Annotated in this window: 440 protein-coding genes, 1 tRNA gene, 2 rRNA genes, 1 other RNA gene, 5 pseudogenes, 1 riboswitch and 6 other annotated features (1 of these 456 only partly in view); of the genes and pseudogenes, 383 read left to right on the forward strand and 66 right to left on the reverse strand. The window is 34.7% G+C overall.

What is annotated here, in order from left to right:
• Both BP18_RS02470 and rrf read left to right on the forward strand, forming a co-directional pair.
• Positions 1–692, forward strand: a 23S ribosomal RNA gene (locus BP18_RS02470); the annotation flags it as partial.
• 91 nt (positions 693–783) lie between these two features.
• Positions 784–899 (forward strand): 5S ribosomal RNA (gene rrf / locus BP18_RS02475).
• A gap of 281 nt (positions 900–1,180) precedes the next feature.
• Here rrf and BP18_RS02480 read toward each other — a convergent pair.
• Positions 1,181–2,353 (reverse strand): alpha-hydroxy-acid oxidizing protein, encoded by a 1,173-nt coding sequence (locus BP18_RS02480; protein ID WP_231549421.1) that lies wholly within the window; start codon positions 2,351–2,353, stop codon positions 1,181–1,183.
• Between the two features lie 269 nt (positions 2,354–2,622).
• Between BP18_RS02480 and BP18_RS02485 the strand changes: the two genes are divergently transcribed.
• The 4 genes from BP18_RS02485 (at position 2,623) to BP18_RS02500 (ending at position 8,259) form a co-directional block, all read left to right on the forward strand.
• On the forward strand, positions 2,623–2,931 hold the full coding sequence (locus tag BP18_RS02485; protein WP_035050278.1) for a winged helix-turn-helix transcriptional regulator: 309 nt from the start codon (positions 2,623–2,625) through the stop codon (positions 2,929–2,931).
• A gap of 71 nt (positions 2,932–3,002) precedes the next feature.
• Positions 3,003–3,248, forward strand: a binding site (T-box leader).
• Positions 3,249–3,337: 89 nt separating this feature from the next.
• Positions 3,338–4,384, forward strand: coding sequence for a phenylalanine--tRNA ligase subunit alpha (gene pheS, locus BP18_RS02490; RefSeq protein ID WP_007725767.1), 1,047 nt, complete (start codon positions 3,338–3,340; stop codon positions 4,382–4,384).
• Positions 4,385–4,388: 4 nt separating this feature from the next.
• Positions 4,389–6,806, forward strand: coding sequence for a phenylalanine--tRNA ligase subunit beta (pheT, locus tag BP18_RS02495; protein WP_035050280.1), 2,418 nt, complete (start codon positions 4,389–4,391; stop codon positions 6,804–6,806).
• Positions 6,807–6,933: 127 nt separating this feature from the next.
• Complete coding sequence (locus BP18_RS02500; protein WP_035050282.1) at positions 6,934–8,259, forward strand: APC family permease; 1,326 nt, start codon at positions 6,934–6,936, stop codon at positions 8,257–8,259.
• 328 nt (positions 8,260–8,587) lie between these two features.
• Here the strand turns inward: BP18_RS02500 and rnhC are convergent, their stop codons facing one another.
• Positions 8,588–9,526 (reverse strand): ribonuclease HIII, encoded by a 939-nt coding sequence (gene rnhC, locus BP18_RS02505; protein WP_035050284.1) that lies wholly within the window; start codon positions 9,524–9,526, stop codon positions 8,588–8,590.
• A gap of 156 nt (positions 9,527–9,682) precedes the next feature.
• Here rnhC and BP18_RS02510 point away from each other — a divergent pair, with 156 nt between their 5' ends.
• The 4 genes from BP18_RS02510 (at position 9,683) to trxA (ending at position 13,482) form a co-directional block, all read left to right on the forward strand.
• Positions 9,683–9,979 carry a cell division protein ZapA gene (locus tag BP18_RS02510; protein ID WP_007725456.1) on the forward strand — a complete coding sequence of 99 codons (297 nt, stop codon included), beginning with the start codon at positions 9,683–9,685 and terminating at the stop codon, positions 9,977–9,979.
• A 23-nt stretch (positions 9,980–10,002) separates the two neighbouring features.
• A complete protein-coding gene (locus tag BP18_RS02515) occupies positions 10,003–10,554 on the forward strand; it encodes a CvpA family protein (protein ID WP_007725454.1) in 552 nt (183 codons plus the stop codon).
• A gap of 151 nt (positions 10,555–10,705) precedes the next feature.
• Complete coding sequence (locus BP18_RS02520; protein ID WP_035050287.1) at positions 10,706–13,072, forward strand: endonuclease MutS2; 2,367 nt, start codon at positions 10,706–10,708, stop codon at positions 13,070–13,072.
• A 98-nt stretch (positions 13,073–13,170) separates the two neighbouring features.
• Complete coding sequence (trxA, locus tag BP18_RS02525; RefSeq protein ID WP_007725452.1) at positions 13,171–13,482, forward strand: thioredoxin; 312 nt, start codon at positions 13,171–13,173, stop codon at positions 13,480–13,482.
• 49 nt (positions 13,483–13,531) lie between these two features.
• Here the strand turns inward: trxA and BP18_RS02530 are convergent, their stop codons facing one another.
• Positions 13,532–14,407, reverse strand: coding sequence for a helix-turn-helix domain-containing protein (locus tag BP18_RS02530; RefSeq protein WP_051926196.1), 876 nt, complete (start codon positions 14,405–14,407; stop codon positions 13,532–13,534).
• A gap of 307 nt (positions 14,408–14,714) precedes the next feature.
• Here BP18_RS02530 and BP18_RS02535 point away from each other — a divergent pair, with 307 nt between their 5' ends.
• The 8 genes and pseudogenes from BP18_RS02535 to BP18_RS02565 all read left to right on the forward strand — a co-directional run bounded on the left by BP18_RS02535 (position 14,715) and on the right by BP18_RS02565 (position 21,269).
• On the forward strand, positions 14,715–14,981 hold the full coding sequence (locus BP18_RS02535; protein WP_035050291.1) for a hypothetical protein: 267 nt from the start codon (positions 14,715–14,717) through the stop codon (positions 14,979–14,981).
• Positions 14,982–15,121: 140 nt separating this feature from the next.
• Positions 15,122–15,844, forward strand: coding sequence for an alpha/beta fold hydrolase (locus BP18_RS02540; RefSeq protein ID WP_051926197.1), 723 nt, complete (start codon positions 15,122–15,124; stop codon positions 15,842–15,844).
• Between the two features lie 294 nt (positions 15,845–16,138).
• A complete protein-coding gene (gene trhA, locus BP18_RS02545; protein WP_035050294.1) occupies positions 16,139–16,786 on the forward strand; it encodes a PAQR family membrane homeostasis protein TrhA in 648 nt (215 codons plus the stop codon).
• 160 nt (positions 16,787–16,946) lie between these two features.
• A complete protein-coding gene (gene uvsE / locus BP18_RS02550; RefSeq protein WP_035050295.1) occupies positions 16,947–18,203 on the forward strand; it encodes a UV DNA damage repair endonuclease UvsE in 1,257 nt (418 codons plus the stop codon).
• A 109-nt stretch (positions 18,204–18,312) separates the two neighbouring features.
• A complete protein-coding gene (locus BP18_RS02555; RefSeq protein ID WP_007725444.1) occupies positions 18,313–18,474 on the forward strand; it encodes a hypothetical protein in 162 nt (53 codons plus the stop codon).
• 643 nt (positions 18,475–19,117) lie between these two features.
• Positions 19,118–19,808: pseudogene (locus BP18_RS02560) on the forward strand (ABC transporter ATP-binding protein); the annotation flags it as partial.
• Positions 19,808–20,017 (forward strand): DUF4162 domain-containing protein, encoded by a 210-nt coding sequence (locus BP18_RS13005; protein WP_407921353.1) that lies wholly within the window; start codon positions 19,808–19,810, stop codon positions 20,015–20,017. The pseudogene BP18_RS02560 and the gene BP18_RS13005, both read left to right, overlap by 1 nt.
• Positions 20,010–21,269 (forward strand): ABC transporter permease, encoded by a 1,260-nt coding sequence (locus tag BP18_RS02565; RefSeq protein ID WP_007725442.1) that lies wholly within the window; start codon positions 20,010–20,012, stop codon positions 21,267–21,269. Before BP18_RS13005 ends, BP18_RS02565 begins: the two co-directional genes overlap by 8 nt.
• 108 nt (positions 21,270–21,377) lie before the next feature.
• Here BP18_RS02565 and BP18_RS02570 read toward each other — a convergent pair whose 3' ends face one another.
• Complete coding sequence (locus tag BP18_RS02570; RefSeq protein ID WP_231549423.1) at positions 21,378–21,965, reverse strand: YslB family protein; 588 nt, start codon at positions 21,963–21,965, stop codon at positions 21,378–21,380.
• Positions 21,966–22,186: 221 nt separating this feature from the next.
• Here BP18_RS02570 and racE point away from each other — a divergent pair, with 221 nt between their 5' ends.
• The 6 genes from racE (at position 22,187) to BP18_RS02600 (ending at position 27,511) form a co-directional block, all read left to right on the forward strand.
• On the forward strand, positions 22,187–23,005 hold the full coding sequence (racE, locus tag BP18_RS02575; RefSeq protein ID WP_007725433.1) for a glutamate racemase: 819 nt from the start codon (positions 22,187–22,189) through the stop codon (positions 23,003–23,005).
• Between the two features lie 41 nt (positions 23,006–23,046).
• The gene (rph, locus tag BP18_RS02580) at positions 23,047–24,408 is read left to right on the forward strand and encodes a ribonuclease PH (protein WP_029278429.1); all 1,362 of its coding nucleotides are present in this window, start codon (positions 23,047–23,049) and stop codon (positions 24,406–24,408) included.
• A 28-nt stretch (positions 24,409–24,436) separates the two neighbouring features.
• Complete coding sequence (locus BP18_RS02585) at positions 24,437–24,955, forward strand: metallophosphoesterase (protein WP_029278427.1); 519 nt, start codon at positions 24,437–24,439, stop codon at positions 24,953–24,955.
• 125 nt (positions 24,956–25,080) lie between these two features.
• Complete coding sequence (gene cbpB, locus BP18_RS02590; protein ID WP_029278425.1) at positions 25,081–25,560, forward strand: cyclic-di-AMP-binding protein CbpB; 480 nt, start codon at positions 25,081–25,083, stop codon at positions 25,558–25,560.
• A gap of 29 nt (positions 25,561–25,589) precedes the next feature.
• Positions 25,590–26,291, forward strand: coding sequence for a 2,3,4,5-tetrahydropyridine-2,6-dicarboxylate N-acetyltransferase (dapD, locus tag BP18_RS02595; RefSeq protein ID WP_007725755.1), 702 nt, complete (start codon positions 25,590–25,592; stop codon positions 26,289–26,291).
• Positions 26,292–26,371: 80 nt separating this feature from the next.
• Positions 26,372–27,511 (forward strand): N-acetyldiaminopimelate deacetylase, encoded by a 1,140-nt coding sequence (locus BP18_RS02600; RefSeq protein ID WP_029278423.1) that lies wholly within the window; start codon positions 26,372–26,374, stop codon positions 27,509–27,511.
• A 47-nt stretch (positions 27,512–27,558) separates the two neighbouring features.
• Here BP18_RS02600 and BP18_RS02605 read toward each other — a convergent pair whose 3' ends face one another.
• The 3 genes from BP18_RS02605 to BP18_RS02615 are packed head-to-tail and all read right to left on the reverse strand — an operon-like array spanning position 27,559 to position 30,778.
• Positions 27,559–28,707: an MFS transporter gene (locus tag BP18_RS02605; protein WP_007725752.1), complete on the reverse strand. Its 1,149-nt coding sequence runs from the start codon at positions 28,705–28,707 to the stop codon at positions 27,559–27,561.
• Positions 28,682–29,839 carry an MGDG synthase family glycosyltransferase gene (locus tag BP18_RS02610; RefSeq protein WP_007725750.1) on the reverse strand — a complete coding sequence of 386 codons (1,158 nt, stop codon included), beginning with the start codon at positions 29,837–29,839 and terminating at the stop codon, positions 28,682–28,684. The genes BP18_RS02605 and BP18_RS02610 overlap by 26 nt, the downstream gene beginning before the upstream one ends.
• A 36-nt stretch (positions 29,840–29,875) precedes the next feature.
• On the reverse strand, positions 29,876–30,778 hold the full coding sequence (locus tag BP18_RS02615; RefSeq protein WP_007725748.1) for a mechanosensitive ion channel family protein: 903 nt from the start codon (positions 30,776–30,778) through the stop codon (positions 29,876–29,878).
• 368 nt (positions 30,779–31,146) lie between these two features.
• On the opposite strand from BP18_RS02615, the gene BP18_RS02620 reads away from it, so the two are divergent.
• Entirely contained in the window at positions 31,147–31,578 is a 432-nt protein-coding gene (locus BP18_RS02620; RefSeq protein WP_007725747.1) for a DUF948 domain-containing protein, read from the forward strand.
• Positions 31,579–31,647: 69 nt separating this feature from the next.
• Positions 31,648–32,319: a YtxH domain-containing protein gene (locus BP18_RS02625; protein ID WP_007725746.1), complete on the forward strand. Its 672-nt coding sequence runs from the start codon at positions 31,648–31,650 to the stop codon at positions 32,317–32,319.
• Positions 32,320–32,408: 89 nt separating this feature from the next.
• Here the strand turns inward: BP18_RS02625 and BP18_RS02630 are convergent, their stop codons facing one another.
• The gene (locus tag BP18_RS02630; protein WP_007725745.1) at positions 32,409–33,503 is read right to left on the reverse strand and encodes a M24 family metallopeptidase; all 1,095 of its coding nucleotides are present in this window, start codon (positions 33,501–33,503) and stop codon (positions 32,409–32,411) included.
• A 220-nt stretch (positions 33,504–33,723) separates the two neighbouring features.
• Here BP18_RS02630 and ccpA point away from each other — a divergent pair, with 220 nt between their 5' ends.
• Positions 33,724–34,734, forward strand: coding sequence for a catabolite control protein A (gene ccpA, locus BP18_RS02635; protein ID WP_007725744.1), 1,011 nt, complete (start codon positions 33,724–33,726; stop codon positions 34,732–34,734).
• A gap of 36 nt (positions 34,735–34,770) precedes the next feature.
• On the opposite strand, the gene BP18_RS02640 is transcribed toward ccpA, so the two are convergent.
• Positions 34,771–37,710 carry a transglycosylase domain-containing protein gene (locus BP18_RS02640; RefSeq protein ID WP_035050297.1) on the reverse strand — a complete coding sequence of 980 codons (2,940 nt, stop codon included), beginning with the start codon at positions 37,708–37,710 and terminating at the stop codon, positions 34,771–34,773.
• A gap of 575 nt (positions 37,711–38,285) precedes the next feature.
• Here BP18_RS02640 and BP18_RS02645 point away from each other — a divergent pair.
• The 3 genes from BP18_RS02645 to BP18_RS02655 are packed head-to-tail and all read left to right on the forward strand — an operon-like array spanning position 38,286 to position 41,001.
• On the forward strand, positions 38,286–39,275 hold the full coding sequence (locus tag BP18_RS02645; protein WP_081835482.1) for an ABC transporter substrate-binding protein: 990 nt from the start codon (positions 38,286–38,288) through the stop codon (positions 39,273–39,275).
• Positions 39,276–39,301: 26 nt separating this feature from the next.
• Positions 39,302–40,201, forward strand: a complete 900-nt coding sequence (locus BP18_RS02650; protein ID WP_029277814.1) for an ABC transporter permease — start codon at positions 39,302–39,304, stop codon at positions 40,199–40,201.
• Entirely contained in the window at positions 40,198–41,001 is an 804-nt protein-coding gene (locus BP18_RS02655) for an ABC transporter ATP-binding protein (protein ID WP_035050300.1), read from the forward strand. Before BP18_RS02650 ends, BP18_RS02655 begins: the two co-directional genes overlap by 4 nt.
• 119 nt (positions 41,002–41,120) lie before the next feature.
• On the opposite strand, the gene trhO is transcribed toward BP18_RS02655, so the two are convergent.
• Complete coding sequence (trhO, locus tag BP18_RS02660) at positions 41,121–42,086, reverse strand: oxygen-dependent tRNA uridine(34) hydroxylase TrhO (protein WP_035050304.1); 966 nt, start codon at positions 42,084–42,086, stop codon at positions 41,121–41,123.
• A 135-nt stretch (positions 42,087–42,221) separates the two neighbouring features.
• Here trhO and BP18_RS02665 point away from each other — a divergent pair, with 135 nt between their 5' ends.
• From BP18_RS02665 to BP18_RS02675, 3 genes are all read left to right on the forward strand, one after another.
• Positions 42,222–42,770, forward strand: coding sequence for a DNA-3-methyladenine glycosylase I (locus BP18_RS02665; RefSeq protein WP_029277816.1), 549 nt, complete (start codon positions 42,222–42,224; stop codon positions 42,768–42,770).
• A 141-nt stretch (positions 42,771–42,911) separates the two neighbouring features.
• Complete coding sequence (locus BP18_RS02670; protein WP_029277818.1) at positions 42,912–44,309, forward strand: C40 family peptidase; 1,398 nt, start codon at positions 42,912–42,914, stop codon at positions 44,307–44,309.
• A 187-nt stretch (positions 44,310–44,496) separates the two neighbouring features.
• Complete coding sequence (locus BP18_RS02675) at positions 44,497–45,408, forward strand: diacylglycerol/lipid kinase family protein (RefSeq protein WP_007722406.1); 912 nt, start codon at positions 44,497–44,499, stop codon at positions 45,406–45,408.
• A 49-nt stretch (positions 45,409–45,457) separates the two neighbouring features.
• Here BP18_RS02675 and BP18_RS02680 read toward each other — a convergent pair whose 3' ends face one another.
• On the reverse strand, positions 45,458–47,269 hold the full coding sequence (locus tag BP18_RS02680) for a M3 family oligoendopeptidase (RefSeq protein WP_029277820.1): 1,812 nt from the start codon (positions 47,267–47,269) through the stop codon (positions 45,458–45,460).
• A gap of 214 nt (positions 47,270–47,483) precedes the next feature.
• Between BP18_RS02680 and BP18_RS02685 the strand changes: the two genes are divergently transcribed.
• The 3 genes from BP18_RS02685 (at position 47,484) to BP18_RS02695 (ending at position 49,578) form a co-directional block, all read left to right on the forward strand.
• Entirely contained in the window at positions 47,484–48,014 is a 531-nt protein-coding gene (locus BP18_RS02685; RefSeq protein ID WP_007722404.1) for a VanZ family protein, read from the forward strand.
• A 102-nt stretch (positions 48,015–48,116) separates the two neighbouring features.
• On the forward strand, positions 48,117–48,842 hold the full coding sequence (locus BP18_RS02690) for a YebC/PmpR family DNA-binding transcriptional regulator (RefSeq protein WP_007722397.1): 726 nt from the start codon (positions 48,117–48,119) through the stop codon (positions 48,840–48,842).
• Between the two features lie 151 nt (positions 48,843–48,993).
• On the forward strand, positions 48,994–49,578 hold the full coding sequence (locus BP18_RS02695; RefSeq protein ID WP_231549424.1) for an ATPase, T2SS/T4P/T4SS family: 585 nt from the start codon (positions 48,994–48,996) through the stop codon (positions 49,576–49,578).
• Between the two features lie 16 nt (positions 49,579–49,594).
• Here the strand turns inward: BP18_RS02695 and BP18_RS02700 are convergent, their stop codons facing one another.
• From BP18_RS02700 to BP18_RS02715, 4 genes are all read right to left on the reverse strand, one after another.
• Positions 49,595–51,025, reverse strand: a complete 1,431-nt coding sequence (locus BP18_RS02700) for a recombinase family protein (protein ID WP_035050306.1) — start codon at positions 51,023–51,025, stop codon at positions 49,595–49,597.
• A 124-nt stretch (positions 51,026–51,149) separates the two neighbouring features.
• Positions 51,150–51,836 carry a hypothetical protein gene (locus tag BP18_RS12280; RefSeq protein ID WP_051669190.1) on the reverse strand — a complete coding sequence of 229 codons (687 nt, stop codon included), beginning with the start codon at positions 51,834–51,836 and terminating at the stop codon, positions 51,150–51,152.
• Between the two features lie 97 nt (positions 51,837–51,933).
• Complete coding sequence (locus BP18_RS02710) at positions 51,934–52,278, reverse strand: ImmA/IrrE family metallo-endopeptidase (protein WP_029276242.1); 345 nt, start codon at positions 52,276–52,278, stop codon at positions 51,934–51,936.
• 11 nt (positions 52,279–52,289) lie between these two features.
• Positions 52,290–52,631 (reverse strand): helix-turn-helix domain-containing protein, encoded by a 342-nt coding sequence (locus BP18_RS02715; RefSeq protein ID WP_029276244.1) that lies wholly within the window; start codon positions 52,629–52,631, stop codon positions 52,290–52,292.
• A 243-nt stretch (positions 52,632–52,874) separates the two neighbouring features.
• Between BP18_RS02715 and BP18_RS02720 the strand changes: the two genes are divergently transcribed.
• The 48 genes from BP18_RS02720 to BP18_RS02935 all read left to right on the forward strand — a co-directional run bounded on the left by BP18_RS02720 (position 52,875) and on the right by BP18_RS02935 (position 87,352).
• Positions 52,875–53,084 (forward strand): helix-turn-helix domain-containing protein, encoded by a 210-nt coding sequence (locus tag BP18_RS02720; RefSeq protein ID WP_231549425.1) that lies wholly within the window; start codon positions 52,875–52,877, stop codon positions 53,082–53,084.
• The gene (locus BP18_RS02725; RefSeq protein ID WP_051669191.1) at positions 53,081–53,785 is read left to right on the forward strand and encodes an ORF6C domain-containing protein; all 705 of its coding nucleotides are present in this window, start codon (positions 53,081–53,083) and stop codon (positions 53,783–53,785) included. The genes BP18_RS02720 and BP18_RS02725 overlap by 4 nt, the downstream gene beginning before the upstream one ends.
• Before the next feature lie 153 nt (positions 53,786–53,938).
• On the forward strand, positions 53,939–54,544 hold the full coding sequence (locus tag BP18_RS02730) for a hypothetical protein (RefSeq protein WP_029276250.1): 606 nt from the start codon (positions 53,939–53,941) through the stop codon (positions 54,542–54,544).
• Between the two features lie 11 nt (positions 54,545–54,555).
• Positions 54,556–54,729, forward strand: coding sequence for a hypothetical protein (locus BP18_RS12525; protein WP_155860381.1), 174 nt, complete (start codon positions 54,556–54,558; stop codon positions 54,727–54,729).
• A 4-nt stretch (positions 54,730–54,733) separates the two neighbouring features.
• On the forward strand, positions 54,734–54,940 hold the full coding sequence (locus tag BP18_RS02735; protein WP_029276252.1) for a hypothetical protein: 207 nt from the start codon (positions 54,734–54,736) through the stop codon (positions 54,938–54,940).
• A 58-nt stretch (positions 54,941–54,998) separates the two neighbouring features.
• Positions 54,999–55,775 (forward strand): ERF family protein, encoded by a 777-nt coding sequence (locus tag BP18_RS12285; RefSeq protein ID WP_051669192.1) that lies wholly within the window; start codon positions 54,999–55,001, stop codon positions 55,773–55,775.
• Complete coding sequence (locus BP18_RS02745; protein ID WP_029276256.1) at positions 55,775–56,734, forward strand: DUF1351 domain-containing protein; 960 nt, start codon at positions 55,775–55,777, stop codon at positions 56,732–56,734. The genes BP18_RS12285 and BP18_RS02745 overlap by 1 nt, the downstream gene beginning before the upstream one ends.
• Before the next feature lie 11 nt (positions 56,735–56,745).
• Positions 56,746–57,408, forward strand: coding sequence for a putative HNHc nuclease (locus BP18_RS02750; RefSeq protein ID WP_029276258.1), 663 nt, complete (start codon positions 56,746–56,748; stop codon positions 57,406–57,408).
• A 3-nt stretch (positions 57,409–57,411) separates the two neighbouring features.
• Positions 57,412–58,188 (forward strand): phage replisome organizer N-terminal domain-containing protein, encoded by a 777-nt coding sequence (locus BP18_RS12290; protein WP_051669193.1) that lies wholly within the window; start codon positions 57,412–57,414, stop codon positions 58,186–58,188.
• Entirely contained in the window at positions 58,166–59,074 is a 909-nt protein-coding gene (locus tag BP18_RS02760) for a DnaA ATPase domain-containing protein (protein ID WP_051669194.1), read from the forward strand. The genes BP18_RS12290 and BP18_RS02760 overlap by 23 nt, the downstream gene beginning before the upstream one ends.
• A 10-nt stretch (positions 59,075–59,084) precedes the next feature.
• Positions 59,085–59,261: a hypothetical protein gene (locus BP18_RS12530; protein ID WP_155860382.1), complete on the forward strand. Its 177-nt coding sequence runs from the start codon at positions 59,085–59,087 to the stop codon at positions 59,259–59,261.
• Positions 59,262–59,264: 3 nt separating this feature from the next.
• Positions 59,265–59,441 carry a hypothetical protein gene (locus BP18_RS12535; protein ID WP_155860383.1) on the forward strand — a complete coding sequence of 59 codons (177 nt, stop codon included), beginning with the start codon at positions 59,265–59,267 and terminating at the stop codon, positions 59,439–59,441.
• A 1-nt stretch (position 59,442) separates the two neighbouring features.
• Positions 59,443–59,916: a single-stranded DNA-binding protein gene (locus tag BP18_RS02765; RefSeq protein ID WP_029276264.1), complete on the forward strand. Its 474-nt coding sequence runs from the start codon at positions 59,443–59,445 to the stop codon at positions 59,914–59,916.
• Between the two features lie 18 nt (positions 59,917–59,934).
• Positions 59,935–60,180, forward strand: coding sequence for a hypothetical protein (locus tag BP18_RS02770; RefSeq protein ID WP_029276266.1), 246 nt, complete (start codon positions 59,935–59,937; stop codon positions 60,178–60,180).
• Positions 60,177–60,410, forward strand: a complete 234-nt coding sequence (locus BP18_RS02775; RefSeq protein WP_029276268.1) for a hypothetical protein — start codon at positions 60,177–60,179, stop codon at positions 60,408–60,410. The genes BP18_RS02770 and BP18_RS02775 overlap by 4 nt, the downstream gene beginning before the upstream one ends.
• Complete coding sequence (locus BP18_RS02780) at positions 60,407–60,877, forward strand: class I SAM-dependent methyltransferase (RefSeq protein WP_029276270.1); 471 nt, start codon at positions 60,407–60,409, stop codon at positions 60,875–60,877. The genes BP18_RS02775 and BP18_RS02780 overlap by 4 nt, the downstream gene beginning before the upstream one ends.
• Before the next feature lie 9 nt (positions 60,878–60,886).
• Complete coding sequence (locus BP18_RS02785; protein ID WP_029276272.1) at positions 60,887–61,849, forward strand: DNA cytosine methyltransferase; 963 nt, start codon at positions 60,887–60,889, stop codon at positions 61,847–61,849.
• The gene (locus tag BP18_RS02790) at positions 61,850–62,254 is read left to right on the forward strand and encodes a hypothetical protein (protein ID WP_029276274.1); all 405 of its coding nucleotides are present in this window, start codon (positions 61,850–61,852) and stop codon (positions 62,252–62,254) included.
• Between the two features lie 165 nt (positions 62,255–62,419).
• Positions 62,420–62,713: a hypothetical protein gene (locus tag BP18_RS02795; protein ID WP_029276276.1), complete on the forward strand. Its 294-nt coding sequence runs from the start codon at positions 62,420–62,422 to the stop codon at positions 62,711–62,713.
• 41 nt (positions 62,714–62,754) lie between these two features.
• Entirely contained in the window at positions 62,755–63,309 is a 555-nt protein-coding gene (locus BP18_RS02800) for a YfbU family protein (RefSeq protein ID WP_029276278.1), read from the forward strand.
• A 65-nt stretch (positions 63,310–63,374) separates the two neighbouring features.
• Positions 63,375–64,211: a terminase small subunit gene (locus BP18_RS02805; RefSeq protein WP_051669195.1), complete on the forward strand. Its 837-nt coding sequence runs from the start codon at positions 63,375–63,377 to the stop codon at positions 64,209–64,211.
• Positions 64,201–65,415, forward strand: coding sequence for a PBSX family phage terminase large subunit (locus BP18_RS02810; RefSeq protein ID WP_029276282.1), 1,215 nt, complete (start codon positions 64,201–64,203; stop codon positions 65,413–65,415). Before BP18_RS02805 ends, BP18_RS02810 begins: the two co-directional genes overlap by 11 nt.
• Positions 65,416–65,428: 13 nt before the next feature.
• Entirely contained in the window at positions 65,429–66,916 is a 1,488-nt protein-coding gene (locus BP18_RS02815; protein WP_051669196.1) for a phage portal protein, read from the forward strand.
• Positions 66,891–67,976 carry a phage head morphogenesis protein gene (locus BP18_RS02820; RefSeq protein ID WP_051669197.1) on the forward strand — a complete coding sequence of 362 codons (1,086 nt, stop codon included), beginning with the start codon at positions 66,891–66,893 and terminating at the stop codon, positions 67,974–67,976. The genes BP18_RS02815 and BP18_RS02820 overlap by 26 nt, the downstream gene beginning before the upstream one ends.
• 5 nt (positions 67,977–67,981) lie before the next feature.
• The gene (locus tag BP18_RS02825) at positions 67,982–68,179 is read left to right on the forward strand and encodes a hypothetical protein (protein ID WP_155860384.1); all 198 of its coding nucleotides are present in this window, start codon (positions 67,982–67,984) and stop codon (positions 68,177–68,179) included.
• 258 nt (positions 68,180–68,437) lie between these two features.
• Positions 68,438–69,052: a phage scaffolding protein gene (locus tag BP18_RS02830; RefSeq protein WP_029276288.1), complete on the forward strand. Its 615-nt coding sequence runs from the start codon at positions 68,438–68,440 to the stop codon at positions 69,050–69,052.
• A 16-nt stretch (positions 69,053–69,068) separates the two neighbouring features.
• Entirely contained in the window at positions 69,069–69,998 is a 930-nt protein-coding gene (locus tag BP18_RS02835; RefSeq protein WP_051669198.1) for a hypothetical protein, read from the forward strand.
• Between the two features lie 18 nt (positions 69,999–70,016).
• Positions 70,017–70,322, forward strand: a complete 306-nt coding sequence (locus BP18_RS02840; protein WP_029276292.1) for a hypothetical protein — start codon at positions 70,017–70,019, stop codon at positions 70,320–70,322.
• Positions 70,323–70,356: 34 nt separating this feature from the next.
• Positions 70,357–70,890: a hypothetical protein gene (locus tag BP18_RS02845; protein ID WP_029276294.1), complete on the forward strand. Its 534-nt coding sequence runs from the start codon at positions 70,357–70,359 to the stop codon at positions 70,888–70,890.
• Positions 70,890–71,210 carry a phage head closure protein gene (locus tag BP18_RS02850; RefSeq protein ID WP_035050312.1) on the forward strand — a complete coding sequence of 107 codons (321 nt, stop codon included), beginning with the start codon at positions 70,890–70,892 and terminating at the stop codon, positions 71,208–71,210. Before BP18_RS02845 ends, BP18_RS02850 begins: the two co-directional genes overlap by 1 nt.
• Complete coding sequence (locus BP18_RS02855; RefSeq protein ID WP_029276298.1) at positions 71,203–71,634, forward strand: HK97-gp10 family putative phage morphogenesis protein; 432 nt, start codon at positions 71,203–71,205, stop codon at positions 71,632–71,634. Before BP18_RS02850 ends, BP18_RS02855 begins: the two co-directional genes overlap by 8 nt.
• 3 nt (positions 71,635–71,637) lie before the next feature.
• Positions 71,638–72,006, forward strand: a complete 369-nt coding sequence (locus tag BP18_RS02860) for a hypothetical protein (RefSeq protein ID WP_029276300.1) — start codon at positions 71,638–71,640, stop codon at positions 72,004–72,006.
• A complete protein-coding gene (locus tag BP18_RS02865; RefSeq protein WP_029276302.1) occupies positions 72,006–72,620 on the forward strand; it encodes a hypothetical protein in 615 nt (204 codons plus the stop codon). The genes BP18_RS02860 and BP18_RS02865 overlap by 1 nt, the downstream gene beginning before the upstream one ends.
• Positions 72,621–72,637: 17 nt before the next feature.
• Positions 72,638–73,054, forward strand: coding sequence for a hypothetical protein (locus BP18_RS02870; RefSeq protein ID WP_029276304.1), 417 nt, complete (start codon positions 72,638–72,640; stop codon positions 73,052–73,054).
• 101 nt (positions 73,055–73,155) lie between these two features.
• A complete protein-coding gene (locus tag BP18_RS02875) occupies positions 73,156–73,365 on the forward strand; it encodes a hypothetical protein (protein WP_051926198.1) in 210 nt (69 codons plus the stop codon).
• Positions 73,365–75,713, forward strand: a complete 2,349-nt coding sequence (locus BP18_RS12295; protein WP_051669200.1) for a phage tail tape measure protein — start codon at positions 73,365–73,367, stop codon at positions 75,711–75,713. The genes BP18_RS02875 and BP18_RS12295 overlap by 1 nt, the downstream gene beginning before the upstream one ends.
• A 5-nt stretch (positions 75,714–75,718) precedes the next feature.
• On the forward strand, positions 75,719–76,405 hold the full coding sequence (locus BP18_RS02885) for a distal tail protein Dit (protein WP_051669201.1): 687 nt from the start codon (positions 75,719–75,721) through the stop codon (positions 76,403–76,405).
• Positions 76,402–80,949 carry a phage tail spike protein gene (locus BP18_RS12300; RefSeq protein WP_051669202.1) on the forward strand — a complete coding sequence of 1,516 codons (4,548 nt, stop codon included), beginning with the start codon at positions 76,402–76,404 and terminating at the stop codon, positions 80,947–80,949. Before BP18_RS02885 ends, BP18_RS12300 begins: the two co-directional genes overlap by 4 nt.
• The gene (locus BP18_RS02895) at positions 80,949–81,422 is read left to right on the forward strand and encodes a DUF1617 family protein (protein WP_029276311.1); all 474 of its coding nucleotides are present in this window, start codon (positions 80,949–80,951) and stop codon (positions 81,420–81,422) included. The genes BP18_RS12300 and BP18_RS02895 overlap by 1 nt, the downstream gene beginning before the upstream one ends.
• Before the next feature lies 1 nt (position 81,423).
• Positions 81,424–81,660 carry a hypothetical protein gene (locus BP18_RS02900; protein WP_029276313.1) on the forward strand — a complete coding sequence of 79 codons (237 nt, stop codon included), beginning with the start codon at positions 81,424–81,426 and terminating at the stop codon, positions 81,658–81,660.
• 158 nt (positions 81,661–81,818) lie between these two features.
• Positions 81,819–82,607 (forward strand): GDSL-type esterase/lipase family protein, encoded by a 789-nt coding sequence (locus tag BP18_RS02905; protein WP_051669203.1) that lies wholly within the window; start codon positions 81,819–81,821, stop codon positions 82,605–82,607.
• A 171-nt stretch (positions 82,608–82,778) separates the two neighbouring features.
• Positions 82,779–83,027 carry a hypothetical protein gene (locus tag BP18_RS02910; protein ID WP_029276317.1) on the forward strand — a complete coding sequence of 83 codons (249 nt, stop codon included), beginning with the start codon at positions 82,779–82,781 and terminating at the stop codon, positions 83,025–83,027.
• A gap of 37 nt (positions 83,028–83,064) precedes the next feature.
• The gene (locus BP18_RS02915) at positions 83,065–83,544 is read left to right on the forward strand and encodes a hypothetical protein (RefSeq protein WP_035050317.1); all 480 of its coding nucleotides are present in this window, start codon (positions 83,065–83,067) and stop codon (positions 83,542–83,544) included.
• Between the two features lie 55 nt (positions 83,545–83,599).
• Complete coding sequence (locus BP18_RS02920) at positions 83,600–84,115, forward strand: phage holin family protein (RefSeq protein WP_051926199.1); 516 nt, start codon at positions 83,600–83,602, stop codon at positions 84,113–84,115.
• Positions 84,116–84,129: 14 nt separating this feature from the next.
• Positions 84,130–84,492, forward strand: coding sequence for a phage holin, LLH family (locus BP18_RS02925; protein ID WP_029276321.1), 363 nt, complete (start codon positions 84,130–84,132; stop codon positions 84,490–84,492).
• Positions 84,492–85,763 (forward strand): peptidoglycan recognition protein family protein, encoded by a 1,272-nt coding sequence (locus BP18_RS12305; RefSeq protein ID WP_051669204.1) that lies wholly within the window; start codon positions 84,492–84,494, stop codon positions 85,761–85,763. The genes BP18_RS02925 and BP18_RS12305 overlap by 1 nt, the downstream gene beginning before the upstream one ends.
• A 131-nt stretch (positions 85,764–85,894) precedes the next feature.
• Positions 85,895–86,062 (forward strand): hypothetical protein, encoded by a 168-nt coding sequence (locus tag BP18_RS12540; RefSeq protein WP_155860386.1) that lies wholly within the window; start codon positions 85,895–85,897, stop codon positions 86,060–86,062.
• Between the two features lie 342 nt (positions 86,063–86,404).
• Positions 86,405–87,352 carry a hypothetical protein gene (locus BP18_RS02935; RefSeq protein ID WP_029276326.1) on the forward strand — a complete coding sequence of 316 codons (948 nt, stop codon included), beginning with the start codon at positions 86,405–86,407 and terminating at the stop codon, positions 87,350–87,352.
• Positions 87,353–88,042: 690 nt separating this feature from the next.
• On the opposite strand, the gene BP18_RS02945 is transcribed toward BP18_RS02935, so the two are convergent.
• The 3 genes from BP18_RS02945 to BP18_RS02955 form a co-directional block, all read right to left on the reverse strand.
• The gene (locus tag BP18_RS02945) at positions 88,043–88,354 is read right to left on the reverse strand and encodes a single stranded DNA-binding domain-containing protein (protein ID WP_029276330.1); all 312 of its coding nucleotides are present in this window, start codon (positions 88,352–88,354) and stop codon (positions 88,043–88,045) included.
• 75 nt (positions 88,355–88,429) lie between these two features.
• The gene (locus tag BP18_RS02950; protein WP_029276333.1) at positions 88,430–88,747 is read right to left on the reverse strand and encodes a hypothetical protein; all 318 of its coding nucleotides are present in this window, start codon (positions 88,745–88,747) and stop codon (positions 88,430–88,432) included.
• 103 nt (positions 88,748–88,850) lie between these two features.
• Positions 88,851–89,090 (reverse strand): hypothetical protein, encoded by a 240-nt coding sequence (locus BP18_RS02955; RefSeq protein WP_029276335.1) that lies wholly within the window; start codon positions 89,088–89,090, stop codon positions 88,851–88,853.
• 164 nt (positions 89,091–89,254) lie between these two features.
• On the opposite strand from BP18_RS02955, the pseudogene BP18_RS02960 reads away from it, so the two are divergent.
• From BP18_RS02960 to recN, 18 genes and pseudogenes are all read left to right on the forward strand, one after another.
• Positions 89,255–89,746, forward strand: a pseudogene (locus BP18_RS02960) (ATPase, T2SS/T4P/T4SS family); the annotation flags it as partial.
• Positions 89,700–90,758 carry a competence type IV pilus assembly protein ComGB gene (gene comGB / locus BP18_RS02965; RefSeq protein WP_029276339.1) on the forward strand — a complete coding sequence of 353 codons (1,059 nt, stop codon included), beginning with the start codon at positions 89,700–89,702 and terminating at the stop codon, positions 90,756–90,758. The pseudogene BP18_RS02960 and the gene comGB, both read left to right, overlap by 47 nt.
• Positions 90,755–91,075 carry a competence type IV pilus major pilin ComGC gene (gene comGC / locus BP18_RS02970; RefSeq protein ID WP_029276341.1) on the forward strand — a complete coding sequence of 107 codons (321 nt, stop codon included), beginning with the start codon at positions 90,755–90,757 and terminating at the stop codon, positions 91,073–91,075. The genes comGB and comGC overlap by 4 nt, the downstream gene beginning before the upstream one ends.
• Complete coding sequence (gene comGD, locus BP18_RS02975; RefSeq protein ID WP_007722267.1) at positions 91,075–91,512, forward strand: competence type IV pilus minor pilin ComGD; 438 nt, start codon at positions 91,075–91,077, stop codon at positions 91,510–91,512. Before comGC ends, comGD begins: the two co-directional genes overlap by 1 nt.
• Before the next feature lie 67 nt (positions 91,513–91,579).
• A complete protein-coding gene (locus BP18_RS02980) occupies positions 91,580–91,840 on the forward strand; it encodes a type II secretion system protein (RefSeq protein WP_231549427.1) in 261 nt (86 codons plus the stop codon).
• On the forward strand, positions 91,785–92,291 hold the full coding sequence (gene comGF / locus BP18_RS02985) for a competence type IV pilus minor pilin ComGF (protein ID WP_007722263.1): 507 nt from the start codon (positions 91,785–91,787) through the stop codon (positions 92,289–92,291). The genes BP18_RS02980 and comGF overlap by 56 nt, the downstream gene beginning before the upstream one ends.
• Positions 92,284–92,673, forward strand: coding sequence for a hypothetical protein (locus BP18_RS02990; RefSeq protein ID WP_007722261.1), 390 nt, complete (start codon positions 92,284–92,286; stop codon positions 92,671–92,673). Before comGF ends, BP18_RS02990 begins: the two co-directional genes overlap by 8 nt.
• A gap of 141 nt (positions 92,674–92,814) precedes the next feature.
• Positions 92,815–93,876 (forward strand): M24 family metallopeptidase, encoded by a 1,062-nt coding sequence (locus tag BP18_RS02995; RefSeq protein ID WP_007722259.1) that lies wholly within the window; start codon positions 92,815–92,817, stop codon positions 93,874–93,876.
• A gap of 92 nt (positions 93,877–93,968) precedes the next feature.
• Positions 93,969–94,526: an elongation factor P gene (gene efp, locus BP18_RS03000; protein ID WP_007722257.1), complete on the forward strand. Its 558-nt coding sequence runs from the start codon at positions 93,969–93,971 to the stop codon at positions 94,524–94,526.
• Positions 94,527–94,578: 52 nt separating this feature from the next.
• Positions 94,579–95,007: an Asp23/Gls24 family envelope stress response protein gene (locus BP18_RS03005; RefSeq protein WP_007722255.1), complete on the forward strand. Its 429-nt coding sequence runs from the start codon at positions 94,579–94,581 to the stop codon at positions 95,005–95,007.
• Positions 95,004–95,447 (forward strand): transcription antitermination factor NusB, encoded by a 444-nt coding sequence (gene nusB / locus BP18_RS03010; RefSeq protein WP_007722253.1) that lies wholly within the window; start codon positions 95,004–95,006, stop codon positions 95,445–95,447. Before BP18_RS03005 ends, nusB begins: the two co-directional genes overlap by 4 nt.
• A 150-nt stretch (positions 95,448–95,597) precedes the next feature.
• Positions 95,598–96,461, forward strand: a complete 864-nt coding sequence (locus BP18_RS03015) for a bifunctional methylenetetrahydrofolate dehydrogenase/methenyltetrahydrofolate cyclohydrolase (protein ID WP_007722252.1) — start codon at positions 95,598–95,600, stop codon at positions 96,459–96,461.
• A gap of 75 nt (positions 96,462–96,536) precedes the next feature.
• Positions 96,537–97,877, forward strand: coding sequence for an exodeoxyribonuclease VII large subunit (gene xseA, locus BP18_RS03020; RefSeq protein ID WP_029276346.1), 1,341 nt, complete (start codon positions 96,537–96,539; stop codon positions 97,875–97,877).
• Positions 97,874–98,110 carry an exodeoxyribonuclease VII small subunit gene (locus tag BP18_RS03025; RefSeq protein WP_007722250.1) on the forward strand — a complete coding sequence of 79 codons (237 nt, stop codon included), beginning with the start codon at positions 97,874–97,876 and terminating at the stop codon, positions 98,108–98,110. Before xseA ends, BP18_RS03025 begins: the two co-directional genes overlap by 4 nt.
• 15 nt (positions 98,111–98,125) lie before the next feature.
• Positions 98,126–99,025, forward strand: coding sequence for a polyprenyl synthetase family protein (locus tag BP18_RS03030; protein WP_035050319.1), 900 nt, complete (start codon positions 98,126–98,128; stop codon positions 99,023–99,025).
• A gap of 18 nt (positions 99,026–99,043) precedes the next feature.
• A complete protein-coding gene (locus tag BP18_RS03035; RefSeq protein WP_007722248.1) occupies positions 99,044–99,871 on the forward strand; it encodes a TlyA family RNA methyltransferase in 828 nt (275 codons plus the stop codon).
• 160 nt (positions 99,872–100,031) lie between these two features.
• Positions 100,032–100,481 (forward strand): arginine repressor, encoded by a 450-nt coding sequence (gene argR / locus BP18_RS03040; RefSeq protein WP_007722247.1) that lies wholly within the window; start codon positions 100,032–100,034, stop codon positions 100,479–100,481.
• A 33-nt stretch (positions 100,482–100,514) separates the two neighbouring features.
• A complete protein-coding gene (gene recN / locus BP18_RS03045; RefSeq protein ID WP_029276349.1) occupies positions 100,515–102,233 on the forward strand; it encodes a DNA repair protein RecN in 1,719 nt (572 codons plus the stop codon).
• Positions 102,234–102,313: 80 nt separating this feature from the next.
• Here recN and msrA read toward each other — a convergent pair whose 3' ends face one another.
• From msrA to BP18_RS03055, 3 genes are all read right to left on the reverse strand, one after another.
• Positions 102,314–102,964 carry a peptide-methionine (S)-S-oxide reductase MsrA gene (msrA, locus tag BP18_RS03050; RefSeq protein ID WP_029276351.1) on the reverse strand — a complete coding sequence of 217 codons (651 nt, stop codon included), beginning with the start codon at positions 102,962–102,964 and terminating at the stop codon, positions 102,314–102,316.
• Between the two features lie 74 nt (positions 102,965–103,038).
• Positions 103,039–103,170, reverse strand: a complete 132-nt coding sequence (locus tag BP18_RS12400; protein ID WP_007722242.1) for a DUF4044 domain-containing protein — start codon at positions 103,168–103,170, stop codon at positions 103,039–103,041.
• A 72-nt stretch (positions 103,171–103,242) separates the two neighbouring features.
• Entirely contained in the window at positions 103,243–104,199 is a 957-nt protein-coding gene (locus BP18_RS03055) for a magnesium transporter CorA family protein (protein WP_029276353.1), read from the reverse strand.
• A 278-nt stretch (positions 104,200–104,477) separates the two neighbouring features.
• Between BP18_RS03055 and gndA the strand changes: the two genes are divergently transcribed.
• From gndA to BP18_RS03070, 3 genes are all read left to right on the forward strand, one after another.
• Complete coding sequence (gndA, locus tag BP18_RS03060) at positions 104,478–105,911, forward strand: NADP-dependent phosphogluconate dehydrogenase (RefSeq protein ID WP_007722238.1); 1,434 nt, start codon at positions 104,478–104,480, stop codon at positions 105,909–105,911.
• A gap of 277 nt (positions 105,912–106,188) precedes the next feature.
• Positions 106,189–106,881, forward strand: a complete 693-nt coding sequence (locus BP18_RS03065) for a response regulator transcription factor (RefSeq protein WP_007722236.1) — start codon at positions 106,189–106,191, stop codon at positions 106,879–106,881.
• A 146-nt stretch (positions 106,882–107,027) separates the two neighbouring features.
• Positions 107,028–108,425 carry a sensor histidine kinase gene (locus BP18_RS03070; RefSeq protein WP_051669206.1) on the forward strand — a complete coding sequence of 466 codons (1,398 nt, stop codon included), beginning with the start codon at positions 107,028–107,030 and terminating at the stop codon, positions 108,423–108,425.
• 49 nt (positions 108,426–108,474) lie between these two features.
• Here the strand turns inward: BP18_RS03070 and yidC are convergent, their stop codons facing one another.
• Together yidC and BP18_RS03080 are read right to left on the reverse strand one after the other, a co-directional pair.
• Positions 108,475–109,398 (reverse strand): membrane protein insertase YidC, encoded by a 924-nt coding sequence (gene yidC, locus BP18_RS03075; RefSeq protein ID WP_035050321.1) that lies wholly within the window; start codon positions 109,396–109,398, stop codon positions 108,475–108,477.
• Between the two features lie 68 nt (positions 109,399–109,466).
• Positions 109,467–109,742, reverse strand: coding sequence for an acylphosphatase (locus BP18_RS03080; RefSeq protein ID WP_029276360.1), 276 nt, complete (start codon positions 109,740–109,742; stop codon positions 109,467–109,469).
• 307 nt (positions 109,743–110,049) lie between these two features.
• Between BP18_RS03080 and BP18_RS03085 the strand changes: the two genes are divergently transcribed.
• The 35 genes from BP18_RS03085 to BP18_RS03260 all read left to right on the forward strand — a co-directional run bounded on the left by BP18_RS03085 (position 110,050) and on the right by BP18_RS03260 (position 153,158).
• Entirely contained in the window at positions 110,050–112,125 is a 2,076-nt protein-coding gene (locus tag BP18_RS03085) for a DNA topoisomerase 3 (RefSeq protein ID WP_029276362.1), read from the forward strand.
• Positions 112,126–112,240: 115 nt separating this feature from the next.
• Positions 112,241–114,586, forward strand: a complete 2,346-nt coding sequence (locus BP18_RS03090) for a DNA translocase FtsK (protein ID WP_051926200.1) — start codon at positions 112,241–112,243, stop codon at positions 114,584–114,586.
• Positions 114,587–114,846: 260 nt separating this feature from the next.
• Positions 114,847–115,896, forward strand: a complete 1,050-nt coding sequence (locus BP18_RS03095) for a BMP family lipoprotein (RefSeq protein ID WP_029278207.1) — start codon at positions 114,847–114,849, stop codon at positions 115,894–115,896.
• A gap of 247 nt (positions 115,897–116,143) precedes the next feature.
• Positions 116,144–117,691, forward strand: a complete 1,548-nt coding sequence (locus tag BP18_RS03100) for an ABC transporter ATP-binding protein (protein WP_035019391.1) — start codon at positions 116,144–116,146, stop codon at positions 117,689–117,691.
• Positions 117,684–118,751 carry an ABC transporter permease gene (locus BP18_RS03105; RefSeq protein WP_007722217.1) on the forward strand — a complete coding sequence of 356 codons (1,068 nt, stop codon included), beginning with the start codon at positions 117,684–117,686 and terminating at the stop codon, positions 118,749–118,751. Before BP18_RS03100 ends, BP18_RS03105 begins: the two co-directional genes overlap by 8 nt.
• A gap of 1 nt (position 118,752) precedes the next feature.
• Positions 118,753–119,712 (forward strand): ABC transporter permease, encoded by a 960-nt coding sequence (locus BP18_RS03110; protein WP_007722215.1) that lies wholly within the window; start codon positions 118,753–118,755, stop codon positions 119,710–119,712.
• A gap of 110 nt (positions 119,713–119,822) precedes the next feature.
• Entirely contained in the window at positions 119,823–121,085 is a 1,263-nt protein-coding gene (yfmF, locus tag BP18_RS03115; protein ID WP_029278204.1) for an EF-P 5-aminopentanol modification-associated protein YfmF, read from the forward strand.
• Positions 121,085–122,386: an EF-P 5-aminopentanol modification-associated protein YfmH gene (gene yfmH, locus BP18_RS03120; RefSeq protein WP_007722211.1), complete on the forward strand. Its 1,302-nt coding sequence runs from the start codon at positions 121,085–121,087 to the stop codon at positions 122,384–122,386. The genes yfmF and yfmH overlap by 1 nt, the downstream gene beginning before the upstream one ends.
• On the forward strand, positions 122,383–123,108 hold the full coding sequence (gene ymfI, locus BP18_RS03125; RefSeq protein WP_007722209.1) for an elongation factor P 5-aminopentanone reductase: 726 nt from the start codon (positions 122,383–122,385) through the stop codon (positions 123,106–123,108). The genes yfmH and ymfI overlap by 4 nt, the downstream gene beginning before the upstream one ends.
• A 109-nt stretch (positions 123,109–123,217) precedes the next feature.
• Positions 123,218–124,084 (forward strand): helix-turn-helix domain-containing protein, encoded by an 867-nt coding sequence (locus BP18_RS03130; RefSeq protein WP_231549428.1) that lies wholly within the window; start codon positions 123,218–123,220, stop codon positions 124,082–124,084.
• 95 nt (positions 124,085–124,179) lie between these two features.
• On the forward strand, positions 124,180–124,761 hold the full coding sequence (gene pgsA, locus BP18_RS03135; RefSeq protein WP_029278200.1) for a CDP-diacylglycerol--glycerol-3-phosphate 3-phosphatidyltransferase: 582 nt from the start codon (positions 124,180–124,182) through the stop codon (positions 124,759–124,761).
• Positions 124,762–124,946: 185 nt separating this feature from the next.
• Positions 124,947–126,218, forward strand: a complete 1,272-nt coding sequence (locus BP18_RS03140; RefSeq protein ID WP_029278198.1) for a competence/damage-inducible protein A — start codon at positions 124,947–124,949, stop codon at positions 126,216–126,218.
• A 151-nt stretch (positions 126,219–126,369) separates the two neighbouring features.
• Complete coding sequence (gene recA, locus BP18_RS03145; RefSeq protein ID WP_035050323.1) at positions 126,370–127,416, forward strand: recombinase RecA; 1,047 nt, start codon at positions 126,370–126,372, stop codon at positions 127,414–127,416.
• Positions 127,417–127,720: 304 nt separating this feature from the next.
• Positions 127,721–129,280 carry a ribonuclease Y gene (rny, locus tag BP18_RS03155; protein ID WP_035050325.1) on the forward strand — a complete coding sequence of 520 codons (1,560 nt, stop codon included), beginning with the start codon at positions 127,721–127,723 and terminating at the stop codon, positions 129,278–129,280.
• A 148-nt stretch (positions 129,281–129,428) separates the two neighbouring features.
• Positions 129,429–130,235, forward strand: coding sequence for a TIGR00282 family metallophosphoesterase (locus tag BP18_RS03160; RefSeq protein ID WP_007723692.1), 807 nt, complete (start codon positions 129,429–129,431; stop codon positions 130,233–130,235).
• A gap of 54 nt (positions 130,236–130,289) precedes the next feature.
• Positions 130,290–132,914, forward strand: a complete 2,625-nt coding sequence (gene mutS / locus BP18_RS03165; RefSeq protein WP_029278194.1) for a DNA mismatch repair protein MutS — start codon at positions 130,290–130,292, stop codon at positions 132,912–132,914.
• Between the two features lie 28 nt (positions 132,915–132,942).
• A complete protein-coding gene (mutL, locus tag BP18_RS03170) occupies positions 132,943–134,922 on the forward strand; it encodes a DNA mismatch repair endonuclease MutL (RefSeq protein ID WP_035050328.1) in 1,980 nt (659 codons plus the stop codon).
• Between the two features lie 80 nt (positions 134,923–135,002).
• A complete protein-coding gene (gene msrB / locus BP18_RS03175; protein WP_007723684.1) occupies positions 135,003–135,440 on the forward strand; it encodes a peptide-methionine (R)-S-oxide reductase MsrB in 438 nt (145 codons plus the stop codon).
• Positions 135,441–135,626: 186 nt separating this feature from the next.
• Complete coding sequence (gene ruvA / locus BP18_RS03180; RefSeq protein WP_029278192.1) at positions 135,627–136,241, forward strand: Holliday junction branch migration protein RuvA; 615 nt, start codon at positions 135,627–135,629, stop codon at positions 136,239–136,241.
• Between the two features lie 32 nt (positions 136,242–136,273).
• A complete protein-coding gene (gene ruvB / locus BP18_RS03185; protein ID WP_007723665.1) occupies positions 136,274–137,287 on the forward strand; it encodes a Holliday junction branch migration DNA helicase RuvB in 1,014 nt (337 codons plus the stop codon).
• 10 nt (positions 137,288–137,297) lie between these two features.
• Positions 137,298–138,329 carry a tRNA preQ1(34) S-adenosylmethionine ribosyltransferase-isomerase QueA gene (gene queA / locus BP18_RS03190; RefSeq protein ID WP_007723662.1) on the forward strand — a complete coding sequence of 344 codons (1,032 nt, stop codon included), beginning with the start codon at positions 137,298–137,300 and terminating at the stop codon, positions 138,327–138,329.
• A 489-nt stretch (positions 138,330–138,818) separates the two neighbouring features.
• Complete coding sequence (locus BP18_RS03195) at positions 138,819–139,415, forward strand: TetR/AcrR family transcriptional regulator (protein WP_029278189.1); 597 nt, start codon at positions 138,819–138,821, stop codon at positions 139,413–139,415.
• A gap of 72 nt (positions 139,416–139,487) precedes the next feature.
• Complete coding sequence (tgt, locus tag BP18_RS03200) at positions 139,488–140,633, forward strand: tRNA guanosine(34) transglycosylase Tgt (RefSeq protein WP_007723657.1); 1,146 nt, start codon at positions 139,488–139,490, stop codon at positions 140,631–140,633.
• 63 nt (positions 140,634–140,696) lie between these two features.
• A complete protein-coding gene (gene yajC / locus BP18_RS03205) occupies positions 140,697–141,074 on the forward strand; it encodes a preprotein translocase subunit YajC (protein WP_007723655.1) in 378 nt (125 codons plus the stop codon).
• Positions 141,075–141,243: 169 nt separating this feature from the next.
• The gene (locus tag BP18_RS03210) at positions 141,244–141,525 is read left to right on the forward strand and encodes a post-transcriptional regulator (protein ID WP_007723652.1); all 282 of its coding nucleotides are present in this window, start codon (positions 141,244–141,246) and stop codon (positions 141,523–141,525) included.
• Positions 141,526–141,764: 239 nt separating this feature from the next.
• Positions 141,765–144,392, forward strand: a complete 2,628-nt coding sequence (gene adhE / locus BP18_RS03215; protein ID WP_407921354.1) for a bifunctional acetaldehyde-CoA/alcohol dehydrogenase — start codon at positions 141,765–141,767, stop codon at positions 144,390–144,392.
• Between the two features lie 157 nt (positions 144,393–144,549).
• Positions 144,550–145,197 carry a metal-dependent transcriptional regulator gene (locus BP18_RS03220; protein WP_007723649.1) on the forward strand — a complete coding sequence of 216 codons (648 nt, stop codon included), beginning with the start codon at positions 144,550–144,552 and terminating at the stop codon, positions 145,195–145,197.
• Between the two features lie 14 nt (positions 145,198–145,211).
• On the forward strand, positions 145,212–146,144 hold the full coding sequence (locus BP18_RS03225) for a metal ABC transporter solute-binding protein, Zn/Mn family (RefSeq protein WP_007723647.1): 933 nt from the start codon (positions 145,212–145,214) through the stop codon (positions 146,142–146,144).
• 25 nt (positions 146,145–146,169) lie between these two features.
• Positions 146,170–146,940: a metal ABC transporter ATP-binding protein gene (locus BP18_RS03230; protein WP_007723646.1), complete on the forward strand. Its 771-nt coding sequence runs from the start codon at positions 146,170–146,172 to the stop codon at positions 146,938–146,940.
• Positions 146,941–147,852 (forward strand): metal ABC transporter permease, encoded by a 912-nt coding sequence (locus BP18_RS03235; protein ID WP_007723644.1) that lies wholly within the window; start codon positions 146,941–146,943, stop codon positions 147,850–147,852.
• Between the two features lie 2 nt (positions 147,853–147,854).
• Positions 147,855–148,766 carry a metal ABC transporter permease gene (locus BP18_RS03240; RefSeq protein WP_029278015.1) on the forward strand — a complete coding sequence of 304 codons (912 nt, stop codon included), beginning with the start codon at positions 147,855–147,857 and terminating at the stop codon, positions 148,764–148,766.
• Positions 148,767–148,923: 157 nt separating this feature from the next.
• The gene (gene dinB, locus BP18_RS03245) at positions 148,924–150,057 is read left to right on the forward strand and encodes a DNA polymerase IV (protein ID WP_029278014.1); all 1,134 of its coding nucleotides are present in this window, start codon (positions 148,924–148,926) and stop codon (positions 150,055–150,057) included.
• A gap of 101 nt (positions 150,058–150,158) precedes the next feature.
• A complete protein-coding gene (locus BP18_RS03250; protein WP_007723638.1) occupies positions 150,159–150,848 on the forward strand; it encodes a metal-dependent hydrolase in 690 nt (229 codons plus the stop codon).
• A gap of 15 nt (positions 150,849–150,863) precedes the next feature.
• Positions 150,864–152,195 carry a DRTGG domain-containing protein gene (locus BP18_RS03255; protein WP_007723636.1) on the forward strand — a complete coding sequence of 444 codons (1,332 nt, stop codon included), beginning with the start codon at positions 150,864–150,866 and terminating at the stop codon, positions 152,193–152,195.
• 12 nt (positions 152,196–152,207) lie between these two features.
• Entirely contained in the window at positions 152,208–153,158 is a 951-nt protein-coding gene (locus tag BP18_RS03260; RefSeq protein ID WP_029278011.1) for a DHH family phosphoesterase, read from the forward strand.
• 83 nt (positions 153,159–153,241) lie between these two features.
• Here BP18_RS03260 and BP18_RS03265 read toward each other — a convergent pair whose 3' ends face one another.
• Positions 153,242–154,579, reverse strand: coding sequence for a hemolysin family protein (locus BP18_RS03265; protein WP_007723633.1), 1,338 nt, complete (start codon positions 154,577–154,579; stop codon positions 153,242–153,244).
• A 494-nt stretch (positions 154,580–155,073) separates the two neighbouring features.
• Between BP18_RS03265 and BP18_RS03270 the strand changes: the two genes are divergently transcribed.
• From BP18_RS03270 to BP18_RS03290, 5 genes are all read left to right on the forward strand, one after another.
• Positions 155,074–157,218: a PBP1A family penicillin-binding protein gene (locus BP18_RS03270; RefSeq protein WP_029278007.1), complete on the forward strand. Its 2,145-nt coding sequence runs from the start codon at positions 155,074–155,076 to the stop codon at positions 157,216–157,218.
• Between the two features lie 103 nt (positions 157,219–157,321).
• Positions 157,322–157,666, forward strand: coding sequence for a YlbF family regulator (locus BP18_RS03275; protein ID WP_007723631.1), 345 nt, complete (start codon positions 157,322–157,324; stop codon positions 157,664–157,666).
• Positions 157,667–157,780: 114 nt separating this feature from the next.
• On the forward strand, positions 157,781–159,034 hold the full coding sequence (locus tag BP18_RS03280) for a metallophosphoesterase family protein (RefSeq protein ID WP_231549429.1): 1,254 nt from the start codon (positions 157,781–157,783) through the stop codon (positions 159,032–159,034).
• A complete protein-coding gene (locus BP18_RS03285; protein ID WP_007723629.1) occupies positions 159,018–161,861 on the forward strand; it encodes an ATP-binding protein in 2,844 nt (947 codons plus the stop codon). Before BP18_RS03280 ends, BP18_RS03285 begins: the two co-directional genes overlap by 17 nt.
• Positions 161,862–161,895: 34 nt before the next feature.
• Positions 161,896–162,864 (forward strand): 3'-5' exoribonuclease YhaM family protein, encoded by a 969-nt coding sequence (locus BP18_RS03290; protein ID WP_007723624.1) that lies wholly within the window; start codon positions 161,896–161,898, stop codon positions 162,862–162,864.
• 71 nt (positions 162,865–162,935) lie between these two features.
• On the opposite strand, the gene BP18_RS03295 is transcribed toward BP18_RS03290, so the two are convergent.
• The 3 genes from BP18_RS03295 to BP18_RS03305 all read right to left on the reverse strand — a co-directional run bounded on the left by BP18_RS03295 (position 162,936) and on the right by BP18_RS03305 (position 164,971).
• Complete coding sequence (locus BP18_RS03295; RefSeq protein WP_029278005.1) at positions 162,936–163,922, reverse strand: peptidylprolyl isomerase; 987 nt, start codon at positions 163,920–163,922, stop codon at positions 162,936–162,938.
• 270 nt (positions 163,923–164,192) lie between these two features.
• A complete protein-coding gene (locus tag BP18_RS03300; RefSeq protein ID WP_007723622.1) occupies positions 164,193–164,540 on the reverse strand; it encodes a YtxH domain-containing protein in 348 nt (115 codons plus the stop codon).
• Entirely contained in the window at positions 164,540–164,971 is a 432-nt protein-coding gene (locus BP18_RS03305) for an HIT family protein (RefSeq protein ID WP_007723621.1), read from the reverse strand. The genes BP18_RS03300 and BP18_RS03305 overlap by 1 nt, the downstream gene beginning before the upstream one ends.
• A gap of 194 nt (positions 164,972–165,165) precedes the next feature.
• Between BP18_RS03305 and BP18_RS03310 the strand changes: the two genes are divergently transcribed.
• From BP18_RS03310 to trmB, 5 genes are all read left to right on the forward strand, one after another.
• On the forward strand, positions 165,166–165,903 hold the full coding sequence (locus tag BP18_RS03310) for an ABC transporter ATP-binding protein (RefSeq protein ID WP_007723620.1): 738 nt from the start codon (positions 165,166–165,168) through the stop codon (positions 165,901–165,903).
• Complete coding sequence (locus BP18_RS03315; RefSeq protein WP_029278003.1) at positions 165,900–167,126, forward strand: ABC transporter permease; 1,227 nt, start codon at positions 165,900–165,902, stop codon at positions 167,124–167,126. Before BP18_RS03310 ends, BP18_RS03315 begins: the two co-directional genes overlap by 4 nt.
• Before the next feature lie 98 nt (positions 167,127–167,224).
• Positions 167,225–168,085, forward strand: coding sequence for a D-amino-acid transaminase (dat, locus tag BP18_RS03320; RefSeq protein WP_007723617.1), 861 nt, complete (start codon positions 167,225–167,227; stop codon positions 168,083–168,085).
• A 410-nt stretch (positions 168,086–168,495) separates the two neighbouring features.
• Positions 168,496–169,290: a phosphotransferase family protein gene (locus BP18_RS03325; protein WP_029278001.1), complete on the forward strand. Its 795-nt coding sequence runs from the start codon at positions 168,496–168,498 to the stop codon at positions 169,288–169,290.
• A 122-nt stretch (positions 169,291–169,412) separates the two neighbouring features.
• Complete coding sequence (gene trmB, locus BP18_RS03330) at positions 169,413–170,066, forward strand: tRNA (guanosine(46)-N7)-methyltransferase TrmB (protein ID WP_007723613.1); 654 nt, start codon at positions 169,413–169,415, stop codon at positions 170,064–170,066.
• 49 nt (positions 170,067–170,115) lie between these two features.
• Here trmB and BP18_RS03335 read toward each other — a convergent pair whose 3' ends face one another.
• Entirely contained in the window at positions 170,116–170,454 is a 339-nt protein-coding gene (locus BP18_RS03335; protein WP_007723611.1) for a PepSY domain-containing protein, read from the reverse strand.
• A 179-nt stretch (positions 170,455–170,633) separates the two neighbouring features.
• On the opposite strand from BP18_RS03335, the gene pepA reads away from it, so the two are divergent.
• From pepA to BP18_RS03445, 22 genes are all read left to right on the forward strand, one after another.
• Positions 170,634–171,713, forward strand: a complete 1,080-nt coding sequence (gene pepA / locus BP18_RS03340) for a glutamyl aminopeptidase (protein WP_007723609.1) — start codon at positions 170,634–170,636, stop codon at positions 171,711–171,713.
• A gap of 23 nt (positions 171,714–171,736) precedes the next feature.
• Positions 171,737–172,054: a thioredoxin family protein gene (locus tag BP18_RS03345; RefSeq protein ID WP_007723608.1), complete on the forward strand. Its 318-nt coding sequence runs from the start codon at positions 171,737–171,739 to the stop codon at positions 172,052–172,054.
• A gap of 34 nt (positions 172,055–172,088) precedes the next feature.
• Positions 172,089–172,583 (forward strand): universal stress protein, encoded by a 495-nt coding sequence (locus BP18_RS03350; protein ID WP_007723599.1) that lies wholly within the window; start codon positions 172,089–172,091, stop codon positions 172,581–172,583.
• The gene (gene ytpR, locus BP18_RS03355; RefSeq protein WP_007723596.1) at positions 172,576–173,187 is read left to right on the forward strand and encodes a YtpR family tRNA-binding protein; all 612 of its coding nucleotides are present in this window, start codon (positions 172,576–172,578) and stop codon (positions 173,185–173,187) included. Before BP18_RS03350 ends, ytpR begins: the two co-directional genes overlap by 8 nt.
• A gap of 201 nt (positions 173,188–173,388) precedes the next feature.
• The gene (locus BP18_RS03360; protein WP_035050334.1) at positions 173,389–176,430 is read left to right on the forward strand and encodes a DNA translocase FtsK; all 3,042 of its coding nucleotides are present in this window, start codon (positions 173,389–173,391) and stop codon (positions 176,428–176,430) included.
• 405 nt (positions 176,431–176,835) lie between these two features.
• Complete coding sequence (gene murC, locus BP18_RS03365) at positions 176,836–178,164, forward strand: UDP-N-acetylmuramate--L-alanine ligase (protein ID WP_007723590.1); 1,329 nt, start codon at positions 176,836–176,838, stop codon at positions 178,162–178,164.
• Positions 178,165–178,400: 236 nt separating this feature from the next.
• Positions 178,401–181,061: a DNA polymerase I gene (gene polA, locus BP18_RS03370; RefSeq protein WP_007723588.1), complete on the forward strand. Its 2,661-nt coding sequence runs from the start codon at positions 178,401–178,403 to the stop codon at positions 181,059–181,061.
• A gap of 70 nt (positions 181,062–181,131) precedes the next feature.
• Positions 181,132–181,971 carry a DNA-formamidopyrimidine glycosylase gene (gene mutM / locus BP18_RS03375; protein WP_035050335.1) on the forward strand — a complete coding sequence of 280 codons (840 nt, stop codon included), beginning with the start codon at positions 181,132–181,134 and terminating at the stop codon, positions 181,969–181,971.
• A 13-nt stretch (positions 181,972–181,984) separates the two neighbouring features.
• Complete coding sequence (gene coaE, locus BP18_RS03380) at positions 181,985–182,584, forward strand: dephospho-CoA kinase (RefSeq protein WP_007723583.1); 600 nt, start codon at positions 181,985–181,987, stop codon at positions 182,582–182,584.
• Between the two features lie 177 nt (positions 182,585–182,761).
• Positions 182,762–183,229 (forward strand): transcriptional regulator NrdR, encoded by a 468-nt coding sequence (gene nrdR / locus BP18_RS03385; protein ID WP_007723580.1) that lies wholly within the window; start codon positions 182,762–182,764, stop codon positions 183,227–183,229.
• Positions 183,230–183,254: 25 nt separating this feature from the next.
• The gene (locus BP18_RS03390; RefSeq protein ID WP_007723577.1) at positions 183,255–184,703 is read left to right on the forward strand and encodes a replication initiation and membrane attachment family protein; all 1,449 of its coding nucleotides are present in this window, start codon (positions 183,255–183,257) and stop codon (positions 184,701–184,703) included.
• Positions 184,704–184,705: 2 nt separating this feature from the next.
• Positions 184,706–185,635 carry a primosomal protein DnaI gene (gene dnaI / locus BP18_RS03395; protein WP_007723574.1) on the forward strand — a complete coding sequence of 310 codons (930 nt, stop codon included), beginning with the start codon at positions 184,706–184,708 and terminating at the stop codon, positions 185,633–185,635.
• Between the two features lie 387 nt (positions 185,636–186,022).
• On the forward strand, positions 186,023–187,960 hold the full coding sequence (thrS, locus tag BP18_RS03400; protein WP_007723572.1) for a threonine--tRNA ligase: 1,938 nt from the start codon (positions 186,023–186,025) through the stop codon (positions 187,958–187,960).
• 45 nt (positions 187,961–188,005) lie between these two features.
• Positions 188,006–188,148: a sequence feature (ribosomal protein L20 leader region), on the forward strand.
• A 28-nt stretch (positions 188,149–188,176) separates the two neighbouring features.
• Complete coding sequence (infC, locus tag BP18_RS03405) at positions 188,177–188,698, forward strand: translation initiation factor IF-3 (protein ID WP_007723570.1); 522 nt, start codon at positions 188,177–188,179, stop codon at positions 188,696–188,698.
• A gap of 25 nt (positions 188,699–188,723) precedes the next feature.
• On the forward strand, positions 188,724–188,921 hold the full coding sequence (gene rpmI / locus BP18_RS03410; protein ID WP_023177295.1) for a 50S ribosomal protein L35: 198 nt from the start codon (positions 188,724–188,726) through the stop codon (positions 188,919–188,921).
• A 106-nt stretch (positions 188,922–189,027) separates the two neighbouring features.
• On the forward strand, positions 189,028–189,390 hold the full coding sequence (rplT, locus tag BP18_RS03415) for a 50S ribosomal protein L20 (RefSeq protein ID WP_029277585.1): 363 nt from the start codon (positions 189,028–189,030) through the stop codon (positions 189,388–189,390).
• A 334-nt stretch (positions 189,391–189,724) separates the two neighbouring features.
• Entirely contained in the window at positions 189,725–191,404 is a 1,680-nt protein-coding gene (locus BP18_RS03420) for a peptide ABC transporter substrate-binding protein (RefSeq protein WP_007723171.1), read from the forward strand.
• A gap of 180 nt (positions 191,405–191,584) precedes the next feature.
• Complete coding sequence (locus BP18_RS03425; RefSeq protein WP_007723170.1) at positions 191,585–193,243, forward strand: peptide ABC transporter substrate-binding protein; 1,659 nt, start codon at positions 191,585–191,587, stop codon at positions 193,241–193,243.
• A 178-nt stretch (positions 193,244–193,421) separates the two neighbouring features.
• Entirely contained in the window at positions 193,422–194,507 is a 1,086-nt protein-coding gene (locus BP18_RS03430) for a M42 family metallopeptidase (protein WP_007723169.1), read from the forward strand.
• 195 nt (positions 194,508–194,702) lie between these two features.
• Positions 194,703–196,115: a protoporphyrinogen oxidase gene (gene hemG / locus BP18_RS03435; RefSeq protein WP_029277588.1), complete on the forward strand. Its 1,413-nt coding sequence runs from the start codon at positions 194,703–194,705 to the stop codon at positions 196,113–196,115.
• A gap of 131 nt (positions 196,116–196,246) precedes the next feature.
• A complete protein-coding gene (locus tag BP18_RS03440) occupies positions 196,247–196,993 on the forward strand; it encodes an MBL fold metallo-hydrolase (protein WP_007723167.1) in 747 nt (248 codons plus the stop codon).
• A gap of 39 nt (positions 196,994–197,032) precedes the next feature.
• Positions 197,033–198,052 carry a lipoate--protein ligase gene (locus BP18_RS03445; protein WP_007723166.1) on the forward strand — a complete coding sequence of 340 codons (1,020 nt, stop codon included), beginning with the start codon at positions 197,033–197,035 and terminating at the stop codon, positions 198,050–198,052.
• A gap of 48 nt (positions 198,053–198,100) precedes the next feature.
• On the opposite strand, the gene trpS is transcribed toward BP18_RS03445, so the two are convergent.
• Together trpS and BP18_RS03455 are read right to left on the reverse strand one after the other, a co-directional pair.
• Positions 198,101–199,105, reverse strand: coding sequence for a tryptophan--tRNA ligase (gene trpS, locus BP18_RS03450; protein WP_007723165.1), 1,005 nt, complete (start codon positions 199,103–199,105; stop codon positions 198,101–198,103).
• 92 nt (positions 199,106–199,197) lie between these two features.
• On the reverse strand, positions 199,198–199,569 hold the full coding sequence (locus BP18_RS03455) for a DUF3899 domain-containing protein (protein ID WP_007723164.1): 372 nt from the start codon (positions 199,567–199,569) through the stop codon (positions 199,198–199,200).
• A 279-nt stretch (positions 199,570–199,848) separates the two neighbouring features.
• Between BP18_RS03455 and opp3b the strand changes: the two genes are divergently transcribed.
• From opp3b to pepF, 8 genes are all read left to right on the forward strand, one after another.
• Positions 199,849–200,796, forward strand: a complete 948-nt coding sequence (gene opp3b / locus BP18_RS03460) for an oligopeptide ABC transporter permease (RefSeq protein ID WP_007723162.1) — start codon at positions 199,849–199,851, stop codon at positions 200,794–200,796.
• Positions 200,796–201,845, forward strand: a complete 1,050-nt coding sequence (gene opp3C, locus BP18_RS03465; RefSeq protein ID WP_007723156.1) for an oligopeptide ABC transporter permease — start codon at positions 200,796–200,798, stop codon at positions 201,843–201,845. The genes opp3b and opp3C overlap by 1 nt, the downstream gene beginning before the upstream one ends.
• Before the next feature lie 14 nt (positions 201,846–201,859).
• Positions 201,860–202,930 carry an ABC transporter ATP-binding protein gene (locus BP18_RS03470; RefSeq protein ID WP_007723154.1) on the forward strand — a complete coding sequence of 357 codons (1,071 nt, stop codon included), beginning with the start codon at positions 201,860–201,862 and terminating at the stop codon, positions 202,928–202,930.
• Complete coding sequence (locus tag BP18_RS03475; RefSeq protein ID WP_007723153.1) at positions 202,931–203,872, forward strand: ABC transporter ATP-binding protein; 942 nt, start codon at positions 202,931–202,933, stop codon at positions 203,870–203,872. It abuts the gene before it with no gap.
• 962 nt (positions 203,873–204,834) lie between these two features.
• Complete coding sequence (spxA, locus tag BP18_RS03480; protein ID WP_007723151.1) at positions 204,835–205,233, forward strand: transcriptional regulator SpxA; 399 nt, start codon at positions 204,835–204,837, stop codon at positions 205,231–205,233.
• Between the two features lie 154 nt (positions 205,234–205,387).
• The gene (locus BP18_RS03485; RefSeq protein ID WP_007723148.1) at positions 205,388–206,053 is read left to right on the forward strand and encodes an adaptor protein MecA; all 666 of its coding nucleotides are present in this window, start codon (positions 205,388–205,390) and stop codon (positions 206,051–206,053) included.
• Positions 206,054–206,455: 402 nt separating this feature from the next.
• Complete coding sequence (locus tag BP18_RS03490) at positions 206,456–207,652, forward strand: competence protein CoiA (protein ID WP_007723147.1); 1,197 nt, start codon at positions 206,456–206,458, stop codon at positions 207,650–207,652.
• 67 nt (positions 207,653–207,719) lie between these two features.
• Positions 207,720–209,537 carry an oligoendopeptidase F gene (gene pepF / locus BP18_RS03495; protein WP_007723145.1) on the forward strand — a complete coding sequence of 606 codons (1,818 nt, stop codon included), beginning with the start codon at positions 207,720–207,722 and terminating at the stop codon, positions 209,535–209,537.
• Between the two features lie 71 nt (positions 209,538–209,608).
• Here the strand turns inward: pepF and BP18_RS03500 are convergent, their stop codons facing one another.
• Together BP18_RS03500 and BP18_RS03505 are read right to left on the reverse strand one after the other, a co-directional pair.
• Positions 209,609–210,295: a DsbA family protein gene (locus BP18_RS03500; RefSeq protein ID WP_007723142.1), complete on the reverse strand. Its 687-nt coding sequence runs from the start codon at positions 210,293–210,295 to the stop codon at positions 209,609–209,611.
• 187 nt (positions 210,296–210,482) lie between these two features.
• Complete coding sequence (locus tag BP18_RS03505; RefSeq protein WP_007723140.1) at positions 210,483–211,064, reverse strand: CYTH domain-containing protein; 582 nt, start codon at positions 211,062–211,064, stop codon at positions 210,483–210,485.
• 187 nt (positions 211,065–211,251) lie between these two features.
• Between BP18_RS03505 and BP18_RS03510 the strand changes: the two genes are divergently transcribed.
• The 6 genes from BP18_RS03510 to BP18_RS03535 all read left to right on the forward strand — a co-directional run bounded on the left by BP18_RS03510 (position 211,252) and on the right by BP18_RS03535 (position 216,395).
• Positions 211,252–211,914 carry a GTP pyrophosphokinase gene (locus BP18_RS03510; protein ID WP_007723138.1) on the forward strand — a complete coding sequence of 221 codons (663 nt, stop codon included), beginning with the start codon at positions 211,252–211,254 and terminating at the stop codon, positions 211,912–211,914.
• 59 nt (positions 211,915–211,973) lie between these two features.
• Positions 211,974–212,786, forward strand: a complete 813-nt coding sequence (locus BP18_RS03515) for an NAD kinase (RefSeq protein ID WP_007723136.1) — start codon at positions 211,974–211,976, stop codon at positions 212,784–212,786.
• Positions 212,776–213,681 carry an RluA family pseudouridine synthase gene (locus BP18_RS03520; RefSeq protein WP_035019426.1) on the forward strand — a complete coding sequence of 302 codons (906 nt, stop codon included), beginning with the start codon at positions 212,776–212,778 and terminating at the stop codon, positions 213,679–213,681. Before BP18_RS03515 ends, BP18_RS03520 begins: the two co-directional genes overlap by 11 nt.
• 44 nt (positions 213,682–213,725) lie before the next feature.
• On the forward strand, positions 213,726–215,075 hold the full coding sequence (mgtE, locus tag BP18_RS03525; RefSeq protein ID WP_029278243.1) for a magnesium transporter: 1,350 nt from the start codon (positions 213,726–213,728) through the stop codon (positions 215,073–215,075).
• Positions 215,076–215,146: 71 nt separating this feature from the next.
• Positions 215,147–216,166: a ComEC/Rec2 family competence protein gene (locus BP18_RS03530; protein ID WP_029278241.1), complete on the forward strand. Its 1,020-nt coding sequence runs from the start codon at positions 215,147–215,149 to the stop codon at positions 216,164–216,166.
• Positions 216,150–216,395: a DUF3006 family protein gene (locus tag BP18_RS03535; RefSeq protein WP_007723128.1), complete on the forward strand. Its 246-nt coding sequence runs from the start codon at positions 216,150–216,152 to the stop codon at positions 216,393–216,395. Before BP18_RS03530 ends, BP18_RS03535 begins: the two co-directional genes overlap by 17 nt.
• A 74-nt stretch (positions 216,396–216,469) precedes the next feature.
• On the opposite strand, the gene BP18_RS03540 is transcribed toward BP18_RS03535, so the two are convergent.
• Positions 216,470–216,904, reverse strand: coding sequence for a GNAT family N-acetyltransferase (locus BP18_RS03540; RefSeq protein WP_007723126.1), 435 nt, complete (start codon positions 216,902–216,904; stop codon positions 216,470–216,472).
• A gap of 156 nt (positions 216,905–217,060) precedes the next feature.
• Between BP18_RS03540 and BP18_RS03545 the strand changes: the two genes are divergently transcribed.
• The 5 genes from BP18_RS03545 to BP18_RS03565 all read left to right on the forward strand — a co-directional run bounded on the left by BP18_RS03545 (position 217,061) and on the right by BP18_RS03565 (position 223,105).
• Positions 217,061–218,095, forward strand: coding sequence for a M42 family metallopeptidase (locus BP18_RS03545; RefSeq protein WP_007723124.1), 1,035 nt, complete (start codon positions 217,061–217,063; stop codon positions 218,093–218,095).
• Positions 218,096–218,115: 20 nt separating this feature from the next.
• Positions 218,116–219,210 (forward strand): AI-2E family transporter, encoded by a 1,095-nt coding sequence (locus BP18_RS03550; protein WP_007723122.1) that lies wholly within the window; start codon positions 218,116–218,118, stop codon positions 219,208–219,210.
• Between the two features lie 138 nt (positions 219,211–219,348).
• The gene (locus BP18_RS03555) at positions 219,349–220,704 is read left to right on the forward strand and encodes an FAD-dependent oxidoreductase (protein ID WP_007723120.1); all 1,356 of its coding nucleotides are present in this window, start codon (positions 219,349–219,351) and stop codon (positions 220,702–220,704) included.
• A 124-nt stretch (positions 220,705–220,828) separates the two neighbouring features.
• Positions 220,829–221,377, forward strand: a complete 549-nt coding sequence (locus BP18_RS03560; protein WP_007723118.1) for a thermonuclease family protein — start codon at positions 220,829–220,831, stop codon at positions 221,375–221,377.
• Positions 221,378–221,521: 144 nt separating this feature from the next.
• Positions 221,522–223,105, forward strand: coding sequence for a peptide chain release factor 3 (locus BP18_RS03565; RefSeq protein WP_007723117.1), 1,584 nt, complete (start codon positions 221,522–221,524; stop codon positions 223,103–223,105).
• Positions 223,106–223,351: 246 nt separating this feature from the next.
• On the opposite strand, the gene BP18_RS03570 is transcribed toward BP18_RS03565, so the two are convergent.
• Entirely contained in the window at positions 223,352–223,633 is a 282-nt protein-coding gene (locus tag BP18_RS03570) for a DUF1827 family protein (protein WP_007723116.1), read from the reverse strand.
• 144 nt (positions 223,634–223,777) lie between these two features.
• On the opposite strand from BP18_RS03570, the gene BP18_RS03575 reads away from it, so the two are divergent.
• Positions 223,778–225,151 carry a TrkH family potassium uptake protein gene (locus tag BP18_RS03575; protein WP_035050337.1) on the forward strand — a complete coding sequence of 458 codons (1,374 nt, stop codon included), beginning with the start codon at positions 223,778–223,780 and terminating at the stop codon, positions 225,149–225,151.
• Positions 225,152–225,255: 104 nt separating this feature from the next.
• Here BP18_RS03575 and BP18_RS03580 read toward each other — a convergent pair whose 3' ends face one another.
• Positions 225,256–227,499: an ATP-dependent Clp protease ATP-binding subunit gene (locus BP18_RS03580; RefSeq protein WP_007723113.1), complete on the reverse strand. Its 2,244-nt coding sequence runs from the start codon at positions 227,497–227,499 to the stop codon at positions 225,256–225,258.
• Positions 227,500–227,696: 197 nt separating this feature from the next.
• Between BP18_RS03580 and BP18_RS03585 the strand changes: the two genes are divergently transcribed.
• The 4 genes from BP18_RS03585 to BP18_RS03600 all read left to right on the forward strand — a co-directional run bounded on the left by BP18_RS03585 (position 227,697) and on the right by BP18_RS03600 (position 231,040).
• The gene (locus BP18_RS03585; RefSeq protein WP_007723111.1) at positions 227,697–227,882 is read left to right on the forward strand and encodes a hypothetical protein; all 186 of its coding nucleotides are present in this window, start codon (positions 227,697–227,699) and stop codon (positions 227,880–227,882) included.
• Positions 227,883–228,050: 168 nt separating this feature from the next.
• On the forward strand, positions 228,051–228,317 hold the full coding sequence (locus BP18_RS03590) for a phosphocarrier protein HPr (RefSeq protein WP_007723107.1): 267 nt from the start codon (positions 228,051–228,053) through the stop codon (positions 228,315–228,317).
• Entirely contained in the window at positions 228,317–230,038 is a 1,722-nt protein-coding gene (gene ptsP, locus BP18_RS03595; RefSeq protein ID WP_007723104.1) for a phosphoenolpyruvate--protein phosphotransferase, read from the forward strand. The genes BP18_RS03590 and ptsP overlap by 1 nt, the downstream gene beginning before the upstream one ends.
• 126 nt (positions 230,039–230,164) lie before the next feature.
• Positions 230,165–231,040 carry an NAD(P)-dependent oxidoreductase gene (locus tag BP18_RS03600; RefSeq protein WP_029277760.1) on the forward strand — a complete coding sequence of 292 codons (876 nt, stop codon included), beginning with the start codon at positions 230,165–230,167 and terminating at the stop codon, positions 231,038–231,040.
• 210 nt (positions 231,041–231,250) lie between these two features.
• Here BP18_RS03600 and BP18_RS03605 read toward each other — a convergent pair whose 3' ends face one another.
• Positions 231,251–232,432 (reverse strand): pyridoxal phosphate-dependent aminotransferase, encoded by a 1,182-nt coding sequence (locus BP18_RS03605; protein ID WP_007723101.1) that lies wholly within the window; start codon positions 232,430–232,432, stop codon positions 231,251–231,253.
• A gap of 179 nt (positions 232,433–232,611) precedes the next feature.
• Here BP18_RS03605 and BP18_RS03610 point away from each other — a divergent pair, with 179 nt between their 5' ends.
• From BP18_RS03610 to thrB, 4 genes are all read left to right on the forward strand, one after another.
• Positions 232,612–232,845: a YkuJ family protein gene (locus BP18_RS03610; protein ID WP_007723100.1), complete on the forward strand. Its 234-nt coding sequence runs from the start codon at positions 232,612–232,614 to the stop codon at positions 232,843–232,845.
• 221 nt (positions 232,846–233,066) lie between these two features.
• Positions 233,067–234,356: a homoserine dehydrogenase gene (locus BP18_RS03615; protein WP_007723099.1), complete on the forward strand. Its 1,290-nt coding sequence runs from the start codon at positions 233,067–233,069 to the stop codon at positions 234,354–234,356.
• Positions 234,356–235,414 (forward strand): threonine synthase, encoded by a 1,059-nt coding sequence (thrC, locus tag BP18_RS03620; RefSeq protein ID WP_007723098.1) that lies wholly within the window; start codon positions 234,356–234,358, stop codon positions 235,412–235,414. Before BP18_RS03615 ends, thrC begins: the two co-directional genes overlap by 1 nt.
• Positions 235,411–236,277 carry a homoserine kinase gene (thrB, locus tag BP18_RS03625; RefSeq protein WP_035050338.1) on the forward strand — a complete coding sequence of 289 codons (867 nt, stop codon included), beginning with the start codon at positions 235,411–235,413 and terminating at the stop codon, positions 236,275–236,277. The genes thrC and thrB overlap by 4 nt, the downstream gene beginning before the upstream one ends.
• 71 nt (positions 236,278–236,348) lie before the next feature.
• Here thrB and BP18_RS03630 read toward each other — a convergent pair whose 3' ends face one another.
• Positions 236,349–236,990, reverse strand: a complete 642-nt coding sequence (locus BP18_RS03630) for a copper homeostasis protein CutC (protein WP_007723096.1) — start codon at positions 236,988–236,990, stop codon at positions 236,349–236,351.
• 255 nt (positions 236,991–237,245) lie between these two features.
• Here BP18_RS03630 and dapG point away from each other — a divergent pair, with 255 nt between their 5' ends.
• The 35 genes from dapG to BP18_RS03805 all read left to right on the forward strand — a co-directional run bounded on the left by dapG (position 237,246) and on the right by BP18_RS03805 (position 272,846).
• Positions 237,246–238,451 carry an aspartate kinase gene (gene dapG, locus BP18_RS03635; RefSeq protein ID WP_035050339.1) on the forward strand — a complete coding sequence of 402 codons (1,206 nt, stop codon included), beginning with the start codon at positions 237,246–237,248 and terminating at the stop codon, positions 238,449–238,451.
• Between the two features lie 170 nt (positions 238,452–238,621).
• Complete coding sequence (locus tag BP18_RS03640; RefSeq protein ID WP_007723094.1) at positions 238,622–239,167, forward strand: YqeG family HAD IIIA-type phosphatase; 546 nt, start codon at positions 238,622–238,624, stop codon at positions 239,165–239,167.
• Positions 239,145–240,278, forward strand: coding sequence for a ribosome biogenesis GTPase YqeH (yqeH, locus tag BP18_RS03645; RefSeq protein ID WP_029278105.1), 1,134 nt, complete (start codon positions 239,145–239,147; stop codon positions 240,276–240,278). The genes BP18_RS03640 and yqeH overlap by 23 nt, the downstream gene beginning before the upstream one ends.
• A gap of 49 nt (positions 240,279–240,327) precedes the next feature.
• The gene (yhbY, locus tag BP18_RS03650; RefSeq protein ID WP_035050341.1) at positions 240,328–240,642 is read left to right on the forward strand and encodes a ribosome assembly RNA-binding protein YhbY; all 315 of its coding nucleotides are present in this window, start codon (positions 240,328–240,330) and stop codon (positions 240,640–240,642) included.
• A 43-nt stretch (positions 240,643–240,685) separates the two neighbouring features.
• On the forward strand, positions 240,686–241,330 hold the full coding sequence (locus BP18_RS03655; protein ID WP_029278102.1) for a nicotinate-nucleotide adenylyltransferase: 645 nt from the start codon (positions 240,686–240,688) through the stop codon (positions 241,328–241,330).
• Positions 241,320–241,928, forward strand: coding sequence for a bis(5'-nucleosyl)-tetraphosphatase (symmetrical) YqeK (gene yqeK, locus BP18_RS03660; RefSeq protein WP_029278100.1), 609 nt, complete (start codon positions 241,320–241,322; stop codon positions 241,926–241,928). The genes BP18_RS03655 and yqeK overlap by 11 nt, the downstream gene beginning before the upstream one ends.
• Before the next feature lie 10 nt (positions 241,929–241,938).
• On the forward strand, positions 241,939–242,295 hold the full coding sequence (gene rsfS, locus BP18_RS03665; RefSeq protein ID WP_007723087.1) for a ribosome silencing factor: 357 nt from the start codon (positions 241,939–241,941) through the stop codon (positions 242,293–242,295).
• Positions 242,296–242,300: 5 nt separating this feature from the next.
• Positions 242,301–243,035, forward strand: a complete 735-nt coding sequence (locus tag BP18_RS03670; RefSeq protein ID WP_029278098.1) for a class I SAM-dependent DNA methyltransferase — start codon at positions 242,301–242,303, stop codon at positions 243,033–243,035.
• 98 nt (positions 243,036–243,133) lie between these two features.
• Positions 243,134–244,903 (forward strand): DNA helicase RecQ, encoded by a 1,770-nt coding sequence (gene recQ / locus BP18_RS03675; RefSeq protein WP_035050344.1) that lies wholly within the window; start codon positions 243,134–243,136, stop codon positions 244,901–244,903.
• Between the two features lie 16 nt (positions 244,904–244,919).
• On the forward strand, positions 244,920–246,107 hold the full coding sequence (locus tag BP18_RS03680) for a nucleotidyltransferase (protein WP_007723080.1): 1,188 nt from the start codon (positions 244,920–244,922) through the stop codon (positions 246,105–246,107).
• Positions 246,108–246,225: 118 nt separating this feature from the next.
• The gene (locus BP18_RS03685) at positions 246,226–246,789 is read left to right on the forward strand and encodes a YceD family protein (protein ID WP_007723078.1); all 564 of its coding nucleotides are present in this window, start codon (positions 246,226–246,228) and stop codon (positions 246,787–246,789) included.
• A 67-nt stretch (positions 246,790–246,856) separates the two neighbouring features.
• The gene (gene rpmF, locus BP18_RS03690; protein WP_007723076.1) at positions 246,857–247,036 is read left to right on the forward strand and encodes a 50S ribosomal protein L32; all 180 of its coding nucleotides are present in this window, start codon (positions 246,857–246,859) and stop codon (positions 247,034–247,036) included.
• A gap of 215 nt (positions 247,037–247,251) precedes the next feature.
• The gene (locus BP18_RS03695; protein ID WP_007723070.1) at positions 247,252–247,626 is read left to right on the forward strand and encodes a DUF3397 domain-containing protein; all 375 of its coding nucleotides are present in this window, start codon (positions 247,252–247,254) and stop codon (positions 247,624–247,626) included.
• A gap of 408 nt (positions 247,627–248,034) precedes the next feature.
• Positions 248,035–248,466 (forward strand): division/cell wall cluster transcriptional repressor MraZ, encoded by a 432-nt coding sequence (gene mraZ, locus BP18_RS03700; RefSeq protein ID WP_007723059.1) that lies wholly within the window; start codon positions 248,035–248,037, stop codon positions 248,464–248,466.
• A 69-nt stretch (positions 248,467–248,535) separates the two neighbouring features.
• Positions 248,536–249,492, forward strand: coding sequence for a 16S rRNA (cytosine(1402)-N(4))-methyltransferase RsmH (rsmH, locus tag BP18_RS03705; protein ID WP_007723056.1), 957 nt, complete (start codon positions 248,536–248,538; stop codon positions 249,490–249,492).
• Between the two features lie 30 nt (positions 249,493–249,522).
• Complete coding sequence (ftsL, locus tag BP18_RS03710; RefSeq protein ID WP_007723054.1) at positions 249,523–249,906, forward strand: cell division protein FtsL; 384 nt, start codon at positions 249,523–249,525, stop codon at positions 249,904–249,906.
• The gene (locus tag BP18_RS03715) at positions 249,903–252,077 is read left to right on the forward strand and encodes a penicillin-binding transpeptidase domain-containing protein (RefSeq protein WP_029276124.1); all 2,175 of its coding nucleotides are present in this window, start codon (positions 249,903–249,905) and stop codon (positions 252,075–252,077) included. Before ftsL ends, BP18_RS03715 begins: the two co-directional genes overlap by 4 nt.
• A gap of 14 nt (positions 252,078–252,091) precedes the next feature.
• Positions 252,092–253,570, forward strand: coding sequence for a UDP-N-acetylmuramoyl-L-alanyl-D-glutamate--2,6-diaminopimelate ligase (locus BP18_RS03720; RefSeq protein WP_007723049.1), 1,479 nt, complete (start codon positions 252,092–252,094; stop codon positions 253,568–253,570).
• Between the two features lie 12 nt (positions 253,571–253,582).
• Positions 253,583–254,548: a phospho-N-acetylmuramoyl-pentapeptide-transferase gene (gene mraY, locus BP18_RS03725; RefSeq protein WP_029276126.1), complete on the forward strand. Its 966-nt coding sequence runs from the start codon at positions 253,583–253,585 to the stop codon at positions 254,546–254,548.
• Between the two features lie 71 nt (positions 254,549–254,619).
• Entirely contained in the window at positions 254,620–256,005 is a 1,386-nt protein-coding gene (gene murD / locus BP18_RS03730; protein ID WP_007723042.1) for a UDP-N-acetylmuramoyl-L-alanine--D-glutamate ligase, read from the forward strand.
• 20 nt (positions 256,006–256,025) lie between these two features.
• Entirely contained in the window at positions 256,026–257,129 is a 1,104-nt protein-coding gene (gene murG / locus BP18_RS03735; RefSeq protein WP_007723040.1) for an undecaprenyldiphospho-muramoylpentapeptide beta-N-acetylglucosaminyltransferase, read from the forward strand.
• A gap of 24 nt (positions 257,130–257,153) precedes the next feature.
• A complete protein-coding gene (locus BP18_RS03740) occupies positions 257,154–258,101 on the forward strand; it encodes a cell division protein FtsQ/DivIB (protein ID WP_007723039.1) in 948 nt (315 codons plus the stop codon).
• Positions 258,102–258,235: 134 nt separating this feature from the next.
• Positions 258,236–259,567, forward strand: a complete 1,332-nt coding sequence (gene ftsA / locus BP18_RS03745) for a cell division protein FtsA (protein WP_007723038.1) — start codon at positions 258,236–258,238, stop codon at positions 259,565–259,567.
• A gap of 35 nt (positions 259,568–259,602) precedes the next feature.
• Positions 259,603–260,859 carry a cell division protein FtsZ gene (gene ftsZ, locus BP18_RS03750; protein ID WP_007723036.1) on the forward strand — a complete coding sequence of 419 codons (1,257 nt, stop codon included), beginning with the start codon at positions 259,603–259,605 and terminating at the stop codon, positions 260,857–260,859.
• 2 nt (positions 260,860–260,861) lie between these two features.
• A complete protein-coding gene (locus BP18_RS03755; protein WP_029276129.1) occupies positions 260,862–261,533 on the forward strand; it encodes a YggS family pyridoxal phosphate-dependent enzyme in 672 nt (223 codons plus the stop codon).
• A gap of 48 nt (positions 261,534–261,581) precedes the next feature.
• Entirely contained in the window at positions 261,582–262,067 is a 486-nt protein-coding gene (locus BP18_RS03760) for a cell division protein SepF (RefSeq protein ID WP_007723031.1), read from the forward strand.
• Positions 262,068–262,088: 21 nt separating this feature from the next.
• Positions 262,089–262,376 (forward strand): YggT family protein, encoded by a 288-nt coding sequence (locus tag BP18_RS03765; protein ID WP_007723029.1) that lies wholly within the window; start codon positions 262,089–262,091, stop codon positions 262,374–262,376.
• Between the two features lie 20 nt (positions 262,377–262,396).
• On the forward strand, positions 262,397–263,179 hold the full coding sequence (locus tag BP18_RS03770) for a YlmH family RNA-binding protein (protein WP_007723026.1): 783 nt from the start codon (positions 262,397–262,399) through the stop codon (positions 263,177–263,179).
• 82 nt (positions 263,180–263,261) lie between these two features.
• Entirely contained in the window at positions 263,262–263,957 is a 696-nt protein-coding gene (locus BP18_RS03775) for a DivIVA domain-containing protein (protein ID WP_007723023.1), read from the forward strand.
• A gap of 357 nt (positions 263,958–264,314) precedes the next feature.
• Positions 264,315–267,083 carry an isoleucine--tRNA ligase gene (gene ileS, locus BP18_RS03780; RefSeq protein ID WP_035050347.1) on the forward strand — a complete coding sequence of 923 codons (2,769 nt, stop codon included), beginning with the start codon at positions 264,315–264,317 and terminating at the stop codon, positions 267,081–267,083.
• Positions 267,084–267,192: 109 nt separating this feature from the next.
• Entirely contained in the window at positions 267,193–268,173 is a 981-nt protein-coding gene (gene dapF / locus BP18_RS03785) for a diaminopimelate epimerase (RefSeq protein WP_029276135.1), read from the forward strand.
• 164 nt (positions 268,174–268,337) lie between these two features.
• Positions 268,338–268,538 (forward strand): cold-shock protein CspD, encoded by a 201-nt coding sequence (cspD, locus tag BP18_RS03790; protein WP_007724873.1) that lies wholly within the window; start codon positions 268,338–268,340, stop codon positions 268,536–268,538.
• 277 nt (positions 268,539–268,815) lie between these two features.
• Positions 268,816–269,238, forward strand: coding sequence for a MarR family winged helix-turn-helix transcriptional regulator (locus BP18_RS03795; protein WP_007724870.1), 423 nt, complete (start codon positions 268,816–268,818; stop codon positions 269,236–269,238).
• Between the two features lie 31 nt (positions 269,239–269,269).
• A complete protein-coding gene (locus BP18_RS03800) occupies positions 269,270–271,048 on the forward strand; it encodes an ABC transporter ATP-binding protein (RefSeq protein WP_035050351.1) in 1,779 nt (592 codons plus the stop codon).
• A 31-nt stretch (positions 271,049–271,079) separates the two neighbouring features.
• Positions 271,080–272,846, forward strand: a complete 1,767-nt coding sequence (locus BP18_RS03805) for an ABC transporter ATP-binding protein (RefSeq protein WP_035019594.1) — start codon at positions 271,080–271,082, stop codon at positions 272,844–272,846.
• Positions 272,847–273,146: 300 nt separating this feature from the next.
• Here BP18_RS03805 and BP18_RS03810 read toward each other — a convergent pair whose 3' ends face one another.
• From BP18_RS03810 to BP18_RS03820, 3 genes are all read right to left on the reverse strand, one after another.
• Positions 273,147–273,395 (reverse strand): GlsB/YeaQ/YmgE family stress response membrane protein, encoded by a 249-nt coding sequence (locus BP18_RS03810; protein WP_007724863.1) that lies wholly within the window; start codon positions 273,393–273,395, stop codon positions 273,147–273,149.
• A gap of 164 nt (positions 273,396–273,559) precedes the next feature.
• Complete coding sequence (locus tag BP18_RS03815) at positions 273,560–274,780, reverse strand: toxic anion resistance protein (protein ID WP_007724861.1); 1,221 nt, start codon at positions 274,778–274,780, stop codon at positions 273,560–273,562.
• Between the two features lie 19 nt (positions 274,781–274,799).
• Entirely contained in the window at positions 274,800–275,504 is a 705-nt protein-coding gene (locus BP18_RS03820) for a 5-bromo-4-chloroindolyl phosphate hydrolysis family protein (RefSeq protein ID WP_007724860.1), read from the reverse strand.
• Between the two features lie 274 nt (positions 275,505–275,778).
• Here BP18_RS03820 and BP18_RS03825 point away from each other — a divergent pair, with 274 nt between their 5' ends.
• From BP18_RS03825 to BP18_RS03835, 3 genes are read left to right on the forward strand one after another with little or no spacing between them, the layout of a single operon-like run.
• Positions 275,779–276,330, forward strand: a complete 552-nt coding sequence (locus BP18_RS03825; RefSeq protein WP_007724858.1) for an NUDIX hydrolase — start codon at positions 275,779–275,781, stop codon at positions 276,328–276,330.
• Between the two features lie 19 nt (positions 276,331–276,349).
• The gene (macP, locus tag BP18_RS03830; protein ID WP_007724856.1) at positions 276,350–276,601 is read left to right on the forward strand and encodes a cell wall synthase accessory phosphoprotein MacP; all 252 of its coding nucleotides are present in this window, start codon (positions 276,350–276,352) and stop codon (positions 276,599–276,601) included.
• Between the two features lie 19 nt (positions 276,602–276,620).
• Positions 276,621–277,313, forward strand: coding sequence for a 5'-methylthioadenosine/adenosylhomocysteine nucleosidase (locus BP18_RS03835; RefSeq protein ID WP_007724855.1), 693 nt, complete (start codon positions 276,621–276,623; stop codon positions 277,311–277,313).
• Between the two features lie 63 nt (positions 277,314–277,376).
• Here the strand turns inward: BP18_RS03835 and BP18_RS03840 are convergent, their stop codons facing one another.
• The gene (locus BP18_RS03840; protein ID WP_007724852.1) at positions 277,377–277,859 is read right to left on the reverse strand and encodes a GNAT family N-acetyltransferase; all 483 of its coding nucleotides are present in this window, start codon (positions 277,857–277,859) and stop codon (positions 277,377–277,379) included.
• A 218-nt stretch (positions 277,860–278,077) separates the two neighbouring features.
• Between BP18_RS03840 and BP18_RS03845 the strand changes: the two genes are divergently transcribed.
• On the forward strand, positions 278,078–278,641 hold the full coding sequence (locus BP18_RS03845; protein ID WP_007724850.1) for a GNAT family N-acetyltransferase: 564 nt from the start codon (positions 278,078–278,080) through the stop codon (positions 278,639–278,641).
• Between the two features lie 26 nt (positions 278,642–278,667).
• Here the strand turns inward: BP18_RS03845 and BP18_RS03850 are convergent, their stop codons facing one another.
• A complete protein-coding gene (locus BP18_RS03850) occupies positions 278,668–279,108 on the reverse strand; it encodes a YueI family protein (protein WP_007724849.1) in 441 nt (146 codons plus the stop codon).
• A 309-nt stretch (positions 279,109–279,417) separates the two neighbouring features.
• Here BP18_RS03850 and BP18_RS03855 point away from each other — a divergent pair, with 309 nt between their 5' ends.
• Entirely contained in the window at positions 279,418–280,062 is a 645-nt protein-coding gene (locus tag BP18_RS03855; RefSeq protein WP_007724845.1) for a YktB family protein, read from the forward strand.
• 63 nt (positions 280,063–280,125) lie between these two features.
• On the opposite strand, the gene BP18_RS03860 is transcribed toward BP18_RS03855, so the two are convergent.
• Positions 280,126–280,590 carry an S-ribosylhomocysteine lyase gene (locus BP18_RS03860; protein ID WP_007724844.1) on the reverse strand — a complete coding sequence of 155 codons (465 nt, stop codon included), beginning with the start codon at positions 280,588–280,590 and terminating at the stop codon, positions 280,126–280,128.
• A 123-nt stretch (positions 280,591–280,713) separates the two neighbouring features.
• Positions 280,714–280,884 carry a hypothetical protein gene (locus tag BP18_RS12545; protein ID WP_007724842.1) on the reverse strand — a complete coding sequence of 57 codons (171 nt, stop codon included), beginning with the start codon at positions 280,882–280,884 and terminating at the stop codon, positions 280,714–280,716.
• 454 nt (positions 280,885–281,338) lie between these two features.
• Between BP18_RS12545 and BP18_RS03865 the strand changes: the two genes are divergently transcribed.
• A complete protein-coding gene (locus tag BP18_RS03865) occupies positions 281,339–282,862 on the forward strand; it encodes an IS1182 family transposase (protein WP_051669276.1) in 1,524 nt (507 codons plus the stop codon).
• Positions 282,863–282,984: 122 nt separating this feature from the next.
• On the opposite strand, the gene rpsD is transcribed toward BP18_RS03865, so the two are convergent.
• Both rpsD and BP18_RS03875 read right to left on the reverse strand, forming a co-directional pair.
• A complete protein-coding gene (gene rpsD, locus BP18_RS03870) occupies positions 282,985–283,590 on the reverse strand; it encodes a 30S ribosomal protein S4 (RefSeq protein WP_007724840.1) in 606 nt (201 codons plus the stop codon).
• A gap of 219 nt (positions 283,591–283,809) precedes the next feature.
• On the reverse strand, positions 283,810–284,277 hold the full coding sequence (locus BP18_RS03875; protein WP_007724838.1) for a GAF domain-containing protein: 468 nt from the start codon (positions 284,275–284,277) through the stop codon (positions 283,810–283,812).
• 218 nt (positions 284,278–284,495) lie between these two features.
• Here BP18_RS03875 and BP18_RS03880 point away from each other — a divergent pair, with 218 nt between their 5' ends.
• The 28 genes from BP18_RS03880 (at position 284,496) to BP18_RS04015 (ending at position 311,404) form a co-directional block, all read left to right on the forward strand.
• Positions 284,496–286,217 carry a septation ring formation regulator EzrA gene (locus BP18_RS03880; RefSeq protein WP_029278111.1) on the forward strand — a complete coding sequence of 574 codons (1,722 nt, stop codon included), beginning with the start codon at positions 284,496–284,498 and terminating at the stop codon, positions 286,215–286,217.
• A gap of 170 nt (positions 286,218–286,387) precedes the next feature.
• Complete coding sequence (locus tag BP18_RS03885; protein ID WP_007724833.1) at positions 286,388–287,527, forward strand: cysteine desulfurase family protein; 1,140 nt, start codon at positions 286,388–286,390, stop codon at positions 287,525–287,527.
• A 34-nt stretch (positions 287,528–287,561) separates the two neighbouring features.
• Positions 287,562–288,779: a tRNA uracil 4-sulfurtransferase ThiI gene (gene thiI / locus BP18_RS03890; RefSeq protein WP_035050353.1), complete on the forward strand. Its 1,218-nt coding sequence runs from the start codon at positions 287,562–287,564 to the stop codon at positions 288,777–288,779.
• A gap of 146 nt (positions 288,780–288,925) precedes the next feature.
• Positions 288,926–290,524 carry an amidohydrolase gene (locus BP18_RS03895; RefSeq protein ID WP_035050355.1) on the forward strand — a complete coding sequence of 533 codons (1,599 nt, stop codon included), beginning with the start codon at positions 288,926–288,928 and terminating at the stop codon, positions 290,522–290,524.
• A gap of 153 nt (positions 290,525–290,677) precedes the next feature.
• A complete protein-coding gene (locus tag BP18_RS03900) occupies positions 290,678–291,343 on the forward strand; it encodes a redox-sensing transcriptional repressor Rex (protein WP_007724830.1) in 666 nt (221 codons plus the stop codon).
• A gap of 127 nt (positions 291,344–291,470) precedes the next feature.
• Positions 291,471–291,962, forward strand: coding sequence for a thiol peroxidase (gene tpx / locus BP18_RS03905; RefSeq protein ID WP_007724829.1), 492 nt, complete (start codon positions 291,471–291,473; stop codon positions 291,960–291,962).
• 55 nt (positions 291,963–292,017) lie between these two features.
• Positions 292,018–292,254 (forward strand) — a binding site (T-box leader).
• A 73-nt stretch (positions 292,255–292,327) separates the two neighbouring features.
• The gene (locus BP18_RS03910) at positions 292,328–294,973 is read left to right on the forward strand and encodes a valine--tRNA ligase (RefSeq protein WP_029278114.1); all 2,646 of its coding nucleotides are present in this window, start codon (positions 292,328–292,330) and stop codon (positions 294,971–294,973) included.
• A gap of 144 nt (positions 294,974–295,117) precedes the next feature.
• Positions 295,118–296,422, forward strand: coding sequence for a bifunctional folylpolyglutamate synthase/dihydrofolate synthase (locus BP18_RS03915; protein WP_007724827.1), 1,305 nt, complete (start codon positions 295,118–295,120; stop codon positions 296,420–296,422).
• A 28-nt stretch (positions 296,423–296,450) separates the two neighbouring features.
• Complete coding sequence (locus tag BP18_RS03920) at positions 296,451–297,110, forward strand: HAD family hydrolase (RefSeq protein ID WP_007724826.1); 660 nt, start codon at positions 296,451–296,453, stop codon at positions 297,108–297,110.
• 66 nt (positions 297,111–297,176) lie between these two features.
• Positions 297,177–297,869 (forward strand): RadC family protein, encoded by a 693-nt coding sequence (gene radC / locus BP18_RS03925; protein WP_007724824.1) that lies wholly within the window; start codon positions 297,177–297,179, stop codon positions 297,867–297,869.
• A gap of 176 nt (positions 297,870–298,045) precedes the next feature.
• A complete protein-coding gene (locus tag BP18_RS03930; protein ID WP_007724821.1) occupies positions 298,046–298,246 on the forward strand; it encodes a cold-shock protein in 201 nt (66 codons plus the stop codon).
• A 401-nt stretch (positions 298,247–298,647) separates the two neighbouring features.
• Complete coding sequence (locus BP18_RS03935; protein ID WP_029278117.1) at positions 298,648–298,848, forward strand: cold-shock protein; 201 nt, start codon at positions 298,648–298,650, stop codon at positions 298,846–298,848.
• Between the two features lie 222 nt (positions 298,849–299,070).
• Positions 299,071–299,271 carry a cold-shock protein gene (locus BP18_RS03940; RefSeq protein WP_029278117.1) on the forward strand — a complete coding sequence of 67 codons (201 nt, stop codon included), beginning with the start codon at positions 299,071–299,073 and terminating at the stop codon, positions 299,269–299,271.
• 215 nt (positions 299,272–299,486) lie between these two features.
• Complete coding sequence (locus tag BP18_RS03945; RefSeq protein ID WP_013710477.1) at positions 299,487–299,687, forward strand: cold-shock protein; 201 nt, start codon at positions 299,487–299,489, stop codon at positions 299,685–299,687.
• A 610-nt stretch (positions 299,688–300,297) separates the two neighbouring features.
• Positions 300,298–301,311 (forward strand): rod shape-determining protein, encoded by a 1,014-nt coding sequence (locus BP18_RS03950; protein ID WP_029278498.1) that lies wholly within the window; start codon positions 300,298–300,300, stop codon positions 301,309–301,311.
• A 145-nt stretch (positions 301,312–301,456) separates the two neighbouring features.
• Complete coding sequence (gene mreC / locus BP18_RS03955; RefSeq protein WP_029278496.1) at positions 301,457–302,308, forward strand: rod shape-determining protein MreC; 852 nt, start codon at positions 301,457–301,459, stop codon at positions 302,306–302,308.
• A gap of 3 nt (positions 302,309–302,311) precedes the next feature.
• Positions 302,312–302,830, forward strand: coding sequence for a rod shape-determining protein MreD (gene mreD / locus BP18_RS03960; RefSeq protein ID WP_231549430.1), 519 nt, complete (start codon positions 302,312–302,314; stop codon positions 302,828–302,830).
• Between the two features lie 42 nt (positions 302,831–302,872).
• Entirely contained in the window at positions 302,873–303,574 is a 702-nt protein-coding gene (locus tag BP18_RS03965) for a septum site-determining protein MinC (RefSeq protein ID WP_035050359.1), read from the forward strand.
• A complete protein-coding gene (gene minD / locus BP18_RS03970; protein WP_029278490.1) occupies positions 303,565–304,359 on the forward strand; it encodes a septum site-determining protein MinD in 795 nt (264 codons plus the stop codon). Before BP18_RS03965 ends, minD begins: the two co-directional genes overlap by 10 nt.
• Positions 304,360–304,382: 23 nt before the next feature.
• Positions 304,383–304,636, forward strand: a binding site (T-box leader).
• A 97-nt stretch (positions 304,637–304,733) separates the two neighbouring features.
• Complete coding sequence (locus tag BP18_RS03975; protein ID WP_029278488.1) at positions 304,734–305,531, forward strand: amino acid ABC transporter substrate-binding protein; 798 nt, start codon at positions 304,734–304,736, stop codon at positions 305,529–305,531.
• A 70-nt stretch (positions 305,532–305,601) separates the two neighbouring features.
• Positions 305,602–306,405 carry an amino acid ABC transporter substrate-binding protein gene (locus tag BP18_RS03980; protein ID WP_029278486.1) on the forward strand — a complete coding sequence of 268 codons (804 nt, stop codon included), beginning with the start codon at positions 305,602–305,604 and terminating at the stop codon, positions 306,403–306,405.
• A 29-nt stretch (positions 306,406–306,434) separates the two neighbouring features.
• A complete protein-coding gene (locus BP18_RS03985) occupies positions 306,435–307,070 on the forward strand; it encodes an amino acid ABC transporter permease (protein ID WP_029278483.1) in 636 nt (211 codons plus the stop codon).
• Between the two features lie 15 nt (positions 307,071–307,085).
• Complete coding sequence (locus tag BP18_RS03990; protein WP_007725936.1) at positions 307,086–307,763, forward strand: amino acid ABC transporter ATP-binding protein; 678 nt, start codon at positions 307,086–307,088, stop codon at positions 307,761–307,763.
• 108 nt (positions 307,764–307,871) lie between these two features.
• Positions 307,872–307,943: a sequence feature (ribosomal protein L21 leader region), on the forward strand.
• A gap of 15 nt (positions 307,944–307,958) precedes the next feature.
• A complete protein-coding gene (gene rplU / locus BP18_RS03995; RefSeq protein WP_007725935.1) occupies positions 307,959–308,267 on the forward strand; it encodes a 50S ribosomal protein L21 in 309 nt (102 codons plus the stop codon).
• A 17-nt stretch (positions 308,268–308,284) separates the two neighbouring features.
• A complete protein-coding gene (locus tag BP18_RS04000; protein ID WP_007725930.1) occupies positions 308,285–308,620 on the forward strand; it encodes a ribosomal-processing cysteine protease Prp in 336 nt (111 codons plus the stop codon).
• A 27-nt stretch (positions 308,621–308,647) separates the two neighbouring features.
• Entirely contained in the window at positions 308,648–308,932 is a 285-nt protein-coding gene (rpmA, locus tag BP18_RS04005; protein ID WP_023177465.1) for a 50S ribosomal protein L27, read from the forward strand.
• Positions 308,933–309,178: 246 nt separating this feature from the next.
• Positions 309,179–310,186, forward strand: a complete 1,008-nt coding sequence (locus BP18_RS04010; protein WP_007722608.1) for a class I SAM-dependent methyltransferase — start codon at positions 309,179–309,181, stop codon at positions 310,184–310,186.
• Positions 310,187–310,213: 27 nt separating this feature from the next.
• Positions 310,214–311,404, forward strand: a complete 1,191-nt coding sequence (locus BP18_RS04015; RefSeq protein ID WP_029278480.1) for an acetate kinase — start codon at positions 310,214–310,216, stop codon at positions 311,402–311,404.
• Between the two features lie 61 nt (positions 311,405–311,465).
• On the opposite strand, the gene BP18_RS04020 is transcribed toward BP18_RS04015, so the two are convergent.
• The 4 genes from BP18_RS04020 to BP18_RS04030 all read right to left on the reverse strand — a co-directional run bounded on the left by BP18_RS04020 (position 311,466) and on the right by BP18_RS04030 (position 314,392).
• Positions 311,466–311,924, reverse strand: coding sequence for a universal stress protein (locus tag BP18_RS04020; protein ID WP_007722606.1), 459 nt, complete (start codon positions 311,922–311,924; stop codon positions 311,466–311,468).
• A gap of 136 nt (positions 311,925–312,060) precedes the next feature.
• On the reverse strand, positions 312,061–312,342 hold the full coding sequence (locus BP18_RS04025) for a hypothetical protein (protein ID WP_007722605.1): 282 nt from the start codon (positions 312,340–312,342) through the stop codon (positions 312,061–312,063).
• 485 nt (positions 312,343–312,827) lie between these two features.
• A non-coding RNA gene (gene ssrS, locus BP18_RS12405) (6S RNA) lies at positions 312,828–313,015 on the reverse strand.
• A 90-nt stretch (positions 313,016–313,105) separates the two neighbouring features.
• Entirely contained in the window at positions 313,106–314,392 is a 1,287-nt protein-coding gene (locus BP18_RS04030; protein WP_007722601.1) for a replication-associated recombination protein A, read from the reverse strand.
• A 241-nt stretch (positions 314,393–314,633) separates the two neighbouring features.
• On the opposite strand from BP18_RS04030, the gene BP18_RS04035 reads away from it, so the two are divergent.
• The 8 genes from BP18_RS04035 to recD2 all read left to right on the forward strand — a co-directional run bounded on the left by BP18_RS04035 (position 314,634) and on the right by recD2 (position 325,100).
• Complete coding sequence (locus BP18_RS04035) at positions 314,634–315,773, forward strand: hypothetical protein (RefSeq protein ID WP_007722599.1); 1,140 nt, start codon at positions 314,634–314,636, stop codon at positions 315,771–315,773.
• Between the two features lie 54 nt (positions 315,774–315,827).
• Positions 315,828–316,358 (forward strand): pyrophosphohydrolase domain-containing protein, encoded by a 531-nt coding sequence (locus tag BP18_RS04040; protein WP_029276164.1) that lies wholly within the window; start codon positions 315,828–315,830, stop codon positions 316,356–316,358.
• On the forward strand, positions 316,355–318,646 hold the full coding sequence (gene gshAB, locus BP18_RS04045) for a bifunctional glutamate--cysteine ligase GshA/glutathione synthetase GshB (protein ID WP_029276162.1): 2,292 nt from the start codon (positions 316,355–316,357) through the stop codon (positions 318,644–318,646). Before BP18_RS04040 ends, gshAB begins: the two co-directional genes overlap by 4 nt.
• Before the next feature lie 97 nt (positions 318,647–318,743).
• Positions 318,744–319,892, forward strand: coding sequence for a cysteine desulfurase family protein (locus BP18_RS04050; RefSeq protein ID WP_035050363.1), 1,149 nt, complete (start codon positions 318,744–318,746; stop codon positions 319,890–319,892).
• A gap of 143 nt (positions 319,893–320,035) precedes the next feature.
• Positions 320,036–320,377 (forward strand): cysteine desulfurase, encoded by a 342-nt coding sequence (locus tag BP18_RS04055; RefSeq protein ID WP_007722588.1) that lies wholly within the window; start codon positions 320,036–320,038, stop codon positions 320,375–320,377.
• Between the two features lie 184 nt (positions 320,378–320,561).
• Entirely contained in the window at positions 320,562–321,686 is a 1,125-nt protein-coding gene (mnmA, locus tag BP18_RS04060; RefSeq protein ID WP_007722586.1) for a tRNA 2-thiouridine(34) synthase MnmA, read from the forward strand.
• A gap of 181 nt (positions 321,687–321,867) precedes the next feature.
• Complete coding sequence (locus BP18_RS04065; RefSeq protein ID WP_029276160.1) at positions 321,868–322,548, forward strand: tetratricopeptide repeat protein; 681 nt, start codon at positions 321,868–321,870, stop codon at positions 322,546–322,548.
• A gap of 47 nt (positions 322,549–322,595) precedes the next feature.
• A complete protein-coding gene (recD2, locus tag BP18_RS04070; RefSeq protein WP_029276158.1) occupies positions 322,596–325,100 on the forward strand; it encodes an SF1B family DNA helicase RecD2 in 2,505 nt (834 codons plus the stop codon).
• A gap of 115 nt (positions 325,101–325,215) precedes the next feature.
• Here recD2 and BP18_RS04075 read toward each other — a convergent pair whose 3' ends face one another.
• Positions 325,216–326,166, reverse strand: a complete 951-nt coding sequence (locus BP18_RS04075) for a diacylglycerol/lipid kinase family protein (RefSeq protein WP_007722582.1) — start codon at positions 326,164–326,166, stop codon at positions 325,216–325,218.
• Positions 326,167–326,340: 174 nt separating this feature from the next.
• Here BP18_RS04075 and BP18_RS04080 point away from each other — a divergent pair, with 174 nt between their 5' ends.
• The 13 genes from BP18_RS04080 (at position 326,341) to BP18_RS04140 (ending at position 338,080) form a co-directional block, all read left to right on the forward strand.
• Entirely contained in the window at positions 326,341–327,216 is an 876-nt protein-coding gene (locus tag BP18_RS04080; RefSeq protein ID WP_007722581.1) for a YitT family protein, read from the forward strand.
• Positions 327,217–327,560: 344 nt separating this feature from the next.
• Positions 327,561–330,209, forward strand: a complete 2,649-nt coding sequence (gene alaS, locus BP18_RS04085) for an alanine--tRNA ligase (protein WP_029276153.1) — start codon at positions 327,561–327,563, stop codon at positions 330,207–330,209.
• A 323-nt stretch (positions 330,210–330,532) separates the two neighbouring features.
• Positions 330,533–330,799, forward strand: coding sequence for an IreB family regulatory phosphoprotein (locus BP18_RS04090; RefSeq protein WP_007722578.1), 267 nt, complete (start codon positions 330,533–330,535; stop codon positions 330,797–330,799).
• Complete coding sequence (gene ruvX, locus BP18_RS04095; RefSeq protein ID WP_007722577.1) at positions 330,799–331,221, forward strand: Holliday junction resolvase RuvX; 423 nt, start codon at positions 330,799–330,801, stop codon at positions 331,219–331,221. Before BP18_RS04090 ends, ruvX begins: the two co-directional genes overlap by 1 nt.
• Positions 331,222–331,286: 65 nt before the next feature.
• Complete coding sequence (locus BP18_RS04100; protein ID WP_007722576.1) at positions 331,287–331,601, forward strand: DUF1292 domain-containing protein; 315 nt, start codon at positions 331,287–331,289, stop codon at positions 331,599–331,601.
• Positions 331,602–331,778: 177 nt separating this feature from the next.
• The gene (mltG, locus tag BP18_RS04105; RefSeq protein WP_007722575.1) at positions 331,779–332,930 is read left to right on the forward strand and encodes an endolytic transglycosylase MltG; all 1,152 of its coding nucleotides are present in this window, start codon (positions 331,779–331,781) and stop codon (positions 332,928–332,930) included.
• An 89-nt stretch (positions 332,931–333,019) separates the two neighbouring features.
• The gene (gene udk / locus BP18_RS04110) at positions 333,020–333,670 is read left to right on the forward strand and encodes a uridine kinase (protein ID WP_029276150.1); all 651 of its coding nucleotides are present in this window, start codon (positions 333,020–333,022) and stop codon (positions 333,668–333,670) included.
• Positions 333,671–333,871: 201 nt separating this feature from the next.
• Positions 333,872–334,345 (forward strand): transcription elongation factor GreA, encoded by a 474-nt coding sequence (greA, locus tag BP18_RS04115; RefSeq protein WP_007722569.1) that lies wholly within the window; start codon positions 333,872–333,874, stop codon positions 334,343–334,345.
• Positions 334,346–334,509: 164 nt separating this feature from the next.
• Positions 334,510–335,244, forward strand: a complete 735-nt coding sequence (gene liaF, locus BP18_RS04120) for a cell wall-active antibiotics response protein LiaF (protein ID WP_007722567.1) — start codon at positions 334,510–334,512, stop codon at positions 335,242–335,244.
• Complete coding sequence (locus BP18_RS04125; RefSeq protein WP_007722566.1) at positions 335,241–336,323, forward strand: sensor histidine kinase; 1,083 nt, start codon at positions 335,241–335,243, stop codon at positions 336,321–336,323. The genes liaF and BP18_RS04125 overlap by 4 nt, the downstream gene beginning before the upstream one ends.
• Positions 336,320–336,952, forward strand: a complete 633-nt coding sequence (locus BP18_RS04130) for a response regulator transcription factor (protein ID WP_007722563.1) — start codon at positions 336,320–336,322, stop codon at positions 336,950–336,952. Before BP18_RS04125 ends, BP18_RS04130 begins: the two co-directional genes overlap by 4 nt.
• A gap of 51 nt (positions 336,953–337,003) precedes the next feature.
• A complete protein-coding gene (locus BP18_RS04135; RefSeq protein ID WP_007722561.1) occupies positions 337,004–337,663 on the forward strand; it encodes a potassium channel family protein in 660 nt (219 codons plus the stop codon).
• Between the two features lie 123 nt (positions 337,664–337,786).
• Positions 337,787–338,080, forward strand: coding sequence for a HesB/YadR/YfhF family protein (locus tag BP18_RS04140; RefSeq protein WP_007722559.1), 294 nt, complete (start codon positions 337,787–337,789; stop codon positions 338,078–338,080).
• Positions 338,081–338,142: 62 nt separating this feature from the next.
• Here the strand turns inward: BP18_RS04140 and rnjA are convergent, their stop codons facing one another.
• Positions 338,143–339,813: a ribonuclease J1 gene (gene rnjA, locus BP18_RS04145; protein ID WP_007722556.1), complete on the reverse strand. Its 1,671-nt coding sequence runs from the start codon at positions 339,811–339,813 to the stop codon at positions 338,143–338,145.
• Positions 339,813–340,028 (reverse strand): DNA-directed RNA polymerase subunit epsilon, encoded by a 216-nt coding sequence (locus BP18_RS04150; RefSeq protein WP_007722554.1) that lies wholly within the window; start codon positions 340,026–340,028, stop codon positions 339,813–339,815. Before BP18_RS04150 ends, rnjA begins: the two co-directional genes overlap by 1 nt.
• Positions 340,029–340,529: 501 nt before the next feature.
• Between BP18_RS04150 and BP18_RS04155 the strand changes: the two genes are divergently transcribed.
• From BP18_RS04155 to BP18_RS04185, 7 genes are all read left to right on the forward strand, one after another.
• Positions 340,530–342,260, forward strand: coding sequence for an ABC transporter ATP-binding protein (locus tag BP18_RS04155; protein ID WP_029276145.1), 1,731 nt, complete (start codon positions 340,530–340,532; stop codon positions 342,258–342,260).
• Positions 342,257–344,032 (forward strand): ABC transporter ATP-binding protein, encoded by a 1,776-nt coding sequence (locus BP18_RS04160; RefSeq protein WP_029276143.1) that lies wholly within the window; start codon positions 342,257–342,259, stop codon positions 344,030–344,032. The genes BP18_RS04155 and BP18_RS04160 overlap by 4 nt, the downstream gene beginning before the upstream one ends.
• A 395-nt stretch (positions 344,033–344,427) precedes the next feature.
• Positions 344,428–345,207 (forward strand): Cof-type HAD-IIB family hydrolase, encoded by a 780-nt coding sequence (locus tag BP18_RS04165; protein WP_007722548.1) that lies wholly within the window; start codon positions 344,428–344,430, stop codon positions 345,205–345,207.
• Between the two features lie 53 nt (positions 345,208–345,260).
• Positions 345,261–345,331: transfer RNA gene (locus tag BP18_RS04170), tRNA-Ala, on the forward strand.
• Between the two features lie 618 nt (positions 345,332–345,949).
• The gene (gene spxB / locus BP18_RS04175) at positions 345,950–347,731 is read left to right on the forward strand and encodes a pyruvate oxidase (RefSeq protein WP_007722547.1); all 1,782 of its coding nucleotides are present in this window, start codon (positions 345,950–345,952) and stop codon (positions 347,729–347,731) included.
• A gap of 946 nt (positions 347,732–348,677) precedes the next feature.
• Positions 348,678–350,441: a DUF2075 domain-containing protein gene (locus BP18_RS04180; protein WP_007722545.1), complete on the forward strand. Its 1,764-nt coding sequence runs from the start codon at positions 348,678–348,680 to the stop codon at positions 350,439–350,441.
• A gap of 7 nt (positions 350,442–350,448) precedes the next feature.
• A complete protein-coding gene (locus BP18_RS04185) occupies positions 350,449–350,790 on the forward strand; it encodes a nucleotide pyrophosphohydrolase (RefSeq protein ID WP_007722543.1) in 342 nt (113 codons plus the stop codon).
• A gap of 59 nt (positions 350,791–350,849) precedes the next feature.
• On the opposite strand, the pseudogene BP18_RS13010 reads toward BP18_RS04185, so the two are convergent.
• From BP18_RS13010 to BP18_RS04195, 3 genes and pseudogenes are all read right to left on the reverse strand, one after another.
• A pseudogene (locus tag BP18_RS13010) lies at positions 350,850–350,936 on the reverse strand (SEC-C metal-binding domain-containing protein); the annotation flags it as partial.
• On the reverse strand, positions 350,937–352,043 hold the full coding sequence (locus BP18_RS04190; protein ID WP_029278022.1) for a hypothetical protein: 1,107 nt from the start codon (positions 352,041–352,043) through the stop codon (positions 350,937–350,939).
• Positions 352,044–352,097: 54 nt separating this feature from the next.
• Positions 352,098–352,802 (reverse strand): GntR family transcriptional regulator, encoded by a 705-nt coding sequence (locus BP18_RS04195; protein WP_029278025.1) that lies wholly within the window; start codon positions 352,800–352,802, stop codon positions 352,098–352,100.
• A gap of 224 nt (positions 352,803–353,026) precedes the next feature.
• On the opposite strand from BP18_RS04195, the gene BP18_RS04200 reads away from it, so the two are divergent.
• Complete coding sequence (locus tag BP18_RS04200) at positions 353,027–354,469, forward strand: 6-phospho-beta-glucosidase (RefSeq protein ID WP_029278027.1); 1,443 nt, start codon at positions 353,027–353,029, stop codon at positions 354,467–354,469.
• A 92-nt stretch (positions 354,470–354,561) separates the two neighbouring features.
• On the opposite strand, the gene def (BP18_RS04205) is transcribed toward BP18_RS04200, so the two are convergent.
• Complete coding sequence (gene def / locus BP18_RS04205) at positions 354,562–355,125, reverse strand: peptide deformylase (protein ID WP_007722537.1); 564 nt, start codon at positions 355,123–355,125, stop codon at positions 354,562–354,564.
• Positions 355,126–355,337: 212 nt separating this feature from the next.
• Between def (BP18_RS04205) and gdhA the strand changes: the two genes are divergently transcribed.
• The 16 genes and pseudogenes from gdhA to BP18_RS04285 all read left to right on the forward strand — a co-directional run bounded on the left by gdhA (position 355,338) and on the right by BP18_RS04285 (position 375,978).
• A complete protein-coding gene (gene gdhA, locus BP18_RS04210; RefSeq protein ID WP_029278029.1) occupies positions 355,338–356,684 on the forward strand; it encodes an NADP-specific glutamate dehydrogenase in 1,347 nt (448 codons plus the stop codon).
• 555 nt (positions 356,685–357,239) lie between these two features.
• Positions 357,240–358,349 carry a pyruvate dehydrogenase (acetyl-transferring) E1 component subunit alpha gene (pdhA, locus tag BP18_RS04215; RefSeq protein ID WP_007722533.1) on the forward strand — a complete coding sequence of 370 codons (1,110 nt, stop codon included), beginning with the start codon at positions 357,240–357,242 and terminating at the stop codon, positions 358,347–358,349.
• Between the two features lie 2 nt (positions 358,350–358,351).
• Complete coding sequence (locus tag BP18_RS04220; protein ID WP_007722530.1) at positions 358,352–359,329, forward strand: alpha-ketoacid dehydrogenase subunit beta; 978 nt, start codon at positions 358,352–358,354, stop codon at positions 359,327–359,329.
• 129 nt (positions 359,330–359,458) lie between these two features.
• On the forward strand, positions 359,459–361,072 hold the full coding sequence (locus BP18_RS04225) for a 2-oxo acid dehydrogenase subunit E2 (protein ID WP_035050367.1): 1,614 nt from the start codon (positions 359,459–359,461) through the stop codon (positions 361,070–361,072).
• A 12-nt stretch (positions 361,073–361,084) separates the two neighbouring features.
• Positions 361,085–362,491, forward strand: coding sequence for a dihydrolipoyl dehydrogenase (lpdA, locus tag BP18_RS04230; protein ID WP_029278032.1), 1,407 nt, complete (start codon positions 361,085–361,087; stop codon positions 362,489–362,491).
• Positions 362,492–362,706: 215 nt separating this feature from the next.
• Complete coding sequence (locus BP18_RS04235) at positions 362,707–363,645, forward strand: lactate/malate family dehydrogenase (RefSeq protein ID WP_007722526.1); 939 nt, start codon at positions 362,707–362,709, stop codon at positions 363,643–363,645.
• Positions 363,646–363,660: 15 nt separating this feature from the next.
• Complete coding sequence (locus tag BP18_RS04240) at positions 363,661–363,942, forward strand: UPF0223 family protein (protein ID WP_007722525.1); 282 nt, start codon at positions 363,661–363,663, stop codon at positions 363,940–363,942.
• A gap of 59 nt (positions 363,943–364,001) precedes the next feature.
• Positions 364,002–364,805 carry an inositol monophosphatase family protein gene (locus tag BP18_RS04245; RefSeq protein WP_155860438.1) on the forward strand — a complete coding sequence of 268 codons (804 nt, stop codon included), beginning with the start codon at positions 364,002–364,004 and terminating at the stop codon, positions 364,803–364,805.
• A gap of 254 nt (positions 364,806–365,059) precedes the next feature.
• Positions 365,060–366,901, forward strand: a complete 1,842-nt coding sequence (gene typA / locus BP18_RS04250) for a translational GTPase TypA (protein ID WP_007722523.1) — start codon at positions 365,060–365,062, stop codon at positions 366,899–366,901.
• A 482-nt stretch (positions 366,902–367,383) separates the two neighbouring features.
• The gene (locus BP18_RS04255; RefSeq protein WP_007722522.1) at positions 367,384–368,553 is read left to right on the forward strand and encodes an FtsW/RodA/SpoVE family cell cycle protein; all 1,170 of its coding nucleotides are present in this window, start codon (positions 367,384–367,386) and stop codon (positions 368,551–368,553) included.
• 102 nt (positions 368,554–368,655) lie between these two features.
• Positions 368,656–372,087 (forward strand): pyruvate carboxylase, encoded by a 3,432-nt coding sequence (locus BP18_RS04260; RefSeq protein WP_035050368.1) that lies wholly within the window; start codon positions 368,656–368,658, stop codon positions 372,085–372,087.
• Between the two features lie 98 nt (positions 372,088–372,185).
• Complete coding sequence (locus BP18_RS04265) at positions 372,186–373,367, forward strand: CAP-associated domain-containing protein (protein WP_029277979.1); 1,182 nt, start codon at positions 372,186–372,188, stop codon at positions 373,365–373,367.
• A gap of 52 nt (positions 373,368–373,419) precedes the next feature.
• The gene (locus tag BP18_RS04270; protein ID WP_007722517.1) at positions 373,420–373,731 is read left to right on the forward strand and encodes a YlbG family protein; all 312 of its coding nucleotides are present in this window, start codon (positions 373,420–373,422) and stop codon (positions 373,729–373,731) included.
• Positions 373,732–373,837: 106 nt separating this feature from the next.
• Positions 373,838–374,413, forward strand: a pseudogene (gene rsmD / locus BP18_RS04275) (16S rRNA (guanine(966)-N(2))-methyltransferase RsmD); the annotation flags it as partial.
• Positions 374,406–374,891 (forward strand): pantetheine-phosphate adenylyltransferase, encoded by a 486-nt coding sequence (gene coaD / locus BP18_RS04280; RefSeq protein ID WP_007722515.1) that lies wholly within the window; start codon positions 374,406–374,408, stop codon positions 374,889–374,891. The pseudogene rsmD and the gene coaD, both read left to right, overlap by 8 nt.
• 43 nt (positions 374,892–374,934) lie before the next feature.
• Entirely contained in the window at positions 374,935–375,978 is a 1,044-nt protein-coding gene (locus tag BP18_RS04285; protein WP_007722514.1) for a SepM family pheromone-processing serine protease, read from the forward strand.
• Positions 375,979–376,052: 74 nt separating this feature from the next.
• Here BP18_RS04285 and BP18_RS04290 read toward each other — a convergent pair whose 3' ends face one another.
• Positions 376,053–376,799: a tryptophan-rich sensory protein gene (locus BP18_RS04290; RefSeq protein WP_007722513.1), complete on the reverse strand. Its 747-nt coding sequence runs from the start codon at positions 376,797–376,799 to the stop codon at positions 376,053–376,055.
• 147 nt (positions 376,800–376,946) lie between these two features.
• On the opposite strand from BP18_RS04290, the gene BP18_RS04295 reads away from it, so the two are divergent.
• From BP18_RS04295 to pnp, 8 genes are all read left to right on the forward strand, one after another.
• Complete coding sequence (locus BP18_RS04295; RefSeq protein ID WP_007722511.1) at positions 376,947–377,660, forward strand: helix-hairpin-helix domain-containing protein; 714 nt, start codon at positions 376,947–376,949, stop codon at positions 377,658–377,660.
• Between the two features lie 113 nt (positions 377,661–377,773).
• Positions 377,774–378,289, forward strand: coding sequence for a ComE operon protein 2 (locus BP18_RS04300; protein WP_007722509.1), 516 nt, complete (start codon positions 377,774–377,776; stop codon positions 378,287–378,289).
• Positions 378,290–378,324: 35 nt separating this feature from the next.
• Positions 378,325–380,634, forward strand: a complete 2,310-nt coding sequence (locus BP18_RS04305) for a DNA internalization-related competence protein ComEC/Rec2 (RefSeq protein WP_269319395.1) — start codon at positions 378,325–378,327, stop codon at positions 380,632–380,634.
• A 72-nt stretch (positions 380,635–380,706) separates the two neighbouring features.
• The gene (gene holA / locus BP18_RS04310; protein WP_029277974.1) at positions 380,707–381,750 is read left to right on the forward strand and encodes a DNA polymerase III subunit delta; all 1,044 of its coding nucleotides are present in this window, start codon (positions 380,707–380,709) and stop codon (positions 381,748–381,750) included.
• 147 nt (positions 381,751–381,897) lie between these two features.
• Positions 381,898–382,152: a 30S ribosomal protein S20 gene (gene rpsT / locus BP18_RS04315; protein WP_029277972.1), complete on the forward strand. Its 255-nt coding sequence runs from the start codon at positions 381,898–381,900 to the stop codon at positions 382,150–382,152.
• 267 nt (positions 382,153–382,419) lie between these two features.
• The gene (gene uvrB, locus BP18_RS04320; protein WP_007723865.1) at positions 382,420–384,414 is read left to right on the forward strand and encodes an excinuclease ABC subunit UvrB; all 1,995 of its coding nucleotides are present in this window, start codon (positions 382,420–382,422) and stop codon (positions 384,412–384,414) included.
• A gap of 182 nt (positions 384,415–384,596) precedes the next feature.
• Positions 384,597–384,866, forward strand: coding sequence for a 30S ribosomal protein S15 (gene rpsO, locus BP18_RS04325; protein ID WP_007723862.1), 270 nt, complete (start codon positions 384,597–384,599; stop codon positions 384,864–384,866).
• Between the two features lie 198 nt (positions 384,867–385,064).
• Positions 385,065–387,173, forward strand: coding sequence for a polyribonucleotide nucleotidyltransferase (pnp, locus tag BP18_RS04330; protein WP_029277970.1), 2,109 nt, complete (start codon positions 385,065–385,067; stop codon positions 387,171–387,173).
• A 53-nt stretch (positions 387,174–387,226) separates the two neighbouring features.
• On the opposite strand, the gene BP18_RS04335 is transcribed toward pnp, so the two are convergent.
• Positions 387,227–387,982 carry an alpha/beta hydrolase gene (locus BP18_RS04335; RefSeq protein WP_029277968.1) on the reverse strand — a complete coding sequence of 252 codons (756 nt, stop codon included), beginning with the start codon at positions 387,980–387,982 and terminating at the stop codon, positions 387,227–387,229.
• Between the two features lie 208 nt (positions 387,983–388,190).
• On the opposite strand from BP18_RS04335, the gene BP18_RS04340 reads away from it, so the two are divergent.
• Genes BP18_RS04340 through BP18_RS04350 form a run of 3 tightly spaced genes read left to right on the forward strand, consistent with a single transcriptional unit; the run spans position 388,191 to position 391,856 of the window.
• Positions 388,191–389,240, forward strand: coding sequence for an aspartate-semialdehyde dehydrogenase (locus BP18_RS04340; RefSeq protein ID WP_029277966.1), 1,050 nt, complete (start codon positions 388,191–388,193; stop codon positions 389,238–389,240).
• A 23-nt stretch (positions 389,241–389,263) separates the two neighbouring features.
• On the forward strand, positions 389,264–390,142 hold the full coding sequence (gene dapA, locus BP18_RS04345) for a 4-hydroxy-tetrahydrodipicolinate synthase (RefSeq protein WP_029277964.1): 879 nt from the start codon (positions 389,264–389,266) through the stop codon (positions 390,140–390,142).
• A 34-nt stretch (positions 390,143–390,176) separates the two neighbouring features.
• Positions 390,177–391,856, forward strand: a complete 1,680-nt coding sequence (locus BP18_RS04350) for a ribonuclease J (RefSeq protein WP_029277962.1) — start codon at positions 390,177–390,179, stop codon at positions 391,854–391,856.
• A 116-nt stretch (positions 391,857–391,972) separates the two neighbouring features.
• Here BP18_RS04350 and BP18_RS12785 read toward each other — a convergent pair.
• Both BP18_RS12785 and BP18_RS04365 read right to left on the reverse strand, forming a co-directional pair.
• A pseudogene (locus tag BP18_RS12785) lies at positions 391,973–393,780 on the reverse strand (ABC transporter permease/substrate binding protein).
• Positions 393,773–394,969, reverse strand: coding sequence for a quaternary amine ABC transporter ATP-binding protein (locus BP18_RS04365; RefSeq protein ID WP_007723841.1), 1,197 nt, complete (start codon positions 394,967–394,969; stop codon positions 393,773–393,775). The pseudogene BP18_RS12785 and the gene BP18_RS04365 overlap by 8 nt, the downstream one beginning before the upstream one ends.
• 449 nt (positions 394,970–395,418) lie before the next feature.
• On the opposite strand from BP18_RS04365, the gene BP18_RS04370 reads away from it, so the two are divergent.
• The 8 genes from BP18_RS04370 to BP18_RS04405 all read left to right on the forward strand — a co-directional run bounded on the left by BP18_RS04370 (position 395,419) and on the right by BP18_RS04405 (position 402,797).
• Complete coding sequence (locus BP18_RS04370) at positions 395,419–396,084, forward strand: HD domain-containing protein (protein WP_007723831.1); 666 nt, start codon at positions 395,419–395,421, stop codon at positions 396,082–396,084.
• A gap of 56 nt (positions 396,085–396,140) precedes the next feature.
• Positions 396,141–396,626, forward strand: coding sequence for a GNAT family N-acetyltransferase (locus tag BP18_RS04375; protein ID WP_007723830.1), 486 nt, complete (start codon positions 396,141–396,143; stop codon positions 396,624–396,626).
• A gap of 83 nt (positions 396,627–396,709) precedes the next feature.
• Positions 396,710–396,813: riboswitch (TPP riboswitch) on the forward strand.
• 78 nt (positions 396,814–396,891) lie between these two features.
• A complete protein-coding gene (thiT, locus tag BP18_RS04380) occupies positions 396,892–397,461 on the forward strand; it encodes an energy-coupled thiamine transporter ThiT (RefSeq protein WP_029277956.1) in 570 nt (189 codons plus the stop codon).
• A gap of 209 nt (positions 397,462–397,670) precedes the next feature.
• Positions 397,671–399,122 (forward strand): cardiolipin synthase, encoded by a 1,452-nt coding sequence (gene cls, locus BP18_RS04385; protein ID WP_029277954.1) that lies wholly within the window; start codon positions 397,671–397,673, stop codon positions 399,120–399,122.
• A gap of 211 nt (positions 399,123–399,333) precedes the next feature.
• Positions 399,334–400,515: a betaine/proline/choline family ABC transporter ATP-binding protein gene (locus BP18_RS04390; RefSeq protein ID WP_029277952.1), complete on the forward strand. Its 1,182-nt coding sequence runs from the start codon at positions 399,334–399,336 to the stop codon at positions 400,513–400,515.
• Positions 400,516–400,529: 14 nt separating this feature from the next.
• Complete coding sequence (locus tag BP18_RS04395) at positions 400,530–401,165, forward strand: ABC transporter permease (protein WP_029277950.1); 636 nt, start codon at positions 400,530–400,532, stop codon at positions 401,163–401,165.
• 13 nt (positions 401,166–401,178) lie between these two features.
• Entirely contained in the window at positions 401,179–402,123 is a 945-nt protein-coding gene (locus tag BP18_RS04400) for an osmoprotectant ABC transporter substrate-binding protein (protein WP_029277948.1), read from the forward strand.
• Positions 402,124–402,128: 5 nt separating this feature from the next.
• Positions 402,129–402,797 carry an ABC transporter permease gene (locus BP18_RS04405; RefSeq protein WP_029277946.1) on the forward strand — a complete coding sequence of 223 codons (669 nt, stop codon included), beginning with the start codon at positions 402,129–402,131 and terminating at the stop codon, positions 402,795–402,797.
• A gap of 116 nt (positions 402,798–402,913) precedes the next feature.
• Here BP18_RS04405 and BP18_RS04410 read toward each other — a convergent pair whose 3' ends face one another.
• The gene (locus tag BP18_RS04410) at positions 402,914–403,240 is read right to left on the reverse strand and encodes a hypothetical protein (RefSeq protein WP_029277944.1); all 327 of its coding nucleotides are present in this window, start codon (positions 403,238–403,240) and stop codon (positions 402,914–402,916) included.
• A gap of 159 nt (positions 403,241–403,399) precedes the next feature.
• Here BP18_RS04410 and BP18_RS04415 point away from each other — a divergent pair, with 159 nt between their 5' ends.
• From BP18_RS04415 to BP18_RS04530, 23 genes are all read left to right on the forward strand, one after another.
• Positions 403,400–404,269: a DegV family protein gene (locus BP18_RS04415; protein ID WP_029277942.1), complete on the forward strand. Its 870-nt coding sequence runs from the start codon at positions 403,400–403,402 to the stop codon at positions 404,267–404,269.
• A gap of 241 nt (positions 404,270–404,510) precedes the next feature.
• Positions 404,511–404,558 (forward strand) — a sequence feature (sodium ion sensor (DUF1646 type); this cis-regulatory element may regulate processes involved in with the transportation of sodium ions).
• Between the two features lie 45 nt (positions 404,559–404,603).
• Positions 404,604–404,930, forward strand: coding sequence for a hypothetical protein (locus tag BP18_RS04420; RefSeq protein ID WP_029277941.1), 327 nt, complete (start codon positions 404,604–404,606; stop codon positions 404,928–404,930).
• Positions 404,917–406,878, forward strand: a complete 1,962-nt coding sequence (locus BP18_RS04425) for a V-type ATP synthase subunit I (protein ID WP_007723803.1) — start codon at positions 404,917–404,919, stop codon at positions 406,876–406,878. Before BP18_RS04420 ends, BP18_RS04425 begins: the two co-directional genes overlap by 14 nt.
• Before the next feature lie 30 nt (positions 406,879–406,908).
• Positions 406,909–407,385: a V-type ATP synthase subunit K gene (locus tag BP18_RS04430; protein ID WP_007723800.1), complete on the forward strand. Its 477-nt coding sequence runs from the start codon at positions 406,909–406,911 to the stop codon at positions 407,383–407,385.
• A gap of 49 nt (positions 407,386–407,434) precedes the next feature.
• Positions 407,435–408,016, forward strand: coding sequence for a V-type ATP synthase subunit E (locus BP18_RS04435; RefSeq protein ID WP_029277940.1), 582 nt, complete (start codon positions 407,435–407,437; stop codon positions 408,014–408,016).
• A gap of 15 nt (positions 408,017–408,031) precedes the next feature.
• Entirely contained in the window at positions 408,032–409,036 is a 1,005-nt protein-coding gene (locus BP18_RS04440; RefSeq protein ID WP_029277938.1) for a V-type ATP synthase subunit C, read from the forward strand.
• Positions 409,026–409,337: a V-type ATP synthase subunit F gene (locus BP18_RS04445; protein WP_029277936.1), complete on the forward strand. Its 312-nt coding sequence runs from the start codon at positions 409,026–409,028 to the stop codon at positions 409,335–409,337. Before BP18_RS04440 ends, BP18_RS04445 begins: the two co-directional genes overlap by 11 nt.
• Before the next feature lie 12 nt (positions 409,338–409,349).
• Complete coding sequence (locus BP18_RS04450; protein ID WP_029277934.1) at positions 409,350–411,125, forward strand: V-type ATP synthase subunit A; 1,776 nt, start codon at positions 409,350–409,352, stop codon at positions 411,123–411,125.
• The gene (locus tag BP18_RS04455) at positions 411,126–412,502 is read left to right on the forward strand and encodes a V-type ATP synthase subunit B (RefSeq protein ID WP_007723787.1); all 1,377 of its coding nucleotides are present in this window, start codon (positions 411,126–411,128) and stop codon (positions 412,500–412,502) included.
• Between the two features lie 6 nt (positions 412,503–412,508).
• A complete protein-coding gene (locus BP18_RS04460) occupies positions 412,509–413,135 on the forward strand; it encodes a V-type ATP synthase subunit D (protein WP_007723784.1) in 627 nt (208 codons plus the stop codon).
• A gap of 226 nt (positions 413,136–413,361) precedes the next feature.
• Positions 413,362–413,577, forward strand: a complete 216-nt coding sequence (locus BP18_RS04465) for a YdbC family protein (RefSeq protein WP_007723781.1) — start codon at positions 413,362–413,364, stop codon at positions 413,575–413,577.
• A 76-nt stretch (positions 413,578–413,653) separates the two neighbouring features.
• Positions 413,654–414,268, forward strand: coding sequence for a guanylate kinase (gmk, locus tag BP18_RS04470; protein WP_007723777.1), 615 nt, complete (start codon positions 413,654–413,656; stop codon positions 414,266–414,268).
• 5 nt (positions 414,269–414,273) lie between these two features.
• Positions 414,274–414,489: a DNA-directed RNA polymerase subunit omega gene (gene rpoZ, locus BP18_RS04475; RefSeq protein ID WP_007723774.1), complete on the forward strand. Its 216-nt coding sequence runs from the start codon at positions 414,274–414,276 to the stop codon at positions 414,487–414,489.
• Between the two features lie 189 nt (positions 414,490–414,678).
• A complete protein-coding gene (gene coaBC / locus BP18_RS04480; protein WP_007723771.1) occupies positions 414,679–415,884 on the forward strand; it encodes a bifunctional phosphopantothenoylcysteine decarboxylase/phosphopantothenate--cysteine ligase CoaBC in 1,206 nt (401 codons plus the stop codon).
• A 14-nt stretch (positions 415,885–415,898) separates the two neighbouring features.
• Positions 415,899–418,313 (forward strand): primosomal protein N', encoded by a 2,415-nt coding sequence (gene priA / locus BP18_RS04485; RefSeq protein WP_007723770.1) that lies wholly within the window; start codon positions 415,899–415,901, stop codon positions 418,311–418,313.
• A 48-nt stretch (positions 418,314–418,361) separates the two neighbouring features.
• Positions 418,362–418,856 carry a peptide deformylase gene (gene def / locus BP18_RS04490; RefSeq protein ID WP_007723768.1) on the forward strand — a complete coding sequence of 165 codons (495 nt, stop codon included), beginning with the start codon at positions 418,362–418,364 and terminating at the stop codon, positions 418,854–418,856.
• Complete coding sequence (gene fmt, locus BP18_RS04495; RefSeq protein WP_007723766.1) at positions 418,853–419,806, forward strand: methionyl-tRNA formyltransferase; 954 nt, start codon at positions 418,853–418,855, stop codon at positions 419,804–419,806. Before def (BP18_RS04490) ends, fmt begins: the two co-directional genes overlap by 4 nt.
• A complete protein-coding gene (rsmB, locus tag BP18_RS04500) occupies positions 419,796–421,172 on the forward strand; it encodes a 16S rRNA (cytosine(967)-C(5))-methyltransferase RsmB (protein WP_007723764.1) in 1,377 nt (458 codons plus the stop codon). The genes fmt and rsmB overlap by 11 nt, the downstream gene beginning before the upstream one ends.
• A 199-nt stretch (positions 421,173–421,371) precedes the next feature.
• On the forward strand, positions 421,372–422,133 hold the full coding sequence (locus BP18_RS04505; protein ID WP_007723762.1) for a Stp1/IreP family PP2C-type Ser/Thr phosphatase: 762 nt from the start codon (positions 421,372–421,374) through the stop codon (positions 422,131–422,133).
• On the forward strand, positions 422,120–424,102 hold the full coding sequence (pknB, locus tag BP18_RS04510) for a Stk1 family PASTA domain-containing Ser/Thr kinase (RefSeq protein WP_007723760.1): 1,983 nt from the start codon (positions 422,120–422,122) through the stop codon (positions 424,100–424,102). Before BP18_RS04505 ends, pknB begins: the two co-directional genes overlap by 14 nt.
• Positions 424,103–424,245: 143 nt before the next feature.
• Entirely contained in the window at positions 424,246–425,148 is a 903-nt protein-coding gene (rsgA, locus tag BP18_RS04520) for a ribosome small subunit-dependent GTPase A (RefSeq protein WP_007723758.1), read from the forward strand.
• 10 nt (positions 425,149–425,158) lie between these two features.
• Positions 425,159–425,809 carry a ribulose-phosphate 3-epimerase gene (gene rpe, locus BP18_RS04525; RefSeq protein ID WP_029277928.1) on the forward strand — a complete coding sequence of 217 codons (651 nt, stop codon included), beginning with the start codon at positions 425,159–425,161 and terminating at the stop codon, positions 425,807–425,809.
• Between the two features lies 1 nt (position 425,810).
• The gene (locus BP18_RS04530) at positions 425,811–426,470 is read left to right on the forward strand and encodes a thiamine diphosphokinase (RefSeq protein ID WP_007723751.1); all 660 of its coding nucleotides are present in this window, start codon (positions 425,811–425,813) and stop codon (positions 426,468–426,470) included.
• A 247-nt stretch (positions 426,471–426,717) separates the two neighbouring features.
• Here the strand turns inward: BP18_RS04530 and rpmB are convergent, their stop codons facing one another.
• Entirely contained in the window at positions 426,718–426,906 is a 189-nt protein-coding gene (gene rpmB, locus BP18_RS04535) for a 50S ribosomal protein L28 (protein ID WP_007723748.1), read from the reverse strand.
• Positions 426,907–427,163: 257 nt separating this feature from the next.
• Between rpmB and BP18_RS04540 the strand changes: the two genes are divergently transcribed.
• From BP18_RS04540 to BP18_RS04635, 19 genes are all read left to right on the forward strand, one after another.
• Positions 427,164–427,526 (forward strand): Asp23/Gls24 family envelope stress response protein, encoded by a 363-nt coding sequence (locus BP18_RS04540; protein ID WP_007723746.1) that lies wholly within the window; start codon positions 427,164–427,166, stop codon positions 427,524–427,526.
• A 68-nt stretch (positions 427,527–427,594) separates the two neighbouring features.
• Positions 427,595–429,268, forward strand: coding sequence for a DAK2 domain-containing protein (locus BP18_RS04545; RefSeq protein ID WP_007723744.1), 1,674 nt, complete (start codon positions 427,595–427,597; stop codon positions 429,266–429,268).
• Between the two features lie 457 nt (positions 429,269–429,725).
• Positions 429,726–431,774, forward strand: coding sequence for an ATP-dependent DNA helicase RecG (gene recG, locus BP18_RS04555; RefSeq protein ID WP_029277350.1), 2,049 nt, complete (start codon positions 429,726–429,728; stop codon positions 431,772–431,774).
• Positions 431,775–431,854: 80 nt separating this feature from the next.
• Positions 431,855–432,865: a phosphate acyltransferase PlsX gene (plsX, locus tag BP18_RS04560; protein ID WP_007723738.1), complete on the forward strand. Its 1,011-nt coding sequence runs from the start codon at positions 431,855–431,857 to the stop codon at positions 432,863–432,865.
• 127 nt (positions 432,866–432,992) lie between these two features.
• Entirely contained in the window at positions 432,993–433,235 is a 243-nt protein-coding gene (acpP, locus tag BP18_RS04565; RefSeq protein WP_007723735.1) for an acyl carrier protein, read from the forward strand.
• A 186-nt stretch (positions 433,236–433,421) separates the two neighbouring features.
• The gene (rnc, locus tag BP18_RS04570; protein WP_007723731.1) at positions 433,422–434,117 is read left to right on the forward strand and encodes a ribonuclease III; all 696 of its coding nucleotides are present in this window, start codon (positions 433,422–433,424) and stop codon (positions 434,115–434,117) included.
• A gap of 24 nt (positions 434,118–434,141) precedes the next feature.
• A complete protein-coding gene (gene smc, locus BP18_RS04575) occupies positions 434,142–437,714 on the forward strand; it encodes a chromosome segregation protein SMC (protein ID WP_007723729.1) in 3,573 nt (1,190 codons plus the stop codon).
• Between the two features lie 80 nt (positions 437,715–437,794).
• Positions 437,795–438,604: a sugar-phosphatase gene (gene yidA / locus BP18_RS04580; RefSeq protein WP_007723726.1), complete on the forward strand. Its 810-nt coding sequence runs from the start codon at positions 437,795–437,797 to the stop codon at positions 438,602–438,604.
• 32 nt (positions 438,605–438,636) lie between these two features.
• A complete protein-coding gene (ftsY, locus tag BP18_RS04585) occupies positions 438,637–439,635 on the forward strand; it encodes a signal recognition particle-docking protein FtsY (RefSeq protein WP_007723723.1) in 999 nt (332 codons plus the stop codon).
• 180 nt (positions 439,636–439,815) lie between these two features.
• A complete protein-coding gene (locus BP18_RS04590) occupies positions 439,816–441,705 on the forward strand; it encodes a PTS transporter subunit EIIC (RefSeq protein WP_029277349.1) in 1,890 nt (629 codons plus the stop codon).
• Between the two features lie 209 nt (positions 441,706–441,914).
• On the forward strand, positions 441,915–442,259 hold the full coding sequence (locus tag BP18_RS04595; RefSeq protein ID WP_007723719.1) for a putative DNA-binding protein: 345 nt from the start codon (positions 441,915–441,917) through the stop codon (positions 442,257–442,259).
• Positions 442,260–442,276: 17 nt separating this feature from the next.
• Complete coding sequence (gene ffh, locus BP18_RS04600; RefSeq protein WP_029277348.1) at positions 442,277–443,704, forward strand: signal recognition particle protein; 1,428 nt, start codon at positions 442,277–442,279, stop codon at positions 443,702–443,704.
• Between the two features lie 125 nt (positions 443,705–443,829).
• On the forward strand, positions 443,830–444,102 hold the full coding sequence (gene rpsP / locus BP18_RS04605; protein ID WP_029277346.1) for a 30S ribosomal protein S16: 273 nt from the start codon (positions 443,830–443,832) through the stop codon (positions 444,100–444,102).
• A 14-nt stretch (positions 444,103–444,116) separates the two neighbouring features.
• Positions 444,117–444,359 (forward strand): KH domain-containing protein, encoded by a 243-nt coding sequence (locus BP18_RS04610; protein WP_029277344.1) that lies wholly within the window; start codon positions 444,117–444,119, stop codon positions 444,357–444,359.
• 120 nt (positions 444,360–444,479) lie between these two features.
• Positions 444,480–444,995: a ribosome maturation factor RimM gene (gene rimM / locus BP18_RS04615; protein ID WP_029277342.1), complete on the forward strand. Its 516-nt coding sequence runs from the start codon at positions 444,480–444,482 to the stop codon at positions 444,993–444,995.
• Positions 444,995–445,738 (forward strand): tRNA (guanosine(37)-N1)-methyltransferase TrmD, encoded by a 744-nt coding sequence (gene trmD / locus BP18_RS04620; protein WP_029277340.1) that lies wholly within the window; start codon positions 444,995–444,997, stop codon positions 445,736–445,738. The genes rimM and trmD overlap by 1 nt, the downstream gene beginning before the upstream one ends.
• A gap of 181 nt (positions 445,739–445,919) precedes the next feature.
• Complete coding sequence (gene rplS, locus BP18_RS04625; RefSeq protein ID WP_035050374.1) at positions 445,920–446,267, forward strand: 50S ribosomal protein L19; 348 nt, start codon at positions 445,920–445,922, stop codon at positions 446,265–446,267.
• Between the two features lie 136 nt (positions 446,268–446,403).
• Positions 446,404–446,835: a hypothetical protein gene (locus BP18_RS04630; RefSeq protein ID WP_007725939.1), complete on the forward strand. Its 432-nt coding sequence runs from the start codon at positions 446,404–446,406 to the stop codon at positions 446,833–446,835.
• 42 nt (positions 446,836–446,877) lie between these two features.
• Positions 446,878–447,300 carry an OsmC family protein gene (locus BP18_RS04635; RefSeq protein ID WP_029277336.1) on the forward strand — a complete coding sequence of 141 codons (423 nt, stop codon included), beginning with the start codon at positions 446,878–446,880 and terminating at the stop codon, positions 447,298–447,300.
• 74 nt (positions 447,301–447,374) lie between these two features.
• Here the strand turns inward: BP18_RS04635 and BP18_RS04640 are convergent, their stop codons facing one another.
• Positions 447,375–447,866, reverse strand: coding sequence for a YajQ family cyclic di-GMP-binding protein (locus BP18_RS04640; protein ID WP_007725937.1), 492 nt, complete (start codon positions 447,864–447,866; stop codon positions 447,375–447,377).
• Between the two features lie 167 nt (positions 447,867–448,033).
• Between BP18_RS04640 and BP18_RS04645 the strand changes: the two genes are divergently transcribed.
• Positions 448,034–448,930: a YitT family protein gene (locus tag BP18_RS04645; RefSeq protein ID WP_029277334.1), complete on the forward strand. Its 897-nt coding sequence runs from the start codon at positions 448,034–448,036 to the stop codon at positions 448,928–448,930.
• A gap of 68 nt (positions 448,931–448,998) precedes the next feature.
• Here the strand turns inward: BP18_RS04645 and BP18_RS04650 are convergent, their stop codons facing one another.
• Complete coding sequence (locus BP18_RS04650; protein ID WP_029277332.1) at positions 448,999–449,811, reverse strand: Cof-type HAD-IIB family hydrolase; 813 nt, start codon at positions 449,809–449,811, stop codon at positions 448,999–449,001.
• Between the two features lie 136 nt (positions 449,812–449,947).
• Here BP18_RS04650 and BP18_RS04655 point away from each other — a divergent pair, with 136 nt between their 5' ends.
• The 3 genes from BP18_RS04655 (at position 449,948) to clpB (ending at position 453,932) form a co-directional block, all read left to right on the forward strand.
• On the forward strand, positions 449,948–450,709 hold the full coding sequence (locus BP18_RS04655) for a prolyl oligopeptidase family serine peptidase (RefSeq protein WP_029277330.1): 762 nt from the start codon (positions 449,948–449,950) through the stop codon (positions 450,707–450,709).
• 84 nt (positions 450,710–450,793) lie between these two features.
• The gene (locus BP18_RS04660) at positions 450,794–451,129 is read left to right on the forward strand and encodes a metal-sulfur cluster assembly factor (protein WP_029277328.1); all 336 of its coding nucleotides are present in this window, start codon (positions 450,794–450,796) and stop codon (positions 451,127–451,129) included.
• Positions 451,130–451,319: 190 nt separating this feature from the next.
• The gene (gene clpB, locus BP18_RS04665; RefSeq protein ID WP_029277326.1) at positions 451,320–453,932 is read left to right on the forward strand and encodes an ATP-dependent chaperone ClpB; all 2,613 of its coding nucleotides are present in this window, start codon (positions 451,320–451,322) and stop codon (positions 453,930–453,932) included.
• A 105-nt stretch (positions 453,933–454,037) separates the two neighbouring features.
• Here clpB and BP18_RS04670 read toward each other — a convergent pair whose 3' ends face one another.
• The gene (locus BP18_RS04670; RefSeq protein ID WP_029277324.1) at positions 454,038–454,226 is read right to left on the reverse strand and encodes a YjzD family protein; all 189 of its coding nucleotides are present in this window, start codon (positions 454,224–454,226) and stop codon (positions 454,038–454,040) included.
• 200 nt (positions 454,227–454,426) lie between these two features.
• On the opposite strand from BP18_RS04670, the gene dnaE reads away from it, so the two are divergent.
• From dnaE to BP18_RS04690, 4 genes are all read left to right on the forward strand, one after another.
• Entirely contained in the window at positions 454,427–457,765 is a 3,339-nt protein-coding gene (gene dnaE / locus BP18_RS04675; protein WP_035050377.1) for a DNA polymerase III subunit alpha, read from the forward strand.
• Positions 457,766–457,976: 211 nt separating this feature from the next.
• Positions 457,977–458,939 carry a 6-phosphofructokinase gene (gene pfkA, locus BP18_RS04680; RefSeq protein ID WP_007725367.1) on the forward strand — a complete coding sequence of 321 codons (963 nt, stop codon included), beginning with the start codon at positions 457,977–457,979 and terminating at the stop codon, positions 458,937–458,939.
• 60 nt (positions 458,940–458,999) lie between these two features.
• Positions 459,000–460,757 carry a pyruvate kinase gene (gene pyk / locus BP18_RS04685; protein ID WP_029277322.1) on the forward strand — a complete coding sequence of 586 codons (1,758 nt, stop codon included), beginning with the start codon at positions 459,000–459,002 and terminating at the stop codon, positions 460,755–460,757.
• Between the two features lie 231 nt (positions 460,758–460,988).
• Positions 460,989–461,373, forward strand: the 5' end (the start) of a protein-coding gene (locus tag BP18_RS04690) for a CvfB family protein (RefSeq protein ID WP_007725369.1). 515 nt of this gene lie beyond the right edge of the window; the window shows 385 of its 900 coding nt (coding positions 1–385); its start codon is at positions 460,989–460,991; its stop codon lies off the right edge, out of view.

The following is a 461,373-nucleotide window of genomic DNA, read 5'->3' on the forward strand; positions in this document are numbered from 1 at the left end:
CCTTATCGGGCTGGGAGACAGTGTCTGACGGGCAGTTTGACTGGGGCGGTCGCCTCCTAAAGTGTAACGGAGGCGCCCAAAGGTTCCCTCAGAATGGTTGGAAATCATTCGCAGAGTGTAAAGGCATAAGGGAGCTTGACTGCGAGACCTACAAGTCGAGCAGGGACGAAAGTCGGGCTTAGTGATCCGGTGGTTCCGCATGGAAGGGCCATCGCTCAACGGATAAAAGCTACCCTGGGGATAACAGGCTTATCTCCCCCAAGAGTCCACATCGACGGGGAGGTTTGGCACCTCGATGTCGGCTCATCGCATCCTGGGGCTGTAGTCGGTCCCAAGGGTTGGGCTGTTCGCCCATTAAAGCGGTACGCGAGCTGGGTTCAGAACGTCGTGAGACAGTTCGGTCCCTATCCGTCGCGGGCGTAGGAAATTTGAGAGGAGCTGTCCTTAGTACGAGAGGACCGGGATGGACACACCTCTGGTGTACCAGTTGTTCTGCCAAGGGCATTGCTGGGTAGCTATGTGTGGACGGGATAAACGCTGAAAGCATCTAAGCGTGAAGCCCCCCTCAAGATGAGATTTCCCATCACGTAAGTGAGTAAGACCCCTGAGAGATGATCAGGTAGATAGGTTGGAAGTGGAAGTCTAGCGATAGATGGAGCGGACCAATACTAATCGGTCGAGGACTTAACCAAATTTTTTAAACGGTGTAAGACGGTTTCAGAACGAAAAACGATTTTTAACTTATCCAGTTTTGAGAGAACAACGTTCTCTTGATTGAAATTGTGTGGTGATGATGGCAAGAAGGTCACACCTGTTCCCATGCCGAACACAGAAGTTAAGCTTCTTAGCGCCGATGGTAGTGAAGGGTTTCCCTTTGTGAGAGTAGGACGTTGCCACGCAAATACAAAAGACATCATCTTTGGATGGTGTCTTTTTTTGATATATGTTAATTTTAAAGGTCTTCGTTAACTAGTGAGTGTAGAAGCTGCTAAAAAGAGTCTTATGGAATAGACGGATATTGAACCTAAAGTCTTATGATTTTTTCAGACCTCGTACAATCCTATTGCTCCAGTAGTTATGTTGTGCATCAACTAAATTCATCTATCTAGACTAGATAGTACTCAAAAAAATAGAGCCTGTTAATGAATAGAAGTTCATTAACAGGCTCTATTTTAGTTATTTAAGCGTGACGGTTGTCTAACAAAACAGTATTTTTAATATCTTCGACTGTTTTTGTACCAGCAAGTTGCATAACAAGTTCAAGTTCATGTTTAAAATGATCAAAAACAGATTTTACACCTTGTGATCCGCCTAAAGCTAAACCATAAATAGCTGGACGGCCAATAGCTACTAAGTCAGCACCGCTGGCAAGAGCCTTAAAGACATGTTGACCACGACGAACACCACTATCGAAGACAATCGGAACTTTTCTATCAACGGCTTCGGCAACTGTTTGCAATGAATCAAATGCAGCAGGGCCACCATCTAATTGGCGGCCACCATGGTTAGTTACCCAAATTCCACCAGCACCTGATGCTAATGAGATTAAAGCGTCTTCTGCAGTTTGAACACCTTTAACAAAAACAGGTAAACCAGAGTAGGAAGCAATAAATTCGACATCTTTAGGACTAAGGGTTTGTTTTGAAGATCCATAAACAGCATCCATTGATTGTCCAACACCAGATTGGTAGGCTTGAACAATGGGCATACCTAATGGGAATACAAAACCATTGCGCTTGTCGGCTTCACGATTTCCTCCAACAGTTGCATCGGCCGTTAATACAATTGCTTTTACTCCGTTGGCTTTTGCTTCATCTAAAATGTCTCTGTTGATTCCATCATCTTTACTCATATAGAACTGGAACCATTGTGGAGCACCAGCACCTGCTTGCGAAATTTCTTTAAAAGGTTTATTAGCATATGAACTGATAGTCATGATAGAACCAGATTCAGCAACAGCTTTTGCTGTGGCTGGTTCAGCAGCTACGTTAGCAAGTCCATGTGAAGCTACAGGAGCCATGATGATTGGTGTAGATAACTCAGCTCCAAAAATAGAAGTGCTTTGATCTGGGTGTTCGATATTTTTTAATACGCGTGGAACAATTAATTTGTGATTAAAGGATTCAATATTTTGTTTAATTGTCCATAAGTCTCCAGCTCCACTAGAAATATAGCCATATCCACCTTCTGGAATAACTTTTTTAGCTTCTAATTCAAGATCGAAAACATTGATTATATTTAAAGGTTTCTCCGCAGTACTTGCTTGATAAGGAATTTTATTAGCTTTAGTTGATTCTTCTTGTATGTTATCTAAGGAATGAGTTATTTTTACGTCTTTTTCAGTTTCTGTCATGGTGTTCCCTCCAAAAAATAATAGTTTATGATAGTTTCTAGTTTACCACTCTCATTAAAAATTTCAATTTTAATGAGAGAAATGCAGTAAAAAAGACTTAAGTGTGCTTATTTTTTTAAAATTGACAAAAATTTGTCTATGAAAGAGCAATAATTGAAAAAAAGGTTGACAAACCTAAATAGATTACTTACTATTTATAACCAATGATGCTATAATGATAACAAAGAGGTGAAGAAAAAGCTGTCTTTTGCGAAACTAGGCAAAAGGAAATTTGCCCTAAATTTGAACACACATTTGCTATTTTGGGTAAAAAATGGATGGGACTTATCATTGACGTGTTATTAGAAGGTCCTCAACGCTTTAAAAATATTGCTGCTACTATTCCAAATGTAAGTGATCGCGTACTTGTAGAACGATTAAAAGAACTTGAACAAGAAGGTCTTGTATCTCGTACAGTAGATCCAGATGCAGCGATGAGAGTTGCTTACAGCTTAACTGAAAAAGGGCAAGCCTTAAAAGTAGTGATGGATGATGTTCAAAAGTGGGCCGATGAATGGATATGTGTGTCAGAAGATTAAATTCATTGAAAAGTACTTGACCTTTAAGTCAAGATTACGTTAAACTAAATATATATGTAAATTGAATAGCAATAAATACAATGATGGAAAAAAGTAATTTGAAGAATCTAAATTAGAGAGCAAGTGTCGTAGGCTGAAAACACTTGATTAGAGACCAAATGAACGTTCACTTCCTGAGTTGACTTTGGGAATTACACTAAGCTAGTTAAAAGTAATGAATAAAGTTCCGGTCTACGCCGTTATGTAAATGAAGTGTGAATTTAGCGCAAGTTCAATTCAAACAAGGGTGGTACCGCGAATGTAGCCTCGTCCCTTTTAGGGATGGGGCTTTTTGTGTGCTTAAAAATAGTCTGAAATAAGGTCTCGGTTGAGCGTAATTTATAAATTTATTTAAAGGAGAATCAGAATGGATTTAAAAGATAATTTACACCTGTTAAGTAAGGAAGCTGTAGAAAAAATTGAAGCTGCTTCAGATTTAAAAGAACTAGATCAAGTACGTGTAGCCTACCTAGGGAAAAAAGGTCCAATTACGGAAATTTCAAAAGGAATGAAAACTGTCTCTGCTGAAGAACGTCCTATCCTCGGTGCACTTGTGAATGAAGTGAGAAATGAAATTACATCACAGTTAGAAGCGAAAAAAGCACGGTTAGAAATGGAAAAAATCAACCGTGATTTAGAAAATGAAGCGATTGATGTTACGTTACCAGGTAACTCAGTAGCTGTAGGGCAATCACATGTATTAACGCAGATAATGGAAGAGATTGAAGATTTGTTTATTGGTATGGGGTATCAAATCATTGAAGGACCCGAAGTTGAAGAAGACAGCTACAACTTTGAACGAATGAATTTGCCTAAAGACCACCCAGCTCGTGATATGCAAGATACTTTTTATATTACAAATGAAATTCTATTGCGTACACACACTTCACCTGTTCAAGCTCGTACAATGGATAAACATGATTTTACAAAAGGGCCATTAAAAATGATCAGTCCCGGAAAAGTATATCGTCGTGACAGCGATGATGCGACTCACTCACATCAATTCCATCAAATGGAAGGGTTAGTTGTAGCGAAAGATATTACAATGGGAGATTTAAAAGGAACGTTAGAAGTTTTTGCTAAGAAATTATTTGGTTCAGAACGTGAAATCCGTTTACGCCCAAGTTATTTCCCTTTTACTGAACCATCTGTAGAAGTAGATGTTAGCTGTTTTAAATGTAATGGCAAAGGCTGTAATGTGTGTAAACAGACTGGGTGGATTGAGATTTTGGGAGCCGGAATGGTTCATCCAAATGTGCTTGAAATGTCTGGGATTGATGCAACAGTTTATAGTGGTTATGCGTTTGGCTTAGGACCAGACCGTGTTGCAATGTTAAAATACGGGATTGATGATATCCGTCATTTTTATCAAAATGATGTTCGTTTCTTAAATCAATTCAAGGTAAAGGAGTAAGAACATGAATGTATCTTATCAATGGTTAAAAGAATATTTAGATTTATCAAATGTAACACCGGAAGCGTTGGCAGACAAAATGTCACGTACGGGAATTGAAATTGAAGATGTTGCTATTCCGGAAACAGGCTTGAAAAAAATTGTAGTAGGACATGCAGTTGAAGTAGTGAATCATCCAGATTCAGATCATTTGCATATCTGCCAAGTGGATATTGGCGAAGAAGAATTATCACAAATTGTTTGTGGAGCTCCTAATATTGCTGCTGGACAAAAAATTATCGTTGCATTACCTGGAAGTCGTATCACTGGAAATGCAAAAATCAAAAAGGGTAAAATGCGTGGGCAAGTATCTAATGGGATGGTTTGCTCTTTAGCTGAATTGGGCTTTTCTGAAAAAGTTGTGCCTAAAAAATACGCTGATGGTATTTATGTATTGCCAGAACATGCAGTGCCTGGAGAACCAGTATTTCCTTATCTAGCAATGGATGATGCTATTCTTGAATTATCCATCACGCCTAACCGCGCAGATGCTTTGAGCATGAGAGGAGTTGCTCACGAAGTTGGGGCAATTTACGATCAACAACCTAAATTTCCTTCTTTCGAATTAACAGAAGATAAAACTGATTCAGTTGCTAACTATATTAAAGTTGCTGTAGAAAATAGCGAAGATGCTCCAAGCTATAATGTTCGCATTGTTAAAGATGTGAAGGTTGCTGAAAGTCCGATGTGGTTGCAAACCAAATTGATGAATGCAGGTATTCGTCCTTTAAATAATATTGTAGATATTACTAACTATATCCTATTAGAATATGGACAACCATTACATGCCTTTGATTATGATCAATTACAGTCAAAAGAGATCGTGGTTCGTCATGCTAACGATGGAGAGGCATTGGTCACTTTAGATGGAGTAGAACGCTCATTAACACCTGAAGATATTGTAATCACAAATGGCGCTATACCTGTAGCTTTAGCAGGAACTATGGGTGGATTGGATTCAGAGATTGAAGATCGTACGGTAACGGTAGCAATTGAAGCAGCTGTTTTTGATGCTATTTCAATTCGCAAAACGGCTAAGAAATACAACTTAAGAAGCGAATCTAGCTCTCGTTTTGAAAAAGGGATCAATCTAGCTACAATTACAACTGCTGGCGATCATGCTGCAGCTTTAATGGCTGAACTAGCTGGTGGAACGGTAGTAGCTGGTGTTGCATCTCAATCTATTTTAGCTGTTCAAGATAAAGTAGTCACTATTACATTAGAAAAAATCAACCGCTCATTAGGAACGTCCATTACCACTGAAGAAGTAACGGCTATTTTTGATCGACTTGGTTTTAAAACTACTGAAAAAGAAGGGCTATTTGAAGTAGCAGTTCCACCACGTCGTTGGGACATTGCAATTGAAGCAGATTTAGTAGAAGAAGTCGCTCGTATTTTTGGATATGACAATTTACCATCTACCTTACCAATTAGTGCAGCTCAACCTGCAGCTTTGGATGACAAACAGCGTCTTGTACGTCACACGCGCCGCTTTTTAGAAGGGGCTGGTTTATCACAGGCTATTAGCTATGTGTTGACTACTCCAGAAAAAGCTGCTCAATATATGATGCGAGAAAGTGAAGCAACTGAATTAGAAATGCCGATGAGTGAAGACCGCAGCACATTGCGGATGAACTTGTTAAGTGGATTATTAGATGATGCTAGTTACAATAAAGCGCGTAAAAATAAAGATGTGATGCTTTATGAGATTGGTCGTGTGTTTTATAAAGAAGCAACTCAAATATTGCCAATTGAAGAAGAACATTTTGCTGGAGTATTAACAGGGTCTTTAGTAGAAAAAAATTGGAAAGACCAACCTCAAAAAGTAGATTTCTTTGTAATGAAAGGCATTTTAGAAGGACTTTTTGCTGAGTATGGTTTAATAGAAAAGGTTACATTTGTTTCTGATAACCAACGTGAAGGTATGCATCCTGGACGTACAGCTGCTCTTTATCTAGGGAACAAGGAAATTGGTTTTGCTGGTCAAATCCATCCTTTAGCAGCAAAAGCGTATGAATTAGATGAAACGTATGCTTTTGAAGTGAATTTACAAGCAATTGTAGAGGCTGATAAAGAACCGACTATTTACGAAGCTATTCCAAAATTTCCTGGAATGACAAGAGACATTGCCATGTTGGTTGATGAAACCATTACAAATCAACAATTGGTAGACTTGATTTATAAAAAAGGCGGCAAAAACTTAGTGAGTGTACGTCTATTTGATATCTATCAAGGTAAGAACATTGAAGACGGTAAAAAATCAATGGCTTATACGCTATCGTACTTAAATCCTACTGCAACAATGGTGGAAGAAGAGGTTTCTAAAGCATTTGATAAAGTAACAAACGCATTAGTTGAAGAATATCAAGTTGTTGTGCGTTAAATTAGCTAAAAAACAAAAAGTGTCTTGCTATACGCAAGGCACTTTTGTTATGCTAACAGATATTAATCTCGTTAAATGAGTTTTTCATTAGAGGGGATTTATAAAAAGGCTGTCCAGGGGGAACCATATGGGAAAGAAAGAATTGAAAAAAGAAGTAAGTGGTATTACAGCATTGACCGTTGTTGTTGGAACAGTTATAGGAGCGGGAATATTTTTTAAACCAACGGCTGTTTATGGAGCCGCTGGAGCTCCAGGGCTAGGATTGCTGGCTTGGTTTGTTGCAGGGATTATAACGATTGCAGGTGGATTAACTGTTGCTGAAATTGGGACAATTTATCCTCAAACAGGTGGGATGATGATCTACTTAGAAAAAGTGTATGGCAGATGGCTGGGGTTTCTAGTTGGCTGGGCTCAAATGGTTATCTATTATCCGGCTAATATAGCTGCATTAGCTATTATTTTTGCTACCCAATTTGTTAATTTATTTGCTTTATCAGATTCAACAATCGTACCAACGGCTATTCTAACGTCCATATTTTTAATGGGTGTGAATTTTTTAGGTACAAAATACAGTGGCTGGATTCAGACTCTGGCGACGATTTTAAAATTGATTCCGTTAGTAGTAATTATTGTAGCTGGATTGCTTTATCCTGGTGGAGGTGTGATACGATTAGTACCTTTTTCAGTAGAAACTCATCCAGTGCTCACAAGTTTTGGGTCTGCTCTTATCGCTACATTATTTGCCTATGATGGCTGGATTAATGTAGGGACGCTTGCCGGAGAAATGAAAAACCCTGGTAAGATGCTTCCGAAAGTCATTATCGGTGGATTATCAATTGTTATGGTTGTGTATTTATTGACCAATATTGCGTATTTATTTGTACTGGACAGCAGTCAGTTGGCAGGAACAGATACACCAGCTGCTTTAGTTGCTTCGCATCTTTTTGAAGGCATTGGTAGTAAGCTAGTTACAATAGGAATACTGGTCTCAGTATTCGGGGGAATCAATGGGTATATCATTTCGGGTTTAAGAGTGCCTTATGCTTTAGCAACGCAAAAAATGTTGCCTTTTAGCGATTGGTTTGCTAGGATCAACCCAAAAACGAACTTGCCTATCAATGGTGGGTTAGTTATGTTAGGTATTGCAATAGTGATGATTTTAACGGGTCAGTTTAACCAACTTACGGATTTAATTGTTTTTGTTATTTGGTTTTTTATTACCTTAACGTTTATTGCAGTGATTATTTTAAGAAAGACCGAGCCGGATATTGAACGACCGTATAGAGTTCCTTTTTATCCAGTCATTCCATTAATTGCTATAATAGGAGGCTTATATATTATTTTTAATACCTTAATTGTTCAGCCGAAAAATGCCTTTATTGGTATTCTACTCACCCTTATTGGGATTCCAATTTACTTTTATTGTAAAAAGAAATATGGATCACCTGAATAAGGCTAAACGACTTTAGGCTCTTCGTCAAATAGTATGGCTGCTTCTAAAAATTCTTTCGGAATAGACGGATTTGCTTGTAAGAGCCCTGGTACCGTCTTAAGCCTAAAGTCTTAAGAACTTTCAAGCCTCAAACATCGCTTAATCGCTAAAGCGTTAAAGCGATATAATTCGCATTGAATACTTCACAGGGCTACAAGCAATCCTATTCCTCCAGAAGTGTTAAGCATGAACTAAATTCATCTATCCACACTAAAAAGTATAGAGCCCGACTTTAAAAGCCTAAACTAACGGATTTTTTCTTCCGTTAGTTTAGGCTTTTGTTATTCAATCAACGTACACCGCTAATTTTTTTGGCTTTTTCTGTATTTGCAAAATGCAACTTAGCGTATTTTCCGAGCAAAGGGATACCACCTTGTTTTAAGAGTTTTGCAGCAACTAAATCACTATTACTGCCAGCACCAGAAGGTATTTTAATTCCCGCTTGTGCAGTTAATTCATCTAACCCTTTTAAGAAAGCATAGCGAGCAATGATGGAAGCTGCTGCAACAGCCAAATGATGCCCTTCCCCTTTTGTTTGAAAATAGACTGTTTCTTTTATTTGTTTGGTTTGATCGCTGATGTGTTTAAAATAAGTTGATGGAAGTTCAAATTGGTCAATTAAAATGCCGTCTGGTTTCTTTGGCTTAATTTTTTCAAGAACATGTCCCAAAGCTTGGTTATGTAAAACAGCCTTCATTTTTCCTTGTGTCATCGTTGGTTGTATGGCGTTGTATTTTTCAGGCATTACATTTAGTAAGCTATGAGGCAAGAAAGTAATCAAGTCTTTTGCAACGCGAATAATTTCAGAATCTTTCATTTCCTTTGAATCACGCACGCCTAATTCTTTTAATAAAGCAAGTTGTGATTGATCCACATACGCAGCTACTACCGTTAATGGACCAAAATAACTACCTGTGCCAACTTCGTCACTGCCAATAACTGACCAGTCGCTAAACCCTTTTGGTAGAGGAACATTTAAAGACGTAGACGAAGAATTCTTCTTTTTAGCAGGGACCAGTGTCGCTTTTTCTTGCCAAATAGCGGCTTCATTTTGAGAAGTTGCACCTTGGAATAAAACTTTTCCAGAGTTATAAGCTGTTATATTGACGCCTCCTTTTTTCGCTGCGAAAAAACTACCAGGAGGAGTAGTTGATTTTAAATTGGTTGTATAATACTGTTTCATATTCGTTAACGTTTCTTTAGAAACTAGAAGTACTTCATTAGCCATTGTGTCACTCATTTCTTATTATTAATGAACTAACTAATAGTTTACCACATAATTCCAACCATTAAAAAAGGGTTATTAAAATGAAATGAAAAAATGTGCAACTATTAGGCGATTCATGGTAAAATAAAGGAAATGTAATTTTTAGGAGGGACTGCCATGTCAAAAGGGAAAATTCGGTATAAAACTACAATAGCAGGAAGACCCTACACGATTATCGGAGCTAGACCCGAAGAACACATGCGGTCAGTGTCTAAAATGGTAAATGAACAAATGCAACAGATTGAATCATTATCAAAAGGTTTAGACCCCGAACGTAGAGCAGTTTTAGTAGCAGTCAATGCTGTATCAGATCAAATTGAAATGCAGATAAAATTAGATACTATCCAAAAACGGGTAGCAGAATTAGAAAAGAAATTAGAGAAAGATCAGGAATTGGACATGAGCGAGGAATAAGTTCCTGAATGAAGGTGATCAGTATGTTAATGACAGTCCTTATAGTAGTTATTTTGGCCATAGGTGCTTATGGTGGAGCTAGAAGAGGTTTGATTCTTCAATTTGTTATGACTGTAGGTTATTTTGTTTCTTACTTAATGGCAAGCAAGTATTATCAAGCATTAGGGTCACACTTAGAGTTGATTGTTCCCTATCCATCTGCGTCTGAAAGTAGCCAATTCGTTTATTATGATCAAGCGCTAGGTCTTAACTTAGATGGTGCTTTTTATAACGGTGTAGCATTTATCATCATTTTATTTGTTGGATGGTTAATCACCCGTTTCATTGGTGGGTTATTAAACGCTGTGACGTTCATTCCTGTTTTGAAGCAACTCAACACTGTAGGTGGAGCATTACTCAGTTTTATAGTAGCGTATGTTGCTATTTTTCTAGTGTTATTTTTATTGACTATGGTCCCAATCGATGCGATACAAGAGGCCTTTAGCAAAAGCTGGTTGGCACGTAAAATCGTAGAGGATACACCGGTTATCTCAGCCCAATTATATAATTGGTGGATAGAGTCATCGTTAAAGTAAGAGGTTAGTTGAATAGTATGGAAAAATCGTTTCTCTTAAATTAGGGGGACGATTTCTTATTGTAAGTCAAAGAGGCTATTTTTATAAAATAAAGACTATAGAATGAAATTTTAGACAACTAAAAAGTAAAATGAAGTAAGAGGTGAACTACATGAATAAAAAAATCTTTCAAACACTAGAATTTAATAAAATTATACAAGCTATCGCAAATTTGGCTGCTTCGGATTTAGGGAAAGAACAAGTTCTAATGTTAGCTCCTTCAATTAATAAAGAAGAAGTAGAAGTTTGGCAAGATGAAACAGAAGATGGAACAAAAATTTTGAAATTACGTGGACGTATGCCAATTCCAAAATTACAAAATGTTCGACCGCATCTAAAACGTTTAGATATCGGAGCTAGTTTAAATGGATTAGAAATTGCACAAATTGGCAAAATTTTACGTACGACTTCTGAGATAAATCGTTTTTTTGAAAATTTAAAAGAATCTGGCATAGAAATGAATCGTCTATACGAATTGACAGAAAAATTTATTACAACGCCAGCTTTGAATCAACTAATCCGTGAAACGGTAGATGAAGACGGTCGTGTGATGAATGATGCAAGCCCGGCTCTAAAAGGAATTCGTACGGGTATTAAACGCGGAGAAACGAATGTCCGTGAAAAACTAGATGGAATCGTTCGCGGAAAAAGTGCACAGTATTTAAGTGATACAATTATTACAATCCGTAATGACCGGTATGTTATACCCGTGAAACAAGAATATCGTAGTCATTTTGGCGGGGTAGTCCATGATCAAAGTTCGACAGGTCAAACGTTATTTGTAGAGCCACAAAGTGTTGTAGAATTGAACAACCGTTTACGCCAACTTCAAATTGAAGAACGCCGTGAAATTGATCGCATCTTAGCTGAAATTTCGAATGAAATTGCTCCTTATAGCAAAGACATTTTAAATAATATGTATTTATTAGGGAAATTAGATTTTATTGGTGCAAAAGCTAGTTATGCTAAAAATATTGACGCTAATCGGCCAATGATTCATGATGAGAATGAAGTGAAATTATTAAGTGCCCGTCACCCTTTATTAGATCCAGAAAGTGTTGTAGCAAATGATATTTTAATTGGTGGGGAAAATCAAGCGGTCATTATTACCGGACCCAATACCGGTGGGAAAACAATCATCCTAAAAACTTTGGGATTATTGCAATTGATGGGACAATCAGGCTTGCAATTACCGGTTGCTCCAGATAGTCAAATGGGCTTATTTACTGAAATATTTGCTGATATAGGTGATGAACAATCGATTGAACAAAGTTTAAGTACGTTTTCTTCGCACATGACAAATATTGTGTCTATTCTAGACCGAATAGACAATAAGAGTTTGATTATTTTTGATGAGCTAGGAGCAGGAACGGATCCACAAGAAGGTGCGGCTCTTGCTATAGCCATTTTAGATAGAGTGGGTGCTGTGGGCAGTTACGTTATGGTAACGTCACATTATCCTGAATTAAAAGCATATGGCTACAACCGTCCACAGACAATCAATGCCAGCATGGAGTTCGATATAGATACATTAAGTCCAACGTATCGTTTATTGATTGGTGTTCCAGGTCGCAGTAATGCTTTTGAAATTTCTAAGCGATTAGGTTTGAGTGAAGAGGTCATTGATTCGGCTCGTCAATTGATTGATGGAGAAAGTCAGAATTTAAATGAAATGATATCAGATTTAGAGAATAGACGTAAAATGGCTGAAACAGAATACCTTGAAGTGCGCCATTATGTAGATGAAGCAGAACAATTGCATGCAGATCTACAAACTGCTGTACAGCAGTTTTATGCGGAACGTGAAGAACTGCTGAAAAAAGCTCGTGAGAAAGCAAATAGCTTGGTAGAAGAAACAGAAGAAACCGCCAATCAGATTATTAAAGACTTACGAAAGAAACAAATTTTAGGTCAATACGAAGGTGTAAAAGAACATGAATTGATTGATGCTAAAACGCAACTTTCTGGATTAAGACAAGAAGAGGCTTTGGAAAAAAATAAAGTATTGAAAAAAGCTAAAGCGAAGCAAGTGATGAAACCTGGTGATGATGTCATTGTTCAATCATTTGGGCAAAAAGGGATCTTAATGGAAAAAGTAGATAAAAACCACTGGGTCGTTCAAATGGGTATGTTGAAGATGAAGCTTAAAGAGAGTGATTTAACCCTAACAGCCCCTGAGAAAGAACCAAGTCGCAAAATGATTGCTTCAGTGCGTTCTGAATCAAATAGTCACGTTTCTCCTCAATTAGATTTAAGAGGTGAACGGTATGAGAATGCTTTAGCGGAATTAGATCGTTATTTAGATGCAGCACTTTTAGCTAATTATCCGCAAGTTACTATTGTACATGGAAAAGGAACTGGAGCGATTAGACAAGGTGTGACAGAAGCTTTGAAAAAGCATCGTTCTATAAAGAGTTTCCAATATGCTCCTCCAAATCAAGGTGGAAATGGTGCAACAATCGTTGAGTTTAAATCTTAAGCCTTTGGGTAGATTTTAAAAAGGATTTTTGATATAATAAATTAATCATACAACTTACTATTAATAAGTTGTAAAATTGTCATTTGGGAGGAATAGTAATGGTACAAGCAGTAACTGATGCAAATTTTGAAACAGAAACTAAAGATGGTTTAACAATTACAGATTTTTGGGCAACTTGGTGCGGACCTTGTCGCATGCAATCACCTGTATTAGAAGAATTAGATGAAGAAATTGGCGATGAAGTAAAAATCGTGAAGATGGATGTTGATGCTAACCCTGAAGTACCAAGTTCATTTGGCATCATGAGTATTCCTACGTTATTAGTTAAAAAAGATGGCGAAGTTGTTGAAAAATTAATTGGTTACCACAATAAAGAACAAATCGAAGAAGTTATCGCAAAATATAAATAAGTAAAAAATTAAAAAATAGGATTGGGACAATTGTTCCAATCCTATTTTTTTAGGAATGATTTAAATAATAAAGGACTTCTTTGTCGAGTTCTTTTTTTAATGGAAAATCTTCAAGTGCTTCCAATAAGTTAAATCCTTTTTGAATCCATACTTCAGCTTCAGTTTTAGCTAGTTTAGTTAAAATAATGCCTTTTCGTACATATAAGACACCAAGTATACGGTATCTTTCCTTTTCTTTACTTAATAGTATTAAAGAATCTGCTTTTTCAAGAGCTTGTTCGTAATTTTTATTTTCCATTAATAAGTAGATTAAATTCATCGAATAAGCCATTTTTAAAGCGATAGCCTCATGAAAGTGGCTATAATGTTCTAATTCAACCAACGCACGCTTTGAAATAAAAAGTGAGGTATCAAAATCAAAGAAAAAAAGAATATTATTCAATAATCGTAATTCTGTTAGGTACCATTTATCTAGTTGAGAAATACGATGCCAAACTTTTTCAGCATAAGGTGCTGCTTGTGTTAAATCATTGGTTTTCGAAAGTGTGATAAGAGCATCACAAATATAATAGATATCTTGGATAATATTATCTTTGTGATCAGTTAAATAATTCTTTGTCGTTTCTCTAACATTTATCAAAATATTTATATCCGTATTTACAGCCATAGTTCTAAATTGATAGAGTATAGCATCTTTTCCTTTTAATTGATAGTCGTTATGGATATAGTTAAACTCTTCATGAGTCATATCTAAATTATTTAAAATCTGAAAATATTTAGTGATAGTTGGAACAATATTGCCCATTTCAAACTTAGTATAAGTCGAGCGTGCCATTGCTTCTTGTGCAACATATTGTTGAGTATAGCTTTTGTTTTCTCTTATTTTTTTAAAATCCACACCAAAATTTTGACGGATATGTGACATTAACAAACCTTCTTCCAATAAAAAAATGTGATTATATGAACATTATATAAGATAGTATAAATCATTTGCTATAATTAAGTCAAAGATAGGAGGGATTACATGAAAAAGGTATTAAAAAAATTAATAGCATTTCTACCTGTAATCTGGTTTATTGGCGGTGGAGGCTAGAGTTAGATTAAACTAGCAATCTTCATTTTGACTTCTAGTCAGTTTAAGAAAAGAGTAAGAGTCAGCTGATACATAACTGTCTCTTACTTGTCATTTTAAGAATAATTGTGTTTGCCACTTTGAGAGTAGGAGGGATTGTATGGAAGCAAATGTAAGAAGAGTAAGAACTAGCTATGCTTATATTCTTGAAGGAAAAAATGTTTGCAATACTTTGCCCGTAGATGAAGATGACTTGATTGAAAATGCTGATGGAATTCTTGATTGCCCGCTCGATGGTGTGCTAAGAAAGCATAAATTATCTTTAAGTGACTTAAATACGATGAAAACGACAAAGTTATTATTTGTAAAAGTAGAGGACAAAAGAACAATTGTCTTAAATACGATTCGCTTGAATGTAAACATATAAATACGGATAATTAAATAAGTAGGCTTTAAAGCGTTGATATAAAAATTGACGCTTTTTTACTGTTTAATAAAATTTATTGGTACACTTATATAAATTAAAGTATTATAACTGCTGATAAAAACTAACGAGGGTGGGTTTAAATGAGAGCAATGTATATTCGATCTGGGGATGAGTATCTCTACTGCAGAGTCAAAGGAGTTGGGGAACCGTTACTCTTATTGCATGGAAATGGCGAAGATTACCAAATATTTGAACAACAAATAATTTACTTCAGCAAAAATTATCAAGTGATTGCATTGGATACAAGAGGACATGGACACTCGGATCATGGAAAAAAATTGCTCGCGTTTCAAAGAATTGCCGAAGATATTTTAACGGTCTTACATTACTTCAATTTACCCAAAGTAAGTATTATGGGTTTCAGTGATGGTGGAAATATAGCATTGTACTTTGCCAGTCATTATCCAGACAAGGTAGCTAAACTTATTGTAATCGGTGCTAATTACAAAGTAGCCGGATTAAAAAAAGAATCTTTAGCTGAAGTGAAAAGAGATTATTTTTTACTCGCTATTTTAGGATGTTTTTTTTTAAAAGCCGAAAAAAAGAAGCAAGTAATTGACTTAATGTGGCATCAATTAGATTTGAAATCAACTGATTTGACAACTCTTAATACTCCAACATTAGTAGTAGCGGGTGAAAATGATGTTATTGAGGAAAGTCATACGAGAAAACTACATGAGTTAATTAGCAAGAGTAAGCTAGTTATTGTACCAGCAGCTAGTCACTTTTTGATGGTTGAAAAGTATAAAGAATTCAATCGTCTTGCTGAGGAATTCTTGAGTGGCGAAGATAAGTTTTATTGATTTCTTCATACACTTAGTCTAATGAGAACCAGATGTATAAAAATAATAGCGTGAATTTCTTGAATAGTTTAGACAGTAATAGTTATAATAATACTGTGAAATTTTAAGTATATTTATTGTTTATTTGTTTTTTTATTCAATCTAGTTTTGATAACTAGGTTGAATAGTAATGGAAACTGTGTTATCCTATTGTTAAATAAAAAAACGTTTTATTATGATAAAAGAAAATAACTAACAACGATTTTTTGTAGCAAAATAACTCATTTGCTACAGATTTTCAAGGAGGAAATAGTGATGAAAGAAGAAGCAGTCTATACAAAGAAATATCTAGTGACCAACGAGGTTTTAAATGCTATTACTCATGGTATAGGAGCAATTTTGAGTATTGTAGGAATGATTTTACTGATTATGAAAGCCGTAAATACCGGAACTACTTTAGAATTAGTTTCTTATTGTATATATGGTTTTTCACAATTCTTACTCTACTTAAGTTCAACACTTTACCACAGCTTGATTTTTACGCGAGCAAGAAGAATTTTTAAAATTTTTGATCACTGTAGTATCTTTTTGTTGATTGCGGGTTCATACACACCAATTACTCTGATTACAATCGGTGGAACAACGGGCTGGACATTATTTGGAGTAGTTTGGGCAATTGCAATTTTCGGAATTATTTATAAATGTCTCTGGATTGAAAAATTCAAAAAAATGTCAACATTGTTGTATATTGGTATGGGATGGATTAGTATGTTTGCAATCAAACCAATGTATACTGGATTAGGTTTTGAAGGATTCGCTTTATTACTAGCCGGTGGACTATCGTTTACTATTGGAACTATTTTTTATAGTATGCGAAATGTTAAGTACATGCATGTTTTATGGCACTTGTTTGTTTTAACAGGTACTGGATTTATCTATTTTTCAATTTTACTTTATGGATAATAAAAAGGTTTGAAGAAAGCACTCGCTTTCCTCAGGCCTTTTGTTGTTAAGGATTCACTTTAGTAGTAGCTGTTATAACGTGAGAGAGTATGTTTTTTGTTTTTTTGAAAAATAGTTGTATAATAAGACAATTGGATAAAATTATGGGAGGAGGAACGAAATGAGTATTGGTTACGCTTGTTTAACAGTTGGCGTTCCAGAAACAAGTTTCAAGACATGTCGGAAAGCAAATGCAACAGAAGAGAAACTAGAAGAATTGATTCGATTTAACTTACAGTCATTGGAAAATATTATTGATTACAATATAATAAATCAAATCAAGTTATTCCGTATTAGTTCAGATATCATTCCATTTGGTTCAAGTCCGGTTAACACATTAGTGTGGTGGGAATTGTTTGAGTCACAATTTGAACAAATGGGACGGAAAATTAAAGCTAGTGGTATGCGAGTGTCAATGCATCCTGGACAGTATACTGTGTTAAATTCACCAGATGAAGAGATTGTAGTAAGAGCCGTAGAAGATTTAGTTTATCATACACGCTTTTTAGATAGTCTTGGAATAGAATCTGAACATAAAATTGTGTTGCATATTGGTGGTGTTTACAAAGAAAAAGAACGTGCTATGCAACGTTTTATTGAAAGGTACCAAACATTATCAGATGCAATAAAAAAGAGGCTTGTAATCGAGAATGATGATCGTTCTTATAACGTTTCTGAAGTACTAGCAATCAGTCAAGCTACAGGTGCACCTGTAATCTATGATAATCTCCATAATGCTATCAATACAAGTGATATTACAAAAGATGATGCCTATTGGATTGAGCTAACCCGCAAAACATGGAAGCCTGAAGATGGGAATCAAAAAATTCATTATTCCCAACAAAGTCCAATGAGTCGAGTAGGAGCACATACAAAAACAATCGCACTGGATCCGTTTATGGATTTTTATCATAACGTTTCAAGAGAAGATTTGGATATCATGTTAGAGGTTAAAGACAAAAACCTTTCTGCTGTGAAATGTATTATTGCAACGACACAACAGCCTCACATTAATTTAGTAGAGAAAGAATGGAGTCTCTATAAATATAGTGTTTTAGAAAGGTCACCAAAGTTGTATAACGCTATCCGTCAGTTGTTGAAAGACAAAAATAGTTTTCCAGTGTTAGATTTTTATCGTTTATTGGATCAAGCATTAATAATGGATGTGACAACAGGTATTGCTGTGAATGCAGCTACTCATGTGTATGGTTATTTTAAATATTCAGCTACGGAAAAAGAAAAAAATACTTTTTTAAAACAATTAGAAAAAGTAGAAAAAAACAATGGTTCATTAAAAACATTGAAGAAGATATTATTGAATTTAGCGTTAAACTATCATGAACCTTATTTACTTCAGTCGTATTATTTTGTATTGTGAAGTGAAAAATATTTAGGAAATGATTGATGATGAGTAAAAAATGCAGTATACTACTTTATTGTATTAAGAAAAAGTTTTATCAGTTCACATAATGAAAGAGGAAAAAACTATGAATATACAAAAAATTATCGCATTAATTATTTTGCTTTCAGGAATTATTTTACTAATTTATGGATTTGTAGAAGGCAATCAAGCTTCTTTAATTACTGGCATTGTTCTAATTGTTATTACGATTTTAGATTACAATAAATTGAAAAATAGAAAAAAATAGCTGTGATAGTAGGTTGATTAGTCGTTAGCTTAAATAGAAAAGCGTTAAAAAAAATAAATAGTGCTTTTAAGAACTAAGTGTGATACACTATTAGATGTAGATGTACGTGGTGTTTCACTTTTTAGAGGTCAAACGATTGTTTTTTCTTGTGTTTAAATAAGGTATAGGTTCGAATCCTATCTTCTACATTCTCAACTACCTTTCAATAAAGGTAGTTTTTTTTTGCATTTAATGAATCAAAGTATGCGAATGTTCCTAGGATGAATCAAAAAAGGGCTCTTCGTCAAATAGTGTGGCTGCTTCTAAAAATTCTTTCGGAATAGACGGATTTGCTTGTAAGAGCCCTGGTACAAAGTCTTAAAAACTTTCAAGCCTCAAACACAGCTTAATCGCTAAAGCGTTAAGCATGAACTAAATTCATCTATCAACATTAAAAAGTATAGAGCCCAAAAATGAGGTATTAGAATAGCTAGTTAACTAATAAACGTAAAAAAACGGATTGAGAGTACGGACTCAATTCGTTTTTTTACGTTCCTATTAGAAAAACATAACCACATAGATATGAATAGGTTATTAGTAAAAAGTTTGTTAAAATAAATATCTAATACATAGTAATGGGATGAAAAAGAATGGAGGAAAAGAGATGTTAGAAATTAAGAATTTGAAAAAAACGTTCGGATCATTGACAGCTGTTGATGATATTAGTTTTATAATACCGGATGGTCAAATTTTAGGCATGATTGGTCAGAATGGTGCAGGTAAAACGACCACTTTCCGTCTGATTTTAAATTTTTTGACGGCTGATTCTGGAGAAGTTTTATGGAATGGTCGTCCTTTACAGAAAACTGATTATGATGTGATTGGTTATCTACCAGAAGAAAGAGGGCTTTATCCGAAAGTTTCAATTGAGGATCAAATTATTTATTTTGCGCAATTACGCGGGAAATCTAAAAAAGAGATTAAACCTCAAATTGATAAATGGATGGAAAAATTTCAGGTTAAAGGCAAAAAGACTGATAAAATAAAATCTTTATCTAAAGGTAATCAGCAAAAAGTCCAGCTAATTGCAACGCTAATCCATCAGCCTAAATTGGTTATTTTGGATGAACCTTTTAGTGGATTAGATCCTGTAAATGCCGAGTTGTTGGAAGCTGGTATTAAAGAATTAAAAAAACAAGGCGCTTGTGTTATTTTTTCTAGTCACAATATGAATAATGTTGAAGAAATCTGTGATAATTTGATTATGTTAAAAAATGGTAAAATGGTCTTAGATGGGACCGTACGCGAAATTAGAGAACAGTATGGTAGAAAGAAACTCTTTTTAGAAACTCCTATCTCAATTGATGAATTAAGAATGCTGCCAGGAGTAATAAAAGCTGAAACAACAAAGGAAGGTTTAAAAGTTATTGACTTAGAAAGTCCGGAAAATGGCAAAGCTATTTTTGAAAAAGTAACACAAAATGGATATATCACTACTTTTAGTCAGCAACCGCCTACTATAGAAGAAATTTTCAAAATGAAAGCCGGTGAGATTAATGAATAAATTTTGGGTAATTGTCAGTGATGTTTATAAAAAAAATATTAAATCATTTGGTTTCTTAACAATGGTGTTATCGCCCATTTTGATGCTAGCGATAATTGGTGGGATTTTTTACTTCATTAGCCAAAGTGAAAATGAAACGCCTGAAATTGCTGTTTTAACAACTGACCAGGAAGTACAAGCGCTATTAGCCACTCAAGAAGATCAGTTTATTATTAACAATAAAATTACAACTAAAGAAGCCGCTGAGGAAGCGATGGAACAAGAAAAATTGGACGGCTATCTTGAAGTTGAATCTGAAAATCAATTGATCTCTGCTAAGTATGTAGATACACCAGAGAGCGATAATTTAGATTCTGCATTATTAACAAGTTTATTGACAACTCTTCAATTAAATCGAAAAGCAACGGAGTATGGATTGACACAACAAGAAGCAATGGCATTAATGTCTCCAGCTAGTCTATCAACCGAAACCATTAGTTTTGAATCTGGTGCAGCAACAAGTAAAGACAATACTGCTGAAACAATCAAAATGTGGAGTTCTTATGTTGTTGGGATTGCTATCTTTATTTTTATTATCAATTATGCAAGTATCATTGGAACAGAAATTGCTTCTGAAAAAGGGACGCGAATCATGGAAGTTATTTTATCAAGTGTTTCTTCAACTGTTCACTTTTTTGGGAAGTTAGCAGGTATTTTATTGGTTTGTCTGACACAAATTATCATTTATGTTGTAATTGCGTTGGTTGCTTATCCTTTTATAAAAAATATAACGTTTATTCAAGAGTTGTTCCAAGGAATTGATGTTGGCGCATTATTAAGTAATTTAATTGGTACAACACTGATTTACTTTGTATTAGGGATTATTCTATACGCGGGTTTAGCGGCTTTCTTTGGTTCGTTAGTAACTAAAATTGAGGATGTTAGCAAGGCTGTCACGCCGTTAATCTTCTTGGCAATGATTGGTTTCTATGGTGGATTATTTGCCTTTGCTAGTCCTAATCAACTAATTGTAAAAATTGGTTCGCAAATTCCTTTATTTACGCCCTTTATTATGCCATTTAGAATCGCAAGTGAAACAGTAACAACTGCTGGAATAGTAATCTCTATCATTGTTATGATTGTTTTCACTATACTGTGTACAATACTATCATTGATGATGTATCGTTCAAATGTGTTAGTTTACTCAGATGCAGGAATGATGAAAGCGATAAAAACCTCTTTAAGTATCTTAAGAAATGAACGGAAAAAATAGAAAAAAAAAAGACTAGGATTATCTTAGTCTTTTTTTGTTTCTAAATGTAAATCGTTCATTTCAATGATTCGGATCTAAAAGCTTTTGTTCCACTCTATTTTTTTGTCATTAAAGTTCATGTCTCGAAGATCTTGTAGGTAAAGCTTCGTCATCTTGCTCAGGAAGTTCATTACTGATAGGGCTGCTTTCTTCGTCTTCATTAACTTTACGATCACTCATAACAAAATGAGTTAGAGGTTCTTCAATCGATAGGCGGTCTTTTATATCCGATTGTACGATGAAGCTAACGACTTTTGCTTTCTGATTTATTTCAGTTAGTGCCTCAGTATACAATCCATCTTGAGTTTGTATTTGTTCGGCTAAAAATCCAGCTTCTAAATTAAAACTAGGTTGCGCATGTTCTAAACGAGCTTGTACAATTTCGCCAGATAAAGTATAAATTTGTTTGTTGCGTTGCTCTTTATTCAATTCTATTAAGCCAAAACCCGCTTTATCAAAAAAACGACTGATGTCTTGCCTGTTTTGAAGTGGATACTGTCTCGCTAATTCTTTGCCAGCCCAATACAAAATTTCATGTGTATCTGTCCCTAGTAAATTAGGTATCAGCACATCTCTAATCAACTCATATCCAAATAAAGAAGTTGTTTCATTAAAGTTTTCTAAGTCTACTTGTTGCTCATTCTTATTTCTACTCACTAGCTCATTCACCTCTTTTGTCATTCACAATTTATTATAACGTGATTTGAAACAGAAACCTACCTTTTTACAATAAATTGCCATCCATTCATTTCAAATCAATAGAAATAGAGTTATTTAAACAATTATCTCAGTTAATTTCCCTAATCCCTTGAATTTAAGTGTGAAAAAAGAGAAAATAAGAAGGGTAGACAAATGAAACTAAATTGAGGTTGTTAAAAATGAAAAAGCAAGCGATAGGTTTTATAGATTCTGGAGTTGGTGGTTTAACTGTAGTGAAGGAAGCGATGCGTCAATTACCAAATGAATCTATTTATTATGTAGGAGACACAGCACGCTGTCCTTATGGTCCAAGACCTGAAGAACAAGTGAGACAGTTTACTTGGGAAATGACCCATTTTTTATTGAATAAGGATATTAAAATGCTCGTAATTGCTTGTAATACGGCAACTGCAGTGGCTTTAGAAGATTTGAAAAAGAAATTAGCAATACCGATTATTGGCGTTATTTTGCCCGGAAGTCGGGCCGCAATCAAAGCAACAAAAAATAATCACATTGGGGTTATTGGAACGGAAGGTACCGTAAAAAGCGAAAAATATAAAAAAATGATCCAATCAAAAGATACTTTAGCATCAGTAAGTAGTTTAGCATGCCCGAAATTTGTTCCTATAGTTGAAAGTAATGAGTACGGTAGTGCAATTGCAAAGAAGATCGTTGCTGAAACTTTGAAACCATTTAAGAACAAAAATATTGATACTTTAATTTTAGGCTGTACCCACTATCCTTTGTTGCGCCCGATTATTCAAAATGTGATGGGGGATTCAGTGACATTGATTGACTCAGGAGCAGAAACAATCAGTGAAGTAAGTACCATTCTAGATTATTTCAATCTTGCTGAGTTGAGCAAAAATAAAGAAGTTTCAGAACGGAAATTTTTCACCACTGGATCTACTCATATGTTTAATGATATTGCATCTCAGTGGTTAGGAAATGAATCATTAGATATTGAACATATAAAGCTAGGAACAGATAAATTTTAACTAAGTGTTAAAAGCTAGAATAAAAAAAGTGAGGTTCAAGTATGCGTGCAGATGGTAGAAAAAATGATGAAAATCGATTGGTGACAATAGAAACCAATTATTTGAAACACCCTGAAGGATCGGTATTGGTTTCTTTTGGTGATACGAAAGTAATTTGTAATGCAACAATAGAAACAAAAGTTCCACGGTTTTTAAAAGGAATGGGAAGCGGTTGGGTACATGCCGAGTATAGCATGTTGCCTAGAGCAACGAATACGCGAAATATTCGTGAAGCAGCTAAAGGAAAACTAAGTGGCAGAACAATGGAGATTCAACGCTTAATTGCCCGTTCTTTACGCTCATGTATTGATTTAGAAGCCTTGGGAGAACGTTCGATTACCGTAGACTGTGATGTAATCCAAGCAGATGGCGGAACGCGTACTGCAAGTATTACAGGAGCTTTTGTAGCTTTAAAATTAGCTATTCAAACATTATTAGATAGCGGTGAATTAGCTTTAAGTCCAATAAAGGAAAATGTAGCGGCTATAAGCGTCGGGATTTTAGAGGATGGACAAGCAGTTTTAGATTTGAATTACCTAGAAGACAGTGCAGCTAATGTAGATATGAATTTAGTGATGACTTCTGGTGGTCAGTTTGTAGAAATTCAAGGAACCGGTGAAGAAGCGACTTTTTCTTCTGAACAACTAGCGGTGCTATTGGAATTTGGAAAAAAAGGCATCAAAGAATTAATACAAGTGCAAGATAATGCTTTTAATCAAGCACTTTCTTTAAAAAAAGATGTAATGAGTTATCCAGTGATCCCTAAAGATGAGATTTTGATAGCGACAAATAATGCTGGAAAAGCAAAAGAGTTTGAAGCTTTGTTTGCTAAAAAGGGATTTAAAGTAAAAACGTTGCGTGATTTCCCAGAGATCCCAGAAGTTGAAGAAACGGGAGTAACATTTGAAGAAAATGCGCGTTTAAAAGCAGAAACAATAGCTCGTAGACTTAATATGTTAGTGTTAGCCGACGATTCAGGTTTAAAAGTTGATGCGCTAGATGGTGCACCAGGTGTCTTTTCTGCTCGCTATGCTGGAGAATTCAAAAGTGATGCCGCGAATAATGCTAAGTTAATGCATGAACTAACAGGCGTATCTAAAGAAGAGCGTACAGCGCAATTTCATTGTACTCTTGCGTTGGCGTTACCAGGAAAAGACAGTTTAGTTGTTGAAGGTGAAGTCGAGGGAATCATATTGACCATACCTAAAGGCGATAATGGTTTTGGCTATGATCCGCTATTTTTTGTTGAAAGCAAAGGGAAAACAATGGCTGAATTGACTCAAGAGGATAAAAATACGTTGAGTCATCGCGCAGTAGCTTTAGAAAAATTAGATAAAGTATGGGATAAATGGATTACGGATTAGCCTAGGACTTCATAACGGGGGGGAAAGCATGAGAGTATTAGTTGTAAGCGATAGTCACGGAGATCGGGAAATTTTAGTTGAATTAGTTGAACGTTATAAGGATGAAGTGGACCAACTCTTTCATTGCGGCGATTCTGAATTGGAAGCATCAGATTCAATTTGGGATTCAATGATGACCGTTAAAGGTAATATGGATTTCACTAATGAGTATGCTTTAACACAAGTCGCGGATGTGCAAAATGAACGCATATTTATAGCTCATGGGCATCGTTTGGATGTTAATTACACTATGCAAGAATTAGTTTATGCAGCTAAAGAAGTTGATGCGACTTTAGCTTTTTATGGACATACTCACATAGCTAAAATCGAAAAAATAGATAATATAGTGGTAGTAAATCCAGGCAGCATTTCAGAACCAAGAGGTCGTTATTCAGTTCCAACCTACGCAATTGTGGAGAGCAATGAGCACCAAATTGGGGTTACTTATTATAATCGAACACATAGAGCTATTGAGGATTTAAGCGGTCATTTTTCTAAAAATAGATAAATGAAGTGCTCTTAAAAAGAAGGTATAAATTTTTATTTAGTTCCAGTTTTTTTGCTATTCTTTTGCCACTTTTTAACGTAAAATAGTACTTGGATTTAGTTATCTCAAGGAAGGAAATGAAGATAATGATAGGGAAAGAAATTGGAGAAATGTTACTGGAAAACAAAGAGAATTTTTTGATTCCAGCGGATAGAGTTGCGCATGTCCAAATGAACAATCGGTTAAACCATGCGTTATTAGTGCTTACAAAAATTGGTTATTCCGTAATTCCAGTGTTAGATCATGATTATAAAATTAAAGGACTCATTTCTATGCCGATGATCGTTGAAGCCATTACAGGATTAGAAGACATTGACTTTGATAAATTAGGCGAAATATTGGTATCTGACGTGATGACTACTGATTTTGCTGTCATAGATGATCCCTATGATTTGGAAGAAGTTTTACATTTATTAGTTGATAATGCATTTATATGTGTGGCAAGTGATGATGGAAGCTTTGTAGGCATCATTACTAGAAGTGAAATTTTAAAAGGCACAAATCGCATTGCACATGAGTTTGAAAATAAATATGATGTGACTCGAAAAGCGGAACGTTCGCATTAAAGAGTTACAAATTAGTCAGGAATGATGAAATGGATGCTAACGAAATCATTGAATTTATATCAAAAAGTGAAAAGAAAACACCTGTAAAAGTTTATTTAAAGGGTAACTTAAGCAAATTGAATTTTCCAACTTCAATTCAAAATTTCACAACGGATGAAGTGGGAACTATCTTTGGTGAATGGAATGTGATCGAACCTTTTTTAGAAGAAAATAAAGAATGGATTGAAGATAAAGTAATTGAAAATGATCGTCGTAATTCGGCTATACCTTTAGTAGATATGAAGCAATTTAATGCTCGAATTGAACCAGGGGCCTTTATACGCGATCAAGTCGAAATAGGCGATTCAGCTGTTATCATGATGGGTGCTGTTATCAATATTGGAGCTATTATCGGTGAGGGAACAATGATTGATATGGGTGCTGTATTAGGCGGACGAGCAACTGTTGGTAAAAATTGTCATATTGGTGCAGGTACCGTGCTAGCAGGTGTTGTTGAACCAGCTAGTGCTCAACCGGTTATTGTAGAAGATAATGTATTAATTGGCGCGAATGCTGTCGTACTAGAAGGTATTCGAATCGGAAAAGGTGCCGTTGTTGCAGCAGGAGCTATTGTCATCCAAGATGTTGCACCTTACACCGTTGTAGCAGGGACACCAGCTAAAAAAATCAAAGACATTGATGAAAAAACAAAAAGTAAAACAGGACTAATTGAGGCTTTACGCGATTTATAGAAATAAAATTAAAAGAGCGTGAAACAGAAAAGAGCAATCCGTTTCTGTTTCAGCGCTTTTTTTAGAAGAGGGTAGAGAAGATGACACAAGAAAATCCTTTTATCCAAATGCGAAGAGAATTGCATTTGATTCCTGAAATTGGTTTAGAAGAATATAAAACGCACGCTTATTTGTTGGCTAAGATTAAAGAGTTGCCACAAGAAAATTTAGAAATAAAAACATGGGAAACCGCTATTGTTGTTCGAGTAAAAGGCAGTATAGGTGAAAAAACGATTGGATGGAGAACCGATATAGATGGTTTGCCAGTTACAGAAGATACAGGTTTGTCTTTTAAATCTACTCACGAAGGAAGAATGCACGCCTGTGGTCATGATATGCATATGTCCATTGCTTTAGGATTATTGACGTATTTTAGTTCTCATCAAACGGTAGATCATTTAGTTTTTATTTTTCAACCTGCTGAAGAGAATGTGAGTGGAGCAAAAATTATTTACGATAGTGGTTTTTTAGATGACTACATGCCAGATGAAATTTATGCATTACATGTAAAACCTGATTTGCCAGTGGGGACTTTAGGAACCAAAGTTGGAACATTATTTGCTGGGACATGTGCAATCGATGTAGAATTTCGCGGTGTAAGCGGACATGCTGCCTATCCACATGAATCTAATGACATGATAGTCGCTGCAAGCCAATTCATCAACCAAATTCAAACAATCATCAGCCGAAGTGTTAACCCAATGGAGGGTGCAGTGATTACGCTAGGAACGATGCATGCTGGAACAGCCGGAAATATTATCAGCGGGTATGCTAGTCTTTCTGGGACTATCCGCACGTTAACTTCTGAGATGAGTGAGCTAACACAACAAAGAGTAAAAGATATTGTTAAAGGAATTGAGTTGTCTTACAACTGTAAAATTTATTTGGATTTAGACCAAGCTGGGTATTACCCTGTCGTCAACAGTGAGGTAGAAACGCTATCTTTTATTGATTATATGACTAAAAAGCAAGGCGTCAATTACAAAGAAATGGGAACAGAAATGACCGGAGAAGATTTTGGTTATTATTTAGACAAAATTCCTGGAACAATGTTTTGGTTAGGTGTCGACAGTCCTTTTGGGTTGCATCATCCTCAAATGACACCACAAGAAGAAGCGATTCCTTTTGCAATTGAACATGTAGGAGATTTCTTAGAAAAGAAAGCCAATAGACAATTATAAATAAAAAAACTTCTCTTTAAAACCATTTGGTTTTAAAGAGAAGTTTTTTATTTAAAGACTAAGTATAGCAAACTGATTAAAAGGAACAGAGAAGCACTGACAATGACTGTGATACTTGCGCTATAAGTAGCAAGTAAGCCCCCAATAATAGGACCAAGCATAGTTCCAATACCTTGAAAAGATGAAATAATACCCCAACTAACATTCTGGTCTTCTTTGGTAATTTTAGTAGCAACATAAGTATTCCAAGCCGGTAAAAAAAGGGTGTATGCAATCGACATGGAGGCGACTAAAAGATAGACAGTCAGAATAGACGGATTAAATGTAGTGGAGATCAGCGTAATTCCAAAAAGCATAAATCCTCCAATAAAAAGAGGACGTGGTTTGAAATAATCAACTAACCGACCAAGTGGCTGCATAAGAATTACAGCTGTTAAACCAGCGATAAACAATAAACGAGTATAGTGATTATAAGAAAAATGAAGGTCTTGCAAAACAAAGGTTGGTAAAATTGGAATCAACATTCCAATTGAAATACTCTGCATTAAGGTTCCAGGTAAAATTAGGCGACTTTTTTTTAAAATGGAGAATGTCTTTTTTAAGATAGTTGTTCTATTTTGTGTATCAGATTGTTGATCAGGATGACTGCCGGATAAACAAAAACTGATGTAAGCTCCTATTATAAAGAGCGGCAACAGCCAATAGGAGACAACTAAGTTAATATTCATTAAGTAATTCATGACTATAACGCCACTTGCCATGCCTAGTATCCAGCAAAAGTAAATTAACCCCATATTTTTCCCTCTGGAACCTGAACTAGCTTTAGCTAGAAGTAAGATCCAAAGGGGACAAGCACCAAACCCTAATAAAATCGAAGCGAAAACAATAGCGATAGCATTAAACTGAAATAAAGGAACAATGATAAAAGAAATAAAAATCAATAAAAATGATAAGGAGATGACTTTTTGGATACCAAAGCGATTCATCAAAAAGCCTATTTGAAAATTTGAAAAAGCTTCACTTATATAATGTAAACTAATAGCTAAACCAACCAAAGCTAGAGTGAATTGAGTTCCTACTGCAGCCTGAACGGGTAAATAACTAAGAATAAAGGCAGCACGAACGTACTCAACAAGTATTAAGGAGAGAAGCAAAAATAAAAAATTTCTATCAATTTTTAATCTCTTTAGAATCATGAAAAGGCTCCTTGTAAAGAGTAGGTTTGTCAATCAGTGTTAAGACTTTATCAACAATAAGTGCAGAGGCATGCGGATGGAAATGATTTTCCATTTGTTTTGTTAAACTTTTTGATAAAAGGGGCTGTTTTAGTAAAGTTAAAACAGCTGGAGCAATTTCATCCTCTGATTTTGTGACAATAGCCATTCCTTCTCTTTCGAAAAAGCGCGCATTATCTTTTTCTTGTCCAGGAACAGCAGGCGTTAGAATTAAAGGAATACGAATTGCCAAAGCTTCTGAAAGAGAAATTCCGCCAGCTTTCGTAACCATGATATCCGATTGGTTCATTAAACTAGCCATATTTGAAACATACCCAAGGATCGTTATATTGACATCATTTTCATAGTCTTGCATAAGTTTATTGAAGAGTAGCTTATTAGAACCGCAAACAACCGTTATATGCAAGTCTTCTTTAGACTTTAACTCGTCAATAATTTGACCCAAATCTTTTAGCACACCATGTGCGCCAGCCGAAATTAATAATTTTTTTATTTGGTTTTTACTGTTTTTCTCAGGAAGAGAAAGTTTATCATAAGCGTAAAATTCTTCTTTGATAGGTATACCAGATATGGTGATTTTATTTTCATTTATTCCAGTAGCGGTTAATTCGTCTTTTAAGCTATTACAAGCGACAAAAAAATAATCGATGCTATCTGAAATCCACCGTGTATGCAAACAAAAATCAGTTAACACATTTATAAATGGCGTCTCTGGTTTAGAACGTTGCTTGTAAATAGGCAAAGCCTGCATTGGAAAAGTATTGATAACTAAATCAAATTCATTTTCTTTCATTAACTGACTGATTCGCATGTAACCATACTTATCGATCATTCGATCAATTCTAAAGTCCGTTAGCCTATAATCCGATTTGTAATAAAGAAAGCCGTAAATATTTTGTCCTTTAGAAAAACTTTTGATATACAATTTTCTAGTAACATTTGTCAAAATTGGATGAGCTTCATAAAATAAATCAGATGTAACGATATCCGTGATGCCGCGTTTATTTAATTCCGCTATTAATGATCGCGTTACTTCTAAGTGGCCGTTTCCGTAACTTCCTGTTAAAATTAATATTTTTGGCGCTACTGACATTAATAGTTGCCTCCTTTATTTAAGCTGAAAAAATTGCTACTGCATAACTTTAAGTGGGTTAGTGGGTATTTCAATGCCTTCTTTTGCTAACGCAGTGACATAGGCTTGAGAAAAAGCATTTTTTATCTCAAATTCATGTCCATGTAAAGCAAATAGCACAATTCGTATCCCATAATAACCATTTCCAAGATCAATCAAACCTAAATTATTAGGAGGTTCAGTAATATCAGGGTATTGAGGAACGAGGGCATCATTAACATTTGTGATAACCGAATTGACTTTTTCTAAATCAGCATCAGGTAAAAGGCGAATATCGATTTGAGCACGCATATCTTCACGGGATTTATTGCTCACAATCGTAATATAACGATTTGGTACAAAGTTAAGCGTTCCGTCAAAACTTTTTATTTTAGTCGTTTTTAAATTCACATCGACAACAACACCTGAAACGGTATCTAACTCCACGACATCACCAACATCAATTTGCTTTTCAAATAGAAGAAAAAACCCATTTACTATATCGCTGACAAAACCTTGTGCTCCAAGAGACAGCGCTAAACCAATCACACCAGCCCCAGCAAGTAGTGTACCAACGGGAATACCAATTGCTGAAAGAATCGCATAGAATAAGAAAAAGCCAACAAAGGATTGAAATAAATTTTTCGACAAATTATATAGTGTATTCAATCGGTTTGTAGAAATATCTTTTTTCTTACGGTAATTTTCAAATGTCCGTTCAATAAAATAATTTCCAATTACTTTTATAATGTAAAAGAAAATCGTGAAAAATATGATTTGGATGGCACTAGCTGTTACTGTAGCAATAATATTGTGCCAATCAATTGAATTCCAAAATTCCGAAAAAATATTAGTTTGTTCTGTTAAAGTATCAACGACATCGACTGCAATTGAACTATCTAATTGATTACTGCTGTCCATAAACTAAATACTCCTTTAAATATATATTTCTATTTAACTGTTCTTTAACATAGTAACAAATATTCAAACAAAATTATAGTCGCAGCTGTATTAAGAAAAACCTAAATTTTTTAACTAAAGTGCATAAATAAGAATAAATTAGATTTTGCTAAAATAACAGGGTTAATAAAAAAAGAAACTGTGAAAGTATTCGGTTTCATATTATTTGATGTAAAAAAAAAATAATGGTATTCTATACGTGTAGAACATATTTTATATTTAGGTTGAAGAATTTGGTGATAAACAAGTAAATAGTTAATTAAGTTTGTTTGGTCAACCGAATTTATTTACCTTAAAAATTAGAAAATAGAAGGAAGTGAGGGGTTCATATGACAGGTGGAGAAATTGCAGCACTGATAGCTGCTATAGCATTTGCGGCATTAGTTGTGTTTTTAATCATTGTATTAATGAAAGTCTCTAAGGTAATTGGAGAAGTCCAAACAACGGTTAATGAAGCTAATAAAAGTATTAGTGTTTTAACAAAAGATGCGGATAGTCTTCTGATTGAAGTAGAAGGGTTATTAAATAAATCCAACACGACATTAGATGATGTAAATGGAAAATTAGGTAAAACTGATCCATTGTTCAGGGCTATTGGCGATCTAGGAGCTACTGTTTCAAGTTTAAATGATTCGACTCGTAACTTAACGACACATGTTGCTGGAGCGACTAAGAGAACAGCTCAAACAGGTGTAGTAACTAAAGTCGGTAAAACGGCATTAAATATGAATAAAAAACGTAAAAATAAAAAAGAAGTATAAATTAAACAACCATTAACCATTAAGAAATTAAAACATTCATAGTGAATTGAGAAAAGGGGAGAACTATATATGGCAAACAAAGGTGGATTTCTTTTAGGAGCAATCGTAGGAGCTGCAGCAGCAGGAATTACGGCTCTATTATACGCACCAAAATCTGGTAAAGAATTACGTGAAGAGTTAAATCAACAAACAACTAATGCTAAAGGATCTGCTAAAGAATACGCTGATATTGCTAAAGAAAAAGGCAGAGAAATGAAAAATGTTGCTAAAGATGCATCAGAAGACATCAAAATTAGCCTGAAAGAATCAGCTTCTCAAATGAAAGAGCAGTTGACTCGTGCATCAAAAGATGTAGGTGAAGGTTTAACTGATCTTAAAGAATCAGCAACTGAAGTAGCAAAAGATGCAAAATCAACAGTTACAGATGTAGCTCAAGAAGCAAAATCAACAGCTACTGAAACTGTAGAAGAAGTTAAAACGACAGCCAAAGATACATCTGAAGAAGTGAAATCAAAAGCAAAAGATGGCAAAGAAGAAGTTGACGAAGTTTCTACTAGCCTAAAATATGATGGTACTTCTTTAAAAGAAGAAGTTGAAAGAAACACAATGGACTTTGCTTATGATCAAGAACAAGCTAAAGAAGGTCCTGATTACTCAACAGCAAATGTTAACACAGAACAAACTAAAGAGAACGGAAACGCAAACGAACATAAATCTACAAATACAAATGCAGGAATTTAATTTTACAGAAAAAAGCAATGGGCTTCATAGTCCATTGCTTTTTTTTCTGTAGTTGAATAAACAGATATTAAATTTTTGAAATTGTCTATTTAAATTGAAGTGTATACGTTTGGCGTATGAGTGAAAACTTTGCAACCATCCTTCGTGACAACTACACAATCTTCTATACGAACACCAGCGACTCCTGGCAAATAGATTCCCGGTTCTATTGAGAAACACATGCCCTCTTGTATAACGAAACCACTATCTTGCATTATAGAAGGGAACTCATGGACTGAACTTCCTAAACCATGGCCTAAACGATGAGTGAAATAGGGTCCATAACCTGCTTTAGTGATAACGTCACGAGCAAGTCTATCTAATTCACCAGCAGTTATGCCAGGTTTAACTGCTGACAATGCAGCATGATAAGCTTCTAATACAATAGCATAAATTTCTTTAGCCTGTTTTGAAGGTTCTCCAAAAGCGATAGTGCGAGTAGCATCACTAGTATATCCATTATAAATAACACCTAAATCAAATAAAACAAACTCATTTGATTGAACCTGTCTTTTACCTGGAGTACCATGTGGGCTGGCTGCGTTGTCACCAGTTAAGACCATCGTTTCAAAACTCATTTCTTTGATTCCTTCTTTTTTTAAATGGTATTCAATTTCTGCTACAATTTCTTCTTCAGATATGCCTTCTTTTATTGCATTAAAGCCAATTTCAAAAGCTCTATCAGCCCATTTGCCGGCCTCCATCATTTTATCAATTTCTTCAGGAGTTTTAATCAGCTTCATAGACTGTATTTTAGGTGTAATATCTAAAAAAGAACCAGCTGAGAAATAGGATTGAAGTTTTTCAAATCGACCAACCGTTAAAAAATCTTTTTCAATTGCAATACTGTTAAGATCGCTCTTGCGAGACTTGAGGTGATGAGCAATAAGAGACCAAGGATCTTCATTGTCTAGATAACCATAAACAGCATGCGGCCATTCACTTTTTAGAGCATCGCCTTTTTCAAGTTCAGGTGTGAAAAGGAAAGGTTCCTCTGTTGCAAAAACAGCCAAAGCTAAAATACGCTCATGGGGATCACTTTCATAACCGCTTAAATAAGCAATAGTATTGGGTTCATTAATAAAAGCCATATCTAATTCTTCTTTGACTAACCATTCTTGTAATTTATCAAGTTGTTTGTTCACAATAATTGTCCTACCTTTCTAATAATACGTGAACTAATTGTATCACTAATGAAAATGGTTTTCTCAAAGAAAACTAAAAAAGGATATAAAATTTTAAAATGAAAGAAATTATGAAATTTTCATGAAAACGGAAATGAAACGCTTGCATTGAGAGCGTAAATTTGATAAATTGGTACTATACAAAAAGTAAACGAATCTAACTACTTGAAGGAGCTTAATTATGGAAAAACAAACCATTACTATTTATGATGTTGCAAGAGAAGCAAATGTTTCTATGGCAACTGTTTCACGTGTTGTAAACGGCAACCCCAATGTAAAACCAACTACTCGAAAAAAGGTATTAGAAGTTATTGACCGTCTAGACTACCGTCCAAATGCTGTTGCTCGTGGATTGGCTAGCAAAAAATCAACAACAGTTGGTGTTATTATTCCCGATGTAACAAATTTATATTTTTCATCTTTGGCTAGAGGAATCGATGATATTGCATCAATGTATAAATACAATATTATTTTAGCTAATTCTGATCAAAATGATTTAAAAGAAATTCAAGTATTAAACACACTTTTAGCAAAACAAGTAGATGGAATTATTTATATGGGTCATAAAATTTCAGATGAATTAAGAGCAGAATTTTCTCGCTCAAAAACACCAGTTGTTTTGGCAGGAACAGTTGATCCGGATGAACAAATGGGAAGTGTCAATATTGATTATGAAGCTGCAACAGAACAAACGATAGCACAATTGATTGCTAATGGACATGAGCGTATTGCATTTGTTTCTGGATCAATTACTCAAGAACCTATAAATGGTATTTACCGCTTAAAAGGATACAAAACAGCTTTAGAAAATGCAGGTATTGCGTATGATGAAAGCTTGATTGTTGAAACAGATTATACATTTGCAGCTGGAGAAGAAGCTTATACTAAGTTAGCTGAAGCAGGAGCAACTGCCGCATTTGCTGGTGACGATGAAATTGCTGTTGGAATTATGAATGGTGCTTTAGATCATTCAGTTAAAATACCAGAAGAATTCGAAGTAGTTACTGCAAATAATTCTAAATTATCTGAAATGGTAAGACCAAAATTAAGTACTATTACTCAACCATTATATGATATTGGTGCTGTATCTATGCGTTTGTTAACTAAATTGATGAATAAAGAAGACGTAGATGAAAAAACAATTATTTTGCCTCATAATATTGCAAATAGAGGAACAACTAAACAAAACTAAAAAAAATAAGGCATTGAAAAATCAATGCCTTATTTTTTATTCATTTTTTTTGGCTTCATCAGCCTTCTTAGCGTCTTCTTCTGCTTTTTTGGCTTCATCAGCCTTCTTAGCGTCTTCTTCTGCTTTTTTGGCTTCTTCTGCTTTTTTGGCTTCGTCAGCTTTTTTGGCTTCGTCAGCTTTTTTGGCTTCGTCAGCTTTTTTAGCTTCATCAGCTTTTTTGGCCTCATCGGCTTTTTTTACTTCAGCAGTTTTCTTATCTGCTTCTGTTTTAGCCTTTTGTGCTTCTTGAGCTTTTTTAGTGTCAGCAGATTTAGTAACACTACCCCAATAATCGGTTAACTCTTTATCAGAAGCTGCTAATGCGAAGTTATAAATGGTCGTTTTCGGTACAAACTTTTTATTAAAAATTTCTGTTTTAGTGCCACCAGAAGCCGTAACTTCTTTTCCATCAGCTAATTTTACTTTTCCAGGCATCATACCTGTTGCACTGAGAACTTTTGTTTCTACAATACCTTCAGGTTGTTGGAATGTTTGATCAGCGCCTAAAATAGTTGGGTTTGCACTATAAATTGCATTCATTAAGCGAGCCCAATGTCGACGATTTCTTAAACTTGGACTTTCAGAACCTGAATTTGACAAATCATTGACAGATGTATTAACGGCATTATCATAGCCAATCCAAGAACTTAAAGTTACTTGAGGTGTATAACCAATGAACCAAATATCTTTTTGACCGTCAGACGTACCGGTTTTACCTGCAATATCTGCTGTGAAATTTAATTGTCCTTCAATGTCTTTAGCTGTACCCGTATCCATTACATCACGTAAAATATCAGTTGTTAAATACGCTGTCTCATCTGTGAAAACTTCTACAGCTTCAGCTTTATGCTGATAAATGACATCTGCATCAGCATTCTCGATTTTATCGATAACATAACTCTCTGTATAATTTCCTTTATTTGCTAAAGTAGAAAAACCATCTGTTTGATCTAAAACAGTGGTACCTTTTGTAATCCCACCAATTGGAAGGGAGTAATAAACACCTTGGTATTCTTCTGTTGTGATGACGTCAGAACCAAAACCCATCTTATGCATATAAGATTCTAGTTTATCTGCCATATGGTACGTATCTTTCATCTGTTGATAGATTTTAGTTGTAACAATATTACTTGAATTTGATAGACCAGAACGAACATCGGTCCATTTATTTGGAATCACGTTTCCTGAGTTCGTTATTTCGTGAATCCCCAGTTTGCCATTCTCCCAACTTGGCACTTTAGCACTGCTTTCAAAAATCATCGAAGCTGGTGTAATAATGCCTTCTTCTAATGCCGGAGCAAAAGCTAGTAAGGGTTTAATAGTTGAGCCGGGTGAACGAGGAGACTGATAAGCATGGTTAACTTGAGTTAAGCCATAATCTACGCCACCTATAAACGAAATGATTCGACCAGTAGCGTTATCTCTTAAAATTGCGCCATTTTGGACTGGTTCAACTAATGTTTTTGTTTCCTTAGTTTCTTTATCCTCATAATCCACAACTTTTACTTTTCCAAGATAACTCGTATTGTTAATAATCGGATTATTATTCTCATCAAAAGAGATACTCGGATTAGCATACTGTGCAACGACATTGTTCATAGCTTCGTATACACCTTTATCAATAGTTGAATAAACAGTATAACCTTTTGTTCGTAAATCAAGATCCGCTTGATTGTAATAAGAATCTTTTAAGTCTTGGTCATTAGCAATATCCTCAGCTGAATAACCATCAGCTGTGTACAGTTGCTCCATTATAATCTGTCTTGCTTGTTGTTCGACAAAGTTATAAACATAATCGGTACTATCTTTAACATCAGTTTCTTGTGGTAAAAAATCTTGTGTTAAATCATAAGCTAAAGCAGTGTCATACTCTTCTTTTGTAATGTAGTTTTCACGATACATTCTAAACAATACTTCGTCTTTACGGTTCATCCCAGCAGATAAGTCTTCTTTAAGCGCGCCGGTTTGAGTATAAGGACTATAAACAATTGGATTTTGAGGCAGACCAGCAAGAAAAGCGGCTTGTGGTAAAGTCAACTCACTGGCTTTACTACCAAATATACCCAAAGAAGCTTCATTCAGTCCAGCAATATTTTGACCTTTATTATTTCTTCCAAAAGGTGAAACATTTAAATAACTTTCTAATATTTCATCTTTTGTAAAAAAATTCTCAATACGGAAAGCTAATAACATTTCGTTTGCTTTTCGCTTAAAGGAAACTTCATTTGTTAAAATCTGTTGTTTTACTAACTGTTGAGTAAGAGTTGATCCACCAGAAGTTGTACTCGCACCACTAACTTCTTGAACCAATGCCCGGGCTACAGCTTTTGGAACTACTCCTGAGTGTTTATAAAAGTACTCATCTTCGGTAGCGATAATAGCTTCTTGAACTAAAGGAGACATTTCACTTAATGGGATTTCAGATCGCTTTAAATCTGTTTTTAAATCACTGATTTTTTCTCCAGTAGCGTAATACATCGATGAAGTTGCCGAAACATTCTCAAGGTCTGTTTTCATTTCTTCATAAGTTGGAATATCTTCGCCAGAAACAAGATAAGCAAAGTATCCTGCTCCTACTCCACCCGCAAGAGCTCCACCAATTAAACCAATAACAACAAATGCAATAATAAGATTTTTGACAACGTTGTAGCTAACGTTAAAGCCAAATAGAAATTTATCTAACCTAGAATTTTCTTCTGCTTTGCTTTGTTCTCTTTCCTGAGAACTAATTGGTTCATTATCAGTAGTAGATGGAGAAGTTGAGCTGCTTTGAATTGGTTCTTTATGTGAATTGGTTCTTTTAAAATGAATTGATTGATAAAAATGTGTTTGTTTGAAAGAAATCCATTGCTTTTTCATGAACTGAATCACTTTTTGAAAAAGAATTTTTATCTTCTCTAAAAATGATGATTCATTCGTATTTTGTGGACTACTCAAATTTAGTTCACCTCATAAAGTTATATTTGATTACTCTAATTGCTTGAACCATTATAACAAAAAGAGAGTAGAAAGAGCAATTTTTGAAGAAATATATCAGAAACTTAATCTACTTTATGTATAATTTAAGGCAGGGGGTAGATTGCTATTTTCCTAAAAAGTAAGAATCGGGTGAGTTTTAAATGAATGTTTTTTAATATAGTTGTTGACTTTCCTCATTTGTTTTTTTATACTTGTAACAACAAATACAAATTGAAAGTGTGAGGGATTATTATGAACAGTCATTTAGTCAGCCAAACACAATTGAATAATTATTACTTTAGCTATTTTAGAAACTGTTTGTAGACATAATTCATTATGGGTGCAAACAGGAAACAGAAATGTTTGTATCTATATGGCTAAAGCAATTTGATTTGCTAAATATTTGCCACATAGAGATTATCTAAGTGGTAGATTATAAAGGATTTCTTGTTTATTTTTACATAAAATAAACGCCCACTTAGGTAATGCTATCTCTAAGTGGGCGTTTTTGTTTTTTGTAAAAAAATTAGATTAGAAAATAGGGGGAAATAATAATGATGATAATAAACGGGATGAATAAGAAGATAATTTTAGGTGTAGCAACTGTTACAACTGCTTTACTATTGGGTGCTTGTGGAAATACAGATGAAACTGGAAATTCAAAGGAAGCAAACGTAAACGTGGGCATTCTGCAATACATGGAGCATGATTCACTCTCTAAAGCACGTGAAGGATTTGTCAGTGAATTAGAAGAAGCAGGGTATGTTGAAGGTGAAAACTTGACGGTTAATTATCAAAATGCTCAAGGCGATCAGGCTAATTTACAAAGTATGAGTGAGAGTTTAGCAGGAGAAAATGAAATCATTTTATCTATTGCGACACCAGCAGCACAATCTTTAGCAACAGTTACACAAAAAGACCCTATTTTATTTACTGCAGTAACAGATCCTGTAGATGCCGGTTTGGTTGCTGATAATGAACAGCCTGGCGGTAATGTAACAGGTACGAGCGATATGGTTCCGATAGAAGAGCAAGTTGCTTTACTTTTATCGTTGGCTAAAGAGGCTAAAACGATTGGAATCATTTACAATTCTAGTGAACCAAATTCAAAAATCCAAGCAGATCTAGCTCAAAAAGCCATTGAAGCAGAAGGAATAGAAGTGAAGGTATTGACCGTAACAACTACCAATGACGTCCAACAAGTGATGACGACTTTGGCTCAAGAAGTTGATGCCGTGTACATTCCAACGGATAATACACTCGCAAGTACGATGCCAACAGTTGGCGAAATTGCTTTAGAGTATAAATTGCCTGTTGTTCCTGGTTCAGCTGAAATGGTGGAAGCTGGAGGATTAGCAACTTATGGAATTAATTATGAAGAATTGGGACGTCAAACTGCACAAATGGCCCTTCAAATTATTGAAGATGGTGCAGATCCAGCCGAAATGCCAGTTGAAACGTCTAATAAATTAGAATTAGTCATTAACGAGGAAATGGCAGAGTTATTAGGCATAGACCCTAAAAGTATCGTGTTGCCTGACTAAACTGTAAAACATAAAGGAGAATTAAAATGGATATTATATTATCAAGCATTTCACAAGGATTATTATGGTCAGTTATGGCGATTGGGATTTACCTTACATTTAGAATTTTAGATATTGCAGATCTAACCGCTGAAGGAAGTTTCCCTTTAGGTGCTGCTATTTGCTCGGTATCTATTGTCTCTGGAATACCACCTTTACTTGCTAGTTTACTGGCATTGGTCGGGGGGATGTTAGCTGGAATCGTTTCAGGTCTGTTGCATACAAAACTTAAAATACCAGCTCTTCTTACTGGTATTTTAACCATGACAGCTTTGTATTCAATCAACCTAAGAATAATGGGACAAGCAAACGTTACTTTATTGGGGCAAGAGACATTGATGCGAGAGTTGCAGTCGTATGGGTTAGAAAATCGTTTAGCTGTTTTAGTTGTTGGAGGAATAGCTGTAGGTTTAGTGATTCTAGTTCTTTACCTTTTTTTCAGCACTGAAATAGGTTTAGCGTTACGGTCTACTGGTGATAACGAAGACATGAGTGAAGCAAACGGTATTCATACAGATACAATGAAAATCTTAGGATACATGTTGTGTAATGGATTGATTTCTTTATCAGGTGCACTTATTGCGCAAAATAATGGTTATGCAGATATTAGTATGGGCATTGGAACCATTGTCATTGGATTGGCTTCTGTCATTATCGGTGAAGTGATTTTTCATAATTTATCTTTTGCGAAACGGTTAATGACAATCGTCATCGGAGCAATTGTTTATCGTTTAATTATTGATTTGGTATTGCAATTAGGTGTAGAACCGCAAGATATCAAATTATTCTCAGCCATCATATTAGCTATCGCACTTTCAACTCCGTTAATCAAAAAGAAAACTAAAGGATCTAAAAGAGCGAGTAAGAAAGGAGCTAAATTAATATGACAGCAATCTTAGAATTAAAAAAAATTCATAAAAGTTTTGAAGTGGGAACAGTCAATGAAAACCATGTTTTAAAGGGAATTGATTTGACCATTGAGAAAGAAGAATTTGTTACGATTATTGGTGGTAACGGTGCTGGAAAGTCTACTCTATTAAATAGTGTAGCTGGGACTTATGCAGTAGACGAAGGTGCAGTCTTTTTGGATGGGAAAAACGCCACGCATAAGCGAACGAATGATAGAGCAAAAGACATTGGCCGGGTCTTTCAAGACACTAAGATGGGAACAGCCACTCGATTAACTATTGAAGAAAATCTAGCGGTTGCCTTTAAGAGAGGGAAAAAAAGAGGTTTATCGTTAGGTGTAAAAGATAAGCAACGTGAAGTTTTTAAAGAACAGTTGAAGCTACTTGAGTTAGGACTTGAAAGTAGGCTTAAAATGGAAGTGGGATTATTGTCGGGCGGTCAAAGACAAGCTTTGACCTTGCTGATGGCGACGATTGTTCCACCAAAATTGCTATTGCTAGATGAGCATACAGCAGCTTTGGATCCGAAAACGAGTCAAATGGTGTTAAAGTTAACCGATAAAATTGTTCGAGAAAAAAAATTGACTGCACTAATGATCACACATAACATGGAAGATGCAATTAAACACGGAACACGGTTAATCATGCTTCACAATGGAAAAATAGTAGTAGATGTTTCAGGGGAGGAAAAAAATAAATTATCTGTCCCTGACCTTTTAGCATTATTCCAAAAGAATAGTGGAGATACTGTTACGGAAGATGCTTTATTACTAGGTTAATTGTCGCGAAGCAGGTAATCATTAAATAAAAAAAGACTCTGAAAAAATCAGAGTCTTTTTTTATTCTTTCAACTTTTATTGGCTAACAGTTATTTGTCAAAGAATGGATTTGATTTTAATTAAACGGATGCTGGAAGTTTTTCGCCAATGACAGCTAAACGTTCAGCAACTTCTTCTTCACTTAAGCTATTCCGTTTTACATACAAGTTTGCTGGTGCTACACGGCATTCATGACAGCATCCACGCAAATATTTATGTTCATTTTCTTCTGAAGATAAAATTTGACGGTTACAAGCAGGATTAGCACAGTTTACATAGCGTTCGCAAGGAGTACCATCAAACCAGTCACGACCAACAATTACATGTTCTTTATGGTTAACAGGCACACTAATGCGTTCATCAAACACATACATTTGACCATCCCATAAATCACCTTGAACTTCAGGATCTTTCCCGTAAGTAGCGATTCCACCATGTAATTGCCCAACGTCTTTAAAGCCTTCTTTAACTAACCAACCAGAGAATTTCTCACAACGAATTCCACCAGTACAGTAAGTTACAACTCTTTTATCCATGAATTGTTCTTTATTATCACGGATCCATTGAGGAAGTTCTCTAAAGGTTCTGATTTCTGGACGAACGGCTCCTCTAAAGTGACCTAAATCGTATTCATAATCATTACGGGCATCGATGACGATTGTATTTTCATCAAGAATAGCTTCACGGAATTCCGTAGGGTTTAAGTATTCACCGGTTAATTCATTAGGATCAATATCATCTTCTAAATTTAGAGATACAAGTTCAGGACGTAAGCGTACAAACATTTTTTTGAAAGGAGCACGTTCTTCTTCATCTACTTTAAAAACTAAATCTGAAAAACGAGGATCGGCATGCATTTCATCTATATACTGTTGAGTAATATCATAAGTACCTGCAATAGTACCGTTTATACCTTCTTCTGCAACTAAGATTCTTCCTTTTAAGCCAACTTCTTTACAGAACGATAAATGCTTTGCAGTATATTCTTCTGGATTTTCGATATGAACATATTTATAGTAAAGTAAAACACGGTAATCTTTAGACATAGTAAATCCTCCTAATTTGTTTCATAACATTAGGTAGGTGAACTACCTTAAGTTAATCTATACTAACAATACATTATACACTAATAAAATAATAGAAAGCAAGGTTTCAAAATAAAAAACAAAGGATGTGCAATTTTGGAAAGATGTGCTTGGGCAATAACCACAGAATTGATGAAGACATATCACGATGAAGAATGGGGCAAACCGTTACATGATGATCAAGCTTTATTTGAATTGTTGATTCTTGAAACAATGCAAGCTGGATTAAGTTGGGCTACAATTTTAGCTAAAAGAGAGAATTACCGCAAAGCATTGGATGGATTCGATCCTTATCAAATCGCACATTATGATCAAAAAAAAATAGAAGAATTACTTTCAAACCCAGGAATTATTCGAAATAAATTAAAAGTTGCTTCGCTCTTGAAAAATGCGACAGCTTTTTTAAATGTGCAACAAGAATATGGAACATTTGATCAGTATATTTGGTCTTTTGTAGAAGGGAAGCCAATTATTCATCATTTTGACAGTATGAAACAGGCACCTACTAAAACAGAACTCTCTATAACTATATCGAAAGAAATGAAAAAAAGAGGGTTTACCTTTTTTGGTCCAGTTACGTGTTACGCTTTTATGGAAGCAGCTGGATTAGTTAATGACCATATTGATCAGTGTTCTTTTAAATAAAAGTATTTCATTTGACACATACTTGTAATGTAAACGATACGATTTTATCATATGTCTTGTGTTATACTGAAATCCGTTAAGGAATCTTAGAATGTAATTAAGATTTTAATTAGCAGGAATTCTATTTGGAGGGTAAAACACGTGAATAAAAAACTAGTAACTATTGCAATCTTAGGAACCATGACCTTTAGTTCGCTTATTCTACCAACTGCCGTTAGCGCTGAAACTACTACAAATAAACTTACTGAATCTGAACAACAAGTAACCCAAACACAAGCAGCAATTGAAGCAGCTCAACAAAAAGTTGATGCTCTACAAACTCAATCAAGCGAAACAGAAGCAGAATTAGCAACTATTACTAATTCAATCGATTCAAACAAAGATAAAACTAATTCATTATTAGCAGAAATTGAATCATCTCAAAAAGAAAAACAAACTTTAGAAAATGAAATTAAATCTCTTGAAGAAAAGATTGAACAACGTAGTAAACAACTTGAAGATCAAGCCCGTACAGTACAAGTCAATGGAGATACAAAAAACTACATAGAATTTGTTATTGAAGCTGAATCTATGACAGATGTACTAGGTCGTGTTGACGTAGTTGCTGGTTTAGTAAAAGCAAACAAAGATCTTGTTCAAGCACAAGCAGATGATAAAGAATCAGTTGTAGCTAAAAAAGAAAAAGTTGAGCAATCAATCGTACAACAAAATGCTCTTGCAGCTCAACTGGAAAACGCAAAAGCTGAAATGGAAAAACAATTATTAGAAAAAGAAGTCGTGGTTTCTCAATTAGCTATCGAAACAGCTAGTGTACAAGCAGATAAAGAGAAATACATTGCACAAAAAGCTGAAGCTGAAAGTCAAGTAGCTGAATATACTGCTGCTCAAGAAGCAGCAGAGTTAGCTGTATTGGCAAGTTATGAAGCAGCAGAAACTGAAGAACCAATCGTAGATGAAACTTCTGAAACTGAAGAAGTGGTAGTTGCAGAATCAAGTGAGTCTGCTGAAGAACCTCAAGTAGTAGAAGAAAGTGAAGTCGTAGCTTCTACTCCAACAGAGACTACTAAGAAAACTGAGAATGCACCTACTACAACAAAAGCGCCAGCAAAAACAGAGACTAAGGCACCAGCGAAAACACCTGTGGCTCCTAAGCCTACAACTCCAGCACCGTCTACAAGTGGAGGTACATCTTGGTCAAAATTGCAACCACATGCAACTAGTGTGATGGGCACACCATATTTATGGGGTGGAACAACAACCAATGGATTTGACTGTTCTGGTTTTACTTCATACGTATTTGCAAAAATTGGAATCTCTTTGCCACGTACAGCAGCTGCACAATATGCATCTTCTACTAAAGTGTCAAATCCACAACCTGGAGATTTAGTTTTCTTTAGTAGTGGCGGATCAATCACTCATGTAGGAATCTACGTTGGAAATGGTCAATTTATTGGATCACAAAGTAGTACAGGCGTTGCTTACACTTCAGTTAGCTCTTCTTATTGGGGACCTAAACTTGTAGGATACGGACGTTATTAAAAAATAAAAAAATCGTTGCCAATCGGTAACGATTTTTTTATTTATTTGTTTTGTCAAATTAAGGTAGGTTGTTGTTGTAGTAATTGCTTTTATTAGTTTGTTTAAGAAATGTCTTTTTGTGGCAATCAAACAAGTCTTACGCTAAACTAAACCTACAAAAACGTAACATTAGAAAGGTTGATGGGATATGACCAAAGCTGTATTAATCGTAAATCCTTCTTCTGGAGGAGAAAAGGGAAAAGAGTATGCTGCGCTTGCTTTAGATACCATAGAATCAATGTATGATGAAGTAGTAATTAAAGAAACGACTAAAGGCGGAGATGCTGAAGTATTTGCTAAAGCAGCTGCTAAAGAAAGTGTAGAAGCTGTTTTCGTTATGGGCGGTGATGGAACAGTCAACGAATGTATATGTGGACTAGCAGAAGAAGCGTACCGTCCAAAATTAGGTATTATCCCTTTAGGAACAGTCAACGATGTAGGACGCGCCTTAGGAATTCCTTTGAATCCTGAAGCAGCTATTCGAATGTTACCAGAAGCTGTTACAAAAGAATTAGATATTGGTAAAGTAAATGAAAGTTACTTTATTGATGTCATTGCAATTGGAAAAATTCCTGAAGCGGTTAAAAATGTAGGGGTTGACCAAAAAACAAGATTAGGATCATTAGCTTACTTTATTGAAGGAGCTAAAGCCTTTAATGATAGCCAAAGCTACTCTTTTAAATTAACTATAGATGATGAAGTCATTGAACAAGAATCTAGTTTGGTACTGATTGCCTTAACAAATTCTGTGGGAGGATTTGAAAATATGATTCCACATGCAAAAACAGATGATGGATACTTGCATTTAATTGCATTAAAAGGAAAGACTTTATTGGATAAGGTTAAACTAATTCCTAAAGTGATTTCAGGAAATGCAGCTGGTGCAAATGAAACGCTGTATAGAAAGTTTAAATCAGGTAAAATAGCTATTACAGAAGAAAATACGCAGTTAATTAGTAATATTGATGGAGATGAAGGATTTGAGTTGCCTCTGACTCTTCAAGTACTGCCTCGTCACATTACTATGTTTATCCCTGACAAAACAACCAATAATAACTAAAAAGAGCCTCTAAACAGATAAAATGGACTGTTTAGAGGTACTTTTATTGTTATTTCACGTATTCTTCTGTTAATTCCATAAAAGTATCAACATCATTTTTCATAATTGCAATACCAGCTTCCCAGAAATCTGGTTTGGTTAAGTCGACATTTAAATGTTTCATCGCTAAATCTTCTGTAGACATAGCTGCTGTATCTCTTAGTAACGCAATGTATTTATCTTCGAAACTAGCACCTTCTTCTAACGAACGAGCATAGATCCCTAAACTAAATAAATAACCAAAAGTGTACGGGAAATTATAGAAAGGAACGTCGGCAATAAAAAAGTGAAGTTTGCTAGCCCAAAAATGAGGGTGGTACTCGCTTAGTGAGTCTTGATACGCTTCTTTTTGAGCTTCTTCCATCAATTCTCCAAGACGTTCATCTGTCACGATACCATTTTGACGTTCAGCATAAAACCTTGATTCAAATAAGAAACGCGCATGAATATTTAAAAACATTGCTAAGGCATTTTGCATTTTAGTGTCCAATAAAGTGATTTTTTCTTCCTTTGAAGTAGCTTCTTTAACCGTTGCGTCGGCAACAATCATTTCAGCAAATGTGCTGGCTGTTTCAGCAACATTCATGGCGTACTGTTGGTTTAGAATTGGCAAATCAGTCATCACGTGGCTATGAAAAGCATGGCCTAATTCATGAGCTAATGTGGATACTTCACTTGGCGATTCTGCATAAGTCATAAAAATCCTTGATTCTTTACTTTCTGGCAATTCTGAACAGTACCCACCAGGTCTTTTCCCGCTTCGATCTTCTGCTTCAATCCAACTATGATCAAAAGCATGTTGAGCAAAGTCGGCCATGTTCCCACTAAATTTACGGAAATTATCTACAATGAAGTCAGCCCCATCGTCATATGGATAAACTTTAGCTTGTGCACTTCCAAGAATCACAGGTGCTTCTGTATCTTGCCAAGATAATTTATCTTTTCCAAGCAACTGAGCTTTACGATTTAAATAATCAACGAAAGGTTGTTTGTGATCACTAACAGCTTTCCACATAGTATCTAAGGTTTCTTGTTTCATCCGATTGTATTCTAAAGGACGTTTTAAGAAATCTTTCACACCGTGAGCTTTATAGTCTGCTAAACGAAAACCAGCTAAATGATTTAAGGTGTCGCTAAACAAAGGTGCCATACTGCCCCAAGTTTCTTCCCATTTATTAAATAATTGTTCGCGAACTTTTGCATCTGGGTCGGTATTCATTTTATTATAAGCTTGACCAGCAGACAACAGTTGGATTTGACCTTCATTGTCTTCAAATGGAATCTCAATAGTCGCTACCAATGAATCGTAATGATCGCTCCACCCTTGGAATCCATCGATAGATAAAGCATTAATCAAAGCTTCTTCTGTTTCACTCAACAATTCCTTACCTTGTATACGTGTTTCAGTTAGACTAAATTTGATTTCTTTAAAATCAGGTAGTTCAACCAGATCATTCCAACTATCATCAGGCATTGCAACCATTTTTTTAGTTAGAATCGTTTGAATAGTACTAAATGCACTGCTCAATTCAAAGACTTGTCCAAAAATAGTTCCTGCTTGTTTATCGGACACATCCGCAGATTGAACAGCTTCGATAAAGGTGAACACTTGAGACAATCCTTTTGTTAGTTTTTCTTGAACAAGCAAAATAGCTGATAGCTCTTTAAAAGCGGGACTGTCTTTTTCAGTATCCCACTTGGTGATAAGAGAAGATAGTTCATCTAGCTGTTCACGAATAAGGACTAATTTTTCTTTTAATTGAGGTGATTTACTACCGCCTGGGAAAATAGATTCAAGATCCCATGTCATACTGTATTTCATAGCGTAACTCCCTTTCTGATTCGAATAAATCTATTATACTCTAGTTTCTTGTAGTTTCAAAAGCAGTAGTTAAACAAAGCAAAAAAACATTGACTAACTTTAGTCCGAAAATAACTATCAAAAGTCGATCACTATACTGTAAAATAGAAATTGTTAGCTTAAAGAAGAAGTGAAATGAATGTCAATAAAAAATCGTGAAAGAAGGAAGATGCTGATGCGTTCAACTACAAAAGACAATTTTTTTATCGCGCTAGCTCTTGTTATAATGGTGGTATTATTTTACAGTTCTTCTCAGCCTTATGGAGAACAATCATTGACAGGTGTGTTAGATAAAATTTTAGCTAAGGAACCACTGAAAGATCTTTTAGGTCTAATACAATTTAATTATGCAGGCAGTGAAGTGAGTATTGCTGCGCAAGGGTATAGTGCATTCATTGAATTTTTTATTCGGAAATTAGCTCATTTTGGAACTTATTTTTTATTAGGTTTGTGCTGGTTTTTAGGATTGAAAAATAAAATGACAAGCATCTGGTTGTCTGCGTTCGTTTCATGGCTGTTAGCGTCTGGCTATGCCGCTTTTGATGAGTTCCATCAAAGTATCACACCGGATCGGACTCCTTTGATGGAAGATGTTATTCTGGACGCTACAGGAGCATTGACTAGTATTCTGCTTGCAGTAGTATTTTTCGTGTTCATTTATAAAAAGAAAAAAAAGAAGCCATCATTTAAAAAGATAAAACGGTAGATAAATTGGCGCACAGTTGCTCTATAGCTAGTTTTTTGATAAAATAAGTAGGGCTATTTAATCTAGCTTAATACACTTATACTATGAAATGGGGAGTTTGGAGTGTCAGGACATTCAAAATGGAGCAATATCCAAGGCCGTAAAAATGCACAAGATGCAAAACGCGGAAAAGTATTCCAAAAAATATCAAGAGAAATCTACATGGCTGTGAAAAGTGGTGGACCTGATCCGAGCATAAATCCTTCATTACGTATGGTGATGGACAAAGCTAAATCAAATAATATGCCAAATGATAATGTTGAACGTGCTATAAAAAAAGGTAGTGCAACTGGTGAAAATGAAAATTATGATGAAGTAATCTATGAAGGTTATGGTCCAAAAGGCACAGCTGTTTTGGTACACACATTGACGGATAACTTAAACCGTACGGGAACCAATGTCCGTGTAGCTTTTAATAAAAATGGTGGGTCATTAGGTGAAAAAGGTTCTGTTAGTTACATGTTCGATCGTAAAGGGTACATTGCAATTGAACGTGAAGGTTTAGACATAGACGAAGACACAATGTTGATGAGCGTTTTAGAAGCTGGCGGAGATGAAATGGAAACGTCAGATGAAGTATTTGAAATTTATACAGACCCTTCTGATTTGCCAGACGTGCGTGACGCTTTGGAAAAAGAAGGCTATAAATTAGCACAAGCTGAAGTAACGATGATTCCACAAACAACCGTTGAATTACCAGAAGATAAAAAAGCTTTATTTAACCAAATGATTGATAAACTTGAAGAAGATGATGACGTGTCAGAAGTCTTCCACAATGCTGAATTATAAGCGTTGAACAAAAAAATCTTTGCCTTTCTAGTAACACTAGAAAGGCAAAGATTTTTTTTGTTCTGAAATAAGTAAAAAGAATAACGAAATACCTCAACGATTGCACATATTTAAATTAACAAGACAATAATACTGGGAAAGGAGGCGAGTAATGGAAATTGAAGAGTTTACACAATATGTAATTGTTAAAGCTCAAGAAACCGGAACAAGTGATATTCACATTTTACCTGAAGATACTCAATACCGATTCTACTTTCGGATTGGCGGAAAAATGAGTTTTTGGAATGCTGTGACCGAAGATGAAGGGAAACGATTTATCTCCTATTTTAAATATTTAGCAAACATGGACGTAGGGGAGAGAAGAAAACCACAAAGTGGAGCAGCACAACTGATAGTTGAAGAAAAGACGGTAGCGTTGCGTTTTTCTACAATCACAAATTTTCGTTCTCAAGAGTCGATGGTTATCAGAATTTTAAATCAATCCATGCATGTATCTTTAGCAAAAACAACTTATTTTAAACGAGAAGTCAAATTAATCGAGCAATTGGCACAATTTAATAGTGGTTTACTTATTTTTTCAGGACCAGTTGGATCAGGCAAAACAACAACGATGTATCAGCTTGTTCGTGAAAGTTACCTGACAAGCAAGCAACAAGTTATAACGGTCGAAGATCCCGTAGAAATTGAAGAACCCCTTTTTTTACAAACGCAAGTAAATGAGGTAGCTTGTAATTAACACATACGAAAATTGATTAAACGAAAGACCATTGTATTGTTATATCATCACCAGTTATTGTAATTTTATTTATTAAGTTATGAATAATTTTTCTTTTTTGAACCAATTCAAGATTATCAAATGATTCATCAACAGAAGTGATTAATCTTTTAGCTTCAGATATAGCTAATTTCGGTTCTTCTTCAAGGTTGTCTATTTCATCTAGGATTGTTTTTCTGTCGCTATTAAGTGTTTCTAAACGTTTTGAAACAGCTTCAAACGGCATTTTATCATTTTGCAAAAGGTCCAATAGTTTTGATATCTGTTTATCTAATTTACTCAATTGAGATGCTAAAATAGATTTTTGTGAAGTTTTGTTTTGATGTGTAACCATATTATCTAGTGAATCTAAATTAAGAGAAAGAACTTTTATTTCATTAAGAATTTTTGCATCCAGTTTTTTTACAGGGTAGTTTCTATTTTTACAAGTAGGATCTTTAACCATGTGTGCTGGATGGCCACAGCGTGAGTAGCAAGTATAATAATGTCTTGGCTCTCTTTTATCTTTATAAACATATAATTGACTACGCCCGAAGTATCTAGCTCCACAGTGACCACAATACAACAAGCCTGTTAGCAAACTTTTAGCGGTAAATGGTCTGGATTTGCCAGCATGTCTTTTGCCCCATGAACGTTCCAATAGCTTTGATTGGACTTCATCAAATAATTCTTTTGAAACAATTGGCTCATGCAGCCCATCATAAGTATCTTCTTTAAAATCTATTTTACCTACATATAATTTTTGAGATAAACTTCTCCGGATAGAACTATCGCTAGTCCAAGCTCCATGTTTTGTTTTGTATTTTTCATTCATTAATCTTTTTAACTCTCTAAGTGAAGTACCTTTTGCGTATTCCTCATAAAGGTATCTAATTTGCATAGCTTCATAAGGATCTATGACCAGCAAGCCGTCTTCATAGTCGTAGCCTATTGGCGCTGGACCACCTCCATGATAAAGCCCAGCTTTAGCCCTTGCTTCATGCCCCATGGCCATACGCTCTTTTATCCATTCTCTTTCAAGCTGAGAGAAGGCAGACATTACACCAATCATCATACGTCCAATAGGAGTAGACGAATCTAAGTTTTCTGTAATATCCACAAAATCTATATTATTTTTCATGAACACATCTTCTATTAAGAATAATGTATTTTTTTGAGAACGTGATAGTCTATCTAATTTATATACAACAACTCTATTTACTTCTTTACGGTCTATATCCGTCAACATCTTTTGAAGGGCAGGACGATTCATATTTGATCCGCTTAATCCTGCATCTGTATACACCTTGATGTTTTTCCATCCTTTTGCATCACAATAAGCTTTCATGCGCTCAGTTTGTTCACCGACAGAATAACCTTCCTTTGCTTGTTCTTCAGTGCTTACGCGTACGTAAATAGCTGTTACCATATGTTTTTCCTCCTATTTTTGTGTTAGAATAGGATACAGCAAATAGCACCACACGACAGCGTGGATATTTGTCTATATCAGGCGAGCATACCCCAACTTTGGCGAGGGAGGGTATGTTCTTTTTTTATTCAAAATACATTGTTAATTTTCCTAATTCACGAGCTTTTTTTTCATCGCATTCAATAATTAATTGAACGGGCTTATTTGTTCCTCTATCAACTAGATGGATTGTTGCTTTTGATGCATCACGTCTTTTACCACCAATTGCTGCACCAGCTAATACGCCGATTCCACCAGTTAACACACCACCGATTACCGCACCGGCCACAGCTTTTCCGCCAGAACGATATTTTTGTTCGCCCCAATCGAATCCAGTGAATTTATATTGACGAACGTTTGCAGAAACGATACCAGGTTCTAATTCTACTAGCGTAATGTTATCTTTTTTAGATCCTAGCTGTTCTTTGCCACTAACTAGTTTAACGGCCACACGAGTTTTCTTGAAGCTTTCTGGCTTATCTGTAAAGATTGCTTCAATTCCAGACTCTTCTATCAACGATTCAACATCTTTTAGTTGTCCTTTTGTATACATAAATCCGTGTTTATCAATAGCGGCATTTGGCGAATTTTTACCGTCTTTACTAAAGTAAACTGTACCGTTTTTAGATAAAGAAGCAGGAGTTATGTATGCTGTTTGAATTTCGTTAATATTTATTTCGATTTTTTTACCAATTGCTCCTTTTAAAGAAAGAATATCTCCATCTAATTCTACTGTTTTCTTACCAATCGTGCCAAATTTGAAAATAGCCAATTTGATTCCTCCAATGTTTAAGTAATTTTAATCAATAAAAAATTATTAGCCTTTATTGATAATTAAATTATATCCGAAATACTTAATAACACTAGATTTATTTTAATCTGCATTCCCATCCAATACCTAAATTATAGTTTTCTATTACATCCGAATAATTAAAATGACCTTCTGATTCATCTATTAAACTCTTCATCATAAAAGATGTAGCTTCATTTTCCATCTTAAATCTAAATGTTGGTTTATTATATAAAGCTGATAAATCTTTATGGTTTAATGCATGGCCCAATTCATGAAGGATAACTTCTTTTTGTTTTTCTTCATTCAAACTTTGATTAATAAAAATGATTTTCAAAGAGGGATCATAATACCCGTTGTTATCAAGACTTATTAATATCATTTCAACTTCATTTCTTTTAAGTAAATCAAGAACGCTGTCCATATACTTATCCCTCACTTATTACTGAATCTTCCTTCAAGGTATGCACGAATTGCTTCTCTATCATTTTTAGTCATAGGTTTACCATCAAAACTCATCATGCCATCTAATATTTCATCTAAATCAGTAGATGAAATTGTTTTTTCCGGTCTTGGTTTATCGGTAAGCCCTAATAAATAATCTGTTGAAACGTCGAAGAATTTAGCTATTTTTGTTAATGGATCAGTAGTTGGTTTAGCTTTATCCCATTTACTAATTGTTCCATTAGATATATCTAGTTTTCTTTCTAGTTCTGCAATGGTAGATACCTTATTACTTTGACTAACTAAATTTTTTATAATTTCTTTAGAATTCATTATACAATTCTCCTTAAAATAATAGATATAAATCTAATTTAATTGTTGACAAATAGATTTGAATCTATTAAGATAAGGATGTGCTTGAGGGAGCGCTCTTAAATTAATAGATTTTCGCCTATCGTTTATAGGACAAGTCCCGTAAACGATAAGGGCTATTTGCTATACCTAAATAATAGATTACAATCTAATGTTTGTCAATAGTAAATAGACGGAAATCTTAGATAGAAAGGAGGTTGTATTGTGGGGATTTATGACAATGTCAAAAAAATGGCAGATGAAAGAGGTGTTTCTATTTACCGGATTGAGCGAGATACAGGTATTTCTAATGGAGCAGTAGCCAGATGGAATGAAGCTGTTCCATCGAGTACGAATTTAATGAAAGTAGCTAAATACTTTGGAGTTACCGTTGAAAGCTTACTAGAATCAGAAAAAAAGGAGAATGCAAAATGAGCAACTTGCAAATTTTTAATTTTGATAGTCAAAATGTTAGAACTCAAATTATCAATAATGATCCTTGGTTTGTTGCAATCGATGTATGTAATATTTTGGATATTAAAAATCCGAGTGATGCAATCAAAAGATTAGATGACGATGAACGGTCTAGATTGAATCTAGGTCGTCAAGGAGAAGCTAATATTGTGAATGAGTTTGGTTTATACAGTTTAGTCTTATCAAGCCGTAAACCAGAAGCAAAATCTTTTAAACGGTGGATAACACATGAAGTGATTCCTTCTATTAGAGAAACTGGCAGTTACCAAACACCAATGAGTCAAGAAGATATCATGATTGCTACTTTAGAAAATCAAAAAGAAATCAAACGCAGATTGGCGGATGTTTCTGATGATGTAGAAAGTCTAAAAAATGAAGTGGATTTAAGTAGACTTCAAAAATCTAAACTATCTAAGCTAGTTAGAGCAAATTCAATGGCTGCTGTAGGAGGTAAAAAATCCGCTGCTTATTCAGAACTATACAGAGTAGCTATTTCAGAACATTGGAGAGAAATTAAAAACTATTTTGAAGTCTCAAGCTACGAAGAAATTCCAAAGCTAAAATTTGAGGAAGCTATGGAAATAGCAGGAATGTGGAAACCATCTTTAGAGTTAGCTATGAATATCAAACGTTTAAACACTCCAATCAAAACGGAGGTTTAGGTTATGAGTAAGTCAAAAGATGATTGCAGAATTATAAATGTAGATATGAAAGGGAATATCATCAAGGACCTGTCAAAAGTTAAAGTTCCTGAACAAATCCGTAGAAATATTTTTAACATACTAAATAGCAAATGAAAATGGAGGTCAATAATAATGAAGAAAAATAAATTAATGGGTCATTTCAAAAAAGTAATTAGCAATATGGATTCAAGGCCAGTACTCCAATGTGTTAACTACAATGAAAACGGTGCTATTTATGCCACTGACAGCCATGTAGCAATTAAAATTTCAGATTTCCATAACAATGAAGGTAGCTTTAATTTCAATTTACTGACTATGGAAATAAATGATCTCACTTATCCAGACGTAGGAAGAAATTTTGAAATGACTGATATCAAAGCAGAAATAAATGTTGATATTGATTTGCTGACGAAAGCATTGAAACCCTTCCTTATTAGTACGCTTTATACAAATTGTGTTGATTTAACTATTAAAGAAAATATTTTAGAAATTAAATCAAAAACATTAGGTGGGTTTAAAATCGAAGTTCCGCTACATGATTGTGAAGGAGAAATTGAACTTTCTTGTCAACCACAGTACTTGATAAATGGTTTGCAATTCATTAAAGATGCTAAAGCAAGTAAGAAAGACATGAACAACGGACTAGCTTTGATTCAATTCAATAACCCTGTTAGACCATTCAAATTAAATCTAGATGATGAATTTGAATATTTAGTTACGCCAGTCAGAACATCTTGAGGAGGGATAGCATGAGTATAACGACAATTAAAAAGTTAATCATTTCATCTACAGTCGTTCAAAGTTTTAAAAATAAAACATTTCGAGTATTCGATGAAGATGGTTTTACAAAAGAAGCTTCAATACTTGCTGCATTCGTAATCATATTGATTGCTGGAATAGCAGGCGGAATAGAAATGGGGTAATCGGATGACGTGGAGCGCAGTTGGAGAAAACAGCAAAATGATTTACTTTACTGCTGATAATCCGGAATTAGTTCATCAAATGTTAATTGAAAAATATCCATCTTTTAAAGTGAATAAACTTGAACGCTATGAGAGCAGACAATCGCAAGTTGCTCAAGTATTACCAGAACCAATCAGAATAAAAAAAGACCAACAAGGACAGCCATCCTAGTTGATCGGTTAGAAAATATCATTTACAAAAGTATAGCACAAAATAGGAGGAACGCATAATGACTGAAGAAATAAGTTTTAACGAAAAATTACTTGAAATACAAGCAAAACTAAAAGCACCTAAAGGTCAATTTAATAAGTTCGGTAAATACAATTATCGTTCTCAAGAAGACATATTGGAAGCAGTTAAACCTTTAAATAAAGAATATGGGTTGTTCTTAAGATTATCTGATGAACCTGTTTTAGTGGGAGATTGGCATTATATCCAAGCAAAAGCGATTTTAGAGGATGCTAAGAGTGGCGAATATGTCGAAGTAGATTCTTATGCTAGAGAACCTCTAAATAAAAAAGGTATGGATGAAAGCCAAATAACGGGCACTGCATCATCTTATGCACGTAAATACGCTCTTAACGGTTTGTATTTGATTGATGACACAAAGGATGCAGATACAAATGAACATCACGATAATCAACAAAATATGAATAATCAGAATAATAGTCAGCCAAATCCACAACAACAGAATTTTGATGACCGTTCTGCACCTCAAGAACCGCAGCAAACATCTTATAAACCAGAACCAAATATCAATGATGCAATTTTGACTTATGTAAAACAATTAAAAGATTTAGGTATAAACGTTCAACAACTTTACGTTGAAATAGCTCAAAAAGAGGGCGCTAACGACATTAAAGAAGTAGACCGTGCAAGAACATTGGGACATATGAAAGCATACCTTATGAGTGTTGAAAGCCAGCAACAACCGCAACAAAACTATGAACAAGGCAGCATGATGCAGGGAAGAACAACACAGCCAGTGAATTGGGGGAATAAATAATGAGTAATGAATTGGAAACTATCAGAGAAAGTAGTTTAGGAACGATGTACGAACCGGCTACTTTAGAAGTAAATCGTTATGGAGAAATGAAAGAAATCGTACAAAGTTTTGCAGATAAATACACTAATTTAGCTTTCACGCGTGATGATAAAAAAGGTGCTGAAGAAGTACGCAGCAAGTTGTTAGAGATCCGTGAAAAATTTGAATCAGAACGTAAAACCATTAAGAAAGCATATAACGAACCGCTGAATGAGTACGAAGCTAAAATCAAAGAATTAAATGATTTAATTGATGTTCCTTTAAATCAAATTAGAGACGGTCTAAAAGAGATAGAAAATGCTGAACGTGCTGAAAGAAGCGAAGCATTGGATAAAGTCCTCGAAGAAAAATACGAAGGCTTAGACATCGAAATAACAGCAATGAGCACATGGACTAATGCTGGAATGTGGACCAGTAAATTAAATCCAACCAAAAAATTAAATGAAGAAATTGATAAAACAATCCAAGATGCAGTAAAAGAAAAAGAATACAAAGAAGCGCAAATTAAAATTCTTATTGAATTCTGTAAAGCGCAAGAAATTGAAGCAGCTGGATGGGTTAGCCAATTAGAACATCGTAACGCGGTAGAAGTTATTGATCTAATCAATTTAGAGAAAGAACGTAAAAATAAGCTAGCTGCTGAACAGGATCAGAAACGAATTGAGCATGAAGCCTTTCTTACAAAACAGCAAAATGAGCTATCTCTTATGGAACAAGCAGAAGTGTCAGAAACACCGTTTGATGAACCATTAAACAACATGCAAAACGAACAAGTATTAATCAACGTTATTCGAGTGAAGGGTACACAAAATCAATTAAATGACTTGAATGAGTTCCTAATAAATAGTGGCATTGAAGTTGAATTTGTAGCGGATGAAACAAACACTATCCCTTACGCAATTGATGATTTGCCATATTAAGGCGTGATGAAATGGAATATGAAGGAAAACTGCTAAGAGTACAAGGTGATGAGATAACTTTCAAATTAGATCGTGAGTTTGACGTCGCTGAAGCACAACGTTTAACTACTAAAGGAGTTCCAAGAGCAGTTATTTATCCAATTGATGAACGTGCAATGACAAAGGCTCAGAACGGTATGATCCACGGATTATTCACTGACTTTTCAAATCACACAGGGTGGCCACCTGATTTCGCGAAAGAATTATTTAAAACGATGTTTGCTGGTCACAAAAATATTGAATCTTTTAGCATGGAACACTATGGCATCAGCCAAGTTTTTGCAGGTGAGTTTATCGAATATATTTTAGATTTTTATTTTAAAGAATCGATACCGTTTAAATACGAAAAATTCCATTTGGGTAGTGATATTACAAGGATTCTATTTCTTTATCTTAAACATCGTGCTTGCTTTGTATGTGGTGAGCATCATGCAGATGTGGCCCACTACGAAGCGGTAGGAGCTGGAAGGAACAGAAAGAAGATTGATCACTCACAACATCGGTTTATGGCATTGTGTCGTAAACATCATAATGAGCAGCATACGATTGGCATTGAAACATTTATGAAAAAACATATATTAGTGCCTATTAAATTAACGCCAGAACAAATAAAAGAATTCAAGATAGGAGTGTAATCGTTGGCTGATAATAAGAAGTATTACTATATAAAACTGAAAGAAAACTTCTTTGAAACAGAAGAAATGATTGTTCTTGAAAGTATGCCTGATGGGTATAAATATTCAAACATTCTATTGAAAATGTATTTAAAAAGTTTGAAGCATGATGGGAAAGTAATGTTAAATGAACGCATTCCATACAACTCAGATATGTTAGCAAGTGTAACCAGGCATAGTGTTGGTGACGTTGAAAAAGCGATCAAAATGTTTAGGGAATTAGGATTGATTGAAACATTTGACAATGGAACGATATTTATTTCTGATATTCAGCAGTTTATAGGCCGTTCAAGTACAGAAGCTGAAAGAAAAAAAGAGTACAGGGAACGAATTAAAACAGAATCGTTATTAATAAGTGGACAAATGTCCGGACAAACGTCGGACGTTAGTACACCAGAGATAGAGTTAGAGAAAGAGATAGAGTTAGAGATAGATATAGAGAAAGATAATACATCGAAACAAGATTCGATGGACACTCTCTTTTCTGAAATTTGGAAACTTTATCCTAAAAAAACAATGCGCAAAGAGGCATTAGCAGCATTTAAGAAATCAGTTAAAAAAGGAACGTCTATTGATGCCATTAAAAAAGGTGTAGAAACTTACGTCAATCATCTTGAAGCAAATAAATCTTGGTTAAAACCAATGGATGGCGGTAGATGGTTCCAAAAAGAACGGTGGAACGATGAATACGATACTCCTAAGAAGGAGATAAACCCTTATGAAGAAGAACTTGGATTCTAGAACTGCTGACTTACTAAAAGATGTTGAACAGAAGAAACGGGATGAACATGCGAGAAAAGAAATGATGGATGTCAAACCGCTTGAATTTCCTTTGTTAGATGAATTGGTAGAAACAGGCTTGATTTGCGAAAAGCATGGATGTCAATTGGTCACGTTTAAAGGTTTAAAGCCCTTTTGTAAGCAATGTGCAAAAGAACAGATAGAAGCGGATAACGAAAAATTAGCACAAGATGCGGCAGCTAAATACCACAAGCGGACCACTTACGACTGGTTAAGAAAACAATCCATCTTTAGTGATGAATCAATAAAGTATGCAACATTTGCTTCTTACATTGAGGATGAAAAAGAAACGATTGAGAATAAGAAGCTTGCTAGGCATATAGCTGGTGAATACCTAAAAGGAGCAAGTTATAACACTGTATTCTACGGATCGGTTGGAACAGGTAAAAGTCATTTATCGATGGCTATGCTGCAAGCAGTAAATGAACACAGCGATTCATTTAAAAGATGCTTATTCGTATCAACAGACGAATTGATGCGCCGTATTAAAGATAGCTTTAGCAATAAGCAATCTCCTTATACAGAACAAGCAATGGTTGAAAGATTGATTAAAGCTGACTTGTTGGTATTAGATGACCTGGGAGCAGAAACGGGAGCAGCTAGCACTGAAAATGGAGCAACGGATTATACAGTACGCACATTGAATGCAATCGTGAATGGTCGCATGAACAAACCAACGATATTTACGACTAATTTATCTAGTACGCAGCTTACTAAAATGTATGATAAGCGATTAATGAGTCGAATGTTCAGAGGTAGCAAAGGCCATGTCATCATATTTGAAAATACAAGGGATAAACGGACGGATATTGATTACGGGTTCTAGGAGGATACAAATGAAATTGATGTCAAACGGCAAACACGTTGAGAATATCGCGATTGAATACAACGCTGGCACATCAGTTAGCGTACTAGTCAAGTTGACGAGTGAAGTAGAAAACGCGTATGAATTTGAACAAGAAGAACTAGATAAAATCATAAGTCTAACAAGATTTAAAGTACTGGAGGATTAGACAATGAGCAAATGCAACCATCCAGAATGTATTGATGGAGTGATGCATGAATCATTAGGGTTCGGCATTACATCTATCTACAAATGTCCTTATTGTGCAACTGATAAGAAAAAAAGCAATTGGAGCAAGTCAGAAACAGCGGTTAAATTAAAATCATTTATTGATAAAAGGGGAGAATAACATGAACAGTGTAAATTTAATCGGTCGGTTAACAAAGGATCCTGAGATGTCTTATTCGCAAGCTGGTATGGCTATTACTACAGCAACCATTGCAGTTAACAGAGCATTCAAAAGTCAAGATGGTGTAGAAGCTGATTTCATCCGTATTAAAGCATTCAAAAAAACTGCGGAATTGATTGCTAACATCAAAAAAGGTGAACGATTAGGAGTAAGCGGATCGTGGCAAACAGGTAGCTATGATAATACAAAAGGCGAACGAGTATATACGAATGACTGTATCGTAAACCAATTAACGTTTATTGAAACTAAAGGTTCTGGAAATAGCAATGGTGGGCAGTACCAACATAATAACAATCAAAATCAAAATCAAGGTTACCAAAATCAACAGAATAATAATCAAAGTCAAGGCGGATACCAACAACAAAGGTATGGTGGGCAACCAATTAATATCCAAGATGATGACCTTCCATTCTAAAAAAAGGAGTGATTGCTTATGTTGATAGAAAGAGGACCGCTGCCTAGAAGAGGAGTTCTGTTAAGCGATTGGTTTAATCAGCAACAAACTGTTGATGATAAGTTGATGGAATTAGAACAAATCAAACGTGAGTTGGATCGTGATTACAGCTTAGAGAATGCTGCAAGATTTCATGAACTATTTGATGAGTTGCAGCAAGATGTTTTGGATCTGACTTACAAATCAAATTATCGATTTGAATTAAGAGTGGAGGCAGAAGGATGAAGAAAGAAACCGTATCGATGATACTAGGCTACTTATTATTTGTAGCCTTAGTCCTATCATTCGCTTATATGCTGATTGAAAACACACGTCTAACAGTTGTTAACCACCGTCTTGAATCAGAGGTGGATGATGTGAAAAATGAGCTTGTAGATAGCCAAAATCAAGCATGGGGATACAAGTGGCAGTTGCATCAGATTAATAGAGATAATGGATGGAGTGGGGATGAATGAAAACTATACTAGATGCATGCTGCGGTAGCAAAATGTTCTGGTTTGATAATAACAACCAAAATGTTTTGTTTATGGATAATCGTAGTCATTTCGAGCAATTAGAAAGTGGGCATGTAATAAATGTTAATCCAGATGTAGTAGCTGATTTCAGAAATATGCCTTTTGAAGATGATTCGTTCCACTTAGTTGTATTCGATCCACCACATTTATTAAGAGCTGGTCCCAAATCGTGGCTTATTAAGAAGTACGGAAAATTAAATCCAGAAACTTGGCAAGAAGATATTGGTAAAGGATTTAAAGAATGTATGAGAGTTTTAAAATCAAATGGCACATTGATATTTAAATGGAATGAGGACCAAATCAGTTTGAAAGATATTCTGGCCACTACTGAATTTAAGCCTTTGTTTGGAAATAAAAGAAGTAAAACACATTGGTTAGTATTTATGAAAAATGAATCGGAGGGTTAGTTAACAATCATGATAAAAATACTTGAACTATTTGGAGGGATTGGTGCTCCCAGAAAAGCTCTCACTAATTTAGGAGTGAAGCATAAATCCATTGACTACGTTGAATGGAACGAAAAAGCAGTTAGAACCTATAACGCTATGTTCGATAATCGTTATAAACCCGAGTCTGTAGTCGGATGGGATTTGAAACCCGATATTCTTGTTCATGGTTCTCCATGCCAAGACTTCAGCATAGCCGGTAAACAATATGGCGGTAACGTAGAAGATGGAACTCGATCAAGTTTGATGTTTGAAACAATTAAAATTATAGATAACTTAGGAACTTTAAAGCCCAGAGTTGTCATCTGGGAAAATGTGAAAAATACTTTATCTAAGAAAATGAGAGAGGCTTTTAACCACTATCTAACTGATATGGAAAGTCTTGGCTATACAAACTCTTTCAAAGTATTAGATGCTAGGGATTTTGGCATACCGCAATCGAGAGAAAGACTGTTTACAGTATCGCTATTAGATGGTGAGTGGTTTAATTTTGAATTATTGGAAAAGAAAACAATGCGTGATGTTAAAGATTTTTTAGAAAAAGATGTTGATGACAAATACACAATCACACAACCTAGTATGATCAGTAAATTGCCGGGTAAATCAGTACCAGGCACTTATGGCGGAAGAATGCTCACAGAAATAAAAAGCCACTCATTAACTATTACTACTAAGCAAATGAGATGCCCGAACAGCGGAGTGATAAGAGTTAATGATGACGAATTTAGATATTTAACAGAAAGAGAATGTTGGCGGTTGATGGGATTTGATGATACAGATTTTGAAAGAGCATTAAAGGAACATCCTAGCCAAAAAAACAAACTTAACGGAACTCTTTATCATCAATCAGGAAATAGCATAGTGGTAGATGTACTAGAAGCTATATTTAAATCTATCATTGAATATCATTTGAACATCAAGGGGGAACGGTAATTGAAATATACAGACAAAGAACTAGAAACATTTTTATTCAACTTTAAATACTTAAAAATTGAAACGTCTGAAGAAGGAGTGATGACTCCTTTTAAGTTACAAGATACAAACACTGGTGGAGGAAGTAGCGGATTCGTATCTAATCCTACCGAATCAGTAGTGATCCATTTAGTGGATGATGAAGCATTAGCAAATAAAATATGTTTGTCAATTGAGAAAACCTATGCCAGCATGACATTAGATAAAAGAAGAGTTATGGAAGTCTATTATTTCTATAGGGAATACGGAGCAAAAGAAATTGAAATTGCAGAAGAATTAAAAACGAGTCGTAGCAACTTATGGCGTTGGAGTAAAGAAATACTTAAAGCATTTAGACAAGAGTTAGATAAATCAATGGAAAAGTAAAAATTCGCAACACTTTGCAACGTATTGCAACACATTGAAACTAGTTAAATGATAAAATGGTAATGTGGAATACTGAACGAAACATCTCCTTTAAGAAAACTCTTACATTAATTTGTGGGAGTTTTTGGTATAATTAATGTTATTGAAAAAGGAGGTGAAAAATAGATGAATCACGATTTAGGTATGATGGTGGAGTTGAAATACAGAAACTTAGTTGGAGCACACGGAAGAAGCGAGTTCTTTAAGTTAGACGCAGACTTCCTTAATGATCCTGTAGAAGTTTTTAATGTAGGTATGGCAATTCTTTATATTTTACAGTATAAAGAACCCTCTAAAGCTCTTGAGATATCCCAGTTTTTAGATGGAAAAAGTGGTGATATGAACAGCACTGAAGTTAACGATCCAAATGCAAGACAATTGATAGAATCATTTGTAGAAGAATTAGAACAGTTATTCTAATTTGAGAGACCTCTTAACGTGATAACAAAGGAAGTGAAATAATGACATTATCAATACATGAAAGACAAGTATTAATAAATCAACATAAAATATTGGAAAAACTATCAGATGACAAGGATGATAAAAAATATCATCAAACAATGCAAGAGGTTTATCATAGCGGGTTTGAATATGAGTATTTTGAATATGGGCCATCTGAAGATGTATTGTCTAAAGATGATTGCAAATTTGTTTATGAAGTAATTAATATGTACGATGACTTGTACTATGGGTGGAACAGTAACGAGGATATTAAAAACAGTATAGAAGAGTATAAAGTAATGTTTTCAGGGTTTGATTTGAATGATTCTCGCGAACATAAATTCTTTTCTTATGCTAAATTCTTAATTGAAGATTTAGGTAGATTTCATGAAACTAACGATTTACTTAAAAAAGGTAGGATTCGAGAAATCAACAGCCATGGTGCAGGACCAGGCGAAGATGGATATAAATTGATGCTTCAAAAATTCAAGGTTCACAATGATGTAAGAATGAAAAGACCAGACTTTAAATTTACTGGTGAAGAGATCCAAGATATTGTGAATCCATACGAATAACATAAAGACCTCAATTGAGGTCTTTTTTTTACATAAAACTAAATAGAGGTGGTGGTGGACATGTCATGAATTGGGAAGCAATACGAATAGAGTTTGAAGAAACAGATATAACGATGAAGGCACTTGCTGAGAAGCATGACATTAAGCCAGCCACTTTAAGAAGTAGAAAGAATCGTGAGAAGTGGGAGAAACGCAACGCATCAAAAAAGGTTGCAACAAAACGCGCAACGCAACATAAGAATGTTGCAACGAAAAAAGCGATTGATGCATTAGATGACAGTAAAGAATTAAATGAGCAACAAAAGTTATTTTGCTTATACTTTACTCAAAACCATAACGCTACTAAAAGTTATCAAATGGCCTATGACGTGGAATATAGAACAGCACATGCTAATAGCTATAGACTGATGGCAAAAGATGGCGTTAGGGCTGAAATCAAACGTATCAAAGCAGCGCGCAATACCGACTGGCTTATTGATGATGCTGATATTATAAATGAATGGATGAAGCAGGCTTTTTCTGATATAACCGATTACGTTGAATTCAAGAAGGTGTTTGTTGATTACGTTTCAGATGACGAAGGAATGCCACAACTTGATGATCATGGCGAGATGATGCCGATATATCGAAACGAGTTACATTTTAAGAACTCTAAAGAGATAGACGGAACATTAGTCCAAGAAGTTAAGAAGGGTAAAGACGGAGTATCTGTTAAGTTATATGACAAGCAACGAGCATTAATTGAATTGAATAAATTAATAGGTGGCGAAAGCACACTTAAATTGAAATTGATGCAAGTACAAATTGATAAGTTGCAGAAAGATATAAAAGTTGATACCTCTACAGAAGATAAGTTGAAAGACTACTTCACTAAGTTGGGAGCTGAAATAGATGGCTCTTAATAGTTTGTATACAAAGAAACAAACGCAAATATTCAAACGTACCCGTCAAGAAGATTGGTTCATGCTTATTAATCATGGAGCCGTTCGTGCCGGAAAAACACAATTAGATAACGACTTATTTCTAAATGAATTGATCCGCGTTAAAGAATTAGCTTCAAAAGAAGGCGTAGACGAGCCGATGTACATCTTAGGTGGTGTTTCATCCGGAACGATTCAAACGAACGTGCTGCAAGAAATAACGAACAAATACGACATTGAATTTAAGTTTGATAAACATAATAACTTTAAGTTATTTGGCGTAAAAGTCATACAAACATTTACAGGTACAATTGCTGGTTTAAAAAGCATTCGTGGTATGACAGCTTATGGCGCATACATCAATGAGGCTTCACTTGCTAACAAAGAAGTATTCGATGAAATAATCAAACGTTGTTCCGGAGCAGGAGCAAGAATAATTGCTGATACCAACCCAGACCATCCAGAGCACTGGCTAAAGAAAAATTATATTGATAATCCTTCTAAAAACATTTTAAGCTTTCACTTTACTATAAAAGACAATACGTTTTTAAGTGAACGTTACATCAACAATATTATTGAAACTACTCCATCCGGTATGTTTACGGAAAGGGGTATTTTTGGTTTATGGACTATTGGTGAAGGGGCCATCTATTCAGACTTTGACGAAAAGATACATGTCATTGATGAAGATAAGGTGCCCTGGAAGACAATCACTAAATACTATGCTGGTGTCGACTGGGGTTATGAACACTGGGGCTCCATAGTAGTAATTGGTGAAACAGATGATGGTATCAAGTATTTGATTCGTGAATATGCGGCCCAACATAAAGATATTGATTATTGGGTTAGCATAGCAAAAGAAGTAGTTAGAGAGTTTGGCGGCAAGATTCCTTTCTATTGCGATTCAGCAAGACCAGAACACGTTGTTCGATTTGTTGATGAAGGGTTCTATGCTTATAACGCAAATAAAGCCGTAATAAGCGGTATTGAGATGGTAGCTAAAGGTTACAAGCAAAACAAATTTTTCGTTGTTAGGCAAAAGGTAGAACGGTTCTTAGATGAAGTTTACCAATATGTTTGGAACCCTAAAACAGGAGAACCCGTTAAACAAAACGATGACGTGCAAGATTCCGTTAGATATGCAATCTATAGCAACGCAATGGATAGTGGCGGTTGGCTGTACTAAGAGAGGTGATAAAGTGGATGATAAGTATTTATTAAGCGAGAACCCGCAAGTCGTAGCAACGTCTTTAAATAAAGCAGTGAATGAAGATAGAACATCAAAAACTAAAGAAAAGGCACGAATAGGACAGCGTTATTATAACTACGAACATGATATCTTATTTAATCGAATTTTTTTCATAGATGATAATGATGTGTTGCGAGAAGATACCAATGCATCTAATGTAAAAATACCGCATGCATTCTTTACTGAGCAAGTTGATCAGAAAGTACAGTATTTATTATCGAATCCAATTGAGTTAGAAGTAGAAGATGAAACGTTTAAAACTCATTTGGAAGAATATTACGATGATGACATGCAGCTATTCTTACAAGAAGCTTTAGAAGGTGCATCAATTAAAGGTCATGAATATGCGTATGCCAGAACAAATAATCAAGATAGATTATGCTTTCAGGTATCAGATAGCATACAGACGTTTGATATATTTGATGACAATAGAGACCGTAAAGCAATTGTTCGTTACTATGATAAAGACATCACCAGGAACGGCAAAAACGTTACGGTAACACATGCTGAGGTATGGAATGACAAAGAGGTAACCTTTTATATTAAAGACGAAAACAAGCGGTTTTCTTTGGATGTCAATCGAGAATTAAATCCTAGACCACATGTCATTGCACAAACAGATGATGGGCAGATGTTAGAACGATCATATGGAACTTTGCCATTCTATCGATTAAGCAATAACAAGAAAGAGCTAACGGACTTAGAACCAATTAAGCCATTGATTGATGATTACGACTTGATGGCGTGTTTCTTATCCAATAACCTACAAGACTTTGCTGAAGCTATATATGTCGTTAAAGGATTCCGCGGTGATGATTTAAGCAAGTTGCGACAGAACGTTAAGGCTAAAAAAGTAGTAGGTACTGGTGAAAACGGTGGCTTAGACATAAAAACAGTGGATATACCTATTGCAGCACGTCAAGCTAAACTAGATATTGATAAGGATGCCATTTACAAGTTTGGGATGGGATTTGATTCTACTCAAATAGGCGATGGAAACATCACTAACGTAGTCATCAAGTCACGCTATGCATTGCTTGATATGAAAGCTAACAAAGCAGAAGTTAGACTAAGAGCTATGTTGTCATGGATGAACGAAATGATTGTCAGTGACATCAATAGACGGTTTAGCAAATCTTTTAAAGCTAGTGATATCAAAGTAAACATCACAAGAGAAACGATGGTCAATGAAAACGACATAGTAGAACGCGCTAAGAACGAGGCAGATGCTAAGAAGGTTATCGTTGAATCAATTCTTTTAGTTGCTCCAAGGTTAGATGATGAGAGCGTTCTTAAACTGATTTGTGAGCAATTTGAATTGGATTGGGAAGAGGTCCAATTGATGATTGAAGAACAGGAATTCACTATGGGATTACAAGAAGAAACGGATCCTGTTGAAGTAGGTGTTGTCAATGGAGCAGTTGGACAAGTGGAATAAGGAACTTAGTTTATTAAACACTAAATCCTATAAAGCGATGGATAAAGAGTTGTTCACTTTTTATAAAGATGCTCTAAAAGAATTGAAGAATGAGATTAAACAAACCATTGATAACTATGATAAGTTAACCTTTTCCAAGCGGTTAGAAGTAGACAATCAAATAAAGATAGCGAATAAAATTGATGAAATCCTTTGGGAAATGAACGACAAAACAAACCCTGCTATTCATCAATACATTTCTGGTGAAGCCAATACTGGTTATTATGGTGTCTGGTATGCCTTGGAAGAAGCAGAGAACCTTCAATTAAATTTTCCATTGTTAAATGAAAGCTATATCGAAAGATTAGTTGAAAAGAAAATAGCCGGAAAATCGTTCTCTAAGCGGTTGTATGAGAAGCGTGATGATCTAGCTGAAAAGGTTACTACAGCTTTGTTAAATGGAGCAGTTAAAGGTAAGGGATATGCTGTTGTTGCTAAAGAAATCGGAGAACTAACAGAAGCCAGTTACAAACAATCTTTAAGGATAGCAAGAACAGAAGGTGGAAGGGTTCAATCAGCTGCTAAGCAAAAATCATATCAAGAAGCTGTAAATAAAGGTGTGAAGATGGAAAAGATGTGGATGGCTACACTGGATAAGAAAACCAGGCATTCACATCAAGAATTAGATGGTCAAACAGTAGCAGTTGATAAAAAATTTAAGTTTAATGGATATACAGCAGATGCACCGAGATTATTCGGTCGTGCTTCACTTGATATTAACTGTAGATGTACAACAATTGCTGTTGTTAACGGCCTAACACCTAATTTGCGTAAAGACAACGTAACTAAAAAAGTAGTTGAATATAATAAATATAGTGATTGGTACGTTAGTAAAAAGGTTCAAAATGAAATAGGTAAACAGAAATATACCGAATATGTTGGAGAATTAAGCAAGAAACACAGCACAAAAGACTTTGGAAAACTGTTAGACAAGATGTCTGATAGAGAATACGAGAAGTTAGGCGTGTTAGATATTTCAGATAATGAAATAGAGTGGATTCCTAAAAGGAAAAGAGGATGATTGATATGGCAATGACACCATTTGAAAAAGCTGTTATTAGTGAGTTGCAAGGCATCAAGAAAGAATTACATGAGTTGAACAAAAAGAAACCGGAACAAGGTCAAGTTGATGGCGTTGAAATAGACAACAATGCTTTATCTAATGCGATTCAAAATAGTATTGGGAATAACTTTTCAAATGGCATTTCTAACAGATTAAGATAGGAGCGTTAATATGAAACGTTGGAAATTATGGTCAATCAAATGGCTAAATCGATTGTTGTTAAAAATATATAAAACTATGTAGAAAGTCATTAGCAAACGCTAGTGGCTTTTTATCTTGGAACGATAAGTGGTTTGGACTTATCACGAATGAGTGCTGTTGGTGGGTTCTGCTCATTCACATTTCGCTATTGCATGGCGTTATATGCAAACCACACATGATGCAACCATGTAAACAGCGTAGTGGCGAAGGGAGAAAGCATGACATTCAAAGAGTATTTAATTTCAGTTGGATTAACAGAAGAACAAGCAAATAAAACGGTGGATGGTATGCCGGCAAACAAATTGTACATCGCATCCGAAGAAAATCTTGATTCACGTTATACCAAACTGAAAGAACAGAAAGAACAGCTAGAAAGTGATTTAAACAGCGCAAACGAACTTGTAACAGGCTTGCAGAAGTCAAACAAAGACGTTGAAGGTTTGCAAACGCAGATTAGTGACTATCAATCAAAAGTTGAAACGCTTGAAACAGAACGTGCAGCTGAACGCAAAACATATTCGTTGAAGGAAGCATTGACTAAAGAAGGTGTGTCAGACGTTGATTACATGCTTTATAAGCTGGGTGAAGTCGAAACGGATAAAGACGGCAACATCATTGATTTAGATAACAAAGTGAAATCATTGAAAGAAACTAATCCAACATTCTTTGCTGCAAAAGAAAACAACGATCCAAATGTTCCTGGATATAAAGTTATTGATAACAAATTAAACATTGGTAAAGCAGGTACATTGTCAAAAGATGACATCATGAATATTAAAGATGTTAAAGAGCGACAAGAGAAAATCAAAGAGAATATTAATTTATTCCAATAATAAAGGGGATTTTAAAATGAAAAAGAATTTATTAGGCATGAACTTACAGTTTTTCGCAGCACAGAACTTTCCAGAGACTAATTTACAAACTCAAACATCACTAGGTAACTTTGTTGAGAAATCAGTTGATTACTCATACCGATTTGCAGATGATTTAACTGGATTTTTAGATGCGTTAGGAATTACGCGTCAATTTTCAGTACAAGAAGGGTTCAAAATTAAGCAGTATGGTAAGCCAGAAGTAGATTTAAAAGATGGTAACGTTCCAGAAGGCGATATCATTCCGCTTTCTAAAGTCACTCCAAAAGAAGTGTCTGAAAAAGAAATTATCTTAAAAAAATATCGCAAAGCGACATCTGCCGAAGCTATCCAACGTTTTGGTTTAGATCAAGCGGTGAACATCACAGATGAAGCGTTAGTCAAAGAGATTCAAAAAGGTGTTCGAGATAGTTTGTTTGGGACAATTCAAGCCGGACAAGCTACTCCTAACCTAAACGACACAAACGGACTACAAGGTGCATTAGCTACAGCATGGGGTGCGTTAAACACTGTATTTGAGGATGATGCTGTTCGTGTGGTTGCATTTGCCAACCCGATGGATGTTGCTCAAGCGTTAGCTGATAAAGAGATCACGTTAGAAACTCAATTTGGTTTGAATTACTACACATCCGCAACTGGAACAGTCGTATTTTCGACAACACAAGTTGCTATTGGTTCAATTTATGCTACCGCACCAGAAAATCTACAATTAGCATTTATTCCAGCGAATGGTGAAGCTGGGCGTGCATTTGGCTTAACGGCTGATTCTACTGGATTCATGGGAATGAAACATTTCTTGCATGATGAATCAGCTACACAACAAACATTGATTATGTCTGGAATTCTTATTTTCCCAGAACGTGTTGATGGTGTTGTTAAAGTTCCGTTGATTAACCTAGAGGGATAATAATAGGAGGATAAATTCATGGCAAAAGTAAAGTTTTCGCATGACTTAAAAGACTTGGAAAAAGACAGATTTATTCAAGCGGATAAAGAAGTTGAAGTTACAGAAGTACGAGCAAAAGAAATCATTGATAACATCGAACGTGACTTTGGTGTGAAAGTAACGTATGAAGTGTTAGAAGCTGATAAAAAAGACCAATCAGATGATGATAAAGTCGATTTAACAGGACTAGAAGCAAAAGAATTAAAAGAGATTGCTGATAAGCGAGGCGTTGAGTACAGCAAGAACGCAACCGCTGAACAAATGCTTGAATTACTAGGGGAGTAGTCACTACTCTCCTTTTTTTATGAGGGGTGAGCAAATGATTATTTCATTAATAGATGCACAGAAGATTAATCCAGATGTTGATCAAGACGATTTAGATGCATTTGAACAAAGCATTAGAGGGTTAACGAATAATAACTTTCAAAATAAACGTGTACGGTTTGAAGATATAACGATCACAGCACCGAATATCATCAATGTATTTGGAGAATTTGAAGGGTTAAGAATCGGCGACACCATAGAAGTGAATTACACAGCTTATAACGATGGTTTGTATGTAGTTGAGGAATTAACTGCTGATTCAATCATAGTTGAAGGTGAACCGTTTATTTCATCAAATAGTACTAAAGCAATGGCGACTTTAGTTAGTTATCCTGCAGACATTAAAAAAGGCGTTAAAAAACTAATTAAATACGATTTAGATATGGTTGGAAAGACTGGCATTAAATCTAGGACTGTAGCAAGGATGTCTGAAACTTATTACGATGTGAACGCAAACGACAATACAGAAGGTTATCCATCATCATTGCTTTCGTTCTTAAATAAGTACGAAAAAATGGGGTGGGGTTAATGAATAGCTTTGATATCGAACAAAAGACACCGGTCGATGATGGGATAGGCGGAACATTTGAAGAATGGGCTGTTTTCAAACCAGTTAAGGGTTATATCGACTTAGTTACTGGTACAGACTTAAACACGCTTCAAAACGCCACCATTGAGCAATCGACACATATCTTAATTATCCCGATATTTACAAAAGGCATAACAGATGACATGAGAATAGTTGATTCAAACGGAAGAATATACGGTATAACGTATTCTGATGATCCGGTTGGAATTGGCCACCACAATGAAGTCTATTGTAAATACGAGGGTGATGTAAGTGCCTAAAGATGGATTTATATTTGAAGACAATTCAGATATTGTTAAAAAAGCTATGGATGCGGCATCTGAGAGAGCAATGGAAGCAGCAACGCTTTATATTGAAGGTCAAGCTAAGTCACTTGCAGCAGTTTCTAGTGGTGAAATGAGAGATAAAATCAATCATAAAGTTAGCAAAAGGGATGGCAACTTTATCGGAACAGTTGGATCACCATTCATGTACGCTTTCTATGTTGAATTTGGTACAGGTGAATTTGCTGAGAATGGAGCTGGTAGAAAAGGCGGATGGAGTTATCAAGATTCATCTGGTGAATGGTTCTTCACCTGGGGTCAGGAACCACAGCCTTTCTTACGTCCAGCATTCAGAAGGAACAGGAAACAAATAGAATCCATTATCGGTGGCCAGTATAAAGCATCGTTTAAGGGGAAATAGCAGATGATTGAATTTCTAAAAGAACTAACGGCACAATTTAAAATGGTAACATCTGAAAGTTTTCACGAAAAGAATCGTAAAACAACAGTAGTTTATCCATACTTGACTTTTGATTTTGATACAGAAGCAATAGAACGTAGCGTAGATGGTTTTTACATTGATGTTGACGTATTCGATAGCAATTCGTCTTACATTAATGTATTTACGCTAGAAGATGCCTTAAAGGATCATTTTAAAGACAAAATGAAATTGACCGATGATCTATTCATTCGGTTTAATTTTTTGCGATCAAACAAGGTTTCAACAGGTGATGACAAGATAAAAAGAAGAAGTTTGCAATTTTATTGCAAAACTGATTGGAGGAATAAATAATGGGTTTGAAAAAAACAGGCTATTCAGAAACGACAGCTAAGAACTACGTAATCAACGCAGCTACTGTTTATACGGATATTAAACATACTGCAGCAGATGGATTTAGTGGAACTTTGCACGGTGCTACTTCTGGTGGGGTTACATTGTCTATTGAACAAGCCTACCGTGATGTTGAAGTGGATGGCACTACTCACATGAAAGTTAAAGGAAATAAAGTGTTAGAATCAGCAACGGCTACCGTTACCGCAAATGTCAAAGAAATAACAGCTGAAACGATTCGCCGATCATTAAATGGGGCAATTGTAGAAGCGGCTACAGAGGATGCGCCTGCAGGTTATAAAGTAATTACAACTAAGCGTTATTTAGACGATGGTGACTATATAAATAACATTGCAGTAATAGGTACGTTGTCTGGCACAAATGAACCAGTTATCGCAATTTTAGACAACGCATTATGCACAAGCGGCTTAGAACTAGCTACAGAAGACAATGGCGAAGCGGTCATTGAACAAGTCTACGAAGCGCATGCATCGGTCGATCAATTAAATGCTGATAAATTCCCTTGGAGAATTTTATTTCCAACAGTGCCGGCTGTAACAACACCAGCCGAATAGTAGGAGGATAACAACATATGACATTAGAAATGAGAGAGCTGAAGGGTGATGATTTATTCACTCTTCTTTCAATTGTAGGAAAGTTAGACATTAAAGATGATTTCATCAAAATGTTTGAAGGAAATGCAGAAGCTTCAACAGTCGTACCAATGGATAAAAAGAAAAAGGAACCAACTAAAGCAGAAAAGGCTAAGAAAGAAGCAGAAGCGGAAAAACGTGGAATGGAAGCGATGGCCGGTTTACTGCAAAAAGTCATGATGAATGCCAGCAAATTAAAACCAGATATTAATTCATTGCTTGCAGATTTAACTGGGAAGGGCATTGGAGAAATACAAAAATTAAATTTGAAAGAATATACCAGTTTAATTATTGGCTTCTTTAAGAAACCGGAATTGGGCGATTTTTTCTCATCTATCGCATCGTTACTTCAATAGACGATGGCGATTTTAAATTAAAAGATACCTTATTTAAAAGATACAGCAATCCGTTAATCCTTATGAGTACATACACTCTAGAAGGTTTGGCGGATTTTATTTTGCAATTGTTTGATAAAGAAAGTGAAGACGATCTTTGGGAAGCATGGCTCCATAAGGATCACGAAAATACATTTAAAGATTATAAAAAGAAATACTTTAAAAAAATACGCAATACAAAAAAACAATCTTTATCAAAAGAAGAAGAACAAAAAAACATCGCAAATGCAATGAAATATATAAAGCCGATTAATAAAGGCGGTGAAAATTAGTGGGAGAAATCTTCAAATTATTTGGAACCATCGGGTTAAATAATAAAGAAGCAAATGAAGGAATTGATGAAACAACAGGTAAAGCCAAAAGCGCTGGTAGTAAGATTGCTGGATTCTTTAAAAAAGCAGCTATAGCTATCGGAACTGCCTTTGCTGCAACTAAGGTATTAGGATTTGGAAAGATGGCAGTCGAAGCGGCTGCGACAGCAAAAGCAATCCAATCTCAATTTGACCAAGTATTCGGTAATTTAGGAACAGAGGCACAGAAAAAGGTAGAAGAACTAGGTAAGTCTTTCGGGATGTTACCTAACCGACTTAAACAACCTTTTGCTGCAACTGTATCTATGTTTAAAGGTTTAGGAATGACCACCGAAGAAGCTATGAAACAAGCTGAAACATCAGTAACAGCGGCGGCAGATGCAGCAGCTTTCTATGATGTATCCTATGAATCAGCAAATGCTTCATTAACATCTTTCTTAAAAGGTAACTATGAAGCCGGCGAATCAATAGGTATTTTTGCGAATGATACACAAATGGCTCAATATGCTATATCACAAGGTCTTGTAGGCTCAACAGCAGAATGGCAAAAACTAGACGAAGCAACGAAACAAGCAACACGTTTAGAATACGCCAAAAACATGCAAGAACAAGCAGGAGCAACTGGACAAGCAGCGCTTGAATCAGAAGGATACGAGAACCAAATGGGTAACTTAAGACAAGCATGGCAAGATTTCTTAGCTGTTGTTGGTGGTCCAATTTTGGAGCCTGTTGTTGCTGGATTGATGGCAGTTTCTGATTGGTTAAGTACTGCAGGCGAAAAAGTAATTGAACTTCAAGCCTGGTTTGGAGAATTAAAAGCAGAAGTCCAAGATTCTACAGCTTGGAATACATTAAAAGAGGTTATGCAGCCAGTTATTGATGCGTTTCAATCAATGAAAGACTCGATGAGCAACAGTACGTTTCTAACTGACATAAAAAACTCATTAACGGAAATGAAAGATTCAATGTTGGAAATAGATTTTGTTAAACTTTCCGCGGATCTCCAAGCGTTTATTGATAAATGGTTGCCCTTGATTGCTGGTATTGGAGCAGCTACTGCAGCGTTTGGTTTATATTCACTAGCTTTAGGCATTAAGTCAGGAATAGAAACAATTGCAATTATTAGCATGTATGCAATGAGTGCAGCAGGTGGTGTTTTAGCAGGAGTTATGGCATTTCTAACAAGTCCAATTACTTTGGTTATATTAGCAATTGGTGCACTTGTGGCTGCAGGAGTTTATTTATGGCAAAACTGGGATACCGTTAAAGCGAAAGCTATTGAACTGAAAGACAAACTTGTTTCAGACTTTATTGAATTGAAAGACCTTGTAACAGGGGCTTTAGAAACTTTGAAAACAGCTGCATTAGAAGATTTTAACGAATTGATGAATTTAGGTGGACAAGCAGTTAGTACATTAAAAACTGCTGCAAGTGAAGATTTTAATGAGCTTGCAAATATTGGTTCGTCTGCTTTTGAAAAACTCAAAACTGCGGCTATTGATGATTCAAATGAATTGAAAAATGGAGCGTCAACTATTTATAAAACGTTGAAAAATGCAGCGATAAGTGATTTCACTGAACTTAAAACTGGTTCTGTAAATAAATTTAATGAATTAAAGACAGGTGCTATCAATAAATTTAATGAAATGAAAACTTCGGTAGTAAATAAAGCAAATGAATTAAAAAACGGAGTAGTAAATAAATTCAATGAATTAAAGAATGGCGCAACTGAGAAAATAAGATCAACAGTTAGCACGATTGGTTCTAAATTTTCAGAAGTGTACGACAAAATTATGAGCCCTATAAACAGAGCAAAAAACGCAGTGAAAACAGCAATTGATACAATGAAGGGATTCTTCAATTTCAAATGGGATCTACCTTCTATCAAAATGCCTAAGTTTAGTGTAAGTGGTTCTAAAAATCCAGTAGATTGGATAACGCAAGGAGTGCCTAAGCTTTCAGTGAGTTGGCATAAAGCCGGTGGTATTTTCGATAAAGCAACGTTATTCAATACAGCTAACGGTATGCATGGAGTTGGAGAAGCTGGACCCGAAGCTATTTTACCGTTGAACCGAGAAACTTTAGGTGGTATCGGCGAAGGTATCAGTTCAACAATGAGTTGGGGTAATGAAGCGATTATTGAATTGCTTGAACATATTCAAGATTCGCTTCGTGAATTATTGAATAGAAATGAAACGGTAGTCATCCAAGTAGACGGACGCACCATTGCTGTAGCTACTCGTGATTATATAGATTCTGAGCTAGGTGATAAATCAAAAAATAACAATTTTGGTAAAGGAAGGAAGTGACCTAAATGTTTATTTTGTTAGATGGCGTAAGTAATAAAACGTTAGGAATTTCATTGGTGTCACATCCTGAAATTCCTTCTACTGAACAAATAGTTGAATATATTATAGTTGAAGGACGACATGGAAGTTTAACAAAAAAAGAAAGTTATAAGAATTTAACTATTCCTATGGAGTTTAGTTTTATGAGTAATCAAAACACAGTTAAGCAAATGCTTAGAGAAGTAAAGCGTTGGATATTAAACAAAGAAAAATTAGTTTTTTCTGATGATCCTAACTTTTATTATGAAGTGAAAAATATTGTAGTAAAAAGCACAGTGAATGATATTGATATATACGGTCGAGTATCAATTGATTTTGTTTGCTCCCCTTTTCAGTACGAAACAGTCAATCCAATAACTTTAGCTGCAGCTGCTAGTTTAGTAAACCCAGGAACAATTGATTCTGAACCGTTAATCAAAGTTTTTGGAGTAGGTGATGTAACGGTGACCGTTAACGGCCAGATATTCAGGCTAAATGGGATGGCTGATTATATTTCAGTTGACTGTGAATTAAGAGAAGCACATAGAAATAAAACAAGTAGAAATAGTAATATGGTTGGTGAATTTCCAGTGTTTATTCCAGGACAAAACACAATAAGTTTTTCTAGTAATGTAACGAAATTAGTTATTGAACCGAGGTGGCGTTATATATGATCACTCTTTTTAAACCAAATGAAACAAACTTTGATCACAATGGTTTAGGTTCACTAGATAAAAATATTCTAGAAACTGTTGTAGAAGAAGAGTTGAATGGTCTATATTCATTTGTTTTTAAATATCCTATATTTGCTCCGCATGGTTCAGAAATTGATGGACAGTCTGTTATTAGGGTTCCTACGCCAGATGGAAACCAATTATTTAGAGTTTATAATCCAATTAAATCTATGGGTTATTTGACAATTAAGACTTATCATATTTTTTATGATTTAGTGGATAATTTTATTGAAGATATGAATATTGTTGGTAAAAACGGGCAAGGAGCAATTAGCCAATTAGGTGGAGCAACTCAATATAGTCATACTTTTCGGTTCTTTTCTAATATTGAAACAACTACCAATGCACGTATGGTTAGAATGAATCCAGTAGCTGCTTTAATTGACGATGAAGAAGACAACACTTTTATCAGTCGCTGGGGTGGAGAACTAAAACGAAATAATTTTGATGTTCGAATGAATAAAAGCATAGGTACAAACAGAGGTAAAAAAATTCAACATAGGAAAGACTTAATTGGATATGAAGCAAATGTTAATTGGTCAACTGCTATTACACGTATTATGCCAAAAGGATTTGATGGTTTACTATTGCCAGAAAAGTATGTGGATAGTCCGTTAATTAATCACTATATTAATCCGAAAATAAAAGTCGTTGAATACAGTGATGTAAAAGCTGCAGTTGGTGAGTATGCAAATGACAAAGATGCTGTACCATTACAAACCGCCTATCAACTGCTGAGAGAAAGAGCTAATGAAGAGTATTCCGTGAACAAAGTTGATATTCCTGAAGCAACTTATAAAGTAGATTTTGTTAGTTTAGATCAAACAGAGGAGTACAAAGATTTACAAGAGCTTCAAAAAGTTTTTTTAGGTGATACAGTGACAGTTGAACATAAAGAAGATGGGCTTAATATTGAAGCAAAAGTAATCAGTTACAAATATGATCCTTTAGCTAAAAAATATTTAGGGCTTGAACTAGGTAGTTTCAAAGAAACTTTTACTTCTAAATATTCAGATATTACTAAATTAACAAGGAAAGTAACAGAATTAGTTCAAATAACTAACTTTATTCAATCTACTGCAGATGGTAAAAATACTATCAATCGAGGAACGTCAGAACCTTTATATCCTAACATTAATGATTTGTGGTATAAACCAAATGGATCAGAAACAGAACTTTGGCAGTATATTGATGAAAACGGAGTTATTTATTGGAAGATGATTAGTTCTACTGCAGAATTAAATGCAGTAAAAAATGAAGTAAATGCTGCCATCGAGCAAGCAGATCTCGACCGAACTAAAGCAGAACAAGACTTCGAATCAGCCAAGCAAGAAGCCAAACAATACACAGAAGCCAAAGCACAAGAATTCGACAACCAATTACTCATTGTTAATCAAAACGTTCTTACAGCTACTAATTCAGCTAATGCTGCAGTACTAAAAGCAGATAAAGCAATTGAAGATGTTGGTTTTTTAAAACCAGACGTTGCAACAGCGAAAGCAAACGCAGCAACTGCAATTCAAGATGCTACTACTGCAACAAAAAATGCAACAACAGCTATTCAAAACGCTCAAACTGCTTTAAACTCAGTTGCAACATTCTCGCAAGAAGTTGATATATCAATTACAAACATTAATGGTGAATTGACAAGAAAAGTATCTCAAACAACATTCAATACACTAAGTGGAACCGTTGGAACGCATACAACTCAAATCAGCCAAACCCAAACAGCTCTTTTAGCAAAAGCAGAAAGTTCATTAGTTAATACGATTAAAGGAACGGTTGATAGTCACACAACACAAATTAAGGTTGTTTCTGATGGCTTAGAGTTAAAAGCAGAATCTAGTCTGGTTAACACTGTAAAAGGTACAGTGGACAGCCACACCAGTCAAATAAACGCAAACTCACAGGCAATCACAGCGCGTTTAACATCGGTTCAAATCGAAACGTTATTAACTGGTAAACAGTATGTTAATCAAACAACGTTTAATGCAACATCAAATGGTTTAACAGCTCAAATTACACAAGTTAGCACTGATTTGTCTAATCTTGAAATCGGTGGAACCAACTTAGTTTACAACAGTGAGATTCCTCCTTTTAGTCCAATTAATTATAACGGTGGAACTTATGTAGTATCCAAAGTATTAGAGAATGTTCCTTTTCTTAATGTGTCAACGGTAACCGAAGTGTCTAGAACTGTTGGTGGTGGAGATTTCCGTCCGCCTGACATCACTATAGATGACGGAAGAAATAGAGAATACACAGTGAGTGTATGGGTTAGACCTGTTAGTCCTTCTGTATCGCTAACGCTAACATTAGGTGTGAACGATAAAGAAATGACTGGGAAAACAGTGGTATTAACCGATGCTACTAAGTGGATAAGAGTCACTTACAGCAAAAAATTCTCAGCAAATATAGACGGAACTTTATTACGTGTATATTTGAATTTGGGTGAAAATCAAAAAGCACGATTTTCTAAAATTAAACTTGAAAAAGGGATAAAAACGACAGATTGGTCACCATCACCAAATGATATGGCCACATTAGAAAAAGTAGTAACCATTGAAGCGAATATAGATGGCATTAACACTTTAGTTGCATCGAAAGCTAGTCAAGCACAAGTAACTCAATTGGCCGGACAAATAACAACAAAAGTAGAATCGGCCACTTATAATTCAAAAATGACTCAATTAGACAGTGCTATTAATTTACGAGTTGTTCAAGGCGATGTAACTGCTGCTATATTGGCTGATAAAAGAGTTAAAGATACGAGAAACGATAATCAATCGCCTTCTTGGTATTACACAAACTACCCAAATCAAACTACCGAGGAACTTAAACTTGGTTCCGTGATTGGTGTTACGGCTTATACCCCTTTAGGACAGCTAACTACTAATGTTCCAGGGTCACATAGTGGTTACGGAAGTATAACTCAAACGTTCAGATCCGAAGGTGGTGTATTTAAGAGGAGTAGTATTACAGGAAATGGTACTTGGGGTACTTGGGATAAAATAGCTGAAACTGGCAAGCTTATTAGTCAAATCAACATATCTACTGAGGGCATCTTACTGCAAGGTAAAAGGATTCAATTAGATGGTGATGTCACTATGACAGCTGCTTTCGTAACTAGATTAGATACATTAACATTAACTGCTGTTTACGCAGATATTGCAACCTTAAAAACTAGAGTGTTAACGGCAGATGTCATTACTTCCGCTATGATCAAATCTGATTTAGCTTTGATTGATAAATTGTTTGCGACTGATGCAAATGTCCAACGGTTAACGGCTAAGACTGCTTTTATTAATTCTGTTAAAGCTATAAGTATAACTGCTGATATGGTTACTGCCGGTACATTAAATGCTGCTTTGGTTAATATCATAAATCTAAATGCTTCTAAGATTGCTGTAGGTACTATGACCGGTGCTAACTACTCATTGAATTTATCTATGGGTGTAGAAACGTTTAGGAATCCTTCAAATGGCAGTACATTATCAATTCAACAAGATAAATTCTATTTCAATACAAGCGGAGCAAGTCACTATATGATTCCGGATAATGAAGGTTTAGCTTTTGTTCCAGCAGCCGGAAATACAGGTAATGATAGAAATGCAGGTATTCGATTACAATCTGCTAACTTTAATTTTGTTGATTTAGGCATTGGTAATGATGGAGGATTTAAATATAGGATAGCAGATTATTCAAGTGCTCTCACTCTAATTTCAAAAAATGGCGGAAACTTTATATTCAGTCACGAAAACATTACCGAGAATAATATAGGAGCACATAAATGGGAATTGCTAGATGGTAATTACGGTAAATTCAAATATGGCAAAACTGCTTTCACTATGAATGGGTTTTCGATTTATGACGTTCCAAAAATGTCAATTTACAATGATACAACCGGAAAAATGGGGACATTAGAAACACAATATTTGCAATTAACATCGGATAGCGGACAAGGTCTTCAGTTATCACCCGCGGGTACGAGTTTTAAAATTGCGCATAATGCAAATAGAAATTGGATGTTTGATGAAGGACTTAATGGTGCTATAACTTATGGAGCGTCTAGAATCACTCTGAATGGACATAACACTGGATCTGCAGCAAGACTTTCTATTTATAATATAAATGGAAATTATGGATTTATGAGTGCTGCAAACTTTGACGTTCAATCTGAAAGAAAATATAAAGATGACATAGAAGACTTTGGTGGTGCTTTAGGCATCATATCCACAATGAAGATTCACCAATACACTAAGAATGGTATTTCTGAAATTGGGATTATTACTGATGAAGCACCCTATCAATTACTAGCAGACAATGATACGAAAGTATCTCTTTATGATTATGCTTCATTAGCTATTAGAGGTGTTCAAGAGTTAGGAGATCTTACCTGGCATCATGAAGTGAAATTAAGCAAACATGAATTAAGAATCAAAGAATTAGAAGAAAAAATAAAACTATTGGAGAGTGTCGCATAATGAAAACAATCAAATTAAAAAACATAGAGGTTATACCGGTTTACCAAGCTTTAGAAAACATTATCGTACAAGGTAGAAAACCACGTCGCGGCAAAGGAAAGCTACAAAAAGCGTTGAAAGCTAAAAACGAAGAATTTCTGGAAGATTTGAATGATATTCGGTCTGACTATTTCAAAAAGAATGGAGATGGCACATTTGTTGAAAGCAATGGTAACTTGGCGTGGCTAGATGAGTATGTGAATGACCAAGGAGCTAAAAATAAAGCAAGCGAGCAAACAAAAGAATTGAATGCGGAAGTTATTGGAATTGATTTGGTGGAACATGAAGCTAAAATCAAGTCTTTTTTTGATACTTTGGAAAAAGATGAATTTACTGGAAAAGAGAGTTTACGTGATGAAGATTTTGAAACGCTAATGGAGTTGTTGGAAGAAGCATTTGAAGCAAATGAAGATAAAAAAGAGGAGGAAAAATAATATGTTAAAAACAACTAAATCAATCACGTTAAATGGTAACTCGGAAATCGATGGACAACCCGTGGTAAATCTATCCGCTACGATTCCAGATAGCACTGGAGTAGGTAACATCAGCCAATACATCCAAAATGCTGAACTATATGAGAAAAACAAGGCAGCAGTCAGAAAGGATATTGCGGATTTCCAAGCTGCAGTTTATGAAGTTGAAGATGAGATTGCGACAGAAAACTTAACTTAATAGTATTTTACATTGTTCAAAATGGTAGTCTTTAAATTCAGATAAAACTATGAATTTATAAGAAGCAGAACTTTCATCTCTAAAAACTACCTATTAAAAAATGAAATAATGTGTTACATTATTTCTTGTAGATTATATATAAAGGGGATTATTGTATAGTGAAAGGTAAAAAAATATTAATAGTATCTATAGCTTTGAATGTAGTATTATTTTTTATAACTACAATCTTTTTTATCAAGTTTGATGTGTACCAAAAGATCGTAAGTCGTTTTGATACGGAAGAAATTAGTAATGCTGAAAACACTAATACTGCTCAGGAAGTTAACACGTCAGAGGAAACCAACACTCCAGAGAAAAGATATTTTGAAGATGGGGTTTATCCAGCTAGAGAATCTCTTTTTGAAGTTTTGCCAATTGATAGTGATGATATTGTGATGGTTGGTGATAGTCTAACTCAACGCGGTGAGTGGATGGAATTAACTCAAAATACGAATATAAAAAATCGAGGTATAGATTCAGATTCAGTTGCTGGAGTATTAAATCGTATAAGTACTATTGTAAAAGGTCAACCTAAAGTAGTTTACATTAATATTGGAATCAATGACTTATACAGAGGATATGATATTGAATCTGTTTTAGCTGATTATAAAAAAATAATCAATGAAATAAAAAATGAAAGTCCAAAAACAGGAATTTACATCCAATCATTATTGCCAGTTAATAATACTGATTACAACCATCCTATGAACAATGAAGATGTTCAGTCATTTAATGCAAAGATAGAAAAAATTGCAAATGAAGAAGATGTTACCTATGTTAACATCTATTCTCAATTCGCAAATGAAAATAACGAACTTTATAAAGAATACACTAAAGATGGTGTTCATTTGTCTGGCGAAGGTTTTTTTAAACTTATAGATGAAATGTCTCAGTATATCGACTTTTAAATCATACTAGTAAAAACTGAAAACGAATGAAAATAAAGATTCACTCAAATATGAGTGAATCTTTTTATATTATCTCAGATCGTCAAGAAATGTCTGAATAATAATGTATACATTGAATCTTTAAATAATTATGGTTATATTTAAATCATAATTATAAATAGGAGTGATGAAATGGTTGGTTTTGATAATACGGATGTAGGTTTAAATGGAAGTAAAATTGTGTCTGCAAATATTAGTAAGAAAGATAGAGAAGGAAATACAAAGAAGCTAACCATTAAAATTGGTGAAGAATATATTGTAAATCCATCAAACCCTAGAAAATTGAAACATAGAGATAGGGTAGGTATCGTTAGATCTTTCAAACAAAATGAAAGAAATGGTTGCTCTTTTAATATATCGGTTGTAATTAAGTTACTATGATATACTTCTATTATTAAATTAAAAAAGGAGTATTTAAATGGATAACTTCTTCACACTATTTTTTGATCATCAAGGAAACTTTCAGTGGAGTAGTATTGCTGCATGCATTTCTTTCCTTGTTCTTTTAGCTCAAGTAGCTCAATTTATTTACCAACAAGGTAGGCTAAAGGAAAATAAAAAACTAGATATATGGATAGAATTACGAACTGCAAGCTTAAAACAAGTTAAAGAAAGTATAAGAATATTATTAGAACATACAACTATTACACTATCTGCCGAAAATCTTATAATATATAGGCAAAATCAACATAAACTGTTTATTAATTTAAACAGTAATAATGAATACTACCATCAAATTATAGATAAAATGAATGAATACCTTGAAGAATATGATAAATATATAAAAGGTAATGCGGGAAATTTTAATTCTAAAATTATACTCGATTTAACTAAACTCTATGCCAGATATGAGAATAAAGAAATAGATATTATTACAAACTACAAAATGAATAAATAATATTAAGAGTAGCCAGGATTGGTTACTCTTTTTGTTTGCTTGAAGGAGGAATGGAATGTTATATCTAAAATTAGGAACGCATGCTGGAACACTGGATAAAATAGCATTAACACTAGGATTACTAGCGGGTTTTTTGTTTGGTGGGTGGCATGAATTGTTAACTGCTTTACTCATTTTACAAGGATTAGACATCTTTACAGGTCTATTAGTAGGCGGTAAAGATAAGAATATTAGTTCAAGCGTTATGAATGCAGGAATTAAGAAAAAAATTGGTACATGGATTGCTATTATTTTAGCTCATGTAATCGATATTGTCTTATTTGACAAACAGCCAGTTGCTCAAATGGGTATTATCTTTGTGCTCTTAGGAAATGAAGGTCTTAGTTTGGTTGAAAATTTAGGCAAATTAGGCGTACCAATTCCAGAAATGATAACCAAATACTTGATTCAAATTAGATCACATGGCGATAAACAGGAAGTTAAAGCAGGAGATTTACCAGCAAGTGGAATTGAGCAAGTGGTAGTTGTTCCAGAAGAAGGCAAGCCACAGATTCTAACAAAAGATGAATAGGAGGAAATTTAATTATGGATTCAGTACAAGGAGCTTTATTTAACGCATTAGTATTAATGGTAGTAGGTTTAATCGGTTGGTTAGCTCGTAAGGTTGCTAAATACCTAGACGAGTTAGGTTTAACGGAAAAATTAGATAAAAAACAATATCTAGTGGACCTTGCAGTCAATGCCGTCGAACAGATTTGGAAAAACGAAGACGGAGAAACGAAACTTATTAAAGCACGCAATCAAGCGTTGGATTTACTGAATGATAACGGAATCGATATTACAGCAGTAGAACTGACTGCCATGATTGAAGCCGCCGTTAAAGCAATGAATGATGCGTTTAACAGTACTAAAGTTGGAGTAATTGAAATGAAAGAGGAGGAAAAATAATGAGTATTGTAACTAAAATCAATCGTGATGACATAATTAATGGGAAAGCAGGTAAACGTCCTGGTAAACCTAAAGGAGGAGTTTTCCACAATGATTATGGTGCAATGACACCTCAACAATACGTTGCTTGGTTAATTGCTCGCAGAAAAGAAGGACGTTTAGGATTAGGTTTTGCTCCATATTATATTAATAGTTCAGCTATTTTAAGAGCAGATAATACTGGAAACAAAGCTTGGCACACTGCAAATAATGAAGGTAACGCTTGGTATCTAGGATACGAAGTTACACAAAGTTTTTACGGTATCATTTCTGATAAAGAATTTATCTTAAACGAAGATATGACTTTACGCCAAATGGCTGAAGACTTCCATTTTTATGGATTAAAGCCGAACAAAGAGACTGTTCGGCTACACAGCGAATTCTCTGCGACATCGTGTCCGCACCGTTCTTGGGATCTTCATGGTAAATCAACTAACGCTTTAAAAGATTACCTTATCACTAAAGTAACAAGATACATGTCATTAGGTAAAACAGTAGAAGAAATGCTTAAAAAAGAAGGAGTATCTGCTCCAACTGTAACAGTACCCAACAAAGTAACTCCTCAGCCTGATGGAAAAACTGTTAAAGTTGGAAAGCAAGCAACACATTGGGAAACGGGTTCAGCTATCCCTAAATTTGTAATTGGTCAAGTATACGACGTATTGGCATCCAAACCAGTTAATAATCCTAAATCAAAAAAAGCTTACTTGATTGGTAAAGGTAAAGTAGCTACTGGATGGTTATTAGAACAAGATGTAGATGGATTTAAAACTGCAGGTGGTGGCAACACAAACAAAGCTACTCCTACCACTAAACCATCTGTTACAGGAACTACAACTGAGTCGCAATCAATTGCTGGTGTTCGAATGTTCTTAAATCGTTGGTTCTATGGTGGATTAACAATTGATAATTCAGCAGGTCCAGCAACAAGAAAAGCATTAGTCAAAGCTTTACAAATGGAATTAAATAGCCAATTCAAAGCGGGTCTTATTGTTGATGGACTATGGGGAGTGAAAACAAAAAATGCATGTGTTACTGTTCGTAAAGGAGCCAACGGAAACCTTACCCGTTTGATCCAAGCTGCATTAATTTGTAAAGGATATGATGTAAAAGGTTTTGACGGTAAATTCGGAGACGGATTAGATAAAGCTGTTAAAAATTTCCAAGGCACTAAAGGATTAAAAGTAGATGGCCTAGTAGGACAAGGAACATCCGAAGCATTATTTAAATAGACTTATAAAATATAAAAAGCCATCTCTTAGTTGAGGTGGCTTTTTTAGTTTCTTGATAAATAACATTGATTTTATAATTGAATGTTGTAAGATTGATGTATTGGTATATTAATTAATAAGGAGGGATTAATATGAAAATGAGTACAAAAGATAAAGTTATTATAAATGTTAGAAAACCGAACGCATTTTTAGAAGACATGCTAGATATAGCTAAAATAGCCGTAAGTATCATCATAGCTTTTATAGGAATTTCAATTATTGGCATAATAGGATTTTTGATTTATAAATACATAAGTTAAACTAATATATTTAGTTTAACTAAATATACGAAAAATAACTAGTATTTACATGCATCACAGTAGCTTAATCACGAACAATTAACTTAGTTGCAAGACATAGCTATTTCTTGTAGTTTGGTTGCAATGACACGGAAAGCTTCGTAAGACAAGATAAAACCCTATCTTAATTGAGATAGGGTAATTTTTTAATCAAAATTATATACAAACATATGTTCTTTGTGTATAATATATTTATAGTCCTCAAAAGATTATATAAGCTGATTAGGTCAATATACTATTGTATAATTGGCCTTTTTTTGTTTTAATTGGTATAGCTTATATAAAATTTGGGGGATAAATTGAATGAAAAAACAAAAGAAAATGCATTTTTTTAGGCTTGACATGTACACTTTAGGTAAAGATAAAGACGGAAACTCTGAACAACAGTTTCCCAGTATAAAAGAAAAACAAAGTTACTTACAAGAAATCATTGATAATCGTTTAAACAGCAATAGAACAATTAAGATAAACAAAGATATCAATAATCCGGAAAGTCCTTCAGCTATTTTTGAGGTGATTGCTGATAACGAATTCTATGTATTCGGTAAATTAGGACGGGAACATGATATAAACCAATTTCAAAAAAGAAAAAATGATACTTTAGAGGCATCTCCCATATTTAAAGGAGATGATGAATTATTTGAATCTTTCTCCTATGTTTTAATTCATAAAGGCACTTTTGCGGTGTCATATATAAAAGAAGCAACTGCACCTAGTATTATGTTTTTAGGATATCTCATTACTAACTTGTTGAAAGAAGAATCTAAAATTTGGGGATTAATCGAAAGTCTTGTGGACGAAGATGCAATACCTATTTTAAGTGGCAAAGACATTATCGGAAGAATGAGTTACGAAATTACGTTACCCGATGGGTATTCTAATTTAATTAGTGGATTGACCGACAAAGAGTATGATCAGTTGCAAAATCAAAAAGGAACCAAAGTTACTGTTGAACTTAAAGCGAAAAAAAGAAAAGAGTCTGTTTTTAAGGATGAAAAAGATGCTGAAGGATTCTTCAAATCTGTTAAAAATAAATTTAAAAATATTAAAGTAAGTGCAAAAGATGACGGTGAAGATTATATGCAAGACTTTAAGTTAGTAGACAATCCATTTACTAAAAAAGTAAATTTCAATTATAATATAAGCAAGGATACTGGTGTAGATTTACAAAAACAAATTGAAAACCAAATGTGGTTAAAATATCAGCAAAACCAAGATAGTATCTCCAAATATATAGGATTTAAAAATTGATTTGTGCCGAATAACGTTCCTTGCTTTGAAGGGGAGGGAATCAGGATGCTGAAGAGATGTATAGACAAGATTCGCAATAATAAACTTACTAGTATTGTATTAGCAATCTCTATTATTGGAATTATCATTGTTTACTTTAAGATGGATATAAACAAAATAGTTTTTGATAAAGAGGCTTCGTATAATTTATTAACTGTAAACACGGTATTTACTGGTTTTATGTATACAATGCTGGGTAATATGGTTGAGTTCAGCTCTCGACCTAATATTGTTTCTAAAGACAAGGCAGGCTATATTGATAAATACTTCAGTCCTATCTACTGTGGGTTGGTTTTTTTCGTATTTTCTATATTTATAGATGTATTTTTACTCTTTTTTGGATTAAACTGGAAAGTGTCACTACTAATCTTTCTATCGAGATCATGTTCAGTCGTAGGGATAATTTATTTTGTTATATCTACAATAATGTTAAGAAAAGTAATTAATCAGCTTAGAAAAAGATAAGAATAATACAAAATGTAAAGAGAAAGGAAGAGGCTGGGACAAAACTACTTTTGTGAAAAAAGTAGTCCCACTTTCGTTTGTTTTGATAGAGATATAGAAAAATACACTCTCACTACTGAACAAAATAGTTCATAGTTTTGGGAGTGTATTTTTTTGAGAGACCTTTTGTCCCAGCCTCTTTTTAATTTAAAACATCACTTTTTTATGCGGCATCATATGACCTTTATAATCAAACACTTGTCCGAAATAATTAGGCGGATTCAATACTTTAAATTTTTGTACAACTAATTGATTACGGTCATTGATAACAGATTCAATAGTAATCTCTGAACCCATTTTCACTTCATAGACAAATCCAAAAGCTTTTTTACCAGCAACTAAGCAATTGAATTTACGATCATTAGATTCTAAAGTAAATCTACAAAAAGGCGTGCCATTATCCGTATTGATCACTTTTACATTTGATTCAACTTTACCAGTTATTATAGCAGTATTCATGACGTTTCCTCCTTTAATAGTTCCTCGATTTCATCTTCAATAAGTATCAAACTACTTTCTCCCAATCCCCAAAAATCATCTGTATCCATTAAAGTCTCCGGCACCAAGACCCCTCCCTCCATTTGCGAATTCTCCGTTTTTCATAAAATAATCAAAATCAAGAGGACCAAATACTTCGTGGTCTTCTATTAATATATAAAATAAATAGTATGGACTAAATAAATGTTTTGCTAGAATATGGTTTTTATCATTAAGAGAGTACCACCACAATTCAAAAGCGCGATCATTAGCTATGTATTTTGGTTCTAGCATAGTGTGGTTAATGTTCTTCTTCTTAAAGAGATCAGCAACATCCACATCGTATTCATTTTCTTTTTTAGCTATTAGCTTCATAAGGATCACCTCGCTTAGATTATACCGAACTAGTGTTCGTTTTGTAAAGCGAACAGGATAAAAAAATACCCTCACTGGATGAAAGTGGGGGTAAATGACGATGCTATAATTTATTGAAAAATTCTTCAACCGATGGTCCTTCATTTAAATATGTATTAATTAAATAATTACCAAATGAATTAGCTTCAGTAACATTTTTAAAAGGGTATGTAACTAATCTTGTTTTATAACTAATGTTTACGTAAGCGTCTTTTGTTGAATTAAAGACTTCAATTTTTAAACCATTATGTTTAAAAAGAGTTATTAATAAAGATAGCTGGATATTACTTTCAAAGAAATCCATAATCGTTCTCCTTTCAATTTACTATTATAATATACGCAACGTTTTTTAAATACTTTTATTTATGATAAAACAAACTATGGTTTACTTAATAATATTTAGAACCCATCTATATAATAGGTAGGTTCTTTTTTCGTATGTGTTAATTTTATGCTAATGAGAAGGCTGGAATCACTTATGAAACACTTTTAAAATCTAGTTTGCGGCATCATCCTGATATTATTATCATTGGAGAAATACGAGATGAAGAAACAGCGAAGATGGTTATAAGAGGTGCTTTAACTGGTCACTTGATCATAGCTAGCGTGCACGCAAAAAATACTATTGGGGTCATCTCGCGTTTATTGGAGCTAGGGGTAACTCAAGAGCAACTAAAACAAACCCTGCTTGGCGTTGTCTTTCAAAAGTTGATTCCGAGATATTGCTCCTTTTGTAAAGGAGACTGTGTGCCTGCTTGTTCTCATATAGAATTATCTGAGAAAAGAGCAATTTTATATGATGTTTTATCGAGAAATGAACTTAAACAGTATCTTAATCAGACGCAAACAGAAGAACAAATCCAAAAAAAACAAACTAGATCCTTTAATTTATTATTAAGAAAGGCGTACGCATATGGTTATATCAGTGGAAAAAATTTTATCCAGTTCCAAATTCCCTAAAAAAAAATCATTGCCAGTCCAAGCCTCATTTTTAATCAAACTATCTGAATTGATGACCGAAGGATTTTCTTTAAAAGAAGCTTTATTATTTTTAAAAATGATCTTACCAAAAGAGGCACATTGGATCCAAGCCATTCTTGAAGAATTAGAGAATGGAGAACGATTTGACCGTACTGTTAAAAAGCAAGGATTTTCTGAACGTGTTTCTTCACAAATCTATCTAGCTTTTATCCATGGGAATCTTACAGAAGCTTTAGCAGCGAGTGGGAATTACTTAGAAGAAAAAACGAAACAACAGAGCCAGTTAACAAAGTTATTGCAGTACCCACTATTTTTATTGCTTTTTATGATCGGGATTTTAATGGCCATCCGTTACATGATCTTACCTAATTATGAACAAATGAATGCGACAAAAGGGTCCATTGTGAATAATATGGCCATTGGCTTCGTCTACTATTTCCCAGCTTTTTTAGGGATTAGTTCTATCGTAGTATTATTAGCCATCTTCCTCATTCGCTATCAATTGGGAAGACAGACGGCCATTCAACGGACTACTTTTTTTATGAAAATTCCTATTATTTCTACGTTATTAAAGTTGTATTATACAAATTTATTTAGCTATGAGTGGAGTCAATTATTAAAAAGTGGTCATCAAATGAATAAAATTATTGAATTAATGCAATCGAAAGAAACAACGCAACTCATGCAAGAAGTCGCACACAAGATGGAAAAAGAGTTGAGGACAGGTCGAGATTTTAAAGAATCTATGAATAGTTTTCCTTTTTTTAATAGTGAACTTGGTTTTATTATTATGCACGGTGAAGCAACCAGTCGTTTAGGAACAGAACTAGCCATTTATGCAAATGATTGTCAATTACGATTAACGCTTCAAATCCAAAAGATATTTAGTTGGATTCAACCGATTATATTTTTAGTGATTGCCTTTTTTATTATGTGTGTTTACCTAGCATTATTATTGCCAACTTTCACAATGATGGAGGAGATTTTATGAAAAAATTAAAACAGTTGAATCAACAAGGATTCACACTGATTGAAATGGTGATGGTGTTATTCATTATTTCAATATTGATGTTGCTTATTGTACCAAACGTAGTAAAACAAAAAGATTCTATTGATGAACAAGGAACAGAAGCATTGGTTACGGTTATTCAAACGCAAGTAGAGCTCTATGAACTAGATGGTGCAAAAGGAGCAGCATCCTTAGTATCCTTGCAAGAGCAGGGCTATCTATCGGCCAAACAAGTTAAGCAAGCAAGTGCAAAATCCATTACTATTACGAATGGCGTAGTGAGCTCGAGTCCAAATTAATGAAATCGCTAAATGAAAATGGGCTGCTGCTTTTTGAGTTGCTATTAGTTTTATTAATTGCAGTTGGTTTATTACTTATTCCAACTATCTACACAAAACAAACTAAAATTACTTTAGAAAATCAGCTGTTCACTGAAGACTTACAAAGTCATGTGACAACTATTCAAAATTATGCTATTTTATCAGGCAATGCAACTAGAATGATTGTATCCTCTGAATATAAGACAATTCAATTTCAAGTTATCGGTGACGAATCAAATGAATTGAACCAATTGATTCATTTGCCGGAAACAATCACCACGCCTGAACGTAAAACGTACTATTTTAATGGATATAGTGGGAATTTACGGGAATTTAATACGCTTGTTTTTTTTATCAATAAAGAAAGACATACTATGGCTTTTCAGTTGGGAAGTGGTCGATATAATTGGCAATAAAAAATTAAATCAAAAAGGGTATTTATTAATAGAAAGTCTAGTAGCGTTTTCTATTTTGAGCTTATGTATGGCTTTTTATCTTCCATTTGTCGTAAGCATGTTAAAAAAAGTGGAAGCCGAAAAAACAGCCGTTGAAATGCATCGTATTCAGTATGAACAAGTGCAGAAAATTGAACAGCATCAACCAATTGATCAGACTTGGAAAACTGGTGGGAAAATTTTTACAATCGAACCAATAGCCAATACAATTCAAAAAGGAGTCAGGGTAAAATATGAAAAAGAAGAAATCTCCATTGAAATCCTTTCTTTTCAAACGTCCACTCCTTGACCAAAAAGGGTTTACACTCGTTGAAGCTTTAGCAGCGCTATTTATTTTAGTTTTATGTGTTTCACTTTTAAATTTTGCAACCACGCAATACCGTACGATACGCAAAGAGACTTTTGAAGACCGTCAGCTTGAATGGCATATGTTTTTAAATCAGTTTGAATACACTATAGAAGGACTTGTATTTGTAAATGCTAAACCTAGTGAATTAGAGTTCAAGTTACTTGATGAAAAAGGCAATTTAAAAGAAACCATTTATTATGAAAGACACTTCGAAGTACTGAGACGTCGAACGGGAGCTGGAGGACATCAACCCATGCTGATGAAAGTAAAAAACCTAAATTTTGTTCAAAATAAGTCGTTTTTAGAAATCACAGTAACTTTCTTAAATCAGGAAACTTATCATGCGCAACTATCTATTGAGAAAAACTTAGCCGGTATTCAGAATGAATGAAAGAGGAGCTATTTTGCCTTCAGTACTAGTATTTGTTTTATTATTGTTGATGATGCTTTTAGGAACGAATCGAATTTTTGAAAACCAAATGCACCAATTAAGAATGACAAAACATTATTATGAAGTTGAAAGCATGCTAATACTATCTGAAATGGAACTTAAGGATCATTATGAATTAAATAAAGAGTTCAAAAATGGACGAGTTGTTTTTTCTGATGGAACAGTAGCTATTCACAAAAAAGACGAGAGACTATTTAGTTTAAATGGAACACTGAAAACTATCTTTTCAAAACAACTAGAAGTTCAACTGAAACAACAGTCGATTGAAAATTCCAAAAATCAGGAACCTGTTGAAGAAATAACCACTTTTAAAGCAAAGTAACCTCGAATAAATGAGAAGTAACTTCATTGCAAGCTTATGTGAAGTTATTTCTTTTTGTTGTTCTATTTGATATAATATCTGAATAGAAGCAGCAAATTCAAAAAAGTAGTTAGATACATATATGGATAGGAGTGAGGAATAGTGACTAAACTAGCTAAATTACGTGAAAGTATGAAAGAAAGAAAGATTGATGCATTATTGGTAACTAGTCCTTATAATTTACGGTATATTTCAAACTTTACAGGTACAACTGGATTAAGTGTTATTACGTTAGATAAAGCTTATTTTGTGACTGATTTTAGATACACTGAACAAGTAGCTATTCAAGCTGTAGGGTTTGAAATCGTTACAAATAGTGGTCCTATATTTGATGAAGTGGCAAGATTAGTAGCTGAAGATAAGATTGAAAATTTAGGCTTTGAACAGGATTTTGTCACTTTTAGTACATTTGAATTATTAGAAGAAATTATTTCAAGTGAATTGATTCCAGTAAAAGGCTTAATGGAAGAATTAAGAGAAGTTAAAGATGAAACGGAAATTGAAACCATCAAAAAAGCTTGTTCTATTTCGGATTCAGCATTTAAGTTTATCTTGGGAGAAATAAAACCAGGCATGTCAGAAATTGAAGTAGCCAATTTGCTCGATTTTCATATGCGTGGCCTAGGAGCAACAGGTGTATCATTTGAAACGATTGTAGCTAGTGGCGTTCGTTCAGCAATGCCTCACGGAGTAGCTAGTCATAAGAAAATTGAGACAGGTGACTTTGTAACGATTGATTTTGGTTGTTATTATGAAGGGTATGTTTCGGATATGACTAGAACAATTGCAGTAGGCGAACCTAGTGAAAAGTTGAAAGAAATCTATGCTATTACGCTTGAAGCACAATTAAAAGTGATTGATGCAGCTAAACCGGGTATGTCAGGTGTCCAATTAGACGCTGTTGCACGTGATCATATTGCAAGTTATGGTTATGGAGCAGCTTTTGGTCATTCAACGGGTCATGGAATAGGATTAGAGATTCATGAAGGCCCTAATGTTTCTAAGTTGGCAGAAAAACGATTTATTCCTGGGAATGTCATTACTAATGAGCCTGGGATTTATCTTCCAGGTTTGGGCGGAGTGAGAATTGAAGACGATTTGGTGATTACTGAAAATGGAAATGAAGTCATTACTCATTCGCCAAAAGAACTTATCATTTTATAAGAGGATTTAAATCAACAATTTATTAGGCAGAACAGTGAAAAAATGATACACTTATACAGAAAAATAGGAATGGACTCATAGGAGGAAATTAAATGATTTCAGTAAATGAATTTAAAACAGGTTTAACCATTGAAGTAGAAGGTGCGATTTGGCGTGTTGTCGAGTTTCAACATGTAAAACCAGGTAAAGGTGCAGCTTTTGTACGTTCAAAATTAAAAAATCTACGCTCTGGTGCAGTACAAGAAAAAACTTTCCGTGCAGGCGAAAAAGTAGCAAAAGCTCAAATCAATAATAATAAAATGCAATATTTATATGAAAGTGCTGGTTCATATGTATTTATGGATAGCGAAACATATGAACAAATTGAAATACCAGGCGATTCTATTGTTGAAGAATTGAAATATTTGAAAGAAAATATGGAAGTTCATGTATTAATGTATGATACAGAAGTATTAGGTGTTGAATTACCAAATACAGTACAATTGCGTGTTGCTGAAACAGAACCTGGTATTCGTGGAGACACTTCTTCAGGTGGAACAAAACCAGCAATTTTAGAAACTGGAACATCCGTTAACGTTCCTTTCTTTATAAATGTAGATGATGTATTAATTGTTAATACTCAAGACGGTTCGTACGTATCACGTGCATAATCAATTAATCTCGATTTAAAAAAGAAATTAGTGAATAAAGGAGGTTTACCTAATGACTGAAGAATCAACAGTTGCAATCAATGATACTAAAGGTACTCTTGGAGAAATAGAAGTAGCTCCTCAGGTAATTGAAGTAATCTCTGGTATTGCTGCAAATAAAGTAGACGGAGTCTATTCAATGCAAGGGAAAATGACTTCTGGTGTTTCGGAATTATTTGGACGAGTTGACCATAAAAAAGGTGTTCATTTAACATCTGACGAAGAAGGCTTAAAAGTAGATATTTACTGTTACCTTGTTTATGGTGTTTCGGTTCCCAAAGTTGCTTTAGAAATTCAAGAAAAAGTAAGAGAACAATTGCTTCAAATGACAGATATCACACTTGCTGAAGTAAATGTCCACATTGTTGGAATTGTACCAGAAAAAACAGAATTACAAGAATTGTTAGATTTGAATGAAGAAGAAGATGGTGACGAAGAGTGAGTTTAACAAGACGTGATATTAGAGAAAAAGCGTTACAATCGCTTTTTCAGCTTTCCGTTAATGAGGATTTATCAAAAGAAGAAGCGATGCAACACGCTTTAATAAGTGAAAATGACTTAATTGATGAAGTTGAAACAGTTTTGGTACCAAGTTATTTAGATATGCTTGTATCAGGTGTAATGGAAAAACAAGACGAAATAGATGAGAAAATTAAAACGCACTTAGAAAATTGGTCATTAAATAGACTTGCTAAAACGGATTTAATTATTATTCGAGTGGCAATTTTTGAAATGATGTATGTTTCAGATGTACCGGACAGAGTTGCACTAAATGAAGCTCTCGAAATTACTAAAAAGTATAGTGATGAAAAATCCAGAAAATTTGTTAACGGTGTTTTAGCAAATATAGTAAATGAAAACAGTGAAAATGAAGCTGAATAAGCTTTGTTTTCACTGTTTTTTTATGGATAGGCTATCTTTTTAGAAACTCTTATAATGCAGATTTGAGGGTATATCTGATCTAATTCTTATGATAAGATAGATATGATAAAAACAAGTCACTTCAGTTCGGATGAAAAGGATGGGATTTTTATGAGTGCAACAATTATGAGCGGCAAGCTTTTAGCCGATGAAATGACAGTCGAGATGCAGAATAACGTCAATAAACTTAAAGAAAAAGGGATTACTCCTGGTTTAGTTGTATTATTAGTTGGCGAAGATCCTGCAAGTCAAACGTATGTTAAAAATAAAGAAAAACGTGCACTAGCTTTAGGCTTTCACTCGCTTATAAAACGCTATCCCGCAGATATAACAGAAAAACAATTACTGAATGAGGTCAAACAGTATAATGAAGATCCATTGTTTCATGGGATATTGGTTCAATTGCCTTTACCAAAGCACATCGATTCAGATAAAATAGTAAATGCGATTGATTCTGAAAAAGATGTGGATGGTTTTCATCCTGTAAATATGGGGAAATTGTTTATAGGTAAACCGGATAAAATACCATGCACGCCTTATGGTATTATGAAAATGCTTGAACGTTACGAAGTAGAAATTGAAGGGAAAACAGCAGTAGTTATAGGGCGTAGCAATATTGTTGGAAAACCGATAGCTCAGCTGTTAATGATGAAAAATGCAACTGTTACCATGGCACATTCTAGAACAAAAGATTTGGCGGCGGTAGCTCGTACGGCTGATATTTTAGTTGTAGCAATTGGCAAAGGACACTTTGTTACTAAAGAATTTATTAAACCAGGAGCTGCAGTCATTGATGTAGGAATGAATCGTGATGAAAATGGCAAATTGATTGGCGATGTAAAAAGTGATGAGGTAGCTGAAGTAGCGGGTTATTTAACCCCCGTTCCTAAAGGTGTCGGTCCAATGACGATTACAATGTTGCTTTATCAAACGATTGAAAGTGCGAATAAACTAGCCGCATTATCAGAAGACTAATTATAAAGTAGTGTCATCTTTACCTAAAAAGGATAACGCTTTTTAATAGGCAATGCTGCTAAGGGAGTGAATAAATTGTCAAATGATTACTTAACGGTTACCGCATTGACTAGATATATTAAACGGAAATTTGAACGGGATCCTTATTTAGATAGAATCTATTTGACAGGAGAAATTTCGAATTTTAGAAATAGACCAAATGCACATCAGTACTTTAGTTTAAAAGATGATCATGCGAAAATTTCTGCTATTATGTTTAAGCCCGCTTTTCAAAAATTAAAGTTCACTCCCGAAGAGGGAATGAAAGTATTGGTTATTGGGCGAATAACGTTATATGAAGCAAGCGGAAATTATCAAATAACGATTGAACATATGGAGCCCGATGGTGTTGGAGCACTCTACCAAGCTTTAGAAGAGATGAAGAAAAAATTAAGGCATGAAGGACTTTTTGATGCTCCAAAACAATTAATTCCTACTTTTCCTAAAAGAATCGCAGTTATAACGAGTCCAAGCGGCGCTGTTGTTAGAGATATTATGACTACGATAAAAAGACGTTTTCCAATTGTGCAACTGGTGATCTATCCGACCCTTGTCCAAGGAACTAAAGCAGCGGAGGCAATTGTATCAAGTATTCGTATGGTAGAAGAAAGAGGTGATTTTGATACCATGATCATTGCGCGTGGTGGAGGTTCGATTGAAGATCTATGGCCTTTTAATGAAGAAATAGTTGCACGTGCAATCTTTGAAGCTCAAACACCAATCATTTCTTCTGTAGGGCATGAAACCGATACGACTATTGCCGATTTAGTGGCAGACGTACGAGCAGCAACTCCAACAGCAGCGGCAGAACTTTCCGTTCCATTATTGTCTGATGAATTGATTAAAATTGATCAATTGAAATTGAGACTAGTTCAAAGTTATGCGCGAAAAGTAGAAAACCTAAATCAACGTTTGGCTGGTCATTTGAGTTCTTATATATTCAATCAGCCGCAACGATTGTATGAAGGATATGCTCAAAAATTAGATTTATTAACTGAACGATTGATTCGATCTATGGAAGAAAAAAATCAGCAATTAAAAAACGATCTTAACGTACACACGCTACAGTTAAATGCACAAAATCCAGCGCAATTGGTGAAACAAAAGTATAGTGATTTAACTGTAATGGACCGACAGTTGACTACCCAAATGGAATGGTACATGGAGAATCAAACTAAGCGATTCCATTATGCTGTTCAATCACTGGATTATTTAAGCCCGTTAAAAATCCTAAATCGAGGATATAGTTACGCAACGAAAGATGGGAAAGTTATCAAAGACAGTAAGCAAGTTGACGTAGATGATAAGATACACATTCATTTGCACAAAGGAAACTTTGAAGCAAAAGTGATAAAGAAAGAAGAGGAATCGAAATGAGTACAGCTAAAAAAATGAAGTTTGAAGAAGCTATGCAACAGTTAGAAGAAATTGTGACAAATTTAGAACGTGGTGATGTTCCCTTGGAAGAAGCATTAGATCAATTTCAAAAAGGAGTAAGTCTAAGCAAGTTTTGTAAAGAAACCTTACAAAATGCAGAACAAACCTTAACTAAAATTGTAGATGAAAATGGGAAAGAAAAATTATTTGAAGAAACTAGTGAGAATGAATAAGAAAGAAGGGCAATAATGAATCTAAAATCATTCAAAGAAAATGTAATTCCATCTTTTGAAAAAGAGATGTTGGACTATATAGGGAAAGAGTTAACAAAAAAAGAAAAATTGCATGAAGCGATGTCTTATTCTATAGCGGCTGGCGGAAAAAGAATCAGACCTTTACTTCTTTTAGCAACGATTCAATCATTGGGTGGCGATATAAAAAAAGGCTATGCTGCTAGTGCTGCGTTAGAATTTATTCATACGTATTCTTTGATCCATGATGATTTGCCGGCTATGGATGATGATGATTTACGCAGAGGAAAACCAACAAGTCATATAGTATATGGTGAAGATATCGCGATTTTAGCAGGAGATGCGCTACTGACACAGGCGTTTGAAATAATTGCGGATTCAGATGAGTCATCAGAAAAAAAGGTTAAATTAATAAGTGCATTGGCGAAATCAGCGGGTCCAAAAGGGATGATTTTAGGCCAGATGGCTGATATTCAAGGTGAGAAAAAAAGTTTGAATTTGGAAGAACTGCAATTTATCCATCGAAATAAAACGGGCGAATTATTAAAGTTCCCCATTTACGCAGCTTGTGTAATTGCTGATGCGACGACAGAAATAGAAGAGCAATTGATGGGATATGCTGAACATATCGGATTAGCTTACCAAATCCGCGATGATATTTTAGATGTCATTGGTGATGTAGCAGAAATAGGCAAAAACACTGGAATGGATGAAGCTCATAATAAAAGCACGTATCCTGGTTTGTTGACACTTGAAGGGGCTAAAAAAGCTTTGGCTAAAGAGCTAACAGCAGCAAAAACAAATTTAAATACGGTTGAAAAAATCAGTCAGAATTCAGTTAATCCAATTCAAATTAATTTATTAACAGAAATGATTGATTTGTTGGTGATTGGTTAAAAAGATAGGAGCCCTTACATGAAAAAAGAACGAGTAGATATTCTCTTAGTCGAACAAGGCTTGGTAGAGTCTATCGAAAAAGCAAAAAGTGCAGTTATGGCTGGTCAAGTATACACATCAAAAGAAGAACGAATCGATACTGTTGGGGAAAAATTATCTAGTGATACTCAGCTTCACTTAAAAGGGAAACATTCACGGTACGTGAGTCGTGGTGGTTTTAAATTAGAAAAAGCCATGAAAGTGTTCAATGTTTCTATCACAGACAAAGTCATGCTAGATATCGGCTCTTCTACTGGAGGATTTACAGATGCAGCTTTGCAACATGGGGCTAAATTGAGTTATGCTTTAGATGTAGGGACGAACCAATTAGCATGGAAACTTCGTCAAGATTCGCGGGTAGTTGTCATGGAACAAACCAATTTTAGGTATTGTAAACCAGAAGATTTTTCAAAAGGCAGACCGAATTTATCTTCAATTGATGTTTCGTTTATCTCTTTACGCCTGATTTTACCAGTTTTAAAAAACATTATTGCTTCTGGTGGAGACGTATTGGCTTTAATAAAACCTCAATTTGAAGCTCACCGTGAAGATGTAGGTGAAAAAGGGATCGTAAGTGACCAGCGAGTTCATGAACAAGTTTTGACAGACATGCTTTCATTTGCAATAAGTATTGGGTATGATGTATTGAATTTGACGTTCTCACCGATTACTGGTGGAGAAGGAAATATTGAATTTTTAGCTCATTTAAAATGGAATGATAAAATACAAGGTGAAGTAGCAGAGACTGTGGATATTGAATCAGTTTTAACAGAAGCTTATACCACATTAAAAAAAGAAAAGAAATAAAATAACGAATGTGCTGATTTAACTTAGCACATTCGTATTTTATTTCAACTATTTAAAGCATTCAGTCTAATTTATTTTGTTTTTTCTTTTCTAACTGAAATAAATACGCTATGATAAGAGTATTAAAGGATAATAGTGGTTATGAAAATGAGGTGGAAACATGAAAAAAAGAGAACGTCACCATTTGTTACAAGAGTTGATTAAAGAAAATGTTATTGAAAAACAAGAAGAATTTGTGCGTATATTAGAAGAACGAGGTATAGAAGTCACACAAGCAACTATTTCGCGTGATATTAAAGAATTGCAATTAGTAAAAGTTCCTTCACAAACAGGAGGATACCAATATAGTTTGCCGCCGGACATTCAATATGATACATCAAAAAAATTGGAGCGTTTATTTAAAGATGCTTTTGTTTCAATGGATACGCAAGACTGTTTTCTACTCATTCGAACTATCCCTGGAAATGCATTTGCTCTAGGCAGTTTAATTGACTCTTCAAATTTCGAAAGTGTCTTTGGAGCAATTTCAGGAGATGATACAGTACTAATTATTTGTCGATCACACGAAGAAACATTACAATTAAAAAATCATTTTATACAGTTAATCTAACTTTTAAGAAAGAAGTATTGGAGGCGGAAAACAGTGCTTCAGGAATTAACGATCAAAGATTTTGCAATCATACAAAATTTAAATCTTAGTTTTAATCAGGGTATGACTGTTTTAACCGGAGAAACAGGAGCAGGAAAATCAATCATTATTGATGCTGTTGGATTACTTGCGGGTGGAAGAGGATCTAGCGAATTTATTCGTCATGGTGCGACTAAATGTGTATTAGAAGCTTTGTTTTCACTGGAAGGAAATTCGCTTACTTATGAATTGTTAAAAGCATATGATATCGATAGTGATGAAGAGACTGTTATTATTCAACGAGATATTCATCGCAGTGGAAAAAATGTTTGCCGCATCAATGGTCGCTTAGTAACGATAGCAACATTGCGTTTAATAGGTGAATCTATCATCGATATTCATGGGCAAAATGAGCACCAAGAATTGATGAATCCCGATCGCCATTTAAATATGTTAGATCATTTTGGTGATAAAGAATTGATTGTATTAAAAAATAATTTTAAAGAAACGTATACTCAGTATAAAAAAGTGGAAAAAGCCTTTCATAAATGGCAAAATGGCGAACAACAATTAGCACAGCGTTTGGATATGTTACAGTACCAAACAAATGAAATCGAAATGGCAGAACTTCTTGATGGAGAAGAAGAAGAATTACTAGAAGAAAAAAATCTTTTAGCCAATTACCAAAAAATCATGTCTGCTTTATCGTTGAGTTATGATGCGCTACAAGGAGATGAAGTCAATGGCATTGATTTAGTTGGAAATGCGATGACAGATATGAGCTCTCTAGAAGAGATAGATGAAAAATACAAAACGTTGTCAGAGGCCATTTCAAGTAGTTATTTTCAGCTTCAAGAAGCAGCTAGTGATATTTTAAGAGAAATAGATCAAATGGCTTACGATGAGGACCGACTAAATGAAATTGAAAAAAGGTTGGAAATTATTAAACAATTAAAACGTAAATACGGCGATTCAATTGTGGAAATTAAGGCTTATTATGAAAAAATTACAGCTGAACTAGATCAAATAATGAATCGAGAAAATCATTTAACGAATATGACTAAAGAATTAGCTGTTTTATCTAAAGAACTGGTAAAACAAGGCAAACAACTTTCTGAAAAACGGAGAGGAGTAGCCAAGGATATTGAACGGTCTATTCATGAGCAATTACAAGAACTTTATATGGAAAAAGTAGTCTTTGAAGTTCAATTCTTTAAACCTGTTTATGAATTTTTAAGTGAAGAAGCACATGAATCAGGTTTTGATGTCGTGGAGTTTTATATTGCTACAAATATGGGGGAGCCGTTAAAGCCCTTAGCTAAAGTAGCTTCAGGTGGAGAATTGTCTCGTATGATGTTAGCTATGAAGACCATCTTCTCTAAATCTCAAGGAATCACGAGTATAATATTTGATGAGGTAGATACAGGTGTCAGTGGGCGAGTTGCACAGGCTATTGCAAATAAAATCTATTTAGTAGCTGTTCACTCGCAAGTTTTATGTATCACTCATTTGCCTCAAGTCGCAGCGATGGCAGATAATCATTTGTATATTTCTAAAAGTGTTGAAAACGATCGAACAAAAACGCATGTAACTGCTTTGGAATCTGCAGAAAAGATAGATGAAATTGCACGTATGCTAGCTGGAACTGAGATCACAAAACTAACTTTAGAACATGCAAAAGAATTAACAGTGTTAGCTAAGACAGAAAGACAAAAGCAGAAACAAATGAGTTGAAAAAAGAGTCCGCAATCGATTAGACCTCTAGTCTAATCAATTGCGGGCTCTTTTTTTTTGAGAACCATTCATCATTCATTTTACCAACGAATAGTCTGAAGTAAGTCCATTAAACTATTTTTTTCATTTTCAGTTAGTCCCCAAAAGGCTAATTCGTTTTTGATATCTGCTAATAGACCGTACTCTCGAACAAAACCATTTAGACGTGCCGCGATAGTAGAATCAACGTAGTCAGAATAGGTTGGAAAGAGACTAGTGATAGCTTCAAGTGCTTTAGGATAGCGTTTCAAAAAATATTTTTGATGACGATCTTCGGCTCGATAAAAGGTAGTATAAGGTTGGATTTCTGTTTGTATATCCTTATGGTTAGTATTTTCCCAATCTTTTTTGACTTGTTGGAGTGTCTGGTGTTGTTCAACATTATGATAAAATAAAAGAGAGAGATACTGACGACCTTTATAGTTGCGATCTTTAGCAGCATCATGATTATTCCAAAATAGAGTCAAAATTTCTGAGTAAGAAATAACTTCAGGATCAAAATCAATTTCTACAGTTTCAGTATGGTCTCCTAATAATGTATAGGTAGGGTTTGGTGTGGTTCCACCAGCGTAACCAACACGTGTTCGGATGACTCCTGGTAGATGACCAAAGCGACTGTCTGGTCCCCAAAAACAACCCATACTAAAAGTAGCAGTTTGAATGTTATGTGATCGTCTGTTGAAATTAGTCATAGATTGAACCTCCAAATGTAAAAATAAAAAACCATATGAACCAATTTTACTAAAATTGGTTCATATGGTGAACTTTAATTCATCGTAATGAGTGTATAGAGAGCTGTTACAAAGCCTGAACCTAGTATAGCAATAAGCATGACCCAGACAAATACTTTTGTAAACCGTTGAGTTTTAGAAACTTTTTTTTTATCTTTTGTAGCCACTATGTGACCCCCACTTTCAAACGTATATTTATTATAGTTTACAACAAATAATAGGAAGGAAGCAAGAGTGTATCAAAAATAATCTTTTTTTCTTAATATCCAAACAGTAAGGATACAAATAACGATAATAATTAAATTAAGTATCCAAAAAGCACCAGGTGTGTTCTCGAATGGTAAAGAAACATTCATCCCCCAGATTGCTCCAATAATATTTGGTATTGTTAAAACGATTGTAATTGAAGTTAGAACTTTCATAATGTTATTTAAGTTGTTTGAGATAACAGAAGAAAAAATGGCACTAATTTGTTCTAACATTCGATTAGATTGACGTATCATAGCTTCTGCTTGTTGGTTTTCAACAACTACATCATGCAAAAATGAAAGACTTTTTTTATTTTGATTGAAACGCTCAATATTTTTGAGATGTTTAAAGATGGGATGATTGCTATCGATCGCAGAATCAAAATAAACTAAACTTTTTTGTAGAGCCATTAAAGAAAAAAGCTGACGATTATTGGTTGTTTTTGTTAAATTATCTTCCAATCTTTCAATTTTAGAATTGATTTCTTTTAAATAGAAAATGTAATCTGAAGAAATATGCCAAGCAATATCTAGTAAAAAACGTTCTTGGTCAGAACTATCACTTGGGTAGTTCGGTTTATTTGTAATCATATTTGAAATGAAATCGGGTGTTTGGACAGTAGCTGTAATAATTGTGTGTGCTGTTAAGATTACGGCTAAAGGTCTAGTAACGTATTCACTGTCGCTTAGTCCGTTAGTCACTTTTAAAGGGTAAAGAAACATAGCTAATGAAGAACTTTCCCTTTCTTCCATTTCTAAATTTTCGTATCTTGACACTTCATCTGGATCTAGCACACCTGTAAGGTAATCTCTTGGAAAACCAAAATGATGAACAACTTTGTCAATTTCATCATCTGTTGGATCAGAAAGGTGTAGCCATTCTGCATGAGTAAAATCAATGTCATGAGTAATTTTACCTTGGTTTGTAGTGTAATAGGACTGAATCATAGCAAACGCTCCTTAAAATAAAATTAATAGAAAATACAAGTAAAAAGTAGAGACTACCTTATTACTTAGTTTACACTAATTTGGAATAAAAAAGAAAAAAAGAGAGATTAATAACCAAGAATGGGAGATAGTTTAGTTAAATGTTGTATATTTTTTTATAAATGGATATATTAAAGGAAACGACTTTTAATTTCCTTCTTTTTTTGCTAGGATAGTAAGGAACGAAGAAATACCATTTAAATAAAATTAGTTTTTAATTGAAAGGGGTTTAAATAGATATGAGTAAGCAACAAATTGGTGTAGTTGGAATGGCTGTTATGGGGAAAAATTTAGCTTTAAATATTGAGAGCAGAGGATATTCCGTATCGGTTTATAATCGAACAACTTCTAAAACAGAAGATGTTATTGCAGAAAATCCTGATAAAAACTTAGTATTAACTCGTACAGTTGAAGAATTTGTAGATTCACTTGAAAAACCAAGACGTATTTTGTTAATGGTGCAAGCAGGTAAAGGAACAGATGCAACGATTCAATCTTTACTGCCACATCTTGATGAAGGAGATGTGCTAATTGATGGAGGAAATACGTTCTTTAAAGATACGATTCGTCGTAGTGAAGAATTAGCTGAATCAGGCGTAAACTTTATTGGTACAGGTGTTTCTGGTGGAGAAGAAGGAGCTTTAAAAGGGCCAGCAATTATGCCTGGTGGACAAAAAGAAGCATACGATTTAGTAGCTCCTATTCTTGAACAAATCGCAGCAGTAGCTGAAGACGGCGAAGCATGTGTGACGTATATTGGACCAAATGGAGCAGGACATTATGTTAAAATGGTCCATAATGGTATTGAATATGGGGATATGCAATTAATTGCTGAATCTTATCACTTGTTGCGCAATGTTGCTGGTTTATCAGTTGAAGAAATAGCTGAAGTATTTGCTGAATGGAACAAAGGCGAATTGGATAGTTTCTTAATCGAAATTACCGCAACTGCTTTAACTAAAAAAGATCCGGAAACTGGTAAACCTATGGTCGACATCATTTTAGACCGTGCTGGAAATAAAGGTACCGGTAAATGGACATCACAAAGTGCATTAGATTTAGGTGTTCCACTTCCATTAATCACAGAATCTGTTTTTGCACGTTATATTTCAGCATTGAAAGAAGAACGTGTTGAAGCAAGTAAAGTATTACCAAAACCAGCTAGTTACTCATTTGATGGAGATAAAGCTGAGTTAGTTGAAAAAATTAGACAAGCCTTATACTTCAGTAAAATCATGAGCTATGCTCAAGGATTTGCACAAATGCGTACAGCGAGTGAAGAGTATGACTGGAACTTGCAATACGGCGAAATAGCTAAAATCTTCCGTGCTGGTTGTATCATCCGTGCTCGCTTCTTACAAAAAATCACGGATGCTTATAATCGTAAATCAGACCTTAAAAACTTAATGTTAGATGAGTACTTTATGGATATCACTAAAAACTATCAAGATTCTGTTCGTGATATTATTGGTATTGCTGTTAAATCAGGCGTTCCTATTCCAACATTTTCTTCAGCTATCGCTTATTATGATTCTTACCGTACAGCAGATCTGCCTGCCAATATTATCCAAGCACAGCGGGATTATTTTGGAGCACACACTTACGAAAGAACAGATAAAGCAGGAACATTCCATTTTGATTGGTATGGAAATGAAGGAGAAGAACAACTTTAATTTATAATTTTTTATGGGAAAAAAAGAGACTAATCTAGTCTCTTTTTTTGTATGCAAAAAGTCAATATTAATTTTAAAATGACTTAATATAACAGACAACTGTCTAATTGCTTAAATATTTCTTAAATGTAAGTTTCAAGGTTCTCATTTATTTTTAATTTATGGTAAGATGATAACGGACACATTAAAAATTGATTGTGAAAAACTTTTTATCGTGGTATCGTAACAAGAGCGAAATAGAAAAATAGTGACTTTAGAGGAGCAGGTGTGCAATAAAATGAATAATATTTTAATTATTGAAGATGAAAAAAATCTAGCTCGTTTTGTAGAACTAGAACTGAAACACGAAGGCTATGCAACAGAGGTTCGTTATAATGGGCGTACTGGATTAGAAGCAGCAGTTGCAGAGGATGCACATTGGGATGTTATTTTATTAGACTTAATGTTACCTGAATTAAATGGCATAGATGTTTGTCGTCGTATTAGACAAGTAAGCAATGTACCAATTATTATGATGACGGCTAGAGATTCTGTTATTGATCGAGTATCTGGACTAGATCACGGTGCAGATGACTATATCGTAAAACCATTTGCTATTGAAGAATTATTAGCGAGATTACGTGCTTTATTCCGTCGTATTGAAATTGAAAGTGAACAAAATATCACGAAGCAAACGACAGTTACGTATAGAGATTTAACGGTTGAGAAAGAAAACCGTGTTGTACGCCGTGGAGAAGAAGTTATTGAATTAACAAAACGTGAGTATGAATTGCTATTAGAATTAATGGAAAACGTAAATGTCGTTTTAGCACGTGATGTATTGTTAAATAAAGTATGGGGATACGAAACAGAAGTTGAAACGAATGTGGTAGATGTTTACATTCGTTACTTGCGTAATAAAATTGATGTTCCTAACGTTGACAGTTATATTCAAACTGTTCGTGGTACAGGTTACGTGATGCGTTCGTGAAATTCCCGTTTTATAACAAAAAAAAGGATAGAAAAAAAAGAAAACGGCTTTCACTAAAATGGAAGTGGACTATTGGGGCTACACTTGCAATATTTCTAACGTTTTCGATTTTTTCTATTGCGATTTTTGTAGGTTTTAGACAAATTATGTTTACCCAAGAAGAAGAGAACTTCAGAGAAGTTCTCTTTGGAGCGTCCAGTCGTTTGGTGGATGAAAATAAACTAACGGATAGTGACTCAACAGCTTTGTCAAAAGCAACTGTCTACTCCGCGTTTAATCCTTCCTATTCTCCTGATTTCATGGAGCTAAAAGAGAAGTATGATCAACGAAATACAACTTTTGAAGATTCTGGAAATTATCAAGATACTTTATATGCTAAGATGAATGAAGAAGATGTGATTGTAAAAGTCTACACTCCAACATCTCGTTTGCTTTTTGAGTCTAAATTAGGTGATTTTTCTTTTGAAAAGAGTTCGGAACCGGTCATTAAGATGATAGAAGTAAACGGTGAAGAAGGTTATTATGGAGTCACGCCTGTTGTTTCTGATGAAACGAATCAAATCATTGGGTATGTGCAAGTTATCGATGGGATGACGGATTATCATAAGATGATCGATGTCACAATCATCAGCTTGGTTTCAATGGGTTTTGCGGCACTTATTTTTAGTGGTATTTTAGGTTATTTATTGGCATCTAATTTTTTGAAACCAATAAAAAATATTACGAATACTATGAATGATCTTCGTCAAGATACGCAATCCACTTCCAGAATTGAAGTGGATGAAGGAAACGATGAATTAGACCATCTTTCAATGGTATTTAATGATATGTTAGATAAGATGCAGAAATACATTGAGCAGCAAAAACAATTTGTAGAAGATGTTTCTCATGAACTAAGAACGCCAGTCGCTGTTATGGAAGGACATTTGAAGTTATTAAATCGATGGGGCAAAGAAGATCCAGAAATACTTGATGAATCTCTTGCTGCTTCGTTACAAGAGATTACCCGAATGAAAAGTTTGGTTCAAGAAATGCTTGATTTATCTAGAGCTGAACAAGTTGAAATCCATTATAAAAACGAAAAAACAGCTATCAAGCCTGTTATTCATCAAACATACAATAACTTTATCCTCATTCATCCGGACTTTACGTTTATTTTAGACGATGATATCTACGATGATGTTTATGTTTCAATTTACCGAAATCATTTGGAACAAATTTTAGTTATCCTATTAGATAATGCCGTGAAATATTCTACTGATCGTAAAGAAGTTCATATCTCCGTTTCAACCGATGACAGAGAAGTTCAAATTGCCATTCAAGATTTTGGTGAAGGTATGACTCATGAAGATACAGAAAAGATTTTCAATCGTTTTTATCGTATCGATAAAGCGCGTAGCCGGCATAAAGGCGGAAACGGACTTGGATTATCGATTGCAAAAGAATTGTTAAATGGGTATAACGGAAATATTACAGTTGAAAGTGTCCTCGACTATGGAACGATATTTAGAATATCATTGCCTATCTATAGAGAAGAAATTTAATAAAAAAAATACCTGTTCTCAAATGAGAGCAGGTATTTTTTTTGCTAGTTTAACGTTTTTTTTGTTGTTTGCCAGCATTTCTTCCATTTGCATTCTTTCTATTAGAAGAATGAGTTAAAACTTTCGTCTGTTGTTCAACAGGTTCAGCTTGTTTAATCGTCCGTTTAGGCTTAGCAGGACGATTTCTAGCTTCTTCTTCAAGTTGAGCTTTTATTCTTGGTTTGAAGATAAAGTTGGTAATAATCGTTTGGAAAACTGCAAAAATTCCTCCGACAAACCAATACAATCCTAATCCAGCAGGAGAAGTAAAGGAAACCATTAAAATCATGATTGGACTAACGTACATCATTGTACGCATTTGTTTCTTCTGTTCATCTGGAAGTCCAATCATAGAAACATACGATTGAACAAAATAAACGGCACCAGCTGCAATAGCAAGAGCGATATTTTGATTTCCTAAACTAAAGCCTAAGAAAGTACTATTGCTTATTTCGGTAGATAAATTGATTGCTTGGAACATGGCTGTAAAGACAGGCATTTGAATCAGTAATGGTAAACAACCGATTCCTCCCAGCATACTCATGTTATTATCTTTATATAAACTCATAAGTTCTTGTTGAGCAGCAGCTTTTTCTTCAGCAGTAACAGCAGCTTTTTGTTTCTTTTGAACTTCATCCATCTCAGGTTTGATTAAAGCCATTTTTTCTTGTTGGATAATCGATTTTTTAGATTGACTTAAGTTTAAAGGCATAATAATTAAACGAACAGCTAACGTAATAGCGATAATAGACAGTCCATAACTACCTTCAAAAAAATCAGCCAATTGGATGATAACTTGTTGTGTTGGAACGACTAAAAACTGATAGATTATACCACTAGGATTACCATCTGAGTCATGACCCATACAACCAGACAAGAAAACCACTACGCTTAAAAGCGTTCCTGATAAAAGTAATTTTTTGAAATTTTTCATTGTTCACAATCCTTCATTTTTATTAAATTAAGTAACATTACTTACTATACAGGATTAGTATCCGTTTTTCAATTGCTTATTGTGAACTTGTCTCTAGTTGGAATTGAAGCAAGTTCTTCTATTGCGATAGAATCAACATTGCCGCTTGGGGAAGGTGAATTTCTTATTTTTTCTATAAATTGGTCGATTTTATCTGGCTCTCCGTTAGCTTCTATATAGACGCTTCCATCTGATTCATTTCGAACAATTCCATAGACACCGATCTGATCCGCTACTAATTTAGTTGAGTAACGGAAGCCAACACCTTGTACCAACCCAAATACATGAATAGAAACTTTTTTCATAGAAATCCCTCCATTAGTGGAATCTTCAATAGAAGACTCGATTGTTTTGTTTTGTGGAAAAAGAAACTGTTTAAGCAATCGGAAAAAAATGGTCATATTAGCACTTCCTCTTCCGAAAAAGTTACTTGTTTAGTTTATTTTAACGATTGTGTTTAATGGGGTCAATCATTCTTTAGTCTGAGTATAAGAAAAAAGAGCAGACTTTTGGTATTGTTGCATTGAGTATAAAGATAATTTACAATGAATGCACAGCATTTCATATAGTGAAAAAAGAGGAATGATGAGCTGTTTTAAGAAAGGAACGATCATGAAAACATTAATTATTGCCGAAAAACCAAGTGTAGGAAAAGAAATTGCACGAGTACTCGGAGCCACTCAAAAAAGCAAGACCCATATTGAAGGAAAAGACGTCATTGTAACTTGGGCATTGGGACATTTATTAGGATTGAAAATGCCAGAAGAGTATAAAAAAGAATGGGCGACTTGGGATTTAAATACACTGCCACTTATCCCAGAAAAAATGTTAACTACACCGTTAAAAAATACAAGAAGTCAATTAAAAGCCATCAAGCAGCTAGCTGATCGAAAAGACATTGGTTCAGCAGTTATTGCTACCGATGCTGGACGAGAGGGAGAATTAGTTGCACGATGGATATTAGAGTATGTCCACTTTAATAAACCGATAAAAAGATTATGGATTTCTTCGCAAACCGATAAGGCGATAAAAGAAGGTTTTAATCAATTACAACCAAGTAAAAAATACGATACATTATATGATTCTGCTGTTGCACGTTCAGAGGCCGATTGGTTGATAGGTTTGAATGTTACTAGAGCATTGACAGTAAAGTATCAAGATAGTTTATCTGCTGGACGCGTCCAAACCCCAACGCTAGCCATGGTACGCAAACAAGAGGCTAAAATACAATCGTTTGTACCTGAAACTTTCTATACTGTTCAGCTAGTGATTGATGGAAAAAAAGCAACAATACAAGATAGTGCGCTCCGTAAATTTAGTGAACGACAAAAAGCGGAAGATCTAGTAGCTTCTTTAAAAAATAAATCAGTAATCGTTAAGGAAATAAAAGAAAAACAATCTATTCAACAGGCCCCATTGCCTTATGATTTGACTGAACTTCAACGTGAAGCGAATTTACGTTATCAATTTTCAGCTAAGAAAACACTTAGTTTAATGCAAACATTATATGAACGCCATAAAGTACTTTCTTATCCAAGAACAGACTCAAAATATTTAACGCAAGACATGATTGGAACGATGAAAGAAAGAGTAGCGGCCATTCAAAATTTTGCACCTGATGAAGTAAAAGGTATTCTGAAAAGAGGGGCTCAGGTAACTCAAAAAGGCGTATTCAATACTGCAAAAGTAACCGATCATCATGGGATTATTCCTACTGAAGAACGTCCACGTCCAGAAAAAATGGAAGCAGATGAGTTGAAAATTTATCGCATGGTTGTCGAACGATTTATAGGACTCTTTTTACCCGCTTATAACGTTTCTAAAACAACCATAGTGTTCTCCGCGGCTACTACCTTATTTAGTCTGCAACAAGAAGAAGTGATTGAAAAGGGATGGAAAAAAGAAGTCCAAAAACAATCAGAAAAGGGTTATCAATTAAATGAACAACTAACTCAGCCAACTTATACAATTCAAATGCAATTGACAGAAGCTCCAGCTCGCTTATCAGAAGGTACACTTCTTCAGAATATGGAGAAAAACGGATTAGGAACACCGGCTACGCGTGCTGAAATTATTGAAAAGTTGATTAAAAGCGACTTAATGGAACGGAATCAAAACAAATTAAGTACAACACCTAAAGGGCAACAATTATTAACGTTAGTCAATCCCGCATTGGTGACTCCAGAGCTCACAAGGAAATGGGAGGAAGCATTAGAGGAAATTGCAAAAGGAACGTTAAAGAAAGAAGTGTTCTTAAAACAAATAAAAAATGAGACGGCTCGATTAGTAACTGAAATAAAAAATAGCACAGAAACATATAAGGACCATGCATTAACAACTAAAATTTGCCCGGATTGTGGTGAACTATTGAAAGAACGTAGTGGCCGTGATGGGAAAATGCTTATTTGTAGTAGTACAACGTGTTCATATAAACGAAGAAAAGACCCAAAAGTATCGAATCATCGATGTGCACAATGTCATCGTAAAATGGAAATCCATGAAGGGAAAAATGGAAATTATTTTAAATGCAAATACTGTAACATTACTGAAAAAATAGAAGGTAAGAGCAGTAAGAAGCCTAGTAAGCATGAAACAAGTAAGTTGATGAAAAAAATAAATAAACAAGAAGAAGTTGAAAGTCCACTAGCTTTGGCTATGAAAGCTGCTATGGAAAGAAAAGGCAATTAAAAAATAGTCCCAGTAAAGGATGAAATCAGGCAATAATGATTTCATCCTTTACTGCATTCCGTTTAAATCAAATTTTGTGTATAATTAAAGAGAGGTGTAAGGAGGGAAGAAAATCGTGGCAGTGAAAAAAAAGAACAATACTACTAATAAGAACGCAAATTATCGTCTTTCTTTTGAAATTATCGGCTTGATTTTTATTATTCTAAGTGTTTTTTCAGCTTCACAAACAGGTTTTGCGGGAATATTTAGTGCAAATCTTTTTCGTTTCTTTGTAGGCAATACTTATACAGTAGCGGCTATTTTAGTAGGCGTTTATGGCGCGTACTTGGTTTTTAAAGGTAAAGAGCCTTATTTTAAAAATAAACGAATCATGGGTTTTTTACTTATTTACAGTAGCCTATTATTAGTTTTGCATGCCCGGTTATTTGCTCCTATTATCCATGGAGATATGAATGTGATTTCTGCTACGTTCCGTTTTTTTATAACCGATATGGCGAATAATGAAATCACTCAATCACTTGGAGGAGGAATGATTGGTGCCGTTTTTTATTCAGCTAGCTATTTCTTATTCTCACAATGGGGTACCTATTTTATAGCAGGACTAGGTTTTTTCTTCGGTATATTTTTACTGTTTCAGTTATCATTTAAATCATTTTTGAAAAATAGTGGTCAGTTGTTAGCTAGTATTTGGCAAAGATTATGGACAACAATGATAAAGTTAAAAAACTTTATGCTGCAGAGGATAAATAATATAAAAAAATCAGCTGAAATAACAGATCCAAAAAAGGATAAAAAAGAGACGAAAGAAAAGAAAAATAAAGTAAAAATAGGATCAACTAATGATGCACAAGAAGAGCCAGTTAATAAGGGTAAGAATGAACAGTTGCAGCTAGAAATCGACAATTATCAGAGTCGTGTTGAGAAACCTATCCCAGAAAAAACAGCGGGGGATGTTCTAGAAGATAGTGAAGGAGAAACAATCGATTTTGAAATAGGAGCTGAAAGAGAAAACAAAGATTATCAGTTGCCGCCTTCGTATTTATTAAATGAAATACCACAAAATGACCAAACTAATGAGTATGCTCTTATACAAAAAAATGTTCAAAAATTAGAAAAAACATTTAAAAGTTTTGGAGTCGATGCAAAAGTTACCAAAGCCAATTTAGGTCCAGCTGTAACAAAATATGAAGTTCAGCCAGCCATTGGTGTGAAGGTAAGCAAAATTGTCAGCCTTAGTGATGACATTGCATTAGCACTAGCTGCGAAAGATATTCGAATCGAAGCTCCTATTCCGGGGAAATCTTTTATAGGGATTGAGGTTCCAAATAGTGAAGTAAGTTTAGTTTCTTTTAGAGATGTAATTGAAGGGCAAGTTAACAATAAAGAAAAAATGTTAGAAGTACCGCTTGGCAGAGATATCTCCGGCAATATTACGATGGCTGATCTATCTAAAATGCCTCACTTGCTTGTTGCAGGGTCTACCGGTAGCGGGAAATCGGTTTGTATTAACGGTATTATTACTAGCTTATTGATGAAAGCTAAACCAAATGAAGTGAAATTAATGATGATAGATCCTAAAATGGTTGAATTGAATGTTTATAATGGGATTCCACATTTGTTGACACCAGTCGTAACCAATCCTAAAAAAGCAGCTCAAGCATTACAAAAAGTCGTTACTGAAATGGAAAGAAGATACGAACTATTTGCTGCCAGTGGAATGCGTAATATCACTGGATACAATCAGCATTTAAAAACACATAATGAAGAAAATGGCGAAAATTATCCGACATTGCCTTTTATAGTGGTAATTGTCGATGAGTTAGCCGACTTAATGATGGTAGCTAGCAATGAAGTTGAAGATGCAATCATTCGGTTAGCTCAAATGGCTCGGGCTGCAGGAATTCATATGATTTTAGCAACTCAAAGACCCAGTGTAGATGTTATCACGGGTATTATTAAAGCTAATGTACCTTCACGAATTGCATTTGCAGTTTCTAGTGGTGTCGATTCTAGAACAATCATAGATGGCAGTGGAGCAGAAAAATTATTAGGTAGGGGAGATATGTTATTCTTACCAATGGGTGAAAATAAACCAGTTCGTGTGCAAGGTGCGTTTATTTCAGATGAAGAAGTTGAACATATTGTAACATTCGTAACGGATCAACAGGGAGCAAATTATGTAGAAGAAATGATGCCGACTGAAGAGCCTAAAACGACGCAAAACGAGGTCCAAGACGAAGTTTATGAAGATGCTGTAGCATTAATCGTTGAAATGCAGACAGCTAGTATTTCGCTGTTGCAACGTCGATTTAGAATTGGATACAACCGAGCTGCTCGTCTAATTGATGAGATGGAAATGCGTGGTATTGTTGGTCCATCTGAAGGAAGCAAACCTCGTAAGGTAAATATTACTCAACTTGCTAGTGAAGATCATTTGGCTGATACAGAAATAGAACAGTAGTAAAAAAAGCATCTATTAAGTTGATTTCTTAATAGATGTTTTTTTTACTAATCATTCTTTAAGTCAAGCTTTATGCTTAAAGCCAAACAAAATTGATTGCAACATATTAAAGATAGATTAAAAACTGAACAATTTTTAACTAAAACGTTTTCAATAATCACATTTAGTGTTTATCTTTTTAAATAAAGATGGTACTATAAATGCGAGGATGAATTAATGACACATTGATTCGTACTAAAAAAATATTGGGGGTTTTTTGAGTGAAGAGTAGAAATTTTAAGAGTCTATTGACTCTAGGTCTATTATCAAGTTTAACGTTGGCTGCATGTGGAGCTGATGAAGGAAGCGATACTGCTTCATCATCAGGTTCAAAAGAAGATTATTCAATTATTATGGTTACTGACGTAGGTGGAGTTGATGATAAATCTTTTAACCAATCTGCTTGGGAAGGCATGGAAGCTTGGGGAGAAGAACACGGACTTGAAAAAGGACCAGATGGATACAACTACATTCAATCAGATGAAGATTCTCAATTTGTTACAAACTTAAATACAGCTGTAAATAACAATTTTGATTTGATTTTTGGGATTGGATTCAAGTTACAACCAGCAATGACAGATGTCGCTGCACAAAAACCTGATCAAAAATTTGTAATTATTGATGACCAAATTAAAGCAGATAATGTTGCATCTGTATTGTTTAAAGATCATGAAGCTGCATTTTTAGCAGGTGTTGCTGCTGCTGAAACAACTGAAACAGACCATGTTGGATTTATTGGTGGACAAGAAAGTGCTGTTATTGACCGTTTTGAAGCTGGTTTCGTAGCCGGTGTTAAACAAGTTAATCCAGACATTAAAATTGATGTTGAATATGCAGGCTCATTTGGAGATGCTGCTCTTGGTAAACAATTAGCAGCTGCAATGTATAGTTCAGGAGCAGATATTATTTATCATGCATCTGGTGATACAGGTAATGGTGTATTCTCAGAAGCTATTGACCGCATGAATTCTAATCCAGATCAAAAACTTTGGGTAATCGGAGTTGACCGTGATCAAACTGCTGAAGGTGAATACGATGGCGGAAACTTAACACTTACTTCAACACTTAAAGGTGTAGGTCAAGCTGTTCAAGATATCGCAAATGCATCAATGGAAGGCAACTTCCCAGGCGGAGAAGTCAGCAACTTTGGTTTAGCTGAAGATAGTGTTGGGATTACTGATGGAGCATTATCAGAAGACGTAATCAAATCAGTAGAAGATTACAAACAACAAATTATTGATGGAGACATCACAGTTCCAGAAGCACCATAAGTATATTCTGCATTAAACAGTTGTTTAAGAGATAGGATAAGGTGAAAGGGCCGGATATTTATATTCCGGTCTTTTCCTATCTTTGGAGTTATCTAATACTTTTTTGTATTTGCATTTATATTATTCAATTAAAATTAAAAAAGAAAAGTTGATAACTACTTGTCTGTCTAACAACTATAATAGATAATGAATTCAGTAATATAAAAGGAGTGAAACCATCGTGGCAGAATCAGTAAACGTCATTGAAATGAAGGGCATTACGAAACAGTTTGGTACTTTCAAAGCGAATGACAATATTAATTTGCAACTTAAAAAGGGAGAAATACATGCTCTTTTAGGAGAAAATGGTGCAGGGAAGTCCACTTTAATGAATATTCTTTCAGGGTTATTAGAACCTTCTTCTGGAGAAATTTTAGTGAACGGACAGGTGGTAAACATAAGTTCACCTAGTGTAGCAAACAAATTAGGTATTGGAATGGTTCACCAACATTTTATGTTAGTGAAAAAATTTACCGTAACTGAAAATATCATTTTAGGAATGGAACAAACAAAAAATGGTTTTTTAGATAGAGAAACGGCTAAAAAAGATATAAAAGAGTTATCTGAAAAATATGGCTTGCTTGTTGATCCTAGTGCAAAAGTAGAATCTATTTCAATTGGCATGGAGCAAAGGGTAGAGATCTTAAAAACACTTTATCGCGGAGCAGACATTTTAATATTTGATGAACCAACTGCAGTATTGACTCCTCAAGAAATTGATGAACTGATAAGTATAATGAGAGCCCTAACAAAAGAAGGGAAATCAATCATCTTAATCACACATAAACTTGACGAAATTAAAGCTGTTGCTGACCGTTGTACGGTTATACGCCGTGGGAAAAGTATTGATACAGTCGATGTCTCAGTAACTTCTCCTCAAGAATTAGCAGATATGATGGTTGGACGTTCTGTTTCCTTTAAAACACAAAAAAAGGCTTCACAACCAAAAGAAACTGTTTTGTCTATCGAGAACCTTACTGTTAAAGAAAATCGTGGATTAGATGCAGTTAAAGGATTGAACTTAGAAGTACGAGCTGGTGAAGTTGTAGGTATAGCCGGAATCGACGGAAATGGTCAAAGTGAATTGATTCATGCGATAACAGGATTAACTAAGGTTGAAAGTGGAAAAATCACTTTAAATGAGCAAGAAATTCAAAATAAAACACCTCGTAAAATTACCGAATTAGGCTTAGGGCATATTCCTGAAGACCGTCATAAATATGGTTTAGTTTTACCGATGTCATTAGAAGAGAATATCGCATTACAAACTTATTATAAAAAACCTTTAAGTAAAAATGGTATTTTAAATCAAAAAGAAATCAAAAAATTTGCATTAAAATTAATTGAAGAATTTGATGTACGGACACAAAATGAAACAACTCCTGCTGGATCGTTGTCTGGTGGTAACCAACAAAAAGCGATTATTGCTAGAGAAATCAGTCGTGATCCGTCATTACTGATTGCTGCTCAACCAACTCGTGGACTTGATGTAGGAGCAATTGAATACATTCACTCACGTTTAATTGAACAACGCGACAATGGTAAAGCGGTCTTGTTAATGAGTTTTGAATTGGATGAAATTTTAAACGTCTCCGATCGAATCGCTGTTATGTACGAAGGCAATATTGTAGCCATTGTAGATCCTAAAGAAACAACTCAACAAGAACTTGGCTTATTAATGGCAGGTACTTCTTTAGAACAAGCTCGCTCTTTGATCAAACAAGGAAAAGGAAAGGAGAGTGTTCGAATTGACTAATAGAAAAGATACGCTAAATAATTTATTAGTGCCACTACTATCTGTGGTTATGGGATTTGTATTGGGTGCTATTATCATGGTTATCTTTGGATACAATCCAATTGATGGTTATTCAGCAATGATAAACGGTGCTTTTGGATCATCATTTTATATTGGTGAAACATTAAGACAAGCGACACCGCTTATTCTAACAGCCTTGGGTTTTTCTGTGGCGTACAATGCGGGATTCTTTAACATTGGGGTTGCAGGACAAGCTTTGCTAGGATGGTTATGTTCTGTCTGGGTAGCTAATATCTTCTCAGATCTACCTGGTTTAATTTTACTTCCTTTAAGCATATTAGGAGGAGTATTAGCTGGTGCACTTTGGGCCGGAATTGCTGGTTTTTTAAGAGCCTATTTTAACACTAGTGAAGTTATTGTCACAATTATGTTGAACTATACGGCTCTATATACAACAAATTACTTGATCCGTAACGTATTAACTGATTCAGCAGACGCAACTCCTCGTATTTCAGAGGGTGCTAGTTTAAGAGCAGGATGGTTAACCGAGCTAACGAGTAACTCTACTCTTCATGCTGGTATCTTTATTTCATTAGCTATGGCTATTATTGTATGGTTCTTAATGAAAAAGACAACATCTGGGTTTGAAATCAGAACCGTTGGATTAAATCCTAGTGCTGCTGAATATGCTGGTATGAGTTCTAAACGAACAATTATCATTTCAATGCTAATCAGTGGTGGTTTAGCTGGTTTAGGCGGCGTAATGGAAGGTCTTGGGAATTTCCAAAACATTTTTACTCAAGGTGCAATGCCAACCATTGGATTTGATGGGATGGCTGTAGCTTTGCTAGGATTAAGTAATCCTGTAGGGATTATCTTCTCAGCTATTTTGTTTGGGGCATTGAAAATTGGTGGAAATAGTATGCCAATGATTTCAGGAGTACCAACTGAAGTTGTAGATATTGTAATCGCATCTATTATTTTCTTCGTAGGGGCTAATTACTTAATTCGCTATTTTATTGATAAACGAGCAAGAGTAAACAAAGGAGGAGTGAAATAAGATGGATATCGTACAATTGCTTCAACTCATTGTTTCATCATCACTTGTTTATTCAGCTCCTATTGTGTTAACAGCCCTTGGTGGAACATTCTCTGAGCGTAGTGGTGTTGTTAACGTAGGTCTAGAAGGAATAATGGTTATGGGTGCCTTTAGTTCTATTGTATTTAACTTAACCTTTGCGAGTGCTTTTGGGGATATGACTCCTTGGATTTCAGCTCTAATTGGTGGATTAGTGGGTGTGGTTTTTTCATTAATCCATGCAGTAGCGACAGTTAATTTAAGAGCAGATCACATTATTTCTGGTACAGTTATCAACTTAATGGCTCCAGCTTTAGCCATCTTCTTTACACGAGTATTGTATAGTGGAGCTGGACAAACAGACCGAATTACAGAAAGTTTTGGTAAAGTAACGATTCCTTTATTAAATCGTATTCCAATCATTGGCGATATCTTCTTTAAAGGAACTTCAGCTCCAGCTTTTGCAGGTATTTTAATTGCAATTATTTGCTGGGTAGTGCTCTTTAAAACACGTTTTGGCTTACGCCTAAGATCTGTGGGAGAACATCCTCAAGCAGCGGATACATTAGGAATTAATGTTTACTTAATGAAATATGCAGGTGTAATGCTATCTGGTTTACTAGGTGGTATGGGAGGAGCGATTCAAGCTCAGTCTATCTCATTAAGTTTCCAAGCTTCAACGATTGCGGGACAAGGGTTTATCGCAATGGCAGCAATGATATTTGGTAAATGGAATCCTCTTGGTGCAATGGGAGCAGCTATATTCTTTGGTTTTGCTCAAAGTCTAGGGGTTATTGGAAACTATATACCAATCATCCAAGATATTCCAAGTGTATGGCTACAAATCGCACCATACGTGATCACTATTATTGTATTGGTCGGAGTAATTGGTAAATCTGAAGGACCAGCAGCAGGCGGTAAAACATATATTAAATCAAAATAAGCCACATTTTGGCAACAACGGACTTCTATGTCCGTTGTTGCTTTCTTTTTTTTACTTTTTATTTTAAGATAGATACTGAACGTTTTTTTAAGTTAGAGGAGGAATAAATTATGTCCATTCAATTAAATGAAGGGGTCCATTTGCATGTACTCCCCACCAAGAAATACAAAACAATTCGAATAATGTTGAAATTTCGTGCACCGTTAAATAAGAAAACCGTTACAAAGCGAGCTATGTTAGCAAATTTATTAGAAACAAATAGTAAAAAGTACCCGACTCAAACAGCATTAAGAAGTGCTCTTTCCAATATGTATGGAGCTAGCTTTGGAACAGGCGTAAGCAAAAAAGGAAATACGCATATCCTATCAATGAGTATAAATTTAGTCAATGAAAAGTATCTTTCAAAAGGAGACAATGTTTTGCAAGAAAGTATCGACTTTTTGAAAGAAATAATTTTCCAACCAAATGTAACAGATGGACAGTTTAATGATAAAACCTTTAAGAGAGAAAAAGCGAATTTAGTCGATTATTATGATTCACTTTTTGATGACAAACAAACTTATGCTAGTCTTGCATTGCAAGAGCTCTTTTTTGAAAATGTGGATCAACAAACGCCAAGTGTAGGTTCGAAAGAAGATTTGGAAGAAATATCAGCTGCATCGCTATATGAGTATTATCAAGATGTATTAAATCATGATAAGGTGGATATTTATGTCCTAGGTGATGTTGATGAAAATGAAATTCGGTCTGCTTTTAAGCAATTTGAGTTTGCTCCTCGCAAAGTATTGAAATCAAGTAGTTTCTACAATGAACCAGCAGCTAACGAAGTTGAAAATAAGACGGAGCAACAAGAAATAACCCAAGCTAAATTTAATTTGGGTTATACAACAGCGATTTTTTACCACGATCCACTGTATTATGCTGCACAAGTCTTCAATGGTTTATTCGGTGGTTTTCCGCATTCGAAATTGTTTATGAACGTGCGTGAGAAAGAAAGTTTAGCTTATTATGCTTCTAGCTCTATGGACACATTCAGAGGCATGATGACTGTTCAAACTGGTATTGATGGTCAAAAAGTTGATCAAGTTAGAGAAATAATTGCTCTACAATTGAAAGAGATGCAGGCTGGTAACTTTACAGATGAAGCTATTTCTCAAACGAAAGAAATGTTGAAAAATCAACTATTTCAATCAGAAGATAATGCTGGTGCCGTTATTGAGCGTATCTATGCGTTAGAATTAGCTAAAGAAACGATTCTTTCAATCGACGAGTGGGTAGCTAGAATTGAAAAAGTTACAAAAGAAGATATTATTGAAGTGGCCAACAAAGTGAAATTAAAAGCAACATTCTTTTTAACAGCGGAGGCGAAATAATGGATAAAAAAATTTATGAACAATTACAAGAAACGATTTATACAGAAACGCTTGAGAACGGCTTACGAGTAACTTTATTACCAAAAAATGACTTTCATAAGACATATGGCTTATTTTCTACGAATTTTGGTTCAATCGACAATCAATTCGTTCCTCGTGGGAAAACAGAAATGATTACAGTTCCAGATGGCATCGCTCATTTTTTAGAACACAAACTGTTTGAAAAAGAAGATGGAGATGTATTTAATACTTTTGGTCGACTAGGTGCGTCAGCTAATGCTTTTACAAGTTTCACTAAAACAGCTTATCTATTTTCTAGTACGAACCATGTTTCAGAAAGTTTGAATACTTTATTAGATTTTGTTCAAGAGCCTTATTTTACAGATGCAACGGTCAATAAAGAAAAAGGTATTATTGCTCAAGAAATTCAAATGTATGAAGACGAACCAGACTGGCGTTTGTATTTTGGCGTTTTAGGCAATATGTATCCTAAACACCCATTGCATATCGATATTGCTGGAACAGTAGATAGTATCATGGACATTACGCCTGAATTATTATACGAAAATCACGCAACTTTTTATCATCCAAGTAATATGAGCTTATTTGTAGTAGGAAAATTAGATCCTGAAGAAACGATGCAGTTGATTCGAGAAAACCAATCAAAGAAAGAATTTTTGCCAGTTGAACCAATTGAACGTATTTTTCCCGAAGAAACCATACAAGATATTAAACCATATGACTTTATTCAAATGTCAGTTAATCGTCCAAAAAGTATTGTTGGCGTAAAAGGGGTAACTGAGATACCGAGTGGTGTAAAAGCTTTAGCATACAAAACGACAATGGATCTATTATTGACATTATTGTTTGGTCCTACATCAGCGAATTATTTGAATCTATATGATAAAGGAATAATAGATGATAGTTTCTCTTATGAATTTAATTTAGACCGTACTTTCCATTTTGTTGACATTGGTGGAGATACGAAAGATTCTGTTGTTTTTAGTGATGAAATTAAAAAAATATTGCTAGATGCTAAAAATAGCTCAGAGCTAACAGAAGAAAATCTAACGATTGTAAAAAAACGAATGATTGGTCAAGAATTGCAGTCTTTAAATTCTTTAGAATATATTGCTAATCAATTTAGTCAACCTTCATATGGCGAGGCAACTTTATTTGATGTTGTTCCTATCATTGAAAGTGTTACATTGACAGAGATAAAAAAAGCAGCTGATGAATTTATGGTTGAAGATCATATGACCACATTCCATATTTTGCCAAAAGGAGAGAATGAGGCGTGAAATTTGCGTTGATTATGGGAGCAAGCGGCGATATTGGTAAAGGCATTGCACAAGAAATGGCTGAAAAAGGTTGGTCACTTTATTTGCACTATCATTCCAATCCTAAGAGTGTAGAGGAACAAATACGCAACTATCAAATGGATTATCCCAAACAAGATTTTTTTGCGTTGCCTCTAGATATGACTGAAGAAGAAGGGATTTCTCTTTTTCTTCAATCCATCTATCAGTTAGATGTAGTTGTTTTTGCTAGTGGTTTTACTACCTATCAATTATTGACAGAGATTTCTTCAACGGATATGGATCGTATGTGGAGAGTACACGTTAAAACGCCCGTTTTATTGGTTCAACACTTGCAAGATAAGCTAGCTCATTCAACACATGGCAGAATTATTTTTATCAGTTCTATCTATGGGGAAATAGGGAGCGCAATGGAAGTTTTTTACAGCACAACAAAAGGTGCTCAATTAGCCTTTGTTAAAGCTTATAGTAAAGAAGTGGCCAGCTTAGGGATAACAGTGAACGCTATTTCTCCTGGAGCTATTGCCACTAAAATGAATCAAGACTTTACTCCAGCTGAAGTAGAAGAATTGGAAAGTGAAATTCCATTAGGTCGACTAGGAAATGTCTCTGAAATCAGTTTTTGGGTCACTCAATTAGTCGATAAAAGAAGTGCGTATATGACGGGACAATCAATTGTTGTCAGTGGTGGCTGGTTAAAGTAGAAAGATACTATTCTTATACGGTATAAGGAAAAATTAATGTTTCTAGTGTAAAAGGTATGTTATAATGCAAATGATATGAGATTTTCTCTCTAATAAAGAGAACAGGTAGGTGAGACAGTTGAATGAAATTGGTGAAAAATTAAAAGAAGCAAGAAAAGCAAAAGGATACACGTTAGATGATTTGCAACAAATGACAAAAATCCAAAAACGTTACCTGATTGCGATTGAAGAAGGTAATTATGATGTCATGCCTGGAAAATTTTATGCGCGTGCATTTATTAAACAATACGCAGATACTGTTGGTTTAAATGGAGATCAACTACTAGAAGAATATACGGATGCAGTGCCGCATACTCATGATGAGGAATATGTAGAAAAAGTCTCTACGGATCAAACACGTTCTGGAAAGAATACTGAAAATGTCTTTTTGACAAAAGTTCAAGAGTATTTGCCTACAATTTTAATTGGCCTCTTAGCGGTAGCTATTGTAGCGGCTATCTATTTTGCTGTAATTAAAACAAATAATCAAGGAAATGAAGACATGATTACAAAAGAGTCTGATGAAATAGCTGTCTCTAGTGCTGATTCTATTTCAGAAGAAGAATCAGTAAAGGAATCTTCAGAGTCAGCAGTGTCTGAAGAGAGTGAAGAAGCTCAAGGAATAGAGCTGTTATCTTCTAATGGATCGACAACAACTTATTCTGTTACAGGAATTTTTGAAGGAAGTTCATTGATACTAACAGCTTCAGGTGGAGATTCATGGGTCAGTGTTGAAGGAGACGGAACTACGATTGATGCTCAGTTAATAACGGATGGCTCTAATTTAGAAACAGAAATTCCAGACGGAACTTCGTCTTTAGTCGTTATAATTGGAAACGCACCTGCAACAAAAGTTAATTTTAATGGCAAAGATGTTCCTTATGCTCCCGAAGCAGAGAATTCAGTCCGACAAGAAATTGAATTTAAATTTGAGTAAACTCGTAAAAGAGAGCTTTATCTAGCAAGAACTTTTTGCGGGAAGAGTTTTTATAAATAGTTGATGTTTATTGATCAAGAGAGGAAGCAAAAAAATTGAACTTACCGAATAAACTTACAGTACTGAGAATTTTTATGATTCCACTATTTGTTATTATCGTATTAGCACCATTTGATTGGGGAGTTATTCATCTTTTAGGTTCTACGATTGAAGTCACCCAACTGATAGGTGCTGTTTTATTTGCTTTAGCAAGTTTCACAGACTGGCTAGATGGAAAAATTGCACGTAAGCAAGGACTAGTAACAAATTTTGGTAAGTTTGCCGATCCTTTAGCTGATAAAATGCTAGTTATGACTGCTTTAATTATTTTAGTTGGACAAAATTTAGCTCCTTCTTGGGTCGTTTCTATTATTGTATGTAGAGAATTGGCAGTTACTGGATTAAGGTTACTATTAGTGGAACAAGGCGGAACAGTTTTAGCCGCTGCATGGCCAGGAAAAATTAAAACAGCCACTCAAATGGTTGCAATCATTTTACTGCTAGTTGATAATCTACCATTTGAAGGTATCGGCTTGCCAATGGCTGCTATCATGTTGTATATCTGTCTATTCTTTACTATCTACTCAGGTGTAGATTATTTTGTGAAGAACAGTGCAGTATTTAAAGGTCCAAAATAAGTTGAATTAAAAAAATGCTACAAAAGAAGGTACTTTGAAATTTATTTCGAAGCACCTTCTTTTTTTGTCCATCAGAAAAGTATGGTAAAATAGACAAACAATGAAATGTAGTTCCTTTTTTACTAAAATAACAAATAAAATTTAAGAGAAATCATTCGCGTATTATAAAAATAGGAGTGTGTAAGATGAATGCTGAAATTATAGCAATTGGAACAGAACTATTAATGGGGCAAGTAATAAATACAAATGCATCTTTTCTGTCTCGCGAACTCTCATTATTAGGAATAGATGTCTATCACCAGGTAGTCGTTGGAGATAACCCAAAGCGTCTGTTAGAAGTTATTCAAGTTGCGGAACAAAGAAGTGATCTAGTCATCTTATCGGGAGGTTTAGGGCCTACAAAAGATGATATAACGAAGCAAGTATTAGCTGACCATTTAACTAAAAATTTGATTTTAGATGAACAAACGATGGAAAAAATAATAGCTTTTCACGAAAATAGAAAACGAACGATGACAGAAAATAATCGATTGCAAGCTATGGTAATTGAAGGGTCCACTATTTTAAAAAATGAAACTGGTCTTGCTGCTGGAATGTTTTTAAAACAAAATAATAAAAGCTATATCCTATTACCTGGTCCGCCTAGTGAACTAGAACCAATGTTTATAAATGAAGTTAGGCCATTATTAATGAGCGAACGAAAGGAAGAAACTCATCTTATATCAAGAGTCTTACGTTTTTTTAATATTGGTGAATCTCAATTGGCTGCTGAATTAGATGACTTAATTGAAAATCAACAAAATCCTACTATTGCTACCTATGCTGGAAAGCATGAAGTCACACTGCGTTTGACAGCAAATGGAGGCACTGCAGCAACTTGTCTTGTCTTGTTGGATAACATGGAAGCAATCGTTCAAAAACGTCTAGGGAAGTATTTTTATGGCTATGGAGAGGATACGCGATTAGTAAATGTAGTTGCAGACTTATTGAAAGAACACAAAATGACCTTGACAGCTGCCGAAAGCCTGACTGGCGGTGCTTTTCAAAGTTGCATAACAAGCGTTTCGGGTGCTAGTGACTATTTCAAAGGTGGCATTGTAACGTATAGCAATGACACGAAAACAAGTGTTTTAGGAGTTTCTAAAAAAACAATTGAACAGTTTGGCGTAGTCAGTGCTGAATGCGCTATGGATATGGCACAGAAGGCTCAAAAGATGTTTGATTCAGATATAGCTCTTTCTTTTACAGGAGTTGCAGGCCCAGATGCGTTAGAAAACAAAAAAGTCGGTACAGTCTGGATTGGAGTTGCTGTTAAAGGGAAAATTACTTTTAGCAAAGAGTACCATTTTGGTAAAGGGCGAGAAAGCAATCGAGAAAAATCAATCATGTCTGGATTAGACTTAATTCGTAGAGTGTTATTAGATCTCCCCATAGATCAGAAAGTTTTTCTGAAATAATACGCAATCAACGAACCAATCAAAAAGACCGAATGTTTGTTCGCTTTTTTCTTGCTTTTTTTATAATAAAAAGGTATGATATTGATTGTAGCAGATGAAATTATGAATGATTAATTAATGAATAAAAGAGAACTTGAGGAGGATTTAATTAATGGCAGATGATCGTAAACAAGCGTTAGACGCAGCATTAAAAAAAATCGAAAAGAACTTTGGTAAAGGTTCGGTTATGAAACTTGGAGAAAAAGTAGATACACGTATTTCAACTATTCCTAGTGGATCTTTAGCATTAGATGTAGCATTAGGTGTAGGTGGTTTTCCAAGAGGAAGAATTATTGAAGTATACGGACCTGAAAGTTCAGGTAAAACAACAGTAGCTTTGCATGCTGTCGCAGAGGTTCAAAAACAAGGCGGAATAGCTGCCTTTATTGATGCTGAGAACGCTTTGGATCCAAAATATGCCGCTGCACTTGGTGTAGATATTGACGAATTGTTATTATCTCAACCGGACACAGGTGAACAAGGATTAGAAATTGCAGATGCGCTAGTTTCCAGTGGAGCAGTAGATATCGTCGTAATCGATTCAGTGGCTGCATTAGTACCACGTGCAGAAATTGAAGGAGAAATGGGAGACTCTCATGTAGGTTTACAAGCTCGTTTGATGTCTCAAGCTTTACGTAAATTATCTGGCTCAATTAATAAAACAAAAACAATTGCTTTATTCATCAACCAAATTCGTGAAAAAGTTGGAGTTATGTTTGGTAACCCAGAAATCACACCGGGTGGTCGTGCATTAAAGTTTTATGCTACCATTCGTCTAGAAGTTAGAAGAGCTGAGCAAATCAAACAAGGTACCGAAATTATGGGTAACCGTACAAAAATTAAAGTTGTTAAAAACAAAGTTGCTCCTCCTTTTAGAGTAGCTGAAGTAGATATCATGTATGGAGAAGGTATATCTCAAGTTGGAGAACTGGTAGATATGGGTTCTGATAAAGACATTATTGATAAATCGGGTGCATGGTACTCTTATAATGGAGAACGGATTGGTCAAGGACGAGAAAACGTTAAAAAATTCTTTAAAGAAAATCCTGAATTAAGAGCCGAAGTTGAGAAAAAAGTTCGTGCTGCATATGGTTTTGGAGAACCTGGCGCGGAAGATCAAGAAACTGAAAAACCTGAAACAGATCTATTAGAAGATTAAAGTAAAGAAATAATGCAAGATAAAACCAATGAGCTTTATGCTTGTTGGTTTTTTAATACTATTTTTCTGAAATTGAATGAAAAAGGGTCGTGGACGATTCGTTCTGACCTAATGAAAGTTTATGAAAGGGCTACAAAACCATTATTTAAGTTGACATGTCTCGCTACTACAATTAAAATTGAATTATCTATTACTTTACAATTAGATAGCGGGTAGGTTTTATTGGTATAAAGCTATTCATAATCTACCAAATAATGGATAAATATTAAATGACAAATTAAATAGATGATACGGAGGTGGAAGAATGGATTTTAAAAGTATTGCCTTCGCTATCGTTACTTTAGTTGTCGGTCTTATTGTTGGATATCTCGTCCGCAAGGCAAACCACGAAAAAGAACTAGCTGGTGCTAGAAACACTGCAACTGGAATATTGGAGGAAGCAAAAAGAGAAGCAGAAACCATGAAAAAGGAAGCGATGTTAGAAGCGAAGGATGAAAGCCACAAATACCGAACTGAAATTGAAGCAGAGCTGAAAGAGAGAAGAAATGAAGTTCTAAGACAAGAAAATCGTTTGTTACAACGCGAAGATAACATTGATCGCAAAAACGAAAGCTTAGAAAAGCGTGAACAAACTCTTGAAGCTAATGAAGCAAAATTAAGTTCTAGACAGCTACATGTTGACGATTTAGAGAAGAAAGCCATTCAATTGGTGGAACAACAAGAAAGTGAATTAGAACGAGTAGCAGCATTATCACGAGAAGAAGCCAAACAATTGATTTTACAAGAAACAGAAAATGAATTGTCTCATGAAGTTGCTGTGATGGTAAAAGATTCTGAACAACAAGCAAAAACTGAAGCAGATCGTAAAGCTAAAAACTTAATTGCTTTGGCCATTCAACGTTCTGCAGCTGATCAAGTTTCGGAAACAACCGTTTCTGTGGTCACATTGCCTAATGATGAAATGAAAGGGCGTATCATAGGTCGTGAAGGGCGTAATATTAGAGCTCTAGAAACCTTGACTGGTATGGATCTAATTATTGATGATACACCAGAAGCAGTTGTACTTAGTGGATTTGATCCAATTCGTCGTGAAATTGCTCGAATGACTCTTGAAAAATTAATCCAAGATGGACGGATTCATCCAGCTCGAATTGAAGAGATGGTCGAAAAATCACGTAAGGAAATGGATGAAAGAATCAGAGAAATTGGGGAACAAGCTACTTTTGATGTTGGCGTACATTCGTTACATCCAGACTTGATTAAAATTTTAGGACGCCTAAAATTCAGAACAAGTTACGGTCAAAACGTTTTAAGCCATTCAATTGAAGTTGCGAAATTAGCGGGTGTAATGGCTGCTGAACTTGGCGAAGATGTCACATTAGCTAAACGAGCAGGTTTATTACATGATATCGGTAAAGCACTAGATCATGAAGTTGAAGGATCGCATGTTGAAATTGGTGCAGAAATTGCAATGAAGTATAAAGAGAATGAAACAGTTGTGAACTCAATTGCCTCACATCATGGAGACGTAGAAGCAACATCTGTCATTTCTGTTTTAGTCGCTTCAGCTGATGCCATATCTGCGGCACGTCCAGGAGCAAGAAGCGAATCGCTTGAAAACTATATTCATCGCCTTGAAAAATTAGAAAGTATTTCTAACGATTTCGAAGGGGTTGAACAAAGTTTTGCAATACAAGCAGGTCGCGAAATCCGGATTATGGTCAAACCTGAAAAACTTGATGATTTAGGTGCAAGCAAGTTAGCACGCGATGTTAGAAAACGCATTGAAAGTGAATTGGATTATCCAGGACACTTTAAGATAACCGTTATACGTGAAATAAGATCAATCGAATATGCTAAATAACTAAGCTAAACTAGCCGATATGAGTCGATGATGAATCTGACTCGTATCGGTTTTTCTATTGAATTTTAAAAAATGAAGAGGTCAGCTTTTATTTCGGTCCATTTATTGTTAAAATGTAGAGGATGAAAAAGAGAAGAGGCATAAATGAATGAAATTATTATTTATTGGAGATGTTGTAGGTTCGATGGGCCGCGAAATGGTTCATGATTATTTACCTAAACTGAAAAAAATGTATAAACCGCAAGTAACGATTTTAAATGGTGAAAATGCCGCTGCAGGTCGTGGGATTACAGAAAAAATTTATAAAGGTTTCTTACAAGATGGCGTTGATATCGTAACAATGGGAAATCATACATGGGATAACCGAGATATTTTTGAATTTATAGATGATGCTAAAAAAATGATTCGTCCGGCTAATTATCCCGAAGGTACACCCGGAAAAGGGATTTCCTATATTAAAGTTAATCAACTTGAATTGGCGGTAATAAACTTACATGGGCGTGTTTTCATGATGGATGTTGACGATCCGTTCAGAAAAGCGGATGAATTAGTAGAAGAAGCCTTGCAACGAACACCTTTAATTTTTGTAGATTTTCATGCAGAAACAACAAGTGAGAAACAATCGATGGGCTGGTATTTAGATGGGAGAGTCTCTGCAGTAGTTGGGACACATACTCATGTACAAACAAATGATGCGCGTATTTTACCAAATGGTACGGCTTATTTAACAGATGCTGGAATGACTGGTCCTTATGATGGAGCGTTAGGTATGGACCGCGATGCAGTGTTAAGAAAATTTTTAACTCAAATGCCAACACGTTTTGAAGTGCCTAAAGAAGGTCGGAAAATTTTATCCGGTTGTTTTATTGATATTGATGACATCACAGGTGAAGCTAAAAAAATTGAGAATATTGTGATTAATGATGATCGTCCATTTAATGGTGGGTTTGAGTAAGTCAATCCAACTAAAAAGTACTGAACAACAAATAAGCAAAAAGGGGCGAAAAACATGCCGCAAAAAACGAAACAAACGCCTATGATGGAACAGTATCTAGGGATAAAAGCAAATTACCCAGATGCTTTTTTATTTTACCGCTTGGGAGATTTTTATGAGCTGTTTAATGAAGATGCTATTAAAGCCTCACAACTTTTAGAAGTTACTTTAACAAGTCGCAATCGTAATGCAGATGAACCAATTCCGATGTGTGGTGTGCCTTATCATGCAGCCAAAGGGTATATTGATAGTTTAATTGAAAAAGGGTACAAAGTAGCTATTTGTGAGCAAGTTGAGGATCCAAAAACAGCAAAAGGTATGGTGAAAAGGGAAGTTGTTCAGCTAATTACGCCTGGAACAGCGATGGACACCAAGTCAATGGATGCCAAAACAAATAATTATTTAGCGGCTGTAATGAGCACAAATACAAATCACTATTATTTAGCATACGCTGACTTAAGTACAGGAGAATTGAAAACGACGAAGTTAAACTCGTTAGAATCAGTAATGAGTGAACTGATGAGTTTGAGAACGAAAGAAGTTGTTTTTAAAGAAGCCAATGATATAGAGCTACAGGAAGAATTGAAAACAAAATTAGGCATTATGGTGTCCACTCAAAAAGAACTTATTGAAAGTGCAGAGTTTTCGTATTTAACAAATGAGATAGAAAATACTGAATTAATCGATATTGTAAAATTACTGTTGTCTTATTTACATGTTACTCAAAAAAGAAATCTAGGTCATCTTCAAAAAGTAGGCGTCTACTCTCCAACCAATCATTTAAAAATGGACCATTATTCCAAACATAACTTAGAGTTGGTTTCTTCGATTCGGACTGGTCAAAAAAAAGGAACCTTATTGTGGTTGTTAGATGAAACTAAAACGGCAATGGGAGGCAGACTTCTAAAGCAATGGATTGACCGACCTCTTATTCAAGAAAAGCAAATCACGATGAGACAAAATAGTGTTGAGAGTCTTATCAATCATTTCTTTGAACGAACGGATTTAAATGAAGCCCTGACTAGAGTATACGATCTAGAAAGATTAGCTGGTAGAGTAGCATTCGGGAACGTTAATGGACGTGATTTAATTCAACTGCAAACCTCTTTGCGCCAGATTCCTCAATTAATTGAAATTATACAATTAATGAATAAAGGTGAGTGGGATCAATTTATTGCTGAATTAGATCAAGTTCCGGAGGTAGTTGACTTAATTAATCAAGCGATAGATGAAGATGCTCCACTTTCGATAAAAGATGGTGGAGTCATTAAAGATGGGTTTAACGAACAATTGGATGTCTACCGTGATGCAATGCGAAATGGTAAAAAGTGGATTGCTCAGTTAGAAGCAGAAGAAAAAGCTGCAACAGGTATTAAAAATCTAAAAATCGGATACAATCGTATTTTTGGTTATTATATAGAAATCACTAAAGCAAATCTTGCTAATTTACCTGAAGGACGTTATGAACGCAAGCAAACATTAGCGAATGCTGAACGTTTTATTACGCCAGCTTTAAAAGAAAAAGAAATCTTAATACTGGAAGCTGAAGAAAAATCGATGCTTCTAGAGTATACCTTATTTACTGAAGTGCGAGAAACAATCAAACAGTACATTGAGCGATTACAAAATTTAGCAAAAACTGTAGCGGCTATTGATGTATTGCAGAGTTTTGCAACTATAAGCGAAAAATACCACTATACTCGTCCGGTAATGACAGCCAATAGTCAAGAAATCAGTTTGATTGAGGGACGTCACCCAGTTGTCGAAAAAGTTTTAGGGCAACAAACGTATGTGCCAAACAGTGTAGAAATGGGTAAAGAAAATGAAATTCTACTGATTACAGGACCGAATATGTCTGGTAAAAGTACCTACATGAGGCAATTAGCTTTAACCGTTATTATGGCTCAGATGGGTTGCTTTGTTCCTGCTGATCAAGCGAAAATGCCGATATTTGATCAAATATTTACACGTATTGGTGCGGCGGATGATTTGATTGCGGGCCAAAGTACGTTTATGGTTGAAATGATGGAAGCTAACGAGGCTCTGCGGTATGCTTCTAAAAACAGCTTGATTCTATTTGATGAAATTGGCCGTGGTACAGCAACCTATGATGGTATGGCATTAGCCGAAGCAATTATTGAACACATTCATGAAAAAGTTCATGCAAAAACGTTGTTTTCAACACATTATCATGAATTAACGGTTTTGGATGAACGATTGCCTCGTTTAACGAATGTCCATGTTGGGGCGGTAGAAGAAGAAGGAGAGTTAGTCTTTTTACACAAAATGCTTCCTGGTCCTGCAGATAAAAGTTATGGGATACAAGTGGCAAAGCTAGCTGGACTTCCAGATGAATTGCTGTCACGTGCAACGGTTATATTAGAGCAATTGGAGCAAAAAGAAGAAGTTATCTTAAATCATTCACCTCAAATAGAATTGGCTGAAGAAGTTCAAATGCCAATTAAGGCTAATCAAAAGAAAAAAAATGACATGATTGATGAGGGGCAACTTTCTTTATTCGGATTGCTTGAAGATTCTGAAGCTGAAGTCGTTAAAGCGGTTCGGAAAATGAATTTATTGACGATGACGCCTTTAGAAGCGTTGAACTGCATTAGTGAATGGCAACAAAAATTGAATTGATTTTAGTTTGTGGAGAGGAATGGGATAGATGGCAAAAATTCAAGAACTTTCAGATGTATTAGCCAATCAAATTGCAGCTGGAGAAGTAATTGAACGACCTGCTTCAGTAGTAAAAGAACTAATTGAAAATGCCATTGACGCAGAAAGTAGCCAGATTGACATTCTTATCGAAGAAGCGGGATTAAAAAAAATACAAATCATTGATAACGGAATAGGTATAGAACCAGAAGAAGTTCAAAATGCATTTAAGCGCCACGCAACTAGTAAAATCTATTCTCGGGATGATCTTTTTCGAATCCGTACACTAGGCTTTCGTGGGGAAGCCTTGCCGAGTATTGCTTCGGTTTCAGAAGTTTCTTTAGAGACTTCAACTGGAGGAACACGCGGTACGTATCTGTCTTTAAAAGGCGGAAAAATAATTGAAGAAAAACCTAATGAAGCAAGAAAAGGCAGCAAAATTACCGTAGAAAATCTTTTTTTTAATACACCCGCCCGCTTAAAATATGTAAAAAGTTTGCAAACAGAATTATCGAATGTGACAGATATTGTAAATCGATTGGCTATCAGTCATCCTAGAATTGCTTTTCGTTTAATTAATGATGGCAATCAGCTGTTAAGAACAGCGGGAAACGGCGATTTAAAACAGACCTTAGCTGGTATCTATGGAGTAGCTGCAGCCAAAAAAATGAGAGAAATAAATAAAGAAGATTTGGATTTTAGAGTATCTGGGTTCATATCTTTACCAGAGCTTACGAGAGCCAGTCGAAATTATATTTCTATTATTATTAATGGGCGCTACATTAAAAATTATTTGCTAAATAAAGCTATTATTGCAGGGTATCGTTCTAAATTAATGGTTGGACGCTTCCCAATGGTTGCTATTGAAATTGAGATGGATCCTTTGTTGGTGGATGTAAACGTTCATCCAACCAAACAAGAAGTTCGGATTAGTAAAGAAAAAGAACTGATGCAGCTGATTGAGTTGGCTATACAGGATTGTTTAAGTAAGGAACAATTAATTCCAGATGCATTAGAAAACTTGTCATTTAAAAAGAAAATAAACAGGCCTATAGAACAGAATGAACAAATAACTTTTGAATTTCAACAAGAAACAAACATAGAAAATAAAAGTGAAGAAAATGAAGAAACTGAAAGTACTCATTTAGCTAGAGAATCTTATTATTCGCATCGTCAAAGTACTCCTTTTGAAAAAGAAAGTAACTATGTGGATGAAGTAGAGCCCTTTTTCTTGAAAGAAAAAGAGCGAGAATCACTTATTAGTGGTGTACCGGAAGAAGAGGCTAGTGACGTTCCTATTGAAACGGTGAGCGAATTAGTGGATTACCATCAAGAATCACCTTTAAAAACAGCCGATAAATTAATGAAAAAACATGCGAAAGTTAAAGAATCCATAGGGCAGTTTCCAACATTAGAATATGTTGGGCAAATGCATGGGACCTATTTGTTTGCGCAAAATGAAACAGGTTTGTATATTTTAGATCAGCATGCTGCTCAGGAACGAATAAAATATGAATACTTCCGGAAAAAAATTGGTGAAGTGAGTACTGATTTGCAAGACTTATTAGTGCCAATCATGTTGGATTACCCGAACAGTGATGCTATTAAAATCAAAGAGAATAATGATGCGTTAGAAATGGTCGGTATTTTCTTAGAACCCTTTGGTCAGAATAGCTTTTTGCTAAGAAGCCATCCAGTCTGGTTCAACCAAGGTGAAGAAGAAACGATTGTAAGAGAAATGATTGATTTACTATTGGATCATGGAAGTGTAAGTGTCGCTAAATTTAGAGAAGCAACAGCAATCATGATGAGCTGCAAAGGTTCAATTAAAGCAAATCACTATCTGAATGATGCAGAAGCAAGAGCGTTGCTGAGGGACTTGAAGAAGACAGAAAATCCTTATAACTGCCCACATGGCAGACCTGTATTGATTCATTTTACCAATAAAGATATGGAGAAAATGTTCAAACGAATTCAAGATCCTCATTGAAATCGTTAATCGAATTCAATAAATTGAAGCAAAGCTCTAAAAAGTGTAAACTAAATATAGAAACAAAAAGGAGGATTTTCATGAATAGCTATGATAAAAATGAATTGAAAGCTAAATTGACAGATATTCAATTTGAAGTAACGCAAAATGAAGCTACTGAACGTCCATTTACAGGAGAATACGACGACTTTTATAAAGACGGTATTTTTGTAGATGTCGTAAGTGGAAAACCATTATTTTCTTCAAATGATAAATATGATGCTGGATGTGGTTGGCCATCTTTCACAAAACCGATAGAAGAAAAAGAAGTTATTGAAAAAATGGATACCAAATTTGGGATGAGTCGTACTGAAGTAAGAAGTTCAGAGTCAAACTCTCACTTAGGCCATGTTTTTACAGATGGTCCGCAAGACAAAGGTGGATTGCGTTACTGTATCAATTCTGCAGCTTTAAGATTCGTGCCTGTTGATAAGTTAGATGAAGAAGGGTATAGCACTTACCGCAAATTATTTGCTTAATCCATTCTGTGAAATTTAATAAGCACCCTCTAGCTGGTTAAACAGTCTAGAGGGTGCTTATGTTTTTTGTATAGGATTTTTTATAGCCTCTCCTTTTATTGGCACAAATGTGGTAGAATAAATAGCGAACAGGTGTGCCTTTTTATACCTAATAAAATGATAGAACGTGTGAATGGAGAAAATAAGATGTATGAATATATTAAAGGAATAGTGACGTTTGTTAGTCCTGCGTATATTGTTCTTGAAAATAGCGGAATTGGGTATCAACTATTTATTGCTAATCCATTTCGATTTTCAAGCAAATTAAACGCGGAAGCAACGATTTATGTCCATCAAGCGGTTCGAGAAGATGCGATTACATTATATGGTTTCAAGGATTACACTGAAAAGCAATTGTACTTAAAGCTGCTTAGCGTTTCAGGAATAGGTCCAAAAAGTGGTTTAGCTATTTTAGCAAATGATGATCATCAAGGTTTAGTGCAAGCAATTGAAAACGAAGATGCTGCGTATTTAACTAAGTTTCCAGGAGTAGGTAAAAAGACTGCTTCTCAAATTGTACTAGATTTAAAAGGGAAGTTAGCTGATTTATCGCTTACTCAAGCCGAAAGTACGACTGACTATCAACAAGAATTAGTTTTATCAACTAATTATAGCCATGTTACCGAGGCGGTTGAAGCCTTAGAAGCATTAGGCTACAGTGCCAAAGAAATCAAAAAAATTGAACCACAGATTCGTAAATTAAACAAAGAATCTACAGATGCTTATTTAAGAGAAGCTTTACGATTACTCATGAAGAAATAAGTGGGAGTAAAAAAGAAAAGTGGTGAAAAACAATGGATCCAGAAGAACGAATAATTTCCGGTGATAGCAGTACGACAGAAGAGATTTCGTTAGAAAAATCGTTACGTCCGCATTATATGGCAGAATATATCGGTCAAGAAAAAGTAAAAAGAGAATTGGCTATTTATATAGAAGCCGCGAAGAACCGGGAAGAAGCGTTAGATCATGTCTTGCTTTATGGCCCCCCTGGGTTAGGGAAAACAACGATGGCAATGGTTATTTCAAATGAAATGAATGTAGCGATTCGTACTACCAGTGGTCCTGCAATCGAAAAAGCAGGGGATCTAGTTGCTCTTTTGAATGAACTAGAAGCAGGAGACGTCCTTTTTATTGATGAGATTCACCGGATGCCAAGATTAGTGGAAGAGATGTTGTATTCGGCTATGGAAGATTATTTTGTAGATATTATTGTGGGGCAAGGACCAACAGCACACCCAGTTCATTTTCCTTTGCCGCCATTTACTCTTGTGGGCGCAACTACAAGAGCGGGACTTCTATCAGCACCCCTACGTGACCGGTTTGGTATCGTGTCACATATGGAGTATTATACTGTAGAAGAATTGAGTGATATTGTTTTGCGTTCTGCAGATATCTTTAATACTGAAATAATCGAATCAGGAGCAATTGAAATTGCCAGACGTTCTAGAGGAACTCCTCGTGTCGCCAATCGTTTATTAAAACGTGTAAGAGATTATGCACAAGTACAGTCTAATGGTGTGATTAAAAAAGAAATAGCAGATGAGGCATTAGCTATGTTGCGAATTGACCAAGAAGGTTTAGACTTTGTTGATCAAAAATTATTAAAAACGATGATTGAAAACTATAATGGTGGTCCGGTTGGATTGTCTACTATTGCTGCTAATATTGGTGAAGAAATTGAAACAATAGAAGATATGGTTGAACCTTTTTTACTGCAAGCTGGCTTCCTTCAACGGACACCGCGTGGAAGAATCGTAACTCATTTGGGCTACACTCATTTAGGTTACCCTATTACTTATACAGATTAGGAGTATGGATATGTTAACAACAAAAGATTTTGATTTTGATTTGCCAGAAGAATTGATTGCTCAAACGCCTTTAGAAAATCGCTCAAGTTCAAAACTATTAATTTTGGATAAAGAAACCGGTAAAGTTGAAGATAAACACTTCACGGACATTCTTGATGAACTTCATGAAGGTGACGCACTAGTTATGAATGATACACGTGTATTGCCTGCAAGGTTGCATGGCATAAAAACAGAAACAGGCGCACACATTGAAATCTTGTTATTGAAAAATACTGAAAACGACCGATGGGAAACGCTAGTTAAACCTGCTAAAAAAGCAACGGTAGGAAACGTTATTTCTTTTGGTGATGGTAGACTGACAGCAACAGTAAAAGAAGAATTGACCCACGGTGGAAGAATTATTGATTTCTCTTATGAAGGAATTTTCTTAGAAGTGTTAGAATCTTTAGGTGAAATGCCACTTCCTCCTTATATCAAAGAAAGATTGGAAGACAGCGAACGTTATCAAACAGTGTACGCGAAAGAAAATGGCTCTGCAGCTGCTCCTACAGCAGGGTTACACTTCACACAAGAGCTATTAGAACAAATCAAAGCAAAAGGCGTACAGCTCGTATTTTTGACCTTGCATGTAGGTCTGGGTACGTTTAGACCCGTTAGCGTTGATTCAATTGAAGATCATGAAATGCATTCAGAATTTTATCGCCTGACAGAAGAATCTGCAGCAGCTTTAACGGCTGTTCAAAAGAACGGTGGGAAAATTGTTGCAGTGGGGACAACTTCCATTCGTACGCTAGAAACAATTGGTACAAAATTTAATGGTGAGTTGAAAGCCGATAGTGGCTGGACAGATATTTTCATTTCTCCGGGCTACAAATTTAAAGTTGTCGATGCTTTTTCAACTAACTTTCATTTACCAAAATCAACATTAGTGATGTTAGTCAGTGCTTTTGCAGGAAGAGAACATGTTTTGGCCGCTTATCAGCATGCCGTTGATGAAAAGTATCGTTTCTTTAGCTTTGGAGATGCGATGTTTGTCAAATAAATAAAATAAAAAAATAGAAGTTGGCTTTTAGGCCAACTTCTATTGGTTTTTAGAGAGGATAGGAGTGAATTAGCGAATTGTTAAATGAATCTTTTTTTGTTTGAACTTCTTTTAAAAACGACATACAGGTTCTTTACTACTTTTTTAAAACTGTCTTTAAATTATCTTTAAACTCTTTAAATGGTACTCAGTTACTAATTTTAAAATAATCTTTCTATTAAACTAATGGGACAGTGAATCAGGTAACGCAAAACAGAATGTTGATTTTACATGTTTTTTCTGAATCTAAACACCAAAGAAATTCGACTAATTCACTTCTATAAGCGTCTCTCTATCCACTTATAATATACCACATTAAGAAAGCGGTTACCAATTATGTGTCTTGGAAATCTAAAAAGAGTTTGTTTTCTAAAAATAGTGTGATAAACTATTATATTGAGTGAGCACGTACTTGTTTTAAGAGTAGGTTGAATTTGGAGGTCAAAGTAATTGGCAAACGTAAACACAGAAGCATTAACGAATACTCAACAACGTATTATTGATGCAGCATTAGATATCGTTTCACATGTAGGCTATAAAAGTACAACAACTAAAATGATTGCACAAAAGGCTGAAGTTAATGAAACAACTATTTTTAAAAATTTTCAATCCAAACAGGTTTTGATAGATACGGCATTTAAGCAACATACAACACAAATTACTAAAGAAGTGGATGAATTTTTTTCTCAGACCTTTAATAATACAACTGATTTAATGAAAGAGTCAGGCCGTTTTATGGCAAATATTTTCGATAAACATCGACAAATTGTGATTGGTACAATTAAAGAGGTTGGAAACGAACAAACAAAAACGATTTTTACGTATAAACAAGAGTATATTCAGCAACAGCTTTGTACTAAATTAAAAGAATTTTCAAAGGATCACTCATTAACGGACCAACAGTATGAGACAATTATTTTTATTTTTAACAGTGCAATTATGAATCTTTTAGTTGATAAAGCGAGAAGAGAATATTCGGATGATGAACAATCTATGACGATTCATTTGGATGATGTAATTGAGTTGATATTAAAAACATTGAATTGATTTGTTGATCATGATTTAGAGATAAGTTAAATATATGGGTAACCTTAATTGGATGAAAGTAGGAATAGAAATATGGCAGAACCAGCAATTAAATATCGCTTAATTAAAAAAGAAAAACATACAGGTGCAAGACTTGGAGAAATTATCACGCCACATGGGACATTTCAAACGCCTATGTTTATGCCAGTTGGAACATTAGCAACTGTTAAGAGTATCGCTCCTGAAGAACTAGAATCAATGGGTGCAAGCATTATTTTAAGTAACACGTATCATTTATGGTTACGCCCAGGGGAAGATATTGTTGAAGAAGCTGGTGGACTGCATAAGTTCATGAACTGGGATAAAGGAATTTTAACTGATTCAGGTGGATTTCAAGTGTTCTCATTAAGTGATTTGCGCAGAATAGAAGAAGAAGGTGTCCATTTTAGAAATCATTTAAATGGTTCTAAGATGTTTTTGTCACCTGAAAAAGCCATTAACATTCAAAATAAATTAGGTCCAGATATTATGATGAGTTTTGATGAGTGCCCGCCTTTTGACGAAAGTTTTGATTATGTTAAAAAATCAGTTGAACGCACAAGTCGTTGGGCTGAGCGAGGATTAAATGCTCATGCAAAACCGAATAGCCAAGGGTTATTTGGTATTATTCAAGGAGCTGGGTTTAAAGAACTTCGTCAGCAAAGTGCTCGTGATTTAATATCAATGGATTTTCCAGGGTATTCAATTGGAGGATTATCGGTTGGGGAACCAAAAGAAAGTATGAATAGAGTATTAGAATACACTACACCGCTTATTCCAGATGATAAACCGCGTTATTTGATGGGCGTAGGAACTGCCGATTCATTGATTGATGGTGTCATGAGAGGAGTCGATATGTTTGATTGCGTATTGCCTACTCGTATTGCTCGTAATGGGACATGTATGACGAGTAAAGGTCGAGTAGTGATTAAAAATGCACAATACGAACGCGATTTTGGGCCTTTAGATGACAAATGTGATTGCTACACTTGTCGAAATTATACGAGAGCATATATTCGTCATTTGATAAAAGCGGATGAAACATTCGGCTTACGTTTGACTAGTTACCATAATTTGTATTTCTTATTAAATGTAATGAAAAATGTAAGACAAGCTATTATGGATGATAATCTATTGGAATATAGAGAGAGCTTTTTTGAAGAATATGGTTATAATAAACCAAATGCTCGGAATTTCTAAAATTTTTATAAGAAACTTTATTTAAGAGATAGTAAAAAGGCGTCATGTTTGGTAAAGTAAGGAATGAAAAGTGATTTAAAAGAAGAATGGAGTGAAATGATGGAATTAATTCTTAATTTTTTACCTTTTATTGCGATTATGGCTTTGATGTACTTTATGATGATTCGTCCGCAAAAAAAGGCAGCTACAAAAACACAAGATATGCTTAATGCTATGAAAAAAGGTGACGCTATCGTTACAATTGGTGGATTACATGGAGTAATTGATGAAGTGAATACTACTAATAATACTATCGTAATTGATTGTGATGGAATCTTTTTAACATTTGAAAAGAAAGCTATTGCACGTGTAGTAACTAGTGGTGTTTCAACTCCTGTAGAAGATCTTGGTACAAATACACCGACTCATACATTAGATGAAACTACTGACGAAGAACTTTAATACTTACAATTAATAGCTTAAAAAGGATGCTATCAGAAAAACTGGCAGCATCCTTTTTAGTGCTTCATTTGTATTTTAAAATGAATTGTGTTACTTTGTTTTAAAGTTCCATTGTGCTGATGTATAAAAGAATGCAAATAGTTTAGTTTTAAATAAGGAGTGTATACTTTTGATTAATGAATCCTTTGCTTACTCCTCTAAATACGAGCCTTGGGTAAAGTTGAAAATTAGGGAGTTTAATCAGTTAGGTTATCATCAAATAAATGAAGACGATTTGTGGAAATTTGTTGTGCAATTTTGTTGGAAAAGAGCTGTTCCAGAACACTATTACCAACAAATTAATGACATTATGAAGATTACACCCAATCATTATTTAGATTATGCTGCTCTAGAAGCACAGATTTATAAAGTAACTTCACTTGATGATATGAACTTAGAAGATTTATTTTAAAAAGGGATCAGATGATTTGTTCTGATTCTTTTTTATTTTTTTATGATTGTTTGTGAATTAATTATTATAAAAAGTGATAAGTTTTTCGGTAGTGATAATAAAAAAACGCTTTTTAAAACGTTGATTTTAAAGCTTTTTAAATCTTTTTTTAATAAAGTTACAATTTATTCTTTACAATAAAAAGAAAATGAAGTATGATAATTGTGAAATTGATAACAATATTAGGAGGATTTAACATGATGGAAGTTAACGTTAAAGAAAAAAATAAAATTGATAATAAAAGTCGCTTAAACAATCAAACTAGTGTAGCTGAAGATGTGGATTTGTTAGTTAACCAAGGGAAAAAAGCATTAAGTATTTTAGAAACATTTGATCAAGAAAAAATTGATTTTATTGTTCATCAAATGGCAATGGCAGGATTGAACAAGCATATGCCATTAGCAAAAATGGCAGTAGAAGAAACAGGCAGAGGTATTTACGAAGATAAATGTATTAAAAATATGTTTGCAACAGAATCAATCTGGAACTCAATAAAAGATAATAAAACAGTAGGAATCATTAGCAGAGACAGCCAAACTAATTTAGTTGAGGTAGCCACTCCTGTAGGGGTAGTATGTGGAGTAACACCGGTTACTAATCCAACATCTACAACAATGTTTAAAGCACTTATAGCGTTGAAAACTCGTAATCCAATTATTTTCTCTTTCCATCCAAGTGCTCAAAACTGCTCAGTGGCAGCAGCTAAAGTTTTGAAAGAAGCAGCTATCCAAGCTGGAGCACCTGAAGATTGTATTCAATGGATTGAAAAACCTTCTTTAGAAGCAACAAACAGTTTGATGCAACATCCAGGAATTGCAGTTGTCTTAGCAACTGGTGGATCAGCTATGGTAAAAGCAGCTTATTCAACAGGCAAACCAGCCTTAGGCGTTGGACCAGGAAATGTTCCTAGTTATATTGAAAAATCAGCAAAAATCAAACGTGCAGTTAATGATATTATCGCTTCAAAAACATTTGATAATGGTATGATCTGTGCTTCAGAACAAGCGGTTATCGTCGATAAAGAAATTTATGAAGAAGTGAAAGAAGAATTCAAAAAACATTCTATTTATTTTGCTAAGCCAAATGAAATAGAAAAATTCGAAAAAGCAGTAATGAATGAAGCTAAAGTTGCGGTTAACCCAGCTATCGTTGGACAATCACCACATAGCATTGCTACATTAGCTGGTATCGAAATTCCAAAAGAAACGAAAATGATTGTTGTAGAATTAAACGGAGTTGGTGCTGATTATCCTTTATCTCGCGAAAAATTATCTCCAGTTCTTGCTATGTTAAAAGCAGATTCTACTAAACATGCCTTTGAATTGTCTCAACAAATGCTAGAACTAGGTGGATTAGGTCATTCAGCAGCAATTCATACTCAAAATGATGCTCTTGCAGAAAAATTTGGGGAAGAAATGAAAGCTTGTCGTATTTTAGTTAACTCACCAACAGCCCAAGGAGGAATAGGTGACTTATACAATAATATGATTCCTTCATTAACATTAGGTTGTGGTTCATACGGAAAGAACTCAATTTCTAAAAATGTTACAGCGGTTAACTTAATGAATATTAAAACAATTGCGAAACGGAGAAATAATATGCAGTGGTTTAAATTACCATCAAAAATTTATTTTGAAAAAAATTCTCTAGCTTATTTACAAGACATGGAAAATGTCGAGCGCGTGTTTCTTGTATGTGATCCAGGTATGGTAGAATTTGGCTATGCAGCTAAGGTTGTAGATGAGTTGATGAAACGGAAGAACAAAGTTCAAGTAGAAATATTCTCAGAAGTTGAACCAAATCCTTCTACTAACACAGTTAAAGCCGGAACAGAAGCAATGAACCATTTCCAACCAGATACTATTATTGCTATCGGTGGTGGTTCAGCAATGGATGCTGCAAAAGGAATGTGGTTGTTCTATGAAAAACCTGAAACAGTTTTCTTTGGAGCTAAACAAAAGTTTTTAGACATTCGTAAAAGAACCTATAAAATTCCTAATTTAAATAAAACACAATTTGTCTGCATACCAACTACTTCTGGTACAGGTTCTGAAGTAACACCATTTGCGGTTATCACAGATAGTGAAACGCATGTTAAGTACCCATTAGCTGATTATGCATTGACTCCTGATGTTGCAATCATTGATTCTCAGTTTGTAATGAGCGTACCAAAATCAGTTACAGCTGATACAGGTATGGACGTATTGACACATGCAATTGAATCTTATGTATCTGTTATGGCAAGTGATTATACTAAAGGTTTGAGTCTTCAAGCAATCAAACTTGTATTTGAATATTTACGTCCATCTTATGAATATGCAACAGAGGAATCTCGCGAAAAAATGCACAATGCATCAACTATGGCTGGAATGGCCTTTGCAAATGCATTTCTAGGAATTAATCATTCTATTGCACATAAAATTGGGGCTGCATACAATATTCCTCATGGTCGTACAAATGCTATATTGATGCCTCACGTTATTCGATACAATGCAAAAGATCCTGCAAAACATGCATTGTTTCCTAAGTATGAATATTTCCATGCACATGAAGATTATGCAGAAATAGCTCGTTTCATGGGCTTTAAAGGAAATACAACAGAAGAATTAGTGGAATCATTAGTTCAAGAAATCAATAAATTAGGTAAAGATGTTGGAATTAATATGTCTTTGAAAGATCAAGGAGTAACTTCTGAAAAATTGTATGATACAGTTGATCAGTTGGCAGAATTAGCTTTTGAAGATCAATGTACGACTGCTAATCCAAAACAACCATTAATTAGTGAATTAAAACAAATCATAATTGATGCATTTGAAGAACTAAAATAAAAAAAAAGCAGGAACCAGAACAACTATTGTTTTGGTTCCTGCTTTTTTTTTTGCGCTAAACAGATAAAAAATGGGATTAAAGTCTTGTAATAATATTATTTCAAGGTATACTTTTAATATAAGTTAGGTTCACCTTAAAAATAGTTAGGAGAAAATTATGACGCCAAATAAAGAAGATTATTTAAAAATGATTTATGAACTTGGTGGAACAACCAAAAAAGTAACAAATAAACAACTGGTTACAGGGCTTAAAGTATCAGCGGCATCTGTAAGCGAAATGGTCACTAAGTTATTGAAAGAAGGATTTGTTGAACATATTCCATATCATGGTATCCACTTAACAGATGAGGGGCTTCTAAAAGCAAGTGCATTAGTGCGGAAACATCGATTGTGGGAAGTTTTTTTAGTGAATCATTTAGGTTATGCATGGAATGAAGTTCACCAAGAAGCTGAAGTGCTAGAGCATGTTACATCTATTGAATTAACCAGATGTCTAGATAAATACTTAGATTTTCCAACGGTTTGTCCTCACGGAGGAATGATTCCAGCTGAAAAAGAGATTCTTAATGAAAAAGCGCTCCCGACTTTAGTGGACAAACAAATTTATGATGTGGTTAAAATCAAACGAGTTGCGGATGATAAAGAACTTCTTGATTATTTAGCTTCATTAGAAGTTAGCATAGGCGATGTATATAAAATAATGGATATAGGTGCTTATGAAGGGCCTATACTACTCGAATCGGATGGCAAACAGCTAGCCATTAGTTATAAAGCAGCTACTAGTATTTTTATTGATTTGGTATAGAAAGTAGGAGAAAGATGAAAACTATTAAACGCATTCTTTTTGGATTACTGTTTAGTGCATTTATTTTTTTAGCAGGTTGTTATAATTTTAGCTCGGAGCAAGATTCAGATAAATTACAAGTTGTAGCGACCACCACTATGCTAACCGATTTGTTAAGAGAAATAGGTGGAGAACATGTTCAAGTTAACGGATTAATGCCTGCAGGTGTAGATCCTCATTTATATAAAGCAAGTGCAAGAGATGTTATTTATATGCAATCTGCAGATGTAGTAGCCTACAATGGTTTAGAACTTGAAGGTAAAATGGGTGAAATATTTCAAGGACTTGAAGAACAAAATAAAACAGTTATCTCTTTAGAAAATGGTTTGAAAGAAGAAGATATTCTTGCGGCTGGAGAAAGTACTACGTCTGTTGACCCACATATTTGGTTTGATGTTGAACTATGGCAAAAAGCAGCAATAGAAGTAGCTAAAGGCTTGAGCGCTGCGGATGTTGAAAATGCAACAAGTTACCAAGCTAACTTAGAAAGTTATTTAATTGAATTAGAAGAGTTAGATCAATATGTCACCAATCGAGTAAATGAATTACCAAAGGATGATCGTATTTTAGTGACAGCCCATGATGCTTTTAGTTACTTTGGCGAAGGATACGGCTTTAACGTTTTAGGACTTCAAGGTTTAAATACAAATGCTGAAGCTGGGACAGGCGATATCAGCCAATTAGCAAATTATATTGTAGAGAATAATATAAAAGCTATCTTTATTGAGTCTTCTGTTCCAACAAGAACAATTGAGTCTTTACAAGCAGCTACTAAAGCAAAAGGTTTTGAAGTTGAAATTGGGGGAGAACTTTATTCCGATTCTCTAGGAGATCAAGAAAATAACACAGAAACCTATATAAAAACAGTGCAATCTAATGTTGATACAATTGTCGATGCGCTAAAATAAATCAAAAGACTGGAGTGCATGGAGCATGGAGAATGAACAAATAGAAAAAACGACAGCAATACGCTTAAACCAATTAACAGTAGCTTATGAAGCACAGCCCGTTTTGTGGAATGTTTCTGTCAATATCCCTAAAGGAAGATTGACAGCTATTGTTGGACCAAATGGTGCTGGTAAATCCACCCTTATTAAATCATTAATCAATTTAATTAAACCAGTTGCTGGTGAAGTCGATTTTATTTTTGAGCAAACGAAAGATGAAAATTATGGAAATAATAAAAATTTAGTCGCGTATGTTCCTCAAAATGGGAGTGTGGATTGGGACTTTCCAACAACAGTTTTAGATGTCGTTGTGATGGGAAGATATGGTCATATAGGTTGGTTTAAAAGACCGAAAAAGAAAGATAAAGCCTTAGCAAATGAAATGTTACTAAAAGTTGGGATGGCTGATTTCAAAGATAAACAAATCAGTCAATTGTCTGGTGGACAAAGACAGCGGGTATTTTTAGCCCGTGCATTGGTTCAAGAAGCTGAAATTTACTTAATGGATGAACCTTTTCAAGGTGTAGATGCTCAAACTGAGAAAATCATTATTCAATTACTAAAAGAATTAAAAACAGAAGGAAAAACAATTGTGGTTGTTCATCATGATTTACAAACTGTTCCTGAATATTTTGATGAAGTCATTTTAATCAATCGTGAATTAATTGGAAGTGGACCGGTTGAAACGACGTTTACCAAAGAATTGATTGCTAAAACTTATCGTCAAAATCAAACAAAACCATGGGAGGAAGAATAAATGGATGTACTAAGTACTCTGTTCTTTGATTATACCTTTCAAGTAGTCGTTTTTGGTTCGAGTATCTTAGGCTTATTGAGTGGTGTCATTGGAAGTTTTGCTGTTTTACGTAAGCAAAGTTTGCTTGGAGATGCAGTAAGTCACGCAGCTCTTCCTGGAATTTGTCTGGCGTTTATACTTACTTCAAATAAACAAATGGAAATCCTTTTACTGGGAGCACTTGTTTCAGGATTACTTGCTACATGGTTGATCATGGTGATTGTTAAACACTCTAAAGTCAAATTTGATAGTGCATTAGCACTGACAACAGCCGTTTTCTTTGGTCTTGGTTTAGTATTGCTGACTTTTATTCAAAAAAGTCCAAATTCAAATCAAGCGGGTTTAGAAAAATTCATTTTTGGTCAATCGTCTACTTTGTTAGAACGAGATGTGACAATAATGTTTCTAGTGGGAATCGTGATACTAATTGTTGTCGGTATATTCTGGAAAGAATTCAAATTATTGGCTTTTGACCAGTCTTATGCTACTAGTATTGGTTTGCCAGTCTATTGGATGAACAGCCTTTTAGCGACTCTAACAGTAATTGTGATCGTGATGGGTTTACAATCAGTTGGAGTGATCTTAATGAGTTCTCTTTTGATTGGGCCGGCTGTAGCAGCCAGACAATGGACCAATCATCTATCTATCATGGTAGGATTAGCAGCATTTTTCGGATGTATTTCTGGATTAATTGGAACTGTGATCAGTTCGTTAGGTCGACAAATTCCTACAGGACCGACTATTGTATTAGTTATCAGTTCGATTGTACTAATAAGTATGCTTTTTTCTCCAAATAGAGGGATTATTTGGAAAATGATTAAAAATAATCAACGGAAAAAAGAATTTGCAAGTCAATTAAAGAAAGGCGGATAAGTATGAACCCTGTTTTTGAAATACAACTCATAGCCGTTTTAGTTTCTGTTGCTTGCGCATTACCGGGTGTTTTTCTGGTGATACGTGGGATGGCAATGATGACAGATGCCATTACTCATACAATTTTATTGGGGATTGTAGTAGCTTTCTTTATTACCCAAGATTTAAATTCGCCGTTACTGATTGTAGGTGCTGCATTTGTAGGGATTCTAACAGTTTGGTTGACTGAATTGATTCATCAAACTAAATTGTTAGATAAAGATGCATCAATTGGAATTATTTTTCCATTATTATTTAGTATCGCTATTATTCTGATTACTCGCTATGCTGGAGACGTACATTTAGACACAGATTCAGTGTTATTAGGGGAGTTAGCTTTTGCTCCTTTTGACCGTTTCATTGTATTTGGAATGGATATCGGCACCCAAGCGATGTATTCGATGTCAATTATTCTTGTTCTACTCCTTTTATTTATAGGTTTCTTCTATAAAGAACTTAAACTGACTTCATTTGACCCTTTGCTAGCAGCATCGTTAGGCTTTTCTCCTATCTTGCTACATTATGCGTTAATGTCATTAGTATCCGTTACTGCAGTAGGAGCTTTTGAAGCAGTTGGATCAATATTAGTAGTCGCGTTTATGGTAGGGCCGCCAGTTTCAGCGTATCTTTTGACCAATCGTTTAAGTTATATGCTAGGAATTAGCGCAGGATTAGGTGCATTTAATAGTTTAGTCGGCTTCCAATTGTCTATGTATTTTGATGTATCCATTGCCGGTATGATTGCGGTTATTACTGGACTAACTTTTATGCTGATTTTCATCTTTTCTCCTAAAAAAGGATTTATCTATGAAGTGCATCGTAAAAAGCAGCAACAAAAAAGCTTGAAAAAAGCATTGGAAAACCGTTCAAACTAATTAGTTTAAGGAGTTGGGAAATTATCCAACTCCTTTTTTTAATTCAACTAGTAATCAAACATCAGATGTATAGCACTATTTAAGCAGATAGATTTAACTACAAATCTTGCTTCAGAATGTGTGTTCCCTTATAATAAAATAAAGGAGGTGGAAAAGGATGGACATTGGTGTATTAAGATTTGATGAGCCAAAAAGAGACACAACGAGGAAAATCATACACATTGACATGGACGCCTTTTTTGCCTCAGTAGAAGAACGGGAAAATCCAGATTTAAAAGGAAAACCTGTCATTATTGCACGACACCCAAAGGAAACAGGTGGAAAAGGTGTCGTCGCTACAGCAAATTATGAGGCTCGTAAATTTGGTGTTCATTCTGCAATGAGCGCTCAAAAAGCCTTTGAATTATGTCCTCATGGGAATTTTATTTCTGGTCACTATGAGTTATATCGAGAAATATCAAAACAAGTCCGTGCGATATTTGAGAGGTATACAGATATTATTGAACCTCTTTCACTAGATGAAGCCTATTTAGACGTTACTGAAAATAAAAAGAATTTAACCAGTGCCATTTATATCGCTAAACTTATTCAAAGAGATATCTGGCAAGAAGTCCGCTTAACCAGTTCTGCGGGAGTTTCTTATAACAAGTTTATTGCTAAACTCGCTTCTGATTACCATAAACCTGCCGGAATAACGGTCATTCCTCCTGATAAAGCCTTGGAATTTTTACGCGAATTACCTATTGAGAAGTTTTATGGAGTGGGAAAAAAGACGGTTGAAAAGATGCATGAATTAGGTATTTATACAGGAGAAGACTTGTATCAAAAAGATGAAATGGAACTGATTCAACGTTTTGGGAGAATGGGGTACTCTCTTTACCGCAAAGTTAGAGGAATTGATAACGCACCTGTTCAAGTCAGTCGTGAAAGGAAATCAGTTGGCAGAGAATTAACTTATGGAAAAAATCTAACAACAGAACAAGAAGTTTTAAGCGAACTGAGGTTTATTGCAAATAAGGTACAATTATCTCTTCAAAAAAATCAAAAGCATGGAAAAACAGTAGTATTAAAAGTGCGCTATTCTAATTTTGAAACAGCGACCAAACGAATAACATTGCCCAATTATTTAAAAGATGGTGAAGAAATATTTTTCCATGCTCAAAATATTTGGGATGAGATTGGAGTAATAAGCAGAGGCATACGATTATTAGGTATTACAGTAACAAACTTGGATCCAATGGCATATGAAAATATTGTCTTGCCTTTATGGGATAAAGAAATTAGGTATTAATCTTGTTGTATAACAAGACTAATTGCAATCTATTTTTCTCAACTGTATAATAAAAGCATCTACCGTTACCTTATATTTAACGCTGGAAGGGGAACAACGATATGAAAATATCTTGGCATGGACAGTCTTGTGTACGAATACAGACAGATACAGGAGTTGCTATTTTAATTGATCCTTTTATTACTGGAAATTCTAAAAGTGATTTAGATCCAGATACCGTTGAAGCAGATGTGATTTTTTTAACACATGCACATAACGATCATATTGGAGATACAGAATCCATCGCAAAACGAACGGATGCCTTGATTGTTGCTAATGCAGAAATTGCGACTTTTTTTAAAAAGAAAGGCTTGAAAACGCATGGTATGCAAATGGGTGGGAAACATCAGTTTGATTTTGGTGAAGTTAAAATGACCCCTGCTATTCATGGTTCTTCTTATGAAGTAGATGGAGAGTCTTTAACCTTAGGGCTTGCGGCTGGAATAATTTTTAGCGCAGATGGACAAACGATTTACCATGCAGGAGATACTGCTTTATTTACAGATATGAAGCTAATTGGTGCTTATAAGACAATCGATGTAGCGTTATTGCCTATTGGGGATAATTATACTATGGGACCAGAAGATGCAACTATTGCTGCAAGTTATATTCAAGCAAAAAAGGTTATTCCTATTCATTACAATACGTTTCCGTTGATTGAACAGAATGCTGAAGAGTTTTGCATGGGTTTACCTGAAGAGCAAGGTTTAGCACTGAAAGTAGGAGAGATAATTGATGTATCTTATGTGTAGTATGGAGGCAAGTAAATGACTACAAAACATGATCAAATCATAACGTATATCGAAACTTTACCGGTAGGAGAAAAAATTTCAGTTCGGTCAATCGCCAAAAATTTAAGTGTGAGTGAAGGAACAGCATATCGAGCTATTAAAGAAGCACAAAATAACGGATTGGTCTCAACGATTCAAAGAGTTGGAACGATTCGCATTGAACGCAAAATGAAAGAAACTTTTGAAACGTTAACTTATGGAGAAGTCGTTAAAATTATTGAGGGCGACATCTTGGGTGGCGAAGAAGGATTGGATAAAGATTTAAGCAAATTTATTATCGGTGCCATGACTGAAGATGCCATGATTCGGTACATCACACCAGGATCTTTAATGATTGTAGGGAATCGCGAGAATGTACAAAAATTAGCTCTTGAACAGGGAGCAGCAGTCTTGATTACTGGTGGATTTAATACAAATGAAGAGATTACTTTGTTAGCCAATAAATTAAAAATGCCCGTGTTAAGCACAACCTACGATTCTTTTACTGTAGCGACACTGATTAATCGAGCCATTACAGATCAATTAATAAAAAAAGAAATTATGCTAGTGGATGATATTTATACGAAAGCTGATCAAACGCTTTATTTAACAGCAGATCAATTAGTATTAGATTACCGAAAGTTAAATGAAAATAGCCAACATACACGTTTTCCAGTAGTCAATAAAAAAGGCCGTTTAATTGGGATGGTTACAGCTAAAGATATTATTGGCAAGCAAGACCATGTCAATATTGAACGAGTGATGACCAAAAATCCTACATTTGCAAAAACGCATATGAGTGTGGCTAGTGTTGGACATTTGATGATTTGGGATGGTTTAGAAGTAATGCCTATTGTTGAGGATAATTTGACTCTTATGGGTATTGTTTCAAGACAAGATGTCATGAAAGCTATGCAGTCTTCTCAACGACAGCCGCAAATGGGCGATACGCTATCTGACCAAATTAATGAAAATATAGAAATCTCAACATCTTCTTCAGAAATGGATATGTCTGAAATTCCATATTATAAATTTAAAGTTACACCGCAAATGACAGATAATGTAGGAACTCTTTCATTTGGATTGTTGAGTGAAGTTATTGCTACTGTAACAAAAAATACATTAGTTGTTTTTCAAAAAAAGAATGCCATGGTTGAACAAATGAATCTATATTATTTGAAATTGGTTCAACTCGGAAGTGAAATAGAAATCAGACCACGTGTCTTTGAAATGGGCAGAAGGACTGCTAAACTGGATATTGAGGTTTATACAGATACTGTTTTAGTAGCAAAAGCGACAGTAGTCTGTCAATTAATGCAAAAAAACTAAAGGAGACAAAGAATGACTATAGAAAAATACGATCAAATACTTGTGGCAATTAAAGAGTCAAAAACAATTATTATTCATAGACATAAGAATCCAGACCCAGATGCACTTGGTTCCCAAGGTGGATTGGCTGAGATAATAAAAGCTAGTTTTCCAGCTAAAAAAGTTTTAAAAACAGGCGGTTCAGTAGGCGATTTGGCATACTTAACTACAATGGATGAGATTTCTGATGAAGATTATCAAGAAGCTTTAGTTATTGTAACGGACACAGCTAATACACCACGCATTAGTGATGAACGTTACAAGAATGGAAAAAAATTAGTGAAAATAGATCATCATCCTAATGATGATGCTTATGGAGATATCGTTTTAGTGAATACAAATGCTAGCAGTACAAGTGAGATCATTGCAGATTTTTGTTTTTACAATAAAGACGAATTGAAAATGACAGATGAGGCTGCTAAATTATTGTATGCAGGGATTGTTGGAGATACTGGTCGGTTTTTATATCCAGCTACTACGCCTAAAACAATGCGAATTGTTGCAGATTTAATGGAGTTTTCTTTTAAACCTGATGAAATCAATCGTAAGATGACTGCGATGTCACAAAAAGTAGCACATTTATCTGGATATGTGTTACAGAATATTGCTATTCATCCTTCTGGTGTAGGAAAAGTTATTTTAACTAAAGCGATTATGGAGCAATTTGGTGTAACGGATGCTGAGACATCTGCAATCGTTTCGTTGCCTAGTTCAATTGAAGATATTGTTCTATGGGGAATATTTGTTGAACAGTCTGATGGACACTTCCGGTGCCGTTTAAGATCAAAAGGACCGATCATTAATGAGGTAGCTAAAAAACATGATGGTGGCGGACATCCACTAGCTAGTGGAGCCAATGCGAAAGATTTAGTGGAAGTAAATGAAATTATTGAACAATTGATTCAGGTAGCTGAACAACGCTAAGAAATTGTTTTGAGCCATTAAAAATAGATAAAAAAGAGCATAGAGTATACTGAACTCTGTGCTCTTTTTTGTTTAAAAGTAATTTATTCTAGGTCATTCATAGCAACTTGAGGTGTTTTCTTTAAAATATCAATCACTTCAAGCGTTCCATTACCAGCTTTAATGACTTTAAAGCTATGATTATTAAAAGTTAATTCTTCTCCGATAGAAATATCGTATTTTTGATTCATCATCCAGCCACCAATGGTATCGACATCTTCTTCCTCAATAGAAAGACCAAAAATATCATTTACGTCATCAATCAACATTCTAGCACTTACGCGGTAATGATGGTCACCAATTTTTTTGATTTCTGGTTCACCAACCATTTCGTAATCATCGCTAATATCGCCAACGATTTCTTCTACAATATCTTCCATTGAGATAATACCGCTAGTTCCGCCATATTCATCGACAAGAACAGCTATTTGATTGCGTTCTTTTTGCATTTTTACTAAAAGTTCTTTGATAGGAATCGTTTCAATAACCGAGATAATCGGTCTAATGTATTCCGCAAAACTAAAGGTTTCAGATAATTTTGCTTCTACAGCGTCAACATAAACAGCAAAAATCTCTTTTGTATTGATAATACCTAAGACAATATCTTTATCGCCATCTTTGATTACGGGGTATCTTGTGAAACGTTCTTTGCTGACCAATTGAGCGATTTCTCTTAGGGTCATCGAAGTTGATACAGTCACCATTTCCGTACGAGGTACCATAATTTCACGACTCATTCGATCATCAAATGCAAAGACATTCTCTACAAACTGATATTCATCACGATTGATTTCACCACTTTTTAGGCTCTCTCCCATAATGATACGTAGTTCCTCTTCAGAAACACCTTCTTCTGGCTCACTGATATTTTTCATACCGATTCGACGTGAAATACCATTTGCAATTCGGTTCAATACATAGACTAACGGATACATGATTCTGAACCATATCTGTAAAGGCTTAGCAATGAAGAGTCCAATTTGTTCAGTTTTATTGATTGCAATATTTTTAGGTACTAATTCTCCAATAATAACTTGAAGAGAAGTTAAAATGGCAAAAGATAAAACAACTGAAGCAATTGTTGAGACAGAAGGCGGAACGTCAAAAGATGAAAATATGAGGTCGAATAAACGGCCAAAAGTAGGATTTCCTAACCACCCAATTGCTAGAGAAGTTATCGTCACACCTAGTTGGGTAGCGGAGAGATAAGTATCTAATTTTTGTGTCATTTCTTTTAAAAGTATCGCACGATTATCACCATTTTCAATTAAGTAATCCAATCTTGATGGGCGAATACGGACGAGTACAAATTCTGACATCACAAATAAGGATGCAAGAAATAGGATAATAAAGAATACAATGATTCCGGTTGTAATTGACAAATTGTTGTCTACGTTGCATAGCTTAACGTAGACTTCACCTCCTTGTAGTATAGTTTCTAATGATGCTTATCATGAATGGTTTAGTATACAAAGAGCAATTTCAGTGGTCAGATAGTAAATTCCTCAGGAAGAGGGGAGATACAATGGTGAAAAAGACCCAAAGAAATAGCTATATAAAGTAAACTACTCTTTTGATGGATCAATACCCTTATTAATTTTTCTGTCCCAAGGTCTCACCTCATCCTTAAAATATAAAAAACTTGTATCAAACAATAAATCAACTTTTTCATTTTAACAAAGTCTTTAACTTTACTCTACATCAATATGGTAAAATGATAAAGAAAAAAGTAAGAAAACCAATCAAATTATCTAATTTCAAACGAATTGTTCTGTTGGCATATCCTCCTTAAGTAGGATGTGTCTTCATTATTTTTTTGATACACTAAATAAAAATAAGTTCAATTTAAAAAACTATTATTAAGGAATGAATGCGAATGAATGAATCTTCTTTTTTAACCAAGATAAAAAAAGCTCTGCTCCTATTATGGGAATGGGCTAAACCTTATCTAATAAAGTTCCATAAAAAAAGACAACGCTTTTGGAAAAAATACCACATTAATAAAATTATTATTTTAGTTATGTTGACAGTAGCTTTAGTGTCTAGTGTTTATTTACTGTATTTAGCAAAAACAGCAAATGTCTCTACACTAAAAGCTGGACTAGAACAAACCACGACGATTTACGATGTCGATAACGAAGAAGCTGGTACACTTTACTCACAAAAAGGGACATTCGTTTCAGTTGACGATATCTCTGAATCAATCGAACAAGCCGTTATCTCAACTGAAGACAAAAGGTTCTACAAACATGCAGGATTCGATCCAATTGGAATTGCAAGGGCAGCAGTGGGTTATGTCGTTAATGGTGGAAATATTGTTGGTGGCGGAAGCACAATTACTCAACAATTAGCTAAAAATGCTTATTTAACACTTGACCAAACCTTTATTCGAAAATTAAAGGAACTCTTTTTAGCTATTGAAATTGAAAAAGTATATACCAAAGATGAAATACTAGAAATGTACCTCAATAACTCTTATTTTGGAAATGGAGTGTGGGGTGTTGAGGATGCTTCACAAAAATATTTTGGGAAATCTGCAGCAGATGTTAACTTATCAGAAGCAGCAACGATAGCTGGGATGTTAAAAGCACCCACAAATTATAATCCTATTGATGATTACGATAATGCTATTTCTCGGAGAAACACCGTGCTAGATTTAATGGCAACAAATGAAATTGTAACTCAAGAAGAAGTGGACACAATAAAAGTTGAAGGATTATCATTAGTAGATGCCTATTCGGAAAAGGAAGGTTATCAATATCCTTCTTATTTTGATGCAGTCGTAAATGAAGCAATCTACACATATGGTTTAAGTGAAGAAGAAGTTTTAAATAAAGGGTATAAAATTTATACTTCATTAAATCAAGATTATCAACGTGCGATGGATATAACGTATGAAAATAATTACTTGTTTCAAAATGCAGCGGATGGAACACTCCTAGAAAGCGGCTCTGTGGCACTAGATCCAAAGACAGGCGGCGTTTTTGCTATTTATGGAGGACGAAAAGAACACTCTTTTAGAGGATTTAATTATGCGACTCAAACGGTTAGACAACCGGGTTCTATTATGAAGCCCTTAGCTGTTTATACAGAAGCGTTAGAACAAGGATACAGCATTGATTCAATGCTTGTCGATGAACCTCTCTCTTATGGTAAAGATGATTATACTCCTGAAAATGTTGACCATCAATATGAAGGAGAAGTTCCAATGTACCAAGCATTGGCAGAGAGTAAAAACACATCAGCAGTGTGGCTTTTAAATGAGATTGGATTAGATAAAGGATTCAAAAAAATTGAAGATTTTGGTATTCCTCTTGTTGAAGGTCCTGAAGGAGATGGCTATTTAGGTCTTGCATTAGGTGGTTTGAGTAAAGGTGTATCGCCACTTCAAATGGCAAGTGCGTACACAACTTTTGCTAATGAAGGTGTTATGAGTAAAGGTCATTTTATTACGAAAATTGTAGATGCAACAGGTGCAATTATTGTCGACAATACGGAACCTAAAAAGAAAAAGGTCACTACACCAGAAGTAGCAAAACAAATGACTAGTATGTTAATGGGCGTATTTTCGTATGGAACGGCACGAAACAATGATCCTGCAGGTTATACGGTTGCTGGTAAAACTGGAAGTACAGAGGTAACCTTTAATGATGAAGGTGGTACAACAGATCAATGGACAGTCGGGTATACGCCAGACATCGTGATAGCAACATGGATGGGATTTGATCCAACGGATGAAGAACATTATATGACAACAGGAAGTTCTACTGGGGTAGGTCCATTATTTAAGCTACAAATGGAGAATATTCTTCCTTATACTGAACAGACTGCTTTTAATACAGAAAGTGCTAAAGAAATCGTGACTGCAAAAGCAGAAAATGACGTGGATTCTAGCGACTGGAAACAAGGCCTAAAAGATACAGTTGATTCAATAGGTGGGAAAGTAAAAGAAGGATCAGAAATTTTGAAGGATAAATTTGGTGGGTTATTGGATAAATTTACAAACAGAGTGACTCAATAGATTTTTTTTAGTAATTTAGATGAGAATAATGGAAAAAAGATGGCTGAAATGATATAGTTACTAAGATGAGAACAAAAATTCGAATTGGAGTGTGAAATTTATAATGAGTACGAACATTTATGATACAGCTAATAGTCTAGAAAAAGAATTAAGAGATAGTCAAGAGTACATTACTTTAGTAGCAGCTTTTAATGAAGTGAAAAAAGATGAAGCAGCTAGCAAAATGTACCACGATTTCCAAGAGGTTCAAATGAAATTACAACAAAAACAAATGTCAGGTGAACAAATCACTGAAGATGAAATTGCTGAAGCTCAAAACTTAGCTCAAACTTCTGGTGAAAATGATGTTATTAAAGAATTAATGGAAGCTGAACAACGTTTAAGCATATTAATCGAAGACTTAAATCGTATCATCATGAAGCCCGTTCAAGATGTTTATCAAGGATAAGAATAGATGACTAAGAAGAACTCACTATTATAAAAGAGTAGTGAGTTCTTTTTTTCTGATAATAAAGGAACGTATGTGCCCTTGTGAAAAAGGGTCTTGTATGGAAGGAGATGAATGATTCTAATGGTAAAATTTATTCATGCAGCTGATTTGCACTTGGATAGTCCTTTTATTGGCTTGAAGAACTTGCCTGATTATATATGGAGCGCTATTTATTTATCGACATTTTCAGCCTTAACTAAAATAGTGGACCGTGCAATTCAAAATAATGTAGACTTTGTCTGTCTAGTTGGAGATATTTACGATAACGATGAAAGAAGCGTCAAAGCTCAAGCCTATTTACGAAATGAAATGGAGCGATTAAATAAATTCAACATACCTGTTTATCTATTACATGGCAATCACGATTACATAGAAAACACTGGGTTGCATTTAGATATGCCTGAGAATGTTATTTTATTTGATGAAACGGTCGAAACGAAATGGCTAAAGACCAAAGAAAACGAACAAATTGCTCTTACCGGTTTTAGTTATGACAAAAGATGGGTTCTTGAAAGGAAAATTACAAATTATCCAGAAAGAAACCCTCGCGCAACGTATCATATAGGCATGTTGCATGGCTTCTCAGAAGGGTTAGAGTCAGAACATGGACATTATGCGCCGTTTACGATGGCTGAGTTAAGAAGCAAAAAATACGATTATTGGGCGTTAGGTCATATTCACAAAAGACAGCACTTAGCTGAAAATCCACCAATTGTCTATCCTGGAAATACTCAAGGAAGAAGTAGCAAAGAGAGTGGAGATAAAGGGTTTGAATTAGTAACTATCACTGAATCAGGTGTAACAACTGAGTTTTGTTCCACTGCAGTTATTCAATGGAAAACAATTGAACTCTCTGTTAAAGAAATGAAGAATTTAGATACTGTATATAAAGCTTTGAAAACGGCTATAGAAGAACAACAAAATGAGTCGTACAGTCTCTTTCTTTCAATCCGTTTGACAGATAATGAGCATTTACTTGACGGAGTTATAAAAAAAATTAAGCAAGGCGAATTAGTGGAAGCTTTACAGCAAATTCCGAAAACAGACACGTTTGTCTGGGTTCACAAGATAGAGTTGCAGACGGTAGCTGAGAATCATATACCGGCTATCCAAAAGCTTTTTCCAAATGAATGGACTAAAATATTACACGAAATTGAGATGGAAAATTTATTTAATGAAACTACAAATACACTTTTTGATTTTCCTGGAATAGACGATGTTGTAGAAACACGTGAAGAACAGTACCGGAAAAAAATTGTACTAGATGCCAAAGAGATGGTCCGTAATCAACTAGGATTTGAAAGAAGTGATGACCTTGAAGATTGAATCAATTGAAATATATGGCTATGGAAAATGGGTAGACCATAAAATCGATCATATAACTAATTTGCAACTATTCTATGGAGAAAATGAAGCCGGAAAAACAACAATCATGTCCTTTATTCATAGTATCCTTTTTGGTTTTCCCTCTAAGTTAAGTTCCGAATTAAGATATGAACCTAAGAGCAGTAGTCAATATGGGGGCAGACTCTTTTTAACGGGTACACAGTATGGCGATGTTCAAATTGAACGTGTAAGAGGAAAAGCAAACGGAAATGTGACGGTAACTTTTGCCAATGGCGATACAGGTGGAGAAGAATGGCTTGAAAAAATTCTATCTGGACTTGACAAGACGACCTATCAAGCTTTATTTTCTTTTAATTTAGCTGGACTACAAAAAGTACAGCAATTAAATCGCGAAAAATTGAACCGTTATTTTTTGAGTGTAGGAACAATTGGGAATGAGCAATTATTAAAGGTTGCGGATAAATTACAAATAGAAGCAAGCAAATTATTTAAGCCTAATGGAAGAGTAACGGTCATCAATAAAAAAATGGCAGAGGTTGAAACTAAAAGAAAACAATTGAAAGTAGCTAAAGAAAAAAATAACCAGTATATGGATTGGCTGCTTGGAAAAGGTAACTTAGAAAAAGAGTTAGTTAGCTTAAGGGAACAACGAACTCATTACGAAGATAAAGTGATTAAGTTAAACCAATTGGAAGCTAACTGGGTACTGTTTAGCGAAATGCAAGATATCCAGCATCAAATAGAGAAAGAACAACTTGTCGAACTGCCTAAAGATGGATTGTATCAACTGAACCATTATAACCAAGAAATAAATCAACTAAAATTAACGATTAGTCAACAGCAAGAAAAAATGAATTACCTTAATGATAAAACTGAAGAGACACGATTACTGAAAGTTTTTAACGAACACAGAGCTGAGATTACTCAACTGATTGATCAGTTAGATGATATTCAAGCAATCTTACAAGAGACAGCATTTGTTAAAGAAACGCTCTTATCAACGCAAGTTCAATTATCACGTGAAAAGCAACATTTAGGACTCTTGGAGCAAGAAAATATACCAGCTGTAATGACTGTAGATTGTCGAAATAAAATAACTAAATTACAAGATAAAAAGAATCAAATAGATTTAGAATTAGCTCAATTAACTGAACGTATAGCATTTTTAAATTTTCAGCAGGAATCATTAGGAGATCAACTTGATAAGTTAGAAAAACGATTATGGGATAATCAAACGTATCAAGAAGTAGAAAATCAGCTAGAAAAAAGTAATCTTAACCAACGTGCGGATACTAAGGTAGCAAAGAAAATAAAAAAAGCACCAAGTAAAGGGACCATTATCAGTTTGATGGGAGGATTATTGATAAGTGTTTTAGGTCAATACCTTTCGAATGAAATTGGATGGGTTCTCATGATTGCTGGTTTTGGATTAATTGTCTACAGTTTGTGGTCAATCGTTAAGAACAATAAGGCTACGAATAAAAGAGAAGAAATCAAGGAATCTACGTACTCGTTTGAAGAATATATTCAACAAACGGAAATCCGAAAACAATGGAGAGAAAAACTTGCAGAAATTGATCAAGTGATTCTTGAATTAAATGAGAAAAGTGATCAAATTGAAGAAGCTAAGAGCCAAAATGTTGAATGGGAAAAAGAATTTCGGTTATTTAAACAGGAATATGGTTACCCTTCTCATTATTTAATAAACGAATTAATCCAAGAAACGGATATGTTTGAAGGGATAAGGGAAAAAACAGTTCATACTAATGAAATACAAGAGCACTTAATCAATTTGGAAAGAAAAATCGTATCATGGAAAGAAAAAATCAATTATTTGGAGCCAATTATTTTTGTTGATTGGACTAATAATGAACAATTAGTTGAGGCGATAAAACATTTTTTCAAGGAAGCGACAGCTGATGAAGAAAAAATCAAAGATTTTACAAAGCAGCAACAAGAAATAGACCAACGGATTGAACAGCTCATTAGGCAACAAAAAGAGTACGAGCAAAAGCGTTTACGTCTGCTCCATTCTGTTAAAGTAAAAACGGAAGATGAGTTTCGTAAGAAATATGTACTGGATGAAGAATTAGCAAGAAAAAGAGCTCGACTGAATTTATTAGAACAGCAAGTTGGTGAGTACAGTGCACTGCTTGAAACGTACCGAGATAAAGCAGCATTATTAGAAAGTATTCAGGAAATAAAAATAAAACTGCAAAACTTGAAACAAGTAATTGAAGGTAAACTAAACAAAAAAATTGCAATAGAAGTTTCACTTAAAAACTTAGAAGTCGGTGGAGAATATTCTGAGTTGCTACAAGAATATGCAAATTTAAAAAGTGAAACACAAATTTTGGTTGATGAATGGGCCACATATAAGATTGCGGCTGAACTTATTGAACGAACATTAACAGAAGCTAGAAAAGACCGTTTTCCAGCAACTATTCGAGATACGACCTATTTCTTTACTATTTTGACACAAGGGAATTATCAAAAAGTCTTTTTAAAGGACCAGACGATTACTGTTCAACGTAAAGACGGTACTTTATTTGAAGCTTTTGAACTCTCTCAAGCGACAGCTGAACAACTTTATGTTGCTTTACGCTTTTCATTTGTGAAAAATGCGAGCGATCTAATCCAACTGCCTTTATTAGTTGATGATGGATTTGTGAATTTTGACAACCAACGAAAAAATGAGATGTATCAGCTATTACAGAAAATTAGTGAAGATATGCAAGTGTTTTATTTTACATTTGATGAATCTGTAACAGATGTTTTTCGAAAAGAGCAGATAGAAATGTTATAATAAAGAAAAGTTAGTTATAGAAAGAGGGAGTCAAATGGAAAAGAAATTATTTGAGTACACTAATGATGAAACCTTCGATATTTATTTATTAATTAAATCAGCCGATATCCGAGTTGCGAAGAATGGTAAAAAATTCATTGCTTTTACATTTCAAGACACAAGTGGTCAAATGGATGGCAAATACTGGGATGCATCAGAAGAAGATATTGCGGCTTTCACTGCTGGAAAAGTTGTAAAGGTTTCAGGGAAAAGAGAACTTTACCAAGGAAATCCTCAAATCAAACTATTTAAAATTGCTGTAACAAAATCAGGCGATCCAGATAATGCAGATTTATATGTCGAAAGAGCACCATTAAAAAAAGAAGATATGATGGAAGAAATAAATGATACTATATTTGAAATTACAAATGCTAATATGAATCGTATTGTGCGTTATTTATTAAATCATTATCAAAAACCATTCTTTCAACATCCAGCAGCCAAACGTTTTCACCATGCTTTTACTGGTGGTTTAGCTTTTCATACCATCTCAATGTTAAGAATTGCAAAGACATTAGCAGCTCAATACAAAGATATTAATAAACCTTTACTTTATGCAGGAATTATTTTGCATGATATGGGTAAAATCATTGAACTTTCTGGTCCTATTTCTACTGAATATACTTTGGAAGGGAATCTTTTAGGTCATATTGTGATAGTAGATGAAGAAATTACTAAAGCTTGTATTGCACTAAAAATTGATGAGAAAAGTGAAGATGTGCTCCTTTTAAAACATATGGTTCTGGCTCATCATGGTCAACTTGATTATGGTTCGCCAGTTCGACCAAAATTAAGAGAAGCTGAAATTTTATTTATGATCGATAATTTAGATGCAACGATTAATATGTTGAACACGGCGTTAGATAGAACCGAACCAGGTTCGTTTACAGAGAGAATTTTTGGATTAGATAATCGAACGTTCTATAATCCTAATGAACCAGAAAAAACGAGTGAAAATAAATAAAGTAAAAGAGCGCTAGGGCAATTGTCCTAGCGCTCTTTTACTTTATTGAGATTTTTTATTCGTGTACTGGATTATTCAGCAGAAGAGTCTGTAGCAGCAGATTCTTCAGTAGCAGAATCAGTAGCAGCGGGTTTTTCAGTAGTAGATTCTTTCACGGCTGATTCTTCAGTAGCAGAATCTTTAGCGGATGAATCTTTTTCAGTTCCCAAGTAAGCATCCATTGCATTAGATAAGTCTTTATCCTCAATGATGATGTTAGCATCTTTCATAATTCCGGACATAACTTTTTGAATATAAGCACTATCAGCTAACTTAGTTTGTAATAATTGGTCTTTGATTGTATCTGTTTCTTCTTTTAATGTTCCTTTTTCAGGTTTATCAATCATTTTAATGATGTGGAAACCATATTCTGTAGCAACTGGTTCAGTTGTCATTTCGCCTTCTTTTAGAGCATATGCTGCTTCTTCAAATTCAGGGACCATTTCACCAGATGAGAATGTAACTTCTCCGCCATTAGCTGCAGTAGCAGTATCTGCAGAATTTTCTTTAGCAAGTTTTGCAAAATCAGCACCATCATTTAATTGAGCGATAAGGTCTTTTGCTTTTGCTTCATCTTCTACAAGAATGTGAGCTGCTTTAACAGAAGGCACATATGCGTCATAAGCAGTTTGAATTTCTTCTTTAGTAAATTTAGTTTTATCTTTTACTGCTGCTTCAATTAAAAGATTTAAACGAATGGTGTCTTTATATTTTTCAGGGGTATAACCTTGTTGCAACATAAGGTATTCAAAAGCTTCAGCTCCACCCATAGAAGTTTCTTCAGTAGTGTATTGTTTATCTACTACTTTATCGGTAACTTTATCTCCGTATAAATCAGTTAAAACATCTTCAATGATTAATTGTTGCAACATGCTTGATCCAACAGTATCTTTCATTTCAGCATAAAACTCTTCTTCTGTAATTTTTCCTGCAGTTGAAGAGGCAACAGTGCTATCAGAACAACCTGCAATTGTAAATCCTGCTAAGATAGTAGCTGTAGCTAGTAATAATTTTTTCATTTCTTAACACATCCATTTCTTTTATTTTGCTGTAAATAAATATTTCGTAATCACAGATATAAATATACCATACTCATTTGTATAAAAAAAACTAAAATCCCATTATTTGGCTTAAAGTCAATTAAAAATCACAAAAAAAACACAAACTGATGGAATTGCGAATGATGTTCAGTTTTTACTGGTAAAGCAGATTCCCTTTTTGTTGAAGATAAAAAAAGAGAGGTTGGGACAATTGCCCAATCTCTCTTAAAATAATAGAATAAAACGACATTATTTCATGCTTTGAGTCAAATCTTCCATATCAGCTGTTAATTTTTCAGTATGTTCTTGAATACGGCGTAAACGAGGCTCGGCCTCAAATGAAAATTCATCAACCGATTCTTTCACATCTTGTGTAAATTCTTCAGCTAAGTTTTTTCCTTCATTTGTTAATTGAGCAATTGCCCCTTTTAAATCATTGACACTTTTTGAAACATCATTAACCAGTAAAGTAGTATCATCAACATAAGATTTTAGTGCAACTCTATTTTCTTTACCTGTACGTGGAGACTTAAGTAGTCCATATATTCCTCCCGCAGCAGCACCTAAAAATAAGCCGTTCATAAAGTGATTAGACATTAATATCCCTCCAATTTGCTTTTTATTGTTAACGCGATACTATCTAATTCTTCAGGTGTATAGTTCTCGGAATGGTCTCCGAAATGAATTGAAAAATCATCTTGCTCATCGTATCGTGGCAAGATATGTATATGTGAATGGAAAACAGATTGATAAGCTAGTGTACCATTATTATTTATAATATTCATACCTTTAATTGCAGGATTGGATTGCTTGATTGCTTTTGCAATTGTTGGTATTTTACTGGCAACTGTAGCTGCTAAAATCTCATCTAATTCAAAAATATCGGCTACATGCTTTTTCGGGATTACTAATGTGTGACCAGGTGTAACTTGTGTAAGGTCTAAAAATGCTAATATATCGTCATCCTCATAAACTTTTCTACTGGGTATTTCATTATTTATAATTTTACAAAAAATACAATCTGCCATTTAGTATCCTTCTTTCTACTATAAAATCTTTGTATATAAGGTAATGATAATAGAGAAATAGGTTCTCTTATCTAATAAATGTATCATAAAAGCTAAAGAAAGTGAAACGGTAACACATGAAAAGAGAAAAGATTCTCATTCGTTCTTATGGTACAATAACTACATTAACTTGTGCAGAAGGGACTAAAAAAACTATGAGTTTAACAGTATCACATGTTACAGGAGGCTATAGCCAAATACCTGTATTAAAAGATGTATCTTTTGAAGTAGGAGATGGAAAATTAATTGGATTGATTGGTTTAAATGGGGCAGGAAAAAGTACGACTATAAAACATATTATTGGTCTTTTACAATCTCAAAAAGGGGAAATCAGTATTGATGGTTTGACCTTAAAGGAAGATAAAGAAACCTATCGGAAAAAATTTGGTTTCATTCCTGAAACTCCGGTTTTATATGAAGAATTAACCTTAAAAGAACATATTGAAATTACAGCAATGGCCTATGATATCCCAATTGAGATTGCTTTAGAGCGCGCTAATAAACTATTAAAAACATTTAGGTTAGAAAATAAATTAGAATGGTTTCCGGCTAATTTTTCTAAAGGAATGAAGCAAAAAGTTATGATTCTTTGCGCTTTTTTAGTAGAACCAAGTTTGTACATTATAGATGAACCTTTCTTAGGTTTAGACCCACTAGGCATTAATGCACTTTTGGAATTAATGGAAGAGATGAAAAAACAAGGTGCTTCAATTTTAATGTCCACGCATATATTAGCAACAGCTGAAAGACAATGTGATGGGTTTGTCTTATTACATGATGGCAAAGTAAAAGCTGAAGGAACATTAGAAGATTTACGAAGAACTTTTAACATGCCTAATGCAACATTGGACGAATTGTATATCCAATTAACAAAAGAAGAGGATAGTAAATGATGATAGAAATATGGAAGCAACGAGTTAAGCTGCATCAAAAGAAAATGATGAAGTACTCAAAGTATATATTCAATGATCATTTTGTAATTGTTTGTTTATTTTTAGTCGGTGCTATGGGGTATGCCTACTCAAATTATTTGAAAACAATCACTTCTTATGACGTGAAAGGCCAATTGATAGGAGTTGTTGTTTTTACAGCTACATTAGGTATTGGAAAGTTAGGAACACTTGTTCAGCCAGCTGATGCAGTGTTCCTCTTGCCTAAAGAAAAAGCTATGGCAGAATATTTTAAACAAGCAAAATGGAGAAGTCTATGGTTACCTATTTTTGCTATTGTGTTAATTATTGGTGCAATAATGCCTTTATTAGTTGCTATGTCTGGATTTGCTTTTTCAGATATGATCTATTTTATGGTGATATTAATCATTTTGAAAGAAGTAGATCTCAACGTACAAATGCTAAATTTGAAAATAAAAGAATCTAAAGAATGGGTTAAAATACAAATTATCTTATTTAGTATTTTCTTCATTGTTAATATTCTTGCTCTATTTATCAGTCCAATTGTTGGACTAGTAGCTGCTATCATTTTAACGATAAGTTACCGCTTATTACTTAATCGTAAAAATGATTATCAAACTTATCAATGGGAAAAGATGATAAAAGATGAATCGAATAGAATGAAGCGGATTTATCAGTTTATAAATTTGTTTACCGATATTCCTGCACTAAAAGGTTCTGTTAAAAGAAGAGGCTATTTAGATGCTTTTTTGAAACCGATACAAAAAAACAACAGCAATGCTTTTTACTATCTATACGCTAGAGCATTTCTAAGAGGTACTGAGTACAGCGGTTTATATGTTCGATTGTTGGTTATCGCTATGTTGCTTAGTGGCTTAGGCAATTCCTTTATGTTAAGTGCCTTTTTAACAATTGTATTTCTCTATTTAACAGGTTTTCAACTTTTACCGCTTTATTTTCATTTTGATAACTTATCGTTGAATGTTCTATACCCTATAAAGCAAGATGATAAACTTCAGTCTCTTAAAAAAGTATTATTGGCATTACTGTTTGTTGAAGGTTTATTGATTACTGTTGTATCTGCTGTTCACTTGTCCATTATAGAAGTACTGGTTCTATTGACAATCAGTGTAACCTTCAACTTAGGCTTTTGCCAGTTCTATTTACCTCATCGACTAGATAGAATGATTAAATTACAGAGATAATTGAGAAAGTAAACTTATTTTTTAAATTAAAAATGCACAGTTCATTTTTTTTTGGTATGATAGAAAAAATTATTCTATTTTTAGAAAGAGGTTAAGAAATGAAAGTTATTTGGAATAATGAAATTGTTGAACGTAGTGAAGTTAAAATTGATATGGAAGATAGGGGTTACCAATTTGCAGATGGGATCTATGATGTTGTAAGAGCTTATAATGGCAAGTTTTTTACTTTAGATGAACATGTAGATCGTCTATTTTCTAGTGCTGAAAAAATTGAATTGATTTTACCTTTTACAAAAGAGGAATTGAAACAACTGTTAAGTAAATTGATTCAGGTAAATGAAATCGATACGGGTAATGTTTATATGCAATTAACTAGAGGTATTGGGATTCCAAGAAATCATTCCTATCCTGATCCTGAATTAGTTCCGCCAGTTTTTACAGCTACAACAACACTTGTTCCGCGTGATCAAATAAAAATGGATCAAGGCATGTCTGCTATTATCGTACCTGACTTACGATGGTTAAGATGTGACATTAAGTCGACCAGTTTGCTTGGTAATATTATGGCTAAACACGAAGCACATAAAAAAGGCGGAGACGAAGCAATTCTTCATCGTGATGGTGTGGTTACGGAATGTTCTTCTTCAAATGTATGGATGATCAAAAATGATGTAATTTATACTCATCCAGATGGAAATCTTGTTTTACCGGGTATTACTAAGCTAATGTTGTTAAAAGTTGCTCGAAAAGCAGGAATACCTGTTAAAGAAGAAGCGTTTACTCTTGAAAATCTAAAAGAAGCAGATGAAGTGTTTGCATCTAGTACGACTATGGAAGCTATGCCGATAACCTTTATAGACGGCAATCCCGTAGGACAAGGGAAACGAGGCTCAGGAGTCGAAAGGTTGCAACAATTGTATGTAGATGCTGTAGAAGAAGTATGTGGAAAGATAAGATAACCAATCAAAATTAAGAAGGTCAGCCAAATAATTTGTTTGGCTGCTTTTTTTTGAGAAAAATTATCGTAGAAAAAATCTGAAAATAAAAAGAAAACGTAATAAATTGCATGAATGAACTCGTATAGCAACTTTTTATAAATCCAAAGTAAGTGTATTTGTAGAAAAAGAACGTATATACGCTTGACGTAGAAAGAAAATCTATTTAAAATAGAAAGAGAACAGAAAGATAGATGTCTTTTGTGATATCTGTCCTTTTTTTGTCTAAAGTTGCAGGTAAACTAAATAAGATTTAGTACTATTGGTTTTACGGGTTGGAATTTTTTGCTATTCGAATAAGATTATTCTCACCCGTTTTGCTTTTCATGTCTGTATAGAAATGTTTCAGAATATAAAGCAAGGAATGATTTGGTATGGATTTTGAAATAGATTCTGGATGGAAGTTACATCCCGTTGGTGGTGACACTGGTCAAGCGTATATGGGTACAAGGGCGGAAGAAAAGCTTTTTTTAAAGCGAAATTCTTCACCTTTTTTAGCTGCATTATCTGTTGAAGGAATTACTCCAAGGTTAATGTGGACAAAACGTATTGGTAATGGTGATGTCCTGACGGCACAAGAATGGTTAAATGGAAGAGCTCTTACAAAAAAAGAAATGTCTTCACCAGAGGTAGCAAAACTGATTAGTCGAATACATAATTTTGCAACATTAAGAAGAATGCTTGCTCGTGTAGGCGGCGAAGTTGTTACACCTGAACAGTTAATTCAAAAATATGAAGAAAAATTATCATTAGATTTAAAAAATCATCCTTTATTATCACTTATTATTAAAAAATTAAAAGCTGAAGTAGCATTAATGAGCACAGTTGAAGCCAAAGTTTGTCATGGAGATATTTATCGCAAAAACTGGCTTTTATCAGATGAAAATCGACTTTATCTAGTTGATTGGGATTCTGCTATGTTATGTGATCCGGCTATGGATGTCAGTATGTTACTCTGTCAGTATGTCCCTGAAGATCATTGGGTAGATTGGCTAGAACATTACGACACAGAAATAACTGAAGAGTTAAAAAACCGTATTATGTGGTACGCTCTAATGAACTATTTAATTCAAACAAAACAACACCATAAGGAAACACGATTCCATGAAATGAATAAAGATATCATTATGTTACAAAGTCTTTATCAAGGGAAAAATTATTTTTTTTAACAAAAAATGAAGAATAATAAGTGTCAGTATTTATTCAAATCCTCTTCCTGTTTTTGAAGAGGATTTTTCTATGTCAAACGGAAAAAAATTAGGTAATAATAAATAGAATGGAGAATATAAATATGCGTTTAAGAAATAAACCAAATGCACCGCAAAAAATTGCTGAGTTTCCTCAGTATATACCTGAACAACCAGATAATTGGGTAGGAAAATGGCAAGAAAGATTTGGCAATGACCATCCTATTCATATTGAAGTAGGTACGGGTAAAGGGCGTTTTGTTACTGAAATGGCCAAACTACATCCAGAAATTAATTATATTGGTATTGAACTTCAAATGAGTGTAATTGTTGTGGCTTTAGACAGATTGATTGAAGAAAAATTGCCAAATCTACAGTTGTTACACGTCAACGGAGGCTCAGTAACACAATATTTTGCAGAAGGAGAAGTTGCTCAAGTTTACTTGAATTTTTCTGATCCGTGGCCGAAAACACGTCATGAAAAAAGACGGTTAACATACAAGAGCTTTTTAGAAAGTTATGAAAAAATTCTAGTATCTGAAGGTGAAATTCATTTCAAAACAGATAACCAGGGATTATTCGAATATTCTTTAGCTAGTTTCTCAAAATATGGGATGATACTTGACCAAGTTTGGCTAAATTTACATGAAAGTGATTTTGAAGGAAATGTTATGACTGAGTATGAAGAGAAATTTTCTTCTCGAGGTAGCCGCATTTATCGTGTAGTTGCAAAATTTCCTAAGAAAGAAGTTAAATAGAAATAAAAGCGTTAAACCAATTAACTTTACTTGGTTTAACGCTTTTATATTAGACACGGTATAAGTCTAAGATGCTTCCAGTGTAAGCATCCGCAATGAATTCGTATTGGATTAATTGGTCTTCTTCAAGTCTTGAAATACCTCCGTAATAAACATCCGTTTTAAGAGCAAATTTTTGTAAAGGGACTTTTTGTAATTCAATCCAAGAGCCTTCTATAGGACCTTCTTTTAAAAATAATGTTTTAACGTGTTTTAAAATAGTATCTCCATGGATAGCTTTTTTTGTAGTTAGTATTTTGTGAAGGAAATAACCACAAGTTAATCCTGCTCCAAAAAGTAATCCGCTAGCTAATAGATATGGTGTTTTTTCTTTAGTATAATAAGTCATTTAATAAACGCCCTCCCATTTCATTTGTTTTTTTTATAGTATACCACGTTTAAAAATAAATGAAATTAAAGCATTACCACTTAAACTTAGACTGAATTAAGGTATAATAGAATAAAGAAAACTTATAAGGGGGATAGATCACGTAGGTAGCAACACAAAAACTATGTGGGTATACAATAATGGAAGCTAAAACATTTGATTTGATAAAGAAGTTAACTGAAGCACAAGGAACAAGTGGATTTGAACATCGCATACGCGATATTATGCGTCAAGAAATGACTCCTTTAGTAGATGAAGTTGTGCAAGATGGACTTGGCGGAATTTTTGGAGTACGTAAAAGTAAAATTGAGAATGCACCGAAGATTATGGTAGCGGCTCATATGGATGAAGTTGGTTTTATGGTAGCAAGTATTTCTAAGCATGGTTTGTTTAGAGTAGTCCCACTAGGTGGATGGAATCCATATGTAGTATCTGCACAACGTTTCACGCTTCAAACAGCTAAAGGAGACTATCCGTGTGTTTCTTCATCTGTTCCACCTCACTTATTAAGAGGTAAAGATGGTACTGGGAGTAAATTAGATATCGCTGATATTCTATTCGATGCTGGATTCGATTCTAAAGAAGAAGCTGAAGCATATGGCGTGCGCCCAGGAGATGCTATTGTTCCATTAGTTGAAACAATTAAAATGGCGAATGGCAAGAAAATTTTAAGTAAAGCATGGGATAATCGTTATGGAACGACTGTTGTTCTTGAAGCTTTAAAAGAATTACAAGGCGAAGAATTGCCAAATACTTTGATTGCTGGAGCTAACGTTCAAGAAGAAGTTGGGTTACGTGGAGCAAAAGGTGCTGTACATCAATTCAAACCGGATTTATTCTTTGCTGTTGATTGTTCTCCAGCTGATGATTTGACTGGCGATAAAGATAAGTTTGGCCATTTAGGAGAAGGCTTCTTATTAAGAATCCAAGATCCAGGCATGATAACGTTAAAAGGAATGCGCGAGTTTTTGTTGGATACAGCTGAGACACATAATATACCTTATCAATATTTTGTTTCTAAAGGTGGGACAGATGCAGGGGCAGCTCATCAAATGAATAATGGCGTGCCAAGTGCAGTCATTGGAGTATGTGCACGATATATTCACACACATCAAACAGTCTTTCATATTGATGATTATGCTGCTGCAAAAGAAATGGTTATTCAAGTTGCACGTACCTTAGATCGCAGTACATTTGAAACAATCATGAAGAATAATTAAACGAAAAGAAAGAAGGCTACAACGTGGAGTTATTAAATACAGTTGAAGAATTTTATATAATGGTTAAAGAAAACAAACAAAAAACAATTTTCTTCTTTACAGCAGATTGGTGTGGTGATTGCCAATTTATTAAACCTGTCATGCCTGAAATTATTGAGAATCATCCTGAAATCGATTTTGTAGAAGTTGATCGTGATAAATTTATTGATTTATGTGGCGACTTGTCAATTTTTGGAATACCTAGTTTTGTGGCATTCGAAAATGGAGAAGAGACTGGGCGATTTGTAAATAAAGATCGTAAAACACAAGAAGAAATAGAGAAATTTATATCAACTCTTTAATAGATAATAAAATTGACTAATAGGAGATGTTATTATGTTAGATACACAACAATTTCAACGCATACTGATTGCCATAGACGGAAGTGAATCTTCAGAAAATGCACTTATTAATGCTATTAAAATAGCAGAAAGAAATAGTAGTGAATTGATTATTGCTCATGTGTTTGATATAAACTCTTATGCTTTAGGAATGGTAGATACTGCAGGTATAAACACGTTAGATGCAGCAGGAATAGACCTTGATAAGAATCGAATGGAAAAGCTTTTAGAAGAGTACAGTCTAAAAGCTAAAGAACATAATATAGAAAAAGTTCAAACAATTATGGTACAAGGATCACCAAAATTACTTTTAGCAAAAGATATACCTAATAAATACCATGTAGATTTAATTGTGGTTGGACAAACAGGTATGAATGTTGTTGAAAGATGGATGATGGGTAGTGTGAGTGAGCATATTATTCGCCATGCACCATGTGATGTTTTAATTGTACGAAATAAAAAACAGGATGAGGAAGTTAATAATGATTAGTATTTATAATAATGAAGGCATTGGAGATACACTTATTGTCATGCTTGACAACAGTGAATCGAAGGAACAAAATTTTGAAAAACAAAATGATGTGGTTCGAATTTTTAAAGAAGAAACAAATCAAACAGTTGGATATAACTTTTTTAATAGTTCAACTCTTATTGATCTTAAAGGAACTGGGCAAGTTATTTTAACGAATGAACAAATAAAAATTTTAAATGAATCAATTGCATCTGCAGGATTTTCTGATACTTTACTAACAGATGAGTCACCAAAATTTGTTATTGGTGAAGTGAAAGAATGTAACCCACATCCAGATTCAGATCATCTATCTATCACGCAAACTGAGATAGATAATGGAGAAATTATTCAAATCGTTTGTGGAGCTTCTAATATCGCTAAAGGCCAAAAGGTTGTAGTTGCTAAAGTAGGCGCTATGATGCCTAACGGAATGTCAATATGGGATGGTGAGTTGAGAGGCGAACCTAGTCATGGTATGATTTGTTCTGCTAAAGAATTGAATTTGAAAAACGCTTCAGAAGAAAAGGGCATTTTAGTCCTACCAGATTCTGCAACTACAGGCGAAATTTTCCAAGTAAATTAACTTAAATTATTCTCTAAAAAGACTTCAAAAGCTGTCTTTCAAAAAAACGAAAATATGTTTTTTGAAAGATAGCTTTTTGTAAAGTCTTTTTTTATTTGTAAATTGTAAGGATATCGCGTGTTTCTTAAAGAATGCACCTATAATCACTTTATTTTTTATGGTAAACTAAGATTCGGAGTAAGGTAGGAAAGGAGGGTCATCATGCCCAAATATGATGGACCTAGTTATCAAAAAAATCAAGACAGTCAAAAAAAGTTTAAGTTTCCTTTCTATCGTGATGCTGAAAAAGCAACGAATAAGGAAGCGTCTATTAAAATTTCCCATCCAAAAAATAACGATAGTCAAACAACTAACCAACTAATAAAAACTAATGAAAAAAATTCAGAGGTTGATTTTACGACTCTTCAAAAAGATAATAATTCTGTTAGAAATTATCTTTCTACTATTAGTAAAGAGGAACAAAAGAAACAAAATGAACTTAAGAAGCAAAAAAAGAAAGTTGAAAAAAGAATTAAACAAACGGCGTATTCAAAAGAATCTTTAAGACATGCTGCGACACCTTTTCAAGAAGGAAGAAGTTCGACACCTTTTAAAGTTCAAAAGATTCCTTCGCCTTATTATGGGTTTCAAGAGAGGTCACCAAAAAAGAATGAAGACACTAATTATTTGGAAATTCTCTTAAAATTAGAAAAAAAACCAGAAGATTTCTTGTTGTTTGAAGAAAATTTATTAAATGAAATCGATTATTTTTTTGAATTAGAATCAGAAGAAGCACTGAAAACAGAAGAAGTGTTAGAGCCAGAAGAAGTATTAGAACCAGAAGAAGTATTAGAACCAGAAGAAGTATTAGAACCAGAAGAAGTATTAGAACCAGAAGAAGTATTAGAACCAGAAGAAGTATTAGAACCAGAAGAAGTATTAGAACCAGAAGAAGTATTAGAACCAGAAGAAGTATTAGAACCAGAAGAAGTATTAGAACCAGAAGAAGTATTAGAACCAGAAGAAGTATTAGAACCAGAAGAAGTATTAGAACCAGAAGAAGTATTAGAACTAGAAGAAGTGTTAGAACCAGAAGAAGTATTAGAACTAGAAGAAGTGTTAGAACTAGAAGAAGTGTTAGAACTAGAAGAAGTGTTAGAACTAGAAGAAGTATTAGAACCAGAAGAAGTGTTAGAGCCAGAAGTGGTAGTAGAACCAGAAGAAGTATTAGAACCGGAACTAACCAATAGTAGTATAGAAGATGAAGAAATGGCGGTTACTAATTCCGAGAAAGCAGCTGTAGAGTCTTTGGCACACTCTGTTAAGAAAAAACGAGGATTATCTCGATCATTAGCAGGTATGATTGAGGATGAGCAAAATATCCGCCTTAATCGAGGAAAAAATGTTGCAAGATATTTTGGTGAAGCAACAGTATTACCAAAACAAGTCAGACAACCTATTAGTCCAACTCGAGTTTCTGATAAACCATCTACTCCAACAAGTACAGAAGAAATTGAAAATATGGAATTAATGGCTGCATTAAGTCGGATGAATTATTTAGACAAACAAACTTTCCCAGTTAATGACATTAACCAGCCTGAAGAACCAGAGCAATCAGAAAAGTTAGAACAACCAAAAAAGCTAGAAGAATCAGAAGTACTAATCGATACAAAGAATACAGAACAGCCGGATACGATTCTTATTGAATCAATTGAAGAAGACTCTTCTATCATTGATATGAAAGAAGTAAGTCAAGCAGAAATAGAAACGGATGTAGTAGTAGAAAGCACTATTGAAGCGACTAGTGAAACCGATAAGTTAATGGAAATGACTGAAGAAATTTATGATGAAAATTATATGTTTCCATCAGTAGATCTTTTACTTCGTCCTGTAAAACTTGAACCAAATGCAATTGATGATTGGGTTTTAGAACAAGCGGAAATATTGAATGAGACTTTAGATGCCTTTAATATCAATGCTCAAGTAATTGGTTGGACAATTGGACCAGCAGTTACCCAATTTGAACTTCAGTTAGGTCGCGGTGTAAAAGTTAATAAAATTACAAATCTATCCGATGATTTAAAATTATCATTAGCTGCTAAGGATATCCGTATCGAAGCTCCAATTCCTGGGAAAAGTTCAGTAGGTATTGAAATTCCTAATAAAAAATCAAGACCCGTTATGTTATCAGAAGTCATGGAAAGCAAAGAATTTAAAGAGAGTCATTCTCCTTTAACGGTGGCTATTGGAGTTAACATAGCAGGAGAAGCGGTTGTTTCCACTATTGATAAAATGCCTCATGGGTTAATTGCTGGAGCAACAGGTTCAGGAAAAAGCGTCTTTATTAATTCGCTTTTAGTGAGTTTATTGTATAAGGCTACACCAAGTGAAGTGAGATTAATTTTAATTGATCCAAAAGCGGTTGAGTTAGCTCCTTATAATGAAATTCCTCACTTGCTGTCCCCAGTTATTTCTGAACCTAAAGCAGCGAGTGAAGCTTTAAAATGGGCAGTAAATGAAATGGAAGAACGTTATCAAAAACTAGCTGCTGCAGGAGTTCGAAATATTCAACGATTTAATGAAAAAGCAGAAGAGCATAAAGAGTTTGGCTTGAAGATGCCCTATATTGTCATCGTCATTGATGAATTGGCAGATTTAATGATGGTTGCCAGTAGCGATGTGCAAGACTCTATTGCACGAATTACACAAAAGGCTAGAGCGGCAGGTATTCATTTAATTGTTGCGACACAACGCCCAAGTGTAGATGTTATTACAGGAACAATAAAAAATAACATTCCAACTAGAGTAGCCTTTATGGTATCCAGTCAAGTAGACTCACGCACTATTTTAGATACAGGTGGGGCGGAGAAACTTCTTGGTCGAGGAGATATGTTATTTCAAGAAAATGGGTCAGGACGACCAATTCGTGTACAAGGAACGTATGTTGAAAAAGAAATAGAACGAATCGTCAGACATGTAAAAGACCAACGCCCTGCAAGATATCTTTTTGAGCCAGAATCGTTAATGGCTAAATTAGAATCAGTTGAAGGAAAAGATGAGCTGTTTGAAGATGTTCTGCCATTTATTGTTTCAGAGGGACAGATATCAGCATCAGCATTACAAAGAAAATTTAAAATTGGGTTTAATCGAGCTGCTAATTTGATTGAATCTTTAGAGAACGAAAACTTTATATCCGGAAATAAAGGATCAAAACCACGCGAAGTATTTTTAACTAAAGCGGATTATGAAGAAAAATTCTTATAAATAAGTTCAAAAAGAGAGAGATAACTTTTGCTCTCTCTTTTTTTATTGTTCTAATGTAGTTAGAGTGAATTTCCCTACAAAAATTATATTAAAAACAGATGATAATTATTTAATTGAATCCGTTCACATTATTTCATTCTGATAAGAGTAAGGAGAATTAGAGATTTAAAGTGTGCTATTAAATTATTTCATGGTATACTAAATTCGTTGTATTTTGTCTTTTTTGACTAACAACAATCGATTCATCCCATTTAATAATAAATGAAACAGGATGATGGTCTATTTATTACATCGTTTTATGAGCTTTTGAAAAACGAGTTGAAACAGGACAAACTAAAAAGGCTTTCTCAAACACTAACAGTCATAAACACAAGGTGAATTTATGAATATGGAGGAAATAAAGTAATGAATAAAGAAATAATTTATCATTTCGTTGGTATTAAAGGTTCGGGTATGAGTGCTCTTGCTTTAATTTTGCACGACAAGGGATTCAAAGTTCAAGGTTCCGATATAGAAAAATACTTCTTTACTCAAAAAAATATTGAAGAAGCTCATATTCCAATTTTAAATTTTAGTAAAGAAAATATCCATCCAGGTTTAACGGTGATTGCTGGGAATGCTTTTTCTGATGACCATGAAGAAATTGTTGCAGCAAATGAACTAGGTTTAACCGTTATACGTTACCATGATTTTATTGGTGAATTCATCGGTCAATTCAACAGTGTAGCTGTTACTGGTTCTCATGGGAAAACAAGTACAACTGGCTTATTAGCACATGTGTTAAGTTCGCTTAAAGATACAAGTTATTTAATTGGAGACGGAACAGGTCATGGCGTACCTGATGCAGATTTCTTTATATTAGAAGCCTGTGAATACCGCCGTCATTTTTTAGCGTATCGACCTGATTATGCTATTATGACAAATATTGACTTTGATCACCCGGACTATTACAGCAGTATTGATGATGTCTTTAATGCATTCCAATCCATGGCAGTTCAAGTGAAAAAAGCTATAGTTGCTTGTGGAGATGATGAACAACTCCAAAAAATCCAAGCTAATGTACCGATTTTATATTATGGATTTGGAGATCATAATGATTTTCAAGCTAAAAATATGACTCGTTCAACAACGGGTTCTACTTTTGATGTCTATGTAAGAGACGAGTTTTATGGACATTTTGATATTCCTACATTCGGAAAACATAACATACTAAATGCGCTTAGTGTTATTGCAATTTGTCAATATGAAAACATTGATAAAGAAGGCGTTATGGAAAACTTAAAAACGTTTAAAGGCGTTAAACGCAGATTTACTGAAAAACAAATATTAGATATGGTCATTATAGATGATTATGCACATCATCCATCTGAAATTCGTGCAACTATTGATGCAGCTCGTCAAAAATATCCAGATAAAGAAATTATCGCTATTTTCCAACCACACACATTTACTCGTACAGTAGCATTATTGAGTGACTTTGCGGAATCGTTAAATTTAGCTGACTCTATTTATTTATGTGATATTTTTGGATCAGTACGCGAAAATCAAGGAGACATCACCATTCAAGATATGGCTGATAAAATTGATAATGGAGCGGTTGTGTTAAGTGAAGAGAATATGTCGCCGTTGTTGAACCATCATGATGCAGTCGCAATCTTTATGGGTGCTGGAGATGTTCAAAAATTTGAATTGGCTTATGAAACGTTGTTAAGTCAATCATCGCCAACGAAATAACAAAAAAATAGACAGGAGACGGTTGTTTAACAATCGTTTCCTGTCTATTTTTTTCTCATCATATTTTTGGTTTAAAAGTGCAAGCTGAAAAAGTTTCATTAGATGAAGAGCAAATTCGCTATCTACCTCTTTTTTTGTTAGAATAATAACGATAAGTACGGTCAGAAAAATGAATTTTAAAAATGAAAAGATGATTTGAAATAGAAATAAATGCAGTAACTAAAAGGAGATTTCTTATGAATGAGCGAAAAAAATTAGTATTGATTGACGGAAACAGTGTGGCTTACAGAGCTTTTTTTGCATTGCATTCACAATTAGAAAGAATGAAAAATAAAAACGGATTACACACGAACGCATTATATGGATTTCATAATATGATTGATAGTGTCTTAACAAAAGAAAATCCGAGCCATGTGTTGGTTGCTTTTGATGCTGGGAATACGACATTCCGGCATAGCTTTTTTGACGACTATAAAGCTGGACGTTCAAAAACACCCGGTGAATTTTCAGAACAAATGCCTTACTTGAGGGAACTACTGGATGGATTTGGTATTAAGCACTATGAACTAGAAAATTTTGAAGCAGATGATATTATTGGAACTCTTGCAACCCAAGTTGATCCAACTATTTATGATGTGGTCGTTATTTCTGGAGATCGAGATCTGACACAATTGGCAAAAGAGAATGTACGTGTGGATATTACCGTAAAAGGTGTCAGTGAGTTAAAAGAGTACACGCCTGAATCGATTCATGAGGAGATGGGCATTAGCCCATTGCAAATCATTGATATGAAAGGTTTAGCTGGAGATGCATCAGATAACATACCTGGAGTAACCAAGATTGGTGAAAAGACAGCCCTTAAATTATTAAAAGAATACGGCTCAGTCGAAGGAATCTATGAAAATATCGATTCATTGAAGAAGAGCAAGATGAAAGAAAATCTTATCAATGAAAAAGAAACGGCATTTTTAAGTAAAAAATTAGCAACGATTGATACCGATTCGCCTATAAAGGTTGGAATTGACGATCTAAATTTCTCAGGACCAAACATGGAAAAACTGATTGCTTTTTATAAAGAGATGGATTTCAATTCTCATTTGAGTAAATTGGATACTGCAGAATATGATGCTGAACAAAATAATCAAAAAGAAGAAATCTCGTATAATATAGTGACTGATATCACAGCAGATATGTTTAGGGATGATATGGCTCTTTACGTAGAATTGATGGGTGATAATTATCATACTTCTCCAATTATTTGTATTGGATGGGGCGATGATCAACAAATATACATTGCAGAACCTGAAGTAGTTTTTGCATCAGATGATTTTAAAAATTGGGCAAAAGAAAAAGAGACTAAAAAACAGGTATTTGATGCTAAAAGAACTTATGTTGCATTAAGAAGACAAAAAGTCGATATCACATCTATCAGTTTTGATATCTTATTGGCCTCTTATTTATTGAATACAAAGGACAATAGTAAGGATTTATCTGAAGTTGCTATGGAACATGACTATTACGATGTTTCTTCTGATGAAAGTGTGTATGGTAAAGGTGCAAAAATTGCTATTCCAGAAGATAAGAAAGTAACGTATGACCATGTTGCCAGAAAAATAAAAGCCATTCGTATTTTAAGCAAACAATTGAGTGATAACTTAGAGAAGAATGTACAAACTAAGTTGTTTGATGAAATGGAGTTGCCATTATCCATAGTTTTAGCTGAAATGGAACTCACTGGTGTAAAAGTAAATGACAAACGTTTGATGGAAATGAAAGAAGAGTTTGCTATTCGACTAAACGATATTGAACAACGGGTCTATGAATTAGCAGGTGAAAAATTTAATCTAAATTCACCAAAGCAATTAGGGGTTATTCTATTTGAAAAAATGGGGTATCCGGTTGTTAAAAAGACTAAAACCGGTTATTCAACAGCTGTAGATGTTTTAGAGCAATTAAAAGAGCAAGCGCCCATTGTAGAACATATTTTAGAGTATCGTCAAATCGCAAAAATTCAATCAACTTATATCGAAGGTTTGCTAAAAGTGATTGATAAAGAAACAGGCAAAATTCATACGCGGTATATGCAAACAATCGCTCAAACTGGTCGCTTAAGTTCTGTAGACCCCAATTTACAAAATATTCCTATTCGACTAGAAGAAGGTCGGAAAATTAGACAGGCTTTTGTTCCAAGCCATGAAGGCTGGAAAATTTTCGCATCAGATTATTCGCAAATTGAGTTGCGCGTATTGGGACATGTTTCAAATGATAAATTGCTCAAAGAAGCGTTTATTGAAGGTCAAGACATCCATTCAAGCACAGCTATGCGAGTCTTTGGTATTTCTTCACCAGAGGAAGTTTCTTCTGAGATGCGACGTAGAGCTAAAGCCGTTAACTTTGGAATTGTTTATGGCATAAGTGATTATGGTCTATCTCAAAATTTAGGAATTAGTCGTAAAGAAGCGCAACGGTTTATTGACACGTATTTTGAAAAATATCCAGGTGTAAAAACGTATATGGAAGATATCGTGAGAGAGGCAAAAGATAAAGGGTTTGTTGAAACACTTTTCCACCGCCGCCGCTATTTACCAGAAATTAATTCTCGAAATTTCAATTTGCGTTCATTTGCTGAAAGAACAGCAATCAATACTCCTATCCAAGGTAGTGCTGCGGATATTATAAAAATTGCGATGATTAAAATGGATGAAAGATTAAAAGAATCAAAATTGAAAGCGACCATGTTATTACAGGTCCATGATGAATTGATTTTTGAAGCTCCAGAAGAAGAAATAGAAGAATTGAAAGCCTTAGTAGTTGAGGTTATGGAAGGAGCAGTAGAATTGTCTGTTCCGTTAAAAGTCGATAGTAACAGTGGTAAAAGCTGGTACGAAGCAAAATAATAAGGAAGTGTGTCTGCTGTGTTCATTAATAGCAGAGACGCTTTCTTTCATATAGAAAGGAAGTAGAACTTTGCCGGAATTGCCTGAAGTTGAAACTGTTAGAAAAGGATTGGAAAAACTTGTATTAGGAGCAACGATAAAATCTGTTGATGTATATTGGGATCGTATTATAGCCGGTTCCATCGAAAGCACTGAATTTAAGCAGCTTTTAATTGGAGAAAAAATTACAGGGTTTGATCGACGTGGCAAATACATTGTCTTTCATTTTAAGAACTGGGCGCTAGTTTCGCACTTGCGTATGGAAGGTAAATATGAAGTCGAAGAATCAACAGTTCCTCTCAAAAAACACACGCATGTTGTTTTCCATCTAGCGGATGGGAGAGATCTGCGTTATTTAGATGTACGAAAATTTGGTAGAATGACACTGGTGCCTTTAGGGGAAGAGTACAGTATGACTGGAATAAGACTGCTTGGTCCTGAGCCGACTAAAGAGGCATTTGATGAAACAACTTTTTTTAATACATTGCTTACAAAAAAAAGAGCAATTAAACCACTTTTACTAGATCAAAAGATTGTAGCTGGTTTGGGGAATATCTATGTAGATGAGGCCCTTTTTGCGGCTAAAATCCATCCATTACGAATGGCCAACAGCTTGAAAAAACAGGAAGTTTCGCAGTTACATGAGGCAATCATTAAGGTGCTTGGTGATGCAGTTGAAGCGGGAGGAACGACTATTCGTACTTATCAAAATGCGTTGGGAGAAGCAGGGAAATTTCAAGTGAAGTTATCTGTCTATGGTAAAAAAGGGATTCCCTGTATTCGCTGTGGCACACCAATAGAAAAAATAAAGGTTGCACAAAGAGGAACCCATTTCTGTCCTCATTGTCAATTGTTAACGTCTGTTCAGTAAAAGGAGGAAGGAAATGACCATAGTTTTAGGATTAACAGGGAGTATTTCAACCGGTAAGTCAACGGTAAGTAAGCTATTTAAAGAACTGGGTTATCCGGTAGTAGATGCCGACATTGGTGCAAGAGAAGTAGTACAGCCAGGAACGGATGGATTAAATCAAATAAAAGAAACGTTTGGAAAGCAAGTTATTCTAGATGATGGCACATTGAATCGTGCTGCGCTGGGAGAAATTGTATTTAATAATGAGAAAAAAAGAGAGCTACTGAACGGTATTTTGTCTGAACACATACATCAATGGGTAGTATCTAAAAAGAACGACTATTTAAAGCAAAATCCTGCGATCCTTGTATTGGATATTCCGCTATTATTTGAATCGGGTTATGAAAAAGAGGTTGATCAAATTATGGTGGTAGCTACATCAGAGGAAGTTCAGCTAGAGCGATTAATGGAGAGAGATGGGATAAAAAGAGAAGAAGCTTTGAAAAAAATCAATGCCCAATGGTCTATTTCAAAAAAAATCCCTCTTGGAAATAGTATTATTGATAATAATGGAACGCTCACGAATACAAAAAAACAAGTCCTTGAATGGATAAACAAACTAAACGTTAATTAGAGTCTAGTAGTAGGACAAAGCGAACAATCCTTTAAGGTTTGTTCGCTTTTGTACTTAAGTGAGAAACACCTTATTTTAAGCGGTTTTATCTCTGGTTGTTGTATGGTATAATAGAGTAAATAATTGCGTAAAAAAATAGTTTAGATACTTATGACACTTAAGATAGGAATGATAAACATGCAATGTCCACGCTGTCAAAATAATGGTTCTAAAGTTGTTGATAGTCGTCCAGCAGATGATGGACGTGCTATTCGTAGAAGAAGAGAATGTGAAGCTTGTAGTTTTCGCTTTACTACATTTGAGCGAGTAGAAAAAACGCCACTATTAGTCATTAAAAAAAATGGTACCAGAGAAGAATTCAATCGCGAGAAAATTTTAAGAGGGCTAATACGGTCTTGTGAAAAAAGGCCTGTAGCAATGGAACAAGTTGAGAAAATTGTCGGAGACGTAGAAAATCAAATCAGAGGATTGGGCGAAAATGAAATAGCCTCAGCGATCATTGGGGAATACATTATGGAGAAATTAGCTGATATCGATGAAGTTGCTTATATCCGTTTTGCTAGTGTCTATCGCCAATTTAAAGATATGAGTGTCTTTTTGACAGAACTACAAGAATTTGAAAGAAAAAAAGCTGAAAAAAATTAGTTGAAACAGAAAGGTGTGAGTCATTTTGGGGTATCCTTGGAAAAATTTAAGTCCTAAAGATGGTTTTATTGTAAAACAACAAGCTTTACTTTCTGATATCGATCAAAAAATTCTCACTTTTTTGTATCAACCCCTAATTGGGACTGCAGCTTACAGCTTATATATGACATTGTGGACTGAGATTGAAGAAGAGGCCTATTGGAGTGAAGGGATCTTACATTCGGAACTGCTGGCCTTGCTGAATATCGGTATTCCTGAGTTGTATCAAGCCAGAATTAAGTTAGAAGCAATTGGATTGCTTAAAACTTATATCCAAACAGGTTCGACCAAATTAACAATCTATGAATTGCAAGCTCCCCAAGCAAGTGATGTCTTTTTTAAAGATGATTTATTGAGCTTATTATTATTAGAAAAAGTTGGAGAACGAAAATTCAGAAAATTGAGAAATCGATTTGTGATAGAAAGCATCGATAAGAAAAAATTTCAAGAAGTCACAAAGTCGTTTTTAGATGTTTTTCAATTTGATGCTGAATTATTGAAAAGAGAAAAAGATCTCTTGAAAGAACCGGTTTCATATATTGGCAAAACGAGTTCTTCAAAACCAAAAATCGATTCCAAAACATTTGATTTGAAGTTTTTTTATACAGGTTTGAACCAACAGTACATTAATCGTTCTTCAATTACTAAAGAGGTTGAAGAAGCTATCCTTGTATTGCATACGTTATATGGACTAGATGAATTAGCCATGCAACAATTTGTGTTGAATGCTTCTGATATTGAAACAGGACAAATTGATGAAAAAAAATTAAAAAAGTTAGCTTATGATGATTATCATAATAAAAACCAACAGAATATTTCATTAAAAGATGTTGTTGAAAAAGATATCCAAGTTGATGCCAATCAACAAAAAATGCGTGATAATGAACTAACTCAAAGAGGTTTAACAATAGAGGATATTGCGGTCATTGAAGTGAGTGAGCAAATAAGTCCGATTGATTTTATGAATTCTATTAAAGATCAAAAAGGTGGTTTTGTCACAAAACCAGAAGAGTGGACTTTAGAAGAAATTGTAAAAAAAGCCAATTTACCAACTGCAGTTATTAATATTTTGATTCATTATATTTTAGTGGTGAAAAACAATCCCACACTGGATCAAAAATTAGCTTATAAAATCGCTAACGATTGGGCACAAGAAAAAGTAGTGGCTCCTGAAGAAGCCATCCAAAAAGTCAAAAAAATGTATTTAGAAAATGCTGAAAAAAGACAACAACAAGAAAATCGCACTAAAACCTATGCACAAAACAGGAACAACGGCAATTATAGTAAGCAAGTGACCACCAGAAAAGAAACACTTCCTGAGTGGGCTAAAGCAGAAAATAAGCAAGCTGAAGAAAAACCGATGAGCGAAAATGAGAAACAAGCGTTTATGGAGCGATTGAAACGAATTCAAAATTTTGGTAAAGAAGGTGAATAATAATGGAGGACATTGGTGAAAGTCTGACCCGTATGATTAAAGAGCGAAACCTGAGTCATAAATACGAGGAATTAATACAGGAAGTATTAGATGATCCAGATGTAACGCAATTTATTGCAGATAATCGCCAGAAATTGGATGATGAAGCAATTGTTAGAAGTTATGCTAAATTGTACGAATACGTTCAAGAAAAAAAGAAATTTCATTTAAATCAAGGAATGATGGCTCCAGGTTACCATCCTAAATTGGTTTTAAACTACCATTATATTGATGTAACTTATGTACCATCAGCTGAACTAATAGCTAAACAAAAAGAATTAGAAATAAAAAATCGGATTTATTCGATGGACATGCCAAAAGACGTTAGAAATGCTAAATTAGCCAATTTTGAATTGACTGATGAACGAAGATTAGCTATTTCAGAAGTATACGACTTCATTGATGCATATCTATCTAATCCTAAAGCTTTCCATAAAGGGTTATATTTGCAAGGATCATTTGGTGTCGGTAAAACTTATTTGTTAGGAGCTTTAGCTCATGAACTAGCAAAAAATGGCTTTCCTTCTACATTAATGCATCTTCCGTCATTTTCAGTTGAAATGAAACAGTCTATCGGTAAAAATACTACCGGTGAAAAATTGGATTTTGTAAAAAAAGCGCCCATATTAATGTTAGATGACATTGGTGCTGATTCAATGTCCAGTTGGATACGTGATGACGTTCTTGGAGTTATTTTGCAGTACCGTATGCAAGAACAGTTGCCTACATTCTTCTCTTCCAATTTTGATATGAAGCAACTTGAAGAAGAACACTTAAGAGTAACTCAAAGAGGCGAAGATGAACCATTAAAAGCAAAAAGAATCATGGAAAGAGTTCGTTATTTAGCTAAAGAAATAAATATGACAGGTACGAATAGGCGTCATCTCCAATAAAAGTTAATGAGAGAACCTTATTTTTTCCTTGAAATCAGAATCAAAAAGTGCTTTAATAATAGATATAAAAGAAATCATTGAGAAAGACACCAAGACTTGGTTGCGATTTTTTTAGAGAAGAAGACAGTTGCTGAAAGTTTTCTAATTTCGTTCTTGTTTTGACCCCTTTCGAGTGCCACTGTGAACCGTTTATCGAATTAGCAGTTGGTCGTTTAGCTAGCGTTAACAGCTTAGAGTGAATTTAGTGTGTTTGCTAAGTTCTAAATCTGGGTGGAACCACGTAATGAACGTCCCATTTATGGTATTTGATATACTATAAATGGGGCTTTTTTTTTTTTTAGCTGAACAAAGATGGTATTTTAAAATTAGAATATGGAGGAATAGACTATGTCAGAAATTAAGATTACTTTTCCAGATGGAGCGGTAAAAGATTTTCCTGCTGGTTCATCTACAAAAGAGATTGCTGAAAGTATTAGCAAAGGTTTAGCCAAAAAAGCATTGGCTGGTAAATTTAATGGCGAATTAGTGGATTTGATCCGTCCACTTGAATCAGATGGCTCAATTGAGATTATTACACCTGATCATGAAGACGCATTACAAATTTTGCGTCATTCAACTGCTCACTTAATGGCAAATGCCTTACGTCGTTTGTATCCCGATATAAAATTTGGAGTAGGTCCTGCCATTTCAACTGGCTTTTACTACGATACAGATTCTGAAGCACCAATAACAGATGAGGATATCCCAAAAATTGAAGCTGAGATGATGGCGATTGTAAAAGAAAACAACCCAATTATTCGCAAAGAAGTCACTCGTGAAGAAGCTTTAGAAATCTTCAAAGATGATCCTTACAAGGTTGAATTGATTACAAATCTTCCAGAATCAGAAGCAATTACCGTTTATGACCAAGGCGATTTTGTGGATTTATGTCGTGGAGTTCATGTTCCTTCAACTGGTCGTATTCAAGTATTTAAATTATTGTCTCTTGCAGGTGCGTATTGGAGAGGCAATTCAGATAATAAAATGATGCAACGTGTTTATGGAACAGCCTTTTTCGATAAAAAAGATTTAAAAGAGTTTATTCAAATGCGTGAAGAAGCTAAACTACGCGATCATCGTAAACTAGGAAAAGAATTAGATTTATTTATGATTTCTCCTGAAGTTGGTTCTGGATTGCCTTTCTGGTTGCCAAAAGGTGCTACAATTCGTCGTACAATTGAACGTTATATTGTTGACCGTGAAATCAGTTTAGGTTACCAACATGTCTACACACCTATTATGGCTGATGTAAACTTATATAAAACTTCTGGTCACTGGGACCACTATCATGAAGATATGTTTCCACCTATGGACATGGGAGACGGCGAAATGCTTGTCTTGCGTCCTATGAACTGCCCACATCACATGATGGTCTATAAAAATGATGTACACAGCTACCGCGAATTGCCTATTCGGATTGCTGAATTAGGCCAAATGCACCGCTATGAAAAGAGTGGAGCTTTATCAGGATTGCAACGTGTGCGTGAAATGACTTTAAATGATGGGCATACATTCGTACGTCCAGATCAAATTGAAGAAGAATTTAAGCGTACATTGGAATTAATGCTAGCTGTATATGGTGACTTTAATATTACGGATTATCGTTTCCGTCTAAGCTATCGTGACCCTAATAACACAGAAAAATATTATGATGATGATGCAATGTGGGAAAAAGCTCAAACAATGCTTAAAGCGGCGATGGATGATATGGGACTGGATTACTTCGAAGCAGAAGGAGAAGCAGCATTCTATGGTCCTAAATTAGATGTCTTAGTTAAAACAGCTATTGGAATCGAAGAAACTCTTTCAACGATTCAATTAGACTTCTTACTGCCAGAACGTTTCGATTTAACGTATGTAGGAGAAGATGGAGAAAATAACCATCGTCCGGTTGTAATTCACCGAGGTATTGTGTCAACAATGGAACGGTTTGTTGCTTACTTAATTGAAGAGTATAAAGGAGCTTTCCCTACGTGGCTAGCACCCGTACAAGCTACAATTATCCCAGTTAATTTAGATATGCATACAGATTATGCCTATGAAATAAAAAAACAAATGGAACGTATCGGAATGCGTGTAGAAGTAGATGAACGTAATGAAAAAATGGGTTATAAGATACGTGCTTCTCAAACACAAAAGATACCTTATCAATTAGTTGTTGGAGATAGTGAAGTTCAAGATAACACGGTTGCAGTTCGTAAATATGGTGAAAAAGCTACTGTAACAATTAACTTAAGCGAGTATCTAGAGACTGTTTCAAAAGAAATTGAAAATTTCAGTAAATAATTTATTGACATATTCTGTCTAGTAGAGTATGATTAGTTAGTTGAGAAAATCAAGCAGAAGCACCCGCTTCTCGCCTAAGTTGACGAAAGTGTCTCTGGGCTAGATATAAACGATGATAACTTGCATACGGTGTGAGTTAGAAATTATTTATAGGCGGGTTCGTAATGAACTCGTCTATTTTTCTGCTGTTCTTTCTCTCAAATCTAATGGAGGTGTATGACCATAGCAAAAGATATGATGGTAAATGACGGCATTCGTGCACGTGAATTACGCGTTATCGGTAGTAACAGCGAACAACTTGGTGTAATTACAAAAAGTGAAGCGTTAAAACTTGCAGAAGAAGCAAACTTAGACTTAGTACTAGTAGCTCCAAAAGCAAAACCGCCTGTAGCACGTATTATGGACCACGGGAAATTCCGCTTTGAGCAACAGAAAAAAGAACGTGAAGCCCGTAAAAATCAAAAAGTCATTAGTATCAAAGAAGTAAGATTAAGTCCTACTATTGATTTGAATGACTTCAATACTAAATTACGTAATGCACGTAAGTTCCTTGAAAAAGGAGATAAAGTAAAGGCTTCAATCCGATTTAAAGGTCGTGCCATTACTCATAAAGGTATTGGTAAAGAAGTGTTAGATCGTTTAGCTAAAGAAACAGCTGATATTTCAACTATTGAATCAGCTGCTAAAATGGATGGTCGCAGCATGTTCTTAATTTTAGCACCAAAAACTGAAAAGTAAGAGTATTTTGAGGAGGAAATAACAAATGCCAAAACAAAAAACACACCGTGGTTCAGCAAAACGGTTCAAAAGAACAGGTAACGGCGGATTAAAACGTCACCATTCTAAAACAAGCCATATGTTTGCAAATAAATCACAAAAACAAAAACGTAAATTACGTAAATCAGCAATGGTATCATCAGGCGATATGAAACGTATCCGTCAACAATTAGCTAAATGGTAATCTGTTACCTAAGCGTAGTTTAGTTCATACTAAGTATGGACAAATGCAAGTTAAATTTTTAAAAGAGTTTTCTTTGTAAAGGAAACATCTAGAGGAGGAAATTAATATGCCACGTGTAAAAGGTGGAACGGTTACTCGTAAACGTCGTAAAAAAATATTAAAATTAGCAAAAGGTTACTACGGTTCTAAACATATTTTATTCAAAACAGCTAAGCAACAAGTAATGAAATCTTATACTTATGCTTACAGAGATCGTCGTCAAAAGAAACGTGATTTCCGTAAATTATGGATCGCTCGTATTAATGCAGCTGCTCGTTTAAACAACATGAGCTATAGCACATTTATGCATGGTCTTAAATTAGCAGAAATTGATGTTAACCGTAAAATGTTAGCTGATATCGCTGTTACAGATGCTGCTGCATTCACAGCATTAGCTGAACAAGCTAAAACTGCATTAAACAATAAATAAATTTCATATTTAATGAAAATTTTAAAGCTGCTTCGCTCTAATGCGAAGTAGCTTTTTTTTTTTGTGAAAAATTGTTACGATTTTTTTGCAAATAATACATATGGAAAATTGACGAGAAAAACCGTGAAATGCCTTTATATAGGTTTTTATATTATCGTTAAATGAGTAAAAGATTAAAAATAAATCCTTTTATTGCATTATTTTAATAATTTGTGTTGAAATTGTGATAATAAGATGATAATATAATTTGAGTAAACTAATATTGATATTAAGTAAACGAGTGCTTAGTTAATAAGATTAGAAGAGAAAGATAAAAGAATTAGGGGGAAATAAAATGAAAAAAAATAAATTGATCAGTTTATTAGGTTTAACTGCAACATCTGCATTAGTTTTGGCAGCTTGTGGGAGCGGTAACGATGGGGAAAAAGCAAGTTCTGAAAACAAAGCATCTGGATCAGGTGAAGAACAAGTACTTAATTTAATTGAAAGTGCTGAATTGCCAAATATGGATTCTGCAAAATCAACCGACGTAGTAAGTGGAACTGTCTTAAACAACGTAAATGAAGGATTGTATCGTCAAAATCCAGAAAACGAATTAGAATTAGGGATGGCTGCAGAAGAACCTGAAGTTAGTGAAGATGGTTTAACGTACACTTTTAAAATTAAAGAAGATGCAGTTTGGTCTAATGGTGATCCTGTGACAGCCAATGATTTTATTTATGCTTGGGCTCGTTTAGCAACTCCTGAAACAGCTTCTGAGTACTCATATATGATTGATGGAGTCGTAAAAAATGCTACTGCAATCTTAGCTGGAGAGATGGAACCATCAGAATTAGGAGCAACAGCTGTTGATGATAAAACATTAGAAATTCAATTAGAAAAAGCTGTTCCTTATTTCAAAGATTTATTAACACTTCCAATGTTCTTGCCACAGAATGAAGCGTTTGTAACTGAACAAGGCGATAAGTATGCAACAAATAGTGATGCTGTACTTTATAATGGTCCTTTTGTCTTAGACGAATGGGATGGCACTGGCTTAAGCTGGGTATTAAACAAAAATGAAGATTATTGGGATAAAGATACTGTGAAGTTAGATACAATTAATGTTGACGTAGTTAAAGAAACTTCTACTTCCATCAACTTATACGACACGGGAGCAGTTGATCGTATTACTTTATCAGGTGAATATGTCCAAACAAAACAAGGCGATCCTGAATTGAAAACTCAACCAACTTCATCTGTTTTCTACTTTAAATTCAACCAAGAACGTAATGGTGAAGAAACATCTTTAGCTAATGAAAATATTCGTAAAGCAGTTTCAATGTCATATGATAAACAAGCCTTTGCAGATACTGTTCTTCAAAATGGTTCTATTCCAGCTAATGGGTTAGTTCCAGCAGAATTAGCTACTGATCCAGCTTCAGGAGAAGATTTCCGTAAACAAAGCGGTGATTTATCAACTTTTGATGTTAAACAAGCTCAAGAATATTGGGAAAAAGGACTAAAAGAATTGGGCGTTGATTCTCTAACATTAGAAATTTTAGGTGATGATTCTGAAAATTCTAAAAAAGCATTAGAATTTATGCAAGCACAATTAACGAGCAATCTTCCTGGATTGGAAATCAATCTAAGAAACGTACCGTTTAAAGTACGTTTAGAGGCTGATACAAAACAAGATTACGATATCGAAATGTCTGGTTGGGGCGCTGACTATGCAGATCCAATCAACTTCTTAGAATTGTTCCATTCAGAAAATGGAAACAATAAATCTAGCTACTCTAATGCTGATTACGATGCATTAGTTGAAAGTGCTCAAACGAACGTGTCTGATTTAGAAGGACGTTGGGAAGATATGTTAGAAGCTGAAAAAGTCTTGATGGAAACTGCTGGGATTGCACCTATCTATCAACGTGCTTACGCTGTTTTAGAAAAAGATTACCTTAAAGGATTCACTACTCACTTAACAGGTGCAGATAAGTCATTCAAATGGGCTTCAATTGAAGGAAAAGAATAATTTTTACAAAAAAGAGCGAATTCTTATTCGCTCTTTTTTTGTGTTTATTATGTGAGAACTATAAAATTACTATGAGAGTACACCGATACTCGTTTCTCTCTCTTTTAAATGATGATAAAATGAAGAAGTTATGAATAATTTATAATAAAAGTTTATTATGATTCATTAGGAGGAAATTAAGTGGAAAAGAAAAAATATCTTAAGTTAATGGGATTATCACTTGCTTCTGTTAGTTTATTAGCAGCATGTGGCGGAGATTCAGAAGAATCTAAAAAAGGGACTACAGGAAGCGACGGACAAGTATTGAACTTAGTTGAGTCAGCTGAATTACCAACAATGGATTCAGCATTAGCAACTGATGCTGTTAGTTTCAATGTAATGAACAATGTTAATGAAGGGTTATACCGTCAAGGACCAGATGGTGAACTTGTATTAGGAATGGCAGCAGAAGAACCAAAAGTTAGTGAAGATGGATTAACCTATACATTTAAAATTAGAGAAGACGCTGTATGGTCAAATGGGGACCCTGTGACAGCTAATGATTTTGTTTTCTCATGGAGACGCTTAGTAAATCCTGAAACAGCTGCAGAGTACTCTTATATGATTGATGGAGTCGTAAAAAATGCAACAGCTATTTTAACAGGTGAAATGGCACCAACTGAATTAGGTATTACAGCAACTGATGATAAAACATTAGAAATTCAATTAGAAAAAGCTGTTCCTTATTTTGAAAGTTTGACAACATTATCAATGTTCTTCCCACAAAATGAAGCTTATGTTACTGAACAAGGAGATGCTTACGCTTCAGATAGTGATCATGTTCTTTATAACGGACCATTTGTACTAGATGAATGGGATGGAACTGGCTTAAGCTGGGTAATGAATAAAAATGAAGATTACTGGGATGCAGATGCTGTTGAACTAGATGCAGTAAACATCGATGTCATCAAAGAAACGTCAACTGCTTTGAATTTATATGATACTGGTTCAATTGATCGTATGATATTATCAGGTGACTACGTTCAAACACAACAAGGTAATCCAGACTTAAAAACTCAACCAACATCTACTGTAGCATATCTTAAATTTAATCAAGAGCGTAATGGAGAAGAAACTGCTTTAGCAAACGAAAATATTCGTAAAGCGATAGCAATGGCGTTTGATAAACAAGCATACGTTGATACTGTTCTTCAAAATGGTTCTATTCCAGCTAATGGACTTGTACCAGAATCATTAGCAGTTGATCCAGCGACTGGTGAAGACTACCGTGAACAAAATGGAGACTTGCTAAAATTTGATAAAAAACAAGCTCAAGAATATTTTGCAAAAGGCTTACAAGAATTGGGAGTAGATTCTTTATCATTAGAAATTTTAAGTGACGATACAGAAAATGCTAAAAAATCAATTGAGTTTTTACAAGGACAATTAACACAAAACTTACCTGGTCTAGAAATTACATTAAGAAACGTGCCTTTCAAAGTGCGTCTAGATGCTAATAGTAATCAAGATTATGATATTCAATTATCTTTATGGGGAGCAGATTATGCTGATCCGATTAACTTCTTAGAATTATTCCAATCAGAGAACGGGAATAATAAATCTGGATACAACAGTGCAGATTATGATGCATTAATTGAAAGTGCTCAAACAAATGTAACTGATCTAGATTCACGTTGGGAAGATATGCTTGATGCAGAAAAAGTATTGATGGATGATGCTGGTATTGCACCAATTTATCAAAGAGCTTACGCTGTTTTAGAAAAAGACTATGTCAAAGATTTTACAACTTATTTAGTTGGGGCAGAATGGTCTCTAAAATGGACATCTGTAACAAAATAATTAATCCTTAAAAAAATGGGTATTAAATAAAAGAAAGAGTCTGGACAAAAGTCTAGGCTCTTTCTTTTTAAGCAATAATAAAATTTGCTGGGTGGATGATAGCAAAATTAAGATTAAGAAAACTTTTTTGAAAAAACAATGGTATAATTAATGAATAAACTAATTGGAGGCCAATATAATGGAAGAAAAAGAACTACAAATGTTAAAAGAATTGACTGATGCAAAAGGAATTGCAGGTAATGAAGGACAAGTCAGAGAAGTATTTGTAAAGTATGCAAAAGAAAATGCAGACAGCATCGTTTTTGATGGATTAGGTAGTGTGATTGCGAAAAGTGTTGGCGATAAAACCGGACCTAAAGTATTGTTTGCTGGTCACCTAGATGAAGTTGGTTTTATGGTAACTAAAATCACAGAAGAAGGTTTTATTAAGTTTCAAACGATTGGTGGTTGGTGGGCACAAGTTATGCTAGCTCAACAAGTTGAAATTACAACAACAAAAAATAAAACGATTCACGGTGTAACTGGTTGTAAACCACCACATGTCTTAACTGCTGAAGTACGTAATAAGGCTTATGATATTCAAGATATGTTTATTGATATTGGAGCTTCTTCTAGAGAGGAAGCAATGGAATGGGGCATTAAACCAGGTGATATGGTAACACCATATACTGAGTTTAGACGTTTAAATGGATCGAAATTTATCTTAGCAAAAGCTTGGGACAATCGTATTGGAACAGCGGTTACTTTGAAAGTATTAGAAAATTTAAAAGCTGAAGGACATCCCAATAAAGCATTTGCAGTCGGAAATGTACAAGAAGAAGTTGGGCTAAGAGGAGCAAAAACAGCGACCCATTTAGTGGATCCAGATATTGCCTTTGCACTTGATACGGGTACAGCGGGAGATACTCCAGGTATGACTGAAAAAGAAGCAGATTCTAAACTAGGAAAAGGGCCTCAAATCATCATTTATGACGCTTCTATGGTAGCTCACAAAGGGTTGCGTGACTTTGTTGTCACTATTGCAGAAGAACTAAATATTCCTTTCCAATATACTGTTATCGCTGGTGGAGGAACGGATGCAGGAAGTCAACACGTAAGTAAAAATGGTATACCAGCATTAGCAATTACTGTAGCAACACGTTATTTACATTCACATACTTCAGTTATCCATGAAGATGATTATTTAAATACGGTGAAATTAGTAACAGAAGTCATTAAACGATTAGATGCTAAAACAGTTGAAAAAATCAAATACGCTAATTAACAATAAAAATAAGCTGGAATGGATAGTGCAATTTTATGCAATTCAGCTTGTTTCTATTTTTGTTGAATCGTTTCTTTATGACAAATCAATGAATTTTTGACGAATCTTTATTAGATAAACTAGAATAACATTTCCTTTTAGCAAAATAACTAGTAAAATAACTAGTAATGATTCAATCAGAAAGGGGGGGAATAGGTGAAAAGAGCCAAAAAAAGAATTGCGGTAATAGGTGGAGGAATAACAGGGTTAGTTACTGCTTATCGAATTCAGCAACAAATTATAAAAGAACAGTTGCCTTTTGAGCTTGTCTTGCTAGAGTCGTCTTTAAAAATAGGCGGTAAAATCTATACCATGAAGGTAGAAGACAACTACTTTGATTTAGGAGCTGAATCTATTGATATCCGCTATCCTGAAGCGATGGAGCTCATTGAAGAATTGGGCCTTGCAGACCAATTGATCTATAGTGAAGGCAATAAACCTGATATCTTTTTTTATAATAAGTTACATAGTCTTGATTATCCAACCTATAAAGGCATTCCAGTAAGGAAAATGGATATCTGGAAAAATGATTTATTAACTTTTCACGGAAAAGTGGCTAGCTTTAAAGATAGTCTATTTCCTGTAAAACCCTTGGTAAAAGATATTGAAATGAGTCGGTATCTAAAAAGTAGGTTTGGAGAAGAATTGGTTGAACACATAGTTGAACCTTTTTTCTCTAAGATTTACGCTAGTGATTTAGATGAAATGGGAATCAAGTCTTCTAAAGAAGTTATTTATTCATTAGAGCAGAAATATGGCAATCTTTCAAAGGCGATTAAATATCATCCTGAGTTGTTAGATGGTTCTGGTAACTATGTTACTTTTCAAAAAGGGTTAGCCGTCTTGACAGATAAATTAATCGAAATCCTAAAACCTCATATTCAAACTAGCAAGAAAGTTTTTGAAATCAAGCAAGGCACTGAAGGTACGTATATTATAGATATCAACCGAAAAGAACAGGTGCGAGTTGGAGCCATTTCTATCGCAACACCTGTAACTGAATATTCAAAAATATTAAACAATGAAGTTTTTGGACAAGTATTTGATCAAGTTGAAACTGCATCTATCGGGTATATTTTGTTTAAGTTTAAAAAAGAAGCTATAAAAAATGAGCCAAAAGGATTTGGCGTAGTTACTCCAAGAAGAAGTGATTCTTTTGTCACGTCAATTGTATTTTTAAATAAAAAATGGTCATTTCTTAAAGATGAAGAAGATCTCTATATTGGTGTAAGTTTCGGTAGAAAAGGTGAAGACTTGCTTGTTTCTTTAAGCAATAAAGATATAGAAGAGTCAATTTTAAAAGACTTAGAAATTATACTTGGAATTACAGAAAAACCGATAAATCGTATTGTAAAACGATGGCCTAACACGATACCGCAGTACACAGTAGATCAAGAAGAAAATATAAAAGAAATGATTGAATTACTGGCACATGACTATCCAGGAATATATATTTCTGGAATAGGACTAGAGGGTTTTGGCATCAATCAATGTATTGGTCAAGCGAATAAAGCGAGCAAAAAAATAGTTGATCATATAAAAAAACAAAATTGTATTTATGATAAATAAAATAGATTGTAAAAAATAAAAAAGACTCTTTTTAGAATTAAAAAAGGTCTTTTTTATTTTAAACTTTGTTTTGTTGGTGTAAGGTATGTTAGAGAAGATAAGATGAAATAGAAGAGAGGGAAGGGAAGAAAATGAAATTAACTGTATTAGGTTTTTGGGGTGGATATCCGACAAAGAACTCAGGTACAAGTTCTTATTTATTAGAAACAGAAAATTATCATCTATTAATCGATGCTGGAAGTGCTTCTTTGATTGCTTTAGAAAATCATCTAGACCCTTTAGAGTTGGATGCTGTTATTTTATCTCATTATCATTATGATCATATAGCTGATTTAGGTGTTTTACAATTCACACGTCAATTAAAACGGATGAAAAATAATCTTGAAAGAGCTTCAATGCTTCCTATTTATGGACACCAAGGTGATGACGAAAATTTTAAACGATTAACGATGGATCTTGTGAGTGAAGGGATAGCTTATCAGGAACAGCAAAAAATAACTATCGGTCCTTTTGAAATACAATTTATGAAAACTCTTCATCCTGTAGAATGTTATGCTATGAAGATTGTTGAAATGAAAACAGGTAAAACGTTAGTTTATACAGCAGATTCTGGTTATTTACCCGAATTTATTCCCTTTAGCAAAGATGCTGATATATTATTAGCTGATACAAATTTATTCAATGGAATGGAAAATCATCGTGTTCATATGGCCGCATCTGAAGTAGGCAGAATAGCCAAAGCCGCAGAGGTGAAAAAAGTTATTTTAACACATCTCCCACAAGTTGGCGATTTAGAATTATTGAAAGCTCAAGCAGTCAATGAAGCGCCAAAAACAGAAATAATAGTAGCGGAAAAAGATCTAACAATTGAGATTTGAGAATCATAACATAAAAGTTTAGAAATGAGGAAACGGAAAATGTATTATGTTAAAAATGTTCGTAATGGGAAAGAGATAACAGATCCCGCAATTAATCTAGCAATTGAATACCATTTATTAAACAACGTGGTATTAGATGAACCAATATTGCTTTTTTATATTAATGAACCGTCAATTATTATTGGTAGAAATCAAAATACGATTGAAGAAATTAATACAGACTATGTAGAAAAAAATAATATCCATATAGTTCGTCGTTTTTCAGGAGGTGGAGCTGTCTACCATGATTTTGGCGTTTTTTGTTTTTGTTTTATTACTAGTGATGATGGTGATTCGTTTCGTGATTTCGGTAAGTTTACAGATCCTATTATCGATTCTTTACACAAAATGGGAGTTGAAGGTGCTAAACTAGAAGGCAGAAATGACCTGTTAATCAATGGACAAAAATTCTCTGGGAATGCAATGTATTCAAAAAATGGCCGAATGACTGCCCATGGAACAATCATGTTTGATAGTGATATTGAAGAAGTTGTAAATGCTCTTAAAGTAAGAAAAGATAAAATTGAATCAAAAGGAATCAAATCCATTAGAAGCCGTGTGACCAATATAAAACCTTACTTATCTGATGACTATCAGTTTTTGAGTACAAAGGAATTTAGAGATCGTTTGTTGTTAAATATATTTGATGTTAATGATGCTGCAGATGTTAAGGAATACCAATTAACGAATAATGATTGGGAGCAAATTGAACAACTTTCTAAAGATTACTTTAGCAATTGGGATTGGAATTATGGGAAATCACCAAAATTTGAATTGGTTCGTCGTCATCGTTTTTCAATCGGTTCTGTTGAGTTTAAAATGAATGTAGACAAAGGCTTTATTCAAGATATTCGTATTTTCGGAGATTTCTTTGGTTTAGGAGATATTTCTGATGTGGAAGAGGTATTGAATGGCACTAAATATGATGTGACTTCTATTAGCGATGCTTTAGAAGCTATAAATGTTAAAAATTATTTTGGAAATATTACAAAAGAAGAACTAGTACATTTAATTTATTAAAAAAAAGCGAAACAGATAGAATTGTTATTCTGTCTGTTTCGCTTTTTTTTATCTTCTTTTTCTTCCTAAACCGGTAGCGTTTCTCATTTTTAGAAGTGTTTTATTAGCTACTAAGTTTGCTTTGATTGCACCGTCATCCAAAATTGAATCCAACTCATCTGAGTTAAGCAACGCATCATGTTTGATTTGAATGGGCTCTAGAACAGCCACAATTGCTTCACCGAGGTCCTCTTTGAATTGACCGTATCCGCTATTTTGATAACGCTCTACCAGTTCAGCGATACTAAAATTGGTAAATGAAGCATAAATTGTTAATAAATTAGAGATACCAGGTTTATTTTCAGGATCGTATTCGATAATTCCGCTAGAATCCGTCACAGCGCTCTTGATTTTTTTACGAATGATTGCGGGCTCATCTAACATTGAAATGAAACTTTTTTTATTCGTATCAGATTTACTCATTTTTTTCAGAGGGTCTTGCAAACTCATGATACGACCACCAGATTTTGGTATTTTTACTTCTGGCATAGTAAGCAATTCATTGCCATTGCCGTATTTATTATTAAAACGAGTAACAAAATCGCGGGTTAGTTCTAAGTGTTGTTTTTGATCATCTCCAACAGGGACTAAGTTAGATTGATAAAGAACAATATCGGCAACCATTAAAGGAGGATAAGTTAATAAACCAACCGAAACACCAGACCGACTATTTTTTGCAGATTTATCTTTGAATTGTGTCATTCGTTCTAATTCTCCGATATTTGTATTGCATTGAACAATCCAAGCAGCTTCAGCATGTGCAGAAACTTCTGATTGAATGAAAATAATGGCTTTAGCTGGATCTAATCCGATAGCTACGTATAATGCAGCAAGACTTTTTGTTTGTTGTCTAAGTTTTGCCGGCTCTTGTTCTACAGTAATTGCATGTTCGTCAACAATACAGAAGTAACTCGTATAATGTTCTTGTAAATCTATAAATTGTTTCATTGCGCCAATGTAATTTCCAATAGTGGGAGTTCCACTGGGCTGAATACCTGAAAAAATTGTTTCCATTTTTCTACACCCCTTATTTCTAAGTACATGAGTACTATTATACGTTATTTTTTAATGGATTAAAGTCTTTGTTGAGAATGCGAACCAAATAATTATCTTTCTATAAGATAATAAGCTAATAAAGTAAGCAAACAAACTGCTAATAATGCTGAACCGACTTTTAAAAAGAAGCTATACCCTTTGCCGATTACTTTTGAAAGTGGTTTAATAGTGAATTCTTCATCGGAATGTCTACTATTTCGTATATTAAAAGCAAATTTTCGCATACTATAATTAAAAAAATCAAAAAAACCAGATGAAAAAGATGCGCCAAAAAGACCTATAATGAGAAATAGGGAGGCTCCATAAAAAGTTAAATTTGTAGTATGATAAAATGACAGCTCTTTATAGATAATCAGTTCAATGAATAAACATAAAAGGAGCGACACCATAAAGACGCGGATAGGTGTTATTTTTTGTTTCACTGTTTTTCCTCCTTAAGAGTATATATGCACTAGTGCTAAATTATATTATATAGGAATACTATGAAAAATGTATGAATATATTTAAAGAGAGATAAATGAACATCTTGCCAAAATGTACCCGTATTATCGTTGTTTTCTAATCTAATTATAATTTTCCAGTAAAATATCATAGCATAATTCAAAAAAGTTTTGCAATATTGCTTTTGACAAGCTATTCTATATAGTATATTCTTTTTTGTAGGAGAATTAAAATTAAAATTATTGGAGGTGCTCTAATCGATGAAAAGTTATGCGAAATTTTTAGGAAAACGTGTATTATACATGTTATTGACATTATTTTTAATTGCATCGATTACTTTCTTCTTAATGAAACTTTTACCAGGTACTCCATATAGTAACCAGGATAAACTTTCAGAAGAACAAATCTATATTATGAATGAACAATATGGATTGAATGAACCAGTTCCGGTTCAGTATTTAGTGTATATCGGAGGATTACTTCAAGGAGATTTAGGAGTGTCATTCCAATTTAGCAATACTCCAGTAACAAAACTTCTATCTACGCGTATAGGTCCGTCCTTGCAGCTAGGTATACAAGCCGTTGCACTAGGGACGATACTTGGTATTGTGTTAGGTGTAATAGCAGCAATGTATCAAAATACTTGGATTGATACGCTTGCAACTTTTTCAGCTATTTTAGGAAGATCTATTCCTAACTTTGTTATAGCTGTTCTGTTGCAATTAATATTTGGGGTATATTTACAATGGTTCCCAATCGCTTTATGGGATGGCGGATTCAGTTCATCTGTTCTTCCTACATTAGCATTAGCAATCTCCCCACTAGCAGACTCAGCTCGTTTTATTAGAACTGAGATGGTAGATGTCTTAAGTAGTGATTATGTTGAGTTAGCAAGAGCAAAAGGGTTAAGCAGATGGACAGTGGCATTTAAGCATGGTGTTCGTAATGCTTTGATTCCATTAGTAACAATCTTAGGGCCTATGGCTGTTGGTTTAATGACAGGTTCAATGGTTGTAGAAAATATCTATGCTATTCCTGGTATTGGTGAACAATTCGTTAAATCAATCATGACAAATGATTACCCAACTATTATGGGTGTAACTATTCTTTATTCAGCTATGCTTGTATTTATTATTTTAGTTGTAGATATTTTATACGGAGTAATTGATCCGCGTATTCGTGTTTCTACTGAAGGAGGGGACAAATAATGCATAAACAAGAAAATACTCCTGTTGCAGATGAATTAAAAAATCTGTCTCCTGATATGTTTGCTCCAGCTACTGAGTCAAGTATGGTAGATAATGAAAAAATTGCAGCACCTTCATTAAGCTTTATACAAGACTCATGGAGAAGATTGAAAAAAAATAAAGCAGCTGTTGTTAGTCTGTTTGTTCTGATAATTATGATTATTCTTACAGTTGCAGCACCAATTGTTGCACCTCATGATCCAAATGTTCAAACAGTAGAGTTTGCAAGTTTGCCACCTAAAATTCCAGGAATCGGTATCGACGGTTTAAATGGAACTCAAAAAGTTGGAGAAAACCGTGTAGACAAATATGCTGAAAAAAATGTTCCAGAAGATCAATACTATATTTTAGGTACAGATAGTTTAGGTCGTGATTTACTTTCACGTATTCTTTATGGTACTCGAGTATCGTTAATTATCGCTTTTGTAGCAGCACTATTTGATTTAACTATAGGTGTAACTTATGGTTTAGTTTCAGGATGGTGTGGTGGAAGAATTGATAACTTCATGCAACGTGTCTTAGAAGTTCTTTCTGGTGTTCCCAATCTAGTTGTCGTTATCTTGATGCTATTGGTATTGAAACCAGGAATCACATCTATTATTATTGCTTTAGCTATTACTGGGTGGATTTCAATGGCCAGGGTAGTCAGGGCACAAACGTTAAAATTAAAAAATCAAGAATATATTTTAGCTGCTCGTACTTTGGGCGAATCACCACTTAAAATTGCATTTAAACATTTAATTCCAAACTTATCTGGTGTTATCATTATTCAAACAATGTTCTCAATTCCTTCTGCCATTTTCTTCGAAGCTTTCTTAAGTTTCATCGGTATAGGGATTCCAGCACCAACTGCTTCATTAGGAACATTGATTAATGACGGATACAAAACTTTCCGCTTCCTACCTCATTTAATGTGGTATCCAGCAGCAGTTATTTGTATTTTGATGATATCATTTAACTTATTAGCCGATGGTCTGCGTGATGCATTTGATCCAAAAATGAAAGATTAGCGAGGTGAAAACGAATGAGTAATGTATTAGAAGTTAAAGATTTGGAAATTACATTCGACACCTATGCTGGTAAAGTAAAAGCTATCCGCGGTGTCAGTTTTGATTTAAAAAAAGGTGAAACGCTAGCAATTGTAGGAGAATCCGGTTCTGGGAAATCTGTTACAACGCGTAGCATCATGCGTTTGTTATCACAAAATGCAAATGTTGAGAATGGTGAAATTCTATTTAATGGTGAAGATCTTATTAAAAAATCTGAAAAAGAAATGCAAGGTATTCGTGGTAAAGAAATTGCAATGATTTTTCAAGATCCGATGACTTCTCTAAATCCAACAATGACAATTGGTAAACAAATTTCTGAACCCATTCGATTGCATCAAAAATTAAGTAAAGATGATGCGAGAAAAAGAGCTTTAGAACTATTGAACTTAGTAGGTTTACCAGATGCAGAAAGACGTATGAAACAATATCCTCACCAATTTTCTGGTGGACAAAGACAACGTATTGTTATTGCTATTGCTCTTGCATGTAACCCTGAGGTATTAATTGCCGATGAGCCAACAACAGCATTAGATGTAACTATCCAAGCTCAAATTTTAGATTTAATGAAAGAATTGCAAAAGAAAATTGCTACATCTATTATCTTTATTACCCATGATTTAGGTGTAGTTGCTAACGTAGCTGATCGTGTTGCAGTAATGTATGCAGGTAAAATTGTAGAAATTGGAACAGTAGATGAAATATTCTATAATCCTCAACACCCATATACATGGGGATTGATCAGTTCTATGCCGACATTAGAAATTACTGAAACATTGTATGCTATTCCTGGAACACCACCAGATTTATTGGATCCTCCAAAAGGAGATGCATTTGCTCCACGTAATGCATTTGCAATGAAAATTGATACAGAATTAGAACCACCGTATTTTAAAGTTTCTGAAACACACTTAGCTTCAACATGGTTATTGCATCCGGATGCACCTGCAGTTGAGCCACCACCAGAAATTAAAGCGCGTCAAAAAATTTACGAAGAAAAATTTGCCCCAAAATATGCTAAGACTCAAGTCAAAGGAGGGGTAAACTAAATGGAAAATAGAGAAAAAATCTTAGAAGTTAAAGGTCTGAAACAGTACTTCAATAAAGGTACAAAAAATGAAGTTCGTGCAGTTGATGATGTTACTTTTGATATTTATAAAGGTGAAACTTTTGGTTTAGTTGGTGAATCTGGTTCAGGTAAATCAACAACAGGTCGTTCAATTATTCGTTTGTATGATCCGACAGCTGGAGAAATTGATTTTGAAGGCACAAAAGTTCATGATATAACTGGTAAAAAAGATATGTTGAAATTTAGAAGAGAAATGCAAATGATTTTCCAAGATCCTTATGCATCTTTAAATCCTAAAATGAAAGTCCGTGATATCATTGCTGAAGGTATTGATATCCATGGATTAGCTAGTTCTACTGAGGACAGAAACCAACAAGTTGATGATTTATTGAAAACGGTTGGTTTGAATCCAGATCATGCTTCACGTTACCCGCATGAATTTTCAGGTGGACAACGCCAACGTATCGGAATTGCTAGAGCTTTAGCAGTTAAGCCTAAGTTTATCATCGCCGATGAACCAATATCTGCATTGGATGTTTCTATCCAAGCACAAGTAGTAAACTTATTGATGGAATTGCAAAAAACTCAAAATTTAACATTTTTGTTTATTGCCCATGACTTATCAATGGTTAAATACATTAGTGATCGTATCGGTGTAATGAATACGGGTAAATTGCTTGAATTAGCTCCTGCTGATGAAGTATACAACACGCCTTTACATCCTTATACGGAAAGTTTATTGTCTGCTGTACCTTTACCAGATCCTGAATACGAACGCAATCGTGTCCGTACTCCTTATATTCCTCGTGAATCAAATGGAGAACCAGAAGAGCTACGTGAAATTTCTCCTGGACACTTTGTTTATTGTAGAGAATCTGATATAGCAGCTTTAAAAGAAAAAAAAGCAAATTACAAAAAATAAAATAAAAAGAAGCTATAGATTCAACAGTCATGTTGAATCTAGGCTCTATGTCAAATAGTGTTGGTGAGTAAACTATCCAATTAAATAAAAGTTAAGGTGAAGGTTTTAAGAAGATGATTTCTTAAAGCCTTCATTTTTTATTTTGTGTAGTACAAGACAGCAGGATGCGATTACGAAAACTCGGCTCTTCGTCAAATGGTGTGGCTGCTTCTAAAACTTCTTTCGGAATAGACGGATTTGCTTGAAAGTTCTTAAGCCTAAAGTCTTAAGGACTTTCAAGCCTCAAACACAGCTTAATCGCTAAAGCGTTAAAGCGTTAAAGCTGTGTCATTCACATTGAATACTTTACAGGGCTACAAGCAATCCTATTCCTCCAGAATGTTAAGCATGAACTAAATTCATCTATCAACACTAAAAAGTATAGAGCCTTAAAAAAAATGGTGTTAGTTCAATAAGATGAAATGTTCTCAAAAAGAAGGATTATGCTTGTAAAAGGCTACTGGTACTTCCTAGACTGAAGTTGTGATACAGATAAGGTAACTCTAGTTAGCAGTGACTAAGGTGCTTCATTTTAGGTTTTAGAACGGTTATAGGCTAACCCATTCTCTAATAGTTTTGTGCACTAGGCTTAACTAAGTTGAAAAATTCTTGCATTAAAAAAATGTTTACTTTCAAACAAAATATTATTTGTAATGAATTCTTATTTGCATTAATTATCATTGGTCTTATTCTGAGATAAACGTTGTTAAATAAAGGTTTCTAATATGAAAAGATGAACTGCAGAAAAAAACAATCTGTAAAATTAATGTAAATTTTACTATAAAGTGACAAAAAGATGGCAAAAGGGGTAGTATTTTCAAAATGAATGTTTTATAATAAACTTGTAAGGCATTTCATAGTTTCATTAACAATCCTCAATTTTTTTGAACAATCTATCTGATTAAAAAAGGAGAGAATAACATATGGTAACTTTATATACATCGCCTAGTTGTACATCATGTCGTAAAGCCAGAGCTTGGTTAGAAGAAAATGGTATTACTTATAATGAAAGAAATATCTTCTCAGAACCATTGACGATCGGTGAAATTAAGTCTATTTTAAGAATGACTGAAGACGGCACAGAAGAAATCATTTCGACTCGTTCTAAAGTATTCCAAGAACTGAATGTCGATTTAGATGATTTACCTTTAAATGAAATGTTTGATTTAATTCAAGAAAATCCAGGTCTTCTACGTCGACCAATTATGGTAGATGAAAAAAGACTGCAAGTAGGCTATAACGAAGATGAAATTCGTCGTTTCTTGCCTCGCGAAGTAAGAGCACTTGAATTGAAACAAGCTCAACTTATAGTAGGTTATTAATAATAGTTCAAAACTACGCATCTGGAAGGTGTTGTAGTTTTTTTTTGGCACTTTTAACTTTACATTTAATTTATTTCCTTTAGAATGGTTATATAGATTATTCATAAGTTAAACTGCTTTTTAACTATGAAGAAGAGAAATGAGGTGTAGGACTATGGAAATGGAACATATTAATGAAAACACCATACGAGTATTAATTGAGAACGCTGATTTAGAAGAAAGAGGCGTAACCTTTTTAGACCTTTTAGGAAATCATAAACAAATTGAAAATTTCTTTTATAGTATTTTAGAAGAAGTAGATGTAGAAGAACAGTTCCATGAATCTGATGCCATTACATTTCAAGTACTGCCAAGTGGAACCGGCTTAGAATTGTTTATTAGTAAAGGTGGTCCAATAAACGATCAGTTAGAATTTTCTTCAGCATCTGAGAATCTTAATTCAGATGAATTTTCTCAATATATAAAAAAACAAATGGTACAAAATTTAAATAAATCTGAAAAAGAAGCTGAAATTGAACATTTTGAAGATGAAACACAAGAAGTTGTTTTAAGGTTAAATGAGTTTGAAGATATGATTGAATTGGCTAAAATGATGCATTTAGACAATGCGTTATCTAATCTATATCTGTATAAAGAAAGATATTATTTAAATTTAGTCTTTTTCATTGATGAAATGACTGAAAGAAGTGCTGATGAAGAAATCGCACTTGCACTAGAGTTTGCTGAAAAGACACCAGTTACTCAAGGAATCTTAGAAGAGCATGGCAAAATGATCATGGAGAAAAAGGCACTTGAATTAACACGTCACTATTTTAAATAAATTCACTAATATAGTTTGAAAAGATCAAAGAAAGAATTACTTTCTTTGATCTTTTTTAGTTTTTTCATCAAATAGTGTGGATAGAATAAAATAAATTTCTTCCGGAATAGACGGGTTTGCTTGTGGAGAGCCATGGCATCGCCTGAAGCCTGAAAGATGTCTTCAGGCTTTCAAGCCTCAAACAAAACGTAATCGCTGAAGCGCTAACGTTTTGTAATTCGCATTGAATCCTGTACATGGATACAAGAAACCCCTATTCCTCCAGAAATAAATTCGTGTCATTAATTTAACTTAACTATCAACACTAAAGATTATAGATCCCTTTTTTATATGCATAAAAATAGTATTCACACCTTTTTGCGGATAATTAAAGTATGAAATGTTTGAAGGGGGAAAATAGTGATGCTAGTTGCAGTGAATAATGAGAACGTTTACGTTAATGCGATGAATGTGCAAAGAAATATCAAACAAAAGACTGAATATTTTTGTCCAAACTGTAAAGAACTCGTTTTTCTTAAGAAGGGATTAATCAAACAAGCTCATTTTACCCATTTTCAAAAGAGTGATTGTGCTGTTTTTTCAGAAGGCGAAACTGAAGAACATGTCTCAGGTAAAGCCATGCTTTATCAGTGGTTCATACACCAAAATATTCCCTGTCAATTGGAAGCATATTTGCTAAACTTAAAGCAGCGGCCTGATTTGTTAATTTGGTTAGATGAGCAGACACCAGTTGCTATTGAATTTCAATGTAGTTCTCTATCCGCCCAACGCATGATTGAACGAACGAATGGATATATTGAAAATGGGTATAAAGTTTATTGGATTTTAGGTGGAAGTTATCATTTTAAACATAAACTAACAAGTTTCCAAAAATTATTTATTAAGGAACATAAAAAAATAGGCTGCTATTTTTTAGAATTACATGTTGATAAAAGCACATTAACAGTTCATTTCAATATTAACCAATATGGCAATTCATCACAGATTGCTTCTTATTCTGCCCATATTGAGTTAACTAAAGCAAATACAAACTTAGATAACATTAAAGAGAGGTTATTACATATCTCAAAAGCCAAACAAAATGAATTAAAAAACCAGTTGATTAAAAGTCAAAGTTCTTTGAATAGAGGCAGAAATTACCAAGTACCGGAAATTGTTGCTTTTCAAAAGTATATTTATAAAAGAGGAGACTCTTTAATTTCTTTGCCTGTTGAAGTCTATTTACCAGTAAAAAATCAATTGTTTATTAAGACGTTACCTTATTTTTGGAAATATCAGTTATTAGAATGGATCATGAACAGAAATAGTGGTGAGGTTATCTCTAAAAAGGAAGTACACAATAAGTTTTTTGTGATGATCCAAAATAATGAACTTGTCTTTCATTTAATGCCCCTTATCTCGCTTGAGAGTAAAAAAAGGTGCATCGATAGTTTTATGGCCCTTTTAACTGAAAGAGGTTTGTTATCTGTTATTTCTAATTCTGATTGGATGGTACAAAGAGAACCCCAACGGTATGAAAATGAAAAGGAAAAGATAGCTGATTTCTTAGCTTTAGACTATTCGTTTGCAACTGAATCGAATGTGAAAGTAACTAAATGAAATTAACTTTATTCTAAAGATTTTTATGGTACTATTAAACATAAGAAAATTTAGAGGAGGTTTTTAAATGGATGAATCAAAACAATTACCAAAAAGAGATAAGGTACCTAGTGAATGGACCTGGGACCTAGGTGTTATTTTTAAATCTGATGAAGAGTTTGAACAGTCATATAAAGAATTAGAAAAAACAATAGAGTCTGCTGGAGCCTATAAAGGCACATTGACTAATGGATCTGAAAGTTTCTTAAAAGCGATCCAAGTTATTTTAGGTTTATCTAATCAATTAGAAACCTTATATGTATATGCTCAATTAAAAAATGATCAAGATACAACGAACTCTACCTACCAAGGGATGTATGAACAGGCTACTAAACTAGCAACACAGGCTAATGAGGCTATCTCATGGTTCGAACCTGAGGTATTAGAACTACCAGAAGAAAAATTGGAGCAATACTTTAGCGAAAATGAAGAACTGGCTATTTACAAACATTTTATTAATCAATTAACAGCCGCTAGAAAACATGTTTTAAGTGCTAACGAAGAAGCATTATTAGCAGGAGCAGGAGAGATTTTTAACGCTTCAAGTCGGACATTTAATATATTAAATAATGCAGATATCACATTTCCAACAATCAAAGATGAAAATGGCAATGATATTCAATTATCACATGGAGTCTATGGACAATTAATAGAAAGTACCAACCGTTCTGTTCGTGAAGCTGCTTTTAAAAATCTTTACAAAGTATATGAAGGCTTACAAAATACTTTCTCAAGTACGCTTTCTTCGCATGTTAAATACCATAATTACAATGCAAAAGTGCATCATTATCAATCTGCACGTGAAAAAGCATTAAGCAACAATCATATTCCAGAATCTGTTTATGATACATTACTAGATGTTGTACATGACCACTTACCTTTACTGCATCGCTATGTTGCTCTAAGAAAAGAATTATTAAATGTAGAAGAGCTTCATATGTATGATATGTACACACCTATTAGTGGCGAAGCAGGTATCAAATATACGTATGAAGAAGCTGAAGCTGAGACCTTGAAAGCGTTACAACCACTTGGCGAGGAATACCTATCCGTTTTGAAGAAGGCTTTTAATAATCGCTGGATAGATGTTATAGAAAATGAAGGCAAAAGAAGTGGAGCATACTCTTCAGGAGCATATGAAACAAATCCTTACATCCTATTAAATTGGCATGACTCTTTAAACCATCTATATACACTTGTCCATGAATTAGGTCACAGCGCTCATAGTTACTATACAAGAACCAATCAGCCCTATGTGTATGGAGATTATTCTATCTTTTTAGCAGAAATAGCGTCTACTACAAATGAAAATATTTTGACTGATTATTTATTAGAAACACAAAAAGATCCAAAAGTTAGAGCATATGTTTTAAATCATTATTTGGATGGATTTAAAGGTACAATTTTCAGACAGACTCAGTTTGCAGAATTTGAACATTTCATCCATGAAGAAGCAGCAAAAGGAACACCTTTAACCAGTGAATTTTTAACTAATTATTATGGTGAACTGAATGCACGTTATTATGGTCCAGATGTTGAAAAAGATCCTGAAATCGCTTTGGAATGGACTAGAATACCTCACTTTTATTATAATTATTATGTTTACCAATATTCGACAGGTTTTTCAGCTGCTACTGCTTTAGCTGATAAAATCGTTAAAGGTGAAGAAGGGGCATTAGACAAATACTTGACTTATTTAAAATCTGGAAACAGTGATTATCCTATCGAAGTAATGAAAAAAGCGGGAGTAGATATGACTGAGAAAACTTATATAGAAGATGCTATGAAAGTTTTCGAGTCAAGATTAAATGAGTTAGAAACACTTATTGAAACGTTAAAAAAATAAAGTATAAACAAATAAAAACACTAAGCCTTGGCTTAGTGTTTTTATTTGTGCTAGAGTATAAAATGAAAATTTTATAGTACTTGCAATGCTGCTTTATTCATTGAATGGATGTCTGTTTTAGAGATCATTTGATTTCTGGCTTCGATAATCATAGGATTAGGATTATGCAGTGCTTGCAACAATTCTACTGTAATGCCTTCTTCAATCAATAACCCATGCTCTTTATGGTGGTCGCTAAATAATACACAGGAAGGAGCACTAGAAATACTCATCTCGCGAGCCAATTTTTGATCGGCTTCAAAAGACGTTTTTGTGAAATCTAATTCTTTATCTTCTAGAAACATAGGAATGTCCAGTTTAACTTTTTTAGCAACTTCTAATATAAGATGCTCTGAAAAAGGTTCTTTTTCTTCAAGTAGTGCAGTTTGCAATTCTATTAAGAAGTTACGTCCTTTTTTCTTTCCTTGCATAGTTGCAGCGGTATAATATAGACAAATATCATATGTCACAGAACATACAGTATTGCGTAATTTTAAATCACCTTTTGACAAGTTGTTTGTAGCAAGGTATTGAGTAACTGTACTCAAATTATGAACTGGAACGAAATTCACACGAATTTTACCAGTAGAATTCTCAATAAAATTTAAAACTTCTTTTTCGGCTTGTAAACAAGTTGAGTCGATTGGATTAATAAATAAATAAATTTCAAACATTTCATTAAGAGTGGATTCATTTTTAGTATGAGTAGTTGAGAACATTTATCTTCACCTTAGCCTTAGTATTTTTAAATCTATATACGTGTTCTGTTTTTGTTAACAAATACACTTTATCAAAAATAGCTAAAAAAATATAATAAAGGGTCTCATTTTTGAACAAAACTCATTATGTCTTGTAACAAAGTCGCCACATTTAATGACGAATCCTTTAATAATCAGTGATTATCAGTCATTTAGATTCCATCATTCGAACGATTTTATTTTTTGTCGGTCGTTTTTCAATGGAATGATGCTTCAGAAAACGGTCGAAATAAACTTCACCCACTTCACGAGAGCTTGTTTCAAATTCTAATTCATAATCTACTTTAGTACCATAAGAACTTTCATCTAATACAATTAATCCTTGATCGATTTTCTTTTCGTAACGCTTTGTGGTTAAAGAACCAAACAAAACAAGTTCATTTAAATCGATTTGTAAAACACTTAATTGCTTAGCTACATGACCCTTTGATGCGATAGTATGAGTGTTCAAAAAAAGTTTGGCTTGTTTTAAAGATAAAGCATCAGTTGTTTCTAAAAGATTTTGTTCAAAAGGCGTTTTTAAAGTTTGTTCAGCTGAATCTGAAAATAAACGAATACGTAAAGCCGAGTGGGAATTTTTTAGCTTCCAATCTTTCGTATCGTAATAATAGTTTTCTTGGAGATAAGAATCTTTCTCAGTTAAGTTTAAACTGCTTATTAATTGTGTGAATTCATTCTTTGTTAAACTATTTTTAAATTCAATTTCTACTTGTTGAGATATTTGTTTCACTTCCTATTTAGAATTAGTTTACTCAGTGCACTAATAGTTTGTTCTTCTGGCACTGATTTTGTTCACCAATCATACCATCTTATTTCTATTTTAGTCTATTTCTTCTTTTTAGTTAAATATGTTAAAATGAATCTACAAAGCACTTTGAAAAAGTGCAAAATCATAAGTTCCTAAAAGAGGGTATAAAATGGTGGATAAAAATTGGGAAGATTTCTTAACGCCTTACAATCAGGCTGTTGAAGAATTGAAAATTAAATTAAAAGGTATTCGTAAAGAATACACTAAAGGAAATATGCATGTACCAATTGAATTTGTTACTGGAAGAGTAAAGCCAGTAAATAGTATCATTGGAAAAGCAGCACTAAGGAATATTGCTTTTGAGAACTTAGAGACTGAAATGCAAGACATAGCAGGATTACGAATTATGTGTCAATTTGTAGAGGATATTCATGAAGTGGTCAGACTTTTAAGAAGTCGGAACGATATGAAAATAATCGAAGAGCGAGATTATATCACAAATAAGAAAGAAAGTGGATACCGTTCGTATCATGTCGTATTCGAATACCCAGTGCAATTGATTCATGGTGAAAAAAAGATATTAGTTGAGATACAAGTACGAACATTGGCTATGAATTTTTGGGCAACTATTGAGCACTCTTTAAATTACAAATACCAAGGTGAGTTTCCAGATGCCATCAATTTACGCTTAAAGAGAGCTGCAGAGGCCGCGTTTCAGCTAGACGAAGAGATGTCTCAAATTAGAGAAGAAATACAAGAAGCACAGCATCTATTTTCTAATAATAAAAGAACAGTTATTAATGAACCGTCAAGTAACAATGATTTTTTGTGATGCATATTGATTGAAGCAGCTACAGCAACATGTTTAAATGGAAAAAGGGGGAAATAGCTTTGAAAATAGCAGTAGTTAATAATAACGTTGAGCAATCTTTAAAGCTAGCCGAACAATTTCGGATACTCTGCTTGGAAAATCACCTTCTGCTCGATGATAAAGATCCAGATGTGGTTGTAACGATTGGTGGAGATGGGACGCTATTGTCCGCTTTTCACAGATATGCCCATATGCTTCACCAAGTAAGGTTTGTAGGAGTGCATACGGGACATTTAGGCTTCTATACTGATTGGCGAGATTATGAATTAGTAGAACTTGTTGAAAGTCTGCTCAATGATAAAGGAGAAAGTGTCAGTTATCCTTTGCTTGATGTGAAAGTTACTTATCAAGGGCAAAAAGAATCATCACACTTTTTATCACTAAATGAGTCAACAATGAAACGGATAGATGGGACTATGGTATGTGATGTCTTCATAAAGGATGAATTATTTGAAAGGTTTAGAGGGGATGGACTGTGTATCTCAACCCCTACTGGTTCAACAGGTTATAATAAATCTGTTGGAGGAGCTGTTATCCATCCACGACTTGAAGCACTACAACTAACTGAGATTGCGCCTATCAACAACCGAGTTTTTCGTATTTTAGGATCTCCATTGATAGTAGCACGAGATGAATGGATTAGGATAAAACCCCTAACTACAGATGGATTTGTCTTAACGATTGACCAGTTAACTTCTTCTGAGAAGAATATTACTGAATTAACTTATAGCATTGCGAAAGAACGTATTCACTTTGCTCGATACCGACATACTCATTTCTGGAGTCGAGTTGAAGATGCTTTTATTGGAGCGAAAAAAAAATATGAAATTTAGTTGGATATATGATTTGCCAGCTAGTTTACAAGTGAAGTCATACCTAAAAACAAAAGGAATTTCACGTAGTTTACTAGCAAAAATAAAGTTTCATGGAGGGAAAATTGAAGTCAATGAGATTGAAGTAACGGTACGCTATCTTTTGAAAAATAAAGATACTGTCCAAATTACGATTCCCGATGAAGCTCCTCATGAAACAACGATTCCCATTGATATTCCCATTGACATTGTGTATGAAGATGAGCATTACTTGGTTGTAAATAAACCTTTTGGTGTAGCTTCAGTACCATCTCAAGTACATCCTGAAGGAACTATGGCTAATCGAGTAAAAGGGTATTATGTACGTCAAAATTATGATGACCAGGTCATTCATATCGTAACGCGACTTGACCGTGATACTACCGGTCTTATGTTGTTTGCTAAACACGGATACGCACATGCATTAATGGATGAAAAATTAAGAGCTAAAGAGATCACAAAAAAATATACTGCCTTAATCAGTGGACAATTCAATGAATCTGAACATGGGTTTATTGATGCACCAATTGCGCGAACCACAGATTCGATTATCACTCGAAGAGCTCATGAATCTGGGAAAGAAGCTTTAACAGAGTATTGGATAAAAGAAGCTTTCCCGCAAGCCACTTTAGTGGATATTCAATTGCATACAGGTAGGACACATCAAATTAGGGTCCATTTTGCTCATATAGGTCATCCGCTAATGGGAGATGACTTATACGGCGGTAAAAAAAATGAGTGGATAGTAAGACAAGCATTGCATTGTAGAGAATTAAATTTTAAACATCCTTTTACAGATAAAAAAATAAACCTTAAACTTGATTACCCAGAAGACATTACCCAATGGCTACATCAGCAGCAAAAGGTTAATAGTTAATGGAACGAACTTAGAAAGGGGTGTAGCCCTTGAAAGAAGTACAAATGGAATTTGAAGAACAAATAGAACAATTAAAAGGTTATTTAGCTACTCAAGATATTACATTATTTAGAGAGAATTTTTTAGAATTACACGTTTATGAACAAAGCCAAGTTTATCTATCCTTATCAGAAAATGAACGGTTAAGAACGTATAACTTCTTATCTCCAAAAGAAATGGCAGATATGTTTGAAATTCTTGAGGAAGAAGAAGAATCGGTCGAAAAATATTTAGAAGAAATGAATCCACAATATGCTGCAGATATGCTAAGTGAAATGTACCGCGATAATGCTGTAGATATGCTGAATCAGTTAGAACCGATTACAATCAAAAAATACTTGAGTTTAATGCCTAAAGAAGATGTTGAGGGTATTAACAAATTATTGAAGTATGAAGATGATACAGCTGGTTCAATTATGACAACTGAGTACATTTCAATTTTTGCAAATCAGACAATACAATCGGCTATGGCGATATTAAAAAAGAAGGCGCCAGAAGCTGAAACGATTTATTATGTCTATGTAGTCGATTCAAATAGACGTTTAGTAGGTGTCATCTCGTTAAGAGACTTGATTGTACATGAAGACGATGAAATGATTTCAGACATCATGGGAGACCGTTTAGTATTCGTCAATGGCAATGATGATCAAAGAGACGTTGCACGTACGATGCAAGATTATGACTTTCTAGCGATTCCAGTAGTAGATAACGAAGAACGATTAATTGGGATCATCACGATAGATGATATTATTGACGTTATTAATGATGAAGCGGCCAGTGATTACTCTGGTTTAGCCGGAGTCGATGTAGAAGAACGATCTGAAAATCCGTTTGTCGTGGCATCAAAAAGACTGCCATGGTTAATTATATTATTGTTTCTTGGAATAGGAACCTCAACTTTAATCAGCAATTATGAAGAAATGATTAGTGAAGCTAGCATTTTAGCTGTATTTATATCCTTAATAACAGGAACGGCAGGAAATGCAGGAACTCAATCACTAGCTGTAGCTGTTCGAAAATTAGCTGATAATGATGAAAATAAAAAAAACTTTGGAAAATTGATTATGAGTGAAATAGCTTCTGGGCTAATCACTGGTCTTGTGACAGGTGTGACCATCTTCTTAGCAGTAGGATTTTGGCAACAAAATTTCATTTTAGGATTAGTGATTGGAATAGCGATGTTGGTAGCCATAACCATTGCCAATCTTGCAGGAAGTTTTATCCCTATATTGATGGAAAGATTAGGGTTCGATCCTGCCGTTGCTAGTGGCCCATTTATTACAACACTGACAGATTTAACCAGTGTATTGATTTACTTTAACATTGCTGCATTGTTTATGAATTATTTAGTTTAGAAGGACGTTAGTGAATGAGCGAATACGACTAAATAGATAGCAGTATTTGCGCTAGAAGAGGATGAACATCTGTGGCAAATAGAAAGAAAAAAAAGATGACCAAGAAACAAAAAGAACAACGAACAAAATGGATTTTTACTGGAATTGTGCTTTTAATTGTTTTTTTTATGGGATTATTTTTAGGAGAAAATAAGCAGACTGGCCTTACGTTAAATGAAAGAATAGAGTCATTTAAAGAAGAATTAGTGGCTATCTTTAATCCAGAAAAAGAAGAAGTTGATCAAACAAAAAATCAAGAAACGACCATTCGTTTCTTAGATGCTGGTCAAGGATCAGCAACACTAATTCAAGCCGAAGATGGCACAACTATTTTAATAGATAGTGGTCGTTATGAAGATAAAGATAAGAAAATTATTCAACAATTGGATCAATATGTTGGAACAGGTGGAACGATTGATCTTCTTATCTTTACGCATAATGATTCAGATCATATTGGTTATGGAGATCTCATCATTAACTATTATGATGTTAAAGAGGTTTGGATGAATGGAAATGATGCTACTAGTAAAATTTACGAACGAGTATTGGATGCTGTAGATGAAAGTAATGCCATATACAGTGAACCAAAAGCTGGTGAAAATAAACAAGTAGGACCTTTTCAAATTGAGGTCATAAGTCCAAATGAGCAGTCAGACGACGATCAAAATGATGACTCAATAATTACTAAAATTACTGTCAATCAAGTAATTGGGTTATTCAGTGGGGATGCTTCTCAAAGTATTGAAAAAGCGATTGTTGAAGCTAGAATGGATGTTACAGCAGACTTTATCTTGATGGGGCATCATGGATCCGATACAAGTACTAGCCAAGAGTGGATCCAGGCCAGTCAACCAGAATTTGCTATTTTTTCAGCAGGCAAAAACAATAGCTATGGTCATCCTGGTGAAGAAGCGATTAATCGTTTGAGGGAACAGTCTATTCCGGTATATGGAACGATTGAAAATGGAACGATTACTGTTACTATTCATGAAGATGGAACCTACAGTATTCAAACTGAAAAGGGAGAGAATCTTGATGAAGATGATGCTTGAAGAGATTGAAGGCGAACTAGCTCGATTTATTCCTGATGAAGGTCCATCATATCATGTGACAAAAGATTTGTTACCAGAAAATTATCGCATCGGGGAACTGTATGAGGTAACGATTGAAGGTGAGCAAGTTCTTACTATTATTCCTTTAAAAGAAGAGACACATTCGCGACTTGCTAAAATGAGTCAGAAAAGAGCAAAATTATTAAATAAGAAAAATAACTTGAATTAAAAAAGTACTGTAAACAAACAGATGATTCTTCTGTTTGTTTACAGTACTTTTTAGTTTGCCTGTTTGATAAGAGATCAACTAAGTTTCTTGGACATCATATGATGTGGAATACCCGCATCTAAAAAACCTTCGCCTTTCATATGATAACCTAATTTTTCATAAAAAACTAACGCATGATCCTGTGCATCAAGTACAAGCGTTTTGAAATGTTTAGATTGAGCATAACGTTCAATTTCTAACATCAATTGATTTCCTAAATTCTTCTTTCTAAAATCAAGCGAAACAGCAACTCGTTGGACTTTGAATGTAGTTGCATCTTTTTTGTAGAGCCTAGCAGTAGCGACTGCTTTATTTTCAATGTAGCCGATGACATGGATCGTTTGATCTTCTAAATCATCAATTTCTAATGCTGGTGGAACTAGTTGTTCTTCTACAAATACTTTTTTTCTAATTTCAATAGCATCATTGTAAGAGCTAGAGTTTAAATCGGTTGTCCAGATAAATTCCACAGTATCCCTTCTTTCTATATAAGTAAAATCGTAACACAAGTTATGAAAGGAATCTATAACAAAAAAGACAGTGGCATATTATATTGGATTTCTTTATTTATTAGAGTGGATGAACTATACTAAAGAAGATAATTTAATAAGAATGGGGTAAATATAATGAATGAAAAAACAATTCAACTGGTTGAAAAATTAACAACGATTCCTTCACCAACAGGAAATACGTACGAGATTATTGCTTTTATCGAAAAGTATCTAAAGCAGTTAGGCTATGAAGCTAATAAAACAAACAAAGGTAGCTTAATGGTAACTGTCAAAGGAACGAACCATCAAAAACAACGATTCGTAACAGCACACGTAGATACATTAGGAGCAATGGTAAGAGCTATCAAACCTAATGGACGCCTAAAATTAGATTTAATTGGTGGCTTTCGCTACAACGCAATTGAAGGCGAGTACTGTACAATACATACCGCTGAAAAAAAAATATCCGGTACAATCCTGATGCATCAAACAAGTGTCCATGTTTATAAAGATGCGGGAACTGCCGAAAGAAATCAAGAAAATATGGAAGTTCGTATTGACGAAAAAGTTCATACAAAAGAAGATACAAAAGCCCTAGGCATAGCTGTAGGGGATTTCATCAGCTTTGATCCTAGAACTGAAATTACAACAAACGGTTTTATTAAATCTCGTCATTTAGATGATAAAGTTAGCGTGGCAATATTATTACAATTTTTGAAAAAAATTAGTGTTGAAAAAATCATACTGCCGTATACAACTCATTTTTACATTTCAACGAATGAAGAAATTGGCTATGGTGGAAATTCGAATATCTCTGAGAAAGTTGTTGAGTATCTAGCAGTTGATATGGGGGCAATGGGAGACGATCAGCAAACAGATGAATACTCTGTATCTATCTGTGTAAAAGATGGTAGTGGTCCTTACCATTACGAACTGAGAAAGAAACTGACACAAATTTGTGAAGACCACAATATTCCTTATCAATTAGATATTTATCCTTTTTACGGGAGTGATGCATCCGCTGCAATGAAAGCTGGAGCCGATGTCCGTCATGCGTTGATTGGTGCAGGTATTGAAGCAAGCCATGCTTATGAAAGAACACATGAAGAATCCATAATCGCAACAGAGCAATTGATTGAACAATATTTAATGAGCAGTATGCTAGATTAACCGGAGAGGACTAACTTTTTATGGATTATTTTAAAAAATCAAAATTAATGTTTTGGACAGTTTGGCTACTAGTTAGTGCAACATTAGTTTATATGAGTACAAAAATTGACTTCATTTTCCAACCTTTGACGACATTTGTTTCGACATTGTTTACACCAATTATTATAGCGGGTTTTTTATACTACTTGTTAAACCCATTAATAGGACAATTAGAGAAAATTAAAATTAAGCGGAAATATGGTATCATAATTGTTTTCCTATTATTTTTAGGCTTCATAGTATTCTTAGCCATTTCAGTGATACCTAATTTGATAGAACAATTGGGACAATTGATTACGAGCATACCGTCAGTTCTAAAAAAATTAGAAGAGTACTCTAATGAACTTCTGCAAAAACCGATGCTTAAAAATTTCGACTTGGAAAAAAGCATAGGCAAGATGGACCTGTCCATCGAGAACATTGCAAATACAATATTTACTACATTGACTGCAAGCGTAGGTTCTTTGATAGGAGCTTTAGCGAATACAACAATTGTAATCTTTACGGTTCCAATTATTTTGTTTTACATGTTTAAAGATGGGAAACATTTCCGTCCAGCAGTCGCAAAATTCTTTCCAAAAGATTACCGTGGACAAATGATTGAACTGTTAGGTCAAATGAATGAAACCATTGCGTCATACATTAGTGGACAAGCACTCGTTTGTTTATTTGTAGCAGTATTTACTTATTTAGGCTACATGATTACAGGGATGCCTTACGGGTTATTGTTGGGAATCATCGCAGGAGTAACCAACATTATCCCTTACATCGGACCCTATATTGGTGCAGCTCCGGCAGTCATCATTGCGTTAACTATTTCACCAACACAAGCACTTTTAGTAGTTTTAGTGGTATTAGTTGTCCAACAAATTGATGGTAATTTCATCTCACCAAATGTGATTGGGAAAACTTTATCAATTCATCCTTTAACGATTATTATCATCTTATTAGTTGCGGGAAATATTGCTGGAATCCTTGGCATGATTTTAGGGGTTCCAACCTACGCTGTTGTTAAGACAATAGTTGTTTATTTAAGGGATATGTTTATGATTAGAAAAAAACATGCTTCAACTTAAAAAAAAATTGTAAATTGTTGTTTTCTTTATAGAGTTTGTGATATAGTGTTCACAGTGAAAGTATGAACATTATATCACAACTTTTTCGTGAAATAATTACCGACACAAAACTAAAAGGCCTTATAGGAGGATACAAAAATGAAAGTAGTCGTTATCGGATGTACACATGCTGGGACATCAGCTGTTAAAACAATTTTAAAAGAAAATCCGTCTGTAGAAATTTCTGTTTTTGAAAGAAATGATAATGTTTCATTCTTATCTTGTGGAATTGCAATGTATGTTGGTGGAGTTGTAAAAGATCCAGCTGGCTTATTCTATTCAAACCCCGAAGAATTAACTCAATTGGGTGCGAACATTAAAATGGAACACAATGTTAAAAGTATTGATACAGTAGCTAAAAAAGTAGTGGTAGAAAATATGAATACTGGTGAAGTATTCGAAGAGACTTATGATAAATTAGTTAATACAACAGGTTCTTGGCCTATTACACCACCAATCCCTGGTATTGAAACTAAAAATGTTTTATTATGTAAAAACTACAATCAAGCCGAAGAAGTTATCAAACAAAACCAAACTGCTAAAAAAGTGGTTATCGTTGGTGGAGGATACATTGGTATTGAATTAGTAGAAGCTTTTGAACAATCTGGAAAAGAAGTTACATTGATTGATGGGCTAGACCGTATTCTTAACAAATATTTAGATCCAGAGTTTACAGATGTGTTAGAAAGTACTTTAGAAGAACGCGGAATCAAATTAGCATTGAACCAAGCTGTTACTTCTTTTAATGCTGATGAAAATGGTTCTGTTAAATCTGTCACAACTCCAAATGGAGAATATGAAGCAGATTTAGTTATTCTATGTGTGGGCTTCCGTCCAAACAATGAATTGTTAAAAGGTAAAGTTGACATGATGCCAAATGGCGCAATCCTTGTTGATGATTACATGAGAACAAGTGATAAAGATATCTATGCAGCTGGAGACAGTTGTGCAGTTCATTACAATCCAAATGGCGGTGCTGCTTATATTCCTTTAGCAACGAATGCTGTTCGTATGGGTACTTTAGTAGGGAAAAACATCATTGAACCTAAAGTAAGATACAGAGGAACACAATCGACTTCAGGCCTTTACTTGTTTGGATATAACATTGGTTCAACTGGGGTAAATGTAAATAGTGCTGCACACTTTGGTTTAGATGTTCGCGCAGTTTTCGTTAAAGACAACTACCGTCCAGAATTTATGCCAACAACTGAAGAAGTCTTTATGAAATTAGTTTATGAAGTAGGCACAAACCGCATCGTTGGTGGACAAATTATGTCTAAATATGATGTGACAGCTTCTGCTAATACACTATCATTAGCAATTCAAAATAAAATGACGATTGAAGATCTTGCTTATGTTGATTTCTTCTTCCAACCTTATTTTGACCGTCCTTGGAACTACTTGAACATTTTAGCTCAAGCTGCTTGTGAACAAGAAGACCAATTAGCTAAATAATTCAGCTGAATAAAGTTTATTAGTTGGACTTGATAGGTACAATGATTCATAATAAAATGGAAAAAAAGGATCTGAGATTTCTTTCTCAGATCCTTTTTTAGGTAAATGAATAGGAGGAAAAAAGATGAAACTAAATAAAAAAATTATTTCGGGTATCATTGCTATAGTTCTTTTCTTTACGGGATCATATGTTATAGACCAAGAAGAGGAAAAATCTACTACTATAACAAATGATCAAGTGGCAGTTGAACTTGAGAGAGTGATAGATGGCGATACAATAGTATTTACTGAAAACAACGAAGAAAAAAAATTACGGTTACTTCTGATCGATACTCCAGAAAGTAGCACAACAAAAACAGGATCTGCACAGCCATATGGTGTAGAAGCAAAGAGTTTCTTGACAAATTTTTTGAAAGGAAAAGAGTTAGCGATAGAATATGACCCATCTCATGAGAAGGTGGATGATTATGAAAGAGTGCTAGCGTACCTTTACGCTGATGGAGAATTAGTACAAGAAGTATTGGTTGAAGAAGGTTTAGCACGCGTAGGATATGAAAATGGAGATGAGCTTTACTTAGGGAGACTTGAAAAAGCCGAACAAAAAGCTAGTGCAGCAGAAGTGAATATTTGGTCCGTTAAAGGGTATGTTAAAGAATACGGATTTAATAAATAGCGAATAGGGTATAAAATACCCTACTAAATATGCTATAATAATTGGGTTAATGATATAAGCTGCCCTTATTAAGGGCGTTATTGACTAAGGATATTGAGACAAGTGAATCAGAGTAAATAAAAAGACTTAAATGAGGGATAAATAATGGAAGACTATTTAAAAAAGGAAGTAGAGTCACGAAAAACATTTGCAATTATTTCCCATCCAGATGCTGGTAAAACAACAATTACTGAACAATTGTTGTTATTTGGTGGAGCAATTCGCCAAGCGGGTACGGTAAAAGGGAAAAAATCAGGAAAATTTGCTAAATCAGATTGGATGGAAATTGAGAAACAACGTGGGATTTCTGTTACTAGTTCTGTTATGCAATTTGATTATAAAGATAAAAGAATCAATATCTTGGATACACCAGGACATGAAGATTTTTCTGAAGATACGTATCGTACATTGATGGCAGTTGATAGTGCAGTAATGGTTATTGATAGCGCAAAAGGTATTGAGCCTCAGACAAAAAAATTATTTAAAGTTTGTCGTATGCGTGGCATTCCTATATTCACATTTATCAACAAATTAGACCGTGATGGCAGAGAGCCGTTGGAATTATTAGAAGAGTTAGAAGAAGTTTTAGAAATTGATTCTTATCCAATGAATTGGCCTATTGGCATGGGTAAAGGATTATTAGGTCTATATGATAATTACAATAAAACTATTGAGGTTCATCGTCCTGAAATCAATGGTTTAAATGGACAAAAGGTCGTCCCATTGAATGAAGATGGGGAGATTGAGGGAGATCATCCCATTAAGAAATCAAGCTTATATACTCAAGCTTTGGAAGATATTGAATTATTGAATGTTGCAGGAAATGAATTTTCAGAAGAAAAAATTGCTTCTGGTAAACTGACACCGGTATTCTTTGGATCAGCATTGACAAACTTCGGTGTAGAGACATTTTTAAACACATTTATCAATTTTGCTCCAAGTCCATCAGCTCATGATACAGTTGATGGTGAAAAAATTGAACCAACGACTAATGAATTTTCTGGCTTTATTTTTAAAATTCAAGCTAATATGAATCCTGCTCATCGAGATCGAATCGCGTTTGTGCGTATTTGTTCAGGAACATTTGATCGTGGAATAGATGTAACATTATCAAGAACAAATAAAAAAATTAAATTGTCGAATTCTACTCAATTTATGGCTGAAACCCGCGAGATTGTACAGCATGCTGTTGCAGGAGATATCATTGGTCTTTACGATACAGGTAATTTCCAAATTGGCGATACAATTTTCGAAGGTAAATTAAATGTGGAATACGAAAAACTTCCTCAATTTACTCCTGAAATGTTCATGAAAGTACATGCTAAAAATGTAATGAAGCAAAAATCATTCCATAAAGGCGTGCAACAATTGGTTCAAGAAGGAGCTATTCAACTGTATAAAACATTTCACACTGAAGATTATATTGTTGGAGCAGTTGGTCAACTACAATTTGAAGTATTTCAATACCGTATGTTAAATGAGTACAATTCTGAAATTGTTATGACACCTATGGGGAATAAAATTGCTCGTTGGATTCGACCGGAAGATTTGGACGAAAATATGTCTTCAAGCCGTAATTTACTAGTACGTGATCGATTTGATAACCCGCTATTCTTATTTGAAAATCAATTTGCGATGCGTTGGTTTGCAGATAAGTATCCTGATGTAGAGTTAACATCCTTGTTATAAAAAAAATAAAAAACAAGCCATTCTATTTTGAATCTAGAATGGTTTGTTTTTTTTAGTTATTTAGCAAATGAAGTAAAAGTTTCAAAAGAAATTTATTATTAAACAGACAAACCTATGCCACCAATAACTTCTACTCATCAAATAAACTTATCAATCAATAATAAAAAATAAGATCTTAAAGGATTGCTTGAAATAAAAGATGGTTACCATTAAAGTTGAGTTATAACTTTAATAAGCTTTTAAACATTAGTCTTCAACAGGAATGGATAACTCAACAATGTGTGGTGCATGTAGAATGTCAACATTATCTAAAGTTGTTTCAAGAATATTTTCTATTGCAAAGCTGATTTCCGCATTCTTTATATTGCGCACTTTGTTTAGTAAAAGAACGTCTTTATGTGTTGCAGCACCAGAATAAATGACTGTAGTAGGTCCTAAAGAAAAAACCTTTACAAAATTAGCATCAGTATTTCCCAGCTGTTCCATTACAAGTTCAGAATGATTATTTGTAACGTCTATTAGTTTCATAATCTTTCACCTCTTCTTTTACCGTTCATTTACAAATATTATATAATTAAAAACCCAACAATTCAAAACATTTTACTTCTTAATCCTACATATTAAGAAATAGTAACTAAAGAGTGCTTTAATTCATAATAAGGAGGTTGTTTTTTGAATATTTATAAATTTATAGCACAAATTTCTAATCGATTTTCAACAATCCAATTGATTGTATTGTATTATTTTATGGTTGTTATAGTTGCTAGCATTCTGTTAGCTTTGCCGATCTTCAGAGATCCAGGAGCTGATATTTCTTTTATTGATTTGATTTTTACAGCAGTGAGTACTGTTAGTGTAACGGGATTAGCAACTATAAATTTAGGAGAAACGTTTAACGTTGCTGGTATTATTCTTTTACAGTGTTTATTTATGTTAGGAAGTTTAGGTGTGATGATGATATCCACTTCTTTTATGCTTATCAGAAGAAAAAAGGTTTCGTTAAAGCAACGACAACTCATCATGACAGATATGAATCAGCCAAAATTAAGTGGTACTGTTCGATTAATACGCACGACCATCCTCATTATTCTTGGTTTTGAATTTGTGGGTGGAGTGATTCTGAGCACATATTTTTATATATTTTCCGACTGGCCTTTAAAAGAAGTTTTATTTCATGGGTTTTTTACAAGCTTTTCAGCAGTGGCCAATGTGGGTGTAGACCTTACCGGACAAATGTTGATTCCTTTTCATAACGATTATTTTGTTCAACTAATTATTATGCTTTTAATCGTTGTAGGAGGGATTGGTTTTCCAGTATTATTAGAAGTTAAAGATTTTTTGCAATACCGTAGAACCAAAAAAGTCCTTCCATTTCGGTTTTCATTGTTTAGTAAAATCACCGTTTCTTCCTTTTTTATTTTATTATTCGGGGGAGCACTTTGTATTTGGCTTTTAGAGTATAATCAATTTTTTAAAGGGATGACTTTTACTGAGAGTGCCTTTTATTCTTTTTTCTATTCGGTTACAACGAGAAATGCAGGACTAATGACAACCTCGCTCGGTAATTTTAGTGAAGGGACATTGTTACTATTTTCTATCTTAATGTTTATCGGAGCAAGTCCTAGTTCTGTAGGTGGAGGAATACGAACAACAACATTAGCTATTGTCGTTGTTTACTTAATTTCTTTTATTAGGGGACACGATCAAGTCGCTTTATTTAGACGGAGAATTGGTCGAGATGATGTTCAAAAATCGATTGCTGTTTTCATATTATCTATGACGTTATGCATGATTAGTATACTGGTCTTGAGTGTCAGTGAATCGCACGAACTAATTACTTTGATTGTAGAAGTGACCTCTGCATTTGGGACAACAGGATTGTCGTTAGGCATAACACCAACACTAACAGTGTTAGGAAAACTAATTATTATTATTTTAATGTTTGTAGGAAGAATAGGAATGTTGTACATGGTGATGTTGTTAGTTCCAAAACATAAAGAAGATAAGAATTATCATTATCCGACTGAAAAAATTATTATAGGCTAACTTGTTTTAAAGGTTGTCTAATCAGTAGTCTATTCAAAAAAGCAGCTCGCAATCATAATGATTGCGAGCTGCTTTTTTTAGGTTAAAATTAGTTCGTTAAAAAGCTAATCTTTAGCATCTGATTCTTCAACTGATTCAGAAGTGGATTCTGCTAAGATAACCTCTTTTGCTTCTACAACAATCAATCCTTCATGATCAGTTTTTGCAATTAATTCTTTTACAGAAGGGTAATCAAGATAGAAGTCAGCGATACGATCTTCTATTTGTTCTTGAATGACACGACGTAAAGGACGAGCACCCAATTTTGGATCGTACCCTAATTCAGCTAATTTTTCTTTAGCAGATTGCGTTACTTCGATAGTGATGCCTTGATTTTCAAGCATATCATTTACATCTTTTATCAATAAATCAACGATAAACAATAAGTTTTCTTTTGTAAGAGAATTGAATTCAACAATTCCGTCAAAACGATTAATAAATTCTGGCTTAAAGTAATCTGTTAAGTGATTTAATACAGAATTTTGAGTACCAGAAGTGGTTGCGCCAAAGCCTACGCTTGCTTCTACTGTTCCTGTACCCGCATTGCTTGTCATAATGATAATTGTATCTTTAAAGCTGACAGTACGACCTTGAGCATCCGTTAATCTACCATCATCTAGAATTTGTAAAAACATATGAAGCACATCAGGATGAGCTTTTTCAATTTCATCTAATAAAATAATGCTGTAAGGATTGTGGCGTACTTTTTCGGTCAGTTGACCCGCTTCGTCATAACCGACATATCCAGGAGGAGAACCGATTAATTTAGAAACACTGTGTTTTTCCATATACTCACTCATATCAAAACGAATATAAGCTTCTTTGTTTCCAAATAGTTCCAGTGCTAGTTGTTTAGCTAATTCAGTTTTTCCGACACCGGTAGGACCAACGAAAAGGAAAGAACCAATTGGGCGGCTTTTATTATTAAAACCAATCCGGCTTCTGCGAATAGCTCTAGAAACTTTATCGATTGCTTCGTCTTGTCCAATAACATGTTTTTTAAGATCATGACCTAGATTACGCAACTGTTCTTGTTCTTTTTCTTTTAATTCACCTACTGGAATGTTAGTTTTTCTTTCAATAATTTCAATCATATCTTTTTCGGTTACGATAGGCTCATCTGAATCTGGGCTTTGTTGATCTCTCATATCAGAGAATTTTTTAGCTTGATCACGGTAAAAAGCCGCTTTTTCATAATCTTCTTGTTGTAAAGCGGCCTGTTTTTGTTGAGCAGCTTCTGCAATTTTATCTTCTATTTGTTTCGGATCCACTACTTGTATGGTTAAGTTTTTCTTAGAACCCGTTTCATCTAACAAATCGATTGCTTTGTCAGGTAGAAAGCGGTCTTGAATGTAACGATTCGATAAAGTTACAGCACTTGTAATTGCTTCATCAGTATAATGAACATGATGATAATCTTCATATTTCTTTTGAAGACCTTTGAGAATAGTAATCGTTTCGTCTACAGAAGGTTCACTAACTCGAACGGGTTGCATCCGGCGTTCTAAAGCAGCATCTTTTTCAATTGTACGATATTCTCTTAAGGTTGTTGCTCCAACCATTTGCAATTCACCACGAGCGAGTGCTGGCTTAAGCATATTGCCTGCATCCATACTGCCTTCTGCACTTCCGGCTCCAACAATTTCGTGAACTTCGTCAATAAATAAAATAATTTGTGGATTTTTCTTTAATTCATCCATCAATTGTTGCATGCGTTCTTCAAATTGACCACGAATGCCTGTACCTTGAACTAAAGAAGCAACATCTAATCGAATAACATCTTTGCCTAATAGTTTTTGCGGTACATCTCCGTCTACAATTTTTTGGGCTAAACCTTCTACAACAGCTGTTTTACCAACACCAGGTTCACCTGTTAAGACAGGATTATTTTTAGTGCGGCGATTTAAAATCTCAATTACGCGTTCAATTTCTTTGTCTCGTCCGATAACAGGATCTATCGCACCAGTCCGTGCTAATTCTGTTAAATTTGTTCCAAACTCGCCTAAAAGTCCAGGCTTCTTATTAATAGGTGGTTGTCCGCCAGCTCCATTTTGAGTAGGAGGGGTATTAGAGTTACTTTGTTGGTTATTATTATTTTGAGCATTTTGCATAGAACGGAAAAATTGATCTAAATTGCCAAAACCAAAAGGGTCTTGCGGTGTGCGGTTGTTTTTGATTTCGCCTCGGTTTTGACTATCTTTAATAAGTTGATAACAGTTTTGACAAACATCTAATTGACCTTTTTGGCCATTCATATTGGTATATAAATGGATAGTTGCTTCACGTTGATTGCAATTTTGACAGAACATTTTAACACAACCTTTCATTTAATAGGTTAGTAAAGTAGGTACAGTTAAGTCTTAGTTGACCATTACTGACCTTTCTGGTTACTATTATACACTGACCTATTTTGACATTCAAGTAATTGATACTATTTTTTTTTGCTTTTTTAGCTCAAATTATTTATGATTGAATTTGTAAACTAATAGTAAAGGAAGGTTTAATTATGACCAAAGAAGAATTACAAAATCAACTAAAAGAACTGATCCAAGGAACTATAGATAGCCTAATGATTGAAAAAAAAGATTTTATGACGTTTCGAGAAATTTGGATTAATCATGAAGAGAAAGAATCTATCGTTGGTGAGGCTTTGCATAACGGAAATATTATTTATCGGTATAGGTCAAAGTAAAAAGTTGTAGAGGCAATTTGGAGAAAATAGTTGTTTAAATAGTAAAAAAATGGTAGTCTTATAAGTTGTAAGGGCTGTATCGAATGTTTTTGCTGGAAAGAATGTAATTGACAGTTTAAACTGGATGTAGTTCTCAAAAATAATATATATTAAAGGGGATTTTTAATTATGGAAAAACGCGAATTTCACGTAATAGCTGAAACAGGTATCCATGCACGTCCAGCAACATTGCTAGTACAAACAGCAAGCAAATATAGCTCAGATATTAACTTAGAATATAAAGGTAAATCTGTTAACTTAAAATCAATCATGGGCGTTATGTCTCTAGGTGTTGGCCAAGGTGCTGATGTTGTTATTTCTGCTGACGGTTCTGATGAAGCTGAAGCTCTTGCTGGAATCGAAGAAACAATGAAGAAAGAAGGCTTGGCTGAATAATGGTTGAAAAATTAAATGGGATCGCAGCAAGTGACGGTATTGCAGTAGCAAGAGCTTACTTACTAACTGAACCCGATTTAACTTTCAACAAAATTTCAGTTGAGAACTCTGACTCAGAGATTGACCGGTTAAAATCGGCATTAAAAGAGGCATCAAAAGAACTTGAGATTATTCGAACTAAAGCAGCTCAATCTTTAGGAGAAGAAGAAGCTCAAGTTTTTGATGCGCATTTAATGGTTTTATCTGACCCAGAATTAATCGGGAGCATTGAAAGCTCTATTAATGATAACAAAATCAATGCAGAGAGTGCATTGAAAGAAGTAACAGATATGTTTATCGGTATGTTTGAAGCCATGGAAGACAATCCTTACATGCGTGAACGTGCTTCTGATATCAAGGATGTTACTAAACGAGTGTTGAGTCACTTATTAGGTGTCAAACTTCCTAATCCTTCAATGATTGATGAAGAAGTAATTGTAGTTGCACATGACTTAACACCAAGTGATACAGCTCAATTAAATCGTGAATTTGTAAAAGCCTTTGTTACTGACATTGGTGGACGCACTTCACATTCAGCTATTATGGCTCGTTCGTTAGAAATTCCTGCAATCGTAGGAACGAAAGATATTACTTCTTTAGTTAAAGAAGGAGATCTTATCATCATTGATGGTTTAGAAGGCGATGTAATCGTTCATCCTGAAGCATCTGATGTTGAAACTTATGAAACAAAAGCGCAAGCTTTTGCAGATCAAAAAGCTGAGTGGGACAAATTGAAAAATGAAAAAACAATAACTGCAGATGGCAAGCATATCGAACTAGCTGCAAATATTGGTACTCCTAAAGATTTAGTAGGAGTAAAAAACAACGGTGGAGAAGCTGTTGGACTATACCGTACAGAATTCCTTTATATGGACTCTCCTGATTTTCCTTCTGAGGAAGATCAATTTAAAGCTTATAAAGAAGTTTTAGAAGGTATGGAAGGTAAAGCTGTTGTTGTTCGTACAATGGATATTGGCGGAGACAAAGAATTGCCTTACCTAACATTGCCACATGAAATGAATCCATTCTTAGGATACCGTGCAATTCGTATTTGTTTAGCACAACCGGATATGTTTAGAACACAATTACGTGCATTATTACGTGCGTCTGTTTTTGGACAATTACGTATTATGTTCCCAATGATTGCAACTTTACAAGAGTTCCGTCAAGCTAAAGGAATGCTTATGGAAGAAAAAGCAAAATTAGTAAGTGAAGGCGTGGAAGTTTCAGAAAATATCGAAGTTGGTATTATGATTGAAATCCCTGCTGCTGCTGTTATTGCAGATAAATTTGCTAAAGAAGTTGATTTCTTCAGTATTGGTACTAATGACTTGATTCAATATACAATGGCTGCTGACCGCATGAACGAACGCGTTTCTTACCTTTACCAACCATATAACCCATCAATTTTACGTTTAATTAAAAATGTAATTGATGCTTCTCATAAAGAAGGAAAATGGACTGGCATGTGTGGAGAAATGGCTGGAGATCAAACGGCTGTACCGCTTCTTGTAGGATTAGGATTAGACGAATTTTCTATGAGTGCTTCAAGTATTCTTAAAACACGTAGTCTAATGAAACGTTTGGATACAAAACAAATGGCTGAATTAGCTGATAAAGCAATCAATGATTGTGATACTGCTGATGAAGTTGCAGAACTTGTTAAAACGTATACTAAATAAAAACAAAGAGACGCAAGAATCAATTGATTCTTGTGTTTTTTTTAGCGAGTTTTTTATTAAATAAATGCGTTCTATTTGCAAGAACTGATATACTAGAGGTATGTTGAACATAAGGAGAGGATATTAATGAAAAAAACTATTGGATTTATTGGAACTGGGGTAATGGGTTCTTCAATCGTAAAACATTTGTTAACAGCTGACTATTCAGTTACAGTATACAATCGCACAAAAAGTAAGGCTGACGAATTGATTCGTTTAGGAGCAAAATGGGCAGACTCACCAGCTGAAGTAACTGAAAGTAGCGATATTGTATTTACAATAGTAGGGTACCCAAAAGATGTTGAAGAAAGCTACTTTGGTGAAAATGGTATTTTTAAAACTGCTACTGAAAAACACATCTTAGTGGATATGACAACTAGTACACCAACATTAGCTAAAAAACTGTACGATGAAGGAAAAGAAAGAGGGATTGAAGTTCTAGATGCACCAGTTTCTGGAGGAGACTTAGGAGCTAAAAATGGAACGTTGACCGTTATGGTCGGTGGAGAAGAACGTACTTTTGATAAAGTAAAACCTGTTTTTGACTTATTTGCTGCTAAAGTAAACCTGCAAGGGAAAGCTGGTAGCGGGCAACATACAAAAATGGCTAATCAAATCATGATTGCTGGAACGATGATGGGAATGGCAGAATTATTGGTATATGCCAAAGCGGCGAATTTAAATCTTGAAAAAGTATTAGATACCGTTGGCGGAGGTAGTGCTCAAAACTGGTCTTTATCAAATTATGCACCAAGAATCCTTAAAGAAGATTATACAGCAGGCTTTTTTGTAAAACATTTTATCAAAGATTTGAAAATTGCATTAGATGAAGCTGAAAAACTTTCTGTAGATTTACCATCTACACGTTTAGCCAAACAATTATATGAAGAGCTGGCACAAAATGGTTTTGAAAACGATGGAACGCAAGCGATCATTAAATTATGGTGGCCAGAAGGAAAATAGTAAAAAACTAAAAACAAGCAGAAATGAAATTAGATAAATTTCATTTCTGCTTGTTTTAGTGGCTCTATACTTTTTAGTATGGATAGATGAATTTAGTTTAGGCTTAAGACGGTACCAGGGCTCTTACAAGCAAATACGTCTATTCCGAAATAATTTTTAGAAGCAGCCACACTATTTTACGAAGAGCTGTTTTAGTTTAGAAGGATAGATTTACAAAACAGAATGGTTAGTCTTGATATAACTGGTCAACCGTTCAACAGCTGTCACTAATTTTTCCATGCTCGCAGCATAACTTATACGAATGTATCCTTCACCAGCACTTCCAAAAGCAGAACCTGGAATTACTGCTAGTTTATTTTTTTCAGCTAAATCAATGCAAAATGCCATACTATTTTGTATATGCTCTTGCGGAATTTTTGCGAAGAGATAAAAAGCACCATTTGGTCGAGCGACTTCAAAACCTAATTGAGTCAACTCTTCAAAAAGATAATCTCTTCTTTTATGGTATTCTTTTTTCATCGGAAGAGCATCGTCTATCCCAACGGTCAAAGCTGCTAACGCTGCTTTTTGAGAAATAGAAGTGGCACATGTGACAAGATATTGATGAACTTTAATTATTTGTGCAGTGAGTTCTTTTGGAGCATAAATAAAACCAATTCTCCATCCAGTCATTGCATGCGATTTTGAAAGCCCATTAATTAAAATCGTTTGATTTCTTATATATTCAGCAATTGAGACATGTTCAACATCATACGTTAATTCACTATAAATTTCATCACTTATAGCAAAGATAGGGTATTTTTTTATGGTTTCAGCAAGAGCTTTTATTTCTGCTCGAGTGTAAGTTACTCCAGTCGGATTATTGGGGTAATTTAAAATGATGGCTTTTACACTTGCACCATGCTCTTCCATTGCGTCCTCAATCATCTGAGGCGTCAACACAAAGCCATTTATACTCGTATCAATGAAAATAGGCGTTGCTTGGCTCAATGTAATCAATGGTTCGTAACCAGGGAAAATAGGCGAGGGAACTAGTATTTTATCGCCAGGATTTAAAATAGACACTAAGGATGCAGAAATGGCTTCAGTAGCGCCAACAGTGACTAATACTTCTTTTTGTGGATCATAAGAGAGGTTATATTTTTTTTGAATAAAAGCTGAAGCAGCTTCACGTAATTGACTATCACCAGATGTACCTGTGTAATGTGACTCATTGTTGTTGATGGCTTCAATAGCAGCCATTTTAATATGACTCGGAGTATTGAAATCAGGTTCGCCTAAAGTTAATTTAAGAATATCTTGAATGGGTGACACACGTTCATCAAATTTTCGGATGTCTGAAATTTCAATTTTGTACGTTTGATTATTAAACTGATTAACTAATGGATTCATAACTTTTTGCGCCCCCTTTTGAATTATGTATTGCAATTATATTAACACAAGTTCTTTAGGAAATTCATTTTTTTTGGGATAAAGATTATTTTTTTATGAAAATAGAGTGAGTTTACTGTCTTTTGTATAAAATTCTGGTAGAATGATTAATGAGTTAAGTTTGAAAGGGGCACGAAACTATGACAACTTCACAATTAGTAGGAATTATTCGCCGATTGGAAGCTATGCTAGAAGATACAGAAAGTGAAGTTCAAGTTCGTCGATTTGAAAAAGAAGGAAACGAACGTTGTGTTATTACGTATGATGCAAAAACCGAAACATTTGAACTATTAGAAACATCTACTCAACAAGTATATCAATTTGATGATGTAGACTTAGTTGCTATGGAAATATTTGAATTACTTCAAGATTAATATAGCCATTTAATCGTAAAAAAAAACACCTATTAAAGATGGATGAAAAAAATTCTAAAAAGAATTTTTTTCATCCATCTTTTTTTGTATTTTTCTAACTAGTATTTTTTTTGAAATTCGTTATACTGGTAATACCAATAGTTAAAAAAAAATGAAAAATAAATTGCTAAAAACTCATATAAATCATGAACTGAAATAAACTATATAGAAGGAGCATAAGTATGAAAAACCAATTGCAAATAGGTATTCTAGGTTTTGGAACAGTTGGAAGTGGCGTTTTACGTATCTTGAAACATCATGAGCCAAAATTAAATCAAGTCACTGGAGTATCCTTAAAAGTAAAAAAAGTTCTAGTACGTGATATAGAAAAAAATCGTGGTTCAATTGCTGAAGGAGTTGAATTAACGCTTGATGCTAATGAGATTGTCAATGATCCTGAAATAGATATTGTTGTAGAAGTCATGGGAAGTATTGATAATGCGAAAGAGTATATTAAAAAAGCATTAGCAGCTGGAAAACATGTTGTTACAGCAAATAAAGATTTAATTGCCTTACATGGCAATGAACTAGTTGCCCTGGCAAAAGAAAATCATTGTGATCTATATTATGAGGCTAGTGTTGCTGGTGGAATCCCAATATTACGCACAATAGTAGATAGTTTAGCTTCTGATGAAATCCAAAAAGTTTTTGGCATTGTTAATGGAACGACGAATTTTATCTTGTCAAAAATGACAAATGAAAGAAAATCTTATGAGCTAGCTTTAAAAGAAGCTCAGGAACTCGGTTTTGCTGAAAGCGACCCAACCAATGATGTAGATGGTATAGATGCAGCTCGTAAAATGGTCATCTTGACGCGCTTAGCTTTTGGGATGAATGTAGAAGTAGATCAGATTGAGACAAAAGGAATTCGTAACTTACAGCAAAAAGATATTGAAATGGCAGAAAAATTAGGGTATAAAATCAAATTAATCGGCTCGGCGATTCAATTTGGAAATAAGATTAGTGTAGACGTTGGTCCAATATTAGTGCCAATCAATCATCCCTTAGCAAGCGTCCAAAATGAGAACAATGCTGTTGTTGTGGTAGGAGCAGCAGTTGGTGAAACAATGTATTATGGGCCTGGAGCTGGAGAATTGCCAACTGCTAACAGTGTTGTCAGTGATGTAATCACAGTAGCTAAAAACATTCGTTTAGGTACGAGTGGAAATGTATTTAGTTCTTATCAACATGAAACAAGACTTGCAGAGGATTCAGAAGTAAGTGATAAATACTACATTGCGATTGAAATGCAAGATAAGACAGGGCAATTTTTAGCATTAACAAAACTATTTAGTCAATTTGATATTGGTTTTGACCAGATTATTCAACAACCTCTTTCAAGTGATATGGCAAAAGTAGTGATTGTGACACATAAAATAACTAAAGCTCAGCAAAAAGAACTAGTTAGTGTACTTAAAGATGTGAATGAAATGAATTTACTTGTTTGTTTTAAAGTAATGGAGGGGAAATAATGTATCAAGGATTGCTTGAAAAATATAAAAATTTATTACCGATAACGGATAAAACGCCAATGATTTCTCTTTATGAAGGAAATACGCCTTTGATTCCATTACCAAATCTTTCCAAAGTGCTAGGTGTCACACTCTATGGAAAGTATGAAGGGCTGAATCCTACAGGCTCATTTAAAGATCGCGGAATGGTCATGGCAGTTGCTAAAGCAAAAGAAGAAGGGGCAAAGGCAATCATTTGTGCTTCTACTGGAAATACTAGTGCTGCAGCGGCTGCATATGCAGCACGTGCCGGATTAAAAGCTTATATTGTTATTCCAGATGGGAAAATTGCTCTAGGTAAGTTAGCTCAAGCCGTTATGTATGGAGCAGATATTATTTCAATCCAAGGGAACTTTGATCAAGCTTTAAAATCAGTAAGGAAGTTAGCGGAAACGGAAGCTGTTACTTTAGTCAATTCAGTAAATCCTTATCGAATTGAAGGGCAAAAAACAGCTGCTTTTGAGATTTGTGAAGATCTGGGGAAAGCTCCAGACGTATTAGCTATTCCAGTTGGGAATGCCGGGAACATTACCGCTTATTGGAAAGGGTTTAAAGAATGGCATGAATTGTACCAAACAGGTCTGCCAAGAATGCATGGTTACGAAGCAGAAGGAGCTGCAGCTATTGTTCAGGGAAAAATTATTGAAGCTCCTGAAACGATTGCAACTGCTATAAGAATTGGTAATCCAGCTAGTTGGACATTAGCTGAAAATGCTCGAGATGAATCTAAAGGGAAGATAGATTCTGTTACAGATGATGAGATTATTCATGCTTATCGAAAAGTAGCCGCAATGGATGGCGTATTTGTTGAACCTGGTTCAGCAGCTTCATTAGCTGGAGTAATTAAAGATATCAAAAGTGGAGCGATTAAAAAAGATGAAACCGTTGTTTGTGTATTTACTGGAAATGGATTGAAAGATCCAGATACAGCGCTTGAAGTAACAACTATTCCAATTTCAAAAATGGATGATTTAGAAGATATGAAAAAACATTTGCAAGCAGGTGTTGAAAAGTTATGAAGATAATTGTACCAGGGACAACTTCAAACTTAGGTCCTGGTTTTGATTCATGTGGGTTAGCGCTAAATCTTTATCTAACGTTAGAAATAGGGGGCGAAGTTGAAAAGTGGGTGATTCATCATACCCTTGGAGTAAGTATTCCAAAGGATGAAACAAATCTTATTATTCAAACGGCTCTTGCTCTTGCTCCGACTATTCATCCTAGAGAATTATGGATGAATAGTGAGATACCGGCAACGCGTGGATTAGGAAGTAGCTCAGCTGCTATTATTGCGGGAATCGAACTAGCAAACCAGTTGGCTGAATTAAAACTAAACGACAAAGAAAAAGTGACAATAGCTTCTAACTTAGAGGGGCATCCAGATAATGCTGCACCAGCTATACTTGGAGATTTTGTGGTAGCAACTAAAATTAACGATAGTGTTTTTGCAATGAAACACGTTTTTCCGGATACGGGTATAATAGCTGTTATTCCAAATCATGAATTATTAACAACCGAAAGCCGTGATGTACTGCCAAAAGAATTGTCTTATTCACAAGCTGTTCAAGCTAGTTCTATCAGTAATGTTATGATATCAGCGGTTTTAGCTCATGATTTGAAATTAGCAGGTGAGATGATGGAAAATGATTTATGGCATGAGACATACCGGAAAGATTTGGTACCTCATTTACCTGAAATTCGTAGTTTAGCAAAAAAAAATGGAGCCTATGCAACTTTTTTAAGTGGTGCTGGTTCAACCGTTTTAGTTTTAGTACCGCACTCTAGATTAGAAAAACTAAAACAGTTGTTAACAGAGACATTTGTAGATGCAACTGTTCAACAGTTTAATGTTGAACGAGAGGGTCTACGCGTACAGAATTAAATAAGAAAAGAGGCTAGGATTTTTTTCCTAGCCTCTTTTCTCTATATAACAGTTTATGCTAAAATACGTTCTTAAAGTTCGCCCACAATTTTTGACCCATGTAATTCTGAAACGCCAAGATATTTTTGGATAGAATCCGCATTTTCGTTAGTAATACCTCCGCCAGGAAGAATAAGGATACGATCTTGTGCATAATCGACTAATTCTTTAAGGTGTGGAAGTGTTTCTTCAATTGGGAAACTCAGATCTCCACCGTGAGTCAAAATTCTTTGTACACCATGTTCTGCTAGCCAATCAATTGCGTCAAACTGTTTTTCAACTGGAATCATATCGAAAGCCATATGAAAAGTAGCTTGCAATCCATAAGCTTCTTCTAATAATTGTTCCATTGCATCTTCATCAATCCAATTTTCAGCTGTTAAACAACCGAATACAATTCCATCTAATCCCAAATTGCGAGCTTCAATAATATCATACCCCATAATTTTTAATTCGCTGTCATTGTAATTGAAATTACCCGCACGAGGACGAATGATGGCCATTAATGGAATCATTTTTTCAGCACAATAAGCAGCTGCTTCATGCATAACACCTTTACTGACAGTTGTTCCACCACTGGCTAAGTAGTCACATAGTTCTATTCTTGTTGCTCCTTGCGCAATGGCTTTAGGAAGAGAGGTATAATTTTCTAAACAAACTTCTTTTAAATACATAATAATAAACTCCTTTTAATAGTTTCTAGACTAATGGTAACGTAGTGTATGATATTTTTATTTAATAGTCCAACACTAAATAGTATAGCAAAAAAATAACTAAATAGTTCTATTAAAATTTGTAAGATAATTGAATCTAAAGAAAGTCTTCGCTATAATAGAGCAGAAATACTAAATGAAACTAGTTTATTTTAATAAGCAATTAGACAGTAACGATTTTTTTTACAGATAAGTCGTTTCAAAGGATGGTAAATAATGAAAATTTTAATTCAAAAATTTGGCGGTACATCAGTTAAAGACGAAGAAAGTCGATTAGCGGCAGAAAAACACATCATACATGCCGTTTCGTTAGGCTATAAAGTAATAGTGGTTGTTTCGGCAATTGGAAGATTGGGCGACCCATACGCAACAGATTCTCTTTTAGCGATGGTTGATGGAGAAAAAACTTATTTAGACTTAAGAGAACGGGACATGTTGTTGTCTGTTGGAGAGACGATATCTACAGCCGTCTTTACAAATCAATTGAAAAAAAATGGCATTCATGCCACAGGATTGACTGGACAAAGTGCGGGCATACTGACTAATGAAGACTTTGGGCAGGCAAAAGTACAAAAAGTTAATACTTCTTTAATTTACGAATATTTGAAAATAAATGATGTTGTAGTAGTAGCAGGGTTTCAGGGAGTAAGCGAGCATGGAAATATAACAACTATTGGACGCGGAGGTAGCGACACAACAGCAGCATTGCTAGGTGCTGCCTTTGAAGCGGAGTGTATTGATATCTTTACGGATGTTTCTGGAATGATGACAGCAGATCCGCGATTAGTGGAAAAAGCACAGTTCTTGCAAGTTGTGAGTTACAATGAAGTCAGCAATATGGCACATGAAGGAGCGAAAGTCATCGATCCAAGAGCCGTTGAAATTGCACAACAAGCTGGTATACCTGTTCGCATCCGCTCTACTTATCAACCGGTAACAGATATGGGGACTTTGATTACAAATTCAGAAATGCAAAGTGTGCCACAACGTTTAGTGACTGGAATCGCACATGTGCCTCATGTAGTCCAATTTACAATTGAAACAACTGAAGCACTTCAGGAATCATTGTTTAATTTATTAGCTCAATCGGGTTTTAGTTTGGATTTCATTAATATATTTCCTGGGAAAATTGTTTTTACGCTTCCTCAAGCCATTTCTGGAAAAGCAAAAGAATTGCTTTATGATCAAAATGTCACTTTTGCAACACGCGAAAATTGTGCAAAAGTTGCTATTGTAGGTGCAGGTATAACAGGTGTTCCAGGTGTAACAGCTAAAATTGTTACGGCAATGTCAGAATTACAAATACCCATCTATCAATCGGCAGATAGTTATACAACTATCTGGATATTAATTGAAGAAAAAAAATTGAAACAAGCCTTAAATAAACTACATGAAGTTTTTTTACAAACAAATGACTACTAAAAAAAGCACAGTTATTTCACTCAGTAATAAAATACAGCTGTCACATGAGAATTAGCCTAAAAAAGACCGGTAATGATTGTTTTTTTAATAATTTGGCGTATAATTAAGAAAATAGTAAACTAGAGGAGTACTGTAAGAGGTACTCCTCTTTTAGTGAGTAGGGAGAAAAAATGTTAACGATATTTAAGCCGACTTATATGGTAGAAGCTATTTATCATATCACACCGGAACAGTTGAAAGAGCAAAATATAAAAGCTATCTTAGCCGACTTGGACAATACCTTGATTGCATGGAATAACCCCGATGGGACCGAAGAGTTAATTGAATGGATCAACGTAATGAAAGAAGCGGGTATACCCGTTGTTATTCTTTCTAATAACAAAGCAACACGTGTAGAACGCGTAGCAAAAGTGTTGCATTTAGACTATGTTTCTCGAGCTTTAAAACCTACAACAATTGGGTTTAAGAGAGCAAGCGAAAAATTAAATCTTTCTACTGATGAAATTATTATGGTAGGGGATCAAATTATGACGGATATCTGGGGAGCAAACCTTGCGGGCATGCGTAACGTGTTGGTAAAGCCTATCCTAGATACAGATGCTTGGAATACTCGTTTTAATCGTTTTATGGAACTGCATATTATGAATTATATGATTAAAAAGGATCCAAATATGAGGTGGAGGAAGTCAATAAATGACGATAAAAGAATTAAATAATGAAGAAGAGATTCGTTGCATCGGCTGTGGAGCCATTATTCAAACAACTGACAAGAATGCTGTAGGTTTCACACCAACTTCAGCCTTAGAAAAAGGACAAGAAAAAGGCGAAATATATTGTCAACGTTGTTTTAGATTGCGCCATTATAATGAAATTCAAGATGTTCAATTGACAGACGATGATTTCTTGAAGTTGCTAAATGAACTTGGTTCAGAAGACGCATTGATCGTTAATGTTATTGATATTTTTGATTTTAATGGGAGCTTAATACCTGGTTTGCACCGCTTTGTTGGGAAAAACCCAGTATTGTTAGTTGGAAATAAGGTGGATTTACTTCCTAAATCATTAAAACGCGGTAAAATGACTCAATGGTTACGTGAACGAGCTCATGAGGAAGGTTTAAGACCAGAAGATGTGTTGTTAACGAGTGCTATGAAGCCTGCTGAAATGGAAGTATTACTAGATACGATTGAAAAACACCGTAAAGGACGAAATGTCTTTGTAGTTGGTGTAACAAATGTTGGTAAATCAACATTAATTAATCAAATTATTAAGTCGACTGCTGGTGTACAAGACTTAATTACAACTTCTCAATTTCCTGGAACAACACTTGATCGGATAGAAATTCCGTTAGATGACGGAAAATTTTTAATTGACACACCAGGAATTATTCATCGTCATCAAATGGCTCATGTTTTGGGAGACAAAGATTTAAAATTGATTGCGCCTAAAAAAGAAATCAAACCAATCGTTTATCAATTAAATGAAGGTCAAACGCTATTTTTTGGTGGAGTAGCTCGGTTTGATTACTTAAAAGGAGGCAGACATTCGTTTACTTGTTTCACTTCAAATGATTTGCTTATTCACCGTACAAAACTAGAAAAAGCAGATGAATTGTACCAAAAACAAGTTGGGAAATTATTGCAGCCTCCTCGTGAAAATGAAATTGAAACCTTCCCTGAATTGGTTCGTTTTGAATTTTCGGTCAAAGAAAAATCCGATATCGTTTTTGCTGGACTGGGTTGGGTAACTGTCAATGAACCTGGCTGTGTCGTAGCTGGATGGGCGCCAAAAGGCATAGATGTCCTTATTCGGAAATCTCTAATATAAATACAAATAAAGTAGAATAGATCAATAAGATCTTAATGGAGTGTATAAAATGAATTTAACTGGTAAGCAAAAACGTTTTTTAAGAAGTAAGGCACATCATCTAAATCCAATTTTTCAAATTGGGAAAAATGGATTAAATAAAGAAGTTATTGTTCAAATCAATGAAGCGTTAGAAAAAAGAGAATTGATCAAAGTTGGTTTGTTGCAAAATACAGACGAAGTTGCTCAAGATGTAGCAGATGCTCTTGAAAAAGAAATCGGTTGTAATGCAGTCCAAGTCATTGGTCGCGTAATCGTATTATTTAAAAAATCGAATCAAGAAAAATACCAACGTATTTCTAAGGAAATACCAAGAGCAAAATAATAAATTTTGTTCAATAATATTTATATGAAGAAAGGTGATTAGCTTGAAAAGGCAATCTTTTTCTAATAATAACACTCAAGTAGTAACGGAACTTGAAATTGAGATCCAACCTAAAAAAAGAGTGGGTATCCTTGGAGGGACGTTTAACCCTCCTCATATCGGGCACTTGATCATTGCGGATCAAGTTTGTCATCAATTGGGTCTAGAAAAAATCTATCTTATGCCAAGTGCTAATCCACCACACCAAGATGAAAAAAAAGCAATCGATGCGAAACATCGACTTCGTATGGTTGAATTAGCTATCGAAGGAAATCCAAAATTTGAGGTTGAAAAAGCTGAAATTGAACGTGGTGGAAAAAGTTATACCTATGATACAATAGTAAAATTGAAGGAAGAAAATCCGGATACAGACTATTATTTTATTATTGGCGGAGATATGGTGGAATATTTACCTAAATGGTACAAAGTAGAAGAGCTAGCCCAGCTAGTAGAATTTGTGGGAGTTAATCGCCCAGGGTACAACTTGTTTAGCCCTTATCCAATTATTTGGGTAGATGTTCCTTCAATGGATATCAGTTCTACTTCTTTACGTAAAAATTTAGAAATGAACTGCCCAGTAAATTATTTGATTCCCGGAAAAACGCTAGACTATATTCTGCGTGAAGGGCTGTATCAAAATGGAAAATAAACTCATTCAACTTGTGTATTCAAAAAAATACACATCACTTACAAGGAATGAATTGATTCAAGCTGTTAAAAGCCAAATGAGCCTTAAACGATTTCAGCATGTTTTAGGTGTGGAGCAGGCAGCTATTCAATTAGCAGGAAAATATAATGTCTCTATTGAAGCAGCTAGTATTGCGGCATTAACGCATGATTACGCAAAAGAACGCAGTGACAAAGAGATGCAGGATTTAATTTATCGTGAGCAGTTTGATTTGGAATTGCTGGATTATGGTAGCAATATTTGGCATGGCTTGCTAGGTGCCTTTCTAGTCAAACAGGAATTAGGAATTGCTGATCTAGATATTCTAAATGCTATCAAACATCACACAATAGGTGCAGAAAAAATGTCGCTCTTAGAACAAGTCATTTACGTTGCCGATTATATCGAACCTGGCAGAGATTTTCCTGGTGTAGAATACGCACGTAAGCTTGCGGCAGAAAATTTACAAGCAGCAGTGCGGTATGAAACAAAACAAACATTGCAGCATTTGATCGAAAACAACAGAAAAATTTACCCAAAAACAATTGCTACTTATAATAAATGGGTAGCCAATCCTTAGGAGGAACAGTATGATAAATAAAAGTATAGAATTAGTAGAATTAGTAGTAAAGGCAGCAGATGATAAAAGAGCAGAGGACATCATCGCGATGGATGTTAGCAAAATTTCGATTTTAGCAGATTATTTTATTGTGATGCACGGAAATAGTGAAAAACAAGTTAAGTCTATCGCTGAAGAAATCATTGATAAAGCTGAAGAAGCAGGAATTGATGTAAGAAGAGTTGAAGGTCGTGAATCATCTAAATGGTTGTTAATTGACCTAGGAGATGTAGTTGTCCATGTCTTCCACTATTCAGAACGTTCATTTTATAACCTTGAAAAATTATGGGGTGATGCTCCATTAGTAGACATCACTAAAATGGTCTAAGACAAATGAGTTATCAAACATTTGCACAAGTTTATGATGCCATTATGGATGAAACGCTCTATGATCGTTGGGGAGAATTTGTTGATAGTCAGCTATTAAATAAAAAGCCAACTGTATTGGAACTTGCTTGTGGAACTGGAGCTTTAGCTGTAGCACTTTCTAAAAGAGGGTACGATGTTACAGGGTTAGATCTATCTGACAACATGTTGAGTTTAGCGAGTGAGCGTGCTCTGAAAGAACAAGTAAAACTTCCTTTGATTCAAGCAGATATGATGGATTTGTCTGAAATTGGTCAATATGAAGCGGTCACTTGTTTTTCAGATTCACTTTGTTATATGCCTAATGAAGAGGCTGTTTTAAAAGTTTTTCAGGAAGTATATAATGTATTAACGGAGAATGGAATGTTTTTGTTTGATGTTCATTCGATCTATCAAACAGATGTGGTATTTCCAGGATACATGTATAATGATCAATCAGATGAAATCAGTTTTTTATGGAAAAGTTATGCGGGAGAAAAAGCCCATTCTGTTGAACATGATTTAACTTTCTTTGTTTACGATGAAGAATTAGATCTTTATGACCGTTACGATGAAACACACAAAGAACGGACATATTCGTTAGAACAGTACAAAAGTATGCTCTCAAAAGCTGGTTTTTCTTCAATTGAAGCAAGTGCGGATTTTGGCGAATCAGAAATAACAGAAGAAAGCCCAAGATGGTTTTTTGTTTGTACGAAGTAAACGGCTTATGAATAGAAACTTTTTAATGGAAAACAGAAAAATCGATTAAGATTTTTCTGTTTTTTTACATAGCGATTTCTAAAGAAAGGAGAGTTACAGTGTTAACACAGGCGTATCATGTACTCAAAGAAATTTATGGTTTTTCTGAATTTAAAACGGGACAAAAAGAAGTAATCGAAAAAATATTGCAAGGGAAAGATACCTTAGCTATTATGCCGACAGGTGGTGGGAAATCGCTTTGTTATCAAATTCCTTCACTAGTGTTCGAAGGAGTAACGATTGTTGTATCACCGCTTATTTCATTGATGAAAGACCAAGTAGATGCCTTAACAGAGTTAGGAATACCAGCAACTTACTTGAATAGTACCTTAACAGCTGCTGAGATGAACGTTCGACTGAAAAAAGCGGTCAATGGCGACTATAAACTCATTTATGTTGCCCCAGAAAGATTTCAAACAGAAGAAATCTTTTATTTGATGCACTCAATCACCATTTCAATGATAGCCATTGATGAAGCTCATTGTATTTCACAATGGGGGCATGATTTTAGACCAAGTTACCTGTCTTTAGGAGAATCTATTCAACAATTGGATTATCGACCAATCGTATTAGCTTTGACTGCTACAGCGACTCCGGTCGTTTCTAATGATATTATAAATTTGTTAGGTATCGATACAGATAATCGCGTTAAAACAGGATTTGAACGGGATAATCTTGCTTTTCAAGTGGTAAAAGGTCAGGAGCGCAATCGTTATTTATTAGATTATTTAACAGTGAACAAAGGTCAATCAGGAATTGTTTACGCTAGTACACGAAAAGAAGTGGAACGCATTTATGAATTGCTGAATGCTAAAAAAATCAAAGCTGGCAAATACCACGGTGGGTTAAAGGAAGATGAGCGCAACAGTTGGCAAGAAAAGTTTCTTTATGATGAAGTAACAGTAATGGTGGCGACAAATGCATTTGGCATGGGCATCGATAAGAGTAATGTGCGATTTGTTATTCATTACCAGATTCCTAAAAATATTGAAGCCTATTACCAAGAAGCAGGACGTGCGGGTAGAGATGGCTTGCCAAGTGATGCTATCTTGTTATTTTCTCCGCAAGATATGCAAATTCAAAAATTCTTTATCGATCAATCCGAATTAAATGAAGAATTAAAGAATCAGGAATATCGTAAATTAAGAGAAATGGCTCAATATGGTTCTACTCAAATTTGTTTGCAACGGTATATTGTTGAATATTTTGGAGACAACTGTGATGATTGTGGCAGATGTAGCAATTGTTTAGATGATCGTGAAGCAACGGATATAACTTTAGAGACTCAAAAAGTATTATCTTGTGTTAAGCGAATGGGTGAAACTTATGGAAAATCCCTTATCATGAAAGTACTGACAGGATCTAAAGATAAAAAAGTTACTCAATGGCACTTTGAAAACCTTTCAACCTATGGCTTGATGAAAGGTGTACCACAAAAAGAAGTTACTCAATTGATTGATTATCTAACAGCTGAAAAATATTTATCCCCAACTGACGGTCAGTTTCCTATTTTAAAATTAACAGAAAAGGCCGTTTCCGTTTTAAAAGGGGAAATGACTGTTACTAGAAAACAAGCAAAAGTAGCGCAGAAAGTAGCTGTTGATGATGCATTATTTGATCAGTTAAGAGAGTTAAGACGTGCATTTGCAACGGATCAAAAAGTTCCGCCTTATGTTATTTTTTCAGATGAAACATTGCACCAAATGTGCATTTTAATGCCTCAAAATGAAACAGAGATGTTAGCCGTAAAAGGTGTGGGTGAAAATAAATTTGAAAAATATGGTGAAGCATTTTTAACCTGTTTAAAGAAAACAAAAGTAACGAATTAAAGAGAGGTTACTAGAGATGAAAAGTTGTGGTGTAGTTGTCGAATATAATCCTTTGCATAATGGACATGTGTACCATTTGAAAAAAGCAAGAGAACTATCTGGTGCGGATACAATTATTGCAATTATGAGCGGAAATTTTTTGCAACGCGGTGAGCCAGCTATTGTAGACAAATGGTCTCGAGCACAGATGGCTTTATCAGCTGGAGCAGATTTGGTAATAGAATTACCCGTTGCTTTTAGTACTCAACCAGCTGATTATTTTGCAAAAGGTGCCGTTGGGTTGTTGCATGCTATGAATTGCGATGCTATTTGTTTTGGTTCTGAATCGGGCGAAAGTGCGGATTACCAAAAGTTAGCTCACTTTTTGAAGCAGCACACACCAACTATCAATCAACGGTTTAAAGAAAATAGAGATCCAGGAAAAACGTATGCTTCTCAAATGGACCAAATTCTTAAAGAACTAATGCCAGAACAGCTGGTCTCTCTTTCAACGCCAAACAATATTTTGGGATTAGCATATGCCAAAGAAAATGTGCTATATGAAAAACCAATGGAACTTTACACCATAACAAGAGTAGGATCGGATTACCATGAAAAAGAATTAGACGAACAAAATTTCTCAAGTGCTACTGCTATTCGAGAAAGTTTAGTAGGATCAAAAAAAAATAAAGCACGAATTGAAGAACTGAAGTTAAGTATGCCAGATAGCAGTTTTGAACAACTAACAACACATCCCTTAGTTAGTTGGGAAAACTATTGGCCGTACTTAAAGTATCAAATAGAAGTTCAATCACTTGAAGAGTTACGGACTGTGTATCAAGTAACTGAAGGAATTGAATATCGCTTAAAAGAGTACATTCAAGAGGCAGAAAGCTTTGAACAATTTATATCATTGGTAAAAAATAAAAGAGTATCATGGACTAGGCTACAACGCTTATGTGTCTATATTTTACTTCAATTAAAAAAAGAAGATATGGTCAATGAATTAACAGAACCCCAAGCCATACACTTATTAGGATTTAATTTCAGAGGAAGAAATTATTTAAAGGAAATGAAAAAAAGGTTTTCTTTACCATTGATTGCCAATGTAACTAAAAAAAATAAGAATTTGTGGACATCAGATATAAAAGCAGGTAAAATTTATCAAATGGGGCAATTAGGTTTAATCAAAGAACAAGATTATTATCGTCAACCATTAAAATAATTTTTTGAAAATGTCTATGAAAACAAAGCCCAGCAAGAAAACCCTGTAAGGTAAAATACGTTGACAAAGGGTTCATTCACTAGTATAATAATCTTTGTTGCTTTAGGAGTGATGTGAAATGAAATGGTCATTAAACGAATTGCAAAAATACCGCAATGAGCCGTTAGTTTTCTCGGAAACTGTTGACTTAAAAAAAACGTTGATGAATCGAGAAAAAGAATTAATGGATGTTTCTCCAATTGATTTAGAAGGAACACTCATTGTTCATGAAAAAGAAATCTTGCTTCATATGGTTGTTTCATTAACTGTGACACTACCCTCTGCAAGATCACTAAAACCAGTTTTATTCCCTATGTCAATTGGAATAGATGAAATTTATATTCCGCCTTCTGTTACACCTGGATCTAAGATAGATAATGAGGAAGAAACAGTTATTCTTTTAGATAAAGATATAATTGATCTTGCTGAACCTATAGTAGATGAAGTTTTGTTAAATCTCCCTTTGCAAGTTTTTACGCAAGAAGAGATAGAAGGACAAGAAATGCCTAGTGGAAATGATTGGCTGGTCGTTTCTGAAGATGAATACATTTCAGATTTAGAAACACAGAAATCAGAAACTGTAGATCCACGTTTTGCTGGTTTGAAAGATTTGTTTAAAGATGAATCAGACGACCAAAAATAAGTATGTATTATACGCTTCTAGTAGCGCGAATCTGTGCATAGAAGCAATTTTTAAGGAGGTGTAAGGAATGGCAGTACCAGCAAGAAGAACATCAAAAGCTAAGAAAAACAGACGTCGTACGCATTTTAAATTAGAAGTTCCAGGTATGAACGCATGCCCTAACTGTGGCGAATTGAAAAAAAGCCATCACGTTTGTGCATCATGTGGACATTACGATGGTAAAGAAGTAATCAGCAAAGAAGCTTAATTCTTTGCACAATTCATCATGAGATGATTTGAAAACCCTTATTGAGACCATGGCTCAATAAGGGCTTTTTTTTTTGATTTACTGCAAATAAGTGATTTAGAGTATACAAAAAAGAAAAACTACGTTAAATTTAAAAAGAGATGATTTGTAGTATGCTACAAGCCAGTTAATAGAGAATTGGTTAAACGGATATATTTTAAAAAGGTGGGATAAAAGTGGATTCTGGCGTTTCTTTACTAATAGGCAAAATAATTTTATATTGTTTGCCCATTATTTTGCTGCTATTGTTTAGTAAGGCAATACAGCGGCATTTTAAAAAACAAAATTCGGCTATTAAATTACCAGATTTGTTAGTTCCTTTTTTAATAGTAGGAATTCATATTCTGAGTGAATTAACATATGATTTTTCTTTGCTTCCGTATTTTTTGATTTTTATTTTTAGTCTAGGAATTATCATTCTCTTGAGTATAGCGGTAAAAAAAGGTGAAATTTTGTATAAAAGTTTTTTTAAGACATATTGGCGATTCGTTTTTATCAGCGCAATTGTAGTGTATTACGGTTTAGTCGTAGCTAATATGATAACCGTTTAAAAAAAGAGACTCTTCGTCAAATAATGGATGCCTCCAACACCGCTTAATTGTAAAAGCGTTGAAGTGGTGTCATTCGCATTGAATACTTTAAAGGGCTACAAGCAATCCCATTCCTCCAAAATGTTATGCAATAACTAAATTCAATGGCCCACGCTGAAAAGTATAGAGCCAAAAGAGAAGTGATACAGGGACAATTAGTCCTTTTATCCCTTCTTTTTTTTATATTTGAATAAAAAATGGGTGAATTCACCACCTTTAAAAAAACATAAAAAAGAAGTGATAGGCTTGTGAAAATAACAAATATTACATTAATTAAAAGAATTATGTCTTTTTTTGAATAATTGTGGAGGAAAGTGGGGCATTGTGGTAGACTGAAAACATCTAAATGGAGTCTGAGGTGAGACAGCTATGTTAATGGGTGAACACAAGCACAACATTGATGCAAAAGGTCGTTTAATTATGCCATCAAAGTTTCGATCTGATTTAGGCGAGAAATTTATTCTAACTCGTGGATTAGATGGATGTTTGTTTGGGTACCCACAAGAATCATGGTCTGCTCTTGAAGAAAAGTTAAAACAACTTCCTTTAGCAAAAAAAGAAGCTCGTGCTTTTACAAGGTTCTTTTACTCAGCAGCTATTGAATGCGAATTAGATAAACAAGGAAGAATCAATATTCCACAAACTTTAAGAGAATACGCACAATTAGAAAAAGCGTGTCATGTTATTGGTGTCTCTGAACGGATTGAAATTTGGAGTGAGACAAGGTGGAATCAAGTTTCCAATGATGCTGAAGAAATGTTTGACAGTATTGCTGAAGACATGATTGATTTTGGATTCTAATAAACAATCATTCAATTATTAAAAAAGAAAAATACTAAGAAAAAATAGTGAGTTAGGTAGGCGAAAAAAATGACAGCATTTAATCATGAAACAGTCTTATTACGCGAAACCGTTGATGGGCTGTCGTTATCCCCAGAAGGCATATACGTTGATTGTACTTTAGGTGGGGCCGGTCATAGTGAATATTTATTATCACAATTGAATGAAAAGGGGCATCTTTATGCCTTTGATCAAGATGATCGTGCACTTGAAAACGCAAAAATTCGGTTAGCTGAATATGTAGAAAAAGGTATGGTTACTTTTATTAAAGCGAATTTTCGTTACATAAAAGATGAATTAGCCAATTTGGGAATAAAAGAAGTTGATGGAATTTTATATGATTTAGGTGTCTCTTCCCCTCAATTAGATGAAGCAGAACGTGGATTTAGTTATCACCAAGACGCTCCATTAGATATGCGAATGGATACCGATGCTCCACTTACGGCTAAAGAAGTAATCAATGAATGGTCTTACCATGATTTGATCAGAATTTTTTACCGTTATGGAGAAGAAAAATTTTCAAAACAAATTGCTCGTAAAATTGAGGCAGCTAGAGAAATAAAACTAATCGAAACAACCAGTGAGTTGGTTGAATTAATCAAAGCAGGAATACCTGCACCGGCTAGAAGAAAAGGCGGACATCCAGCTAAACGTGTTTTCCAAGCAGTGCGAATCGCGGTTAATGATGAGTTGTCTTCCGTTGAAGATTCCTTGGAACAAGCGATTGAGTTATTGGCAATAGGTGGACGTATCAGTGTGATATCGTTTCATTCCTTAGAGGATCGAATCGTTAAATCAATTTTTAAAGATCACTCCAAAGGTCCTGAATTGCCACGTGGATTGCCAGTTGTTCCAGACGGATTTTTACCTGAATTAAAATTAATTACGAGAAAACCAATTTTGCCTTCAGAACAAGAGTTAGAAGTAAATAATCGGTCAAGAAGTGCTAAGTTACGAATTGCTGAAAAACAAAATAAACTAGTGTAAACATTAGAAAACAGAAAGGAAGTATTGGATATGCCATTAGAAAGTAATTTAGCTAGAAATCTTGAAGTCGAAGTACCCTTTCAGCCCCAGACAGCTCCTACTCCTAAAAAGGAAATAATACATACTCCTTTAACCAAAAGAATAGGGATTACAAAAGGAGAAAAAATGCTTATAAGTGCTGTCCTAATGATTCTGTTTACTTTAATTGCTGTTAGCATTTCTTTAGAAATAACGATTGCTAGTACAAATCGCACATTGCAAGATGCAACTACATCTATAGCTGAGACCACGACTGTCAATGATAATTTGAAACAGGAAGTGCAAGAATTATCTCGATATGATCGTGTATATGAAATAGCAAATAAATTCGGCCTAGAGATGAAGGAAGAAAATGTAAGGAATGTTATAAAATGACCAATAAAAATCCTCTAAAAAACAGAAAAAAGGTTGCCATACTTTTATTTTTTGGCACGATTCTTTTGCTTGTCGTTTTTGCGGGACGAATTGCATTTATAATGGTAAAAGGTGAAGTAAACGGAGAAGATTTATCCCAAAACCTAGACAATTTATACACAAGAAGTAGCATCCTAGAAGCAAACCGAGGAACCATATATGATGTTGGGGGGGAATCGGTTGCTATGGACGCTACTTCTTATTCTTTAGTAGCTGTTTTAACAGACGAATGGTCTAATCCTGACGAACCGCAACATGTAATTGACAAGAAAAAAACGGCTGAAATATTAGAAAAACATATTTCAATGAGCAAAGAAGATATTCTTACTACATTAAATCAAAAGGGTCTTTCTCAAGTCGAGTTTGGTGAAGCCGGAAAGAATTTATCATTTGATACGAAAAAAAGTATCGAAGAAGAAAATTTACCCGGTCTAGTCTTTGAAGAAACCCCAACGAGACTTTACCCAAATGGAATTTTTGCTTCACATTTAATAGGCTATGCAGCATTGCCTTCTGGAGCAGAAGATGATACGGCAACAAAAGCGAAATCAAGCACAGATTTAACAGGAATGATGGGAATTGAATTGGCCTATGATGATATCCTAAAAGGAACAGATGGCAAAACTATTTACCAAAAAGATAGTTTTGGATATGTGATTCCTAATTCTAAAGTAGAAACAACTGAGCCGGAAAATGGCGATGACATTTACCTTACGATAGATAAACGAATGCAAGTTTATATGGAAAATGTTATGAGTGAAATAGATGAAAAATACAATTCAGCTATGGTAACCGCAACTTTAATGAATCCAGAAACAGGAGCTATTATTGCTACTTCACAAAGACCAACTTTTAACGGAACCACTAAAGATGGTATTGATCAATTATGGCAAAATTTATTAGTAGAGAATACTTATGAGCCAGGATCAACAATGAAGATTTTAACTTTAGCAGCAGCGATTAGTGAAGGAGTTTTTGATCCAAATGCTTATTTTCAATCTGGGGTTAAAATGATTTCTGGTATACCGATACATGATCATAATCCAGCAGGATGGGGTACGATATCTTATCTAGAAGGTTTAGCGCGTTCTAGTAATGTGGCATTTGCTAACTTAATGGAAAAAATGGGTCCCGATGCTTGGAAAGAATATATGAATGCTTTTGGTTTGGGTCAAACAACCAATTCTGGTCTAGCTAACGAGGCAAAAGGTTCAGTAGCTTTTGATTATCCTTTAGAACAAGCTAATACGGCCTTTGGTCAAGGTTTAACAGTAACGGCGTTCCAAATGCTACAAGCTTTTACTGCTGTAGCAAATGAGGGTCAAATGATGAAGCCACAATATATAAGTAAATTTGTTGATTCTGACACAGGAAAAGAAACAATCGTTGAGCCTGAAGTTGTTGGTAATCCGATTACTAAAGAAGTAGCAAATCAAACATTGTCTTATTTAAAAGAGGTTGTATATAACGAAAAAGGTACTGGGGTAGATTATCAAATTGATGGTTATGAAATAGCAGCAAAAACGGGTACTGCAGAGCTCGTCAATCCTAAAACTAAAAAGTATTATAGTGGTGGAACCGATTATATTTACTCAGTGGCAGCAATGGCACCGGCAGATGATCCAAAAGTACTTCTTTACATTACGGTACAACAACCAGAAATCAAGGATGGAAGTATAGCGGGAAGCGGAGTAGTTAAGGAGATTTATCATCCTATTATGAAACGGGCATTAGAATATTTATCTTTGGGAGAAGAAGAAGATGCTGAAACAAATAATGTGAAAATGCCGAAAGTTACTGGAATAGCGAAAGAAGAAGCCTTAAAATCATTAGAAGATACTCAGTTAAATGTGACCGTTGTAGGAAATGGTGATACAATAGTACAGCAATTGCCATTACCAGAGGAAACAACTATTGAGAATCAACGTGTTGTTTTAATGACAAATGGAGCAATGACGATGCCAGATATGATGGGTTGGTCTAAAAATGATGTTTTAAAGGTTTCTGAAATAACCGGCTTAGAATTTACATTTAAAGGTGAAGGGTACGTAGTAAGCCAAAGCTTGGAACCTAATGCGAATATGCAAGGAACGAATAAAATTACGATAGAATTAGAAACTCCACAAGGATAGAAAAGGTGAATATAGTGAAAGCAATTGAATTGATTAAACCATTAAAAACAACAAATTTTTCAAAGGATTTTTCCGAAAATTTAGAAATAACTAAAGTAACCCAAGATACGAGAGAAGTTGAACCTGGTTCACTTTTTGTTTGTATTATTGGTTCTGTTCAGGATGGGCATGAACTTGCAAAAGAAGCTGTTCAAAAAGGAGCAACTTTAGTAGTGGCAAGTGAACCAATTGAAGTAGCTGTTCCTGTTATTTATGTAAATGACACGATGAAGGCTATGGCAATTTTAGCCGCAACTTTTTATCATCACCCAAGTCAAGATTTGCGAGTAATAGGGGTTACAGGAACAAACGGAAAAACCACCGTTACGCATCTTTTGGATTATATATTCCATGACCACAAAGAAAAAACAGGCGTCATTGGAACGATGTACCGTCGTATTGGTTCAAAAGTATACGAAACAAAAAACACAACACCAGATAGCATCACTTTACAAAAGACATTACGTGAAATGCAAGATAGCGGTGTAGCTACTTGTTCTATGGAGGTTTCTTCTCACTCGCTGGTTCAGGGTAGAGTATGGGGAACGGATTTTGATATTGCGATTTTTACTAATTTAAGCCAAGATCACCTAGAGTATCATCATACTATGGAAAAATATGCTGAAGCAAAAAGTTTATTGTTCTCACAATTAGGAAATGGGTATCAACAAGGCAAACCAAAATTTGCTATTTTAAATTTTGATGATCCAGTGGGTAGAAGTTTTGAAGAAAAAACAGCTGCTCGTGTATTCTCATATGGGATCGATCAACCAGCAGATTTTAAAGCAACTGATCTGAGTATCACAAATAGAGGAACACGGTTTAATTTAAATTTTGAAAATCGAGTATATGAAGTACAATTGCAATTAGTTGGCAAGTTCAATGTATCAAATGCTCTAGCTGCAATAGCAGGAGCCTATGCTGCCGGACTTGATCTGACTTCTGTTATTCAGTCTATCGAAAAAATAAGTGGTGTAAGAGGCCGTTTTGAAATAGTTAAAGGTGATCATGACTTTGCCGTAATTGTTGATTATGCTCACACTCCAGATGGATTATTGAATGTTTTAAACGCAGTAAATGAAATTAAAACAGGTACTGTCTTTTGTGTTGTTGGTTGTGGTGGAGATCGCGACCGCACTAAGCGCCCAATCATGGCTGAAATTGCACAACAAAACTCGGATACAGTCATTTTTACCTCGGATAACCCAAGGACTGAAGATCCTATTGCAATCTTACATGAAGTGGTCGATGGATTAGAAGAAGGGACCTATCAATTGATTCCCGATAGAAGAGAAGCTATTCAAGCAGCAATCGAACAAGCAAACACAAATGATATTGTGTTAATAGCCGGAAAAGGTCACGAAGATTATCAAATCATTGGTACTGAAAAAATTCATTTCGATGATGTTGAAGAAGCTAAAAGAGCAATAGATTTAAAAAAGAATAATAAATAGGAGCGAAAAACAATGCAGTGGACAGAAATGGTAATTGCAATTGTGAGCGGATTTGCCTTAACTATTATGGCTATGCCAATCGTGATTGGATTTTTCAGAACAAAACAATTAGGTCAAACGACTAGAGATGAAGGCCCCAAATGGCATGAAGTAAAAACAGGAACTCCAACAATGGGAGGAATCGTTTTTCTAGTAGCCGCTATTATATCAACTATCTGGGTTGCTATATGGCAGAATGTCCTTTCGTTAGGCATTTTATTATCCTTATTCATCTTAATCTTGTATGGGTTACTTGGTTTTTTAGATGACTTTATTAAAGTGTTTAAAAAGAGAAATCTAGGGTTAACGTCTAAACAAAAATTAATCGGTCAAATACTCGGTGGAGTACTCTTTTTTATTGCTTACAATTATGATGGACTGCCGACTGAACTAGCTTTTCCGTTTTTAGGAACAGTTGATATTGGCTGGTTCTATGGACTATTTATTATTTTTTGGCTAGTTGGGTTTTCAAATGCCGTTAACTTAACAGATGGTTTAGATGGATTAGTAGCTGGAACAGCAAGCATTGCCTATGGTGCATATGCAATAATTGCTTGGAATCAACAACAGTTGGATGTTTTAATTATTTGTTTAACTGTTATCGGCGGATTGATTGGCTTTTTCTTTTTCAATAAAAAACCCGCTAAAATATTTATGGGTGATGTAGGCTCATTAGCTTTAGGTGGCGGATTAGCAGCTATTTCAATTTTGTTGCATCAAGAATGGTCACTTCTTTTGATCGGTCTTGTATTTGTTATGGAAACAGCCAGTGTTATGATTCAAGTGACTTCTTTTAAATTGAGAGGCAAAAGAGTCTTTAAAATGAGCCCTATTCATCACCATTTTGAAATGAGCGGCTGGAGCGAATGGCGTGTTGTTTTAACTTTTTGGGCAATTGGTTTAATAGCTGCAATAGCTTGTCTAGCGATTATTCTATAAGACTAACTGTAAGAGTATAAATACTTTTTAAATTATAAAAAATCCTTATCTTGAGAAAAAGAGGTTTAGTGATGAAAAACATAAAACGTTATGAACATAAAAAAGTTTTAGTTTTAGGATTAGCTTTAAGTGGTGTGAATGCTGCTAAATTATTGCATTCTTTAGGGGCATTAGTGACCGTGAATGATTACAAAAATTTTGATGAGAATCCTGAAGCTCAAGAATTGTTAGAATCGGGAATACGAGTAGTTACAGGAGGTCATCCTGTTGAATTATTAGATGAAGATTTTGAATGGATCGTGAAAAACCCAGGAATTATGTATAATAATCCTATTATTGTGAAGGCGATTGAAAAAGGTATACCTGTCATTACCGAAGTCGAATTAGCTTATGAAGTAGCTGAGAGCATGGTTATAGGTATTACGGGTACCAATGGAAAAACAACTACTACAACAATGATTGCTGAATTATTAAATGCAGAACGTTCTAAAGGACAAGCATATGTGGCAGGGAACATTGGAACTCCAGCCAGCTTGGTGGCTCAAAAAGCGACTAAAGATGATGAAATCATTATGGAATTGTCTAGTTTTCAGTTGATGGGTATCACTGAGTTGAAACCCCATATTGCTGTGATTACAAATATTTATTCTGCTCATTTAGACTATCATGGAACAAGAGAAGAATATGTAGCAGCAAAAATGACAATCACCAAAAATCAAACAGAAGAAGATTATTTAATTTTAAACTGGGATCAGCCTGAGTTAAGAGCTTTGTCTGAAAAAAGTAAAGCCACAATCATTCCTTTTTCAAGAAAAGAAATCTTAGACAATGGCGTATACCTGCAAGATGATGTTATTTATTATCAAGGTGAGCCTGTAATGGCCAAAGAAACAATCTTGGTTCCTGGTGATCATAATGTTGAGAATGCAATGGCAGCTATTGCTGTAGCTAAATTATTAAATCAAGAAAACGGAGCTATTCGTGCGACATTAGAAAAATTTACGGGCGTAAAACACCGGACTCAATTTGTAACAGAGTTCGAAGAAAGACGTTTTTACAATGATTCAAAAGCTACCAACACTTTGGCAACAGAGAATGCATTAAAAGGGTTTGACGTACCAGTTATTTTATTAGCAGGTGGATTGGACCGCGGAAACGATTTTGATGACTTGATTCCAGCTATGAGTGGAAAAGTAAAAGCTTTAATTGTTTTTGGAGAAACGGCAACGAAGTTAGCTGAAACAGGCGAAAAAGCTGGAATTCCAACGATTATTGATGTTCAAAATGTTGAAGCAGCTGTACCGGTAGCCTACGAATTAAGTGAAGCAAAAGATGTCATTTTACTCTCTCCTGCATGTGCCAGTTGGGACCAGTATAGAAGCTTTGAGGTCCGTGGAGATGCCTTTATTCATTCTGTTGAGCAACTAGTTGAAGACGCAATAGAAGAGGAGGAATAGGCCAATTGGTCTAACAACTAATGAAAATATTATTGTCCGGTGGTGGGACTGGAGGACATGTTTATCCAGCACTAGCACTTATGCGCCGTATACAAGAAGTTGATCCAACAGCTGAGTTTTTATATGTCGGAACTGAAAAAGGCCTAGAAAGCAGAATTGTAAAAGATTATAATATTCCATTTGCTGCTGTCAAAATCCAAGGGTTTAAACGTTCAATTTCTTTTGATACCCTAAAAACAATTCAGCTATTTATCAATAGCATTAAACAAGCTAAGAAAATTGTTAAAGATTTTCAACCCGATGTTGTTATCGGAACTGGTGGATATGTCTGTGCTCCAGTAGTCTATGCTGCATCAAAACTAAAAATCCCTAGCATTATTCATGAACAAAATAGCGTGGCCGGTGTAACAAATAAATTTCTTGCACGCTATGTGACTAAGATTGCTGTTTGTTTTGAAGAAGCCAAAATGGAGTTTTCAAAATACCCTGAAAAGGTCTGTTTTACTGGTAATCCTAGAGCACAAGAAGTTAGTACAGTTCAAAAAAAAGCCGCATTAGAAGCTTATAATTTAGATTCTGAAAAACCAACTGTTTTAATTTTTGGTGGAAGCAGAGGAGCTAAAAAAATTAATGATGCTTTTATTGAGGCTCTGCCAGAGTTAGTTACTAAAAACTATCAAGTTTTAATGGCTACGGGAGATATTCATTTTGATACCATTAAAAGCCAATTGGCTAAAATGGCAAATGATAAGTTTAATGTGTCGGTTGTTTCATACATTCCAAATATGCCAGAAGTTTTTTCAACCGTTTCGTTGGTTGTTTCTAGAAGTGGTGCTACAACTTTAGCTGAACTTACTGCTTTAGGGTTGCCTAGTGTCTTAATTCCTAGTCCATATGTTACGAATGATCATCAAACAAAAAATGCAGAAAGCTTAGTGAATAAGCATGCTGCACTTTTAATTAAAGAGCCAGAACTAACGGGTAAACGATTAATTCAAACGTTAGACGAATTAATGATGAATCCAACTAAACGTCATGAAATGGCAAAAAATGCTAAAAAGATAGGCATGCCGTTTGCTTCAGATCGATTAATTGATGTGATAAATGAAATCGTGGGAAAATAACCTTTATTAAAGGAGGATAGATGCATGAAAAAAGAATCTAAAAAACAAGTTAAGTTGCATCTTTCTTCCTTGAAAAAAGGAAGAAAGAAAGAAAAAAAAATAGTCGTTGATGAGCACGCTAAAATTCGAGAAACAAGAAATCAATCAAATAAAAATCCAAAATCGTTAGAAGATACTATGCCAAAATTAAAGAAACAACGTCAAAAGAAATTGATTACACGATTGATTGCGCTTATTTTATTATTTTCATTTGCAATTTTAGTAGTTGTGTATTTTATAAGCCCCTTAAGCAAGGTTGATATGCTTTCTGTTAGCGGAACAAAAGAAGTTGCAGATCAAGAAATAATTGATGTTAGTCAAATTAAATCGGGAGACAACCTTTGGAAAGTTTTCTTTGAGAGAAAAGAAATCTCAAAAAATCTCTTGTCTGAGTTGCCGCAAGTGAAATCTATGAAGATTAGTTTTGATGGTCTGAATGATTACATTATAAAAATTGAAGAGTATCAAACAGTTGCTTATTTAGCTGAAGAAAACAAGTACTACAATATTCTGGAAAATGGGAAAATTGTAAATGAAAGTAGAAAAGTATCTATTGGAAATCCACCAATATTTAAAAGTTTTGAAGAAAATAAAGCTTTAAAGGCAATGATTGAGCAATACAAATTGCTAAACGAGAATATTCAAAATAGCATTTCAGAAGTGGAATACACACCAAGTGAGATAGATGATTATCTAATTAAGTTATACATGAATGATGGAAATGAAGTGGTCGCTTCTATTCCGTCCTTTGCTGAAAAAATGATTTATTACCCTGATATGGTAAAAAAAATTGGTGATCAAAAAGGAACATTCAATATTGAAGTTGGAGCCTATTTTTCTCCTTTTGAATTCAATAATGAAAAAAAAGAAGAACCGAAAACAATTTCTGATGAAAATAGCGTAAAACTCGATTTAGACGCAGAAATACAGTAAAATAGAATAGGTGAAAAGGTTTTGTCTAAATAGAAAAAAATGCTGAAATACTTCGTAAATTGGTAACGCTTATGTTAAAATTGGTATTACTATAGGTTTTAATAAAATAATGATGAAATAGGAGGTTTCAATGAATGGGAACTACTGAAATGTATGTAAGTCTAGATATTGGAACCACTTCAATAAAAGTAGTCGTAGCTGAATACATTAATGGCCAAATGAATATTATTGGAGTAGGAAATGAAAAATCAGAAGGTTTAAATCGTGGAATTATCGTTGATATCGATAAAACCGTACAATCAATTAATAAAGCTATTAAACAAGCAGAACAAAAAGCAAATGTAGATATTCATAATGTTATTGTAGGCATTCCAAGTAATTCGGTAGAAATAGAAGCTTGTCATGGAATGATAGCCGTATCCGGAGAAAATCGTGAAATTACTGAAGAAGATGTCCAAAATGTTTTGGCAGCTGCTATGGTAAAATCGGTTCCGCCTGAAAGAGAAATTTTAACCATATTGCCTGAAGAGTTTATCGTAGATGGTTTTGATGGAATCAAGGATCCTAGAGGGATGATTGGCGTTCGATTGGAAATGCATGCAGTCATGTTGACTGGCCCCAAAACGGTTATACATAACACCAAACGTTGTGTAGAAAAAGCCGGTCTGCAAATTCAAAATATTGTCTTGCAACCTTTGGCAGCTAGCAGTGTAGCTATGTCTAGTGGTGAAAGAGATTTCGGTACTATATTGGTTGATTTAGGCGGTGGACAAACAACGGCTTCAGTTATGCATGATCATCAATTGAAATACACAAGTGTAAATCAAGAAGGTGGAGATTACGTAACGAAAGATATATCGGTTGTTTTGAATACGACTATTGAAAATGCAGAACGCATTAAACGTGACTATGGGTATGCTTTGCCTGAGGAAACGTCTCAAGAAGAAAAATTCCCGGTCGAAGTGATTGGCAAGAGTCAGCCAGTAAAAATGGATGAACGGTATTTGTCAGAGATTATAGAAGCTCGATTGGTTCAAATTTTTGAAAAAGTCAAAAATGAATTGGATAAAGTAGGAGCGAGAGAATTACCTGGTGGAGTTATTTTAACGGGTGGTGCTGCTGCGTTACCTGGTACAGTGGAATTGGCTGAAGATATCTTTGAAATACCAGTGAAGCTTTATATACCCAATCAGATGGGTATGCGTTATCCTGCATTTACCACTGGGATCGGGTTAATCCAATATGAAGCCAACTTGGATGAAATCCATCAAATTGTTAAAGAATACCAGTTGGGTATTGCAAAAAAAGAAACTTCTTCATATAACGCTAAATCAGAATACTTATCAGAAAATGATGAGATAAATTCTTTAGAATTCGAAAGAGAAAAACCCGTAAAAAAAGAAAAGAATAAAGAAGATAAGTGGAGCACTAAAGCAAAAAGCTTCATCTCAAACTTTTTTGATTAAATAGCTACATTCAAATTGTATTAGGAGGAAATGGAATGGACTTAGAATTTGATACAAATCCAGCTAATGGAGCAATAATTAAAGTAATAGGTGTCGGTGGAGCAGGGAATAACGCTGTTAACCGCATGATTGATGAAAATGTTCAAGGTGTAGAATTTATTGTAGTAAATACTGACTTGCAAGCATTAGCAGGATCAAATGCTGAAGTTAAAATACAATTAGGGCCAAAATTGACTCGTGGACTTGGAGCAGGAGCAAACCCAGAAATTGGACGTAAAGCAGCTGAAGAAAGTGAAGAACAGATTGCTGAAGCTTTGCGCGGAGCAGATATGATTTTCGTAACGGCCGGTATGGGTGGCGGAACAGGTACTGGAGCTGCACCTATTGTAGCCCGTATTGCTAAAGAACAAGGAGCTTTAACTGTTGGTGTTATTACTAGACCCTTTACTTTTGAAGGACCTAAACGTGGACGTTTTGCTGCAGAAGGTGTAGCACAAATGAAAGAACACGTAGATACTTTAGTCATTATTTCTAATAATCGCTTACTAGAAATCGTTGATAAGAAAACACCAATGCTTGAAGCATTTCATGAGGCAGATAATGTTTTACGACAAGGTGTACAAGGAATTTCAGATTTAATTACATCACCTGGATATGTAAACTTAGATTTTGCTGACGTAAAAACAGTGATGGAAAATCAAGGGTCAGCATTGATGGGAATTGGAATGGCTAGTGGTGAAAACCGAACAGTTGAAGCAACTAAAAAAGCTATTTCTTCTCCATTGTTAGAGGTATCCATTGATGGAGCAGAATCGGTATTGTTAAATATTACGGGTGGTTCTGATTTGACATTATTTGAAGCACAAGATGCATCAGATATCGTTTCATCTGCATCTACTACAGAAGTTAATATTATTTTTGGGACTTCAATCAATGAAAACCTTGGTGATGAAGTTATTGTTACAGTTATTGCAACAGGTATTGATATAAATAAAGCCAAAGAAGTAAAACCACAAACATCTGAACGAAATAGAAATAGCGCTACGCAAAGAAACATCCCTGAAGCGTCTGCTCCACAAGCAGATCAAGCAAAAGATCCATTTGGTGATTGGGATATTCGTCGTGAACCTAGTTTACGTGACCAAAGAAAAGCTCAATCAAATGATTTGAATCAACAAAGTGAAAAACCTGAATTTGATATCTTTAAACGTGAAGAGAAACAAGAGCAAGATAACCATCAGGATGAGGAAAATCTTGATACTCCTCCATTCTTTAGAAGACGCCGTAAATAAAAATGTCCGTAAAAGAAAATAGTCAAAAAATCGAGCAGCTATTAGATGTGTCATTGGCCAAATCCAGTCGAAAACGTTCTGATGTGCAAGTAATTGCAGTAACCAAAAGTGTTTCTAGTGAACAAGCTGTTGAAGTAATTGAAGAAGGCTATCTACATCTTGCTGAGAATCGACCTGAAGGTTTAGCATTAAAACAAAAAGAGTTAAGTGATCACAGATTAGTTTGGCATTTCATTGGAAATCTACAAGCAAGAAAAGTTAAGAAAGTAATCAATGATATTGATTACTTTCATGCGCTTGACCGTTTGTCTTTAGCTGAAGAGATTGAAAAAAGAGCAAATAAAGTTGTTTTGTGTTTTGTTCAGGTTAACGTTACAGGGGAAGAAACCAAAAGTGGCGTTAGCCCAGAGCAACTTGATGCATTTATAACGAGCCTTTCACAGTACTCAAAAATAAAAATAGTGGGTCTAATGACTATGGCACCACTGAATGCGAGTGAGATGGTCATTCGTTCTGCTTTTGTTCATTTAAGAAAATTGCAAGAATCAATTAAAGATAAAGCTCTGCCATATGCGCCTTGTACTGAACTTAGTATGGGAATGAGTAAAGATTTCACAATTGCTGTCGAAGAAGGAGCAACTTTTGTTCGAATTGGAACGTCTTTTTTTGAATAAAAATCGATTAGGAGTAAAACGAAATCGATTTAAAAAGGAGGACTTTAAATGGGAATGTTAAGTAATTTCACTCAATTTTTCGGCTTAAATGATGAAGAAGAGTTTGAAGTAGAACAAGTAGCTGATACTAAAGAAAAGATACAACTAAGTGCTAAAAAAAATGATGAAAAACGTGAATTGAAAAATCAACGAGCGTTTAACACTCGTCGTGAACCTGCAACAACGAATAAGGTAGTCTCAATGAAAAATCCTGAAAATCCTTATCAATCAAAAATTGTTGTATTTGAGCCTAGAGTTTACTCTGAAGTTCAAGAGATTGCTGATTTACTGCTTAGTAATCAATCAGTGATTTTAAATTTCACTCGGATTGAAGAAGATCAGGCTAAAAGAATCGTTGATTTCTTAACGGGTACAATCTACGCTATAAGTGGAGATATTCAACGAATTGGAGAAGAAATTTTCCTATGCACACCTAAGAATGTCGAAATTGATGGTGTCTTATCTGATGTCATGCAAGAAAAAGAGTTTTACTAAAGAAAAGAGGAAAAATAAATAGTGGCTTATTTTATATCATTACTATATACAGTACTTTCTAAAGGCTTAGATATTTATTCCACGCTTATTGTAGTTTATATCTTAATGTCATGGTTTCCTGGGGCTTATCAATCTAAATTCGGCCAAATATTAGCAACGATTTGTGAGCCATATCTAAATTTTTTCAGAAGATTTATTCCACCAATTGGCATGATCAGCTTTTCGGGAATTGTTGCATTGATTGTTTTAAATTTAGCTAAAAGCGGTTTGTTTTCACTCTTTCAGTTGATTATAAGAATTATTTATTAAGTAAGGGAGGTGTTTTTCTTATGATTGAAAATGTCTATCAACATTTTAGAAAAGAAGAGCAATCCTTTATTGATAGTGTTATTGGTTGGATAAGAAGTGTAGAAGACCAATATACTCCTTACTTAACAAATTTTTTAGACCCACGACAATTGCATATCGTTAAAACAATAGTTGGGAAAAATAGTGACATCACTATTCATTCTTTTGGTGGCTATGAGGCGGCAGAGCGAGTGAGAGCTTTCATCTGCCCCGCCTATTTCACACCAAAACAAGAAGATTTCGAAGTAACTATTTGTGAAATACGGTACCCTACAAAATTTGCTTCATTATCTCATGGAAAAGTATTAGGTACATTGCTTTCAACTGGGTTAAAAAGAGATTATTTTGGAGATATCATATCAGACGGATCGCGTTGGCAAGTATTTGTCGAAAATTCAACAAAAAGTTATATTGAGCAACAAGTTGTTAGCATTGGTAAAGTTGCGGTTCGAATGGAAGAAAGAGCGTATACAGATATTTTAATACCGATAGATAATTGGTCAATCGAAAACCAAACGGTTTCATCTATGCGATTGGATACGCTCGTTTCTAGTGTGTTTAAGATTTCTAGGCAACGTGCCAAACAAATGATTGAATCTGGCAAAGTGAAATTAAATTGGGTAGAATTAACTCGACCGGATTTTGAAATTGGTTTGTTAGATATTGTTTCAGTTCGCGGTTATGGACGATTGCAAGTACAAGAAATAGAAGGCAAAACTAAAAAAGATAAATGGCGCCTTCAGTTAGGTGTCTTGTACAAATAACCAGTAACTCATTTACATGTGAGTAAGTTTATGATAATTTAGTAGTAAAGCACGTTAAATTTGAAAATTGGAGGTGTCTTATATGGTGTTGACTCCCTTGGATATACATAACAAAGAGTTCCCTGTCAAGATGCGAGGCTACGATCAAGATCAAGTAAATGATTATTTGGACCAAATTATTAAAGACTACGAAATCGTTTTAAAAGAAAAGCGTGAATTAGAAAAACAATTGCAATTTTCTGAAGAAAAAGTAGGACATTTTAACAATCTTCAAGATGCTTTAAACAAATCAATTATTGTTGCTCAAGACGCAGCAGATCGATTAAGAGAAAATGCAGCTAAAGAAGCAAATATTATAGGGCTTGAAGCTGAAAAACATGCGGATCGTTTATTAGATGAAGCTGTTGCTAAAGCTAAGAAAATTACAACAGAAACAGATGAATTGAAGAAGCAAAGCAGAGTCTTTAAACAACGTTTACAGATTATGATAGAATCACAATTAGAGATGGTCAAAAACTCTGAATGGGATGATTTATTAAGACCGGCTGAAGAAGAGGTTCTTAATATTCCAACATTAAAAGAAATATTAAGCGTTAGTCAAAGTAAAGATAATGCAGTGAATGCTGATGTTGAAGCAAGTAATCATACAATTGAAGAAGATGACGCTGAAGTAGTTGAAAAAACGACTGAGGTTAGTAATGCTAATTCAGAACACAACCATGAAGAAGAACAAGATTCAATAGAAGGAACATTGCCAGCTATTGAGTTGCCTAAATAAATTTAAAAAAGTAAATCAGTGAATGGAACAGAAAAACGATAGAATACTAATTTAAGCGAGTTAGAACCCAGTGAAAGTCTAACAGTCCCTTCTATTTGTAAGATCCTCCATGAGTGTTAATTTGAACTAGAGTAAAATTAACCGTTTAATTGGCGTTATACAATTACTTAAGAGATGAAAAAGTCAGTAGTTACTTTTTCTCTAAATTTGGGTGGTACCACGAAGATTTCGTCCCTCTAGGGATGGAGTCTTTTTTTATTGGCAAGAATAGTTGCAATTGATAAATCTCAGCTGTATGATGAGCATGTCATTTTTAAATGAGTGAGATAAATATAATAAATAAGGGGTAGATTTTTAATGAAAATGAAAGAAACATTACAATTAGGAAAAACAAATTTCCCAATGCGTGGAAATTTACCAGTTCGTGAACTAGAGTGGCAAAAAAACTGGGAAGAACTAGATATTTATGGACAACGTCAAAAAATCAATGAAGGTAAACCAACATTCGTCTTACATGATGGTCCTCCATATGCAAATGGAAATATTCATATCGGACATGCTTTGAATAAAATTAGTAAAGATATCATTGTTCGTTACAAATCTATGTCTGGATTCCGTTCTCCTTACGTTCCTGGATGGGATACTCATGGATTGCCTATTGAGCAAGCATTAACGAATAAAGGCGTGAAACGCAAAGAAATGAGTATTGCTGAATTTCGTCAATTATGTGAAGAATATGCTTGGGAACAAGTGAATAAACAAAAAGAAGATTTTAAACGTTTAGGTGTAGCTGGAGAGTGGGACCATCCATATGTAACACTTACTAAAGAATACGAAGAAGCACAAATTCGTGTGTTTGGGAAAATGGCTGAAAAAGGGTATATCTATAAAGGGTTGAAACCTATTTATTGGTCACCATCTAGTGAATCAGCCCTTGCAGAAGCAGAAATTGAATACAAAGATGTTAAGTCAGCTAGTATTTATGTAGCATTTAAGGTAGTTGATGGAAAAGGCTTAATCGATGAAGATACATCTTTTGTTATTTGGACAACGACACCATGGACTATTCCGTCAAACCTTGCCATTACCGTTAATCCTGATTACGATTATTCAGTTGTTGTAGCAGATGGTAAAAAATATGTTGTAGCAAAAGATTTGATTGAAACTGTAGCACAAGAAATTGGTTGGAATCAAGTTGAGACGATTCAAGAATTAAAAGGGAAAGAGTTAGAGTTAATGACGGCTCAACACCCAATGTATGATCGTACGTCTCTTTTGATTTTAGGAGACCACGTTACTCTTGAAGCTGGTACTGGACTTGTTCATACTGCTCCAGGACATGGGGATGATGACTTTATTGTGGGTCAAAAATACAAATTAGGTGTTTTATCACCCGTCGATGATAAAGGTTGTTTTACAGACGAAGCTCCAGGATTAGAAGGTATTTTTTACGATAAAGCGAATAAAGTAATTACAGAATGGTTGGAAAAAGAAGAAGCTCTATTGAAGTTAAACTTCTTTACCCATAGCTATCCACATGACTGGAGAACTAAGAAACCGGTTATTTTCCGTGCTACACCGCAATGGTTCGCATCTATTGATAAGTTCCGCGGAGATATTTTAGAAGCTGTTGAAGGCGTTGAATGGGTCCAAAAATGGGGCATGCAACGTTTGTATAACATGGTTCGTGATCGTGGAGATTGGGTTATTTCACGTCAACGCGCATGGGGAGTACCTTTACCAATTTTTTATGGTGAAAATGGCGAATCTATCATCACACCTGAAACCATTGAACATGTAGCTGCTTTATTTGGAGAATACGGTTCAAATATTTGGTTTGAACGTGAAGCCAAAGATTTATTGCCAGCAGGATTCACTCATCCTTCAAGTCCAAATAATACCTTTACAAAAGAAACGGATATTATGGATGTATGGTTTGATTCTGGCTCATCACATGAAGCTGTTTTAAGAGCAAGAGAAAACTTAACTTTCCCAGCGGATATGTATCTTGAAGGTTCAGATCAATACCGAGGTTGGTTCAATTCAAGTATTACAACTAGTGTTGCTATCAATGGAGTAGCACCTTATAAAACCGTACTATCTCAAGGAATGGTTTTAGATGGCGATGGACGTAAGATGAGTAAATCAATAGGAAATACGATTGCACCAAGCAAAGTAATCAAACAAATGGGAGCTGACATCATACGTTTGTGGGTTTCTAGTGTAGATACTCAAGCTGACGTACGTGTAAGTGATGAAATCTTAAAACAAGTCTCTGAAGTTTATCGTAAAATTCGTAATACAATGCGTTTCTTATTAGCTAATACGGATGATTACGATCCATCAGTAAATAAAGTTTCCTTTGAAGATTTAAGATCGGTAGATAAATATCTAATGATCCGATTAAACCAATTAGTAGAAAAAGTGGAAGGTCATTATGAAAAATATGAGTTCTCTTCTATCTATCAGTTGATTAACAACTTCTGTACAGTTGATCTATCTCAATTTTACTTGGATTTTGCTAAAGATGTTGTTTATATTGAAGCGGAAGATTCTTATGAACGTCGTGCAATGCAAACTGTCTTTTATGAAGTCTTAGTGAAAATCACAAAATTATTGACACCTATTCTTCCTCATACAGCTGAAGAAATTTGGTCATTTTTAAGTGAATCAGAAGAGTTTGTTCAGTTAGCAGATGTGCCAGCTGTTGATCGTTATGAAAATGAAGCTGAACTAATGGATATGTGGAATGCCTTTATGGATATTCGAGATGTCGTTCAAAAAGCCCTTGAAGAAGCACGTAACGAAAAAATAATTGGGAAATCTTTTGAAGCAAAAGTGACACTCTATCCTACAGAACAAACAAAAGATTTATTTGTTTCATTGAATAGTAATTTAGCTCAATTATTGATTGTTTCAGAATTAGAACTAGCAGAATCGATTGAAAATGCACCAAGTAATGCTATTCGTTCTGAATCAGTTGCAGTAGTTGTCGAACATGCTCACGGTGAAACCTGTGAACGATGTCGTGCAATCAAAGAAGATGTGGGTTCTAATTCGAATGCACCTACACTTTGTGCTCGTTGTGCATCAATCGTTGAAGAACACTTTCCAGAAGCAGAATAAAGTTTAGATAAAAATGTGCATTCAAGAGATTATGCTTGAATGCACATTTTTTATTGTATTTTAAAATCAGGATAGGTAAAATAAGAAAAAAAGCAGGAGGTTCGGTTAAATGGAATTAGAATTAATCAAGGTACACGGATCAGAAAATGAATTTTTTATTTTGGATGAAATAGTATTAGAAAGAACACTGACCGAAGCAGAATTGGTTTCTCTAACTAAGATTATCACGGATCGCTGTAACGGGCTTTTAAATGGAGCAGACGGTGTTTTATTAGTCGGGAATGCAAAGCATAAAACAACTGGTGAAAGTATGAGAGTCATCAATTATGACGGCAGTGAAGCCAGTATGTGTGGCAATGGATTAAGAACGGTTGCTCGTTACCTTTCTGAAAAACACAATCAAGATGAGTTATTAATTGAGACGATGCATGCTGATCTCCATGTAAAAAAAGCAGAAGAATTAGGAAAAGATGTTCAAACTTTTCAAGTAGAGATTTCTCCTGTTTCTTTTAACGTAGCTAAATTGCCCTTTAATTGGAAAGATGAAACATTTATTGATCAAGAATTACCTGAATTAGCACCAGGATTACGTTTTTCAACTGTAGCAGTACCCAATCCTCATTTGATTAGTTTCGTTGACCATAAAACAATAAAAAGCTCATTGCTTAAAGAACTGGCCACTTATTTAAATGGAGCAAATCCTTATTTTCCTGACGGAGTAAATGTTAGTTTCGTTGAAGAACTAGGCAATCAAAAAATATTTGTTCGCACATTTGAAAGAGGAGTAGGGTTTACAAATGCTTGTGGGACGGCAATGGCCGCTAGCAGTCTAATGTATGTATTGTTAAAAGATGGTAAATTAGAAGAAAAAATTCAAGTAACTAATCCCGGTGGTATGGTGCAAACAATCGTTCATCAGAAAGAGAATGGAAATTATTGGATGGATCTGATTGGTAATGCAACATTTCTTAGCAAAGTTATTATTTCTTTAGAAGATATTCTAAACCATCAGTTAACTAATGGTGAAGTCATCTTGCTGAATGAAGATAAAACTTACCGTGAGTTTATTGAAGGTCTTTCAACCATTTAAAAAAGTGAATCATTTTCAATAAAGGCTCTATTAAAGTAAAGTAACCCCTTGCAAAATGAAAAAACCTGAGTTATAATAAACCTGTAATCGATTTCATTACTTTGAGAAATAAGTAGTCAAAAAAGAATCAATTGCAAAATGAATAATCGGAGGTACAGTGAATTATGGAAAAAGGAACGGTAAAATGGTTTAATGCAGAAAAAGGTTTTGGCTTTATTGAAGTTGAAGGTGGAGACGACATCTTTGTACATTTCAGTGCAATTACAGGAGACGGCTTTAAATCATTAGAAGAAGGCCAAGCTGTTGAATTTGAAATTGTTGAAGGAAACCGCGGAGCTCAAGCTGCAAACGTTGTAAAACTATAATTTCAACTCAAACAAGTAAATAATTTCATGATAACCATGAGAAATAACTAATAGAGCTACATTTAAGTACCAGCAGACCGAAAAATCTGTTGGTACTTTTTGCGCTCTATTTTATTTTTTAAAATGTTGATGTTTCTATTGACTAAAAGTTAGTATCGAGTTATTATTGTTAGCGTGCTAACAATAGTTCGTTTATTGAGCTTCTATTAAGATAATGCTAAAGATTGAGGTGAGAAAAATTTTTTTTGATGAAGAAAGCGATAAAAAGGAAATTGGAATGGAAATACGTAAATTAATGAATTTCATACAGAGAAATGTCAAGTCCAGTAATATTGAAGATAAAAGATTGTCTATGACTAAAATGCATGGAATGATTATTGGATTTTTAAATACTTCTAAGCACAAAGATGTATTTCAAAAGGACATTGAAAAAGCTTTTTCAATGCGTCGGTCTACGACTTCAAAAATGCTGAAAAATATGGAAGAAAAAGGATTAATTGAACGGATTTCCAGTGAACAAGATGCACGAATGAAAAAATTGCAATTATCAGAAAAAGGCCAAAGTCTTGTCGAAGAAGTGAGTAGAGAATACCAAAGAATTGAAAATTTACTGACTGAAGGGTTATCGGAAAAAGAGCTTGAACAGTTTTTTACGGTAATTTACAAAATGCAACAAAATATGTTGAAAGACATCGAGTAAGATTTATTTTAAGGGATGAAGGAGAACGACTATGCTGAAAATATTAAAGTATTTAAAACGAAAAGAATGGCTAATGATTTTATGTAGTGTTATTTTTATCGTTACTCAAGTTTATTTAGATTTAGAATTACCAGAATACATGTCTAAAATCACTCAACTTATCCAAATTCCAGGATCAGAAATGAATGACATTTTTAAAAATGGTGGATATATGATGTTGTGTGCCTTAGGTAGTTTAGTAGCCTCTTTCGTAACAGTGTTTTTTGTTTCAAAAGTAGCAGCCGGACTATCACGTACACTAAGAAAAGAAGTATTTACAAAAGTAGAAGGATTTTCCATGGAAGAAATCAATCATTTTTCTACGGCAAGTTTGATTACTCGTTCTTCAAATGATGTAACACAAATACAAATGGCTATGTCATTAGGATTACAAGTATTAATCAAAGCACCAATCATGGCTATTTGGGCCATTACAAAAATAATGGATAAATCTTGGGAATGGACTCTTGCAACAGCTGGTGCAGTAGTCGTGTTATTGCTTATCATTAGTATCGTTGTAATATTTGCTATCCCTAAATTTAAAATTATCCAAAACCTAACTGATAATTTAAATCGTGTGACACGCGAAAACTTAACGGGATTACGTGTGATTCGTGCATACAATGCAGAAAATTTTGAAGAAGAAAAATTTGGAAAAGCCAATAATAAATTAACAAATACAAACTTATTTATTACTAGGATTATGGCAGTTATGGGACCCGGTATGACCTTAATCATGAGTGGTCTAAGCTTATCAATTTACTGGATTGGTGCTTATTTGATTAATGATGTTCAACTAGTCAACCAGACAAGTGCTTTAGAACGTATTACTCTATTTAGTGATATGGTCGTATTTTCTTCATATGCTGTTCAAGTTGTTCTGTCATTTATGATGTTAACAGTGGTGTTTATTATTCTACCACGTGCATCTGTATCAGCTGGACGTATCATGGAAGTGTTGAATACAAAAGCAACTATCAAAGATGGAACGTTAACAAAAACTGCTAGTAATCAAAAAGGGAATATTGTTTTTGATAATGTGACATTCCAATATCCAGATGCTAGTGAAGCTATCTTAAAAAATATTTCTTTCACAGCAAATAAAGGTGAAACAGTTGCTTTTATTGGTTCTACAGGTAGTGGGAAAAGTACACTTGTTAACTTGGTTCCTCGTTTCTTTGATGTAACAAGTGGAGCAATCAAAATTAATGGTCACGATATCAGAGAATATACGCAAAAATATTTGCATTCTTTAGTTGGTTTTGTGCCGCAAAAAGCCTTCTTATTTAGTGGAACAGTTCGTTCAAATGTGAGTTATGGAGACGCTGGTCATGAAGTTACAGAAAACGACATGAAAAAAGCTATTGAAATTGCTCAAAGTACTGATTTCGTTGAAAAAATGGAAGATGGATATGATGCTTCTATCGCTCAATCAGGTAGCAATGTATCTGGTGGACAACGTCAACGTTTAGCTATTTCACGTGCTATTTCACGCAAACCAGAAATCTTAGTGTTTGATGATTCATTTTCAGCATTAGATTACAAAACTGACCGTGTTTTACGCGCCGCACTAAACACAGAGTTAGCAGATACAACAAAATTAATTGTTGCTCAACGTATTGGTACGATTCGTGATGCAGATAAGATTATTGTTTTAGAAGAAGGAAAAATTGTTGGAATTGGTACACATCAAGAATTGATGCAAACGTGTGAAGTCTATCAAGACATCGCTTATTCTCAACTTTCTAAGGAGGAATTAGCAGGTGAGTAAAAAAAATAAAAACATTCCAGAAAATGGTCCAATGTCAAGTAGAAAACCGGATAATTTTAAAGAATCTATTGGTAAGTTAGTAAATTACTGTAAATCTTATATGATTTATATAATAATAGCATTTGTATTTGCTATTATCGGTACCGTATTTAATTTAATAGGTCCTGATCGTCTTAGTGAAATTACGGATGTGATCACTGAAGGTATTACAGGGGAAATTGATTTAGAAAGAATTAAAAGTATTGCATTATTATTAGTGACATTATACGTTCTTGGAGTTATTCTGTCTTATTTCCAAGGGTTTATTATGGCAACGGTCACTCAAAATGTAACGAAGAAATTACGTACAGATATTTCGTCAAAAATCAATCGGTTGCCTTTACGCTACTTTGACAGTAACAATCATGGTGATATTTTAAGCCGTGTTACAAATGATGTCGATACAATTGGCCAAACATTAAACCAAAGTTTGGGTCAATTAGTGACAGCTATTAGTTTGTTTACAGGTTCGTTGATTATGATGTTTTATACAAATGTACCGATGGCTATTGCGGCTATTTTGTCAACTATTCTAGGTTTTTCATTAATGATTATGATTATTAAACAATCTCAAAAATACTTTAGACAACAACAAAAGAGTTTAGGGGAATTAAATGGTCATGTAGAAGAAATCTATACGGGGCATAATATTGTAAAATCATTTAATGGTGAAGAAGCAGCTATTAAAGAATTTAATGTCATCAATGACACTTTATTCGATAGCGCATGGAAATCGCAATATATTTCTGGTCTAATGATGCCTTTAATGAATTTCATTGGGAACTTTGGATACGTCGTTGTGTGTGTAGTAGGAGCTTATTTAGCGTTTAATGATCAAATTACTTTTGGTGTGATTGTTGCCTTTATGATGTATATCCGTTTCTTTACACAACCTCTTTCTCAAATTGCGCAAGCTTTTACAAGTTTACAATCGGCAGCAGCAGCTAGTGAACGTGTTTTCAACTTCTTAGAAGAAGAAGAATTAGAAGTTGAAACAGGAAAACCAACTTCATTAGGTACGGTCAAAGGAAATGTGACATTTGATCATGTTAAGTTTGGTTACAATCCTGATCGCTTAATCATCAATGATTTTTCTCTAGAAGCTAAAGCCGGTCAAAAAATTGCAATTGTAGGTCCTACAGGCGCAGGTAAAACAACATTAGTAAACTTATTGATGCGTTTTTATGAAGTGAATAGTGGAGAAATCTACATTGATGGAACACCCATCTCTAGTGTGACACGTGAAGCTTTGCATGAACAATTCTGTATGGTATTACAAGATACTTGGTTGTTTGAAGGAACAGTGAGAGAAAATATCGTCTACAGCAAACAAGGAGTAACCGATGAAGCAGTTGTCAATGCTTGTAAAGCAGTTGGTGTTCATCACTTTATTCAAACATTGCCACACGGTTACGATACGATTCTAGATGATACAACAAGTTTATCAGCTGGTCAAAAACAATTAATGACAATTGCTCGTGCTATGGTAGCAGATGCACCATTATTGATTTTGGATGAAGCAACAAGCTCAGTGGATACGCGTACTGAAATTATTATTCAAAATGCAATGGATCACTTGATGAATGGAAGAACATCATTTGTGATTGCTCATCGTCTATCTACAATTAAAAATGCAGATTTAATTATTGTGATGAAAGACGGAGATGTAGTAGAAAGTGGAAACCATGAAGTTTTATTGGAACAAAATGGTTTTTATGCTGATCTTTATAATAGTCAATTTGATCAAGAAGAAGAATAAAATAAAAGGATCTATATTTTTTAGTGTTGATAGATGAATTCAGTTCATGCTTAATACTTCTGGAGGAATAGGATTGCTTGAAGCCTTGTAAAGTATTCAATGCGAATGACACAGCCTTAACGCTTTAGCGATTAAGCTGTGTTTGAGGCTTAAGACGGTACCAGGGCTCTTACAAGCAAATCCGTCTATTCCGAAAGAATTTTTAGAAGCAGCCACACTATTTGACGAAGAGCCAAACAAAAAAACCGTTCAAGAAATTTCTTGAACGGTTTTTTTGTTTCTTTATTAAATTAGTTATTTTTAACCTTTACGTCTTCCAACGATAAGAGAAAAAATGAAAATTAAAATAATAGCTCCAATTAATGCTGGAATAATCGCAAACCCACCAATAATTGGGCCAAAGTCGCTTAATAATGAACTACCGATCCATGAACCGATAAATCCAACGATAATGTTACCGATGATACCTCCTGGCACATCTTTACCAACTATCATACCTGCGATAGCTCCTAAAATTCCACCTACAATTAATGACCAAATAAATCCCATGATCTTGTCCTCCTTCAAAAAAATGTTTTTCTTTACTACACTTATTAGTATAGTCACATTCTGTTCACATATCAAATGATATGCACTTCATGAAAAAAATAACTAAAAAAAGCAATTGAAATAAAAAGCAATAGCCAATGCTTTTTATTTCAATTGCTTAGTTGTTAGCTTTTATCTGTGGTAAGTTCCAATAACTTATCACGTAAAGAAGTTTCCATAACAGATAGTTCACGTTCTGCTTCTTTTCGTTTAACACGGCCATCTTGTTGGATTTGTAGTGTTTCTTGTAAAGTCTCAATTAAATCATTTTGTGTTTGTTGCAACGTTTCGATATCAATGATGCCACGTTCGTTTTCTTTTGCTGTTTCAATAGAAGAAATTTTCAACATTTCAGAATTCTTTTTCATCAGATCGTTCGTGGTTTCAGATACTTGCCGTTGAGCAGTGACAGCATCTTTTTGGCGAAGCAGAGTAAGAGCAATCGCAATTTGATTTTTCCATAATGGAATCGCCATATTGATTGAAGATTGAATTTTTTCTGCTAGAGCTTGATTGGTATTTTGAATCAAACGAATTTGAGGAGCTTGTTGAATTGTCATTTGACGCGCTAGCTTCAAGTCATGCGTCCGTTTTTCTAAGCGATCTAAAAATTGATTCAAATCATTTACTGTTTGTACGTCCATTTGATTGGTACTTGTCTCAGCCTTTTTAACCGCTTCTGGAATAAGGGTGTTGAGCAACTCGTCAATTTTCAATTCTCCAGCAGCGATGTAAATATTTAAGGCATCAAAATAATCTTTGTTCTTCGTATACAGTTGCTCTAACATTAAATTATCGTTTAATAAGCCCGCTTTTTCTTTGTCTAGTTTGACAGAAATTTTATCGATTTGAGCACCGATTTTTTGGTATTTAGCGGTCATTTCATAAATCGATTTTTTTACACGACCAAAGATTTTTTTGAAGACATTGCTATCCTCAGCTCGTAAATCTTCTGGATTAGCTTCATTCAAGCGATACATTAAATCATTTAAGGTGTCCCCAATTTCTCCTGTATCTTGGTTCTGAACGTGATTTAACATAGAATGCGAAAATTCTCCAAGTTTTTGTTGAGCAGCAGAACCATACATCATGACAGATTGAGCATTTGTTACATCTATTTGTTCAGCTAAAGATCTAGCCTGTTCTTGTCGTTCCTTTGGTAAGCTATCAATCAAGCGTGGTTCTTGCTCTGTTTGAATCATTTCTTTTTCAATTTGTGCTTGTTTTTGCAATACAGGAGCATTTGCCGAAGCATCTCCGAACGGATTAGCTAATAAGCTTTCTAATTCAGAGTCGACTTCTTTAACTGTAGCAGGTTGTTTAATTGCATCATTTTCTGTACTCATCTTACCATCTCCTTAAAGATTATAATTCTTCTGATTCAATTGAATGTGCATGTCCATTATCGCGTTCAATAGCCTTCTTTGCAAGTTCTACCTCTATGGCCATATCTTCAAAATCATCAGATTTAAAAAGAACATAATCTTCGGCAATTAATTGGCACATTTCATCAATCGTAGTGGCACTTTCGTCAAGAATATCAAAGGTCGATTTATTTTTCACTTCATGTTGGCTGATTTCCAAATATTTATCTGTTAAATCGGTTAAAGAAGGAAGATGGACATATAAAAATTTATCGACTTCATGTAAACGATTTGGTTCTGCGGTGATGCCTTTAAATAAAGATTTAGCTAATTGAATAGTGTTGTTGCGTTTTTCAATTGCTTCTAGTTTAGAAACACTGTTTAAGTTTTTTTCTAAGCGCAATAATTTTAATTTAGCTGTATGCATTGTTTCTCTAAAAAATTGAATTTCTTCTTTAGACATGCCTTTAGCTTTATAAAAAGCTTCTTTTTCGGGAGATAGCCGTTTTAGTTTTTTAGAAGGATCAGAATTTTCATTTAAAGATTGTTTATAAATAAAGAATGCGCCTATAGCTATACTGATAATCAGGGACAAGAACAAATTGAAATCGAAAAGAACGTAAATGACAACAAAAATTAAAATAGTTGTTACACTTGTTAAGGTGTAGTAAATGATGTCTCCTATATTTTTCATGTTTTTTTTCATACTATTCACTCCATTAATTTATTTTTTGAAATAATTTTTAAGTTTATTTTCCTTAAGCTTATTTTAGCATAAATGTTTATAAAACTACTATCAGACCTAAGGACGATTTCTTGCTACAACTAATGAAGTGGAGTTACTGATAGAGGTGTGCTAAATTTCTTACAAAAGTTTATGATGCGACTAATAGCAGTTGTTGAAATAAGACTTAATTGAAAAAAAAGAAAATGAAAGGTATGATAAGACAAAAGAACAAATGATATAAGGAGGGACTTCAATGGAGTTCGAAGAAAAAACACTTTCTAGCAAGACGATTTATAATGGGAATCTAGTTGATTTTGTAGTAGATACTGTTCAATTGCCCAATGGAGGAACTTCCACTAGAGAATTAATCAAACATCCTGGTGCAGTAGCTATTATGGCAATCACAGCAGATGATAAAATGATTTTTGTTAAACAATACCGAAAGGCCGTTGAACAAGTCTTACTAGAAATACCTGCTGGTAAAATTGATCTCACAGATGAAAATCCAATCGAAACGGGAAGAAGAGAACTTGAAGAAGAAACAGGATATCAAGCTAAAACGTTTGAATTAGAAACATCTTTTTATACTTCCCCTGGTTTTGCTAATGAATTAATTTATATTTACACAGCTCGTGAATTAACAAAAGTTGAAGAGCCTCTTGCTCAAGATGAAGATGAGTTTATTGAACTAGTTTACTTAACTTTTGATGAAGCTTGGGAAGCCTACGAAAAACACTTGATTTACGATGCTAAAACAGTATATGCTCTTCTTGCTTGGAAATTAAAATTAGCAACAATGAAATAGAAAGGATGATTTTTGTCAGATGGATCCAAAAACGAGAGCAGAAATCAAAAAAGAAAATCAATTGAAAGAACTAGAAAAAAAGAAAAGAGACAAAGAACGAGAACGAGTCGAGCGTGACTATCAGAAACAATTAGAAAAAGAAGGTATTGTTACAAAGAGTCGTAAAAGTGAAAATGATAAGATTCGTGATAGAGGACGTAAATTAAACAAAATTATTCTGGTTGTAGCAATACTGCTGGTTATCGTTTTGGCAATTGTATTTATTTTTTAAACTAGAAAGGAATTGACTGATGAAAATTGGAATTATTGGCGCCATGCAAGAGGAAATAACGGTACTTAAAAATAGCATGAGAGATAAACGCGAGTGGGTAGAGGCAAATGCTTCATTCACGTCTGGAAAAATTGAGCAGATAGAGGTGGTTTTAGTTCAATCCGGTATAGGCAAGGTCAATTCAGCAATTGCTGCAACCCTCTTATTAGCGAGACATGAAGTTGATGTTATTATTAATACTGGATCTGCTGGAGGAATCGGGGAAGGTCTAGCTGTAGGAGATGTCGTAATCTCAACTGAACTTGCTTACCACGATGTTGATGCAACTGTTTTTAACTATGTCATTGGACAAGTTCCACAGATGCCAGCTCGTTATCAAGCAGACAATTTTCTTGTAGAACAAACAAAAGAAGCGGCTGTAAAAGTTGGTTTGAAAACAGTACAAGGATTAATTGTTACGAGTGATTCTTTTGTTGCGGATAAAAAAGTTGTTCAAAAAATTAAACACCATTTTCCAGATGCGCTAGCTTCTGAAATGGAAGGTGCAGCAATAGCTCAAGTTTGTTACCAGTTCAAAAAACCTTTTGTAATCGTAAGAGCTATGTCTGATGTAGCAGATGAAGAAGCAGGGATGAGCTTTGACGAATTCATTATTGAAGCAGGTAAAAAATCTGGTCAAATGGTCTTAGAGTTACTAAAAAATTTAGCTTAATAAAAAAGGAAGAAACACAGGATTTTTCATCTGTGATTCTTCCTTTTTTGATTAAGCAACGGATTAATCGTTAGCGAGTTGTTTATAGGCGATTTCAGTGTATACTTCATAACCAAATTGAGAGTAGACATTTTTTGCAATTTCATTTTGAGACCAATAGTGAAGTTCTACTTGTTTAATAGCTCTTTCTTTTGCAAAGGTATCGGCAAAAGCCAAAAGTTCTTTGCTTAAACCTTTGCCTTGATAGGCCGGCATAATTAAGACATGGTGTACATATAGTCGGGTATATCCATAACGGTAGACAGTTTCTGGTAGGGCTTCTTCTTCTAGCCAAAGATAAGCTGCAATTTGCTCAGTTTCTTGTTGGTCATCAATCCAAAGAAAAACTTGTTGTTTTGGGTTTTTAAACGTTTCTTGAAAATGATGTGAGATTTCCTCTTCGTTATAAGGTTTAAAAAAATCAGGATACAATTCTTGATGTTTGTTTTGCATAACATCGCTTAATTTAGCCATTAGTTGGGCATCTCTTGTTTCAATTATTTTCATATAAAGGCCTCGCTTAGTTTTATTTTCTAAATAAATAGACTTTACTAGTTTATCATGAGTTCAAATGAAAATAAAAAAATTCTGTTTTAATAACTAAAATAATCTTAAAAAAAATAATTTGGTTGCTATGAAAACGGAAACGTTTTAAAATAAAGTGTAAAGCACACTCATTCATTTGAGTTTATTTTTATAGTCTATTAGCAGAAAAGAGGCTTTCAATGGTGACTATTTTAGAAACAGAAAATCTATTACTGGTACCTTATCAATTGTCGTATATTGAAGCTACAATTATTGGCGATGAAAAATTAAGTGAGGTGTCTGGATTCAGTGTTGCGCAAGAATGGCCTGGTGTAGAATTTTTCTTTTATTTGCCGTATGTATTGGAAGCCGTAAAAGAAGATAGAACAAAGGAAAAATGGACTCACTTAATAGTACTTAAATCTGAAAATAAGATTATTGGAGAAGTGAGTGCACAAGGCACGCCAGAACTAACGGGTGAAGCTGAATTAGGTTATGGAATAGTAGGGCACTACTCAGGAAATGGTTATGCCACAGAAGGAGCCAGAGCTTTTTTAAGCTGGCTTGTGTCTGAAGAAATAAAAAAAATAAAAGCTAAAACTTATTTATATCACAAAAAATCCCAACATATTTTAAAAAAATTAGGATTTGTAAAAACAGGAGAAGGATACTTTACTGGTGGCGATCGTGTAGCATATTTTGAATGGAAACCAAATCATACATTACAATCCGAAAAGAGTAGACAAGACAAAAAAGCTCATTGAAAAATAATGAGCTTTTTTGTCTTGTCTTAAGAAAATAGTTTTTTGAAGAATGAAGGTTTCTGTTCTTCCTTTTCTGGAGGAGTGCTGACAGGGTATTTAATAGACACATCCACTACTTCTTCATTGACAGCAGTAGAGGAGACGTAGATTAGTCCCAGTGGGCTTCGCTGAGCTCCTTCATCAGATACAATCCGAAAAGGGCAGTCGTTCTTTTGACTTAATTTGATGTAGGGGCTTAGGAGCTTCATATCGATTTGTCCATTCAATAATAATTGTTGGTTGGGATGAAGCTGCATTTCTTTTTCCAGAGCAGCGATATAATCATCAGAAATAAGTTGTTCGGTGGTCATAGATAAGTAAACGCGTTCTCTAAGACTGCCAAAATATTTATTTCTTTCATCTGGATTCGTTTTTTTGTTGCCATAAATTCCTTTTGATAGGTAGTCTTGAGTCTCTCTGTCAGCCATTTTAAAAACCCCTTTTTAGGTTAATTTAAAATTTAGTATAGCATGAACGTGTATGAAAGAAAACTTTTTAAGGATACTCATTTTTACACAAAACTACATAAAAAATTGCTTTTTTAAATAGAATTCTATAAAATCGGCTATAGTAGTGGGAAAATATGGAACATTTATTCCATTCGAAAATAAAAAAAGTTGTTTGATCCAGATAGTAATTATGTATCAATTAGCTGGACTAAATCAACCCAATCAATGGTTGATAGAAGAAAATAAAACAACTATTGAATAACTTAGTTGTGCACTTGGAGTGAGAAAATGAAAAATTGTACGTTTACTAAAGAAGATTTTGCTGTCTTTGCAATTGAAGGACTAGAACCAAGAATGTCAGCTATTCGAAAACAAATCCAACCAAAATTCCGGATATTAGGACAAGAATTCGCAAAAGCTTTAGCTATTGAATTAAACAAAGATAGCCTGCCGGTTCATATTGCACAGCATATAAGAAGAACAAAAAATGCTCCGAAAGATACATGGATGGCAATTGGAGGAGATAGTAGAGGGTATAAAAAATACCCACATTTTCAACTAGGCATATATGAGACACATCTTTTTATTTGGCTTGCTTTTATTGATAATCCTTTACATGAGGAAAAAATGGCTCTTCAAATTATCGAAGATCCATCATTATTAGCCAAAGTGCCTGATGATTATGTTGTTTCATGGGATCATACAAAAGAGTCAGTTGTACCTGTTCGCGAAGCCAATTTATTAAATGGACTGATTCGATGGCAGACAGTTAAAAAGGGAGAATTCTTAATTGGTAGACAGATTTTAGCTAATGATCCACTTTTATTGGATCCAGAAATGACACAACGCTATATATTAGATACTTTTATGCAGTTAGTACCCTTATATAAGCAAGCTTATAGCGTATATGAAATAAAAAAAAGTACTGTTTGAAAGCAGTAAATTAAAAAGGGTTCACGCGAAGAGAATCGCGTTGAACCCTTTTTAAAAAAATTATTAAGCAAATACGATATGCCATTCATTGCGTTTTGCTAAGAAATCTTTGGCTAATTTTTGTGCGCCTTCTAAAGTGTGATGAGCTGCCCAGCCACATTGCGTTTCATTGCTTGCTGGAACTTCAGTTGCCACTAAAACATCTTCCATTGTTTTTTGTAAAACATCTAAAATTTCATCATAGTCTTCATGATTGATTACCGTTAGATAGAAACCTGTTTGGCATCCCATAGGACCAAAATCGATAATATAATCTGCATGGTTACGAATTAATTCAGCAGTTAAGTGTTCTAACGAATGAATACTCATCATATCCATATGTTCTTTGTTTGGTTGTGAAAAACGAACATCATATTTTAAAATTTTATCGCCATTTAAACCAATTTTTTTGTCTGCTAATCTAACATAAGGGGCTTTAACTTTTGTGTGATCTAAGTTAAAACTTTCTACGTTCATTTTATTTGCCATAAACTAATCACTCCTCAATTTGTAACGCTATTTAAATTCCTAGTATTTAGTGTACCATTTTTCATTAAATACTAAACCTATTTTATTTCTTAGCGCTAAATAAAAAACGCTGAATGTAAAATCTCAGCGTTCATCCTCTTTGTTGTTATTCTTTTTCTCGTTTAATTTACGAACAATAAATTCATAATGTATAAGTGCATTAAAATCATCTTGATAGTGAATAACTATTTTAGACTTATTGCTTTTTAGTTTGACAGAAGGACCAGTAACTTCTATTACTGTATTATTAGACACAACGTACACTCCTTTTTAGTGGAATAAAATTAGTAAATGGGAACGGTTAAAAATAATTGAATACAAGAAATAAATAATTGCTAGGTTATTAATTAGTAAAGTTTAACACAAAAATACACAGATTAAAATATACTTGAACTACTTTGTTTGTTTTCTCATCAAATTCATATAAATGCCCGTAAATCATCATTGGAAACGGTTGTTTTTTTGAAAACACAAGCAAATTAGTCTATTAACTAAGCGTTTTTTTTTTGAATTACACACACGATTACCCATTCAATAGTTATTATTCTTTAATCAAATTGAAAAATAAAAAAAGAGGCTGGGACAAAACCTAGCTAAAAAGCATCCAGAAAAGTTTAAATGACTTTTCTGGATGCTTTTTATAATACAAAAAGAAACCCCTTTGATATAATGTAAATAACCACAAATACAATTATCGGAGGGGTTTCTAATGTATAAAAAATATACCACGAATCAAACAAGCTTGCCAATAGAATTGTCTTGTTTATTGTCTCCAAACCATATTATTTTTGAAATTCATGAATTTATTGAATCAATGGACAACACGTTGTTTTCTCAACTTGATTCTTCCGAGGGAAGACCTGGTTATCATCCAAGGTTACTAATAAAAGTACTTCTCTTTGCTTATTCAGAAGGGATTTATTCTGGCCGGAAAATTGAAAAAATGATGACGGAAAACATAGCCATGATGTGGGCAGTTAGTAACGAAGTTATCTCCTATCGAACAATCAACCGATTTCGTTCTTCTGAAAATTGCCAAAAGTTATTACCTGAATTATTTACTGAATTTACGGTTAAACTCAAAACAGAAAATCTTATCTCTATGAATGAACTATTTATAGATGGAACTAAAATAGAGGCTAACGCCAATAAATATTCCTTTGTATGGAAAAAAGCTATAGACAGATATGCAACTTCTCTCAGAATGAAGACGAAACAATATTTTGTAGACGAAATTCAACCACTGGTTGAAGAATCTATGGTGATAGATGATTTAGAGGATATTTCTATTGGCGAACTTGAGGATTTGACAACCCTAATCGAAAAAGAAATCAATCAATTGACTACTGATATTGAAGATCATCCTGTTCATGGAAAGAACCCCAAGAAACAAAAGAGACGAAGATTAAAAAAACATTTACGTAAATTGAAAAATGATTTCATCCTACGCAAAAGAAATTATGAAGCCCATGATAAAGTGTTTAATGGTCGTAATAGCTTTTCTAAGATTGATTTAGAGGCTACTTTTATGAGAATGAAAGACGATCATATGATGAACGGCCAGTTAAAAGCGGCGTACAATATTCAAATCGGTACTGAAAATCAATTTGTATTAGCTTATGATGCTTTTCCAAATCCAACGGATACACGGACACTCATTCCGTTTGTTGAATCATTAGATTACTTGCCAAAAATGATTATTGCAGATGCTGGTTATGGCAGTGAAGAGAACCTAAATTTTCTGAATGATATCGGAGTAAATCATCTCATAAAATATAACCTCTTTGATAAAGAACAAACACGATCCTATAGTAGCTCTTCAAGAAATAGAAAAAACTGGACTTATCATTCCGAAGGAAATTACTTTATACATCCAGATGGTACAAATTATTATTTTAACTATATAAGTCACAAGAAAAACAGTAGTGGATTTCATCAGGATAGTCATGTTTATAGACCGGATAATCCAGAGGAGGCAGAACAAAAAGCCTTCTATTACAATTGGCATTATGAAGCTTTAAAAGAAATAGAAGCGACTAAGCTTTTATCACCTGAAGGCTCCAAGATTTTTGCGAGACGCAAAATCGAGGTAGAGCCAGTTTTCGGGCAGGTAAAAGCTAATTTAGGTTTCACTCGCTTCCATTTGCGTGGGAAAGAGAAAATTAAAGTCGATATAGGTTTGGCTTTTATGGCTAATAACTTCAAAAAATATAGAAAAACAAAGGCGATTTAGCCTAAAGAATTTACTTAATCAGTTGAAAAAACTAAAAAAACGTTAATTGCAAAAATGCAATTAACGTTTTTTTAGTTACTGGGAGGTTTTGTCCCAGCCTCTTTAATTTAAGCAAGATTTTATTAACGAGAGTAGTACTCAACGATGATTGTTTCATCGATCTCAGCAGATAATTCATCTCTTAATGGTAGACGGTTGTATGAACCTTCTAATTTTTCAACATCGAAAGTTACGTAGTCAGGACGGCCGAATAATGATTCAGCAGCTGATTTAATAATTTCCATGTTTTTAGATTTTTCACGAACAGAGATAACTTGTCCAACTGAAACGCTGTATGATGGAATATCAACGCGTTTGCCATCAACAAGGATATGACCGTGGTTTACTAATTGACGTGATTGACGACGAGTAGTAGCTAAACCTAAACGGTAAACAACATTATCTAAACGTTGTTCTAAAAGGATCATGAAGTTTTCCCCATGTTTACCTTCTTTGATTTTACCAGCTTTTAAGAATAAGTTACTGAATTGACGTTCATTCATACCAAACATGTGACGCAATTTTTGTTTTTCTTGTAATTGAAGACCGTATTCTGTTAATTTTTTACGGCTGTTTGGACCATGAGGACCTGGAGCGTAAGGACGGCGTTCGATTTCTTTACCTGTGCCAGAAAGTGAAATGCCTAGACGACGAGAAACTTTCCAACTTGGACCTGTATAACGTGACATAATGTAATTCCTCCAATAAATGTTTTTTGGAGTAAAATAATAAGTTGAAGTTCAGTATTTCGTGCAGTCCATTTTTCAATCTTCACCTTTGCAGCCATAGGTTACGCAATTGCACCATTACTGGCAATGAACTGTTGACGTGAATACCACTCTCACGCTGCATTATTTTACACATCTGCAAGTATACGCTATAAATCATTAGTAAGTCAAGCCATTGTATTATATAATCGAAGGATCTAAAAGAATTTGAACAAATTTTTCTAAATAATTTTGGTCAACTTCATCAAAACGGTTGGTAATGGGAGCGTCAATATCTAAGACTCCAATAGTACGACCATCTTTAATCAAAGGAACAACAATTTCAGATTGGCTAGCTGCATCACAAGCAATGTGTCCAGGGAATTGATTAACATCTTCAACGAAAATACTCTCTTCTTTAGAGAAAGCTGTTCCACAAACCCCTTTGTCACGTTGAATCCTGATACAAGCTACTTTTCCTTGGAAAGGTCCTAAAACAAGTTCGTCAGAAGCTGGTTCATATAAGTAAAATCCAGCCCAGTTGATAGTAGGTAAATTTTCAAATAATAGAGCCGCTGCATTGCTTAAGTTGGCGATAAGATTAGTTTCATCACCGATTACGGCACTTAATTGTTTATTTGTTAATGAATAAGTAGATTCTTTTGTCATATATACACTCCTTAAAAAATTGATAACAGCACTCAGTAAAATTAATAAATTAATAGATTGAGGTGTGAGAATAATTTCTTCTATGTTATAATATACAATAGGTGTTTTTATAAGTAAATCCTTATTAAAAAATTAGATCAATTACATTAGTACATAAAAAATAATTATTTTTGTGAAATTAAAATGAAGCTAGCAGTAACTCAATCGGAGGGTTTAAAATGAAAATGGAAATTATCTTAATTAGTATCATTGTAATAGCTGTTGCAGCTTATGTAACCAGTTATTTTATGAAAAAAAAGCATTATCAAACGATAAACAAATTGGAACAACAGAAATTCGAATTAATGGATACGTCAGTTGCTGAAACGATTCAGAATGTTAAGAATTTGTCTTTAACGGGGCAAACAGAGAAAAACTTTGAACAGTGGAAAGACAAATGGAAACAAATTGAGTTGACTGCATTTCCAGATATAGAAAACCTATTATTTGATGCTGAACAAGCGACAGACCGATTGCAGTTAGTAAAAGCTAGCAAAGCTGAAACTAAAAGCAGCGAGCTGATAGAAAATACCAAAAAGAAAATTAAAGAAATTCAGTTAGCGTTGAACGAACTATTAAAAAGTGAAGAAAAAAATAATCAAGCTATAAAAAAAGTGCAAGAAATGTATCAAGGCATACGAAAAAAATTATTGACTCAAAGCTTTTCATTTGGTCCAGCGTTGGACAAACTTGAAAACAGACTCACTTTTTTGGAATTAAGTTTTGCTAATTTTTCTGAACTGACTACTTCTGGAGATCACATAGAAGCTGAAGAAGTGTTGAAAAAAGTTAGTATTGAGACAAAAGATTTAAATGATGCGGTTGTTACTATTCCAAATTTAGTTAAAGAAGTCAATACTGAGTTTCCATCTCAAGTCCAAGAATTAAAAGAAGGTTATCATGAACTAAAAGATGTGCAACACTTTATTTTCTTAGAAGACACGTTAACAGCTGATATTGCGGAAATTGAACAAGATGTAAAACAAAGTGGAAAATTAATTAAGCAATGTGAAATTGAAAAAGTTGAAAAATTAAATTCAATTATTGAAGAAAAAATTAATCATTTGTATGATGTTATGGAAGCAGAGATAACGGCTAAAGAAATGGTAGCAAAAGAGCAACCTATTTTGGCAGAATTTATTACATTTGTGAACAAAAGAAATCAACAATTATTGATTGAAATTGACCGCGTATCTCAAAGTTATACACTGGATGATACTGTTCTAAAACAAACAAAAGACATGCAAGAACAATTAGAAGAAGTTCAGCTGGATTTTGAAACATTTATGAGTGGCATCGAAAAAAACCAAGCTGTATATACAGTTGTAGCAGACAGTTATGCTGAAAGTGGCGAAAAATTAACTCAGATTGAGAAAAAACAAGAAGCGTTAATTAATCAACTAACAGACTTGCGTAAAGAAGAAACAGAAGTAAAAGAAAAAATTGATGATTTTGAGTTTAATATGCGTGGCATCAAACGCTATATTGAAAAACAGCATTTGCCTGGACTGCCTGAAGAATACTTAGATCTGTTTTTTGTCACGACAGAACGTATTGAAAAATTAGCTAAAGAACTAAACAAGTTGAAAATCGATATGACAGAAATCAAAAACATGTGTGAAATGTGTGAAGATGATGTTGAATTGCTAATTGATAAAACAGAAGAAATAGTGGATAGTGCATTGTTAACAGAATATATGATGCAATATGCTAATCGATACCGAAATGACCATCCTCAGATTGGAGAAGCTATTTTAGAAAGTAATGACTTGTTCAATAAGGAATTTCAATACAAGGAATCACTTGAAGTAATTTCTACGGCATTAGAAGCTATTGAACCTGGTTCGTTCAAAAAAGTCGAAACTCAGTATTTTGAAGAAAAAGCTAGAAATGCTAAATAATGAGAATTAAATGAATCGAATGAGAAAAAAGGCAAACAGAGTGGTGAATAAAACTGCTCTGTTTTGTTGTGTTGAAAGACTAAATACGTCTTGTATTCAAAAAAGTTTTTGTTATAATAAGTAAAGAATTTTTGAGTGCGGAACAACCTAAGAGAAAGTGTGACAATAAAATGATTTATTTCGATAATAGCGCAACAACTAGTATAGATAAAGATGTTCTACAGACCTTTGAAAAGGTAAGCCAAACCATTAATGGCAATCCTTCCAGTTTACACCAATTAGGTGACTATGCTGACGGTTTACTTCAACAATCTAGAAAGCAAATAGCTGATTTACTCCACGTTTTACCTGAAGAAATCTATTTTACAAGTGGTGGAACGGAAGGGGATAATTGGGCTATTAAAGGAACGGCAATTGAAAAACGACAATTTGGAAGACATATTATCACGACATCTGTTGAGCACCCAGCGGTCAAAGAATCAGTTGGTCAGTTGAAGATGTTGGGATTTGATGTGACGATATTACCCGTTGATCATAGCGGTAGAGTAGCCGTTTCTGATTTGAAAGAAGCTTTAAGATCGGACACTATTCTGGTTTCAATAATGGCTGTGAATAATGAAGTTGGAAGCATTCAACCTATTGGAGAGATTGAGGAAGTGTTAAAAAATTACCCAAGAGTCCATTTTCATGTGGATGCTGTACAAGCAATTGGGAAAATTCCTTTTTTATTAGGCAGCGAATCTAGAATCGACTTAGCGACTTTTTCTGCGCATAAATTTCATGGTCCTAAAGGGATGGGCTTTATGTATATCAAAAAAGGTAAAAAAATCGCTCCACTCTTAAATGGAGGTGGGCAAGAATCTGGCAGACGGAGTGGTACAGAAAATGTAGCCGGAGCAGCAGCGATGGCTAAGGCTTTACGTTTGGTACTTGAAAAAACAGAAGAAAAACAAAAGAGTCAAAAAGAAATAAAAACCTATCTAACGGAAAAATTAGCAGGATATAAAAAAGTTTCAATTTTTTCACAAAAGGAAGGTGCTCCTCATATTTTATGTTTCGCTTTAAAAGGAATCAGAGGAGAAGTTATGGTTCATGCTTTTGAAAAAAAAGAAATTTATATTTCGACAACAAGTGCGTGTTCTAGCCGTAATGGGACAACTTCCAGTACATTAGTAGCAATGAATGTACCTGAAAAAATAGCCACAAGTGCTGTGCGTATTAGTTTAACAGATACAAATAAATTAGAAGAAGCAAAGATTTTTATGGAAGAATTTGATCATTTGTATCAACAATTTAAAGATATCAAATAGATCAGAGGATTAACAGAGGGGAAGTAACTAGCACATGCAATACGATGAAGTAATGATACGCTATGGCGAACTATCAACAAAAGGAAAGAATAAGAAAATTTTTATCAAACAATTGGCTCATAATGTAAAGTTTGCTTTGCATGATTTTGAAGCATTGAAAGTCCACGGAGAACGCGACCGGATGCATTTAGAATTAAATGGTTCAGACAGTGATGCTGTTCTGGAAAGATTAGAATCTATTTTTGGCATTCAAACATACTCTCCAGTTAGACGCATAGAAAGAGATCTCGAACTTGTAAAAAAAGTTGCTGTTGAAATGATAAAAGAATTATATACAGAAGGAAAAACATTCAAAATCGCTACTAGACGTTCAGATCATGATTATGAGCTAGACACAAATGATATGAACCAACTGCTTGGAGCTGAAATTTTCAGTAAAATTGAAGGCATAAAAGTTCAAATGAAGAAACCAGATATTACCTTGCGAGTAGAAATTCGTAATGAAGGTTTCTTTCTTTCAAGCAGAACCATTTTAGGAGCAGGAGGTTTACCTGTCGGATCAAGTGGCAGGGGAATGCTGATGTTATCTGGCGGAATTGATTCACCAGTCGCCGGTTATTTAACTATGAAACGCGGTGTAGATATTGAAGCTGTTCATTTTCATAGCCCGCCCTATACAAGTCCACGTGCTCTTCAAAAAGCAAAAGATCTTGCTGCTAAGTTAGCTGCTTTTTCAGGGAGTGTTCAATTTATTGAAGTACCGTTTACTGAAATTCAAGAAGAAATCAAAAAAATCGTTCCAGAAGGTTACTTAATGACAGTTACGAGAAGGTTAATGATGAGATTGACTGATCGTATTCGTGAAGAACGGAAAGGCTTAGCAATCATTAATGGAGAATCACTAGGACAAGTTGCTTCACAGACGTTGCATAGTATGATAGCCATTAACGATGTGACGGCTACTCCCGTTATTCGACCAGTTATTTCGATGGATAAAAATGAAATTATTGAAATTGCTCAAAAAATAGATACGTTTGAGCTATCGATTCAACCATTTGAAGATTGTTGTACAATTTTTGCACCGCCATCACCTAAAACGCAACCTAAATTAGAAAAAGCACGTAAGTATGAATCTAGACTTGATGTTGAAGGGTTAATAGAAAGAGCAATGAATGGCTTAGTGATTACAAAAATTACTGTTGGAGACACATTAGAAGCACAACAAAAAGCTGATTTTTCAAGTTTGCTATAAAAATCAGCTAAAACGCTGAAAAAGGACTGAATGCATCGTATGTGCTTAGTCCTTTTTTTGTAGCTTTACTAGCATTAATTTATCAGATGTAACATGATGTTTGAGTGGTTATTCTTAAAAGGTGAATTGAGACAGGAGGATGTAAAGTGAAGTTATGGAAAAATGGTCTTTTTTATACAATGGAAAACGAAGGAGAAACCGTTTCAGCTGTGATCACTGATAATGAGAAAATAGTAGCTGTTGGCGAGGAAGCAGAGTTGAAAAAAAACTTTGTTAAACATTTGACTGAAGAGATTGATTTAAATGGAGAAATAGTTTTTCCTGGTTTTGTAGACAGCCATTTACATTTGTTGTGGTATGGCTTGAGTCTTGCTCGTTTAAATTTAAATCAATTGAAAAGTAAAACAGAAAGCATGGCTAAGATACGAGAAGCCGTTCAGCGGTTATCGCCTAATGAATGGTTATTCGTGGAAGGTTACAATGAAAATGAATGGCAAGATGACTCAACACCTATAACCAAAATAGACTTAGATGCTATCTCAACAAATCACCCCCTATTGGTTCGTAGAATTGATTATCATAATGTTGTGATCAACACGCCGTTGATCAATAAAATTGGAATCAAAGATGGGCAGATCTATAATGGTGGTGGAGAGATCCAATTAGATCAAGAAGGTAAAGTCACTGGGGTTTTAAAAGATGAGGCTACAAATTTAGCTATAAACGCTTTTCCAATGGCAACACCAAAAGAGCAAGAGGAATACTTAACATTAGCAATTGAAGATTTATGGGCAAAGGGAGTAACGGGTGGTCATTCTGAAGACTTGCATTATTTTAACGGCTTTGAAGGAACGTTGAAGACGTTTCACGATGTCATTGAAGAGAAAGAAAAAGCTTTTCGGGTTCATTTACTAATTCATCATGAGGAACTGAAAGCATATAATCATTCCGAGGAAAGTTTTCTAGATGGCAATCCTTTTATAGAATTAGGTGCTATGAAAATATTTTATGATGGAACTGTTGGATCTCAAACAGCATTAATGAGTCGGCCTTATGCTCGGAGCACTAATTATGGTCTACAAGTTCAAACAGATGAAGTTTTTGTTTCTTTAATAAAAGCTGCACGCAAAGCTGAGTTACCGGTAGCTATCCACATATTGGGAGATCATGCGTTTAAAAAAGTAATAGAAACACTTCGTGAGTATCCGCCGCTAATTGGCCAACTCGATCGTATGATTCATACACCTTGGTTGAATAAAGAACTGCTAAAGGAAGCAAAAGATTTGCCGTTGATTTTTGATTTACAGCCGCAATTTATGAGCAGTGATTTGCCTTGGGCGCTTGATGTTTTAGGTGAAAATCATCCGCCATTAGTTTTTGCTTGGAAGAGTATAAAAGATGCTGGGTTTCCTATTGCTGGAGGAAGTGATGCTCCAGTTGAAATACCTAATCCTTTTTATGGCATACACGCAGCTGTTACAAGAACTGTAAGAGGAACAGAAAGTACCAAAAGGTATTTTCCAGAAGAGGAATTATCAGTATTTGAAGCTCTGTCTCTCTATACCACAGGAAGTGCTGCGGCTGGATATAAAAAAAATTCTAGAGGGAAAATAAAATCAGGTTATCTAAGTGATTTTACTATTTTAAAACAGAACCCTTTTAAAGTGAAAACCGAATTTTTATGTGACATAGAAGTTTCAAAGACCGTCATAGGTGGCGAGATAGTATTTCAAAATAATGATTAATCAGTAGTAGAGTACGTTTTACTATGAAGATGGCTAATAAGGGTCATCTTCTTTTTTTGTTCAATATAATTGTGATTAACATCACAATTATATTGAGTTAATCGCTAAAAGATGATATGATAATTAAGAAATTGAATGTCAGGAGGAGAAAATGTGGAACTAAATCCCAAGATACACCAAATTCCAAATGCAACGGCTCATAGGCTACCTATTTATTATCGGTCTTTAAAAAAATTGAATGAAGCGGGTGTAGAGCGTGTTAAATCAAAAGAATTAAGTCAGATGACACAAATTCCTTCTGCGACGATCCGACGTGATTTTTCGCATTTTGGTGAATTAGGCAGAAGTGGATATGGTTATGAAGTTGTTTATGTAACAGAAGTTTTTCGTGAATTGTTAAATGTGAATAATATCATTAATGTTGTACTTGTCGGAGCTGGAAACCTTGGACAAGCGATATTAAGAAATAACTTTAAAAAAGAAAGAAATATCATCATCAAAGGTGCTTTTGATAATGATTCAAGTCAATTTGGGAAAGAAATTTCAGGTATCCAAATTTTACCAATGGAACAAATGAAGGATTTTATTATAAGTGAACAAATTTGTACAGCTATTTGTGCTGTACCTAGTGAGGTATCTCAAGAAGTAGTGGAACAACTGATTGATGCAGGTATTACTTCTATTTTAAACTTTGCACCAGGAAGAATAAAAGTGCCCGTTAACATTCAAATGAAGTATATTGATTTTTCTAGCGAAATTTTTACCATGGTTTACCAAAATGAAGCTCTTTACCCGGCTAACTTAGTTGAAGAAGACTAGGATTACAGCTGAAAAAAAGTGAAAAAGCAGAACGGATTAGATTCGTTATTTTATGCTGGAATATTGCTTTAAAAAAGGATTCTTCGTATACTATTCTAAGAGAAGTTATAGAATAGGGAGTGTTCGTATGGAGATAACGAGAAAAGGTACACCGTATAAATTAAAAGGGGTACAACCAAAAGTTGGCAATAAAGCACCTGATTTTGAAGCAGGAAATTTAACAGATGAACAAATTAAGTTAAGTGACTTTGCTGGTAAAGTGGTATTAATCAGTGTGGTACCAGATATCGATACGCGAGTATGTGCGTTGCAAGCAAAAGAATTTAATAAAATTGCGAGTGAATTAGAGGGTGTCCAACTAATTACGATTTCTAATAATTCCAAAGAAGAACAAGCTGATTGGTGTGCTGGAAAAGATATTTCAATGGAAATGTTGCACGACAGCAATTTAGAATTTGGCGAAGCGTATGGTTTAGTAATGGAAGAGCTAGAAAAGTTAGCTCGTTCAGTGTTCGTAATCAACCCTAAAGGCGAAATTACTTATCAAGAAATTGTTTCAGAGATGTCTAGCGAGCCCGATTATGATCAAGCTATCAAAGCGGCAAGAGCTGCGCGCTGATAAAACAGTAAGAAGCATATTGAAATATAGCTTTTTTAATGCTACTATATAAAAATAAAAGGCAATGAACAAGAGGAGTAATTTTATTTGCTGGCTTTGAGAGAATAGAACAGATGCTGAGAGTTCTTAGTCACAGTAAAATGAAGGTAGCTTGGGAGCTGGCAAGGTGAAAGTAAAGTAACTTTGTTCGGAGTAACGATCCGTTAAAAATGGAACTAAGAGGTATACTTTTGAAGATAACAAAAGTGTGCAATATAGGTGGTACCGCGAATGAACAGCATTCGTCCTAATAATAATTTATTATTAGGATGGATGCTTTTTTTGTTTTTCAGATTGATTAAGTGAAAGTATAAAGGAGAGATAAAATGACAGACGAATTGAAAATGTCTACTAAATATCAACCGAATGAAGTAGAAGCTGGTCGTTATGATAAATGGGTAGAAAAAGGCTTGTTTAAACCAAGTGGGGATAAGACGAAAGAACCTTATTCTGTGGTTATTCCGCCTCCCAATGTAACTGGTAAACTGCATTTAGGTCATGCTTGGGATACAACTCTGCAAGATATCATTGTTAGACAAAAAAGAATGCAAGGGTACGATACATTATGGTTGCCAGGAATGGACCATGCTGGAATTGCAACTCAAGCAAAAGTGGAAGCGAAACTTGCTGAGGATGGAATTTCACGTTACGATCTTGGACGCGAGAAATTTATTGATACCGTATGGGATTGGAAAGAAGAATATGCAAGTGTTATTCGCGAGCAGTGGGCAAAAGTTGGGATTTCAGTTGACTATAGCCGCGAACGTTTTACGTTAGACGATGGATTATCTGAAGCGGTACGGAAAGTATTTGTTACAATGTACAATAAAAAATTGATTTATCGTGGAGAATACATCATCAACTGGGATCCAAAAGCTAAAACGGCTTTATCTGATATCGAAGTGATTCATAAAGATGTTGAAGGTGCTTTTTACCATATGAGTTATCCTTTAACAGATGGAAGTGGAGTAGTTGAAATTGCTACGACCCGACCTGAAACGATGTTAGGTGATACAGCAATTGCGGTACATCCTGAAGATGAACGTTACAAACACTTAGTCGGTAAGACCGTTATGTTGCCATTGATGAATCGTGAAATTCCTATCATTGCAGATGAGTATGTTGAGATGGATTTCGGTACAGGTGTAGTGAAAATAACTCCTGCTCATGATCCTAATGACTTTGAAGTTGGGAAACGTCATGATTTGCCACAGATAAATGTGATGAATGATGATGGTTCAATGAATGAGTTAGCTGGTAAGTATGAAACGATGGATCGATTTGCAGCTCGTAAAGCTATCATAAAAGATTTAGAAGCTGAAGGACGACTAATCAAAATTGAAAAAATGATACACAGTGTTGGTCATTCAGAACGTACTGGTGTTGTAGTAGAACCGAGATTATCCACACAATGGTTTGTAAATATGGCTCCATTGGCTAAAGAGGCTATTGAAAGCCAAGGTACAGAAGATAAAGTGAACTTTGTACCAGAACGTTTCGAAAACACGTATATGCGTTGGATGGAAAATGTTCATGATTGGGTTATTTCACGTCAATTATGGTGGGGTCACCGTATTCCAGCTTGGTACCATAAAAAAAGTGGCGAATTATATGTAGGAATGGAAGCTCCTGAAGATAGTGAAAATTGGATGCAAGATCCGGATGTTTTGGATACTTGGTTTAGTTCAGCACTATGGCCTTTTTCTACAATGGGATGGCCAGATGAAGAATCTGAGGATTTCAAACGTTATTTCCCTACAAATACACTTGTAACAGGATACGACATCATTTTCTTCTGGGTTAGCCGTATGATGTTCCAAAGTATAGAATTTACTGGAAAACGTCCGTTCAACAATGTATTGATCCATGGTCTTATTCGTGATACTGAAGGTCGGAAAATGAGCAAATCCCTAGGAAACGGAATCGACCCTATGGATGTTATTGAAAAATATGGAGCTGATGCACTACGTTGGTTCTTGTCAAATGGTTCTGCTCCAGGGCAAGATGTTCGTTTCAGCTATGACAAAATGGATGCTGCTTGGAACTTCATCAATAAAATTTGGAATGCTAGCCGTTTTGCTTTAATGAATATGGAAGACTTTACTGTCGATCAAATTGATTTGACTGGTGAAAAAACAGTTGCGGATAGATGGATTTTAACTAAGTTAAATGAAACAGTTGAGAAAGTAACCGATTTATTTGAACGCTTTGAATTTGGTGAAGCTGGACGTCATTTGTACCACTTTATCTGGGATGATTTTTGTGATTGGTACATCGAAATGAGTAAAGAAGTATTGTTTGGCGAAGATGAAACTGCGAAGCAAATGACTAGAAGTATATTAGCTTATGTATTGGATCAAACGTTACGTCTATTGCACCCAATTATGCCTTTTGTTACAGAAGAGATTTGGGAAAATATTCCTCATGAAGGAGAATCATTGGTAGTAGCTGAATATCCAGTCGTACATCCGGAATTATCTGACGAAGCAGCAACGAAAGGTATGGATGTATTGATGGAATTAATTCGTTCCGTTCGTAATAGTCGTGCGGAAGTAAATACACCTTTGTCTAAAAAAATTGAACTTTTAATCAAAACAAATGATCAAACCGTTGAACAATTCTTGAAAGCTAATACATCTTATATCGAAAGATTCTGTAATCCTGAGACTTTGACGATTTCAAGCGAAATAGAAGCTCCTGAAACAGCAATGTCAGCTGTGATCACAGGTGCTGAGATATACTTGCCGTTAGCTGGATTGATTAATTTGGAAGAAGAAATCGCTCGTCTGAATAAAGAATTAGACAAGTGGAGTAAAGAAGTTAAACGAGTTGAAGGGAAACTAGCAAATAAAAGATTTGTAGAAAGTGCTCCTGATGCAGTAGTTGAAGCTGAAAAGGCTAAACACGTTGATTATCTTGAAAAACAAGTTGCAGTAACCGAACGTATAAAAGTATTAGAAAACCAGCTTTAATCGTTAAAAATCGATAAAATATAAAAACGAGCAAAAACTAGGATACAGTTAGTTTTTGTTCGTTTTTATTGTAAGCTAGTGAAAAAGACGTTAGGGTAGTTTATAATTAGTTAGGATAGAATATAGAAAAAGTGGAGGTAAATCATGTTTGCTACCTATGAAGAAGCACTGAACTGGATTCATACTACTAGAACGTTTGGCAAAAAACCAGGACTAAAACGAATGGAATGGATGTTAAGCCAAGTAGGGCATCCGGAAAGAAAATTTAAATCAATCCATATTGCGGGAACAAATGGTAAAGGTTCTACGTTGGCTTTTTTAAGAGGCATGCTGGAAGCTAATGGCCAAATAGTTGGAACCTATACGTCTCCTTATATTGAACTATTTAACGAGCGCATTAGTGTCAATGGTGATCCTCTATCCGACGCCGAAATTTTACGTTTAGCGAATATTGTCTATCCATTAACTAAAGAGCTGGAAAAAACAATACTTGGTGAACCAAGTGAATTTGAAATTATTACGATGATGATGCTGCTTTATTTTGGTGAAGGCCATGCGGATGTCGTTTTGATAGAAGTAGGTATTGGAGGGACGTATGACTCGACAAATGTTATCACTCCAATCGTTTCAGTTATTACAACTATCGGATTAGACCACATGAATTTGCTTGGAGATACATTGTCTGAAATTGCAGGAAATAAAGCAGGTATTATTAAAGCAACTGTTCCTGTAGTAATTGGTAAGATAGGAAAAGAAGCAATGACAGTTATTGAAAATAAGGCTGCTGAACAAGATAGCACATTGCTAAAATACAATCAGGATTTTTTTGTTACAAAATGGCAAACTCTTCCGACGTGGGGAGAACAGTTTGTCTTTGAAGACGATTTTATCCGTCTCAGCCCCATTCAAATAGAGATGTTAGGTCGTCATCAAGTGGAGAATGCTGCTGTAGCTGTTGAAACTTTACGAGTTTATAGTCACGAAACTGGATTAGCTATAAATCATGAAAAGTTGCTTAGTGGTTTAAAACATACTTTTTGGCCTGGAAGATTCGAAAGAATAAACGAACAACCCTTGTTGGTGTTAGATGGCGCTCATAATGAACACGCAATGAAAACACTAATTGAAACAATTAAAAAGAATTTTGCGCAACAAGAGGTTTATATTATTATGGCTACTATGCGAGATAAAAATATTCAAGGAATGGTAGATCAGCTAGAAGAAATACCGAATAGTCATCTGATACTTACGAGTTTTGATTATCCTAGAGCAGCTGGAATAGAAGAGTTAAGTAAGGTTGCGCTAAAGAACGGAGCAGTAACAGAGCACTGGCAAAAGGCGCTAGTAGATTCGCTTAATGAGATGGATGAAACTGGTATCGTGCTTGTAACGGGTTCGCTCTATTTTATTTCTGAAGTCAGGAAATACCTAAATGAAACGAATGATTAAAACTTAAATAAACTATGGGGGTAAGAAAATGGCTAAAGTTGAAGCTGTAATTTTTGATATGGATGGTCTGATGTTCGATACAGAAGTTCTTTATTATGAAGCTAGTAAAGCAGTTGCAAAAAAGAATGATTTAACCTACACATGGGAATTTCACGAAAAGTATATTGGGATTTCTGATGAAGAATTCCACAAAGCAATCCACTTGAAATATGAAACTAAACAAGCTGAAACACTGATTAATGAGAGTGGTAAAGCCTTACTTGAACATGTTGAAATTAATGGGCTACGCAAGAAAAAAGGGTTACTTGAATTGTTGGATTATTTAGAAAGCAATTCAATCAAAAAAATTGTTGCCTCAAGCAGCATCAAGTCACTGGTCACTTTATTTTTAGAAAAGGAACAGTTATCGCACTATTTTGATGCTATTATTGGGGGAGATGAAGTCTCACGTGCAAAGCCGAGTCCTGAGATATACGAAAAAGCATGGAAGAAAGTGGCTATACCTAAAGAAAAAACGCTTGTGTTAGAGGATTCGCTTAATGGGATTCGCGCAAGTTATGATGCCAACATACCGGTTATTATGATCCCAGATCTAATACAACCGACGGATGAAGCTAAAGAAAAAACTGTAGCGATTCTTGATGATTTAAGCGCTGTAAAAATGTTTATTGCACAACAAAATCAATAAATAAAAAATAAAATCGACTTCTCCTTTTTCGCGGATAGTAATATTGTGAAAAAGGAGGATTTTTTTATGACAATGAAAAGTACACATCTGATTAATGAAGTGCCCAGTCAATCAAGGCCGAGAGAAAGGTTAGAGTTGTATGGTGAAAAAGCTCTTGCTAATCATGAATTGCTTGCTATATTGCTGAGGACAGGTACAAAAGGAACCAATGTTGTAACACTTGCTATGGTAATGCTCAATCATTTTGAAGATCTTTATCATTTGAAAACAGCTTCAAGCCAAGAATTGATGACTATTTCTGGGATTGGGAAGGTAAAAGCACTCGAATTAAAAGCAGCTATTGAAATAGGTGTCCGCATTTCACAAGCTTCACAAATTAAAATCGGTCAAATTACTTCTAGCACAAAAGCTGGCGAGATGCTTTTAGTAGAAATGCAGGGATTGCAACAAGAAAATGTCGTCGTTCTTTATTTAAATACCAAAAATGAAATCATAAAAAAAGAAACGATTTTTATTGGTGGGCTGAATTCGTCAGTTGCACATCCAAGGGAGATTTTTAGGGGAGCTGTGAGGTATTCAGCAGCAAGGATAATTGTAGGGCACAATCACCCTTCGGGTAATCCTGAACCTTCTGAAGCGGATATTCAGTTTACACGTAGGATGTCCGAATGTGGAGAACTGATGGGAATTGAACTGCTAGATCATATCATTATTGGGGAACAGGAATTTATCAGCTTAAAAGAAATTGGAGTCTGCTGAAAATATACAATTTGTTTAAGGGATTATACATAATGGTTGCTTAATTAAAATACTCATGCTATACTTACGTTGAGTTTTTGTTAGGTAGAAAATAGAATTGTTTCAGAACATTCCAATTCGCACCGCAAGCAAGAATATCACTATATGTGCTACAAGGCACGAGGAGGAATTTCATTATGGAACAAGGTACAGTAAAATGGTTTAACGCAGAAAAAGGTTTTGGATTTATCGAACGTGAAGGAGCAGACGATGTATTCGTACATTTCTCAGCTATCCAAACTGACGGATTCAAATCTTTAGAAGAAGGACAAACAGTAACTTTCGACGTTGAAGAAGGAAACCGTGGACCTCAAGCAGCAAACGTAAACAAAGCTTAATTCAAAATTAAAATTGTTTGAGAAGTTAGTCTTAGGACTAGCTTCTTTTTTTGTTTTACAATAGTTAGTCTGGTGACTAAAAATCGCCTACACTATTTTTATAGGCGTTTCGTCAAAATAGTATGGATGTTTCTGATCGCTATACCGTTAGATCAAGAAATAGTTACTAATCTTAAACAGATTAAACGCGGATAAATGCTCTTTGAATAAAAGAAAGTTCGTAAAAATAATCTCTAATTATTAAAGAAATGTACATAAAGGTTGCTTAATTAAAATACTCATGCTATACTTACGTTGAGTTTTTGTTAGGTAGAAAATAGAATTGTTTCAGAACATTCCAATTCGCACCGCAAGCAAGAATATCACTATATGTGCTACAAGGCACGAGGAGGAATTTCATTATGGAACAAGGTACAGTAAAATGGTTTAACGCAGAAAAAGGTTTTGGATTTATCGAACGTGAAGGAGCAGACGATGTATTCGTACATTTCTCAGCTATCCAAACTGACGGATTCAAATCTTTAGACGAAGGACAAGCAGTAACTTTCGACGTTGAAGAAGGAAACCGTGGACCTCAAGCAGCAAACGTAAACAAAGCTTAATTTAAAATTAAAATTGTTTGAGAAGTTAGTCTTAGGACTAGCTTCTTTTTTTTGTTTTGTTAAAAGAAAATGTGCAAAACGGTTGCATAATTAAAATACTCATGCTATACTTACGTTGAGTTTTTGTTAGGTAGAACAAAGAAATGTTTCAAAACATTCCGATTCGCACCATTAGCAAGAATATCACTATATGTGCTACAAGGCACGAGGAGGAATTTCATTATGGAACAAGGTACAGTAAAATGGTTTAACGCAGAAAAAGGTTTTGGATTTATCGAACGTGAAGGAGCAGACGATGTATTCGTACATTTCTCAGCTATCCAAACTGACGGATTCAAATCTTTAGACGAAGGACAAGCAGTAACTTTCGACGTTGAAGAAGGAAACCGTGGACCTCAAGCAGCAAACGTAAACAAAGCTTAATTCAAAATTAAAATTGTTTAAGAAGTTAGTCTTAGGGCTAGCTTCTTTTTTGTTTAAAATACGATGTGTTTCTCTTGAAATATTAATAAATGGATGCTACAATTACTGTAATGTTTTTGTTAAGGATCACGTAGAATTGTTTTAAAACAGTCTGAGTCGTACCGTTAGCAAGAATATCAATATATGTGCTATAAGGCACGAGGAGGAATTTCATTATGGAACAAGGTACAGTAAAATGGTTTAACGCAGAAAAAGGTTTTGGATTTATCGAACGTGAAGGAGCAGACGATGTATTCGTACATTTCTCAGCTATCCAAGGCGAAGGATTCAAATCTTTAGAAGAAGGACAAGCAGTAACTTTCGACGTTGAAGAAGGAAACCGTGGACCTCAAGCAGCAAACGTAAACAAAGCATAAGCTTATAAAACTTTAATTTGTTTAAAACCTAGTGATTCTTCACTAGGTTTTTTTTGCTATGAAATAGTGCCAAAAGAGGCTCGATACTTTTTAGTGTGGATAGATGAATTTAATTCATGCTTAACACTTCTGGAGGAATAGGATTGCTTGTAGCCCTGTAGGAAAATGAAAGGGTAGCACTGTGGGCACTCATGCCCAAGTCTATCATGTTTGTAAGCGGCTGAAGCAGCAACAACCATGACAACTTTAGGCTTAAGACGGTACCAGGGGCTCTTACAAGCAAATCCGTCTATTCCGAAAGAATTTTTAGAAGCATTCACACTATTTGACGAAGAGCCCTAAAAGATTGTTTGATTTTTTAGTAGACTGTTTCATTTTGGTTACTTATATATGGAATTACTTAAATTTATGTTAAAATATAAAAAATACAGATGTCTTAACTAAAAAAATACAGTATGATGGTTTCGGTTAGAGCATTCTATTCTTTTTTTTGCTATACTGTTTAAGTGTCTACCTTTCAGTATTAAATGATAGAGATATAATGGCTATGAAATTGAAAAAATAAAACTTTAAGTATGAAGATCAGGTATATTTGAGAGGATGAAATTATTTGTTTAGATTTGGTAATAAAGATATAGGAATTGACTTAGGTACTGCAAATACAAATGTATTTGTTGCAGGAAAAGGGATTGTATTAAGAGAACCTTCAGTAGTTGCTAAAGATGCTGTAACAGGAGAAATAGTTGCAGTTGGTGAAGATGCAAGAAACATGATTGGGAGAACACCCGGTTCAATAGTTGCCATTCGTCCCATGAAAAATGGAGTTATCGCGGATTATGATACAACAGCGGCAATGATGAAATATTATATTGAAAAAGCAATAGGTAAATCAACCTCTAAACCATTTGTTATGATTTGTGTGCCTAGTGGTGTAACAGAAGTTGAAAAGAGAGCAGTTGTAGATGCAACAAGAATGGCAGGAGCAAAAGATGCTTTTATCATTGAAGAACCTTTTGCAGCAGCAATCGGAGCAGGACTACCTGTTATGGATCCTACAGGAAGCATGGTTGTAGACATCGGTGGTGGAACGACAGATGTAGCCACTATAGCATTAGGCGGAATCGTTAGTAGCCGTTCTATTCGTTTAGCTGGAGATCGCATGGACGATGTGATTATTCACTATGTACGTAAAAAATTTAATTTGCTTATTGGTGAACGTACAGCTGAACAAATTAAAATTCAAATTGGATGTGCTTCTGTTGAAAAAGCAGCAGAATACGGAGTCATGGATATCCGTGGTCGTGATTTGTTAACAGGATTGCCACAAACGATTGAAATTTCAGCAGTTGATATCGCTGAAGCCATTCAAGAAGTTGTAGAAGGTATTATCGTTGCAGTTAGAGAAACGCTTGAAGAAACTTCACCTGAAATTTCAGCAGACGTTATCGATCATGGAATTGTCTTAACTGGTGGTGGTGCACTACTAAAAAATATAGGCGACGTCATCGCTGATGAGACAGATGTTCCTGTTTTTGTCGCAAATGAACCATTAGATTGTGTTGCACTTGGTACAGGTGAGTCACTAAAACACATTGATATTTATAAAAAGAGAGCAAATAGATAAGCAAGCCTAAATAAGGTTATAAAGGTGCGGGAAGTTTATTTTCTTCCCGCATATTTTCATGTAAAAAAAGAAGTAACTTAGGCAAGTTATTTAGGTTAACTTATGTTAAAATAAAGGAAGCCTGTAAAATTAATGAGGTGATGTTTTGAATCAGTTTTTTTCAAATAAAAAGCTAATCATTTTGTTAGTAAGCATGATCGTCTCTTTAGGTCTGATAGCTTTTTCAATCACAGGGAGCGGAAATATTCCTATCATTCAACAGCTTACTAATGATATTACAGCAGTTGTGTCTCGTGTAGTAGCAAAACCAACGAATGCAGTTGTTGATTTTTTAGAATCAGTAGATGGTCTAAAAAACACGTATGAAGAAAATCAATTGTTAAAATCAAAAATCGATAAATTGTACGAAACAGAAGTAGAAATTGCAGATTTAAAAGAAAATAATGACAAACTTAAAGAACAATTAGATTTAACGGCGACTCTATCTGATTATGAATCTATTAATGGTGCAGTACTCAGTCGTAACCCAGACAGTTGGGTCGATCAAATTGTTGTGGATAAAGGAAGTCAAAACGGTATAGAGTTAGATATGTCGGTAATGTCAGGAAATGGACTGATAGGACGTGTTGTTGAAGTCAATCCTACTAGTTCTAAAGTTCAATTAGTCACAACGCTAGATCAAAATAATAACCGAGTTGCATCATCTGTTAACACAGAAGAAGGCGTTGTACATGGTATCATTAACGGATACGATGCTGAAACAAATCGGTTGGTAATGAAACAAATTACTACTGAAGCGACATTAAAAGAAGGCGACCAAGTGATGACATCTGGTTTAGGAGGCGTATCTCCTAGTGCATTATTGATTGGAACAATCGATGAAGTTAAATTAGATTCTTTTGGGCTATCTCAAGAAGCCTATATCATTCCAGCAGCAGATACGAATGATATTCGGTATGTCACCTTTATTAAACGAACCGCTGAAAGTGGTGAGTAAATGATGGTAAATTGGAAAACGACTACTTTAATTCCGTTAGTTATTACTTTTTTCTTTTTGCTAGATGGACTATTGATGGCCATTTTTTCAGAGCAATTTCTTGAAGGAACAAAAGTCATGACGCCAAGGTTGATTGTATTAGTGCTGATATTAATGTCATTTTATATACCAAGAAGTAGGATGATTGTTTATGGTGTTGTTTTTGGTTTAATTTATGACAGCTATTATGTAGGGATTTTAGGAGTTTATGTGCTGTTATTTCCTTTAGTTATTTATTTAACGGAAAAACTGAAAAAAGTTCTTAACCCTAATCCTATTGTCATTGGTATGATGGTCATTATAAATTTAAGCTTGATAGAAACTTACCTTTATTTATTTTACCAATTGTTAGGATACACAACTATTAACGGGGCAACATTTTTGGCAGATCGATTAGGACCAACGTTGCTTTTGAATTTAGTCTTATTCATTATTGTATTTTATCCCTTGAAAAAGATAACGGAACGCATTCAAGGTGAGTAGACAGCAGTAAGAGTAACCATTTTAGTTGAGGGAGTTGTTAAAGTGAAACAAAGTGTGACATTAAAAGGAACTAAAGACAGCTTTGTATTAAGCTTGGATGAAGCAGCTTCTTTTGTATCCATCATGAAGGAATTAAATGAATTACTTGAACATCTAAATGGTGAACAAAAAAAATCTAAAGAAGTTCAAAAAGAAATCTTTTTAGAAATAAAAACGGGAAACCGATTATTGTCTGAAGAACAGCAAGAATTATTGATTGAAGAAATTAAATTAAAAAGTACTTTTCTCATTAAAAAAATTACTTCTGACGTAGTAACTATTGAAAAGGCTATTGAATGGCAAGAAGCAGTCAGCTTACAAATGGAAGTCCAAACGATTAGAAGTGGACAAGTTTTAACAGCACCCGGCAATCTTTTGTTTGTAGGAAAGGTTCATCCTGGTGGCATGCTTCGAGCTAATGGTAGTATTTTTATTATTGGAGAATTAATGGGGATTGCTCATGCTGGATTTGAAGGAAATACAAATGCAGTGATTGTTGCAGACTTTCATACGGATGCTCAAATTAGAATTGCAGACAGTGTAGAAATTATAGAGAAAAAGAACGACCATTATGATAATGTCAGAAAAAATGAATTTGCCTATATAAATGATTTACATATTTTGGATTTTAATTCATTGGAGCAATTAAAAAGAACACGTCCAAATCTAGATAAAGTGATAGGGGGATTAAACGAATGGGTATAGCAATCGTTATTACATCCGGTAAAGGTGGAGTAGGTAAAACTACCTCTACTGCAAATATAGGTACAGCACTCGCTCTTCAAGGAAAGAGAGTTTGTCTGATCGACATGGATATTGGTCTAAGAAATTTAGATGTTATTCTTGGTTTAGAAAATCGCATTATCTATGATATTGTTGATGTAGTTGAAGGTCGTACAAAATTACATCAAGCTATTATTAAAGATAAACGCTTCAATGATAACCTTTATTTACTTCCTGCTGCACAAAATGCAGATAAAAATGATGTGAATGGTCAACAGATGATTGAAATTGTAGCTGAATTAAAAAAAGAATACGATTATATATTAATCGATTGTCCAGCGGGAATTGAACAAGGTTTCCAAAATTCAATTGCAGCAGCTGATCAAGCAATTCTTGTAACAACTCCTGAAATATCAGCTATTCGTGATGCAGATCGCATTATTGGCCTTTTAGAGCAAACAGAACTAGAACCACCACGTTTAATTATTAACCGCATTCGTAAACGAATGATGCAAGATGGAGAAGTAATGGATATTGATGAAATAACTAGACACTTATCCATTGATTTATTAGGAATCGTTTTTGATGATGATGATGTCGTCCGTTCTTCTAATAAAGGCGATCCAATTGTTTTAAATCCAAAAAACCCTGCTTCTCAAGGGTATCGTAATATTGCTCGTCGTATTTTAGGTGAAACAGTCCCTTTAATGACGTTAACAAAAGAAAAACCAACTTTTTGGCAAAAAATATTTGGCAAGCGCAAATAAATGTGCTATAGTGTTAAAAATGATTAAAAGCTTTGAAGAGAAAAAGTAAGTTTAGAAACTTTCTAGAGAGATTGCGGTGGTGGGAGCAATTAAGGAACTATACTGAAAACACATCTCTGAGCTGACAATTGAACGTAGTTTTTATTACAAGTAAATTGATTCGGGAGTACCCGTTATAGTACTAGCGTTTAGTAGTTGTGAACGCGATGAGGTAGTTTTCTGTGAAGAGACTACGAATAAAGGTGGAACCACGATATTGATATCAATCGTCCTTTGATTTTCTATTAGTAATAGAAAATCAAAGGGCTTTTTTTGTTTTTCAGGACTGCAGCTTGAAAACAATAAATAAATTAAAAAAAGGGAGAGAATATAAAATGAAAAATACAATGACAAAGGTAGTTTTAGGTTTAGGAATGGTAGGAATATTAGCAGGATGTGGAGCAGAAGAAACAGCAAAAGATTCATTCGATCAAATTAAAGAAGAAGGTACCTTAGTTGTAGGTCTAGATGACACATTTGCTCCAATGGGTTTTCGTGATAGTAATGGAGATATCGTCGGTTTCGACGTGGATTTGGCAAATGTAGTAGCTGAAAAATTGGATGTAGAAGTCGAATTTCAAGCGATTGATTGGGCTTTAAAAGAAACAGAGTTAAAAAGTGATAACATTGATGTGATATGGAATGGTTATACTATTACGGATGAAAGAAAAAAACAAGTTGATTTTAGTTCACCCTATTTAGAAAACAGTCAAATTATTATTGTTTTAGAAGATAGCGACATTCAAACTAAGGAAGATTTAAGTGGGAAAGTAGTAGCTGCCCAACAATCTTCTAGTGCAGTAGATGCTATTAATGCAGATGAGTCGAAAATAATAGAAAAATTCGCTAACCAAGAAGTTGTTCTTTATCCTTCCAATAATGATGTTTTCAATGATTTAGCTTCCGGAAGAAGTGACGCAATCGTTGTTGATGAAACGTTAGGTCGTTACTACATGAAGCAAAATGAAGAGATTAGTTATCGCGTATTAGAAGATAACTTTGGCGAAGAAGAATATGCAGTTGGTACGCGTAAAGAAGACGATAAATTAACAGAAGCTATCAATGATGCTTTAGATGAAATGAAAACTGATGGCACATTTGATGAAATCTATGCAAAATGGTTTGCTGAATAAATAGGATAGACAAGCATATTCTATCCTAAAACAATTAGCTTAATTTATAATTCTAAGGAGGAGAGAAGTAATGAAGAAATTAATGATGATATTAAGCGTGTTTGCTGCTTCCTTTCTTCTGGTAGCATGTGGTAGTACTTCGAAGACAACAACTGAAGCTAAAGATGTGTTTTTAGGTGAACCAGGGGATACTTTTATAGTGGGCTTAGATGATACGTTTGTACCAATGGGATTTCGCGACAGTAAAGGTAATTTAGTGGGACTAGATATTGATTTGGCAACAGAAGTAGCTAAACGCCTTGAGTTGACGATTGAATTTCAACCAATCGATTGGGCCATGAAAGAAACTGAATTAAACGCTGGCAATATTGATGCCATCTGGAATGGGTATTCTGTTACCCAAGAGCGTAAAGAAAAAGTGAATTTTAGTATTCCTTATACTGGTGGAGGACAAATTTTTGTTGTATTAGAAGATAGCCCGATACAAACATGGGATGATCTAAAAGGAAAAACAGTGGCTGCCCAACAGTCTTCTAGTACAGTTGATTTATTAATGAACCATGAAAGTGGAATTGTCGATACCTTTGCAAATGGAGAAATTATTCAATATCCGTCATACAATGACGTGTTTAATGACTTGGATAGCAACAGAAGTGACGCTATTGCAGTGAGTGAAATATATGCACGCTATACAATGAAACAAAAAGGTGCTCAGAAATACCGTGTTCTAGATGAAAGTTTTGCGGAGGAAGATACTGCAGTAGGGGTTAGAAAGACAGACACAGTCTTTTTAGAAAAGTTGAATGCGACTTTAACTGAAATGGAAAAAGATGGAACACTGGACGAAATAAAAAGTAAATGGATCACAGAATAAAATTAAATAAAGAAAAGAGTGGATAAATAATGGATTTAATTGCTGAGATAACCCCTAGTTTATTGGATGGATTAAAAACAACACTATTACTATTTTTAATTATCGTTGTGATAACTATTCCACTAGGATTTTTAATTGCTTGCGTAAGAGTGTATGCTCCAAAATGGTTATCGTGGATCATACAAGTTTATATCTATATTATGAGAGGGACGCCATTGCTTTTGCAATTAATGATTGTATTCTTCGGGCTGCCTCTAGTTGGCATAACATTCGACCGTTTTACAGCAGCCGTGTTCACTTTCACAATTAACTATGCAGCGTATTATGCAGAAATATTCCGTGGAGGTATTCTTTCTATTCCAAAAGGTCAATTTGAAGCCATAAAAGTATTAGGGATTGGGAAAATAAATGGATTTAGAAAAATTATTATTCCACAAGTCATGCGTGTTGTACTGCCTTCAGTAGGAAATGAAGTCATTGCACTAGTTAAAGATACTTCTCTTATTTATATTTTAGGAATCGGTGAATTATTACGAGCAGGTCAGATTGCAGCTAATACCTATGCCTCTTTAATACCTTATGCAGCGGTTGGTGCAATATATTTAATAGTAACTGGATTAGTAACCTTGTTACTAAATGCGATCGAGAAAAAGTCGAATTATTAAAGGAGATGATTGGGAATGGGATTGAAAGCAACTAATCTAACCAAACAGTTCAATGGAATAGATGTGTTAAGAAATTTTAATTTCACTATCGAAGCTGGAGAAATTGTCACGCTTGTTGGTAAATCAGGTACCGGGAAAACGACGTTAATGAGAGTCCTTAATCAACTTGAAAAAGCAGATAATGGAACGATTGCGATTGATGAAAATTATTTATGTCGTGAAACGACTGAAGATAAAACAGAATATGTTTCAAGTAAAGAACGAATGGTCTACAACAATCAAATCGGTATGGTGTTTCAAGATTATCAATTATTTCCTAATCTAACCGTCTTGAAAAATTGTATTGAAGCACCATTAGATCAAAAATTACTGACAAAAGAACAAGCAATTGAAAAAGCAGAGATGCTGTTGACACAAATGAAAATTTTAGATAAAAAAGATGTTTATCCAAGCACCTTATCAGGAGGGCAACAACAACGTGTAGCCATAGCGCGGGCTATGATGCTTAACCCTAAGATTCTTTGTTTTGACGAACCAACTTCTGCATTAGATCGTGATTCATCAAATGAGGTTGGAAAGATGATTGAATCTATTGCCTCATCAGGTACAGGTATCTTAATTGTCACGCATGATATAGAGTTTGCAGAAAAATTTGGAACAAGAGTTGTCTCTTCAGATGAATTTTTACGCTAAAAAGAATTGAAAATACACTTGTTTTGCTATTTTTAAAGATTTGGTTAAAGTATTTATTGACGAAGGACATGCAATTTGGTATGATGTTAATGTTGTAAATGTGTAGCACCACAACTACAACCGCACGGGAATGAGTTTAAGTCCTTTATGGCGCTCATGATGGCGAGTCTAAGTCTAACAAGGAGGTGCGAAAGAATGTACGCAATTATTAAAACAGGTGGAAAACAAATTAAAGTTGAAGTTGGCCAAGAAATCTACATTGAAAAATTGAATGTTGAAGCTGGTGAAACTGTAGTCTTTGAAGAAGTTGTCTTAATTGGTGGAGAAGAAACAAAAGTTGGAGCTCCAACTATTGTAGGAGCTACTGTTGAAGGTACTGTTGAAAAACATGGTCTTCAAAAGAAAGTTACGACTTTTATCTACAAACCTAAAAAACATAGTCACCGTAAACAAGGTCACCGTCAACCATATACAAAAGTTGTTATCAACGCAATTAACGCATAAGAAAGTGGTGTTCCAATATGATTCAAGCATTCTTTAAACGTAATGATAAGGAAGATATTGTTTCCTTTGAAGTTACAGGACATGCGGAGTCTGGACCCTACGGCAGTGATATAGTCTGTGCGGCTGTCTCAGCATTAGTTATAGGAACAACAAATAGCATTTCGGTTTTATCAGGTGTTTCGCCATTGGTAGAAACAAATGAAGAAGTTGAAGGCGGCTATTTATACGTTGAACTTTTAAGCGAATTGACTGAAGAACAGTTGAAAATCTCACAGATTCTTCTGGAGAGCCTTCAATTATCTTTAACAGGAATAGTTGAAGAGTATCCGAAATATGTCAAACTTGCACAATAAAAAATTATAATAGGAGGTGCAACTCATATGTTAAAAATGAATCTACAATTCTTCGCCCATAAAAAAGGTGGCGGTTCTACAACTAACGGACGCGACTCAAACTCTAAACGTTTAGGCGCTAAACGTGCAGATGGACAAACTGTTTCAGGTGGTTCAATTTTATTCCGTCAACGCGGAACTAAAATTTATCCAGGTGTTAACGTTGGAATTGGTGGAGACGATACTTTGTTTGCAAAATGTGACGGAGTTGTTCGTTTCGAACGCAAAGGCCGCGACAAAAAACAAGTTTCTGTTTATCCAGCAGCTCAATAATTTAAAATGAAAAGCTCTTCTATTCTTAGAAGAGCTTTTTTGACGGTTACGATGAAAACTTCAAAAAGAATAAAGGATATTAAAAAGCTTAAATTTGCTTTTGAAAATAAACTAAGCTCATGCTTGAAACCTTACAAGTTATTCGTTAGAATGGAAGAGTAGTGCCGTTTTAATAGATGACTCATTTCATTTCTTACATGACTAATACCAAGACGTTGTAAGAAAAAAAGAAAGAGGTTGAAATTAGTGTCTCAAAAAGAAATTGAACAGTTATTTAATCAATTGGACGCTTCAGTCCAACTTTTGCAAAAGGAATTAGATGTTTCTTATCTAGAGGCTCTTTCAGAAACTGGTGAAAATATTCTCGTTAATAAGATTCCTCATCAGATTGATGGTTTTCCTTCAGATGAAATAGTTGGAAAATTGACGCAACTATATAAAGAAGTTTCAATAGATAACATGGAATCTGAAGACATTCGAAAAGCAATTCAATTAGCTCTTTTGAAAGCTTCAAAGACAGATGCATTGCAACCCAATCACCAGATGACACCAGATGCGATTGGCTTTATTTTAAACTATCTAATTGAAAAATTAATTAGTGGAAAACTAGAGAAAATTCGGTTACTTGATCCAGCTGTTGGGATGGGAAATCTATTATCAACTGTTTATAATGGATTAGTTTCAAAAAACATTTTGGTAGAGGCAGAAGGTATCGATAACGATGATTTGCTTCTAACCCTTGCGTCAGTTAGCACAACTATGCAAAGGCAAAAAGTTACGTTGACTCATCAAGATGCGTTACAAGACTTGTTAATGGATCCTGTAGACGTTGTTGTGAGTGACTTGCCCGTTGGTTATTATCCATTGGACGAAAAAGTCAGTAAATACAAAACAGCTGCAAAAGAGGGTCATTCTTATGCGCATCATTTATTCATTGAACAAAGCTTACATTATTTGAAAGATGGCGGATTTGGAATCTTTTTAGTTCCTGCTCAGTTATTTGAGACAGATGAGACACCTGGACTGATGAAGATGATTCAAGAAGAATCGTTTTTACAAGGGATGTTAAATCTACCAAATGAGTTATTTAAGACTAAAAACTCCAGAAAATCAATTCTTTTGATCCAAAAGAAAGGGAACAATGCTAAACAAGCTAAACAAGTTTTGTTAGCACAAATTCCAGACTTTAAAAATCAAAAAGCCATGCTTCAATTTATGCAAGAAGTAGATAGTTGGAAAAAAGAAAATATTTAAAAATTTACATTAGGAGATGGAAAAAATATGCCAAAAACAATTGCAATTAATGCAGGTAGTTCAAGTTTGAAATTCACATTATATGAAATGCCAGCTGAAGAAGAAATCGCTTCAGGAATAATCGAAAGAATTGGTTTGAATAATTCAATTTTTACTACGAAATATGCCGGTGAAAAATACAAAGTGGTTGAAGATATTGCAAACCATGAAATTGCTATTCAAATGGTTTTAGATAAATTAATTGAATTAAAAGTGATTGCAAACTACGAAGAAATTACAGGAGTAGGACACCGTGTAGTAGCTGGTGGAGAATTATTTAAAGATTCTGCATTAATTACTGATGAAGTGTTAGCTCAAATCGAAGGCTTAGCTGAATTTGCTCCGTTACACAACCCAGCAAATGCTACAGGAATCAAAGCATTCAAAAAACTTCTACCAAATATTACTAGTGTAGCTGTATTTGACACATCTTTCCATACAACAATGCCTAAAGAAAATTATTTGTATAGTCTTCCAATGGAATACTATACAGACTTCGCAGCACGTAAATATGGTGCTCACGGTACTTCACATAAATATGTTTCAGAACGTGCAGCTGAAATGTTAGGCAAACCACTTGAAGACACAAAACTGATTACATGTCACTTAGGAAACGGTGGATCTATAACAGCTGTTAAAGGTGGAAAATCAATTGATACATCAATGGGATTCACTCCTTTAGCTGGAATCACAATGGGTACGCGTACTGGTGATATCGATGCATCATTATTGCCATTCTTAATGGATAAATTAAATATCACTGATATTAATGATATGATTTATATCTTAAATAACAAATCAGGTTTACTAGGTCTTTCTCATGTTTCAAGCGATATGCGTGATGTTGAAGATGAAGCTGAAAAAGGAAATGAAGATGCTCAAACATCATTAGACATTTTTTATAACCGTGTTCAAAAATACATTGGTCAATATTTTGCAATTTTAAATGGTGCTGACGCAATTGTCTTTACTGCTGGAATTGGCGAAAATTCTCCAGAAACGCGTCAAATTATTATTGATGGCATGAATTGGTTTGGTGCTGAAATTGATCCTGAAGCAAATAATGTACGTGGAAAAGAACGTATTATATCTACTCCAGAATCAAAAGTTAAAGTACTATTGATACCAACAGATGAAGAAATTATGATTGCTCGCGATGTTGAAAGATTACGCGCATAATAAAAACAACAAAAAAACAACCAAATAATTTTGGTTGTTTTTTTTGTTTGTCTAGTAAACATTAGCCTTTTTTATTGTCTAAATCTGTCCGAACGATTAATACGTCACAATTAGCATGTCGAATAACATATTCTGAAACAGATCCTATAAAGATCCGTTCTACTGCATTTAAACCAGTTGCTCCCAATAAAATCAAATCAATTTTTTGATCTTCCGGAATTTGTTTTGCAATTAACACTTTTGGAGAGCCATATTCAATTGAATAAGTAATATCTTGAACACGATGATTTTTTGCATAACGGACATATTCTTCTAAGGTGTTTTTAGCTTGTTCACTTGCTTTATCAGCCATAGCACCATCAAAGGTTGAAATGCTTTGAAACGCCCGAGTATCAATAACATGTGCAAGAACTAACGTAGCAGAGTTACGAACTGCAACTTGTACAGCCTTTTTAAAAGCTATTTCAGCCTCAGTCGAACCATCCACAGCAACTAAAATTCGATTGTATTGTTGTAACATATACATCCACTCCATTTCTCATGATAAAATAAATGAATTATTTCTTCCTAATCTCATTGTACTCTAAATGTATCCATTTTCATAGAAATACGAAAAGAGGTGGATATGATTTAAGTGAAGGGAAATACTGCTCGTTTTACATGCGCTTATTTAAACCGAAGATAAAGAAAAGCATCGTCAGCATAACAAAAAGTAAAACCGCAAAAGCTAACAAAGTCAGCTGGTAAAAAACGAGTACAAGAGAGCCAAGTCCGCCAATAAAAAAGAGTCTGCCGTAGAACTTAAAAAATGCTGCTGTTTTTGGTGTGGTTTCTTTTCCAGTACTCGTCAGAAGGACCATAGCTTTTCCAGTATAAAAAAAGTATGCTGCATAAATCAGTAACAAAGAAAAAATTAAAAATAAGATAGATAATAACATATTGAAACCTACTTTCTTTAAATTAATAGTAAAGTAAGCATACCATATTTCTTATGAGGATAAGATGAAATTTGAAGATGATGAAAATAATTTATATGAAATTGCTTTTAGAATGGGTAACTTTAAAGCCATCTAATGAACTAATTTATTCGGCTCTTAGTCAAATAGTGTGAATGCTTCTAAAAGTTCTTTCGGAATAGCCGGATTTGCTTGTAAGAGCCCTGGTACCGTCTTAAGCCTAAAGTCTTAAGAACTTTCAAGCCTCAAACACCGCTTAAACGCTAAAGCGTTAAAGCGATGTAATTCGCATTGAATACTTTACAGGGCTACAAGCAATCCTATTCCTCCAGAAGTGTTAAGCATGAACTAAATTCATCTATCCACACTAAAAAGTATAAAGCCATTTATTCATACTTAAAAATCTTAAAACCAAAGAAAAAAGCCATTCAATTAAGAATGGCTTTAAAAGTTTTAAACTTTTTAAAGAGAAATCCGATAATGCCGTTGTTATGCTCAGTTAGTATTGAACCCGCAAGTAGCAGGTGGGCTCCGCTGTCAAACTTCTAACTACCAAGTGAAAAGGCTTGTTATCCGATTGAATCAGTTTGGATCCCAAGGTAATATTAATTGTTCGGTCAACACATGTTGAGCAAGACGAACATCTCAGAAATCTTATCTTTATATTAGCATAGGCAAGTATTGTTGTCAATTAATTGACTATTAGACGCTTAAATAAAGTTGATTAGAACAACAAAGAAAACGGTTAATCTGTTTTCTTTTTTCCTTTTTTGAAATTGATAGACTCGTATTGTTTTGCTAAAGTATCTTCGTATTTCCCAGTGTGATTTGGAGAATAGTAAGAAGCTTTTTTTAGCTTATCTGGCAAATACTGTTGATTTACCCAAGCGCCAGGATAGCTATGAGGATAAAGATAATCTACGCCGCGTCCTAATTTTTTTGCGCCGCTATAATGTGAGTCCCTTAAATGATCAGGTACATCTCCACTTTTTCCAGCCCGTACATCTTGCAAAGCTGCATCAATCGCTACGTAAGACGAATTTGATTTTGGAGACAAGCATAAATCAACAACTACATTGGCTAAAGGGATTCTGGCTTCCGGAAAGCCTAATTTTTCAGCTGCTTGAACGGCGGTGACTGTTCTAGAAGCTGCAGAAGGATTAGCTAGTCCGATATCTTCGTAAGCAATAACCATTAAGCGTCTAGAAATAATCGGTAAATCGCCAGCTTCAATCAGTCTTGCTAGATAGTGCATAGCTGCATCAACATCACTACCGCGAATTGATTTTTGCAGAGCAGAGATGACATCGTAGTGAGCATCACCATCTTTATCATGTGTTAAAGCTTTTCTTTGGATACATTCTTCTGCAATGTCTAAAGTGATTGTTATAATACCTTTTTCGTCTGGAGCTGTTGATTTGATAGCTAGTTCTAAGCCATTCAAAGAACTTCTTAAATCCCCATTTGTAGCTCTAGAAAAGTGTAACAAAGCTTCATCTGTAATGGTTACTTGTTCGTTTCCAAAACCTTTTTCTGAGTCGTTCACAGCATTCCATAAAGCGTGTTGGATGTCTTCATTAGAAAGAGGTTTAAGCTCAAAAATTTGGGTACGACTACGAATGGCGGGGTTAATCGTAATATATGGATTTTCTGTAGTAGCTCCGATTAAGATGATCCGTCCGTTTTCCAAGTGTGGCAATAAAAAATCTTGCTTAGGTTTATCTAGACGATGTACTTCATCTAAAAGTAAAATAACCGTACCGCTCATTTTAGCTTCTTCCACAACAATTTGTAAATCTTTTTTTGTATCACTAGCAGCGTTTAAGACTCTAAAAGCAAATTTCGTTGTGCCAGCAATTGCACTAGCAATACTTGTTTTACCAATTCCTGGGGGACCGTATAAAATCATTGAGGAGAGCATTTTTGCTTCTACCATACGTCGAATGATCTTTCCTTTTCCAACTAAATGTTGCTGTCCGACAATATTATCGATATGAGTAGGTCTCATTCGATAAGCTAACGGTTGATTCATAAAGAGTAGCCTCCTACTAACATTCTTATTACTAGTATACCACTGTAACCATTGGGTTTCTACAAAGAGGAACGTTTGTTTGATTTGAGGGATTCGTTCATAATTGTTCATATTTGCAAATCACTCAAATTTTTGGTTTGGCTTTTCTACGATTATTTGCGATAATGTGTAAGAAGTCATTTATTTGATTAGACCTGATTAATCAAATTGATAGGAAAGTTTGAAGGAAAGGAACTTTTTAATGTCCGAAAAAAAAGAATTTAATCAAGTTGCTAGTCCATCAAAAGCTAAGAATAGAAGTCGGCCTAATTTTTTCTCGACAACTGCTAAAATTATTGTAAAAAAAATAGCGGAAAATCAAAGAAAAGAAAAAGAATTAGTGACTATACAGCAACAAGAAACAGTTGATAAACTTGTAATCGATGCTTCATATAAAGAAAAAGCGATTCTACAACAAGCTAAACAAGAAGCAGAAGATATTTTAACAGTTACATTTCAGCAGTCAGAAAAAATGTATCAAGCAGTTAAACACGATATAGAAATGGTTAAAGAAGAAGTGGAACTAAAGAAAAGACTATCCTTTGAGCACTTTGATAATGAAAGAACAGAAGCTCAAAAGCTAACTAAAAAAGCTGAAGAAGATGTTAGTGAAATGGTTGCTCTAGCTAACAAGAAAACTGAGCAAGTAGAAGAAGAACTCTCGTTAAAAAAAGCTGTTTATCAACAAGAAATAGATAGAGAGTTAGGGAAATTAATGAAAGAAAAAGAATGGTTTGAACAGTATCAACAACAAGTCCAAGAATCTATTGAAAGAAAAGAAAAGGAACTTTTTTTTGAAAGTCGAAAAAAAATAGAACAAGAACAAATAGAAAAAGCGACCTTACAAAATAAAGTAGATTACTTAAAGGCACTGAATAATAAACGAAAAATGAATTCTTATCGAATTGGCTTGGTTATTTTTGGCTGCACTGTTGTATTGAGTCTATTGTTAACTTTATTTAGGTATTCAACGCCAATAGTTCATGTTATTGGTATTTGTTTAGCTTTTATTATTGCTTGTTTAGCTTTTGTGTTAGTTTATATCAACTTAGTAGATGGAAAAACAGAGCAAAAGATTAAAGGGATTGGTTTTCAAAATGCTTCATTAATTGAAAAAAATCAAATGTTAGTTGAAACAATAGTGAATCTTGAAAAAGACATAAAAAAACTAATTGAAGAAAAAATTCAACTTGAAAGAACAAAACGTCATTCACAAGATAATAGTGAGTTTTTAAAAATTATGCAAGCAGATTTGAAACATTCTGAGATGCATCGTAGAGTATTAGAATCGGAAAATGCAGCATTGAGAAAGCATTTAGTCAGTGAAGAAATAAAGAACTAAAGAAGTTGGAACAGTGTATAAATGAAGAATTTTCACCAGAAAGAAGGCTAAAATATGACTAAATTATCTCCATTTGAACAAGTTCAAGAGTTTCATGAAGTGTTTGGTAAACGGCAAAAAAAAGAACCACAAGCGTTAACGCCAGAAGAAGCCGTTAAGCGAGCAAATTTTACAACAGAAGAACTGTTAGAATTTTTGTATGCTAGCGTAAAAGGAGATATAATACAATTCGAAGCATTGGTTTCAGAATGGAAGAATGCAACTGAAGAGTCTTTAGCTAAAATAAAAGAGCATCCTAAAAAGGTTTCAAGCCGTTTAATCGGTCAAGTAGATGCGTTAACCGATGCAAACTACTTCAATTATGGTTCATTTGTTCTTATGGGTATTGATCCTGATCCTATTTTCTCTATTGTGCATCAAGCAAATATGGGAAAAATTTTTCCAGACGGTAAACCGCGATATAGAAAACCAGATGGAAAAGTAATGAAACCAGCTAGTTGGGAAAAGGGATTTGCTCCTGAGCCGAAAATTCGAGCAGAAATTGAGCGACAAATAAATAAGTTAGATGAGGGAATAGTAAAATGAAGACTGTTAAACAACTAATACAAGAAATAGATATAAATGAAGCTTTTTATCAAGCGTTTTTTGGAATTGAAAAAGAGGGGCTAAGAGTAACCTCAAATGGACAACTTGCTTTAACAAAGCACCCGCAAGAATTTGGAAATAGAAATTTCCATCCGTATATTCAAACAGACTTTAGTGAATCTCAATTAGAATTGATTACTCCTCCATTGCCGTCCATTCAAGAGAGTTACAACTGGATGGCAGCAGTGCATGACGTTGCGCTTCAAACAATCCCTCTTGATGAATCAATTTGGCCAATCAGTATGCCAATGGTTCTACCGGATGAAGCTATTATTCCTATTGCTAAGTTGGATAAAAAAGAAGATGTTAAATATAGAGAAGTCTTGACGCACAAATACGGTAAGAAAAAACAAATGATTAGTGGAGTGCATTACAATTTTGAATTAGATGATCAGCTGATTTTGCGCTTATATGAAAATCAAACTGATTTTTCAGATAAAAATTCATTTAAATCAATGCTTTATTTGAAACTAACAAAAAATTTCTTGCGTTATCGCTGGCTTTTAACCTATTTATTGGGCGCTTCTCCTACCGTGGATGATTCTTTTTTCACAGATCAAGAAATTCCGCAAAAGTATGTTCGAAGTATCCGCAGCAGTCATTATGGGTACGTTAATCAATCTGAAGTGTCAGTTTCATTTAATTCACTTGAAGACTACGTGCACAGCTTGCAAGATATGGTTAAAAAAGGATATTTATCCGAAGAAAAAGAATTTTACTCAGCTGTTCGTTTTCGTGGAGTACATCAAGCGGAAGAATTATTGACGAAAGGTATTTCTTATCTTGAACTGCGTAGTTTTGATTTAAACCCTTTTGATCCATTTGGTATGTCAAAACAAACGATGGAATTTATTCATCTTTTTTGTTTGTACATGATTTGGATCGATGAAACTGCCACTGAAGATGAAATTAAAACTGGGGAAGAAATGAATGGTCTAACGGCAATGGAACATCCAGAAGAAACTTCTAAGTTTCAAGAAGAAGGATTACAATTGTTAGAACAAATGGAACAAATGCTTCAATCAACAAATGGTTCAAAATCAGCATATAGCTGTATTCAAGAAGCTAGAAAGCAAATGGTTGATCCTAAACGAACGATTGCTGCTCGTATGATAAGCGGTATAGAAGAAGAGGGTTCATATATCGCATTTAGTCTAGCATTAGCAAAACAGTATAAAAAAGAAGCAGTTAAGAGACCTTATAATTTAACAGGTTTTGAACAATTAGAGATGTCTACTCAACTCTTGCTATTTGATGCGTTGCAAAAAGGGATAAAAGTTGAACTATTAGATGCTCAAGATCAATTCTTGAAGTTAACCTTTAATCAACATATTGAATATGTTAAAAATGGAAATATGACATCTAAAGATTCCTATATTGCTCCACTAATTATGGAAAATAAAACTGTAACCAAAAAAATTCTTAATGCAGCAGGATTCCGTGTTCCTGCAGGCGAAGAGTACACAACTCTTGTAGATGGGATAGCAGCATTTTGGCGGTATGAACAAAAACAAATTGTTGTAAAACCTAAATCGACTAATTATGGATTAGGAATTTCTGTATTTAAACAAACACCTTCTAAAAAGGATTATGAAAGAGCGCTTGAAATAGCCTTCAAAGAAGACAGTGCTGTATTAGTTGAAGAGTATATACCTGGAACAGAATACCGTTTCTTTGTTTTAGATGGAGAAGTTCCAGCGATTTTGCTGCGGACACCAGCAAATGTTGTAGGAGATGGACAAAAGACAATTAAAGAATTAGTTGCTATCAAAAATGAAGATCCATTGCGTGGAGAAGCGAAACACCGTTCTCCGCTCGAAAGAATAGAGTTAGGCGAAATCGAACAGTTAATGTTAAAAGGACAAGGGTATACAGTAGAAAGCATTCCTGAAGCAGACAGCATTGTTTATTTGAGAGAAAATTCAAATATTAGCACAGGAGGCGACTCAATTGATGTTACAGATGAGATTGGGGAAAGCTATAAGCAAGCAGCTATCGAGATGTCTCGAATAATTGGTGCTAAAGTAAGTGGAATTGATTTGATTATTCCAGATCCAACGATTCCAAGTACCCAAGAACATTTAGGGTATACAGTGTTAGAAGCGAATTTTAACCCTGCTATGCATATGCATGCTTATGTTTACAAAGGTAAAGGTCGTCGATTAACCATGGGTATTCTAAAAATGTTATTTCCAGAACTATGGGAAATGGAAACGACTAATCAATAAATTAACTTACTCAAAATAAGTGGGTTGTTGATTAGAGCAAAAAGTGATAAAATTTAAGGATTATAAGTTTAGATCAATAAGGGAGGACTATCTTAAAATGGAAAGAATGTATTTTGATCATGCCGCAACTAGTCCTATACACCCAGAAGTTATTGAAGTTGTTTATGAAGCAATGAAAAATCACTATGGAAATGCATCTAGTATCCATAATTTTGGAAGAGATAGTCGCCGTATTGTGGATAATGCTCGAATGGTTTTTGCTAAAAGCATTGGCGCTAAACCAAGTGAAATCATTATTACTAGTGGTGGGACAGAATCTGACAACACTGCAATTATTGAAACAGCTTTAAAAAGAGAACAAGAAGGAAAACATATCATCACCTCTGCTGTGGAACACCACGCTGTTTTGAAGCCGATGGAATACCTTGAAAAGCTGGGTTTTGAAGTAACGTATTTGCCAGTGGACAAAAAAGGTCAAGTTGACCCAAAATTAGTTGAAGAAGCTTTAAGACCAGATACGATTTTAGTTTCTATTATGTATGCGAATAACGAAGTTGGTACAGTAATGGACATCGCAAAAATAGGTGCTATTATTGCTGAAAATGAATCAACAGCGTACTTTCATACAGATGCTGTTCAAGCTTATGGAACAGAAGATATTGATGTTAAAAGAGACCACATCGATTTATTATCGGTTTCAGGCCATAAAATCAATGGACCTAAAGGAATAGGCTTCCTCTATGTGAATGAAACAATTCATTTACCTAGTTTTATGCTTGGTGGAGAACAAGAAAAAAAACGCCGAGCAGGAACAGAAAATATACCAGCAATCGCTGGATTACAAAAAGCAGTAGAGATTATTCAGCCTCAAAGAGAAGACCGTCGATTAAAATACCATGAATTACGGAAGCAACTTATTGAACAACTGAATCAAGCGAATGTAGTATTTGAAGTGAATGGAAATCCCGATAGCCAGCTGGAACATATCGTGAGTTTATGGTTCGAAAACGTATCAGCTGAACAACTACTAATGAGTCTAGATTTAAGTGGAATAGCTGTTTCATCCGGTTCAGCATGTACTGCTGGAAATATTGATCCAAGTCATGTTTTAATTGCAATGTATGGTGAAAAGAGCCCTATCATAGCTGAAACGATTCGGATAAGTTTTGGACTTGGAACAACTTCAGAGCAAATCAATTATTTAGCAGAACAGTTGATAAAAGTGAGTTCACGATTGAAAAAATAAACGGTTATGAATTGGATAAATGAGTAGAGAATCTGAGATGTTTCAGATTCTCTACTTTTTTTGTGGAAAAAGAGCTAAACGCTATGGTATAGTAATAATGAAAAGGGTTACGAATAAGGATAAAGAAAAAGCGAGGGAATAAGATGGCATTTGAAAAGAAAGCAGCTTTACTAGGAGCCAATGAGCAATTTCAGGTAAATCCTGATGTGAAAAAATATACCTTGAGAGATAATGGTTTTGAAGAAACCAAAAAGGGGAATTTCCAATTGATTCGCACAATGGATGCTAACTTGACAAGCAATCAAGGTGTGAAATTGAAAATCGTTGTTTCAGACGATTTAACACAATTAAAACTTTCAGTAACGACAGGAAATGGATTGCGGACGGTAAATATCTACAATGGGGATGCTTATAAAGAAACGCGCGAAAAAGTAGCCTTTACCTTAGCAGATCTTGTTGAACGTGGTGTGCTAGTAAAAGGATAAGAAATAAAAGAATCGAATATATCAAATAAACAGGAGAGGTGTCTCAGTATTTTTTGAGCATGTCTCCTATTTGGTTTGAGCAGCTTGATTTCTGACTAAAAGTTAGTATAATGATAAGGACTGGAAAAATACGACCTTCAAATCGTAAAGATTTTCAGAATCTATTTGAAATGATGGTGATGTAATGCAAGACAATAGCAAGACTCGTGTCGTAGTTGGTATGAGCGGTGGTGTTGACTCATCCGTTACAGCTTTAGTGTTAAAACAACAAGGCTATGATGTGGTGGGAATTTTTATGAAAAACTGGGATGATACCGATGAGTTCGGTATGTGTACAGCGACGGAAGATTACAATGACGTTGCACTTGTAGCAAATCAAATTGGTATTCCCTATTATTCAATTAACTTTGAAAAACAATATTGGGATAAAGTGTTTACCTACTTCTTAGAAGAGTACAAAAAAGGCCGTACGCCTAACCCAGATGTAATGTGTAATAAAGAAATCAAATTTAAAGCTTTCTTAGATTACGCTATTGAACTGGGGGCTGACTATGTTGCTACTGGTCATTACGCTCAAGTAGAACGTGATGAAAATGGTGTTACTCATATGCTAAGAGGAGTAGATAACAATAAAGATCAAACTTACTTCTTAAATCAATTATCACAAGAACAATTAGCTAAAACGTTATTTCCTTTAGGTGGCATGCAAAAACCTGAAGTACGCAGAATCGCTGAAGAAGCAGGACTAGCTACTGCTAAGAAAAAAGATTCTACGGGCGTTTGTTTCATTGGAGAACGTGATTTTAAAAAATTCTTGATGACTTATTTACCAGCTCAACCGGGTAATATGATGACTGTAGATGGTGAAATAAAAGGACAACATGATGGATTAATGTATTATACGATTGGTCAACGTCAAGGTTTAGGTATTGGCGGCGGTGGAAAATCAAGTGATCCATGGTTTGTTGTTGGAAAAGACTTAGAAACGAATACTTTATACGTAGGTCAAGGGTTTAATCATGAGTGGTTATTAGCAACTCACTTAGAAGCTTCTGATCTTCATTTTACAACGAATGAAGAAAAATCGCGTGTGTTCAAATGTACAGCGAAGTTCCGTTACCGCCAAGCGGATACGGGCGTAACTGTTCACTTGAATGAAGATGGAACAGCAGCTACAGTGGAATTTGACGAACCAGTACGTGCGATAACTCCAGGTCAAGCAGTTGTTTTTTACGACGGCATGGAATGTTTAGGTGGCGGCACGATTGATGCAGCTTACAATGAAACAAAAGAACTGCAATATGTTTAAAATTTAATAGACTGCAAAAAGCTAGGAGCACAACACTCCTAGCTTTTTAGTGTACATAGCACATTAAATTGGTTTAGATGAAAAAAATTAGTGTTAATTTAAATAGAAAACAATGTCATCAGTAGAATCCAATAGGAATTTGGTGTAAAATAGTTAAAGTTGCAAGAAGGAGGAGATAAGTATGAATCGAAACCATGAAGCTTTTCAGCTATGGGAAAAAGGTGAGTTTAACGAAGCCATTCAATTACTTATAGAAGAAATAAATGATAATCCTGCCAATAGCGGTAGTTATTATAATTTAGCGACTATGTTTATTCTGGGGAAAAAATATGAAGATGCTAAAGCAATATTAGAAACAGCAATTGAAAAATATCCTGAAAATTCAATTTTTGTTTATGCCTTTGGAAATTTATATTACGAGATTGAAGATTACTCGACCTCTTTAACGTATTTTAATCAAGTTATTCAATTTACTGAAACACCATTAAAAAAAGATGCTATGGTAATGATTGGGCAGAATTTTTTAGCCTTAAATCAATCTAAAAAAGCCTTAGCTTATTTCTTAAGTGCTTATGAAGAAGACCCTTTGGATTTAACGGTAATCTTAATTATAGGAAATACTCTAATGGAGACGGGTTCATTTAATGAAGCAAAACATTATTTTGAATTAAGTATCGAACAAGCACCGAAAAATGATGAAGCTTGGTTTAAACGTGGTGTAGTTGGGATGGCATTAAAAGAAGAAGACCATTCTGTTAAGCACTATTTCGATAAAGCAAAAGAATTAAATCCTATAACATACGGTAAACGACTAGAACAGTTACAATCCATAGAGGCTGTAATGAAAACTCAAAAAGAGTGAGTGGTTTGATTAGTTGAGATAGAAAGGGTGGTGGTAGGAAAGTGGTTATGCAAGACAATTTAGATTTATTTGCAGGAGATCCACCCTATTTTGTAGGGCAAGTTGCTGCAATTTTCTATCAAAACCCGACAAATTTTTATAAAGTTATTTTAGCACGAGTAGTCGATACGAATAGTTCCTTTGCCGAAAAAGAAATTGTGATAACGGGAAACTTTGGACAAATTCAAGAAGATGAGACCTATCGTTTTTTTGGTCAATTGACTGATCACCCAAAATTTGGCATGCAATTCAACGCAGAACGTTACAGCCAAGAAAAACCAACTTCAGCAGAAGGTGTAATTGCTTATCTTTCAAGTGATAAATTTCCTGGAATAGGAAAAAAAACAGCTGAAACAATTGTTGAACTTTTAGGGGATGATGCAATTGATCAAATCAGTGCTGACGAAACAGTTTTAGCTAAGATTCCTGGATTAAATGACAAGAAAAAAGAAGTTATTGTTAATATGATCCGTTCAAGTAATGGGATGGAAAAAATCATTATTGGATTAAATGATTTTGGTTTTGGAAGTCGATTAGCCTATACGATTTATCAAACGTATCAAGCAGAAACCTTGGAGGTCATTCAAGAAAATCCGTATCAGTTGATAGAAGATATTGATAACATTGGGTTTAAAAAAGCAGATGCGATTGCAGAGAATCTTGGATTTGCTGCTGATTCTCCTGGACGTATTCAAGCGGCTATTTTATTTTCGCTCAATGAATTGTGCCTCAGTGAAGGAAATACGTATACATTAGCAGAGCCGTTACTAAACGAAACGATAAGAGTGTTAGAAGAAAGTCGTTCATTCATTATTGAGCCTGATCTAGTTGCGAAAGAATTATTGAATTTGATTGAAGAAAATAAATTAATTGAAGATGCTCATAAGTTGTATATCAACTCTTTATATGCAGCCGAATGGGGAATTGCAACATCAGTAAAACGCTTGATGGAAAATAGTAAAAAAATTAATTATCCTGCACATAATGTTAAAAAAGAAATTCGTAAAATGGAAAAAAGATTGGGTATCCAGTATGGCAATTCACAAATTGAAGCCATTGAACAAGCTGTTACTTCATCATTATTTATTTTAACTGGTGGACCAGGAACAGGTAAAACGACTGTATTAAACGGTATTGTCAATTTATTTGCAGAACTTAACGGTTTATCGTTAGAACTAGATGACTATACGGATAAAATTTTTCCTATTCTTTTAGCGGCACCAACCGGGCGAGCTGCTAAACGGATGAATGAATCTACTGGATTACCAAGTAGTACAATTCATCGCCTTTTAGGATTAAATGGTCAAGAAAAACCAACTGCTGAGCTTTCTGATAGAGAATTAGAAGGCGGATTATTGATTGTAGACGAAATGTCGATGGTAGATACGTGGTTAGCAAATCAATTGCTAAGAGCTGTCCCACAAAATATGCAAGTTATCTTTGTAGGGGATAAGGATCAATTGCCTTCTGTTGGTCCTGGTCAGGTCTTGCATGATTTAATCAGAGCCAAACAAATTCCTAGTAGAGAATTGACCGAAATTTACCGACAAGATGACGGTTCTTCAATTATTTCCTTGGCTCATGCAATAAAAGAAGGACAATTACCGGCCGATTTTACTAAAAACAAAAAAGATCGTTCATTTTTTCAATGCAATACGTATCAAATTGAACCGGTTATTCGCCAAGTTGTAGAAAAAGCTAAAGAAAAAGGTTTTACTGCTCAAGATATTCAAGTGTTAGCACCTATGTACAGAGGACCAGCCGGGATAGATGCGTTAAACAAAATGATGCAAGAAATTTTCAATCCGAACCCTTCTGGCAGAAGAAAAGAAGTTAAATTCAATGAAAAAAGTTACCGAATTGGGGATAAAGTTCTTCAATTAGTAAATTATCCAGAAATGAACGTATTTAATGGAGATATGGGAGAAATTGTTGGAATCAATTTGGCTAAGGAAACAGAAGATAAAGTCGATGAAATCGTTATTCAATTTGATGCCAATGAAGTCGTCTATAAGCGAAATGAATGGATAAAAATCACTTTAGCTTATTGTTGTTCAATCCATAAATCCCAAGGATCAGAATTCAAAATGGTTATTCTGCCAATGGTTCAAAATTATCATCGTATGTTAAGACGCGATTTACTTTACACTGCTATAACGAGAAGCAGTGAGTTGCTTATTTTATGTGGTGAACCGACTGCATTTGAAGATTGTGTAGCTAAATCTTCAGCAACTAGATTAACAACATTAGCCGAGCGTCTATTGGAAGAGAAAAAACAACAAGTAGAACTAGTTGTAAATGTAAAATCAGTTTCAGATAAAGAAAAAACAGTAACTAAAGCAACTGAACCAGAAGTAGCTGCTAATACTTCTGAGCAGTTATCATTAGCGAGTGATAAAACTGAAGTTATAGACGATAAACAGCCAAAAAATTATCGTCTGACGATAGACATGATTCAATCCAATGCGGTTGATCCAATGATTGGAATGGATGGTATTGTGCCTGGTCTATAAAATAAAAAAGAGTTTCAGAAGAGCAATCTTCTGAAACTCTTTTTTATTTAGGCTCTTTATCAAATAGTATGGGTGCCTCAAACACTGCTTAATCGCTAAAGCGATTCTTTACTAGCTATAACCAAAAATATCGTGAGCTAGTTTTGAGTTGAAAATCAATCGGCTGAACAATTAGTTCTTCACCATCGGCATTTGAATCAATTGTTGATGGCGTTTTAAGTGAGATAGCCTCCGCTTGATAATAGTACACATCTTTATAATATAAATGTTTCCCTCCAAAAAGCATTAACGCGAAAAGATAGAGAAGATTCATAAAAGACCGCTTAGGCAAAATAATCAAATCTAGTTTTCCGTCTGTTTGAGAAGCTTTTGGAGAGACAGGAATGCCTCCACCAAAATAAGGATGATTGTTTACAATAACTAAAAAAGCATCCTCGAAGGTTTTTACTTTTCCATCCGTGGTAATGGTTAAGGGGAAGACAGCTTGCTCAAAGAAAACTTGAACTAAGCTGGCAAAATAAACCAGAGAACTAAAACCTAATTTGTTTAAAAAAGTTTTAGATGGAGAATGATTGGCTTTTTTTACAACGGCAGCATCAAACCCAATGCCAACATTATTTACGGCAAATCCTTTAAGTTGTTGATTATGATCATAGTATTGAATGATATCTAACTTTTTCGCATGTTGAGTTGTTAAAATTTGGTCTAAAGCTTTCGCAGGATTTTTAGAGATACCTGTTCCACGAGCGAAGTCATTGCCTGATCCAGCAGGAATATACCCAATTGGGATGTGAGCAAATTCTTCCCCTAAGCCTGTAAGAACTTCATGCAAGGTTCCATCTCCGCCAATGACAATAATCAATTGAGTTTCAGTTGGTTGTTGGCTGATCTCTTGCACTAAAGTTTTAGTGATTTCGACAGTATGACCAGGATAAGTCGACTTATGTAACTGAAATCGAATGTGCTTACTTGTCAGTATTTTACAAATTTTTTTACTGACGTTTTTTCCTTTACCAGAACCAGATAATTCATTTATGATGAGGTGATAATTTTCGTGTGCAGACATGAAGACTCCTTTGTCTTAAATATTTATTATTGCGTCAACTTTCATTATAAAGCAAACGAAAATGAAATTTGCGAAAAAATCATGAGAAAATAATAAAAGTCTGCCGTAAATAAGATTGAAGTGTTAGAATGAACAAGGATTTTGTTTCATTGTTAAGAAAGGATGACTATATTCATGAAGAAAACATTATTATCAAATAAATATACATTAGGAGCACTTGATATTCTCTATATTGTAGTTGGCTCGTTTATTGCAGCTGTTTCATTTAATGCGCTATTATTGCCTAACTTAATTGTCTCAGGAGGAGTTAGCGGAGTCAGTACAATTACAAGCAGTGTATTCAACTGGGATCCTTCCATTGTGCAATTAGCTTTTAATATCCCTTTGCTTTTAATTTGTTTTGTATTCTTAGGGAAAGAAGCAGGGTATAAAACGATTCTTGGGAGTTTAATTTTACCCGCATTTATTGGCATGCTTGATTTTATAAAACCATGGACAGATACTCCATTGTTAGCTGCTTTGTTTGGCGGCATCATTACGGGTATTGGTTTAGGTATCGTTTTTAGAGCAAAAGCTTCAACTGGAGGCACTAGTATTATAGCTCAAGTTATACATGAGTATTTAAAGTTACCTTTAGGTATGAGTGTAGCTTTAATTGATGGTTTAGTCATAATCTGTGCTTTACTTGTATTTGATGGAGAAGTTGTGATGTATTCGATCATTTCATTATTTGTCATTAGTCGCACGATTGATGTTGTTCAAGTTGGATTCAATCATTCTAAGACAGTTATGATCATATCTGAGTACCCAGCTGAAGTGAAACAAGCCATTTTTAGTGTAGTTAATCGTGGAGTGACCAATTTAGGTATTAAGGGTGGATATGGGAACTCAGATAAGGAAATGTTAATGTGTGTCGTTGCAGAACAAGAATTTACACTTTTAAAAGATACAATCTTAGATGTGGATGAAAATGCCTTTGTAGTTGTGATGAGCGCCAGTGAAGTATGGGGACGCGGATTTACGCTCGCTAAAGAAAAGACTATTATTTAAAGGTTCTTAGCAAATAAAGTACTTTTATTCATTGACAATTGTGATAGATTCTCCTATACTTTAAACGTACTAAGGATAAATTAGTTTAATCACTTGTTTAAAGAAAAGTTTTCCTAGGCTGAAAGAAAACTAACAATATTAAATAGATGCTCCCTTAATAAAATAGTAGAAATACTATCGTTTCTCACGTTATCGAGACTTAAGAGGTAATGAACTGTCGAATGACATCATTGCAAACAAGGTGGTACCGCGAATTTTTCGTCCTTGTCTGGCAATGCTGTTGTTGGACTTTTTTTGTGCTTTTTTTTACAACAACCAGATTTAAAATTGAAAGGAAGAATAAAATGAGAAGATTATCAAGTAACGAAGTTCGTCAATTATTTTTAGATTTTTTTGAATCAAAAGGGCATAAAGTAGAGCCTAGTGCGTCACTAGTCCCTTTTGAAGATCCTACATTATTGTGGATAAATTCAGGAGTAGCAACTTTGAAAAAATATTTTGATGGTTCTGTAGTTCCTGAAAACCCAAGAATTACGAATGCACAAAAAAGTATCCGTACGAACGATATTGAAAATGTCGGTAAAACTGCTCGCCACCATACTTTATTTGAAATGCTAGGAAATTTTTCTATTGGAGAATATTTTAAAGAAGAAGCTATTGAATGGGCATGGGAATTTCTAACTGAGGAAAAATGGCTAGGATTAGACCCTGAAAAATTGTATGTAACAGTTTATCCTGAAGATACAGATGCGAAAATGATTTGGAAAGAAAAAATTGGATTAACGGATGATCACATTATAGATGTTGCCGATAATTTCTGGGACATTGGTGCTGGTCCAAGTGGTCCGGATTCTGAGATTTTTTATGATCGCGGTGAAGCGTTTAATGATTTAGCTGAAAATGATCCGGAAAATTATCCAGGTGGAGAAAATGAACGCTGGTTGGAAATTTGGAATTTAGTTTTCTCTGAGTTCAATCATAAACCTGATGGAACTTATGAACCATTACCTAATAAGAATATTGATACAGGTATGGGATTAGAGCGTGTTGTCTCAATTTTACAAGATGCCCCAACAAATTTTGAAACGGATTTATTTATGCCAATCATTGAAAAAGTACAAGCATTGAGCGGAATCAAAAAATATGGTGAAAATGCAACAGACGATATTTCCTTTAAAGTTATTGCGGATCATGTCCGTGCAGTGAGCTTTGCTATTGGCGATGGCGCTTTGCCTTCTAATGAAGGACGCGGATACGTATTGCGTCGCTTGCTACGTCGTGCGGTTATGCATGGTAAGAAATTAGGCATTGATAAAGCCTTCATGTTTAAGTTAGTCCCAGTTGTTGGAAATATTATGAATAGTCATTATCCTGAAATTTTAGAACAAGAAGAGTTCATTGTTAAGGTAATCAAGAATGAAGAAGAACGATTCCATGAAACAATCAATGATGGATTAACAATTTTAAACGAACGCATCAGTGAATTAAAAGTTAATGGAGAAAAAACGATTGCAGGGTCTGACATCTTTAAGTTATATGATACTTATGGATTCCCAGTCGAGTTGACTGAAGAATTTGCACAAGATGAAGGTTTTGAAGTAGATCATGAAGGTTTTGAAATCGAAATGACTGCTCAAAGAGATCGTGCTCGTGCTGCTCGTAGCGGTGAAAAATCAATGGGTATTCAAACAAAATTATTTGCAGGCCTAAATGACGAAAGTCTTTTTGTAGGATACAATAAAACTACAGCTATGGGAATACTAGCAGTTATTGCAACAGATGAAGCACTTGTAACGACAGCTAAAACCGGTGAACAAGTTCGTTTGATTTTTGACCAAACACCATTTTATGCTGAAATGGGCGGACAAATTGCGGATAAAGGAATAATCAAAGATACAACAGGTAAAATTGTAGCAAAAGTTACAGATGTTAAAAAAGCTCCAGCAGGACAACCACTTCATACAGTAGAAGTACTAGAGAGTTTAACGGTAGGAGAAACGTACAAACTTGAAGTTGATGAAACTTTAAGAAATAAAATTACTAGAAACCACACGGCTACTCATTTATTGCATCAAGCTTTAAAAGATATTTTAGGCGAACATGCGAACCAAGCTGGTTCATTAGTAACTCAAAACCATTTGCGTTTTGACTTTACACATTTTGGTCAAATCACACAAAAAGAATTGAACGAAATGGAACAAATTGTAAATGAAAAAATTTGGGAATCTCTTCCAGTTGTAACCGTAGAAACTGAAATTGCTAAAGCTAAAGAAATGGGAGCTATGGCGTTATTTGGTGAAAAATATGGGGATCTGGTTCGCGTTGTAAATGTTGGCGATTATTCGATTGAGTTATGTGGTGGGGTTCATGTTAGCAATACAAGTGAAATCGGTATCTTTAAAATCATTTCTGAATCAGGAATAGGCGCAGGTGTTCGCAGAATTGAAGCTGTAACAAGTGAAGCTGCTTACAACTTGCTACAAACAGAACAAAAACGCTTGAACGCTGTAGCTGATTTAGTAAAAGCTCAACAAACTCAAGATGTAGTTACGAAAGTGCAACAGTTACAAACCGAATTAAAAGAACTACAAAAAGAAAATGAATCATTGCAAGCAAAATTAGCAAGTGATCAAGCTGGTGATATCTTTAAGAATGTACAAGAAGTTAATGGAATAACAGTTGTTTCCGCTGAAGTTGATGTGAATGATATGAATCAATTGCGCCAATTAGCTGATCAATGGAAGCAAAAAGCTGTTTCAAACGTTTTAACTTTAGGTTTTTCAAAAGATGGAAAAGTTAATCTGCTAACAGCTGTTGATGATGCAACAATTAAAAAAGGATTTAAAGCCGGTGACTTAATCAAAACGATTGCACCACTTGTTGGTGGTGGCGGTGGTGGACGACCTGATATGGCTCAAGCAGGCGGTAAGAATCCAGCAGGTTTACAAGATGCGTTAGCTAAAGTGACTGAATGGGTAAACGAAAAAAAATAAGAGTATTCATTTCAAATAGGTAACATTATTTATCGACTGAACTTTAAAAAGAGGCTGGGGAAAAAATCCCAGCCTCTTTTTTATATAGGACTGTTTATTCTAAAACAGAACCGACGTCTACTTTAAGGATAATACTCGATGGTCGATGAACATAATGCACTTATTCGTCCCAGCGATTTGGTTCTAAATGCTTTTTTTCCGCTCTCTCAATTTTAAAAAGAAAGAATTAACCGTTTTCTGATATTCATTTCTGATAATCATTGTAGTTTAAAGTGCTTTCTTGTAAAATAAGAGTAGATGTTACAGAAATTGAGGTGTAGACCATGAGTTCAACAGATGAAACAGTACGTTTTAACGTTGGTGACAATAGTGAAAAAAGTGTAAAAGAAACTTTGAGTTTAGTATATGATGCTTTAGAAGAAAAGGGATACAATCCAATCAATCAAATCGTTGGTTACTTGCTTTCAGGAGACCCTGCTTATATTCCACGTCATAAAGATGCTCGAAATTTGATCAGACGCCATGAACGTGACGAAATCGTTGAAGAAATTGTAAAGACCTATTTGAAAGAGAGTGGACATAAAGCTTAATGAGAACAATGGGATTAGATGTTGGTTCAAAAACTGTTGGTGTAGCCGTTAGTGATCCGTTTGGCTGGACAGCACAAGGAATTGAAATCGTTAAAATTAATGAAGCACAAGAAGAATATGGCATAGACCGAATTGGTGAATTAATCGCCATTCATGAAGTCACAAAAGTTGTAATCGGCTTGCCTAAAAATATGAATAATTCTATCGGTCCTCGGGCCGAAGCTTCTTTGCGGTATGCTGAATTGGTCAAAGAAACATTTGGATTACCAGTCATCTTACAAGATGAACGGTTAACAACTGTTCAAGCTGAAAGAATGTTGATAGAAGAAGGCAATACGTCTAGAGCAAAAAGAAAAAAAGTTATTGATAAGGTAGCGGCGGTTATGATTCTTCAGAATTACTTGAATCAAAATCAAAACTAGCAATTCAATGAATAGTACGCTAAAATAGAAAAGAAACTTATCTCATATTAAAGGAGTGTTGACCAATGTCACATGACCACAATCACGACCATGATCACGAACACGATCACGATCATGAACATATTACCTTAGTAGATGAACAAGGTAATGAACAATTATACGAAATTTTATTTACATTTGATTCAGATGACTATGGAAAATCTTATGTCTTTGTTTATCCTGCTGGAGCTAGTGAAGGAGAAGAAGTAGAACTTGAAGTTTACTCTTTCATCGAAACTGAAACTGGAGAACAAGGCGAGTTAAAACCAATTGAAACTGAAGAAGAATGGGATATGATTGAAGAAGTATTAAATACATTCTTAGCAGATGAAGAAGAATAATCTTATTCATTAAATGATGTAATTATGTGTAAAATGCATAGAAAAGTTGACAAATTTAATTTGTCAGCTTTTTTTTGTTCTCATGAACTCTGATATCATGTATAATGATACAAGTTAGTGTCATAGTGAAAGAGAAAAAAACAAGTAAATAGTTGTTATAGTTAGGAGGGTCGCTTCTTGTCAAAAAGAAAAAAGAACAGCAAGACGAAAGATCAAGGAGAAGCAAGTGTTAATTTAACTAGTATGGAAAGTGGAAGACAAAAAGAGACAACACTGGTTAAGAAAATTGTACTTAGTATTTTAGCGGCATTTATCCTACTTTTAATCCTTTTTGGCGTGATGGGGTACCAGTATGTTACGACGTCTTTAAAACCTCTGGATAAAGAGAATAAAACGGAAACACTAGTTGAAATTCCATCAGGATCTAGTTCTAAAGCTATTGCAGGTATTTTACAGGATGAAGGTATCATAAAAAGTGCTACCGTGTTCAGTTATTACATCCGTATGAATAACGAAACAGGTTTTCAAGCTGGGAATTATGAGTTTTCTCCATCTATGACTCTTGATTCAATTATTGATCAACTTCAAGAGGGTGGGACGGCTTCGAAATACGAAGGGACTAAAATCCTAGTCAAAGAAGGCACTTCAATTGATCAAATTGGAGATGTTATCGCTGAAAATACGGAATACAGTAAAGAGGATTTTTTAGCAGTCATTCAAAATGAAGCTTTTTTAACAAAAATGCAGACTAAGTTTCCTGAATTACTAACCTCTACTATGGAAGCTGAGAATACTAGGTATGCTTTGGAAGGTTATTTATTTCCAGCTACTTACGATTTTCCTGAAGAGATGACATTAGAAGAGTTGGTTGAGAAAATGATCAGCACAATGGATGAAGTTATGCTAGAATTTTATCCTAAAATTAAAGAGTCTAATCGGAGTGTGCAGGATATCTTAACGATTGCTTCATTAGTCGAACGAGAAGGGTTCACATTAGAAGACCGTAAGTTGATTGCTGGAGTTTTTAATAATCGTTTAGCAATTGACATGCCTTTACAAACGGATATAGCCGTTCTATATGCTTTGGGAGAACACAAAGAATACGTGTCGTTAAAAGATATTGAAGTTGATTCTCCTTATAATTTGTATATCTATCCGGGATTTGGTCCAGGACCTGTTAATAGCCCAAGTGCAGATGCTATAAGAGCAACTTTAGAACCCACTGATTCAGACTATATTTATTTTCTAGCCGATATGAAAACAGGTAAAATTTATTATGCTGAAACATATGAGCAGCATCTTCAGTATAAAGCAGAATATGTTGATTAATAAAGCGATAGAATGAATGGTAAAAAAAAGAATTAATAAAGCATTGAATCAACTGATTCAATGCTTTTCACAAGAAAAGAGGAATAAGTATGACAGACAAAAAAAGACCAATAGTGATTGGCGTTACTGGTGGATCTGGTAGTGGAAAAACTAGTGTAAGTCGTGCAATTTATAATCAATTTACAGGTCATTCTATTTTAATGTTAGAACAAGATTTTTATTATAAAAATCAAGATGACTTATCCTTTGAAGAACGGTTAAAAACAAATTATGACCATCCATTTGCTTTTGATACGGATTTACTTATTCAGCACTTAGAAGATTTGATTCACTACAAAGCAATTGAAAAGCCAGTCTATGATTATGCTGCGCATACTAGAAGTAAAGAAATTATCATTCAAGAACCTAAAGAGGTTATTATCCTTGAAGGAATTTTAATTTTAGAAGATCCACGATTAAGAAAATTAATGGATATAAAAGTATACGTAGATACAGATGACGATATACGTATTATTCGCCGAATCAAACGAGATATAGAAGAGCGAGGCCGTACACTTAATTCAGTAATCGAACAATACTTAACGGTCGTAAAACCAATGCACCACCAATTTGTTGAACCTTCTAAAAAATACGCCGATATTATTATTCCAGAAGGCGGAACGAACCAAGTAGCTATCGACTTGATGACAACTAAAATTAGAAGTATCTTAGTTGAAGAACTAACTGGAACAAACAATTAAGTTTTTATTCGAAAAGTAAAACACACTAAAAGCCTTACTGTAAGTATGATAGTTAAATTAAAACTTTGGACGAATTAGCATTTTTTGTTTACAAATGACATTCAACATGGTATCTTTTCAATGTTGAAAAGATAATTACGCTTTCAACTAAATAGTGAAAGCATGAGTCAGATATGATTCTAAAAAAGGAGATCGCATTAAATGATTGAGAAAGTATATCCAATGACGTTAGATGGCAAAAAAAAGTTAGAAGAAGAATTAGAATATCTTAAAACGGTTAAGCGTAAAGATATTGTAGAAAGAATTAAAATTGCTCGTAGTTTTGGAGATTTATCTGAAAACTCTGAATACGAATCAGCAAAAGATGAACAAGCTTTTGTCGAAGGTAGAGTAACAACTATCGAAAACATGTTGCGTTTTTCTGAGATTATTGATAACTCAAAAACGGCAGCAGATGAAGTTTCATTAGGCAGAAAAGTAACTTTTATTGAATTGCCTGATGGTGATGAAGAAGAGTATACGATTGTTGGTAGTGCTGAAGCAGATCCATTTAAAGGATTGATTTCAAATGATTCACCAATTGCTAAAGCTTTAATGGGCAAAAAAGTAGGTAGTGAAGTAACTTTTGCTACACCAGGTGGAGACATGTTTGTTAAAATTGTAGAAATTAGCTAAGCCAATCACGTTTAAATAAAAGCTACTCGTTTTGAGCAGCTTTTATTTTTTTTTTTGAATATACATCTTTAGTCTCAGTTAGAGTTCATGCTAAAGAACATTACATAATAGATAAAAAACGGTATACTGAATAAAAGAACGTGTGCAAAGGGGACGTAAAGGACATGAAAAATAATTGGAAATGGTTCTTATTAATTGAATCTCTCTTACTGATAGTAGCATTGTATCAGCTGATTAATAATTTATTTCTATTAGGGCTTCTGGTTATTGGATGCTGGTTAATGTTTTTAGGCCGAAACCAACAGAAAAGAAAAAAAAGAATGTATTTGATTAGTGGCATATTTTTGTCAGTGCTTTCAATCATGTCTCTTGGCGGTTTTTGGTATATGTCAATAGTAGCCGTTATCTTTTTTTATATGAATTATGGGAAAGTATTTTCCAAAATGGATACGTTTAATTTTCAACAAGCCCCATGGAATGAAAAAGAAATTGTAGTTGTTGAAACGACAGATAGCCTACCAAAGGATGCAAAACGGTTTAAACGCAATTGGATAGGAAATGAAAGAATCGGCAGTTCAATTTATGAATGGGATGACATTAATTTTTCGATTCTTATGGGAGATACAATTATTGATTTAGGAAATACGATTTTGCCTAAAGATGAAAACTATATTGTTATTAGGAAAGGGTTTGGAAAAACTCGTATTTTAGTCCCAATAGGTACAGGTATTATGATAGAGCATAGTGCCATTAAAGGAAAAATTGCTTTTGAAGATCACTATTATACGTTGGAAAATGAATCGATTAAAATGTATAGCAAAGACTATGAAAATCAAGCCAGAACATTAAAAATAGTCACAAATGTCTTTGTAGGAGATTTAGAGGTGATTGCGATATGAAACAAAAAGTGATTAGTTCACTTTTTTTCACGAGCAGTTCAATTGTTTTTTTATTGTCTTTTGCTGTTATAATTAGTTATAGTTATGCTAATTCTTCTCAAAGCTGGTATTTAGATGTTTTTACAACTCGCTTTTTTTATATCCCCTTTATTTGGTATTTGCTAGCGGTCTCAGCAGTAATTGGTCTAGCTTTAACATTAGGGGTTTATTATGTGAACAAACGCCAGTGGCAGCAAATTGAGGAGACTTTGCACGCTCTTGTTAAGGGAGATTATTCAAAAGAGTTATTCGCTCAATTGCTGGCTAAAAATGAAGAGGATTATTTTTTCTCAGATGATTTAAAAAAAGCACTCGTTGATATTCGAGAAAAATTAGTCATTTTAGCAAATGAAGCGCAAATAAATAACAATACATCAAATTCTATTAATGGACAGACTAAAGAGGAAATATTGGTTTCTGAGCGTCACCGGCTGGCACGTGAGTTACATGATTCTGTTAGTCAGCAACTTTTTGCGGCAATGATGATGTTGTCTGCTTTAAATGAACAAATGGACGAATCAAGTGGCGTGTTACAAAAACAAGTAAAACTAATAGAATCTATTGTGAATGAAGCTCAGGCAGAAATGCGGGCCCTTTTGCTTCATCTAAGACCCGTCAATTTAGAAGGCAAGTCCTTGAAAAAAGGAATCGAACAACTTTTAAATGAAATGAGTACGAAAGTTCAAATTGAATTAAAATGGGATATTGATGATGTTTCGTTAACAAATGGAATTGAAGATCATCTATTCCGAATTGTTCAAGAATTGCTTTCTAACACGCTGCGTCACTCGAAAGCTAAGGGGTTAGAAGTTTACCTTCAAGTAATAGATCAATCAGTCTTGCTAAGAGTCATTGATGATGGAATTGGATTTAATACAACAGAGAATAAAGCTGGAAATTACGGATTGCAAAATATTAATGAACGAGTGTTGGGCATGGGTGGAACATGTAAAATCATCAGTTTTAAAAATAAAGGAACAAGTGTTGAAATAAAGATACCACTGATGGATACGATTGAAAAAGGGGTGGAAACGATATGATTAAAGTACTATTAGTCGATGATCACGAAATGGTTCGATTAGGAGTTTCGTCTTATTTATCTATTCAAAGTGATATAGAGGTCATAGGAGAAGCAGAAAATGGCAAAATTGGATATGAAAAAGCACTAGAATTGCGCCCAGATGTTATCTTAATGGATTTAGTGATGGATGTAATGGATGGAATTGAGTCTACAAAAGCTATAATGAAGGATTGGCCAGAAGCAAAAATAGTGATTGTAACTAGTTTTATTGACGATGAAAAAGTCTATCCTGCACTTGAAGCAGGAGCCGCTAGTTATATTTTGAAAACATCAACAGCGAGTACGATTGCCAATGCAATTCGCTCTACATATAAAGGCGAAATCATACTTGAACCTGAAGTAACAGGTAAAATGATGGCACGTCTCACTAAAAAACAAGTTCATCAGTTACATGATGATTTAACCAATCGGGAACAAGAAATTTTAATGTTAATTTCTCAAGGGAATTCCAACCAAGAAATTGCAGATGCGCTTTTTATAACGCTTAAAACAGTTAAAACACATGTTTCAAATATTTTAGCTAAATTAGAAGTGGAAGATAGGACACAAGCAGCTATTTATGCGTTTAAACACCATTTGATTGAATAAAAGTAAGTTAATTAATTATAGCGACTAAGTATAAGAAAAGCTGGTGAAAAAATGAAAAGAAATTTTGCAGTAATTGGGTTAGGACGTTTTGGGAGCAGTATTTGTCGAACATTAGTTGAAAGTGGGCATGATGTATTGGCTATTGATTCTAACGAAGATAAAATAAATGAATACATGAATATCGCTACACATGCAGTAGTAGCAAATGCGCAAGATGAAAGTGTCTTGCGCTCATTAGGGATTCGGAATTTTGATCATGTGATTATAGCTATTGGTGAGGATATCCAAGCAAGTATTTTAATTACGTTGATGATTAAAGAAATGGGAAATCCATATATAACTGCTAAAGCACAAAATGAATACCATGGAAAAGTGCTGGAAAAAATAGGCGCAGATCATGTTATTCATCCTGAAAGAGATATGGGTATTCGGATTGGACATCATTTGGTTTCACGTAACGTAGTCGATTATTTAGAATTATCGGATAAGTACTCATTAGTTGAATTAAAAGTGACGAATCCAAAATTCTTTAATAAAACACTTCTTGAATTGAATTTTAGACAACGTTTTGGTTTAAATGTAATTGGTATTCGAAGAGGACAAGAAATGATCATTTCTCCTGCAGCTGATGCGATGATTAAAGTCAATGATACCTTAATGATTGTCGGTGGAATCAAAGAAATTGACTGGCTAGAAGGTCAAATGCCTTAGAGATAGTGGTTATTAATCTATCTTCAAAGGATACCTTTAGCCCCTTTAATGTGTTAGAATTAATAGGAATGATAAGTCCTTATGAGAGGAGGGTTCACAGAAAAAAGTTCTGTGAAACTTACTATGAAAATTGAAATTACGGATAGTGCTAAAGAGTGGTTTGAAAATGAGGTCGGCCTTGAAAAAGGCAATGGTGTAAGGTTTATGGGAAAAGTTTATGGAAAAACAGAAGTTCATGAAGGTTTCTCAGTTGGAATGGAAGTTACCCAACCAGTTGACGTTTTAGTTAAAACAACGATAAACGACGTAACCTATTTTATTGATAAAAATGATGAATGGTTTTTTAATGGGTATGATTTACAAGTTAGTTTTGATAAAAAACGTGATGAACCTATTTATCACTTTAATAAGAATTAAAAAAAAGCCTCATACAACTCTTATCTTATAAGAAGAGTTTTGTATGAGGCTTTTTTATGAGATTAAACCGGCATAATAACCGGTAAAATCATAGGGTGACGTTCAGTCCGTTCATATAAGAACGGTTTTAAGCTTTCAATAATTGTATTTTTCAAAGATTGTTCTGTTACTTTGTCGTTTGCTAAGCTTTTATTTAAACTTTTCGTCATGACTTGTTGCGCGTCATTGATTAGTTCTCCTGATTCACGCATATAAATAAAACCACGTGAAAGAATATCCGGACCAGCTAGTACTTCTTTCGATTTGTAATCAATGGTTACAACTACGACTACTAAACCTTCTTCAGATAAAAGTTTACGGTCTCGTAAAACAACATTACCAATATCGCCTATGCCTTTTCCGTCTACATAAACATCCCCAGCTTCGAAGTGTCCAGCATGTCTAGCAGAATCTGCCGTCAATGCGATTACATCTCCGTTGTCTAAGATGAAAGAATTCTCTTTTGGAATTCCAACTAGTTCAGCAAGTCCAGCATGAATTTTTTGCATTCTGTACTCACCATGAACAGGAATAAAGTATTTAGGTTTCATTAAACGAAGCATCAATTTTTGTTCTTGTTGACCACCATGTCCAGATGTATGAACATTATTTACTTTTCCGTGAATAACATTTGCCCCAGCTTCTGAGAGTAAATTAATTACTCGATTTACACTTGAAGTGTTACCTGGAATAGGAGAACTAGAGAAAATAACAGTGTCGCCTGGTTGAATAGAGATTTGACGATGGGTTCCGTTAGCGATACGACTCAAGGCCGCCATCGGTTCACCTTGCGATCCGGTACATAAAATAATGCTTTCGCTTGCAGGAAGGCGATTAATTTCTCTTGGTTCTACAAAAGTTTCTTCAGGAGCAGTAATGTAACCTAATTGACGACCAGTTGCAACAGATGATTCCATGCTACGACCAAAAACGGCAATTTTTCTTTTCGTTTTAATTGCTGCATTTGCAACTTGTTGCAAACGAGAAATATTTGAAGCGAAAGTAGCAAATATAATACGTCCTTCTACTTTCTGCATGATGCTTGTAATGGATTCTCCAACTACTTGTTCCGATTTTGTAAAAGTAGGGACTTCAGCATTAGTACTATCTGACAATAGTGCAAGTACGCCTTCATCTCCTATTTTAGCCATGCGATGCAAGTTTGCGGGTTCTCCAACTGGAGTGAAATCAAATTTATAGTCACCTGTTAAGACAATATTTCCAGGTGGCGTTTTAACCACAATACCAAAAGCTTCGGGAATACTATGAGTTGTTCTGAAAAAACTCACACTTGTTTTACGGAATTTAATTACATCATCTTCACCAATTTCATGCAATTCAGTATCACGTAATAGACCATGTTCAGTCAATTTATTGCGAATCAAGGCAGAAGCTAATGGACCAGCATAGATAGGAATATTAGCTTGTCTTAGTAAGAAAGGAATCCCACCAATATGATCCTCATGTCCATGTGTGATCACTAAAGCTTTTACTTTATGAATATTTTGTACAATATAACTATAATCAGGAATAACATAATCGATTCCTAATAGATCGTCTTCAGGAAATTTAATACCGGCATCAATAATGATGATTTCATCTTGAAATTGAACACCATACGTATTTTTACCAATTTCCCCTAAACCCCCAATGGCAAAGACAGCAGCTTCGTTATTTTTTATAGAAGGTTTCATTAGTTAAACTCCACTAGTTTGAAGTCGGGACTAGTTTTTTCATATTCTAAATATTTACCATCAATTTGTTGAACAAATTCAATATTGTAGGGGGTATTTTGTTCAACTAATTCACGAGCTTCAACAACACTTCCTGCTTCTAAATAAAGTGTTTGCGTATCTTCTCTTTTCGGATTTCTTAATTTTGTTTCTTGATAATTGATTTTAAAAATCATTTATTTCTCTCCTCTGTAAACAATCTTTATTTGTAAAGATCATTTCGTTATTTTTATAAATACTTGGTGAAGTGTTTTGCATTACGAGAAATCAGCCTATGAAATAGTTTCACAGTTGATCAAACGAAAACCACGTCAGTTTAATTCCTTAACATGAATGTAAAGCGGCTAGAAAAAATCCTGGTTCATTCTTTTATTCAGTTTAGTATTTTTCCCGAACTAGTGGTTGTGGTAAGTACACAACAGCTATTTTTATTTTAACATAATTCATTAATTAAGTATAGAAAGTTAGTTATCATGAAAAAGAGTTGAGGTGACAATTCAATTCATTTGAAAAAGCTAGAGATGAGACTGCTTTAAAATTATAAACTATGCTATAGTATAATAGATATTTTTTTTATGGCTATTGTATAACGTAAAAGTCTATTTTTGTTTATACTGTAGATAAAGAAAGAAGCCTAGCAGCGCTAAAACTAATTTATAAAACAAGGAGATGATAAAATGAATTTAATGTGGAGATACACTATGAAATATAAAAAATTAGTATTTTTGAATTTTTTATGTGTTTTTGGGTTTATCCTAATTGAATTAGGGTTGCCAACATTATTGGCTCAACTGATTAATGAGGGGTTAATGTTTAATGACTTTGATGTCGTAACTTATTATGGAAAATGGATGCTTGTTATTTCTGTAATTGGGTTATTTGGATTAATTGGATTGGCTTATACGGTTAGTAAAATTACGACAAGGATTGTTCGAGATATCAGGAATGATATCTTTGAGAAAGTTCAATCTTTTTCACATAAAGAATACAATGAATTTGGTGTCTCATCTTTAGTAACACGTACAACAAATGATGCTTTCCAAATTATGGTATTTTTACAGATGGTGCTCAGAATAGGAATGATGACACCTCTTATGTTCATTTCAAGTTTTATAATGATTGTGCGTACTAGTCCATCATTATCGTATATTGTGTTAATTGCGGTTCCTTTTTTATTAGGAAGTGTTTATTTTATCGGAAAGTATTCAGGTCCGTTATCAAATAGACAACAAACGAATTTAGATGACATTAATTTAAACCTACGAGAAAATTTAACTGGATTAAGAGTCATCCGTGCATTTGTAAAAGAAAAATTTCAAGAACAACGTTTTCATGAAGTGAACGAAAATTATATGACGGTTTCTAAAAAGTTATTTAAATTAATGGCTTTAGCCATGCCGATTTTTTCAATCGTTTTTAACTTTATTTTTGCGATTGTGATTTGGCAAGGAGCGATTGAAATAAATTCCGGCGATTTACAAGTGGGGAGTTTAGTAGCCTTTATTGAGTATATCTTCCATGCTCTTTTTTCATTCATGATGTTCGCTAATATTTTTACGATGTACCCAAGAGCAGCCGTTTCTGCAAGACGTATCCAAGAGATATTTGATACAGAACCCTCGATTACTGAAAATGAGAATGGCGTTACAGAAACTAAAACGCATGGCTATCTAGCATTTGAAAATGTAACTTTTGCGTATCCAGGTAATACAGAAGAACCTGTCATTGAAAATATTAGTTTTACCGTTAAACCGGGAGAGACTACTGCTTTTATTGGCAGTACTGGGAGCGGTAAGTCTAGTTTGATTCAACTGATTCCACGTTTTTATGATGTTACTAAAGGGCGTATATTGGTAGATGGAGTAGACGTGAGAGAGTATAAATTAAGTGCTTTACGTCAAAAAATCGGTTATATTCCTCAAAAAGCCTTATTATTTACCGGAACAATTTCGGATAATATGCGTTATGGAAAATGGAATGCAAATAAAAAAGAAGTTGATGAAGCTTCAGATATTTCGCAATCAAAAGACTTTATTTTAAAGAAACCTAATAAGTTTGATGAGTTTTTATCTGAAGGTGGAAGCAACATGTCAGGTGGTCAAAAGCAAAGGTTATCTATAGCACGAGCCATTATAAAAAAACCAGATATCTATGTTTTTGATGATAGTTTTTCGGCATTAGATTACCAAACCGATGCGAAATTAAGAGCGCGTTTGAAATTAGAAACAGAGAATGCGGCTGTTTTGATTGTTGCGCAACGTGTAGGAACAATCATGCATGCTGACAATATTATTGTCTTAAATAAGGGTGTGATGGTTGCTCAAGGGACACACGAAGAGCTCTTGAAAAATTCAGATGTCTATTATGACATTGCGTCATCACAATTGTCGAAGGAGGAATTAGCATGAGTCATATGAAGGATTCTATTCGTCGCATTTGGCAGTACATTAAACCTTATAAATTAGGATTTTTCTCTGCTATAGGGCTAACCATTGTCTGTATGATTGTCAATGCTATTCAACCTTTCATTATAGGGTTAGCGATGACAGAATTAGGAAAAAACGTCGCAGACATGTTAAAAGGAACTCCTGGTGCAGCCGTTAATTTCCCTTATATTTTCAATATTGTTCTAATTATTTTAGGAATTGCAGCGATTTACCAAGTTACATTGTATTTATCTTCTTATATTATGACAAATGTTGTTCAAAATACGATGCGAGATTTAAGAAATGAAATTGAACAAAAAATCAATCGTCTTCCAGTAGCGTATTTTGATCGCAATCAACAAGGAAACATACTCAGTCGTGTAACGAATGATGTGGATTCTATTAGCAATGCTATGCAACAAAGTCTGGTTCAAATGGTTAATTCGTTTATGGGAATCTTATTTGCGATTGTGATGATGCTCTATATTTCTATCCCATTAGCTTTAGTCATTATGGCTACTATCCCGATTTCGTTTATCATTTCCAAAGCAGTAATCAAAAAGTCTCAACCTTATTTTAAAGGTCAACAAGAATCGCTAGGAGCTATGAATGGACATGTGCAAGAAAGTTTTAGTGGCTTTACCGAAATCAAGTTGTATGGGAAAGAAAATGATAAACTAGAAGAGTTTAAAGAAATCAATGAAACGTTGAATGAAAATGGCTTTAAAGCCGCGTTTATTTCGGGAATCATGAGCCCACTAGTTGGATTTGTTTCCAATGTAGCTTATTTTGGGATAGCTATAGGGGGAGGGTACTTAGTTATTATAGGTACGTTATCTCTTGGGAATCTACAAGCTTTTACGCAATATATTTGGCAAGTTAACCAGCCCATTTCTCAAATTACACAACTCTCCGGGGTTATCCAAAGTGCAGCAGCGGCTATTAACCGCGTTTTCGAAATTTTAGATGAACCAGAAGAAATAATCGATGAAGCCGAACGCCCACTGCCTTCTTTAATAGAAGGAAATGTTGATTTTGAACATGTAGCATTTGGGTATACGAAAGAAAAAACATTGATTAGCGATTTGAATGTTTCTGTAAAAAAAGGGCAGACTGTAGCTGTTGTCGGACCGACAGGAGCAGGGAAAACAACCTTAATCAATTTGTTGATGCGTTTTTATGATGTAGATAAAGGAGCCATCAAAATTGACGGTATCGATACAAAATTGATGTCCAGACAAGATGTACGCTCTTTATTTGGAATGGTTCTGCAAGATGCTTGGGTCTATAGTGGCTCCATTGCTGAAAACATCCGTTTTGGTAAATTAGATGCAACAGATGAAGAAGTAATTCAAGCAGCAAAAACAGCCAATGTCGATCATTTTATTCGTACGTTACCAGATGGATACAATATGAAACTAAATAAAGAGACATCTAACGTTTCCTTAGGTCAGAAGCAACTGTTAACCATTGCACGTGCTATAATATCTGATCCGAAAATTTTAATTTTAGATGAAGCAACTAGTTCAGTTGATACACGTTTAGAAAGTTTGATCCAGAAAGCGATGAAAAAGGTAATGGAAGGCAGAACAAGTTTTGTCATTGCCCACCGCTTGTCTACTATACGTGATTCGGATTTGATCTTAGTTATGGATCAAGGAGAAATTATTGAACAAGGAACACATGAAGAGCTACTTGAAAAAGGAGCATTTTATGCAAATCTTTATAATAGCCAATTTAGTGAAGAAGAGTAGACTGAGTAAGTAGTAAAACAATCTTGAAGATCCCTAACTGTTGGGTCTTCAAGATTGTTTTTTTGGCTCTTCGTCAAATAGTGTGAATGGTTCTAAAAATTCTTTCGGAATAGACGGATTTGCTTGTAAGAGCCCTGGTACCGTCTTAAGCCTAAAGTCTTAAGATCTTTCAAGCCTCAAACACCGCTTAAACGCTAAAGCGTTAAAGCGATATAATTCGCATTGAATACTTTACAGGGCTACAAGCAATCCTATTCCTCCAGAAGTGTTAAGCATAGACTAAATTCATCTATCTAGACTAAAAAGTATAGAGTCGTTTTTTTTCTATCTGGTAGTTCACAGTATAAAAAGGTACAATTGCTTAGAAGTATGAATAAGAAGGGAAGAATTTAAATATGCAAAAGAAAATGATTTTTTTTGATATTGATGGTACTTTAGTAAATGACCAAAAAATAATTCCAGAAAGTACTAAATTAGCGATCAAAGAGCTGAAAAAAAATGGCCATGAAGTCGCAATTGCTACCGGTAGAAACTTATTTATGGCACAGGGAATTATTGATGAGTTAGATATTAGCAACTATATCGTTTGTAACGGAGCAGCAGGATATTTGGATAAGAAACAAGTTTATGAAAATCCGTTGGATCACGCTCAATTAGAGAAATTAATAAAAGTTGCGGATTCAAATAACCATAATATCATCTATGAAACTCCGGATACCTTAAGAAGAAGAAACGAGGAAGCTGATGTTAAAATAACGACGGCCATGAAATCTGTCGGATACGGCGTTCCTAAATACGAACCAGATTTTTATTTAAACCATTCGTTAGTTCAATGTTTGATTTTTTACCGAGAAGATGAAAAACAATATTATGAAAGTGGTCAGTTTTCGAAATTCCGCTTTGTACGCTGGCATGAATCTGGAGTAGATGTCCTACCGCATGATGGTTCAAAAGCTGCGACAGTTTTAAGAGTAGCATTAGAAAATGGTTATTCTGTAGAAGATACGATTGCATTCGGAGACGGTTTAAACGATTTAGAAATGATTGAAAAAGTTGGAACCGGAGTAGCGATGGGAAATGCTTTGGAAAGTGTGAAATTAAGAGCGGATAAAGTAACAAAAAGTTGCAATGAAGACGGGATTTATATTGCATTGAAAGAACTAGGTTTGATATAATAGAAGGAGTAAAGTTCAGCTGTTAGAATGTCTAATTGACAGCGGTTTACTCTGGGGTCTTGGTATAATGGGATTACGACTGGCTGGCAGCCAGTTAATACGGGTTCAATTCCCGTAGACTCCATCACACAATTTATAATAAGTCGTTAAAATGTTGGTATGAAAGTATCCTTAAGACGTTTTAACGGCTTATTTTTTATTAAAATTTAAAAAATAATTAAAGGAGTTGGTGCAGAATTAATAAGGAATAGTCTGTTTATTTTTTTTTACTGTCGGAGTAGCGGTGTCCGTTGCATTGCTTAAAAAAGAACCATTATCAGTATTGATGATGCGAGCTTAATTTGAAAGTTTGAATTATTAGTCAAATGGAACATAGTTTAGTATCTATTTGATAGCTATTAAGTTAGTAACTCTAAATGAAAACCTTTTCACAATGAATGCCAAATTAGAAGAAACTACAGATGAAAAAGCATTTTGTTTAGGAGAGAGTAGTCATGAGTTCTTTTATTTTACAGATTAGAACTTAATTTCTAACCACCAAAGTTAAGCGATTTTTATTTTAATTGTAGAATAGACGAACAAATGATGGTTTTTTGAGAGGTTAGTTAGAGTAAATTAAAAATCTGTACATTTTTTCACAGAAATGCACTTTTGGAGGATATAAACCTTGATTCTTAATTTAAACGTGTTAGAATTGGAGTTGAATTTAATTTTGTGAAATTAATCTAGGAGGACTATCAAAATGACAGAAGGCAAAACTAACATTAGTACAGCTTCATTAAAAGTGATGGCAGGATGGGGAATAGACACAATTTATGGAATTCCTTCAGGAACTTTAGCCCCTTTAATGGAAGCTTTAGGTGATCAAAAAGAAACAGATATCAAATTCCTTCAAGTAAAACATGAAGAAGTTGGAGCAATGGCAGCTGTAATGCAATGGAAATTCGGTGGAAAATTGGGTGTTTGTGTTGGATCAGGTGGCCCTGGTGCTTCTCACTTAATCAATGGTCTTTATGATGCAGCGATGGATAATACACCAGTTTTAGCTATCTTAGGATCTCGTCCACAAAGAGAATTAAACATGGATGCATTCCAAGAATTAAACCAAAATCCAATGTTTGATCATATCGCAGTATACAACCGTCGTGTTGCATACGCTGAACAATTACCAAAATTAATCGATGACGCAATTCGTACTGCTATCTCTAAACGTGGAGTTGCTGTATTAGAAGTACCTGGTGATTTCGGTTACCATGAAATCGATAATGATGCATTTTACTCATCTGGTCACAGCTACCGTGATTTCGTTTCTTCTGCAATCAACGAAGCAGATATCGATGCAGCTGTTGAAGTATTAAACAATTCTAAACGTGCTGTTATTTATGCAGGTATCGGAACTATGGGACATGGTCCAGCAGTTCAAGAATTATCTCGTAAACTTAAAGCTCCAGTTATTACAACTGGTAAAAACTTTGAAACTTTCGATTACGACTTTGAAGGATTAACTGGTTCAACATACCGTGTTGGTTGGAAACCAGCTAACGAAGCTGTTAAAGAAGCAGATACAGTTCTTTTCGTTGGTTCAAACTTCCCATTTGCTGAAGTAGAAAATACTTTCGCAAATGTTGAAAACTTCATCCAAATTGATAACAACCCAACAATGCTTGGTAAACGTCATAATGCAGATGTTGCTATTCTTGGAGATGCTGGTGAAGCAGTTCACTCATTACTAGAAAAAGTAGCACCTGTTGAAGAATCAGCTTGGTGGAATGCTAACTTGAAAAATATTCAAAACTGGCGTGACTACATGACTAAGTTGGAAACAAAAGAAAATGGTCCATTACAACTTTATCAAGTATACAATGCTATCAACAAATACGCTGATGAAGATGCAATCTATTCAATTGATGTTGGTAACTCAACTCAAACATCTATTCGTCACTTACACATGACTCCTAAAAATATGTGGAGAACTTCTCCATTGTTTGCTTCTATGGGTATTGCACTTCCTGGTGGTATTGCTGCTAAGAACGTATATCCTGATCGTCAAGCATTTAACTTAATGGGTGATGGTGCGTTTTCAATGAACTATCCAGATGTTGTTACTAACGTACGTTACAACATGCCTGTTATCAACGTAGTATTCACAAACACTGAATATGGATTCATCAAGAACAAATATGAAGATACAAACAAAAATACTTTTGGTACTGAATTTACTGATGTAGACTATGCTAAAATTGGAGATGCACAAGGTGCGGTTGGTTTCACAGTAAGCCGTATTGAAGACATGGATCAAGTAATGGCTGATGCTGTTAAAGCTTATAAAGCAGGTAAAACTGTAGTAATCGATGCTAAAATTACAAAAGAACGTCCAATTCCAGTAGAAACATTGAAATTAGACCCTACATTGTACAGTGCTGAAGAAATTAAAGCTTACAAAGAAAAATATGAAGCTGAAGAATTAGTACCATTTAGTGAATTCTTAAAAGCTGAAGGTTTAGAATCTAAAGTATCTAAATAATTTTATTGGATATCACTTAGTTTTTAATAGAAAGGTGAGTCACCATGTTAAAGTGGTGACTCACCTTTTTTTGTTAGGCAGATTTTATAAAGAAGTTAGTATAGGGTGCTGTTATGCAATCTGTACAAAGAGGTTATAAAATAATCGAAGTAGATAGTAATCTCTTTATTATTAAACACTATACAGATGAGATCTTTGAGAATGGGATTCAATGTAGAGATAGGGTGTGATTAATACAGTATTTATAGAAAAAAATAAATAATCATATATTCTTAGTATTATTGTAGTAAAATAGTAGCAACATACTTGAAAGGAAATTTCGAAAATGGATTTTAAAAGATTAATTCTATAAATTTTCGAAAAACTACAACGACCTTGCACAGGTGTTATTAACTGGTAATTTTAAAAAAGCTCCTAAGAGTTTTGGTAAAGATCTCTATGATGATGATTTTATGTCTAGTGAAAATTGGATACTGTTCAGTGTGCTGCTAGGAAAGAATTAAATAAAACTGAACGGCAAGAGATGCCATCTTTTATTGATGGATTATTGGGGTTTAAACCTAGTAATATAAGGTAATAAAGTAAGCTTTTTTTATACAGACCAAGAAATTGAGTTTAATTACCTAGTAAAGAAAGTCTTTTTGAAGCTCGTTTTGAATTAGTTAAAAAAATTAATGGTTATTTTAATTCTAGTATTGACATAAAAGCACCCTCATCTTTTAATGGTAATAATATAACCCGAAACTAATGTTTGATAATTAATTTTGTTGCATAAGATAATGAAATTCGTTTGTTAGATTGCGCTTGAAGAAGAGTAGTATGATAACTAACGTTTAGGTATCATTTGTTTTAAAATGATATTAATTTAAATGCGAGTATAGAATTTGAGTAAACTGAGAAAAGTTATTGTAGTAATAAGTTTGTGCTTTGAGAGGAATGTGAAGAAATGAGTAAGATCTCTAATCCAGTCATCTATGAAACAGATTATAGCTATGAAGCAGTGAAAAGTTTAGAAGGTGGAATTCTTCAAGAAGTAGGACCTAACGCAAAATACCTATTAGATTATCCCACGGTTTACATCGTTCATGATGAGAAAAAGAGTCGCGAATTTTCAGTTTATATCGGAGAAACTTCTGATATAAGACAAAGAACCAAACAACATCTTATTGAAGATCCCAAAAAACGGGAAGATTGGGAAAGTCTCGCAAATTCGGATAATTCAAAAATGTACATAATAGGCCATGATTATTTTAATAAATCATTGACATTAGATATTGAAAATAAATTGATGATGTATATGTCTAGTATCGATTCGGTTCAATCTGTGTATAATCGAAGAACCAATCAACAAAAAGAGTATTATACGGTAGATAAATTAGATGAGATTTTTTCTAATATTTGGAGAAAACTAAGAAAAAAGAATAAAACTCTTTTCCCTGTTGAAAAAATAATTAAAGACTCTGCTCTATTTAAAGCTTCGCCATTTCATAAACTAAGTGATGAACAAATCCAAGCTAAGGATAAAGTTATCTTAAAAATTATGGAGGCTTTAACGAGAAACCAGTCGGGAGAATTGATTTTAGTAACAGGAGAAGCTGGTTCAGGCAAAACAGTTTTAATGAGCAGTCTCTTTTACGAATTAAAACAGCTAGCTCAAGAAGAGTCAGAAAATATTGTTTTACAAGAAGCAAATAGTTATTTGTTGGTAAATCATGAGCAACAGTTGAAAGTTTATCAACAAATTGCAAATAAATTAGGTATTACGTCTAAGAAAGTGCCTAATTTAGTCAGTAAACCAACTACGTTTATCAATAATCATACTCCAGAGGAAAAAGCAGATGTTGTTATTGTAGATGAGGCTCATTTGTTATGGACACAAGGTAAGCAATCTTATAGAGGAAAGAATCAACTGTATGATTTAATGGATAGAGCAAAAGTAGTAGTAGCGGTATTTGATATCAATCAAGTTCTTACTACTGAACAATATTGGGAAGAAGAGGAACTGCTTACTTTAGAACATGAGGCAAATTTAAAAGGAAATTTTATCCATTTAGAAAATCAAATGAGGATTAACGCGAGTCAGAGCACTATTAATTGGATAAGGTCGATGATTGATGATAGAAAAATCAATCCTATTCTCAATGATATTAAAGGATATGATTTAAAAATCTTTAATCATCCTAAAGAGTTATATGAAGCTATTAAAGAAAAAGCAAAAGATGAAAATTCAGGTATTTCCCGAATTACTGCAACATTTGATTGGGAGTACGTTGATAAGAGGAAACCAGAAAATGATGATTATTGGAGAGTTAAGATAGGGGATTGGTCTCTACCTTGGAATCTGCAACTGCCTCAAATGAAGGAACAAAAGAGAAAGAATAGAAACCTTTCTTGGGCAGAACAAGAACAAACTATTTATGAAGTGGGTTCTACATTTACTATTCAAGGATTTGACCTAAATTACGCGGGTGTGATTATAGGTCCTTCTGTAAAATATAGAAATGGAGAAATCGTATTCGATAGAAGTTTCAGTCAAAATAAAAAAGCTACTCGTCAAAGAACATTAAAGAACGGAAAAAAAGAACAGTTTTCTGATATGTTGTTAAAAAACGAATTAAATGTGCTTTTAACAAGAGGAGTAAATGGTTTATATATTTACGCGGTAGATGAGGAACTTCAAAAAGCGCTAATAAATGCAGCAAAGGGGTAATAAAGTGATGGATAATGAGAAAAATAGTATGGAAAAGGTGAATAAATTCAGAGATGATAGAGATTGGCGTCAATTTCATAATGAAAAAGATTTAGCTATCTCTATTTCATTAGAAGCTTCAGAATTACTTGAATTATTTCAATGGAAATCAGCCGAAGAAGTAAAAGAATTTAACTTAGAACGGATCAAGGAAGAGTTAGCAGATGTATTGATTTATTCTTATATGTTGGCAGATAACCTCAATTTAAATATTGATTCGATCATTGATGAAAAATTAAAAAAAAACAATGATAAATACCCGGTAAGTAAAAGTAAGGGGAATAATAATAAATACACTGACTTTGAATAGCATTAGTATGTAAAAAGCCAACAAGCAGAAAATTGCTTGTTGGCTTTCTTTGTTATCAGTTACTTTCCGTGACATTGTTTGTATTTCTTACCGCTACCACAAGGACAAGGCTTATTTCGGCCAACTTTTTTTACTCGGATAGGTTCTTACTTTCCTGTGTTCTCATTAGTGAAAGGAACCACATTATTAGGAACGGAAGATATTCTATTATAATTCTTAGCTATTTCTGTTGGTGTATTGCCTTTGTTTGATAATTTGCGTGAATAGTTGTTTAAGTTCAAGTAGAAGGAACTAAATTCTTCTATGTATTCAACACTATCAAAAACAATGCTAAAATGGCTGTTTAGTTCGCCAACTAGACCTTGCATGTCTAAATCCAGTTTAATATAGATCATAATCAGATCCATGACATCTTTAAGTTTTTGTGAATTCAACTTCTTAGCTAAAAATCGACTCATTTTTTTATACTGAACAGTTCGCTCGTCAAATTCATGGTGAGCAAAATAAGTAATATCAGCTTTTGTAGGTTGATAGTAATCGTGGTGTGAAGAACTCAACAAGAAGTCAGGTACATTATTTTCATCTAAAATATAGTTATCAAAAATATATTCTAAGTTATCTGTAAAACGTAGTCGTTCATTAAACCAAGCTAACCCAATTAATTCAGTCAATACTTCAGTAAGGTCTAATGGGTACTGTTTGTTGTGTTGGTTCCATACTTTCAAGAAAAAGTCCGTTTCAAAAGCGCCATACAGATTCATAAAAGCCTCTACATATCCACGGAGCAGACTTTTTCTTTTATGATCTTCTTTAAAATCAGAATCATCAATAAAACTTTTCAGCATCTCTTTAGTCTCTTTTGGCAGTACTAGGGTATAGGTATCTTCGTAATAAAATAAGAATACCCAACGGAAATGAAGCAAATCAAATAATTCTGGATTTTTGCGAGAGAAAGGAAGGAAATCGATTTCTTTTGGTCCATTCATCAATTCTTTTAAGAGGTGAAGATTTTCTTTGGGTTGATAAGATAATTGATGTTGGCTTCGTAAGGATAATTTTTTGAAAAAATCTTCAGCAATGACGGTTTTTGTTTTACTGCGACGCACTTTATAGTTAAGGTCATCAGCTAGTGCGATCATATCTTCTTTTGAATAAGTTGTTAGGCATTCCGTGAAATAAAAGACCGGTTTATGCAAAACGATGATGTGGCCATATAGTTCATCTTGCATTTCTTGAGTGAGTTCTTCTGACATTTAGTTTGTCTCCTTTAAAAAAGTATTTGTTCTTTTGGATAGTTTGAAAATAATCTAAAAATCATTCCCCTGCACAAAGAACTGAGCTTCTTCGTAATGGTATTTGATGTTGGAATAATTGAATGGACGACCACTGCTTAAATAATAGATACTTTCGATTGTTAAAGAAGGGTCGTGTGTTTCCAACTGTAAATATGCTGCTTCTTCTTGATTTAATTTTCCAATACGCATAAATAAATCTGAAAAACGAATATTTATTTTTAGGTCCTCAGTTAAATAGTTGAAAATAGATTGGCTGGCAATTTCTTCATTCAAATAAGGCACGACCGTCTTGAGGTAATAGGATTCTTCCACACAAAAGGGACGTGATTCGATGTAGCGGACGCGTTTAATGTAATAGATTGTTTCTTGATCTGTAAGCTCAAGTATTTCTGCGACATTTGAAGGTGCTTCGATTTCTTTTAATTCAATGACTTCTGAAGACAAATTGAATTCTCTAAAAATGCTGTGAAATCCTTGAACATCCGTTAAATTCACAAATCCTTTGCGATGACGACCCCGCACATACGTACCGCTGCCTCTTACTTGGTAGACAACGCCATTCGTCTCTAAAACTTCCAATGCTTTAATGACCGTATTTTTACTTACTTCGTATGTATTCGCTAACTCAGTGAGAGTAGGTAGTTTGTTTCCTCGTGTTAAATTATTTTCTTGAATAGACAGATTGATTTTATTTGCGACATCGTGGTATTTATTCATCACTTTGGCTCCTTTTCATAAAATTATAACATATTTCGAATTATATGGGCATTGACAAGTTATATGGGTATAATTTATGATGTGATTATACCCACATAATTTTAATGGAAATAGGGAAGACGAAAAAATTTGCAATTCTACGCACTGTGCGACCTCGTCTGTTCTTAGTATCAAAAGAAGTAACAGGTACTATATTAACAATCAAAAAATAGGAGGTAATAAAAATGTCTAAATTTCCAAAAGATTTCTTATGGGGAGGAGCATTAGCAGCCCACCAATTCGAGGGTGGCTGGGACCAAGATGGAAAAGGTCCAAGTGTCGCTGATGTAATGACTGCTGGTGCAGCTGGTAAGCCACGCGAAATCACCACAACGGTTGAGGAAGGTAAATTTTATCCGAATCACGAAGCCATTGATTTTTACAATCGTTATAAAGAAGATGTGGCGTTGTTCGCTGAAATGGGATTGAACAGTTTACGTACATCTATCAACTGGACACGTATTTTCCCGAAAGGTGATGAAGCTGAACCCAATGAAGCTGGACTTCAATTTTATGATGATTTGTTTGATGAATTATTAAAGAATGGTATTGAGCCGGTCATTACGCTAACTCACTTTGAAATGCCGCTTCACTTAGCACAAACTTATGGTGGATTTAGAAACCGTAAAGTAGTCGATTTCTTTGTTAAATTTGCCGAAGTTGTTTTTGAGCGTTACAAAAACAAAGTGAAATACTGGATGACGTTTAATGAAATCAATAACATGATGGACTATACAAATCCAATTTTCTTATGGACAAACGTTGGAGTTCAAGTTGAAGAAGGCGAAAACGCTAAAGAAGTGATGTACACTGCAGCGCACCATGTCTTGTTAGCAAGTGCTCTATCAGTGAAAATTGGTCGCGAAATCAATCCTGATTTCCAAATTGGAGCGATGGTTTCACATGTACCGGTTTATCCGTTAACGGCTCATCCAAAAGATGTAATGTTAGCTGAAGAATCGATGCATTTGCGTTATTTCTTCCCGGATGTACAAGTACGTGGGTATTATCCAAACTATACACTGAAAGAATTTGAACGCGATGGCTTGAATATTCCTATTCAAGAAGCTGACGCTGAAATATTAGCACAAGGTAAAGTGGATTATTTAGGGTTCAGTTACTATATGTCTAATGTGGTGGATCATAAAGATGAAAACAACGATGATGAAGCTGCTAACGTGCATGGTAAGATTCCTTATCAAGTAGATAACCCATATCTAAAAGCTAGTGACTGGGGTTGGACGATTGATCCTGTAGGTTTGCGTTACACGTTGAATCGTTTCTGGGATCGTTATCAAATTCCACTGTTCATTGTGGAAAATGGATTTGGTGCGATTGATACTGTTGAAGAAGACGGCAGTATCCATGATGAAGCTCGTATCTCTTATTTGCGTGAACACATCAAACAAATGGGCATCGCGATAGATCATGACGGTGTTGAATTGATGGGGTATACACCTTGGGGAATCATTGATATCGTTTCGTTCACTACTGGAGAAATGAAAAAACGTTACGGTATGATTTATGTCGACCGTGATAACGAAGGTAATGGAACAATGGAACGCAGTAAGAAAGATTCCTATGACTGGTATAAAAAAGTCATCGAATCTAATGGAGAAAACCTGTAAGTAGTTTGCGACTTATAGTGAGTAACTCCTATCAAATAAATAAATAGAAAGAAGCCATGCGTGATTATTATCAGGCATGGCTTCTTTTAGTATTAAGAAATGATTTTTACATCATCGTCAATTTTGAATGGCTGTTCTTGATTGATGTGATCGTAAAACATAATTCCATTGATATGGTCGATTTCATGTTGAATAACGATCGCTTGATAATTTTTTAACCGTATTTTATGAGCTTCCCCAGCTAGATCAAAGTAAGTAAGCGTGATACGACTGTGACGAGGAACGTAACCTGGAACTTCACGGTCCACAGATAAGCAACCTTCACCTTCAGTTAAACAAGCGCTTTGAACAGAGTGGCTGATAATTTTAGGATTAACCATTACAGTACTAATAATTGGTTCGTCAGTTCCTTCTTCAATTCCAGGAATATGAACAGCAATCATTCGTTTTGAAATGTCTAATTGCGGTGCTGCTAGACCTACACCTGCGCGTAAGCTGTATTTTTCAGCAATTTCAGGGTCTTGACTATTTTTTAGAAATTGCAACATATCTTCACCCAGTTGCTTTTCTTCAGAACTGATTGGTAAAGTTAATTCTTTAGCAACCATTCTCAAAGTTGGATGGCCTTCTTTGATAATATCTTCCATTGTAATCATAAATGTTCACTCCTAATAGTGTTTGGAATAGTCTGTTTCTAAATGAAGAAAAAACATTATTTGTTTCATCTTACTTATTTTATCAGTAAACGCACTAATTTGCACGATGTATAAAAAGACTAGAAAAAAACTTTTTTTCGTATTCGGATTATGAGATAATGGTGAGCATAAAACTAAATAGTTTTAAATTGAAAGTAAGAGGAGATTAAAATATGGTAGATGCAAAAAATTATGTTAATGAAGTCTATTCTAAAGTTTCGAAGCGGGATCCAGATCAACCCGAATATTTGCAAGCAGTAAAAGAATTTTTTGCTACTATCGAACCAGTCTTCGCAGCACATCCAGAACTAATTGAAAAAAATATCTTAGAACGTTTAGTAGAGCCAGAAAGAATCATTCAATTTAGAGTTCCTTGGGTTGATGATCAAGGAGTAGTGAATGTAAATCGTGGATTTAGAGTACAATACAACTCTGCTATAGGACCTTATAAAGGCGGTCTTCGTTTTCATCCATCAGTAACGCAAAGTATAGTAAAATTTTTAGGATTCGAACAAATTTTCAAAAACAGTCTGACTGGACTTCCTATTGGTGGAGGAAAAGGCGGTAGTGACTTTGATCCAAAAGGAAAATCGGATGATGAAGTTATGCGCTTTTGTCAAAGTTTTATGACTGAATTGCAACGTTATATCGGGCCAGATACCGATGTGCCAGCTGGTGATATTGGTGTAGGCGCACGTGAAATTGGCTTTTTATTCGGTCAATACAAAAAATTAAATAGTTTCCAAGCGGGAATCCTAACTGGAAAACCACTTTTCCTAGGTGGTAGTTTAGCGCGAACAGAAGCAACAGGTTATGGATTGGTGTACTTTACTAAAGAAATGTTAGATGATATTGGAAAATCTTTTAAAAATCAAAAGGTTGTTGTTTCCGGCAGTGGAAATGTAGCCATCTATGCGATTGAAAAAGTACAAGAATTTGGTGGTACAGTTATTGCTTGTTCGGATTCAGATGGATACATTTTTGATCCTGAAGGAATTGATTTGAGTATTATTAAAAAAATTAAAGAAGTCGACAGAAAAAGAATTTCAGAATATTTAACAGATCGTCCAAATGCCACATATGAAACTGGCAGCATTTGGGACTTAGAAGAAAGATATACTGTAGCACTTCCATGTGCGACTCAAAATGAAATTGATGGACCAACAGCTAAAAAAATGGTCAGTCAAGGAGTTGGGGCAGTAGCCGAAGGGGCAAATATGCCTTGTAATTTAGAAGCCATCAAAGAATTCCAAAAAGCTGGCATTGTTTATGGACCAGCAAAAGCTGCAAATGCAGGTGGAGTAGCTGTATCAGCTTTAGAAATGAGTCAAAATAGTCAAAGACTAAGTTGGACATTTGAAGAAGTAGATGAAGAATTGAAAAAAATTATGAAAAACATCTATAGTGAAATAAAAGATACAGCTGAAGCATACAATATGCCTGGCGATTTTGTAGCAGGTGCTAATATTGCTGGATTTACAAAAGTTTCAAAAGCGATGTTGAGCCAAGGAGTTATTTAAATAGTACGAAAAGAAAATCCGTTTAAAAGCGGATTTTTTTTTGTTTTTTTAAAATACAATACTGTTTTTTTATTTAGTTATGAATAAAATTTACAAAAAATAAAAGCTGAAAATTCAAAAAGTGGCGGAAAAGTGAACATTTGGTGACAGCTAATCCAAAGAAAATATTTTGTGAAAAGAGATGTATCTAAAAAAATAAAGATAATTTTCAATAAAAAGTAATACAGTTTTTGAAAAATTATATAACAGTTTTGAAGGGGAATCTATTCATTTTTTACAGAAGTCAATTTAAAGTTAAAGTGCTATATAACAAAGTGCTCGAAAAAACAACTAGTGAAATATTTCACTATATGGATTCCTGTATGAATGAAATGCGAGACTTAAATCAGTAGAATAGGGATATTTTTGGTGGTCTAATGTTTAGTTTACTTGCATCTAGTTTGAAAGCGTGTTAAATTTAGATTGTAAAAAATTCTGAGTAATACAGTTTTCAAATCCGTATAAAACAGAATTTTGAAAATATAATTTTGTTATAGAGAGAGGAATGGGTTATACATGGTTAACAAAAAGCAACCGGTAGATTTTGAAGCATTGTTAAGCACAATTGATGCTGCTTTCCCAATGGTACAAATCTTAGATAAGGACGGTAAAGTCGTAAATAAAGATATCATGCCTGATCTATCTGACGATCAACTAGTTGAATTAATGGAAAAAATGGTTTGGTCTAGAATTTTACATGAACGTTCAATGGCTTTAGCTCGTCAAGGACGCTTAGGTTTCTACGCGCCAACAGCTGGACAAGAAGCTTCTCAATTGGCAAGTCATTACGCATTTGTAAAAGAAGATGTGTTATTACCAGGATACCGTGATATTCCTCAATTAATCCAACATGGATTACCTGTTTCAAAAGCCTTTTTATGGTCTCGTGGACATTCTGTAGGAAATGAATACCCAGCTGATTTAAATGCTGTACCACCACAAATCATTATTGGAGCTCAAATTATCCAAGCAATGGGTGTGGGTGTTGGTTTGAAAATACGTGGCAAACAAAACGTTGCTTTCACTTATACTGGTGATGGCGGTTCGTCTCAAGGAGATTTCTACGAAGGTTTGAACTATGCTGGTGCTTATAAAGCTCCTGTAGTATTCTTTGTTCAAAACAACGGCTATGCAATCTCAACACCTCGTCACAAACAAACAGCTGCTACAACATTGGCTCAAAAAGCTGTTGCTGCTGGTATCCCAGGAGTTCAAGTAGATGGTATGGACGCTTTAGCTGTTTATGCTGTTACTAAACAAGCAAGAGAATGGGCTTTAGCTGGAAATGGTCCTGTATTGATTGAAACAATTACTTCTCGTTTTGGTCCTCACTCAACATCAGGTGATGATCCAACACGTTACCGTGACAAAGACAGTTTTGACTACTGGGAACAACGCGATCCATTGATTCGTTTCCGTAACTTCTTAACTGAAAAAGGTTTATGGTCTGAAGAAAAAGAAAATGAATTAATTGAAAAAACTAAAGAAGATATTAAAGCATCTGTTAAAGAAGCTGACCAAGCACCAAAACAAAAAGTTTCTGATTTCTTGAAAAATATGTATGAAACACCAACTCAAGTTATCGCAGAACAAATTGCAACTTTCGAAGCAAAGGAGAGTAAATAAACATGGCACAAAAAACAATGATCGAAGCGATCACTGAAGCGCTAGACCAAGAAATGGAACGCGATCAAGATATTCTGATTTTCGGTGAAGATGTAGGTAAAAACGGTGGAGTATTCCGTGCAACTGCTGGTCTTCAAGAAAAATACGGCGAAGTACGTGTTTCAGACACACCACTTGCTGAATCAGGTATTGGTGGATTGGCTATCGGACTTGCTTTCCAAGGTTTCCGTCCAGTTCCAGAAATCCAATTTATCGGTTTCTTATTTGAAGTATTAGATTCAATCGTAGGACAAGCAGCGCGTACTCGTTACCGTATGAGTAGCACTCGCACAATGCCTATTACTATTCGTATGCCATTTGGTGGTGGGGTTCACACTCCAGAAATGCACTCAGATAACCTTGAAGGTTTGATTACTCAATCTCCTGGTATCAAAGTAGTTGTTCCGTCTAACCCATACGACGCAAAAGGTTTATTGATTGCTTCAATCCGTGACAATGATCCAGTAGTATTCATAGAACATATGAAATTATACCGTTCATTCCGTGATGAAGTTCCTGAAGAGTCTTATACAATTCCTCTAGGAAAAGCGGCAATTACTCGTGAAGGTACAGACGTTTCTGTTATCACATACGGTGCGATGGTACGTGAAGCTATCAAAGCTGCTGCTGAATTAGAAAAAGAAGGTATCTCAGTAGAAATCGTTGATTTAAGAACCATTTCTCCATTAGATATTGAAACGATTATCGATTCAGTTGAAAAAACTGGACGTGTTGTAGTTGTTCAAGAAGCACAACGTCAAGCAGGTGTTGGTGCAATGGTTATGTCAGAAATCTCTGAACGTGCGATCCTTTCGTTACAAGCTCCAATCGGACGTGTAGCAGCTCCAGATACAGTTTTCCCATTTGGTTTAGCAGAAAGTGCTTGGTTGCCAAATGCAACTGATATTGCTGACAAAGTAAGAGACACATACAATTTCTAATCTATTCATAATAAATGAAATGGCAAATGCGATAACCTATTAAAGTCTATTGCATTTGTTTCTTATAGTGTTAAAACTGAGATGATATTTCTAAAAGAATAGCTAAACAAAGAAGGGAAGAAAAATAACATGTCATTTAAATTTAAATTACCAGACGTTGGAGAAGGAATGGCTGAAGGCGAAATCGTAAAATGGTTAGTAGCTGAAGGCGATACAATTGAAGAAGAAGATTCAATTGTTGAAATCCAAAACGACAAATCTGTAGAAGAAATTGCAACTCCAGTTTCTGGAACCGTAAAAAAAATTATGGTTGAAGAAGGAACTGTAGCAACAGTTGGGCAAGTGATTATTGAAATTGATGCACCAGGATATGAAGATGAAGAAGAAGCAGCACCAGCTGCACCAGCAGCATCTACTCCAGAACCTGCAGCACCAGCTTCATCAGGAACTTCATTCTTCCAATTCAAAATGCCAGATGTTGGAGAAGGAATGGCTGAAGGCGAAATCGTAAAATGGTTAGTAGCTGAAGGCGATACTGTTAATGAAGAAGATTCTGTTGCAGAAATCCAAAACGATAAATCTGTAGAAGAAATTGCAACTCCAGTTTCTGGAACAATCAAAAAAATTATGGTTGAAGAAGGAACAGTCGCATTAGTAGGTCAAGTATTGATTGAAATCGATTCTCCAGAACACAATCCTAAAGGTTCAGCAGCACCCGTTGCTCAAGAAGCTCCTGCAGCTGAAACTTCAACATCTGCAGCAACACCAGCAGCAGCAACTTCAAACAAAAATGTTTTAGCAATGCCGTCTGTTCGTCAATTTGCTCGTGAAAACAACGTAGATATCACTCAAGTTACAGCTACTGGTAAAAATGGTCGCACAACTAAAGAAGATATTGAAAACTTCAAGAAAAATGGTGGAGAAGCTCCAACAGCTGCACCAACGACAACTGCATCAGTTGAAAAAGCTCCTGAAACGAAAGCTCCAGCAGCTAAGAAAGAAGCAGCTCCAGCTAAAGCATTCAAATCTAACCAAGCTGAACTTGAAACTCGTGAAGCAATGACACCAATGCGTAAAGCAATCGCTAAAGCAATGGTAAACAGTAAAGCAACTGCTCCACATGTTACTTTGTTCGACGAAGTAGATTCAACTAAATTGATGGCTCACCGTAAGCACTTTAAAGATATTGCAGCAAGCAAAGGTGTTAAATTAACATTCTTGCCTTACGTTGTTAAAGCAATCGTTTCAGTATTACGTAAATACCCAGCATTGAATGCATCAATTGATGATTCAACTAACGAAATTGTTTACAAACACTACTTCAACATTGGTATCGCTACTGACACTGATCGTGGATTATTTGTACCAGTTATCAAAGACGCTGACGCTAAGAGTATTTTCTCTATTGCAGGTGAAATTACTGAACTTTCTGGTAAAGCTACAGAAGGTAAATTAGCAGCTAACGAAATGAGTAACGGTTCAATTTCAATCAGTAACATCGGTTCAATCGGTGGAGGTTGGTTCACTCCAGTAATCAACTACCCTGAAGTTGCTATTTTAGGTGTAGGCCGTATCGCTAAAAAAGCTGTTGTTAACGCAGATGACGAAATTGTTGTAGCACCAATTATGCAATTGTCATTGAGTTTCGACCACCGTATCATTGATGGAGCAACTGCACAAAAAGCAATGAATGAATTGAAAACATTGCTTGCTGATCCAGAATTATTGTTAATGGAAGGGTAAGGTGAAGGTTAAATGGTAGTAGGAGATTTCGCAATAGAGTTAGACACAGTTGTTATTGGTTCAGGTCCCGGAGGTTATGTAGCAGCTATTCGTGCTGCTCAAATGGGACAAAAGGTTGCCATCATAGAAAAAGAGTATATTGGTGGCGTTTGTCTTAACGTTGGATGTATTCCTTCTAAAGCACTTATCAGTGCTGGACACCACTATCAAGACGCCTTAGATTCTTCTGTTTTTGGAGTAACTGCTGAAAACGTGGTTCTTGATTTTGCTAAAACTCAAGAGTGGAAAAACAATAAAGTTGTAGCATCTTTAACTAAAGGTGTTGAAGGTTTATTGAAAAAAAATAAAGTAGAAATTCTTCGTGGTGAAGCTTACTTCAACGATGAACATACTTTACGTGTAATGACTGAAGTAGCTGCACAAACGTATTCATTTAACAATGCAATTGTTGCAACTGGTAGTCGTCCAATTGAAATCAAAGGTTTCAAATTTGGTAAACGTGTGATTGACTCAACTGGTGGATTGGCTTTACCAGAAGTTCCTAAAAAACTTGTTGTAGTTGGTGGCGGATATATTGGTAGTGAATTAGCTGGAGCTTACGCAAACTTAGGAGCAGAAGTAACGATTCTTGAATTTGCACCATCTATTTTACCAACATTCGAAAAAGACATGGTTAAATTAGTAACAGATAACTTTAAAAAGAAAAATGTTACAATTGAAAACAATGCAATGGCTAAAGAAGCTGTTGAAACTGAAAATGGCGTATCTGTCACTTATGAAGTGAAAGGCGAACAAAAAACAATTGAAGCTGATTATGTAATGGTAACAGTTGGTCGTCGTCCAAATACAGATGAACTTGGTTTAGAATCAACGGGTGTTGAAATGAATGAACGTGGACTTGTTAAAGTTGACGCTCAAGGTCGTACAAACGTTAAGAATATTTATGCAATTGGAGATATCACTCCAGGAGCAGCTTTAGCTCATAAAGCTAGTTACGAAGCTAAAATTGCTGCAGAAGCTATTTCTGGCAAAAAAGTTGCGATAGATTACAGAGCTATGCCTGCTGTTGCTTTTACAGATCCTGAACTAGCAGTTGTTGGTTATACAGCTGCAGAAGCTAAAGAAAAAGGATTAGATGTGAAAACATCTAAATTCCCATTAGCTGGTAATGGACGTGCATTGTCTTTAAATGCTACTGAAGGATTTGTTCGTTTAGTAACTACTAAAGATGAAGGTATTATTGTAGGAGCTCAAATCGCTGGTGTGAGTGCTAGTGATGTAATTGCTGAACTTGCTTTAGCAGTTGAATCAGGAATGGTTGCAGAAGATATTGCTTCAACTATTCATGCACACCCATCATTAGCTGAAGTTTCTATGGATGCTGCTGAATTAGCATTGGGTCTTCCAATTCACGCTTAATCAAAAATCTACTTTTAGATAGTTATCTTAATTGTTCCAATTAGGATGTGTCCATACTGAAAAAGAGCTTCTCATTCTATTTTAGAGTGAGAAGCTCTTTTTAATTTCTAAAAAACAGTAGGTATCTTATTGCCACTTGAATGATGTATTTTGGTATACTAGTTAATAAAGCTCGCTAAACAACTAAAACGAAGCAAGGCACTGGGGGAGTAAAGATGAAAAGTGATGGAAAAATAATAGTAGTGGGATCGGATGATACTGCATATCAGCTTTGTTTGCTAAGTATGACCGCTTTACAATTGGAAGAAATTTATTTGTTTCCTTCTTCATCTCAACAAGATGACAAAGTCGATGATTTGCACTATGTTTCTGAATTGTTTTCTACGAACAAACTGAAAATTGCTACTGAGAAAGATTTTTCAGAAGCTAAAATGCTGATTTTAACGGCTAGAGAGACACGACTTGAAAATGAACCGGAATCTGAGTATATTAGAAGAAACATATTGTTGGTGCGTAAAATAGTTAATCGAATAATGGCTTCAGGGTTTAATGGACTTTTTTTAGTAGCAAATGAGATGAATGATTTATTTACATATTTAGTATGGAAATTTTCCGGCTTGCCTAAATCCAAAATATTTGGAATAGGGACTTACATCGATACGGTTTATTTTCAAAAATTATTGAGTGATACATTAGAAGTTTCTTTTTGTGATGTAAAAGGGTATATTATTGGAGGAAGAAAACCTACGCAAAAAATTGCAGCTTGGAGTCGTTCCAGCATTGGTGGGAATTCATTGCTAGGTTTAATCATGGACCCAAGTATTGCTATCAGTCAAGAAAATATGTTTGAGATTGAAGAAAAACTAAATAAACAGAATCTAACGAACGAGAATAGTGAATTAACAGTGACAACTGCGACCGCAGTGCTTAAATTAGTACAATTCATTTTAACTAATGAAAAAGCAGTGGTTCCTCTTGTTCATCTTATGGATATTGGAGAAATGAAAGATATCCCATTATCAGTGCCTGTATTATTGGGAGAAAGTGGAATAAGACAACTTGTTGGGTTGAACTTTTCTGATACAGAGCAAAAAGACTTGCTGACAATTGCTAAAGAAATTAGAACTCAGTTGGATTGGATAGAACAAGGCTAAAATATGGAGGGTAAAATGGATAAAAATTATAGTTATCCAATTGATTATGATTGGACAAAAGAACAAATGGAAAGTGTAGTAAATATTTGGCGCATGGTAGAATTGGCTTATGAAAAAGAAATTGACCGAGAAGAATTTTTAATGAAGTATAAAAAATTTAAACAAGTTATTCCTGCTATTGGAGAGGAAAAAAGATGGGGCAATAAGTTTGAAGCACTTTCAAATTACTCTCTTTACCGGGTAGTAAAAGAGGCGAAAACATCTACAAAAAAGAGAATCCACTTAATTGAAAGATAGACTATTTGTATTTTAGTTGATTTTATTGGTAGACTAAAACAAATTACTTTTGATAGGAAGTGAATTTTTTGAATCAATTTAAAGAAAGAAATCAACTGATAAAAGAATGGATTTATGAAGCTGCTGAAACAATCAAAAAATCATTTGATGCAGAATTAGATATTCAACAAAAATCAAATCGAAATGATTTAGTAACAAATATGGATAAAGCTATTGAAAAACACTTTATTGAAAAGATTCATCATTTTTTTCCTGGAGAACGGATTTTGGGAGAAGAAGGCTTTGGAGATGCTGTTCATAGTTTAGATGGAGTAGTATGGATTATTGATCCTATCGATGGGACACTGAATTTTATCAAACAACAGGATGACTTTGCTATTATGATAGCCGTTTATGAAAATGGAGAAGGTCAGTTAGGATACATCTATGATGTAATGCAAGACAAATTGTATGCTGCCCAAGTAGGTGAAGGAGCTTCCTGTAATGGAAAGCAACTCTCTCCTATTAAAGATACTTCTTTAAAAGAAGGACTTGTGGCTATCAGCAGTGCCCTTATGTCAGAAGAAACAGGTTTGGCTAGAACTGTTGGTAGAGCAAGTTCAGGTGTGCGATTAATCGGTTCAGCTGGTATCGAAACAGTTCATGTTGCTTCAGGACGTTTAGTCGCGTACTTGGCAGCCTCGCTAGCTCCGTGGGATATCGCTGCTGGTAAAGTAATTGCTGAAGAGGTAGGATTGGTTTACACAAAGTTAAATGGGGATAAAATCGATTTATTGCAAAAAAACCCTTCATTAGTTGCCACTCCTACAGCACATCAGGAAATCGTTGATTTGTTAAATTCAAATGGGAAAAGTTATATGTGAATTACTTAATGAATAAATCGCTTTCAGTAAAAAAGTTGCAGTTATCCCGTCTTTTTTCTTTTCAAATGGATATTTAAGTGTTAGAATAGACAAGTTGATAGTTGTCTTCATAAGTTTTCAATGCGTTTTCATCAAAGAATTGCAAAAAACTTATGGATAGTTCAAGTGCAGAAAAGTATTGAACAATTTTTTTATTCGTAGATAGCGATTCAGTAGCATTGAAATAATAAGAAGAATCTTGGAGGAATACATTAATGAAAAGAAGAGAAAACCTTAGAAACGTAGCCATAATTGCCCATGTCGACCATGGTAAAACAACACTAGTTGATGAGCTATTAAAACAATCAGATACATTAGATGCACGTAATCAAATGGGTGAACGTGCAATGGATTCAAATGCAATCGAACAAGAACGTGGAATTACAATTTTAGCTAAAAACACAGCTGTTAAATACAAAGACACTAATATCAACATCTTGGACACACCAGGACATGCTGACTTTGGTGGAGAAGTTGAACGTATTATGAAAATGGTTGATGGTGTAGTTTTAGTTGTCGATTCTTATGAAGGAACAATGCCTCAAACACGTTTTGTATTGAAAAAAGCTTTGGAACAAAATGTTGTTCCTATCGTTGTTGTAAATAAAATCGATAAAGATTCAGCTCGTCCTGCAGAAGTAGTTGACGAAGTGTTAGAATTATTTATTGAATTAGGTGCAAATGACGATCAATTAGATTTCCCAGTTATTTACGCTTCAGCAATGAACGGAACAACTAGTTTATCAGATGACAAAAATGATCAAGAACCAACAATGGATTACATCTTTGATACAATTATTAAAGAAATCCCAGCTCCAATCGATAACTCTGAAGAGCCTTTACAATTCCAAGTATCATTATTAGATTATAATGACTATGTTGGACGTATTGGTATCGGACGTGTATTCCGTGGAACAATCAAAGTTGGAGATTCTGTAACATTGAGTAAATTAGACGGATCAACTAAAAACTTCCGTGTAACAAAACTTTTCGGATTCTTTGGATTAGATCGTATCGAAATTCAAGAAGCTAAAGCAGGAGATTTAATTGCTGTTTCAGGTATGGAAGATATCTTTGTTGGAGAAACGGTTACACCAGTTGACCACGTTGATCCATTACCAATTCTTCATATTGACGAACCAACATTACAAATGACTTTCTTAGTAAACAATTCTCCTTTCGCAGGTCGCGAAGGTAAATGGGTAACTTCACGTAAAATTGAAGAACGTTTAATGTCAGAATTGCATACCGATGTTTCATTACGTATTGATCCTACTGATTCTCCAGATGCATGGATCGTTTCAGGTCGTGGAGAATTGCATTTAGCAATCCTTATTGAAAACATGCGTCGTGAAGGTTACGAATTGCAAGTTTCTCGTCCAGAAGTTATCTTAAAAGACTTTAATGGTGTTCAATGTGAACCTTTTGAATTAGTTCAAATTGATACTCCAGAAGAATACATGGGTTCAATTATTGAATCTTTAAGCGCTCGTAAAGGTGAAATGACAGACATGGTTAATAATGGGAATGGCCAAGTTAAATTGACATTCTTAGCACCAGCTCGTGGATTAATCGGATATTCTACTGAATTCCTTTCAATGACTCGCGGATACGGAATCATGAACCACACATTTGATCAATACTTGCCACGTTTAAAAGTTAAAATTGGTGGCCGTCGTAATGGAGCTTTAGTTTCAACTGAAACGGGTAAAACTACAACTTACGGTATCATGGGTGTTGAAGACCGTGGAACGATCTTCATTGAACCATCTACTGAAATTTATGAAGGAATGATCGTTGGAGAAAACTCTCGTGAAAATGACATTACTGTTAACATCACGAAAGCTAAACAAAAAACTAACGTCCGTTCTGCTAATAAAGACCAAACTAACGTAATCAAAGCACCTCGTCATTTAACACTTGAAGAATCATTAGAATTCTTAGGTGATGATGAGTATTGTGAAATTACACCTGAAAGTGTTCGTTTACGTAAACAAGTCTTAAACAAAAACGAACGTGAAAAATCTGCTAAGAAAAACAAAGCTTCACAAAATTAAAAATTAAAAGACAGTTTTCCAAAAGGGGTTAGCCACTTTTGGAAAACTGTCTTTTTTTTATGGCTCTTCGTCAAATAGTGTGGCTGCTTCAAAAAATTCTTTCAGAATAGCAGGATTTGCTTGTAAGAGCCCTGGTACCGTCTTAAGCCTCAAACACAGCTTAATCGCTAAAGCGTTAAATCTGTGTCATTCACATTGAATACTTTACAGGGCTACAAGCAATCCTATTCCTCCAGAAGTGTTAAGCATGAACTAAATTCATCTATCCACACTAAAAAGTATAGAGCCTTTTTTATCGGAATTCTCCATTAAATAGGCCATTAGGTTAAATTAGCACCCTTTGTTATTGTTGGATAGATATTTTGTTGCTATAATAACAGTGTTGCAGAAATTTTCATGGGTTACGAATAACTTAGTGTGTAACCAATACATGAATAAAATCAAAGAATAAGGGAGGCTAAAGGCTTCTTTTAGCCGCAAATATGAAAAAATTTAAATATCTTGATTACTATATTTTCATCCCTTATTTAGTTTTATCTATCATAGGGATTTTGATGGTATACAGTGCTAGTAGTTATATTGCTATAAATCAATACAATAATTCTCAATATTATTTTACTAGACAAGCCTTCTTTGTTGTGTTGGGTTTAATTACATGCTTGTTTGTTTTTTTATTCAAATATAAGCTATTAAAAAATAAACGTTTTTTAATTGTTGCTAGTGGGGTTATTGCACTGCTGTTGGTCTACTTGTTTTTCTTTGGTACAGTAACAAAAGGAGCAAAAGGTTGGATTTATATTTTGGGGTTTGGTTTTCAACCAGCTGAATTTGCAAAGATAGTTGTTATTTGGTATTTTGCTTATATTTTTTCTAAAAAGCAAAATCAGCTAGTACACAACTTTAAAGAAACGGTAACACCACCGTTAACACTGTTTGGTTTTTATATATTGTTAATTATTTTGCAACCCGATGTAGGTGGGGCAGCTATTTTACTCGTTACTGGAACGATTATGATTTTAGCAAGTGGGGTTTCTACAAAATTAGCAGCTGCTGTTGGAACAGTAGGAGTGGCTTTAATTGGAGGAATACTTGGGCTTGTGCGTGTATTTGGAATGAGTTTACCATTCCTTGAAGAGTATCAATACGATCGCTTTTTAGCTTTTTGGGATCCCTTTGCTGTTTCGGAAAGTGCTGGGCTTCAATTAGTCAATTCTTATTATGCATTAAAGCGCGGGGGTATTTTTGGAGTAGGAATAGGGGAAAGTATTCAAAAAACTGGTTATTTGCCAGAACCCTATACAGATTTTATTATGTCTATCATTGGAGAAGAATTAGGATTATTTGGTGTTTTCCTTATTGTTGGGTTATTCGGATTATTGATTCTACGTATTTATCTAGTCGGTATTCGTGCAAAAGATTCTTTTGGATCGCTTATTTGTATTGGAATTGCTACTATGTTATTAGTTCAAGGATTAGTCAATTTAGGCGGAGTTATCGGCTTGATGCCCATAACGGGAGTGACTTTTCCATTCATTAGTTATGGAGGGTCAAGTACGATTGTATTGACTATTTCAATTGGCTTAGTACTAAACGTAAGTGCAATAGATAAAAAGAATAGGCAACAAGAGTTAGAAAGAAAGCAATCTAAATAAAATAACGTTAAAAAATAGTTAGTGTGTCAATTTTCTTAAATGTAAATAAGCTTAAAAAGCCTGTTAAGCGGGTAATGAAATACAAGGATTAGGAGTGAGAAAGTGAAAAAAGTATTAGTAGCTAACCGCGGTGAAATCGCGATTCGTATTTTTAGAGCTTTAACAGAATTAACAATTGAAACGGTAGCAGTCTATGCACAAGAAGATGAAGGTGCCGTTCATCGTTTTAAAGCCGATGAAGCTTATTTAGTAGGAAAAGGAAAGAAACCAATCGATGCTTATTTAGACATTGAAGACTTGATTCGTATCGCAAAAGATTCAGGAGCAGATGCCATTCATCCAGGATACGGTTTTTTATCTGAAAACATTGATTTTGCTAGACGTTGTGAAGAAGAAGGCATTATTTTTATTGGTCCAAAATTGCATCATTTAGATATTTTCGGAGATAAAATAAAAGCTAAAGAAGCAGCTATTGCGGCTGGAATTCAATCTATTCCAGGGTCGGATGGTCCTGTGGATGATTTAGAAGGTGTTAAAGCCTTTGGAAAACAATACGGATATCCTATTATTATCAAAGCGGCTCTTGGTGGAGGCGGACGCGGAATGCGTGTTGCCAAAACAGAAGCTGATGTGAAAGATAGTTTTGAAAGAGCACAAAGTGAAGCTAAAGCTGCATTTGGTAGTGGTGAGATTTATGTCGAACGTTATATACAAGATCCAAAACATATCGAAGTTCAAATTTTAGGAGATACTCACGGCAATATCGTTCATTTATATGAAAGAGATTGTTCTGTGCAACGTCGTCATCAAAAAGTTGTTGAGGTAGCACCGTGTGTTTCTATTTCAGATGAACTAAGAATGAAAATGTGTGAATCAGCTGTTCAATTGATGGAGCATGTTGGGTATGTAAATGCTGGAACTGTCGAGTTTCTATTAGAAGGCGAAAACTTTTACTTTATTGAAGTGAATCCTCGTGTTCAAGTTGAACACACGATTACTGAAATGATCACTGGAATCGATATCGTTCAAGCACAAATATTAATCGCTCAAGGCAAAGACTTGCACAAAGATATTCATATCCCACAACAAAAGGATATTCCGTTAATCGGCGCAGCCATCCAATGTCGTATCACAACTGAAGACCCTATGAATAATTTCCTGCCAGATACAGGTAAAATCAATACGTACCGTTCTCCAGGTGGATTTGGTATTCGTTTGGATTCAGGAAATGGATTTCAGGGAACTGTTGTAACGCCTTTCTTTGATTCGTTGCTGGTTAAACTTTGTGTCCAAGCATCAACATTTGAATTAGCTGTTCAAAAAATGGCTCGTTCATTAAAAGAATTCCGTATTCGTGGTGTGAAAACGAATATTCCATTCATGCAAAATGTAATTTCTCATCCAGTGTTCTTATCTGGGCAAGCCAAAACAACTTTTATTGATACTACACCTGAGTTGTTTAAGTTTTCTAAGGTTAGAGACCGTGGAAATAAAACGATGCATTATATTGGAAATATTACTGTCAATGGATTTCCAGGAATTGAAAAAAGAGATAAAAAATTCTTTGAGCCAGCAAGAAAACCAGCTAAATTAGTGTTGTTAAATAATGATTATGAAAGTGCAAAAAATATACTAGATAAAAATGGTGCAGATGCAGTAGTCGAGTGGATCAAAAGCAAGAATGAAGTGTTGTTGACGGATACGACGTTCAGAGATGCTCATCAGAGTTTATTAGCTACTCGTGTGCGAACACAAGACTTCTTAAACATTGCTGAAGAGACGCAAAAAGGAATTCCACAATTATTTTCTTCAGAGATGTGGGGTGGAGCGACTTTCGACGTAGCTTACCGTTTTTTAAATGAAGATCCGTGGGAAAGATTAGAAAAATTGCGTAAAAAAATGCCGAACACGTTATTTCAAATGTTGTTTAGAGGCTCAAATGCGGTTGGATACCAGAATTATCCAGATAATGTTATTGAAGCATTTATCCAAAAAGCAGCTCAAAATGGCATAGATGTATTCCGTATTTTTGACAGTTTGAACTGGATTCAACAAATGGAAAAAAGCATTCAAAGTGTTCGTGACAATGGCAAGATTGCTGAAGCAACTATTTGCTATACTGGAGACATCAATGACCCTTCAAGAGACAAATATACAGTAGAATACTACAAAGATATGGCCAAAGAATTGGAAAACCAAGGAGCTCATATTATTGCAGTAAAAGATATGTCAGGAATATTAATGCCTCAAGCTGCTTATCGACTGATTAGTGAATTAAAAGAGACAGTAAATGTCCCAATTCACTTGCATACGCATGATACGAGTGGAAATGGTATCTTTACCTATGCGGCAGCTGTAAAAGCTGGTGTGGACATTGTAGATGTGGCTATGAGTGCTATGAGTGGAGCAACTAGCCAACCTAGCATGAATAGTTTGTATTATGCATTGCTAAATGCGGATAGAGCTCCTGATATCAACATTAATAATGTTCAACAAATCAATCACTACTGGGAAGATGTTCGTTCGCTTTACAGTGATTTTGAAGTAGGTATCAGTGCACCTTCGACTGAAGTCTATCAACATGAGATGCCAGGTGGACAATACACTAATCTACAACAACAAGCTAAAGCCATCGGTCTAGCTGAACAATGGGATGAAATCAAAGGGATGTATGCGACGGTTAATAAAATGTTTGGCGATATCGTTAAAGTAACGCCTTCATCAAAAGTCGTTGGAGACATGGCCTTGTTTATGGTTCAAAACAAACTTTCAGAAGAAGATGTTTATGAAAAAGGCATGACTATTGATTTCCCTGAATCGGTTATCAGTTTATTTATGGGAGACTTAGGTCAACCGACAGGCGGTTTTCCTGAAAAACTGCAACGCATTGTTTTAAAAGGCAAAGAGCCCATCACCGTTCGTCCTGGTAGTTTAGCTAAACCAGTTGATTTTAATGAGGTTAAAAAAGAATTAGCTGAAAAAATAGAAGCAGAGCCAACAGAAGAAGATGTTCTTAGTTACATCATGTATCCGCAAGTATTCTTGGAGTATCGAAACAATCTTGAAACCTTTGGTGAGGTAACATTGTTAGATACGATGACATTTTTCCACGGTATGCGTACGGGTGAATCGATCGAAGTACAAATTGAAAAAGGAAAAACCTTGATTATAAAACTGAATCAAATAGGCGAACCTAATTCTGAAGGTATGCGTATTTTGTACTTCGATTTAAACGGCCAGGGTAGAGAAGTAGTCGTAAAAGATTACAGTATTACAAGTACAAAAGCTGTTCGTAAAAAAGCAGAGCCGACTAATAAAGAACATGTTGGTGCTACTATGCCAGGTTCTGTCTTAGATGTATTAGTTCAAAAAGGAGAACGAGTAACTCTGGGACAACCAATCATTATAACGGAAGCCATGAAAATGGAAACAACTATTAAAGCAAATGTGGAAGGAATCATTGATCAAATTTACGTTACTAATGATGATGTTATTGAAACAGGAGATTTATTAATTGAGATAAAAGTTAAATAAATCTTAAGTAGACTAATGGACTATAAAAGCTGACTTGTTAAAATAGAAGAAATTGTAGTTTAGAATACTTTAGCTACCAAATTGAGGAGGCTAAATGAGTGAAGACCTTTTTAAGAGCCTTGCCTTTGGTTATTATTATGCTGTGTGCCACTTACTGGCTACCAGAAATTATTTCCAAAAATCCAGCTGATATTATCACGCCAAAAGAAGAAAGTGAATCGATTCAATCGGATTCTTTTGACTATCAAACAACGGATTTAAAGCCTGAACAACTGCCAATTTCAGGTTTAGGCAGTTATATAGGGCAAAAAGTCGAAAATTTCACCGGAAAGTTTGGTGAGCCAAGTCGAAAAGATCCGACTAGTTACGATGAGGAACAGTGGATTTTTGGGGAAGATGAAACGGACTATATTCAATTAGGAGTAAAAAACGGCGTAATCACGAATTTATTTGCATTGGGATCTAATTTAGATGTTGCGCCCTTTAAAATTGGCATGTCTATTACAGAGGTATTTCAAATTGCTAGTTTTTATCCAACTTATACTGTAGAGAGCCAAGATGAGCAAGTGACTTTGGAATTAACAGAAAGAGATTTGAACTATCGACCGCTCATTGCTTTTGATAATCAAACATTTGCGGTATTAATGATGGATCGTTCGACAAACAATATTACTGCAGTTCGCTATTTGGATGCTGCATCTTTACTTCAGTTAGGCGTATATGATAATGGTTCTGTAGCCAGTAAAAACGCTGCTATTAAAATGGATGAAGCAAAGCAACAAGCAATTAGTGAAGCCAATAAAAATCAAGTATATGAGATAGTATATATCTTGCGTCAAAGGTATGAGCTGCCTGCTTTGAGTCAAAGTGATGCTTTATCTGAAGTTGCTCAAAACATCTTTGTTGATCATGAAGCGCAGCTGTCTCGTCAAACAGAAGAAAGCAACTCTGCTGAATCGACAAGTTCTAGTGAACCTGAAACGAGTGATTCTGCTTCTATTGAAACATTTATCCTTGAAGATGAACGTGCACCTAATCAAGATAAAGTAGATCAAGAGATTCAATCGCTCACTAGTGACCAAATAGAACTCACTTTACAAGAAACCGATTTGAAACTAAATGAAGTTCGGGTTTTGTATTCAAATCAGAAAACGGATATGACTTGGTTGGTAACAAATTGGTTCACACTTGAAACTGAACGGAATTTTCTAATGGATGAAAAAATGGTAGAGATTGGCATAGCGTATCGTGATGAGGATATCTTACTCATTCTTCATTAAAAAAATAGGTTTAGTCTAAAGAATAAAAGTTTAATAAAAGAGGAGGGAAGATATGGAGTTAGCCACAAATGAAAGACAAGGAATCATTGTTTGGGTATACAGTCTAAGACACTTTAAAACACTTAAACGTTTTGGGTTGATTCATTATGCTTCTCGGAGAATGAAATATGTTGTGATGTATATTAATCAAGCGGATGTAGAAATGACACAAAAAAAGCTAGCAGAACTTCATTTTGTTCGAAAAGTAGAATTGTCATACAGACCCTTTATTAATTTGGATTTTAAAGATTTTTTTGGAAAAGAAAACAAAAGTGCTAGTAAAGAGCAGAGTGAAGATAGCGATTCTAAAGAAACCGTTTTTTAATCATAAATGCTAAACAAATCGATAGATACATCGGTTTGTTTAGCATTTAGTTTTATGGAAGATGTTTCTGTTTAAATCGGTAAATTGAAAAACGAAAGGAAGTTTAAAGATGCGAATTATTACAGGTGAATACGGAGGCAGAAAATTAAAGGCTGTTCCTGGAAACAATACGAGACCAACGACGGATAAAGTGAAAGAATCTATCTTTAATATCATTGGTCCTTATTTTGACGGCGGAGTTTGTTTGGATTTATTTGCTGGAAGTGGCGGATTGGCTATCGAAGCTGTTTCTCGTGGGATGGAAAAAGCAGTGTTAATTGATCAAGATCCGCTAGCTATTAAAACAATCAAAGAAAATATTAGTGTAACAAAAGAAGCGGACAAATTTGATGTTTATCGTAACGATGCCAATCGTGCAATTACATTATTAAAAGGAAATAAAAAATTCGATCTTTTATTTTTAGATCCTCCATACGCTAAGCAAGAAATTGAAAAGCAAATTGAAAAAATAATTGATTCTGAATTATTAAATGATAAAGCGATTATCATTTGTGAGTTAGATAAACGTACACAATTGAAAGAGGTTATTGGAGCAGCAACTGTTTTTAGACAAGAATTTTATGGAGCAAGTCAGATTGTTATGTATGAATATAACAGTGAAGAGGAGGAAACAAATGGATAAAATAGCTTTGTTTCCCGGGAGTTTTGACCCTTTTACCAATGGTCATTTAGACACTGTCGAAAGAGCGTCAAAGTTATTTGATCAAGTTGTAATAGCCGTTGCAACTAATTCAACTAAAAATGCATTGTTTTCTTTAGAAGAAAAAATCACGTTTATAAAAAAAGCAGTCGAACACATTGAAAATGTCAGTGTAACCGAGCATAGTGGTGGGCTAACAGTTAATCTAGCAAAGAAAATCGGTGCGGTAACTTTATTAAGAGGATTGCGGAACAATGCGGACTTTGAGTATGAATCGACGATTGCAACAATGAATAAAATTCAACATAAGGATATTGAAACGATGTTTTTAATGTCAAATGAGAAATACCGTTTCTTAAGTTCAAGCTTAATTAAAGAAGTAGCGATGTTCGGAGGAGATGTTTCTAGTCTTGTTCCAGCGGGTGTTAATGAAGCCATAAAAATAAAATACCAAAAATAAACGCAAATGATGGATAAATTTATGCATACAGAGGGTGAATGGAATGAACGCTAAGGGAAAAAAGAAACGGAAAGACCTGTTTATTTTACTAATTGTCGTGATTCTTTTAGGAATACTTGTGCCAATTCCTTATTATATAGAAGGACCTGGCTCGGCGGTTCAGCTAAACGAATTAGTAAAAGTCAATAATAAAACAGATCAAGAAGCTGGTCATTTTATGTTGACGACAGTTGCTATTCGCAGAGCTACTCCATTGACGTATTTTATGAGATACTTGCCTTTTCATGAAGGGCTAACCAAAGAAGAGCTTTATGGAACAGGCACTTCTGATGCAGAATATACAAATTTGCAACATTATTATATGACTAGTTCCATTAATTCAGCTATTGAATTAGCTTATGATGCAGCTGAAGAATCCTATCAGCTGAGTTACAATGGAGTTTATATTATGTCAATTTTAGAAGGTTCTGATTTTGACGATAAGTTAGAAGTTGGGGATACCATTCTTTCGCTTGATGGGCAAACGTTTGCTAGTTCTGCTGAATTTATTGATTATGTTCAACAACAAAGCATTGATCAAAAAATTGAAGTAGCCTATGAGCGCGATGGTAAAAAACACACAACATCAGGTAAATTGATGGAAATGCCCGAAACTAAAAAAGCGGGTTTAGGTATTTCTTTAGTAGACAACACTTCAATTGAAACAGATATCCCGGTAGCTATAGATGCTGGAGAAATTGGAGGCCCGTCAGCTGGTTTTATGTTTGCTTTACAGATATATACACAATTAACTGGTGAAGATTTGCGCGATGGTCATGAAATTGCGGGTACAGGAACGATAGCACCAGATGGAACAATAGGTCGCATTGGTGGAATTGATAAAAAAGTTGTAGCAGCTAGCAAAGAAGGCGCATCAATCTTTTTTGCACCAGATGATACCATTGATCCAGTGATTCAAGCCAATTACCCTGATATGACTTCTAACTATCAAGAAGCCCTCAAAGCGGCAAAAAAAATTGATACAAAAATGAAAATAGTTCCTGTTAAAACATTTCAAGATGCAATTGATTATTTAGAAGGCTTATAATCCCATAAAATGAAATGAACGAATAAGAAAAAAGGCTAGGACGAAAAAATGTCCTAGCCTTTTTTTGTGAATTTTTAAAAATGATATGGATTTTTTTTAGTTGTTCCACGATTAATGACGAATGAAGCAATGATTCCTATCAAAAGGATAACAGCTAAAACAATTGTGACCAATGCGATTAAACGGTGATCAGGCAAGTTTTTTGTAAATATCCCATACATTGCCCAAACAAATACTAATACAATAGCCCAATCTTTTAAATAAAAAATAATTCCTAATCCCACCAGAGTGGTCAAACCTAAGAGTGCATAGGTTAATACTGTTTGAATGCTTGTTTCAATTCCAACGCTAGCAACTAACCAATAACTGAAATTTGTGATTGTAGCAACGATAATCCATCCTAAGTAAAGTGAAATAGGAATGAGATAGAGCATGGAAGAAGAAGCTTTTTTTTGAGCTTGATATAAAAAGATAAGCGCTAAAAGCAGTAAGAAGATAATAATAAAAGCAATACCGTCTAAAAGAAAATGCCAAACTAAAATCCAACTCGTATTAAGTAAACAAGTTAATAAAAATCCCCAGTATTGTGAAGGACTTAAAGTTTGCTTTTTAAAACTAACACTTAACAGCCATAACAACAGCGCTAAGTAAATGACTCCCCAAATGCTAAAAATGAATCCCGCTGGAGTAAAAAACACATCATGCATATCTGAGATTTCACCCGTTTGGTAACCGTTTATTGGGAGAATGTTCGCTAAAGCGTTTACAGCAATCATGAGTACATAAGCTGCATAGAGTACAATTTGTTTTCCGATAGTCATCTCGTCACCCCTTATTTAATAGTGTTCTTTAATCTACTCAACCATACTACAATTTTGTAAAAAAATAAATTAAAGCGACTGTTTAAAAGAAAATAAGCTTTTTTACGCATAGTATTTATAGAAGGACTCGAAAAGGAGTGTAAGGGGATGTTGAAAACTAGCAAAGAATGGTTTGTCAAAAAAAGATTACTGATTGAAATAGGTCTGCTTGTTTGTTTGATTCTCAGTATAGTAGGGGTTAGTTTTCTATTTTTTAAAGATGCAAAAGCAGTCGAAGAACCTTCAACTATGATGAGTTATTTGGCAAGTGAAAATAAAAGTTCAAAAAATTCGATTCAAATGGAACAAAGTTCTGAAAGTCTCATAGATAAAATGTATGTTGATGTCAAAGGAGCCGTATACTTTCCTGGGGTGTATGAAGTGACAAGTGATATGCGATTGATTGATGCGATTAAACTAGCTGGTGGATTTAGTGAGAAAGCCAATCAGAATCCAGTTAACTTATCATTGAAATTAACAGATCAAATGGTCATATTCATTTCAGAAGTCGGAACAGAAGAATCAGAAGAAACAAATGAAGCAGTCAAAGAACCTTCAGCAGCTGTTATTGAAGAAACTGTGATTACGCTACCTAAAGAAAGTGAGGGAAATACAAATGCTACAAAAGTGAATATCAATCTTGCAGACGCTATCGAATTGCAGCAATTATCTGGAATAGGTGAAAAAAAAGCAGAACAAATCGTACTTTATAGACAAGAAAATGGTTCTTTTCAAACAATTGAAGATTTGAAAAATGTGTCCGGTATTGGAGAAAAAACTTTTGAAGCATTAAAAGCGAGTGTGACAGTGGGCAGTGACTAAAAAGAGCAGAAATAAAAATGAAGTGTTGAAAGTCTTAATGGCCTTTTGTATACTTGAGAAAATGTTTAAGATAATTGAATAGCTTAAACGGATAAATTAGTAGGAGGATGAGTATGACGGAACGCATACCATGGGATCAGTATTTTATGTCTCAAAGCTTATTGCTGTCTTTACGAAGTACCTGTACGCGATTAACTGTTGGAGCAACAATTGTAAGAGAGAAAAGAATTATTGCGGGAGGTTATAACGGTTCGGTTAGTGGAGATGTACACTGCATAGATGAAGGTTGTTATGTCGTTGACGGTCATTGTTTGAGAACAATACATGCAGAAATGAACGCCATTCTTCAATGTGCAAAATTTGGCGCACAAACTCAAGGTGCTGAAATATACGTTACTCATTTTCCGTGCTTACAGTGTACAAAAATGATTATTCAAGCGGGTATAACTAAAATATATTATTTAGAAGATTACCATAATGATCCTTATGCATTAAAGTTGATTGAACAAGCCCATGTTCAATGTCAAAAAGTTGCACTTCCAAAAGATTTTTTCCAACAACTCGATTTCACTACAAAGACACAAAGTAGTTTAAATCGTAGTGATGGCACATACCAATCCAATAGTTGAAGGGATATGCCCTTTTTTCAGCCATCTCCTGTTTATTGTGCGCGATTATTGTATTAACAACGCACTGGTTAAGCTATCTTTTACTTTTTATTTGGCTAATTCGGTTGGCAGCTACACGCAGAAAAGAATTGATTATTTATACTTGTTTGCTAATGAGTGCAACCTTTTTTTTTGCAGGATTTGAAAAGAATCATAACCGAACCGCCTTACTTGCAGAAGACCAATTATTTTTAATTGAACTCGATCCAAACAAGCTGAAGATTGATGGAGATCAAATTCAATTTTATGGCACGGTTAAAGAAGCCGGAACAAAGGTAAAACTTGCTGAAAAAGTGGTTGTTTTTTATCGATTATCTACTGAAGAAGAAAAGAATAATTGGAAGAAACAACAAAAGGTAGAAGATTTTATAGTGACGGGTTCTTTAGCTAAACCTGAAAAAAATAGAAATTTAAATCAATTTGATTACCATCGTTATTTGTACCGCAATAAAATCCATTGGATAGTAGAAGCGACTACTATTGATATCCATTCTGAACTACAGCAACAAACTTTTTTTGATAAACTAAATTTAAAAAATTTAAGACAAAATATCTTAGCTCATATTGAAAGTGAAACAACAGCTACTATTGCAAGTTACATAAAAACGCTGTTGTTTGCGGATACTAGCTCGATTGATGATCAAGTGATGAGCGGGTATAAAGAAATTGGTATTATTCATTTATTGAGTATTTCTGGCTTACACATTCAATTTTTTATAACAGGTCTAACCTATATTCTTTGGCGATTAGGTGTGACACGAGAACGAACCTATTTACTCTTATTGATTTTTCTACCATTATATGGCAGTTTAACCGGTTGGGGAACAAGTATTTTCAGAGCTATTGTAATGAGTTTACTCAGTCAAACAGGTGCACGTATTCGAAAACCTATTTCTGGTCTAGATGCATGGTCGTGGACGTTAATTTTTGGACTTTGGCTAAACCCTTATCAAATTTTTTCTATCGGCTTTCAGTTAAGCTATTTACTCAGCTTAACGTTAATGTTATTTTCGGACTCTTTGTTCAATCGGTCAAAACTGGCTAGTATAAATAATGTGGTTATTTCATTTATACTAACCCTTATTTCTATTCCAATTCTCAGCTTTCACTTTTTTGAGTTCTCATGGATAGGAATGTTTGCTAATTTAATTTTTGTTCCATTATTTACTTGGGTGGTCATGCCATTATCAATCTTCCTCTTTGCGAGTTCTTATCTGCTTTCAGGAACGCTTTTTTTTCATTTCCTGTCAAATTTAATGGAAAGTTTATTGGAGATGACTGAATGGCTGGTTTTAAAAATTAAACTCTTTCCATACAGTACGATTGTTACAGGCAAAGTTCCCTTTGGTTTATTCATCCTAATGATCATCGGATTGATTCTTTTTATTGTGGCTTTAGAGGGGCGAAAAAAAATAAAACGTTCCGTGGTTTTACTAGTAGTTGTTTTCACTATTTTTATTTATTACCAAAAATACAACCCTTTTGGAGAAGTTTTGGTATTAGATGTCGGTCAAGGAGATGCTATTTTAATTAAAAAGCCTTTTGGAGCCGGCGTATACCTGATTGATACGGGCGGAGCAATGGCATTTGAAAAAGAAGAATGGCAAATAAGAAAAAAACAATCCACTGTGGCAAGCCGAGTGTTAATACCCGTCATTAAGTCTTTAGGAGTGACGCAAATAGACCAAGTATTTATTACGCATGGTGATGAAGACCACATGGGTGAATTAAAAGAACTAGCCGAGAGCATTAACATTAAAAAGCTGATTTTCCCTGTAGGTACAACAAAAAAACAACCATTTTATGAAGCAGCACAAACATTAGAAAAGAACGGAACAAAATTAAGTGCACTTACGGCTGAAAATACGCAAAAGCAACTTTTTGGCCCTTCATTAGCAGTATTATGGCCCTTGAAAGCTGGTGAGGGCGAAAACAATGATTCATTAGTCCTGTACGGGAAAATAGGAGACTACTATTGGTTGTTTCCTGGAGATATTGAGGAAGCCGGAGAAGCAGAACTAGCGGCTCTCTATCCTAACTTAAGAGTGGATATCTTAAAAGTTGCCCATCATGGAAGCCAAACGTCGACTAGTGAGAAATTCGTTCAACAATTAAATCCTAAAATTGCATTAATATCTTGTGGATTAAACAACCGCTACAATCACCCGAATGAAGCTGTTATGGAAAGATTTGTTGAGTTGAATACAACTGTTTACCGCACTGATTTGCAAGGTAGTTTTAGGTATACGTATTCCGATGATTTGACGCGAGTGAAAGAAAGAGACTTTCAGACAATTCTAAAATAGTTCATGAATAGTCTTGCTAAATAATTTAATGCTTTGTACCATAGAGGCAAGATAAGAAAGTGGTGGAACAGAGTGAATCTTGTATCAGAATTAACAAAAATAAAAAATGGCACAATTGCTACAGTTTATATTGTATTAGGAACAGAGTCCTACTTAGCTAGTGTAGCAAGAAAAACGCTGCTAGATAATTTATTAAAAGAAGAAGAACTGGAACTGAACTATGGCGCTTACGACATGGAAGAAGTGTCTATTGGAACTGCCTTAGAAGATGCAGAATCTATTCCATTTTTTGGTGAACGCCGCGTTGTTTTCGTCGACAGACCGGTTTTCTTAACAGGTGAAAAAACAAAATCAAAGATAGAGCATGATTTGAAATGGTTCGAAAACTATTTAACCCGTCCTTCAGAGTCAACTACGCTTGTACTCTTTGCACCATACGAAAAATTAGATGAACGTAAGAAGATAACCAAGTTACTCAAAAAAACAGCCACAGTACTTGAAGTTAATGCTTTATCAGAAAAAGAAATGCGAAAATATATTAAAGATACGATTTCAAATGAAGGGTATCGGTATTCACCAGAAGCATTTGAATTGTTTATTCAATTAACAGATGCAAAGTTATCAGTAGCCATGGGAGAGTTGCCTAAGCTATTTCTTTACGCACAAGAAACTAAATTTATCACAATAGAAGCTGTTCAAGAATTAGTGGCTAAATCGTTAGAACAAAACATATTCGCCTTAAATGAATACGTCTTGAAGAAAGATGTAGGACAAGCATTAAACTTGTATCAAGATCTGTTGCTGCAAAAAGAAGATCCAATCAAAATAAATGCAATCATGACTGCTCAATTCCGATTGCTGATTCAAGTTAAAATTTTAGAGAAAAAAGGCTACCAACAAGGGGATATTGCTAAACTATTGAAAACACATCCTTACCGGGTAAAATTAGCTATTCAGCAAATGAGGAAAATCAAGGAATACGCATTAGTAGAAGCCTATAATGGGTTAATTGATGCTGAGTATCGATTGAAAACTGGTAAAGGCGATAAAGAAATGCAGTTTGAACTATTTGTTTTGCAGTATGCTCAAAAAAAGTTGGTAAATAAACCTAGATAGCGGAGTTTAGAATAATATAGCTATCAAGTAAAAAAACTTTACACATTTTTATTGCATTGAAGCGTGTCTTTATGTATAATTGAGTTTGTTGAAACAACTGGAATAGACTATTTTAAGTTGTAAATAATTGAAAGTGGGGTGAATCAAATGCCAAACATCGAAGCTGCAATCAAACGTGTTCGTACTTCTGAGAAATCAGCTATACAAAACAACGTTCAAAAAAGTTCAATGCGTACTGCTATTAAAAAATACGTTCAAGCTATTGAAGCAGGTAACGAAAACTCTGAACAATTACTTAAAGAAGCAATCAAATCAATTGACATGGCTGCATCTAAAGGATTGATTCATAAAAATAAAGCTAACCGTGACAAATCTCGTTTAACTGCTAAATTAGCTAAATAAGAGGTCATAGTTATATAGAGTCATTAGAAAAGTCGCAAATGCCTGATTAGTCAGGTGTTGCGGCTTTTTTAGTCTATAAAAGAGCTCTATCTCCATTTTTTTTCTATAGTAATTTAAATAAAATTAGCGATAATCTAGGCAACCTTATCTAATTAGTTGTAAGAACACATGTTCAGTGCTAGAATAATAAAGTAGAATTGAAATAGTATGTCTTACATGGAATAAGATTCATTTAGAATTAATAGAAGCACGAGGAGGTACGTAAAAATGCCAAAAGACCAATTTGAACTGGTTTCTAAATACCAGCCAAGTGGTGATCAGCCGGCTGCAATCAAAAAACTAATTGCCGGTATCGAATCAGGAACGAAGGAACAAACTTTACTAGGTGCCACTGGAACAGGTAAAACTTTTACGGTCTCAAATGTTATTAAAGAAGTAAATAAACCGACGTTAGTTATTGCTCATAATAAAACATTAGCAGGGCAATTGTACGGAGAATTTAAAGAGTTTTTCCCAGATAATGCGGTAGAGTATTTCGTGAGTTATTATGACTATTATCAGCCAGAAGCTTATGTTCCTTCAAGCGATACGTTTATTGAAAAAGAATCAAGTGTGAATGATGAAATAGACAAATTGCGTCATTCAGCAACGAGTGCTTTATTAGAAAGAAGAGATGTTATTGTAGTGGCATCTGTTTCTTGCATCTATGGATTAGTCAATCCTGAAGATTACCGGGATCATGTGCTTTCTTTACGTGTCGGGGCTGAAATGAACCGAGATGAAATGTTGCGACGCTTAGTAGACATGCAATTTGAGCGCAATGATATTGATTTTCAACGTGGCCGTTTTCGTGTTAGAGGAGACGTTGTAGAAATCTTTTTAGCTTCTCGTGACAGTGAGGCGATACGTGTAGAGTTCTTTGGTGATGAGATTGATCGTATCAGAGAAGTAGATGTGCTAACAGGTGAGGTCAAAGCGGATGTTCAACACGTTCCTATCTTTCCGGCTACTCACTTTGTTGCCAATGATGAACAAACTAGGTCAGCTATTAAAAATATCCAAGAAGAGCTAGAAGAACGATTAAAAGAATTGCGTGCGGAAGATAAATTGATTGAAGCCCAACGATTAGAACAACGAACGAACTATGATTTGGAAATGCTGTTAGAAATGGGCTATTGTTCTGGAATCGAAAACTATTCTAGGCACATGGATGGACGGAAACCTGGTGAAGCACCCTATACATTGATTGACTTCTTTCCAGATGATTTTTTAATTGTAATCGATGAGTCTCATATCACCATGTCTCAAATTAGAGGAATGTACAATGGCGATAGAGCTAGAAAACAACAATTAATCGACTATGGTTTTAGATTACCTAGTGCTTTGGATAACCGACCGCTTCGCTTGGAAGAATTTGAGAATCACGTCAATCAAATTATGTATATTTCAGCTACACCAGGACCGTACGAATTAGAAAGAGCTCCAGAAGTGATTGAACAGATTATTCGTCCTACAGGATTGTTAGATCCAATTATAGAAGTGCGTCCAATTAAAGGACAAATTGATGATTTGATTGGTGAAATAAATGAACGATCTGAAAAGAATGAGCGTGTCTTCATCACGACATTGACTAAGAAAATGTCAGAAGATCTAACCGATTATTTGAAAGAAGTGGGAATTAAAGTTGCTTATCTGCATAGTGAAATAAAAACACTTGAACGAACGGAGATTATTCGAGACCTACGTTTAGGTGTATATGATGTGTTAATCGGAATCAACTTATTGCGTGAAGGAATCGATGTGCCAGAAGTATCGCTGGTCATTATTTTAGATGCAGATAAAGAAGGTTTCCTAAGAAGTGAACGTTCCCTTGTTCAGACTATCGGGCGAGCTGCACGTAATGAAAATGGGAGAGTAATTATGTATGCAGATCGAATAACAGATTCTATGCGAGCGGCTATATCGGAAACCGGAAGACGTCGTGAAACGCAAGAAGAATACAACGAAAAACATGGCATTACTCCTAAGACAATCATTAAAGACATTCGTGATTTAATTTCGATTACTTCTGTAGTAAAAGGTGACGATGAGGGAGCCTCTGGTCTAGAAAATATTGCTAAAATGACTAGGGCACAACGTTTAGAATTAATTGATGGTTTAGAACTAGAAATGAAAGTAGCTGCAAAAGAATTAAACTTTGAAAAGGCTGCTAATTTAAGAGATATGGTGTTAGAAATAACAGCTCAATATAAATTAAAATAAAAAACACTTAAATAATAGAAGAAAAAATTTCCAAATCAAAAATTCTGATTAAAAAAACTTGCATTTTCTTATTGAGTCTAGTAAAATTCAAGAGTGTACTAAACACATACCTTTTACTTGGTAAAACGACTCACCAACGTCTACTCAGTAGGAGGAAAAAATCAGGAAAGAGGTGCTTAGAAATGTCAATTTCTAAAGAACGTAAAAATGAAATCATCACTGAATACGCAATCCACGAAGGAGATACAGGTTCTCCCGAAGTACAAGTTGCTGTATTAACAGCTGAGATTAATCACTTAAATGAACACGCACGTGTTCACAAAAAAGACCACCATTCTTATCGTGGACTTATGAAAAAAATTGGTCACCGTCGTAACTTGCTTGCGTACCTACGCAACAAAGATATTACTCGTTACCGTGAATTGATTCAAAGATTAGGTCTACGTCGTTAATTTTTCGTAGTCTATTTAGAAGCGAGATTCTAACGAATCTCGCTTCATTTTGTATGTAAATAAAAAAGCTGTTTATTTTGTTGTCCATCCTACTATACAAATGTGAAGATTTAACCTAACGTTAAATACTGACATTTGTTTAGTAGTCTGTTTGGAAATGACGAATAAGAGCTTCAATAAAAAGGAGAAATGCACACAATGACAGAGAAACAAATTTTTACTAAAGAATGGGCAGGGCGTACACTAACAATCGAAGTTGGACAATTAGCGAAACAAGCTAATGGAGCAACTTTGATTCGCTATAATGATACTGTCGTGTTATCTGCAGCAGTAGCTAGCAAAAAAGCGAAAGATGTTGATTTCTTTCCTTTAACTGTAAATTATGATGAAAAAATGTATTCAGTCGGTAAAATTCCAGGGGGCTTTATTAAAAGAGAAGCACGCCCAAGTGAATATGCGACCTTAACAGCTCGCTTAATTGACCGTCCAATTCGTCCAATGTTTGCAGAAGGATTTCGTAATGAAGTTCAAATCACAAACACTGTTATGTCAGTTGATCAAAACTGTTCTCCAGCATTTTCAGCAATGTTCGGTTCTTCTTTATCACTAGCTATTTCTGATATTCCATTTAATGGACCTATTGCTAGTGTTGATGTTGGCCGCGTTGATGGAGAATATATCATTAACCCAACAGTAGAGCAAGAAGCATTATCAGATATCCATTTAACTGTTGCAGGAACAAAAGATGCCATTAACATGGTTGAAAGTGGAGCTGCGGAAGTTTCAGAAGAAGATATGCTAGGTGCTTTGATGTTTGGACACAGAGCGATTCAAGAACTAGTCGCTTTCCAAGAAGAAATTGTGTCTGCTGTCGGAAAAGAAAAAATGAATATTCAATTGTTGCAAATTGATGCAGATTTAGAAAAAGAAGTAAATGATGCTTACCAATCTAAAATGATTGCAGCTATTCAAACAGAAGAAAAATTAGCTCGTGAAGAAAATATTGAAGCTGTTAAAGAAGAAGCAATGGCTTTTTATGAAGAGCACTATCAAGAACATGCTGAAGCTAAACGAATCAACAAAGAAGTAAAACAAATTGTTGAAGATATGGAAAAAAATGAAGTGCGTCGTTTAATTACAGTCGACAAAATTAGACCAGATGGCCGTAAAATCGATGAAATTCGCTCTTTAGCTTCTGAAATTGGACTTTTACCAAGAGCACATGGTTCTGGTTTGTTCACACGTGGGCAAACACAAGCTTTATCAGTTGCTACGTTAGCTCCATTAGGCGAACATCAAATTATTGATGGCCTTGGTGTTGAAAACAGCAAACGTTTCATTCATCACTATAACTTCCCTCAATACTCTGTAGGAAGTACTGGACCATCACGTGGACCAGGTCGTCGTGAAATTGGACATGGAGCATTAGGAGAACGTGCGTTGTCACAAGTTATTCCAAGTGAAGAAGATTTCCCTTACATGATTCGTTTAGTTGCTGAAGTTCTTGAATCAAACGGTTCTTCATCACAAGCAAGTATTTGTGCGGGCACATTAGCTTTAATGGATGCTGGTGTACCAATCAAAGCTCCAGTTGCTGGAATCGCTATGGGTCTAGTTAAAGAAGGCGAAAATTATACTGTCTTAACAGATATCCAAGGGTTGGAAGATCACTTAGGCGATATGGACTTTAAAGTAGCCGGTACAAGCAAAGGAATTACGGCTCTTCAAATGGATATTAAAATAGAAGGTATCACTGAACAAATTTTAGAAGAAGCATTAATTCAAGCTAAGAAAGCAAGAATGGAAATTTTAAATGAATTGACTTCTACAATTGCTGAACCGCATGAAGAGTTAAGTGCATTTGCTCCTAAAATTGAAATGATGCAAATTAAACCGGAAAAAATCAAAGTTGTTATTGGCCGTGGTGGCGACCAAATTAATGCGATTATTGATGAAACCGGTGTTAAAATTGATATCGATCAAGAAGGAAAAATTAGTATTGCCTCTGAAGATGCTGCTATGATTAAACGCGCTAAAGAAATTATCGAAGAGTTAACAAAAGACATCGAAGTCGGTAAAGTTTATTCTGGAAAAGTAAAACGAATTGAAAAATTTGGAGCTTTTGTTGAAATTGCTAAAGGCAAAGATGGTTTACTTCATATTTCTGAAATAGCTAACGAACGTGTTGCTAAAGTTGAAGATGTTTTGGCTTTAGGAGAAGTAATGGACGTTAAAGTTATCGAAATCGATAAACAAGGAAGAATTAACCTTTCTCGTAAAGTATTATTGAAAACTGAAGAAAAGTAAAAATGAGTAAAAAAAGAACCCAATTTTTTTAATTGGGTTCTTTTTTTTTGGACTTAATTTTCTTCAAGCGATGTTAACCATTCTACTAATTGGTTAACGGTCTCTTCTTGTTGTTGTTCAGCTGAAATACTACCAGGATTATCGCCTTCTTGGTCTCCGTAATCGCCAAATCCAGCATGATTGCCTCCTTCAATAGTGTAAAATAGAGTGGATTCTGGTAAGTATTTTTTCCCATCTTGATAGGCTTCTTTATCAACTACACCATCATTAGAGCCGATTATAGAAATAACGGACAATGGTAAATTATCTAGACGACCATTTTCGTCTGGATAACTAGCTAACAAGAAAACGCCTTTTAATTGTTTGGTAGTTGCTGCATGTGCAAAACGACTAGCCATAACACCGCCTAAGGAATGGCCACCAATAACGTAATCGCCAATTTTTTCATCAGCGATAACAGCTTCCGCTTTGTTTTTATCAGTAACGGCAAGGTTTAAAGCATGTTTAACAAGGTAAACGGGGTAACCTTGTGTAGCTAGCTTAGCTGCAATTGTGCTATAACTTTTTTCTTCTACTAATCCTCCTTGATAAAATATGACAGATGTATCCTGTTGACATTTATTATTCAAGGGGAGAAAAATAAGTGCATCGTTTGTTTCTTTAACGGTGTATTGACTGGTAGATTCAGTTTCTTTTAGCGTTTCGTTTAAAGGTTGATAAGTCCTAGTGTGTAACAGAAACAGACCACCTAAAAAGAGTAACACCAACAGTACTAAACAAATGATTAAAACTTTGTATTTGCGCTTCATAGGTTCTCCTCTCATCTTAATTGAATAGAGTGATATACAAAAAGTGTAGCACAATTTTTTTAAATTCGTTAGATAAATGAAACAAAAAAAGGCGAATAACCTACATTTATATAAATTTCTTTGGAATTGTGCTAAAATGTATATTGGGAGCACACGTAGTTAATAGATAATATGAAAATTTAATTTCGTAATTAGGAGAGATAAAATTATGACTGGATATACTATTGCAGTTGTGGGAGCAACTGGAGCTGTAGGAACAAAAATGATTCAAATGTTGGAACAAGCTACATTTCCGATAAAAAGTGTGAAACTTTTAGCATCTAAACGTTCTGCTGGAAAAAAGATACTTTTTAAAGGTAAAGAAGCAGAAATTCAAGAAACAACAGCTGAATCTTTTGAAAATGTTGATATTGCCTTGTTTAGTGCTGGCGGATCAATCTCAAAACAATTTGCACCGGAAGCTGTAAAACGTGGGGCAGTTGTTATTGACAACACGAGTGCTTATCGAATGGATTCAGAAGTACCATTAGTCGTTCCAGAAGTAAATGAAGAAGCCGTTCGTTCTCATAAAGGAATCATTGCTAATCCGAACTGTTCAACTATCCAAATGATGGTCGCACTTGAACCTATTCGTAAGCAATATGGCTTAGATCGTATTATTGTTTCTACTTACCAAGCAGTAAGTGGAGCAGGTATTTCTGCGGTGAAAGAAATGAAAGAACAAGCACAGAAGATGCTAAATGAAGAACCTTATGAAGCAACTATTTTGCCATCTGGGGGAGATAAAAAACATTTCCCAATCGCTTTTAATGCTTTACCGCAAATTGATTTATTTACGGAAGATGGTTATACATTTGAAGAATTAAAAATGATTAATGAAACTAAAAAAATTATGAGCGATGATAAAATAAAAGTTTCTGCTACTTGTGTTCGTATTCCAGTTGTTTCAGGACACTCAGAATCTGTTTATATTGAAGTAAAAGAAGATGGAGCTAGTGTGTCTGCTCTCCAAGATATTTTGAGAAATGCACCTGGTGTAGTCCTTCAAGATGATCCATCTAATCAAATTTACCCAACAGCATTGGCAGCAGCAGGTAAGAAAGAAACGTTTGTTGGAAGAATCCGTAAAGACAGAGATGAAGATAAAGGTTTTCACATGTGGATTGTTTCTGATAACTTATTAAAAGGGGCAGCTTGGAACTCAGTTCAAATTGCTGAAAGTCTACACAAGCTAGGGTTAATCAAAGTAAGTAACTAAATTTAAAATAAAGGGTGATTTTGATGGATTTAAGAAAAGCTCGCATTATAACAGCTATGACAACTCCATTTAATGAACAAGGATTAGTTGATTATGAACAATTAGAAAAACTAATCAATTTTTTACTTGAAAATGGAACTGAAGGATTAGTAGTGGGCGGAACAACCGGCGAATCTCCTACATTAGCTCATGAAGAAAAAATTGCTTTATATCGTAAAACGGTCGAGTTAACGGCAGGACGTGTTCCAATCATTGCTGGTACGGGATCATTCAACACGGCTGAAACGATTGCTTTTACCAAAGAAGTTGAAGCTATCTCGGGTATTGATGCAGCATTAGTAGTCGTTCCTTACTATAATAAACCTAATCAAGCGGGTTTATATGCTCATTTTGAAGCTGTAGCAGCTAGTACAACCTTGCCAATTATCATTTATAATGTACCTGGACGTACGAGTGTTTCTATTGATCCTAAGACGACAATTAAACTTTCTGCTATAAAAAATATAATTGGTGTAAAAGAATGTTTGGGTCTAGATGCTTTGAGTGAAGAAATTGAAAAAACGTCTGATGACTTTTTAGTCTATACTGGTGAAGACGGAAATGCTTTCCCTGCCAAATGTATCGGTGCAACTGGTGTTATTTCTGTAGCCAGTCATGTATTAGGGAATGATATTGCTAAAATGTATGATCTTTTAGAAGAAGGTTCTCTAGCTGAAGCAGCATCGATGCATCGTCAATTAGTACCAAAAATGACTAGTTTGTTCACTGTGCCATCTCCGGCGCCTGTGAAATTTGCATTGAATCATTTAGGTATTCATGTAGGCGGAACAAGATTGCCATTAGTGGCATGCACAAAAGAAGAAGAAGCACATATATTGAAAGAATTAAATTGGACAAAATAAAACTAAAAAAATTGAAAGCAAGAGAGGTGAAGAAATGAGCACAATCAAAATTATCCCACTAGGCGGTGTACGCGAAAATGGAAAAAACATGTACGCGGTTGAGGTGGATGAAGACATATTTGTTTTAGACTGTGGATTAATGTATCCTGAAACAGAATTACTAGGAATTGATGTAGTCATTCCTGACTTTAGTTATTTAGAAGAAAATAGAAACCGTGTTACTGGAGTATTTCTAACACACGGACACGAAGATGCGATTGGAGCATTGCCTTATTTTCTTCAAAAATTTGATGTTCCGGTATTTGGAACTGAATTAACAATAGCTTTAGCAAAATTATTTGTTGAAAAAGATAGTCAAACAAGTACATTTGATGATTACCATATCATTGATGAAAACACTGAAATTGAATTTGGAGATGTGATTGCTAGTTTCTTTAGAACAACTCATACCATTCCTGATTCTGTTGGAATAGCGCTTAAAACAACTGAAGGAAGCATTGTTTACACCGGTGATTTCAAGTTTGATCAAAGTGCAAAACCAATGTACCAAAGTAATTTATCTCGTATCGCTGATATTGGAAAAAGCAAAGTTTTAGCGTTATTAAGCGACTCAAGTGAAGCTGAAAGTCCAGTAGAAAACATAAGTGATTTAAAAGTAGCAGAAGAAGTATTGGATACATTCCAAAATGCTACTGGCCGAATCATTGTTGCAAGTGTTGCAAGCAATATCTTACGTATTCAACAAGTACTAGATGCTGCTCACAAATCACATAAGAAAATTTTTATTACTGGAAGCAACCTTGAAGAAATCGTTCAAATAGCAATAGAGTTAAATAAATTGCAGTTACCAAATGAAGATTTAATTGTTCCTATAACAGATATTGAAAAATACACTGATCAAGAAATCGTTGTGTTAGAAACAGGAGCAACAGGCGAACCGATTAAAACATTGTCACGTATGGCAAAAGGGAAGCACACTCAAGTAAACATAAAAGAGGGCGATTTAGTTTACATCGTAACAAGTCCTTCAACGGCAATGGAAGTAACCGTTGCTCAAACAGAAAATATGATTTATCGTGCTGGAGGAACAGTTAAGCAAATTTCAGATAATTTGAAAGCTTCTGGACATGCTACTCCTAACGATTTAAAATTAATGATCAACTTGATCAAGCCGACTTATTTTATTCCCGTACAAGGCGAATATCGTAAGCTTTCTGCTCACGCAGAACTTGCTCACGAAGTAGGAATGTCTTACAAAAACATTTTTATACCTGGTAAAGGTGACATCATGGAATACAAAAATGACCGCATGCACGTAGCAGGTCAAGTGACCGTGGGCAATACAATGGTTGATGGTATTGGAATCGGTGATATTGGAAATATCGTTTTACGTGATCGTAAGTTGTTATCTGAAGACGGTATATTTGTAGCAGTAGTTACTATTAACCGCAGAAAGAGCAAAATTATCTCAGGTCCTGAAGTTATGACTAGAGGTTTCGTATACGTTAAAGAAAACACTGATTTAATCAATCAAAGTAATGAAATTATTCGAGAAGTAGTAGAAGAAAATTTAAACAGAAAAGAATTTGAATGGAGCCGTCTAAAACAAGAAATTAGAGATGCTTTAAACAAACATCTTTATGAACAAACACGTAGACGTCCAGTAATTTTGCCAATTATTATGGAAACAAGTTCACGTAACCGCAAAAATTAAGTAGAAAAAGAACTCTTATTGCCTCTAAAGGCGATAAGAGTTCTTTTTTCTTTAGCAATGGACAAAAAAAGAGCAATCACAAAATGTGAATGCTCTTTAACGTTATTAATAATAGACTATTTTGCTACGCCTTCAGTCCATTCAGCAACACGTTCAGGATTTTCTTCAATCCACGTTTCTGCTGCAACTTCAGGATCTTCTCCTTCAGAAATCTCTAGCATAATGCTTTCCATTTCTTCAGTAGTCCAATTAAATTGGTCTAACACTTGGTTAGCTTCAGGCATATCTTCTTCAAGACCTTCACGAGCCATAGTATTGATTGTTTCTGCTTCTCCAAATGAACCTTCAGGATCTTCAAGATACTTCAAGTCATAAGTGGCAAACATCCAGTGTGGAGACCAACCAGTAATAACAATTTCTTCTTTGTTTTTAATAGCTTGACCTAATTCAACTGTCATTGCTCCAGATGAAGATGTTTCAAGTTTCCATTCACTCAAATTATCGTAATCCGTTAAGGCTGTTTCAGTTGCGGCAACAACGCCAGCACCTGGTTCAATACCTGTAATCGTCATTTTAGCTTCATCAGTAAGGTCATCCATAGAATTAACATCCATGTACTCAGGAACAACTAAACCAACTAAAGCACCTTCTAAGTTAGGTCCTAAGTTAACCATTTGATTGCCGTATTCTTCAAACTGAGAACCGTGTGTTGCGGGTAACCATGCAGCTACCATAGCATCAGCGTCACCGCTAGCTACAGCTTGCCACATTACAGCGTTATCTAAAGGTGTTAACTTTACGTCATAACCTAAGTCTTCTAGAACTTTACCGATAACATTAGTAGAAGCGACTTCAGTATCCCATTCTACATATGCTAGTTCAATTTCTTTTCCTTGTCCAACAGAAGAAGCTTGATCCTCTGTTGATGTTTTTTCTGTTGAGCAGCCTGCTGCAACTAATGATAATCCTAAGCCTGCTGTAAGACCTAAATGTTTCCAGTTAAATTTTTTCATAACGGGTAAATCTCTCCTTTATAATTAATTCTTTAAATAAACGGTCTTTAGTAGTCTAAAACGTATTACTTTTTATTTAGTTTTTGTGTCAAACGGTCAATAATGATAGCTAGAACAACTAAGCCTAAACCAGATACAAATCCTGTTCCGACTTGAGCACGTTGCAAGGATGATAAGACTTCTCTACCAAGACCTGGAGCGCCAATCATTGAAGCGATAACGACCATTGATAAAGCTAACATAACAGTCTGATTGATTCCAGCCATAATAGTTGATTTTGCTAAAGGCAATTCGACTTTAAATAATTTTTGAGCACCAGTGCTCCCAAAAGATTCAGCAGCTTCAACTAATTCATCCGAAACTTGTCTGATTCCAAGGTTAGTAAAACGAACAGTTGGTGGAATAGCGAATATTAGAGAAGCGAATACCCCAGGAACCATACCAATCCCAAAGAAAGCAACGGCTGGAATGAGATAAACAAACGCAGGCATTGTTTGCATGAAATCAAGAACAGGAGCAATAATCGTATTTGCTACTTTATTTTTAGCCATCAAGATTCCAAACGGAACTCCGATGATAACTGACAATAAACTGGCAACTAAGACTAAGGTCAACGTGTTCATTAAATCTGACCAAAGACCTTGGTTATAAATAAACCAAAGACCTACGATTGAAAATGCTGCTAGCCCGAATTTCTTTCTTGAAGCAATAAAGGCAATTACAGCAACAATCAAAATAAACAATAGGGGTGGAACCAGTAATAAAGTTTCTGTTACAAATTCCATAGCTATTTCAGAATATTTTTGAATGGGATCAAACAAAAAGGCAAATGTATCTGTTAACCAACTTGTAAAGTTTTCAACCCCATCTGCTACAGGTAATTTTGGAATTGCATCTAATAAACTAGACATTTTCAAGAACCTCACTTTCTCCTGCAAGAGCAGCTATTACAGCACCTCTTACAATAATACCAACTAATTTCCCTTCATCGACAACTGCTACTGGAGTAGTTGAGTCATGGATAACTGAAAAAATGTCATTCATCGAAGTCGTTCTAGTAACAGTTGGAATATCACTTTTAACGATGCTTTCAATTGATTGAATATTTTTCTTGCGAGCATCCGAAGCATCTTCAGCAGTGATGTAACCTAAAAGATTGCGTTGGCCATCTACGACCAACATACTAGATATTCCTTCATTACGCATTTGCTCTAAGGCAAAGCGAGGTCCGTGATTTTTAATGTTTAATGTTTCAGGACGTTGCATGATATTCTCGGCTGTTAACACCTTAGAACGATCAACATCTTCAACAAATTTTTCAACATAATCATTTGCAGGATGAGTGAGTATTTCTTCAGGTGAGCCGATTTGTACAATTGAGCCATCTTTCATTAAGGCAATTTTGTCACCGATTCTTAAAGCTTCATTTAAATCATGTGTAATAAAAATGATCGTTTTTTTAACATTGGATTGAAGTTCTATTAGTTCATCTTGCATTTCACGACGAATTAAAGGATCTAATGCAGAGAAAGCTTCATCCATTAATAAAATTTCAGGGTCATTAGCTAGAGCACGTGCTAATCCAACTCTTTGCTGCATTCCGCCAGATAGTTGATTAGGGTATTGATCTTTGTAGTCGCCTAAACCAGCATTATCTAAAGCTTTTTGAGCCTTTTTTTGTCTTTCAGCTTTATCCATGCCTTGAATTTCTAATCCGTATTCGGTGTTTTCTAAAATAGTTCGATGAGGAAAGAGACCAAAGTTTTGGAAAACCATACTTAATTTCTCTCTTCTGACTTGACGTAAAGCTTTTTTATCCATCGTTGATAAATTTTCGCCATCGATAAAAATATTTCCTTTAGTTGGGTCAATTAGGCGATTAAACATACGAACAAGTGTTGATTTTCCACTACCGGATAAGCCCATGATAACGAAAATTTCACCCTCTTCAACGGTAAAACTAACATCATTAACACCAACTGTGACCCCTGTTTCTTTGAGGATTTCTTGCTTAGATTTTTTTTGTTCTAACAATTCTAAGGCTTGTGTTGTCTTTTTACCAAAAACCTTTGTTACATGTTCAATAGTTATCTTTGACAAAATAACAGCTCCTTTTCTTTTCTTTTTATTTATGAGTGTCAACTAGTAAATCAAAAATGATTAAGAGAGAATCCAAACATAAATTGACTAGCAAACCATCCTGTGAGGCGGTTTATTTCAAATTTTTTCCCCTGAAAAAAACGACAACTATTCACAAAAAAAAATAGTTCCAAATGACACGCAATAATTAGTGTAACATGAATAGATAAAAATGAAAAACCAAACCATTTTCAAAAATAAGCTTTAAGACCTTTATTTTGCCTTAATAACAGACCTTAGAGGAGGGACGAAAAAAAAGAAAAAACTTTTTTTTGAGGTTGTTTTTCTTCTTTTATAGTGAAATTCTCCAAAAAAAAACAGGCATAATTTAGACATAAAACTTGTGGTTTTTTAGTCTGATTGTTAGACTTATTTAAGTAGTCTAATGGGTAAAAAGAGGTGAATGTTCGATGCTAACAAAAATGCAGAAAATAATCATAAAAGAGACAGAAGAATATGTTTATCAATTATTAAAAGATGATCCTAGTGGTCACGATTGGTGGCATATCCAGCGTGTTAGAAACTTAGCCAAAAATATCGCAGAAAAGGAGCAAGGAACGATTGATCTTTTTGTTTGTGAAATGGCGGCTTTGTTGCATGACGTAGCGGATGGCAAACTAAATAAAACAGAAGCTGAAGGCGAAAAAAAAGTTAGAAATTGGCTTTCACGCTATTCATTGACTGGAAAAGAAAAGGAAGAGATTTTGAAAATTATTCTTCATATGTCTTACAAAGGTGGAACCAATAAAGTAGTATTGTCTTCTATAGAAGGCAAAATTGTTCAGGATGCAGATCGCTTAGATGCAATTGGTGCGATTGGAATTGCACGAACAATGGCTTACTCGGGTTCAAAAAATCGTCTGATCCATGATCCAGCTAAAGTAGCGCGGGAAAATCTTACAATAGAAGAATATCGTTCAGGGGAAGATACTGCGATTATGCATTTCTATGAAAAATTGTTAAAATTAAAAGAGGGTATGAATACAACTATTGGAAAACAATTAGCGGAAAAAAGACACGCTTATATGGAAAATTACTTAACTGAATTTTACGCTGAATGGGATGGGGAAAGATAAGAGTTGGATGAAAAGATTAATCTGATTTGAAATCATGCGTTATAGGAGGTAAATTTATGGATGGAGCAGAAGAACTGATATTGGTTGAAGCAACTGTAGGCGATATTTATAGAATAGAGAATTATGGCATAGAAGAAAATTCATATACAGTTGCGCCCATGGACGGGATGACTGAAAGTTTGCATGAATATGAAAAACACCCAATTTTAATGTTATACGAAGATAAAATGGTTGGTTTTTTTATCCTTCAAACTGGAGAATCTATTCTACGATATACGTCAAATCCTCAAGCAATATTATTGAAAGCCCATTCAGTTGATAAGCGTTATCAGCAACAAGGCTATGGGAAACTAGCAATGGAAAAATTGCCTGAATTTATAAAAGAACATTTTCCTTCTATTAATGAGATTATTTTATTGATTGATTATGATAATATTAGTGGTCAAATGATGTATTTAAAATCAGGCTTTAAAGATACCACAAATAAAGTGAAAGAATTAGACGGATATAAATTTATCTATTCTAAATCTTTAACTAGCTAAATAAACAATGAAAAGAGTAAGAAGATTGACAATGTTTTGTAATCACCGTATTATAAGACATGTAAGAAAAAATTGAATGAACAACCATCACAAAGGGGTGCTGTTAAAAGCTGAGATTGAATCCATTGATTCTAACCCTTGGAACCTGTTCGTTAGTACGAGCGTAGGGATTGTGACGGGGACGAACTATTATTCTTTAACATGATAATTCGAGCTCCTCCTTTGATGTGTGGCACTGTTCAACACATTGAAGGAGGAGCTTTTTTTGAATAATAATCGCTTACGCGTTTGGCTAGAAGGGACACTTTTTGCCGCTTTAGCTATTGTATTGTCTTTGATTCCAACCAATATTGGAACAGGTTTTACCATCTCTTTAGGTATGATTCCGCTAATGCTTTTTGCTTTTAGACAGGGCATTGTAGCAGCGACAGCAGCGGGTTTTTTATGGGGAGTATTGCATTTTTTACTGGGAATTGCGAGCATCTTACACCCCTTGCAAGGTTTTATAGAATATTTTGTGGCATTTGCATTTGTTGGTTTTGCGGGCGTTGTTATGAAACCCTTGCAGGCAGCTTTTAAAGAAAACAATAGAGTGAAGCAGTATCAATACATCATAATAGGAACAATAGTTGGGACAATTGCTCGGTTTTTCTGGCATTTTATTGCAGGTTACTACTTTTGGGGGAGCTACGCACCAGAAGGTATGAACCCGGTATGGTATTCTTTTATTGCGAATGGTGGAAGTGCATTAGCAACGGGAATCGTTACAAGTATAGTGCTAGGTGTCATAGCCAAAACGACTCCGACATTGTTTACGACAAATTATAAAAAATAGTATTAGAAGTAGTTATAGCTTTTGTTTATGAGTAATAATTACCAAAAAAGGCTAACACAGAACCGACTAAAATAAACGAAAAGAGATTAGATGTTTGTCTAATCTCTTTTTTTGACAAATTATTTCTAATAAACGGTTAGTTTCTAGTAGCTAAAAAAAAAATAGCATAGTAAGATTAGACCATAACAAAGTTGGAGAGGAATAAATCGATGAATATACTTATTTACATACTTTTGGGAGCTTATTTTTTGAATACCATTCTTTCCATTATTACCGTATTTCGTGAAAAACGCGATATTGCAGCTACTTGGGCATGGTTGCTCGTATTAATTCTTTTACCAGGTATAGGCTTTATTTTTTATTTGTTTATTGGGAAAAAAATGAATCGTGAAAAAATATTCGATATTAAGTCCCAAGAAAATATCGGAATGCCAGAGCTCGTTCAAGCTCAAAAAGAAATGTTGGCTGATGATGAAGGGTTATTATCAGATAAACAAGCTACAGAAAATGCAAAAGAAATGGCTAGTTTATTTTTAGAAAGTGATGAATCTATTTTAACAAAAGGCAATAAGGTTGAGTTATTTACGGATGGTGAAAAAAAATTCGATTCTTTAATAGAAGATATTTCTAAAGCGGAACACCATATCCATATGATTTATTATATTATCCATAATGATAAAATAGGAAAACGAGTGCTTAACGCATTAGAAGAACGGGCAGCTGCTGGGGTTGATGTCTTAGTGATATATGATGCGCTAGGTTCCAGGTCATTAAAACCTAGTTTCTTCAAAAAGTTAGAAAAATTAGGTGGGAAAGCAGAACCTTTCTTTGGATCGAAATTTCCTATTATTAATTTACGTTTTAACTATCGTAATCACCGTAAAATTGTAATTATTGACGGGAAAATTGGCTATACTGGTGGGTTTAATGTAGGAGACGAATACTTAGGAGAATACAAAAAATTTGGCTATTGGAGAGATACCCATTTAAAAATTCAAGGAAATGCAGTCCTTGCTTTGCAAAGTCGCTTTTTGATGGATTGGAATGCAGCAGTACCTAAACACAAATTAGAATATGAAGAAAATTATTTCCCATTGATTGATAAAGCAGGCCATTCTAATATTCAAATTGTATCAAGTGGACCTGACTCAGACCTTGAACAAATAAAAAAAGGGTATATCAAGATGATTAGTATGGCAAAAGAATCTGTTTTTATTCAAACACCTTATTTTGTTCCAGATGATTCTGTTTTGGAATCAATCCAGATTGCTGTAATGTCAGGTATAGATGTTAAAATCATGATACCGAATAAACCCGATCATCCTTTTATCTACCGTGCAACTATGTACTACGCAGCAGCTATGGTAGCTGTTGGAGCAGAAGTTTATATTTACGATAATGGGTTTTTACATGCTAAAACAGTTGTTGTTGATGGAACCATATGTTCAATAGGTACCGCTAATTTTGATATTAGAAGTTTTAAACTGAATTTTGAAGTAAATACATTTATTTATGATCACAAAATCGCGCAACAACAACAACAATTTTTCTATGAAGATATGGAGAAAAGTTATCAATTAACGCAAGAAATATTAGATAATCAGTCTAAATGGTTAAAATTCAAACAAACATTTTCACGATTATTTTCCCCTATATTGTAGAAATCTAATAAAAATGAACAAAGCATAAAGTGGCATTTTTATTAAAAAATCTGATTTAAGAGAGACTAGAGCAGCTATAAGTTGCTGTAGTCTCTCTTTTTTTATGAGGAGATCTTAATCTAAAAATCGTCATGTTTGAATAGCTGTCGGATGTTTGAGATAATAAAATTACTTATGGTCAAAAAAGAAACTATATAATGAGGTGAATGGTTTGATAGAATTTAAAAATGTTTCCAAAGTATATAAAGGTGGTAAAAAAGCCGTTAACAATGTTAATCTCACATTTAATGATGGAGAGTTCATTGTATTTATTGGAACAAGTGGAAGTGGGAAAACAACTTCAATGCGTATGATTAACCGAATGATTGAACCAACATCAGGTCAGATTTTGATTAACGGGGAAGACATCATGAAAAGAGACCCTGTTCAATTAAGAAGAGAAATAGGCTATGTTATTCAACAAATTGGATTGATGCCTCACATGACAATCTATGACAATATCGTCATGGTTCCTAAGCTGCTAAAGTGGCCAGAAGACAAACAGCGTGAATCTGCGGAACGTTTGCTTGCAAAAGTAGATTTGCCAAAAGATTTTTTGACGCGTTATCCAGCTGAACTTTCTGGCGGACAACAACAAAGAATTGGTGTCATTCGTGCTTTAGCGGCTAATCAAGATATTATTTTGATGGATGAACCATTTGGAGCACTAGATCCAATCACTAGAGATGCTCTACAAGAACTAGTAAAAGAGTTGCAAGAAGAAATGGGGAAAACCTTTATTTTTGTAACACATGATATGGATGAAGCTTTAAAATTAGCTGATCGTATCGTTATTATGCAAAATGGAGAAGTCGTACAATTTGATACTCCAGATAATATTTTGGCTGAACCAGCCAATCAATTCGTTGAAGATTTTATTGGAGAAGACCGCTTAATTCAAGCGAGACCAAATATCCAAACGGTTGATCAAGTGATGATAAAAAATCCGATTTCAGTGACTCCTGGAAAATCTCTTTCAGAAGCTATCCGTATCATGAGAGATAAGCGAGTGGATTCGCTATTTGTAACGGATGACGCTGGTGTTTTAAAAGGATATGTTGATATTGAAAGAATTGACCGTAACCGTAAACGTGCTACAAGCGTAGGCGATATTATGATAGATAAAGTTTACTTTGTTCGAGAAGGAACTCTTTTGAGAGACACAGTTCAAAGAATTCTAAAACGTGGTTTTAAGAACATTCCAGTTGTGGATAATAAAGGTCGCTTAATTGGTTTGGTTACTCGTACATCATTAGTAGATGTTGTTTACGATACAATCTGGGGTGAGGAAGAAGAAGAACTGGCAAAAGCTAGTGTTTTTGAAACGACCATTCCTGAAGAAAGCAAAGAATAGAGGAGGGAAAAATAATGGCTGATTTTTTTGCAACAAATGGCTCTGATTTACTCCTGAAAACATGGGAACATCTTTATATTTCTGCATTTGCATTGGCGTTAGGTGTAATAGTAGCGGTCCCTTTAGGAGTTTTATTAACAAGGTTTGAAAAAAGTGCTAAATTCATTATTGGTTTAGCCACGATTTTACAAACGGTTCCTTCACTAGCACTGTTGGCTTTAATGATTCCTCTTTTTGGGGTTGGTAAAGTTCCTGCAATCGTTGCATTATTTATTTATTCATTATTGCCTATACTGAGAAATACTTATATAGGGATGAATGGAGTAGATGTTAATTTACGAGACGCGGGTAAAGGAATGGGTATGACAAACTTTCAAATGATTCGTAATGTTGAATTGCCTCAAGCAGCACCCGTTATTATGGCAGGGATCCGGTTATCCGGCGTTTATGTTATCTCATGGGCTGCTTTAGCGTCTTATATTGGTGCTGGTGGGTTAGGTGATTTTATCTTCAATGGTTTGAATCTTTTTATACCTAGTTTGATTATTGGTGGAACCATTCCTGTGACTCTTCTTGCATTATTGGCAGATTTTGGACTAGGAAAACTAGAAAAAAAAGTAACACCTAGAACCGTGCAAGAAAATGAATAGGAGGGCTTCAACTATGAATAAAATTCAAAAAATTGCTGCCCTTTTTGTGGCAGTACTACTATTAAGCAGTTGTTCTTTACCTGGTTTAGGTGGCGGATTTAACGAAGAAGGTATTACGATTACTGGTGGTTCTACTACCGAACAACAAATTGTAGGGTATATTGTTGAAGGAATGGTTGAACATTACATTGATATTGATGCTCAAATCGTCAACAATTTAGGTTCATCCTCTCTAAATCATCAAGCTTTAATTGGCGGAGATGCAAATGTAGCTGCTATAAAATATACGGGAACTTCTTTAACAGGTGAATTAGGTCAAGCGCCTATTACTGATCCTGAGAAAGCATTAGACTTAGTTATTGATGGATTTGCTGATAAATTTGACCAAAAATGGTTCCCAACATATGGTTTTGCAAATACGTATGCTTTTATGGTGACAAAAGAACTTGCAGATGAGTATGATTTAGTCACTATAAGTGATTTAGAAGAGATTGCTGGAGAACTAAATGCAGGAGTAGATACCTCTTGGATGGAACGCGAGGGAGACGGTTATGATGCGTTTTTAGAAACGTATCAATTTGATTTCAACCGTGTGTATCCTATGCAAATCGGTTTGGTCTATAATGCATTACAAGCAAATGAAATGGATGTCGTTTTAGGTTATTCAACGGATGGACGTATTAAAAGTTATGACTTAGTAGTTTTGGAAGATGATAAGCAATTATTCCCTCCTTATGATGCCAGCCCAGTTGCGACTTTTGAAGTTTTAGAAGCTTATCCTGAGTTAAATGAAATATTATTGAAATTACAAAATTCAATAACAGATGAAAAAATGCAAGAATTAAACTTTATTTCAGATAACAATTTAATTGAGCCAAAAGTTGTAGCCGATGATTTCTTGAAAGAAAACAACTATTTTGAATCTGTTGATGTAAATGAAGAAGGAGGCACCCAATAATGGATATGACACAAATGAATATGTGGGAACAGTTAATTTTTTATTTTTCTGAAAATGGGTTATACATCTGGAGCCAATTTATTCGTCACTTCTTGATATCAATTTATGGTGTACTTTTTGCTGGAATTATTGGAATCCCACTTGGTTTTTGGATTTCTCGTCATGGTAAACTAGCAGACTGGGTCATTGGTGCGGCTAATGTCATCCAAACGATTCCTTCATTGGCCATGTTATCTATTTTAATGTTAGGTTTAGGGTTAGGTGTGAATACCGTTGTGACAACAGTATTTTTATACTCATTATTGCCAATCATAAAAAATACCTACGCAGGAGTTCAAAGCGTAGATAAAAATATCTTGGATTCTGGTAAAGGAATGGGTATGACAAGATGGCAATTAACTTATATAGTCGAACTTCCACTAGCTTTATCTATTATTATGGCCGGAATTCGTAATGCTATGGTAGTGGGTATTGGGGTAACAGCGATTGGAACCTTTATTGGAGCTGGTGGTTTAGGTGATATCATTACTAGAGGAGTCAATGTGACCGATGGTGGAGCTATCATTCTTGCAGGTGCTATCCCAACGGCACTAATGGCAGTGATTAGTGATCTCTTTTTAGGATGGATTGAGAAAAAATTGGATCCAACAAAAAACAAAAAAATATTGTCTTAATGCTATTCAATACCTAGGCTATTGTGTGGCAAAAATAAAATACTTGAAAACTCTCCTTTCATTGCAAAGGAGAGTTTTTTTTCACCAAATGACTTAGATATGAAAAGGTAAAAAAATCAAGGTAATCGGATATGTCTTATATCACTAGGAAGAACCAGATACGTCATATGATTTAGTGGGTTTTCTAAAATAATTTGAGGTCTTTTAGAAGATGTAGATCGGATATAACCTGTAACCTCAGTGAAATCAGAATGATGGGCTAATTGATTTAATTGTAAAATGATTTTTCTTTTTTTAGTAAAGGCTTGATTTAAGAAATAAGTAAGTTGCTCTTCGGGCATTTGTGGTAAAAGCGCTAGTTCATTAGCTGTATTAAATAAGAAAAACTTTTTTTGAAGATAGGTAAATGGATGAACTGGTTCTTCTAAAGTATTTTTTTTCATCTTTATTCCTCCGAACGTTTGTTTGATATTTATATTATACGAACAAACGTTCAACAAAGCAAGTTGTTTAATTATTTTTTAAAAGTTTCTATTTCAGTGAAAAAATGGCATAATGAAAAGGAAGAATCTATAGATTTATGAAAAAAAGGGGTTTTAGCAATGGATTATAAGATTATCGCAGATTCATGTTGTGATTTGCCATTAGATTTTATAAAAGAAAATGATATTGAAATTATCAGTTTAATCATTAATATTGATGGGAAAGATTTAGTAGACGATATGGGAAAAACATTCGATAGAGATGCATTTTTCGAACAATTAAAAAATGGCTCAATGGCTACTAGCTCCCAAGTTAATATTGGAACATTTATGGAAACCTTTAAGAAGTATGTCGAAATAGGGCAACCAGTTATATTTTTAGGATTATCTTCTGCATTAAGTGGTTCATACAATAATGCTTTAACAGCTGTCAAAATGTTGGAAGAAGAATATGAGAACGTAGATATAACGATAATCGATACTAAAGCAGCTTGTTTAGGTGAAGGGTTATTAGTCTATGAAGCTGTAAATAGAAAAAAAGAAGGTCAATCTTTAGCTGAAGTCGTTAATTGGCTAGAAGAATACAAAATGAAACTTCATTCTTGGGTAACCGTTGACGATATCAAACACCTTGAACGAACTGGAAGAGTAAATTCCGTTTCAGCTACACTAGGAAGTGTTTTAAATGTTAAGCCAATTATAGTTATGAATGAAAAGGGAGGCTTAGTACCTTTTGCTAAAGTAAGAGGTAGAAAAAAATCGTTGCTTTATTTAATTAATAAAACAGTTGAGGGAATAATCAATCCTGAAAATCAAACCATTTTTATTGGTCATGTAGGAGTTCCAGAAGAAGCTGAATGGATCAAGGAAGAAATTAACTCGAAAATCAAAGTGAAAGATATACAAGTATATCCGTATGGTCCAACTATTGCATCACATACTGGATTCGGATCTATTGCCTTATTTTCTTTTGGTGAAGTAAGAAAATAAGGAGTATTTAAAATTTAATAATGTCTTAATAAACAAGAAAAAATGTCGATATACTAATGAAAGTAGATTATTTGCTTTTTTTATTTATCTAAGTATTTATGGACCTTTTTTATCTAAAAATAAGATTAAACGTATAAAGATAGTTGGTGAAAAAACGCTTTATACGTTGATGTCAAGGTGTTTATAATTTGACAAGTAGAGAGTGCTATGTTAAGTTATGCTTAGTTGAATAAAAAACAATGGTTGGGCATTTGCTTTCAAGGATAAATTCTTCAAGGGGTGAGAAGAATAGTTCTTAGTGATGCCTTTTTTTGCATTTTAAGGAGGTGTATGAATGAGTATAGAAGCAATTGAATACGTTAAAGAAGCGGAAGAAAGAGCCCAGAAAATAGAAGTTAATGGAGAAAAAAAGATTCAAGAAATTAGTCAATCCATTAATGAAGAAATTAAAAAAAGTAGTCAAAATATGCAACAGGAATTAGACGCGTATGAAGCAGATCAACAAGGACTGTTTCGTGATCGTTTAGCAATAGAAAAACAAGCTGTTGATCAAGAACAGTCTCTTGAGGTCGAAGCAATACTTCGATCTGTTGAGAATAGACAAAACAGTATTGTTGATCATATTGTAAAGGAGGTAAGCACTCACTATGGCAATAGCTAAGATGAAACAAATGACACTTTTAGCGGAGCAAGAAAATAAGGATTCTTTATTAAAAGCTGTACAAGAATTACAAAAGCTTGAAATGGTTGAATTATCTACATTAGAAGAATCTGAATTTCTTGATTACTATTCAACCGATACAGCGCCTCAAAAACGTGTTGAGTATGAAGAAAAGTTAAAAGAAATTCAGGCAACTCTAAATTTCTTAAATCAACATATTTCTCAACCAGGTATGATTGCTAAGTTGAAAAAAGGTCGTGAAGAGTACACTCTCGAAGAACTTGAAAGTCATGTCTGTCATTCAGATCTTAATCATACTATCATTGAGTTAGGAAAAATAGAAAAAAGACTGGTTGAATTAGATCAGAAGAAAAAAAATCTTGGAGAAAAAGAAGAATTTCTTCGGAAATGGCAAAATATGACTTTTAATCCTAATGATTTAAAAACCTTTCAATTAATGTCTGGAACGGTTGGAAGTATATCTTCTGGTAACGTAGAGAACTTTGAAAAAGAAGTTGAAGCAATAGAAAATAGTTATTTAGAAAAAATATTTCATTATAAAGACGAAGCTTCCTATCTAGTATTAGTACCAAAAAAATTAAACTCTTTAATGGAAGAAGTTTTTGAACGTTTCCAATTATCTAAATTGTTTTATCCTTATAAACAGACTCCTCTAGATGAATTGAAAGTAGTTCTTAAAGAAGTTAGTGATTTACGTAAAGAAGAAGCTAAATTAAAAGACACAATAAAAACATTTAAAGAAAAAGTCATAGATCTCCAACTTGGTGAAGAATATTACTACAATTTAGTTGAAAGAGAAATAGGGAAAACTTTATTACTAAATGGTAGTGATTTATTTATTTTGAATGGTTGGCTAGAAGAGGAACGAATTCCGGAATTAAACAGCCTTTTAGATGAACATGTTGGAAAAGATGGTTATGTCGTTCTTGCGGATGAAATAAAATTTAAGAACTATGCTAAAGTACCTGTAGTATTGAAAAATAGTAAATTAGTTAAACCGTTTGAAAGTATTACAGAAATGTATAGTATGCCTAAATATGATGATGTCGATCCTACTCCATTTATGATGCCATTTTACTTTGTCTTTTTTGGAATGATGAGTGCAGATTTAGGGTATGGAGTATTACTTTGGTTGGCAACTCTAATTGGATCTAAAGTGTTCAAGTTTGATAAGGGTATGAAGAACTTTGTCCAACTCTTTCACTATTTGTCTTATTCAGTAATTGCTTGGGGAGTTATTTATGGAAGTTTCTTTGGATATGACCTGCCATTCCAACTATTGTCGATTACGAATGATGTCATAACCATTTTGATTTTATCTGTAGTATTTGGTTTTATCCAGTTAGTATATGGATTGCTTTTAAATGGTGGACTAAAATGGCGTAAACAACAAAGATCATCTAGTTATATTGATGGAACAGCATGGGCTCTTATCTTATTAGGTATTGGTCTTTTAGTAATCAATATGGTCATTTGGAATAATGACCTTGTACAAATGATTTCTTTAGTTGTAATCATTGCCAATGTTATTGGAATTGTATTGGTAACTATGTTGGCATCTGACAATAAAGCAATGGGTTTTGGACTAGGGCTTTATAATATTTATGGAGCAACCAATTATGTTGGAGATTTAGTCAGCTATACTCGTTTAATGGCATTAGGCGTTTCAGGTGGAAGTATTGCGGTAGCTTTTAATTCTATTGTAGACATTTTCCCACCAGTAATGAAATTTACGATAGGTGCATTATTGTTTATCGTCTTACACTCATTAAACATTTTCTTAACCTACTTAAGTGCTTATATTCATACAATAAGACTTCAGTATGTTGAGTTTTTCGGTAAATTTTATGAAGGTGGAGGACGATCATTAGATCCTTTTAAAACCTTCGAAAAACATATTTATTTAAAAAATAGAACCAACAAATAAAAAAACGAATTTAAATGGAGGAATTTTATAATGGAAACTTTTACAAGTTATTTAATTGAAAATGGTGGATTAGTATTTGCAGCTTTAGGTATAGCTTTTGCTACATTCTTTGCTGGAACTGGTTCTGCTAAAGGTGTCGGAATTGCAGGGGAAGCAGCAGCAGCATTGACGACAGAACAACCTGAAAAATTTGGACAATCCTTAATTTTAATGTTATTACCAGGAACTCAAGGCTTATACGGTTTTGTTATTGCATTTTTAATTTTCTTAAATACTGGAGCAGATACAAGTTTAGCTGAAGGTATGTACATGTTTATGGCTTCTTTACCTATTGCATTTACTGGTTTAACTTCTGGTGTGGCACAAGGACGTGTTGCAGCTGCAGGTATCCAAATCTTAGCTAAAAGACCAGAACATGCAACTAAAGGGATTGTGTATGCAGCCATGGTAGAAACGTACGCTATTTTAGGTTTTGTTATTTCATTCTTAATGATATTTAACGCTTAATCATAATGATTCCATTTATAGTGAAAATAGAAAGAATGGAGGCGTGGAAATGTCAGATTTAAAACTATTGACAGAACGTTTGATTGAAAATAAAAAAGCTGAAGTACAAGTAAAAATCAAAGAAGCCGAAGCTGAAAAAGCTCAGTTGCTTGAAGAGTCAGCTCGGAGTCTAGCTGAAGAAAAAGCGAAACAAATCAGTTTAATTGATTCACGGTTGGCAAGGAAGTTTGAACAAGACAAGCATACGTTGCAAATCAATAAGCGAAATGAATTGCTTTCTGAAAAGCAAAAAATGTTAAAGCTTGTTTTTAATAAAGCTGAAGAACAAATGAATCAATGGACTGATACGGAGTTCCAACAGTTTTTATTGTCTGTTCTAAAACAGCATAAAGATAGTGAATCTATTGAATTGATACTAGGCCAATATTCTATCGATAAAGTATCAGACGACTGGATTAATAAAGTAGCTAAAGAAGTGGTCGATATTCAATTATCTGCTGAAACAATTTCTAGAAAAAATGGATTCATCCTTAAAAAGACTGGAATAGAGTACAACTATCTTTTTGATGAATTAGTTAAAGATATTAAAGGACAACTTGTTTCATCAGTTTCAAAACAATTATTTGATTAAAAAGGAGAGGAAATAATGAAATCAACAGACTTTGTTGGCGCAAATACACGCGTTCGCGTATATGAAAGTAGTCTCCTTAGAAATGATCAATATGAACGGATGTTACAAGCAAGTAATTTTGAAGAAGCAGTGAATGTGTTAAAAGATACTCCTTATCGAAATGATGTTGAAGAATTGAAGGAGACTAAGAATTACGATACGCTGTTGATGAATGAATTGCAGTCTGTCTATACTGATTTATTTAAGATTTCTCCTAATCCTAAGTTAATTGAGTTATTTTCATTGCGTTACTCTTATCATAATTTAAAAGTTTTGTTAAAAGAAAAGCTTACTAAAAAAGATTTAGATGCATTGCTTATAGATATAGGGAGTGTACCTACTTCAGTATTAAGACAAGCAGTTGAAACAAAGAGCTCAAGCGATTTAGATAACGATTATTTAATCAGTATTCGTGAGGCAGCCGATTCTTATGAGGAATACAAAAATAGCCAAGCCGTTGATATTATCCTAGATCGCCGCTATTTTACTCATTTAAGACATCTAGCAGAAAGTCTGGCTGATACTAAAATTTTAGATCTAGTGACTTTTTATATTGATTTGAATAATCTGTCTACTTTAACAAGAGCAATTCGCCAAAAAAGAACGCGCAATTTCTTAACAACTATTCTATCTAGCTCTGGGACGATACCTAAAGAGCAACTTGTTCAAATTGGAGCAGATAATTTAGTCAATGCAGGTAAAAAACTGGCAGAAACTAAATATAAAAACATTATTTTAGCTTCAATTAATGATGAAACAAAAGAGTTATCGCCAGAAAAAATAGATTTAGAGACAGATAATGCTTTTATTAATCGCATAAAAGATGCTAAACTTGAAGTTTTTGGTCCCTTACCAGTGATTGCTTATCTCTATGCTAAAGAGAATGAAGTGAAGAATTTGAGACTAATTTTAGTTGGTAAAGAAAATGATCTTCCCGTTGAAGCTATTAGAGAAAGGATGCGAATGAATTATGGCTCATAAGATTGGTGTAGTAGGAGATAAAGATTCTATCTTACCATTTAAAATGCTAGGCTTTGATGTTTTTTTCGCATCCGAAGCAAAAGAAGCTAGAACAACGATTGATCGATTAGCAACAGAAAATTATGGCATTATTTACTTAACTGAACCATTAGGTAAGTTGATTCCTGATACCATAAAACGATACGATGAAGAGATTTCGCCTGCTATTATATTGATTCCGAATCATTTAGGATCATTAGATATTGGTAAAAAGCGAATTCAAGAAAATGTTGAAAAAGCTGTCGGTCAAAATATTTTATAGGGGGTTACGAGTTTGAAAATAGGAAGAATTGTTAGTGTTTCCGGTCCTTTAGTTACAGCTGAAGGAATGGAAGAAGCAAATATCCAAGATATTTGTAAAGTCGGTAAATTAGGTCTAATTGGCGAAATTATTGAAATGCGTGGCAATGTAGCCTCAATTCAAGTTTATGAAGAAACATCTATGATTGGACCTGGAGAACCAGTTGAAACGACAGGAGATGCGCTATCTGTTGAATTGGCTCCTGGGATGATTGCACAAATGTTTGATGGAATTCAACGACCTCTCGATAAATTTATGGAAAAAACGGATAGTAATTTTTTAGTTCGCGGAGTCAGTATTGAAGCTTTAGACCGAACAAAAAAATGGGAATTCACACCAACTGTTACAGTTGGCCAAAAAGTATCTACAGGAGATATCGTAGGTTCAGTTCCCGAAACTAAAGTAATTTCTCATAAAATCATGGTTCCACATGGTATTGAAGGAACAATAAAAACTATTGAACAAGGTCAATTTGATATTAATGAAACAATTTATAGTATTGAAACTACAGATGGTGTAAAAGAGTTTACGATGATGCAAAAATGGCCTGTTCGTCATGGTCGTCCAACGGCTAAAAAATTAAATCCAGTTGAACCAATGGTAACTGGGCAACGTGTTATTGACACGTTATTCCCAGTAGCTAAAGGCGGATCAGCAGCTGTACCAGGTCCATTTGGAGCGGGTAAAACGGTTGTTCAGCATCAAATTGCAAAATGGGCGGATGTTGATTTAGTTGTTTATGTTGGTTGTGGTGAACGTGGAAACGAAATGACAGACGTAATCAATGAGTTTCCAGAATTGATTGACCCTAATACAGGAGAATCAATCATGGAAAGAACAATTTTGATTGCCAATACTTCTAATATGCCAGTTGCGGCTCGTGAAGCTTCAATATACACCGGAATCACTATTGCAGAATACTTCCGTGACATGGGTTACAGTGTAGCTATCATGGCGGATTCTACTTCTCGTTGGGCAGAAGCATTACGCGAAATGTCTGGACGTTTAGAAGAGATGCCAGGAGACGAAGGATATCCCGCTTATTTAGGTAGCCGTATTGCAGAATACTACGAACGTGCGGGTAAAGTAATCACATTAGGTTCTGAAGGCAGAGAAGGCAGTATAACAGCTATTGGTGCTGTATCCCCTCCAGGAGGAGATACATCTGAACCGGTAACTCAAAATACATTACGTGTTGTAAAAGTTTTTTGGAGCTTAGATAATTTATTGGCTCAAAGACGTCATTTCCCTTCAATTGATTGGTTGACTTCTTATTCTCTTTACTCAAATGAATTAAATGCTTATATAGGAAAAGCTCTTGATAAAGATTGGTCTGCTATGGTTACAAGAACAAAAGCACTTTTACAAGATGAGTCTGAATTAGATGAAATTGTACGTCTAGTCGGAGTGGATTCTTTATCTGAAAAAGACCGTTTGAAATTAGAAACAGCTAAAATGATTCGTGAAGACTTCTTGCAACAAAATGCTTTTGATGATGTTGATACGTATACTTCAAGAGAAAAACAATACGAAATGTTAGCGACTATTTTGAACTTTGAAGATGAAGCAAGAGCAGGTATGGAACTTGGTGCTTACTTTGCTGAAATTATGAAAGGTACATCAGCTGTTCGTGAACAAATCGCTAAATCAAAATACTTCCCTGAAGAACAAATCAGTAAATTTGAAGTGTTAAGAAAAGACATTAAAGAGGCTATACATGAAGTTGTTTCAAAAGGAGGTATGGAATAGATGCTCAAAGAATATCGCACAATAAATGAAGTTGTAGGACCTTTAATGGCTGTTGAAGGCGTAGAAGGTGTCAAATTTGATGAATTAGTTGAAATACAAATGCAAAACGGCGAAAAAAGACGTGGACAAGTTCTTGAAATTGATGGCGATAAAGCTATGGTTCAGATCTTTGAAGGATCAAGTGGAATTAACTTGAAAGATACCAAAGTCCGCTTTTTAGGAAGACCGTTATCTTTAGATGTTTCTGAAGACATGGTTGGACGTGTATTCGATGGAATGGGACGCGTAAATGATAATGGCCCAGAATTAATTCCTGAGAAAACATTAGATATCAATGGTGAAGCAATCAATCCTATGGCTCGTGACTACCCAGATGAATTTATTCAAACAGGTATTTCTTCTATTGACCATTTAAATACATTAGTTCGTGGACAAAAATTGCCTGTATTTTCAGGATCTGGTCTGCCACACAAAGAACTAGCCGCTCAAATTGCTCGTCAAGCGACTGTAAAAAATTCGGATGAAAAATTTGCCGTTGTTTTTGCAGCTATTGGGATTACTTTTGAAGAAGCTGAATTCTTTATGGAAGACTTCCGTAAAACTGGCGCAATCGATCGTTCAGTTATGTTTATCAATTTAGCGGATGATCCTGCTATTGAACGTATTGCAACGCCTAAAATGGCATTGACTGCAGCAGAATATTTAGCTTATGAAAAAGATATGCATGTACTAGTTATTATGACTGATATGACAAACTACTGTGAAGCTTTACGTGAAATTTCAGCAGCACGTCGTGAAGTTCCTGGTCGTCGTGGTTACCCTGGATATCTTTATACTAACTTGGCTACCTTATATGAACGTGCGGGTCGCCTTGTAGGAGGAAAAGGATCAGTAACTCAAATTCCTATTTTAACAATGCCGGAAGATGATAAAACTCATCCGATTCCAGATTTAACAGGATACATCACTGAAGGACAATTGATTTTGTCTCGTGAACTATACAATAGTGGTGTTCAACCACCAATTGATGTACTGCCTTCTCTTTCTCGTTTGAAAGATAAAGGAACAGGTGAAGGTAAGACTAGAAAAGACCATGCAGCAACGATGAACCAATTATTCGCTGCTTACGCTCAAGGAAAACAAGCGAAAGAGCTTGCGGTTGTTTTAGGAGATTCTGCATTATCAGCAGAAGATAAAATGTTTGCAGAATTTGCGAATCGTTTTGAAAAAGAGTATGTGAATCAAGGGAATTACACAAATCGTACAATTGAGGAAACATTGGACTTAGGATGGGAATTGTTATCTATTCTGCCACGGACTGAATTGAAACGTATTAAAGACGATATGTTAGACGAATACCTGCCGAAAGGGGAGTAAGTCTAAATGGTAAAGTTAAATGTAAATCCCACAAGAATGGAATTAGCGACATTAAAAGCAAAACTAAGTACAGCAAATCGCGGACACAAATTATTAAAAGATAAACAAGATGAATTAATGAGACAATTTATTTTATTGATTCGAAGAAATAATGAGTTACGTGCAGAAGTTGAAACGAAGTTGACCAAAGCGATGCAATCTTTTGTAATGGCTAAAGCACTCTTGAACGAAAAATTTATTGAAGAGTTAGTAGCTATCCCACCTCGGAGTGTTAGTCTTGATTTGTATGAAAAAAATATTATGAGTGTAAAAGTGCCTGTAATGAATTTCAAGTACGATGATAATGAAGACTCTGAAGAATTGGTCTATGGTTACCTTAATTCTAATAGTGAATTAGATACATCTATTGAGCAAATGGCAGATGTGCTCAAACAACTATTGGAATTGTCTGAAATAGAAAAGACATGTCAATTAATGGCTGATGAGATTGAAAAAACTCGTCGTCGAGTAAATGCTCTAGAATACATGACGATTCCTCGTTATGAAGAAACCATCTATTTCATTCAAATGAAATTAGATGAAAGTGAACGAGCTGCGATTACTCGATTGATGAAAGTTAAAGACATGGGTTAAAAAAGTGAAAATAAACATCAAATCAGGGGTTTTATCCTTGAATTGATGTTTATTTTTTTGGGGAAACGTGATTGGTATGGCTTAGTAAATGGGGAATTAAAAAATAGAATTAGTACCTAAAAAAATAAAAAGCTATAAGAAAATGGGATTTTATGCTAAACTGGAGAATAAGTTATCTTTAACAGATAAAAATGAGAAGTAGATATAGATTGTTGAGGTGTTTATAATGAATCAAAAAATTTCATTTGAGATTTTGGAAGAATTAGCAGTTCTTTCTGAAAACACTAAAGGATGGCGCAAAGAATTAAATTTAGTGCGTTGGAATGAAAATCCTCCTAAGTTTGACATTCGTGAATGGAGTCCTGACCATGAAAAAATGGGAAAAGGTATCACGTTCACAAATGAGGAAATGGATGTTCTTAAACAATTTTTAAATACTTAAACAAAATGGAATTTGTTGAATCTGGATAATGGGTAAGAAATATTTCGAACATTTTAAGGATAGGAAGGATTTTGACATGACTGAACGTGGACTTTTAATTGTTCTTTCTGGACCATCTGGCGTAGGAAAAGGGACAGTAAGACAGGCAATATTTGAAAGCGACGACAACGATTTTGATTATTCAATTTCAATGACAACTCGCAAGCAAAGAGTAGGGGAAATAGATGAAGTAGATTACTTTTTCAGAACAAAAAAAGAATTTGAAGCTTTAATTGAAAGTGGAGGATTGTTGGAATATGCTGAATATGTAGGAAACTACTACGGGACTCCACTTGAATACGTTGAAAAAACGTTACAAAGCGGTAAAGACGTGTTTTTAGAAATAGAAGTTCAAGGAGCCCTTCAAGTTCGTGAAAAAATGCCTGAAGGAATATTTATCTTTTTAACACCACCAGATTTAAAAGAATTAAAATCGCGCATCGTTGGTCGTGGGACAGACGAAATGGCTATAATTGAACAACGTATGACAAAAGCAATTGAAGAAATTGATTTAATGCGTTATTATGATTATGCGGTTGAAAATGATAAAGTTGAAAATGCTGTAAGAAAAATCAAGCAAATCATTGAAAGTGAACACTTAAAAGTTTCACGCGTCATACAGCGTTATAAAAAAATGATCGAGGAGTTGTAAAAATCATGATGTTAGAACCATCTATTGATAGCTTATTAGAAAAAATTGAATCTAAGTATTCATTGGTTACATTAGCAAGCAAACGAGCACATGAACTTGATGAAGGTTCAATGCCAATGTTAGAAAAATACCGTTCACACAAAAATGTTGGACGTGCTTTAGAAGAAATTAATAATGGTGATTTAGTTATTGATCCAATAACTGTTGGACCAGAAGAATAAGATATCTAACTTAAAGTGCTTCAAAGTAATGTTTTTCTTACTTTGAAGCACTTTTGTCTTGAAAATAAATGCAATCAGAATGGGTTAATGCTAAGAATTATAGGATAGTTAAGACAAATGGTTCTATTTCTAGTAAAATAAAGAAGAGAAGCATCACTAATTTCAAGGCTCTATCAGGGGGGTTATCAGTTGTTAAAAGGAAAGAAAGTAGCAGTGTATGTTACCGGAGGGATTGCAGTTTATAAAGTCTCTGATTTGGTAAGACGCTTAATAAAAGCAGGAGCTACTGTGAAAGTAGCAATGACAATGTCTGCAACTGAATTTGTTACACCGTTGACCTTTCAAATATTAAGTAAGCACCATGTGTATACAGATACTTTTGATGAACGTGAGGGAGATAAAGTCAGTCATATCCACTTAGCTGATTGGTCTGATTTAGCAATTGTAGCGCCAGCAACGGCCAATACAATTGCTAAAATTGCACAAGGTATTGCGGATAATTTCGTGACTACAGCATTATTGGCTACGACAGCACCTATTTTTATTGTTCCCGCTATGAATCAACATATGCTTGAAAATGCGGCAACAGTTAGAAATATGCAACTACTAGAAGCTGACGGGCATTTTATTATGGAAACTGATACAGGTTTCTTAGCTGAAGGTTATGAAGGCAAAGGCCGTTTTCCTGAACCAGAAAAAATTATTGAAACGGTTCAAGCATTTTTATTAAATAAAGAAATGGATTTGCCATTAAAAAATAAAAAAGTCGTTATAACTGCTGGAGGAACAAAAGAACGAATTGATCCTGTTCGCTTCATTACAAATGATTCATCAGGGAAAATGGGTTATAGTTTAGCAATTGCTGCACGTAATCTAGGAGCTGATGTTTGTTTGATTTCGACGTCTAAAGTATTACAAAAACCATATGGCGTAACGTTAATCCAAGTTGAAACGGCAGAACAAATGCACCAGGCTATTAATAAAGAATTTGATAAAGCCTCCATTATTATTATGGCAGCTGCAGTATCTGACTATCGTCCAAAAAAAGTCGAAACGAATAAAATCAAGAAAAATGAGCAAGAAATGACACTTGCTTTAATAAAAAATACGGATATACTAGCTACACTTGGTAGCCAAAAGAAAGAACAATTTTTAATAGGATTTGCTGCAGAAACAACGAATGTTGAGGAATACGCTAGAGGAAAATTGATTAAGAAAAATGCCGATATGATTGTGGCAAATGACGTATCTAAAGCACATGCAGGATTCAACAAAGATACAAATGAAGTCACTATTTTTATGGTAGATGAAAAACCTATCGAATTAACAGTGAAAAGTAAACAGATGATAGCTGAGGAAATTTTAGCTGTTGCTCTTACTAAAATGAAAAAATAAAGGTGTGAGAATGAGTGGTTTCAATTGCTAAAGTAATTGTGGATGTTCCAACAATGCAGACGAACAAACCTTATGACTACCGTATTCCAGAAGAATTCGAACAAGACATTGTTCGAGGAATGCGTGTTGCTGTTCCCTTTGGTAAGGGGACGAGACAAGTCCAAGGTTTTGTTGTAGAAATTACTCACTCAACAGATTATGAAGGCGAGTTAAAACCAATTGTTGGGTTGATGGATCTAACAGCGGTTCTTGACGAAGAAATGCTGCTGTTAGGAAAAGCGATGGCTAGCAAAACCTATGCTTTTCAGATAACGTGTTACCAAACAATGTTGCCAGCAATATTGAAAGCGAAATATGAAAAAAGAATCCGATTGATTGACGAAATTCCAGAAGAGTTATTTTTTGAGTTGTTTAAAGGGAAAAATGAAATCAGTTGGGATGAAGCAGAAGAAAGAGCCATTTTACCACAGCTGATTGAGTTGAAGAAAAAAGAAGCTGTTGAAGTAATCTATGAAGTCAAAAACCAAGCAAAGACAAAGAAGAAACGAACGATTCAAGCTAGTTTGTCTTTTGAACAATTAGAGGATGAGAAAATTGCTTTAGGCAAACGTGGTCCAAAAAAACGATTGCTTTTAGATGTTCTACAGTCGCTAAATGATCAAACAATCAATGTGAGTGATATTACTACTGCAACAACTCTTACTACAACGGATATTCGAGCAGGGGAGAAAAAAGGCTGGTTGACAATTAAAGAAGTCGAAGTTTACCGTGACCCTTTTAAAGATCATTCGTTTAAACAGACGGTATCTTTCCAACTGAATGAAGGACAAGAAAAAGCAATTCAGCCTATATTAAAAGCTGTTTCTGAGGAACGACCAGAAGTATTTTTGTTAAAAGGGGTAACGGGTAGCGGCAAAACCGAAATTTATTTACAAACTATTGCCCAAACACTTCAAAATAATAAGAGTGCATTGATGCTTGTGCCTGAAATAGCTTTAACGCCTCAAATGGTCAATCATTTTAAAGGCCGATTTGGAGAAGAAGTAGCGGTGCTACACAGTGGTTTATCTGTTGGCGAAAAATATGACGAATGGCGTAAGATTGAACGAGGCGAAGCACGTGTAGTCGTAGGAGCTCGTTCCTCTATTTTTGCCCCGGTTAAAAACATCGGAGTCATCATTATCGATGAAGAGCATGAAGCGACTTATAAGCAAGATGAGAACCCCAGATATCATGCTAGAGATGTAGCAGTTTGGAGAGCAAATTACCACAATTGTCCGGTTATTTTAGGGAGTGCGACGCCTTCATTAGAATCAAGGGCTAGAGCTCAAAAAAAAGTTTATACATTATTGGAATTGCCAACTCGAGTGAATAAAAAAGAATTGCCTGATGTTGAAATTGTAGACATGAGAGAGGAAGCTAAACAAGCAAATCGCAGCAGTTTTTCCATGCTTTTACAAGAAAAAATTCGAGATCGAATAGCAAAAAAAGAGCAGATTGTTTTGCTATTGAATCGACGCGGTTATTCTTCTTTTGTCATGTGTCGGGATTGTGGATTTGTTTTACCTTGTCCAAATTGTGATATTTCGTTGACGTTGCATATGGATACAAAGACAATGAAATGCCATTATTGTGGTCATGAGGAAAAGATTCCGCATACTTGTCCAAGTTGTAAAAGCAACAAGATTCGGTATTATGGTACGGGAACACAAAAAATTGAAGAAGAACTAAAAGACGTTTTGCCTGAAGCAAAAGTAATCCGTATGGATGTCGACACAACACGGAAAAAAGGAGCACATGAGAAATTATTAGCTTCTTTTGGTAAAGGTGAGGCAGACATTTTACTAGGCACACAAATGATTGCAAAAGGGTTAGACTTTCCTAATATCACACTTGTTGGCGTTTTAAATGCAGACACAGGTTTAGGTCTCCCAGACTTTAGAGCCAGTGAGCGAACGTTTCAGTTATTAACACAAGTGAGTGGACGTGCTGGAAGAGCTGAGCTAACCGGTGAAGTAATCGTCCAAACCTTTAATCCTGAACACTATGCAATTCAGTTAGCAAAAGATCACGACTACGATACATTTTATAAAAAAGAGATGTCATTAAGGCACCGTGGAAACTATCCGCCTTATTTCTATACGATTTTGATTACGACCAGTCATGAGAAAGAACTTGAAGCAGCGAAGAAAATGCAACAAATCGTTCAATTTATTAAACCGCAATTACAACCAGAAACCATCTTGTTGGGTCCAACACCAAAAGCTGTTGCCCGCATGAATAACCGGTATTATTATCAAACAATTATTAAATATAAGAGTGAACCGCATTTAAAAGCGATTCTGCAAAGTATTTTAATGGAATCACAACGAGAAATGGCTAAAGGGTTACAGATTGCTATTGACTCTGAACCAATGAATTTTATCTAACAGATACACTCGATTCAGCTAAAGAAACGAAAAGAAAGAAGGCTAATTATGTCCGTTTTACCGATTCTAAAATACCCTGATCCAATGCTGATTACACCTACAAAAGAAGTAACAGAAATTACAGATGAAATTGTTCAACTATTGGAAGATATGTATGAAACAATGGTTGCAAATGATGGAATTGGGATTGCTGCTCCACAAGTAAATAGCAATCTTAGACTAGCTATCGTAGAAATTGATGAAGAATCAGGCTTGTATGAGATGATTAATCCGCGAATCGTACATGCTACTGGGGAAACAATTGACGTTGAAGGCTGTTTAAGTTTTCCAGAAGTATTTGGGACGATAAAAAGAGCAGATACAATTGTTTTAAGGTACTACGATCGCAATGGGGATGAGTTTGAAGTCGAAGCAGATGACTACCTCTCACGTGCTTTTCAGCATGAGTTGGAGCACTTGGATGGAAAGTTATTTACTGATAAAATCATTCAAAAGATTAACCCAGAAGATTTAGAAAGTTATATGGAGGCGAATTTAGAATGATAAAAATCATATTTATGGGGACTCCTGCTTTTTCAGTCCCAATACTTGAAGCATTAATTGATTCAGAATATGAAGTGATTGCTGTTGTATCCCAACCGGATAGACCTGTGGGTAGAAAAAAAGTATTAACTGCTTCACCAGTCAAAGCTGCAGCAGTTAAGCATGGATTGCCTATTTTTCAACCAGAAAAAATTTCAGGTTCACCCGAAATGGATGCACTAATTGCACTAGAGCCAGATTTAATCGTTACTGCAGCATTTGGGCAATTTTTACCGCAAAAATTATTATCAGTTCCTAAATACGGAGCGATTAATGTGCATGCTTCATTACTGCCTAAATATCGCGGTGGAGCTCCTGTTCACTATGCTCTTATGCAAGGAGAAAAAGAGACCGGCGTTTCTATTATGTATATGGAGAAAAAAATGGATGCAGGAGATATTCTTTCACAAAAATCATTAGAAATTACCAGAGATGATGATGTTGGGACATTATTTGATCGATTAAGTCTGTTAGGTAAAGAATTATTAATGGATACTTTGCCTAAATTATTAGCAGGAGACATTACACCGGTAAAACAAGATGAAGCAAAAGTTACTTTTTCACCCAATATTAAGCGTGAAGAAGAGATGATAGATTGGAATAAAACAGCAACTGAAGTAGATTTTCAAGTTCGCGGCATGCGTCCTTGGCCGGTAGCGTATACGGAGTTAGAAGGAAATAGACTAAAATTATGGGATGTAACGCCTACTGAAGAAGTAACAACGGCTGCTCCTGGAACGATTATACGAATCGAAAAAGAGGCAATCTATTTGGCATGTGGAAATCAAACCGTTTTAAAAATCAACGAAGTCCAACCAGCTGGGAAAAGTAAAATGACTGTTATGGCTTTCTTAAGTGGAGTAGGAAACCAACTAAAAGTTGGAGAAATGGTAGGGGTATATGGAAACTAATCAAGAGCCACAAAAAAGAAATGTCAAAAAAACAAGTCGTTATTTAGCTATGTCAATTTTAGAACGGACTGATAAAACGGGTTCATATTCTAATTTGCTTATTAACGAGGCGATTCAAAAAAATAAGTTGAGTGCAGCTGATGCTCGCTTATTAACCGAATTGGTATATGGCGTTTTGCAACGGAAATTAACTTTAGATTTTTATTTATCTTCATTTCTAGCTGAAGATAAAAAAATTGATATCTGGGTTCGCAATCTATTAAGATTGTCAATTTATCAAATGATTTATTTAGATAAAATACCGGTACATGCGATTTTATTTGAAGCAGTTGAAGTAGCTAAGAAAAAAGGGCATATCGGAATCAGTAAATTTATTAACGGCGTTTTAAGAAACGCTGATCGTAAAGGTTTCTCTAGCATTGAAACAATTAAGGATCCTATGGAACGTTTAAGCATTGAATTGAGCATGCCAAAATGGCTAGTCGAAAAATTCACTGAGGACATTGGCTTAGAAGAAACTAAAAAAATGGGTGAATCTCTGCTTCGTCCGAGCCATTCAAGCGCTCGAGTAAATGAGAAGTTTTTGACAGTGGAAGAAGCTTTAGAAGCTATGGAAGAAGAAGGATTTGACGTTCGTAAAAGTGCTATTTCACCAGTTGGTATCGTCAGTGATGGTGGACATTTTGCTTCCTCTCCTTTATTTCAATCAGGTCAATTAACGATTCAAGATGAATCTTCTCAACTAGTTGCGCCTGCTTTACAACTAGAACCACATCATCAAGTTTTAGATGCTTGTGCTGCGCCAGGTGGAAAAACAACTCATATTGCTTCATATTTATCTGCTGAAGAAGGCGGAAAAGTAACGGCACTTGATCTGCATGAGCATAAAGTAGCTTTGATTACTGAAAACGCCAAAAGAATGCATGTTGAAGATGTTGTTACAGCAATGAAACTGGATGCTAGAAATGTAGACCAAGAGTTTTCTGATGAACAGTTTGATCGCATATTAGTTGATGCGCCTTGTTCTGGTCTAGGATTAATGAGACGTAAACCAGATATTAAGTATACTAAAAAAGAAAAAGACTTATTAAATTTGCAAAAAGTTCAGTTGGGTATTTTAGAACAAGTCGCTCCAAAACTAAAAGTAGGTGGACTTTTAGTTTACAGTACGTGTACAATAGCAAATGAGGAAAATAAAGATACAGTTGACAAGTTTTTATCGTTACACACTGACTTTGAACAAGTTTCTGTCAAAGTTGAAGACTCGCTAACTAGATGTATAAAAAATGGATCTCTTCAACTTTATCCGCATGATTTTGGAACAGATGGCTTTTTTATCAGCTGTCTAAGAAAAGTACAGAAATAAGCGATTCAAAAGTTAAAACAAATAAACGGGAAGTTCTTTTCCCGTTTGATTTGTTTTTTAAGTAATTGTTGAGTATGTCTATTTCTGTATCATTTCACTACGGCTTGTTTATTCAAGCCGTAGTGAAATGATACAGAGAGTGAATAACCAATCGAAATTTTAATAAGAAACAAATTAGTGAAAGGTATGAGGTGGAACAATGGAAGTTGTATTTCGCAGTGATACTGGTAAAAAGAGAAAGAATAATCAAGATTTTGCTGGTTACTTTATCAATAAAAACAATATTATGCTAGCGATTCTTTGTGATGGAATGGGTGGGCATCGAGGCGGAGATGTTGCAAGTGAAATGGCCGTATCTCAATTAGGACATTCATGGGAGGAATCGACTGTTCAGAATGCTGAACAAGTCACACAATGGATGTTGACCAGAATTAGTCGCGAAAACAAACGCATTTTAGAAAAATCACGTCAATTTTCTGATTTGGAAGGAATGGGGACTACGCTTGTTGCAACAGCATTGGTCGATCAAGAATTTGTGATTGCGAATATTGGCGACAGCAGAGGGTACCACTACACTGCCGGACGTTTTAACCAAGTAACTGAAGATCATTCATTGGTTAATGAACTAGTAAAAAGCGGCGAAATTTCTTTGAAAGATGCCGAAAATCATCCTAGAAAAAATGTTTTGACTCGTTCTCTAGGTGTAACAGATGAGATAGATATTGATGTAACGATTTTACCGGCCTTGCCAAATGATCAAATGTTACTTTGTTCAGATGGATTAACAAATATGGTTGAGGATCAAGAGATAAAAGATATTTTAAGCACTAATAAATCGGCTGAAGAAAAAATAGATACGTTGATAGATGTGGCTAATGACCGTGGAGGGTTAGATAACATAACGATCATATTGGTTCAGACAAAAATAGAAGGGAGGGACAGCAGTCATGGAAATGGGTAAAAAGCTAAACGGTCGTTACAAAATAATTGGAACAGTTGGTTCTGGTGGCATGGCAAATGTTTATCTTGCAAGAGATCTTATTCTCGAAAGAGATGTAGCGGTTAAAGTATTGCGCTTTGACTTTAGAGACGATCAAGATACAATCCGTCGATTTAAACGGGAAGCATTAGCTGCAACAGAATTGATTCATCCAAATATTGTAAGTGTATATGATGTAGGAGAAGAAGAAAACAACCAATACATTGTTATGGAGTATATCAAAGGCATGGATTTAAAACATTATATCCATAGTAATTTTCCTATACCCTACCAAAAAGTTCTAGATATTATGAGACAAATTCTTGCAGCCGTTGCAGAAGCTCATAATAATCGGATTATTCATAGGGATCTAAAACCCCAAAATGTTTTAATAGATGAGTCAGGCGTCGTTAAAATAACAGATTTTGGTATAGCAGTAGCGTTATCACAAACGTCTATTACACAAACGAATTCTTTATTGGGATCAGTCCATTATCTTTCGCCAGAACAAGCAAGAGGAGGAATGGCAACCAACCAATCAGATATCTATTCATTAGGGATTATTTTATATGAATTGTTAACAGGAAATGTTCCTTTTGAAGGCGAATCTGCTGTGTCGATTGCTTTAAAGCATTTCCAAGAATCCCTTCCATCAGTGAAAGATTTTGATCATCGTATTCCACAGTCTTTAGAAAATGTTGTTCTTAAAGCAACGGCAAAAGAAACGATTGACAGATATCGTTCCGCTCAAGAAATGGCTGCTGATTTAGCCACCTCTTTATCGCCTAAAAGAATTAATGAATCAAAATTTTCCCCAGCCAGTTTGATGGAGAAAACAAAAATATTGGAACCTATTGTTCCTGTAGCGCCTATTGCTTTAGCCGAAGAGAAAGTAGAACCGTCTAAAAGTGAAAAGCAAACTAAAGAAACAAAAAAAGATAAAAAGCCAAAGAAAAAGAAGTGGAAGATATTTTGGCTTACAGTATTGTTGCTCATACTCATTGTTACAGGTGGAATGGTTGCTTTTGCTCTTTCAGCGCCAAAAGATATCTCTGTACCAGATGTAATAGGAATGTCCGAAAAGGAAGCCAAAGAGGCTCTTTCAACCGCTAATTTGCAAGTTAGCCAGACTATCATAGAGACAAGCGAAGATGTCGAAGAAGGACTTGTAACAAGAACAGATCCTGAAACCGGTACAACTGTTAAAGAGGAAACGGATATTAACTTATATATTAGTTCTGGAAAAGAGACTGTTTCATTTAAAGACTATACAGGTGAACCTTATGAAGAAGTTCGAGCTGAACTGATGGAGCAAGGCTTTACTACTGAACGAGTTGATGAAAGCAGTGATACGGTTCCAGAAGGCTCTATTATTGAACAAAGTATAGCTGAAGATGAAGAGGTTGTTCCAAGTGAAACAACCGTTACATTAACAGTTAGCACGGGCGAAGCTAGATTTGAAATGAAAGATCTAACGGGTTATTCTGAAAAAGGTGTACAAGTCTATGCAGATGAAAATGGGTTGTCTGTAACTTTTAAAGAAGAATATTCTAATGATATTTTAGAAGGACAAGTCATCTCGCAAGACCCTGCAGCAGGAGAACTGTTGTCTAGCGGCGCTTCGTTCTCAGTCGTGATTTCATTGGGTAAAGAACCGGAACAAACATTTTCAAAAACGGTAACGATTCCTTACGCGAAACCCAAAAAAACAGATTCTGAAGCAGCGGTATCTGGCAGCGAATCCCAAGAGTCAGCTCCTATACCAAATGAGATTGTTATTTACATCAAAGATAAAGAACACTCTTTAGAGAATGAATTTCAAAAATTTACGATTACTGAAAATTTTGAAACTGTCATTCCATTTATTCTCCAAGAAGGTGAAACTGGAACGTATCGGATTGAACGTGATGGAGAAGTTATAGATGAAAATACCAATGTTACAATTGACTAAAATGCGAAAGATCAAAGAACTGATTTCAAGTTCTTTGATCTTTTTTTCGTCTAAAATAAATGAAATTTGTATGATTAAAATCTTGCTTTCTGGAGATTCATTCAGTAGAGTAGAACTGAGAGCACGTATTAGGAGGGGTTTTATTGCCGGAAGGTCAAATTAGAAAAGCGTTAAGTGGATTTTATTATGTATATTATAAAGGTGAAACCTATCAAACTAGAGGGAGAGGGAACTTTCGAAAAAGAGATCTAACACCTTTAGTTGGCGATTATGTTTTATTTGAAAGTGGCAATTTAAAAGAAGGTGTCGTGCAAGAACTATTACCTAGAAAAAATGAATTAGTTCGCCCGCCTGTAGCAAATGTTGATATTGGTGTTGTGGTTATGTCAGCTATTGAGCCCAATTTTTCAACGAATTTATTAGACCGCTTTTTGGTCACATTAGAAAGTAAAAGAATCCAAGCCATTATCTACATTAGTAAAATTGATTTATTGACAGATGAAACGTTGCAACAAATAAAAGAAAAACAACGAGAATATGAAAAAATTGGCTATTCAATAGTCGTACCGGAACAAAAAGACAATAAAAAATCATTAGAGGAATTGGTTTCTTATTTTCCTGATAAATTAACAGTCTTTATGGGCCAATCAGGAGCAGGGAAATCGACACTGCTAAATAGCATCGCACCGGATTTGTTGTTGAAAACGGCTGAGATTTCAAGCTCTCTGGGACGTGGGAAACATACAACAAGGCATGTTGAATTATTGCCTTTATATAACGGGTTAGTAGCAGATACTCCTGGTTTTAGTTCAATCGATTTTTTAGAACTTGAGCCAGAAGAACTTTCTGCTTGTTTTCCTGAATTTGTTGAGGTACAAGATGAATGCCGATTCAGAGGATGTATGCACAAAAAGGAACCTGGATGCCAGGTGAAAAAAGAAGTAGAATTAAATACAATACCAGAATACCGCTACCAGCATTATTTGCAATTTTTAAATGAAATTGAAAGTCGAAAACCAAGATATGATAATAAAGATAAGAAATGAGGATGAAATAATGAAACTAGCACCATCTATTTTAAGTGCAGACTTTGCAAATTTAGCAAGAGATATCCGTTTAGTAGAAGACGGAGGGGCTGATTATATTCATGTGGATGTAATGGATGGGCATTTTGTGCCAAACATTACGTTTGGAGCTGACACAGTAGCGGCTATTCGTCCGGTAACTAAACTACCTTTAGATTGTCATTTAATGGTTGAATATCCAGAAAATCACGTTAAGAATTTCGCTAAAGCAGGCGCAGATATTATTACGATACATGCTGAAAGTACGCCTCACATTCATCGGGTGCTTCAATTGATAAAAGATCAAGGTGTTAAAGCCGGAATTGCAGTTAATCCGGGTACACCAATCGAATCATTGATTCATGTATTAGGTTTAGTTGATTTGGTACTAGTTATGACTGTTAATCCAGGTTATGGTGGACAAAGTTTTATTCTTGAAACACTTAAAAAAATACAAGCAGCAAAAGAGTTGAAGGATAGAGAAGGGTATACTTATGAAATCGAAGTTGACGGAGGGATAGCCGAACAGACTGCTAAGCAATGCAAAGAAGCGGGAGCATCTGTTTTTGTTGCTGGTTCTTACATTTATAATGCAGAAGACCCGACAAATCAAATGGCTATCCTAAGGGGTGCGGTAAAATAAAATGGGACAACATCTTGCTATTATGGTAGGTGGACCTTGTGAGCAAATTCCATCACTAAAAGACATCCATTCGAAAGAACTCATTTGGATAGGTGTTGACAGAGGAGCTGTTCGTTTATTAGAACAAGGAATTGTTCCACAGATAGCACTTGGAGATTTTGATTCTGTTACAAAAGAAGAATTAAAACACATAAAAAAAGAAATTGCTGATGTTCGAATTTACCAAGCTGAAAAAGATGAAACTGATACGGAATTGGCTGTCCAAATTGCTTTTGATGAATTTAAACCAGAAAGTGTCTCTATTTATGGAACAACTGGTGGAAGAATGGATCATCTGTTAAATAATATCTATATGATATTCCAGCCAAAACTTTTCCAGTATGCTTCTAAAATCCGCTTGTTAGACGTCCAAAATACGATTTCTTATTTTACGTCTGGTACACATAGTTTGACGAAAGAACAAGATAAAAAGTATCTAGCGTTTGTCTGTTTATCTCCAGTGAAACAATTGACAATTAAAGATGCGAAGTATCGTTTAACAAATACAAATTTTGTTCATCCGATTTCTTTGGCAAGTAATGAATTTGTCACTAATACAGTTTCTTTTTCTTTTGAATCAGGAGTAATAGCTGTTATTCAAAGTAAAGATAATGAAACATAAGAATAACGAGTAACAAATTGAGGCTCTGTGTTTTTAGTGCAGAAAGATGAATTTAATTGATGCACAACATTTCTGGAGGAATAGGATGGTTAGCCCTGTGGGCACTCAGGGCGAAATCTATCATGGTTGTAAGCAGTTAAAGTAGCAACACTACGACTAAGAGCTCTAAGTGAATGAAATAGTTGAAAAAAACCAAACAAAAAGAACCTTCTCCATAACGATGGGAAAGGTTCTTTTTTCAGTAAAATTATACGCGTGCAACTTTACCAGATTTAAGAGCTCGAGCAGATACCCAAACTTTTTTAGGTGATCCATCAACCATGATACGAACTTTTTGTAAGTTAGCACCCCAAGTACGTTTTGTTTTGTTCATAGCGTGAGAGCGGTTGTTTCCGCTTCTTGCTTTACGTCCTGTAATTGCACATTCTTTAGCCATTAGTCTTTCCTCCTTTGCCGATATATCGAAGCAAAGCTTCAATCAATACTCATACTTCAATAATTTATCACAATTTACTTGCCTTTGCAACAAGTTTCTTTCAAGGGAATTTACTTGACAGTCTTTTTTAATTCCTTATTGTCGTTTAAATGAGGATTAAATTATGGAAACTTAGTTTTTCTTTTCTTAATCGGTCTGCTATGATAAAATATAGAATAGTAATTTATGGCTTGCTAGCCAAGAGGAGGATTTTTAACATGGCAGTTAAAATCAAAACACAATATGGAACAATAGATATTTCAAACGAAGTTATAGCAACTGTTGTCGGCGGTGCAGCAACCGAAATTTTTGGAATTGTTGGTATGGCAAGTAAAAGCCAAATACGTGATAATTTAAATGATATATTAAAAAAAGAAAATTATTCACGTGGAGTAATTGTGCGACAAGAAGATAATGGTGTAGCAGTTGATATTTATATTATCGTTAGTTATGGAATAAAGATTTCTGAAGTCAGCCGTAATGTGCAAGAGATTGTAAAATACAATTTAGAAACCATGTTAGGTGTTACTGCTAATACTGTAAATGTTTATGTTCAAGGTGTTCGTGTATTAAATGACTAATAAAGAATTATCAAAGAAGAAATAGTTACTATAACGTTAGTGAAAAGTAACTTAGGAGGATATATGTAGTGAAAGTTACAAAATTAGAAGGTAAACAGTTTCGCTTAATGATAGCAACAGGAGCTAATCGTTTAGATAAAAATGCGGAATATGTAAACTCATTAAATGTTTTTCCAGTTCCAGATGGTGATACAGGAACAAATATGAATTTATCATTGGCTAGTGGAGCAAAAGCAGTTTCAAATACAGCTTCTGAAAGTGTCGGCGATTTGTCAGCGGCGCTATCTAAAGGTTTATTAATGGGAGCTCGTGGGAATTCTGGAGTTATTTTGTCTCAATTATTTAGAGGATTCGGTAAAGCTATTGAAAATAAAGAAACGTTGTCTTCTAAAGATTTGTCTGAAGCCTTTACTAGAGGTGTTGAAGCGGCATATAAAGCGGTCATGAAACCCGTAGAAGGTACGATTTTAACGGTAGCTCGTGAATCTGCTAAAGCTGGTGAAAAGAAAGCAAAAGAAACAGATGATGTTGTTGAGGTAATGGAAGCAGTTGTACGCGGAGCTAAGAAATCTTTAGCTAGAACGCCTGATTTACTACCTGTACTAAAGGAAGTTGGCGTTGTGGATAGTGGTGGACAAGGACTATTATTCATTTATGAAGGATTCTTAGAAGTATTATCTGGAAAAGTTATCGAAGAAGATATCCATCAACCATCTGCTCAAGAAATGTCAGAATTGGTTAATGCTGAACACCATAAAAGTGTTTCAAATCACATTCATACTGAAGATATTACATTTGGTTATTGTACCGAAATCATGGTTGAAATTGGCAAAGGTGAAACAGTAGATAGCGAATTTGACTATGATACATTCCGTAACCATTTAAACGAAATCGGCGATTCTTTACTCGTGGTTTCTGATGACGATATCATTAAAGTTCACGTTCATACAGAACATCCAGGCGAAGTTATGAATTATGGTCAAAAATTTGGTTCATTACTCAAAATAAAAGTTGATAATATGCGTGTTCAACATGAAACGATTCTTGAAAATGAGTCGCAACAACCTGTTGTAAAAGCAGCTAAAACACCTTATGGCATTATTGCAGTTGCTGCAGGAGAAGGCGTTCAAAACTTGTTTAAAAGTTTAGGCGTGGACTATGTCATCAGTGGTGGACAAACAATGAATCCAAGTACAGAAGATATTCTTAAAGCGATTGAAGAAGTGAATGCTGAAAAAGTAATCATCTTACCAAATAATAAAAATATCTTTATGGCAGCAGATCAAGCTGCTGAAGTTAGTGACTTATCAGTGGTCGTTATTCCTAGTAAAACAGTGTCACAAGGCATGACTGCTATGCTAGCATTCAATGAATTGAATGATTTAGATACCAATAAGGCTGAAATGATGAATGAATTGGCTAATGTTGTTAGTGGCCAAGTTACGAATGCTGTAAGAGATACAGAAATCGATGGCATGAAAATCAAAAAAGATGATTTTATGGGAATTATTGAAGGGAAAATCAAAGTCTCTCAATCAAACCGTAAAACTGTTACAATTGAAACCTTGAAACAAATGATATCAGAAGATAGTGAAATTGTGACGATTTTACTTGGAGAAGATAGTGATGCAAGTGAAGCTGCTGAAATCGCTGCTGAAATTGAAAAACTATTTGAAGAAGTAGAAGTAGAAATTCATGATGGTCAACAACCAGTCTATCCTTATATCTTGTCGGTAGAATAATTAAAAGACAAAAATAGATCGGGATTTTATTCCATTCCTATTTTTGTCTTTTTTAGTGGTAGTAGATAAATCGATTCGATTGTTCCATACACTAATGTGTAGTTGTCTACTGTGCAAAAAGAGGCTCTTCGTCAAATAGTATGGATGCTTCTAAAAATTCTTTAGGAATAGACGGATTTGCTTGTAAGAGCCCTGGTACCGTCTTAAGCCTAAAGTTGTCATGGTTGTTGCTGCTTCAGCTGCTTACAAACATGATAGACTTGGGCATGAATGCCCACAGTGCTACCCTTTCATTTTTTTACAGGGCTACAAGCAATCCTATTCCTCCAGAAGTGTTAAGTATGAACTAAATTCATCTATCAACATTAAAAAATATAGAGCCAAAAAAGAATACAATAAGGGAGGTAAGAGACAGATTTAAGCGTAGATTTTATAGCTTTAAATCTGTTGAAAATATATGACTAAATCAATTTATGATTCTGTTTCTGTCCTCCCTTACGTTGGAGAAAAACGTTTAGAGGCTCTGCATCAATTAGGGATTCATACAATCAATGATTTGCTGTCTCATTATCCAATTCGCTATGAAGATATCCAAGAGCGTGATTTATTAGAGATAGAAGATCAAGAAAAGGTCACGTTAAAAGGAAATGTTGTTTCAGAAGCAGTAGTCAGTCGCTTTGGTCCTAAAAAGAATCGTTTGTCGTTTCGTTTAATAATTGAACATGCTGTGATTTCTGTTACTTTTTTTAATCAAGCTTACTTGAAAAGTAAAATCGTGACGGGAGAAGAAATAGCTGTTTTTGGTAAATGGGATGCAAAAAGAAAAAGTTTAACCGGTATAAAAATCTTAGGAACCCGTTCAGATTCTGAAAAGGGAGATTTCGAATCCGTATATAGCGCCAATAAACACATTAAGCAAAGTACTATTTTGCAGTTGATTACTGAAGCATACAACCTTTATCAAGATCACATTCCGGAGGTCGTACCACCGGAATTAAGAATTAAATACAGATTGATTTCTCATCGAGATGCCGTTTATGCCATGCATTTTCCAGCTTCAGAGAAGCAAAAAAAACAAGCTAGAAGAGAAGTTGTATTTGAAGAATTTTTATTGTATCAAATGCGCATGCAAATTGTACGTAAAAAACAAAAAGCAATGGGTAAAGGAAATACACTCAATTACAATGTAACGGATTTGAGAAATTTTATTGAGACATTGCCTTTTGAATTAACAAAAGCCCAGAAACGAGTAGTGAATGAAATCTGTAGCGACTTAAGACAACCTATTCATATGCATCGCCTGCTTCAAGGAGATGTTGGGAGCGGTAAGACAATTGTGGCTGCAATCGCGTTATACGCCGCTACAAACGTCGGTGTCCAATCGGCCTTAATGGTACCGACTGAAATTCTTGCTGAACAACATATGGAAAGTTTGTCGGAATTGTTTAATCCTCTTGAAGTCCGGATAGATTTGTTGACGGGTTCTACGAAGACAAAAGATCGGCGTTTGATTTTAGAACAATTGGCCAATGGCGAATTAGATGTTCTAATCGGTACACATGCCTTGATTCAACAAGATGTTTATTTTTCTAAATTAGGTTTAGTCATTACAGATGAACAACATCGCTTTGGAGTGAATCAACGAAAATTATTAAGAGATAAGGGTAAAGATGCGGATGTCTTATTTATGACGGCTACTCCCATTCCTCGAACATTAGCTATTACAGCATATGGAGAAATGGATGTATCAATTATTGATGAAATGCCTGCTGGAAGAATCCCAATTCAAACCACGTGGATTAAACCACAAAATTTTGAAAAAACGCTAGAATTTATTGAACTTCAGTTAAGAAAAGGGTCGCAAGCGTATGTTATTTGTCCTTTGATTGAAGAATCAGAAACCATGGATGTTAAAAATGCGACTGATATCTATGAAAAACTAACCGCTTATTATGGCGATCGTTTTCAAGTAGGGTTGTTGCATGGGAAAATGAAATCAAGCGAAAAAGAAAGCACTATGGAAAATTTCAAAGAAAAAAAACTACAGGTCCTTGTTTCGACAACCGTTATTGAAGTAGGGGTAAATGTTCCTAATGCAACGACCATGATCATTTATGATGCCGATCGTTTTGGACTGTCTCAATTGCATCAGTTAAGAGGCCGTGTTGGTCGTGGAGATAAAGAATCTTATTGTATTCTTGTTGCAAATCCTAAAACAGAAAATGGGATGGAACGCATGAAAATAATGACCGAAACAACTGATGGTTTTATACTCAGTGAAAAAGATTTAGAGCTGAGAGGGCCTGGAGATTTATTTGGCAATAAACAATCGGGTTTGCCAGATTTTAAAATTGGAGATATTATAGGCGATTTTGGAGCTTTAGAAGCAGCAAGACAAGAAGCGAATCAACTGGTTAATCAAAAAGATTTCCTTACAAATGAAGTGTACCAACAACTTAGAGAAGCGGTTGGGTTTAATGAATTAGAAGGATTAGATTTCAATTGAGATTCAATCATGATTAGTGGTAAAATTTAATAGAACGTAAAGTTCAGAAACATTGGAAGTTCACTAGGGAGGCAAATGATTTGAAAATTGCAGTAGATGCTATGGGCGGAGATAACGCTCCAAAAGCAATCGTAGAAGGTATTATGATGGCAGTTAAAGAATATAAAGATATTGAATTTATTTTATATGGAAAAGAAGACTCTATCAGAAAATACTTAACAGATGAAACAAACATTACCATCGTTCATACAGATGAAAAAATTATGAGTGAAGATGACCCAGTTCGCGCTGTACGCCGCAAAAAAAATGCTTCAATGGTATTGGCTGCGCAAGCCGTTAAAGACAAAAAAGCAGATGCCCTATTTTCTGCGGGAAACACTGGTGCATTATTGACTGCGGGCTTATTGATTATCGGAAGAATCAAAGGGATTGATCGTCCAGGTTTATTGGTGACGTTACCTGTAATTGGAAAAGAAGATGAAACGTTCAATTTAATGGACGTTGGTGCAAATGCGGATACCAAACCTGAAAATATCAATCAATATGCAATATTAGGCAGTTATTATGCTCAATTTGTTAGAGGAGTAAAAAATCCAAGAGTTGGTTTGTTAAACAATGGAACAGAAGAGAATAAAGGAAATGATGTGACTAAGAGAGCTTATCAACTTTTAGCAAACAATGCAGATATTAATTTTATTGGAAACATAGAGGCTCGTGAATTGCTTAGTGGTGTAGCTGATGTAGTGGTGACAGATGGTTACACTGGAAATGCTGTCTTAAAGACAATTGAAGGTACGGCTTTATCTATGATGAAACTTATCAAAAATGCTGTATATGAAAATGGGACAAAAGCTAAATTAGGTGGCTTGTTATTAAAAGATAGTTTTTCTAATATGAAGGATGTCTTAGATTATTCTACACATGGTGGAGCCGTATTATTTGGTGTTAAAGCACCAGTGATTAAGACACATGGATCAACGGAGAAAGAAGCGGTCTATTATACTATTAGACAAATTCATGAAATGTTAGATTCTCATGTTATTGATGATTTAGTTCACCATTTTGAAGAGAAACAAGTATCTGCTGATTAAATCTTATTTTATAAGAAAAAGGCAGCTCAAAAAAAATAGTTGGACAATATCTGTGAATATCGTTAAAATAAATAAAGCGACGTAATTTGTGTTTAAATATAAAAAGTTGAAAACGGAGGTATATATATTGTCTAATAGTGAAACTTTCGAAAAAATAAAAAAAATTATTGTTGAAAGATTTGGCATTGATGAAGAAAAAGTTACTAAAGAACTTACATTTAAAGAAGATCTTGGTGCTGATTCGCTTGATATCGTAGAATTGGTTATGGAATTAGAAGATGTTTTCGGAACGGAAATATCTGACGAAGATGCTGAAATAATTACTACAGTTGGAGATGCAGTAACTTACATCGAAGAACACAAAAATTAATGAAATTTCAAGAGCCCCTGAGCTTATCAATAAGTCAGAGGCTCTTTTTTTTATCGAAAAAAAAGATTGAGTTTTCAATAAGCATTTTCTTCGTTAGCGCTACTAAGCTAGAAATGGTTTATTTTTGTGTACAAACACAGTATAATGATAAAGCGTAAAGAAATATTTAAAGAAAGGGAGAATATAATGGATGAAGCATTTTTAACACATTTAAAAACTAAATTTGGTTTGGTTTTTCAAGACCTTTCTTATTTAGAAGAAGCATTTACCCATTCATCATATGTGAATGAGCACAGGAACCTTAAATTGAAAGATAATGAAAGAATTGAATTTTTAGGAGATGCTGTTTTAGAATTAACGGTGTCAAGATTTTTGTACGAATTATATCCTAATGTACCTGAAGGGAAATTAACTCGATTGAGAGCGACTATCGTCTGTGAAGCGAGTTTTAGTCAATTTGCAAAAGAGTACGAATTCGATCAATTTATTCGTTTAGGTAAAGGTGAAGAACGCATGAATGGCCGAAAACGACCTGCCTTGCTTTGCGATTTGTTCGAATCTTTTGTTGGTGCATTATACCTAGATCAAGGATTAGACGGCGTATTATTTTTTCTTGAACAAACAATCTTTCCAAAAATTAAGTCCGGTGCTTTCTCACATGTGATGGATCATAAAACAAATTTACAAGAATTTTTACAACAAAAAGGTGAAATTGAAATTGAATATAATTTGGTGGATGAAATAGGTCCAGCACATCAAAAAGCGTTTGTGGTAGAAGTACTTGCTGAAGGTCAACTATTAGGCCAAGGTCAAGGGAAAACAAAAAAAGCGGCTGAACAAGTAGCAGCTGAAAATGCATTGCTTACTTTACAAGAAAAATAGTACAGGGGAAAGGAGCCAGTAGTTGTGCAATTAAAAAGAATAGACATCGCTGGTTTCAAATCGTTTGCAGATAAAACGACAATTGAGTTTCACGATGGTGTAACAGCTGTTGTTGGACCTAATGGAAGCGGAAAAAGCAATATAACAGAAGCCATTCGCTGGGTTTTGGGTGAACAATCAGCGAGGAACTTACGTGGCGGAAAAATGAATGATATTATCTTTTCGGGATCAGATACAAGGAAATCAGTTAATTTAGCTGAAGTTACCTTGATACTAGAAAACGAAGATCATTTTTTACCGTTAGAATTTAGCGAAATAAGCATTACTAGACGTTTGCATCGAAATGGTGAAAGCGAATTTTATTTAAACAAGCAAGCTTGTCGGTTAAAAGACATTGTAGACCTATTTATGGATTCTGGCTTAGGCAAAGAGTCTTTTTCAATCATCTCGCAAGGGAAAGTTGAAAGTATATTCAATAGCAAACCTGAAGAGAGACGGTCTATATTTGAAGAAGCAGCTGGTGTTTTGAAGTATAAAACACGTAAAAAAAAGGCCGAACAAAAGTTAACGGAAACGGAAGAAAATTTAAACCGTGTTCAAGACATTGTTTATGAACTAGAAGGACAAGTTGAACCTTTAAGAGAACAAAGCAGTGTAGCTAAAGACTTTTTACTATACAAAGAACAATTGTCTGAAATGGATATTGCTTTGATGGTCGTTGAGATTGAGCAATTGAAAGTCGATTGGGATGAAAGTAAAAAAGAAATGCTTTCTTTTGAAGAACAATTGGCTGAAAAGAAGCAAAATTTATTAGAGTGTGAGAATCAATTAAAAGTTAAACGCGAACAAAAGATGAACTTGACGGAAACAATAGAAGAAACTCAATTGCAATTAGTCCAAGCGATTCAATTGTTTGAACAGACGGAAGGCCAAAAAAATGTTTTATCTGAGCGCAATAAATACACTACCGAAAATCTTCAGCAACTTGAAACGTCTAAAGAACTATCAAATCAAAGAATCGTTCAATTAGAGCAGGAATTAGAAACAATCAATGAAGAGCTTGTGGTAAAAAGCGAACAAGAAAAACAATTAAAAATAGCCTTCCTAGCTGCAGAAAAAGAGGCTTTATCTCTTTCGGGGAATTCAAAAGAAACGATTGAGAGTTTGCGAGATGAATATGTTGATTTGATGCAAAAACAAACTAGCTTAAGAAATGAGCAAAGTTACCTTGAACGCAATTCTTATCAATTGGCACAAAAAACGTTGAAATCAGATGCATCGGTTACTGAACTCGAAAAAAATATAGCGGAAATAACACTCCATTTTAAGGAAATCGCTCAGGAGCTATCAGATACTCAACAAGAAATTGCTCAAAAATTATTGCTTTATCAAGAGCAACAAGCCAGTATACAAATGAAACGACAAGCGTTAGAAACGAATGAAACACGCATGTATGATGCTTTAAAAGTGGTGCAGCAAGCAAAAGCTAAAAAAGAAAGTCTAAAAGAACTAAATGAAGACTATGCAGGCTTTTATCAAGGAGTTAAAGAAGTTTTAAAACGAAAAAAAGAGATTGGCGGCATTATCGGAGCCGTTGCTGAATTGATTGAAGTACCCAAACAAGCTGAACTGGCTATTGACATAGCACTTGGTGCAGCAAGCCAAAACATCATTGTTCAAGATGAACAAAGTGGCCGTAAAGGGATTCAATATTTGAAACAAAAAAGAGTTGGGAGAGCAACGTTCTTACCGCTAACAACTATTAAAGCTCGGCAGTTGCCAATATCTGTAGAAACTAAAGCCCGTAATTGTGAAGGTTTCTTAGGTATTGCGAGCCAATTGATTGCTTATCCTGAAACGGTTGCGACGGTCATTCAAAATTTGTTAGGAACAACTATCGTTGCGAAAGACTTGTCTTCTGCTAACACTATTGCTCGTGAGATACAATTTAAATACCGGGTTGTGACTCTTGAAGGTGATGTCATGAATGCAGGTGGATCAATGACTGGTGGAGCAAGTAAGTCTGGCAATCAGGGGAGTTTATTCGCTCGAAAGAATGAGTTAACTCATTTGGCGAAGCAAATCGCTCAAATGGAAGCAACGTTGACCGAAAAAGAAATAGAAGTTCGTACGATGAAACAAGCAATTAAAAAAGAAGAAACAACACTTAACGAGTTGCGTGAAATTGGTGAAAAACAACGCTTGAGAGAACAAGAATTAAAAAACCAATTTGAAACGTTAGAAGAAAAACAAGTACGGTTTACTAGAGAATTAAAAGCAGTGCAATACGAATGTCAAGAAGCTAAAGAAGAAGTTGAATCCTATGAATTGAAAAAAACGGAGTTAATGGAATCTTTGCAAAAAATTAAAAATGAAATGGAACAAATCAACCATCAAATTTTATTAGCGTCTTCTCAAAATGAAGAACGTGAAAAAAACCAGACATTAATCAATGAAAAACAACAAAATTTACGAACTAAGCTAGCTGCTTTAAAAGAGCAATTAGTTGGATTGAAAAAAGAACAAAAAACGGTATCTAGTCAATTAGAGAATCAACAAATAGAGAGTTTATCCATCACTAATCGCATGGAACAAATGACTCAATTTGATGGCACTCATCAAATGACTAAGCAAGAATTGAGCGATAAGTTAGCACAATTAAGCGAAACAAAACGCAACTTAGAAAGTCAATTATCTAAAACAAAGAGTGAAAAAAATACGATAGAAAGTCAATTGAATGAAATTGAACAGTTGACTACTAGAATGAATAACCAAAAGCATTATCTGCTAGAAGAAAAAGCAAAAGCTGAAGTTGCGATGAATCGGACGGATGTGGCCATTGAAAATCGTTTGGGTTATTTAAGTGAAGAATATGAATTAACATTTGAAGCTGCTGAAATGAGTCATTTACTTAATGTTTCAATTGAAGAAGCAACACGTAAAGTGAAACTTTTGAAACAAAGTATTCAAGAGTTGGGTTCTGTTAATATTGGAGCCATTGAAGAATTTGAGCGTGTAAATGAGCGCTATACTTTCCTTGTTGACCAACGTGAAGATTTACTAGAAGCTAAAACGAGTTTGTATACTACGATGAATGAAATGGATGAAGAAGTTAAAGTGCGTTTTTCAGAAGTATTTGAAGATATCCGCATGAAGTTTTCTGAAGTCTTCCCGCAAATGTTTGGTGGGGGATCTGCTGAACTTCGTTTAACAGATCCTGAGAACTTGTTAACAACCGGTATTGAAATTATTGCTCAGCCCCCAGGGAAAAAATTGCAACAATTGAGTTTACTATCTGGAGGAGAACGAGCATTTACAGCGATTGCTTTAATGTTTTCAATCATACAAGTTCGTCCCGTGCCATTTTGTATTTTAGACGAAGTTGAAGCAGCACTTGATGAAGCCAATGTTGTTAGGTTTGGAAGGTACTTAAAACAGTTTGATGGGGATACTCAATTTATCGTCATCACTCACCGTAAAGGAACGATGGAAGAAGCAAATGTGCTCTATGGCATAACAATGCAAGAATCTGGTGTTTCTAAAGTGGTATCAGTTCGTTTGGAAGAATTAACGGATGTTCCCGCTGGGATAAACTAGACAAGTGGAAAAAGAAAAAGGTCGATAAGTGTCGATCTTTTTCTTTTTAAACAAGTAATAAAAAGGATTGGGGTTAAATCATGATTAAATTAGTTGCAATTGATTTAGATGGTACATTATTAAATAGAGAACACATCATATCAGATGAGAATAAAGAAGTCATAAAGAAGGCAAAGGAACAAGGCGTTAAAGTGGTCCTTTGTACAGGTAGACCTTTATTAGGCATGATTTCTTATTTAGAAGAATTAAACTTAAGAGAAGTTGGAGACTATGGCATTACGTACAATGGTGGACTAGTACAACGCACGGATACTGGTGAAGTCCTATCTAAAAAAACATTAACGAAAGTTGAAATTGAAGAAATTTTTGCACTAAGTAAAGAAATCAATGTTCCTTGTAACTTCATTGATTTAGAAAAAATTTATGAACCACCATATCCTGAAGGTCGCGATTCACTTTACCCAACGGTTATGAGAGCCTTACCGTATGTTCCAATTGAGATGGAACATGTGTCTGAAGATATTGCAATCAATAAAACCGTTTTTTGTTATGAACAAACTAGTCTAGACGAAGCCATTAAAAAAATTCCAGTTCATTTCCATGAAAAGTATACTATTATGAAATCACGACCTGTATTACTAGAATTAATGCCTAAAGGTGTCGATAAAGGCAGCGGAATAGCCGTTTTAGCTGACTTGCTAGGCTTTGAAGCTTCTGAGGTCATGTCTTTAGGTGATGAAGCTAACGATGCAGCAATGATTGAATATGCTGGTATGGGAGTAGCAATGGGAAATGCAACGGATGAAATCAAAGCTATGGCACAATACATCACCAAAACAAATGAAGAACATGGTGTCGCACATGCTATTCAAAAGTTTGTACTTAATTAAATAGGAACAATGCCAAGAGAAGAGGGTGTAAAATGGGATTATTTGATAAAATAAAGAAAGCTTTTACCGGTGAAGAAAAAGTTGAGACCACAGAAGTAACGGAGAAATATGAAAAAGGTTTAGAGAAAACGAGAAAAACATTTTCGCAACGCATGAATGAACTGTTTGCAAATTTTAGAACAGTTGATGAAGATTTTTTTGATGAACTCGAAGAAGTGTTGATTGGAGCAGATGTTGGCTTTGAATCAACAATGGAAATTACTGATGCTTTACGTCAAGAAGTGAAATTGAAAAATGCAAAAGCTTCAAATGAAGTTCAGCAAGTCATAATTGAAAAAATGGTTGAAATTTATGAAAAAGGCAATACTGATAAACCTGAAATTAATATAAACCCTGCAGGATTAACAGTAATTTTATTGGTTGGTGTAAATGGTGTAGGTAAAACAACCACAATTGGTAAAATGGCTCATCTGTATCAACAAGAAGGAAAAAAGGTTATGTTGGCAGCTGGAGATACATTTAGAGCTGGAGCGATCGAACAATTACATGTTTGGGGTGATCGTGTTGGAGCAGAAGTTGTCAGTGGTAAGGCAGGTGGAGATCCAGCAGCTGTCGTATTTGACGCTATAAAAGAAGCTAAACAAAAAGAAGCGGATATTTTATTTGTTGATACGGCTGGAAGGTTACAAAATAAAGTGAATTTGATGAACGAATTAGAAAAAATGAAACGAATCATTGAACGTGAAATTCCAGGTGGACCGCATGAAGTATTGTTAGTGCTAGATGCAACAACTGGACAAAATGCAATGAATCAAGCTAAACAATTTAAACAGACAACAGATGTAACAGGAATTGTATTAACTAAATTAGATGGCACAGCAAAAGGTGGAATTGTTTTAGCCATTCGTAAAGAATTAGATATTCCGGTTAAATTCGTTGGCTTAGGTGAAAGTATGGATGACTTACAAGTATTCGATCCGAATGAATACATCTACGGTTTATTCAGCGAATTAATTCAAAATTCTATTTAATAGTTAACTTAAAAACCTACCTCTAAAGCAATTTTTAGAGATAGGTTTTTTTTAATGAACATGTGTACGTTTTCATTTTGAATGTAGCGTAATAATGTGATAGGATAGTTCAGTATGATATTATTCATCTTTATGCATGTTCTATGCAAGCAATTATTTTAGATTCAAGGAGGAAAAGAAGTGAAGGATAAATTATTTGAAGGTTTGCAAAAAATGGGTAAAACATTTATGCTGCCGATTGCGTTACTTCCTGTAGCAGGTTTGTTATTAGGAATAGGATCCTCTTTTACAGGAGAATCATTTGTTGGCCTATATGATTTAGAATGGTTATTAGGTGAAGGTACTATTTTGTATGGTATTTTAACAGTCCTTAAAGATTGTGGAACCATTATATTTGATAATCTGCCATTATTATTTGCTGTTGGAGTTGCTTTAGGAATGGCAAAGGCAGCTAAAGAAGTAGCAGCTCTATCTGCTGTTGTAGCTTACTTAATGATGTATGCATCATTAACAAGCAGCATAACAAACTTCGGAAGTATTGAAACATTGCAACAAACACCCGGTTTAATCGGATCTGTGCTTGGTTTTGAGACAACTATGAACACTGGGGTATTTGGTGGGATCATTATGGGTCTAGTGGTTGCAACTTTACACAATCGTTATTATAAAATTGAATTACCAGATGCTTTATCATTCTTTTCTGGAACGCGTTTCATACCAATTGTATCAGCGTTTGCGGCTGTAATCGTTGGGATGATTTTAGCTTTTGCATGGCCATACGCTGGTGCAGCAATTGCATGGTTAGGTTCTGTTGTAGCAGATCTTGGATATGTTGGAACATTCCTTTACGGCTTTATTTACCGTGCATTGATTCCACTAGGATTGCACCACGTGTTTTATCTTCCCTTCTGGCAAACAGCACTTGGAGGAACAGCTGAAATCAATGGTACAGTAGTAGAAGGAGCACAAAATATTATCTTCTCACAATTAGCTAATGGACAAGTAGTAGATCCTGAAGCTGCTAAATTCTTCTCTGGAATGTTCCCATTCATGATTTTTGGTTTCCCAGCAGCAGCATATGCTATGTATCAAACGGCTAAACCAGAACGTAAAAAAGATGTTAAAGGACTGATGATGTCTTCTTCCTTAACGTCAATATTCACTGGTATTACTGAACCGTTGGAATTTTCATTCTTATTTGCTTCACCGTTCTTATACTTTGGAGTACATTGTGTATTAGCAGCCTTCTCATTTGTGATTATGCACTTCTTAAATGTTGGAGTAGGATTGACCTTCTCAGGTGGCTTACTCGACTTCGTGTTGTATGGTATTTTACCAGGACAAGGGATTACAAACTGGATACCCGTTGTGCTAGTAGGAATCGTATATGCGCTTGTTTATTACTTCGTTTTCCGTTTCTTCATTACGAAATTCGATTTAAAAACGCCTGGTCGTGAAGACGAAGTGGCTGAGTCAAAAATGTATACAAAAGCTGATTACCAAGCTAAAAAAGCTGGTGAAAAAGCAACTAACGAACCCATTCAAGATGAAATGTCACAAGACATTATTGCTGGTCTAGGTGGGAAAGATAATTTAATTGATGTAGATAACTGTGCAACTCGTTTAAGAGTTACGATTAAAGATGGGAAATTGGTTGATCAAGCTCAATTGAAAGCAACTGGAGCAGCTGGAGTGGTAGTAAAAGGGAATAACGCTCAAGTGATTTATGGTCCAAAAGTTTCGAACATTAAATCAAATATAGATGAATATTTAGCTAGCACATCAACTGCAAGTGATGCTACTTCTACAAAACCGGTTAATCCTGCTGATGAAATATCTATCAGTATTATCGAAGGGCTTGGTGGAGAAGCAAATTTGATTGATGTAGATAACTGCGCAACTCGTTTGCGAGTTACCGTAAAAGATGGTCAATTAGTTGATCAAGCTCAATTGAAAGCAACTGGAGCAGCTGGAGTGGTAGTAAAAGGGAATAACGCTCAAGTGATTTATGGTCCAAAAGTTTCAAATATCAAATCAAATATTGAAGAGTACCGTAATGGTAAAAACTAAGCAAATTTAATTAAAAAGAACACCTTCGCTACTGGTTAATTAACTGCGAAGGTGTTCTTTTCTATTCAGCTAGCAATAGGTATTAGAAGAAATAAATGTTTTGCAAAAACATGACAAACTATTGACTATTGACGCAAAAATAGGTACGCTATTAAGGTGTGTAAACGTGTTTTCCTTGACAGTTGTTAAGCGAAGAAAGAAGGGTTAAAATGGAAATTGAAAAAACGAATCAAATGAACGCCTTATTCGATTTCTATGGCTCTTTATTGACTGAGAAACAAAAAAGTTACATGCAATTATACTATGCAGATGATTTTTCTTTAGGCGAAATTGCAGAAGAATTTGAAGTGAGTCGTCAAGCAATTTATGATAACATAAGGCGCACTGAAAATAGTTTAATGGAATATGAACGGAAATTGCATTTATTAGAAGATTTCAACACAACAAAGGCAGTCGTAGAGGATATGTCGCGTTACATTAAAAGTCATTATCCAAAAGATGAGTCGTTAGAACAGTTTATTCAATTATTAAAAAAAGATAGAGACGAGAAATAAAGGAATGGTGAAGTGTAATGGCATTTGAAGGTTTAACAGAACGTCTCCAAAGTGCGATGACGAAAATGCGTCGCAAAGGGAAAGTTACTGAAGCTGATGTAAAAGAAATGATGAGAGAAGTACGCTTAGCTTTACTAGAAGCTGACGTTAACTTCAAAGTTGTAAAAGATTTTGTGAAAACGGTTAGTGCCCGAGCAGTAGGAGCAGAAGTGTTGGAGAGCCTTTCTCCAGGACAACAAATCATTAAAATTGTTAGCGAAGAATTAACAGAATTAATGGGTGGAGAACAAGCTACCATCCAAACGGCAGCAAAAGCACCAACCGTTGTCATGATGGTAGGGCTACAAGGAGCCGGTAAAACCACTACAGCTGGTAAGTTAGCTAGCTATTTACGCAAAAATCAAAACAAGCGCCCTTTACTGGTAGCTGCTGATATCTATCGTCCAGCTGCTATCCAACAATTGGAAACGATTGGGAAACAATTAGATGTACCCGTTTTTTCTATGGGAGATCAAGTAAGTCCTGTTGAAATTGCCAGACAAGGGATTGAAAAAGCTAAAGCAGAACATTTAGACTTTGTACTGATCGATACTGCTGGACGTTTGCAAATTGACGAAACATTGATGCAAGAATTAAGTGACATCAAAGAGACTACACAACCAACAGAAATTTTCTTGGTTGTTGATGCAATGACTGGGCAAGAAGCTGCCAATGTTGCTGCTTCTTTTGATGAACAATTAGATATCACTGGAGTTATCTTGACAAAATTAGATGGTGATACTCGTGGAGGAGCTGCACTTTCCATCCGTGCAGTTACCGGGAAACCAATCAAATTTACAGGGTCTGGTGAAAAACTAGATGCTTTAGAACCATTCTATCCAGATCGCATGGCTAACCGTATTTTAGGTATGGGAGACATGTTAACGCTAATTGAAAAGGCTCAACAAGATTTTGATGAAAAGAAATCGGAAGAAATGATCACGAAGTTACGTGAGAATAGTTTTGATTTCAATGACTTTATTGAACAAATGGATCAAGTCAGCAATATGGGACCAATTGAAGACATTCTAAAAATGATTCCAGGTATGAATAATGTCCCAGGATTAGATAAACTTCAAATCGATCCAAAAGATACGGCTCGAATGAAAGCTATCGTGTTGTCTATGACACCGCAAGAGAGAGAGAATCCAGATATCTTATCTCAAAGCAGACGTCGTAGAATCGCTCGAGGATCTGCTCGTCCGATTGCTGAAGTAAATCGAATGATCAAACAATTCAATGAATCTAAAAAAATGATGAGTCAAATGTCTAAAGGCAATATGAACGGCATGGAAAATTTATTTGGCCAAGGTGTAAAAGGTAAACTTGGCAAAATGGCTATGAATACTATGGTGCGCAAGAATAAGAAAAAAATGAAGAAAAAAAATAAAAATAGTCGCAAATAATCTCTTATAATAGTAAATGACCAATTTATAAAAAAAAATTCACCTGTAAAGAAAAAACACTTTACAAGCTATAAATAAACTGGTAAACTACTTATTGTGAGATAGTTAATGGAGGTGTAAGAAATATGGCAGTAAAAATTCGTTTAAAACGCATGGGATCTAAAAGAAATCCATTTTACCGTATCGTAGTTGCAGATTCACGTTCTCCACGTGATGGACGTTTCATCGAAACTGTAGGAACATACAATCCAGTTGTTAATCCAGCAGAAGTAAAAGTGGACGAAGAAGCAGTATTAAAATGGTTAGCTAATGGTGCTCAACCTTCTGATACAATTCGTAACATCCTTTCAAAAGAAGGCATTATGAAAAAATTCCATGAATCAAAAAACACTAAATAAAAGGATGTTTTTCTATGGCTGACATAAAAGAATTAATTCTTACAGTTGTGAGTCCTCTTGTTAGTCATCCTGATGAATTAATGATTGATGTAGTAGAAACTGAAGAGTTTTTAGATTATCAATTGTCCGTTCATCCTGATGATGTAGGGCGAATAATTGGAAAAAAAGGTCGCGTAGCAAAAGCTATTCGTACAATTGTTTACAGTGTTAGAGTCCTTGGACCCAAACGTGTAAGATTAACAATTGTAAATAGCTAAATTCCGAAAAAGAAATCATTTCTTCAATAAGAGATGGTTTCTTTTTTTATAAATGATTTTAATGAGCATTCAACTAAACGATATTTTAATATGAAAATTACTGATAAATGAGGGAATACAATGACAAAATTATACAATGTAGGAAAAATTGTGAATACACAGGGAATCAAAGGTGAAGTGCGTGTTATTTCAAAAACTGACTTTCCAGAAGAAAGATATAAAAAAGGTTCTACTTTATCTTTATTTAAAGATGGAAAAAAAGTAACGGAATTAACAGTTGCAAGCCATCGCAAACACAAAAATTTTGATATTCTTTCTTTTGAGAATCATCCTAATATTAACGATGTAGAAAAATACCGTGACTGTATGTTGAAAGTCAGTGAAGATAGATTAACTGAGTTACCTGAAAATGAATTTTATTTACACCAAATTATTGGTCTAACTGTTCAAGATGACGAAAAGAATGTCATTGGAAAAATTAGTGAAGTCATGTCACCAGGTGCTAATGATGTATGGGTGATTGAACGTCCTAAAAAGAAAGATTTATTGATTCCATATATTGAAGAAATCGTATTAAATGTTGATTTAGAGAATCAACTTGTGACTATTCATATCATGGAAGGGTTAGATGATTAATGAAAATTGATGTTTTGACCTTGTTTCCCAGAATGTTCCAAGGTCCATTGACTGAGTCCATTATTGGAAAAGCTATTGGAAAAGACTTGCTACAAGTAAATGTAATGAATTTTAGAGATTATACCGAGAATAAGCATCAAAATGTAGATGATTATCCATATGGTGGTGGTGCTGGAATGTTATTGACAGCACAACCTATTTTTTCAGCAATGGATGCCATAAATGAAGTTTCTCCGGATACTAAAAAGCGCGTCATTTTATTAGATCCTGCAGGTGTTCCATTTACGCAATCTGTAGCAGAAGAATTAGCTGAAGAAGAGCACTTAGTATTTATTTGTGGCCATTATGAAGGGTATGACGAACGAATTCGTACATTGGTAACAGATGAAATTTCTTTAGGCGATTATGTGCTAACCGGTGGCGAATTAGGTGCAATGGTGATGATTGATGCAACTGTTCGTTTGCTACCTGAAGTTTTAGGAAACGATCAGTCGGCTAAAACAGATTCTCATTCTACGGGCCTTTTGGAGCATCCCCAATACACTAGACCAGCAGAATATCGCGGAATGAAAGTTCCAGATGTGTTGATTAGTGGTAATCATAAAAAAATAAAAGAGTGGCAAGATAAAGAGTCAATCAGACGGACATTTGAAAGACGGCCAGATATGTTAGAGGCACTTGATCTATCAGATGAACAGAAAAAGTACTTACTTGAGATCGAAAAAGAACAAGAAATGCTTTAGAAAATAGAAAAACGCATGGTCTGTAGAATGAATTTTTTTACAAAAACAAAGGAAATTTACTTTACACCTAATTAGTCATATGTTAAACTAGTTTAGTGAGTGGGCAAAGCCTGCCATTAAAACGATGTTCCGCTGTATCTATTTATGATATATGAAGGTTTGTTGGAAGGAGAAAAACATAATGAGTAATTTAATTGAATCAATCACTAACGCACAATTACGTGAAGACATCCCAGCTTTCCGTCCAGGAGATACTGTACGTGTTCATGCTAAAATCGTTGAGGGTACTAGAGAACGTATCCAATTATTTGAAGGTGTTGTAATCAAACGCCGTGGTGCTGGAATTAGCGAAACTTATACAGTTCGTAAAATTTCTAACGGAATTGGCGTTGAACGTACATTCCCAATGCACTCTCCACGTGTTGCTCAAATCGAAGTTATTCGCTTTGGTAAAGTACGTCGTGCTAAATTGTACTACTTACGTGAATTACACGGAAAAGCAGCTCGTATTAAAGAAATCCGTCGTTAAGATGATTTTTTTAAGTTCTAACTCAATTGAGTTAGAACTTTTTTTGTTTTCTTAAATACTCTTTTCATTATGAATAGAGTACGTTATAATTAAAAATGAAAAAGCGATTAGAATTTAAAAAGTGGGGTATAGTAGAATGAATAAAGCACTAGTAAACTTTGAAGCCATCTTAAAAGATAAACATGTACCATTAGCTAAGAAAGAAATCAAAAATGGACAAGTTCTTTATAATGGTAAATTTAAATTGAACGACAGCCAAGCTTTGCCATTTGGAGTTGTTTTTGATAATAAAGAAGAAGGTATTATTGATTTTCAAATCGTGTACCATAAATTAGCATATGTAACGAATTTTGATGCAAAAAATCAAGTATTAGAAGTTTTAAATGAACTGAATGAAATGAAAACAGGTTACTACCGCGTTTGTCTGGCCGGAGACGGTGAAATCTATATGAGACTTCTTTCTCGTACAACAGAGGACGTAAGAGCAGCTTATGAAATGATGATTGTTGGATCAACGATTGCTAAAAGTATTCTTCCAAAAATCGAAGAGGCTGTAAATAAGAAGTAGTATTTAAAGTTAGAGATACTTTCAAAAGAAAGTAGGGATTTTATGGAAAATCAAAAGCCGTTATTTCATGCTGAAATGGTCAATGAAACAGGTGTGAATGGTCATGCATTTGTAAAAAACGATGGATTAAATGTTAAACTTTCTAGTCCATTAAATAAGGATGAAGGCACAAACCCTGAAGAATTGATTGGGTTGTCTTTTAGTACTTGTTTAAATGCTACGATTCAATCGTTATTAAAAGCAAGAGGAAAAGAAAATAAAAGTCGTGTAGAAGTTCATGTCGATTTCATGCGTGAACCAAATGGAATCGGGTATTTCTTCAATGTAGAAGCTTTTGCAAAAATTGCTGAATTACCTTTTGAAGAAAGTAAAAAGATTGTAGAAGAAGCTGAAAAACGTTGTCCGGTATCTAAATTATTTGCAGGAAGTAAAACAGTCTCAGTGGAAGCAGTCGAGGAATTCTAAACAACAAAGCCTAAAGACCTTCAAATAAAATTTGAAGGTCTTTTTTTTACGGCATTAAAAATAGGAATGCTAGGTTATCTATAATTTGTAAACTCAAGATCAATTGGTAAGTTCGCATCTCTTAGTAAAGCGATAACTTGTTGAAGATCATCACGATTTTTACCAGTTACCCGTATTTGATCGTCTTGAATTTGTGTTTTAACTTTGATACCCGATTTTTTAATCAATTGAGTAATAGTTTTTGCATGTTCTTTATCAATTCCGCTGATTAAATCAGCGAATTGACGGACATTTCCACCAAAAGCTTTTTCAGTTGAAGAGTAGTGAAGATTTCTGGTAGGAACCCCTCTTTTAACTAATTTATTCGTTAAGACATCTTTTACTTGTTCTAATTTAAAGTCATCATCTGAAACTAAAACCAATTTTTCTTTTTCTAACTTGATTTCGCTGATAGAACCTTTGAAATCAAATCGATTTGCGATTTCCTTTGTTGCCAATTGTATGGAATTCTTTATCTCTTCCATATTCATTTCTGAAACGATATCAAAACTTGCTTCTTTTGCCATAATTATTTCCTCCTTTTACATTGTCCCTTTGAATTGTACCATAAAAGGCTGATAGAATAGAAGAAAACGGATACAAATGAGAGGGTAATGAAGAAAACTATTTTTTCCTTTATTTATAAGAAGAAACTTGTTATCCTTGTCTGATTAAGAATATAAGGAGTTATATAATGACACAATTAAAGACACCAAATTTCTGGATTGAACATGCAAAAAAAATATTTTTCATCTTTTTTGCAGCTATTACAAATGCAATTGCCTTAAACAACTTTTTGATACCATCTAATATTTATGCTTCTGGCATTAACGGAATTGCACAATTAATATCTGGCGTATTAGATAACTCTTCAGGAATTATTATTGATACGGGTATCCTAATTCTTGTATTTAATGTACCCATTGCTTTACTTGGATGGTTTAAAGTAGGGAGAAATTTCACTTTATACAGTTTTATGACGTCTATCTTAATTTCATTTTTCACTATATTATTGCCGATTAATCCACTGACGAGTGATCCTATGATGAATGCTTTATTTGGAGGAATCATTAGTGGTACTGGGATTGGTTTTGCGTTGAAATATGGTTTTTCAACTGGCGGAATGGATATTATTTCGATGGTCTTGGCCAAAACAACGGGACGTTCAATTGGTACACTAACCTTTGCGATGAATTTACTGATTGTATCATCAGCTGGTCTATTGTACGGCTGGGAATATGCGCTTTATACATTGGTTTCAATTTATGTAATGACAAAAATGATTGATACAGTACATACCAGTCATCAAAAAGTGACAGCGATGATTGTGACCAATGAGCCAGATGCTTTAGTGAAAGAAATACACGGAAAATTAATCAGAGGAATCACTATTATTCCTGCAAAAGGTGCGTATTCAAAAACGGATCGTTCGATTTTAATGATGGTCATTACGCGCTATGAAATGTATGAATTAGAACAAGCCGTTAGAGAAGCGGATGCTTCAGCTTTCGTCAATTTTATGGAAACGAATAAAGTACTAGGTGAATTTTGGAGTTCAGACCGACAAAAGGAATCAAGATTAATGAAATAACTACAAAAACAGGTAGCCGTTCTATTGAGCGGCTACCTGTTTTTGTAGTTTTTAATATAAGAGAAGTACTAAACTAAACCGAAATAATTTTCTAGGTAAAGAGCTAGTCCATCTTCATTATTTGTTTTTTCTGTTACATCATTTGAAATGCGTTTTAAAGCATCGATACCATTTTTCATTACGACACCATGTCCGGCATATTGAATCATTTCATAGTCATTGTCTTCATCGCCAAATGCAATGATATCTTTTTGCTTGATGCCATATACTTGTGCAATACGTTCGACTCCAAGTGCTTTTTGAACACCGGCAGCGACGATTTCTAAACAAGGCGTTTGTCCGCCCCACGTTCTAATTTCAACAGTATTTCCGTATCGAGCAGAAATTTTTTCAATAATATGGGCTTGATTCTCCGCATCAGTAAAAACACAAATAGCAGTGGGGTCTTCTTTCAAACTAGAGGCTGTAAGTTTGGATGCACCTTTTTTACCTTCAGGAAAGAAATCGCTGTAAGGGACAAAATAGTTATCTGCAAAAACGGTATCTCTAAGTTCTGCCGCAATTAAATGAATGTCTAATTCTTTTTTTAAAGTCAACATATCTAAGGCAATTTCACGGTCTAAAGTTTTGTGGTATTGTGATTCCCAGTTTAATTGGTTAGGTAAGTGACATAAAGCACCGTTAAAGTTTACAATGGGTGTTTCCATACATAGTTGAGTATAAAACTGTTTGCTGTTTCTATACGGTCTACCTGTTACAATCGAAACAAGGTGACCATCATTTCTCAAAGTTGTTAAAACATTTTGCGTTCTAGCTGAAATCTCTGAACGATTATTTAAGGTAGTGCCATCTAAATCAAGAGCAATTAATTTTTTATTCATCAAAATCCTCCGACTAATAGTCATTTGTATTTGTAAAAGCTTCTACGTTTCTTTTATGATACACTAACTCCATAGAATCTTTACAAATAGTGTACCACAAAGTCTATAAGAATAAATAGAGAAAGAGGATAGATAAATGATAACAGTAAAACATGAATATATTAACGGCATACCATTATTAGAAGTAGTTTTAACAGAAAAGATGAATGAAACTTTACCGACTGTTGTTTTTTATCATGGTTGGACAAACTTTAAAGAAAGTTCTTTAGTTCATGGCTATGAAATTGCTAAAAAAGGATTTCGAGTCTTAATTCCTGAAGCTTATTTGCATGGAGAGAGAAGTAAAGGCGCACCAGTCAACGAAAGAAGCTTAGAATTTTGGGATGTTGTCCAACACAATATTGTTGAGTTCCCTTCTTTAATTGAACAGTATGTTAAAGCAGGATTAACGGATCAAAGCCGTGTTGGAGTGGCAGGCCTTTCAATGGGTGGCGTGACAACGAGTGCCATTTTAACGCAATATTCTTGGGTGAAAACAGCTGTTGTTTTAATGGGAAGTCCATCACCAATCCCTTTTTCTAAATGGTTATTGACGTCTAAATGGCAACAAGGGGTAGAAATTGATTTTGAAGCAGAACAATTTGCTCCTGCTATTGAATCATTAAAAACGATTTCACTCAATTTGCAACCGGAAAAAATTGATGGGAAATTCGTTCACTTTTGGCATGATAAAGATGACGATTTAGTACCTTACCAACCGACTTTTGATTTCTATAAAAAAATAAAAGATCGTGATTATGGAAAGCATGTGAGTTTTACAACAACTGAAGGTTACGGTCATCATGTGCCTTATTTAATTTCTGTTGAAACAGCCGAATATTTTAATAATCATTTATAAAAAAATCACAAACTCCAATTGAAATGATTTACTTTGACAGAGACAAGAGGTAAAATGAAGTTAAAAAGAGAAGGTGTTTCATACATGGAACCGACTAATTGGAATGAAGATAAGGTAAATGAAATCAAAGGGAATATACTAACTGCTTTAGAACAAGTCATTGATCCAGAATTAAACATTGATATTGTGAATTTAGGCTTAGTTTATGGGGTTGAACTAGTTGAAGAAAATCACTGTGTGATAAAGTTAACGTTAACTACAATGGGTTGCCCATTAGTGGATACGATTACTAATGATATTATGAAAGCTATGCAAGCCGTACCTGAAGTTTTGTCAACTGAAGTGAAGTTAGTCTGGTACCCCGCATGGGATACAAGTAAAATGAGCCGATATGCAAGAATTGCGTTGGGTGTAAGATAAAAAAGTTTACTCTACTAAAAAAAGTTAGGGTAGACTTTTTTTAGTCTTAAAGCCAAGGATAAAATAATTTTCTACAATACAAAACATTATTAAACTAGTAAAAAAAAAGCGAAAATTTCACGAGAAAATATTTGACCTTTACTGACCAAATGAATATAATAAGAGTAGAAAAAATCAAGGAGGGGTTATAATGGATATAGAAAAAATGACCACTACAATGCAACAAACCCTTGGAGAAGCCCAACGTGTTGCCGCAACTAGAAAACATCAAGAAATTGATCTTCTCCATTTATGGAAAATGTTTTTGACACCTGACCATTTTGCACGTGGACTTTACCAATCTTTAGGGATTGACACTGCTGATTTTGAATCTTTTGTAGACAAAGAATTGGACAACTATCCAACTGTAGAAGGCTCAAACGTCCAATACGGACAGGGTATGAGTCAAAATCTATATCATTTATTAACTGAAGCTGATAAAATCAGAACGGATTTTAAAGACGATTTTCTTTCAACTGAAATTGTGTTGCTAGCGCTTATGAAATTGAAAAATCATAGTTTGACAAAGTATTTAACTAAGAATGGTTTAACTGAAAAAGCCTTAAAAGCTGAAATTGAAAAAATAAGAGGAGGAGATCGTGTGACATCACAAAATCAAGAAGAATCCTATCAAGCACTTGAAAAATATGGAATCGATTTGGTTAAAGCTGTCAGAAGTGGAGATCAAGATCCGGTTATTGGAAGAGATGATGAAATTCGTGATGTGATTCGTATTTTATCTCGTAAAACGAAGAACAATCCTGTGCTGATTGGTGAACCTGGTGTCGGTAAAACAGCTATAGTAGAGGGATTAGCTCAACGGATTGTGCGAAAAGACGTCCCTGAAAATTTAAAAGGAAAAACAATTTTTTCATTAGATATGGGAGCATTGATTGCAGGAGCTAAATACCGTGGTGAATTTGAAGAACGACTAAAAGCAGTCTTAAAAGAAGTGAAAAAAAGTGAAGGTCAAATTATCTTATTTATCGATGAGATTCATACAATCGTTGGGGCTGGGAAAACGGAAGGCAGCATGGATGCCGGTAATTTATTGAAACCTATGTTAGCCCGTGGCGATTTGCATTGTATTGGTGCAACGACACTCGATGAATACCGAAAATATATGGAAACGGATAAAGCGTTAGAAAGACGTTTCCAGAAAGTATTGGTTGATGAGCCAACTGTAGAAGAAACCATCAGTATTTTAAGAGGATTAAAAGAACGTTTTGAGATTCATCATAGCGTAAATATCCATGACAATGCGATCGTTGCTGCTGCAACGTTATCCAACCGTTATATTACTGATCGTTTTTTACCAGACAAAGCCATTGATTTAATCGATGAAGCTTGTGCGACTATTCGAGTTGAGATGAATTCACGACCTACTGAATTGGATCAAGTTTCTCGTCGTTTAATGCAGCTAGAAATCGAAGAAGCAGCGTTGAAAAAAGAAAAAGATGATGCTAGCATGCGAAGATTAGAAATTATTCAAGAAGAATTGTCTAATCTACGTGAAGAGGCCAACCAGTTGAAAATGAAATGGGAAACTGAGAAAGAAGAAGTTGCTAAATTGCGTGACAAACGTGCTGAAATTGAAAAAGCACGTCATGAGTTAGAAGAAGCTGAAAGCAATTATGACTTAGAACGTGCCGCTGTTTTAAGACATGGCCAAATACCTGCTTTAGAAAAAGAATTGAAAAGGCTAGAAGAGGAACAATTAGCTGCCCAAGGCAATTCAATTAGGCTGGTACAAGAATCAGTTACTGAAGAAGAAATCGCTGTTGTGATTGGTCGAATGACGGGTATTCCTGTTAGTCGATTAGTCAAAGGGGAACGAGAAAAATTGATGCACTTAGATACGTCATTAAGTGAACGGGTTGTCGGTCAAGACGAAGCGGTACAAAGTGTATCTGATGCGGTCATTCGAGCTAGAGCTGGTATTCAAGACCCTAATCGTCCATTAGGTTCATTCCTATTCTTAGGACCTACTGGTGTTGGGAAAACGGAATTGGCTAAAGCATTAGCTGAAAATTTATTTGATTCGCAAGATCATATGGTGCGAATTGATATGAGTGAATATATGGAAAAACACACTGTTTCAAGATTGATAGGAGCTCCTCCAGGTTATGTTGGATACGATGAAGGAGGACAGTTGACCGAAGCGGTAAGAAGAAGCCCATATACAATTGTCTTGCTAGATGAAATTGAAAAGGCTCATCCAGATGTATTTAATATTTTATTACAAGTATTAGATGATGGACGCTTAACCGATTCTAAAGGTCGAATGGTCGACTTTAAAAATACCGTTCTAATTATGACAAGTAACATTGGTTCTGATCTATTATTGGAAGGGACAGATGAACAAGGACAAATAAAAGAAGCGACCAAAGAACTTGTGATGTCATTGCTAAAAACATCCTTTAAACCAGAGTTCTTAAATCGAATCGATGATACGATTTTATTTGCGCCACTTAGCATACAAGTTGTGAAGAAAATTGTTCTCAAGTTAGTACACAACTTGTCTGAACGTTTAGCAGAACAAGAGATTGAACTGACAATTTCTGAAGAAGCACAAATATGGATAGCGGAAAAAGCATATGATCCTATGTATGGGGCAAGGCCGTTGAAGAGGTTTATTACTAAAGAGGTAGAGACACCGTTAGCTAAAGGGATTATTTCTGGAGAAATTCCACCAAAATCTAAAGTGACGATTACCTTAAAAGAAGACCAATTGTCTTATGAGACGGTAATAATAGACGACTAAAAAAACCATTTAGGTTATAAAAGACTTCTATTACCGATAACCGTATATTGGCTGAACGAAACAAAAAAGACATTCAACTGAATGTCTTTTTTTGTTTCGTTCGATTTACTTAGTTGCGTGCTCATGTTTTTGATCTGGAAAAGTTTTGGCAATTAAAATAACCATTACACCGATAAATAAACCAATACCTGATGCAGTAATGAAGTCATATGAACTACCTGATAACGAACTTCCAATATAATTTACAGCTTGTCCAATAAAGAATCCCCAAAATAATGTGACTAAATATTTCATAAGTTTAACCTCTCTTCTTTTACAAGTTCATTTTATCACTTTCAAAAAGTTTGTAAAGTAAAAATCTATAGAATGTTTTTTTTGAAAGTGCTCTAATTAAGCATGAGGTGACAAGAATGAAAAGATCGCTTAGAAGGTTTGCGTATACGAATCTTAGAAGGGTATAATGGTAACTAGTGAGTCAGAATGGAGTGACAAAAATGTCATTTGTACAATTACAAGTTATTAGTTCTTATAGTCTATTACAAAGTACGGTTACACTTGAAGCATTAGTGCTTAAGGCTAAAGAAAGAGGCTATCAAGCAATAGCTTTGACCGATTATAATATTTTATATGGGATAGTTGATTTTTATAAGATGTGTAAAAAGCATAATATTAAACCGCTTTTAGGCTTAACGTTGGATGTAGGCGGTATTATAAAAACAGAAGAAAATCATTCAATCCTATTGCTAGCTAAAAATGCTGCAGGATATGAAAGTTTATTGACTCTTTCAAGTGAAAAAATGCTTTTAGCTGAAACTGAACGATTGACCATTGATCAGATCAAAGAACATAGTCGAAATTTAATTGCAGTGACACCTGGAGAAAAAGGAGAAGTTGAACATTTTTTACTCCAAAATGAAAAAAAAGCTGCAGCAGCTGTCGTAGAAAAATGGCAAGCACTATTTCCAGAACGTCAATTTTATTTGGGCGTTCAACTCCATCAAAATCTCCTACCGATTAAGGATGCATTGACTGAACTAGCGAAGGAGACAGGAACTTTACCTGTTGCTCTACAAGATGTTCGCTATATTGATGCGACAGATGACTTTAGCACCCGCGTTTTGAGAGCAATTAATAAAGGCGAAGTCCTTGAAACGCAACATGCAGCAGTAATTGGCGAGTACTATTTACCTGAAAGTAGCCAAGCTGAAAAACGATTCATAGACAATGGTTTAAAAGAGGCTGCTCAGCGAACCAATGACATAGCAAATATGATTGATGTAGAAATAGCGTTGAATCAACAATTATTGCCGAAGTTTCCTTTGCCAACTGAAAAAACGACAACGGAATTCTTAAAGGAACAATGTCTGGTTGGTTTAGAAAAAAGAGTATCCGAACCGGATAAACGTTATACTGATCGCTTAGAATATGAATTAACTGTCATTGGAAAAATGGGATTTGAAGACTACTTCTTAATTGTATGTGATGTTATGGCTTATGCTCATAAAGTGAAGATTGTTACCGGTGCAGGTAGGGGGTCAGCGGCAGGGTCTTTGGTGGCTTATTTGCTTGAAATTACGGATGTTGATCCAATCGAATATGATTTGTTATTTGAACGGTTTTTAAACGAAGAACGTTATACTATGCCAGATATCGATTTGGATTTCCCAGATAACCGACGAGAGGACATCTTGCAATATGTTAAAAATAAGTATGGCAAGAATCATGTGGCTCAAATTGCAACATTCGGAACGTTAGCTGCTAAGATGGCTTTGAAAGACGTATCGCGCGTATTTGGTCTAAGCCCTTCTGAAGCGAGCGTTTGGTCTAAAGCAATTCCAAGTGTATTGGGCATTACGTTAGAAAAGGCATTTAAACAATCTGTAAACTTAAGAAATTTGGTTGGAGAGAATGAAAAAAACACTCTTTTATTTGAAACAGCCAAAAAAATTGAAGGTTTGCCACGTCACATTTCAACTCATGCTGCAGGGGTAGTCATCAGTGATAAACCCTTAACGCATTACGTTCCTTTACAAAAGGGCGGAAGTGACATTCTTTTAACCCAATATCCTATGGGGAATGTTGAAGAAATTGGATTGTTGAAAATGGACTTCTTAGGTTTGAAAAATTTGTCGATTATAGATAACGCACTAAAACTAATCCAAAGAGAGACCGGCGAGCGATTAAATTTATTAAACATACCTATGCAAGATCAAGAAACACTACAATTATTTCGAAAAGGAGATATGGTAGGAATTTTTCAATTTGAATCTGCAGGGATTAAAAGTGTGTTGCGTAGGCTAGAGCCAACCTCAATGGAAGATATAGCAGCTGTTAATGCCTTGTATCGTCCAGGTCCTATGGAGCAAATCGATACGTTTATCAAAAGAAAGAAAGGGCTACTGCCCATTGAATACCCTCACGAAACTCTTTCTGAGATTCTGTCGGTCACGTATGGTGTAATGGTCTATCAAGAACAAGTTATGCAAGTAGCTTCAAAAATGGGAGGCTACACACTAGGACAAGCAGATATTTTACGCAGAGCAATTGGGAAGAAACAAAAAAGCGTAATTGATAAAGAGCGTCAACATTTTACTAGTGGTGCTGCTAAATTAGGGTACAGCCCAGAAGTTGCCATACAAGTCTATGATTACATTGAACGATTTGCAAACTATGGTTTTAACCGGTCACATGCAGTAGCGTATTCGTTTATTGCCTACCAAATGGCTTATTTAAAGGCACATTATCCTCATGCTTTTTTCGTAGCGTTACTAAACTCGGCTTTAAATAATTCAGCAAAAATGAAAGAATATATTATCGAAGCTAAGAAAAGAAATATCAAGGTTCTTTCGCCAGATATTAATGCAAGCTTCGGGGGATTTTCGTTAGTTAAAGGCCAAATTCTTTTTGGTTTCAGTTCTATAAAAGGACTAAGAAGAGATATGATTGACGATATGGTTACGAATCGGAAAAATGATGGCTCTTACAAAGATTTAATTGATTTTCTTAAAAGACTTAATAAGAAGTGGTTAAAGCCAGAATACATCAAGCCTTTGATCTATGTTGGTGCGTTTGATCAATTTGAGTACTCTCGAGGAACACTTTTAGCTTCAATCGAAGGCATCATTCAAAGTGTGCACATGAGTGGAAATAATAGTGGGTTATTTGAATTGTTAAAACCCAAATATGAATTTGCTTCTGATTTAACCATTGAGGAAAAGTTAGAAAATGAAGAACTTTTTTTAGGGACGTATTTATCGGGCCATCCTACTGAGAAGTATGATTCCGTAAGACCTTGGAAACAAATTGTTTATGTCAATGAGTTAATCATTGGAAAAACCAGCAGAGTGATTGGTTCCATCAAAAACATTCACAAGATAACAACAAAGAAAGGCGAACCAATGGCTTTTGTGACGATAAGTGATACTTCAGGAGATTGCTCGTTAACTTTATTCCCTACAAAATACCGTCAATTTATTGAATTGCTGACGGATAAAACGGTTTTGTATGTAGAAGGAAAAGTAGAATCAAAACGCGAAGGTATCCCGCAGATCATTGTTCAGCAAATGGATGATATTGAGCTAATAATGAGCAGCCAAACGAATAAAAAATGTTTTATTCGAATCCAAGAAGAACAGAATAACAATGAAACATTAGCAGCAATTAAAAAGATAATGATGAAATCTAAAGGGAACATTCCGGTTGTGTTGTACTATGTGCAAACGAATAAAAAAATTGGTTTAGCAGAGGAAAGTTGGATTAATGATACGCCTGAATTAATTGAAGAATTGGAAAATTTGCTTGGAAAAGAAAACGTTGTGCTTAAAATTAATTAAAGTTAAATGATTTTTTAGTGAAAAGCCATTTTTAAAGGGACAAGACGGCATAAAAGTGGTAGAATAACAGGTGAGCTTATGATAGTAAGTTAAAAAAAGAGTTGTTATACTAGAATTAAGTGTAATGAGTAAAAAAGTTTTTAGAAAATGGCCGTTATAAGTTGTTTAAAAGAACTATTTACTTTAATCTATTTTATGAGGTGAAGTCAATATGAAACGTATTGCTGTTTTGACAAGTGGTGGAGATGCTCCAGGAATGAATGCAGCTATTCGAGCTGTTGTACGTAAAGGTCTTTATGAAGGAATGGAAGTATATGGCATTAATTATGGTTACGCTGGTTTAGTAGCTGGGGATATACGTAAGTTGACTCGTAGAGATGTTGGTGATAAGATTTCAAGAGGTGGAACATTCTTATATTCTGCTCGTTATCCTGAATTTGCTACTGAAGAAGGTCAATTAAAAGGTATTGAACAACTAAATAAATTTGGGATTGAAGGTTTAGTAGTTATTGGTGGAGATGGTTCTTATATGGGAGCTGCTGCCTTAACAAAACACGGTTATCCAACTGTAGCATTACCAGGTACAATTGATAATGATATCCCAGGTACTGATTTCTGTATTGGATTTGATACAGCTATTAATACGGTATTAGATTCTGTCGATAAAATTCGCGATACGGCGACAAGCCATGTGCGTACCTTCATTATTGAAGTTATGGGTCGTAATGCAGGAGATATTGCATTATGGACTGGTGTAGCAGGCGGAGCAGAACAAATTATCATTCCTGAAACAGAGTTTAATATGGAAGAAATTGCTAGTACTATTCAAAAAGGCCGTGAACGCGGTAAAAAACATAGCATTATTATCCTAGCTGAAGGCGTAATGAACGGAAACGACTTTGCAGAAGAATTATCAAAATTTGGAGATTATCAAGCACGTGTTACTGTCTTAGGACATGTTCAACGTGGTGGTTCTCCAACAGCTCGCGACCGTGTTTTATCTAGTGTTTTTGGCGCAAGAGCAGTTGATTTATTGAAAGTTGGTAAAGGCGGATTATGTATCGGAATCGTAGACAATAAAATTGTTGAAAATGATATTGTTGAAACGCTGAAAAGCGGCAAACATATGCCTGATGTTAGCTTGTATAAATTAAATCAAGAAATATCTTATTAAAAGAAATTACAAACTTATAAATAATTGTAATAAAAATTGCTGTTAGGAGAGATATATAGAATGAAAAAAACTAAAATTGTATGTACGATTGGTCCAGCAAGCGAAACAGTTGAACAACTGGTTCAAATGATAGATGCAGGTATGAACGTTGCCCGTTTAAACTTTTCACATGGTGACTTTGAAGAACATGGTGCACGTATCAAAAACATTCGTGAAGCATCAAAACGCACTGGTAAAATGGTTGCTATTCTATTAGATACAAAAGGTCCTGAAATGCGTACACACAACATGAAAGATGGTCGTGTTGACTTTGAAGCAGGAGACGTTGTTCGCATCTCAATGACAGAAGTTGAAGGAACAAAAGAAAAATTCTCAATCAGTTACCCTGAATTAATCAATGATGTAAACCCTGGAACTCACATCCTATTAGATGATGGTTTAGTGGATCTTGAAGTAACAGAATTAGACCATGCAAATGGTGAAATTGTTGTTTTAGTTAAAAACCCAGGAACATTGAAAAACAAAAAAGGTGTTAACGTACCAGGCGTATCTGTAAACTTGCCAGGTATCACTGATAAAGATGCTGCTGATATTCGTTTTGGTTTAGAAAACGATATTGATTACATTGCAGCAAGTTTCGTACGTCGTGCTAGTGACGTATTAGAAATCACTCAAATTTTAGAAGAAGAAAATATGACTCATGTTCAAATCATTCCTAAAATTGAAAACCAAGAAGGCGTAGACAACATTGACGAAATCTTAAAAGTTTCTGATGGTTTAATGGTTGCTCGTGGAGACTTAGGAGTTGAAATTCCTACAGAGGAAGTTCCTATTGTTCAAAAAGCTCTTATCAGAAAATGTAATCAAGCTGGTAAACCAGTTATTACTGCTACACAAATGCTTGACTCAATGCAACAAAACCCACGTCCAACACGCGCTGAAGCAAGTGACGTAGCGAATGCTATCTTTGATGGTACAGATGCTATCATGCTTTCAGGTGAAACAGCTGCTGGGGATTACCCAATTGAAGCTGTACAAACAATGTCACGTATTGCTGTACGTACTGAAGAAGCTTTAGTAAACCAAGATGCATTTGCATTAAAAGCATACAGCCAAACAGATATGACTGAAGCTATTGGTCAATCAGTAGGACATACTGCACGTAACTTAAATATTCAAACAATTGTTGCAGCTACTGAATCTGGACATACTGCACGAATGATCGCAAAATACCGTCCAAAAGCAAATATCGTTGCTGTTACATTTACAGAACGCCAAATGCGTGGACTTGCATTAACTTGGGGCGCTTACCCAGTTGTTGCTGAAAAACCAGCTTCAACAGATGATATGTTCAACTTAGCAACTAAAATTGCTCAAGAAACTGGATTTGCAACTGCAGGAGATTTAATTATCATTACTGCTGGTGTACCAGTTGGAGAACGTGGAACAACTAACTTAATGAAAATCCAATTAATTGGAACTAAATTAGCTAGCGGCCAAGGTGTTGGATCAGATGCTGTTATTGGTAAAGCAGTTGTTGCAACTAGTGCTGAAGAAGCAAACAAAAATGCTGTAGAAGGTGGAATTTTAGTTGTGAAAACAACAGATAAAGACTACTTACCAGCAATTGAAAAATCATCAGCTATAGTAGTAGAACAAGGCGGTTTAACTAGTCATGCTGCAGTCATTGCAATTGCAATGAGCATTCCTGTAATCGTGAATGTTGAAAATGCTACAACTCTTATTAAAAATGATGAATTAATCACAGTTGACTCACGTCGTGGAATCGTCTACCGTGGAGCAACAACAGCTATCTAATAGCCATTAAAATTTAAATGAACAAAACTCTCTTGAGGATTGATTTTGGATCCGATAGGGAGTTTTTTTTTTGAAATTATTTTAAAGTTTAGTTTACATAATAAAAATATGGTAAACTTATATGGAATCTTTTCAACATTCTTTCATTTCTAGTCTTTTTCGTATAAAATGAAATGGAAGGATAAATGACTCACTATTAAATAATAGAGCTAAACTTATGGAGGAAAAAATATGAATCAATCACTAGGAAAAATTATTATAGGACTTGTTACAGATGTAAATGAGGACGCATTTTTTGTACAAAAAGATGGCGTAACCTATAAATTAGATAAGACTGAAGGAATGGAATACAAACTAGGAGATACAGTAGAAGGATTTGCTTATATTTCGATGGATAAAGACTTTATGTTAACTCAAAAAATTCCTGAAGTACGAGTAGGTTATTATGCATGGGGTACCGTTATTGATACACGTAAAGACCTTGGCGTGTTTGTAGATGTTGGCCTGCCTGATAAAGAATTGGTTGTGTCACTTGATGAACTGCCTACCATTAAACAATTGTGGCCTAAAAGAGGCGATCGTTTATTGATCACAATAAGAGTAGATGATAAAGATC

Source organism: Carnobacterium jeotgali MS3, assembly GCF_000745125.1.
Classification (GTDB): Bacteria; Bacillota; Bacilli; order Lactobacillales; family Carnobacteriaceae; genus Carnobacterium_B; species Carnobacterium_B jeotgali.

Bases quoted from the DNA above. Each gene is read 5' to 3' on its own strand.
- BP18_RS02480 (WP_231549421.1), bottom strand. From the start codon at position 2,353: ATGACAGAAACTGAAAAAGACGTAAAAATAACTCATTCCTTAGATAAC.
- pheS (WP_007725767.1), top strand. From the start codon at position 3,338: ATGGATTTAAAAGATAATTTACACCTGTTAAGTAAGGAAGCTGTAGAA.
- pheT (WP_035050280.1), top strand. From the start codon at position 4,389: ATGAATGTATCTTATCAATGGTTAAAAGAATATTTAGATTTATCAAAT.
- BP18_RS02500 (WP_035050282.1), top strand. From the start codon at position 6,934: ATGGGAAAGAAAGAATTGAAAAAAGAAGTAAGTGGTATTACAGCATTG.
- rnhC (WP_035050284.1), bottom strand. From the start codon at position 9,526: ATGGCTAATGAAGTACTTCTAGTTTCTAAAGAAACGTTAACGAATATG.
- BP18_RS02510 (WP_007725456.1), top strand. From the start codon at position 9,683: ATGTCAAAAGGGAAAATTCGGTATAAAACTACAATAGCAGGAAGACCC.
- BP18_RS02515 (WP_007725454.1), top strand. From the start codon at position 10,003: ATGTTAATGACAGTCCTTATAGTAGTTATTTTGGCCATAGGTGCTTAT.
- BP18_RS02520 (WP_035050287.1), top strand. From the start codon at position 10,706: ATGAATAAAAAAATCTTTCAAACACTAGAATTTAATAAAATTATACAA.
- trxA (WP_007725452.1), top strand. From the start codon at position 13,171: ATGGTACAAGCAGTAACTGATGCAAATTTTGAAACAGAAACTAAAGAT.
- BP18_RS02530 (WP_051926196.1), bottom strand. From the start codon at position 14,407: ATGTCACATATCCGTCAAAATTTTGGTGTGGATTTTAAAAAAATAAGA.
- BP18_RS02535 (WP_035050291.1), top strand. From the start codon at position 14,715: ATGGAAGCAAATGTAAGAAGAGTAAGAACTAGCTATGCTTATATTCTT.
- BP18_RS02540 (WP_051926197.1), top strand. From the start codon at position 15,122: ATGAGAGCAATGTATATTCGATCTGGGGATGAGTATCTCTACTGCAGA.
- trhA (WP_035050294.1), top strand. From the start codon at position 16,139: ATGAAAGAAGAAGCAGTCTATACAAAGAAATATCTAGTGACCAACGAG.
- uvsE (WP_035050295.1), top strand. From the start codon at position 16,947: ATGAGTATTGGTTACGCTTGTTTAACAGTTGGCGTTCCAGAAACAAGT.
- BP18_RS02555 (WP_007725444.1), top strand. From the start codon at position 18,313: ATGAATATACAAAAAATTATCGCATTAATTATTTTGCTTTCAGGAATT.
- BP18_RS02565 (WP_007725442.1), top strand. From the start codon at position 20,010: ATGAATAAATTTTGGGTAATTGTCAGTGATGTTTATAAAAAAAATATT.
- racE (WP_007725433.1), top strand. From the start codon at position 22,187: ATGAAAAAGCAAGCGATAGGTTTTATAGATTCTGGAGTTGGTGGTTTA.
- rph (WP_029278429.1), top strand. From the start codon at position 23,047: ATGCGTGCAGATGGTAGAAAAAATGATGAAAATCGATTGGTGACAATA.
- BP18_RS02585 (WP_029278427.1), top strand. From the start codon at position 24,437: ATGAGAGTATTAGTTGTAAGCGATAGTCACGGAGATCGGGAAATTTTA.
- cbpB (WP_029278425.1), top strand. From the start codon at position 25,081: ATGATAGGGAAAGAAATTGGAGAAATGTTACTGGAAAACAAAGAGAAT.
- dapD (WP_007725755.1), top strand. From the start codon at position 25,590: ATGGATGCTAACGAAATCATTGAATTTATATCAAAAAGTGAAAAGAAA.
- BP18_RS02600 (WP_029278423.1), top strand. From the start codon at position 26,372: ATGACACAAGAAAATCCTTTTATCCAAATGCGAAGAGAATTGCATTTG.
- BP18_RS02605 (WP_007725752.1), bottom strand. From the start codon at position 28,707: ATGATTCTAAAGAGATTAAAAATTGATAGAAATTTTTTATTTTTGCTT.
- BP18_RS02610 (WP_007725750.1), bottom strand. From the start codon at position 29,839: ATGTCAGTAGCGCCAAAAATATTAATTTTAACAGGAAGTTACGGAAAC.
- BP18_RS02615 (WP_007725748.1), bottom strand. From the start codon at position 30,778: ATGGACAGCAGTAATCAATTAGATAGTTCAATTGCAGTCGATGTCGTT.
- BP18_RS02620 (WP_007725747.1), top strand. From the start codon at position 31,147: ATGACAGGTGGAGAAATTGCAGCACTGATAGCTGCTATAGCATTTGCG.
- BP18_RS02625 (WP_007725746.1), top strand. From the start codon at position 31,648: ATGGCAAACAAAGGTGGATTTCTTTTAGGAGCAATCGTAGGAGCTGCA.
- ccpA (WP_007725744.1), top strand. From the start codon at position 33,724: ATGGAAAAACAAACCATTACTATTTATGATGTTGCAAGAGAAGCAAAT.
- BP18_RS02645 (WP_081835482.1), top strand. From the start codon at position 38,286: ATGATGATAATAAACGGGATGAATAAGAAGATAATTTTAGGTGTAGCA.
- BP18_RS02650 (WP_029277814.1), top strand. From the start codon at position 39,302: ATGGATATTATATTATCAAGCATTTCACAAGGATTATTATGGTCAGTT.
- BP18_RS02655 (WP_035050300.1), top strand. From the start codon at position 40,198: ATGACAGCAATCTTAGAATTAAAAAAAATTCATAAAAGTTTTGAAGTG.
- trhO (WP_035050304.1), bottom strand. From the start codon at position 42,086: ATGTCTAAAGATTACCGTGTTTTACTTTACTATAAATATGTTCATATC.
- BP18_RS02675 (WP_007722406.1), top strand. From the start codon at position 44,497: ATGACCAAAGCTGTATTAATCGTAAATCCTTCTTCTGGAGGAGAAAAG.
- BP18_RS02680 (WP_029277820.1), bottom strand. From the start codon at position 47,269: ATGAAATACAGTATGACATGGGATCTTGAATCTATTTTCCCAGGCGGT.
- BP18_RS02685 (WP_007722404.1), top strand. From the start codon at position 47,484: ATGCGTTCAACTACAAAAGACAATTTTTTTATCGCGCTAGCTCTTGTT.
- BP18_RS02695 (WP_231549424.1), top strand. From the start codon at position 48,994: ATGGAAATTGAAGAGTTTACACAATATGTAATTGTTAAAGCTCAAGAA.
- BP18_RS02700 (WP_035050306.1), bottom strand. From the start codon at position 51,025: ATGGTAACAGCTATTTACGTACGCGTAAGCACTGAAGAACAAGCAAAG.
- BP18_RS02710 (WP_029276242.1), bottom strand. From the start codon at position 52,278: ATGGACAGCGTTCTTGATTTACTTAAAAGAAATGAAGTTGAAATGATA.
- BP18_RS02715 (WP_029276244.1), bottom strand. From the start codon at position 52,631: ATGAATTCTAAAGAAATTATAAAAAATTTAGTTAGTCAAAGTAATAAG.
- BP18_RS02725 (WP_051669191.1), top strand. From the start codon at position 53,081: ATGAGCAACTTGCAAATTTTTAATTTTGATAGTCAAAATGTTAGAACT.
- BP18_RS02730 (WP_029276250.1), top strand. From the start codon at position 53,939: ATGAAGAAAAATAAATTAATGGGTCATTTCAAAAAAGTAATTAGCAAT.
- BP18_RS12525 (WP_155860381.1), top strand. From the start codon at position 54,556: ATGAGTATAACGACAATTAAAAAGTTAATCATTTCATCTACAGTCGTT.
- BP18_RS02735 (WP_029276252.1), top strand. From the start codon at position 54,734: ATGACGTGGAGCGCAGTTGGAGAAAACAGCAAAATGATTTACTTTACT.
- BP18_RS12285 (WP_051669192.1), top strand. From the start codon at position 54,999: ATGACTGAAGAAATAAGTTTTAACGAAAAATTACTTGAAATACAAGCA.
- BP18_RS02745 (WP_029276256.1), top strand. From the start codon at position 55,775: ATGAGTAATGAATTGGAAACTATCAGAGAAAGTAGTTTAGGAACGATG.
- BP18_RS02750 (WP_029276258.1), top strand. From the start codon at position 56,746: ATGGAATATGAAGGAAAACTGCTAAGAGTACAAGGTGATGAGATAACT.
- BP18_RS02760 (WP_051669194.1), top strand. From the start codon at position 58,166: ATGAAGAAGAACTTGGATTCTAGAACTGCTGACTTACTAAAAGATGTT.
- BP18_RS12530 (WP_155860382.1), top strand. From the start codon at position 59,085: ATGAAATTGATGTCAAACGGCAAACACGTTGAGAATATCGCGATTGAA.
- BP18_RS12535 (WP_155860383.1), top strand. From the start codon at position 59,265: ATGAGCAAATGCAACCATCCAGAATGTATTGATGGAGTGATGCATGAA.
- BP18_RS02765 (WP_029276264.1), top strand. From the start codon at position 59,443: ATGAACAGTGTAAATTTAATCGGTCGGTTAACAAAGGATCCTGAGATG.
- BP18_RS02770 (WP_029276266.1), top strand. From the start codon at position 59,935: ATGTTGATAGAAAGAGGACCGCTGCCTAGAAGAGGAGTTCTGTTAAGC.
- BP18_RS02775 (WP_029276268.1), top strand. From the start codon at position 60,177: ATGAAGAAAGAAACCGTATCGATGATACTAGGCTACTTATTATTTGTA.
- BP18_RS02780 (WP_029276270.1), top strand. From the start codon at position 60,407: ATGAAAACTATACTAGATGCATGCTGCGGTAGCAAAATGTTCTGGTTT.
- BP18_RS02785 (WP_029276272.1), top strand. From the start codon at position 60,887: ATGATAAAAATACTTGAACTATTTGGAGGGATTGGTGCTCCCAGAAAA.
- BP18_RS02795 (WP_029276276.1), top strand. From the start codon at position 62,420: ATGAATCACGATTTAGGTATGATGGTGGAGTTGAAATACAGAAACTTA.
- BP18_RS02800 (WP_029276278.1), top strand. From the start codon at position 62,755: ATGACATTATCAATACATGAAAGACAAGTATTAATAAATCAACATAAA.
- BP18_RS02805 (WP_051669195.1), top strand. From the start codon at position 63,375: ATGAATTGGGAAGCAATACGAATAGAGTTTGAAGAAACAGATATAACG.
- BP18_RS02810 (WP_029276282.1), top strand. From the start codon at position 64,201: ATGGCTCTTAATAGTTTGTATACAAAGAAACAAACGCAAATATTCAAA.
- BP18_RS02820 (WP_051669197.1), top strand. From the start codon at position 66,891: ATGGAGCAGTTGGACAAGTGGAATAAGGAACTTAGTTTATTAAACACT.
- BP18_RS02825 (WP_155860384.1), top strand. From the start codon at position 67,982: ATGGCAATGACACCATTTGAAAAAGCTGTTATTAGTGAGTTGCAAGGC.
- BP18_RS02830 (WP_029276288.1), top strand. From the start codon at position 68,438: ATGACATTCAAAGAGTATTTAATTTCAGTTGGATTAACAGAAGAACAA.
- BP18_RS02835 (WP_051669198.1), top strand. From the start codon at position 69,069: ATGAAAAAGAATTTATTAGGCATGAACTTACAGTTTTTCGCAGCACAG.
- BP18_RS02840 (WP_029276292.1), top strand. From the start codon at position 70,017: ATGGCAAAAGTAAAGTTTTCGCATGACTTAAAAGACTTGGAAAAAGAC.
- BP18_RS02845 (WP_029276294.1), top strand. From the start codon at position 70,357: ATGATTATTTCATTAATAGATGCACAGAAGATTAATCCAGATGTTGAT.
- BP18_RS02850 (WP_035050312.1), top strand. From the start codon at position 70,890: ATGAATAGCTTTGATATCGAACAAAAGACACCGGTCGATGATGGGATA.
- BP18_RS02860 (WP_029276300.1), top strand. From the start codon at position 71,638: ATGATTGAATTTCTAAAAGAACTAACGGCACAATTTAAAATGGTAACA.
- BP18_RS02865 (WP_029276302.1), top strand. From the start codon at position 72,006: ATGGGTTTGAAAAAAACAGGCTATTCAGAAACGACAGCTAAGAACTAC.
- BP18_RS02870 (WP_029276304.1), top strand. From the start codon at position 72,638: ATGACATTAGAAATGAGAGAGCTGAAGGGTGATGATTTATTCACTCTT.
- BP18_RS02885 (WP_051669201.1), top strand. From the start codon at position 75,719: ATGTTTATTTTGTTAGATGGCGTAAGTAATAAAACGTTAGGAATTTCA.
- BP18_RS12300 (WP_051669202.1), top strand. From the start codon at position 76,402: ATGATCACTCTTTTTAAACCAAATGAAACAAACTTTGATCACAATGGT.
- BP18_RS02895 (WP_029276311.1), top strand. From the start codon at position 80,949: ATGAAAACAATCAAATTAAAAAACATAGAGGTTATACCGGTTTACCAA.
- BP18_RS02900 (WP_029276313.1), top strand. From the start codon at position 81,424: ATGTTAAAAACAACTAAATCAATCACGTTAAATGGTAACTCGGAAATC.
- BP18_RS02910 (WP_029276317.1), top strand. From the start codon at position 82,779: ATGGTTGGTTTTGATAATACGGATGTAGGTTTAAATGGAAGTAAAATT.
- BP18_RS02915 (WP_035050317.1), top strand. From the start codon at position 83,065: ATGGATAACTTCTTCACACTATTTTTTGATCATCAAGGAAACTTTCAG.
- BP18_RS02920 (WP_051926199.1), top strand. From the start codon at position 83,600: ATGTTATATCTAAAATTAGGAACGCATGCTGGAACACTGGATAAAATA.
- BP18_RS02925 (WP_029276321.1), top strand. From the start codon at position 84,130: ATGGATTCAGTACAAGGAGCTTTATTTAACGCATTAGTATTAATGGTA.
- BP18_RS12305 (WP_051669204.1), top strand. From the start codon at position 84,492: ATGAGTATTGTAACTAAAATCAATCGTGATGACATAATTAATGGGAAA.
- BP18_RS12540 (WP_155860386.1), top strand. From the start codon at position 85,895: ATGAAAATGAGTACAAAAGATAAAGTTATTATAAATGTTAGAAAACCG.
- BP18_RS02935 (WP_029276326.1), top strand. From the start codon at position 86,405: ATGAAAAAACAAAAGAAAATGCATTTTTTTAGGCTTGACATGTACACT.
- BP18_RS02945 (WP_029276330.1), bottom strand. From the start codon at position 88,354: ATGAATACTGCTATAATAACTGGTAAAGTTGAATCAAATGTAAAAGTG.
- BP18_RS02950 (WP_029276333.1), bottom strand. From the start codon at position 88,747: ATGAAGCTAATAGCTAAAAAAGAAAATGAATACGATGTGGATGTTGCT.
- BP18_RS02955 (WP_029276335.1), bottom strand. From the start codon at position 89,090: ATGGATTTCTTTGAAAGTAATATCCAGCTATCTTTATTAATAACTCTT.
- comGB (WP_029276339.1), top strand. From the start codon at position 89,700: ATGGTTATATCAGTGGAAAAAATTTTATCCAGTTCCAAATTCCCTAAA.
- comGC (WP_029276341.1), top strand. From the start codon at position 90,755: ATGAAAAAATTAAAACAGTTGAATCAACAAGGATTCACACTGATTGAA.
- comGD (WP_007722267.1), top strand. From the start codon at position 91,075: ATGAAATCGCTAAATGAAAATGGGCTGCTGCTTTTTGAGTTGCTATTA.
- BP18_RS02980 (WP_231549427.1), top strand. From the start codon at position 91,580: ATGGCTTTTTATCTTCCATTTGTCGTAAGCATGTTAAAAAAAGTGGAA.
- comGF (WP_007722263.1), top strand. From the start codon at position 91,785: ATGAAAAAGAAGAAATCTCCATTGAAATCCTTTCTTTTCAAACGTCCA.
- BP18_RS02990 (WP_007722261.1), top strand. From the start codon at position 92,284: ATGAATGAAAGAGGAGCTATTTTGCCTTCAGTACTAGTATTTGTTTTA.
- efp (WP_007722257.1), top strand. From the start codon at position 93,969: ATGATTTCAGTAAATGAATTTAAAACAGGTTTAACCATTGAAGTAGAA.
- BP18_RS03005 (WP_007722255.1), top strand. From the start codon at position 94,579: ATGACTGAAGAATCAACAGTTGCAATCAATGATACTAAAGGTACTCTT.
- BP18_RS03015 (WP_007722252.1), top strand. From the start codon at position 95,598: ATGAGTGCAACAATTATGAGCGGCAAGCTTTTAGCCGATGAAATGACA.
- BP18_RS03025 (WP_007722250.1), top strand. From the start codon at position 97,874: ATGAGTACAGCTAAAAAAATGAAGTTTGAAGAAGCTATGCAACAGTTA.
- BP18_RS03030 (WP_035050319.1), top strand. From the start codon at position 98,126: ATGAATCTAAAATCATTCAAAGAAAATGTAATTCCATCTTTTGAAAAA.
- BP18_RS03035 (WP_007722248.1), top strand. From the start codon at position 99,044: ATGAAAAAAGAACGAGTAGATATTCTCTTAGTCGAACAAGGCTTGGTA.
- argR (WP_007722247.1), top strand. From the start codon at position 100,032: ATGAAAAAAAGAGAACGTCACCATTTGTTACAAGAGTTGATTAAAGAA.
- msrA (WP_029276351.1), bottom strand. From the start codon at position 102,964: ATGACTAATTTCAACAGACGATCACATAACATTCAAACTGCTACTTTT.
- BP18_RS03055 (WP_029276353.1), bottom strand. From the start codon at position 104,199: ATGATTCAGTCCTATTACACTACAAACCAAGGTAAAATTACTCATGAC.
- gndA (WP_007722238.1), top strand. From the start codon at position 104,478: ATGAGTAAGCAACAAATTGGTGTAGTTGGAATGGCTGTTATGGGGAAA.
- BP18_RS03065 (WP_007722236.1), top strand. From the start codon at position 106,189: ATGAATAATATTTTAATTATTGAAGATGAAAAAAATCTAGCTCGTTTT.
- BP18_RS03070 (WP_051669206.1), top strand. From the start codon at position 107,028: ATGTTTACCCAAGAAGAAGAGAACTTCAGAGAAGTTCTCTTTGGAGCG.
- yidC (WP_035050321.1), bottom strand. From the start codon at position 109,398: ATGAAAAATTTCAAAAAATTACTTTTATCAGGAACGCTTTTAAGCGTA.
- BP18_RS03080 (WP_029276360.1), bottom strand. From the start codon at position 109,742: ATGAAAAAAGTTTCTATTCATGTATTTGGGTTGGTACAAGGTGTTGGC.
- BP18_RS03085 (WP_029276362.1), top strand. From the start codon at position 110,050: ATGAAAACATTAATTATTGCCGAAAAACCAAGTGTAGGAAAAGAAATT.
- BP18_RS03100 (WP_035019391.1), top strand. From the start codon at position 116,144: ATGAAGGGCATTACGAAACAGTTTGGTACTTTCAAAGCGAATGACAAT.
- BP18_RS03110 (WP_007722215.1), top strand. From the start codon at position 118,753: ATGGATATCGTACAATTGCTTCAACTCATTGTTTCATCATCACTTGTT.
- yfmF (WP_029278204.1), top strand. From the start codon at position 119,823: ATGTCCATTCAATTAAATGAAGGGGTCCATTTGCATGTACTCCCCACC.
- yfmH (WP_007722211.1), top strand. From the start codon at position 121,085: ATGGATAAAAAAATTTATGAACAATTACAAGAAACGATTTATACAGAA.
- BP18_RS03140 (WP_029278198.1), top strand. From the start codon at position 124,947: ATGAATGCTGAAATTATAGCAATTGGAACAGAACTATTAATGGGGCAA.
- recA (WP_035050323.1), top strand. From the start codon at position 126,370: ATGGCAGATGATCGTAAACAAGCGTTAGACGCAGCATTAAAAAAAATC.
- rny (WP_035050325.1), top strand. From the start codon at position 127,721: ATGGATTTTAAAAGTATTGCCTTCGCTATCGTTACTTTAGTTGTCGGT.
- BP18_RS03160 (WP_007723692.1), top strand. From the start codon at position 129,429: ATGAAATTATTATTTATTGGAGATGTTGTAGGTTCGATGGGCCGCGAA.
- mutS (WP_029278194.1), top strand. From the start codon at position 130,290: ATGCCGCAAAAAACGAAACAAACGCCTATGATGGAACAGTATCTAGGG.
- mutL (WP_035050328.1), top strand. From the start codon at position 132,943: ATGGCAAAAATTCAAGAACTTTCAGATGTATTAGCCAATCAAATTGCA.
- msrB (WP_007723684.1), top strand. From the start codon at position 135,003: ATGAATAGCTATGATAAAAATGAATTGAAAGCTAAATTGACAGATATT.
- ruvA (WP_029278192.1), top strand. From the start codon at position 135,627: ATGTATGAATATATTAAAGGAATAGTGACGTTTGTTAGTCCTGCGTAT.
- ruvB (WP_007723665.1), top strand. From the start codon at position 136,274: ATGGATCCAGAAGAACGAATAATTTCCGGTGATAGCAGTACGACAGAA.
- queA (WP_007723662.1), top strand. From the start codon at position 137,298: ATGTTAACAACAAAAGATTTTGATTTTGATTTGCCAGAAGAATTGATT.
- tgt (WP_007723657.1), top strand. From the start codon at position 139,488: ATGGCAGAACCAGCAATTAAATATCGCTTAATTAAAAAAGAAAAACAT.
- yajC (WP_007723655.1), top strand. From the start codon at position 140,697: ATGAAAAGTGATTTAAAAGAAGAATGGAGTGAAATGATGGAATTAATT.
- adhE (WP_407921354.1), top strand. From the start codon at position 141,765: ATGGAAGTTAACGTTAAAGAAAAAAATAAAATTGATAATAAAAGTCGC.
- BP18_RS03220 (WP_007723649.1), top strand. From the start codon at position 144,550: ATGACGCCAAATAAAGAAGATTATTTAAAAATGATTTATGAACTTGGT.
- BP18_RS03225 (WP_007723647.1), top strand. From the start codon at position 145,212: ATGAAAACTATTAAACGCATTCTTTTTGGATTACTGTTTAGTGCATTT.
- BP18_RS03230 (WP_007723646.1), top strand. From the start codon at position 146,170: ATGGAGAATGAACAAATAGAAAAAACGACAGCAATACGCTTAAACCAA.
- BP18_RS03235 (WP_007723644.1), top strand. From the start codon at position 146,941: ATGGATGTACTAAGTACTCTGTTCTTTGATTATACCTTTCAAGTAGTC.
- BP18_RS03240 (WP_029278015.1), top strand. From the start codon at position 147,855: ATGAACCCTGTTTTTGAAATACAACTCATAGCCGTTTTAGTTTCTGTT.
- dinB (WP_029278014.1), top strand. From the start codon at position 148,924: ATGGACATTGGTGTATTAAGATTTGATGAGCCAAAAAGAGACACAACG.
- BP18_RS03250 (WP_007723638.1), top strand. From the start codon at position 150,159: ATGAAAATATCTTGGCATGGACAGTCTTGTGTACGAATACAGACAGAT.
- BP18_RS03255 (WP_007723636.1), top strand. From the start codon at position 150,864: ATGACTACAAAACATGATCAAATCATAACGTATATCGAAACTTTACCG.
- BP18_RS03260 (WP_029278011.1), top strand. From the start codon at position 152,208: ATGACTATAGAAAAATACGATCAAATACTTGTGGCAATTAAAGAGTCA.
- BP18_RS03270 (WP_029278007.1), top strand. From the start codon at position 155,074: ATGAATGAATCTTCTTTTTTAACCAAGATAAAAAAAGCTCTGCTCCTA.
- BP18_RS03275 (WP_007723631.1), top strand. From the start codon at position 157,322: ATGAGTACGAACATTTATGATACAGCTAATAGTCTAGAAAAAGAATTA.
- BP18_RS03280 (WP_231549429.1), top strand. From the start codon at position 157,781: ATGATTCTAATGGTAAAATTTATTCATGCAGCTGATTTGCACTTGGAT.
- BP18_RS03285 (WP_007723629.1), top strand. From the start codon at position 159,018: ATGACCTTGAAGATTGAATCAATTGAAATATATGGCTATGGAAAATGG.
- BP18_RS03290 (WP_007723624.1), top strand. From the start codon at position 161,896: ATGGAAAAGAAATTATTTGAGTACACTAATGATGAAACCTTCGATATT.
- BP18_RS03295 (WP_029278005.1), bottom strand. From the start codon at position 163,922: ATGAAAAAATTATTACTAGCTACAGCTACTATCTTAGCAGGATTTACA.
- BP18_RS03300 (WP_007723622.1), bottom strand. From the start codon at position 164,540: ATGTCTAATCACTTTATGAACGGCTTATTTTTAGGTGCTGCTGCGGGA.
- BP18_RS03305 (WP_007723621.1), bottom strand. From the start codon at position 164,971: ATGGCAGATTGTATTTTTTGTAAAATTATAAATAATGAAATACCCAGT.
- BP18_RS03310 (WP_007723620.1), top strand. From the start codon at position 165,166: ATGAGTTTAACAGTATCACATGTTACAGGAGGCTATAGCCAAATACCT.
- BP18_RS03315 (WP_029278003.1), top strand. From the start codon at position 165,900: ATGATGATAGAAATATGGAAGCAACGAGTTAAGCTGCATCAAAAGAAA.
- dat (WP_007723617.1), top strand. From the start codon at position 167,225: ATGAAAGTTATTTGGAATAATGAAATTGTTGAACGTAGTGAAGTTAAA.
- BP18_RS03325 (WP_029278001.1), top strand. From the start codon at position 168,496: ATGGATTTTGAAATAGATTCTGGATGGAAGTTACATCCCGTTGGTGGT.
- trmB (WP_007723613.1), top strand. From the start codon at position 169,413: ATGCGTTTAAGAAATAAACCAAATGCACCGCAAAAAATTGCTGAGTTT.
- BP18_RS03335 (WP_007723611.1), bottom strand. From the start codon at position 170,454: ATGACTTATTATACTAAAGAAAAAACACCATATCTATTAGCTAGCGGA.
- pepA (WP_007723609.1), top strand. From the start codon at position 170,634: ATGGAAGCTAAAACATTTGATTTGATAAAGAAGTTAACTGAAGCACAA.
- BP18_RS03350 (WP_007723599.1), top strand. From the start codon at position 172,089: ATGTTAGATACACAACAATTTCAACGCATACTGATTGCCATAGACGGA.
- ytpR (WP_007723596.1), top strand. From the start codon at position 172,576: ATGATTAGTATTTATAATAATGAAGGCATTGGAGATACACTTATTGTC.
- BP18_RS03360 (WP_035050334.1), top strand. From the start codon at position 173,389: ATGCCCAAATATGATGGACCTAGTTATCAAAAAAATCAAGACAGTCAA.
- murC (WP_007723590.1), top strand. From the start codon at position 176,836: ATGAATAAAGAAATAATTTATCATTTCGTTGGTATTAAAGGTTCGGGT.
- polA (WP_007723588.1), top strand. From the start codon at position 178,401: ATGAATGAGCGAAAAAAATTAGTATTGATTGACGGAAACAGTGTGGCT.
- coaE (WP_007723583.1), top strand. From the start codon at position 181,985: ATGACCATAGTTTTAGGATTAACAGGGAGTATTTCAACCGGTAAGTCA.
- nrdR (WP_007723580.1), top strand. From the start codon at position 182,762: ATGCAATGTCCACGCTGTCAAAATAATGGTTCTAAAGTTGTTGATAGT.
- dnaI (WP_007723574.1), top strand. From the start codon at position 184,706: ATGGAGGACATTGGTGAAAGTCTGACCCGTATGATTAAAGAGCGAAAC.
- thrS (WP_007723572.1), top strand. From the start codon at position 186,023: ATGTCAGAAATTAAGATTACTTTTCCAGATGGAGCGGTAAAAGATTTT.
- infC (WP_007723570.1), top strand. From the start codon at position 188,177: ATGACCATAGCAAAAGATATGATGGTAAATGACGGCATTCGTGCACGT.
- rpmI (WP_023177295.1), top strand. From the start codon at position 188,724: ATGCCAAAACAAAAAACACACCGTGGTTCAGCAAAACGGTTCAAAAGA.
- rplT (WP_029277585.1), top strand. From the start codon at position 189,028: ATGCCACGTGTAAAAGGTGGAACGGTTACTCGTAAACGTCGTAAAAAA.
- BP18_RS03420 (WP_007723171.1), top strand. From the start codon at position 189,725: ATGAAAAAAAATAAATTGATCAGTTTATTAGGTTTAACTGCAACATCT.
- BP18_RS03430 (WP_007723169.1), top strand. From the start codon at position 193,422: ATGGAAGAAAAAGAACTACAAATGTTAAAAGAATTGACTGATGCAAAA.
- BP18_RS03440 (WP_007723167.1), top strand. From the start codon at position 196,247: ATGAAATTAACTGTATTAGGTTTTTGGGGTGGATATCCGACAAAGAAC.
- BP18_RS03445 (WP_007723166.1), top strand. From the start codon at position 197,033: ATGTATTATGTTAAAAATGTTCGTAATGGGAAAGAGATAACAGATCCC.
- trpS (WP_007723165.1), bottom strand. From the start codon at position 199,105: ATGGAAACAATTTTTTCAGGTATTCAGCCCAGTGGAACTCCCACTATT.
- opp3b (WP_007723162.1), top strand. From the start codon at position 199,849: ATGAAAAGTTATGCGAAATTTTTAGGAAAACGTGTATTATACATGTTA.
- opp3C (WP_007723156.1), top strand. From the start codon at position 200,796: ATGCATAAACAAGAAAATACTCCTGTTGCAGATGAATTAAAAAATCTG.
- BP18_RS03470 (WP_007723154.1), top strand. From the start codon at position 201,860: ATGAGTAATGTATTAGAAGTTAAAGATTTGGAAATTACATTCGACACC.
- BP18_RS03475 (WP_007723153.1), top strand. From the start codon at position 202,931: ATGGAAAATAGAGAAAAAATCTTAGAAGTTAAAGGTCTGAAACAGTAC.
- spxA (WP_007723151.1), top strand. From the start codon at position 204,835: ATGGTAACTTTATATACATCGCCTAGTTGTACATCATGTCGTAAAGCC.
- BP18_RS03485 (WP_007723148.1), top strand. From the start codon at position 205,388: ATGGAAATGGAACATATTAATGAAAACACCATACGAGTATTAATTGAG.
- BP18_RS03490 (WP_007723147.1), top strand. From the start codon at position 206,456: ATGCTAGTTGCAGTGAATAATGAGAACGTTTACGTTAATGCGATGAAT.
- pepF (WP_007723145.1), top strand. From the start codon at position 207,720: ATGGATGAATCAAAACAATTACCAAAAAGAGATAAGGTACCTAGTGAA.
- BP18_RS03500 (WP_007723142.1), bottom strand. From the start codon at position 210,295: ATGTTCTCAACTACTCATACTAAAAATGAATCCACTCTTAATGAAATG.
- BP18_RS03510 (WP_007723138.1), top strand. From the start codon at position 211,252: ATGGTGGATAAAAATTGGGAAGATTTCTTAACGCCTTACAATCAGGCT.
- BP18_RS03520 (WP_035019426.1), top strand. From the start codon at position 212,776: ATGAAATTTAGTTGGATATATGATTTGCCAGCTAGTTTACAAGTGAAG.
- mgtE (WP_029278243.1), top strand. From the start codon at position 213,726: ATGGAATTTGAAGAACAAATAGAACAATTAAAAGGTTATTTAGCTACT.
- BP18_RS03535 (WP_007723128.1), top strand. From the start codon at position 216,150: ATGAAGATGATGCTTGAAGAGATTGAAGGCGAACTAGCTCGATTTATT.
- BP18_RS03545 (WP_007723124.1), top strand. From the start codon at position 217,061: ATGAATGAAAAAACAATTCAACTGGTTGAAAAATTAACAACGATTCCT.
- BP18_RS03550 (WP_007723122.1), top strand. From the start codon at position 218,116: ATGGATTATTTTAAAAAATCAAAATTAATGTTTTGGACAGTTTGGCTA.
- BP18_RS03555 (WP_007723120.1), top strand. From the start codon at position 219,349: ATGAAAGTAGTCGTTATCGGATGTACACATGCTGGGACATCAGCTGTT.
- BP18_RS03560 (WP_007723118.1), top strand. From the start codon at position 220,829: ATGAAACTAAATAAAAAAATTATTTCGGGTATCATTGCTATAGTTCTT.
- BP18_RS03565 (WP_007723117.1), top strand. From the start codon at position 221,522: ATGGAAGACTATTTAAAAAAGGAAGTAGAGTCACGAAAAACATTTGCA.
- BP18_RS03570 (WP_007723116.1), bottom strand. From the start codon at position 223,633: ATGAAACTAATAGACGTTACAAATAATCATTCTGAACTTGTAATGGAA.
- BP18_RS03580 (WP_007723113.1), bottom strand. From the start codon at position 227,499: ATGTTCTGTCAAAATTGCAATCAACGTGAAGCAACTATCCATTTATAT.
- BP18_RS03585 (WP_007723111.1), top strand. From the start codon at position 227,697: ATGACCAAAGAAGAATTACAAAATCAACTAAAAGAACTGATCCAAGGA.
- BP18_RS03590 (WP_007723107.1), top strand. From the start codon at position 228,051: ATGGAAAAACGCGAATTTCACGTAATAGCTGAAACAGGTATCCATGCA.
- ptsP (WP_007723104.1), top strand. From the start codon at position 228,317: ATGGTTGAAAAATTAAATGGGATCGCAGCAAGTGACGGTATTGCAGTA.
- BP18_RS03600 (WP_029277760.1), top strand. From the start codon at position 230,165: ATGAAAAAAACTATTGGATTTATTGGAACTGGGGTAATGGGTTCTTCA.
- BP18_RS03605 (WP_007723101.1), bottom strand. From the start codon at position 232,432: ATGAATCCATTAGTTAATCAGTTTAATAATCAAACGTACAAAATTGAA.
- BP18_RS03610 (WP_007723100.1), top strand. From the start codon at position 232,612: ATGACAACTTCACAATTAGTAGGAATTATTCGCCGATTGGAAGCTATG.
- BP18_RS03615 (WP_007723099.1), top strand. From the start codon at position 233,067: ATGAAAAACCAATTGCAAATAGGTATTCTAGGTTTTGGAACAGTTGGA.
- thrC (WP_007723098.1), top strand. From the start codon at position 234,356: ATGTATCAAGGATTGCTTGAAAAATATAAAAATTTATTACCGATAACG.
- thrB (WP_035050338.1), top strand. From the start codon at position 235,411: ATGAAGATAATTGTACCAGGGACAACTTCAAACTTAGGTCCTGGTTTT.
- BP18_RS03630 (WP_007723096.1), bottom strand. From the start codon at position 236,990: ATGTATTTAAAAGAAGTTTGTTTAGAAAATTATACCTCTCTTCCTAAA.
- dapG (WP_035050339.1), top strand. From the start codon at position 237,246: ATGAAAATTTTAATTCAAAAATTTGGCGGTACATCAGTTAAAGACGAA.
- BP18_RS03640 (WP_007723094.1), top strand. From the start codon at position 238,622: ATGTTAACGATATTTAAGCCGACTTATATGGTAGAAGCTATTTATCAT.
- yqeH (WP_029278105.1), top strand. From the start codon at position 239,145: ATGACGATAAAAGAATTAAATAATGAAGAAGAGATTCGTTGCATCGGC.
- yhbY (WP_035050341.1), top strand. From the start codon at position 240,328: ATGAATTTAACTGGTAAGCAAAAACGTTTTTTAAGAAGTAAGGCACAT.
- yqeK (WP_029278100.1), top strand. From the start codon at position 241,320: ATGGAAAATAAACTCATTCAACTTGTGTATTCAAAAAAATACACATCA.
- rsfS (WP_007723087.1), top strand. From the start codon at position 241,939: ATGATAAATAAAAGTATAGAATTAGTAGAATTAGTAGTAAAGGCAGCA.
- BP18_RS03670 (WP_029278098.1), top strand. From the start codon at position 242,301: ATGAGTTATCAAACATTTGCACAAGTTTATGATGCCATTATGGATGAA.
- BP18_RS03680 (WP_007723080.1), top strand. From the start codon at position 244,920: ATGAAAAGTTGTGGTGTAGTTGTCGAATATAATCCTTTGCATAATGGA.
- BP18_RS03685 (WP_007723078.1), top strand. From the start codon at position 246,226: ATGAAATGGTCATTAAACGAATTGCAAAAATACCGCAATGAGCCGTTA.
- rpmF (WP_007723076.1), top strand. From the start codon at position 246,857: ATGGCAGTACCAGCAAGAAGAACATCAAAAGCTAAGAAAAACAGACGT.
- mraZ (WP_007723059.1), top strand. From the start codon at position 248,035: ATGTTAATGGGTGAACACAAGCACAACATTGATGCAAAAGGTCGTTTA.
- rsmH (WP_007723056.1), top strand. From the start codon at position 248,536: ATGACAGCATTTAATCATGAAACAGTCTTATTACGCGAAACCGTTGAT.
- ftsL (WP_007723054.1), top strand. From the start codon at position 249,523: ATGCCATTAGAAAGTAATTTAGCTAGAAATCTTGAAGTCGAAGTACCC.
- BP18_RS03715 (WP_029276124.1), top strand. From the start codon at position 249,903: ATGACCAATAAAAATCCTCTAAAAAACAGAAAAAAGGTTGCCATACTT.
- mraY (WP_029276126.1), top strand. From the start codon at position 253,583: ATGCAGTGGACAGAAATGGTAATTGCAATTGTGAGCGGATTTGCCTTA.
- murD (WP_007723042.1), top strand. From the start codon at position 254,620: ATGAAAAACATAAAACGTTATGAACATAAAAAAGTTTTAGTTTTAGGA.
- murG (WP_007723040.1), top strand. From the start codon at position 256,026: ATGAAAATATTATTGTCCGGTGGTGGGACTGGAGGACATGTTTATCCA.
- BP18_RS03740 (WP_007723039.1), top strand. From the start codon at position 257,154: ATGAAAAAAGAATCTAAAAAACAAGTTAAGTTGCATCTTTCTTCCTTG.
- ftsA (WP_007723038.1), top strand. From the start codon at position 258,236: ATGGGAACTACTGAAATGTATGTAAGTCTAGATATTGGAACCACTTCA.
- ftsZ (WP_007723036.1), top strand. From the start codon at position 259,603: ATGGACTTAGAATTTGATACAAATCCAGCTAATGGAGCAATAATTAAA.
- BP18_RS03755 (WP_029276129.1), top strand. From the start codon at position 260,862: ATGTCCGTAAAAGAAAATAGTCAAAAAATCGAGCAGCTATTAGATGTG.
- BP18_RS03760 (WP_007723031.1), top strand. From the start codon at position 261,582: ATGGGAATGTTAAGTAATTTCACTCAATTTTTCGGCTTAAATGATGAA.
- BP18_RS03770 (WP_007723026.1), top strand. From the start codon at position 262,397: ATGATTGAAAATGTCTATCAACATTTTAGAAAAGAAGAGCAATCCTTT.
- BP18_RS03775 (WP_007723023.1), top strand. From the start codon at position 263,262: ATGGTGTTGACTCCCTTGGATATACATAACAAAGAGTTCCCTGTCAAG.
- ileS (WP_035050347.1), top strand. From the start codon at position 264,315: ATGAAAATGAAAGAAACATTACAATTAGGAAAAACAAATTTCCCAATG.
- dapF (WP_029276135.1), top strand. From the start codon at position 267,193: ATGGAATTAGAATTAATCAAGGTACACGGATCAGAAAATGAATTTTTT.
- cspD (WP_007724873.1), top strand. From the start codon at position 268,338: ATGGAAAAAGGAACGGTAAAATGGTTTAATGCAGAAAAAGGTTTTGGC.
- BP18_RS03795 (WP_007724870.1), top strand. From the start codon at position 268,816: ATGGAAATACGTAAATTAATGAATTTCATACAGAGAAATGTCAAGTCC.
- BP18_RS03800 (WP_035050351.1), top strand. From the start codon at position 269,270: ATGCTGAAAATATTAAAGTATTTAAAACGAAAAGAATGGCTAATGATT.
- BP18_RS03805 (WP_035019594.1), top strand. From the start codon at position 271,080: ATGTCAAGTAGAAAACCGGATAATTTTAAAGAATCTATTGGTAAGTTA.
- BP18_RS03810 (WP_007724863.1), bottom strand. From the start codon at position 273,395: ATGGGATTTATTTGGTCATTAATTGTAGGTGGAATTTTAGGAGCTATC.
- BP18_RS03815 (WP_007724861.1), bottom strand. From the start codon at position 274,780: ATGAGTACAGAAAATGATGCAATTAAACAACCTGCTACAGTTAAAGAA.
- BP18_RS03820 (WP_007724860.1), bottom strand. From the start codon at position 275,504: ATGAAAAAAAACATGAAAAATATAGGAGACATCATTTACTACACCTTA.
- BP18_RS03825 (WP_007724858.1), top strand. From the start codon at position 275,779: ATGGAGTTCGAAGAAAAAACACTTTCTAGCAAGACGATTTATAATGGG.
- macP (WP_007724856.1), top strand. From the start codon at position 276,350: ATGGATCCAAAAACGAGAGCAGAAATCAAAAAAGAAAATCAATTGAAA.
- BP18_RS03835 (WP_007724855.1), top strand. From the start codon at position 276,621: ATGAAAATTGGAATTATTGGCGCCATGCAAGAGGAAATAACGGTACTT.
- BP18_RS03840 (WP_007724852.1), bottom strand. From the start codon at position 277,859: ATGAAAATAATTGAAACAAGAGATGCCCAACTAATGGCTAAATTAAGC.
- BP18_RS03845 (WP_007724850.1), top strand. From the start codon at position 278,078: ATGGTGACTATTTTAGAAACAGAAAATCTATTACTGGTACCTTATCAA.
- BP18_RS03850 (WP_007724849.1), bottom strand. From the start codon at position 279,108: ATGGCTGACAGAGAGACTCAAGACTACCTATCAAAAGGAATTTATGGC.
- BP18_RS03855 (WP_007724845.1), top strand. From the start codon at position 279,418: ATGAAAAATTGTACGTTTACTAAAGAAGATTTTGCTGTCTTTGCAATT.
- BP18_RS03860 (WP_007724844.1), bottom strand. From the start codon at position 280,590: ATGGCAAATAAAATGAACGTAGAAAGTTTTAACTTAGATCACACAAAA.
- BP18_RS03865 (WP_051669276.1), top strand. From the start codon at position 281,339: ATGTATAAAAAATATACCACGAATCAAACAAGCTTGCCAATAGAATTG.
- rpsD (WP_007724840.1), bottom strand. From the start codon at position 283,590: ATGTCACGTTATACAGGTCCAAGTTGGAAAGTTTCTCGTCGTCTAGGC.
- BP18_RS03875 (WP_007724838.1), bottom strand. From the start codon at position 284,277: ATGACAAAAGAATCTACTTATTCATTAACAAATAAACAATTAAGTGCC.
- BP18_RS03880 (WP_029278111.1), top strand. From the start codon at position 284,496: ATGAAAATGGAAATTATCTTAATTAGTATCATTGTAATAGCTGTTGCA.
- BP18_RS03885 (WP_007724833.1), top strand. From the start codon at position 286,388: ATGATTTATTTCGATAATAGCGCAACAACTAGTATAGATAAAGATGTT.
- thiI (WP_035050353.1), top strand. From the start codon at position 287,562: ATGCAATACGATGAAGTAATGATACGCTATGGCGAACTATCAACAAAA.
- tpx (WP_007724829.1), top strand. From the start codon at position 291,471: ATGGAGATAACGAGAAAAGGTACACCGTATAAATTAAAAGGGGTACAA.
- BP18_RS03910 (WP_029278114.1), top strand. From the start codon at position 292,328: ATGACAGACGAATTGAAAATGTCTACTAAATATCAACCGAATGAAGTA.
- BP18_RS03915 (WP_007724827.1), top strand. From the start codon at position 295,118: ATGTTTGCTACCTATGAAGAAGCACTGAACTGGATTCATACTACTAGA.
- BP18_RS03920 (WP_007724826.1), top strand. From the start codon at position 296,451: ATGGCTAAAGTTGAAGCTGTAATTTTTGATATGGATGGTCTGATGTTC.
- radC (WP_007724824.1), top strand. From the start codon at position 297,177: ATGACAATGAAAAGTACACATCTGATTAATGAAGTGCCCAGTCAATCA.
- BP18_RS03930 (WP_007724821.1), top strand. From the start codon at position 298,046: ATGGAACAAGGTACAGTAAAATGGTTTAACGCAGAAAAAGGTTTTGGA.
- BP18_RS03935 (WP_029278117.1), top strand. From the start codon at position 298,648: ATGGAACAAGGTACAGTAAAATGGTTTAACGCAGAAAAAGGTTTTGGA.
- BP18_RS03940 (WP_029278117.1), top strand. From the start codon at position 299,071: ATGGAACAAGGTACAGTAAAATGGTTTAACGCAGAAAAAGGTTTTGGA.
- BP18_RS03945 (WP_013710477.1), top strand. From the start codon at position 299,487: ATGGAACAAGGTACAGTAAAATGGTTTAACGCAGAAAAAGGTTTTGGA.
- mreD (WP_231549430.1), top strand. From the start codon at position 302,312: ATGGTAAATTGGAAAACGACTACTTTAATTCCGTTAGTTATTACTTTT.
- minD (WP_029278490.1), top strand. From the start codon at position 303,565: ATGGGTATAGCAATCGTTATTACATCCGGTAAAGGTGGAGTAGGTAAA.
- BP18_RS03975 (WP_029278488.1), top strand. From the start codon at position 304,734: ATGAAAAATACAATGACAAAGGTAGTTTTAGGTTTAGGAATGGTAGGA.
- BP18_RS03980 (WP_029278486.1), top strand. From the start codon at position 305,602: ATGAAGAAATTAATGATGATATTAAGCGTGTTTGCTGCTTCCTTTCTT.
- BP18_RS03985 (WP_029278483.1), top strand. From the start codon at position 306,435: ATGGATTTAATTGCTGAGATAACCCCTAGTTTATTGGATGGATTAAAA.
- BP18_RS03990 (WP_007725936.1), top strand. From the start codon at position 307,086: ATGGGATTGAAAGCAACTAATCTAACCAAACAGTTCAATGGAATAGAT.
- rplU (WP_007725935.1), top strand. From the start codon at position 307,959: ATGTACGCAATTATTAAAACAGGTGGAAAACAAATTAAAGTTGAAGTT.
- BP18_RS04000 (WP_007725930.1), top strand. From the start codon at position 308,285: ATGATTCAAGCATTCTTTAAACGTAATGATAAGGAAGATATTGTTTCC.
- rpmA (WP_023177465.1), top strand. From the start codon at position 308,648: ATGTTAAAAATGAATCTACAATTCTTCGCCCATAAAAAAGGTGGCGGT.
- BP18_RS04015 (WP_029278480.1), top strand. From the start codon at position 310,214: ATGCCAAAAACAATTGCAATTAATGCAGGTAGTTCAAGTTTGAAATTC.
- BP18_RS04020 (WP_007722606.1), bottom strand. From the start codon at position 311,924: ATGTTACAACAATACAATCGAATTTTAGTTGCTGTGGATGGTTCGACT.
- BP18_RS04025 (WP_007722605.1), bottom strand. From the start codon at position 312,342: ATGTTATTATCTATCTTATTTTTAATTTTTTCTTTGTTACTGATTTAT.
- BP18_RS04030 (WP_007722601.1), bottom strand. From the start codon at position 314,392: ATGAATCAACCGTTAGCTTATCGAATGAGACCTACTCATATCGATAAT.
- BP18_RS04035 (WP_007722599.1), top strand. From the start codon at position 314,634: ATGTCCGAAAAAAAAGAATTTAATCAAGTTGCTAGTCCATCAAAAGCT.
- BP18_RS04040 (WP_029276164.1), top strand. From the start codon at position 315,828: ATGACTAAATTATCTCCATTTGAACAAGTTCAAGAGTTTCATGAAGTG.
- gshAB (WP_029276162.1), top strand. From the start codon at position 316,355: ATGAAGACTGTTAAACAACTAATACAAGAAATAGATATAAATGAAGCT.
- BP18_RS04050 (WP_035050363.1), top strand. From the start codon at position 318,744: ATGGAAAGAATGTATTTTGATCATGCCGCAACTAGTCCTATACACCCA.
- BP18_RS04055 (WP_007722588.1), top strand. From the start codon at position 320,036: ATGGCATTTGAAAAGAAAGCAGCTTTACTAGGAGCCAATGAGCAATTT.
- mnmA (WP_007722586.1), top strand. From the start codon at position 320,562: ATGCAAGACAATAGCAAGACTCGTGTCGTAGTTGGTATGAGCGGTGGT.
- BP18_RS04065 (WP_029276160.1), top strand. From the start codon at position 321,868: ATGAATCGAAACCATGAAGCTTTTCAGCTATGGGAAAAAGGTGAGTTT.
- recD2 (WP_029276158.1), top strand. From the start codon at position 322,596: ATGCAAGACAATTTAGATTTATTTGCAGGAGATCCACCCTATTTTGTA.
- BP18_RS04075 (WP_007722582.1), bottom strand. From the start codon at position 326,166: ATGTCTGCACACGAAAATTATCACCTCATCATAAATGAATTATCTGGT.
- BP18_RS04080 (WP_007722581.1), top strand. From the start codon at position 326,341: ATGAAGAAAACATTATTATCAAATAAATATACATTAGGAGCACTTGAT.
- alaS (WP_029276153.1), top strand. From the start codon at position 327,561: ATGAGAAGATTATCAAGTAACGAAGTTCGTCAATTATTTTTAGATTTT.
- BP18_RS04090 (WP_007722578.1), top strand. From the start codon at position 330,533: ATGAGTTCAACAGATGAAACAGTACGTTTTAACGTTGGTGACAATAGT.
- ruvX (WP_007722577.1), top strand. From the start codon at position 330,799: ATGAGAACAATGGGATTAGATGTTGGTTCAAAAACTGTTGGTGTAGCC.
- BP18_RS04100 (WP_007722576.1), top strand. From the start codon at position 331,287: ATGTCACATGACCACAATCACGACCATGATCACGAACACGATCACGAT.
- udk (WP_029276150.1), top strand. From the start codon at position 333,020: ATGACAGACAAAAAAAGACCAATAGTGATTGGCGTTACTGGTGGATCT.
- greA (WP_007722569.1), top strand. From the start codon at position 333,872: ATGATTGAGAAAGTATATCCAATGACGTTAGATGGCAAAAAAAAGTTA.
- liaF (WP_007722567.1), top strand. From the start codon at position 334,510: ATGAAAAATAATTGGAAATGGTTCTTATTAATTGAATCTCTCTTACTG.
- BP18_RS04125 (WP_007722566.1), top strand. From the start codon at position 335,241: ATGAAACAAAAAGTGATTAGTTCACTTTTTTTCACGAGCAGTTCAATT.
- BP18_RS04130 (WP_007722563.1), top strand. From the start codon at position 336,320: ATGATTAAAGTACTATTAGTCGATGATCACGAAATGGTTCGATTAGGA.
- BP18_RS04135 (WP_007722561.1), top strand. From the start codon at position 337,004: ATGAAAAGAAATTTTGCAGTAATTGGGTTAGGACGTTTTGGGAGCAGT.
- BP18_RS04140 (WP_007722559.1), top strand. From the start codon at position 337,787: ATGAAAATTGAAATTACGGATAGTGCTAAAGAGTGGTTTGAAAATGAG.
- rnjA (WP_007722556.1), bottom strand. From the start codon at position 339,813: ATGAAACCTTCTATAAAAAATAACGAAGCTGCTGTCTTTGCCATTGGG.
- BP18_RS04150 (WP_007722554.1), bottom strand. From the start codon at position 340,028: ATGATTTTTAAAATCAATTATCAAGAAACAAAATTAAGAAATCCGAAA.
- BP18_RS04155 (WP_029276145.1), top strand. From the start codon at position 340,530: ATGAATTTAATGTGGAGATACACTATGAAATATAAAAAATTAGTATTT.
- BP18_RS04160 (WP_029276143.1), top strand. From the start codon at position 342,257: ATGAGTCATATGAAGGATTCTATTCGTCGCATTTGGCAGTACATTAAA.
- BP18_RS04165 (WP_007722548.1), top strand. From the start codon at position 344,428: ATGCAAAAGAAAATGATTTTTTTTGATATTGATGGTACTTTAGTAAAT.
- spxB (WP_007722547.1), top strand. From the start codon at position 345,950: ATGACAGAAGGCAAAACTAACATTAGTACAGCTTCATTAAAAGTGATG.
- BP18_RS04180 (WP_007722545.1), top strand. From the start codon at position 348,678: ATGAGTAAGATCTCTAATCCAGTCATCTATGAAACAGATTATAGCTAT.
- BP18_RS04185 (WP_007722543.1), top strand. From the start codon at position 350,449: ATGGATAATGAGAAAAATAGTATGGAAAAGGTGAATAAATTCAGAGAT.
- BP18_RS04190 (WP_029278022.1), bottom strand. From the start codon at position 352,043: ATGTCAGAAGAACTCACTCAAGAAATGCAAGATGAACTATATGGCCAC.
- BP18_RS04195 (WP_029278025.1), bottom strand. From the start codon at position 352,802: ATGAATAAATACCACGATGTCGCAAATAAAATCAATCTGTCTATTCAA.
- BP18_RS04200 (WP_029278027.1), top strand. From the start codon at position 353,027: ATGTCTAAATTTCCAAAAGATTTCTTATGGGGAGGAGCATTAGCAGCC.
- def (WP_007722537.1), bottom strand. From the start codon at position 355,125: ATGATTACAATGGAAGATATTATCAAAGAAGGCCATCCAACTTTGAGA.
- gdhA (WP_029278029.1), top strand. From the start codon at position 355,338: ATGGTAGATGCAAAAAATTATGTTAATGAAGTCTATTCTAAAGTTTCG.
- pdhA (WP_007722533.1), top strand. From the start codon at position 357,240: ATGGTTAACAAAAAGCAACCGGTAGATTTTGAAGCATTGTTAAGCACA.
- BP18_RS04220 (WP_007722530.1), top strand. From the start codon at position 358,352: ATGGCACAAAAAACAATGATCGAAGCGATCACTGAAGCGCTAGACCAA.
- BP18_RS04225 (WP_035050367.1), top strand. From the start codon at position 359,459: ATGTCATTTAAATTTAAATTACCAGACGTTGGAGAAGGAATGGCTGAA.
- lpdA (WP_029278032.1), top strand. From the start codon at position 361,085: ATGGTAGTAGGAGATTTCGCAATAGAGTTAGACACAGTTGTTATTGGT.
- BP18_RS04235 (WP_007722526.1), top strand. From the start codon at position 362,707: ATGAAAAGTGATGGAAAAATAATAGTAGTGGGATCGGATGATACTGCA.
- BP18_RS04240 (WP_007722525.1), top strand. From the start codon at position 363,661: ATGGATAAAAATTATAGTTATCCAATTGATTATGATTGGACAAAAGAA.
- typA (WP_007722523.1), top strand. From the start codon at position 365,060: ATGAAAAGAAGAGAAAACCTTAGAAACGTAGCCATAATTGCCCATGTC.
- BP18_RS04255 (WP_007722522.1), top strand. From the start codon at position 367,384: ATGAAAAAATTTAAATATCTTGATTACTATATTTTCATCCCTTATTTA.
- BP18_RS04270 (WP_007722517.1), top strand. From the start codon at position 373,420: ATGGAGTTAGCCACAAATGAAAGACAAGGAATCATTGTTTGGGTATAC.
- coaD (WP_007722515.1), top strand. From the start codon at position 374,406: ATGGATAAAATAGCTTTGTTTCCCGGGAGTTTTGACCCTTTTACCAAT.
- BP18_RS04285 (WP_007722514.1), top strand. From the start codon at position 374,935: ATGAACGCTAAGGGAAAAAAGAAACGGAAAGACCTGTTTATTTTACTA.
- BP18_RS04290 (WP_007722513.1), bottom strand. From the start codon at position 376,799: ATGACTATCGGAAAACAAATTGTACTCTATGCAGCTTATGTACTCATG.
- BP18_RS04295 (WP_007722511.1), top strand. From the start codon at position 376,947: ATGTTGAAAACTAGCAAAGAATGGTTTGTCAAAAAAAGATTACTGATT.
- BP18_RS04300 (WP_007722509.1), top strand. From the start codon at position 377,774: ATGACGGAACGCATACCATGGGATCAGTATTTTATGTCTCAAAGCTTA.
- rpsT (WP_029277972.1), top strand. From the start codon at position 381,898: ATGCCAAACATCGAAGCTGCAATCAAACGTGTTCGTACTTCTGAGAAA.
- uvrB (WP_007723865.1), top strand. From the start codon at position 382,420: ATGCCAAAAGACCAATTTGAACTGGTTTCTAAATACCAGCCAAGTGGT.
- rpsO (WP_007723862.1), top strand. From the start codon at position 384,597: ATGTCAATTTCTAAAGAACGTAAAAATGAAATCATCACTGAATACGCA.
- pnp (WP_029277970.1), top strand. From the start codon at position 385,065: ATGACAGAGAAACAAATTTTTACTAAAGAATGGGCAGGGCGTACACTA.
- BP18_RS04335 (WP_029277968.1), bottom strand. From the start codon at position 387,982: ATGAAGCGCAAATACAAAGTTTTAATCATTTGTTTAGTACTGTTGGTG.
- BP18_RS04340 (WP_029277966.1), top strand. From the start codon at position 388,191: ATGACTGGATATACTATTGCAGTTGTGGGAGCAACTGGAGCTGTAGGA.
- dapA (WP_029277964.1), top strand. From the start codon at position 389,264: ATGGATTTAAGAAAAGCTCGCATTATAACAGCTATGACAACTCCATTT.
- BP18_RS04350 (WP_029277962.1), top strand. From the start codon at position 390,177: ATGAGCACAATCAAAATTATCCCACTAGGCGGTGTACGCGAAAATGGA.
- BP18_RS04370 (WP_007723831.1), top strand. From the start codon at position 395,419: ATGCTAACAAAAATGCAGAAAATAATCATAAAAGAGACAGAAGAATAT.
- BP18_RS04375 (WP_007723830.1), top strand. From the start codon at position 396,141: ATGGATGGAGCAGAAGAACTGATATTGGTTGAAGCAACTGTAGGCGAT.
- cls (WP_029277954.1), top strand. From the start codon at position 397,671: ATGAATATACTTATTTACATACTTTTGGGAGCTTATTTTTTGAATACC.
- BP18_RS04395 (WP_029277950.1), top strand. From the start codon at position 400,530: ATGGCTGATTTTTTTGCAACAAATGGCTCTGATTTACTCCTGAAAACA.
- BP18_RS04400 (WP_029277948.1), top strand. From the start codon at position 401,179: ATGAATAAAATTCAAAAAATTGCTGCCCTTTTTGTGGCAGTACTACTA.
- BP18_RS04405 (WP_029277946.1), top strand. From the start codon at position 402,129: ATGACACAAATGAATATGTGGGAACAGTTAATTTTTTATTTTTCTGAA.
- BP18_RS04410 (WP_029277944.1), bottom strand. From the start codon at position 403,240: ATGAAAAAAAATACTTTAGAAGAACCAGTTCATCCATTTACCTATCTT.
- BP18_RS04415 (WP_029277942.1), top strand. From the start codon at position 403,400: ATGGATTATAAGATTATCGCAGATTCATGTTGTGATTTGCCATTAGAT.
- BP18_RS04420 (WP_029277941.1), top strand. From the start codon at position 404,604: ATGAGTATAGAAGCAATTGAATACGTTAAAGAAGCGGAAGAAAGAGCC.
- BP18_RS04425 (WP_007723803.1), top strand. From the start codon at position 404,917: ATGGCAATAGCTAAGATGAAACAAATGACACTTTTAGCGGAGCAAGAA.
- BP18_RS04430 (WP_007723800.1), top strand. From the start codon at position 406,909: ATGGAAACTTTTACAAGTTATTTAATTGAAAATGGTGGATTAGTATTT.
- BP18_RS04435 (WP_029277940.1), top strand. From the start codon at position 407,435: ATGTCAGATTTAAAACTATTGACAGAACGTTTGATTGAAAATAAAAAA.
- BP18_RS04440 (WP_029277938.1), top strand. From the start codon at position 408,032: ATGAAATCAACAGACTTTGTTGGCGCAAATACACGCGTTCGCGTATAT.
- BP18_RS04445 (WP_029277936.1), top strand. From the start codon at position 409,026: ATGGCTCATAAGATTGGTGTAGTAGGAGATAAAGATTCTATCTTACCA.
- BP18_RS04455 (WP_007723787.1), top strand. From the start codon at position 411,126: ATGCTCAAAGAATATCGCACAATAAATGAAGTTGTAGGACCTTTAATG.
- BP18_RS04460 (WP_007723784.1), top strand. From the start codon at position 412,509: ATGGTAAAGTTAAATGTAAATCCCACAAGAATGGAATTAGCGACATTA.
- BP18_RS04465 (WP_007723781.1), top strand. From the start codon at position 413,362: ATGAATCAAAAAATTTCATTTGAGATTTTGGAAGAATTAGCAGTTCTT.
- gmk (WP_007723777.1), top strand. From the start codon at position 413,654: ATGACTGAACGTGGACTTTTAATTGTTCTTTCTGGACCATCTGGCGTA.
- rpoZ (WP_007723774.1), top strand. From the start codon at position 414,274: ATGATGTTAGAACCATCTATTGATAGCTTATTAGAAAAAATTGAATCT.
- def (WP_007723768.1), top strand. From the start codon at position 418,362: ATGTCCGTTTTACCGATTCTAAAATACCCTGATCCAATGCTGATTACA.
- fmt (WP_007723766.1), top strand. From the start codon at position 418,853: ATGATAAAAATCATATTTATGGGGACTCCTGCTTTTTCAGTCCCAATA.
- rsmB (WP_007723764.1), top strand. From the start codon at position 419,796: ATGGAAACTAATCAAGAGCCACAAAAAAGAAATGTCAAAAAAACAAGT.
- BP18_RS04505 (WP_007723762.1), top strand. From the start codon at position 421,372: ATGGAAGTTGTATTTCGCAGTGATACTGGTAAAAAGAGAAAGAATAAT.
- pknB (WP_007723760.1), top strand. From the start codon at position 422,120: ATGGAAATGGGTAAAAAGCTAAACGGTCGTTACAAAATAATTGGAACA.
- rpe (WP_029277928.1), top strand. From the start codon at position 425,159: ATGAAACTAGCACCATCTATTTTAAGTGCAGACTTTGCAAATTTAGCA.
- BP18_RS04530 (WP_007723751.1), top strand. From the start codon at position 425,811: ATGGGACAACATCTTGCTATTATGGTAGGTGGACCTTGTGAGCAAATT.
- rpmB (WP_007723748.1), bottom strand. From the start codon at position 426,906: ATGGCTAAAGAATGTGCAATTACAGGACGTAAAGCAAGAAGCGGAAAC.
- BP18_RS04540 (WP_007723746.1), top strand. From the start codon at position 427,164: ATGGCAGTTAAAATCAAAACACAATATGGAACAATAGATATTTCAAAC.
- recG (WP_029277350.1), top strand. From the start codon at position 429,726: ATGACTAAATCAATTTATGATTCTGTTTCTGTCCTCCCTTACGTTGGA.
- rnc (WP_007723731.1), top strand. From the start codon at position 433,422: ATGGATGAAGCATTTTTAACACATTTAAAAACTAAATTTGGTTTGGTT.
- yidA (WP_007723726.1), top strand. From the start codon at position 437,795: ATGATTAAATTAGTTGCAATTGATTTAGATGGTACATTATTAAATAGA.
- ftsY (WP_007723723.1), top strand. From the start codon at position 438,637: ATGGGATTATTTGATAAAATAAAGAAAGCTTTTACCGGTGAAGAAAAA.
- BP18_RS04595 (WP_007723719.1), top strand. From the start codon at position 441,915: ATGGAAATTGAAAAAACGAATCAAATGAACGCCTTATTCGATTTCTAT.
- ffh (WP_029277348.1), top strand. From the start codon at position 442,277: ATGGCATTTGAAGGTTTAACAGAACGTCTCCAAAGTGCGATGACGAAA.
- rpsP (WP_029277346.1), top strand. From the start codon at position 443,830: ATGGCAGTAAAAATTCGTTTAAAACGCATGGGATCTAAAAGAAATCCA.
- BP18_RS04610 (WP_029277344.1), top strand. From the start codon at position 444,117: ATGGCTGACATAAAAGAATTAATTCTTACAGTTGTGAGTCCTCTTGTT.
- rimM (WP_029277342.1), top strand. From the start codon at position 444,480: ATGACAAAATTATACAATGTAGGAAAAATTGTGAATACACAGGGAATC.
- trmD (WP_029277340.1), top strand. From the start codon at position 444,995: ATGAAAATTGATGTTTTGACCTTGTTTCCCAGAATGTTCCAAGGTCCA.
- rplS (WP_035050374.1), top strand. From the start codon at position 445,920: ATGAGTAATTTAATTGAATCAATCACTAACGCACAATTACGTGAAGAC.
- BP18_RS04630 (WP_007725939.1), top strand. From the start codon at position 446,404: ATGAATAAAGCACTAGTAAACTTTGAAGCCATCTTAAAAGATAAACAT.
- BP18_RS04635 (WP_029277336.1), top strand. From the start codon at position 446,878: ATGGAAAATCAAAAGCCGTTATTTCATGCTGAAATGGTCAATGAAACA.
- BP18_RS04640 (WP_007725937.1), bottom strand. From the start codon at position 447,866: ATGGCAAAAGAAGCAAGTTTTGATATCGTTTCAGAAATGAATATGGAA.
- BP18_RS04645 (WP_029277334.1), top strand. From the start codon at position 448,034: ATGACACAATTAAAGACACCAAATTTCTGGATTGAACATGCAAAAAAA.
- BP18_RS04650 (WP_029277332.1), bottom strand. From the start codon at position 449,811: ATGAATAAAAAATTAATTGCTCTTGATTTAGATGGCACTACCTTAAAT.
- BP18_RS04655 (WP_029277330.1), top strand. From the start codon at position 449,948: ATGATAACAGTAAAACATGAATATATTAACGGCATACCATTATTAGAA.
- BP18_RS04660 (WP_029277328.1), top strand. From the start codon at position 450,794: ATGGAACCGACTAATTGGAATGAAGATAAGGTAAATGAAATCAAAGGG.
- clpB (WP_029277326.1), top strand. From the start codon at position 451,320: ATGGATATAGAAAAAATGACCACTACAATGCAACAAACCCTTGGAGAA.
- BP18_RS04670 (WP_029277324.1), bottom strand. From the start codon at position 454,226: ATGAAATATTTAGTCACATTATTTTGGGGATTCTTTATTGGACAAGCT.
- dnaE (WP_035050377.1), top strand. From the start codon at position 454,427: ATGTCATTTGTACAATTACAAGTTATTAGTTCTTATAGTCTATTACAA.
- pfkA (WP_007725367.1), top strand. From the start codon at position 457,977: ATGAAACGTATTGCTGTTTTGACAAGTGGTGGAGATGCTCCAGGAATG.
- pyk (WP_029277322.1), top strand. From the start codon at position 459,000: ATGAAAAAAACTAAAATTGTATGTACGATTGGTCCAGCAAGCGAAACA.